The 461,373-nt window shown below is 60.4% G+C and carries 340 protein-coding genes, 3 tRNA genes and 28 pseudogenes (2 of these 371 running past the window's edge); 191 read left to right on the plus strand and 180 right to left on the minus strand.

Annotated elements, in window-relative coordinates; all coding sequences use genetic code 11:
* The 4 genes from ACZ5M5_RS14570 to ACZ5M5_RS14585 all read right to left on the minus strand — a co-directional run.
* Nucleotides 1-1,357, minus strand: partial view of an MFS transporter gene (locus ACZ5M5_RS14570; RefSeq protein WP_060742491.1) — the 5' portion only. Its footprint begins 86 nt before the window's first position; only the first 1,357 of its 1,443 coding nucleotides appear in the window; the start codon lies at nt 1,355-1,357; its stop codon lies off the left edge, out of view.
* A 306-nt stretch (nt 1,358-1,663) separates the two neighbouring features.
* Nucleotides 1,664-3,244 (minus strand): aldehyde dehydrogenase (NADP(+)), encoded by a 1,581-nt coding sequence (locus ACZ5M5_RS14575; protein WP_103310019.1) that lies wholly within the window; start codon nt 3,242-3,244, stop codon nt 1,664-1,666.
* A 60-nt stretch (nt 3,245-3,304) separates the two neighbouring features.
* Nucleotides 3,305-4,852, minus strand: a complete 1,548-nt coding sequence (locus ACZ5M5_RS14580; RefSeq protein ID WP_103310017.1) for a UxaA family hydrolase — start codon at nt 4,850-4,852, stop codon at nt 3,305-3,307.
* 123 nt (nt 4,853-4,975) lie between these two features.
* Nucleotides 4,976-5,962, minus strand: a complete 987-nt coding sequence (locus tag ACZ5M5_RS14585; protein ID WP_060742488.1) for a LysR family transcriptional regulator — start codon at nt 5,960-5,962, stop codon at nt 4,976-4,978.
* Between the two features lie 120 nt (nt 5,963-6,082).
* On the opposite strand from ACZ5M5_RS14585, the gene ACZ5M5_RS14590 reads away from it, so the two are divergent.
* The 6 genes from ACZ5M5_RS14590 to ACZ5M5_RS14615 all read left to right on the plus strand — a co-directional run bounded on the left by ACZ5M5_RS14590 (nt 6,083) and on the right by ACZ5M5_RS14615 (nt 12,324).
* The gene (locus ACZ5M5_RS14590; protein WP_464739288.1) at nt 6,083-7,261 is read left to right on the plus strand and encodes a fumarylacetoacetate hydrolase family protein; all 1,179 of its coding nucleotides are present in this window, start codon (nt 6,083-6,085) and stop codon (nt 7,259-7,261) included.
* Nucleotides 7,262-7,549: 288 nt separating this feature from the next.
* A complete protein-coding gene (locus ACZ5M5_RS14595) occupies nt 7,550-8,356 on the plus strand; it encodes an IclR family transcriptional regulator (RefSeq protein ID WP_464739289.1) in 807 nt (268 codons plus the stop codon).
* Entirely contained in the window at nt 8,353-9,153 is an 801-nt protein-coding gene (locus ACZ5M5_RS14600) for a fumarylacetoacetate hydrolase family protein (protein WP_464739290.1), read from the plus strand. Before ACZ5M5_RS14595 ends, ACZ5M5_RS14600 begins: the two co-directional genes overlap by 4 nt.
* A 3-nt stretch (nt 9,154-9,156) precedes the next feature.
* Nucleotides 9,157-10,050, plus strand: a complete 894-nt coding sequence (locus ACZ5M5_RS14605; protein ID WP_464739291.1) for a fumarylacetoacetate hydrolase family protein — start codon at nt 9,157-9,159, stop codon at nt 10,048-10,050.
* A 21-nt stretch (nt 10,051-10,071) separates the two neighbouring features.
* The gene (locus ACZ5M5_RS14610; RefSeq protein ID WP_464739292.1) at nt 10,072-10,767 is read left to right on the plus strand and encodes a hypothetical protein; all 696 of its coding nucleotides are present in this window, start codon (nt 10,072-10,074) and stop codon (nt 10,765-10,767) included.
* Between the two features lie 276 nt (nt 10,768-11,043).
* A complete protein-coding gene (locus ACZ5M5_RS14615; RefSeq protein WP_464739293.1) occupies nt 11,044-12,324 on the plus strand; it encodes an OprD family porin in 1,281 nt (426 codons plus the stop codon).
* Nucleotides 12,325-12,373: 49 nt separating this feature from the next.
* On the opposite strand, the gene ACZ5M5_RS14620 is transcribed toward ACZ5M5_RS14615, so the two are convergent.
* Nucleotides 12,374-12,766 (minus strand): hypothetical protein, encoded by a 393-nt coding sequence (locus tag ACZ5M5_RS14620; protein WP_060742481.1) that lies wholly within the window; start codon nt 12,764-12,766, stop codon nt 12,374-12,376.
* A gap of 157 nt (nt 12,767-12,923) precedes the next feature.
* Here ACZ5M5_RS14620 and ACZ5M5_RS14625 point away from each other — a divergent pair, with 157 nt between their 5' ends.
* Both ACZ5M5_RS14625 and ACZ5M5_RS14630 read left to right on the plus strand, forming a co-directional pair.
* Nucleotides 12,924-13,781: an AraC family transcriptional regulator gene (locus ACZ5M5_RS14625; protein ID WP_464739294.1), complete on the plus strand. Its 858-nt coding sequence runs from the start codon at nt 12,924-12,926 to the stop codon at nt 13,779-13,781.
* Nucleotides 13,782-14,065: 284 nt separating this feature from the next.
* Nucleotides 14,066-16,312: a TonB-dependent siderophore receptor gene (locus tag ACZ5M5_RS14630; RefSeq protein ID WP_464739295.1), complete on the plus strand. Its 2,247-nt coding sequence runs from the start codon at nt 14,066-14,068 to the stop codon at nt 16,310-16,312.
* Between the two features lie 18 nt (nt 16,313-16,330).
* Here the strand turns inward: ACZ5M5_RS14630 and ACZ5M5_RS14635 are convergent, their stop codons facing one another.
* Complete coding sequence (locus ACZ5M5_RS14635) at nt 16,331-16,714, minus strand: winged helix-turn-helix transcriptional regulator (protein ID WP_103308270.1); 384 nt, start codon at nt 16,712-16,714, stop codon at nt 16,331-16,333.
* A gap of 101 nt (nt 16,715-16,815) precedes the next feature.
* On the opposite strand from ACZ5M5_RS14635, the gene ACZ5M5_RS14640 reads away from it, so the two are divergent.
* The 3 genes from ACZ5M5_RS14640 to ACZ5M5_RS14650 all read left to right on the plus strand — a co-directional run bounded on the left by ACZ5M5_RS14640 (nt 16,816) and on the right by ACZ5M5_RS14650 (nt 20,226).
* Nucleotides 16,816-17,934, plus strand: a complete 1,119-nt coding sequence (locus tag ACZ5M5_RS14640; RefSeq protein WP_464739296.1) for an NADH:flavin oxidoreductase — start codon at nt 16,816-16,818, stop codon at nt 17,932-17,934.
* 148 nt (nt 17,935-18,082) lie between these two features.
* A complete protein-coding gene (locus ACZ5M5_RS14645; RefSeq protein ID WP_060742477.1) occupies nt 18,083-18,847 on the plus strand; it encodes a response regulator transcription factor in 765 nt (254 codons plus the stop codon).
* A gap of 29 nt (nt 18,848-18,876) precedes the next feature.
* Nucleotides 18,877-20,226 carry an ATP-binding protein gene (locus tag ACZ5M5_RS14650; RefSeq protein ID WP_464739382.1) on the plus strand — a complete coding sequence of 450 codons (1,350 nt, stop codon included), beginning with the start codon at nt 18,877-18,879 and terminating at the stop codon, nt 20,224-20,226.
* On the opposite strand, the gene ACZ5M5_RS14655 is transcribed toward ACZ5M5_RS14650, so the two are convergent.
* The 11 genes and pseudogenes from ACZ5M5_RS14655 to oxdA all read right to left on the minus strand — a co-directional run bounded on the left by ACZ5M5_RS14655 (nt 20,210) and on the right by oxdA (nt 30,726).
* Nucleotides 20,210-22,177: a TonB-dependent receptor domain-containing protein gene (locus ACZ5M5_RS14655; RefSeq protein ID WP_060742476.1), complete on the minus strand. Its 1,968-nt coding sequence runs from the start codon at nt 22,175-22,177 to the stop codon at nt 20,210-20,212. The two genes, ACZ5M5_RS14650 and ACZ5M5_RS14655, sit on opposite strands and share 17 nt — an antisense overlap.
* Before the next feature lie 197 nt (nt 22,178-22,374).
* A pseudogene (locus tag ACZ5M5_RS14660) lies at nt 22,375-22,584 on the minus strand (methyl-accepting chemotaxis protein); the annotation flags it as partial.
* A gap of 81 nt (nt 22,585-22,665) precedes the next feature.
* Nucleotides 22,666-23,658, minus strand: a pseudogene (locus ACZ5M5_RS14665) (PAS domain-containing protein); the annotation flags it as partial.
* A gap of 113 nt (nt 23,659-23,771) precedes the next feature.
* The gene (locus ACZ5M5_RS14670) at nt 23,772-24,449 is read right to left on the minus strand and encodes an energy-coupling factor ABC transporter permease (protein ID WP_060742474.1); all 678 of its coding nucleotides are present in this window, start codon (nt 24,447-24,449) and stop codon (nt 23,772-23,774) included.
* Between the two features lie 60 nt (nt 24,450-24,509).
* A complete protein-coding gene (locus tag ACZ5M5_RS14675) occupies nt 24,510-24,950 on the minus strand; it encodes a nitrile hydratase accessory protein (protein WP_464739297.1) in 441 nt (146 codons plus the stop codon).
* Entirely contained in the window at nt 24,947-25,600 is a 654-nt protein-coding gene (gene nthB, locus ACZ5M5_RS14680; protein ID WP_060742472.1) for a nitrile hydratase subunit beta, read from the minus strand. Before nthB ends, ACZ5M5_RS14675 begins: the two co-directional genes overlap by 4 nt.
* A gap of 19 nt (nt 25,601-25,619) precedes the next feature.
* Entirely contained in the window at nt 25,620-26,258 is a 639-nt protein-coding gene (gene nthA, locus ACZ5M5_RS14685) for a nitrile hydratase subunit alpha (RefSeq protein ID WP_464739298.1), read from the minus strand.
* A gap of 76 nt (nt 26,259-26,334) precedes the next feature.
* Complete coding sequence (locus ACZ5M5_RS14690; RefSeq protein WP_464739299.1) at nt 26,335-27,849, minus strand: amidase; 1,515 nt, start codon at nt 27,847-27,849, stop codon at nt 26,335-26,337.
* A 236-nt stretch (nt 27,850-28,085) separates the two neighbouring features.
* Nucleotides 28,086-28,610: a group I truncated hemoglobin gene (locus ACZ5M5_RS14695; protein WP_103308262.1), complete on the minus strand. Its 525-nt coding sequence runs from the start codon at nt 28,608-28,610 to the stop codon at nt 28,086-28,088.
* A 106-nt stretch (nt 28,611-28,716) separates the two neighbouring features.
* Nucleotides 28,717-29,583: a transporter gene (locus ACZ5M5_RS14700; protein ID WP_464739300.1), complete on the minus strand. Its 867-nt coding sequence runs from the start codon at nt 29,581-29,583 to the stop codon at nt 28,717-28,719.
* A gap of 87 nt (nt 29,584-29,670) precedes the next feature.
* Nucleotides 29,671-30,726 carry an aliphatic aldoxime dehydratase gene (gene oxdA / locus ACZ5M5_RS14705; protein ID WP_103308260.1) on the minus strand — a complete coding sequence of 352 codons (1,056 nt, stop codon included), beginning with the start codon at nt 30,724-30,726 and terminating at the stop codon, nt 29,671-29,673.
* A 562-nt stretch (nt 30,727-31,288) separates the two neighbouring features.
* Here oxdA and ACZ5M5_RS14710 point away from each other — a divergent pair.
* Nucleotides 31,289-32,224: an AraC-like ligand-binding domain-containing protein gene (locus ACZ5M5_RS14710; protein ID WP_103308259.1), complete on the plus strand. Its 936-nt coding sequence runs from the start codon at nt 31,289-31,291 to the stop codon at nt 32,222-32,224.
* 55 nt (nt 32,225-32,279) lie between these two features.
* Here the strand turns inward: ACZ5M5_RS14710 and ACZ5M5_RS14715 are convergent, their stop codons facing one another.
* The 4 genes from ACZ5M5_RS14715 to ACZ5M5_RS14730 form a co-directional block, all read right to left on the minus strand.
* Nucleotides 32,280-33,302, minus strand: coding sequence for a transketolase family protein (locus ACZ5M5_RS14715; RefSeq protein WP_464739301.1), 1,023 nt, complete (start codon nt 33,300-33,302; stop codon nt 32,280-32,282).
* Nucleotides 33,299-34,147, minus strand: a complete 849-nt coding sequence (locus ACZ5M5_RS14720; RefSeq protein ID WP_103308257.1) for a transketolase — start codon at nt 34,145-34,147, stop codon at nt 33,299-33,301. The genes ACZ5M5_RS14715 and ACZ5M5_RS14720 overlap by 4 nt, the downstream gene beginning before the upstream one ends.
* A gap of 17 nt (nt 34,148-34,164) precedes the next feature.
* Complete coding sequence (locus ACZ5M5_RS14725; protein ID WP_060742463.1) at nt 34,165-35,466, minus strand: MFS transporter; 1,302 nt, start codon at nt 35,464-35,466, stop codon at nt 34,165-34,167.
* Nucleotides 35,467-35,562: 96 nt separating this feature from the next.
* A complete protein-coding gene (locus ACZ5M5_RS14730) occupies nt 35,563-36,312 on the minus strand; it encodes an SDR family NAD(P)-dependent oxidoreductase (protein WP_464739302.1) in 750 nt (249 codons plus the stop codon).
* 187 nt (nt 36,313-36,499) lie between these two features.
* Here ACZ5M5_RS14730 and ACZ5M5_RS14735 point away from each other — a divergent pair, with 187 nt between their 5' ends.
* Nucleotides 36,500-37,417, plus strand: a complete 918-nt coding sequence (locus ACZ5M5_RS14735; RefSeq protein WP_060742461.1) for a LysR substrate-binding domain-containing protein — start codon at nt 36,500-36,502, stop codon at nt 37,415-37,417.
* 73 nt (nt 37,418-37,490) lie between these two features.
* Here the strand turns inward: ACZ5M5_RS14735 and ACZ5M5_RS14740 are convergent, their stop codons facing one another.
* From ACZ5M5_RS14740 to ACZ5M5_RS14760, 5 genes are read right to left on the minus strand one after another with little or no spacing between them, the layout of a single operon-like run.
* Nucleotides 37,491-39,509, minus strand: coding sequence for an LTA synthase family protein (locus tag ACZ5M5_RS14740; protein ID WP_464739303.1), 2,019 nt, complete (start codon nt 39,507-39,509; stop codon nt 37,491-37,493).
* A complete protein-coding gene (locus tag ACZ5M5_RS14745; protein WP_464739304.1) occupies nt 39,509-40,108 on the minus strand; it encodes a hypothetical protein in 600 nt (199 codons plus the stop codon). The genes ACZ5M5_RS14740 and ACZ5M5_RS14745 overlap by 1 nt, the downstream gene beginning before the upstream one ends.
* Nucleotides 40,108-41,376, minus strand: coding sequence for a sialidase family protein (locus ACZ5M5_RS14750; protein WP_464739305.1), 1,269 nt, complete (start codon nt 41,374-41,376; stop codon nt 40,108-40,110). Before ACZ5M5_RS14750 ends, ACZ5M5_RS14745 begins: the two co-directional genes overlap by 1 nt.
* A gap of 23 nt (nt 41,377-41,399) precedes the next feature.
* Entirely contained in the window at nt 41,400-41,945 is a 546-nt protein-coding gene (locus ACZ5M5_RS14755; RefSeq protein WP_464739306.1) for a cytochrome b/b6 domain-containing protein, read from the minus strand.
* A complete protein-coding gene (locus ACZ5M5_RS14760) occupies nt 41,945-42,211 on the minus strand; it encodes a PepSY domain-containing protein (RefSeq protein ID WP_060742456.1) in 267 nt (88 codons plus the stop codon). Before ACZ5M5_RS14760 ends, ACZ5M5_RS14755 begins: the two co-directional genes overlap by 1 nt.
* Before the next feature lie 147 nt (nt 42,212-42,358).
* On the opposite strand from ACZ5M5_RS14760, the gene ACZ5M5_RS14765 reads away from it, so the two are divergent.
* On the plus strand, nt 42,359-43,021 hold the full coding sequence (locus tag ACZ5M5_RS14765; protein ID WP_060742455.1) for a response regulator: 663 nt from the start codon (nt 42,359-42,361) through the stop codon (nt 43,019-43,021).
* Entirely contained in the window at nt 43,018-44,442 is a 1,425-nt protein-coding gene (locus ACZ5M5_RS14770; protein ID WP_464739307.1) for an ATP-binding protein, read from the plus strand. Before ACZ5M5_RS14765 ends, ACZ5M5_RS14770 begins: the two co-directional genes overlap by 4 nt.
* Before the next feature lie 142 nt (nt 44,443-44,584).
* Here ACZ5M5_RS14770 and ACZ5M5_RS14775 read toward each other — a convergent pair whose 3' ends face one another.
* From ACZ5M5_RS14775 to ACZ5M5_RS14785, 3 genes are all read right to left on the minus strand, one after another.
* Nucleotides 44,585-46,003, minus strand: a complete 1,419-nt coding sequence (locus ACZ5M5_RS14775; protein ID WP_060742453.1) for a sugar porter family MFS transporter — start codon at nt 46,001-46,003, stop codon at nt 44,585-44,587.
* 95 nt (nt 46,004-46,098) lie between these two features.
* Complete coding sequence (locus ACZ5M5_RS14780; RefSeq protein WP_060742452.1) at nt 46,099-47,058, minus strand: sugar phosphate isomerase/epimerase family protein; 960 nt, start codon at nt 47,056-47,058, stop codon at nt 46,099-46,101.
* A 55-nt stretch (nt 47,059-47,113) separates the two neighbouring features.
* The gene (locus ACZ5M5_RS14785) at nt 47,114-48,082 is read right to left on the minus strand and encodes a Gfo/Idh/MocA family protein (RefSeq protein ID WP_464739308.1); all 969 of its coding nucleotides are present in this window, start codon (nt 48,080-48,082) and stop codon (nt 47,114-47,116) included.
* Nucleotides 48,083-48,422: 340 nt separating this feature from the next.
* Here ACZ5M5_RS14785 and ACZ5M5_RS14790 point away from each other — a divergent pair, with 340 nt between their 5' ends.
* The 18 genes and pseudogenes from ACZ5M5_RS14790 (at nt 48,423) to ACZ5M5_RS14875 (ending at nt 68,517) form a co-directional block, all read left to right on the plus strand.
* Complete coding sequence (locus ACZ5M5_RS14790) at nt 48,423-49,448, plus strand: LacI family DNA-binding transcriptional regulator (RefSeq protein ID WP_103308250.1); 1,026 nt, start codon at nt 48,423-48,425, stop codon at nt 49,446-49,448.
* Nucleotides 49,449-49,750: 302 nt separating this feature from the next.
* On the plus strand, nt 49,751-51,451 hold the full coding sequence (locus tag ACZ5M5_RS14795; RefSeq protein WP_158249653.1) for an AMP-binding protein: 1,701 nt from the start codon (nt 49,751-49,753) through the stop codon (nt 51,449-51,451).
* A gap of 45 nt (nt 51,452-51,496) precedes the next feature.
* On the plus strand, nt 51,497-51,763 hold the full coding sequence (locus tag ACZ5M5_RS14800) for an acyl carrier protein (protein ID WP_158249652.1): 267 nt from the start codon (nt 51,497-51,499) through the stop codon (nt 51,761-51,763).
* 11 nt (nt 51,764-51,774) lie between these two features.
* Nucleotides 51,775-52,797 (plus strand): hypothetical protein, encoded by a 1,023-nt coding sequence (locus ACZ5M5_RS14805; RefSeq protein ID WP_464739309.1) that lies wholly within the window; start codon nt 51,775-51,777, stop codon nt 52,795-52,797.
* A complete protein-coding gene (locus ACZ5M5_RS14810; RefSeq protein WP_464739310.1) occupies nt 52,782-53,822 on the plus strand; it encodes a fatty acid desaturase family protein in 1,041 nt (346 codons plus the stop codon). The genes ACZ5M5_RS14805 and ACZ5M5_RS14810 overlap by 16 nt, the downstream gene beginning before the upstream one ends.
* On the plus strand, nt 53,819-56,434 hold the full coding sequence (locus ACZ5M5_RS14815; protein ID WP_464739311.1) for an aminotransferase class III-fold pyridoxal phosphate-dependent enzyme: 2,616 nt from the start codon (nt 53,819-53,821) through the stop codon (nt 56,432-56,434). The genes ACZ5M5_RS14810 and ACZ5M5_RS14815 overlap by 4 nt, the downstream gene beginning before the upstream one ends.
* Before the next feature lie 14 nt (nt 56,435-56,448).
* A pseudogene (locus ACZ5M5_RS14820) lies at nt 56,449-56,900 on the plus strand (SRPBCC family protein).
* Nucleotides 56,897-58,027 (plus strand): hypothetical protein, encoded by a 1,131-nt coding sequence (locus ACZ5M5_RS14825; protein WP_060742443.1) that lies wholly within the window; start codon nt 56,897-56,899, stop codon nt 58,025-58,027. The pseudogene ACZ5M5_RS14820 and the gene ACZ5M5_RS14825 overlap by 4 nt, the downstream one beginning before the upstream one ends.
* 18 nt (nt 58,028-58,045) lie before the next feature.
* Nucleotides 58,046-58,732: an ABC transporter ATP-binding protein gene (locus ACZ5M5_RS14830; RefSeq protein WP_060742442.1), complete on the plus strand. Its 687-nt coding sequence runs from the start codon at nt 58,046-58,048 to the stop codon at nt 58,730-58,732.
* Nucleotides 58,729-61,089 carry an ABC transporter permease gene (locus tag ACZ5M5_RS14835; protein WP_081015435.1) on the plus strand — a complete coding sequence of 787 codons (2,361 nt, stop codon included), beginning with the start codon at nt 58,729-58,731 and terminating at the stop codon, nt 61,087-61,089. The genes ACZ5M5_RS14830 and ACZ5M5_RS14835 overlap by 4 nt, the downstream gene beginning before the upstream one ends.
* Nucleotides 61,086-61,865: an outer membrane lipoprotein-sorting protein gene (locus ACZ5M5_RS14840; RefSeq protein ID WP_060742440.1), complete on the plus strand. Its 780-nt coding sequence runs from the start codon at nt 61,086-61,088 to the stop codon at nt 61,863-61,865. Before ACZ5M5_RS14835 ends, ACZ5M5_RS14840 begins: the two co-directional genes overlap by 4 nt.
* 16 nt (nt 61,866-61,881) lie before the next feature.
* On the plus strand, nt 61,882-62,127 hold the full coding sequence (locus tag ACZ5M5_RS14845; RefSeq protein WP_060742439.1) for an acyl carrier protein: 246 nt from the start codon (nt 61,882-61,884) through the stop codon (nt 62,125-62,127).
* 8 nt (nt 62,128-62,135) lie between these two features.
* Complete coding sequence (locus ACZ5M5_RS14850; RefSeq protein ID WP_464739312.1) at nt 62,136-63,353, plus strand: beta-ketoacyl-[acyl-carrier-protein] synthase family protein; 1,218 nt, start codon at nt 62,136-62,138, stop codon at nt 63,351-63,353.
* Nucleotides 63,350-64,321: an SDR family NAD(P)-dependent oxidoreductase gene (locus ACZ5M5_RS14855; RefSeq protein WP_464739313.1), complete on the plus strand. Its 972-nt coding sequence runs from the start codon at nt 63,350-63,352 to the stop codon at nt 64,319-64,321. The genes ACZ5M5_RS14850 and ACZ5M5_RS14855 overlap by 4 nt, the downstream gene beginning before the upstream one ends.
* Before the next feature lie 11 nt (nt 64,322-64,332).
* On the plus strand, nt 64,333-65,862 hold the full coding sequence (locus ACZ5M5_RS14860) for an acyl-CoA dehydrogenase family protein (RefSeq protein WP_464739314.1): 1,530 nt from the start codon (nt 64,333-64,335) through the stop codon (nt 65,860-65,862).
* Nucleotides 65,859-67,094 (plus strand): hypothetical protein, encoded by a 1,236-nt coding sequence (locus ACZ5M5_RS14865; RefSeq protein WP_464739315.1) that lies wholly within the window; start codon nt 65,859-65,861, stop codon nt 67,092-67,094. The genes ACZ5M5_RS14860 and ACZ5M5_RS14865 overlap by 4 nt, the downstream gene beginning before the upstream one ends.
* A gap of 620 nt (nt 67,095-67,714) precedes the next feature.
* A pseudogene (locus ACZ5M5_RS14870) lies at nt 67,715-67,843 on the plus strand (Arm DNA-binding domain-containing protein); the annotation flags it as partial.
* A 119-nt stretch (nt 67,844-67,962) separates the two neighbouring features.
* A complete protein-coding gene (locus tag ACZ5M5_RS14875; RefSeq protein WP_464739316.1) occupies nt 67,963-68,517 on the plus strand; it encodes a DcrB/PsbP domain-containing protein in 555 nt (184 codons plus the stop codon).
* Nucleotides 68,518-68,532: 15 nt separating this feature from the next.
* Here the strand turns inward: ACZ5M5_RS14875 and ACZ5M5_RS14880 are convergent.
* Together ACZ5M5_RS14880 and ACZ5M5_RS14885 are read right to left on the minus strand one after the other, a co-directional pair.
* Nucleotides 68,533-68,699 (minus strand): annotated as a pseudogene (locus tag ACZ5M5_RS14880) (Arm DNA-binding domain-containing protein); the annotation flags it as partial.
* Nucleotides 68,700-68,806: 107 nt separating this feature from the next.
* Nucleotides 68,807-69,409 carry a helix-turn-helix domain-containing protein gene (locus ACZ5M5_RS14885; RefSeq protein WP_103308241.1) on the minus strand — a complete coding sequence of 201 codons (603 nt, stop codon included), beginning with the start codon at nt 69,407-69,409 and terminating at the stop codon, nt 68,807-68,809.
* 161 nt (nt 69,410-69,570) lie between these two features.
* On the opposite strand from ACZ5M5_RS14885, the gene ACZ5M5_RS14890 reads away from it, so the two are divergent.
* Nucleotides 69,571-70,290 (plus strand): B3/B4 domain-containing protein, encoded by a 720-nt coding sequence (locus tag ACZ5M5_RS14890; protein ID WP_464739317.1) that lies wholly within the window; start codon nt 69,571-69,573, stop codon nt 70,288-70,290.
* 5 nt (nt 70,291-70,295) lie between these two features.
* On the plus strand, nt 70,296-71,189 hold the full coding sequence (locus tag ACZ5M5_RS14895) for a dihydrodipicolinate synthase family protein (RefSeq protein ID WP_103308274.1): 894 nt from the start codon (nt 70,296-70,298) through the stop codon (nt 71,187-71,189).
* A 56-nt stretch (nt 71,190-71,245) separates the two neighbouring features.
* Here the strand turns inward: ACZ5M5_RS14895 and ACZ5M5_RS14900 are convergent, their stop codons facing one another.
* A complete protein-coding gene (locus ACZ5M5_RS14900; RefSeq protein ID WP_464739318.1) occupies nt 71,246-71,728 on the minus strand; it encodes a DinB family protein in 483 nt (160 codons plus the stop codon).
* Between the two features lie 296 nt (nt 71,729-72,024).
* Between ACZ5M5_RS14900 and ACZ5M5_RS14905 the strand changes: the two are divergent.
* From ACZ5M5_RS14905 to ACZ5M5_RS14970, 14 genes and pseudogenes are all read left to right on the plus strand, one after another.
* Nucleotides 72,025-72,102, plus strand: a pseudogene (locus tag ACZ5M5_RS14905) (hypothetical protein); the annotation flags it as partial.
* Nucleotides 72,103-72,188: 86 nt separating this feature from the next.
* Entirely contained in the window at nt 72,189-73,370 is a 1,182-nt protein-coding gene (gene thrC, locus ACZ5M5_RS14910; protein WP_464739319.1) for a threonine synthase, read from the plus strand.
* 14 nt (nt 73,371-73,384) lie between these two features.
* Complete coding sequence (locus tag ACZ5M5_RS14915; RefSeq protein ID WP_464739320.1) at nt 73,385-73,822, plus strand: Lrp/AsnC family transcriptional regulator; 438 nt, start codon at nt 73,385-73,387, stop codon at nt 73,820-73,822.
* Between the two features lie 117 nt (nt 73,823-73,939).
* Nucleotides 73,940-74,989, plus strand: a complete 1,050-nt coding sequence (locus ACZ5M5_RS14920) for a homoserine dehydrogenase (RefSeq protein ID WP_007896168.1) — start codon at nt 73,940-73,942, stop codon at nt 74,987-74,989.
* A gap of 2 nt (nt 74,990-74,991) precedes the next feature.
* Entirely contained in the window at nt 74,992-76,410 is a 1,419-nt protein-coding gene (locus tag ACZ5M5_RS14925) for an aldehyde dehydrogenase family protein (RefSeq protein ID WP_060742429.1), read from the plus strand.
* Nucleotides 76,411-76,461: 51 nt separating this feature from the next.
* The gene (locus ACZ5M5_RS14930) at nt 76,462-77,664 is read left to right on the plus strand and encodes a trans-sulfuration enzyme family protein (RefSeq protein ID WP_192260349.1); all 1,203 of its coding nucleotides are present in this window, start codon (nt 76,462-76,464) and stop codon (nt 77,662-77,664) included.
* Between the two features lie 140 nt (nt 77,665-77,804).
* Nucleotides 77,805-78,122, plus strand: coding sequence for a DMT family transporter (locus tag ACZ5M5_RS14935; RefSeq protein WP_060742427.1), 318 nt, complete (start codon nt 77,805-77,807; stop codon nt 78,120-78,122).
* Between the two features lie 173 nt (nt 78,123-78,295).
* Nucleotides 78,296-79,078, plus strand: a complete 783-nt coding sequence (locus ACZ5M5_RS14940) for a transporter substrate-binding domain-containing protein (RefSeq protein ID WP_060742426.1) — start codon at nt 78,296-78,298, stop codon at nt 79,076-79,078.
* 51 nt (nt 79,079-79,129) lie between these two features.
* A complete protein-coding gene (locus ACZ5M5_RS14945; RefSeq protein WP_060742425.1) occupies nt 79,130-79,858 on the plus strand; it encodes an ABC transporter permease in 729 nt (242 codons plus the stop codon).
* Complete coding sequence (locus ACZ5M5_RS14950) at nt 79,855-80,565, plus strand: ABC transporter permease (RefSeq protein ID WP_060742424.1); 711 nt, start codon at nt 79,855-79,857, stop codon at nt 80,563-80,565. Before ACZ5M5_RS14945 ends, ACZ5M5_RS14950 begins: the two co-directional genes overlap by 4 nt.
* A gap of 51 nt (nt 80,566-80,616) precedes the next feature.
* Nucleotides 80,617-81,378: an ABC transporter ATP-binding protein gene (locus ACZ5M5_RS14955; RefSeq protein ID WP_060742423.1), complete on the plus strand. Its 762-nt coding sequence runs from the start codon at nt 80,617-80,619 to the stop codon at nt 81,376-81,378.
* A 49-nt stretch (nt 81,379-81,427) separates the two neighbouring features.
* The gene (locus ACZ5M5_RS14960; RefSeq protein ID WP_060743225.1) at nt 81,428-81,733 is read left to right on the plus strand and encodes an Lrp/AsnC family transcriptional regulator; all 306 of its coding nucleotides are present in this window, start codon (nt 81,428-81,430) and stop codon (nt 81,731-81,733) included.
* Between the two features lie 35 nt (nt 81,734-81,768).
* A pseudogene (locus tag ACZ5M5_RS14965) lies at nt 81,769-82,800 on the plus strand (cache domain-containing protein); the annotation flags it as partial.
* A gap of 69 nt (nt 82,801-82,869) precedes the next feature.
* Entirely contained in the window at nt 82,870-83,658 is a 789-nt protein-coding gene (locus ACZ5M5_RS14970; RefSeq protein WP_464739384.1) for a methyl-accepting chemotaxis protein, read from the plus strand.
* Nucleotides 83,659-83,685: 27 nt separating this feature from the next.
* Here the strand turns inward: ACZ5M5_RS14970 and ACZ5M5_RS14975 are convergent, their stop codons facing one another.
* The 4 genes and pseudogenes from ACZ5M5_RS14975 to ACZ5M5_RS14990 form a co-directional block, all read right to left on the minus strand.
* Nucleotides 83,686-84,321, minus strand: coding sequence for a LysE family translocator (locus ACZ5M5_RS14975; protein WP_060742422.1), 636 nt, complete (start codon nt 84,319-84,321; stop codon nt 83,686-83,688).
* A gap of 208 nt (nt 84,322-84,529) precedes the next feature.
* A pseudogene (locus ACZ5M5_RS14980) lies at nt 84,530-84,658 on the minus strand (transketolase family protein); the annotation flags it as partial.
* Between the two features lie 471 nt (nt 84,659-85,129).
* Nucleotides 85,130-86,230 (minus strand): HNH endonuclease family protein, encoded by a 1,101-nt coding sequence (locus tag ACZ5M5_RS14985; RefSeq protein ID WP_256587135.1) that lies wholly within the window; start codon nt 86,228-86,230, stop codon nt 85,130-85,132.
* Between the two features lie 3 nt (nt 86,231-86,233).
* Nucleotides 86,234-88,582 (minus strand): AAA family ATPase, encoded by a 2,349-nt coding sequence (locus tag ACZ5M5_RS14990; protein ID WP_047542076.1) that lies wholly within the window; start codon nt 88,580-88,582, stop codon nt 86,234-86,236.
* A 242-nt stretch (nt 88,583-88,824) separates the two neighbouring features.
* Here ACZ5M5_RS14990 and ACZ5M5_RS14995 point away from each other — a divergent pair, with 242 nt between their 5' ends.
* Genes ACZ5M5_RS14995 through ACZ5M5_RS15015 form a run of 5 tightly spaced genes read left to right on the plus strand, consistent with a single transcriptional unit; the run spans nt 88,825 to nt 94,354 of the window.
* A complete protein-coding gene (locus ACZ5M5_RS14995; RefSeq protein ID WP_103308111.1) occupies nt 88,825-89,925 on the plus strand; it encodes a hypothetical protein in 1,101 nt (366 codons plus the stop codon).
* Nucleotides 89,922-90,461: a hypothetical protein gene (locus tag ACZ5M5_RS15000; RefSeq protein ID WP_103308110.1), complete on the plus strand. Its 540-nt coding sequence runs from the start codon at nt 89,922-89,924 to the stop codon at nt 90,459-90,461. Before ACZ5M5_RS14995 ends, ACZ5M5_RS15000 begins: the two co-directional genes overlap by 4 nt.
* A 9-nt stretch (nt 90,462-90,470) precedes the next feature.
* The gene (locus ACZ5M5_RS15005; protein WP_047542070.1) at nt 90,471-90,911 is read left to right on the plus strand and encodes a hypothetical protein; all 441 of its coding nucleotides are present in this window, start codon (nt 90,471-90,473) and stop codon (nt 90,909-90,911) included.
* A 12-nt stretch (nt 90,912-90,923) separates the two neighbouring features.
* On the plus strand, nt 90,924-93,713 hold the full coding sequence (locus tag ACZ5M5_RS15010) for an AAA domain-containing protein (RefSeq protein WP_464737509.1): 2,790 nt from the start codon (nt 90,924-90,926) through the stop codon (nt 93,711-93,713).
* Nucleotides 93,644-94,354, plus strand: a complete 711-nt coding sequence (locus ACZ5M5_RS15015; RefSeq protein WP_464739386.1) for an AAA domain-containing protein — start codon at nt 93,644-93,646, stop codon at nt 94,352-94,354. Before ACZ5M5_RS15010 ends, ACZ5M5_RS15015 begins: the two co-directional genes overlap by 70 nt.
* Here the strand turns inward: ACZ5M5_RS15015 and ACZ5M5_RS15020 are convergent.
* Complete coding sequence (locus tag ACZ5M5_RS15020) at nt 94,351-94,512, minus strand: LysR family transcriptional regulator (protein ID WP_371919204.1); 162 nt, start codon at nt 94,510-94,512, stop codon at nt 94,351-94,353. The two genes, ACZ5M5_RS15015 and ACZ5M5_RS15020, sit on opposite strands and share 4 nt — an antisense overlap.
* Before the next feature lie 202 nt (nt 94,513-94,714).
* Here ACZ5M5_RS15020 and ACZ5M5_RS15025 point away from each other — a divergent pair.
* A pseudogene (locus tag ACZ5M5_RS15025) lies at nt 94,715-94,801 on the plus strand (transcriptional regulator); the annotation flags it as partial.
* Nucleotides 94,802-94,842: 41 nt separating this feature from the next.
* Here the strand turns inward: ACZ5M5_RS15025 and ACZ5M5_RS15030 are convergent.
* The 8 genes from ACZ5M5_RS15030 to ACZ5M5_RS15065 form a co-directional block, all read right to left on the minus strand.
* Nucleotides 94,843-95,280: a hypothetical protein gene (locus tag ACZ5M5_RS15030; RefSeq protein ID WP_464737510.1), complete on the minus strand. Its 438-nt coding sequence runs from the start codon at nt 95,278-95,280 to the stop codon at nt 94,843-94,845.
* Between the two features lie 98 nt (nt 95,281-95,378).
* Nucleotides 95,379-95,519 carry a DUF5710 domain-containing protein gene (locus ACZ5M5_RS15035; RefSeq protein WP_464737511.1) on the minus strand — a complete coding sequence of 47 codons (141 nt, stop codon included), beginning with the start codon at nt 95,517-95,519 and terminating at the stop codon, nt 95,379-95,381.
* A gap of 280 nt (nt 95,520-95,799) precedes the next feature.
* Nucleotides 95,800-96,213 (minus strand): hypothetical protein, encoded by a 414-nt coding sequence (locus tag ACZ5M5_RS15040; RefSeq protein ID WP_103308107.1) that lies wholly within the window; start codon nt 96,211-96,213, stop codon nt 95,800-95,802.
* 50 nt (nt 96,214-96,263) lie between these two features.
* Nucleotides 96,264-96,872, minus strand: a complete 609-nt coding sequence (hxsA, locus tag ACZ5M5_RS15045) for a His-Xaa-Ser repeat protein HxsA (RefSeq protein WP_047542064.1) — start codon at nt 96,870-96,872, stop codon at nt 96,264-96,266.
* Nucleotides 96,869-98,098, minus strand: coding sequence for a His-Xaa-Ser system radical SAM maturase HxsC (gene hxsC, locus ACZ5M5_RS15050; protein WP_464737512.1), 1,230 nt, complete (start codon nt 98,096-98,098; stop codon nt 96,869-96,871). The genes hxsA and hxsC overlap by 4 nt, the downstream gene beginning before the upstream one ends.
* 5 nt (nt 98,099-98,103) lie before the next feature.
* A complete protein-coding gene (gene hxsB, locus ACZ5M5_RS15055) occupies nt 98,104-99,591 on the minus strand; it encodes a His-Xaa-Ser system radical SAM maturase HxsB (RefSeq protein ID WP_047542060.1) in 1,488 nt (495 codons plus the stop codon).
* Nucleotides 99,588-99,887 (minus strand): His-Xaa-Ser system protein HxsD, encoded by a 300-nt coding sequence (gene hxsD, locus ACZ5M5_RS15060; protein ID WP_047542058.1) that lies wholly within the window; start codon nt 99,885-99,887, stop codon nt 99,588-99,590. Before hxsD ends, hxsB begins: the two co-directional genes overlap by 4 nt.
* A gap of 346 nt (nt 99,888-100,233) precedes the next feature.
* Complete coding sequence (locus tag ACZ5M5_RS15065) at nt 100,234-101,148, minus strand: LysR family transcriptional regulator (protein WP_003202191.1); 915 nt, start codon at nt 101,146-101,148, stop codon at nt 100,234-100,236.
* 257 nt (nt 101,149-101,405) lie between these two features.
* Between ACZ5M5_RS15065 and ACZ5M5_RS15070 the strand changes: the two genes are divergently transcribed.
* The 4 genes from ACZ5M5_RS15070 to pgm all read left to right on the plus strand — a co-directional run bounded on the left by ACZ5M5_RS15070 (nt 101,406) and on the right by pgm (nt 107,830).
* The gene (locus tag ACZ5M5_RS15070; RefSeq protein ID WP_060742421.1) at nt 101,406-102,431 is read left to right on the plus strand and encodes a zinc-dependent alcohol dehydrogenase family protein; all 1,026 of its coding nucleotides are present in this window, start codon (nt 101,406-101,408) and stop codon (nt 102,429-102,431) included.
* A 677-nt stretch (nt 102,432-103,108) separates the two neighbouring features.
* A complete protein-coding gene (locus ACZ5M5_RS15075; RefSeq protein ID WP_464737513.1) occupies nt 103,109-104,599 on the plus strand; it encodes a hypothetical protein in 1,491 nt (496 codons plus the stop codon).
* Between the two features lie 96 nt (nt 104,600-104,695).
* Nucleotides 104,696-106,093 (plus strand): aminotransferase-like domain-containing protein, encoded by a 1,398-nt coding sequence (locus ACZ5M5_RS15080; RefSeq protein ID WP_060742419.1) that lies wholly within the window; start codon nt 104,696-104,698, stop codon nt 106,091-106,093.
* Between the two features lie 90 nt (nt 106,094-106,183).
* On the plus strand, nt 106,184-107,830 hold the full coding sequence (gene pgm / locus ACZ5M5_RS15085; protein ID WP_464737514.1) for a phosphoglucomutase (alpha-D-glucose-1,6-bisphosphate-dependent): 1,647 nt from the start codon (nt 106,184-106,186) through the stop codon (nt 107,828-107,830).
* Between the two features lie 65 nt (nt 107,831-107,895).
* On the opposite strand, the gene ACZ5M5_RS15090 is transcribed toward pgm, so the two are convergent.
* Nucleotides 107,896-108,591: a pirin family protein gene (locus ACZ5M5_RS15090; RefSeq protein ID WP_060742417.1), complete on the minus strand. Its 696-nt coding sequence runs from the start codon at nt 108,589-108,591 to the stop codon at nt 107,896-107,898.
* A gap of 233 nt (nt 108,592-108,824) precedes the next feature.
* Here ACZ5M5_RS15090 and ACZ5M5_RS15095 point away from each other — a divergent pair.
* Nucleotides 108,825-111,292 (plus strand): annotated as a pseudogene (locus ACZ5M5_RS15095) (UvrD-helicase domain-containing protein).
* Between the two features lie 93 nt (nt 111,293-111,385).
* Here ACZ5M5_RS15095 and ACZ5M5_RS15100 read toward each other — a convergent pair.
* Complete coding sequence (locus ACZ5M5_RS15100; protein ID WP_003201764.1) at nt 111,386-111,664, minus strand: DUF1652 domain-containing protein; 279 nt, start codon at nt 111,662-111,664, stop codon at nt 111,386-111,388.
* Nucleotides 111,665-111,857: 193 nt separating this feature from the next.
* A pseudogene (locus tag ACZ5M5_RS15105) lies at nt 111,858-113,314 on the minus strand (MFS transporter).
* Nucleotides 113,315-113,445: 131 nt separating this feature from the next.
* On the opposite strand from ACZ5M5_RS15105, the gene ACZ5M5_RS15110 reads away from it, so the two are divergent.
* The 8 genes and pseudogenes from ACZ5M5_RS15110 (at nt 113,446) to ACZ5M5_RS15145 (ending at nt 126,562) form a co-directional block, all read left to right on the plus strand.
* Complete coding sequence (locus ACZ5M5_RS15110) at nt 113,446-114,342, plus strand: LysR family transcriptional regulator (RefSeq protein WP_060742414.1); 897 nt, start codon at nt 113,446-113,448, stop codon at nt 114,340-114,342.
* A gap of 340 nt (nt 114,343-114,682) precedes the next feature.
* Nucleotides 114,683-116,137 (plus strand): serralysin family metalloprotease, encoded by a 1,455-nt coding sequence (locus ACZ5M5_RS15115; protein WP_060742413.1) that lies wholly within the window; start codon nt 114,683-114,685, stop codon nt 116,135-116,137.
* A gap of 127 nt (nt 116,138-116,264) precedes the next feature.
* Nucleotides 116,265-116,687, plus strand: coding sequence for an AprI/Inh family metalloprotease inhibitor (locus ACZ5M5_RS15120; RefSeq protein WP_464737515.1), 423 nt, complete (start codon nt 116,265-116,267; stop codon nt 116,685-116,687).
* Between the two features lie 141 nt (nt 116,688-116,828).
* Complete coding sequence (locus tag ACZ5M5_RS15125; RefSeq protein ID WP_464737516.1) at nt 116,829-118,607, plus strand: type I secretion system permease/ATPase; 1,779 nt, start codon at nt 116,829-116,831, stop codon at nt 118,605-118,607.
* Nucleotides 118,604-119,938 carry an HlyD family type I secretion periplasmic adaptor subunit gene (locus ACZ5M5_RS15130; RefSeq protein ID WP_060742410.1) on the plus strand — a complete coding sequence of 445 codons (1,335 nt, stop codon included), beginning with the start codon at nt 118,604-118,606 and terminating at the stop codon, nt 119,936-119,938. Before ACZ5M5_RS15125 ends, ACZ5M5_RS15130 begins: the two co-directional genes overlap by 4 nt.
* A 14-nt stretch (nt 119,939-119,952) precedes the next feature.
* Nucleotides 119,953-121,302, plus strand: a complete 1,350-nt coding sequence (locus tag ACZ5M5_RS15135) for a TolC family outer membrane protein (protein WP_464737517.1) — start codon at nt 119,953-119,955, stop codon at nt 121,300-121,302.
* Between the two features lie 219 nt (nt 121,303-121,521).
* Nucleotides 121,522-124,542: an autotransporter domain-containing protein gene (locus ACZ5M5_RS15140; RefSeq protein WP_464739388.1), complete on the plus strand. Its 3,021-nt coding sequence runs from the start codon at nt 121,522-121,524 to the stop codon at nt 124,540-124,542.
* A 167-nt stretch (nt 124,543-124,709) separates the two neighbouring features.
* Nucleotides 124,710-126,562 (plus strand): annotated as a pseudogene (locus ACZ5M5_RS15145) (polyurethane esterase).
* A gap of 528 nt (nt 126,563-127,090) precedes the next feature.
* Here the strand turns inward: ACZ5M5_RS15145 and ACZ5M5_RS15150 are convergent.
* Nucleotides 127,091-127,315 carry a YgdI/YgdR family lipoprotein gene (locus ACZ5M5_RS15150; RefSeq protein ID WP_060743223.1) on the minus strand — a complete coding sequence of 75 codons (225 nt, stop codon included), beginning with the start codon at nt 127,313-127,315 and terminating at the stop codon, nt 127,091-127,093.
* A 223-nt stretch (nt 127,316-127,538) separates the two neighbouring features.
* On the opposite strand from ACZ5M5_RS15150, the gene ACZ5M5_RS15155 reads away from it, so the two are divergent.
* The 3 genes from ACZ5M5_RS15155 to ACZ5M5_RS15165 all read left to right on the plus strand — a co-directional run bounded on the left by ACZ5M5_RS15155 (nt 127,539) and on the right by ACZ5M5_RS15165 (nt 133,650).
* Nucleotides 127,539-129,269: a VRR-NUC domain-containing protein gene (locus ACZ5M5_RS15155; RefSeq protein WP_464737518.1), complete on the plus strand. Its 1,731-nt coding sequence runs from the start codon at nt 127,539-127,541 to the stop codon at nt 129,267-129,269.
* Entirely contained in the window at nt 129,266-131,608 is a 2,343-nt protein-coding gene (locus ACZ5M5_RS15160) for an ATP-dependent DNA helicase (RefSeq protein ID WP_464737519.1), read from the plus strand. The genes ACZ5M5_RS15155 and ACZ5M5_RS15160 overlap by 4 nt, the downstream gene beginning before the upstream one ends.
* A gap of 113 nt (nt 131,609-131,721) precedes the next feature.
* Complete coding sequence (locus tag ACZ5M5_RS15165) at nt 131,722-133,650, plus strand: hybrid sensor histidine kinase/response regulator (RefSeq protein ID WP_464737520.1); 1,929 nt, start codon at nt 131,722-131,724, stop codon at nt 133,648-133,650.
* A 119-nt stretch (nt 133,651-133,769) separates the two neighbouring features.
* On the opposite strand, the gene ACZ5M5_RS15170 is transcribed toward ACZ5M5_RS15165, so the two are convergent.
* Nucleotides 133,770-134,000 (minus strand): hypothetical protein, encoded by a 231-nt coding sequence (locus ACZ5M5_RS15170; protein ID WP_060742403.1) that lies wholly within the window; start codon nt 133,998-134,000, stop codon nt 133,770-133,772.
* Between the two features lie 153 nt (nt 134,001-134,153).
* On the opposite strand from ACZ5M5_RS15170, the gene ACZ5M5_RS15175 reads away from it, so the two are divergent.
* Nucleotides 134,154-134,690, plus strand: coding sequence for a hypothetical protein (locus ACZ5M5_RS15175; RefSeq protein WP_092199857.1), 537 nt, complete (start codon nt 134,154-134,156; stop codon nt 134,688-134,690).
* Nucleotides 134,691-134,702: 12 nt separating this feature from the next.
* On the opposite strand, the gene ACZ5M5_RS15180 is transcribed toward ACZ5M5_RS15175, so the two are convergent.
* Nucleotides 134,703-136,040, minus strand: coding sequence for a cation:proton antiporter (locus tag ACZ5M5_RS15180; protein WP_464737521.1), 1,338 nt, complete (start codon nt 136,038-136,040; stop codon nt 134,703-134,705).
* 192 nt (nt 136,041-136,232) lie between these two features.
* On the opposite strand from ACZ5M5_RS15180, the gene ACZ5M5_RS15185 reads away from it, so the two are divergent.
* From ACZ5M5_RS15185 to ligD, 4 genes are read left to right on the plus strand one after another with little or no spacing between them, the layout of a single operon-like run.
* Entirely contained in the window at nt 136,233-137,618 is a 1,386-nt protein-coding gene (locus ACZ5M5_RS15185; protein ID WP_464737522.1) for an iron-containing redox enzyme family protein, read from the plus strand.
* Nucleotides 137,619-137,628: 10 nt separating this feature from the next.
* A complete protein-coding gene (locus ACZ5M5_RS15190; RefSeq protein WP_464737523.1) occupies nt 137,629-138,642 on the plus strand; it encodes a methyltransferase in 1,014 nt (337 codons plus the stop codon).
* Entirely contained in the window at nt 138,614-139,777 is a 1,164-nt protein-coding gene (locus ACZ5M5_RS15195; protein ID WP_103308088.1) for a carboxylate-amine ligase, read from the plus strand. Before ACZ5M5_RS15190 ends, ACZ5M5_RS15195 begins: the two co-directional genes overlap by 29 nt.
* Nucleotides 139,774-142,386 carry a DNA ligase D gene (gene ligD / locus ACZ5M5_RS15200; RefSeq protein WP_464737524.1) on the plus strand — a complete coding sequence of 871 codons (2,613 nt, stop codon included), beginning with the start codon at nt 139,774-139,776 and terminating at the stop codon, nt 142,384-142,386. The genes ACZ5M5_RS15195 and ligD overlap by 4 nt, the downstream gene beginning before the upstream one ends.
* A 166-nt stretch (nt 142,387-142,552) precedes the next feature.
* On the opposite strand, the gene ACZ5M5_RS15205 is transcribed toward ligD, so the two are convergent.
* Together ACZ5M5_RS15205 and ACZ5M5_RS15210 are read right to left on the minus strand one after the other, a co-directional pair.
* Nucleotides 142,553-143,164, minus strand: coding sequence for a Yip1 family protein (locus ACZ5M5_RS15205; RefSeq protein ID WP_103308086.1), 612 nt, complete (start codon nt 143,162-143,164; stop codon nt 142,553-142,555).
* Between the two features lie 353 nt (nt 143,165-143,517).
* Nucleotides 143,518-144,375 (minus strand): SDR family oxidoreductase, encoded by an 858-nt coding sequence (locus ACZ5M5_RS15210; protein WP_103308085.1) that lies wholly within the window; start codon nt 144,373-144,375, stop codon nt 143,518-143,520.
* 186 nt (nt 144,376-144,561) lie between these two features.
* Here ACZ5M5_RS15210 and ACZ5M5_RS15215 point away from each other — a divergent pair, with 186 nt between their 5' ends.
* Complete coding sequence (locus ACZ5M5_RS15215; RefSeq protein ID WP_060742394.1) at nt 144,562-144,966, plus strand: VOC family protein; 405 nt, start codon at nt 144,562-144,564, stop codon at nt 144,964-144,966.
* 169 nt (nt 144,967-145,135) lie between these two features.
* On the opposite strand, the gene ACZ5M5_RS15220 is transcribed toward ACZ5M5_RS15215, so the two are convergent.
* Complete coding sequence (locus tag ACZ5M5_RS15220; protein WP_464737525.1) at nt 145,136-146,284, minus strand: MalY/PatB family protein; 1,149 nt, start codon at nt 146,282-146,284, stop codon at nt 145,136-145,138.
* A 180-nt stretch (nt 146,285-146,464) separates the two neighbouring features.
* On the opposite strand from ACZ5M5_RS15220, the gene ACZ5M5_RS15225 reads away from it, so the two are divergent.
* The 3 genes and pseudogenes from ACZ5M5_RS15225 (at nt 146,465) to ACZ5M5_RS15235 (ending at nt 148,580) form a co-directional block, all read left to right on the plus strand.
* A complete protein-coding gene (locus ACZ5M5_RS15225; RefSeq protein ID WP_464737526.1) occupies nt 146,465-147,316 on the plus strand; it encodes a hypothetical protein in 852 nt (283 codons plus the stop codon).
* Nucleotides 147,317-147,401: 85 nt separating this feature from the next.
* A pseudogene (locus tag ACZ5M5_RS15230) lies at nt 147,402-147,935 on the plus strand (methyl-accepting chemotaxis protein); the annotation flags it as partial.
* Nucleotides 147,936-147,971: 36 nt separating this feature from the next.
* A complete protein-coding gene (locus ACZ5M5_RS15235) occupies nt 147,972-148,580 on the plus strand; it encodes a hypothetical protein (RefSeq protein ID WP_103308082.1) in 609 nt (202 codons plus the stop codon).
* Between the two features lie 85 nt (nt 148,581-148,665).
* On the opposite strand, the gene ACZ5M5_RS15240 is transcribed toward ACZ5M5_RS15235, so the two are convergent.
* Complete coding sequence (locus tag ACZ5M5_RS15240; protein ID WP_103308081.1) at nt 148,666-149,265, minus strand: hypothetical protein; 600 nt, start codon at nt 149,263-149,265, stop codon at nt 148,666-148,668.
* Nucleotides 149,266-149,604: 339 nt separating this feature from the next.
* On the opposite strand from ACZ5M5_RS15240, the gene ACZ5M5_RS15245 reads away from it, so the two are divergent.
* Both ACZ5M5_RS15245 and ACZ5M5_RS15250 read left to right on the plus strand, forming a co-directional pair.
* Nucleotides 149,605-150,351, plus strand: coding sequence for a YkgJ family cysteine cluster protein (locus tag ACZ5M5_RS15245; protein WP_464737527.1), 747 nt, complete (start codon nt 149,605-149,607; stop codon nt 150,349-150,351).
* A gap of 242 nt (nt 150,352-150,593) precedes the next feature.
* Nucleotides 150,594-151,501: pseudogene (locus ACZ5M5_RS15250) on the plus strand (AraC family transcriptional regulator).
* 46 nt (nt 151,502-151,547) lie between these two features.
* On the opposite strand, the gene ACZ5M5_RS15255 reads toward ACZ5M5_RS15250, so the two are convergent.
* The 3 genes from ACZ5M5_RS15255 to ACZ5M5_RS15265 form a co-directional block, all read right to left on the minus strand.
* Nucleotides 151,548-153,791 (minus strand): xanthine dehydrogenase family protein molybdopterin-binding subunit, encoded by a 2,244-nt coding sequence (locus tag ACZ5M5_RS15255; protein ID WP_103308079.1) that lies wholly within the window; start codon nt 153,789-153,791, stop codon nt 151,548-151,550.
* Between the two features lie 12 nt (nt 153,792-153,803).
* Nucleotides 153,804-154,277, minus strand: a complete 474-nt coding sequence (locus ACZ5M5_RS15260) for a (2Fe-2S)-binding protein (RefSeq protein ID WP_060742386.1) — start codon at nt 154,275-154,277, stop codon at nt 153,804-153,806.
* Nucleotides 154,278-154,460: 183 nt separating this feature from the next.
* Complete coding sequence (locus tag ACZ5M5_RS15265; RefSeq protein ID WP_464737528.1) at nt 154,461-155,693, minus strand: MFS transporter; 1,233 nt, start codon at nt 155,691-155,693, stop codon at nt 154,461-154,463.
* A gap of 152 nt (nt 155,694-155,845) precedes the next feature.
* On the opposite strand from ACZ5M5_RS15265, the gene ACZ5M5_RS15270 reads away from it, so the two are divergent.
* Nucleotides 155,846-156,727: a LysR family transcriptional regulator gene (locus ACZ5M5_RS15270; RefSeq protein ID WP_464737529.1), complete on the plus strand. Its 882-nt coding sequence runs from the start codon at nt 155,846-155,848 to the stop codon at nt 156,725-156,727.
* Between the two features lie 118 nt (nt 156,728-156,845).
* Here the strand turns inward: ACZ5M5_RS15270 and ACZ5M5_RS15275 are convergent, their stop codons facing one another.
* From ACZ5M5_RS15275 to ACZ5M5_RS15325, 11 genes are all read right to left on the minus strand, one after another.
* Nucleotides 156,846-157,547, minus strand: a complete 702-nt coding sequence (locus ACZ5M5_RS15275) for a helix-turn-helix transcriptional regulator (protein WP_203225767.1) — start codon at nt 157,545-157,547, stop codon at nt 156,846-156,848.
* A gap of 3 nt (nt 157,548-157,550) precedes the next feature.
* The gene (locus tag ACZ5M5_RS15280) at nt 157,551-158,483 is read right to left on the minus strand and encodes an NAD(P)-dependent alcohol dehydrogenase (RefSeq protein WP_103308077.1); all 933 of its coding nucleotides are present in this window, start codon (nt 158,481-158,483) and stop codon (nt 157,551-157,553) included.
* Between the two features lie 179 nt (nt 158,484-158,662).
* Entirely contained in the window at nt 158,663-159,442 is a 780-nt protein-coding gene (locus tag ACZ5M5_RS15285; RefSeq protein WP_060742382.1) for an SDR family NAD(P)-dependent oxidoreductase, read from the minus strand.
* A gap of 59 nt (nt 159,443-159,501) precedes the next feature.
* Nucleotides 159,502-160,761, minus strand: a complete 1,260-nt coding sequence (locus ACZ5M5_RS15290; protein WP_464737530.1) for a TIGR02270 family protein — start codon at nt 160,759-160,761, stop codon at nt 159,502-159,504.
* Nucleotides 160,762-160,780: 19 nt separating this feature from the next.
* The gene (locus ACZ5M5_RS15295; RefSeq protein ID WP_060742380.1) at nt 160,781-161,659 is read right to left on the minus strand and encodes a hypothetical protein; all 879 of its coding nucleotides are present in this window, start codon (nt 161,657-161,659) and stop codon (nt 160,781-160,783) included.
* 21 nt (nt 161,660-161,680) lie between these two features.
* Nucleotides 161,681-162,766, minus strand: a complete 1,086-nt coding sequence (locus ACZ5M5_RS15300; protein ID WP_464737531.1) for a PAAR-like domain-containing protein — start codon at nt 162,764-162,766, stop codon at nt 161,681-161,683.
* Entirely contained in the window at nt 162,766-163,806 is a 1,041-nt protein-coding gene (locus ACZ5M5_RS15305) for a beta-ketoacyl synthase N-terminal-like domain-containing protein (RefSeq protein ID WP_464739390.1), read from the minus strand. The genes ACZ5M5_RS15300 and ACZ5M5_RS15305 overlap by 1 nt, the downstream gene beginning before the upstream one ends.
* Nucleotides 163,800-164,915 (minus strand): DUF2169 family type VI secretion system accessory protein, encoded by a 1,116-nt coding sequence (locus ACZ5M5_RS15310; protein WP_060742377.1) that lies wholly within the window; start codon nt 164,913-164,915, stop codon nt 163,800-163,802. The genes ACZ5M5_RS15305 and ACZ5M5_RS15310 overlap by 7 nt, the downstream gene beginning before the upstream one ends.
* 15 nt (nt 164,916-164,930) lie before the next feature.
* Entirely contained in the window at nt 164,931-165,386 is a 456-nt protein-coding gene (locus ACZ5M5_RS15315; protein WP_103309688.1) for a DUF6484 domain-containing protein, read from the minus strand.
* A gap of 16 nt (nt 165,387-165,402) precedes the next feature.
* Nucleotides 165,403-167,628, minus strand: a complete 2,226-nt coding sequence (locus tag ACZ5M5_RS15320) for a type VI secretion system Vgr family protein (protein ID WP_060742375.1) — start codon at nt 167,626-167,628, stop codon at nt 165,403-165,405.
* A 29-nt stretch (nt 167,629-167,657) separates the two neighbouring features.
* Nucleotides 167,658-167,849 carry a hypothetical protein gene (locus ACZ5M5_RS15325; RefSeq protein WP_146042648.1) on the minus strand — a complete coding sequence of 64 codons (192 nt, stop codon included), beginning with the start codon at nt 167,847-167,849 and terminating at the stop codon, nt 167,658-167,660.
* 282 nt (nt 167,850-168,131) lie between these two features.
* Here ACZ5M5_RS15325 and ACZ5M5_RS15330 point away from each other — a divergent pair.
* The 6 genes and pseudogenes from ACZ5M5_RS15330 to ACZ5M5_RS15355 all read left to right on the plus strand — a co-directional run bounded on the left by ACZ5M5_RS15330 (nt 168,132) and on the right by ACZ5M5_RS15355 (nt 173,653).
* A pseudogene (locus tag ACZ5M5_RS15330) lies at nt 168,132-168,835 on the plus strand (heavy metal response regulator transcription factor).
* A complete protein-coding gene (locus tag ACZ5M5_RS15335) occupies nt 168,835-170,208 on the plus strand; it encodes a heavy metal sensor histidine kinase (RefSeq protein WP_103309693.1) in 1,374 nt (457 codons plus the stop codon). The pseudogene ACZ5M5_RS15330 and the gene ACZ5M5_RS15335 overlap by 1 nt, the downstream one beginning before the upstream one ends.
* Before the next feature lie 129 nt (nt 170,209-170,337).
* Nucleotides 170,338-170,598, plus strand: coding sequence for a DUF2790 domain-containing protein (locus tag ACZ5M5_RS15340; RefSeq protein ID WP_060742372.1), 261 nt, complete (start codon nt 170,338-170,340; stop codon nt 170,596-170,598).
* A gap of 44 nt (nt 170,599-170,642) precedes the next feature.
* On the plus strand, nt 170,643-171,695 hold the full coding sequence (locus tag ACZ5M5_RS15345) for an oxidoreductase (protein WP_464737532.1): 1,053 nt from the start codon (nt 170,643-170,645) through the stop codon (nt 171,693-171,695).
* Nucleotides 171,696-171,764: 69 nt separating this feature from the next.
* Nucleotides 171,765-173,087 carry an NTP/NDP exchange transporter gene (locus ACZ5M5_RS15350; RefSeq protein WP_464737533.1) on the plus strand — a complete coding sequence of 441 codons (1,323 nt, stop codon included), beginning with the start codon at nt 171,765-171,767 and terminating at the stop codon, nt 173,085-173,087.
* A 65-nt stretch (nt 173,088-173,152) separates the two neighbouring features.
* Nucleotides 173,153-173,653: a lipocalin-like domain-containing protein gene (locus ACZ5M5_RS15355; protein ID WP_103309697.1), complete on the plus strand. Its 501-nt coding sequence runs from the start codon at nt 173,153-173,155 to the stop codon at nt 173,651-173,653.
* Between the two features lie 99 nt (nt 173,654-173,752).
* Here the strand turns inward: ACZ5M5_RS15355 and ACZ5M5_RS15360 are convergent, their stop codons facing one another.
* From ACZ5M5_RS15360 to ACZ5M5_RS15370, 3 genes are all read right to left on the minus strand, one after another.
* Nucleotides 173,753-175,213 carry an aldehyde dehydrogenase family protein gene (locus ACZ5M5_RS15360; RefSeq protein ID WP_464737534.1) on the minus strand — a complete coding sequence of 487 codons (1,461 nt, stop codon included), beginning with the start codon at nt 175,211-175,213 and terminating at the stop codon, nt 173,753-173,755.
* 126 nt (nt 175,214-175,339) lie between these two features.
* A complete protein-coding gene (locus ACZ5M5_RS15365) occupies nt 175,340-175,744 on the minus strand; it encodes a RidA family protein (protein WP_464737535.1) in 405 nt (134 codons plus the stop codon).
* A complete protein-coding gene (locus tag ACZ5M5_RS15370; protein ID WP_464737536.1) occupies nt 175,734-176,870 on the minus strand; it encodes a DSD1 family PLP-dependent enzyme in 1,137 nt (378 codons plus the stop codon). The genes ACZ5M5_RS15365 and ACZ5M5_RS15370 overlap by 11 nt, the downstream gene beginning before the upstream one ends.
* A gap of 96 nt (nt 176,871-176,966) precedes the next feature.
* Here ACZ5M5_RS15370 and ACZ5M5_RS15375 point away from each other — a divergent pair, with 96 nt between their 5' ends.
* The 13 genes and pseudogenes from ACZ5M5_RS15375 (at nt 176,967) to ACZ5M5_RS15435 (ending at nt 192,727) form a co-directional block, all read left to right on the plus strand.
* Nucleotides 176,967-177,851: a LysR family transcriptional regulator gene (locus ACZ5M5_RS15375; protein ID WP_060742366.1), complete on the plus strand. Its 885-nt coding sequence runs from the start codon at nt 176,967-176,969 to the stop codon at nt 177,849-177,851.
* Nucleotides 177,852-178,314: 463 nt separating this feature from the next.
* Nucleotides 178,315-179,640, plus strand: a complete 1,326-nt coding sequence (locus ACZ5M5_RS15380; RefSeq protein WP_103309706.1) for an NAD(P)/FAD-dependent oxidoreductase — start codon at nt 178,315-178,317, stop codon at nt 179,638-179,640.
* 357 nt (nt 179,641-179,997) lie between these two features.
* A complete protein-coding gene (locus ACZ5M5_RS15385; protein ID WP_060742364.1) occupies nt 179,998-180,666 on the plus strand; it encodes a haloacid dehalogenase type II in 669 nt (222 codons plus the stop codon).
* A 36-nt stretch (nt 180,667-180,702) separates the two neighbouring features.
* Entirely contained in the window at nt 180,703-181,977 is a 1,275-nt protein-coding gene (locus tag ACZ5M5_RS15390; protein WP_060742363.1) for an NAD(P)/FAD-dependent oxidoreductase, read from the plus strand.
* Nucleotides 181,978-182,060: 83 nt separating this feature from the next.
* Nucleotides 182,061-183,704 carry an ABC transporter substrate-binding protein gene (locus tag ACZ5M5_RS15395; RefSeq protein WP_060742362.1) on the plus strand — a complete coding sequence of 548 codons (1,644 nt, stop codon included), beginning with the start codon at nt 182,061-182,063 and terminating at the stop codon, nt 183,702-183,704.
* A gap of 40 nt (nt 183,705-183,744) precedes the next feature.
* Nucleotides 183,745-184,701 carry an ABC transporter permease gene (locus ACZ5M5_RS15400; protein WP_060743220.1) on the plus strand — a complete coding sequence of 319 codons (957 nt, stop codon included), beginning with the start codon at nt 183,745-183,747 and terminating at the stop codon, nt 184,699-184,701.
* The gene (locus tag ACZ5M5_RS15405; protein ID WP_053121195.1) at nt 184,698-185,573 is read left to right on the plus strand and encodes an ABC transporter permease; all 876 of its coding nucleotides are present in this window, start codon (nt 184,698-184,700) and stop codon (nt 185,571-185,573) included. Before ACZ5M5_RS15400 ends, ACZ5M5_RS15405 begins: the two co-directional genes overlap by 4 nt.
* A 1-nt stretch (nt 185,574) precedes the next feature.
* The gene (locus ACZ5M5_RS15410; protein ID WP_464737537.1) at nt 185,575-187,416 is read left to right on the plus strand and encodes an ABC transporter ATP-binding protein; all 1,842 of its coding nucleotides are present in this window, start codon (nt 185,575-185,577) and stop codon (nt 187,414-187,416) included.
* A 70-nt stretch (nt 187,417-187,486) separates the two neighbouring features.
* Complete coding sequence (gene argE, locus ACZ5M5_RS15415) at nt 187,487-188,644, plus strand: acetylornithine deacetylase (protein ID WP_464737538.1); 1,158 nt, start codon at nt 187,487-187,489, stop codon at nt 188,642-188,644.
* 217 nt (nt 188,645-188,861) lie between these two features.
* A pseudogene (locus tag ACZ5M5_RS15420) lies at nt 188,862-190,318 on the plus strand (NAD-dependent succinate-semialdehyde dehydrogenase).
* Between the two features lie 34 nt (nt 190,319-190,352).
* Nucleotides 190,353-191,432 carry a tartrate dehydrogenase gene (locus ACZ5M5_RS15425; protein WP_060742358.1) on the plus strand — a complete coding sequence of 360 codons (1,080 nt, stop codon included), beginning with the start codon at nt 190,353-190,355 and terminating at the stop codon, nt 191,430-191,432.
* 156 nt (nt 191,433-191,588) lie between these two features.
* Nucleotides 191,589-191,894: an IS3 family transposase gene (locus ACZ5M5_RS15430; protein ID WP_060738273.1), complete on the plus strand. Its 306-nt coding sequence runs from the start codon at nt 191,589-191,591 to the stop codon at nt 191,892-191,894.
* Nucleotides 191,891-192,727: an IS3 family transposase gene (locus tag ACZ5M5_RS15435; RefSeq protein WP_060738274.1), complete on the plus strand. Its 837-nt coding sequence runs from the start codon at nt 191,891-191,893 to the stop codon at nt 192,725-192,727. The genes ACZ5M5_RS15430 and ACZ5M5_RS15435 overlap by 4 nt, the downstream gene beginning before the upstream one ends.
* Before the next feature lie 159 nt (nt 192,728-192,886).
* Here ACZ5M5_RS15435 and ACZ5M5_RS15440 read toward each other — a convergent pair whose 3' ends face one another.
* From ACZ5M5_RS15440 to ACZ5M5_RS15450, 3 genes are all read right to left on the minus strand, one after another.
* Nucleotides 192,887-193,594, minus strand: a complete 708-nt coding sequence (locus ACZ5M5_RS15440) for a cupin domain-containing protein (protein ID WP_464737539.1) — start codon at nt 193,592-193,594, stop codon at nt 192,887-192,889.
* 47 nt (nt 193,595-193,641) lie between these two features.
* Nucleotides 193,642-194,499: a GNAT family N-acetyltransferase gene (locus tag ACZ5M5_RS15445; RefSeq protein WP_464737540.1), complete on the minus strand. Its 858-nt coding sequence runs from the start codon at nt 194,497-194,499 to the stop codon at nt 193,642-193,644.
* Between the two features lie 226 nt (nt 194,500-194,725).
* A complete protein-coding gene (locus tag ACZ5M5_RS15450) occupies nt 194,726-195,652 on the minus strand; it encodes a 2-hydroxyacid dehydrogenase (RefSeq protein ID WP_464737541.1) in 927 nt (308 codons plus the stop codon).
* Between the two features lie 287 nt (nt 195,653-195,939).
* On the opposite strand from ACZ5M5_RS15450, the gene gabT reads away from it, so the two are divergent.
* The 10 genes and pseudogenes from gabT to ACZ5M5_RS15500 all read left to right on the plus strand — a co-directional run bounded on the left by gabT (nt 195,940) and on the right by ACZ5M5_RS15500 (nt 204,898).
* A complete protein-coding gene (gene gabT, locus ACZ5M5_RS15455; protein ID WP_464737542.1) occupies nt 195,940-197,232 on the plus strand; it encodes a 4-aminobutyrate--2-oxoglutarate transaminase in 1,293 nt (430 codons plus the stop codon).
* 92 nt (nt 197,233-197,324) lie between these two features.
* Nucleotides 197,325-197,980: pseudogene (locus ACZ5M5_RS15460) on the plus strand (HAD family hydrolase).
* A gap of 46 nt (nt 197,981-198,026) precedes the next feature.
* Nucleotides 198,027-198,515 carry an Lrp/AsnC family transcriptional regulator gene (locus ACZ5M5_RS15465; protein ID WP_060742352.1) on the plus strand — a complete coding sequence of 163 codons (489 nt, stop codon included), beginning with the start codon at nt 198,027-198,029 and terminating at the stop codon, nt 198,513-198,515.
* A gap of 300 nt (nt 198,516-198,815) precedes the next feature.
* Nucleotides 198,816-199,847: a phosphate ABC transporter substrate-binding protein PstS gene (pstS, locus tag ACZ5M5_RS15470; protein ID WP_060742351.1), complete on the plus strand. Its 1,032-nt coding sequence runs from the start codon at nt 198,816-198,818 to the stop codon at nt 199,845-199,847.
* A 72-nt stretch (nt 199,848-199,919) separates the two neighbouring features.
* Nucleotides 199,920-200,884, plus strand: a pseudogene (pstC, locus tag ACZ5M5_RS15475) (phosphate ABC transporter permease subunit PstC).
* Complete coding sequence (pstA, locus tag ACZ5M5_RS15480; RefSeq protein WP_060742349.1) at nt 200,884-201,795, plus strand: phosphate ABC transporter permease PstA; 912 nt, start codon at nt 200,884-200,886, stop codon at nt 201,793-201,795. The pseudogene pstC and the gene pstA overlap by 1 nt, the downstream one beginning before the upstream one ends.
* Before the next feature lie 75 nt (nt 201,796-201,870).
* Nucleotides 201,871-202,632 (plus strand): phosphate ABC transporter ATP-binding protein PstB, encoded by a 762-nt coding sequence (gene pstB, locus ACZ5M5_RS15485; protein ID WP_025214260.1) that lies wholly within the window; start codon nt 201,871-201,873, stop codon nt 202,630-202,632.
* 94 nt (nt 202,633-202,726) lie between these two features.
* Nucleotides 202,727-203,425: a hypothetical protein gene (locus ACZ5M5_RS15490; RefSeq protein ID WP_060742348.1), complete on the plus strand. Its 699-nt coding sequence runs from the start codon at nt 202,727-202,729 to the stop codon at nt 203,423-203,425.
* Nucleotides 203,425-204,051, plus strand: coding sequence for a hypothetical protein (locus tag ACZ5M5_RS15495; RefSeq protein WP_464737543.1), 627 nt, complete (start codon nt 203,425-203,427; stop codon nt 204,049-204,051). The genes ACZ5M5_RS15490 and ACZ5M5_RS15495 overlap by 1 nt, the downstream gene beginning before the upstream one ends.
* A gap of 211 nt (nt 204,052-204,262) precedes the next feature.
* A complete protein-coding gene (locus tag ACZ5M5_RS15500; RefSeq protein WP_464737544.1) occupies nt 204,263-204,898 on the plus strand; it encodes a hypothetical protein in 636 nt (211 codons plus the stop codon).
* A gap of 42 nt (nt 204,899-204,940) precedes the next feature.
* Here the strand turns inward: ACZ5M5_RS15500 and ACZ5M5_RS15505 are convergent, their stop codons facing one another.
* Nucleotides 204,941-205,486, minus strand: a complete 546-nt coding sequence (locus ACZ5M5_RS15505; RefSeq protein ID WP_464737545.1) for a hypothetical protein — start codon at nt 205,484-205,486, stop codon at nt 204,941-204,943.
* A 412-nt stretch (nt 205,487-205,898) separates the two neighbouring features.
* Between ACZ5M5_RS15505 and ACZ5M5_RS15510 the strand changes: the two are divergent.
* From ACZ5M5_RS15510 to ACZ5M5_RS15540, 7 genes and pseudogenes are all read left to right on the plus strand, one after another.
* Nucleotides 205,899-207,265 (plus strand): annotated as a pseudogene (locus ACZ5M5_RS15510) (epoxide hydrolase family protein).
* Between the two features lie 62 nt (nt 207,266-207,327).
* On the plus strand, nt 207,328-208,401 hold the full coding sequence (locus tag ACZ5M5_RS15515; RefSeq protein WP_464737546.1) for an alpha/beta fold hydrolase: 1,074 nt from the start codon (nt 207,328-207,330) through the stop codon (nt 208,399-208,401).
* A 22-nt stretch (nt 208,402-208,423) separates the two neighbouring features.
* Nucleotides 208,424-208,933 (plus strand): cytochrome P460 family protein, encoded by a 510-nt coding sequence (locus ACZ5M5_RS15520; RefSeq protein ID WP_464737547.1) that lies wholly within the window; start codon nt 208,424-208,426, stop codon nt 208,931-208,933.
* 241 nt (nt 208,934-209,174) lie between these two features.
* Entirely contained in the window at nt 209,175-209,924 is a 750-nt protein-coding gene (locus tag ACZ5M5_RS15525) for a creatininase family protein (protein ID WP_464737548.1), read from the plus strand.
* Between the two features lie 92 nt (nt 209,925-210,016).
* Nucleotides 210,017-211,435 (plus strand): aldehyde dehydrogenase family protein, encoded by a 1,419-nt coding sequence (locus ACZ5M5_RS15530; protein ID WP_464737549.1) that lies wholly within the window; start codon nt 210,017-210,019, stop codon nt 211,433-211,435.
* A 233-nt stretch (nt 211,436-211,668) separates the two neighbouring features.
* Complete coding sequence (gene rclC / locus ACZ5M5_RS15535) at nt 211,669-212,244, plus strand: reactive chlorine resistance membrane protein RclC (RefSeq protein ID WP_464737550.1); 576 nt, start codon at nt 211,669-211,671, stop codon at nt 212,242-212,244.
* Nucleotides 212,245-212,539: 295 nt separating this feature from the next.
* Nucleotides 212,540-213,130 (plus strand): serine protease, encoded by a 591-nt coding sequence (locus tag ACZ5M5_RS15540; protein WP_464737551.1) that lies wholly within the window; start codon nt 212,540-212,542, stop codon nt 213,128-213,130.
* Here ACZ5M5_RS15540 and ACZ5M5_RS15545 read toward each other — a convergent pair whose 3' ends face one another.
* From ACZ5M5_RS15545 to ACZ5M5_RS15560, 4 genes are read right to left on the minus strand one after another with little or no spacing between them, the layout of a single operon-like run.
* Nucleotides 213,131-214,327 carry an HlyD family type I secretion periplasmic adaptor subunit gene (locus tag ACZ5M5_RS15545; RefSeq protein WP_464737552.1) on the minus strand — a complete coding sequence of 399 codons (1,197 nt, stop codon included), beginning with the start codon at nt 214,325-214,327 and terminating at the stop codon, nt 213,131-213,133.
* Nucleotides 214,324-216,486 carry a type I secretion system permease/ATPase gene (locus ACZ5M5_RS15550; RefSeq protein WP_464737553.1) on the minus strand — a complete coding sequence of 721 codons (2,163 nt, stop codon included), beginning with the start codon at nt 216,484-216,486 and terminating at the stop codon, nt 214,324-214,326. Before ACZ5M5_RS15550 ends, ACZ5M5_RS15545 begins: the two co-directional genes overlap by 4 nt.
* Entirely contained in the window at nt 216,483-217,925 is a 1,443-nt protein-coding gene (locus tag ACZ5M5_RS15555; protein ID WP_464737554.1) for a TolC family outer membrane protein, read from the minus strand. Before ACZ5M5_RS15555 ends, ACZ5M5_RS15550 begins: the two co-directional genes overlap by 4 nt.
* A gap of 46 nt (nt 217,926-217,971) precedes the next feature.
* Nucleotides 217,972-229,695 carry a BapA/Bap/LapF family large adhesin gene (locus tag ACZ5M5_RS15560; RefSeq protein WP_464737555.1) on the minus strand — a complete coding sequence of 3,908 codons (11,724 nt, stop codon included), beginning with the start codon at nt 229,693-229,695 and terminating at the stop codon, nt 217,972-217,974.
* A 1,079-nt stretch (nt 229,696-230,774) separates the two neighbouring features.
* Between ACZ5M5_RS15560 and ACZ5M5_RS15565 the strand changes: the two genes are divergently transcribed.
* The 4 genes from ACZ5M5_RS15565 to ACZ5M5_RS15580 are packed head-to-tail and all read left to right on the plus strand — an operon-like array spanning nt 230,775 to nt 233,440.
* Entirely contained in the window at nt 230,775-231,446 is a 672-nt protein-coding gene (locus tag ACZ5M5_RS15565) for a hypothetical protein (protein ID WP_464737556.1), read from the plus strand.
* A complete protein-coding gene (locus ACZ5M5_RS15570) occupies nt 231,392-232,279 on the plus strand; it encodes a hypothetical protein (protein WP_464737557.1) in 888 nt (295 codons plus the stop codon). The genes ACZ5M5_RS15565 and ACZ5M5_RS15570 overlap by 55 nt, the downstream gene beginning before the upstream one ends.
* Nucleotides 232,280-232,323: 44 nt before the next feature.
* Nucleotides 232,324-232,935, plus strand: coding sequence for a hypothetical protein (locus ACZ5M5_RS15575; protein ID WP_464737558.1), 612 nt, complete (start codon nt 232,324-232,326; stop codon nt 232,933-232,935).
* Nucleotides 232,936-232,978: 43 nt separating this feature from the next.
* Nucleotides 232,979-233,440, plus strand: a complete 462-nt coding sequence (locus ACZ5M5_RS15580) for a hypothetical protein (RefSeq protein WP_464737559.1) — start codon at nt 232,979-232,981, stop codon at nt 233,438-233,440.
* Nucleotides 233,441-233,591: 151 nt separating this feature from the next.
* On the opposite strand, the gene ACZ5M5_RS15585 is transcribed toward ACZ5M5_RS15580, so the two are convergent.
* The gene (locus tag ACZ5M5_RS15585; protein WP_464737560.1) at nt 233,592-235,151 is read right to left on the minus strand and encodes a hypothetical protein; all 1,560 of its coding nucleotides are present in this window, start codon (nt 235,149-235,151) and stop codon (nt 233,592-233,594) included.
* A gap of 352 nt (nt 235,152-235,503) precedes the next feature.
* Nucleotides 235,504-239,577 carry a KAP family P-loop NTPase fold protein gene (locus ACZ5M5_RS15590; RefSeq protein WP_464737561.1) on the minus strand — a complete coding sequence of 1,358 codons (4,074 nt, stop codon included), beginning with the start codon at nt 239,575-239,577 and terminating at the stop codon, nt 235,504-235,506.
* 211 nt (nt 239,578-239,788) lie between these two features.
* Here ACZ5M5_RS15590 and ACZ5M5_RS15595 point away from each other — a divergent pair, with 211 nt between their 5' ends.
* Nucleotides 239,789-240,184, plus strand: a complete 396-nt coding sequence (locus tag ACZ5M5_RS15595; RefSeq protein ID WP_464737562.1) for a hypothetical protein — start codon at nt 239,789-239,791, stop codon at nt 240,182-240,184.
* Between the two features lie 392 nt (nt 240,185-240,576).
* On the opposite strand, the gene ACZ5M5_RS15600 is transcribed toward ACZ5M5_RS15595, so the two are convergent.
* The 21 genes and pseudogenes from ACZ5M5_RS15600 to ACZ5M5_RS15700 form a co-directional block, all read right to left on the minus strand.
* Nucleotides 240,577-242,535: a hypothetical protein gene (locus tag ACZ5M5_RS15600; RefSeq protein ID WP_464737563.1), complete on the minus strand. Its 1,959-nt coding sequence runs from the start codon at nt 242,533-242,535 to the stop codon at nt 240,577-240,579.
* A 38-nt stretch (nt 242,536-242,573) separates the two neighbouring features.
* On the minus strand, nt 242,574-243,614 hold the full coding sequence (locus ACZ5M5_RS15605) for an SIR2 family protein (RefSeq protein ID WP_464737564.1): 1,041 nt from the start codon (nt 243,612-243,614) through the stop codon (nt 242,574-242,576).
* A 991-nt stretch (nt 243,615-244,605) separates the two neighbouring features.
* Nucleotides 244,606-245,730, minus strand: coding sequence for a cupin-like domain-containing protein (locus ACZ5M5_RS15610; RefSeq protein ID WP_464737565.1), 1,125 nt, complete (start codon nt 245,728-245,730; stop codon nt 244,606-244,608).
* Nucleotides 245,731-245,745: 15 nt separating this feature from the next.
* Nucleotides 245,746-246,390 carry an MBL fold metallo-hydrolase gene (locus ACZ5M5_RS15615; RefSeq protein ID WP_464737566.1) on the minus strand — a complete coding sequence of 215 codons (645 nt, stop codon included), beginning with the start codon at nt 246,388-246,390 and terminating at the stop codon, nt 245,746-245,748.
* Between the two features lie 26 nt (nt 246,391-246,416).
* A complete protein-coding gene (locus ACZ5M5_RS15620; RefSeq protein WP_060742324.1) occupies nt 246,417-246,638 on the minus strand; it encodes an MbtH family protein in 222 nt (73 codons plus the stop codon).
* Nucleotides 246,635-248,254: a cyclic peptide export ABC transporter gene (locus tag ACZ5M5_RS15625; RefSeq protein ID WP_207268121.1), complete on the minus strand. Its 1,620-nt coding sequence runs from the start codon at nt 248,252-248,254 to the stop codon at nt 246,635-246,637. Before ACZ5M5_RS15625 ends, ACZ5M5_RS15620 begins: the two co-directional genes overlap by 4 nt.
* Nucleotides 248,254-252,978, minus strand: a complete 4,725-nt coding sequence (locus ACZ5M5_RS15630; RefSeq protein WP_464737567.1) for an amino acid adenylation domain-containing protein — start codon at nt 252,976-252,978, stop codon at nt 248,254-248,256. Before ACZ5M5_RS15630 ends, ACZ5M5_RS15625 begins: the two co-directional genes overlap by 1 nt.
* Complete coding sequence (locus ACZ5M5_RS15635) at nt 252,975-254,210, minus strand: AMP-binding protein (protein WP_464737568.1); 1,236 nt, start codon at nt 254,208-254,210, stop codon at nt 252,975-252,977. The genes ACZ5M5_RS15630 and ACZ5M5_RS15635 overlap by 4 nt, the downstream gene beginning before the upstream one ends.
* Before the next feature lie 14 nt (nt 254,211-254,224).
* Nucleotides 254,225-257,527 carry a condensation domain-containing protein gene (locus ACZ5M5_RS15640; protein WP_464737569.1) on the minus strand — a complete coding sequence of 1,101 codons (3,303 nt, stop codon included), beginning with the start codon at nt 257,525-257,527 and terminating at the stop codon, nt 254,225-254,227.
* Nucleotides 257,524-258,393: a phytanoyl-CoA dioxygenase family protein gene (locus ACZ5M5_RS15645; RefSeq protein WP_060742322.1), complete on the minus strand. Its 870-nt coding sequence runs from the start codon at nt 258,391-258,393 to the stop codon at nt 257,524-257,526. Before ACZ5M5_RS15645 ends, ACZ5M5_RS15640 begins: the two co-directional genes overlap by 4 nt.
* Before the next feature lie 11 nt (nt 258,394-258,404).
* Nucleotides 258,405-258,809, minus strand: a complete 405-nt coding sequence (locus ACZ5M5_RS15650) for an AMP-binding enzyme (RefSeq protein ID WP_464737570.1) — start codon at nt 258,807-258,809, stop codon at nt 258,405-258,407.
* Complete coding sequence (locus ACZ5M5_RS15655) at nt 258,734-259,945, minus strand: AMP-binding protein (protein WP_464737571.1); 1,212 nt, start codon at nt 259,943-259,945, stop codon at nt 258,734-258,736. The genes ACZ5M5_RS15650 and ACZ5M5_RS15655 overlap by 76 nt, the downstream gene beginning before the upstream one ends.
* Entirely contained in the window at nt 259,946-263,329 is a 3,384-nt protein-coding gene (locus ACZ5M5_RS15660; RefSeq protein WP_464737572.1) for a non-ribosomal peptide synthetase, read from the minus strand. It abuts the gene before it with no gap.
* Nucleotides 263,330-263,429: 100 nt separating this feature from the next.
* Nucleotides 263,430-265,325 (minus strand): asparagine synthase (glutamine-hydrolyzing), encoded by a 1,896-nt coding sequence (gene asnB, locus ACZ5M5_RS15665; RefSeq protein WP_464737573.1) that lies wholly within the window; start codon nt 265,323-265,325, stop codon nt 263,430-263,432.
* A 3-nt stretch (nt 265,326-265,328) separates the two neighbouring features.
* Nucleotides 265,329-268,595, minus strand: a complete 3,267-nt coding sequence (locus ACZ5M5_RS15670) for an AMP-binding protein (RefSeq protein WP_464737574.1) — start codon at nt 268,593-268,595, stop codon at nt 265,329-265,331.
* On the minus strand, nt 268,592-269,572 hold the full coding sequence (locus tag ACZ5M5_RS15675) for a SagB family peptide dehydrogenase (protein ID WP_060742317.1): 981 nt from the start codon (nt 269,570-269,572) through the stop codon (nt 268,592-268,594). Before ACZ5M5_RS15675 ends, ACZ5M5_RS15670 begins: the two co-directional genes overlap by 4 nt.
* A gap of 6 nt (nt 269,573-269,578) precedes the next feature.
* The gene (locus ACZ5M5_RS15680) at nt 269,579-270,055 is read right to left on the minus strand and encodes an antibiotic biosynthesis monooxygenase family protein (protein ID WP_060742316.1); all 477 of its coding nucleotides are present in this window, start codon (nt 270,053-270,055) and stop codon (nt 269,579-269,581) included.
* Between the two features lie 58 nt (nt 270,056-270,113).
* The gene (locus tag ACZ5M5_RS15685; protein ID WP_464737575.1) at nt 270,114-271,628 is read right to left on the minus strand and encodes a serine hydrolase domain-containing protein; all 1,515 of its coding nucleotides are present in this window, start codon (nt 271,626-271,628) and stop codon (nt 270,114-270,116) included.
* 5 nt (nt 271,629-271,633) lie between these two features.
* Nucleotides 271,634-272,170: a c-type cytochrome gene (locus ACZ5M5_RS15690; protein ID WP_160320221.1), complete on the minus strand. Its 537-nt coding sequence runs from the start codon at nt 272,168-272,170 to the stop codon at nt 271,634-271,636.
* 37 nt (nt 272,171-272,207) lie between these two features.
* Nucleotides 272,208-279,284 (minus strand): amino acid adenylation domain-containing protein, encoded by a 7,077-nt coding sequence (locus ACZ5M5_RS15695; protein WP_464739393.1) that lies wholly within the window; start codon nt 279,282-279,284, stop codon nt 272,208-272,210.
* A 32-nt stretch (nt 279,285-279,316) separates the two neighbouring features.
* A pseudogene (locus tag ACZ5M5_RS15700) lies at nt 279,317-282,241 on the minus strand (ketoreductase domain-containing protein); the annotation flags it as partial.
* Between the two features lie 363 nt (nt 282,242-282,604).
* On the opposite strand from ACZ5M5_RS15700, the gene ACZ5M5_RS15705 reads away from it, so the two are divergent.
* From ACZ5M5_RS15705 to ACZ5M5_RS15730, 6 genes are all read left to right on the plus strand, one after another.
* Nucleotides 282,605-282,982 carry a VOC family protein gene (locus ACZ5M5_RS15705; protein ID WP_060742312.1) on the plus strand — a complete coding sequence of 126 codons (378 nt, stop codon included), beginning with the start codon at nt 282,605-282,607 and terminating at the stop codon, nt 282,980-282,982.
* 80 nt (nt 282,983-283,062) lie between these two features.
* Entirely contained in the window at nt 283,063-289,716 is a 6,654-nt protein-coding gene (locus ACZ5M5_RS15710; protein WP_464737576.1) for a MupA/Atu3671 family FMN-dependent luciferase-like monooxygenase, read from the plus strand.
* 12 nt (nt 289,717-289,728) lie between these two features.
* Entirely contained in the window at nt 289,729-295,824 is a 6,096-nt protein-coding gene (locus ACZ5M5_RS15715) for an amino acid adenylation domain-containing protein (RefSeq protein WP_464737577.1), read from the plus strand.
* 15 nt (nt 295,825-295,839) lie between these two features.
* Nucleotides 295,840-297,150 (plus strand): FCSD flavin-binding domain-containing protein, encoded by a 1,311-nt coding sequence (locus tag ACZ5M5_RS15720; protein ID WP_464737578.1) that lies wholly within the window; start codon nt 295,840-295,842, stop codon nt 297,148-297,150.
* A 378-nt stretch (nt 297,151-297,528) separates the two neighbouring features.
* A complete protein-coding gene (locus ACZ5M5_RS15725) occupies nt 297,529-299,076 on the plus strand; it encodes a TerC family protein (protein WP_464737579.1) in 1,548 nt (515 codons plus the stop codon).
* 32 nt (nt 299,077-299,108) lie between these two features.
* Nucleotides 299,109-300,215: an NAD(P)/FAD-dependent oxidoreductase gene (locus ACZ5M5_RS15730; protein WP_060743215.1), complete on the plus strand. Its 1,107-nt coding sequence runs from the start codon at nt 299,109-299,111 to the stop codon at nt 300,213-300,215.
* On the opposite strand, the gene ACZ5M5_RS15735 is transcribed toward ACZ5M5_RS15730, so the two are convergent.
* On the minus strand, nt 300,212-300,784 hold the full coding sequence (locus tag ACZ5M5_RS15735) for a TetR/AcrR family transcriptional regulator (RefSeq protein WP_060742307.1): 573 nt from the start codon (nt 300,782-300,784) through the stop codon (nt 300,212-300,214). The two genes, ACZ5M5_RS15730 and ACZ5M5_RS15735, sit on opposite strands and share 4 nt — an antisense overlap.
* A 114-nt stretch (nt 300,785-300,898) precedes the next feature.
* Here ACZ5M5_RS15735 and ACZ5M5_RS15740 point away from each other — a divergent pair, with 114 nt between their 5' ends.
* On the plus strand, nt 300,899-302,335 hold the full coding sequence (locus tag ACZ5M5_RS15740) for an amidase (protein WP_060742306.1): 1,437 nt from the start codon (nt 300,899-300,901) through the stop codon (nt 302,333-302,335).
* 104 nt (nt 302,336-302,439) lie between these two features.
* Here ACZ5M5_RS15740 and ACZ5M5_RS15745 read toward each other — a convergent pair whose 3' ends face one another.
* Entirely contained in the window at nt 302,440-303,447 is a 1,008-nt protein-coding gene (locus ACZ5M5_RS15745; protein ID WP_060742305.1) for a hypothetical protein, read from the minus strand.
* 110 nt (nt 303,448-303,557) lie between these two features.
* Between ACZ5M5_RS15745 and ACZ5M5_RS15750 the strand changes: the two genes are divergently transcribed.
* A complete protein-coding gene (locus ACZ5M5_RS15750) occupies nt 303,558-304,181 on the plus strand; it encodes a TetR/AcrR family transcriptional regulator (protein WP_464737580.1) in 624 nt (207 codons plus the stop codon).
* A 53-nt stretch (nt 304,182-304,234) separates the two neighbouring features.
* On the opposite strand, the gene ACZ5M5_RS15755 is transcribed toward ACZ5M5_RS15750, so the two are convergent.
* Together ACZ5M5_RS15755 and ACZ5M5_RS15760 are read right to left on the minus strand one after the other, a co-directional pair.
* Nucleotides 304,235-305,296: an XAC2610-related protein gene (locus ACZ5M5_RS15755; protein ID WP_464737581.1), complete on the minus strand. Its 1,062-nt coding sequence runs from the start codon at nt 305,294-305,296 to the stop codon at nt 304,235-304,237.
* Nucleotides 305,191-305,616: a hypothetical protein gene (locus ACZ5M5_RS15760; protein ID WP_464737582.1), complete on the minus strand. Its 426-nt coding sequence runs from the start codon at nt 305,614-305,616 to the stop codon at nt 305,191-305,193. The genes ACZ5M5_RS15755 and ACZ5M5_RS15760 overlap by 106 nt, the downstream gene beginning before the upstream one ends.
* A gap of 152 nt (nt 305,617-305,768) precedes the next feature.
* Here ACZ5M5_RS15760 and ACZ5M5_RS15765 point away from each other — a divergent pair, with 152 nt between their 5' ends.
* Together ACZ5M5_RS15765 and ACZ5M5_RS15770 are read left to right on the plus strand one after the other, a co-directional pair.
* Nucleotides 305,769-306,398, plus strand: a complete 630-nt coding sequence (locus tag ACZ5M5_RS15765; protein ID WP_060742303.1) for a LysE family translocator — start codon at nt 305,769-305,771, stop codon at nt 306,396-306,398.
* Nucleotides 306,399-306,462: 64 nt separating this feature from the next.
* Entirely contained in the window at nt 306,463-307,143 is a 681-nt protein-coding gene (locus tag ACZ5M5_RS15770; protein ID WP_464737583.1) for a class I SAM-dependent methyltransferase, read from the plus strand.
* 38 nt (nt 307,144-307,181) lie between these two features.
* Here the strand turns inward: ACZ5M5_RS15770 and ACZ5M5_RS15775 are convergent, their stop codons facing one another.
* The gene (locus ACZ5M5_RS15775) at nt 307,182-308,423 is read right to left on the minus strand and encodes an OprD family porin (RefSeq protein ID WP_464737584.1); all 1,242 of its coding nucleotides are present in this window, start codon (nt 308,421-308,423) and stop codon (nt 307,182-307,184) included.
* Nucleotides 308,424-308,665: 242 nt separating this feature from the next.
* Between ACZ5M5_RS15775 and ACZ5M5_RS15780 the strand changes: the two genes are divergently transcribed.
* From ACZ5M5_RS15780 to ACZ5M5_RS15815, 8 genes are all read left to right on the plus strand, one after another.
* A complete protein-coding gene (locus tag ACZ5M5_RS15780) occupies nt 308,666-309,589 on the plus strand; it encodes a LysR family transcriptional regulator (protein WP_464737585.1) in 924 nt (307 codons plus the stop codon).
* Between the two features lie 114 nt (nt 309,590-309,703).
* Nucleotides 309,704-310,495 (plus strand): putative hydro-lyase, encoded by a 792-nt coding sequence (locus ACZ5M5_RS15785; RefSeq protein WP_060742299.1) that lies wholly within the window; start codon nt 309,704-309,706, stop codon nt 310,493-310,495.
* Between the two features lie 40 nt (nt 310,496-310,535).
* Nucleotides 310,536-311,096 carry a hypothetical protein gene (locus ACZ5M5_RS15790; RefSeq protein ID WP_103308724.1) on the plus strand — a complete coding sequence of 187 codons (561 nt, stop codon included), beginning with the start codon at nt 310,536-310,538 and terminating at the stop codon, nt 311,094-311,096.
* A 177-nt stretch (nt 311,097-311,273) separates the two neighbouring features.
* Nucleotides 311,274-312,209 (plus strand): LysR family transcriptional regulator, encoded by a 936-nt coding sequence (locus ACZ5M5_RS15795; protein ID WP_464737586.1) that lies wholly within the window; start codon nt 311,274-311,276, stop codon nt 312,207-312,209.
* 97 nt (nt 312,210-312,306) lie between these two features.
* Complete coding sequence (locus tag ACZ5M5_RS15800) at nt 312,307-313,686, plus strand: UDP-glucose dehydrogenase family protein (protein ID WP_464737587.1); 1,380 nt, start codon at nt 312,307-312,309, stop codon at nt 313,684-313,686.
* Nucleotides 313,687-313,862: 176 nt separating this feature from the next.
* Nucleotides 313,863-314,570: an HPP family protein gene (locus tag ACZ5M5_RS15805; RefSeq protein ID WP_060742295.1), complete on the plus strand. Its 708-nt coding sequence runs from the start codon at nt 313,863-313,865 to the stop codon at nt 314,568-314,570.
* A 133-nt stretch (nt 314,571-314,703) separates the two neighbouring features.
* Complete coding sequence (locus tag ACZ5M5_RS15810; protein WP_464737588.1) at nt 314,704-315,810, plus strand: enoyl-CoA hydratase/isomerase family protein; 1,107 nt, start codon at nt 314,704-314,706, stop codon at nt 315,808-315,810.
* Nucleotides 315,811-315,813: 3 nt separating this feature from the next.
* On the plus strand, nt 315,814-316,965 hold the full coding sequence (locus ACZ5M5_RS15815; protein ID WP_092164474.1) for an acyl-CoA dehydrogenase family protein: 1,152 nt from the start codon (nt 315,814-315,816) through the stop codon (nt 316,963-316,965).
* Nucleotides 316,966-317,224: 259 nt separating this feature from the next.
* On the opposite strand, the gene ACZ5M5_RS15820 is transcribed toward ACZ5M5_RS15815, so the two are convergent.
* The 11 genes from ACZ5M5_RS15820 to pssA form a co-directional block, all read right to left on the minus strand.
* The gene (locus tag ACZ5M5_RS15820; protein WP_024617255.1) at nt 317,225-317,998 is read right to left on the minus strand and encodes an enoyl-CoA hydratase; all 774 of its coding nucleotides are present in this window, start codon (nt 317,996-317,998) and stop codon (nt 317,225-317,227) included.
* 13 nt (nt 317,999-318,011) lie between these two features.
* Nucleotides 318,012-319,139: an acyl-CoA dehydrogenase gene (locus ACZ5M5_RS15825; RefSeq protein WP_103308720.1), complete on the minus strand. Its 1,128-nt coding sequence runs from the start codon at nt 319,137-319,139 to the stop codon at nt 318,012-318,014.
* 9 nt (nt 319,140-319,148) lie between these two features.
* Nucleotides 319,149-320,336, minus strand: a complete 1,188-nt coding sequence (locus ACZ5M5_RS15830; protein WP_060743213.1) for an acetyl-CoA C-acyltransferase — start codon at nt 320,334-320,336, stop codon at nt 319,149-319,151.
* A gap of 16 nt (nt 320,337-320,352) precedes the next feature.
* Complete coding sequence (locus ACZ5M5_RS15835) at nt 320,353-321,114, minus strand: SDR family NAD(P)-dependent oxidoreductase (protein ID WP_103308719.1); 762 nt, start codon at nt 321,112-321,114, stop codon at nt 320,353-320,355.
* A gap of 16 nt (nt 321,115-321,130) precedes the next feature.
* The gene (locus ACZ5M5_RS15840; RefSeq protein ID WP_060742290.1) at nt 321,131-322,795 is read right to left on the minus strand and encodes an AMP-binding protein; all 1,665 of its coding nucleotides are present in this window, start codon (nt 322,793-322,795) and stop codon (nt 321,131-321,133) included.
* Nucleotides 322,796-323,095: 300 nt separating this feature from the next.
* Complete coding sequence (locus tag ACZ5M5_RS15845; RefSeq protein ID WP_464739395.1) at nt 323,096-324,553, minus strand: ArnT family glycosyltransferase; 1,458 nt, start codon at nt 324,551-324,553, stop codon at nt 323,096-323,098.
* A 67-nt stretch (nt 324,554-324,620) separates the two neighbouring features.
* Complete coding sequence (locus tag ACZ5M5_RS15850; protein WP_103308716.1) at nt 324,621-324,914, minus strand: lipid-A-disaccharide synthase N-terminal domain-containing protein; 294 nt, start codon at nt 324,912-324,914, stop codon at nt 324,621-324,623.
* Between the two features lies 1 nt (nt 324,915).
* On the minus strand, nt 324,916-325,659 hold the full coding sequence (locus ACZ5M5_RS15855; protein ID WP_103308715.1) for a glycosyltransferase family 2 protein: 744 nt from the start codon (nt 325,657-325,659) through the stop codon (nt 324,916-324,918).
* Between the two features lie 27 nt (nt 325,660-325,686).
* Nucleotides 325,687-326,658 (minus strand): NAD-dependent epimerase, encoded by a 972-nt coding sequence (locus ACZ5M5_RS15860; RefSeq protein WP_464737589.1) that lies wholly within the window; start codon nt 326,656-326,658, stop codon nt 325,687-325,689.
* 250 nt (nt 326,659-326,908) lie between these two features.
* Nucleotides 326,909-327,925, minus strand: a complete 1,017-nt coding sequence (locus ACZ5M5_RS15865; RefSeq protein ID WP_060743210.1) for an AraC family transcriptional regulator — start codon at nt 327,923-327,925, stop codon at nt 326,909-326,911.
* Nucleotides 327,926-327,936: 11 nt separating this feature from the next.
* On the minus strand, nt 327,937-329,280 hold the full coding sequence (pssA, locus tag ACZ5M5_RS15870) for a CDP-diacylglycerol--serine O-phosphatidyltransferase (protein WP_464737590.1): 1,344 nt from the start codon (nt 329,278-329,280) through the stop codon (nt 327,937-327,939).
* A 123-nt stretch (nt 329,281-329,403) separates the two neighbouring features.
* Between pssA and ACZ5M5_RS15875 the strand changes: the two genes are divergently transcribed.
* The 3 genes from ACZ5M5_RS15875 to ACZ5M5_RS15885 all read left to right on the plus strand — a co-directional run bounded on the left by ACZ5M5_RS15875 (nt 329,404) and on the right by ACZ5M5_RS15885 (nt 331,464).
* On the plus strand, nt 329,404-329,967 hold the full coding sequence (locus tag ACZ5M5_RS15875; protein WP_060742286.1) for a TetR/AcrR family transcriptional regulator: 564 nt from the start codon (nt 329,404-329,406) through the stop codon (nt 329,965-329,967).
* A 43-nt stretch (nt 329,968-330,010) separates the two neighbouring features.
* Nucleotides 330,011-330,490 (plus strand): nuclear transport factor 2 family protein, encoded by a 480-nt coding sequence (locus ACZ5M5_RS15880; RefSeq protein WP_060742285.1) that lies wholly within the window; start codon nt 330,011-330,013, stop codon nt 330,488-330,490.
* 638 nt (nt 330,491-331,128) lie between these two features.
* Nucleotides 331,129-331,464 carry a hypothetical protein gene (locus ACZ5M5_RS15885; protein ID WP_464737591.1) on the plus strand — a complete coding sequence of 112 codons (336 nt, stop codon included), beginning with the start codon at nt 331,129-331,131 and terminating at the stop codon, nt 331,462-331,464.
* 36 nt (nt 331,465-331,500) lie between these two features.
* Here ACZ5M5_RS15885 and ACZ5M5_RS15890 read toward each other — a convergent pair whose 3' ends face one another.
* From ACZ5M5_RS15890 to ACZ5M5_RS15905, 4 genes and pseudogenes are all read right to left on the minus strand, one after another.
* Nucleotides 331,501-333,924, minus strand: a complete 2,424-nt coding sequence (locus ACZ5M5_RS15890; protein ID WP_060742283.1) for a TonB-dependent receptor — start codon at nt 333,922-333,924, stop codon at nt 331,501-331,503.
* Between the two features lie 234 nt (nt 333,925-334,158).
* Nucleotides 334,159-335,102 (minus strand): annotated as a pseudogene (locus ACZ5M5_RS15895) (FecR domain-containing protein).
* Entirely contained in the window at nt 335,102-335,611 is a 510-nt protein-coding gene (locus tag ACZ5M5_RS15900; RefSeq protein ID WP_060742281.1) for a sigma-70 family RNA polymerase sigma factor, read from the minus strand. The pseudogene ACZ5M5_RS15895 and the gene ACZ5M5_RS15900 overlap by 1 nt, the downstream one beginning before the upstream one ends.
* 226 nt (nt 335,612-335,837) lie before the next feature.
* Nucleotides 335,838-336,359, minus strand: a complete 522-nt coding sequence (locus ACZ5M5_RS15905; RefSeq protein ID WP_060742280.1) for an SgcJ/EcaC family oxidoreductase — start codon at nt 336,357-336,359, stop codon at nt 335,838-335,840.
* A 173-nt stretch (nt 336,360-336,532) separates the two neighbouring features.
* Here ACZ5M5_RS15905 and ACZ5M5_RS15910 point away from each other — a divergent pair, with 173 nt between their 5' ends.
* From ACZ5M5_RS15910 to ACZ5M5_RS15930, 5 genes are read left to right on the plus strand one after another with little or no spacing between them, the layout of a single operon-like run.
* A complete protein-coding gene (locus ACZ5M5_RS15910; protein ID WP_464737592.1) occupies nt 336,533-337,705 on the plus strand; it encodes a sensor histidine kinase in 1,173 nt (390 codons plus the stop codon).
* A complete protein-coding gene (locus tag ACZ5M5_RS15915) occupies nt 337,702-338,370 on the plus strand; it encodes a response regulator (RefSeq protein ID WP_192260227.1) in 669 nt (222 codons plus the stop codon). The genes ACZ5M5_RS15910 and ACZ5M5_RS15915 overlap by 4 nt, the downstream gene beginning before the upstream one ends.
* On the plus strand, nt 338,367-340,679 hold the full coding sequence (locus tag ACZ5M5_RS15920) for an ATP-binding protein (protein ID WP_060743209.1): 2,313 nt from the start codon (nt 338,367-338,369) through the stop codon (nt 340,677-340,679). The genes ACZ5M5_RS15915 and ACZ5M5_RS15920 overlap by 4 nt, the downstream gene beginning before the upstream one ends.
* Nucleotides 340,676-341,143, plus strand: coding sequence for a response regulator (locus ACZ5M5_RS15925; RefSeq protein ID WP_060742277.1), 468 nt, complete (start codon nt 340,676-340,678; stop codon nt 341,141-341,143). The genes ACZ5M5_RS15920 and ACZ5M5_RS15925 overlap by 4 nt, the downstream gene beginning before the upstream one ends.
* A gap of 32 nt (nt 341,144-341,175) precedes the next feature.
* Complete coding sequence (locus tag ACZ5M5_RS15930) at nt 341,176-342,069, plus strand: helix-turn-helix domain-containing protein (RefSeq protein WP_464737593.1); 894 nt, start codon at nt 341,176-341,178, stop codon at nt 342,067-342,069.
* Between the two features lie 149 nt (nt 342,070-342,218).
* On the opposite strand, the gene ACZ5M5_RS15935 is transcribed toward ACZ5M5_RS15930, so the two are convergent.
* The 5 genes from ACZ5M5_RS15935 to ACZ5M5_RS15955 form a co-directional block, all read right to left on the minus strand.
* Nucleotides 342,219-343,037, minus strand: a complete 819-nt coding sequence (locus ACZ5M5_RS15935) for an energy transducer TonB (protein WP_464737594.1) — start codon at nt 343,035-343,037, stop codon at nt 342,219-342,221.
* Nucleotides 343,034-343,480, minus strand: coding sequence for a protein TolR (gene tolR, locus ACZ5M5_RS15940; protein WP_060742274.1), 447 nt, complete (start codon nt 343,478-343,480; stop codon nt 343,034-343,036). The genes ACZ5M5_RS15935 and tolR overlap by 4 nt, the downstream gene beginning before the upstream one ends.
* Before the next feature lie 13 nt (nt 343,481-343,493).
* Nucleotides 343,494-344,201, minus strand: a complete 708-nt coding sequence (tolQ, locus tag ACZ5M5_RS15945; protein WP_060742273.1) for a protein TolQ — start codon at nt 344,199-344,201, stop codon at nt 343,494-343,496.
* Between the two features lie 64 nt (nt 344,202-344,265).
* On the minus strand, nt 344,266-346,182 hold the full coding sequence (locus ACZ5M5_RS15950; RefSeq protein WP_464739397.1) for a phytase: 1,917 nt from the start codon (nt 346,180-346,182) through the stop codon (nt 344,266-344,268).
* A 205-nt stretch (nt 346,183-346,387) separates the two neighbouring features.
* Nucleotides 346,388-348,916 carry a TonB-dependent receptor gene (locus ACZ5M5_RS15955; protein WP_464737595.1) on the minus strand — a complete coding sequence of 843 codons (2,529 nt, stop codon included), beginning with the start codon at nt 348,914-348,916 and terminating at the stop codon, nt 346,388-346,390.
* Between the two features lie 488 nt (nt 348,917-349,404).
* Here ACZ5M5_RS15955 and ACZ5M5_RS15960 point away from each other — a divergent pair, with 488 nt between their 5' ends.
* Together ACZ5M5_RS15960 and ACZ5M5_RS15965 are read left to right on the plus strand one after the other, a co-directional pair.
* Nucleotides 349,405-350,319, plus strand: a complete 915-nt coding sequence (locus tag ACZ5M5_RS15960) for a GGDEF domain-containing protein (RefSeq protein ID WP_060742271.1) — start codon at nt 349,405-349,407, stop codon at nt 350,317-350,319.
* The gene (locus ACZ5M5_RS15965) at nt 350,316-351,353 is read left to right on the plus strand and encodes an AraC family transcriptional regulator (RefSeq protein WP_103311279.1); all 1,038 of its coding nucleotides are present in this window, start codon (nt 350,316-350,318) and stop codon (nt 351,351-351,353) included. The genes ACZ5M5_RS15960 and ACZ5M5_RS15965 overlap by 4 nt, the downstream gene beginning before the upstream one ends.
* A 9-nt stretch (nt 351,354-351,362) precedes the next feature.
* Here ACZ5M5_RS15965 and ACZ5M5_RS15970 read toward each other — a convergent pair whose 3' ends face one another.
* The 4 genes from ACZ5M5_RS15970 to ACZ5M5_RS15985 all read right to left on the minus strand — a co-directional run bounded on the left by ACZ5M5_RS15970 (nt 351,363) and on the right by ACZ5M5_RS15985 (nt 356,090).
* On the minus strand, nt 351,363-351,803 hold the full coding sequence (locus ACZ5M5_RS15970) for a CBS domain-containing protein (protein ID WP_003202071.1): 441 nt from the start codon (nt 351,801-351,803) through the stop codon (nt 351,363-351,365).
* Nucleotides 351,804-351,983: 180 nt separating this feature from the next.
* Complete coding sequence (gene nirD / locus ACZ5M5_RS15975; RefSeq protein WP_103311280.1) at nt 351,984-352,370, minus strand: nitrite reductase small subunit NirD; 387 nt, start codon at nt 352,368-352,370, stop codon at nt 351,984-351,986.
* Nucleotides 352,370-354,931 carry a nitrite reductase large subunit NirB gene (gene nirB / locus ACZ5M5_RS15980; protein WP_464737596.1) on the minus strand — a complete coding sequence of 854 codons (2,562 nt, stop codon included), beginning with the start codon at nt 354,929-354,931 and terminating at the stop codon, nt 352,370-352,372. Before nirB ends, nirD begins: the two co-directional genes overlap by 1 nt.
* 535 nt (nt 354,932-355,466) lie before the next feature.
* Nucleotides 355,467-356,090, minus strand: coding sequence for a TetR/AcrR family transcriptional regulator (locus tag ACZ5M5_RS15985; protein ID WP_103309972.1), 624 nt, complete (start codon nt 356,088-356,090; stop codon nt 355,467-355,469).
* A gap of 82 nt (nt 356,091-356,172) precedes the next feature.
* Between ACZ5M5_RS15985 and ACZ5M5_RS15990 the strand changes: the two genes are divergently transcribed.
* Nucleotides 356,173-356,802, plus strand: a complete 630-nt coding sequence (locus ACZ5M5_RS15990; protein WP_464737597.1) for an NAD(P)H-dependent oxidoreductase — start codon at nt 356,173-356,175, stop codon at nt 356,800-356,802.
* Between the two features lie 2 nt (nt 356,803-356,804).
* Here ACZ5M5_RS15990 and ACZ5M5_RS15995 read toward each other — a convergent pair whose 3' ends face one another.
* The gene (locus ACZ5M5_RS15995) at nt 356,805-358,367 is read right to left on the minus strand and encodes a L,D-transpeptidase family protein (RefSeq protein ID WP_464737598.1); all 1,563 of its coding nucleotides are present in this window, start codon (nt 358,365-358,367) and stop codon (nt 356,805-356,807) included.
* Between the two features lie 162 nt (nt 358,368-358,529).
* On the opposite strand from ACZ5M5_RS15995, the gene ACZ5M5_RS16000 reads away from it, so the two are divergent.
* On the plus strand, nt 358,530-359,213 hold the full coding sequence (locus ACZ5M5_RS16000; RefSeq protein WP_060743207.1) for a murein L,D-transpeptidase catalytic domain family protein: 684 nt from the start codon (nt 358,530-358,532) through the stop codon (nt 359,211-359,213).
* A gap of 86 nt (nt 359,214-359,299) precedes the next feature.
* Complete coding sequence (locus tag ACZ5M5_RS16005; protein WP_060742264.1) at nt 359,300-360,256, plus strand: class I SAM-dependent methyltransferase; 957 nt, start codon at nt 359,300-359,302, stop codon at nt 360,254-360,256.
* Here ACZ5M5_RS16005 and ACZ5M5_RS16010 read toward each other — a convergent pair.
* From ACZ5M5_RS16010 to ACZ5M5_RS16020, 3 genes and pseudogenes are all read right to left on the minus strand, one after another.
* Nucleotides 360,225-361,982, minus strand: coding sequence for a leucine-rich repeat domain-containing protein (locus tag ACZ5M5_RS16010; protein WP_464737599.1), 1,758 nt, complete (start codon nt 361,980-361,982; stop codon nt 360,225-360,227). The genes ACZ5M5_RS16005 and ACZ5M5_RS16010 overlap by 32 nt on opposite strands.
* Entirely contained in the window at nt 361,868-365,254 is a 3,387-nt protein-coding gene (locus tag ACZ5M5_RS16015) for a dermonecrotic toxin domain-containing protein (protein ID WP_464737600.1), read from the minus strand. Before ACZ5M5_RS16015 ends, ACZ5M5_RS16010 begins: the two co-directional genes overlap by 115 nt.
* 220 nt (nt 365,255-365,474) lie before the next feature.
* Nucleotides 365,475-366,418 (minus strand): annotated as a pseudogene (locus ACZ5M5_RS16020) (LysR family transcriptional regulator).
* 126 nt (nt 366,419-366,544) lie between these two features.
* Between ACZ5M5_RS16020 and ACZ5M5_RS16025 the strand changes: the two are divergent.
* Genes ACZ5M5_RS16025 through aldA form a run of 4 tightly spaced genes read left to right on the plus strand, consistent with a single transcriptional unit; the run spans nt 366,545 to nt 371,298 of the window.
* The gene (locus tag ACZ5M5_RS16025; RefSeq protein ID WP_060742261.1) at nt 366,545-367,840 is read left to right on the plus strand and encodes an MFS transporter; all 1,296 of its coding nucleotides are present in this window, start codon (nt 366,545-366,547) and stop codon (nt 367,838-367,840) included.
* 16 nt (nt 367,841-367,856) lie between these two features.
* Complete coding sequence (gene rhmD / locus ACZ5M5_RS16030) at nt 367,857-369,041, plus strand: L-rhamnonate dehydratase (RefSeq protein ID WP_060742260.1); 1,185 nt, start codon at nt 367,857-367,859, stop codon at nt 369,039-369,041.
* An 11-nt stretch (nt 369,042-369,052) separates the two neighbouring features.
* Nucleotides 369,053-369,853 (plus strand): aldolase/citrate lyase family protein, encoded by an 801-nt coding sequence (locus tag ACZ5M5_RS16035; RefSeq protein ID WP_464737601.1) that lies wholly within the window; start codon nt 369,053-369,055, stop codon nt 369,851-369,853.
* Between the two features lie 11 nt (nt 369,854-369,864).
* Nucleotides 369,865-371,298 (plus strand): aldehyde dehydrogenase, encoded by a 1,434-nt coding sequence (aldA, locus tag ACZ5M5_RS16040; RefSeq protein ID WP_060742258.1) that lies wholly within the window; start codon nt 369,865-369,867, stop codon nt 371,296-371,298.
* A 107-nt stretch (nt 371,299-371,405) separates the two neighbouring features.
* Here the strand turns inward: aldA and ACZ5M5_RS16045 are convergent.
* From ACZ5M5_RS16045 to ACZ5M5_RS16080, 8 genes and pseudogenes are all read right to left on the minus strand, one after another.
* Nucleotides 371,406-372,007: pseudogene (locus ACZ5M5_RS16045) on the minus strand (LysE family translocator).
* A 53-nt stretch (nt 372,008-372,060) separates the two neighbouring features.
* Nucleotides 372,061-372,897, minus strand: a complete 837-nt coding sequence (locus ACZ5M5_RS16050; RefSeq protein ID WP_060742256.1) for an AraC family transcriptional regulator — start codon at nt 372,895-372,897, stop codon at nt 372,061-372,063.
* 236 nt (nt 372,898-373,133) lie between these two features.
* Nucleotides 373,134-373,559, minus strand: a complete 426-nt coding sequence (locus ACZ5M5_RS16055; protein WP_464737602.1) for a GlcG/HbpS family heme-binding protein — start codon at nt 373,557-373,559, stop codon at nt 373,134-373,136.
* A gap of 69 nt (nt 373,560-373,628) precedes the next feature.
* Nucleotides 373,629-374,411 (minus strand): ABC transporter substrate-binding protein, encoded by a 783-nt coding sequence (locus ACZ5M5_RS16060; RefSeq protein ID WP_060742254.1) that lies wholly within the window; start codon nt 374,409-374,411, stop codon nt 373,629-373,631.
* Between the two features lie 144 nt (nt 374,412-374,555).
* Nucleotides 374,556-374,906, minus strand: a complete 351-nt coding sequence (locus ACZ5M5_RS16065) for a RidA family protein (protein WP_060742253.1) — start codon at nt 374,904-374,906, stop codon at nt 374,556-374,558.
* A complete protein-coding gene (locus ACZ5M5_RS16070; RefSeq protein WP_464737603.1) occupies nt 374,903-376,276 on the minus strand; it encodes an FAD/NAD(P)-dependent oxidoreductase in 1,374 nt (457 codons plus the stop codon). Before ACZ5M5_RS16070 ends, ACZ5M5_RS16065 begins: the two co-directional genes overlap by 4 nt.
* A complete protein-coding gene (locus ACZ5M5_RS16075; protein ID WP_060742251.1) occupies nt 376,269-376,598 on the minus strand; it encodes a (2Fe-2S)-binding protein in 330 nt (109 codons plus the stop codon). The genes ACZ5M5_RS16070 and ACZ5M5_RS16075 overlap by 8 nt, the downstream gene beginning before the upstream one ends.
* Entirely contained in the window at nt 376,588-377,712 is a 1,125-nt protein-coding gene (locus ACZ5M5_RS16080; protein ID WP_464737604.1) for an NAD(P)/FAD-dependent oxidoreductase, read from the minus strand. The genes ACZ5M5_RS16075 and ACZ5M5_RS16080 overlap by 11 nt, the downstream gene beginning before the upstream one ends.
* 157 nt (nt 377,713-377,869) lie before the next feature.
* On the opposite strand from ACZ5M5_RS16080, the gene ACZ5M5_RS16085 reads away from it, so the two are divergent.
* The 3 genes from ACZ5M5_RS16085 to ACZ5M5_RS16095 all read left to right on the plus strand — a co-directional run bounded on the left by ACZ5M5_RS16085 (nt 377,870) and on the right by ACZ5M5_RS16095 (nt 380,946).
* Complete coding sequence (locus tag ACZ5M5_RS16085; protein ID WP_060743205.1) at nt 377,870-378,775, plus strand: LysR substrate-binding domain-containing protein; 906 nt, start codon at nt 377,870-377,872, stop codon at nt 378,773-378,775.
* A 138-nt stretch (nt 378,776-378,913) separates the two neighbouring features.
* Nucleotides 378,914-379,999, plus strand: coding sequence for an aromatic ring-hydroxylating oxygenase subunit alpha (locus ACZ5M5_RS16090; protein WP_060742250.1), 1,086 nt, complete (start codon nt 378,914-378,916; stop codon nt 379,997-379,999).
* Nucleotides 379,996-380,946, plus strand: a complete 951-nt coding sequence (locus ACZ5M5_RS16095; RefSeq protein ID WP_464737605.1) for a PDR/VanB family oxidoreductase — start codon at nt 379,996-379,998, stop codon at nt 380,944-380,946. Before ACZ5M5_RS16090 ends, ACZ5M5_RS16095 begins: the two co-directional genes overlap by 4 nt.
* 402 nt (nt 380,947-381,348) lie before the next feature.
* Here the strand turns inward: ACZ5M5_RS16095 and ACZ5M5_RS16100 are convergent, their stop codons facing one another.
* The gene (locus ACZ5M5_RS16100) at nt 381,349-382,062 is read right to left on the minus strand and encodes a GntR family transcriptional regulator (protein ID WP_003202123.1); all 714 of its coding nucleotides are present in this window, start codon (nt 382,060-382,062) and stop codon (nt 381,349-381,351) included.
* Between the two features lie 90 nt (nt 382,063-382,152).
* Nucleotides 382,153-383,184 (minus strand): Ldh family oxidoreductase, encoded by a 1,032-nt coding sequence (locus ACZ5M5_RS16105; protein ID WP_060742248.1) that lies wholly within the window; start codon nt 383,182-383,184, stop codon nt 382,153-382,155.
* A 210-nt stretch (nt 383,185-383,394) separates the two neighbouring features.
* Between ACZ5M5_RS16105 and ACZ5M5_RS16110 the strand changes: the two genes are divergently transcribed.
* The 3 genes from ACZ5M5_RS16110 (at nt 383,395) to ACZ5M5_RS16120 (ending at nt 389,389) form a co-directional block, all read left to right on the plus strand.
* Complete coding sequence (locus ACZ5M5_RS16110; RefSeq protein ID WP_464737606.1) at nt 383,395-383,808, plus strand: hypothetical protein; 414 nt, start codon at nt 383,395-383,397, stop codon at nt 383,806-383,808.
* Nucleotides 383,739-388,223 carry a dermonecrotic toxin domain-containing protein gene (locus tag ACZ5M5_RS16115; RefSeq protein WP_464737607.1) on the plus strand — a complete coding sequence of 1,495 codons (4,485 nt, stop codon included), beginning with the start codon at nt 383,739-383,741 and terminating at the stop codon, nt 388,221-388,223. The genes ACZ5M5_RS16110 and ACZ5M5_RS16115 overlap by 70 nt, the downstream gene beginning before the upstream one ends.
* A gap of 167 nt (nt 388,224-388,390) precedes the next feature.
* Nucleotides 388,391-389,389 (plus strand): FecR family protein, encoded by a 999-nt coding sequence (locus tag ACZ5M5_RS16120; RefSeq protein WP_103311133.1) that lies wholly within the window; start codon nt 388,391-388,393, stop codon nt 389,387-389,389.
* 181 nt (nt 389,390-389,570) lie between these two features.
* On the opposite strand, the gene pvdQ is transcribed toward ACZ5M5_RS16120, so the two are convergent.
* Entirely contained in the window at nt 389,571-391,919 is a 2,349-nt protein-coding gene (gene pvdQ, locus ACZ5M5_RS16125; protein ID WP_464737608.1) for a bifunctional acylase PvdQ, read from the minus strand.
* Between the two features lie 295 nt (nt 391,920-392,214).
* On the opposite strand from pvdQ, the gene ACZ5M5_RS16130 reads away from it, so the two are divergent.
* A complete protein-coding gene (locus ACZ5M5_RS16130; protein ID WP_060742244.1) occupies nt 392,215-392,595 on the plus strand; it encodes a hypothetical protein in 381 nt (126 codons plus the stop codon).
* A gap of 9 nt (nt 392,596-392,604) precedes the next feature.
* On the opposite strand, the gene ACZ5M5_RS16135 is transcribed toward ACZ5M5_RS16130, so the two are convergent.
* Nucleotides 392,605-392,793: a hypothetical protein gene (locus ACZ5M5_RS16135; protein WP_042731964.1), complete on the minus strand. Its 189-nt coding sequence runs from the start codon at nt 392,791-392,793 to the stop codon at nt 392,605-392,607.
* A 238-nt stretch (nt 392,794-393,031) separates the two neighbouring features.
* On the opposite strand from ACZ5M5_RS16135, the gene ACZ5M5_RS16140 reads away from it, so the two are divergent.
* The 16 genes and pseudogenes from ACZ5M5_RS16140 to ACZ5M5_RS16215 all read left to right on the plus strand — a co-directional run bounded on the left by ACZ5M5_RS16140 (nt 393,032) and on the right by ACZ5M5_RS16215 (nt 417,690).
* Nucleotides 393,032-395,026, plus strand: coding sequence for a methyl-accepting chemotaxis protein (locus ACZ5M5_RS16140; RefSeq protein WP_060742243.1), 1,995 nt, complete (start codon nt 393,032-393,034; stop codon nt 395,024-395,026).
* A gap of 271 nt (nt 395,027-395,297) precedes the next feature.
* Nucleotides 395,298-395,744 (plus strand): DUF411 domain-containing protein, encoded by a 447-nt coding sequence (locus ACZ5M5_RS16145; protein ID WP_464737609.1) that lies wholly within the window; start codon nt 395,298-395,300, stop codon nt 395,742-395,744.
* Nucleotides 395,744-396,178, plus strand: coding sequence for a YqaA family protein (locus tag ACZ5M5_RS16150; RefSeq protein WP_060742241.1), 435 nt, complete (start codon nt 395,744-395,746; stop codon nt 396,176-396,178). The genes ACZ5M5_RS16145 and ACZ5M5_RS16150 overlap by 1 nt, the downstream gene beginning before the upstream one ends.
* A gap of 85 nt (nt 396,179-396,263) precedes the next feature.
* The gene (locus ACZ5M5_RS16155) at nt 396,264-397,295 is read left to right on the plus strand and encodes an alpha/beta fold hydrolase (protein ID WP_207282180.1); all 1,032 of its coding nucleotides are present in this window, start codon (nt 396,264-396,266) and stop codon (nt 397,293-397,295) included.
* 11 nt (nt 397,296-397,306) lie between these two features.
* Complete coding sequence (locus ACZ5M5_RS16160) at nt 397,307-398,269, plus strand: D-2-hydroxyacid dehydrogenase family protein (RefSeq protein WP_464737610.1); 963 nt, start codon at nt 397,307-397,309, stop codon at nt 398,267-398,269.
* Between the two features lie 637 nt (nt 398,270-398,906).
* The gene (gene glgA, locus ACZ5M5_RS16165) at nt 398,907-400,478 is read left to right on the plus strand and encodes a glycogen synthase GlgA (protein ID WP_464737611.1); all 1,572 of its coding nucleotides are present in this window, start codon (nt 398,907-398,909) and stop codon (nt 400,476-400,478) included.
* Between the two features lie 7 nt (nt 400,479-400,485).
* On the plus strand, nt 400,486-402,288 hold the full coding sequence (gene treZ / locus ACZ5M5_RS16170) for a malto-oligosyltrehalose trehalohydrolase (RefSeq protein ID WP_464737612.1): 1,803 nt from the start codon (nt 400,486-400,488) through the stop codon (nt 402,286-402,288).
* Nucleotides 402,285-404,363, plus strand: coding sequence for a 4-alpha-glucanotransferase (gene malQ, locus ACZ5M5_RS16175; protein WP_464737613.1), 2,079 nt, complete (start codon nt 402,285-402,287; stop codon nt 404,361-404,363). The genes treZ and malQ overlap by 4 nt, the downstream gene beginning before the upstream one ends.
* Nucleotides 404,360-407,145, plus strand: a pseudogene (locus ACZ5M5_RS16180) (malto-oligosyltrehalose synthase). Before malQ ends, ACZ5M5_RS16180 begins: the two are co-directional and overlap by 4 nt.
* A gap of 20 nt (nt 407,146-407,165) precedes the next feature.
* On the plus strand, nt 407,166-407,510 hold the full coding sequence (locus tag ACZ5M5_RS16185) for a DUF2934 domain-containing protein (protein ID WP_060742234.1): 345 nt from the start codon (nt 407,166-407,168) through the stop codon (nt 407,508-407,510).
* 228 nt (nt 407,511-407,738) lie between these two features.
* Nucleotides 407,739-409,897: pseudogene (glgX, locus tag ACZ5M5_RS16190) on the plus strand (glycogen debranching protein GlgX).
* Between the two features lie 252 nt (nt 409,898-410,149).
* On the plus strand, nt 410,150-410,914 hold the full coding sequence (locus ACZ5M5_RS16195; RefSeq protein ID WP_060742232.1) for a PIG-L deacetylase family protein: 765 nt from the start codon (nt 410,150-410,152) through the stop codon (nt 410,912-410,914).
* Nucleotides 410,915-411,178: 264 nt separating this feature from the next.
* Nucleotides 411,179-411,943, plus strand: coding sequence for an endonuclease/exonuclease/phosphatase family protein (locus tag ACZ5M5_RS16200; RefSeq protein WP_219734525.1), 765 nt, complete (start codon nt 411,179-411,181; stop codon nt 411,941-411,943).
* 181 nt (nt 411,944-412,124) lie between these two features.
* Nucleotides 412,125-414,584: an autotransporter family protein gene (locus tag ACZ5M5_RS16205; protein ID WP_464737614.1), complete on the plus strand. Its 2,460-nt coding sequence runs from the start codon at nt 412,125-412,127 to the stop codon at nt 414,582-414,584.
* A 294-nt stretch (nt 414,585-414,878) separates the two neighbouring features.
* Nucleotides 414,879-415,793 (plus strand): autotransporter domain-containing protein, encoded by a 915-nt coding sequence (locus tag ACZ5M5_RS16210; protein WP_192260187.1) that lies wholly within the window; start codon nt 414,879-414,881, stop codon nt 415,791-415,793.
* A 271-nt stretch (nt 415,794-416,064) separates the two neighbouring features.
* The gene (locus ACZ5M5_RS16215) at nt 416,065-417,690 is read left to right on the plus strand and encodes an NADP-dependent glyceraldehyde-3-phosphate dehydrogenase (RefSeq protein WP_192260186.1); all 1,626 of its coding nucleotides are present in this window, start codon (nt 416,065-416,067) and stop codon (nt 417,688-417,690) included.
* 15 nt (nt 417,691-417,705) lie between these two features.
* Here the strand turns inward: ACZ5M5_RS16215 and ACZ5M5_RS16220 are convergent, their stop codons facing one another.
* On the minus strand, nt 417,706-418,599 hold the full coding sequence (locus tag ACZ5M5_RS16220; RefSeq protein WP_060742227.1) for a DMT family transporter: 894 nt from the start codon (nt 418,597-418,599) through the stop codon (nt 417,706-417,708).
* A gap of 133 nt (nt 418,600-418,732) precedes the next feature.
* Between ACZ5M5_RS16220 and ACZ5M5_RS16225 the strand changes: the two genes are divergently transcribed.
* Nucleotides 418,733-419,170 (plus strand): Lrp/AsnC family transcriptional regulator, encoded by a 438-nt coding sequence (locus ACZ5M5_RS16225; RefSeq protein ID WP_003202176.1) that lies wholly within the window; start codon nt 418,733-418,735, stop codon nt 419,168-419,170.
* Between the two features lie 41 nt (nt 419,171-419,211).
* On the opposite strand, the gene ACZ5M5_RS16230 is transcribed toward ACZ5M5_RS16225, so the two are convergent.
* Nucleotides 419,212-420,561: a hypothetical protein gene (locus ACZ5M5_RS16230; protein ID WP_060742226.1), complete on the minus strand. Its 1,350-nt coding sequence runs from the start codon at nt 420,559-420,561 to the stop codon at nt 419,212-419,214.
* A gap of 382 nt (nt 420,562-420,943) precedes the next feature.
* Nucleotides 420,944-421,615: a Bax inhibitor-1/YccA family protein gene (locus tag ACZ5M5_RS16235; RefSeq protein ID WP_025213780.1), complete on the minus strand. Its 672-nt coding sequence runs from the start codon at nt 421,613-421,615 to the stop codon at nt 420,944-420,946.
* A 124-nt stretch (nt 421,616-421,739) separates the two neighbouring features.
* Between ACZ5M5_RS16235 and ACZ5M5_RS16240 the strand changes: the two genes are divergently transcribed.
* The 3 genes from ACZ5M5_RS16240 to ACZ5M5_RS16250 all read left to right on the plus strand — a co-directional run bounded on the left by ACZ5M5_RS16240 (nt 421,740) and on the right by ACZ5M5_RS16250 (nt 424,869).
* Nucleotides 421,740-421,827 (plus strand) — tRNA-Ser (locus ACZ5M5_RS16240).
* A 124-nt stretch (nt 421,828-421,951) separates the two neighbouring features.
* Nucleotides 421,952-422,806 carry a prohibitin family protein gene (locus ACZ5M5_RS16245; RefSeq protein WP_081015426.1) on the plus strand — a complete coding sequence of 285 codons (855 nt, stop codon included), beginning with the start codon at nt 421,952-421,954 and terminating at the stop codon, nt 422,804-422,806.
* 266 nt (nt 422,807-423,072) lie between these two features.
* Nucleotides 423,073-424,869, plus strand: coding sequence for a DAHL domain-containing protein (locus ACZ5M5_RS16250; RefSeq protein WP_464737615.1), 1,797 nt, complete (start codon nt 423,073-423,075; stop codon nt 424,867-424,869).
* 187 nt (nt 424,870-425,056) lie between these two features.
* Here the strand turns inward: ACZ5M5_RS16250 and ACZ5M5_RS16255 are convergent, their stop codons facing one another.
* Nucleotides 425,057-425,248 carry a DUF2188 domain-containing protein gene (locus ACZ5M5_RS16255; protein ID WP_072405740.1) on the minus strand — a complete coding sequence of 64 codons (192 nt, stop codon included), beginning with the start codon at nt 425,246-425,248 and terminating at the stop codon, nt 425,057-425,059.
* Between the two features lie 101 nt (nt 425,249-425,349).
* The gene (locus ACZ5M5_RS16260) at nt 425,350-426,249 is read right to left on the minus strand and encodes a polysaccharide deacetylase family protein (RefSeq protein ID WP_464737616.1); all 900 of its coding nucleotides are present in this window, start codon (nt 426,247-426,249) and stop codon (nt 425,350-425,352) included.
* Nucleotides 426,250-426,488: 239 nt separating this feature from the next.
* Here ACZ5M5_RS16260 and ACZ5M5_RS16265 point away from each other — a divergent pair, with 239 nt between their 5' ends.
* Nucleotides 426,489-426,743, plus strand: coding sequence for a DUF6555 family protein (locus ACZ5M5_RS16265; RefSeq protein WP_060742222.1), 255 nt, complete (start codon nt 426,489-426,491; stop codon nt 426,741-426,743).
* A gap of 151 nt (nt 426,744-426,894) precedes the next feature.
* A complete protein-coding gene (locus ACZ5M5_RS16270) occupies nt 426,895-427,125 on the plus strand; it encodes a hypothetical protein (RefSeq protein ID WP_003201752.1) in 231 nt (76 codons plus the stop codon).
* A 134-nt stretch (nt 427,126-427,259) separates the two neighbouring features.
* Here the strand turns inward: ACZ5M5_RS16270 and ACZ5M5_RS16275 are convergent, their stop codons facing one another.
* Entirely contained in the window at nt 427,260-427,445 is a 186-nt protein-coding gene (locus ACZ5M5_RS16275; RefSeq protein WP_060742221.1) for a hypothetical protein, read from the minus strand.
* Nucleotides 427,446-427,727: 282 nt separating this feature from the next.
* Between ACZ5M5_RS16275 and ACZ5M5_RS16280 the strand changes: the two genes are divergently transcribed.
* Entirely contained in the window at nt 427,728-428,090 is a 363-nt protein-coding gene (locus tag ACZ5M5_RS16280; RefSeq protein ID WP_060742220.1) for an NUDIX hydrolase, read from the plus strand.
* 75 nt (nt 428,091-428,165) lie between these two features.
* Here the strand turns inward: ACZ5M5_RS16280 and ACZ5M5_RS16285 are convergent.
* Together ACZ5M5_RS16285 and ACZ5M5_RS16290 are read right to left on the minus strand one after the other, a co-directional pair.
* A tRNA-Leu gene (locus tag ACZ5M5_RS16285) sits at nt 428,166-428,252 on the minus strand.
* Between the two features lie 193 nt (nt 428,253-428,445).
* A tRNA-Cys gene (locus tag ACZ5M5_RS16290) sits at nt 428,446-428,519 on the minus strand.
* Nucleotides 428,520-428,910: 391 nt separating this feature from the next.
* On the opposite strand from ACZ5M5_RS16290, the gene ACZ5M5_RS16295 reads away from it, so the two are divergent.
* On the plus strand, nt 428,911-429,690 hold the full coding sequence (locus ACZ5M5_RS16295) for a TSUP family transporter (RefSeq protein ID WP_103309805.1): 780 nt from the start codon (nt 428,911-428,913) through the stop codon (nt 429,688-429,690).
* Here the strand turns inward: ACZ5M5_RS16295 and nudC are convergent.
* The 24 genes and pseudogenes from nudC to ACZ5M5_RS16415 all read right to left on the minus strand — a co-directional run bounded on the left by nudC (nt 429,658) and on the right by ACZ5M5_RS16415 (nt 460,647).
* Nucleotides 429,658-430,488: an NAD(+) diphosphatase gene (gene nudC, locus ACZ5M5_RS16300; protein ID WP_464737617.1), complete on the minus strand. Its 831-nt coding sequence runs from the start codon at nt 430,486-430,488 to the stop codon at nt 429,658-429,660. The two genes, ACZ5M5_RS16295 and nudC, sit on opposite strands and share 33 nt — an antisense overlap.
* Nucleotides 430,489-430,494: 6 nt before the next feature.
* On the minus strand, nt 430,495-431,307 hold the full coding sequence (locus ACZ5M5_RS16305; protein ID WP_103309802.1) for a crotonase/enoyl-CoA hydratase family protein: 813 nt from the start codon (nt 431,305-431,307) through the stop codon (nt 430,495-430,497).
* A gap of 223 nt (nt 431,308-431,530) precedes the next feature.
* The gene (locus tag ACZ5M5_RS16310) at nt 431,531-433,006 is read right to left on the minus strand and encodes an efflux transporter outer membrane subunit (protein ID WP_464737618.1); all 1,476 of its coding nucleotides are present in this window, start codon (nt 433,004-433,006) and stop codon (nt 431,531-431,533) included.
* A complete protein-coding gene (locus ACZ5M5_RS16315) occupies nt 433,003-436,107 on the minus strand; it encodes an efflux RND transporter permease subunit (protein ID WP_103309800.1) in 3,105 nt (1,034 codons plus the stop codon). Before ACZ5M5_RS16315 ends, ACZ5M5_RS16310 begins: the two co-directional genes overlap by 4 nt.
* A 178-nt stretch (nt 436,108-436,285) precedes the next feature.
* Entirely contained in the window at nt 436,286-439,381 is a 3,096-nt protein-coding gene (locus ACZ5M5_RS16320; protein WP_060742215.1) for an MdtB/MuxB family multidrug efflux RND transporter permease subunit, read from the minus strand.
* Nucleotides 439,378-440,691, minus strand: coding sequence for an MdtA/MuxA family multidrug efflux RND transporter periplasmic adaptor subunit (locus ACZ5M5_RS16325; RefSeq protein WP_464737619.1), 1,314 nt, complete (start codon nt 440,689-440,691; stop codon nt 439,378-439,380). Before ACZ5M5_RS16325 ends, ACZ5M5_RS16320 begins: the two co-directional genes overlap by 4 nt.
* 191 nt (nt 440,692-440,882) lie before the next feature.
* The gene (gene tpx, locus ACZ5M5_RS16330; protein ID WP_018602018.1) at nt 440,883-441,383 is read right to left on the minus strand and encodes a thiol peroxidase; all 501 of its coding nucleotides are present in this window, start codon (nt 441,381-441,383) and stop codon (nt 440,883-440,885) included.
* A gap of 118 nt (nt 441,384-441,501) precedes the next feature.
* On the minus strand, nt 441,502-442,173 hold the full coding sequence (locus tag ACZ5M5_RS16335; RefSeq protein WP_060742213.1) for a DUF3313 domain-containing protein: 672 nt from the start codon (nt 442,171-442,173) through the stop codon (nt 441,502-441,504).
* 92 nt (nt 442,174-442,265) lie between these two features.
* Nucleotides 442,266-442,760: a hypothetical protein gene (locus ACZ5M5_RS16340; RefSeq protein ID WP_464737620.1), complete on the minus strand. Its 495-nt coding sequence runs from the start codon at nt 442,758-442,760 to the stop codon at nt 442,266-442,268.
* A gap of 97 nt (nt 442,761-442,857) precedes the next feature.
* Complete coding sequence (locus ACZ5M5_RS16345; RefSeq protein WP_072405708.1) at nt 442,858-443,355, minus strand: GNAT family N-acetyltransferase; 498 nt, start codon at nt 443,353-443,355, stop codon at nt 442,858-442,860.
* Nucleotides 443,356-444,401: 1,046 nt separating this feature from the next.
* The gene (locus ACZ5M5_RS16350; RefSeq protein ID WP_464737621.1) at nt 444,402-445,382 is read right to left on the minus strand and encodes a LysR substrate-binding domain-containing protein; all 981 of its coding nucleotides are present in this window, start codon (nt 445,380-445,382) and stop codon (nt 444,402-444,404) included.
* 211 nt (nt 445,383-445,593) lie between these two features.
* A pseudogene (locus ACZ5M5_RS16355) lies at nt 445,594-446,537 on the minus strand (peptidylprolyl isomerase).
* Nucleotides 446,534-447,013, minus strand: coding sequence for a YbjN domain-containing protein (locus ACZ5M5_RS16360; RefSeq protein ID WP_464737622.1), 480 nt, complete (start codon nt 447,011-447,013; stop codon nt 446,534-446,536). Before ACZ5M5_RS16360 ends, ACZ5M5_RS16355 begins: the two are co-directional and overlap by 4 nt.
* Nucleotides 447,014-447,035: 22 nt before the next feature.
* Nucleotides 447,036-447,683 (minus strand): hypothetical protein, encoded by a 648-nt coding sequence (locus ACZ5M5_RS16365; protein ID WP_060742207.1) that lies wholly within the window; start codon nt 447,681-447,683, stop codon nt 447,036-447,038.
* A gap of 15 nt (nt 447,684-447,698) precedes the next feature.
* The gene (locus tag ACZ5M5_RS16370; protein WP_060742206.1) at nt 447,699-449,390 is read right to left on the minus strand and encodes a putative porin; all 1,692 of its coding nucleotides are present in this window, start codon (nt 449,388-449,390) and stop codon (nt 447,699-447,701) included.
* Between the two features lie 39 nt (nt 449,391-449,429).
* On the minus strand, nt 449,430-450,134 hold the full coding sequence (locus tag ACZ5M5_RS16375; protein ID WP_464737623.1) for an energy transducer TonB family protein: 705 nt from the start codon (nt 450,132-450,134) through the stop codon (nt 449,430-449,432).
* Between the two features lie 2 nt (nt 450,135-450,136).
* Nucleotides 450,137-450,562 carry an ExbD/TolR family protein gene (locus ACZ5M5_RS16380; protein WP_003201710.1) on the minus strand — a complete coding sequence of 142 codons (426 nt, stop codon included), beginning with the start codon at nt 450,560-450,562 and terminating at the stop codon, nt 450,137-450,139.
* Nucleotides 450,563-450,572: 10 nt separating this feature from the next.
* A complete protein-coding gene (locus ACZ5M5_RS16385) occupies nt 450,573-452,372 on the minus strand; it encodes a DUF2341 domain-containing protein (RefSeq protein ID WP_464737624.1) in 1,800 nt (599 codons plus the stop codon).
* A 17-nt stretch (nt 452,373-452,389) separates the two neighbouring features.
* Nucleotides 452,390-453,951 (minus strand): annotated as a pseudogene (locus ACZ5M5_RS16390) (ShlB/FhaC/HecB family hemolysin secretion/activation protein).
* Nucleotides 453,952-454,019: 68 nt separating this feature from the next.
* Nucleotides 454,020-454,622 carry a transposase gene (locus ACZ5M5_RS16395; protein ID WP_060742202.1) on the minus strand — a complete coding sequence of 201 codons (603 nt, stop codon included), beginning with the start codon at nt 454,620-454,622 and terminating at the stop codon, nt 454,020-454,022.
* 876 nt (nt 454,623-455,498) lie between these two features.
* Nucleotides 455,499-456,295: pseudogene (locus tag ACZ5M5_RS16400) on the minus strand (transglutaminase family protein).
* Nucleotides 456,292-457,242 carry an alpha-E domain-containing protein gene (locus tag ACZ5M5_RS16405; RefSeq protein WP_003201699.1) on the minus strand — a complete coding sequence of 317 codons (951 nt, stop codon included), beginning with the start codon at nt 457,240-457,242 and terminating at the stop codon, nt 456,292-456,294. The pseudogene ACZ5M5_RS16400 and the gene ACZ5M5_RS16405 overlap by 4 nt, the downstream one beginning before the upstream one ends.
* 3 nt (nt 457,243-457,245) lie before the next feature.
* Nucleotides 457,246-458,655, minus strand: a complete 1,410-nt coding sequence (locus ACZ5M5_RS16410; RefSeq protein WP_003201697.1) for a circularly permuted type 2 ATP-grasp protein — start codon at nt 458,653-458,655, stop codon at nt 457,246-457,248.
* Nucleotides 458,656-459,159: 504 nt separating this feature from the next.
* Entirely contained in the window at nt 459,160-460,647 is a 1,488-nt protein-coding gene (locus ACZ5M5_RS16415; protein ID WP_464737625.1) for a hypothetical protein, read from the minus strand.
* Nucleotides 460,648-460,852: 205 nt separating this feature from the next.
* Between ACZ5M5_RS16415 and ACZ5M5_RS16420 the strand changes: the two genes are divergently transcribed.
* Nucleotides 460,853-461,373, plus strand: partial view of an amino acid synthesis family protein gene (locus ACZ5M5_RS16420; RefSeq protein WP_464737626.1) — the 5' portion only. Its footprint extends 70 nt past the window's final position; 521 of the gene's 591 nt are visible here — the first part of the coding sequence; it begins with the start codon at nt 460,853-460,855; its stop codon lies beyond the right edge, outside the window.

Here is a 461,373-nt window from a genome sequence, read left to right on the forward strand (position 1 = left end):
GTTCGTACTCCTCCTCTGACATCGGGACAGCATTGGGGTCACCGAGGTCTTTCAGACGAATCCGGAAGGTTTCCCGGGTAGTAATAGCGGCGATAGCGGAGATTAAACAGATGCCAAAAGTCAGTGCCCCGATTTTTAGAGGGATATTATCGCTACCGGGAGGCGCAACAGATACGAAAAGGGCCGGCAGAAACGCTGTGCATGCCACGCCTATGTTCTGTCCAATGGCCATGCCGGTAACACGTACCCGTGTACGGAACAGTTCCGGGAACAAACTCGGGAACACACCATTAAAGCCCTGGTAAGCCACACCCCACATGAGCAGCGATAGAACCAGCGAAAGCCACATATTGTGAATGCTGATCGCATAGAGGTAGCCAAATGACAAGATGCCGCCGCACAGAACGCCAACAATCACCGGAGGCTTGCGGCCAATTCTATCGGAGAGCTTACCAACGAAGGGAATGAGGATAACTGCGCATATATTGCCTAGCACTGGTATCCACATGAATAAGCCAGAAGGAAATCCAATGCCGTAGGCGGGCTGCACTGCGTAGGTCGCACCGAATACAGAGGCGACGATTGCAAGTACCGCGGAGAGCGCCATGCAGATGACACGTAGCAGATCGCCCCAACTCTGCGTGAGCACTTCGATCACAGGTAGTTTACGGGGCTCGGTCTGTGTCTGCGCCTCAGTGAAGATCGGAGCCTCATGAACCTGACGCCGGATGATCCACCCCATGACGAGCACCACTGCGCTGAGCAGGAATGGAATCCGCCAGCCCCACGAAGCAAACTGATCGGCTGGCATGAACTGGGCAAGAGGCAGGAAAACCGCGGCGGCTAGCAGTTGCCCGGCTTGGACGCCTTGAAGGGTAAAACTTGCGAAGTAACCGCGACGCCCATCAGGCGCATGTTCCAGGGTCATGGAGCTGGCGCAGGACACTTCACCCGCGACCGCAAAACCTTGAATCAGACGCAACAGTATCAATAGGGCAGGAGCCCAGATACCAATCTGTGCATAGGTAGGAAGCAGACCGATGCACATCGTCGACGCGCCCATCAGGAACATGCAGTAGACGAGCACCGTCTTGCGCCCGTGTCGGTCGCCCATGTGCCCTAAGACCACAGCGCCTATCGGTCGGGCAATATAACCAACGCCGAAGCTGGCCAGCGAAATGATGATCCCAACCGTTGGGTTGTCTGACGGAAAGAACAGCTGTGGGAAAAGTAGCGCTGCCGCGGTGGCATAGATAAAAAAGTCGTAATACTCCAGCGCCGAGCCTATCCAGCCGCTCGCTGCGGCCTTTTTAGACTGACGCTTGGAGTGTGGATCGCCTTGAATGCTTTGGCTCATGACATGTCTCCGGATTCTCGATTGTTGTTATTGTAACGTCGTTCCATCAGTAATTCTGTTACCAGATTCGCCACCTTGTCAAGGGCGTTCCTTTGGCCGATCAAGGCATGGCGCTGGTTATCTGCGGGGAGCGTCGGCCCGCCGAGCGAGCACGCTGGAACCCGCTCATGCAATAGAGCGAATGGTTGTTAAGAGGATGAACAGGCTGCGAAGCATCAAGCTCTCGGCACTATGGCTTCCTAGGGAGAGCGATGACGCCAACGACAGGTTTTACCGTCGTCGTACGCCGCCTTTCACATTTGCCAACTACAAGCGATCTCTCGAGAGACAGCCGTCGACGAGCCTCGAAATGTTCAACGGATTCGCATTCTTGAGCGCATCGGGAAGCAATGCGTCGGGGTAGTTCTGGAAGCAGACTGGCCTCAGGAAGCGGTCGATGGCCAAGGTGCCGACCGAGGTGCCACGGCTATCGGAGGTGGCAGGGTAAGGGCCGCCGTGGACCATTGAATCGCAGACCTCGACACCCGTTGGATAGCCATTGATGAGGATGCGACCAACCTTCGTCTCCAACAAAGCAGTCAGCTCTGCGAATTGCGTAAGGTCTTCTGGCTCGCCAATCAAGGTGGCGGTCAATTGTCCGTGAAGGGCATTGATGGCAGCGTTGAGTTGGGCCTGGTCAGCGACCTCGATGAAGATGGACGTGGGGCCGAAGATTTCTTCTTGAAGAACCTTGTCGCCGTTAAACAGCAACGCAACGTCGGCCTTGAACAACTGTGGCTGGGCCTGGTGCCCCTGCTGGTCGCTGCCAGCCAGGTGCACGATGCCGGGGTGCGCGTGCAGGTTCTGCAAGCCAGCCGCGTAGCTGCGCAGGGTGCCCGAATTGAGCATTGTCTGTGCCGGTTGGTCGTTCATCAACGCTGCCACTCGGTCCTGAAAAGCAGTGAAAGCATCCGAGCGAATACCCACTACCAGCCCGGGATTGGTGCAAAACTGCCCGCAACCTTGAACCACCGAGGCGGCAAGGTCGTGAGCGATACTGTCGGCTCGACGCGAGAGTGCCTCAGGCAGGATCACGACCGGGTTGATGCTCGACATCTCGGCGAAGACTGGAATGGGCTCGGGGCGAGCGGCGGCCATATCGCACAACGCTCGACCACCTTTGAGCGAGCCGGTAAAACCCACGCCCTTGATGAGCGGGTGTTTTACCAAGGCTTCGCCTACGCCACTGCCATAAATCATGTTGAAGACACCCGCGGGCATGCCGCTGCGCTCGGCCGCCCGGATAATCGCGTTGGCGACCTGTTCAGCAGTCGCCATGTGGCCGCTGTGGGCTTTGAATACCACTGGACAACCCGCCGCAAGCGCGGAGGCGGTGTCGCCGCCCGCAGTGGAGAAAGCCAACGGGAAATTACTGGCACCAAACACAGCGACCGGACCGATTGCGGTGCGGTACTGGCGCAGGTCAGGGCGCGGCAACGGTGTGCGAAGGGGCAACGCCTGGTCGATGCGAGCCCCATAGAAGTCACCACGCCGCAGCACGTTTGCAAACAAGCGCATTTGACCGCTGGTACGTGCGCGTTCGCCCTGGATGCGAGCGACAGGCAGTGCTGTTTCCCGGCAAACCAGCGCAATGAACTCATCGTCCAGAGCGTCTAGCTCTTGCGCAATGGCATCGAGAAATTCAGCCCGTTTGTTCGCGCTCAGGGTGCGGTAGCTGGAAAAAGCATTGCAGGCTGCATGAGCCGCGTCCTCGACTTCTTGCGCAGTCGCCTGGTGGAACGCATAGGGTAAGGTTTCCCCCGTGCTGGCATCCACGCTCTTGACGATGATGCTGCCGACGGCGCTGCGCTGACCGCCGATAAAGTTCTGGCCGGTGATGAGGGACATGGTTGTCTCCAGGTTGAAAGTGCATGTGATCGAGGGGCAAGGCGTCCCGAGGACTGAAAGTCAGGTGACGGCGCCGATCTGCCAAGGCACGAACTCGTTTTGTCCGTATCCGTGTTGTTCGCTCATGCTGCGTTCGCCCGAAGCAATGCGCAGCATGGTTTCAAAGATCGCTGCACCGCACGCCTCGATGGTCAACGTGTCTTCGGCTATTTCGCCGCAGTTGATGTCCATGTCTTCACGTTGACGCGCCCATAAGGCGCTATTGGTCGCCAGCTTGATTGACGGGGCAGGGGCACAGCCATAGGCCGATCCGCGCCCGGTGGTAAACGCAATCAGGTTCGCGCCACCGGCGACCTGACCGGTTGCCGAGACCGGGTCATAGCCAGGGGTGTCCATGAAAACCAGCCCGTTGGCCGTGACGGCCTGGGCGTATTCGTAGACATCCATCAGGTTGCTCGAACCCGCCTTTGCCACCGCGCCCAGTGATTTTTCCAGGATGGTGGTCAAGCCACCGGCCTTGTTGCCGGCAGAGGGGTTATTGTTTAGTTCGGCCCCCATACGCTCGCAGTACTGTTCCCACCAATGAATGCGAGCGATGAGTTTTTCGCCGACTTCTCGGCTGACAGCCCGCCGCGTCAGCAAATGTTCGGCACCGTATATTTCCGGGGTTTCGGAGAGAATCGCGGTGCCGCCGCAGGCGACCAGGCGATCCACCGCGTTGCCCAGCGCTGGGTTGGCAGTAATGCCGGAGTAGCCATCCGAGCCACCGCACTGAAGCCCGACGACCAGATGGCGAGCGCTGACCGGTTCACGCTGAATTTGGTTGGCCTCGCCAAGCAATTGCTTCACGTGGTCAATGCCACTGGCGATGGCCTTGGATGTACCGCCACTGTCCTGGATGTTGAACGTGCGCAGGGTATTGCTGCGGGTGAGTCCTTGGGTTGTGAGTAATGAGTCGATTTGGTTCGTCTCGCAGCCCAACCCGATCACCAGCACGGCCGCAAAGTTGGCGTGGGTCGCATAGCCGGCCAATGTCCGGCGCAACATGCTCAAACCGTCGCCCGCTGGATCAACGGCGCAGCCGGCGGAATGTGTCAGGGCGACAACACCGTCGACGTTTGGATACGCTTGCAGTGCGGCGGGATTGATGTCCCGACGAAAATGATCGGCGATGGCCCGGGCGACTGTGGCAGAGCAATTCACGGACGTAAGAATGCCGATGTAGTTGCGCGTCGCGACGCGTCCATCCGGGCGTACGATACCCATGAACGACGGGGCTTCACTGGGCGTGACGTTGGGCTTCGCATCGACGCTGAAAGCATAATCTCGAGCGAATTCCCCCATGGCCAGATTGTGCACATGGACATGCTCGCCTGCTTCTATGTCGACAACAGCAAAACCAATGATTTGCCCATAGCGTCTTACTGGTTGACCGGCTTCGATACGTCGGGAAGCCACTTTATGGCCCGGCACGATCGCTTGCCGGATGGTCACGCCTTCCTGTTCAAGGACTTCGCCAGCGAGTAGCGGCCGGCGTGCGATCAGCACATCGTCCAGCGGATTCAAACGCAGCACAGCTGCTGCGCCGGTTTTCATGATCAGTTCCATCGCATCCTCACGGGCTGCTGGGTGGTGGGCGGTCGCTAATAGCGCCGCACTTTTGTGCCGGCACTATAGGATTCATGGAAATGGCTGCCTAATGAGAGCTTTCGATTGCTCGATAACTTTGCCTCATCGACTTTTTCTGAACTGGCTGCGGTCTCTCTTCTCTGTAGCCGTTTGCCGCTGTTTGGCGAACGCCAGCAAGGTCGCAATAAACGTCCGTGTCGGCTCTGACAGGGGCTCATCCTTGCGAGTGATAACTCCGTAATCCTGGGATTCAACTTTGAAGGGCGTGTTGAGGATTTGAAGCTGGCCGTTTTGTAGCTGTGACTGGACCATGGACTCGGGGAGCATGGCGAGCATTGGCCCGGACTGAAGCAACTGCAGGAAGGTTTGCATCGAAATGGTCTCCACCGTGTTGGCCGGCGGGGCGATCTTGAACGTCCTGAAAGCGCGCTCCATGCGTTGTCGGATCGGCGTATTGAAGGGATACATGACCCATGGCCATTCACTGAGTGCTTCAGTGGGGACCTCCTCAAGATCGCACAGAGGGTGTGTGCTGTTCACGACAAGACAAAAGGGTTCGGGTCCCAGCGACGTAAATTCGAACGGCTGACAATCTTCATCCGTGAAGCGCGCGATGATCAGATCGAGTTTCTTTTGTTCGAGCATTTCCAGCAGATGGTTGCTGGTTTGTTCGATCACCTCGATAGAGAGGAGGGGGCGCTCGCGTTTGATGCTGGCAATGGCTTCAGGCAGCACCACGGATGTCGCGGCGAAAATGGTGCCGACTTTTAAATGACCATGCCCGCCTTTTCGCAGTTTGTTGACTTGGTCGACGAACGACTCCGTGTCTTCCAAGGTGATACGCGCAAAACGGGCTACGAATTCCCCTAGTTCGGTAAGAACCAGACTACGCGTTTGACGCTCAAACAGCGGAAAACCGAGGAGAACTTCCAGATCGCGCAGCAATTTACTGATGGCCGGCTGCGTAACATTCATGTGTTCGGCGGTTGTGTGCATGTTGCGGGTCTTGGCCAAGCTATTGACCAGTACCAAATGTTTGATCTTCAGCCATCGGGAGACACTGGCAAAAGTAATTTGGTCATTTTCCATCGGTTAAGGCCTTGTCTGTCGATAACGAAACAGCATTGATGAGTGAGATTCTTTCATTGGGATTTACGGGGGCAGTCCATTAGTTTTACGGCTCTGATGACCAACTGATCTGGAAGCTCCATGGCGAATTTGAAACTGACGCGCGAAAACACCCTGCCAGTGGATGGCCTGGCCGGAACGCTGATCGGCCGTGCCTGGATCCCGGAGGCGATTGCCGGCCCCTCGCCGGTGGTGCTGCGCGATGAAGGTGTGTTCGATCTTTCTGAAACCTTTTCGACAATCAGCGAACTGCTGGAACACACCTCGCCGTTGTTGGTTGTTCGTCAGGCGCCAGGCAGGTACATCGGGACCGTCGAACAATTGCTTGGGAACACCGGCAGCCATGCCGATCCCGGCAAGGCATCGCTGCTGCCTCCAGCAGATCTGCAAGTCATCAAGGCGGCCGGGGTGACGTTCGCGTCCAGCATGATCGAGCGGGTCATCGAGGAGCAGGCCCGAGGCGATGCTGCCAAAGCCGAAAGTGTTCGCCGTCTGGTGCAAGAAGCCATCGGCGATAATTTGCGGGCAATCAAACCGGGTTCGCCAGAAGCGATGCGTCTTAAAGCTGTGCTGATCAAGCAGGGTATGTGGTCGCAATACCTGGAGGTCGGTATCGGTCCGGATGCGGAGATTTTCACAAAGGCACCGGTTCTGGCCGCAGTGGGCAGTGGCAGCGAAATCGGCATTCATCGCAAGTCTGAATGGAACAATCCGGAACCGGAAATTGTGCTGGCGGTGAACAGTCGAGGCCAAGTGCATGGCGTCACCTTGGGCAATGACGTCAATTTGCGTGATTTCGAAGGCCGCAGCGCCCTGCTGTTGAGCAAGGCCAAGGACAACAATGCGTCCTGTGCGATCGGCCCGTTCATTCGTCTGTTCGATGAAACGTTTACGCTCGATGACGTGCGCAACTGCGTCGTGGATCTGCAAGTCCGGGGCGATGATGGCTTTACGCTGGAAGGCAGCAGTTCCATGGCCCTGATCAGCCGTGACCCGCTGGATCTCGTGGCCCAGACGGTTGGCGGTGATCACCAGTACCCGGATGGCTTCATGCTTTTTCTCGGGACATTGTTTGCGCCTACCCAGGATCGCGAGGAGCCGGGAAGCGGCTTTACTCATAAGCAGGGTGACGAGGTCAGCATCGGGAGTCCGTTGCTGGGCACGCTGCGCAACACCGTCACCTACAGCCATGAGGCTGCGCCCTGGACTTTCGGCTTGCGGGCAATGATGCACAATCTTGCTGCCCGCGGACTTCTGTAGGTAAGGCAGGGTGGTGAGAGGCATTGGGCGTTCTTCCGCAAAGATTGAACATGCACAGGCGCTTGTCTATGGATAAAGAGCCGGACGCCGAAGCGTTCGGTTTTTATCTCTGTCAGGCGTCCCACGTCCCGGAGACCCGGCTGCGTGGCCCGCTCTGTCTCGATCAGGCCAACCCGGTGCAAGCGGGTTTGACTTATCCGGGGACGCCTGCATATTATTGGAACACGGTTCCAGTACGAACAATGTTGCTCGAATCCACCTCATTGTCAAAGATAAGTCGAGAAAAATATGAGAGTCGTTAAAGGTGCTGTTGACCGTTGCCTGGAGGCGATTGAACTGCTGGCCCGCGAGGCTCGCTGGATGCGGATGTCCGATATCGCAGCCGAGCTGGGCTTGGAGAAGGGCCCCGCCCATCGAGTGCTTGCTCAGTTAGTCGAGCAAGGGTGGGCGGAGCAGGATGAAGCCACGTCGCAGTACCGCTTGACACTGAAGCTGGCACTGTTGGGGCAGCGTTATTTACATGGCATCGGCTTGCCTGAATTGGTCCAGCCGATCATCGAGCAAGTGGCTGTTCAATGTCATGAGTTGGTGCGGCTGACGGTGGTCAACGAGGGCACCTTGTCCTGGTTGTCTTCGGCCCAAGGCGCCGCGCCAGGGCTTATGTATTCGCCGGCCATGGATAAACCGATCAATCTCTATGCAACCGCCAATGGCAAAGCCTGGCTGGCAACAATGTCCGATGAGCAGGCCATTGAGCATGCGTTGCGTAGCGGGCTGGGGAAAGCTGACGCGGGGATGGGGCACGGGCCGAAGGCGATCAACAGCATCGAAGGCTTGTTGGCCGAGTTGGCACTGACCCGGAAGCGCGGGTATGGCTTGGTCATTGAAGAGGCCGAGGCGGGTGTCTGGGCGATTGCGGTACCGGTCAAGCTGGTTCCATCCGGCACTGTGGTCGGCACGATGAGTATCGCCGGTCCGGTGTTGCGCATGCAGCCCGAGCGTTATGACGAATTGCATGCCCTGCTGGAAGAGGCCGCCAACAAGCTGGGTACGGTTTGGCCGCGCCAGAACAACGTGCATTCGGAGAGCGTATGAGCCAACTCGCACCTGCAGGGGCCAAGGCAGGATCGGAGCTGGAAGTCGCCGCTGCCGCTCTGGTCCGTGCACGGCTGGAGGGGGGGCGGCTGGCATCCTTGCCTGACCAGAACCTGCCAGGCAGCCTCGCAGAAGGTTTTGCCATCCAGCAACGCGTGGGCCCATTGGCTGGAAAGACCGTGGGAGGCTGGAAGTGTGCGTTACCGCCGGCTGGCAAGTGGATCGTAGCCCCGATCTACAGCGACAGCATTGTAGAAGGCGAACGTTACCGACTGGCCGCTGACGCCGATAAGGCACGCATCGAGCCCGAACTGGCGTGCGTCCTGGCCCATGATTTGCCGGCACGTGTCGAGCCTTATACCGCTGAACAGATCGCTGCTGCGATCAGCGACGTGCGCTTGGCATTGGAAGTGATCGATTGCCGTTATACCCATCCACAGACACTGCCGTTCGAGCAATTGCTCGCGGATGGTCTATTCAATCACGGCCTGGTACTTGGGGCGCCAATCACGCTGTCGAACCCTGCCAGCATGCCCTCTGAACTGGCTATCACCTTGAGCGATGCAACGTCGGAGCCCCTGAAAATCAAGGGTCGACATCCGGACGGGGATCCGTTGTTGCCGATCGTCTGGCTGGCCAATTTTCTGTCTACACAAGGGATAGGGCTGCAAGCAGGGCAGGTGATTATCACCGGGTCCTATGCAGGTGTTCTCGATGTGCCCGTTAACCAGCCACTGAATGTGCAGTTCGGCGAAGCAGGCTCATTGTCTGTCCATTTCTCAACGCTGGAGGAGTAACAAATGCGCTTAGTTCGTTTTGGTTTACCGGGGCAGGAACAACCGGGAGTCCTGGATTCGCAAGGGATCGTTCGAGACCTCTCGGGCATTGTAGATGACATCGATGCATCGGCCCTGAGCCCGTCAGTGCTTGAAAAGTTGCGTGCGGTTGACGTTGAAAAGCTGCCTGTGGTGGCGCCTGGCACGCGTCTTGGTCCGTGTGTAGGCAGCGTACCGAACCTGATTTGCATCGGTCTGAACTACTCCGACCACGCGGCTGAAACGAATACACCAATCCCGAGCCAGCCGGTGGTCTTCAACAAACACACCGCGTCCATCAGCGGCCCCAATGACCCGGTCATCCTGCCAACGGGCGCTCAGAAGCTGGATTGGGAAGTCGAATTGGCCATTGTCATCGGTACGCCTGCCTGGCAGATCGATGAGGCGCGGGCATTGGACCACGTTGCCGGTTATTGCCTGGCCAATGATGTTTCCGAGCGGGCTTATCAGCTCGAGTACGAAGGCCAGTGGACCAAGGGCAAAAGCGGTTTTTCTTTCGCACCTCTGGGACCTTGGCTGGTCACCCGTGACGAAATTGCCGATCCGCAGGCACTTGACCTCTGGCTCGACGTGAATGGCAAACGTTTCCAGACCGGCAATACCCGTACGATGATCTTCAGCGTTGCCCATATTGTCGCGTACCTCAGTCGCTTCATGCCGTTACTGCCGGGTGACGTCATCATTACCGGTACGCCGCCAGGTGTGGGGCTCGGGCAGAAACCACCGGTATTCCTCAAGGCGGGTGACACCATGCGTGTCGGTGGCCAAGGGCTGGGCGAACAATTCCAGACCGTGGTTCCTTACGTTGCTGAAATGGGGGCTGCGTGGGTCGCCGGGCGCCATCCCAATGTTGACTGACTATCGCTAGAGGAAAACGCTATGAGTTTTGCAGGAACAGGTGTAGTCGCGATCTGGCATGATCTTTTGCCCGAAGCGCGGGACGAGTTCTATGAGTGGCATAACCGTGAACACATGCCCGAGCGGGCTGGAATTCCGGGCTTTTTGCGGGGGCGCCGGTACGTCGCTTTGGATGCCGGGCCGACTTATTTCAACCTTTATGAGGCTGATTCTGTGCAGGTGTTGGGAGGGCAGGATTATTTATCGCGCCTCAACAGTCCGACGGCATGGACCCAGCAGTCGGTGAAGTCTTATCGCAATGTCGCGCGATCCATTTGCGCAGTCACTTACTCCAGCGGTGTGGGGCAGGGCGCGTATCTGTTAACGGTCCGTTTCGATGTTGTCGAAGGGCGGCATAAATCGGTGTCAGACGCATTGCGTCAATGCGTGCTGCCTCCCCTGGCGGATAAACAGGGTATTACGGGCGTGCATTTGTGTGTGGCGGATGAGGCCGTGAGCAAGGTTGAAACCGCAGAGAAAAAGGCCCGCGCCGAAGGCACCCAGATACCGGCCTGGATCGTCATGATCGAAGGTTGTGCACCTGATTACGTTCGCGTCGCCGGCGAGTCTTTTGTGGCCGAGCTGCAACGGCTGCTGGAGGGGCAATCGATAGGACCGGAAACCACGCTCTATCAATTGGAATACACACGTTGCAAAACGCCGGGGAGTGCGGGTTGATCGCCGAGCGTTCGAGTACGTTTTAACTTTCCAGTCGTTGTTCTCACGCAATTTCTCACGAGCGTGCCCATACAGGCATTGAGTTTAGCTCGCGTCTGCGCACGCTCGGATTTTGCTTAAGGCGATATTAAACAATTATCAAGTTGCTCAATAACGGGCTGGATAAGGAGCTCCTTCGGTCGCTCGGAAGTTAGCTCTTCGGGCTGTCTGTGCATGCGTTGTCACGAGCTAAAAATCGCAACAAAAAACAATAATAATTCATTGTGAGGAAACATCATGCGCTACCCGGTTACTGTCCGCAGCGTGCCAGCACATCAATCGCTTATCAGCCTGACTCTTGCGTTTTGCGCGGGTTCGTCAGCTGTTGTTCAAGCCGATCAAAATAGCGGTTTTGTCGATGGCACTAAGGCCACCCTCAATTTGCGCAACGCTTACATCAATCGCAACTTCACCAACCCGAACAATGCCCAGGGCAAGGCCGAGGAATGGACCCAGAACTTCATCCTCGACGCCAAGTCCGGCTTCACCCAGGGCGTGGTCGGTTTCGGCGTGGACGTGCTGGGCCTGTACTCGGTCAAGCTCGACGGCGGTCGCGGCACAGCGGGTACGCAATTGCTGCCCGTGCATGACGACGGTCGCCCGGCCGACGACTTCGGCCGTTTGGGCGTGGCCCTGAAGGCCAAGGTGTCGAAGACCGAGCTGAAGGTCGGCGAGTGGATGCCGGTGCTGCCGATCCTGCGTTCCGACGACGGCCGCTCCCTGCCGCAAACCTTCCGTGGCGGCCAGGTGACCTCCACCGAAATCAATGGCCTGAGCCTCTACGGCGGCCAGTTCCGTGGCAACAGCCCGCGCAACGACGCGAGCATGGAAGACATGTCCATGAACGGCCGCGGTGCGTTCACCTCCGACCGTTTCAACTTCGGCGGTGGCGAATACGCCTTCAACGAAAAACGCACCCAGGTCGGTGTGTGGTACGCGGAACTGTCCGACATCTACCAGCAGCAATATTTCAACCTGACCCACAGCCAACCCATCGGCGACTGGACCCTGGGCGCCAACCTCGGCTACTTCATCGGCAAGGAAGACGGCAGCGCCCTGGCCGGCGACCTGGACAACAAAACCGCGTTCGCCATGCTCTCGGCCAAATACGGCGGCAACACCTTCTACGTCGGCCTGCAGAAAGTCGGCGGCGATGATGCCTGGATGCGCGTCAACGGCACCAGCGGCGGCACCCTGGCCAACGACAGCTACAACTCCAGCTATGACAACGCCAAGGAAAAATCCTGGCAACTGCGCCACGACTTCAACTTCGCCGCCGTCGGGGTGCCGGGCCTGACCCTGATGAACCGCTACATCAGCGGCGACAACGTGCACACCGCCACGGTCGACGATGGCAAGGAGTGGGGCCGCGAAACCGAACTGGCCTACACCGTGCAGAGCGGCGCGCTGAAAAACCTCAACGTGAAATGGCGCAATGCGTCGATTCATCGGGACTTCAGCACTAATGAGTTTGATGAAAACCGGATTTTCATCAATTACCCCATCTCGCTGCTATAAAACATCACGGGTTCTCCCCCTTGATGAATAGCGGCGTTCAGGGACGCCGCTATTTTTCCTTTGCTTGCAATAAGTTCCGCGCCAGCGCCAAGGCTTCATCTTCAGTGGTTGCGATGAGCATGGGATAACCCCAGAATTTTTCATACACGATTGCGAACGCTTTGCCTGCCAGCCGTTTGGCGAGACTTGATTCGATATGAATCGAGGCTTTGACATAACGCTTGAGTTCGCTTTTGTGGCGCTTCATCCATAGGGCTATTTGTTTCAGTTCCCCTGGTGAGTGTTCCGGTTGCTCCTTGTCCAGACCTTCATTGCTGATCAATACGAAGGGCTCATTGCGAGCAAGCAAGGCTTCGAGCTCGGCAAGTGACTCATCCTGGCTATGGCCCGGTGTGGTTTTTTGCAGCCAAACGAACGGAAATTGTGTGGCGTCTATACGCATTTCTATAGTCCTTCGACACGTTGCCAAACCTCTGTGATGTCCTGCGGTTTCAGGATACTCTGCAAGCAATCCGGCTTAATTGCACAGGCTGGCCACAATATTGTTCAAAACAGCCATTTTCATTTTTTGAGGGCTTAGCGTGGGGCGCACACCTGTTATGGCGAACACTGCTAAAAAAGACAGGATTGCCGTATGGGACGTCGATAGCATTTCGCGGCCCGTCGTAGCCCTCAGCGCTTCGATGGTGAGCAAGGATTGGGAGCAAGCCAGCCATCAACATCGTAAGGCGCAACTGCTTTATTCCGTGCGCGGCATCCTCAATTGTGAAATAGAAGAGGGCGTCTGGATCGTTCCACCACAATGTGCCGTATGGATACCCGGTGGTTTGTCACATGCGACACGTGGTTCAGGAGAGACAGAATGTTATTGCCTGTTTGTTGAACCTGATGCCGCTCCGGATCTTCCGCGAGGCTGCTGCACGATCGGCGTATCACCGCTGTTGCGTGAGTTGCTGCTGAAGGCGGCAGGGTTCTCGGGAGACGCTATCAATGTCCCGCGTGAAGACCGCCTGATCGCAACGTTATTGGACGAATTGTCGACAGCCCCCGTGGAGGACCTGCATTTGCCGATGCCTCGCGACACGCGTCTGCGCAGGCTCGCTGAAATGCTCTTGGCCGACCCCGCGCTTAAGGTTTCGGTGCGCGAGTGGGCTACTCGCATTGGCATGAGTGAGCGCAGCATGAGTCGGCTTTTGCTGCAGGAAATAGGGATGAGTTTTGGACGTTGGCGTCGGCAATTGCATGTAATTGTGTCGCTGCAACGCATGACCAAGGGCGAGAGCGTCCAATCGGTTGCGTTGGAACTCGGTTATGAGGGACCTAGCGGCTTCATCACGATGTTCCGCAAAACCGTAGGCAAACCGCCTGTGCAATATCTTTCCGCCCGCTCAGCCAGCGCTGTTATCGCAGGTGAGTCATTGCCCGTGCCGTCGATCCTGTTTCCTGACGACGTGTAAGGGCTCGTAGGCGATCTATTCGAACCTGACCAATCCTCGTGGCGGATGGAAAACGGCCAATCGCTGACATTGGCTGAACTGGAAAATAATCTGGCCATCCTTCGATATCTGGCAACGGCGGCTTGTTGCTAGATTGCGCGACAACGAATGCAAATCAGTTTCACTTGAGATTGATTTGTCACTTCTGTTCTCCGGCCTGGTGCCGGTTGAGTTGTCGGCCCTTTCTCAAACCCGTCTCTCGACGGTCGGCCGCTGTCTGTTTTTTTCTTGATAAGGAATGGCTGATGTGGAGTTCGTTGACTTACTGCGGTGAGCGGCGCCCTTGCGTGCCTGAGCGTTTGCTGACAAATCCGGTGACTGCAGCGCTGTTGGTGTTTTTAGGTAGTTCGAGTTGTGTAATGGCGCAGGACCCTGTCGAAGCCGATGAGAACACTCAGTCTCAAGGCGTGATGATTCTCCCATCTGTGACGATAAGCGGGACGAGGACACCCGATACCACCACGACGGAAGGGACGGGGCTTTACACCACCGGCCAGACCACGGCCGCGACTCGCTTGCCGCTGACGTTGCGGGAGACGCCGCAATCAATTTCCGTGGTAACGCGTCAACGCATGGACGATCAAAAGCTGGATTCAGTTCAGGGGGTACTGGAGAGCACGACTGGCATCTCGTCTTACCAATCGGATAGCCAACGCACGAGTTTCTATTCCCGAGGCTTTCTGATCGACAACATCCAGTATGACGGCATACCCGCCGTCATTGGCGACGTCATAAACGGCAGCGGCATCAGCGACCTGGAAACGGCATTTTACGACCGTGTCGAAATTGTGCGCGGGGCTAACGGGCTGCTTACCGGCACGGGCAATCCGTCGGCTGCGGTCAACCTGGTGCGCAAAAGACCAACGCCAGAGTTCTCGGCTTCCACCTCTATCAGTGCGGGTTCCTGGGACAGTTTCCGAGAGATGGGAGATGTTTCCGTACCGTTGACAACCGACGGTCGTATCCGTGCACGCATGGTCGGGGTCAATAACGATGGTCACTCCTACATCGATGGTTACCAAACACAAAAGCAAGCGTTCTATGGGGTCATTGAGGCAGATCTCACCGAAGACACCACTTTGGATATTGGGTATGACTATCAGAACAGTTCCCCTGAGCGACCGACATGGGGCGGTGTTCCTCTATGGTTCAGCAACGGCTCAGAGGCAGAATGGTCGCGCTCCAAATCCCTGGCCGCGGACTGGAATCGCTGGGACAGCACCCGACAGACTGCTTTTGCCGAACTTGAACACCGGTTCGATAACGGTTGGAAAGTCCGCGGTGTGGTGAACCAGTACCGCACTAAGTATGACTCCCAGTTATTGGGCGGGTTTGGTACACCCGACCAGGATACCGGCTTAGGCGTTTTTCCTAATGGTGCTTATCCGGTTGCGTTGGCCGGCAAAGGGAAAAGCCGGCAAAACACCTTTGATGTGATGGCGAGCGGTCCCTTCGATTTAATGGGGCGCCAACATGACCTGGTAGTGGGCGCTATGAGTTCTCGGTATACCTCGAACAAAGACGATATCAGTCCCTTTTTTGTAGGGTTCACACCCGGCAATATCTACAATTGGAATAATCATTTCCCCAAGCCAGACTTTGATGCAATGGCGTCTATGCCGACCGATACCGAGGTTAAACAGCGCGGCTTCTATAGTACAGCGAGATTCTCATTGGCCGACCCATTGAAATTGATTGTCGGAGGGCGGTTCAGTCGTTACGAGATCGACGAGACTGCTGGTGGGACGCCGTTCAATTATAAAAAGAGTAATGAGTTCACGCCCTATGCAGGTCTGATATACGACATTGATAGTACGTACTCCGTCTATATCAGTTATACCGGCATATTTAATCCGCAAACATCGTTCCGAGACAGCAATGGCAATGTCCTCACGCCGACGGAAGGCAAGACGAAAGAGATTGGCCTCAAGGCTGAATACCTGGAGGGGCGATTGAATGCGTCTGTCGCATTGTTTGACACTGAACTGGACAACACTGCACAACCGGATGGCAGTCTTCTTACGCCAGGCGGTGCGCAAGCTTACAAAGGGGTTGATGGCACCCAATCCCGCGGGGTCGAGTTTGACCTGCAGGGTGAAGTGGCTCCCAATTGGAACATCTACGCTGGCATCGCCACTTTCACGGCCAAGGATGGCAATGACGCCAGGTTGAATCCACAGGTACCGCGCACAACCGCTCAGATGTTCACTACGTACAAATTGCCCGGCATGTTGGAAAAATTGACCTTGGGCGGAGGCGTCAGATGGCAAAGCCGCTTCTTGAGCAGCAGTACGAGCACGAGGGTAGCGGAACAAGACCCCTATGCGCTGACGTCACTGATGGCGCGTTATGAGTTGTCAAGAAACATGGATCTATCAATCAATGTCAACAATGTGTTTGATAAAAAATATGCAATCCAGAAAGGCGATTTCGATACTGTCAGTTATGGAGCGCCGCGTAATGCATTGATGACATTGAACTATAAACTGTAGTTTGTGCGGCTAACCGAATCACTCCGCCAGCTTGAACTCCGCGGCCTCGTCAAACTTCGACCGGGCCGCTTCAACTTCGGGCAGTTTGTCGAGCGTCCATTTATGTAACTCGCGAAATGGCTGCTGCAATGTTCGCCCCAGCGGGGTGATCTCATACTGCACTGCCACGGGCGAGAACGAAATGATCTGGCGCGAGACGAGACCATTGCGTTCCAGCCGCCGCAGGCACTGGGTAAGTGCCTTCTGGGTGACGCCCTCCAGGCGACGTCTGATGGCGTTAAAACGATGCGGCCCGTCATCGAGCACCGCCAGAACCATCATCGACCACTTATCAGCGATTTGGTCAAACAGTGCCCGGCTTGGGCACTCCGACGAAAAACATTGCGGCTTTAATTCCAGCATCGAAGTTTCCTCACGTATACCTAGGCGACTCTAGGTGCCTAATTGACATTTGGTTTACAAAATATACTTATATGGCCTCCGAAAGCAATGGAGTCCACCCGATGTCAAACCCTGATACCAGCATTTTATTTCGTCCTTTTTCCATCCGATCGCTTGAACTGAAGAATCGGATTGTCATGGCGCCGATGACGCGTCTGTTCTCACCCGAAGGTATCCCGGGTGAAGCGAGCACTGCCTATTACCGGCGCCGGGCCGAGGGAGGTGTTGGCCTGATTCTGTCGGAAGGCACCGTGATTGATCGCCCGGCATCGCGCAATGATGCCGGCATTCCTTTTTTTCACGGCGAAGCGGCGCTGGCTGGATGGAAGAACGTGATCGATGCTGTCCACACGGCTGGCGGGCGCATGGCGCCGCAGATCTGGCACACCGGCTCCACGCGCTATATCAACGACTGGGAGCCGGATGCTCCCGTTGAAAGCCCGTCGGGCCTTGTTTCGCCAGGTGACCTGCGTGGCGTGGCGATGAGTGAAGAGGACATTGCCGACACGGTAGCCGCGTTCGCCAAGGCCGCAGCGGATGCCAAGCGACTGGGCTTCGATACCGTCGAGATCCATGGAGCCCATGGTTATTTGATCGATCAGTTTTTCTGGTCTGGTAGCAATCTGCGCACTGACCGCTACGGCGGCCCGACAATCAAGGAACGCTCGCGTTTTGCCAGTGAGGTCGTCTCTGCCGTTCGCCAGGCTGTTGGCCCGCAATTCCCGATCATCATGCGCGTCAGCCAGTGGAAGCAACAGGACTACGGGGTGCGCGTTGCTGAAACGCCGGCGGTGATGGAGGACTGGTTGTTGCCACTGGTCGAGGCCGGTGTCGACGTCCTGCACTGCTCGCAGCGCCGCTTCTGGGAACCTGAGTTTCCCGAAATTGACGGTGAGAACGGGTTGAACTGCGCGGGCTGGGCGAAGAAAGTCACTGGAGCCACAACCATTAGCGTCGGTTCGGTTGGGCTGGAGAATGATGTCACTAACGCCTTCGCCGGCAAGGGATCAGCCCCTGCGGGTCTGGATCGGCTCATCGAGCGTATGGAGCGCGAGGAGTTTGATCTGATCGCTGTAGGGCGTGTTCTGCTGAGTGACACGGATTGGGCCACCAAAGTGGAAAAAGGCGAATACGCAAGCCTGAAGGGCTTCAATCCGGCATCTTTAGCTGAATTGGTTTGAATTGCAGTGTGGCCCGGGCATTTACGCGCAGGCCACACTTTCAATGCAATGCCATTCGCTACCCCCATAAGCGCTGGCCCAAACAATACAACTGAGAAGCGTTCGTAGTATTATCGCTGCCTGTTTCCTTTGGTAGTCCTGCGCCGCGATGCCCCCAATTCCTTCCAGCAAAGCCCCTAGCGTGCTCATCGTCGATGACAGCCGCAAGATCCGCGATCCGCTGGCGACGTTTCTGCGTCGCCACACGTTCGAGGTGCGCACGGCGGCGGATGCGGCGGGCATGTGGCAGTTGCTCAAGCAGCACAGCTTTGAGGTGATCATCCTCGACGTGTCGCTGCCCGATGGGGATGGTTTCGAGTTGTGCAGTCGTCTGTATCGGCGAAGCGATACGCCGGTGATTCTGCTGACGGCGCGCGACACCTGCGCCGATCGGGTTCGCGGTCTTGATCTGGGCGCGGACGACTACGTCACCAAACCGTTCGAGCCCCGGGAACTGGTGGCGCGGATCAACAGCGTACTGCGTCGACGCCGCCCGACCGGCGCGAAACAGGCCATATCGGCGTCCGACCCTGTCGCCGTGAACATGAGTCCCTGCTACCTGTTTGCCGACTGGCGTTACGATGCCCGTCACGCCACGCTGGCGCGTGATCAAGAGCCGCCGATTCTGCTCAGCACCGTCGAAAGCAAGCTGCTGCAAGTGTTTCTCAACCATCCCAACACGCTGCTGCCCCGCGAGCGCTTGATTGATTTGACCACCGCAACCGACAGAGACGTGACAGACCGCGCCATCGACCGTCAGGTCAGTCGTCTGCGGCGCAAGTTGGCCCATAAACCGGGGGAACCGGAATTGCTGCGCACCATCTGGGGTGGCGGCTATCTGCTGGCGTCCGATGTCGTGCTGCAGGCGCCATGAATCGCCTGCGTGCCTTGTGGCCGCGCAAGATGGTTCATCAACTCAGTGTGCTGCTGTTGCTTGCGTTACTCGCTTCCAATGCAATCGCCATGCTGGTTCTGCAGCGCACCGGGGCGTTGATCCATCCGCTGTCGCGGACCATGAGCCTGGAACGTCTGGTCACCGCGCACCATGCGGCTCTCGAGGCACCCAACCAGGTCGGCGCCCGGCTGCTGGCGTCGATGATCACCCCGGATGCACATTTCTGGATTGATCGGCGCGCCGACGTCGAGCCCTTCGACATGCGCGCCGAAGAACAACGCCTGGCCAATGTGCTGCGCGAGCGTCTGCAATTGGCGCCAGACCTTGCCGTGGTCATGCAACTGGAGCGGGTCACCGGCGGTCATGCCCGGGACCAGGTCTTCAGCTCCGCAGGCTGGGCTCCGTTGCGTTTGCGCAGCAGCATCGAACTGCCCGACGGCCGCTACCTCAACGCGTTGCAGCACCCGGTCGGGGCTTACGAGTGGCGCAAAGTCCTGACGTATAGCCTGCCGGTGACGATCATTCCGGTGCTGTTGATCGTCATGTTCTGCATCAGTCGCGTGGTGCAGCCTGTGAAAACCCTCGTGCAGGCGTCCGAGCGCGTCAGTCGCGGCGAGTGGATTGCCCCGCTGCCGCTGACGGGGCCGCAGGAGGCACGGGACCTGACGGCAGCGTTCAACCACATGCAGGCCAGCATCGCCCGCCATGTCGAGGGCCGCACACGCATGCTCGCCGCGATCAGTCATGACCTCAATACGCCAATCACCGAACTGCGCCTGCAAGTGGAACTGCTGGAGGAGGGCGAGGCTCGCGAGGACATGCTGGAAAGTCTCGAAGAGTTGAGTCTGATGGTGCGCGAAACCCTCAACTTCGTCCGCGAAGACGCTGTGCAGGAGCCGACGCTGACCATTTCGTTGAACGGGTTGCTGGACGACCTGGCCAGACGTTACCAACTGCTGAACCAGCCTGTGACCTGGCACGGAGCGCCGCCGATCATGCTGACGTGCCGGCCCCTGGCGCTGAAACGGGCCCTGACCAACCTGATCGACAACGCCCTGCGTCATGCCGGGGACGCCACGCTGAGCCTGTGTCGCGAAGACGCCGGCACCGTCCGCCTGGAGATCCTTGACCACGGTGCAGGGCTTCCCGATGCCTGGTTGAGCAGGGTGTTCGAGCCGTTCGTGCAGCTCGCCGGTGGAACGGCCGATGGGCACAAGGGCGGTGTCGGCCTGGGCCTGGCCATCGCCCGCGCCTGCGTGCAGGCACACGGTGGCGAACTGCTGCTGGAAAACCGCCCGTCCGCCGGATTGTGCGCCGTGGTCAGGCTGCCGGCCGCGCTGCTCAGAAGTTCAACGTAGCGCCCATCCACAACGTGCGACCGTAGTTCACCGTGCCGTAGGTTTCATCGTCCAGGCGCTTGTCGGTGATGTTGTTCAGCGAACTGTTCAACGTGATCGAATCGGTGAGCTCATAAGAGCCGCCCAGATCGGCCGTGGTGTAGCCTGGCGCACTTTCATCGGTAATGGTGTTGCCGGTTTCTTCTCCGTAGTAGCTGACCGACGCCCACGCTTGCGCGCGATCATTGATCGCCCACTCGCCGCGCAGGTTGGCTTTTTGCTTGGGCGTCAGCGCCAGTGGTGCGCCGGCATTGGCGCCGCTTTTCTGTTCCGAGTCGGTGTAGGTGTAATTGGCCTTGAACAACACACTGGCGTTGATATCCCATTGCCCGGTCAGCTCCACACCCTGGATCACGGCCTTATCGATGTTGACCCGGTCCATGACGATGTAACCGTTCCAGCGCTCGTCGGTGGTGACCGTCGACAACTTGTCCTGGAAGTCGTTGTAGAACACCGTCGCGCCCGCCGACAGATCATCGCGGTTGGACCACAACGCCGAGAACTCGTAGTTGGTGCTGGTTTCCGGCTTCAGGTCGGGGTTGCCGAGCATCACGAAACGGTTGCGTCGCAGGTAGGCGTAATCCTTGACCACCGCGCGCAATTCGGGTGCCTTGAAACCGCGGGCGATGCCGCCCTTGAGCGTCCAGTTATCGGTGGCGCGCCACACCCCGTAGATCCGCGGACTGGCGTGGGTGCCATATTGTTCGTGGTCGTCCAGGCGCAGGCCGGTGGTCAGCGCGAAGTTGTCGGTCACCGACCATTCGTTTTCGGCGAACACGGCTTTTTGCAGTACCGAAAACTCGTAATCGACGCGATCGCCCAGACCCTGGTTCCAGTCGGTCAATTCGCTTTCATTCCATTGCATGCCCACGGTACTGACATTGTGTGTGGTGGGCACCACCAGTTTGGCGTCGAACACGGTGTTCTTGACCTCCGGTTTGCGCCCGTAAATATCGGTTTGCGCCGGCGTGGCCTTGCCTTCGCGGCTGGAGGTTTCCTGGGACAAGGCGATATCCGACGTGGCCCAACCCCAACGGCCCTGGTGCGACAGCGACCAGTGATCGCGATTGTTCTCCTGCTCGCGGGTGGCCCAATTGGCACTGATGCCGTCACCGTTCTTCAAGCGCGTGGCGCCAGCCTCCAGCAGGATGTCGTGGTCGACGGTCGGGGTGAAGGCCAGGCGTGCGGTCAGGTCGCGGTGATCGGCCTGGCTGAAACCGTTGGTTTGCTCGATGTCGTCATCGGCCTGACGATCCAGGTAACGGCCCCAGACCTGCAAGCCGAGAAAATCTTCGTGCAACGGACCATTGAGGTAGAACTGCGTCTGACGGGCGTTGCCTTGGTCACTGTGCTGGCGCGCGGAATAATCGTAGGACACCGAGCCGCCCCACTGCGGCGAAACCTTGCGGGTAATCACGTTGATCACCCCGCCAATGGCGTCCGAACCGTACAGCGACGACATCGGCCCACGTACCACTTCGATACGCTCGATGGCCGCCGCCGGCGGCACGAAACTCTGCTCGTAACCGCTGTTACCGTTGACCCGCGATTCCCGGGCACTCTGGCGCTTGCCATCGACCAGAATCAGCGTGTAATCGGCCGGCATGCCGCGAATGGAAATGTCCGTCTCATTGGCCCCGCCGTTGACCGTTACCCCCTCGACATCCCGCACCGCGTCACCCAGATCGCGATACGACTTGCGGCGCAGCGTCTCCCCATCAATCACCGTGACAGAGGCCGGCGCATCCTCGACGCGTTGCTCGTAGCCGGAAGCGGTCACGACCACATCATCAAGGGTCATGGCCTGCGGTTCGGCAGCCTGGGCGGACGTGCACAGCGCGCCGGCTGCACTGGCGGCCAGGGCGAAACGCGTCCACGGGGACAATGTTGGAAAACGGAGAGGGGAGTGCATGGGGTGTCCTTTACAATTCAACTTAAAAGAGAATCGTAATCATCTGCACTGGTGAAGATTGGACAAAGTGTGACAGGCAAATCCTACAGCACCCCACTGTAGGTTCGAGTTCACTCGCGAAAACCCAGGAGCGTCACTGCCTGGGTCTTGTACGAGAAGTCGGGGCGAATAGCATGGGGCCCCGCTTGAACTCAGTACCTCTCGATCATGTCGGCCGCCTGTTGGGTGGCCTGGCTGGTCCGGGTGGCCAGCTTGCGGACCTCGTCGGCGACCACTGCGAAACCCCTTCCGGCCTCACCGGCTCTGGCCGCCTCTATGGCCGCGTTCAAGGCCAGTAGATTGGTCTGTTTGGCGATGCTTTGGATGGCGGCAACTATCTGCGTCAGCTTGGCGAGGTTTTCCTGCATGGCTTGATGCTGACGTTCCTGAGTCTGGCGCAACTGGCTTTCCTCGCGATGGGAGTGCACGTCTGTGATCGCCCCCACTGTACGTAAGGGCGTGCCGTCGTTGCTTCGCTGGGTCTGACCTCTGCCTCTGAACCAACGGTACTCGTCGTTGCGGTGCTTGAGGCGGTAGGTCACATCGAAGGGTGTTTGGCCGGAGCGGTCGGCGACATGGTCGACAAACGCTTGCACGGCACGCTGGCTGTCTTCGGGATGCAGGCGTGACAACCAGCTTTCGAACACATTGGGAAACTCTTCGATGGTTTCGTAGCCGAGCATGCGACGCATCTGTGACGAGAACCAGATGACGTTATGGGGATTGGCTGGATCGCCTGCGACGATATTGATATCCCAGAGCGCGTCCTGGATGCATTCGCGGGAAATATCGAAGCGGGCCGAGAGCATCGCGAACTCTTCGTCTCGCAAGCGCTGTTTGTGGATGTCGCGCAGCATACCGACGCTGATCTGTGGCAGCCCCCGTTCGTCACGGAGCGTTTCACCGCAGATCTGGACCCAGCGGTATTCTCCCGAGTGGCTCTCGAGGCGCACCTCCACCTGGTAGGGCGCATGCCCGCTGCGATCGGCAAGGTGATGGGCCAGGGCATCCAGGTTGGCCTGGCGGTCGTCAGGGTGAAGGCAATCGTTCCAAGGGCCTAGATAGACGGGGAGATCCGCTTGGGTGGGCAGGTTGCCGAACCATTGCAGCACTGCATCACGTGCGGGCTGCAGGCGGCCATCGAGCTGCAATTTCCAGAGCAGATCTTCCGACCCGCTTGCCGCCAATTGCCAAAGTTGTTCTTGATCATGCAACCGCGTTTCGTATTCACCCAACTGAAGCCTGAGGCGTTGCAGTTCAGCATTAAGGTCGACCACGCTGGCCCGGAGCGCCGTGCGATCGGCGAGCAGGCGTTCGATGCCCGCCAGTACCCGTCGCAGGGACGAATCCTTCGCCGCTATCGATACTCCCTCGCCGTCGGGCTGTTCCAGCCGGTCGCCGAGCAGCTTCAATTCCTTGCGGGTGCTATTTCTGAAAAACATCAAACACCTCTGGTTCGCTCACGAGGTTTCGGGACGGTTCTCGCTCTTGATGCCCCCGAGCATTACGGTCTTCGAATGCCCGGGGACAGTCTGGCCTGGAGGAGTCTGTCGACTCAGGCGGCCTGGTACAGACGGCGCTCGAGCAGCGTGCTACCACGCAGGCGATGTGTGGCCTTGGCACCGGCCAGCACGGCCAGGTCCAACAGCGGTTCGAGGATGACGACGCTCATGTAGGCGCTGCCGAAGGTCAGAATTGACAGGGCGTTTTCTGCTGTGAAGCCTTGCCCGTAGAAGGCCCAGAAGGCAACCCAGGCGACAATGCCCCCCTGGAAGGCTGTCGACAGCCCCAGCGCTTGTCTGTAGCTCAGCTCCACATACGGTGTGTTTGGCGCGATGATGCGTTTCGCCAGGGCGGTAACTGCGAACAGCGGAACCAGAAGGGTGGTGACGTTCATGCCGTATTGCGGCAGGTCGAATGGCGCGAAGAACAGACCCTGGATCAGCAGTCCCAGGGCCAGACCCACTGCCGCAGGTGCGGCGCCGAGCAGCAGAAACAGCGTTGACCCCAGGATGAGATGGACCTCGGAGACGCCGACGGGATGATGCGGTAGTAGCTCGAAGAAGCTGAATACCAGGGCCGTGGCAGTGACAGTGCGAGCCAGCAGCGAGAAGACACCACGCTCGCCCATGGCTTGGGCAGCGAGTTTGAGGGTGTAGGCGCCGGCACCTGCGGCAGTGACGTAGCTCAGCCAGAGTTTTCCAGCTTCCACCAGGTTAGGTTCGATATGCATGACGATTGCCCCTTGGCCGCTACGCGACCTCGAAAGTAAAAAAACAGGATGACTCCGGCCTCAGCTTATGGCCCGGCTGATCGCCACCGGCTCTTGCCGCGGCAGGTGTTCGTGGCCGTTTCCATGGGCCGGTGGGCAACTCGTATTGAGCAGCGTCACCGGCTGTCCGTGGGGGGTATTCAAGTAAGCCTGCTGCCATTCCTCGGTGCGGCGGGTGATGTCTTCCATACCCGTTAAACCGAGTGTGGTGACCATTCTTTCCAACGCTGTGAGCCACTGCCGGTAGTAAGTGTCGTTGACGCTTTCTCCGGGTTGCGCCGGGGCAGCCTTGATTTCGTCGCTGAATACCTGCACCCAGTCCTCCCAGGGGAACAGACCGATCTGGTGCAGGTGTACCAGCAGGGAAAAAGCCTCGGCCTGCCAAGGTTTGTCGAAGACCGGGCCTTCATCGTCGAGAGACAGGCCGGCTATTGGGGGGATGTGACGCATGCTGGCGCTCATACGGCCTCCAGATAGTTGTCCCACAGATCAATGCAAACACTGTCCGGTCGCGCCACTCCCCACAGTTCTGTCGCACTGAAGCGAACGGCATAGACCTGTTGGGGTTGTTCGCCGAGACCGTGGGCCATCGTGTCCGGGGTGGCAAACGCGCCGTGTGCAATCTCGATGGTCCCGACCTTGCCGCGCGCGTAGCGGGGCAGTCGGGTGTGGGTGGTTGGGTTGAGGTTCTTCGTCCGCACCCGGTCACCGACCCGGAAACGGCCGCAGACGGGTTCCTTTGCCCGGGAAGAGGCGCCGCCGAGCACTACGGCCTCGACGATGTCCGGTGTTAAAACCGTGATGGGCTGTGTCGATGGGGTTGGTTTGGCCGTACCCTGCAGTTCGCCAGTGCTGATCACGCCTTTTTCCAGCAGCAGGTTCTCGAAGGCATGCAGCCAATGCTCGTAGTAACTGGACTGCAAGTATTCAGCCGGTTCCATGCGTTCAATGGAATGTCGGAATTCGTCGACATTGAAGTGTCCGCCGACGAAGAGCGAGGCGAACAGCGGAAAGACCCTGCGCTCCCAGTCGTGATGGAAGATGGGTTCATTTTCTTCGGTGAGCACCGGGCCGAAACCGTGCATACCGCCTAAGTCGTGTACACCGTTCATGGTTTTCTCCTTTTCAGGTTCAGGCTTCGTCGCCCGGCGTCTTCGGCAGGCCAGTGCCGATCATGGCATCACGCGTCACCAGCTCGACCAGTTGCTCCTCGCTCCAGCCATCAGTACCGGCCGGACGTTCCGGCAATACCAGGTAGCGCAACTCAGCACTGCTGTCCCAGACGCGAACTTCCTTGTCATCGGGAATGATCAAGCCGAATTCGGCCAGCACGCTGCGCGGATCGATGACGATCCGTGACCGATAGGGCGCGGATTTGTACCAGACGGGTGGCAGGCCCAAGGTCGGCCAGGGGTAGCAGGAGCACAGCGTGCAGACCGTCACGTTGTGCACGGTCGCGGTGTTCTCCACCACCACCATGTCTTCGCCCTGCACGCCGGAAAAACCCAGCTCGGCAATGGCCGCGGTGGCATCTTCCAGCAGCCGATGCTTGTAATCGGGATCGAACCAGGCCTTGGCGACCACCTGGGCGCCGTTGCGCGGGCCGACCTTGTGCTGGTAAGTGTCCACCAGAGCATCCATGGCGGTTGGGTCGACCAAGCCCTTTTCGATCAACAGGGATTCGAGTGCCTTGACACGCAAGGCGATGGCCTCGGGGGGCTCGGTGTGGTCATGAACGTGATCGTGATGATGTTCGTGGGTATGGCTCATGTCTTGGCTCCTCTGAAGTTGATACTCACTTTCAGTGCTACTTGCCGGTGTTCGTTCGCCAATGCGATGCGCAGGTCTACAACGTCCGCCAATCGACAGAGGCCTCGAATGCGGCTGCAGCCTGATAGAGGGTGCCTTCGGCATAATGTTTTGCGACTAACATCAGCCCCACGGGCAGTCCGTCCACCAGGCCGCAAGGGATCGACATGGCGGGGTGCCCTGTAATGTCCTGAGCGGCCGTATTGCCAAGCATCTCCAACGCACGCGTGACGGTCTCGGTGATTGAAGAACCCGGTTCCGGGAGCGGCTGGGCGGTGATTGGCACTGTCGGCATGACGAGCAGGTCATAGGTGTCCAGTGCCTTGTCGTAGGCCGCTCGGGCAAAGCGCGCTATGTTCTGGGCCTTGGCGTAGTAGCGACCGTTGTAGCGCTCCAGACCGAACTGGCCGACGAACATGCAAAGCTTGAGGGACGGCGACAATGCGTTTGCCTGGTCGCGCCAACCGACCTGTTTGTCCAGCAGGCCCACGTCGTACAGCCCCTTCCAGTTAAAACCCGCACCATTGCCGTGCATCATTTGCATGGTCAGGCCTTCACAGCCGATAGGGCTCCATAACGATCCCGCCAGGTTGTGTTCGGGAACCGATACCTCCTCGACCCGCGCGCCCAAAGCTTCGAGCCGGGCGATAGCGCTGCGGACCTTTTCTGCGATACGTGGATCCTGGTTGGCGAGTTGGAAGCCTTCCTGGAGGATCCCGATCCGGAGTCCGGCCACGCCTCGTTCCAGATAATCACAATAGGCATCGACCTTGGGGGCGGCCTGGCGAGGGTCGAGCCCGTCGGCGCCGGCCATCACTTCCAGCATGAGCGCGTTATCGCGTACGTTGTTCGTCATGGGGCCGACATGGTCGAAGGTGGACTCGATCGCCATGACCCCGGTGTAAGGCACTAGACCCCAGGTCGGTTTCATTCCATAAATGCCGCACCATGCGGCAGGAATGCGGATGGAACCGCCTTGGTCGCCACCGATAGCCAGGTCGACCGCGCCCGTCGCCACAAGTGCCGCGCTGCCCGAAGACGAACCGCCTGTTGTGAAACCATGGCGAAAAGGGTTGTGCACAGGCGCGGGGTCCGAGGTATGGCTACCACCGGAGAGGCAGTAATGTTCGCAGGTGGCTTTGCCGAGGATGGTTGCTCCAGCGTCGAGCAGACGCGTCACCACGGTGGCATCAAACGACGGTACGAAACCCTCCAGTGGTGCGGCGCCGTTCATCATCGGGACACCGGCCAGGGAGATATTGTCTTTGAGCGCGACCGTCTTGCCGGCAAGCTTGCCCGAACTGGCGCCCATCACCTCAGTTCTGTAGTACCAAGCGTTCAGCGGGTTTTCCGTGCTTGAAGGGCGATAACCGGAACTGCGCTCGTAGCGCACTGAAGGGATGAAATCAGGCAACTCATCGACCAGGTCGTAGGCATCGAAACTGGATTGCATGAGCGCCAGGTATTCGCTGGCTTGCTCGGGTGTCAGCTGTATGTGCAGGCGGCTGGCGAGATCCTGCACTTGTTCGAGAGTTGGGCGGATGATGGCCATGGGGTGTCCTGTGTCCTGTGCCAACCCGCAGGGGCTGGCAATGTCTGTTCAAACGTCATCTCGGGGATGTCCGGACACGGTGCGCACGATTGGCGAGCCGTGGCCGGGGCTGGTATCAAGCTATCTCCACAGATTGAGCAGCGCTTGGCTGAGGAGGACAGTCGCTTGGTTGAGCGGGACTCGCTTGCTCCTCCACGGTCGCCCTCCATTGCTGTGGCTCAGGCTTATGCCGGGTATCAGTCTTCGGATTCAGGCGTGGTCTGTTTCCGAGATGACTTCCCTGGTTTTGGCCAGACAACCCCAACGCTTCTCATGCCTTTGGCGGGGTCCATTTCCGGGTGCGCGAGTACGACGTCCCGATAGGAGGGGCTCCCGATCACCGCCGGTTTGAACTTGATGAGGAAGTCATTGACCTCTTTGCGCAGATCCGGGGCCAGAGCGTAGTCGTCGTAGCACGCCTCGAGACAATCGAGCACGGCTTGCCAGTGCACCTCGGTCAGCCCCATTCCGCGATGCGCGGTGACCATGTCTCTCCCCCTGTATTTGGCGCTTCCACCCCAGTGCTCGGAAAGGAAATCGACAAAATTGATGTGTTCCTTTTGGAACGTCGATTCCGACATATGGGCCCAGATGTGCCCGATGGCAGGGTGTCCCATTGTCTTTCTCAACACTGCGCCTGCGAACTGATAGATCACGTCATAGCCGCCAAGACGGGTATAGAGGGAGGGTTGTTGTTCCGTGGTGGGTTGCTGGTCGGTCATTGTCTGGTTACTCCGTTTCGGGTGAGAGGCATCTCATTAGCCAACTGTCGCGTCGTTGGGCACACGCTTGGTTGATAAGGACAACGGGTGGTAGAGACGGGCGGGCCTAAAAGACCCTGACGTAGCGCAGGTTCATGCGAAAGTCCTCTTTGGGGCCGTTCTCCACCGCAATGTCGCGTCCAAGTTGCACTTGGAGTTGGTCCTTGGCGGTGAAAAACTTTCTGGCCGTGACGCGGAAGTTGGTGGTTTCCATCCTGTCGTCCTGGTTGACACCATCGATCTGGTTTTCCCCGCCCCAACTGTGGCCGAAGCCGATAGCCAGCGCAGTGGTCTCGTCGGGCATGTAGCGCCCCATTAACTGAGCGCCGTAGGAAACGTCCTGCTCCCGGCGGGCGGAGCTGGCGCCGAAGTCGTTGTTGTCCCCGTACCAGATGGCGTCACCGACGAGGTCGATGGCCCACTTCTCCGTGAAGTGCTTGACGTAAGCGGCCTGGAGATCAACCTTCCAACGGTTCTCGCCAATGTTGAGCGCGTCGTCTTTGTCATAGTCACCAGTCGGCACGTACAGGTAGGCGGTCGCACCGAGGGTGTCGTTGGCGTCGTTGAGACGGTACTTGAGCGGTGCGGTGAGAATGAGGTCGCCGATGCCGCTGGCGTCGCCTAGACCAGAAGCGTCACCACCGCCCGAGACATGACCGAAGGGCAACAGGAATTGAGGCTCGATGGTCAGTCGCTCGCTCAACTGATAGACGTGCAGCAAACGCAGAATGCCGATATCGGAAGTCAGGTTGAAATCGGAGCTGGTCTTGTGTCCCTGGGCATAGGCACTGTCCGTGCTGGCGTGCTGGTAGTAGACCACGCCGATGGTCGCTCCCACGGGGAGCGGCTCGTAATCGCCAGGGTCCACCTCGAGGGCATGGGAGGAAAGGCTGGGGAGGAGGGCGGCAAGCGACAGGTAGCGGAACTGTTTCATGATCGACGATCCTTTTTTCGGGCAAAAAGAGCCCCGCAATCGCCAGTCAGGCAATGCGCAGGGCTAAAAGTGGAGTCAGCGATGGAGTCAGGCGGGCGACACTTGCGCGTCGCGCATCATCCCGGTCTGCGGATGGCAGTTGATGTACTCGAACAGTTGTTGGCTACCGTCCGCTACCGAGACCTCGTGATACAGCCGCAGCTTCGAAAGGCCCCCGATCACTCGGAAGAACGTGGTGAAAATACGCAAGTGAGTGGGGTGGGATTCTGCCCAGCGCTCCAGTTTGTCGAGGGATCGCCAGTGACCGATGTCATAGGCGATGTCGAGGAGATTGCCATCCAGGTCGACATTGCGTACGAAGCGGTTGCTGTAGCAGCCCAGCGCCTGCCCCTCGTCACGCAGGAAGTTCATGCCGTCTTGCAGTGGCGGCAGCATCTCGTTGAAGTAGAGCGCGCGCTCTTCGTCGCCGGCTTCGACCCAGTCTTGTCCGGAGCGGATCAGCGTCAGGTTGTCGTGGCCGCGTACCACGACCCTGCCGCCCTTGGCGGGGTCGCCTGAAATGACTTGCAGTTCGCTGGTCGGCTGCATCCAGTCGGTCTGTGAGATAGCAAAGCGGTCGCGCGCCGAGCCCCAGTAGCCGTGCTCCTCGATCTCGCCGCTGATGCCGTCCATGATCGCACCGACACCTGGCAAATCATCCTGGAATGCATACAGCGTCTCGAACTGCTCGGCACGTGGTGCGATGACTTCGCGGAAATACCCCAACCCCTCGTTCAGGCGCGCATCGTCGCCCCACCAATCGGCCACAGGCGCTGAAAGTAGCCATCGGTGATAGGCGGCGGGATCACGCCAGTAGCCCACGGCGATGAAGTTTCCGTAACCCTGATTGTCGAGGTGGTAGGTCAGGTCGTGATTCCCTGGGCCATCGGCGAGGGCAAAGCTTGCGTCAATGTAGCGCATGGCTTGCAAGGCGGCGGCGCGTTGCTCGTCGCGGAATTGCACCCCGAGGTAAGCCATTACAACTTGCTTCACGTTTTCGTCAGCCCGCCCCACAAACATCGGGAAGGGTGGCTGGTAATCGTCGTGGACACGACGGGACAAAGTCCGCGGACATTTGAGATGTTTATCGATTGCAGATTCCATGGGGGGCTCCTTTATTTCCGTCTCAAACGGACGGTTCGCTGTTCTACATCCCAGTGGATGTTGTTGTTTTGCGGTGGGTACCACTCCATCGGCGTTGCAGCACCAAGGTCCCGAGCTGCACCAGGTAAGTGGCGAACTCTTCGGGTGCCATGTCCCATCGCTGTAAAAACCAGGATGAATCGGACAGTCGCTGCTGTTCTCGTGGATGCATGAGACACCTCCTCATTCGTGCTTGTAGGGACACGGCGTGGAGTGAAAATTATCCAGGGGGGATGCAACGTGCTTGGCTCGAATGGACAACCGTTTGGTTAAAAAGGACAGGTAAAAAAGGCCGGCATGTCAGCGCGCGGCAATGGTGCGGGGCGTGTGAAACAAGGGGGCGATGTGCCCCGAGAAGTGGCATGGGGAGTGTTGGAGGGATCGGCCTTTGTAACGTGCAGGCGGCTATCTTCCAAGGTGTCTGGCAGCGGGAATGATGCGATGGAGATGGCCTGCTAATTGCTTGGCTCGCAAAAACGTTACCCCGCTTCTTTTGTTGAAACGCCGCCGCGAGGTGAATGCAATGAGCCAGACCTGTCAGTATTCAACGCTTGCCGTTACGGCCCCCCACCGGTTCGATTACTGGAAAGAGGTGGTTTGTCACCACTGCCTGGACGCAGACAGCAAACGACTGGCGCAGAGCGATTTTGACGGGGCACTTGAGGTGCATGCCATGGGCGCATTGGACATCTGCACGTTGTCCGCACCCTTGCACTATTGGGAGCGTTCCGCCCAGCACCTGCGCAGTGATCCTAATGACGATTTGTGGTTGGGCTTTACCAGGAGCGGTTATGGCGAACTGGAGCAGGCTGACCGACGGACGAAACTGGCGGCGGACGATCTGTTTCTTTATGACGCATCCCAGCCGTTCAGATTCAGCTTCGGTGGTACTGATAACCACCTTGTCCGCATTCCGCGACAATTGCTCAGTCAGCGCTTGCCCTCCATAGCAGACTGCACCGCTGTGGTTCTGGATGACCGTCGCCCCGGGGTGATTCCGTTACGCGAGATGTTACGTCAAGCCGCGAGTATGCCTGCCGGCTTCCATAACACAGGAGTCTCCAGTCGTTACTCCAGCACGTTGCTCGACCTTCTGGTGGTCAGTCTGGAACTCCAGGATTTAAAGCAGACTCATGACGAGTTGGATCTGCATGGCCGGATCATGAAGTACATCCACCAGTACTTGACCGAGGCGGACCTGTCGCTCGAACGCATCGCGCAAGCCCACCATGTCTCCACACGCACGGTGACGCGCGCTTTCGCCCGTCATCAGAAATCGCCGGTCGCAGAAATCTGGAAGGCACGCTTACTCGCCAGCCGCGAGGCTATTGAGCGCGGTCAAGTCCGCAGTATTTCTCAGGCGGCGCTGGATTTCGGTTTCTCCGACTTCTCTCATTTCAGCCACGCTTTTCGCAAGGCCTTTGGCGTTGCTCCCCATACGCTCCTGCGACGAGAGTAAAAAGGGGGCTTTCCCCACGGCGTTCAGGGGGATGTCCCCCCTGCAGTTTTAAACCCTATAACCAACCCTTGATCTGCGCGCACACAGCCTGGGTGGAAATACCGTAGCGATCGTGCAACGTCGGCAGTGCGCCCGCATCGAGAAACGCGTCCGGCAGCGCTATTTGCCTGAACGTCGGCGTGACCCCATTGCGCAACAGCACGGCGGCCACCGCTTCGCCCAATCCGCCGATGATGGAGTGGTTTTCGGCCGTCACGACCAGTCGTCCCGGCTTTCTGGCCTCAGCCAGGATAGTCTGCTCATCCAAGGGCTTGATGGTGGGAACGTGAAGCACCGCGACATCCACACCGTCAGCCTGAAGTTCCTTGGCTGCTTCCAGGGCGCGCATTGTCATCAAACCGGTGGAAATGATTAAAACCTCATTGCCTGTACGCAGGGTCTTGGCTTTGCCGATCTCGAATTCATAGCCATATTCATCGAGCACCAGCGGTACGTTGCCGCGCAGTAACCGCATGTAGACGGGCCCTTGGTGCGCGGCAATGGCGGGCACGGCTTGTTCGATTTCCAGGGCGTCGCAGGGGTCGACGATCATCAGGTTCGGCATGGCGCGGAAGATCGCCAGATCATCCGTTGCCTGGTGGCTGGGGCCGTACCCGGTGGTCAGGCCCGGCAGACCGCAGACAATTTTAACGTTGAGGTTTTCTTCGGCAATCGCCATGCAGATGAAGTCATAGGCCCGGCGCGAAGCAAACACCGCGTAAGTGGTGGCGAAGGGCACGAACCCCTCCCGAGCCATGCCGGCCGCTGCGCTCATCAACAGTTGCTCAGCCATGCCCATCTGGTAGAAGCGCTCTGGGTGCGCCTTCGCAAAAATATGCAGGTCGGTGTATTTGGACAAGTCAGCCGACAAACCCACGATGTCCTGGCGCTGGTCCGCGAGTGCGGCCAGTGCGTGGCCGAATGGCGCTGGCTTGGTGGCCTGGCCTTCAGCGGCAATCGAAGCAATCATTGCCGAGGTCGTCAGCTTTTTCTTCGCCGCTGCGGGCACCTGAACGTTGGTCTTTTGTGCCTTGTTCATGCTGTTTTGCCTTCTTCCAGGTTGTTCAGGGCCACATCCCATTCATGCTCATCTACGCGGATGAAGTGAGTCTTTTCGCGGGTTTCCAGGAACGGCACGCCTTTGCCCATCTTGGTATCGCAGATGATGACGCGCGGCTGTGCGGCGGGATGGCTGCGGGCTGCGTCGAACGCTTTGACCAAGGCGTCCAGGTCGTTACCGTCCACCCGCTGAGTAAACCAGCCAAAGGCTTGCCATCGGTCAACGATGGGTTCAAATGCCAGCACCTCGCTGGAGTGGCCGTCGGCTTGCTGGTTGTTGACGTCGACGATGGCGATCAGGTTGTCGAGTTTCCAGTGCGAAGCTGACATTACCGCTTCCCAGGTAGAGCCCTCATTCAACTCGCCATCCGATAGCAGGTTGTAAACGAAAGAGCTGGACTGTTTGCGCTTCAGACCCAGGCAGGCGCCTACCGCGATGCCCAGTCCCTGGCCCAGCGAGCCGCCGGTGATTTCCATGCCGGGGGTGTAGGCGGCCATACCGGACATGGGCAGGCGGCTGTCATCCGAACCGTAGGTTTCAAGCTCATCCAGTGGAATGATTTCAGCCTCGATCAGCGCGGCATACAGCGCGATCGCGTAGTGACCGATGGAAAGGTAAAAGCGATCACGCTGTTCCCACTCGGGGTTTTCGGGCCTGTAGTTCAAGGCATGAAAGTACGACACGGCCAGCAAGTCTGCCGCGCCCAGTGCCTGACCGACATAGCCCTGGCCCTGGACTTGCCCCATGCGCAAGGCATGGCGGCGAATGTTATGGGCACGCTGCACCAATGTGGTGGACGCCGCGCGAGATAAAGTGGCAGTCATGGAAATTCTCCGTTAACTCAACGATTGACCGAAGCGGCAGGAATGCGCAGTACCAAACAGGCACCGATGCACAGCACACCGGTAATCAGGTACATGCCGATGGCGCTCGAACCGGTCGTGGTGGTGATCCAACCAATCAGGTACGGCGAGCAGAAACCCGCCAGATTGGCAAAGCTGTTGATTCCGGCGATCCCCGCAGCGGCGGAGACACCACCGAGCAAGGTGGTCGGCAGCATCCAGAACAGTGAAGACGCCGACAGCACGCCTGCTGCTGCAAGGCACAGGCACAACACCGACAACGTCAGGTTGGCACCGAACACTGCCGCCAACGTGAGGCCCAGCGCGCCGGCAAGCATTGGCCCGACCAGATGCCAGCGCCGCTCCTGGTGTTTGTCGCCGCTGCGCCCCATGAGCACCATTGCAATGATGGCGCACAGGTAGGGGAGACTGGTGAGCAATCCGATGTGCATCGGATCGGCAACACCTGCATTACGGATAAGCGTTGGCAGCCAAAAGGTGATCGCGTACTGGCCCATGACCACGCAAAAGTAGATACCGGCGAGAATCCACAGGCGGCGGTCCCGCAGGAATGCCCCGACCGAGGCGTGGGTGACTTTGCGGCTGTTGTCCTCGGCCAGTTCTTTGGCGACCAGCGCTTTTTCTTCATCGGTGAGCCAGGTCGCCTGGTGCACGCCGTCCTTGAGGTAGGCCAGCACCATCAGGCCAACGATGACGGTCGGAGCGGCTTCAATCACGAACATCCACTGCCAGCCCGCCCAGCCATGAACGCCTGCGAACTGCGTCATGATCCAGCCTGAGAGCGGTCCGCCGATCATCCCCGAGAGCGGGATGGCGATGAACCACAACACCGTCATTTTGGCGCGACGGTAGGAGGGGAACCAGTAAGTGAGGTAGAGCAGCAAGCCCGGCGCGAGACCCGCTTCGGCGATCCCGAGCAGAAAGCGCAGGGTATAGAACTGCCAGGCCGTTTCTACGAAGGCGAAGAGGGCGGAGATGATGCCCCACGAGATCATGATGCGTGCGATCCAGCGACGGGCACCGACCTTGTGGAGGATGAGGTTGCTGGGCACTTCGCAAAGGAAATAACCAAGAAAGAACATGCCGGCGCCAAGCCCGTATACGGTCTCGCTCAGGGCCAGGTCATTCATCATCTGAAGCTTTGCAAACCCGACATTCACCCGGTCCAGGTAAGCGCACAGGTAGCACAACATCAGGAAAGGCATCAATCGCCAGGCAGTCTTGCGATACGCGCTTGAGCGCACTGTGGACACAGTGTCGAGCGTCATGGTGGTCATCATGATGGTCTGATCTCTTGTTTTTATAAAACGCCGGGCTCAGGCCCGACGTATCTTCGATCCAGAACTGAAAGGGCAGTGGGTGGCTTCAGTTGATCGTCAGTGGATCAACATGCCGCCGTTTACATCGAGCGTGATACCGGTGAGGTAAGAGGACAAGTCGCTGGCGAGGAACAGTGCTGCATTGGCGACATCCTGCGCGGCACCGAGCCGGCCCAGCGGGATGCTTTCGATGATGGCGTGACGACGATCGTCCTGCATCAGGCCGCCAGTGATGTCGGTATGGATCAAACCTGGCGTGATGGAGTTGACGCGAATGTTGTCCGCGCCAAACTCCCGCGCCATGGCTTTGCCAAGCCCGAGTACACCGGCTTTCGCTGCGCTGTAGTGGGGACCGCCGAAGATGCCGCCGCCGCGCTGGGCCGACACGGATGACATGCAAACGATGCTGCCCGAGGCCTGGGTACGCATGACCGGAATGACTGCCTGCGACATCAACAGCGTGCCGCGCAGGCTCACATCCAGGACTTTGTCGTAATCGCCCGGGCGTATGTCCAGGGTCTTGATCGGCTGCGTGATGCCGGCATTGTTGATGAGTATGTCGATACGGCCGTAGCGCTCGACAACCTTGGCGACCGCGGCTTTGACTTGCATTTCGTCGGCGACATTGGCAGCCAGGCCCAGATGGCCTTCGCCGAGGGTGGCCGCGGCGTCACGGGCGGCGGATTCGTCGAGATCCAGAATCACGACGTGGGCGCCGTGCTGGGCGAAGGTAACAGCCGTTGCTCGGCCGATACCACGTTCGGATGCAGCGCCAGTAATAATCGCGACTTTGCCTTGAAGAAGCATGAGGGGTACCTCTGATTGTTTTTATGGTTCGATTCAGCGATCGATGACCCAGAGTGGTCCCCGTCAACAGGTCGAGCAATAACGCAAACGTCACTGCTACATGAATAAAATTCAGCACTCGTCAATGCAGATCGCAAATGCTTGAATGGCACTCCCTGCTCGTGCCACAAAAACAGGCTGAATACTGATGCGCCAGGACGATATTCCTTCATCCCATCTGCCACCGCTGAGAGCCATTCAAGCCTTCGAGCAAACCGCTCGTTTTGGCAACCTGGCAAGAGCCGCCGAAGTGCTCGACCTCACGCCGTCAGCGATCAGCCATCAACTGGCCAAGCTGGAGGTGATGATTGGTCGACAGCTGTTTGTGCGGGCTGCGCGTGGGGTGACGCTGACACCGGTAGGTGAGCAGTACTTGAAGGACATTTCCGGTTTGTTGCAGAGCCTTGAAGTCGCCACCCAGCGGGCCGCGAGTGACGTGAGCCTGGATTGCCTGCGGCTGCATTCCTCCCCTAGCTTTGGCTTGCTATGGCTGATGCCCAGGTTGGAGTCATTTCGCTTGACCAACCCGGACATCCAAATCAATTTGTCTTGCTCCTATGAATCGCTGCATTTCAGCCAGGACAAGATCGATGTCGATATTCGCCACGGCCGGCCCAATTGGCCCAGCTATGAAGTGCGTACCGTGCGTAACGAGAACTTCGCTGTGCTGGCCTCGCCCAAGCTGATCGCGCGTTGCACGGTAAAAAGCGCCGCTGATCTTCTGGCTGAAGACCTGATCCTTTCCGAAGCGACCTTGCTCAGATGGCCTGAGTGGTTCGCCCAACACGGCCTGGCGCGCCCCGAAAAACCCTACGCCTTGAGTTTTGATCGCTCCTACATGAGCCTGGAAGCGGCGAGCCACGGTTTGGGATTCGCCCTCGAAAGCACGCTGCTGGCACAAAAATACCTCGCCAGTGGCTCACTGGTCGAGGTCGCCCCCGAAGCGTTGAGCTCTCCGGTCGCCGCCCACCATCTGGTGTTCCCAAGGGCTCACTCCAGCTTTCCCAGGGTCAGGCGGTTTTTGGGGTGGATGGAAGGGGAGTTAGGGCATAGTTTCGTGTTCTGAAGTGGTGGCCGCCCGAGCGGTCACCACTGCGCCTACAGATACAAATCAGTCATTGAGCGTGAAAACCGCAGCGTCATGGAATATTGCGATAAAGCATCATCCGAGCCGTTTCGTGCAGCCCCCGTGTCAGCCCATTCAAGCGCCGAAACTCCTCGGGGTGCTGCGCCGCCACATCGTCACGCGGTGTGGGTGATGCCAGGTCGTGCAGGGTCGGCGAACTGCCGTCGTGCTGCATCTGCAGCAGGAAGTCCTTGGTAACGCCGCCAATGATCGGGAATGTACCCTCGCGCAGCACCAGCGGCACCACGCGCTCGCCCTCGGGGGCCGGCTGCTGGATATCCCGGCCCAGCGCGCCATTTCTGAACGGTATGCCCGCCATGCCCGCCACCGTCGGCAACAGGTCCACGAGACCGACGGCCTCTTCGATCACCCGGGGTTGCAGGCCGGGGGCATGGATCAGCAGTGGCACGTTATTGCTTTCCAGGCCCAGTTGCTCGAACGCCGGGGCCATGTGCGGGATCTGGCTGATACGCGTGTTGTGGTCGCCAAAGAACACAAAAATACTGTTGTCGTAGTAGCCGCCGGCCTTGGCGATGTCCATCAGGCGGCCGATGTTGTAGTCCAGCAGGCGCACGGCGTTATATTGTTCGACGCTACGGGAACCGGCGGCCTGGACTTGCTCCAGTGTCACGTCCTTGACCTGGAAGCCGTCGTTTTGCTTGGGGATGGTGAACGGCCGATGGTTGCCGGAGGTTTGCAGGTAAGCAAAGAATGGCTGGTCCTTGGGCACGGCGCGCAGCAGTCGGTCGCTTTCCTTGAACAGGTCCAGATCGGAAATGCCCCACACGTCCACGCGGGGCGAGCGCCAGTGGCTTTCCTCGAACAGTTGCACGCCGTCGATGCTCTGGCGGATCAGCGCATTGATATTCGCCCAGCCGGCGTTGCCGCCGATCATGTAGAACTTCTGGTACCCCTCGAACGCGTTGATCAACGTGCGTTGGCGCGTGATCAGCGGGTTGCGGGTGGCGGTCTCCTGGCGGGTCACATCCGGCACGCCGGTGATACTGGCCCATACGGTCTTGGCGGTACCGGTGACGGGTACATAGAAGTGCTTGAAGAACCAGCTTTGCGTGGCCAGTCTGTCCAGGTTCGGCGTAGGGTCGAGCGGATTGCCATAGGCACCGACGGCGCTGGTGCCGAGGGATTCGAGCATGACGAAAATCACATTCGGCGGGCGCTCACCGGCCAATCGATAAGGCTGCACGTCTTGTTCGCGGACGAAATCAAGTCGCTGGGCGTCGGGTTGATCGACGCCCAGGTACTGCGCGATCTGCGGGTAGTGCTCGCGCACCTGGGCTTCATCAAATTGCGCTTGACCGACCTTGAGCGTGTCATACAGAAACAGCACCGGGTTCAAGCCCACTGCCGCCACTTGGTTGTTGCCGGAAAAGAACGCATCGCTCCAGCGCAGCGGCACCGGGTTTTCCAGGTTGAGGTTGGCGACGCGGCCAAGCAGGGCCAACAGCACGGCTACGACGCCCATCACGGAAACCGGCGCCAGTGCCCACTTGCTGATAATTTTGCGCTCCTGATCCAGGGTCAATCGTTCAAGGCGTATCAGCGCCCAAACCCAAAGCGTCACTGCCGTCAGCCAGCACGAGGCGATCCACACCACCGGGTAGGTTTCCCACACCATCTGTTGTGAAATCTGTGCGTCTTGCAGGTAGCGCAGCACCGTCGCATTGATGCGCACGCCAAGGTAGGCGTAGTGGCCGAAGTCGATGATGTACACCAGGCCGATCACCGCTAGCGCGATGAGCAGATAACCCCGTGCCAGCCAACGCAAGATCGGCAGGGTGGTCAGGTTCCAGCGCGGCAGCCACGCCAGTACGGCCAGCGGCAGCAAAATCAGCACCGTCAGGCGTAGGTCGAAACGCAGGCCGATGCCCAGTGTTTCCAGGAGCGCCGGGGTGTTTAAAGCCAGGCTGGAAAAACCCAGCACAAATACCAGCCGCAACGCCGCCAGCAACGCAAATACCAAGGCGATCGAGCCTGCGCCGTAACGCAGGCGGCGCGATTGCAACACACCCATCATTGACCTCTGTGCCATTTCAAAAGGGGACGCCAGGCGGCGCCGATCAGCAGGCCGACCCCGGCCACCAGGCAGTAGCCGGTCAGCAGCGGGTCGACCAGATAGTCCCAATAGTTTTCCGAAGCCTTGAGCCGCAGCGCGAAGGCCAGGGTGCCGATCGCCAGCATCCACACGGCCAGGGAATTGCGCAGCCACAGCATCAGCAGCGCCAAAGCACCAACCAGCACAATCATGGGCCGCGGGTTGAACCCCCAACGGTACGGGTCGTAATAGGTCAGGCCCAAGGTGGCGGGGTACAGCAACAGGCTCAATACGCCGAACAGCGTCAGCAATTGCACTTGGTGCTGACGCACAAGCGGCTGCACCACGCCCAATCTGCTGAGTGCGACCCACCCCAACAGCACCACGGTGCTGAGCGCCAGGTCATCGGTAAAACTGCGCACATACGCCGCCAGCGGCAGCTCATCGACCGGGATAAAACTCACCGCAGCCAATATCGGCAACCACCACGGGCGCCAGGGCGCGCTGAATCGAAACGAGCTCAACAGCACAAACCCCAACAGCACAAAACTCAAGTGGGCCTGCCATAAAGAAACCATCACAGCCGCTCCGCCAGCCAGGCTTCGTTGAAGCTGACATGTTTGATAAACGTGTTATTCCATGAGTACACCACGTGGTACATGCCGTCCGGGCCGCGGCTGAAGTACGGGTACTCGTATTCGAAATCGCAGCCCTGGGGTTGGCACACGCGGTAGTCGAGGTTACTGAGGAAGCGTTGTTCCAGCGGCAGGCGCCGTGCGCCGCTGGAGGCACGGAAACCTTCGCCGATGATTTCCTTGTAGACGTCGGGCGAGAAGGGTTGGCCGAGCGGATCGGGTGACTGGTCCAGTTCCACCACCGTACGCCATTGGCTGAGCTGGGCGTCGGTGCCGTAGAGACTGAGCCTGAAGCGGCCGTCCTGCAGGTCATTGAGGGCCACCAGCAAACCGTCGTCCACCGTGCCCACTGCCGCCAGCGACGAATTGGGGTTGGCTGGCTCCAGCGGATACGGTTCGCTCCAGGTTTGCCCGGCGTCTTCGGTACGGCTCGCCAGGACGCGGTGGTGGGTGTCGCCGGCATAGCGCAACATCGCCACGGCGCGGTTGCCGTCCAGGGGCACAATGGTAGGTTGCAGGGAGTTTTTGCCACGGCTGATGCGGAATTTATCGATCACCGCGCCGTCGGCGCTCAAGTACAGGTACTCGGCAAACTTGCCCATGAATTCGTGGTAGACCGGCAGGCCGATAGAACCATCGGCATGGAACACCGGTGCGGCGCGTACCAGCGTGCTGATATTGAAGAATGGTGAGGTCACCAGTTGCCGAGGTGGCGACCAGTTCGCGCCGAGGTCATCGGACACCATCACATTGATGGCGCTGGTGGCCCAGCCACCTACCGATACCGAGACATAAAACATCCACAAACGTTTGTCCGGCGCCAGGGCTATGACTGGATTGCCCAGTTTGCGGATGTAGCGCTGGGTGCCGTCACGGGTGCTTTCCCGCGTGGCGAGCACGTGCTCGGTGCCCCATTCGCCGCTACGGGCATCAAAGCGTGCGGTGCGCACTTGTACATCGGCAGCACCTTCGCGCGAGCCGGCAAACCACGCGGCCATCAAGTCGCCACCGGGCAGGGCGGTGACCGATGAGGCGTGCACAAAGTCATTGAGCTGCGAAGACACAAAACGACTGGTGTATTGCGGCGCCGCAGTTGCCTTCGCGGTGTTCGAGCTGATAGGGGCAAACGGCGCCAATACATGGGGAGGATGGCTGAACCAGGCGGCGCAGAATACCCCTAGCAGGCTGCAGATCAGGAGGGCGGAGCGCATAGGCAAACCAATTCGGAAAAAGATTACGGTGCACGCTCATCCGGCAGGCGCTTCCTGCGACCGGTGAGCATGGATAACGGCAGGTTGTCCCGCAGCTGGAAACTCTCGAACACCGCTGCCAGCACATGGATGCACACCAGTCCCAGCAACACATTGGCCGCGGTTTCGTGGATTTGCAGCGGCCAATCGGCGCCCCATAAAGCATCGACTTCCTGCATCAGAAAGCCGCTGATACCAAGGGTCAACAGCGCCGCCAGCATCGCCACCATCACCAGGGCGCCGAGCGGCGAGTGACCCAGGCGATGTTGCGGGCGCCCCCTGAGCAGCGAGCGCAGGTGGGCCGCAAGCCGCGTCGGTGTCGGCCAAAAGTCTGACCAGCGCGCACTGCGCGGCCCGACGAACCCCCACACCGCTCGTACCAGCAGCCAGCCCATGGCGTAGTAGCCCAGCCAGACATGCCAGTCGTCGCCCGCTTCATTGAAGAAGTAATTGGCAACAAAGACCCCGGCGATAGACAGGTGAAACAGCCTCACCAGCGGGTCCCAAAGGCGCAGGGATTCGCCTTGCATCAGCCTTTTATCTCAGTCTTCACGGCCTTGCCGGTCACCGGGTCGTGGTAGATCTCGACTTTGCGCTTGTCCTTGTCGAAACCGTAGATCTCATAGCAATTGCCGTCGGTGACCTTGAACTTGCTGATTTGGTAGCCTTCGGCCTTGAGCTTGTCCTGGAAGGCTTTTTCGTCTTGCCATTGCGAGCGTTCGGCGGTGGTGCATTGCGGGCCGGCGACGGCCAGCGGGCTGGCGATAATCAAGGACAACAGGAGAATTTTGCGCATGGAAAAGCTCTCAGCGTTTGTGGGAGCTTGCACAGTGCAAAACCAACCTTAGCGAAACCTTAGTTGGTAACGAGCTGTAACATCTTTGCCGGAATAGCCCCCGATAGAACCCGGCATGATGCCGCCGATTCCTAGAGAGATTTTGCGATGCGCCTACTCCTCGTCGAAGATGATCGTGCCCTCGGCCAGGGGATTCGCGTGGCATTGGGCGCCGAAGGCTACACCCTTGACTGGCTGCAGGATGGCCTTGGCGCATTGCATGCCTTGCGCAGCGAAAGCTTCGACCTGCTGCTGCTCGACCTCGGCCTGCCGCGCCTGGATGGCCTCGATCTGTTGCAGCAATTGCGTGCCGAGCAGCACGACCTGCCAGTGCTTATCCTCACCGCACGCGACGGCACCGCCGAGCGTATCGCCGGATTGGATGCGGGCGCTGACGATTACCTGATCAAACCGTTCGACGTGGAGGAGCTCAAGGCCCGCGTGCGTGCGTTACTGCGCCGCAGCCAGGGCCGCGCACAACCGCTGTTGGAGCATGCTGGCGTCAGCCTCGACCCAGCCACCCAGCAGGTTCGCTATCAGGACGAGGAGATCATCGTCACACTGATGGAATATCAACTGCTGCACCAGTTGATGGTGCGCCCCGGCAAAGTGGTGACACGCGAGCGGCTATCGCGGGCGTTGTACGGCTGGCAGGACCGCGTCGAGAGCAATACCCTCGAAGTGCTGATCCATAACCTGCGCAAAAAAATTTCCACCGAACTGATCCGTACCGTGCGTGGTGTCGGCTACGTACTGGCGCTCAAACCATGATTTCCGTCCGCGCGCGCATCCTCGTCCCGGTGCTGGTGCTGATCCTGCTGGGTGACGCCCTGATCAGTTGGCTGGTCCTGCGCGACAGCCACCACGAAATCGAAGAGGTCTACGACGCGCAACTCGCTCAAAGTGCCCGCCTGCTGCAAGGCGTGCTGCACCAACGCGCCCCCGGCGAGGCCGACTGGGACCGTCTCTACCAAGCCTTCGACCAGGCCATGAGCCGTGTCGGCGCAGACGGTGTAGCCCATCCCTACGAAACCCGCCTGACCTTTCAAGTCTGGCGCACCGACGGCCAACTGCTGGTGCGCTCCGCCGAAGCACCGATCCTCGATGCGCCGCCCGTCACCCTTGGCTCCCACGACCTGGTGGACAACGGCAACGACTGGTGCGCCTTCCTCCTGGCTGACCCGCAACAGGGCCTGTTGATATGGGTGGGCGAGCGCGACGACATTCGCCAGGACCTTATCCAGCGCATCGTTCGCCACACGCTGTGGCCCACACTGATCGGTGTTCCGCTGCTGGCATTATTGATCTGGCTGGTCATCGGCTGGGGCCTCAACCCCCTGCGCGCCATGGCCCGTTCTATCCGCGGGCGTACCACCGATTCTTTGCAGCCGTTACACCTTAAGCCGCTGCCGAGCGACCTGGAACCCATGCAAACCGCGCTCAACCGCCTGTTGGATCAGGTGGATGATCTATTGGAGCGCGAGCGCCGCTTCATCGCCGACGCCGCCCACGAACTGCGTACACCCTTGGCAATCCTGCGCATCCACGCCCAGAACGCGCAAAGCGCCGTCACCGAAGAACAGCGGCGCGAGGCATTGGATTTCCTGGTCAATGGCGTCGACCGCGCCACCCGTATCGGCAGCCAACTGCTCACCATGGCCCGCATCGAACCGCAATTGAACAACCCCATGTATCAACGCGTGCAACTCACCGAGCTGGTCCGCGAAGAACTGGCCGAACTCACGCCACTGGCCATGGAAAAGGGCGTGGAGTTGGTGCTGGAGTGTGATGAAGAGTGTTGGGTAGAAACCGAGCCGACAGCGTTAGCCATTGCCATGCAGAATCTGGTGACCAATGCCCTCAACTTTTCTTCCCCAGGCAGCGAGGTGACTGTCGTGGTGCGTAAGGACGAGGCGGGCATGGCCAGCTTGAGGGTGGAAGACGCCGGGCCGGGAATAGCAGAAGGGGAGCTTGGAAGGTTGTTCGAGCGATTTTACAGCCGAGGCAATGCCAATGGCGCGGGCTTGGGATTGGCCATCGTACAGATGATTACTCGTAAAATTGGTTGCACCCTGCACATTTACAATCGAACAAGCGGGGGCGTATGTGCAGAACTCGGCCTGAACCAGGCCAGCCGCCCCTATAACGTTCTCGCAAATTCGAGTAACGCATCTGTCACCGTGACGACGTAGGTGAACTCCGAACGAAAACCACTTCCCGCTAAAAGCGGCCTGAACTCGGGCACAGCCATCAGCAGAGGAGAGCCGCTTCCCAAAAAATGGAGCGAAATAGGGAAGCGGAGGAACGGCAGTTAAGGGGAAACTTCATCCTCGCCTAACCATACAACCGCTGTTCAATCTCTTCGAGGGTGCTGCCTCGTGTCTCCGGTACCCATACCGCGACGAAGGTCAGAGATAGAAGTCCTGCTCCCACGAACACAAAGAAGGTTTGGCCGATCCCGATCGTCGCAACCAAAGATGGAAAAAACATGCCGATCATCACGTTGGTCAACCAGAACGCTGCGATCGCCATACCCATGCATCCGCCGCGGATGCGCATTGGGAAGATTTCCGCCAAAAGTACCCAAAAAGCGGGCCCGATCAGCCCTTGCATGGAGGCAAGGAACATCGCCATGGCGCCGAGAATGAGCATGGCGCGGGTAACGGAGGGATCGACAAAAACTGAAACCAGGCCAATCAACAGTAAAGACAATGTGGTACCCGTGAAACCGAGCAGCATCATTGGGCGACGGCCCACGCGGTCCAGCAGCGCAATGCCCACGAACGTTGCGCCAATCGAGATAACGCCATTTACGACATTGGCGATCAGTGCACTACGTTGCTCCAGGCCTGCTTCTGTGAGGATCTGGGTGCCGAAGTACATGATTGAATTGACTCCGGTCAGCTGCGACGTAACAGCGATACCGATGCCAATCAAAAAGATTCGTCGCGCGCCCTTTTGAGACAGATCGCGCCAGCCACCTTTTTTGATGAATCGTTCGTTGCTGATCTGCTGGGTGATGGCCTCCATCTCAGCCTTGGCGTAGTACTCCTCCCGTACCAGTTTCAGTACCTCCAGGCCCTCTCTGAAGCGCCCTTTGGTGGCTAGCCAGCGCGGGCTTTCCGGCATGTAGAGCATTCCCAACCAGAGTGCCACTGCTGGCAGGGTTGCCAAGGCAAGCATCCATCTCCAAACACCGTCGAGATCGCTAAACAAATTGCCCAGTGTGGCGTTGGTGGTGAAGGCCAGGAATTGCCCGGTGACGATCATCAGCTCGTTGCGAGTGATGATGCGACCGCGGATGCTGGATGGGGCCATCTCCGCCAGATACGCCGGCACGACGACCGATGCGCCGCCCACCGCTAACCCCAGCGTGAAGCGGGCCGCCACCATGACGTTGAGGGTGGGCGCCAGCGCACAAGCCAACGCGCCAAGAAAAAACACTACGGCGAGGAAAAGAATGATACGGCGGCGACCCTTGAGGTCCGATAGGCGACCGCTGAACAGCGCCCCCATCATTGCGCCGATCAATAGGGCGCTGGCAACCAAACCTTCCGTGAAGGGTGTCAGGCCCAGGTCATCTTTCATGTAGAGCAAGGCGCCATTGATGACGCCGGTATCGAAGCCGAATAGCAGGCCGCCAAACGTGGCAATCCAAGTGATTTTTTGCAGGTAGCGCTGTGCCTGGTGTTTTTCAGGACTTACAAAAGTGGCTGAAGTGTCTGCCGTATTTCCGTAGGAATTAATTGTCATTGTGATATTCCTGACTGAAACTCATGGGAGTGCTCACTCGCCATCGCAGTGAGCGTTTCAACATGCAATTACATTGGTTTTTCTCGTGGTGCGATTCAGATGGGTTGGGGTTTGAAATCGCTGGTGGCTACTGGCATGACGCTCTGTAGCAGTCTTACGGACTTTTCCAAACCCTCGAGGCTGTTGAGTAAAACGTCCTCATGCTCGATCGATAGCCAGCCATCGTAGCCAGCCATCTTCAAGCGGTAGCAGAACTGCCGCCACCATTGCTCACCGTGGCCGAATCCAAGCGTGATGTAGGACCAGCTTCGGGATGAGATATCCATCAACGAGCCATTTTCCAGGAGTGAATCCACGGCCTGGACTGGCGCGTTAAGCAAAGTATCTTTGGCGTGCACATGGTAAATGGCGTCGCCCAGTGCCTCGGCGGCGACCAGCGGGTCAGCGCCCATCCAGAACAGATGCGAGGGATCAAGGTTGGCGCCAATCACCGGTCCGATTGCGTTGCGTAGCTTCAGCAGCGAGCGGACGTTGTAGACGCACTGGTTACCGTGCAACTCCAAAGCGATGCGTTCCACACCATTTTCCTTGGCCAGATCAGCTATTTCGCTCCAGAAGGGCAGCAGGCGTTCTTCCCATTGATAGCGCAGCATTGCCTGGGTTTCGGGAGGCCATGAGGCAACCACCCAGTTCGGCATCTTGTCGCCGGCCTGACCTTCAGGTAAGCCAGACATGGTGCAGACGGTCTTGACTCCCAACTCACCGGCTACGCGTATCGTGTCCTTGAGACACTGGCCTTGTGCAGGCTGCGTGGGATGCAAAGGGTTGCCGTTGGCGTTCAAGGAAATGATTTCCAGACTGTGTTCCTGGAAGCTGCGTTTGAGGGCCTTGCGGTCATCGGCGCTGGCGAGCATCTGCGCCAAGTCAAAGTGCGGCGCGGTCGACCATCCGCCGGTGTTGATCTCCAGGCCCGACACTCCCAGCCGTTCAGCCTGCTTCAGCATCTCCCGCAGGGGCAGGTTGCCGAGGCTATCGGTGACGAATCCCAGCTTCATGACGTAGCTCCTTCTCGCGATCGGTAGAGGGGCGGTGCTTCCAGCGTTGGCAAAACTACCCGGCGACGCTGATGGAGTGCCTCGATGCCGGCTTGAGCGACAATGGCTGCGCAATAGCCGTCCCAAGCACTCGCGGCATGGACAGGGAAACTACCTGTGGTGATGAACTCCACGAATGCTTTGTTCTGCAGGCGATAGGCGTCGGCGAAACGCGGCCGCCAATCGGCAGCGTACCTTTCAAAACCCTGAAGACGGGTGTTGAAGCGAGCATGTACGGGGTGGCCAGCTGCACGGAGCCCAACTCGCCCACCAACTCGCCACGGACGTCGTACCCGTAATGGGCGTTGTTGTTGATTTCGATGTTCACCAGATGGCCTTCCCGGGTTTCCAGCACCATGAATACCGGGGCGCCGACGCCGTCCTTAGACGTGTGGGTGGGTTGGAACACCGAAATGGCAACGTATTCAGTATCGAGCACGTGACGTGCCACATCGAACTCATGCGGCGCGGAGTTACTGATCGCCATTTGCCCGCTGAAGTTGGCGGGGGCTTCTACGTTGCGGTGGAAGTTGTGCATCATCACAGCCCGACCTATCACGCCGTCGCCCAAGGCACTTTTCATTTCCCTGTACGAAGGGTCAAACCGGCGCATGAAGCCCAGTTGCACGAATTGGCGACCCCGGGAGGCCTCTTTGTCGATGACCGCCAGGCACTGGTCCGGGCTTTGAGACAACGGCTTTTCACACAGTGCGGGCTTCCCTGCATCAATGGCTGCCATGGTCAGGACCGCATGGGTTTCGTCCGGGCTGGCGATGATGATTGCATCGACATCGGACCTTGAAAGCGTGAACAGTGGGTCAGTGGAAACGTCAGCGGCTCCATAACGGTCAGCTATCAGCTTCGCTCGCTCTGGCGACGCATCACACACCACATGCAAAGTGGCTCCCGGAAGGTCCTGGGCAATGATGCGGGCGTGATCCTCCCCCATAATTCCCGCGCCGATAACGGCGATTCGTATGCTCATATTCAACTACCTATCAATGGGCGAAAGTCATCTACGCAGCGTCGAACGCGCGAGCACGTTGACTGAGAAGGGAGGTGCAAGGTGGGCCACGAGCGGCTTGGCCGTGGCGGTCGAAACCAACCGATGAGGCGAGTTATTCATGGGGCTATCCTGGCGGTTTGTTGTGTTTGTTATGCCTCGATTATTAGCGCCGAAAAAGCAAGCATCAAGGAGCACCATAGGCGGTTTATGATGTGAAAAACCTCAAATTCAAGAGTGCAGTACCGTTTTTCATTGCTCTTGAAGCCGACCATCGGGAATGTTTATATGGTGTAAATAACATCAAAAGAGGGCGTGCCATATGACCACGCAAACATCAGCGCGCTTATGGAAGGGCCCCACCGTTCAACAGGTCGCCAAGGTGGCGAGGGTCGGGCCTGCGACCGTCGATCGTGTGCTGAACAACCGTCCCGGCGTTCGGGAAAACACCCGTCTGAAAGTCCTGGCTGCGCTGGATAAGCTAAGGAAAGACTTGGCTGACGGCATGGCAACGTTGCAGATCAAGCTCTTTTGCGATTCGGGCGAAACCTTCAATGCAACGTTGGCCGACGCCGAGGCATTGGTGAACGCTTCGACACCAGGCGTCGTCGTGCATGGCTACTATGAACCGACTAACCAGGTCGATCCCGCCACTTTTGCTGATCAGGTTCAGGCACAGGGCGCCTCGGCGGATGGTGTGATCGTGGTATCGCGCGAGCATCCGGCGATCAATCGCGCGATTCGCAAACTGTGCAGCCTAGGCATACCAGTCGTTTGCCTGACCACCGACCTGCCTAATTCCGGGCGAAGCGCTTATGTAGGCAACGATCAATATGCGGCGGGCAGTGTCGCCGGGTTACTGATAGGCAATGCGTTACCCAAGGAACCGGCAAAAATTCTGTTAGTGACCAGTGTGCCGTTTCGCTGTCAGCAAGAGCGGGAGATGGGGTTTCGCAGGGTGCTCCGTTCCGAGTTTCCGTATCTGAAAATCGACGAACGAGTGATGTCCGACGATCGCCCTCAGACTACGACTGAACAATTGACGCGTTATTTTTCCAAGCACGACTACCCGGCAGCCATCTACAACGTGGCCGGTGCCAATCGGGGCGTTGCTCAAGCGATAGATACCATTGCGGCTGAGGATCGGCCTATTTTCGTCGGCCATGAGCTTACCGTTCATACGCGGGCGATGCTTGAGTCCGGCGTCATGGATTATGTTATCTCTCATGATTTCGTTGGCGAGACTGCCGCAGCGGTGCGCTGGATACGAGGAGCGGTTGAGGGAGCCGCGACAACGCCACCTTCAACACAGATCTTGATTCACACTCGATACAACTGTGGAGCGTAAGGCCACGTTGCGTTCTACCCAGCCGTGTCCCTCGGCAAAACCAAGGATGGAGGCCTGTGTCGGAGTCAGTACCGATCGAGAAACGGTGCTCCTTGCCACATTGATGTTCCCGGTTGCGCCACTGATGTCGCGAAAGATTCCGGCAAATAAGTAAAAAATCTATATAAATCAATATGATAATTTTGATTCTCTACAAGCTTTACGCTTTCGTCGTTTTATTGGCTGATTAATATCAAAGAGCCATATTGACAGATTGTTGGACAATATTTAGTCTTTGCAAGATGTTTCAAGGACTGAACGCGATGACTAATGGATTAGTTGCACATGCCCGCCTGTGCCTCATAGAAAAATTCCTGTTGTGCCCACCGGACCGTCTCACAACGGTTCTTGATCATGATTCTACCGTTTGCCTGACGCAGTTGGACCTCAAGTCGAAGGTTTATCAGGCGCGTCAGGTACTCCGCCAACGTGCCCTTGAACCGGGGCAGGTCGTAGCGATCTGCATGCCTTCGAGCATGGAGGTGCTGACCGTGGTGCTCGCCGCGTGGGCCGAAAGATTGGCAATCGCGCTTCTGCCGCACGATTTAACTCATACGACAATGCGTGATGGCAGCGGGTTGGCCGCAATGCTGGAGTTGATTGAACCTGCGTTGATAATGACCTGCGGGGCGATAGCGACGAAGTTGCCGGGCTCATGGTCAGACGTCGCCCTGACGGATGACGAGTTGCTCAAGCAGATGAGCGCGATAGCCGATTACGTCGATGAGCCAGCCTTGAGCCGCCCTGAAGACTTGGCGATTTTACAGTTCACATCTGGCAGTACCGGAATGCCTAAAGCGGTGTGCATCAGTCAGTCGATGCTCAGTTCCAATTGTCAGGCAATTGCCGAGCGTGTAAACGTCGACACGACCGACCGGATGGTCAGTTGGTTACCGCTTCACCACGACATGGGGCTTTCCGCATTGACGCTGGCCTGGTGGTGTTCTATCGATCTGGTGCTGATGCCGACTCACGAGTTTTCTCGACAGCCCATGGCTTGGCTGCAGGCACTGTCTCGCTTCAAGGGTACCTTGTCACCAGCGCCAACTTCTGCATTTGCCTTGCTCAGCCGCCTCGCCGGACGCGTGCGCGAAGGTGAACTGGACTTGTCCCATTGGCGCTATGCCTGGGTGGGTGCCGAGCCAGTGTTTTATGACCACCTCCGTCAGTTTGAAATTGCCTTCGCAGTTCATGGCCTGCAAGTGGGTGTACTGCAACCGGCGTACGGTATGGCGGAAGCAGTGGTTGCGGTTTCACTCAACGCACCTGGACAAGGTATGCGCGTTCGCTGGTTGGACACTCAGAGCCTGCACAGCTCAATGCTGGTCAAAGAGCAAGCGCCTGGCACTCCCGGCTCTGCACCTTATCTAGGAAATGGCACGGCAGTCGGTGAAACCGAATTTCGAGTCGTAGATGAACACCAGATTTGTTTGACGCAGGGCCAGCTTGGCCGGCTGCAGATCAGGGGCGACAGTATCATTCGCCGTTACTTGAAAATGGATCCGGTGCGACCCCAAGCAAAAGATTGGTATGACACGGGTGATCTGGGCTTTCTGCTGAACGATGAAGTGTTCATTACCGGGCGCAGCAAGGACCTGATTACGCGTGCAGGCGTCAACGTCAATCCGCACATTATTGAATGGGCGCTGGAAAGTGCCTTCAATTTAGCTGCCGGTTCTGTCGCTGCCTTTTCCTGCATCGACATTCAGCGTTCAAAGGAATGCGTTGTAGTGGTCATGGCGAGTAATGCTCTTGGCACTCGGGATCCCGCGGAGTTGCGTCGCGAAGTGGCGCAGATCGTTGTACGCCAAGCCGGCGTCCAAGTGGATGAAGTGCTGCTGATCCGCCGCTCGGAATTCCCTAAAACCACAAGTGGGAAAATCCAGCGTCAGGCATTAAGTCGACTGTATTTGAGTAACCGTTTGAGTTCTGCTGCCGTCAATACTGACCGCGTTTCCGCTTAATCATCTTTTACAACAGCACGGATTGCATACGTGCAAGGAGCACTTGTGTTTGATGTTATTTGCCAGACGATAAAAAGCCTTTCAATACAGGGGATTCTACCGGCTCATTTGAGCGGTTCCGCGATAAAGGCTAACGATACGTTGTTGGATTTGGGCTTGGACTCAATGGGGCAACTAACGCTGCTCTCCGAGTTGAAAGGTCGCTTATCGCTGAGCTTGCCTGCCGACCAAGTTGATGCGACGACAACGCTTCATGAGTTGGCGATGATACTTGAGCGTGCGAACACACTCGCGTTTTCCGCGGCGATATAAAGGGGGCGTCAATGTCCACTAATACGTATGTAAAAATGCCGTGGTTCGTCAGTGCCAAGGTCGACACGCTGGCTATTCTGGTTGGAGGCCCATTGATTTCGGTCGCGCTGTTACTGGCTATTATGCAGGGACCGGCGTTTCTGGTGGGCGCGTTGTTGTTTGCGCTGTTCCTAGATATTCCCCATGTGCTGCATACGCACGTTCGATTGTTCGCTGAGCCGCTGGAGTATCAGCGGCACAAAGTGCAATTCTGGGCGGGATTAGTTGTTATCAGTGTCTTCTGCGTCGCCCTCTACAGCCTGAATGCTCTACCTTGGCTTGTGGCGATCTGGGTTTATTGGCAGCCTTATCATGTGTGTAAACAGCATTTTGGTGTGGCGGCACTTTATGCGAAGAAGGCCGGGTATAAACATTCTACTTTGCCGATTCGCAACATGGTTTTGGCCGGGTTTGCTGCGCCGCTGATTTATCGCATCACTCACGGTGGTTTTCATTTTGGAAACTACGAACTGTTTGAGCAGACGCTGCCGTTTGCGAACATCTCAATTCCAACGCCGGCACTCGCGCCGTTCTGGGCTTGGTTGGCATACGCTGTATTCGCAGGCACGACGCTTCAATTCCTGGTTGCCGAGCGGCGACAGCAGCGTCATCAAGAAGGCTTGCCGCGCTTCGTACTGGTCATGCTGGCGGTTTCGCTGGGGCTGTATAACGCCGCTTACCTGCTGGTGAGCGATCTGTACGCGCTTATTTTGATCGGTACCAGCATCCACGCGCTGCAATACCACTTGGTGTGCACGTCTACCGTAATGGCTGGACTGCGCCGAACTGAAACCCAGCCAGCCGTCACAGGCGCCTTGGGTGTTGCACACGGTTGGGTCAAGCGGATGGGGGCTAAACCGTGGATCTGGTTCAGTACGCTGGGGCTGGCCAGTCTGTTGGTGCTCAGCCTGGAGATGCCTTCCGTAGGGCTGGTACCGCTGATCATCGTTCTGCATCACTTCTACCTGGATGGTGTCATTTGGAAACGTCGGTGAAGCCTGTCGCAAACCTGGACGGGCGTACCTTCGTGGACGAGTTGCGCCCATTGATCGAGGACTTGCGACGCCATCATGCATGGCGCTATCGCTTGGACTTCGGGTTGAGCATCGGATTGTTCTGGGTCGCACTGTCCATGCTGGAAGGCGCCGGTTCTGTGACTTGGCCGTTATGGTATGGCACGGCGGTGTTCACGCTTTACCGGTCGGCCATGTTCATTCATGAGCTGAGCCATATGCCGCGCCGCGCTGTACCCGGGTTCAACCTGATGTGGAACCTGGCGTGTGGTATCCCACTGCTGTTGCCATCGTTTTTGTATTTGAGCCATATCGACCACCATACCCTCGGGCGCTACGGCACTCGCCAGGATCCGGAGTACCTGCCCTTTGAGCAGCAGTTTGGCCGCAGTGTGATCACCTTATTGGTCGGTACGCTTTTTACGCCGCTATTGCTGCTGGTCCGTTTTGCAGTACTTGGCCCGGCCTCTTGGTGCATTGCGCCGCTGCGTCGGCGGGTCATCGAGCGATACAGTGCGGTCACCTTACATGCCGCCTACCGAAACTCGGCGACGCGTTTTCGCAGCGCGCGCGGCTACAACTACCTGCTGGAGATAGCGACCAGCCTTTATGCGTGGGGGCTGATCGCTGCAGCAGGCTCAGAGATGTTGCCGTGGTCGCGTGTCGGCCTGTTCCTTGCCGTCATTTATGGTGTGTTGTTCATCAACATGTTCCGTACATACCTGGCGCATCGGTATGCCTCCAGCGGTGAACCGGTATCACTTCAATGGCAATTGGCCGATTCGTCGACCCATGATCGCCAGGGAAGTTGGCTGGAACTGCTTGAGCCCCTGAGCCAACGCTATCACGCCATGCATCATCTTTTTCCGGCATTGCCCTATCACTCTTTGAGACCAGCCCATGAACGAATCATGGTGGCCGAGGGTGTGGCGGCGGATCTTTATCGACAGACAGCGGGTCGGCTATCGCCCGTTTCGTCACCCTACAGCACAGAGAATCTTTCATGAGCCGTTGGCAGCAAATCAGTCCATTTGAGCAGCATGTGAATCCTGCAGTCGGCGAATTGATTCGTCGGGTAGGGCTCGACAAAACGTTTGTACGCGGCGAGGGCTGCTACCTCTATGACGCACAAGGACGGGCTTACCTGGATTTCCTCGGTGCGTACGGTGCGCTGCCATTCGGCCATAGTCCGGACGCGTTGCTGGCCGAACTGGCCAGCTTTCAACTGAGTCGGGAACCGATCTTTGTGCAGCCATCCTCCCTGGCGGCAAGTGGGTTGCTGGCACAACGTCTATTAGCAATCGCGCCAGGCGATTACCGAAGCGTGACCTTTCAAAACAGTGGCGCCGAAACGGTAGAGGCGGCACTTAAAGCCTGCCTTATCAAGACAGGCCGCAAGCGCATTTTGTCGACCCACCAGAGCTTCCATGGCAAGACGCTCGGAGCGCTCTCAGCGACAGGCTCGGATAAATATCAGGAAGGTTTCCAAGCGCCGTTGCCTGGTTTTGATTTTGTTGACTATGGCGACATTCAGGCCCTTGAAGACCAATTACAGCGCCACCCTGACGCCTACGCTGCAGTAATCATTGAACCGGTACAGGGCGAGGGTGGAATCAATCTGCCGCCGCCCGAGTACCTGCAGCAAATCAGGGCCGCCTGTGATCGCAGCGGCACCCTGTTGATTATCGATGAGGTTCAAACCGGACTGGGACGCACCGGGCAGATGTTCGCCAGTGCGGGGGTGCAAGCGGACTGCCTGCTGCTGGCGAAAGCCCTGGGCGGCGGGGTCATGCCGATCGGTGCCTGCCTGATCAGCAAGAACGCGTACAGCGAAGACTTCCAGAACAAGCACTCATCTACTTTCGGCGGGAACACACTGGCCTGCCGCATCGGGCTGAAAGTGCTGGATCTACTGGACGAACGTCAAGACCTGCTGGACAACGTGCGAGATAACGGACGCTACCTGCTGGAACAGCTCAACGAGCTGGCGGCAAGACACGCCTCGTTCATCAAGGAAGTACGCGGTGCGGGCTACCTGATCGGCATCGAGTTTGATCTTGATCGTAGTCACTATCCGCAATTCTACGGCGGCTTCACCGGCATCATGGGGGAGCAGGAAAGCCTTGTTCCCATTCTCGCAAGCTACCTGCTCAATGTTGAAGGTGTACGCGTTGCACCGACCCTCAACGGCGCGAACGTGATGCGTGTCGAGCCTCCCCTCATTGCCGGGCGAGCCGAGTGTGAAGTGTTTATCCAGGCGTTGGCTCGCACGCTGCAATGGGTGGAGGAGGGGCGTACGGGCACATTACTTGCTCATCTGCTTGATGCTCAGCCCTGCTCGTCGGGACCACCGCCAGCTCCGCTGCATCAGATCAGCTTTACCGAGGCAGTGCCTGATAACCATTTTGCATTTGTTCTGCATCCCCTGGAGCTCTCGAACTATGCCGAATTCGATGAAAGCCTGAGTCATTATTCTCAACAGTCGTTGCGCATGCTTGAAGAGCGCTTGAATCCGTTGATGGACCCATTTTTCGTCTCTACGGTCGAGCTTACATCGCCCGCCACCGGTCGCAGAGTGACCGGTGATCTGATCATGGTGCCACGCTCCGCGGCGCAGTTTGCGGCGATGCCCATTGAGGAATCCTGTGAACTGATCGGCCAGGCCATCGACATGGCCAAGCAACGCGGTGCAACGTTGGTCGGGCTAGGAGGGCATACCTCAATCGTGACCGGTGGTGGCTTGCGTTTGTTGGATAAAGGCGTGGCCCTGACGACGGGTAACAGTTACACGCTGCTTACAGCGGTCGAGGCATCGTGCCGCGCAGTTGAAATGACAGGGCGCCGTATGCAGGACATGCGCGTTGCGGTTATTGGTGCCACCGGAAGCATAGGCTCGGCCATCGCGCGGTTGATTGCGATGCAGGCCGGACAGGTCACCCTGGTGGGTAACCCGATGAGTGCACGGTTCAACACGCCGCGCTTTGCCTCTGTCATTACTCAGTTGGTGAACTTCTGCACGCAGGGCGTGCCGGCGCCCGGCAGCGTACTTGCCGGAATCGCTGAGCGTTTGAACGAACACGATAGCGCGGATCTCGCAGCCTTGTTGTTGACTGAAAACGGTGAGCGTACCGCGCTGCGCTGGAGTAACGACATCAACCTGTCGTTGGCCGACGCTGACTTGGTACTGATTGCGACTAACAGCGCCGAGCGTTTTATCAGCGCCGATGACATCGCCGAAGGTGCCATCCTGTGTGACATCTCCCGACCTGCCAATGTCAGCCAGGATATCTCAAGTCGCCGGCCGGACGTGCTGGTGCTTGACGGTGGCATTGTCGAAATGCCCGGAGAAGCACGCTTGGGGTCACGTTACGGTATCCCGCAAGACCTCGCATATGCCTGCATGGCCGAAACCATGATGCTCGCCCTCGAAGGTATCTCCTGCCACACGAGCCTTGGTCTGGACCTCAGCAATGATGACCTTGAATTGGTTCAATCGTTGTCCGTGCGCCACGGTTTCATGCTGGCTGGATTTCGCAGTTTTGATAAAGCCCTCGATCCCGATCAGTGGCGCAGATACGCCGAACGATTCAGCACCGCTACCGCTGTCGAAACCATCTAAGAGAGGATCCGAGTATGCCCGTATTGGAAAAAACCACCCTCATCAAGGGGCGTAGCTGTGCCGAGGTATTCGACTTCTGCATGGAAGGTGTGAACTTCCCGAAGATCTTCCCGGAGCGCGTTACCCCACTTGGAAACATAGATATTGCTGACCTGCGGATCGAGCAAGGGCGTCAATTCCGTTTCCGGCATTGGATGTTCGGGTTTATCCCTGCCAATTGGACCGTTGGCATCCGCGAAGTCAAAGACAACGAGTATTTCATTGATGAAATGATCAAGGGGCCCCTGAGTGCGTTCCGGCATGAGCATCGCGTTGAATCCGCTGCCGGGGGACGCTGTATACGGATCGAGTGACTTATCACGCAATAGGCGGTGCGCTGTTTGAGTGGTTATTTGTCGACGCCTATATGGACCGGATATTTGAAGCACGTCACCGCAACATGCAACAGCTTTTGGACCTCTCATGATTACTGTCGAAGCAGTGGATACGGCAAAGCGGTTAAGGCAGTTTATCGACCTGCCTTTTCGTCTGTACGCCGACGACCAGCACTGGGTTGCGCCCTTACGCAGCGACATGAAACGGATATTGTCACCACGACATAACCCCTTCTTTCGCGAAGCGCAGATTGAGCATTTTCTGGCGCTGGATGATCAAGGTCAGGCCCAGGGTCGAGTCAGCGTATGTATTCACGCGGCATACAACCTGCGCTTTGGTCATGAGCACGTTTTTTTCGGTTTTTTTGAAGTCGCGCCAGACCCCGCCGTCACGCGGGCATTATTCGATGCGGTAGGTAAATGGGCGAGAGCACGTGGCAAATCGAGGTTACTGGGGCCTTACAGTTATACCTCGACACAGGATGCTGCGTTGTTACTCGAGAACATCGACGGCCGGCCTCCCACGTTGCTGCAAACCTATAACCCGCTTTGGTACGCCGACGCTCTCAAGCAGGCGGGTTTCGATCTGGCTTTCACCTTCAGCACGTATGGCGTTGACGTGGAGCAGTACCGTGCGCGACGCAAGGCCAGCCGCAGTGAAAAAGTATTGCCAGGTAGCCAGTTCAGTGTGCGCAGTGCTACGCGGGCTGACTTGCGTTCGAATCTGGAGGAGATCCGCTGTTTGTTCAACAGTGCATTTGCCGAGAACTATGAGGTCGCGCCGATCTCCAAGGCCAGTTTCAAATTCCAGATCGATAGTGTGAAAACGTTTATCGATCTGGAAGGCATCAAGCTTATTGAGTTGGACGGCCGGGCCGTAGCATTTTTCCTGGTTTTGCCGGACCTCAACCAGATCTTGAGTCGGCTCAAGGGGCATTTCGGTCTGTTCGACCTGTTCAAGCTAAATCGTTACAAGCGCGGCGTCACCGGTGGTGTCATCGCACTTATCGGTGCCGACCCATCCGTCCAGGGAAGTGGTCTAGGCCGGTTGATCGGCGATGAGATCGTGCGTTACGCCGAACCGCGCTTTCAACGTGTTGACACCATGTGGATCGACGACCGCAATCCTTCCAGCTACGTACTTGCACGTAATGTCGGAATGCGTCGGACCAAGCGCTACGGTGTTTTCGGACTCAATCTAGACCAAACCCCGGGTTGAACTGGAGCTGTAATCGAAATGGATAATCCCTTGATTTCTCTTGTGGGGCTGAAAAAATTCTACCCCAGCGGCGACGGGCGCAGTTTAGTGCTCAATGACATCAACCTGACGATACCTCGCGCCAGCATGACGGTGATCAGAGGTGTATCAGGCTCGGGCAAAACCACGCTGCTCAACGTGCTGGGCGGTTTGGATCGTGTGGATGAGGGGCTGGTCCAGGTCGCAGACGCACGCCTGAACGCCATGGACTTCAAGGCGTTGACGCGTTTCAGGGCAGAGCGGGTAGGGTTCATCTTCCAGTTTCACAACTTGATCCCGACGTTGACGGTGAAGGAAAACGTGCTGACTGGTCTTGAACCGATCCGCTCAGTCACTTTGCAGGATCATGCGCGCGCGCAGGAATATTTGCGCAAAGTTGGTCTGCATGAACACGCCGAAAAATTCCCTTCAAAACTCTCCGGGGGCCAGCAACAGCGGGTCGCTATTGCGCGAGCGCTTATCAAGGAACCTCAGTTGATTCTCGCGGACGAGCCCACCGGCAGTCTTGACGAAGAGACAGGCATGCGTGTTTTCGAACTGCTGCGTCAGATGCAGGAAGAGAAGCAGGTCACGGTAGTCATCGTCACGCACAACCCCGCACTTGGGCAGCACGCCGATGACGTCTACGAGATGCGCTCCGGCAACCTGCACAGGGCCGAACCATGAACATGCTGATGCGGCATGTGCTTCGCTCGGTTCTGGTCATTCGCTATCGCTTGCTGACCATCGCACTGATCTGTGCCTCGACCTTTGGTGTGCTGGTGGGTGCCTATTCGGCGATCGACAGTCTGTTCGATACGGTGGAGGACATTCAGTCCCACGCATCGATGGCCGATCTGGAAGTCATCTTTGCGCCGGACGATCTGATCAACCTCCCGGCATTTGATGACATTGCCGGCGTAACCGCAACCCATCACCGCTTACTGATGCCAGGGTTGGCGCCTTTGGGCGGTAATCAGCCGGTCGCAGGATTGATGGTGAGTGCCGACGCAGCGGATTTCTCGGCGGTCAATCGACTGAAGGTCTTGCAAGGTCGCCTGCCGAATGCAGCGGACGTTGCAGGGATTGCCCTTGAGCGTAACTGTGCGAAATTCCATGGGAAGGGCGTGGGTGACCGTTTTGATTTTATTGCCGGCGCTGCCAGGTATCCGGTGGAGGTTATCGGCATCGTTGAAAGCCCGGAGTATCTGGTCGCGCCGCTGAACCCCAGTGTGTACGTGCCCAGCAACGGTTCCCTGTGTGTGTTGTTTGCTGACCAGGGGCTCATGCGCCAGCAGTTGGGTTTTTCAGCCAGCAACAGCTTATTGTTCAGCGTGTCGCCGCATGCGTCGATGAATGAGGTCAAGCAGCGCATTACCGCGCGAGCGCAGTCGCGTCTGGCCGTCGATTACGTGCTGCCGCGCCAGGAGCAGTTCAGCCAAAAGTTCCTCGAGTTGGACCTCAATACCTTCAAGGTTTTCCTGCCGACGGTTGTGCTGATTTTTGCGCTGTCATCGACCCTGGTGGTGTTTTTCCTCATGTTCCAATGGGCCAAGGAAGAACGCCCATTGATCGCGATGTTTCTCACGCTGGGCTATACGCGTCGACAGGTCGTTTGCGCTTACAGCCTGCCTGCGCTGATGCTGATTGTGCTCGCTTTGGTGCTGGGTTGCGGCCTGGCGCTGTTTGATATGTATGCATTCGGCTGGAACTATGCACGCGCCATCGGCATGCCCGAGCCACAGTTGATGTTCAAGCCAGCTTATCTATGGCGAGCCGGATTATTGCTGTGCTGCACCGTCGCCCTGGGCATGTACTTGCCGATGCGCTCGATCATTCGCATCACGCCGATGGACGCCCTGCGTGACGTTGGCGCAGGTCAGGAGCAAGCGTTTGCGCTGCGCATGGTCGCCTGCCTGCGTCATATCGGAGGACCGTTCTGGTTTCGTTATTCGTTGCGCAACTTGCTGCGCAGCTGGCGCATCAGCCTGGTCACGGTGCTGGCAATGTCGGCGAGTATCGCAATCACCATTGCCTTCTATATTTCCCTGACGTCCATGGAGCGAACCGCGATCAGCAACGTGGAGCGCGACAACTGGAGTCGCGTGGTCGATCTGGATGTGCCCTGGTGGGATGAAGATATCGGCCGTCTCGAAGGCCTGGCGTCAGGCAGTCGCTGGTCGACGTTCGTCAAGGGCGGGGCGCAGGTTCTGGGCGAAGGGCAGCTGGATAACGCCAGTCTCCTGGGTATCGAGCCGGCAGACAGCGTGCGTCACGTAAACCTGATGGAAGGCCGGATGTTGTTGGACGGCGATCTTGACGCGCTGGTTATTGAACGCCGCATCGCCATCGCCCATGACGTCCACCCAGGTGACCGTTTGAATCTAAAAGTGCGAGGAAACGTCTATCCGGCCAAGGTTGTCGGGGTGTTTTCCGGGGCGCTGCCGGGTGAAGTGATTACGACGCGCCGCTTCGCTCAGCAAATGCTGTCACTGGATGAGCAGTTTACCGGCGCGTACCTGGTGGATGCGGGGAGCAGTGGCCTGGACGATGCGAGAATCTATGAGTTGGCAGGCGTGGTACGGGTTACCTCCAAGCAGAACATAGTCGCCTCCATCCTGGAGATCAGTTCGCATATCTGGGTGATCATTCACATCTCGGCGTTGATGAGTATTGCGATTGCACTGCTGTTTGCGGTGACCAGCATGAACTTCAGCATCGTGGGGCGTCGCGGCGAATATGGCGTGTTGAGAATTCTCGGTTTCAGCGACCGAAGTGTGTCGCTCATCATGCTTTGCGAAACCTTCAGCGTTGCGCTGCTTGCTGGCGTGGTGTCCATCCCGCTGGGCTATGGTCTCGGAGGCGTCCTCAATCATCGCCTGACGGACGTCTGGTTCAAGATCAATACCGACCCCGCCTCCAGTGATTTCTGGAGAGTCATCCTGCCCGCCTTGGTGATTATTCCATTCGCAGCAATGCCTGCCATTCGTCATGTATTGCGTATTCCCGCGGTAGACACGCTCAAACTCAGGAATTTTGGATGAACAGCAAACTGCTAACAGCCTTGCCTCTTTTAATGCTTTGCACATGGCCAGCCTTCGCCGACGATGCGCTGGCGGTCATGCAGGATTCTGATCGCCGCATGAAGGCACAGGACGAAAAAGTCGACTATCGCATGGAGCTGTTTGAGGGCGAGCGGCTGACCTTTACACGCCAACTGAGTCGCTTGGACAAGCGTATGAGCGACCGTATGGGCACCCTGGTACGGTTCACCGCGCCCGCGGCCGTCAAGAATGTTGCGCTGTTAATCGAGGACAGTGGAAAAGCCGCGAACGACATCTGGTCTTATACCCCTTCGACCAAAAGCTTGAGACGACTGGCCGGTTCTCAAAAGCAGAACTGGTTCATGGGTACAGACTTCACCTATGAAGACTTTGAGGACTACAAGCTGCTGAACTACACGTTCACTAGCCTCGCGACCTCCCAGCCCTGCCTCAGTTGGCCGGCATGCCGGCAGATTGAAGCGAAGGCGCGTAGCGAAGAGGCAGATATTTCCGGCTATTCACGCAAGGTCTATTACCTGGAAGAGAAGAGCCGCTACCCGGTGCAGGTGGATTACTTTGACCGCCAGGGGGTGCTGGTCAAACAGCTTAAAAGCGACGGCTTGCAAGTTGTTGACGGATTCAGCAGGCCTACGGCCCAGACCATGCACAATCTGGCAGCCAATAAGAGCACGCGGATGATTGTCGAGAAAGTGAGCATCAACCCTGGCATCTCGGATGCTGAATTCACTCAACGTGCCTTGCGCACTGAACACTGATCCCGAGAGTCCCCGTATGTCGACTGAATCGCTGCAAACCCTGGTGCTGGAGTTGCTCGCCAGCACGCTGGAACTGGATATCACTGAGCTGGATACGCAACTGAGCATCGAAGAGCTGGGGCTCGACTCGCTGGACGTACTGAAGCTCACCTACGCAATTGAAAAGCGATTCGCTGTCAATTTATCAGCGTACAGCCATACCGATATCAGCTCCGTGTCTCGCCTGGTGGAAATACTTGCTGAACGGCTGGCCTCCAAGTGAGCGGTTTCATGAACACAGTTGTCATCACCGGAGCGGGGTGTGTGTCACCGTTTGGTGTGGGTCGAGCGCGTCTTTGGGAGGGGTTGGCCACAGGACAATGTGCAATCGCACCAGTGCCTCGTTTGATCGACGTTGTCGGCGGCACATGTAACGCGGGGGCGTTGCCGGGGGATGCACTTGATGGCCTGTTCACGGCCAATGAGTTGTTACTGTTAGACCGCGCGAGTCAGTTTGCACTGCTGTCAGCGGCAGAGGCGCTGGCCATGGCCGGTCTGAACCCGGCAACGGTTGACCCCTACAGGTGCGCGGTCTACATGGGCACCGCCGTGGGTGGCAGCGAGTCGTTGCACAGCGCCTATCTGGATCTCTATCAGGCCGGCAGCGCTACACTCGCGCCGTGGACGGTGCCCCGGGTCATGGCGAATGCCGCAGCCAGTCACATAAGCCTAAAATACGGTTTCAAGGGCCCGGCGCTCACCGTCAGCACCGCGTGTGCCTCTTCCACACAGGCGATTGGCGAGGCTTATCGGTTGTTGCGATGCGGTGATGCAGACCTGGTGATGGCAGGTGGTACTGACGCATGTCTTAACGCACTGGTCTGGAAAGCGTGGGAGGCGTTGCGAGCCATGGCCCCCGATACCTGCCGGCCATTTTCCGTTGGCCGGCGTGGCATGGTGCTGGGCGAGGGGGGCGGTGTATTGGTTCTGGAGACCCTGGCGCATGCCCGAGCGCGCGGCGCACCGATACTGGCTCACGTATTGGGGTATGGGGTCAACAGTGACGCTGGCGACTTACTCAAGCCATCCGTGGAAGGTCCTGCTCAGGCCATGCGCCAGGCCATTGCCGACAGTTGCTTGCCCGTCGAGGCATTCAGTTACATCAACGCCCATGGCACCGGCACTTTACTCAATGACCGGTGCGAAACGGCGGCGATCAAACAAGTATTCGGCGCTCACGCGTCTTCGCTGGGCGTGTCGTCCGTCAAGTCCTCGATAGGTCACCTGATGGGCGCTGCGGGCGTGGTCGAGTTGATTGGGGGGCTTATGAGCTCGATACACAATCAGATTCCCGGAACCCTCAATTACCTGGGGCAGGATGCCGAGTGCGACTTGGACTATGTGACCGGGGGCGCGCGCGAGGCCAATGTGAAAGCGTGGCTGAAAAACTCCTTCGCGTTTGGTGGCCTTAATGTTTCCTTGGCTCTGGCTGCGCAGGGCGCTCAATGATTCTGGTCACCGGCGCCAGTGGATGCCTGGGCAGTCATATCGTGCGGGAGCTGCTGGAACAGGGTGAGAACGTGGCAGTGCTGGTCTTGCCGAACGATCCAGCCGCAGCGTTGCAGAGCCTGCGCGAAGGTTTGGTCTGGCGCGAAGGCGATCTTCTGGATCCCGTCAGCCTCGGGTCCGCGCTTGAAGGCGTCACACAGATCTACCATGCCGCCGGTTTGGCGCTGCCTTACGAGTGCGAGCGCAAGCGCATGTTTGCGGTCAACGTGCAGGGAACGGTGAATTTGCTGCGGGCCGCTCGCGACGCGGGGGTCGAGCGCATCTTGCACGTATCGTCCATTGCTGCCGTTGGCTATCCGGCCGAGGAAGCGGACGAGTCAATGATCTATAACGGCGATGCATTTCGGCTGGCCTATATGCACAGCAAGCGTGATGCAGAAGATCAGGTCCGTGGTTTCTGTGCGTCGGGCATGGATATTGTCATTGCGTGTCCCTCTGCGGTCATCGCCTCCAACTGCGATGTGCTGCATGGATGGGGCAAGGTCATGCTTGATCTGCAGCTTCGACGCCTGCCGTTTATCCCACCCGGCGGCATTGCGGTCATCGGCGCGCAAGATCTGGTGAGGGGGCTGCTGGCCGTCATGGCCAAAGGCAAGAGCGGGGAGCGATATATCCTGAATGCTCATAACGTCAGCTATCTCGAATTATTCACCTGCATGGCCGCTGCGATGGCCGTCGAAGCACCGCGTTGGCAGCCTCGCACATTGGGATGGATCGTCGCCCTTTTGCGGCCGTTGGACGTATTGCTCACGAGAATACCCCTTAGGCTCTCGGCCGATGTCGTTGCGTTGCTGGGCAGGCAGGTTCATTACAGAAGTGACAAGGCTCGTCGGCAATTAGGCTTCGCGCCGACACAATCACTGGAGCATATGGTCCATGAGGCTGCAAGCTGGTTGACGAGTCGATAGGAGATTAGTCGTTGAATGCATGGATGATGCTTGATCCTCAAGCACGGCAGGACACGCCTGCTGTGACTGAGTTGAATGCATGGTTGCAGGACTGGGCGAAACGCCTGGACTTTCGCCTCATGGATGAGCGCCGTTGCCTGCCGCCGCACTTGGTGCTGGCAGTCGGGAACCGGGGTTTACTGGGAATGCAGGTGCCCGCCGACTATGGCGGCCGGTTGTGCTTGTCCAACTTCGAATTGCTGCGAGTACAGCGTCAATTGGGCGCCATTGATCTGACCTTGGCTTTTTTTATCGGTCTCAACAACGGGCTGGGTATCCGTCCTATTCAACGCTTCGCGGCGCCAGCCATCAAAGAGCGGTACCTGCCGCAACTGGCGAATGGTCGAATGCTCGCCGCGTTTGCGTTGACTGAGCGGGTGGCGGGCTCCAACCCGTTGGGCATGGCGGCCTGCGCGCAACGTGAAGGCAATGTGTTCAGGCTTGATGGGACTAAGTCCTGGTCAGGTTCGGCTGCATGGGCGGGCGTCATTTCGGTATTCGCCCGGCATATTGATGACCAAGGGCGTGAGCTCGGCTATTTGGGACTCTGTGTAGATGCAGAGCAACAAGGTATGCGCCAGGGTAGCGAAGCGATGACGCTTGGCCTCAAAGGCATGGTGCAGAACCAACTGCATTTTGAAGCTGCGCTGGTCAACCAGGACCGAGTCCTGGGAAGTGCCTATGCAGGCCTGGCTGTGGCCAGCGACACGATGGCGTTCGGCCGGCTGGGAATTGCCGCTACCTGTGTCGGTGGGTTATGGCGGTGTGTTCAGTTGATGATCCGCTATAGCACCCGACGTAGCCTGGGCGGTCACCGTCTTTGGGATCATGAGCATACTCAACGTGTGGTTGATGACGCGCTCTGTGCAGCGACTGCAATTGGTAATTGGGTCGATGACCTGGCGCTACGACTGGATCAGGGCTTACCTGACGCTCCCCCCGAGGTCCTGGCAGCGACGAAGTGGTTGGCCAGCGAGGTGCTTGGGGAGGTCAGTGATAGCGCGCTGCAGATGCTAGGGGCTCGCGGCTATTGCGATAACAATCCCATTGGACAACTCTGGCGCGACGCTCGTATTACGCGTTTATTCGAAGGGCCTTCGGAAACGCTGGCGGCTTTCATCGGCCAGCGCGTGCTGGAACAACCCAGCACGGTCATCGCCTACCTTGACCAGACTGCCCATGGCGAAATTACCCGAGCACGAATCCTGGAGTGGACCACCGAAGAGGTGTCCGCCTCGCGTTTATCTGCGGGTACGCTCAGGTTGGGGGAATGTGCTGCCTGGTTGATGCTCTCGTCGCAACCGCTGGATGAATTCTGTCGCCGTTGGGTGGACTATCGACTGGAGAGGGCGCTGCACGCGTGGGAAAGAACACGTTTACCTATCAGAAAAACGAATTACTCAAGCGATTGGGCAACGATTGATGCAGGTCTTCAGGATTGCATCCAGCCCGGTGAAGAGCGCGAGATCGACCCTTTGCTTGCCTCACAGGTGAGCCTATGAAAGTACCGGCAGTGAAGGTTGGCCTTGCATTAGCGATACTGAGTAATGTCTGTTACGGCGCCGCTCTCGACGCGCTCGATTTCAACGGTCGTCTGGAAACCCGACAGGCGTTGACCCGCGAAGGCGAGTGGGGGCTCAACGAGTACTCCGCATTGTTGGGGGGGAGCTGGCAGGATGCATCTGGCTGGCGCTACAAGTTGCAAGTCAGGGCTTTGCAGGAAAATAAACTGGACGGCGACTATCACGAAGTCGAGCCCCGTGAACTCTTCGCTGAATACCAAGGCGAACGATGTACCTCCACGCTGGGGATACAACAAGTCGTCTGGGGCAGCGCTGACCGGCTCAGGGTCCTGGACGTGATCCATGCGTTTGACCGTCGCGAAGGCTATTTCGGCGACTATGTCCAGCAACGCCGCCCATTGGCCATGCTCAACAGTGAATGCTCGGTATTCCAGGATCAATCCTTACAGCTGCTGTTGATCCCCCAGACGCGTACGGACCTCCTTCCCGATAGCGGTGCCCGTTTTGCTGAAACCAGGGTCAGCGATTATTTGGGCAATATCCCTCAAACCGAAGCGGATGGTCCGGATTGGCGTAAACCTTCCGACTGGACACCCGCCTTGCGTTGGAGCGGCAACGCCCATGGGGTGGACTACTCCCTGAATGGCTGGCACGGCTGGCAGACTGAAGAGACCTACTCCGCCCGGCTGACACCCGCTGGCCTGAGTTATCGAGAAGCACTGAAGCGTCGCACACTGCTTGGCGGCTCATTCGCGATGCCGATAGGGCCGGTGGTATTCAAGGGGGAAGCGGCCTTCGTACCTGATGCCTATCGTTACTCCCAGGCACAAACCGGCATCGTTGAGCTGAAGAAGAACCGTGAGAAGCAATTGCTGCTGGGCGTGGATTACTTGAGTGGGGATTGGTTCTTCGGCATGCAGTACTACAACGTCTGGAAGGATGCCGTGGCGCATGCCGTCGATCAGGATCGCACGCAAATGATCAGCTTGGCGGTACGCCGCGAGCTGTGGCAGGGCCGGCTTTACCTCACCGCTTACGTTGCGCAGGACCTGCGCCTGGATGCGCAATATGTTTCTTTGGAAATGCGGTACGACGTTGATGCTCACTGGCAGCTACGTACGGGTGTGGACATATTCGAGGGAAGTCAGCGCAGCTTCGGTTATTTTGATGAACAAAGCCGGTGGATCAATGCTGTGCGTTATTCCTTTTAGCGTGGGCATGCGCTGCGTTAATGTCATTTTTGCGGGCGATGGCGACTCAGTCTGCAAATCCCTGGTGGTTCGATGAGTCGATATGCGAACTACTTAGCCCGCCGAGATGAGACATAGGGTGTGACATCTCTGTCTTCTACAGCCTGAAGCTCGAAGAACTGCCCTTTGGCAATTGGTCGGTGTCTGGTAGCTCAGCGGAAAACTTGACCTGGCGTTGGCTTTGAAAGCCTCCGCCACTGGCCGAGCCTATTCGGTTAAATGTGATGTGGGCGAGCAGGACTACTTCCATGGCCTGAACCTTCTATGTGAGTCTTACTTCTTTGTCGTAGGGGGCAGCGTCAAGGCCAAGTGCCCCCCTGGGTTTTTTCTAATTTGCACCCAACAATGATTTACCGATTGCGTTAGGTGCGATAATGATGCGCTTGCCGTGAGGCGTTGGCCACACGAACTGACGGATCTCAAGTGGCGCAAATGTAAATCACCAAAACGCTCACCTCTTCTGGTGAGGTGGTGGCCAGGAGTGGCAGTGACCCGATGAAGAACGCATAAATCACCTCCCTCGATGCCCGCTGCCAGAATCCAAACTTGTCCTAGGTTTTCAGCAGCAAACGCATGTACCCCATCTGCGCTACTACCGGCTCGGCAAGCAGAAGCGCATCGCCTTGGGCACCTATCCTGAGATTGGTCTGCGTGAAGCACGCACCTTGCGTGATGAAGCCCGGGCGCTCCTCGCGAAGGGTATCAATCCCATGACCGCAAATATGCTGCGGGTGTGAACAACATCTGGGCAAGTGAGCAGGCAAGTAAGCTAGGCTGTTCGCACGACAGGCCGTCGGTATTCGACGGCCTGAAAATAAAGGCGCTATCAATGTCGAAGCATTTGCTGTTGGGCTGGACCCGTTCCTTGTGCGTGCTTGCTGCCTTGAGCGGCGGGGCTACCATGGCAGTTGCTGCCTCGCCTGAAAAAACTGCTACGGCGGAATCGGACACCCAATCGGTGTCCCTGGCAGGCGGCAAGCTGAAGTTCATGCTGAAAGGCGTCGAGGCCCGTACCTTGAACAGCGAAAACGGCGGCACGATGTACTTCGATCCGAAAAGCGAGCAGGCCATCATCGTTACCGAAGGTCCGACGCCGACTGCGGGCACTACCCCGGACGCTGCGTTTCGCCTTGCCGTGGATACCTTGAAGGAAAAGCAGCAAGCCGCGTCACCCAACTTTCGCATGACTAGCGAGAAGACCATTCAGGTGAACGGCTTGAAGATGTACCGCCTGGACGGCACCGACGATTTCAACGGCCTGAAACTACTGATGGCCTCGTTGATGACGATGAACGATCAGAAGATCACCATCATCGAAGTGATGTCCAGCGAAAACGACCCGGCCGGCCATACCGCTGCGTTGAAGAACATTCTGGGCAAGTAAACCGCAGGTTTCCGGATAGTTAGCCACATCGCGGCGCGCGCCGCGGGCGATGTCGCGCGTTTCCTTCAGACCGATGTCGGGTAAGCACCGATGGAGAAGCGGTTTTCCTTGCCATGCAGCCGATACTTCAAGCGCCAGAACTTGGAAGGGGATTTGCCGGGTTCGGTCAGCGGGCGGATCAAGGCATCATCCTGCGTGGGACTTGATGGCTTTCGGTGGCACCGCTTTTTTGAAATTGGATGGTTCGCCCGCCTTGCAGATGTTCACTGGCTGCCAGTCCACCGGATATCTATTGATGCATCTCCGTCACGGACATGGTGAACACCAACTTGGATCTGCCGGCATTGGAATAGGAGTGAGGTACATCGGTTTTGGCCACTGCCGAACTCCCCGCAGGGATGACCAGCTCTGTTTCCCCTACCACGCATTTCAGCGTGCCTTTCTCCACATGAAACAGCTCAAGCGTGCCCTGAGGATGCCCCTGTGAAGCGAAAGATTCGCCTGGGTGCATTTCCCAACGCCACAGCTCGATCATATTAGGACCGGACGTTCCCGCCAGAAGCCGCGCCGTTCCTCCCAGGTCCCCGGTCCAGAGCGTGGGGATGTCTTGACTGTCGATGATATGGGCGGATGGGGCTTCGGTCACATTGACGATGTCTGCAACGGACAGGCCAAGCGCGGCGGCGATTTTGCAAAGGATGCCGATACTGGGGTTCGCCGTACATTTCTCTATTTCGACGACCATTCCTTTGCTCACCCCTGAGCGGCGAGAAAGCTCATCCAACGTGATCTTCTGTGCTTTGCGCGCCAGTTTGAGCGTGCGCGCGACGGCCAGGCTGACGGCTTGAGCGTCAGCACCAGGGGTAGTCGACAGGCTGGTATTCGTGGTCATTGATGAGGGTCATGAGAAAAAATGTGTGGGGATTCTCGGCCTTTACCAATCGCCCCGTCAATCTGCACACGCGTTATAGTAGATGATCTTGGTCATTATATTGACTTTATTGGTCGCCACTGACTAGCATGAAATGACATTTGGATTCCTGGAGGTTTTTGATGCTGTCCGTACTGCCGTTGATCGATCAAGCCGTTGCAGAATTGGCTCCGGAGTTCAGAGCCCTGAGCATTGTGGTGGGAGCTGCGCCACTGGCCAATCCTGAGGTAGCTCAGGCCGCGCTGGACCGTGCTTGCAAGGCTGTTCAGGAAGGTGGGCCAAGCTGGGGTGAAGCTCATCTGGCCGCATGGGCGGAGACATTCCGAAAGTTTGGGGCCAAGCCGCAACGCACGCCTTGTTCAGCTGAGGCGCTGCGTAAACGGGTTTTACGTGACGGAAGCTTGCCTAGCCTGGATCCCATCGTCGATCTCTACAACGCAATCAGCATTGAGTACGCCATTCCGGTTGGTGGGGAAAATATTGAAGCCTATGCGGGCTCTCCGCGGCTGGTAGTCGCAGATGGCACCGAGCCTTTTGACACCATGAAAGAAGGGGCTCCTGCTTTCGAGTATCCAGACGCCGGCGAGGTCGTCTGGCGCGATGACAAAGGCGTGACCTGCCGTCGTTGGAATTGGCGGCAAGGTGTGAGGACCCGTCTCGGTGCTGACGCGAAGTGCATGTGGTTCATTCTGGAAAGTTTGCCGGCGATGCCCCTTGAAGCCTTGACGGAAGCAGGGGACAAACTGATCGAAGGTTTGCAGCAAATGATGCCCGGCGCCCAGATCGAAAGCTCACTGATTGGTCCCGGGGCCAAATGGTCGACAGACCACTGCAAGGAGTGATGACCATGTTTACCGGCCTTAGTGCATTTCCTCTGACGCCTATGGATGAGCAGGGTGTGGACGAAATTGCTTTTGCCCGTCTTGTGCAGCAACTGGTGGCGGCGAAAGTAGATTCCATCGGGGCACTCGGATCCACCGGAAGTTATGCCTATCTCTCTCGCGCCGAACGTTTTCGAGTTGCACAGTTGGCAGTAGAGGCCGCAGAAGATGTGCCGGTGATGGTTAGCATCGGTGCGCTGCGTACACGCGACGTTTTGCTGTTGGCTGAGGATGCGCAAGCCGTGGGCGTCCAAGCCTTGTTGCTGCCGCCCGTGTCGTATCAAAAACTGACTCAGGACGATGTTTTTTCGATGTACGAAATGGTTTCGGCCAACATCTCAGTCCCACTGTGTGTCTATGACAATCCTGGCACCACCCATTTTGAATTTAGCGATGAGTTACACAGGCGTATTGCAGAGCTACCCAATGTCAGGTCAATCAAAATCCCCGGTGTCCCCGAGGCGCCGCACCTGGCCAAGGAGCGCGTGGAGCGCCTGCGAAAATTGATTCCGAGTCACGTGACTATCGGAATAAGCGGCGATGCGTCTGCTGCTGTTGGAATGAATGCCGGTTGCGATGCCTGGTATTCGGTCATGGGCGGATTGTTCCCCAATACAGCGCTCGCCATCACGCGAGCAGCATTGTCAGGTGACGCCTTAGAAGCCACGCGGCTATCCGAATCCTTGAAGCCGCTCTGGGCTTTATTCAGCCAATTTGGCGGTAGTTTTCGCGTGATAGCAACAGCGGCGGAGCTTCGCGGGTTTACTCACTCTGCGAGTGTGCCCCTGCCGCTCAGAACCATTAATGGGGAAGGGCGTGAGCAAATTGCTGCGGTGATTGAAGCGCTTGAATTGAGCTGAATATCGGCAAGGATATTCTGCCTCACCCGTGGCGGATGAGGCAGATGTTGCGATATCTACAGCTTCAAAAACGTTGTGAAATGATCCTGGTGCCCCTCCAGAATCTCCCTTGGCAGGATCGTGCCAACACCCCCTCGATGCTGCAGGCCATGAGAAAGGACATGAGCGAGGATTTGCTCCTTGGTCATGTTGCCGGGTTTGCCGTCCTTGAAGATAAACGCTACCGGGTCAGACAGCTCCGTTGCAGTGACTGATTTCGTATAGTCAACAAACCATTGATTTGCCTTTGTAAATGCCTCTTCCAGCTGGCAAATATCTTGCCGTTGCTCAGTGACGACGTCGTCAAACTCCTCCGGTTTTCCTTGCAGTCTGGCGATGAACAACTGGTCCACGATATTGATGTGCCTGAGCCAGTAGCAGGCTTCCTCCATTTCCATCGGAAAGGACTTTGCTATGGGCGCTTTCAAGCAACGGAAAAGCACCTCCTCAGACCATGCCTTGTACTGATAAAGCGAGTGCAGCAGGTTCTTGGCACACATGATTTTCTCCCATTTTTCTAAGCGTTGGCGGCCCTCGGGCGCACCACAAGAGCAAGGACAAAGGCGTTGTCGTGCAATGGCACGGAATACCGTTGAAGAGATACGATGGTCACTATATTGACTTTAATGGTCAATGGAGTGAAGCTTGATCGAAGGCGATTAAAACCGCCGCATTGAATTCCACAGGGCATCACCTTGAGGGTGAGCCGCTCGAAAATGGCTTGAGGGTGTCTTGGACCATGAAGTACGTCAGCACACGGACGCCTGGTAGAACATTTGAATTCAGCGAGGTCCTGATGGGGTCGTATGCGCCTGACGGTGGCTTGTACGTGCCGCGCAAGGTGCCCCGTTTCAAAAAGGAGGAGCTCTCAAAACTTGAGTGGCTGCCCTTTCACGAATTGGCTCGCCATGTCATCGAGCCATTTTTGGGGGATGGGTCGAGCAGGATCAGCTATCTCGGATGCTTGAGGAGACCTTTGATTGTTTTACAAACAACGCAGTGGCACCGCTTTACCAGACGGCAAGTAACGAGTGGCTACTGGAGTTGTTTCATGGGCCTTCAGGCGCCTATCAAGACTTTGGTCTTCAATTAATGTCTCGTTTTATCAATCACGATTTACTGAAGTCTGGGAAGAAGGCTCTGATTGTAGGTTGCACAGGCGGAGATACTGGAGCTGCTGCAATAAAAGCATTTTCGGGAATGACGGGCGTTACTTTGTTGGTGTTGCATCCTTCCAGGGAACTAACGGCGGAGGATCGCCGGCGCTTACTGAGTGTGGAAGAAGGTAATGTAGTCAATATTGAGATCGCCGGAGATTATTCTGATTGCCATCGTTTGTGTGAGCAGTTCTTAAAACAAAATAATGATGCGCAGCAGCATCTTGTTTCGTTCAACTCAGTGCATTGGGTTCGTGTACTTGCGCACCTGTCCTTCTATTTCTATTCCGCCCTTCAGCTCGGCGCGCCTAAAAGACAAGTTGCTTTCAGTGTGCCGACCGGGAATTTTGGCGCCCTGTACGCTGGTTATATTGCCAAACAAATGGGGCTGCCCATTCGACAGCTAATCGTTGCCACGAATGCCAACGCCGGCCTGCATCACTTTCTCCAATCGAATCTGTACAGTCGAAATGAGATTCGCACTACAAAAACTCCCACTATGAATGTTTCATTGGCCTCTAATTTTGAGCGCTTGCAGTGGAGTATTTTAAATCGATGTGGAGAAAAAGTAGCTCGTAATATGCAGCTGTTAGAAGGAGAGGGCACCATCCACTTAGAGCAGGATGAATGGTTGGAGGCGCGTAAATTGTTTGACTCACTGGCTGTGGACGATGCGGATGCATTCAGTTGTATTCATGAGGTCTTTGCACAGAGTGGGTATCTCGTCAGCCCCAATACCGCTATCGGCTTGCGCGCTGCGCGCGTGAGCAGGCGCAGCTTGCTGATCCCCATGATTAGCCTGGCGACGACGCATCCCTCGAAGATTGGCGCTGCAACCGATAAGTCGGAGATTTTCGGCCACCTGAATACAGGCGGCGCTCCTGCATCCACCGAACAAGACTGTACTTCAATTCCTAACGACATCGGGGCGCTGACCTCGCTGGTCAGGGCCTTATCCAAAGACACGGAGTCTCACTCGTTATAAGTTCGGAGCCAGAGATGAAACGTGTTTTAGATAAAGTTGATGAGAAAATTTTGGAAGAACTCACCCGAAATGCACGGTTGGCCCACAACGATATTGCCGTGAAAGTTAATTTGTCCAGAAACGCAGTCAGGCTTCGGATTGAGCGATTGGAGCGCGATGGTTATGTCCGGGGGTACACAATTATTAAAGGTGTACCCTCAGCTGATGTAGGGCCCATTAATGCGTTGATCTTTGTTTATCGTCAGGATCGTATGCGGGATTCAGAAGTTGTTCGCTCCGTCGGGGCAATGCCTGAAGTCATTTCCTGCAATGTGATGAGTGGTGACCTCGATATTGTGTTGACGGTTCAGGCGATGAATGCAGATCGCATCCACAGGGTATGGAGTGAGATTTCTGCGCTGCCGGGTGTCCTGAATACCGTGACATCTTTTGTTCTATCCAACACAAAGTAGCAAGTTGCGCCGTTGTGCGAGCATTTTGCTCGTAACAACGTTCTGTTTGCCATATTCGTAAAGTTAAGTTGGCGGATTACTATCTCCGCACCACAACATAACAATGAGAATCCTGTCGTGACTGAATACAAAATTGCGTTGCTTGGTTTTGGTGGTGTTAACCGCGCACTGACTCAGCTTATTGCCGATAAGAATTCGCGCTGGGCCGATGAGTTAGGTTTCACGTTGAAGATTGTCGGTGTCAGTGACCTTTACCTCGGCTCAATCATTAACAAAGACGGCTTGGATGCTCATGAATTGGCTGCAGTACCTGCTGCTAAAGGCGGCTTCAGGACGCTACCCGGCGGCAGTGCTGAACCGGCGAACGAAACCGTCATCCGTTTCTCAGGTGCGGATATTGTGGCTGAAGCAACCTTCACCAATCCTGTGGATGGTGAGCCGGCTACTACCTTCTGCCGCTGGGCGTTGGAGAAGGGCGTCAGTGTCGTGACCACCAACAAAGGGCCCGTGGCGCTGCATGCGCAAAGCTTGAAGACGCTGGCCGATAGTGCCGGTGCCCGCTTTGAATTTGAAGGTTCTGTCATGAGCGGAACCCCGGTTATCCGTTTGGCCAAGGAGTCACTGGCAGGCTCGGAAATCACCGGCTTCAAAGGGATCCTCAACGGCACGTCAAACTTTGTCCTCTCCAGCATGGAGACGGGGTTGGACTTCTCGAGTGCTGTCGCAAAAGCCCAGGAGTTGGGTTATGCCGAAGCCGATCCAACAGCGGATGTAGAAGGGCACGATGTGCGCTTGAAGGTCGTCATCCTCGCCAATGAACTACTGGGCGCAAAACTCAAACCAAGCGATGTCTTGTGCAAAGGGATCTCTGAAATCACGGCCAAGGATATCGCCGAGGCAACGAAAGTGAATGCCCGTTGGAAGCTGATTGGCAGTGCAGAGAAACGGAGCGATGGCTCGATTTCGGCCTCGGTGAGTCCACAGCTATTGCCATCGAGCGACGCACTCTCAGCAGTGAGCGGAGCCACCAACGCAATCACGTTCAGTACCGCCATTCTCGGTCCCGTCACCGTAGTGGGGGCAGGGGCAGGTCGTTTTGAAACCGCCTTCGCATTGCTCGCCGATATCGTGAGCATTCACAACCACAAAACCACGTCAGGTAAGTAATCATGAATAGCTTGAGTCTCTCGCTCGCTGCTGATTATAAGGCCATTACGGTGCTCAGCCCGTTTGACGGCAGCAAGGTGGGTGAAGTGGCAGACATACCTGCATCATCAGCCACCACGATAGTCGACACCGCTATTTCGGGTGCTTTGATTGCCAAGGATCTGCCGCGACATGAACGCGCGCGCATATTGGAAAAAGCCGCAGGCTCAGTCGAGCGTGACAAGGACGCCTTTGCCAAACTGATCGTCGCGGAGTCGGGAAAAACACTGAAGCAGGCGCGAAAGGAGGTGTTGCGCTGCGTCAACACCTTGAAGTTGTCTGCCGAAGAAGCCAAGCGTAATGCCGGTGAAGTCATCCCTTTTGATGCCTATGTCGGGTCTGAATCCCGTCAGGGGTGGTTCACGCGTGAAGCGTTGGGCGTAATCGTCGCCATCACCCCTTACAACGACCCGCTTAATCTGGTTGCGCATAAATTGGGACCTGCCATCGCAGGGGGAAATGCGGTCGTTCTCAAACCGTCTGAGCTCACACCGCTGTCAGCGATCAAGTTGGTAGAGTGTTTGATTGATGCGGGCCTGCCTCCGGCTGTCGTCACAGTCGCTACAGGCGGCGCCGCGCTGGGCAAGGCTCTTGTGGCCCACCGTGCGGTGCGCATGGTGTCGTTCACGGGCGGCTTTGTCACCGGTGAGCAGATCGCTCGCACAGCCGGCCTCAAGAAGCTGGCGATGGATCTTGGCGGTAACGCACCGGTCATCGTGATGGCTGATTGTGATTTGGATGAAACAGTCGACTCATGCGTGTCGGGCGCCTTCTGGGCAGCGGGTCAAAACTGCATCGGTACTCAGCGGATCCTCATCGAGGCCCCACTCTACGAAGTCTTCAAAACGCGCTTTGTTGAACAGACCCGGCAGTTGATCGTCGGCAACCCTGCTGACGAGCAGACGGACGTGGGGCCGATGATTACCGAGGCGTCAGCCAAGCGTACCGAAGAGGTGGTCAATGACGCCATTGCCAAAGGCGCCACCTTGTTGTTTGGCAATACGCGCAACGGCTCGCTCTATTCACCGACCGTGCTGGAAGGTGTCGACCGCCATTGCAAGTTGTGGTGCGAAGAAGTGTTCAGCCCGGTAGTCATCCTCCAGAGCGTCGCCTCCCTGGATGAAGCATTGGCACTGGCTAACGAACCTGAATACAGCCTGCATGCTGGGATCTTCACCAGCAATCTGAAGGTTGCAATGACCGCCGCTAAACGACTGGAGGCGGGCGGGGTGATGATCAACGACTCTTCCGACTACCGCTTTGATGCAATGCCTTTTGGCGGCTTCAAGTACGGGAGCATGGGCCGTGAGGGCGTACGTTTCGCTTACGAAGACATGACGCAACCCAAGGTCGTTTGCATAAACGGCGTGAGTGGAAGCTAAACAGCTCGCTCGACTCAACAATGAACCACACAACAATAAAGAGGAAACGAAATGCGCCCCGACAAGCACAATCTTTCGACATTATCTGCAGCAACGCTGGCTGTTCATGGCGGCAATGTCGCGGATGTCACCAGTGGCGCCGTCCGTACGCCATTGGTCATGGCGAACTCCTATCTCTTGCCGGAAGATCCAGCGACCATGGACTGGTCGAGCCCGGACGGGCTCGTGTACACACGCAATCAAGGCCACAACCAGGTTTGCCTTGAGAAGAAACTCGCAGCCCTTGAGGGGTGTGAAGACGCGGTTGTATTCGCGACCGGTGTCGCTGCGTTGCATTCAGTATTTTTTTCATTCTTGAAAAGTGGTGATCACGTCATTGTCAGTGACATCACCTACCAGGCGGTCTGGCGGCTTTTCGCCGAACTGCTGCCTGAACGTTACGGTATTGAGGCAACCTTCGTAGACGTCGGTGACCTGGAATCGGTACGTAACGCCATTCGCCCCAATACCAAGCTGATCCACACTGAAACGATCGCCAACCCCACCACGAAAGTTGCGGACATTGCTGCATTGGCTGAGATTGCACACGCCCATGGCGCGCTGATCTCTGTGGATGCCACGTTCACACCCCCTCCATTTTTCCGTGCGAGTCAACACGGCGTCGACTTCGTCATTCACTCACTGACCAAGTACATCAATGGTCATGGTGATGCCATGGGCGGGGTGGTGATCGGCTCAAATCCGCTGATCAACAAGATCAAGAATGATGCATTGGTTGACCTCGGCGCGACCATTTCGCCGTTCAACGCGTGGATGATCATGCGCGGCTCGGTCACGTTGCCTCTACGCTTGAAGCAATTGTTGAACACGGCCGAAAAGTTGGCTCAGTTTCTGGACAGCGATGATCGGATTGCCTACGTCTACTACCCCGGTTTGCCCTCCCACCCACAACATGAGTTGGCGCGCCGGCAATTTGCGGGAAAGGGCTATGGTGCGGTGATGGCATTTGCCGTAGAGGGTGACCCTGATACCCAGAACCGCTTTGTGTCGAACCTGCGCATCATCACGTCGGCCGTTTCATTAGGGCATGACGAATCGCTGATCGTGCACGTAGGTGCAGAGGGTCGAGGTGGCTTTGACAAGTACCCCGAAGAGTTCCGCCAATACGGTCATCTGCGTTTTTCTGTAGGACTGGAAGACCCAGAAGACTTGATCAAGGATATTACGTTCGCACTGGACGCAACATTCAAGTGATTTGAATACGGGCGCTAAGTAACCAGGGTTTGGTCAACCCGTCTTTACCCCCGTACTCGCGGGGTCTTTTTAATAACGTTGGCATAGTAGTTGCGCCTGGCGCGAACGGTATTTGCGTTTTTATAGTTTGGGAGTTACTCATGGCTTGGATGAGTTTGATCATTGCGGGTTTACTTGAAGTGATTTGGGCTTTTTCGATGAAACAATCTGAAGGGTTTACGCGATTAGTGCCAACGGTCATTACATTTATCACCGTGATTGCCAGTTTCGCGCTTTTATCCTTCTCGATGAAGAGCTTGCCGCTGGGTACGGCGTACACCATCTGGACGGGGATCGGCGCTGTGGGGGCTTTTGCGGCGGGTATTTTCTTCATGGGTGAACCCGCCACGCTGTTGCGAATTGTAGCTGCCGTATTGATTGTCAGTGGTTTGCTAATGATGAAGCTGGTGTCTGCTTGAGGGACGAGCATTTTGCTCGTGATAACGTTCAATTTGCCATATTCGTAAAGTCGCCGTACTCAGGTAACGTTCAAGTCGAGACGCAGGTCTCGCTAAATAATAATGAGTGTCACGGTCAATGCTGTCAGATGTTTACTGCCCTTAATCAAACTACAATATCTAGGGATGTAATTATGATTTCGCTAAAGAAGCTGTATTTAGTAATGGGCTTGGCGCTGTGCACAAGTGCAGTGTCGGCCAAAGAATACTCCACCTTGCGTTTCGGCGTAGATGCCAATTACGCACCGTTTGAGTCCAAGGCCGCCGATGGTAGCCTCAAGGGATTTGATATTGATCTGGGCAACGCGATTTGCGCCAAGCTTTCAGTCAAATGCATCTGGGTGGAAAGCGATTTTGATGGCCTGATTCCAGGCCTCAGGGCCGGCAAGTTTGACGGCATCCTGTCATCCATGACTGTGACGGCCACTCGCGAAAAAGCCATTGATTTTTCAAACGAGCTTTTCTCCGGGTTCACGTCCTATGTGTTCAAGAAAGGTTCGGGTCTGAACACAGATGTGGCATCACTCAAAGGCAAAACAGTTGGCTATTTTCAAGGCAGTATCCAGGAAGCCTACGCCAAGGCCGTGCTGGACAAAGCTGGGGTAAAAATCCAGTCCTATCAGAACCAGGATCAGGTGTATTACGACCTGGTAGCGGGTCGGCTGGATGCATCCCTTCAGGATACGCTTCAAGCCCAACTGGGTTTTATCACCTCACCTCAGGGCGCTGAATACGAAATGAGCCCGTCGGTAGAGAGCCCTTATCTTCCCTCCAAAACAGCCATCGGCATCGCCAAGGGTAATACAGAGCTTAAGGCCTTGCTGGATAAAGCGATCCAGGCCCTTCACGACGATGGGACCTATGATTCGATCCAGAAGCAGCATTTTGGCGATCTGAATCTTTACAGCGGCAAATAACCATCCGGCGCTCGTCCGCTGGATGGGCGTTTTCGCTATAGGTTGTTGATCATGTTCGAAACACTATTAGGCGCATTGGGGCTCTCCGCATTCAGCCTGCAAGGCTTCGGCCCGTTGCTGCTCGAAGGCGCCTGGATGACCGTCAAGCTGTCCCTGTCCGCCCTTGCGCTCAGCGTATTGCTCGGGCTGATTGGCGCCAGCGCCAAACTGTCCAGCCTCAAGCTCCTGCGCTTGCCGGCGCAGCTCTACACCACGCTGATTCGTGGGGTGCCCGATCTGGTACTGATGCTATTGATTTTCTACAGCCTGCAAACCTGGCTGACGGTCATCACGGTGGCATTGGGCTGGGAGTACATCGAAATCAATCCCTTCGTTGCAGGAATCATTACCCTTGGTTTTATCTACGGGGCTTATTTCACCGAAACTTTCCGTGGCGCCATGCTGGCAGTACCCCGTGGCCAAGTCGAAGCCGCTACCGCCTATGGGTTAAGTCGCGCCCAGCGTTTTCGCTTTGTGGTATTCCCGCAAATGATGCGGTTTGCCCTCCCGGGGCTGGGTAACAACTGGATGGTAATTCTCAAAGCAACCGCATTGGTGTCGATCATCGGTCTGGCTGATTTGGTAAAGGCTGCCCAGGACGCAGGAAAAAGCACCTACCAATTGTTCTTTTTCCTGGTGCTGGCTGCACTGACCTACCTGATCATCACCAGCATCTCCAACTTCGTCCTGCGCTGTCTGGAAAAACACTACGCCGCGGGTTCACGGGAGGCGGCGCGATGATTGAACTACTGCAGGAGTACTGGAGGTCATTCGTCTACAGCGATGGCCAGCAAATCACGGGTCTGGCCATGACATTGTGGTTACTCAGTGCATCGCTTTTCATCGGCTTTATCGTGTCTATTCCATTGTCCATCGCACGCGTGTCACCCAGGTTTTACGTACGCTGGCCGGTGCAATTTTATACCTACCTGTTCAGGGGGACACCGCTCTATATCCAACTGCTGATCTGCTACACGGGGATCTATAGCTTGGCGGCAATACGTGCTCAGCCTTTGTTGGATGCATTTTTCCGCGATGCAATGAACTGCACCATTCTTGCCTTCGCTTTGAACACGTGCGCTTACACCACAGAGATATTTGCCGGAGCCATTCGCAACATCGCCCATGGCGAGGTCGAGGCGGCAAAAGCCTATGGCCTCTCGGGATGGAAGCTCTACGCATTCGTGATCATGCCGTCAGCCTTGCGTCGCTCGCTGCCGTATTACAGCAACGAAGTGATCTTGATGCTGCACTCAACCACGGTGGCATTCACCGCCACGGTGCCGGACATTCTCAAAGTCGCCCGTGACGCGAATTCTGCGACCTTTTTAACCTTTCAATCGTTTGGGATTGCGGCGCTGATTTACCTGGCGGTGACCTTTGCGCTGGTCGGTTTGTTCCGAATTGCCGAACGTCATTGGTTGGCTTTCTTAGGGCCGACTCACTGAGTCCTGTGTCTGACAGGGCCGCCCCCGAACTCTTAGAGGATGATTGCGAACATGTACAAATTGACAGTTGACGGGCTACACAAAAGTTACGGTACCCATGAAGTACTCAAGGGTGTTTCCCTGCAAGCCAAAACGGGCGATGTCATCAGTCTGATCGGCGCCAGTGGTTCGGGAAAGAGTACGTTCCTGCGCTGTATCAATTTTCTCGAAACACCCAACGACGGTGCCATGAGTTTGGATGGCAAACCAATTTGCATGGTTAAAAATCATGCTGGATTACGTGTGGCGGATGACCGTGAGCTGCAACGACTACGTACCCGCTTGGCCATGGTCTTCCAGCATTTCAACCTGTGGGGGCACATGACCGTGCTGGAAAACATCACCATTGCCCCGCGGCGGGTGCTAGGGGTCAGCAAAAAAGACGCAGAAGATCGTGCGCGGCGGTACTTGGATAAAGTCGGCTTGCCTGCCCGTATTGCCGATCAGTTCCCTGCGTTTCTTTCCGGAGGTCAACAGCAGCGGGTAGCGATCGCCCGCGCCCTCGCCATGGAGCCCGAAGTCATGCTGTTCGACGAACCCACCTCGGCGCTTGACCCTGAGGTGGTGGGCGAGGTTCTCAAAGTCATCCAGGGCCTTGCTGAAGAGGGGCGCACCATGATCATGGTGACCCATGAAATGGGGTTTGCACGCAAAGTGTCGAACCAGTTGCTGTTTCTTCATCAAGGACTGGTTGAAGAGCAGGGTGGACCTGAAATTCTGGATAACCCCAGAAGCGAGCGCCTGCAGCAGTTTCTGTCCAATGGGCTTAAGTGAATGCCTTGACTATGACCGGCGGAACAAAGAACCACGCGGCCCTGAGTGTTTGGGACGCATCGACGCGGCCATCGTCGACGTACTGCGCAGCAATGGGCACATCACTTATAAAAAACTCGCCTCACTGGTGCACTTGAGCGAGAGCCCTTGTCAGCAACGCGTTCGCAAGCTGGATAGGCTGGGCGCCATCCGCGGTTACGGGGCATTCATTGACGAGCATAAGCTATCACCCGGTTTGTCACTGGTGGTTCTAGTGACCTGGCTGGAGAGCACTGAACTGCACCTCGAGAAACTGCTGGCCTATCCACAATTGGGCGTCATCAAGCCTTCATCGACGCACCTTGGTATCGAATAACAATTACAACACTCCAAGCCTATGGATAAACCATGATGATTGCGAACCTGAAGTTCAGTCATAAGGTATTGCTTGCGGCATCATTCGTTGTTGTCGCAGCGTTTTCGCTTTTTACGCTTTACAACGACTCGATTCAACGCAAAACCATCCGCACGAACCTTGAAAACCACCTCGAGGAAATGAGCAAGATCACGGCTGCAAGCGTTCAGTCCTGGCTCTCTGGGCGGATACTTCTGGTTGATCATATTGCCCAGACGGTTGCCAATGATCCCGCGTCGCAACACATCACGCGGCTGCTGGAGCAGAGGTCGTTGCTCTCGACGTTTACCTTCACTTATCTAGGCAGTCGTGACGGTAGTTTCGTCATCCGGCCAAAGGACGACCTACCCGCTGATTACGATCCTCGCACCCGACCTTGGTATACGGACGCAATGACTGTCGGAGGAACCACGCTGACCGAGCCGTACCTGGACGTGACGACGGGCCAACTGATGATGACCATTGCAACGCCGGTCAGTCACGATGGCCAGGCGCTTGGGGTGGTAGGCGGGGACCTGACACTTGAGACGCTGTCGACCATAGTCCGCTCGCTCGACCTGGGTGGAATGGGCTATGCCTTTCTGGTCAACGCAGATGGCAGGGTGCTGGTTCATCCCGAAAAAGAACGGGTGATGAAGCAATTGAGCGATATTTACCCGCTGAACACGCCATCCCTTAGCTCTCATATCAGCGAGACGGAGCAGGACGGAAAACCTCAAGTTTTGATGTTCTCGCCGATCAAAGGACTGCCTTCGGTGAACTGGTATATCGGTTTGTCCATCGACAAAAGCGAAGCTTATGGCGCACTTGGTGATTTTCGCACTTCCGCCATTTTGGCGATGGTTATTGCCGTGGCGACCACGCTGCTTCTGCTGGGCCTGCTTATTCGCGTACTGATGCGGCCCCTGAGATTGATGGGTACAACCATGCGGGATATCGCCCAGGGAGAGGGTGACCTTACCCGCCGCTTGGGTGCGCACTCGAAAGATGAGTTCGGAGAATTGGCCGCAGACTTCAACCTTTTTGTGGAGCGCATCCAGCACTCAATACGTGAGGTGTCTTTTGCCACCGAGCATGTCAATGAAGTGGCCAGGCGCGTGACGCAGACCTCCAGCGCCTCCATATCAAACTCGGACGACCAGGCCAATCGCACCAACAGTATTGCCGCTGCAATTAATGAGCTGGGTGCGGCGGCCCAGGAAATCGCATGCAACGCGGGTGACGCCTCCCTTCAGGCGTCGGATGCCCGACGCCAGGCAGAAGATGGCCGCGCGGTAGTGACACAAACGATAAATGCCATGGACGAGCTATCAGGAAAGATCCGCACCTCATGCAGCAACATTGAGGCGCTGAATGGTAAGACGGAAAATATCGGGCGGATTCTTGAAGTCATCAAAGGCATTTCCGAACAAACCAACCTGCTGGCACTCAATGCTGCGATCGAGGCCGCGCGGGCGGGTGAAGCCGGGCGTGGTTTTGCTGTTGTGGCTGACGAAGTCCGTAGCCTGGCTTACCGCACTCAGACCTCAGCCCAGGAGATCCATACAATGATTGCAGAGCTTCAGATGGGGGCACGTGAGGCGGTACTCACCATGAAAGAAAGCGAACGCTACAGTAAGGACGGTGTGATTATCGCCAACCAGGCCGGTGAGCGGCTGGGCAGTGTCAGTCAGCGCATTGGCGAGATTGACGGAATCAACCAGTCGGTAGCGACAGCAACGGAAGAGCAAACTTCAGTTATCGATTCACTGAACATGGACATCACCGAGATCAAAACCCTCAACCAGGAAGGGGTGGAGAACCTGCAGGCCACACTGCTTGCTTGTGACGATCTTGAACGACAAGCCACACGACTCAAACAGTTGGTGGATGGCTTCCGAACTTAGGCCATCCCCACAAGGGCCGGCATTAAGTCATGTGCGGGAAAACAACAGCTTCAAGCCTGCTGCTCCAAATACTAAGGCTAGGGTACCTTCGATCCATCGGCGCGCCCTGCGATAACCCCGAATCATTGGAGCTGTTGAGAAAACGATCGCATAGCTGCAGAAAATTGTGATGCTCAAAACGGCACAGCCCGCCAGGATGATTAAAACCGTCTCAGGCGTCGCTTGTGGTCCCAGCCCCAGTGTCATTGTTGCGATCCAACCCAGCAAAGCCTTTGGGTTGGTAAGGTGCATAAGCAAGCCGCGCCGGTAGAGGCCAAAGCCAGAAACGGTTGGTGCTGCGGCTAACGCCTTCTGAATTCGCTCATCAGAGCTCAGAGCAGATCGCCCAGCTTTTACAGCAAGGAACAGCAAGTACGCTCCGCCGACTATCTTGAGTACGAAGAGTGCCTGTGCGAATTGGAGCAGAATGGCTGATACACCTGTAGCGGCCATTGCCCCCCAGAAGAAAGAACCACTGATGACTCCAGTTGCCAGCATCAGCGCAGGCTTTCTCCCTTGGTGCATGGCAACGCCCATGATTCGCATGTTGCTGGGGCCAGGGCTGGCAGCTCCCACAATGTAGGCTGTGAATACCAGCAGTAAGTGGTGCAGATCAAATGACATTGTTAGCCTCTGGAAGAATGCATGACAGCCAGTAGCTTAAGTGGTTCCAACGTGCACGTCATTCCATCAGTTGCCCAAATCTGACCCGTTCGCCTCTAGTTCTTCTCGGAAATTTTTTGTTCGGTGCAGCCTTTTCAGGCATAACGCTTACCCCAAAACAGACTGTCGGTGTTCAAGGGGTATGATTCAGCCCCTGCAGTTTTAAATCCTACAACCAACCCTTGATCTGCGCGCGCACAGCCTGGGTAGAAATACCGTAGCGATCGTGTAACGTCGGAAGCGCACCAACATCGAGAAACGTGTCCTGCAACACTATTTGTCTGAACGTCGGCGTAACCTGGTGTTAAAGGCTCTCAGGGTCGCCAAAAAACATTTTGACTGGGCTCTAGGACGGTAGTTTCAGGTCATAAAAAACTAATGATGCCCCCAGTTTTGCCCCCAGTTACACAGAGTACGAGAGCGCTCGCGAGCGGCGATTTCTCACGAACTCCAGTATGGCAGTGACTGGCTTTCGGTGTAACTCCTCATTGGATCTGGAGGTAGGTTGCAGGGCTCATTAAGGACACGCTAATCCGCTCTCGCTCGAGAGCAGCAACTCCGATCGGCTGTGTTCGACCCAATATTGCATCCGCGTAATTGGTTTGCTGGTCTTGGAGGTTTCTACGAAACCAGGGGCGATTCAGAGCCTACCATCCACCTTTAGTTAGGGTGCTATCAATTTGTTTGATGACAAAGCTGTGTTGCGTTGCCAGCAAGGATCGAACACCTGCGTTGAAAGCGAATGGACGGCCTGCCGGGTAAGCTTTGATCAGACGAGGCGCTTCTCGAAACCAGCCAGATATTCGCGAACCATCGTCGAGTAGGGTGCTTGAGGCTTGGCCATCTCTTTCATATGTCGCACCGTACGGTCTATCAATGCTTCCATTCGTTTTATGATGCGCTTGTTTTCATCCGCGCACGGAGCATTCCTGCACACTTCGAGTTTCAGAATCATCGCGCAAAGATCCTTTACTGACTCCTCCATAAAGGCGAGTTGGCGCAGTACTCGCGTGCGATCCTGGACCAATCCCAAACGGTTCAGCCCGTAGGTATGGATCGATACCGCGCCACGAAGACTGAGCTTGTCTTCAAGCGCCTTATCAATTTCACCTTTGAATTCCGGGAGTAGATCTTGGGTTGGAATGACTTCAGGTAGCCCCGCGCCATCGTGTGGCTTTGGTAACACCAACCCAATGAGCTTTTCGCAGTCGACATGGAAGGCTAAATGCTCTTGTGGATCATCCCGGCAGGGATTGAGTAACAACGCGTATTCCGTTGAACAGTCCCTCGAGTCCTGTGTCGCGCGCGGCCCCAGGATTGGAAAATGATTGCCTTTGCCTGTAGTGGCCCTGCGTTGCTTGCTGAAGCCTGAATGGTCACTGCGCAGTTCAACCAATTGGGTCGAGAGCACCGGTGTGATGTGTTCGTTCAGTCGGTTGCAATGGATACAGCTGGGAAGCAGGTTTTCCCAATCCATCGCCAGCCACCAATATCCCGTATGGTCAGTATCCTTTACGCCCCCCTTCGGCCTGTAATGCTCTACGTCAACCGGGGCCACGGCAGGGTAGAACGTTTCGCAATACGCGCACTTGCCATGAAACAGCGCTAACAACTGGGTTTTGACCGAATTTTTGCGATAGGTCTTGAAAAGGGGTTTTTTCAAGGAGTCCACTGCCTTTGCGGCTTCAATCACAACCGGATCATCGGCCGCCAGCGTGGCTCTGGCGCGCGCCAAGGTCTCAAGTGCAGCCGTTTTTTCTTTGAAATAGGCGGTTAAATCAGTGAGTTCCTGATCCGCGGCACTGACTGTGGTCTTTCTAGGCAACATCGCCAGGGGCTTTTTCACGAGGGATCGGTCAACGAAGCGCACGGTTCAAAAGTCCTTGAGGATACTCAGTATTTTGGTCTTGGTTTCCACACGTATCGTTTCCCACTCACTGGAAGGCTCCTTCTTTCGCCGCTGAAGAAATTCGGCGACAGCCTCCTGAACGACACGCTGGGCCTCACTGGTGCCAACGGGAAGCGCGTCGTTGACCTCATCTTCGAAATAGGCCATGACCCGCTGTTCTTGGGCGGTCAACACTTCTCTGTTTTTGCGCTTGCTCAATAGATCGGCCACGCTTGCCAATTGCTTCTCCATTTCCGGCTGGTCAGTTGACATCAAATTGAAAAAATCGGACGTTAGCAACTGCTCGATCGTCAACCGGGAGGAGTCCGGTAGATCACTCAATTGCTCAATGCACGTGGCGTACTGAGTCTTTGCCCCGCCAGCCTTGGACCGACGTTGAACGACCACGACTTCTCCTTTCTGCATGCCGCGCAGACATAGGGGGTCATGGCTGGTGGCGATGAACGTGACCTTGGGCAAGGCCTTGCGCAACACATGCATGATCTGAATTTTCCAGCGCGGGTGCAGGTGCGCTTCGACTTCGTCGATTAACACCACAGCCTGGGCATGCTCAAGTCCTTGAAAACGTGGATGGACGCGACGGTCCATGAGCCGTTGCATGATGTCGCATACCATTGCCAGGATGGTTCTGTAGCCTGAGGACACATCATTGAGCGGTGTCCTGGTCACTACACCGGCGGGGACCGTCACGATCAGGCAGGATTTACCGTCGGGCGCTTTTTCGATGACTTTTATGTCGCCGTCCACAGACATGATGATTTTCAATGCACGGGCTACGTCATTGAAGTCTTCGCCTTCCAGCCCGAGCAGCCAGTGCTCCGGATTGGCCAGTAGGCGATCCGTCTCGAACAGGTTGATGATCGCATGATCGGCTTCATGAGCCGGAGGAGATCTTTTCTGGTATTGGCGAAAGGCGCCATAAGCGAACACTGGCGGTACATCATCCGGTCCATCCGGTCGAAAGACGTTGTCATCAATCCTCAAGACTTTGGCTTGCCCCTCGTCGAAACTCAAACGTACCTGTGCCGGGGTTTTAGAGGCCACGTCATCCGAGCCCAGTTGGGCTGGAGAAAGTACGAAGGAGCCAGGTGTCAGGTTCAAGGTGGCAGGTGTATCTGGATGGCTCAGAGCAAGCGCAATCGCTTCGAGAATCGAACTTTTTCCGGTGGCGTTTTCACCCAGTATCAGCAGTGCTGGCTGTAGAGTTTCATTGCTCAACTGCGATTCGGCGCTGAGTGTGCCGAGATTCAATTCGAGGTGCTCGATCGCCTTGAAATGCTGGAGTTCGATGGAATGCAAGGACGGGTATACCAGCGGCACAGGTGTCTTCTGCTGGTCTGGCGCAGTGCCCAGAACGCCATAGTCCGTTGGCGGTATGTTCAAGGTTTTACGGCCGAAGTCAGTTTCTTCAATCCACACCTGCAATTGTTCACGCGTCTGCTGATAGTCCCCGACTAAAAGCAGGGCTTTCAGTGTCTTTGCCACCCCGGAGCGGCCGGTAGGCATTGTCAGGCCAACCCTTTGTAACAAGTACAGCGCAATTCGCCGGCATTGCAGGTACCACAGGCCACCGAACTCAAGTTCGGCGAAGTCGAAATAGGTCTGAAAGGTAGCTTGGCGTAATCGCGGCAGGTGTTCACCAGACGCCAATAGTTCTTCACGGTACTGCCGAAGTCTGGCTTCCCGCAGTTCATTCAATTCTGGACGGTCCAGGCGAAAATTGGCGATTGTGATATCGCCCTCTTCAGACAGTGGCAGCAGCTCGCCATTAACGGAGGGGAAAAAGTGCTTTTCAAAACGCTGATCAACGCACGGATCAAGCAAAACGGCTGACTCGCGGTATGTGGAGAAGCGCCATGAACCGAGATTGTCATCGGCATACTGGCGCAATTGCTCAAGGTTCGGAATCGGAGCACGTTTGCCCTTTACCGGAAAGAACGAACGCTGACGCGGAATACACTTCAGACAGATGGGATAGATATTTTCCCAGGCATTGGCGAGCCAGACATAGTAGAGATGCGAGTCAATCCCTCCCATCGTAGAGGTTGCGGACGACGTTGGTCGAAATCGGTAGGGAAGTGGATGGTCCTTGCTTTCGCAAAATGCGCATTTCCATCGAAACATTTGTCCCAGCGCATCATAAACAGGGTTGAGCTGGTTCAGATTCAGTTCCAGGTCTTCCATGGGCACACGGGTTTGAGAGCGCTCCTGAGTGTCCAGACTGAAGAAATCCAGCAGTTGCTCTCTGGACTTCCTGAATTGCTCTTCGCGGAAAATGGAGGGAGGTACTTTGTTGCGTAAAAATCGTTGCATTGCTCATCTTCCCTGACACGGCGAAAAAAACCGCCACAGATCATCGCCAAACACAGGGTGCACGATATAGCATGGGGCCACTATCGAAAAGTCTGTGATGGTCCGCGAAGGCTGTCACGCGTCATTGGGGCATTCCTAATGTCCACGGCTTCAGGAATGGCTTGTTTCAAGCAATAACCTGGCACCCGCCCGTGTCGAGCCCTCGGGCTTTTGGAGAATCTGTACTTCAATGGACTGTGACCTTGATTCAAATCGACAAACCCGTAACCTTTCTGCTGCCATTTGATCGGTACAGCCTGACGCTCTCACACCGGCTGCTGGACAGCATGGGCGGTGTATCGCGTTTTTTGCTCAGAGCCATCGAACAGGAGCTGTCGCTCGCCGCACTGATAGAGGTAACGGCGCTTAGCGAGAGCGTGCTGCTTAATCAGCTGGCATACCTGCAGGCCCACCGGTATGTGCAAATAGAAGAGGGTGAAAATGGCCCGTTGCTGTGGCTGACGGCGCGGGGCACCTCTATCGTGCAAGTGGAGCACTTGCTTGAGGATTTCAGCCTCACGGTCTGGCTGGACGCTTTCACCCTTTCGCGTCACGCGGCGCACTTTGTGATGTTCGACTACGGTACGACACACCCACAGACATTACCTGCGAATGACGCCCCATCGACCGTTGTCACTCATGTGCCTCGTCGGACAGGTCGGGCAGGGCGCTCAAGGCTTTTTGATGATGCCAACCGCCTCAGAGGGCTGTTGGAGCAAGACGGTCTGAAGCAGTTGCTCGAGTATTGCTGGGGAGCCGATTGCGAGTTGATAACGAGCGAGCTTGAACACTGGGCGTTCGAGCTGGGCATGGATGAGGGTGAGCAAGCCGGGCTGCAGGTGCCGATCGAGTACGCGGCCGGGGAACTGCAATTGCGCCTGAAGACGTCCAATCATCATGGCAAGTCGGATGCACTGCCGTCGCTGACCTTGCCCGTGGTCGAAATTGCTCATGTGTTCAAGCCAATAGCGAATTTCCCGTGGACGGTCGAGCTACCGTCCACGCGTGTTCACCGGCTTGAATTGGTCAGTTCGGGCACCTTGAGCCATTTCACCACGGCTGCCGTTGTGGAGAGCGAGGACGCCAGACATGCCAGGCTGCCCATGTGTCTTGGTGACGGCCTGCCAAGTGAACTTGATTCGTTGACCGTTGCGCCTGGCCTCTGCGTAGAAACCAACGCCAGAATCCTGCAACTTTTGTGCTCAATGGATGAGGTGCAGTTGGCCCGTCATCTACAGCGCACCCCTGACGCGTTCACCCTGTCCCACAACCTCATGACCGAAGAAGCGGCGGAATTAGCGTGATTACTGTCGATGTGTTCGCGACCTTGTTTGACTGGGACGACAAAACCACGGAACGGGTCAAACGTACCAGTGGCGTCAGCCGCACCCTGTATACGATGGCGCGCACGGGTAAAGCCGCCAGTCCGTTGATTTTCGTCGAGGCGGGGCTGGCATTTCTGGATGCTTTGGGGGCTTACGCTGATTATCGTCAAGCCAAAAGCAAAACACAGGCACTGGAGGCCGAAGGTGAAGCTCTTCGCCGTGAGTTCAAGGAGCTTGAGAAGCAATTTCGCTTACAGGCCAAGGAGCGTGACCTGAAGTTCAGTGCGCAAATGAGCGCGTTGCGCAACCAGTTGGAGGCTCGTGACGTAACGCTGCACATCAGAGTGACGAACCTGGAGAACCTGGGACGGCATATCAAGCGTCTGGGTGATCACGTGTCTCGGGAGCGTTTGGCGGTGACACCCAATTGCGTGCCATTGTTGAAGCTGGAGCGCACCTATTATCTGTTGGTTGATGCGCAGCTCAGTGCAGCGCTTTCGCTGTTGGACGAGTGAGGACCCATCATGAAAAAGGCAAAACCGCAAAAGACGAACACTGCCGAAAAGGCAGGCGATAGCGAGAAGGTCACAATGAAAAAACTCGACCAAGTGGCCGATATCGCCAAAGCCGCCATTTCTGTGACCAGCAAGCTCGCCGATTGGGGCAAACAGACCTCGGTAACCAAAGCTTCCATTGAAGCTAGCAAGGCGCGCGTCAGCGCTGCCGAAGAGAAGACCAAGCAGGTGGCCTGGAACACCGTACAAAAGATGTCTGAAACTGACCGCCTGCGGCAGAAAGACGCCAACGAGCACGATCAGACAATGGCCAGGCTCCAGATGGAGCATGAACAGATGATGACGCTCGACCGTGAACGGGAGCGTGTTCTCGACAAAATTCTTGAACAGCCAGCCTCCCTGGACCAACTGGCGCACAGCTACCGAGCGCTCATTCCGCTTAAGCCTTGAGATCTACGACCTATGTACCAGTTTGTTGCTGCGGGGTTGTTCGTTCTGGGTGCGAGTGCCGTTGCCTGGTTTCTGGATCGTGAAACCGATGAAGAACGTGAGCTCCATGAAGAACTGAAGCAGCGCAATGCCCGGACGCGAAGTGATTTTCAGGCTACCAGCTGGGCAAACGCCATGGAGCAAGCTCGGGCCCACGAAAGTGCTGCGCTGCGGTACAAGGCCGAGAACCAGGATTATTGCAAAAAGTTTCGGGCGCGCCTGCAAGGCACGGCCCAGGAGTTCGACATTCTGGCGCAACGGCTGGCCAACGATCTGTCGGACGTATCAATCAGTCCCTACAGACGCAACGCACTGCGCCTGCTCAATGGGCGCCTGCAAGATACGCAGAACCGCCTGGCAGGTTTTTTCGCATACTGCGAATGGTATCTGCAGACATTAGACAAACTCGCTCAAAAGCAACAGTTCACTGAACTGATGAACATGGCACAGCCACAATCCCGGTTACCTGACGACTGGTTTTACGGCGGCAAGGTCGTTCTGGCATCGGTCTCAGAGATTGATAATGCATTCAACGCCTACGGGCAAAAGCTCGAACTGCGTGCGGAGAAGCAGGCCAACGTTTGGACCGATACGCAACAGCGCGCACTGATGATGCAGTACCCCGATCAGAATGCGGTGCCGGTGCAGATGTCAGGTAACGTCAAGCGGCCGAATTTCTTCAAAGCCTGCGTTTTTCGGGGGGCATTGCACGCGGAACACATATTGGAAAGTGTGCCGTGCACGGCTTTCATTGAAAGAGCGCAGACATCGCCACAATATGGCGACGGCTACCTCGTGCGTTGTTATCCAGGTTTCTGTTCTGTCGACAAGCAGCAGTCCGCAAACGGCGGTGTCGTCGCATTCTTGCCACGCAGCGAGTCGAGCTTCCCCGGAAAGAATTACCCGCGTGGTGATCGTATTGAAGTGTACGTTCATTACTACGACTTACTGCTGAGCAAAGGCCAAGTGACGGTCACTCAGCACCCGGAGTCGCTTCGCTACGGCGAACAGAGTGCAGCACCAGTGTTTATCCACGCGGACCGCGCTGTGTATGATCTTGAGGGGCTGGAACGCGAAAGTGGCAGTGCACAGTGGCAGTTGCGGGGCTCGGTCGAGATTGATGGCGAACTCATCGTCTCCCTGCAACTTGGGGCATGGCTGATCGAGGCCAAAGCCAGCTTCAAGGACTCTCAGTTGCACATTGTGAATGTGACGCGCACCGGTTTCGATAGCGTTGAGCTAGACGCTTTGCCTTGCCCGATGCGGTTGATTGACGTGAGATTCAAGGACAGCGTCTTCTTCGACGTCCTGCAGTTCGAAGCCTTCGTGACCTTTTGTCGTCAGCAGTCATTTTTCGCCGGCGACAGTCAGGCACGCAAGCAGGCTGGAAAGTTCTTCGAGCGTTGGAATGCAGTTACAGATTATCTGTTGGCTGAAACAGGGCATGCTGTATTTAACTTGAGTGATGTCACTGAAGTGGAAGAGCGAACGCTGGAGTGTTCCAGCAGTTCGAATCTGGTCGATGGCCTGCAGAAATTGATTGAAAAGGCTCGTAGTACGCCGCGGTTGTTCGTGGAGCAGCTGTGCCTGAGTGGCGATGGTGAAGAGCGCTGGTTGCAGGTCGCCGAGTTGCATGGGGTGCCAGAGGCCCGAGCTGCAAAACGTTACGAAATCTTCCATAAAGGGATGAAGCGCCCAGGCTCCGATAGCGGTTACGTCGATGTGCAGCCGTCGCAATACAGAATACGCTTTCCCAACCGGGGCGAGCTGGCAAATCTGGGTCGGCAGAAGATCGCGCTTCAGGGGTTCCTGGGTGGGCGCCTGATTAATCGAAACCTGCAGCAAATTCTGCTGATGCCTGCCCGCTATGTTCCACAACCCGACCCATTCTGGAATGAACGGGTCAATAGTGGCCTGAACTGGCGGGACCCCAATTGGCAGGGGGCTGACAAAGCGAAGGCCGCAAAAAAGGTGATCGAGGCGGCGCTCGTCGAATCCAATTTGTATCTGATACAAGGGCCTCCGGGTACAGGCAAGACCACGTGCATCGTCGAGTTGTTGCACCAGTTGTTCTGCGCCAGACCAGACTCCAGGATTCTGGTAGTTTCGCAACAGAACACTGCGGTGGATAACGCTCTCGATCGCTTCCTTGAACAGTTCCCGGGTTTCAGCTCCAACGTATTGCGCATTGGCAACGATGTAGAAAAGGTGCAAGTGGAAGTTCGGCCGCGCATGACCGAAAACGTTTTGATGGAGTACCTGCGCGAGCGTCAGCAGGACTACAGTCTGGCGAGCCTCGAGAACCCCGAAAAAGCCGATTGGATCGAAACCTGGATGGACCGTATCTATCATCCTTCAGACCGGGGACGTTCACAGTTCGATGATGAACTGGCTGAGCTCGTTGTCCAGGATCACGGCCTGATCGGTGCTACCTGCGTAGGATTGTCATCGCGACGTTACGGTATGGATCGACTTGCATTCGACATCTGCATCGTCGACGAAGGAGGCAGGGCAACGGTTCCCGAACTCTTGATTCCACTTATGCGCAGCCGTAAAGCAATCATTATCGGAGATCATTTCCAGCTCCCCCGAGCATCGGCCGCGCCTTGCAAGAGGCTGAGGCAAAGTCGGTCTTGCCGTTTCTTGAGGAAACATTTCTCAAGACCAGCTTTTTCGAGCAGCTTTATGAAAACCTGCCAGCGGCCTGTTCCGGCAGACTTGTGGAACAGTTTCGCATGGTCGAACCCATCGGCGATCTGGTAGCGGACCTGTTCTACACCGCCAATGACGTAAGGGGGCTGCACAACGGCAAGGTGCACGAACGTAAGGATTTTCTCGACGCAGAACACTGCATGCGCTGGGTGGACGTCCCTCATGGCAAGGAAGAAAACGAAGGCACCAGCCTGTTCAATGAGGCGGAGTCCAAAGCGATAGTCGATTTCCTGAAAGCGTCGGCGCATAAACTGGCATCGCGCCGAGCGGAAGGCACCCAAAGCTTTACTACTAAATCCGTGGCAATCATCACACCCTATGGAGCCCAGAAACGCGTAATCAATAAAGATTTCGCAGCGCTTAGAAAGAGCTTGCCGCTTATTGACGACGTGTTTGAGGTAAAGATCGATACGGTGGACAGTTTCCAGGGAAGCGAAGCGGATATCGTGTTGTATTCAACTGTTCGTACTCAGGGGGGCATCCGCTTCCTGCTCGACCGTCAACGTTTGAATGTGGCGTGCTCACGAGCGCGGGAAAACCTCACATTCTTTGGCCACGCCCAGTTTCTGCTCAAGCAGGAGCGCGGCAAGAATGCACTGTTTAGCCTGATCATCAAACGCAGCGCTCGAGCCACGGCTTCGAATCCTTTTCAGGCGAATACTCACAAGAGCAAGGTGCCATTGAGTAGTTAGTGTTTCCTGATGCAGTAGCTGGACTGGACGGACCTGCTTTCGGATTGCTCCGGTCGCTTGGCAAAAGCGGCCCCTGCGTCGGTCGGCGACACCGTCCTGTTTGTCCGACTCAACAGCCGAACCCTGAGCCGACTTTCCAGATTGCGGACGGCATGAATAGCGGCGCCTAGAGACTATCCGGGCCCCCAAAAAACATTTTGACTGGGCTCTAGCACTGTGTTTTCAGGCAGATAAGTTTCAGATATGCCCCCAGGTTGCCCCTCGGTGTATCAGGTTCTTGGTGGAGATTTCCGACAGAAACCAGATGGATTCAGATGGCCTTCAGTAGTTCATAGGTTGAGGGTAAGCGACACGTTCCCCCCTGGAAACGGTGAAGTCATCGAAACGAAAGGTGGCAATCACTCCGGCCTGAAGGCTTGGAAAGCTCAGTACGGTCCGCTGTCGTGAAAAGCTGAGGTCCTCGAGCAGTACGGTATTGGATAGGGTAATTAGGGTTGCTCGCGAACCTCCATCCATTCGAAAAAATCTTCGGATGCAAAGCCGACGCTGCAGTTCGCGTCGAACCGCTCGTTGATTCTGATTAGAGTCATCCGCTGAGCTTCTTGTGCTGAGGTTGGGAAGAAAGCTCCACCAGGTTCGCTGTGCATGAAAAAATCGCCGAGCTTGGCTCCGCAGTTTTCGCAGTGATTCATCAGGTAACTGCTGCCTACCGTTTTGCTGTAGGCCTGCTTGAACTTGTTAGTGAAGTGACGGATCTGCTTCGTGACCCCGGCAGAGAGGCTGGCGATATTGGAGACCGTTCCGCGATACCCATGGCACTTCCATTCGCCGAGGTTGCTTGTGAGCGCGAAATCTTCGTCCTCATCCTCGTAGTAATCGAACTCTTCGTGTTGCTCGGGCAGCTTGAACGAAAACACGCGGGTCAAATTAGAACAGCCCCAGCAGTCGGACACTGACTCTATGATGTAGTAATACGGTGCTCTGACACTAAATTCAGGTCCGTGCTCGAGGTCTGCGTGCTCTGTTACGGGTAGCCATTGAGCCAAGGGCCGATGTCGACACCCTCGGGGATGTACCAAGTCTTCAGGCCCGGGTCCCACTTGGCACCGAGTGATTTCGCTTCATCTTTTTCTGAGAAGGGGACTTTCAGATCAATCCTTGCCATTTCTGTATCCGTACGTATTGCTCATCAGTAAGCGTCAGATCCCATGCTAGAGCCTTCTAGCCTTGTTGGGGACCTTCGAGTTCTAAAAAAGAGCGACAAAGCAGGCTGATGGCGGGATGTGCTGCAATAGCCCGCTGGTCTGTCTTGGTCAGAGGTTAATTCATAACTGCGCTCAATGGTTGGGTCTTCAATCAGTCTGTATATATTGCCTGCTAACCGACTATGGCTGTTATCTGAGGTCGACCAAGTTTAGGCCTTAAAAGGAGGCCTATAACTCGGCTCAGGGCAGCAGCCAAGTGCTGTTTGGGGTGCTGGACCGGATGCCGACTGCCTGGCACTGCTCCAGAATCGGCAGAATGTAAGTGATATTGGTACGGCCCGGCTTGCCTTCTGCTCTGTAACGAGCCGCCTGGCAAAGTGGGCCGGCTTTTTCGTACGTATGGTTGGAGTTGATTTCCACAGCTTGTGCTTGGCCGAAATGACTGTTATCGGCGAGGTAGTCCAACGTTTGCTGGAAAGCTGCTCGAGTCAGCGCCAACTGCGAGTCTTCCAATCCGGTCTCAATCACAACGCGATTTGCATCAACAGTCGCGATACGGAAGCGGGCGCTACGCGACGGTGTTTGCAGTTCCTTGCCTTGCAGGCGGCTGATCAATGCCCAGAGAGTGTTGTCGACTTGAGTGATGTGCTGCATGGGATAGTTCCTTCGTTGCTGAACGGGCGCGAGCTTTAACCTGAATCGACTTATGGAATCTTGATCCCCAACGCATTCAGTGATGGTGTATCCATCCGGCCATTCACGGTCAGGCCACTGTCCATCTGAAAGGCCATCAAGGCCCCACGTGTTGCTTTGCCCATCACCCCGTCAATGGAGCCTTGGTAATACTGGCGCACCATAAGCGCGGTCTGCACACGGGTGACCAGGCTGCTTTTCTGCTCATTGGTCGCGCGACTCTTAGAAGTGCTCGAACTTGTCCCGCTGGTAGTGCCAGACGACTGATAAAGGCTGTTGCTGCCTGGAGGGCTGCTCGAAGCACTCGGCGCGCTGTAGCCTCGGGTACTGGTAGCGGGTGGGCTGTAGTAGCGAGGTGCGCTATAGCCACCCGAGCCGCTGTAGTGAGAACTGTGCGAGCTGTGGGACCGGTGAGAACTGTGCGAGCGATGCGCCGCATAGATGTTGATGGTGTCTGGCGCATTGAGCGTATCGGCAAATACCGGGGGCTGTAGCTTGTCGTTGGGTTGCCAGTTTGCATCGGCGAGTGGCAGATGGCCCGCCTGTGCCAGGGTGGTACCTGCTATTGGCAGCAGGCTGATCCCACTGATCAGGACTTTCCAGCGGTCGAGCAATTTCACTGTGCACTCCTTGCATAGGCGCTAAAGGCCTTGGTCGATAGCAGTTGTACGCCGCGGCTCTGCCAGCGGTCGGTGTGGGATTTGAAGAAGCCAGAGCAATGTTTGACGGCAGCGCATTGCTGGCAGGTATCGATGAACAGATTCTTCCAGTCCGAGATGCTCTGGCGGGCAAAACGCGAGAGGTGGGCCGGGATCAGGCACAGGGGCAAGTTGTAGATCGAAACCGGCACTCCGCGGTTGAACAGGAAATACACGGCCTGGCTCAACGACTCTTGATAGTCCAGCGGGTCAATCCACAGTTCTTCGTAGTTTTTCCTGGCCAGGCCGGTGCTTTCGATACCCATCAGCGCAACATGCCGCACGAAGGGCAGGTTCCTGAACACGTAGTGGGCGAGCTCTGGCAAGCGTGGCGTGGTCAGGCGATTGAGCACCACGCGTACCTCGATGATCTGGTGGGCACGCGCCAGATTGTAAAGACCTTGCAGGGTTTCGCTGAACGCGCCTGGAGCCTGCACTACATGGTCATGGTCTTCGGCATTGTCGGCATACAGCGGGATGCCCCAGCTCAACTGAGGGTGGCCGATTGCAGAGAGCGCTGCGATCCAGCTCGTGTCGTGGAACAGACGCCCGTTGCTGAGCACATGGATAGATTTCTGCGGCAAAACGGCTTTGCACTTGGCCAGGATTTCCAGCAGGCCGTCGCGATAAAGCGTTGGTTCTCCGCCGCTGATTCCCAGATTTTCCTCGCCCGGGTCCATCAGGTCGATCAGCCGTAGGTTCTCTTCGATGTGCCAACGGTCATCGATATCTTTGGGCGGCTGCGAGCACATCAGGCAGAGGCTGTTGCAACGATCGGTCATGAACAGCAGGTTGCTGTCTGAGCCTCGTCGATAGAGCACTCGCACCAACGCGTTGCCTGGTGTGATGGCAATGACATCGCCGGGCTGCACGACATCCGCATCTTTGGGGGTGTGCAGATGTGGCCGCGCGCTGTCGAAGTCGCCGATCAATGGCTCCGGGATCAGGAATCCACCCACTGGTAACGAGAGCAGATGCGGGCTCCGTAGCCGTTCTTCGTTTGGCAGCCAAAGCAGCAGGTCACCGAACTCAGCACTTCCGGCACAAACAGCCAGGCCTTGTTCGATGAACTCATCCAGAGTGATGACCTTGAGCAGTTTCGGCTCATTCAGGTTATGGATTTCGAAGTGGGTATCTTTTCGCAGCATCGCCTTCAGCCCTTGTACCCCGGGAACCGGACATCGCTGTAAGAGCGCCTGTTCAACCAAGACAGCAGCACCCTCTGCACGTTGTCGTCGCCATCGTAAAGCAGACCGAAAAGATGCTTCAGAAGCCCCATGTTCTTCTTACAAAAGCTGCTGAACACTCGGTGTCCGATCGGGTCAGCTTGGCGGGCATAGTGTTCGATGGGGTCAGCACCACAGTACGGGACAAGTGCGCAGTCGGAGCAGCCCGGCAGCGCTTCTGCTACACCACTGGCGAGCAACGCATTCATGACGGGCGATGCGAGTAATTCAGACAAGGGTTGCTGCACGGTGCCGAGCTTCAAGCCGTCTTCACCCATCTCCAGCAGCATTCGGGCTTCGTCCGAGGGATAGACGTAACCGTCATAGTTGTAAACCAGCGCCGCAGTGCCTGCGCCAGCAGGGGAGCGCAGGTCTACATAGCCGGAGGAGAAGGGTGTCAGGATATTCTTCAGCAACAGGCTTGTATAACTCTCTGAGAGGTATACGCCCTGTTGGTTGATATGCAGTAAATAGGCCAGTGCCTTCTTGTAGAAGGCCAGGTATTGTTCAATAGGGTAATCAAGTCGATGGGCACTCTTGGTGGCAAACCCATAAGGGCTCAGAGGCCGAAGCGAGATGCTGGAGAAGCGCTGGCTTACATACTCATCGATGATCGCTTCAGGTTGTTCGAGGCTTCTTGAGGTCAGCGTGGTCAGCGCGGAAACTGCATCATGGCCAAGGCGCTCACGGACCCACTGGATGCCTTTTACAGTGCGTTCGTAGGAGTCTCGTGACGGGGTAGGGCGGTTGGCATTGTGCAAGGGCGCCGGCCCATCGAGCGAGGTCGAAAACTGGATGCGATTTTGTTCTGCGAAGTCGAGTACTTCCTCCGTCAGGTGGTGCAACGTGGTGGTGATGACGAACTGGATATCCCGTTGTTCGACCACGTTCCGTTCAACGACCCATTCGACAATCTGGCGGACGCGCTCGAAGGCCAGAAGCGGCTCGCCACCCTGAAACTCCACAGTCAGGGCGGGAGCGTTCGATTCGAACAGGCGATCGACCGCCGCCTGCGCATCCGCTTCCGACAGATCGTGGCCGGATCCTCCCAGAGGGGCCCGTGACACCTGGCAGTACTGGCAGGTGTGGTTGCAGCGCAATGTAACCACGAACAAGTGCAGTGCAGGCCCCTGGAAGAGGAAGTCCTTGCGGCTGCGATACTGCGCTGCCATTTCCGGGAACGGGTCGTGGCAGCCTGGTTCGTAGATGAAGTGGCGGGCCAGCAGGTCCTTATAAAAAGGCGTACTTGCTTGAACGTCGAAGTAACTGAGGGCTCGTAATTGCGCGTCGTTCACGTGCATGTACTCACCGGTATCGGAGGTGAGCAGGATGTCACGGTCATGTCCCGTGTTCATGCGCATGAATCGAAAAGGCAGCAAGCGGTAGTGCTTGGCGTCTGTCGCAATCAGTGTCACTGGGAAATCCCACATCCAGCGAGCGCGGCTCGGGCCAGGACTTCGCGCAGCCCTGCTGTTTCGCGGTTGATATGGTCGCGTAGGGCGAAGTCGTTCAGATACTGGAGGATCAGCGAGTGAGCCTGCTCCGGGGAAAGCGTTAGCCTTGCTTCAGCGGGGTGGGCCGTGAGGCTTATCTGATTGGTTTCAATAGCGACCTGGATCGCGACAGTGTCGGCCAGGGAATAAGCGGCGCGTTGCACCACGCTGAGCGGGTAGGCTGCGCTGTCGAGTTTCAACGTGACTGGCCATGTCATCGGAACCGCTCCTTCAAATCCGTTGGAAACGTGTGGATTTTGCAGGTTGCCGAGGCATTATGCCATCATAATTTTTTACATTTGCACGCATTTGTCCAGCGTGGTGGGTGGTGCGCTCACTACGGCTCGGCCATTGATACGGGGTAGGGCCGAGGGTTCATATCTCCCTCAGTCTACCCATCCTAATCAATAGCCTGCTTGGCCTCAGGCTGGGGGCATCCTTTTCAAACCATCCAAAGCATGCCCTCAGATGTGCCCCCAATGTAGCAATCCACTGGAAGTGAATGGAGCTCCATGGGTTGTGGAAAGGCAGAAATGATCAGCCGAACAGCCTATCCGGCGGCGACTAAAGACTCTCAGGGTCGCCAAAAAACATCTGAATCCGCGAACGCAACCAGCGCTCCCCAGGATCATTGTCCTGAGAACCCCGCCAGGCCATATGCAGTTCGAAGCTGCGCACCGGTATGGGCGGGTCTTCGGCGCGTACGCCACCGGCGGCGGTCAGCGCGTCGGCGGTGTAGTCGGGCACGGTGGCGATGATGTCGGTGCCCGACAACAGGGTGCTCAAGCCGTTGAACTGCGGCACGGCCAACACCACATGACGTTTACGGTCGAGTTTTGCCAGTTCTTCGTCGATGAAACCGCTCAAGTCACCGGCGAAGGAGACCAGGGCGTGGGGGCGGGCGCAGAATTCGTCCAGGGTCAGTCGTCCCGGCGCGGTGTCGGCGCGCAATACTTTGGGCAGGCTGCGCCGCAAGACCTTGCGCTTGGCGTTGGCCGGCAGGTCGTCGGTGTAGCTGACGCCGATGGAGATTTCACCGGACGCCAGCAGGCCCGGCATCAGGATGTAGTTGACCCGGCGCACCACCAGCACAATGCCCGGCGCTTCAGCCCGCAGGCGTTTGAGCAGCATGGGCAGCAGGGCGAATTCGGCGTCGTCCGACAGGCCGATGCGAAACACCGAGGTGCTGGTGGCCGGGTCGAATTCCGCGGCGCGGCTGACTGCCGTGGAAATCGAATCCAGGGCCGGAGAGAGCAGGGCGAAGATCTCGACCGCCCGGGCCGATGGTTCCATGCTGCGGCCGGTGCGCACGAACAGCGGGTCATCGAACAGGCTACGCAGGCGCGACAGTGCGGCGCTGATGGCCGGCTGGCCAAGAAACAGCTTCTCGGCCGCGCGAGTCACGCTGCGTTCATGCATCAACGTTTCGAACACGATCAACAGGTTCAGATCGACACGCCGCAGGTCATTACGATTCATCTGGGGTCCTGGCAGATTCGGTAAGCTTGACGTGAACGGCCATATGGGAACAATGGCCGGCATGAATCTTACGGGGAAAGGCTGGTACTCTGCACCGGCTAATTGAGTTTTCTTAGGTTAAGTCCTACAGGAGTGGTTGGTTTTTCTTGCTGCGGAATCAATGACAGGCATGTCGACTATTAATAGCCACTGATGGTCTTGGCTACAAAGCCCGGATAGAGTTCGTGGCATTAGAGGTTACTTTGACGAGGTTTGCGATGTCCCGCACGATCCGTTTTCACAAGTTTGGTGGTGCCGAGGTGCTCAAATGCGAAGAGCATGCGGCGGCTCTTCCTGCGCCAGGAGAAGTGCAGGTCCGCGTCGAAGCGATCGGCATCAGTTGGTACGACACCTTGTGGCGCCAGAACCTGGCGTCCTCCCAGGCACGCCTGCCTTCGGGCCTGGGCCATGAAATGGCCGGCGTGGTCACGGCCGTCGGCGACGGCATCGATGACTTGGCCGTGGGCGACAAGGTCGCCAGTTTTCCGGCCGAAAGCCCGAACGACTATCCGGTGTACGGTGAAGTCATCGTGCTGCCCCGCACCGCCCTGACCCGTTATCCCGATGTGCTCAGCCCGATCGAAGCCGCCGTGCACTACACGCCGCTGCTGATCGCCTATTTCGCCTACATGGACCTGGCGCGGGTCAAGCCGGGGCAATTCGCCCTGGTCACCGATGCCAGTCATTGCGCCGGCCCGTCCTTTGTCCAGTTGGGCAAGGCCTTGGGAGTGCGGGTGATTGCGGCCACCAAGACGGCCGACGAGCGTGAATACCTGCTGTCGTTGGGTGCCGAAAAAGTCATCGTGACAGAAGAGCAGGATTTGCTGATGCAAATCAACAAGCTCACCGATAACCGTGGCGTCGACGTGGTATTCGACGGCCTTGGCGGGCCGCAGATGTCGCTATTGGGTGATGTGCTGGCGCCCCGTGGCAGCCTGGTGTTGTATGGCTTGCAGGGCGGCAACCAGACGCCGTTCCCGGCCTGCGCGGCGTTCCAGAAGAACATTCAGTTCTTCGTGCACTGCATCGGCAATTTTACCGGCAAGCCGGAACTGGGCATTGTCCAGGACCAGGTGGCATTGCAACGAGCGTTGCGCGATATCAATCAACTGACCGCCGATCGCGTGCTGCTGCCACTCAAGACTCGGGTCTTCCCGTTCTCCGAGTTTGTCGAAGCGCACCGGTACATGGGTGAATGCCCTTGCCGTGAACGCGTTGCCCTTCAGGTCGTCGACCCCGCCTGATACCTGTCTTGCGCAAGAGTCATCGCCGGGCTCTTGCGCTGTCTTCGATTCGATCTCCATCCCTCCTTTCCCACGCACTGGCAGCCTGACGGCGGTGCGTTCGTGCCTCGCAAGGCCCCTCCAGCTACCTGTCCCGGTTCGCTCGAAGCAGAAACGGTTTGCCGGTGAACATCTGAACTGGTTTTTGCCCTCAATCTGTATCTTCTAATCATTATTTAAGTCCTGATAATTGAACGCTGATTTCCATATCAAGGAAGAAGTCGTGGTGCGGTGTAACTTTTTCGAAGGCTTTCATCCTTCAAGGCACATTCAAGGTGCAACGAGCGTTAATTGGCAGGGGGCTATCTATCGATCCTGGAGAAAACAGGGTGGGGTGGAAGGTCAATTAAAGTTCGGCAAGTTCCTTATTTCTCGTACTCATTGTCTGTGGGACGTTGTCGGAATTCTCCTAGGACGTACCGCCAGCTCGGCAAGGCCCTGTATTTTCAAGGCCTGCAGCGGGGGTGCCCGGGAGCACGGGGTGACTTCCTGCGTATGTATCAAATAATTACGACAAGCAATGCTTGGGCGTATTGCTAATACTCTTTGAGTACTAGAACGATTCATTCAGACCAACACGTCGCGCGGTCACGTTGGTGCGGGTGCGGCGCCGATAGTTGAATTTCAGGTAAATGGCTATGAGTGCAATTCATGAGCAGGCAATGACTCACGTGTATCAACAGATACTGCAACGATTGTTGGGTTTTTATTCCCGGGCCGAACGGACCGCGTTGCAGCTTTTGATCCAGCGCTTGATTGTCGCCGCCGGAGGTATCGATCGGATTGGCGATTATCGTGTGTTGACGGTCCAGAACGGGAGCCGGGAGAGCTTTTATGTACTGACCGCTTTGCGGGCCGCCCAGTTGAGCATCGCGGGCCGGCATCCGGTGACCTTCGCCTTGCGCGTCGCCACGCCGCGCCTGAGCGAAACCACCCAGGCGACGCTGGAGAACATCCATCGCTGCTACAGCGCACTGTTTGTCTATGACGATCCCCGGGTCGAATTGCTGATGGCGGATAACCGCGAGGTGTTGCCGTTCAATCACCGGCAGCCCTTGTCGGTACCGGGTCACGAGGCCAATCGCATGGACTTGCTGGCCTTGGGGCACCTTCGCTCGGTCGACAGTCCCCTGGACATCGGGAGCGACGGTTACCTGGCGATGGCCGACTTCTATCGGCACATGGCCCGCTGGGAGTCTGGCGTGGATTCGATGGTCAGCAGCGATACGCCACGCCAGCAAAGACAGTTCATTTCAGGCCTGCGTCGCGCGGCCCGCAAAATCGGTCTGCCGACCGACAATATCGGTTGCTTCGACAGCCTCTTCGCGCACCTCGATACCTTGAGCAGTGATCTCTACGAGCATTTCTACGGTCCCGAGCGCCTTGGTGCCTGGAAGCCCGAGGGGCATTTCGAGGCCTGCCGGCGGATGAGCCACATCGGCATCGACGACCTGATCGTCGACCGACTGGAGGGCACCAACTGGCCGCTTTTCAACGAATTCCTGCGGGTACAGACCGATGGCCTCATGCCCTCGGCGATCGAAAACGAATACCTCAGCCCGCTGCTGTCGGCTCATTTACATGGCCTGCAGGCCTGCTACGTGCAAGGGCGCAGCTACGAAACGGGTTACAGCGACTATGTGCAGCGGGCGATCATGATCATGCATCGCAAGCAACTGCCGGAACACGCCTGCGAGCAGGCCCGGACGTTGTTCGGCTCACCTTCGGCGATTCCCGAGCGCCGCGCCTATGCGGCCCTCGAAGCGCAAAAGGTCCTGGGGCTCAGCGAAACGCAACTGGTGTGCATGCTGTTCGCGCCATTCGTGGGGCAGGGCGAGGGCCTGGAACACTTCCTGCGCTGTTGCCACCCCGGCATGCTGGTGGCGATGCCGGACCTGCACAAGGCCATGCAGGGCGCGACGGTCGCCGATCAGATCGCGCAATGGATGGTCGACGTCAGTGGCCTGCCCATCGATATCCTTGGCAAACTGTATCGGGCGAGCGTTACCGTGCCGGAACAACCGGAAGCGATGCCGGGAGCTGATCTGCAGCAGGCCCTTGACGACGTTGATACCGCAGAAGCCGGGCAGGCCGTCGATGAGCCGCACGAACGCTCGGCAAGGCACTGAGGAACGAGGCTTGATGGGCTCGTCTACCTCGTCCCTGGTCGTGATGCCCGGCGTTGTGACCTGGCCGACTGCAATCCGTTCTCCTGGCGTGATCCCATGAAAGGTTGCCGGGAGACAGACTTCGCCTACCAGGCGGTTTATCGCTACCTGACCACGCTGATCAACGAACTGGAGGTTGATGCGCGGGTGCGCCTGCCTTCGTTGCGGCAATTGGCCGAGCGTCTGAACGTGTCGATATCGACCATCCAGTACGCTTATTCGCTGCTGGAGAAGGAAGGGCGGGTCTACTCGATCGCCAAGTCCGGTTATTACGCGCTGCCGGCGCCCAGCATGACGACCCTGGATGGCGGGGACGATTTGCTCGAGACTTTGTACGTCAATGCCCGGCGCCCCGGCATGCTGGTGCTCAGCGCGGACGAGCCGGCATCGATGCAGCCGTTGGACAGCCCGATGCTGTTGCTCGAGCGCGAGCTGCTGCGCCAGTATCCACGTTCCTCGCAGACGCCCTCGCAACCCTGGGGCGAGCTGGAGCTGCGTACCGCGCTGGCGGCCCGCTACACCTCTTCGCCGGCCCGTTGCTGGAATGCCGATGACGTCTATATCGGCGCCGATCTGCGGGGTGTCCTGGAGATCCTGATCGCCGTGCTGGCACTCAGGGGCGCCACAGTACTGATCGAATCGCCCTGCGACTGGGCCGTGTTGCGCCTGCTGCAAGCCGCCGACATCAACATCATCGAGCTGCCACTGCTGGCCGGCGGGGAAGTCGACATCGAGCAGTTGGAGCCACTGTTGGAGAGCGAAACGGTGCGCCTGGTGATGCTGTCGTCAGTCCTGAACATGCCAACGGGCTCGCTGGTTCCTGAAGAGAACCGCCGCGCCATCGCCCACTTGCTGGAACGGCATGGCACCTGGGTGCTGGAGAACGACAGCCATACAGACCTGGCGTTCGAGGCCGGGGCGACGCCTTTTCGGGACTTGCTCGACCCGGACCGGTTGATCGTCTACTCCACGTTCGAGAAGACCATCGGCCCAGAGGCGCCATATGGCTACGTGTTGTCGCGCCAGATGACCCTGCACCTGCAACGACATTTCCTGTTGCGCGCGTTTCGTCTGTCGCCGATTCGCCAGAAAGCCATCGCCCGGCTGTACAGCAACGGTCGGATTGACCAGCATTTGCTGGTGTTGCGGCGCCTGCTGCGCGAAAGCGCGGTTTCGACCGCACAATTGCTGCGCGAGCGGCTGGGCGATAGCCTGCAATGGGCAGAACCCCAGGGTGGTGCGACGATCTGGATGCGCTCGACGCGACAGGTTGATTTGCGCCGGGTTTTCCATCGGCTGCTGGCCCAGCGAATCGTCATCGCACCGGGGGAGTTGTTCAGCCTTCATGGCCTGTACGGGCAACATATGCGCCTGACCCATGCGCTCAATGGGCCCCAGGACCTGGATGCTGCACTCTGCGCGCTGGCCGACGCCCTGAGGCTCGAACAATCGTAATCGGCGGCGATGGATCGAACCCGTCGCGCCATGGTCGAACTGTCAGTAAACTGCACCCATTTCCCGAGCCACTCCACTCAGAGGTTTTGCATGACAGTCAGTCCATTTGCGGGCAAGCCGGCACCGGCAGAGTTGTTGATCGATATCCCGCGACTGGTGACGGCCTACTACACCGGCCGACCCGATGCCTCGGTTGCGACCCAGCGCGTGGCTTTTGGCACCTCCGGCCACCGTGGCAGCTCCTTCGACCTGGGCTTTAACGAGTGGCACGTGTTGGCAATCAGCCAGGCGATCTGCCTGTACCGTGAAGCCCAGGGCATCAACGGGCCGTTGTTCGTCGGTATCGATACCCACGCGCTGTCGACCCCGGCGGGTGCCAGCGCACTGGAAGTCTTCGCGGCCAACGGTGTGACCGTCATGATCGCCGAGGGGGATGAATACACCCCGACGCCGGCGGTTTCCCACGCCATTCTCTGCTACAACCGTGGCCGCACCTCGGGCCTGGCGGACGGTATCGTCATCACGCCGTCCCACAACCCACCGCAAAGTGGCGGCTACAAGTACAACCCCACCAACGGCGGTCCGGCCGATACCCATATCACCAAGTGGATCGAAGCCAAGGCCAACGAACTGCTGGCCAACCAGCTCGCCGGCGTCAAGCGAGTCAGCTACGAGCAGGCCCTGAAAGCCGATACCACCCACCGTCACGACTATGTCAACACTTACGTGGCGGACCTGGTCAATGTCATCGATTTCGATGCCATCCGCAGCGCCGGGTTACACCTGGGCGTCGATCCGTTGGGCGGCGCGGGCGTGCGCTACTGGCCGGCCATTGCCGAGCATTACCGCCTGGACCTGGACGTGGTGAACACCCACGTGGATTCCACCTTCCGTTTCATGACCGTCGACTGGGATGGACAGATCCGCATGGACCCATCTTCCAGCCATGCCATGCAAGGGTTGATTGGCCTGAAGGAGCGCTTCGACGTGGCCTTCGCCTGCGACCCGGACCATGACCGCCATGGCATCGTGACGCCGTCCGGCGGCCTGTTGGCGCCGAACAATTACCTGGCGGTGTCCATCGACTACCTGTTTCAGAATCGCCCGCAATGGCGCGCCGATGCTGGCGTGGGCAAGACAGTAGTCAGCAGCGGCCTGATCGATCGTGTCGCCAAGCGTCTGGGGCGCCGGCTCTATGAAGTGCCGGTGGGCTTCAAGTGGTTTGCCGACGGCCTGTTCGATGGCTCCCTGGGTTTTGGCGGTGAGGAAAGCGCCGGTGCTTCGTTCTTGCGCAAGGATGGCGGCGTCTGGAGCACCGACAAGGACGGCCTGATTCCGGCGTTGTTGGCGGCTGAAATGACGGCGCGCACCGGTCGCGACCCGAGCCAGGCCTACCGCGCCTTGACCGACGAGTTGGGCGAACCGTTCTCGGTACGCGTCGATGCCAAGGCCAACCCGCAACAGAAGGCCCTGTTGAGCAAGCTGTCGCCGGATCAGGTGACGTCTACGGAACTGGCGGGGGAGAAGATCCAGAGCATCCTCAGCCATGCACCGGGCAATGACCAGGCCATCGGCGGCCTGAAAGTCATGACCGAAAACGGCTGGTTCGCGGCGCGTCCGTCGGGTACCGAGGATATCTACAAGATCTACGCCGAAAGCTTCATTGGCGATGCGCACCTCAAGCAACTGGTGGCTGAGGCGCAAACGTTGGTGGATGGGGCGATCACCAGCAAGTGATACATGTGATGTGAGCTTGTGACGAGGGAGCTTGCTCCCTCGCCACAAGAGCAGCAGTGCAGGGTTTAGGCGAGGTCCACGAGCACGATTTCGCTGTCTTCAATCGCGGTGACCCGCAATATCCGTTCATCTTCAATCGCAACACCGTCTCGAGCTTGTGCGCGCAACCCATTGATTTCTATCAATCCTGTGGCCGGCACAAGATACGCTCGTCGTCCGGCGTCCAGCCGGTATTCCGCACTTTCACCTGCCTTGAGATTGGCCGCTACCAGTCGCGCGTCGGCGCGAATCCGCAGGCTCTGGTCGTCGCCGGCCTTGCCACTGGCCAAGGTCACGAAGCCTTCGCGCGAGTCCTTGGGAAACGGTTTGGCGCCCCACGACGGTGCCAGACCTTCTTCGTTGGGAATGATCCATATCTGGAAAATGCGCGTGGCCGTCGACTCCAGGTTGTACTCGCTGTGGGCGATCCCGGTGCCCGCGCTCATGACTTGTACGTCGCCAGCCTCCGTACGGCCCTTGTTGCCCAGGTTGTCCTGGTGGCTGATCGCGCCTTCGCGCACATAGGTGATGATTTCCATATCCCGGTGCGGGTGCTGGGGAAAACCGCTGCCGGGGGCGATGACATCGTCGTTCCAGACGCGCAGGTTGCCCCAGTGCATGCGTTGCGGGTCGTAATACTCGGCGAACGAAAAATGGTGGTGGGCATCCAGCCAGCCGTGGTTGGCGGCGCCCAACGTGGCGAAGGGTCTGAGTTCGAGCATGTTCGTGTCCTTTTCGCTGAGCGAAAGCGATGGTTGATGGCGCTATTCTCGCGAAGGAATTCATCGATAAAAAGCGTAAAAAACGCGTCAAACCTATCGCCTAACTAGATATGAATTCGTGAGCCAACTTTCACTTCATCGCCTAAACCCATGACTTAAAAGCTTTTGGGTGGAACCTGGCGGCAAATCCAGACACCATAGCCGTCATGGTTCATGAACACGGAGTCCCCAGCGTGTCGCAACACACTCCCGATCTTCCCCCGAGCTCCTGCCCCTGGCCCAGATGCCGTTGCTCAAGCGCCTGGCCGCCCGGCTCTTCGGCCATGGCCTGACGCGTCTGCGCGCCCAGCACCGAGCGTCTTGGTTGCACGGCCAGGCCGACGGCTTCCGCAGTGGCCATACCGCCGGTTTCGACTATGGCTATAAGGAAGGCAGGGCCGAAGGGCTCGAGGAAGGCCGCCAGGTCTTGTTGATCCGTGATTCGCGCAGCACAGAGCATCCGGCACCGCAGGTGGATGATTTGCTGTTCGATGACTGGCGCCTGCCGCTGACCACCGAGTTGAAGAAACGTATCAAGGCCGACGTGGCCCGATTGCTGCCGGCGCATGCGCAACCGAGTGCCGCGCAATGGAAGATGATTTTCAGCGATACGCCGTCTACCTCGGTGGTCGCCGGGGCGGGTGCGGGTAAGTCGACGACCCTGGTGCTAAGGATTGTGTTGCTGTCCCACTACCTGGGCTTCGAACTGGACTCAATGACCGTGGTGACGTTTACCCGGGAATCGCGCAAGGACTTCATCCAGAAATTGATCGAGGTGTTTGCCCTGTGGGGGCGAACCGTCAGCCTCAAGGAAGGGCGTGATCTGGTGCGCACCTTCCATTCGCGTATCTTGCCCATGGTCCGCAGCCTGCCCGGGTTCGAGCGACTCCAGGCCTTCGAGACCCTGAGTCATCGCGCCGAAGCGGACGACGACGCCCAAGGCAATCCCTTTGAGTTACGCATCAACGATGTCCAGCGTCAGCAACTCAACGCCTGTTATTACAACCTTTACCAGCGAGATGCGCGTTTCCGTGAGCTGATCCAACCGTTGTCCCGCCATGCCCTGCAACTCAAGGAGCTGGAGCGCGATCACCCGGATGTGCAAAAACGCGTGGCCGTGACCGAACTGGCGGCCCAGCGCGACGAAGAATTGTGCGATGCCGTCGAAGACCTGTGGTTTCACGCCGGTGCCTGGCCAATCAAGGGGATCGAGCCAAAACGACAAACGTTCGAAATCAATGGTTCGACATTCCACTGCCATGGCTACGCGCCCTCACTGGATGCCTGGGTGATGCTGGGTTTCGATCCGCGGGAAGACGCCCGGCTCAGTCGTCCGGGTGCCAAGTTGAGTATCCGCGCGGAGTGGGCGGTAAAGCGCACCTTGTTTCAAGCTTTCTGCCGTAAGCCACTGATATGGCTTGAAAGTTACGAAGCATCAAAACGTGTGGTGGCATCCATGGCCGGCGATGCCAGTGCCGGCCCCGGGTTCGACTACAAGGTCAAGGGTGAACTGGGTTCGGCGCCATTGTTGGACTGTTTTGTCGCGGCGGCGGGCTTTATCGAGAACCTTGGCCTGGACGTCCCGGACGCCGTGGGCCGGATGGCCTTTGCCCAGGATGACCCCGATCGGTATTTCTTCGAGGCGCTGAGCCGTTACTGGCGGGCATTCGAAGACCATTTGCTCGATCAATCGCCGCCGATCATGACCTATAACCGTATGTTCGCGCTGTTCAGCGAACACTCCCCGGAAAATTTCAAGTTGCTGGGTGATGCCTTGCTCAGGCCGCTATCGCACCTGATGATCGACGAGTTCCAGGACGTATCGCCGCAGATTGTCTCCTGGCTTCGCGCCAGTCTTCGGGAGGTCCGCAGCCGTGGTCCTGCGCTGCACGTGGGGCGCGGTGCCCAGCGTTCTTCCTTGTTGTGTGTCGGGGACGATTGGCAATCGATCTATGGCTGGCGCGGCAGTTCGCCGAGCTACTTCATGGCATTCAACAAGCAATTCCCGTCACCGGCGACAACTCGGGTGATGCTTACCGACAACTACCGCAGCCACCAACACATCATCGACGCGGCCGAGCACATCGTGCGTGCCGCTGCGGCTATCCCAGGCAAAAAAGCCAAGGCCAGTGGCGTGCCCCGATCACTGAGCCCGGTCAATGTGCTGGATCGAGACGACGAAGGGTTGGCCCTGCGACTGGAGGAGCACTATCGCAAGGGTGACTCCATCTTGATGCTGTATCGAAAAAGTAGCGATAAGATACTGATAGAAAAGCATATTCAGCCAACAGTTAATGTCGATTCTAGCTTGCCGTACGACGCCCGGCGGCTCAGGCAAATGACCTACCACAGCGCCAAGGGGCTCCAGGCGGATGCGGTGTTCTTATTGGGCGACTGCCAGCACCTGAGCAGTTCGCCCTACAAGAATCAGGTCTATCGCATGGCCGGGTTAGGTCAGGATGGAGACGCCGAACCCTACGACACGGCGCAAAAAGACGAAATCCTGCGCTTGGCGTATGTGGGCATCACCCGCGCCGTGCAGCATTGTTATTGGTATGTCGATGGCCAGGATGGTCAGGCGGCCAATGCGTCTAAGGCTTCAGATCGTATTGCAGCGGACAAGCCCTTTTTCGCTGACCACCGTCGTGCCCGCAAAGGATGAAGCTGTGGCAAAAGCGTATTAAGAGGCCATAGAAAAGCGGCGCCTTCCCTGGAGAGGAAGGCGCCGCTTTCAAATGATAAGCATTGTTCCCTGTCAGGAAGCGAACCGCCGCAACCCTACCGGTGGCACAAACGCTTCCAGCTCGGCCTCCACGGCCTCGATTATTCGTTCCACATCTGGCGCATTCATCACTGTCGCGCAGGGGATCCCCGCAATGGCAATCATCGTCTCGCCGCTGGCACGGTCAAATAGCCGGGCAACCATACTGCCAGGCGCATCCATGCTCGCTTCGAATCCCATGGGATGGAAGTGCCAGCGCATCAACTGGCAAGCGTTGGGGAACGTAACCTTGCTGAAAGATCCTTTATTCATGTGTTGCCCACCTTCTTCAATCGAGCGCTTCCTTTTGCTCATGTCAGGAAGGAAGAGCCATCATGGCTCTACCAGTGAGAACTAAAAATAGCACCTGAAAATGAACCTCATGTGGATTTTTTCAGTCCGTTTTGCGATTGGTTCACTTTTTTTGATTTGGATCACGACTTAAGCGGCGCTGCTCAGAATGCCACTACGCTTGGTCGGGTGTGTCCTCGACTTCGTTCAACCGCTCTGGCACGCGGCATCTCAAGGCGATGGCCACGGCCAGGACCGCCATCGCCAGGGCGGCGGCGAAGGTGGTGTGCAGGCCGTTCGTCACGGCCTCGGGGCTGGCGCGAGTGATGTCATTCGTCGCCGCTGCGCTCGCAAACACCGCGCCGAGCACGCAGGCTCCAGTGAAGAAACCCAGGTTGCGCGACAGGTTGAGCAGCCCGGCGATGACACCTCGCCTTTGGGCGGCCACATCGGCCATGACGGCCGTGTTGTTGGCGGTCTGGAAAAACGCGTAGCCCAGGGTTGTTACCACGATGGCGCTGATGTAGCCGGCGATGCCAAGGGCAGGGGGAACCAGTGACAGCATCAGGCAGCCGAGGGCCATGGTCGCCAGGCCGGCGAACCGCATGGGTTGCGCGCCGAACCGACCCGCCAGGCGTCCGGCAGGCACCCCGGCCAGCGCCGCGACGGTCGGCCCTGCCGCCAGCGTCAACCCGACGAAGGTCGCTGGCAGTCCGAGGGTGATGGACAAGTAAAAAGGCCCGACCAGTAGCGTCGCCATCATGATCGTTGCGACCAGGGCGCTCGTCGCCAGGCCCGAGACCAATGACTTGTCGCGAAACACGGCCAAGGGAATCAGCGGCGACACGGCCCGGGACTGGACCCGAACGAACAGCGCGCCGCCCACCAGCGCGGCCAGTAGCAGCGCAATGTTCAACCCGCCAAAGCTCCCGCGCCCGGCGGTCATGGCCAAGGCATAGGCGGCGAGCGTCAACGCCAACAGCACCGTGCCGGTGGTATCGAAACGAATGGTTTCCGTCTTCGGCGGCACTTGCCGCACCGGTAGCGAGTACCACGCCAGCCATAACGTCAGCAGGCCGAGAGGGATGTTGACCAGGAACAAGGCCTGCCAGCCGAACCCACTGATCAGCAGGCCGCCAAAGGAAGGGCCAAGGGCCGTGCCCACCGCCGACAGCGTTGCCAGCAGCCCCATGGCGCTGGCGGTTTTTTCCTGGGCGACCGTTTCGCCGACCAGGGCCAGGGTCAACGTCATCATGATAGCGGCCCCAGGCCCTGCAGCGCCCGGCCTGCAATCAGCAGCCAAAGCGAAGGCGCCAGGCCGCAAAGCAGCGAGGCCAAGGTGAACAAGGCGATGCCGGCCAACAGGAGCTTGCGACGGCCCATCAGGTCACCCAAGCGGCCGACGCTGACAATCAGCGTGGTCATGGCGAGCAGATAGGCCAGTATCACCCATTGGACCTGCTGGAAGGAGGTATCGAGGGCCTGGGCCAGCGTCGGCAGCGCCACGGCGGCCACACTGGCGCCCAGGGAGGCCAACAGCGTCGAGAGTGCAAGGCTGGCCAGGGCCCAACGAGGTGAAGAGAACCGGCTCGCGGTTGCCGGCCGGCTGGGTTGCGTGTGGATGGGTTTCATCGTCTCACCTGTATCCGTGGCGCTCGAAATGGCGCTGTCGGAACGTTACAACCAGGCATAACATGGCGGAAGACGCAGCGTTTGCAGGTTATAGCTGCGCCAGACGCCATCTATTCAATCGAGCCTTCGCCATGTCTTCGCCTGATCTCAATCTACTCGTCACCCTCGATGTGCTGCTCTCGGAAGGCAGCGTGGCCCGCGCCGCCCGGCGGCTGCGGCTCAGTCCATCGGCCATGAGCCGGGCACTGGCGCGATTGCGGGAAACCACCGGTGACCCGCTGTTGGTTCGGGCCGGGCGCGGGCTGGTGCCGACACCCCGTGCGCTGGAGTTGCGTGAACAGGTCAGTCAGTTGGTGCAGCAGGCTCAGGCGGTACTGCGCCCGGTGACGACGCCGGATCTTGGACGCTTGAGCCGTACCTTCACGTTGCGTACCCGCGAGGGGTTCGTGGAAAACTTTGCCATCGACCTGATCGCCCGTATTCACGAGCAAGCGCCGGGCGTGCGGTTGCGTTTCGTGGAAAAGACCGACCGGGACAGCACCGCGCTTCGCGAAGGCACGGTGGATCTGGAGACCGCCGTCGTGGACAAGGACACCAGCCCGGAGCTGCGAACCCAGGCGTTGTTCAGCGACCGCTTGATTGGCGTGGTGCGCACGGGTCACCCGCTGAGCCATGCGGCGGTGAGCGCCGCCGGCTATGCGGCGGGTGGGCATGTCGGTGTCTCGATGCGCGGGTTGGACCATGGCCTTATCGACCAGGCCCTGGCGGCGCTGAACCTGGCCCGGGACATCGTGACCACCGTGCCGGGTTTCTCCTCGGCGCTGGGGTTGGTTCGCTCCAGTGACCTGATCGCCAGCGTGCCTGAGCGCTACACCACCAGCCTGCGGGTCGGTCTGCACAGTTTCGCGCTGCCGTTCCCAGTGCCAGGGTTCACGATCGCCATGCTCTGGCATCCGCGAATGGACGCCGACCCCGTACATCGCTGGCTTCGAGGCTGTTTGCGAGAAGTGTGCGCAAGTAAACCGTAGAGGTTTAGTAGATATTCATTAATAGCACTTCGCTGGCACTTAGTTGACGAAAGTGCGACGCCGCCGGCTAATGACTAGTTATCGCTATTTAATATTTAAATAGAGTTTTGTCCGACAATCTGCAACTCGGGCAGTTGAGTGCGCGCACTAGCGAGGCAGAAACCTATTGTTTATGGGCACTAAAGGGCAGGCCGTGAAATTGAACGAAAAAAATTGCTAGACGTTTGATTTCCAATTGTGTCAGGTTTCTTACGTCCTCATTGGGCGAGTGATAGGACGATCTCGCCAGAGATCGTCTGTCTGACTAAATTGTTCCATTTGCAAACAAGGAAGTGTGTTTATGTCGAAAGTCAAAAACAGCGCTATCGATTCTGCCGAACAACTGCTCTGGGCTCCGCAACTGGCGGCTCCCAGTAATGCGTTCAACCAGATCAATAGTTTCAGCCACCAATACGACCGCGGCGGTAACCTGACCGTCAACGGCAAACCGTCGTACTCCGTCGACGAGGCGGCCACGCAGTTGTTGCGCGACGGCGCGGCTTACCAGGACCGGGACGGCAGCGGCAAGATCGAGCTGACCTATACCTTCCTGACGTCTGCCTCTTCCAGCACCATGAACAAACATGGGATCAGCGGCTTCAGCCAGTTCAGCGCCCAGCAGAAAGGCCAGGCCGCCCTGGCGATGCAATCCTGGGCGGACGTGGCCAATGTCACCTTCACCGAGAAAGCCAGCGGTGGCGACGGTCACATGACCTTCGGCAACTACAGCGGCGGCCAGGACGGCGCGGCGGCGTTCGCTTATCTGCCGGGGACCGGCGCCGGCTATGACGGGACGTCCTGGTATTTGATCAACAGCAGCTACACCCAGAACAAGAACCCGGACCTGAACAACTACGGCCGCCAGACCCTGACCCACGAAATCGGTCACACCCTCGGCCTGGCCCACCCGGGTGACTACAACGCCGGCGAAGGCAGCCCGACCTACGATGACGCCACCTATGGCCAGGACACCCGTGGCTACAGCGTCATGAGCTACTGGAGCGAAAGCAATACCGACCAGAACTTCAGCAAGGGCGGCGTCGAAGCCTACGCCTCGGGTCCGCTGATGGATGACATCGCGGCGATCCAGAAGCTCTACGGCGCCAACACCACGACCCGTACCGGCGACTCGACCTACGGTTTCAACTCCAACACCGGTCGCGATTTTCTCAGTGCGTCTTCGTCGTCGGACAAAGTGGTGTTTTCGGTATGGGACGCGGGCGGCCGCGATACCCTGGACTTCTCCGGGTTCACCCAGAACCAGAAGATCAACCTCAATGACGCCTCGTTCTCTGATGTGGGTGGCATGGTGGGTAACGTGTCCATCGCCAAGGGCGCCGTCATCGAAAATGCCATTGGCGGCTCGGGCAGCGACCTGTTGATCGGCAACTCGGTGGCCAACGAGCTCAAGGGCGGTGCCGGCAACGATATCCTGTGGGGCGCCGGTGGTGCGGACAAGCTCTGGGGCGGTTCGGGTTCGGACACCTTCGTGTTCGCCGCCAGTTCCGATTCGCGGCCGGGGGCAACCGACCAGATCCTCGATTTTGTCAGCGGCCTGGACAAGATCGACCTGACCGGCATCACCAAGGGCGCGGGCCTGCATTTCGTCAGTGCCTTCACCGGGGCGGCGGGCGATGCGGTGCTGTCGACGTCGGGTGGCAACAGCCTGCTGTCGGTGGACTTCTCCGGGCACGGCGTGGCTGACTTCCTGGTCAGCACCGTTGGCCAGGCGGCGGCCTCGGATATCGTGGCGTAAGGCTAAACCCCTGTAGGCGCTGCCGCAGGCTGCGATCTTTCAAGTGGTAGGAGAAAGATCGCAGCCTCGCTTCGCGCGACGCGCCTGCAGGACCCCGGCCAGGATCAAGCGAATGTGTAGAAAATCGATGCCCTGTAGCGTTCAGGCAACCGTCGGGTTGCTCGCTACGCTGATGATGTTTTGTGGAGAAGTCGCCATGGCGCGCAGCCTGTTGTTAGCAGAACCCTCGCAGTTGGCCGGCCAATGGCTGGCCGTTTTGTCGAGCCCGCAGGACACCGCGCAAAGCCAGGCGATGCAGGACAAACCGTCCAACACTTGCCTTGTCGAGCTCAAGGCAGACCAGACCCTCGGTGGGCAAACCGATTGTCTGGGGCACTGGTTGGGGGATGAGCCGGTTCGTTGGTTTACCGAGCCCGACGGTCTTTCCCTGATCGGCAAGCAAGACTCCAGGACGCACCTGGGGTTGCGTCAGGAACATCATTACCAAATCACCTTGAAGTCCGGTTTGATACTTAGGCTTGAACGAAATAAGCCTCGGAGCGCTCATTAACGAGTTAGTGCAGTTGCGCAATGATTGAAACACGCTTGTTCAAACAGGCGTGCGTATCGGTGCGGACCGAATAAAGATTCAAAGATTGGTCAGTTGAACTAATGGCCAGTTCGCTGGCGAAGCCAACAACAAGGAAGGTTCATGAACAAGGCAAGGAGTGCTGCCTCGGCGCCGCTGTTTAAAGCGCTGGGCGATTATAAAAGTATTCTGATCAGTGTCGGTTGTTTTACCGCGCTGATTAACGTCCTGATGCTCGCGCCTTCGATTTATATGCTGCAAGTGTATGACCGCGGGCTGTCATCACAGAACGAAACCACCCTGGTGATGTTGTCGCTGATGGTAGTGGGTTTCTTTGTGTTCATCGGGCTGCTGGAAATGGTACGCAGCTTCGTGGTCATCCGCATCGGCAGCCAGTTGGAAAGACGCTTCAACCTTCAGGTATACCGGGCCGCGTTCGAGCGCAATCTGCGCCAGGGTGAAGGCAACGCCGGGCAATCCCTGGGCGACCTCACGCATATTCGCCAATTCCTCACCGGCCCGGCGCTGTTCGCGTTCTTCGACGCGCCATGGTTTCCCGTCTATCTGCTGGTGATCTACCTGTTCAACGTGTGGCTCGGCGTGTTCGCGTCCGTCGGCACGCTGTTGTTGATCGGCTTGGCATGCCTGAACGAGGCCATGACCAAAAAAGCCTTGGGGCAGGCCAGCGTCTACTCGCAACAGTCCAGCCAATTGGCCACCAGCCATTTGCACAACGCCGAAACGATCCAGGCCATGGGCATGCTCGCGGCGCTGCGCGGCCGCTGGTTTGCCGTGCACTCACGCTTTCTCGGCCTGCAAAACCAGGCCAGCGATACTGGCGCGGTGATCAGTTCCCTGAGCAAGACCCTGCGTCTGTGCCTGCAATCACTGGTGCTGGGCTTGGGTGCATTGTTGGTGATCAAGGGCGACATGACCGCCGGGATGATGATTGCCGGGTCGATCCTGATGGGACGGGTGTTGAGCCCCATCGACCAATTGATTGCCGTGTGGAAGCAGTGGAGCGGCGCCAAGCTGGCTTACCGCCGTCTCGATGTGCTGTTGCAGGCGTTTGCGCCCCAGGACGACGGCATGACACTGCCCGCGCCCAAAGGCCAAGTGAGCTTTGAACAGGTGAGTGCCGGCCCACCGGGGCAACGCAACGCGACATTGCAGCAGGTCAGCTTCAGCCTGGCCGCCGGGGACGTGCTGGGCGTGCTGGGGGCGTCCGGTTCCGGAAAATCCACTCTGGCCCGGGTCTTGGTGGGCGTGTGGCCGACCCTCGCCGGGACGGTGCGCCTCGACGGGGCTGACATTCATCGCTGGAATCGCGACCAACTCGGCCCCCACATCGGCTATCTGCCTCAGGACATCGAACTGTTCAGCGGCAGCATCGCCGAGAACATCGCCCGGTTTCGCGATGCCGATCCGCAAAAAGTCGTCGCCGCCGCGCAACAGGCCGGGGTTCATGAGCTGATTCTGCGCCTGCCCCAGGGCTATGACACCGTGCTGGGGGAGGACGGCGGTGGATTGTCCGGCGGGCAGAAGCAACGGGTTGCGCTGGCCCGGGCGATGTACGACCGACCGAGCCTGGTGGTGCTCGACGAGCCCAACTCCAATCTCGACACGGTTGGCGAGGCCGCGCTCGCCGGTGCCATTGCGCAGATGAAGGCCCAGGGCACCAGCGTCGTGCTGGTCACCCATCGCTCCTCGGCGCTGGCCCAGGCCGACAAACTGCTGGTGCTCAACGAAGGCCGGCTCCAGGCTTTCGGGCCTAGTCAGGAAGTACTGCGGGCGCTGTCCGGCCAATCGGAGACACCACAACGGGACCGTCCCCAGGCAACCCCCAACGGGCTGAGCATGAGTCGCCAGTACCAAGCTGCCAACAAACCGGGTGGCGCATGAGCAAGGAATGCCAGATGAACCTCGAACAGGCTCAAGACGTTGAACGCCCGGAGCGCGACGCCCGTTTCTTCACCCGTATGGGCTGGGTGCTGGCGCTGGTGGGGGCCGGCAGTTTTTTCACCTGGGCCAGCCTGGCGCCGTTGGACCAAGGTATCCCCGTGCAAGGCACCGTGGTGGTTTCAGGCAAGCGCAAGGCGGTGCAATCGATGAGCAGCGGCGTGGTCAGCCGGATCCTGGTGCGCGAAGGCGAGGCGGTGAAGCAGGGCCAGCCGCTGTTTCGTCTGGACCAGACCCAGGCGGCCGCCGATGTGCAATCGCTGCAGGCGCAGTACCGAATGACCTGGGCCAGCCTGGCGCGCTGGCAAAGCGAGCGGGACAACCTGTTGCAGGTGAGTTTCCCGGCGGAGCTGAGTCGCGATCCCGATCCACGCCTGGCCCTGGTGCTCGAAGGTCAGCGGCAGTTGTTCAGCAGTCGCCGCGAAGCCTTCGCCCGGGAGCAGGCAGCGTTGCGCGCCAGCATCGAGGGTGCCACGGCGCAATTGGCCGGCATGCGTCGGGCCCGCGGCGACTTGACCGCCCAGGCCGAATCCCTGCGTCTGCAACTGGGCAACCTGCAGCCCTTGGCGGACAACGGCTACATCCCGCGCAACCGCCTGTTGGACTATCAGCGCCAGTTGTCGCAGGTGCAGCAGGAACTGGCGCAGAACAGCGGCGAAAGCGGGCGGGTGGAGCAGGGGATCGTCGAGTCGCGCCTGAAGTTGCAGCAGCACAACGAGGAATACCAGAAAGAAGTGCGCAGTCAGTTGGCCGACGCCCAGCTCAAAAGCGAAACCCTGCAACAGCAACTGAAATCCGCAGGGTTCGAGTTACAACACAGCGAAATCCTCGCCACCGCCGACGGCATCGCCGTGAACCTGGGCGTGCACACCGAAGGCGCAGTGGTGCGCCAGGGCGACACCTTGCTGGAAATCGTCCCCCAGGGCACGCGACTGGAGGTGGAAGGGCACCTACCGGTGCACCTGATCGACAAGGTCGGCCCGCATTTGCCGGTGGACATCCTGTTTACCGCCTTCAACCAGAACCGTACGCCGCGGGTGCCGGGGGAAGTCAGCCTGATTTCCGCCGACCAGATGCTCGACGAGAAGACCGGCGCGCCGTATTACGTGCTGCGCAGCAGCGTCAGCGATGTAGCGATGGACAAGCTCAACGGTCTGGTGATCAAGCCCGGCATGCCGGCCGAAATGTTCGTACGGACCGGCGAGCGCTCGTTGCTCAACTACCTGTTCAAACCGCTGCTCGACCGAGCCGGCTCTGCGTTGACCGAAGAATAAGGATGTCTGGCGGTATGAAGCGTTTCTATTGGATGGCCGTGCTGGCCGTTTCCGTGTGCGGCAACGCCTGGGCCATGGGGCCCTTCGAGTTCTACGAGCAGGCCCTGCGCAATGATCCTATCTACCTGGGCGCGATCAAGGAACGCGATGCGGGCCTGGAGAACCGCGCCATTGGCCGTGCCGGGCTGTTGCCGCACTTGGGCTACAGCTACAACAAGGGCCGCAACCAATCCAAGGTCACCTACCTCAATGACCGTGGCGCCAGCCAGCATGACGATCGCAACTACAGCAGCTACGGCTCCAGCCTGACGCTGCAACAACCCTTGCTGGACTACGAAGCGTACGCGGCCTACCGAAAGGGCGTGGCCCAGGCATTGTTCGCCGACGAAAGTTTTCGGGACAAGAGCCAGGCGCTCCTGGTGCGGGTGCTGAGTCAGTACACCCAGGCGTTGTTCGCCCAGGATCAGATCGACATTGCCCAGGCCAAGAAAAAGGCGTTCGAGCAGCAATTCCAGCAGAACGAACAACTGTTTCGTCAGGGCGAGGGCACGCGCACCGACATCCTCGAGGCGCAGGCGCGCTATGAGCTGGCAATCGCCGAAGAAATCGAGGCGCGGGACGAGCAGGACGCCGCCTTGCGTGAGCTCGGCTCGCTGATAGGCGTCCCGGCCTTGGATATCGGCGACCTGGCGCCGTTGCACGACACCTTCCAGACCTTTGCCTTGCAGCCGGCCAGTTTCGACACCTGGCACGAACTGGCGGTGAGCAACAATCCCAGCCTAGCGTCCCAGCGCCAGGCGGTGGATGTGGCGCGCTTCGAGGTCGAACGCAACCGCGCCGGACACCTGCCCAAGGTCAGTGCCTACGCAACAATGCGCCAGAACGAATCGGAAAGTGGCAACACCTACAACCAGCGCTACGACACCAACACCATCGGCCTGGAAGTCAGCGTGCCGCTGTATGCCGGCGGCGGTGTCTCGGCGTCGACCCGCCAGGCCAGCCGCAACATGGAACAGGCCGAGTACGAGCTGGAGGCCAAGACCCGCGAGACGCTGATCGAACTGCGCCGTCAGTTCAGCGCCTGCGTGTCGGGGATGAACAAACTGCGCGCCTACCAGAAAGCCCTCAGCTCCGCCGAAGCGCTGGTGGTATCGACCCGGCAAAGCATCCTCGGCGGCGAGCGGGTCAACCTCGACGCGCTCAATGCCGAGCAACAGCTCTACACCACTCGCCGCGACCTGGCCCAGGCCCGCTACGACTACCTCATGGCCTGGACCAAGTTGCATTACTACGCCGGCACCCTCGGCCCGCAGGACCTGGCGAAGGTGGATGAGGCGTTTGTGTCCCGGGTGCCCATTCAATGACCTGTGGCGAGGGAGCTTGCTCCCGCTCGAGTGCGGAGCGCTCGCAGGCTTTTTTGGGGCCGCTGTGCAGCCCAGCGGGAGCAAGCTCCCTCGCCACAGAAGCCAAGCAAACACAGGATTTTTTGCAACAACTAAGGATGGTTCGTGATGAAAATCGATAACAAAAAACACCCCAGGCCGGCAGGTCGCCTGTTTCTGCCCAAGGCCCTCAACCATGCCATGCTCTGCGCACTGGCGACCTTGGGCACGGCCCAGGCGGCGCCTTATGTCGAGAGTGGCAGGGCGGGTGACCCGGACAGCTGGCGCAGCAGCGAATTCAACGCCGAATGGGGGCTGGGGGCGATCAACGCGCAGCAGGCCTACGCCGCCGGCTACACCGGCAAGGGCGTCAAGCTGGGGATCTTCGACCAGCCGGTCTACGCGGCCCACCCGGAGTTCTCCGGCACCGGCAAAGTCGTGACCTTGGTTACCAGCGGCATTCGTGAATACACCGATCCCTACATCCCGGTAAAGGCCGGTGATCCATTCCGCTACGACGGCTCACCCACCGTCGGCTCGGACGGTAAGCTGGGGTCCCATGGCACCCATGTCGGCGGGATCGCCGCCGGCAGCCGCGACGGCAGCCCGATGCACGGCGTGGCGTTCGATGCGCAGATCATCAGCGCTGACAACGGCGACCCGGGGCCCGAAGACGGTATCATCCGCGGCAACGATGGCGCGGTGTACAAGGCCGGTTGGGACGCGCTGATCGCCAGCGGCGCACGGATCATCAACAACAGCTGGGGCATTGGTATCACCGACCGCTTCGACCAGGGCGGTCGCGACCCGGCGTTCCCGCACTTCACCGTGCAGGATGCGCAACTGCAATTCGATCAGATCAAACCCCTGTTGGGCACCAAGCCCGGCGGCGCCTACGAGGGGGCTATCGCCGCGGCCCGCAGCGGGATCGTGACGATCTTCGCCGCAGGTAACGACTACAACCTCAATAATCCCGATGCCATCGCGGGCCTGGCGTACTTCGTCCCGGACATCGCGCCGAACTGGCTCACCGTGGCGGCGCTGCAGGTCAACCCGGACAGCGCCAGCGCCGATCCGTACACCATCAGTACCTTCTCGTCGCGCTGCGGCTACACCGCCAGTTTCTGCGTGTCGGCACCGGGCACCCGGGTCTACAGCGCGGTGATCGGCGGTACCCGTGCCGACGACCTGACCGTGGGCTACGCCAACAAGAGCGGCACGTCCATGGCCGCGCCCCATGTCGCCGGCAGCGTGGCGGTGTTGATGGAGCGTTTCCCCTATATGACCGGCGCCCAGGTCGCGAGCGTGCTGCGTACCACCGCCACCGACATGGGCGCGCCGGGAGTCGATTCGTTGTACGGCTGGGGCATGATCAACCTCGGCAAGGCCATCGACGGTCCGTCGATGCTGGTGACCGAACAGGACATCCCCGCGGAGTTTCGCATCGATGGCGCCTATGGCTCCGGTCAGTTCGTGGCGGACTTGCCGGGCATCGGCGCGATCATCGATGCCGGCAAACCCACGGAACGGGTGTGCAGCGGCATCCAATGTGGCCTGGACGTTTGGCGCAACGACATTGCCGGTCACGGCGGGCTGACCAAGGAAGGCATCGGCACCCTGGTGCTCACCGGCGAAAACACCTACAGCGGGCCGACCCTGGTCAATCAAGGGCGACTGGCGATCAATGGCTCGCTGGCGTCGGCGGTTACCGTCAACGACAGCGGCATCCTCGGCGGTAACGGGCGCATCGCCAGCCTGACCGCCAGCCGCGGCGGCAGCGTGGCGCCGGGCAACTCCATCGGCACCTTGCAGGTGGCCGGCGACGTGACCTTTCAACCCGGTTCGAACTACGCAGTGGAAGTCTCGCCCACCTCCAGCGACCTGATCGTGGCGGGCGGCAAGGCGTCCATTGACGGGGCGACGGTGTCACTGTCCTTGGAAAACAGCCCGACGCTGCTGACGGCTGGCGAAGTGAAGAGCTTGCTGGGCAGGCAGTTCAATATCTTGCAGGCCGCCGGTGGCATTGATGGGCGTTTCGCTGAAGTCTTGCCCAACTACGCGTTTCTGGGGGGCGACCTGGCGTACAGCGCCAGCGGCATTCAACTGGCGGTCGAGCGTAACGACGCGTCATTTGCCAGCCTCGGCTTGACGCCCAACCAGCGCTCCGTGGCCACTGCCGCCGAGCAATTGGGCGCTGGCAACGGCTTGTACGAGGCCTTGCTGCTGGCACCCAGCGCCGCCGTGGCACAGCAGGCGTTCCAGCAGTTGTCCGGTGAAATCCATCCGGCCATCGGCACGCTGCTGATCAATGACAGCCGTCAATTGCGCGACGCCGTGGGTGATCGCCTGCGCCAAGGCGCGCTCTACGACGCCGGGACGCCGACCGACACTGGTAGCAATGCCTGGTTCAAAGTGCTGGGCGCTTGGGGCAAGAACGAGGGTGGGCATGATCAAGCCAGTACCACCAGCTCCATCGGTGGATTGCTGGCCGGTGTCGATGGCCTGATCGGCGACCAGACACGCCTGGGCTTCGTCACCGGCTACAGCGACAGTTCGTTGAGCATGGGCGATGGCACCCATTCCTCGGCCAAGGCCGACAGCTATCACCTGGGTGTCTATGTGGGGCATGAGATCGACGCGCTGCGCCTGACCGTCGGCGGCGCCCACAGCTGGCATCGCATCGACGTCAAGCGTGACCTGCAATGGGGCGACGTCAGTGGCCGGGAGAAAACCAAGCGCGATGCCCGGACCACCCAGCTCTTCACCGAAGCGGGGTATCGCCTGGACGGGCAAGCGGTGGCCCTGGAACCGTTCGCCAACCTGGCCTATGTGCACCTGGACAGCGACAGCTTCCATGAGAAAGGCGACAACGCGGCCCTGCACGGTGGCGACGACCGTCGCGATGCCGTGCTCTCGACCCTGGGCGTGCGGGCCAGCCACACCCTGGCGCTGTCGGATCAACAGCAACTGCAGCTGTCCGGCTCCCTCGGCTGGCAGCACAACCTGAGCCATACCACGTCCGAACAGGATCTGGCCTTCGCCGGCAGCAGCAACACCTTCGCGGTGCAGAGCGTGTCCATGGACCGTAACGCCGCCGTGGTCGGCGCCCGTGCCGGGCTCGCGGTCGCCAAGGATGTGCGGGTCAACCTCGACTACAACGGCCTGATCGGCTCCCGGGATAAAACCCACGGCGTGGGCCTGACCCTGGATTGGCAGTTCTGACCAAGAAGAAGGGCTGGACATACCCCTGTGGCGAGGGAGCTTGCTCGCGCTGGAGTGCGAAGCGCTCCCCAGGACGGCTGCTACGCACCCGAGCGGGAGCAAGCGCCCTCGCCACAAACTGTACCTCCCGGTTCTAGCATTCCAACAACAAAAAGAGAGCAGCAAGCATGGGTATCTACGACTACAAGAACCTCGGCACCACCGAATCCAAGGCACTGGTCAGCGACGCAATGGCGATCATGCTGTACGCCTACCACAACCTCGACCACGGCTTTGCCGCCGGGTACCAGCACAACGGCTTCGGTGCCGGCCTGCCGGCGACCCTGGTCACCGCGCTGCTGGGGGGCACCGATTCCCAAGGGGTGATTCCCGGCGTGCCGTGGAACCCGGATTCGGAAAAACTGGCCCTGGAAGCGGTGCAGAAGGCTGGCTGGACGCCCATCAGCGCCACGCAACTGGGCTACGCCGGCAAGGTGGATGGCCGCGGGACGTTTTTTGGTGAGAAAACCGGCTACACCACCGCGCAGGTCGAGATCCTCGGCAAGTACGACAGCGCGGGTCACCTGCAGGAAATCGGTGTGTCGTTTCGCGGCACCAGCGGCCCTCGGGAAAACCTGATTGGCGATTCCATTGGCGACGTGATCAACGACCTGATGGCCGCCCTGGGGCCCAAGGACTATGCAAAAAACTACGCCGGCGAAGCCTTTGGCAACCTGCTGGGGGACGTCGCCAAGTTTGCCCAGGCCCATGGCCTGACGGGGCGGACGTGCTGGTCAGCGGCCACAGCCTGGGCGGTCTGGCGGTCAACAGCCTGGCGGACTTGAGCCCCAGCCAATGGTCGGGGTTCTACGCCGATGCCAATTACATCGCCTACGCTTCGCCGACCCAGAGCAGTACCGATAAGGTCTTGAACATCGGTTACGAGAACGATCCGGTGTTCCGCGCCCTGGACGGCTCGACGTTCAACCTCGCGTCGGTGGGCGTGCACGATGGGCAACAGGAGTCGGCCACCAACAACATCGTCAGCTTCAACGACCACTACGCTTCGGCGGCATGGAACGTCTTGCCGTTTTCCATCCTCAACATCCCCACCTGGATTTCCCACCTGCCCAGCGGCTACAGCGATGGCATGGGCCGGATCATGAACTCGGCGTTCTACGACCTCACCGAAAAAGACTCCACCATTATCGTCGCCAACCTCTCAGACCCCGCCCGGGCCAATACCTGGGTGCAGGACCTCAACCGCAACGCTCAAATCCATACCGGCAGCACATTCATCATAGGCAGCGACAGCAACGACCTGATCCAGGGCGGCCAGGGCAACGACTACCTGGAAGGCCGCGCCGGCAACGACACCTTTCGCGATGGCGGTGGTTACAACGTGATACTGGGCGGGCAGGGCAGCAACAGCCTGCAACTGCAGCAGTCGGTGAAGGATTTCAGTTTCGCCCATGACGGGGCTGGGACGCTGTACCTGCGCGATGCCCATGGCGCGATCAGTATCACCCGCGACATCGGCACGCTGGTCAGCAAGGAGTCCGGGTTGTTCTGGGGGCTGCTCAAGGATGAGGTGAGCCACAGCGTCACCGTCAATGGCCTGGTGGCGGGCGGCAACCTGACGGCGTATGCGTCTTCGGTCAAGGGCAGTGCGGCCAACGACACCCTGGTGGCGAGCGCGAAGGGTGACTGGCTGTTCGGCCAGGGCGGCAACGACGTGCTGGTGGGCGGCGCGGGTAACGACACCTTCGTCGGCGGTGCGGGCAACGACCTGATGCAATCGGGCGGTGGTAACGACACCTTCCTGTTCAATGGTGCGTTCGGCCAGGATCGGATCAGCGGTTATGAGGCGGGGGACAAGCTGGTGTTCCTCGGTGTACCCGGCGCCGGGGCCGCTCATGACTACAGGGAGCACCTGTCACAGGTGGGCAGTGACACGCTGCTCAAGGTCGGTGACAGTTCCGTGACCCTGGTGGGGGTTGCTATCGGTCAGGTTGGCGGCGAAGGGATCGTGTTCGCCTGAGATCGCTATCGCGAGCAAGCTCGCTCCCACAGTGGTTCACAGGTGTACGCAGGATTTGTGTTCACCACCGGACTTTGTGGGAGCGGGCTTGCTCGCGAAGGGGTCTGAACATTCAACATCATTGCAAACTGACCCACCGCTATCGCGAGCAAGCTCGCTCCCACAGTGGTTCATAGGTGTACGCAGGATTTGTGTTCACCACCGGACTTTGTGGGAGCGAGCTTGCTCGCGATGGCGGCTGAACATTCAACATCATTGCAAACTGACCCACCGCTATCGTGAGCAGGCTCGCTCCCACAGTGGTTCACAGGTGTACGCAGGATTTGTGTTCACCACCGGACTTTGTGGGAGCGGGCTTGCTCGCGAAGGGTCTGAACATTCAACATCATTGCAAACTGACCCACCGCTATCGCGAGCAAGCTCGCTCCCACAGTGGTTCACAGGTGTACGCAGGATTTGTGTTCACCACCGGACTTTGTGGGAGCGAGCTTGCTCGCGATGGCCGCCCGCCAGGCGAGTGACTGGAAATCAGTCTTCCTTGCGAATGGTTGCCACATCATCGGCGCGGACCCGGACTTTCCTGCCGGAAATATCCTCGAATTCGTAGAAGCCGTCGGCGGTACGGGTGTTAGGGGTGTCCTTGGTCAAATACTGGGTACCGTTTTGCAAGGTCACTACCGTGGGCGACGCGCAGCCAGCCAGAGCCATAAATGCCACGGCGACCAGGGGTACGCCCAGAAACCTGATGTTCATAACCATAACCTCTCAATCAAAAGGACACGGAGCAACTGATTCGACCGCGCCATCACATTAGCTAACCGCCATTGGTCTCGCTTGCCGTAGGAAAGTTCATCGCTAGCTGAAGGATTTCACCTTAAATATAGGAGACCGTTCATCTTTTGCGGTTGCCTGAGCGGTTTACAGCTGTTATCTGTATGCATAACCAGTACCTCCGACACCCTTGGCGTTTCTTCCCGTGGCAACCCGTTCTCTCGACGATCCGTATTACTACCTGAACAACTTCCAGCAAGTGCTCGCGTGGTTGAGCCAGCGTTATGCGGACGTGCTCAGCCACGAAGAGCAGCGCTTCATCGGCGCTTTCGCAGCGCTGCCCCGTGCTTCCCAAGGCTTGTTGGTGCGGATGGTGATGCGCAAGGGGCTGCGGTTTCGTCATAGCAAGCTGAGTTACCCGGAAATCGGCGACATTGGCGCCGCCGTCGCGCCGCTATTGGCCTTGGGATGGGTCGAGGAACAGGCCCCCATCGGGCTCGTTGAACTGTTCGACGTGCTGCTCAAGGCGGAAATCCTTCTATGCCTGGGTCACCTGATCGAACAGCCCAAGGCGAAAAAGGCCGAATGGCTCCAGGCCCTGGATAATCACCCCAGCCCGCTCCAGCCTTTTCGCACCTGGTGTCCGCAGCTTGACGAGCGCCTGTACAGCCTGACGATCATGCCTCTGTGCGACAGGCTGCGCTTGATGTTCTTTGGCAACCTCTACCAGGATTGGTCGGAATTCGTCCTGGCGGACCTGGGCATCTTCACCTACGAAACCGTTGAGTTCAGCGCCGAGTCACGGGGCTTGCGCAGTCGCGAAGACGTCGATGCCTGCCTGTTCCTGCACGACTGCCAGCAGCGCTTCGAAGCCGGCGAGCCCCTGGAAGATATCGTCGCCCAGGTCAACGAACTGTCCTTGGAAAATCCGTGGCTGGAGCGACGCCGGGGCAAGTTGTTGTTCCAGATCGGCCAGCATGGCGAGCGTATCGGCGATTTCGCCCTGGCCTTGCGCATCTATCGCGATTGCACCTACCCGGGCGCTCGGCTGCGGATGGTCCGGGTATTGGAGCGAATCGGCGAGTATGCCCTGGCCCTTGAACTGGGCGAGGCGGCGGCGCAGACACCACAGAGCGCTGCCGAAACCCAGGCCTTGCTTCGGATCGTGCCTCGCCTGCGGCGCAAGCTGGGCGGCCCGCCAGTGCCACGGGTCATGGCCCGGGAAGTGGAGCGCCTGGAACTGCATCTGCCGCGCGTCGATCCGGGCCTGTCGGTGGAATACCACGTCCAGGCCCACCTGCACGATGAAACCGCGCCGGTGCATTACGTCGAAAACAGCCTGATCAATTCACTGTTCGGCCTGCTGTGCTGGCCGGCGATCTTCGCGCCGTTGCCGGGCGCGTTTTTCCACCCGTTCCAGCGCGGGCCGGTCGACCTGCTCAATGAAGATTTCCATGCCCGTCGCGCCGAGTTGTTCGCGGCCTGCCTGGCAGAGTTGGACGATGGCCGCTATCGGCAGACCATCGGTCGTCGTTACGTTGAAAAGTGGGGCGTGCAATCGCCTTTCGTGTTCTGGGGCGCGTTGTCCGAGCCCTTGCTGGAACAGGCCCTCGATTGCTTGCCGGCCGAGCACCTCAAGCACTGGTTCCAGCGCCTGCTGCTGGACATCAAGGCCAACCGCGCCGGCATGCCGGACCTGATCCAGTTCTGGCCGCAGCACAAGACTTACCGCATGATCGAAGTCAAAGGCCCCGGTGACCGCCTGCAAGACAACCAATTGCGTTGGCTGGAGTTCTGTCATGAGCACCAGATGCCCGTCGCCGTTTGCTATGTGCAATGGGCAGAGTCTGCCATCGCGAGCGGGCTCGCTCCCGCAGAAGACGAGCCACCCCAGATCATCTATGGGAGCGAGCTTGCTCGCGATGGGCGCAGATGAGCCCGACACCCAGCTACAGCATCGCCGTGCGAGCGCTGTGTGAGTTCACCGCCAAGGTGGGCGACCTTGACCTGCGCTTCACCCCCTCGCCGACAGCCCTGGAAGGCATCGCCGGCCATCGCACCGTCGCCTCGCGGCGCACCGAGGGTTATCAGGCTGAAGTGGCCCTCGAAGGTCACTGGCAAACATTGACGGTCAAAGGCCGGGCCGACGGCTACGACCCGGTCCGCCAGTGCCTTGAAGAGGTGAAGACCTATCGGGGCGACCTGAGCAAACAGCCGGCCAACCATCGCCAGTTGCATTGGGCCCAGGCGAAAATCTATGGCTGGCTGATGTGCCAAAAGCTGCAGTTGCCGCACATCGACGTGGCGCTAGTGTATTTCGACATCGTCAGCGAAAAGGAAACCTGCCTCACCCAACGCTTCGAGGCGGCCCAGTTGCAAACCTTCTTCGAAGCACAATGCGCGCTGTTCCTGGCCTGGGCCGAGCAGGAAATGGCCCATCGGCAGGCGCGTAACCTCGGCGCGCAGGCCCTGGTCTTCCCCCATGCGAGTTTCAGGCCCGGGCAACGGCACTTGGCCGAGTCGGTGTTCAAGGCAATCAGTACCGGCCGCTGCCTGATGGCCCAGGCGCCCACCGGCATCGGCAAGACCGTCGGCACCTTGTTCCCGATGCTCAAGGCGTTGGCGCCCCAGCAACTGGACAAAGTGTACTTCCTCACGGCGAAAACCCCGGGGCGCAAGCTGGCCCTGGATGCGGCACGCGTGATTACCCGCAGCGCGCCGTCGATGCCGCTGCGGGTGCTGGAAATGATCGCCCGGGACAAGGCCTGCGAACACCCGGACAAAGCCTGCCATGGCGAGTCCTGTCCGCTGGCCCGAGGTTTCTATGACCGCCTGCCGGGCGCCCGGGCGGCGGCAAGCCAAGTCTGCTGGCTGGATCAGGCGGCATTGCGCGACATTGCATTGGCCCATGAGGTGTGCCCGTATTACCTCAGCCAGGAAATGGCCCGTTGGGCCGACGTGGTGGTGGCCGACTACAACTATTACTTCGACTTCAGCGCCTTGCTCTTTGGCCTGGCCCAGGCCAATGGCTGGACAGTCGCGACCCTGGTGGACGAGGCCCATAACCTGGTGGAACGCGGGCGGCAGATGTACAGCGCGACCCTTGACCAGGCCACGTTGAGCAGCGTGCGCAAAACCGCCCCCGAACCGCTGAAGAAATCCCTGGAGCGGGTCAATCGCCAGTGGAACGCCTTGCATACGCTCCAGGTAGCGGCCTATCAGGCCTATGAAAAACTGCCGGAAAAGTTGCTCCAGGCCTTGGCCACCTGTACCACCGCCATCGGCGATTACCTCAACGATCACCCCCAGGGCCTGGACAGTGGCTTACAGGCGTTCTACTTCGACGCCTTGCAGTTCGGCCGGGTGGCGGAAGCCTTCGACGAGCACTTTCTGTTCGACATCCACAAGCGCGAACTCGGCCGCCAGCGCAGCCTGTCGACGCTGTGCCTGCGCAACGTGGTGCCGGCCGCGTTCCTGCGGCCCAGGCTGACGGCGGCCCGCAGCACCGTGCTGTTTTCGGCGACCCTGAGCCCTCGACATTACTACGCAGACTTGCTGGGAACGCCGGGCGATACGGTGTGGATCGATGTCGAATCGCCGTTCAAGGCCGAGCAGCTGGACGTACAGGTGGTCAGCCGCATCTCCACGCGCTTTGCCCATCGCCAGGCGTCCCTGGAACCGATTGTCACGTTGATGGCCCGCCAGTTCAGCGAGCGCCCGGGCAACTACCTGGCCTTTTTCAGCAGCTTCGATTACTTGCAGCAAGTGGCCGGGCTGTTTGCCGAGCGGCACCCGCAGATCGCCCTCTGGACGCAATCGCGGGGCATGGGCGAAGCCCCCCGGCAGGCGTTTCTCGAACGATTCATGGAACACAGCCAAGGCATTGGCTTTGCGGTGCTGGGCGGCGCGTTCGGCGAGGGCATCGACTTGCCGGGTTCACGCCTGATCGGTGCGTTCATCGCTACCTTGGGGCTGGCGCAGTTCAACCCGGTCAATGAGCAGATGAAGCAACGCATGGCGGCGATCTTCGGCGATGGCTATGACTACACTTACCTGTATCCCGGCTTGCAGAAGGTCGTACAGGCGGCAGGCCGCGTGATCCGCACCCAACAGGATCGCGGGGTGGTGATGCTGATCGATGATCGGTTCGGCGAGGCCAGGGTGCAGCAGCTATTGCCGCGCTGGTGGTCAGTTACCCAAGAGGCCCACAAATCCCCTTGTGGGAGCGAGCTTGCTCGCGATGGCAGACTGTCAGCCAGCATTGATGCAAACTGACCCACCGCTATCGCGAGCAAGCTCGCTCCCATAGGGTGGAAGGCTTGAAGATTTTTCCTGGCACCCGACTTGTTCCATAATCCGTAAAAAATCCACACGGATGCCCCGGCCAGATGCTCGAGAACGCCCCCAAGATCCCGCTCATGAACGAAGAACAGCGCTTTCGCCTGCTCATCGACGCGGTGGTCGACTACGCCATCTACATGACCGACCCTTCGGGCATCATCACCAGTTGGAACTCTGGCGCCAGGCGTTTCAAGGGTTACGAGGAGTCCGAGATCCTCGGCCAGCATTTCTCCCGTTTCTATACCGACCAGGACCGCGCCGCCGGCCTGCCGCAACGGGCGCTGGATACGGCCCTGCATGAGGGGCGTTTCGAAGGCGAGGGCTGGCGGGTGCGCAAGGACGGCACGCTGTTCTGGTCCCATGTGGTGATCGACCCGATCATCGACAGCCAGAGTGGTACCTTGCTCGGCTTCGCCAAGATCACCCGCGACCTGACCGACCGCAAGATGGCCGAGGAAACCCTCAAGCAAAGCGAGCAGCAGTTTCGCCTGCTGGTGCAAAGCGTCACCGACTACGCCATCTACATGCTCGACCCGCAAGGTCAGGTCACCAACTGGAACCTGGGGGCGCAGCGGATCAAGGGGTATCTTCCGGTGGAAGCCATCGGCCGGCATTTCTCGATGTTCTACACCCCCGAGGATCGCGATGCCGGCGAGCCGCAGCGCGCGTTGAGCATCGCCGCCAGCGAAGGGCGTTTCGAGAAAAAGGGCTGGCGCATGCGCAAGGATGGCACGCGGTTCATGGCCCACGTGGTCATCGATGCGATTCGCAGCGATACCGGCGCGCTGCTGGGGTTTGCCAAGATCACCCGCGACATCACCGATGCCACCCAAGCCCAGCAGGCCCTTGAACAGGCCCGTGAGGCGTTGTTTCAATCCCAGAAACTGCAAGCCATCGGTCAGCTCAGCGGGGGTATTGCCCATGATTTCAATAACCTGTTGACGGTCATCCTTGGCAACCTGGAAATCGTGCGCAAGCGCATGCCCAGCGAGCCGAAACTCACTCAGTTGCTGGACAACGCGACCCAGGGCGCGCTGCGCGGGGTTTCGCTGACCCAACGCATGCTGGCGTTTGCCCGGCGGCAGAAACTGACCTACGAATCGGTCGAGCTGTCGGCCCTGGTACAGGGCATCAGCGGCCTGCTGCAAAGCTCCCTGGGCCCGTCGATACACATCCAGACCCGTTTCGCCGAGGCGCTGTCGCCCGTGCTGGCCGATGTCAATCAACTGGAACTGGCGATCCTAAACCTGGCGACCAACGCCCGGGACGCCATGCCCCATGGCGGCCAGATCGTCATTGCCGCCGAGGAACGGCAAGGGGCTGATGCCGGACCGGACCAGCCGATGGCCCCCGGACGCTACATCTGCCTGGCGATGACCGATGAAGGCGAGGGCATGGACGACGCCACGCTGGCCTCGGCCGTGGACCCATTCTTCACCACCAAGGGTGTCGGCAAGGGCACGGGGTTGGGGCTGTCCATGGTGCATGGCCTGGCGGAACAGTTGGGTGGCCGCCTGATACTCAAAAGCCAGAAAGGCCTGGGGACCACCGCCGAATTGTGGTTGCCGGTGGCCGGCGATGCGGCCCCTGGCAAAGCGGCGATCGAAGAGGCGGCGCCGCCGGTCCACGAGTTGAAAGTGCTGGTGGTCGACGATGACAGCCTGGTATTGACCAGCACTCGCTTGTTGATCGAGGACCTGGGGCATCGAGTCCTTTGCGCCCCATCGGGGGCTCAGGCGCTGGAGCTGTACGAGCGCAACCCGGACATCGACCTGGTGATCACCGACATGGCCATGCCGCAGATGGACGGCGCGCAGTTGGCGAAATTGTTGCGCGACCGCCAACCGACCTTGCCCATCATCCTGGCCACCGGCTATGCCGAACGCCTGGAAGGTTTCGCCACGCAACTGCCTCGGTTGATCAAGCCGTTCAAGCAGATTGACCTGATGCAGGTCATTGGGCAGACGATGAAATAGTCAGCCTCCTGTGGCGAGGGAGCTTGCTCCCGCTGGGTCGCGCAGCGGCCCCTATGTCGCGAGCGCTTCGCACTCGAGCGGGAGCAAGCTCCCTCGCCACAAGCAGGCGCTTATGGCGTTTATTCAGTGTTCTTCTTGAACCCACGCAAATTCATCGCACACAAGCAAAACTGCAACACGATCAATGCATACGCATGGGTATGCAGCCCCCAGACCACCCACAGAATATTGCTCGCGATAAAACAACTGAATCCCGCCACCCTGCGGCGGGGTTGGCGTGAGCCGATCAACCAGGCGGCCAGCACCGTGACGAGCATCGCCGGCCATTGCACCCATCCCAGATAATCCACGCAGCGGTCCTCTTGCCCTTTACACATAAAAGACCTTGGCGGTCGGACAGCGTTTCCTCGGACTTCGCTGCACCTGTGGTCCATTGGCTTGAACTTGCCACGCGCCGGGTTCTTCTAACGAGTCCGAATCATCATCGAGGCACCGCCTGCGCAATGCCCAGAATACTCACCGGGCCTACCCCGGAAGAAGAACTGACGGAACACAACGCCAAACTGTTCGGCTCGCCCAAGGAGCGACTGGACTTCTATCGTCGGGAGATCCAATACGAAACCAGCATCCTGGCCAATCGAACCGATGCTTACCTGGCGGCCCAATCCTTCCTGGTGATCGCCTTTGCCTCGTGCATGGCCAACCTGAACCCGGAGTGGGGCAAGTTGTTCACGCTGATCGTGCCGCCATTCCTGGCCTTGCTGGGATTCCTCAGCTCGCTCAATGCCTGGCCGGGGATCAAGGCGGCCTACGAGATCATCGATCACTGGCATTTCAAGCAGAGCGAACTGTTGCGCGCCGAACCCTTGATGGGCCTGGCCTACGACGAATCGCCGCTGTTCAGCGAGCGGGAATCGACCCACAAGGGCTACCGCAAGTCGTTGCTGTTTTCGTTGCGGACCCCTTGGATCTTCGCCACCTTCTGGGTATTGCTGGGGGCGTACTCGGTCTATATCCAGCTGAGCAACCCAGGCGGTTGAGGCACACTCGCCTCAACTCGACTGCTTACGGCGCTCATACCATGCCAACGTCGGCTGGGTCGTGATGCCATGCACCAGAATGCTCAAGGCCACCACCGACAGGGTGAGGTCGATGCACAGTTGCGCCACCGCTGGCGGCAGGTCATGGTTCAAGGCGAAGAACAGATAAAACAGGCTGCCGATCCCGCGAATGCCAAACCAGCCGATCAGCAGCCGTTGCGGTCCGTCGAGCAATCGCCGCCAGGGCACCACCAGCACACTCAGCGGGCGAATCACGAAAAACAGCAGGGCACCGATCGCCACGGCTCGCCAGTCCCAATGGTTGGCCAGCACGACCCCCAGCAGGGTCACCAGGAACACTTCCATCGACCGCTCCACCAAGCTGCCGAACGCCAGCATGTCGCTCATCATCACCCCAGCGGCCAATTGACCATCGCCCAACGTCTCGGTATCGCCCACAACGGCCTGTCGGGGATCGACGGCTTCGTGGCCCACCACCGGTTGCACCAGGTGTTCTGCCGGTGGCGCCCCTTCATCGGTGGATTGGACCTCGGCCTGACGCAGCCCCAAGCCGGCGGCGAACACCGAGAGAAAGCCATAGCCCTGGATCCACTCGGCCACGACGTAGGCCAGGGCAATCAGCGCCAGGGCCAGGTAATCATTGGGCGACAAGGTGCTGTCGGCATTCCTGATGCGCATCGACAGGGTCAGCTTGCCGATGCCGCGGCCCATCCAGTAGCCGACCAGCAACCCGGCCGGCACGGCCCAGAGGACGTTGCGCAGCAGCCATTCACCGAGAAAACCGCTGCCGTCCTCCCGCAGCATCAACAAGCCGAGGATCACAAAGGGAAACGCCGTGCCGTCGTTCAGCCCCGCTTCGCCCGACAGGCCGAATCGCACCCGGTCGTCATCCCGGGCATCGTTGACCTGCACCAGTGCCGCCAGTACCGGGTCGGTGGGCGCCAGCATCGCGCCGATCAGCATCGACACGCCCCAACCCAGGCCCAACAGATAGTGCAACGCCAGGCACAGGCCGGCGATGCACAGGATCATCACCGGCCCGGCCAGCCCATAGGCCACGCGCCAGGTACGGTCCTTGAGGGGCAGGCGCAACTTGAGGCCGCTGACGAACAGCGAAAACACCACCGCGATTTCCGTGAGGTGTTCCATCCAGACCGACGAGTCGCTGATGTCCAGCTTCAGCACGTCCAGCCCCAGCGGCCCGATGGCGACACCCAGCACCAGGCACATCGCCGAGGTGGTGACCGGCATCCAGCGCAGATAAGAGGAGGTCAGGGCCAGGGTCAGCAACACCGCGCCGAGCACCGCTACCCATACTGTGAACGTCATCGTTGCTCCTTGGATAGCGACTGGTGGCTCTCAGTATTCGAGGCCCGGAGCGAAGCGAGGGTTCCCACTAAAGCAGCACGCCTCCGTTTATCCGCCTGCCATTTAATCCAACGGAATTTTTCGCCGTTCCCCGCGCTCTGCAACAGAAGAGACGTTCTGATTCAGCGTCCGCCAAGAACCCGAGAGGCCCTTATGACTGCGCTGACACCCCTCCAATCCCAGCCGGCCACCGTGCACCCCGTCATCCATAATGGACAGGTGCGCCAATGCTATGAACGGCTGTTCCAGGGCCCCGACGATGCCGACAAGCAAGCCGTCGCCCAAGCGTTCCTCCAGCAATGCATCGCCAAAGCCGAGGCGCTCCCTCAGCAGATGCCCTCTGATCCCACGGCGCTGCAGGCCTGGGTCGAACAACACAGCGCCGGCGTGGCCCGGCAATACGCTGACTACCTGGAGCGGCGCAAGAACGGCGGCCCGCGGGAGTTTTTCAGCGGCAAGGCCCATGCCCTGTACTTCATCCAGGCCGTGGCCCCGACCAAACGGGTGGACGGTGCCTGGCTGTATGGCGTGGTCAAGCACTGGCACGACCACCGTTTCGAAGGGTTGCTGTGCACCTATCTGGAAGAACTGGGGGACGGTCATCCCGCGCAAAACCATGTGGTGCTGTATCGCAAGTTGCTCGCCGAACACGACCTGTCGGACGCCCCGGACATCGACGACGATCTGTATCTGCAAGGCGCCGTGCAACTGGCCCTGGGCTATGCCGGCGACGAGTACCTGCCGGAGGTCATCGGCTACAACCTGGGCTACGAGCAATTGCCCCTGCATCTGTTGATCAGCGCCTATGAGCTGAGCGAACTGGACATCGATCCGTACTATTTCACCCTCCACGTCACCATCGACAACGCCAGCACCGGCCATGCCCACAAGGCCGTGCAAGCGCTGCTGCAACTGATGCCGATGGAAGCGGACCGCGAGGCCTTCTGGCAGCGAGTCACGCTGGGCTATCGCCTCAACGACCTGGGGCAGGGTAGCCGGGCCATCATCGGCTCGTTCGACCTGGAGCGCGAAGTGCTGGACATGCTCGAACGCAAACGCCCATTCGGTCAGCACATGCATTCCGATTACTGCAAATTCGAAGGCAAGACCGTCAACCAGTGGCTCTCGGCGCCGGGCCAGTTGGAGGGGTTCCTGACGGCCATGCAGAACAAAGGCTGGATCAAGCGCCATGAAGACCCGCAACACAGTCGCTTCTGGACGCTGATCGACGGCGCAGGCGCGGCCATGTTCGGGGTCTTCAGCCCCTACGAAAAACAGCTGCTGCATGACTGGATCGCCGGTGACTGGCTGGACGAGGGCGTGAAGTCCGGCGCCCGGCGTGCTCCGGTTGCGGCCTGCGCCCCCGCGACGCCGATGGACGATCCCGATGTGCAAAACCTGCAACAGGCGCTGCAAGGCCGCACGCCGGACGAGCAGATGCAAGTCCTGATGCCCTGGCTCTGTGCCCGCTGCCACAGCCATCCGGCGGGGCTGCTGGCGACTCGCCGGTTCATCGAACTCAAGTCCGCACTTCGCTAGGGAGCTCTGCATGAATGAAGAAGAACGCCTGTCCGAGCCGGATCTTGCATTGGTGCAACTGGGCCGACGCCTGCAAGCCGACGGTTATCGTTTCATCACCCCGACCCCGTTGACCCATGAACGGGTCAACCAGCGTCCCGGCAATGAGCGCGCCAAGACCTTGCGGGACGTGTTCGGCTGGTCGCGGCCGTTTGCGCCGGGGCTGATCAGCACCGACGAACAGCGGCAACTGCAAGACGCCCAGGTGCTGGAAGCACACGACGGTTTGTTGCGTAGCCGGGTGCGCTGGTCGAGCCTGGATGGCTTGCTGTTTGCCCATTCGCAGTTTCCCACGCAAGCCAGCGATGCGGTGTTCTTCGGCCCTGACAGCTATCGTTTCGCCCAACTGATCCATACTCACCTGCAACAGAACTTCACGGCCGTGCAGCGCGCCGTGGACATTGGTTGCGGCGCGGGTGTCGGGGCCATCGTGATTGCCCGCGCCCGTCGTGAAGCGCAAGTGCTGGCCGTGGACATCAACCCCCAAGCCCTGCGCCTGAGCGCCGTGAACGCCGCGCTGGCGGAGGTGGCCAACGTCGAGGTCGCCCGCAGCGACGTGTTGCAGGACGTGCCAGGCCAGTTCGACCTGATCGTCGCCAACCCGCCGTACATGGCCGACCCCTCCGAGCGCGCCTACCGCCATGGCGGCGGCACACTGGGCGCCGGGCTGTCGCTGCGCATCGTCGAGCAGGCCTTGCCCCGGCTCACACCTGGCGGCTCGCTGGTGCTCTACACCGGCGTGGCCATGGTGGATGGGCGCGATCCGTTCCTCGAAGCGCTGGGGCAATGGCGTGACTCGGCGGATTTCGGCTGGACCTACAAGGAATTGGACCCGGACGTGTTCGGTGAAGAACTGCTCACGCCGGGTTATCAGGACGTGGAAAGGATCGCCGTGGTGGCGTTGGTTGTAACCCGCATTGGCGCAGGTCTGGGCGGGGCTATCGGAGGGATTTTCGATGAACAGACGCATGAAATTCGGCGTTGAAGAGGAGTATTTCATCACTGACCTGAGCACCCGTTGCATGCCGGGTGAACCCCCTGCGGAGGCTGTCGCCGCGTGCCAGGCTGAGCTGGGCAAGCATTTCGCCCATGAAATGTTCCAATGCCAGGTGGAAATGGCCTCGCCCATCTTTCGCAGCCTGCCCGAGGCTGCCGACTACCTGAACCAAGTGCGTACAGGCCTGAACCAGCGCTTGGCGCCCTATGGCCTGGGCCTGCTCAGTGCCGGTTCACACCCGATGGCCACCCAGGTGCTGCAACCCACCGACGAGCTGCACTTCCAGCAACTGTTCGATGATTATCAGCGGGTGGCGCGGCGCAGCGTGCTGTCGGGCCTGCATGTCCACGTGGAAGTCCCGGCAACGCAGGATCGGGTGCGGATCATGAATGAGGTCCTACCGTGGTTGCCGATGTTCCTGGCCCTGAGCGCGTCATCGCCATTCTGGAACGGTGGCTACAGTGGCTTCAGCAGCTATCGACAAGTGGCCTGCGATGAATGGCCGCGCATGGGGGTGCCGGAGTATTTCGAAGATGAGTCGGCGTTCGGCGGCTACGTCGACATGCTCATGCGCACCGGGTCCATTCGCCAGGCCAGCGATTGCTGGTGGGTGATACGACCTTCCTCACGTTATCCCACGTTGGAGCTGCGCATTTGCGATGCCTGTCCTCGGGCGGACGACGTCCTTTGTCTGGTCTCGCTGTTTCGCCTGATGGTGGCCCACGCCGTGACGCAGCGCCGGCCCGGTGCCCGCTACAGCCAGATGTCCCAGTGGATCCTCAAGGAAAACCGCTGGCGGGCCAAGCGCCACGGGATTCTCGCGGAGTTTATCGTCGAGGGGCAGGAACAGCCGATGCTGATCGGGGAATGGCTGACCCTGGCGGAGCAGACTTTCGGTGAAACCGCGGCCGAACTGGGCGTCCAGGACGTGTTCAAGCAGGCCCGCGCGATTGTTCAGGAAGGCACCAGCGCCGATCGGCAAATCGTGCTCTACGAACAAGGCCTGCTGCTGGGCGATTCGGTCGAACAGGCCTTGAGTCGGGTGGTCGATCAGTTGCTCGCGGAAACCGCCGGGAGGCCGGTTGCCGACCCAGCCTTGCAACAGGTCGCAGGTGGTCCATGAGCAGCAAGACCCTGGCTGACTACAACCGCATGCGAGATTTCGCCGCCACCCCGGAACCGGCGGCGAAACGTTCGCGCAAGTCGGCAAAAACCGCCCACGCCTTGCAGTTCTGCATTCAAAAGCACGATGCCTCGCGGCTGCATTACGATTTTCGGCTGGAGCTCGACGGCGCGCTCAAGAGCTGGGCGGTGCCCAAGGGGCCGTCCCTGGACCCCAAAGCCAAACGTTTGGCCGTGCATGTCGAAGATCATCCGTTGGATTACGCCACATTCGAGGGCAACATCCCTGAAGGCCACTACGGCGCCGGTGACGTGATCGTCTGGGACCGGGGCGTCTGGATTCCCCAGGGAGACGCCCACGAAGCCTACGAAAAAGGTCGGCTCAAGTTCGAGTTGCAAGGCGAAAAGCTCAGCGGCCTGTGGAACCTGGTACGCACCCATATGCCCGGCAAGCAGGAGCAGTGGTTCCTGATCAAGCATCAGGACCAGGCCGCCCGCCCCGAAAGCGAATACGACGTGGTCCAGGCCGAGCCGGACAGCGTGCTCAGCAATCGTACCCTCGTGCCCAAGCGTCGAGGCAAGGCTGTCGCCAAAGCGGTGAAGCAACCGGAAAAAGCCGCGCGGCCGAAATCGCCGAAACGCGCCTCGAAAGGCACCCTCAGCGGTGCGGTCGCCGGGCCGCTGCCAGAAACCCTCAAGCCGGAACTGGCGACCCTGGTGGAAAGCGCGCCCGACGGCGAATGGCTCTATGAGATCAAGTTCGACGGTTACCGGGTCATGGCGCGGATCGAAAACGGCGACGTCAGGCTGCTCACCCGCAACGGCCATGACTGGACCCACAAATTGCCAAGACAGGCCGAGGCCTTGGCCGCGTTGGGGTTGGAATCGGCCTGGCTCGACGGCGAGATGGTCGTCGCCAACGAGCAGGGGGTGCCGGACTTCCAGGCCTTGCAAAACGCCTTCGAAGCCGGCAGCAGCGGCAAGATCGCCTATTACCTGTTCGACGTGCCTTATCTCAATGGCATGGATCTGCGCAACGTGCCGGTGCAAGAGCGCCGGGCCGCCTTGGCCGCCGTGTTGGAGCCCAACGAAAGCCCCTTGTTGCGCTTCTCCGATGCCTTCGAAGAAACCCCTGAAGCGCTGCTAAACAGCGCCTGCCAGATGCAGATGGAAGGGCTGATCGGCAAGCGCGTCGGCAGCACCTATGTGTCCAGGCGCAGCAACGACTGGATCAAGCTCAAATGCAAGAATCGCCAGGAGTTCGTGGTGGTGGGCTTCAGCGATCCCAAAGGCGCCCGCAGTGCTTTCGGTGCCTTGCTGCTGGGGCTGCATGATGCCGACAGCGGCCAGTTGCGCTACGCCGGTAAGGTCGGCACTGGGTTCAACGAAACCACCCTCAAAAGCATCTACCAGCAATTGCGGCCCCTGGAGACGAAAAAGGCCGCCGTGGTGAACCCGCCCACCGGCTACGAAGCCAAAGGCGTGCATTGGCTGGAACCGACGCTGCTGGCCGAAGTGGCCTTTGCCGAAATGACCAAGGAAGGCTCGGTGCGCCATGCGGTCTTCCATGGCTTGCGCAACGACAAGCCGGCCATGGACATCACTCAGGAGCTTGCCAAACCCGTGAAGAAAACCACTGCGGCGAAAAAAACCAGCACCCAGGATGAACCCGACGCGAAACCGCACAAGGCAAAGAGCAGGACAAAAGCCAAGGCCCCGGCCATGGACGGCAAGGTCCGCATCACTCACCCGGAGCGGGTCATCGACGCCAGCAGTGGCACCACCAAGCTGCAGTTGGCCGAGTATTACGCCAGCGTTGCCGAATTCATCCTGCCGGAACTGGAAGATCGCCCGGTCGCCTTGGTCCGGGCGCCGGACGGCATCGCCGGTGAGCTGTTTTTCCAGAAGAACCCCGAGCGCCTGGCGATTCCCGGTATCACCAGCCTGGACAAGGAACTGACCGGGCAACCAGTGATGATCATCAACAACGCCGAGGCGCTGATCGGTGCGGTGCAGATGAGCACGGTGGAACTGCACACCTGGAATGCCACGTCTGTCGACCTGGACAAACCCGACCGCTTCGTCCTCGACCTCGACCCGGACCCGGCGCTGCCCTGGAAAAGCATGGTCGAGGCGACGCAGCTCACCTTGTCGGTGCTCGATGAACTAGGGCTCAAGGCGTTCCTCAAGACCAGCGGCGGCAAGGGCATTCATGTGGTGGTGCCGTTGACACGCAAACTGGGCTGGGACGAGGTCAAGGGCTTCAGTCATGCGATTGTCAGTCACATGGCCAAGCTGCTGCCGGACCGCTTTTCGGCGGTGTCCGGGCCAAAGAACCGGGTAGGGCGGATCTTCATCGATTACCTGCGCAATGGGCTGGGCTCCACGACCATCTGCGCCTACGCCGCCAGGACCCGGGAGGGGTTGCCGGTGTCGGTGCCGATATTTCGTGAGGAGGTGGCTGAGCTCAAGGGGGCGAACCTGTGGAATGTGCACAATGTTCATGAGCGTCTGGCGGAGGTGGGTCATGAGCCCTGGGCCGGGCTGAAGAAGACGCGGCAGAGTATTACGGCTGAGATGCGCAGGCGTATCGGTATGAAGAAAGTTTAAGGCGTCGCGGCTATACGCCGCAGTTCCTTTGTGGGAGCGAGCTTGCTCGCGAAGAGGCCAGCAAGCTCAATATCCATGTCACTGAACCACCGCCATCGCGAGCAAGCTCGCTCCCACAGATCATCTCAAGCCGCTGTCATCGGTAATCTGCCACCCGAAAACGCGTTCAGCCCACCGGGACACGCAAATATTCCGGCTGCAGGTAGTTGAACCAGAGCAGGATCATTTCCACCAGGATCGTCACCAATACCAGCAGGCCCACGCCCCAGACACTTGCCGAATACAGCAGGCCCTGTTCCTTCTTGAGGCCCATGAACTTGGGCAGCCCGACGAAAAGCAGGAATGTCGAGTAAGCCGATGCCAGCAACAGCACCGCCACGGCCAGCCAGCGGCTAGGGTAAAGCCCGAAGATTCCGGCCAGGAAATATGGCGTTGCGGTATAGGCGGCGAAACCGATGCATTGGTTGACCGTCGGGCGCGCTTCGAAAGTGCGGGACATCCAGCGGATGAACAGCCCCATCAACGTGACGCCGACGACGATGGTCAGGTACAGCAGCACGCACAATTGAAGCGCGCTGGTGCTGCTGAGCCGAACCGTTTCGTTTTCGGCCAGGCTCCATCCGGTCCAGGTGGTGCCGATGAACAGGCACACCGCGGGAATCAGCGCGAGCAACAGCAAATGAGCCAGGTAATGGCGTGGATGTGCCTGTTCCTGCTCGCGTATGTCGGCCCAGGCGAATTCGGGCTGTGTGAACAGTTTGACGAAAGGTGCGGACATGACGACCTCCTGATCAAGACGGCCTCTGCATGAGGCCCTTACTGGGTTTGAGGCACAGAAAAAGACCGGGGTTTCATTTATTTCCTGTTCCTGGTGACCGACCGCTTCCGGTACGCGAAGACATGCGCTTCCTGCACAAGGTCTGGCGTTTCGAGCGAGTCGCTCGGATGCGTCATGGGCGACTGGCCGGGCACAGCCCACTGTGGGAGCGAGCTTGCTCGCGATAGCGGTAAACCAGCCCATTGATGTTGCCTGACCTGCCCCTATCGCGAGCACGCTCGCTCCCACAGGTATTAGGGGCAAGGCCCATTGGCTGAGTGCTCCCTCGCCACAGGTAAAACGCTGCGCCATGCTTAAAGCATCGGCTTGCCCCCGGTAATCCCATAACGGGCTCCGGAGATGTAGCTGCCTTCGTCCGAGGCCAGCAGCACATAGATCGGCGCCACTTCAACCGGCTGGCCGGGGCGGCCAAGGGGCGTCTGGGTACCGAAATTCTGCACTTCTTCCTCGGGCATGGTCGCCACGATCAGCGGCGTCCAGATCGGTCCCGGTGCCACGCTGTTCACGCGGATGCCCTTGGGCCCGAGCATCTGCGCCAGGCCACCGGTGAAGTTGGCGATGGCGCCTTTGGTGGCGGCATAGGCCAGCAGTGTCGGCTTGGGCATGTCGGAATTGACCGAGCTGGTATTGATGATCGAGCCACCAGGCTTCATGTGCGGCACGGCGGCCTGGCAGATCCTGAACATCGCCGTGATGTTGATATCGAAGGTACGCACCCATTCTTCGTCGGGAATGTCCTCCAGGTTATCGTGGGTCATCTGGAACGCGGCGTTGTTGACCAGGACGTCGATATGGCCGAAGCGGGCAACGGTTTCATCGACGATCTTGCGGCACAGGCCTTTGTCCGCCAGGTCACCGGGCAACAACAGGCATTGACGCCCGGCCTGCTCGACCCAGCGTGCGGTTTCCCGGGCGTCTTCATGCTCGTCCAAGTAGGCAATCGCCACATCCGCACCTTCACGGGCGAAGGCAATGGCAACGGCGCGACCGATGCCGCTGTCGGCGCCGGTGATCAGGGCAATCTTGTTCGCCAGTCGTCCGGAGCCGGTGTAGCTCTGCTCGCCGCAGTCCGGATAAGGGTCCATTTTGCGCTGGGTGCCGGGCACCGGCTGGCTTTGTTTCGGGAAAGGCGGGAAAGGGTAGTCGACCATCGTCGTTCTCCAGGTGGGTTGCGATGGAGGGTGGACTTTGGGTTTTCGGGCAGAGTTCGGTCCGATTGTCCGGCCAGTCGATGAGCGTGACGGTGGTCGTTTCGTCGGTGAAGGGTGGGCTGTGGCGAATATTGGACGAGCCTGTATTCTCCAATGTCAGTAGCGGTGTCGAGAAGGAGCGGGGCAATGTTCAGCCACATACAGATCGGCGCGCGCGACCTGCCGACAATGGTCGCTTTTTATGATGCAGTGCTCGGCTGCCTGGGGCTGGAGCGCATCGCGGGCGAAAACGATTCGGGCCCGCCGGGAGAAGGCTGGCGTCAGCCCGGCAAGTATTGGCCGCAGGTTTTTGTCCAGTTGCCTTTCAATGGCCTGCCCGCGACCTGGGGCAATGGCATGCAAGTAAGCTTCGCCGCCGATTCCCCGCAAACCGTCCGCGCTGCCTGGGAGCAGGCGATGGCCATGGGCGGTACCGACGAAGGTCCACCGGGTCCGAGGCCGCAGTATTGCGAAGGTTATTTCGGTGCGTATTGCCGCGACCCGGAGGGGAACAAGCTGTGCTTTGTCTATGCGCCGGATATGCATGAATAAAGCACAAAACTGATGGCAAGGACGCTTTTGTGGCGAGGGAGCTTGCTCCCGCTGGGGCGCGAAGCGGCCCTTGACCAGCAGACCACTGGGTGTTGGTGAGATTTGAAGGCTGCTTCGCAGCCCAGCGGGAGCAAGCTCCCTCGCCACAGTTTTTTTGTCGTCGTTTGAATCAGCCCCTGGCTTTCAGGCTGCGCTCCATCCGTGCGAGGCCTTCCTCCAGCAATGCCCGCGGGCAGCCGAAGTTCAGGCGCACGAACTGCCCGGCATCGTCAGCAAAATCCAGCCCGACACTCAGCCCGACCTTGGCTTCTTTCAAGAAAAATCCTTGTGGGTCATCCAGCCCCAGCCCGGAGCAATCCAGCCAGGCCAGGTAAGTGCCCTGGGGCACGGTCATGGTGATGCCCGGCAGACGGGTGCTCACCGCCTCGACCAGGTAATCGCGGTTGGCTTGCAGATAGGCTTTCAAGGCCTCCAGCCATGGGCCGGCTTCGCTGTAGGCCGCACGGGTCGCTTCCAGGCCGAAGGCATTGACGCTGTCGACCATGCCGGCCCGCGCGTTGTTGACCCGCTCGCGCAGCTTGGCGTTCTGGATAATGGCGAACGATGTTTTCAGCCCGGCGATGTTGTAGGCCTTGCTGGCGGACATCAAGGTGATGGTGCGCTCGGCAATCTCCGGGCTGAGGGAGGCGGTCGGAATGTGCACGCGGCCGTCGAAGCACAATTCGGCATGGATTTCGTCGGAGATGATCCAGGCGTCCTGCGCCAGGCAAATGTCCGCCACGGCCTTGAGTTCTTCGCGGCCAAACACCTTGCCCAGCGGGTTGTGAGGGTTGCTCAGCAACAGGGCGCCGCCGCCCTGCAATGCTTCGCGCAACGCGGTCAAGGGCGTATGGAATTCACCCTTGACCGGGGTGAACGGCAACTCCACTTTGTTCAACTGCCAGTGACCGGGGGCGTGGCGCAGCGGAGGGTAGTTGGGCACCTGCACCACGACATTCTGTCGGGGTTCCACCAGGGCACGCAGCGCCATATTGAAACCCGGCTCGACGCCAGGCAGGAACACGATCTGCTGAGGCTCGACGCGCCAGGCGTACTTGCTCCACAGGTCTGCCACGATGGCCGCGCGCAGATTGTCCTGGGCGACGCTGTAGCCCAGCATCGGATGTTCGAGGCGCTTGTGCAGCGCGTCGATGACCACCGGCGGGGCGGGGAAATCCATGTCGGCCACCCACATTGGCAGCACATCGGCCGGGTAGCGGCTCCATTTGGTACTGCCGGTGCCGTGGCGCTCCAATACGGTGTCGAAATCGAAAGTCATGGGGGTTCCATCAGTCAGTCATGAGATGGCGCACATCATAAAGCAAAGACCGCCGAGAAAAGCTTGATGGCGCAGTGCCACCAATTGATGATAATCAGTTAAAGTTCCCTCTCGAAACGCCGCTAAGCCGTTAGCGGCACTCGGTAACGGACCTCCAAGTCTTTGAAAAGGACGACCCCCATGACATCGCCCGTGCGCTTTAACGATCACCACCGTAAAGCCGACCGCATCATGCTGGGGCTACTCTGGCTCACGTTGCTGTATTCCCTGAGCCTGGCGTTCCTGCACTCGACGTTCACCCAGGCGCTGCTGGTGGGGGCGACCACCTGCGTGGCGAGCACCACGCTTTATCGCGTCCTGGCCGGCACCCGGGCCATGCGCTGCGTCATCGCGGTGGCGCTGATGGTCATGGCGGCCTTGCACATCAACCAGACCCACGGCGTGATCGAATTCCACTTCGGGATCTTCGTGCTGCTGGCCGTGTTGACGTTCTACCGTGACTGGCTGCCGATTGTCGTTGCCGCCGCCACCATCGCGGTTCATCACCTTGGTTTTCACTGGCTTCAACACCAGGGTTATCCGGTATTCGTCATGGACACCCACGGTGGCTGGTCGATGATCTTTCTTCACGCGTTCTACGTGGTGGTGGAAAGCGTGATCCTGATTTACCTGGCGAACCAGAGCCTGGCCGACGCCACGGAAAACCAGGAGGTGCTCGATAAGGTGCTGGCGGCGGCCGCGCAGTTGAGCAACGACGCCGACAGGCAGCGCAGCGACGGCGTCAAGGTCTCTTCGAGTGAGCGTTTCGATCATTTCCTCCAGCAGGTCACCCAACTGGTGGATGGCGTGGTGCGCGACACCCGCAACCTCTCGGACCTGGGCCAGGACCTGTCCCAGGTTGGCCAGACCCTGGAAACCGGTGCCCGTCACCAACTCGACGAAGTGGCACAGATGAGCGGTGCGATCAGCCATCTGGTCGAGGCCATGGAAAACATCGCCGGCCATGTCGGCCAGACCCTGCAGCACGGTTGACCAGACCCGGGAGGAGATTGTCGAGCTGGCAGGGCGCATCAACCTGACCAACGAAACCGTGCAGGTCCTGGCCGACCAGGCGCAGCAGATCGGCCAGGTGCTGGATGTGATCAACGGCATTGCCGAACAGACCAACCTGCTGGCCCTCAATGCCGCCATCGAGGCGGCCCGGGCTGGCGAGCAGGGCCGCGGGTTCGCGGTGGTGGCCGACGAGGTCCGCACCCTGTCACAAAAGACCTCGACGTCCACCACCGAGATCCAACAGATCATCACCAAGCTGCAGCAAGGCAGCCGCCAGGCGGCCGTCGCGATGCAAGACAGCCGCGATGGGGTCGAGCGCTGCGTCTCCGCCAGCCAACTGGCTTCGCAACTGTTGCACGCCGTCGTCGAAGACATCGCCGTGATCAATCATTTCAACGACCTGATCGCCAGCACCACCCAAGAACAATCCAAGGCGTCGATGGGCATCAACCAGCGCCTGCAAAGCGTGCAGGCCGTGGCTGAGCGCAACGCCGACAACATTGGCATCCTGACTCGCAGCAGTCAGTGCTTGCCGCCGTTGGCAGAGCGGCTGGCGGTGTTGGGGCAGGCGTTTCATGGAAAGGGCGGGGTGGTCTGAAAAGGCCTATGAATCCAAGTATGGATAAAAAACGTTATGAAAAATTTCAAATATTTTGCGTTGATGTATCTAAATGATTGGCACCAGTGGGATCAACCCTTCTCGGAGCGTATATTTTCTAGCAATAAGACACAGAGTCTCCAAGCGTTCCACCACGCAGCGAAGTACTACAAGGTAACCCGAAATTTCCGCATCGATAAAACTGAAAGTCGTCTGCAAGGAGCGCTGGACTTGGTCAGGTCTGGCCGAGGAAAACTGACCGAAAAGAACGTATGCGAAAAAGTTAATCAACTCGCCCTTGCGTTTGAAAAACGCTATGGAAAAAACGCCGTATCCGCGGCCTCGAAATTTCTTTGGTTGCGCTACAAAAGCCCGGTCGTGATCTTTGATTCCCGAGCCAAGCAATGGCTAAACAAGAATGGCTACAAAGTGCCTAACCATTACGAGGGATACCGGGAGCAATGGCTCGCCGCGTTTTCTGACCACAGCCTGCAAATAGAACGAGCGTGCGCGGCATTGGTGAACGCACACGACTTTTCGATGGCATTTGAAAGCAGTCCCAAGGAAATCGTGCCCATCACGACATCGCTCTGGTTCAAGGAGCGAGTGTTCGACAAATACTTATGGTTCAACGCTGGGAACTGACGCAGCACCAGTGGCTGCGAACAGGAGGACGCGCTGGGTGTGAACTCAGCGCGCGTGACATCGAATGTGTCAGTGGCTAAACAAGCTAGAGTTGCTTCACCACGATAAAAACGAGCAGAGCGGTGGCAATCCCATAGACGATGGAAAGCGCAAGCGGATTGTTCGTGCATGTCGTCAACGGTGTAGGTGCACTGCGCCTGACGAAAAAGTTAATTGCGCCGATCCCGCCAATCATCATGATGGCCGTCGCTATGAACACGCCCAGCGGAAGGTAATCAGAAGATTTGAGCTCTACGATCGTGGCGACCAGGAGGAAGGAGGACGACAAGGTGATAATGGCGCCCAACGTCCACAACGAAAGATCGCCCGCCAGCCGGCGGACTACTCCTGCAAAACAGCCACCCATGAAGGCCTTACGTCTCGGATTCTTTACGCTGGCCTCGAGGTCCTTGAACATAAGCGCTGGTAGGCAGAGCAGGATCGACACGCTGCCCAGGCTATTCACCAACCGGCCCAGTGATTTACCCATTCGGTCCAGGTAGTCCAAAGGCGGAATGTTCAGCGTATGAATCGCAAAATAGGCCGCGATTATCGAAATGATTAACCAGACCAGCGCCCTGAATACGAGATCACGAACGAGATTTTGCTTTAGCCAGTCGTCAAACCGGTTTTTATCGGTGGACATAAAAATCCTTTTTAAATAGCGCTCATATGAGTGAAGGCCTAATGATATCAGCTGACGATGATGATACGGCTGTGACTGTTCGGACATTTGTGATGAGCACGGCGCAGTCATGATGCCGCGTATCCGGCATCTGCAGTGAAGGGTTGCCTGGAACAACGATTTTCCTGCCCGGGTCTATCCCCTGAAAACACCTTGGATCAGGCAACTATGCCGGCGGATCCGGCAAGCGGATTGGCGTTTCGCTCCACATACTCTCGCGGCCCGGAGGCCCTGCCACAGCTGTATCGCAGTGGCGGAGCCTGCCGAAGGCGGTCGAAAACATGTGTGCGAGTGCTTGATATGGAAAACAACACGGTCCGTTTTGCCTGCAACGGCTGCGGGATTTGCTGCAAAGGTCGGCTGATTCCACTGACGTTGGACGAGACGAGGCAATGGTTGCAACGCGGACATGAGGTGGCGGTCGTGCTGGAGGCGTTCGATGAGTCGAGCTGGCCTTCGGAGCCTCGACAATTCGCCCACAGCGCCCAAAGAGCCGTGGAAGTCACCAGTGGCGATGCCCGGATCCGAGTCGTTGCGGTGTTGGCCGGCAATGCCCTGACCCAGTGCCGCAATCTCGGCGACGACGGTCGTTGCGGCATCTATGAAGAGCGGCCGTTGGTCTGTCGAATCTACCCGATGGAAATCAATCCGCTCATTACCTTGCGTCCAGCCGACAAGGTCTGTCCTCCCGAGGTCTGGGAGACGGGGGAGGTCTTGTTTACCGACCGCGTCGTCGATCCGATCCTGGCCGATCAGATCGAACGTTCCCGCCAGGCGGACAGGGACGATGCCCAGGCCAAGATTGCGCTGTGTGAAGCGCTGGGTATGAACGTCGCCGCCTGGAAGGGCAATGCGTTGGCCGTTTACTTGCCTGATCGGGCGCAGTTGGCTGAAGCAATCGTTCGCTACGACCGCGCCCCGGAGGCACCGACTGGCCTGAACTGGAAAGTGCGGGTCGAAACGCCGGCCCTGGCCCAACGACTGCTGCAAGCAGGTGTCGCGCTGGATGATCAACGGTCAACCAGCTATATCTTCCAGGGACTTTAGTTTTCGAGTCCAGCCATCACTTTGTGCATTTTCAGTCCACGAAATATCTTGCAATACATAGGCTTGGATGACCTGTGCCGGTTTCGGCTCGTTGAATCGTGCAAGAATTTGCGCCAATCAGGCAAGCGACCCGAACCGCCGACCCAGCATACTGCGTCCATATTGATCAACGATTTGCGGTGATGCCGAGCAGTGTTCGGCATCACCGCAAGTCGTGGGCCCGATCTTTCAAGGAGTGAAGTGTGCACACCGATTTCAAAAGCGACACGGCCGCCCCAGACCTCAGTCGCCTGGCCGGCTCGGTCAGCCAGCTTGTGCCCGGCGAGGGTGACCAGATGACTGCCATCGCCGGTTTGAGCCTGCATCGGCGCAAGGCAATCACCGCGCCCATGCACTGCATCTACGGCCTGGGCATTGGCGTGACCTTGCAAGGCCGCAAGCAAGCCATGATCGGGGACGAGATCCTGACCTACGCTCCCGGCCAGTCCATGGTGACTTGCGTGGACCTGCCGGTCATTTCCCACGTCTCCCAGGCCAGCGTCGCCAAACCGTTCCTGGGCCTGATGCTGAGATTCGACAGCACGATGGTGATGCAAGTGGCCGAGCGCATGCAGCTGTCACAACGCATGAAAGACGACGCGTTTCGACCGATTACCGTACAGGCGCTGGATGCCGGGGTGCTGGATGCCCTGAGGCGTTTGATAGACCTGCTGGACGAGCCGCAGTTGCTTGAGACCGTGGCCCCGCTGATCAAGGAAGAAGTTGTCGCTCGCCTGCTGAACGGTGCCCATGCACCGCAGTTGCTGCATGTCATCGCCGCCGGTTCACCCAGCCAACACATTGCCAAGACGGTCGCCTGGCTGAAACTGAATTTTCGCCAGGCGTTGCGCATGGACGACCTGGCGGCGCAAGCGCACATGAGTCCTTCCACTTTCCGCCAGCATTTTCGGACCGTGACCGGGATGAGCCCGTTGCAATACCAGAAGCAACTGCGGCTGCAAGCTGCTCGGCAATTGATGTTGAGCCAGAAGGTCGACGCGAGCAGTGCAGGGGGCTGGTTGGCTACGAAAGTGCCTCGCAGTTCAGCCGTGAATACAGCCGCCTGTTTGGAGAGCCCCCGCAGCGGGATATCAAGCGGATTCGCTTGTGATCGTGAGGCTTGCCTGGCATTGCGGCCAGGCAGCCTCAAGCGCCGCTCACGCCAACTTGAACGGCAATTCACGCATGGGTTTACCGGTCAGGCTCGCCACCGCGTTCGCAAACGCCGGGGCTAACGCTGGCAGGCCGGGTTCGCCCATTCCCGTGGGCGGCTCGGCACTGGGCACGATGTGGACAGCGAATTCCGGCATGTCGGTAATGCGCGGCACGCTGAAGTCAGCAAAATTGCTCTGCTGCACGACGCCGTCTTTCAGGGTGATGGCACCACCGGGCAGGCACATCGACAGGCCCATCAGCGCCGCGCCCTGGACCTGGGCCTCGACACTGCGTGGGTTGACGGCCAGGTTGCAGTGCACGCCAGCGGTCACGTTGTGCAGCACCGGACGGCCATCCTGCACCGAGGCTTCGACCACATAAGCCACCACCGAACTGAACGACTCGTGGACCGCCACGCCCCAGGCACGGCCCGCCGGTAGCTGGCGCTTGCCGTACTCGCTCTTGTCCACGGCCAATTGCAGCGCCGCGCGATGGCGTGGGCTCTGGTCGCCAAACAGCTTCATCCGGTAGGCCACCGGATCCTGTTTGGTGGTGCGGGCGATCTCGTCGATCAGTGTTTCCATCACAAAAGCCGTATGGGTGGAACCGACGCTGCGCCACCACAGTACGGGGACGTTGAGTTTCGGGTGATGCACCGTCAGCCGCATGGGCAGCGGATACGGGTCGCGCAGGCCCTCGGTGGCGGTCGGGTCGATGCCATTTTTCACCCGCCCGCCAAACACGGTACCGGTGATGATCGATTGGCCAACCAAGGCGTGGTCCCAGGCGAGAACCTTGCCACTGTCATCAAAACCGATGCGCGCACGGTGCAGGTGCATGGGGCGGTAGTAGCCGCCCTTGATGTCGTCTTCCCGGCTCCAGAGTGTGCGGATAGGCGCATCGACCCCAGCGGTGCGGGCGGCCTTGGCCACTTCGCAAGCCAGTACCACGAAATCGTTGGTGGGTACGCCGCGCCGGCCAAAACCTCCACCAGCGGTTTGTACATTCACCTGGATCTGCTCGGGCTTGAGGTCCAGCACCTTGGCGGCGGCCGCCGCATCGCCGCCCGGGAATTGCGTGCCGACCCACAACTGAGCGCCATTTTTGCCGGCAAGCTGCACGGTGCAATTGAGCGGTTCCATGGGGGCATGGGCGAGGTAGGGGAACAGGAACTCGGCCTCCAGTCGATGCGGCGCCGTGGCGAGTGGCGTCATGTCGGCATCGAAGTGCAACGGGCCGGGCTGGCTGGCCAGTTCGCGGTATTGGGCCAATTGTTTTTCGCTGTCCACCTTTTCCACGGCGGACGCATTCCATTCCACCTTCAGTGCATCGCGTGCCAGCTTCGCCTGCCAGTAACTGTCGGCAACCACCGCGACACCTTCGGCGCCGCCATCCAGCGGTACGCGCAACACGGCCTTCACGCCTTTGGTGGCCCGCGCCGCGCTGTCGTCCAGAGCAGCGATTCTGGCGCCGAACACCGGTGGCCGGGCGACGACCGCCGTGAGTTGCCCCGGCAGGTGCATGTCGATACCGAAATCCTGCTGGCCGCTGCTCTTGGCCTTGGCATCGATGCGTGTGGTGGCCTGGCCGATGATGCGGAAATCCTTGGGGTCCTTGAGCGTGATCTGCTCGGGTACAGGCATCGCCATCGCCGCTTGCGCCAGTTCGCCGTAGCTCGCTTTACGGCCCGCCGGGCCGAGCACCATGCCGGCCTGGGTACTCAGGCTCGCCACGTCCACGTTCCAGCGTGCGGCGGCCGCACTCAGCAGCATGGCGCGCGCACGGGCGCCAAGTTCGCGGTACTGGGTGTAGCTGTTCTTGATCGTGTTGGAACCACCCGTGAGGTGGATGCCGAACGCCGGGTCCATGTAGGCCGCGTCGTTGCTGCCGTTGCGACTGCGCACCAGGCTCCAGTCGGCATCCAGTTCTTCGGCGAGAATCATGGGCAGGCCGGTCTGCACGCCCTGGCCGAATTCCAACCGATTGATGGTGACCGTGACCTCGCCATTGGGCGCGATCTGCACGAAGGCGGAGGGTTGCTGGGTCGGTTTGAGCGGCGCTGCGACGGCGCCATTGGCTTCCTGCGCCAGGGCCAGGTGTGGAAACGCCCCCAAGGCCAGCCCGCCGATGCCGACGATCTTGAGGAAGCTGCGCCGGGGCAGGGCAGCGGGGCCGTCAGCCTCGTCACGTTCAAGCATATGTTGCAAGGCGCGGGGGAGCTCGTTTGGGAAGATCTCGTTCAGCATGGTCAGCTCCGATCAGGCAATGGCTTTGGCGGCATCAGCCACCGCGGCGCGGATTCGGGCGTAGGTGCCACAGCGGCAGATATTGCCGGCCATGGCCGAGTCGATCTCGGCCGCCGTGGGCTGCTTGCCCTTGGGCTGGGCCTTGAGAAAAGCCGTTGCGCTCATGATCTGGCCACTCTGGCAGTAGCCGCATTGCGCCACGTCGTGTTTGACCCACGCCTCGTGCACGGCGCTGCCCACCGGATCACTGCCGTCGGTTGCCGCTTCGATGGTGGTGATCTTCTTGCCGACGGCGGCGGCGATGGGCGTCACGCAGGAACGAATGGCCTGGCCATCCAGGTGCACGGTGCAGGCGCCACACAGCGCAGCGCCGCAGCCGAACTTGGTGCCGGTCATGCCCAGCGTGTCGCGCAGGGTCCAGAGGATAGGGGTGCCAGGGTCGACGTCGACCGTGTATTCACGGCCGTTGATGTTCAGGGCGCTCATAGGGGGACCAGCTCCAGATGGTTTGGCTCTGGTTAACTATAGGAAGGAATGGTTGGAGTGGGTTGCACGATTCGGGCTGATTATTGCCTGATCATGCGAATCAGCGTGCCCCGTGGAGGTGCACGCTGTTGTTGTCAGTGACTGATGTCTATCGTTGATGGCTATTCATGAGCGCATGCATGTTCAGCGCAGGTTTGCTGTAAACCCGTACTGGCTGGCCGACCACACCACCGCCAACGTCAGCAGCAGGAGAACGACCAGGACCGGCGCAAACGCCACGACCCCCAGGTGGTCGAGCAGGATGCCGCCGACGATCCCGCCGCCGGCAATGGCCAGGTTCCAGGCCGTGACCAGCATTGACTGGGCCAGATCCGCCGCATCTCCGGCTGTCTTGGCGATGGCCGTCTGGAACAGCGTCCCGGCCCCTCCGAAAGCGATTCCCCAAGCGGCCACGGCGATATACACCGCCGCAGGCCTGTCGCTCATTGCCCCTAGCATCATTGCCGAAAGGGCGAACAGCACTGTACCTGCGAGCGTCAACGCCCGCAGATGGCGATCGATCAGCACGCCGACCACCCAGATCCCCAGTAACGACGCGACGCCAAAGACCAACAGGACCAGATCCGTCCGCTCGCCCAGGCCCGCCGTCGTCAAAAATGGAGCGATGTAGGTAAAGAGAATGTTGTGCGCCAGGACAAAAGCCAGTACCACGAACAACACCGAGCGAACGCCTGGCAGAGTGAAGACCTGGCCCAAGGCAAGCCGTTTGTTGGAGGCCTGTCCGGGAAAGTCAGGCACCTTGAGTCGTACCCAGACCATCAAGGCCACGGCGAACAGGCTCATGATGGCGAAGCTCATTCGCCAGCCGACCAGGTTGCCGAGCAGCGTGCCAGCCGGCACGCCCAGGGACAACGCCAAGGGCGCGCCCACCATGGCGATTGCAATCGCTCGACCCTTCTGGCTTTCGGGCACCATGCGGGCGGCATAACCGGCCAACAAAGCCCACAGCAGCCCGGCCGATACGCCACCCAGCAAGCGCGCGACAATCGTCAAACCATAGTGGGTAGAGAACGTCGTGACGGTATTGGCAACGGCGAAACCGGCGATTGCCGTTAGCAAGAGCGATCTGCGTCGCATGCCTTGGGTCGCGGCGGTCAATGGAATGGCCGCCAGCAAGGAGCCTATCGCGTAGACCGTTACCAGTTGGCCGGCAAGGGCTTCGGAGATCGCCAGCCCTTCGCTGATCTGTGAAAGAAGCCCGGCGGGCAAGGCCTCGGTGAGGATGGTCACGAACGCCGCCAGTGCGAGGGCAAACAGTGATCCGATGGGGAGCGGCGCAGTGTCTTGAATGACCTCGGCATCGGCATCGGCATCGGCATCGGCATCGGCATCGATAGGGGGGTTGGCAATCGTCATGTGTCACCTGCTGGAGCGCTCCTGACCCGCCGGGACGACGCGGTCAATCGCAGATTGATAAGTGTCGACTACGGTAGGTGCCCCTCTTTGTCGAGACAAGAATGCTAGAGTGCACAACACATCGGAAAAAATGTCCGCAATGGGAGGCTGGCGTGGAATCACTGAGCGGGATTGATTTTTTTGTGCGCGCGGCCGAAACCCGCAGTTTTTCAGAGGCGGGCAGGGCGCTGGGCATTTCGTCTTCGGCGGTGGGCAAAAGCGTCGCCCGGCTCGAGGAACGGCTGGGTGTGCGGCTGTTTCACCGCAGCACGCGAAGTATCACGCTGACGGCGGAAGGGACGCTGTTTCTCGAACGTTGCCGGCGCATTCTCTGCGAAGTCGAAGCGGCCGAACAGGAGCTGTCGCAAACCCGCAAGGCGCCACGGGGCAAACTGCGCGTGAGCCTGCCCCTCGTTGCGGACCTGGTCATGCCGACGCTGATCGCCTTCATGCGGCGCTACCCCAGTATTGAACTGGACCTGGATTTTTCCGACAGGCTGGTGGACATCATCGAGGAGGGTTTCGATGCGGTCATTCGGACCGGAGAGCCGAACGACTCCCGGCTGATGTCCCGTCCGTTGGGCCCGTTCAAGCTCGTTGTGGTCGGTTCGCCCCGGTACTTCGCCGAACACGGCACACCGCACGTACCGACGGATCTTCTGCGCCATGCCTGCCTGTTATACAAGTTTCCCAGTACTGGCAGGATGCAAGTCTGGCCGGTAAACGGGGACGGGGAGCCGGAACTCAACCTGCCGGCGAACCTGGTCTGCAACACCACCGAGGCGTTGCTGCACGTGGTGCATGATGCGCTGGGGATTGCCTGCGTGCCGGATTTCACTGTGCGTGAGGCCATCGCGGCCGGTGAGCTGGTCACCGTCCTGGACGACTTCAACAGGCATCAGAGCACCTTCCGCATGCTCTGGCCCTCAAGCAAACACCTGGCGCCGAAACTGCGGGTATTCATTGACTTCATGAGCAGTGAGTTATTCAAGTGACTGAACCATCGCCATCGCGAGCAGGCTCGCGCCCACCTTCAATCTTCAGCAGGCACAACACTCATGTCCACCTCCAGCCCCACAGGGGAAATGTGCTGGCCATAGAGCAAGTGGGCTGCTAGCTGCAGTCTTTCTGTTTGCACGGGTGCGCGTCCCGGGAGCGCCATTCCTTGACCAGCTGTTGCCGGGGACGGGCGTAGCGCTCCTCCAGGAAACCCACCTCGACGATCCGGTCCGTTCGGAACAAACGATAGTCGCCGCGCAGTTCGCACCAGCCTGCGATATACCGCTGCGCCTCGACGAACCCCAGCATGATCGGCCAGAGGGTTCGTTGCGTCTGCTCCCCATTTTCGTCCTTGTAGACGATCTGCATTTTGCGTTGTTCGCGAAGCGCCAGCCGGACCTGCGCCAGATCCAGCGCCGCCGGGGCGCCTTGATTGCGGCTGACGTAAATCGTGTCGTTGTCCAAGGTCCGCCGCATGTGTGGCGGCAGGACGCTGTCGATCTTGGCCAATGCGTTTTGAACGGCGTGGGCCAGGCCTTCATCGGTTTGGCGGCTGACCCATTGCGCGCCGGCCATCAGTGCCTGAATTTCTTCCTCGGTGAAACTCAATGGCGGCAACAGAAAACCCGGACGCAAGATGTAGCCAACACCGGGCTCGCCAACGATGTCCGCCCCCATCGACTGCAGCGTGATGACGTCCCGTCGGATGGTACGCAATGAGACATTCAGCTCACGGGATAGCGTGACACCGGAAACCGTTCCGCGATGACGCCGAAGCACTTGCATGAGGTCGAATAATCTATGGCTTCTTGACACGCTTCAGTCCATGGCTACAAGGGCCTTGCCACGCAGTTTCCTGCCTCCCTCGATGGCCGCGACAAGCTGGATCGCATCGTCAAGAGGCACCACTTGCGCCACAGGAAGCCGGAAGCTGCCATTCTGGGCGGCTTGGGCGAGCGTGTCGAGGACCTCGGGGCGCGGTGTGCAGATGATGGGTTTCAGGCGCTTATCAAAAAAGGAGCGAATGAATTTGCCGGGGCTTGGATTCAGATCCAGCAGCACGCCGCCTTTACGCAGCAGGTTGAGGCCGACCGGCAGGGCCATGGTGGCTGCCGTGTCATACACCACATCAAAACGTTCAGGCAGCCTGGACAGATCGGTTTTGCGATAGTCGTGAACCGTATCGACCCCCAGTTGCCGCGCCCGCCCTAGCGTCTCTTCACTGCACGAACCGGTGATAGTGGCCCCCACCATGCGCGCTATTTGCACGCAGGCTTCACCGACCGCGCCACTGCAACCGTTGATGAAGACGCGCTGGCCCGCGGTCAGCCCGGCCTTGTCCCGCAATCCGTTCCAGGCTGTCGTTCCCGGAGTCCCGAGGCAAGCGGCTTGTTCAAAGGAGACATTCTCGGGTTTGCTGGCCAGCAGCGATTCCTTGGTGACCACGGCTTCTGCCAGCGCACCACTTTCCTTGAAGCGAGCGAGACCAAAAACAGCATCACCCACTTTAAACCGCGTCACGTTGCTGCCCACCGCCATGACGACGCCGGAGAAATCCATGCCCATGGCCCGGGGGAAGGACCTGCCCGTAACGATCTTCATCTGCCCGCTGCGCAACTTCCAGTCGATAGGGTTGATGGCGGCGAATCTGACTTTCACAGCGACTTCGCCTTGACCCGGTGAAGCCAACGTAAAGGCTTCGAGCTTCATCACCTGCGGCCCGCCGTAATTGTGATACTGGATACGCTTCATAGCCGACGCTTACTCTGGATGATTGGTGAGGTAGAAACAGGGATGGGGCAGGGGCGTTGTTTCCAGCGCATCGTTTCCTGCGGCCAACCATTTCACTCTAACCATCGACAGGGTCAGTTTCTGTCACCATTGTTTTGCCAGGCTATAAGCACGAGCGGCCGCTGGGGCCCACGTTCAGATCAAGGGGCCTTGTTCTCCACCAGGCAGTTGCCGCCATCCACCACGATGACTTCGCCCGTGATGTAGCTCGCCTCTGAAGACGCCAGAAAAGCCACCAGTGCCGCCACCTCTTCGGGACGTCCCGCCCGGCCCATCGGCGTGTAGCCTGCCGCCTTGGCTTCCTCGGCAGTGGTCGAACCCGTGCTGATCCAGCCGGGAGCGACGCTGTTTACAGTCACTCCTTGCTTGGCGACTTCCAGCGCCAGGCTCATGCTCATTCCGACCATCGCGGCCTTCGCGGCGCTGTAAGCCGCTTCACCGGGGTTACTGCAGCGGGTGCCGGTCGTGGAGCTGATGTTGACGATGCGCCCGTATCGGCGCGCCCGCATGCCGGGCAGAACAGCCCGTGTCAGCAGAAAAGCCGTGGTGAGATTGCGCGCCAGTGTCAGGTTCCAGGTGTGCAGGTCCATGATCGCCAGCTCGGAAAAGCACTCCGGACTGCCTTGCATGGCCATACCCGCGTTGTTCACCAGAATATCGACCTGCCCCCAGACGGACTCTGCCCACACCATAAACTCACGCACCTGGTTTTCATCGGTAAGATCGATGGCCCGCCCTTCGACTTCGAACCCTTCGGCACGCAATTCCGCGACGCGCTCAAGGATGCGTGCACTGCTCGCGGTGATGATCAATCGGGCGCCGGCGGCGCCCAGCCTGCGCGCGATCGCCATGCCGATGCCGATCTCACTGCCAACCCCACTGATGAGTGCCACAGGGTTCTGTCCAGTTGCGTTAGGCATGGTGCCTCCAGAGGGGATAAGTGATTGCCAGGTGTCGGAGCGCTATATAAACATCCTGATCAACGCCCGAACAGCGCCGTCATTCCCAACAAGCGCTTTTGCCGCCAAGCCGGTGCGCTGGTAGGGAAAAGCACTTCGTCTGGCCGGAAGCGGGCGAGACCGCAGGCCGCGGCGATGCGCTGGCGTTGCTGGCCGCGGACAAGGGCTTGCTGAAAGCAGTGTTCGCTATGGGCCAATCCCAGCATGTAACGAGTCCCCACCTGAAAGTGTCCGCCGTTGGCTTGCCACCATCGTTCGATTGCCTGCGGGTCGGGCCAAGGCAGGTTTTCATCGGGGTCCATGGCGACATTGGGATCTTCAGGGTTGTCGTTCGGGCCTGCATCGAAATCCGGCAGGTCCTGCAACTCCAGATCAAGCAACGCCAGGTCAGCGCCGCTGATCAGGCTGAAGGCTTCACCGGCGACGCGGGCGTAGGGCGGGTCGCTCATCTGCTGGATCAACCAGGGCACGCTGACCGGATCGCCCAGCAATCCAAGGGCCTGGAGGCCGATGCGCCGATCCCGGGGATCCTGTACCAATTGCCGTATCCAGGCGATGCTGAGTTCGCGTTCTTGCCAAGCCAGCAGTACGCAGAGCGCGCGGTACTGGAACTCGCCCGGTTGCTCGGCGAATGAGCGTAGAGGCTCCAACGCCTGCTGGTCGCCCATTTGGACAGTGGCCCAATTGGCCCAGAAGCGCGTGGCGGCGTCCTCATGCTGGCGGTGGGCACGCATCGTCGGGAACAGGTCACGCCGGCGCAATTCGCCAACCGTGCGGGCGGCACGTGCCAGCACGCTTGGGTCGGCATCGGAAAGTCCGGCCAGCAGGGCGGGGCCGGGGTCGCGGCGATGCATGCCGCAGGCCGCAAGGCCGAGACGGCGAAACAGCGGCTCGGGGGAGGCGAGCATACGTTCTATCCACGGAGACACCCGTTCCCAGTCGAGCCAGCCCAGGGCCATCAGGTAACCGCGCTCCGTTTCCAAGGCTCTGCGCAACTGCTCGCTGAGCCGCGACAGCACTTTGCCGTTGGCCGCCTCGAAAGCCAGCACCACGCTGGCGAACATCTCGCCGATGGCGTGTGGGCCGAGTTGGCCCAGCAGCGCTTCCAGCCCCGCTGGGCCGGCGATACGCAGGCCATCGAGATGGGCGTCGATGCGGTTGTCGAGCGTGCCGAGGTGGTCCAGATCGTAGTGTGGCGCACGTACGGCATAGTCCCTTAGCACTGCGAGGAAACTGGCCTCTTCGGTGTGTTGGTCGAGAATCGGTGACAAACTTTCCATGTGTTTCTCTGCACTCGTCTCAAGGACTGGGTATGCGTGTCCAATTCGCTCCGTCAAAAGCGGCAAGGTGTCGTTCACCGGACGACCATAGGCACTGTTCATTCGCGTCGAGGTATCTGAAGGTCTGATCGCCGGGAAGTCCCGTCTCGACCTTCTCCAGCTTGTCGCCTTGTAGCGTATAGAGGGCTTTGGTGGTTGACAGCCAGAGTTGATCATTGAACCAGGCCATGTCCCAGAAGGTATCTTCAGTGAGCTCATGCTCAACGAGCTCCCAGCGGTCGAGACGACCTCGCATGACGATGCCCAACTGGCCGGAGATGTAAACCACGCCATCGGGCGCGCAGAGAACGTTTTCCAGAATGATGTTGGTCGGGCTTTCGCTGCGCTGCCAGGTACCCTGCCAGCGGTACCAGATTTCGCCCTGGTTACCGGTGGCATAGATTTCATCCTCATTAAAACCGTCGATGGACTCGAAGCCACTGAGGCTGTCGGCGGTCGGGTCTTCGACCACCCCTTTGTCGCAGCGCTGCCAGACTCTGTCCTTTCGAACATAGACTTGGCGGCCGAAGCCGGTGGCGTAGACATTTGCACCGATAGGGCGGATGTCGCGCAGCAAGCCGTGCTTGCTGGGTTTTTCCGCGACGATATCCTCGTAGGCTTGCCCGTCAGGCGCAGCGCGATGAACGCGACCATCGGCACACAGCGTCAGGATTTCGGGAGGTGCGCCGCGAACGGCGCAGATACCGGCGCAGATCCCTTGAACATAATAGTTGTCCCATCCTCCGGTCCATCGAAAAACGCGGGTGCCGGGCTCGCGTTTGGAGTAGGCGAGTACATAGACGCGGTTTTTATCAAAGACCGCTACTCGGCTCAGCGTCCAATCCAATGTTTGAGTCATGTCGTCCCTGCTCCAATTGAGCTACCAAGCACTGATACTGACCTCTGGGATCATTTCGTGGGCCAGCTCTTTCTGATTGTCTTGAAGGTTGGGGGTGTGAGTCCTCACTGGGGTTTTGTCCCTGACTCCCACCGTATTCTTGTGGTAAGCGTCTAGCTGCGCTTCCAGGCATTTCTTTGAGCATTTCGATTTCGGAAAGGTTTGCTGGAGCGCTCGCACGCCCGCTCCACGGGATTGGCCATAGTTCCAGGCGTAATCCTTTTGAGCGGGCGGCGCGCGCTCTATCGCGGCCTGTTCCAGCTTGCCTTGGGCTGCATGCATGAAGCCATGATCCCCTTCATAACGTCCGCTTCCGTCCTGAGGGCATTGCACGCAAATGCACGGTGCGTCTTTTTCGTCGTAGTTGGGGAATTGAGGAAGCGGCGTCTGGCGATTCGTGCCTGGCACTGTAAAACTGTGAGCTTCAACGAGGTGGTGGCCGGTTTCGCCAGGACAACAGGCTACTTCACTGTTCTGCGCCTTGGAGTCCGCCTGTTTCTTGGAGACCAGCAAACACTTTTTTGCGGCCGTACAGGCCTTGTCGCCACACCGTTCGGCTTTGGTCTTCAACTCCCCACATGCCTTGTTTTTCCTGGCGACTTCTTTCTTGCAACGCTCCACGGGCGCCGTCGCGGAGGCGTCGGTATAAGCCCATGGAGGCGTATTTCCGGGTTTGGACGCATGGTTATGAGTCATCAAGTCTAAATGCCTGACGACATTTTCCCCTTCGAACTTCACGTCCATCGACCAGGCAATGAAGTACACCTTTCCCTTGATCTTGCTGGTCACCACGCCTTTCTTCGGCGTATTCCCGGCTTCATCTCCCGTACTGGTCTTGAAACAACTCTTGTCTTTGAGCATCACCTCTTTGCCGGTGATTTTGACCGTTCGCGTCCCCCTGGTCGTATCCTTCGCCATGCCGGTATTGGGGTAGGGGATCGGCACCCCCAGTGGGGTGGGCGGAGCCTGGGGCGGGGTGAAGCAGACATCCGGGAAGCAGGCGATCGACTTGCCCGCCGCCGACTTGCAGGAGACTTCCATATTGTTGGCGTAGACTTCATTCGCCATCAGGCAGCCCTCACAGTCTGATAACTGAGCAGCGCGACGGCACGCTCGCCGGCGTCGTTGCCAAGATGGCAGAAGATATTCGGACCTTCGCCGTAGCCCTTGCGACTGGCGGCCAACGCCACCGCGAGCATGGCCGGGCCGATGGCGGCGCCGACTTCGCCGATGCAGTCGGCCGGATGCCAGAGATGGAAGAACTCCTTGCGCACGCGCAGGGTCCGGCTGAGGGCCAGGGAGGCTTCCTTGAAGTAGTACTGCTCGCCGGAGATGTCGGTGAGCCGATAATCCATTTGCTCCAACCCACAGCCGGCTTCGCCAAGGGCTGCCCGTACAGCTTGTGTCAGGCCTTCGGCGCGCAAGGGAATGTCTTCGGCCTCCACGGTGGCCTTCTCCATACCGAACCCCAGGCCGATGCAAGCCAGTTGCGGCGTTGCGCTGACCACCGGAGCAGCCAGTACCACAGCCGCAGCCCCTTCGCCGGGAATAAAACCGTTGGAGTTCTCGCTGGTAAGCAGGCGCTCGCGCTCTTCGAAGGCGGCCAGGGTCGCTCCGCAAAGGAAGGAGTCGACGCCGGCGACCAACACGTGGCGATGGCCGCCTTGATAGATCAGCGTGCGTGCATTCAGCAGGGCCACGGCGGCGCTGACCCGGCCGCGGGCGATGATGGTGGAATCCGGATGAAAGCGCAGGCCCAGTTCCGCTTCGATGTCCTGCAACAGTCTTCTATCGAGGCCATCCAGACGGCCGGGGCGCTCGGCTTCGGCCACGCCCAGCAGCAGCGGGGTCTTTTCCGGGTCAACCCCGGGGGTGCTCTGTAACGCCTCGGCGATGGCGCGGGCGGCCATCTTGAGCAACTTGATGCGGCCGCGCCAGGGCTGCTCCAGAGGTACGCTGGCGGCAATCAACCACTCGCCACCTTGGTCGATGAAACGGGTTTCCTGGAAATTGTCGATGGCGCAGCGGATCGCCGCGCAGCTTGCGGGTGCAGTGAGGCCGACAGCGCTGACCATGCCGGAGCCGATGATACAGAGCGCGGTCACCAGTCCGTCTCCTCGGGCGCCTGCTTGGCTTTTACCAGGGAGGACAGCGACGGGTAGTAATCCTTGCCCAGTTCACGGGCGCGCCACCAGCCCGTGGACATCGTGCCGACCAGCACCTGGGCGATCTCGAACAGGTTGCGCTGCAGGGGACGGGACACTCGCCAGGTCAGTTGCACCTGGCGTGCGTCCGTGTCGATCAGCAGGGTATCGATCACCGCCTGCACAGTCTCATGGCCGCCTTTTTTCAGGAAGAAAGTCACTGGCACGTCCATTTCGGGGATGCGAAAGCTCGCGTGCTCCCGGGGCGTGAGGTTGAGCAACAGCACGTCCTCGCCGCCACGCGGGTAAGGAATCTGCTGGTCGTCGGGGGCCGCCTGGAAGTAGCGACGGTCGAAATCCTGCGGCAGAAACGGAAAGCAGTCGGCCAACCAGGCTTCGTCGTAAGTACCGGCAAACCGGACGCGTTGCGGCCAACTACGGCCAATGGGACCGAGCGCCATGGGGCGAAAGTCGCCGGAGGGGCTGTCGATCGGCTTGCCCAGCTCCTCGGTATTGGGCATTGGCTTGCCCGCGATTTGCGCACTGTCGATGCTGCCTGGAAACCAACCGCAACCACTCGGATTGTCCGGATACCCATGCAGCATGTCCGGCTTGTTGGCCATGGGATGGGAGCCTCCGTAGGCCTGGGCATAAGAGATGTCCTGCTCGGTAAAGGGCTGCGGCAAACCGGGAGAAACACCCAATAGCCCCGGTTGCCATCGGCGGGGCCCGAGGACGGAAAAGGCCTTGCTCATCTGACCGACGCGAATGCCTGCGGCCAGTTGCGTCACGGGCCGCCCGCCTGGGGCATAGGCCTTGCCGCGTACCAGCACATCGCAGAATGGCTTGATCGGGGCGAAGTCCATTTCCTGCAGCGGGGCACTGAGGCCCGGTTCGCCGACGAATGCATCGGCCATCAACAACGGTTGCTGGGTGTCGGCGAGGGTTGCCGCCCGGCCGTCCAGGGGCAAATTGAACGTGCCTTTGGCCACGATCACCAGGGATTCGCGGCCATCGGGCTCCATGCCCTGGGTGTAGGCAGCAAGCAGTTTGCTGGCGTTGAGCAGCTCCATGAGTCGACTACCTGTCTAGTTGATCTGCACCGAACCGCCCTTGATGCGGTTCACGCCGGATGATCGGCTTGAGAGGTAGGTCCCACGGATCAGCACCTTGCCTTCGCGGGTGAGGGTAATGCTGGCCTTGCCGCAGCGCAGGACGATTTCCCGCTCCGCGGTGAACTCCAAGCGTTCGCCGTCCAGGTGGGCGACGGCCGGCGTCGAGGTTTGCGGCAGGCGCTGGATGCGGCCGATCACCAGGGGCCGGGCCAGGTCGCCGGCCTCGAACATCAGCGCGACCTGGGCCCCGATATCCTCGCGACTGAGGGGGGTGGTGGTACGCGCGGGGAGGCCGCCGTCAGCAGGGCAGCCGGGAAACGCCACGACCGGAGCGTCCGCCTTGGGCACATCCAGCAGCAGGCCAATCACGACGCCATCCACGCGGGCCGGCGTGGCAGTGGAGGAGGGCAGGTAGTATTCGACAGTCATCACGCACGCTCCATGGCTAGTTCTGCAGAATCTTCTGGCCTTTGACGACCACGTTCTTGTTGGCCTTGATCTTGATCGCGCCGGAGCCGTCGATGGTGATGTTCTTGCCGCTGATCATGATGGTGCCGTCCTTCTTCATGGTGATGCTGGCGTCGCCCGTCGTCAGGCTGATGGAATCGCCAGCGGTGAGGGCAAAGTGCTTGCCGACGTCCAGGCTGTCGTTCTGATTGATGCTGGTGTTGCGGTTCTGGGCAACGTCGCGGGACTCGTTCTGGCCGATCTGGGTACTCTGGTTGCCGTTGATCTCGATGCCTTCGTTGCCCTGGACCGTTTCGTTACGGTTGCCGCTGATGCCGATGGTCTCGTTGCCACCCACGTCCTCGGTCCGGTTGCTGGCAATGCTGATTTTTTCGTTGGCGCCGACTTTTTCCGTGCGGTCGGCACCGATGGTGATGGTCTCGTTGCTGCCCACCTTCTCGGTGCGATTGGCGCCAATGGTGATTTTCTCGTCGCTGCCGACATCCTCGGTGCGATTCACACCGATGGAGATGGTTTCGTTATTGCCGACCTTTTCCTTGCGATCCACACCAATGGTGATGGTTTCGTTGTTATCGACGGTTTCGGTGCGATCGTGTTTGACGTGCACGGTCTCGTCGTTGTCGATGGTCTTGCGGCGATCATGGCCAACCCAGTGGGTCTCGTCGTTCTCGACCTCGATGTCCTGGTTTTTCTCGGCGTGGATAAACAGCTGCTCGGCGCCTTTCTTGTCCTCCATGCGGATTTCATTGAAGTTGGCCGGCGAGCCGCCCTTGCTTGAACGACTTTTCACCCCGCTCTGGGTGGCGTTGGCGGGCAGCCCATAGGGCACGGTCTGTTCGGCGTTGTAGACGCGGCCGGTGATGATCGGCCGATCCGGATCGCCTTCGAGGAAACTGACGATCACTTCCTGACCGATCCGCGGGAGCTGCACGGATCCCCAGTTCTTGCCGGCCCAGGCCTGTGAGACGCGAATCCAGCAGGAGCTGTTTTCATTGGACTGGTCATGGCGGTCCCAATGGAAATGCACTTTGACCCGGCCATACTGGTCGGTCCAGATCTCCTCGCCACTGGGGCCCACCACCACGGCGGTTTGCGGTCCGCGGACGATGGGCATCGGCGTGAGGGGCAGAGGACGGAAGGCCTGGTTGGCATCCATACAGTCCAGCTCGCTGACGAACTGTTCGGCGACGTCCGACTGCCCGCTTTCATAGGCATCCTGACGAATCTGATAACGGGCGGCCACCACCAGATACTCACGGTTCTGGTCCGCACGGTCATATCCCGTCAGCGAGAACACATGACCGCAACCGATGCCACGGGCGCGTCCGCGCAACTGCACACGCTCGAACTGACTGTGAATGGCTTCGATGCGAGTACGCGCGTAGTGATCGCCATCATTGCTCTGGACGTATTCACCGGGGTAGTCGTAGAGCGGGTAGTCGGCGTTGGTGTGGTTGCGCGGTACGCTGGAGCGCACCTCGAGGCTGGCGCGCGGGCGCAGGAAGTCGTAGTCGTTCAGCGCCAGCGAGCCGGGTTGGACTTCCCGTGCCAGTTGCCAGTCGTAGAAATGATCGCGCTCACGCATTTGCCGATCGGGCGGGTAGAAGGGCACCGAGGCATAGTCTGCCGCCGTGGAGTGGGCACCATAGGCATCGGCCAGCACCAGCACATGACGGTTTTTTTCATGGCGAAAGTAGTAATAGATGCCTTCCTGCTCCATCAGCCGACTGACGAAGTCGAAGCTGGTTTCACGGTACTGCACGCAATATTCCCACTCACGGTAGCTGCCGCTCAGGCTGTCTTCGAAATCGGAGAAGCCGAGGTCACGGAACACCTGCTTGATGATGTCCGGCACTGTCTTGTTCTGGAAAATCCGGCAATCAGAGGTGCGCGTAAGCAGCCAGAACCAGGGCCGCAGGCTGACGCGGTAACCGGCGAACTGGCCGTGCCCGGTCAACTGCCGGCAACTGCAGACGATGCCGTGGAAATAGCGCTTTGCGCCGTCGTACAGCTCCAGGGTCAGGCCCATCGGCTTGCCTAGCAACTGGTCGAACGTGATCGCCCGGTCTTCGGAGGTCAGGTCCAATTCGTAGTGGAACAGCCGTCCCAGCTCTTCGCTGCCGTCCATGCTTTGCAGCAACAGGACATCGCCACCGAGGGGACTGTCGACCTGCACCAAACGGTTGTTTTGCGTGATTGCCATGAGCGGCTTCCTTGGCTCGGGTACGGGCGTCAGTTGGCCGTCGTAAGAAAGGTGGCGCCGTAGGCAAGGGCGCCGCCAAAGGGAACATGAAGGGAAATCAAGCTCAACGTTTGCTGCACATCCACCACAGAGGTGATCTCCTTATCGGTCTTGCGGTCTTCAATTAGCGTGAGCGTACGAGCAGAACTGGGACGTGCGGATTGACGTTTGCAGGGAGCCATTTTATGGCACCTCTGACCTGCTAGAAACGTTCCAACATACCCCTGGTGGGGCGGATACTGAGGTCAAGATAGGTGAGTGAAAGGCCGTTTGCTTAGTTTTATTAGCTATACATTCGATTCCAAATAAGAATAAACAATGAAATGGAGATGAGCCTGTCGACAAGTTGGAGGCACTCAGCCATCAAGCCGTTTCTGACAAGAATGTCAGGAAGCGGTCAGCCTCCAGACACCTTCGCTGTCTAGACTCATTGAGTTGCCCCGCTGCTGCAGAGGAGTCACCTGATGCGTTTGCTCATTGTCGAGGACGAAGAAAAAACCTCCTCCTACGTCCATCGTGGCTTGACCGAGCTTGGCTACATTGTCGACGTCGCGACCAATGGCATCGATGGGCTGCACTACGCGCTGGAATGGGACTACGACGTGGTGATCCTGGATGTGATGCTGCCGGGCAAGGACGGCTATGACGTGCTGCAAGGCCTGCGCCTGCAAAAGAAAACCCCGGTCATCATGTTGTCGGCCAGGGGACGGTGGATGATCGCATTCGCGGCCTGCGCGAGGGCGCCGATGATTACCTGGGCAAACCTTTTTCATTTGCCGAGCTCGTCGCGCGCGTCCAGGCCTTGATCCGTCGCCGCACAGGTGACACGGCCGACCTGACGCATCTGCGCATCGACGACCTGGAGGTCGATCTGCAAGCGCGCAAAGTGACCCGGGGAGGGCTGCGGTTGGACCTGACGGCCAAGGAGTTCTGTCTGTTGAGCCTGTTGGCGCGGCACCAGGGCGAGATCCTTTCCAAGCTGATGATTGCCGAGCAGGTCTGGGACATGAACTTCGACAGTGACGCCAACGTGGTCGAGGTCGCGATCAAGCGGGTTCGCGCCAAGGTGGATGCCCCGTATCCGCGCAAGCTGCTGCATACCGTTCGCGGCATGGGGTATGTATTGGAAAGCCGAGAGGTAGATAGCAGGCAAAGTGGTACGCCTTGATGAAACGATCGATTGCCAAGCGGCTCGCCCTGATGTTCGCCCTCGCTGTCCTGCTGATCATGTCGATCAGCGCGACACTGTTGCGCTGTTCCTTGAAGCAATCGCTCGATGAGCAGATGCAGAACGAGCTGATCCTGCGCCATTCCGTGCTCGACCCGGTGCTGGCGAAATACGATTCGCCGACGTTCTGGGTCGGCTTGCGCCAGAAGCTCGACGGCCTGACACCCGCGGATGAACGGGTCCGCTATTGGATCCTGGTCGATGACCCGGCCTTTAGCTACGGCGGAGCGATGCCGGACGGCCAGGATTGGTCGACGCGCTCCGATGGGCTTTTTACCCTCGATCTCCCTGAGCGCGAGCGTCCCATGATGGTGTTGCTCAAGACCATTGCGGCCATGGGCGACCGTCCGGAACTGCGCTTTATCGTGGGGCTGGATTCAACGCCCTTCAGGAAGACCCTGGACCACTTCACCAAAATACTGATCCTGACCTCGACGTTGGGCATCGGGTTGGTTGCACTGCTCGGTTACTGGATCGCGCGCTTCGGCCTGGGGCCGGTGAGGCGCTTGAGCCGTCAAGCCAATAGCCTGCCGCCGGGGGATTCGAAACAGCGACTGGACACCGAGGCGCTGCCGGGCGAATTGCAGGAACTGGCGGTGTCGTTCAACGGCGCCCTGGCGCGCCAGGAAGCGGCCTGGTGCCAACTCGAAGGGTTCAATGCCAATGTGGCCCATGAACTGCGAACGCCCTTGACCAACCTGATCGGACAGACCCAGGTGGCATTGGCCCATGGGCGCGAGGTGAGCGAGCTTCAGGACTTGCTGCAGTCGAACCTCGAAGAGCTGGAACGGATGGGCACTATCGTCAACGACATGCTGTTCCTGGCTGGTGCCGAGAGCGGCCAACGGGCAACCGAGCTCAGCGATGTCTCGCTTTATGAAGAGGCGGCGAAGACGGTGGAGTACCTGGAGCCGGTCTTGCACGACAAACAGCTGAGCGTGGTGATCCAGGGCGACATGCGCGTGTGCATCGACCGACGCCTTTTTCACCGCTCCCTGGCCAATCTGCTACAGAACGCGGCGCGCTACGCAGTACCGACCAGCACTGTCACAGTAAGCCTGGTCAACCACGGCATGCAGGTCGAGGTGAGCGTGTCCAACGCCGGCGAGCCCATCGACACCGTGCACCTGGAGCGTCTGTTCGAGCGTTTCTACCGCGCCGACGCCGCCCGGACGCGAAGCGATGCGCACCACGGCCTGGGCCTTTCCATCGTGCGTGCGGTGGCGTCCATGCACGGTGGGCGCGTGTTCGCCCACAGCGAGAACGGGCTCAACACCTTCGGATTTTCCTTGATGAACCAGGCGGCGTCTTAGTCGTCGCCCCGCCAGTAAAACCCGCCCGCGTTTGACATCTTCCCGTCAGCCAGCAGTCACCTTGACGTCAGTCGCCCCCGCCTAGAGTGCTACGACCATCCCAACGAGGACAGTGTCGTGGAGTCCACTATGAAAATTCAAAACCTGTCGATTGCCGGCCTGCTGGTCGTCATCGCCCTGAGCGGTTCGCCGCTGCTCGCCAAAGAACAAACGCAAGTCCCGGCCTACGAATATGGCATGCCGCTGGACATCGCCAAGGTCATCCGTATCGAGGCACCGACATCGCCGATGTGCGAGGTCGTGCAAGCGAAGATGACCTACTTGAATACCCAAGGGGCAAAGAAACACGTCAGCTTTCTGCAGTTGGCCGAGGCGTGCTCGAAACAGTGACCGTCCGGCGATGCCGGTTCATTCTTCAGACAGGGACCATCACCATGAATAGCACAACAACACCCGTCATTGGCCGCATGAGCACCATGAGCCGGCTCGGAAGACTGGCGAAAACCCTTGCCGCGGGCGTCGCGCTGCTCAGTGCGGTGAGTATCGAGGCGTCCACGCGCATTGCACCGAAACCAGACTGGTCGACCGGCGACATACCGTCCCAGAAAGGTCGGATTGTCCTGATCACCGGTGGCACCAGCGGCATGGGCTACGAGGATGTGCTGGCCTTGGCGCGCGCCGGCGCCGAAGTCATCATCGCCGCGCGCAGCCCGGAGCGTGGCGCACAGGCCATTGCGCGTATTCGCCAGTCGGTGCCCGACGCCAAGGTGCAGTTCGAGGCCGTGGACCTGGCCGATCTTTCATCGGTGCGCGGCCTGGCCCAGCGGCTCAATCAGCGACTGCCGCGCCTCGACGTGCTGATCAACAACGCCGCAGTCATGGCGCCTCCCGAGCGGGGAACTTCCGCTGATGGCTTTGAACTTCAACTGGCCACCAACTACCTGGGGCACTTCGCGCTGACCGGCCTGTTGGTGCCGCTCTTGCGTCAAAGCGAGGATGCCCGGGTGGTGAGCCTGTCGAGCATTGCCGCTGCGCGCGGCGCGATGAACCTCGATGACCTTCAGAGCGAGCAGAAATACGACCCCTACGCGGCCTACGCACAATCGAAACTGGCCGTGCTGCACTGGGCCTTTGCCTTGCAGCGGCGCAGTGACGCCGAAAACTGGGGCATTCGCAGCATCGCGGCGCACCCCGGCGTTGCCGTGACCGAGTTGGTCGAACGGGGTCCGGGCCTCGACAGCGAGTTCGGTCGACGCTGGGCAAAGGACCGCGACGCGTACCACTCAGCGGCACAAGGGGCGTTGCCCACGTTGTATGCCGCCACGGCTGCCCAAGCTACAGGCGGGGCATATTACGGCCCGACCGGTGACGGAGAAAGACGCGGTCCGCTGGGGTTTGCCAAGACCCCGCCTGCCGCCAGCACGCAGGCGGATGCCGAGCGGCTCTGGGCGGTCTCCGAGCGCCTGACCGGCGTGACCTATCGCTGATGCGACCCTGGGCGCGGGCGTCCGTCCCGCGCTTGACCTTTGCCTTATTGCCGTCTCCCCGGAGTCCCTATGAGTACGCCTTCCTATGTGCACCGGCTGAGTCTCGCCCTGAACGCCCGTGATGGCGAGTTGTGTCCGGCGCTGTGCGGGTTCCTGCTGTTTCTTTGCCTCTTCACCGGTTACTTCATGCTGCGTCCGATCCGTGAGTCGATGGGCATCGCAGCGGGGGTGGAAAATTTGCAATGGCTGTTTACCGCGACCTTCCTGGTCATGCTGGCGGCCGTGCCGTTGTTCGCCTGGCTCAGCGCCCGAGTGCCGCGCCTGCGCCTGATCGACTGGGTGTACGGCTTCTTCGGTTTCAACCTGCTGATGTTCGTCGAGCTGTTCCAGTTCCAGCCCGACAGTATCTGGCTGGCCCGGGTCTTTTACGTCTGGATCTCGGTCTACAACCTGTTCGTCGTCTCCGTGGCCTGGAGCCTGATGGCGGATGTGTTCGACAGCGAGCAGGCCAAGCGTCTGTTTGCCTTCATCGCCGCCGGGGCCAGCGTCGGCGGCCTGCTGGGACCGACCCTGAGCGCGCTGCTCATTGGTCCCTTTGGCGCCTCGGGGTTGATGTTGCTGGCGGCCTTGTTGCTGGGGGCCACGCTGGTGTTGAAACGAGCGCTGATGGGGTGGCGCGAAAAGGGCGGGGCTGGCCGTCCCGGCGCCGCGCCGACGCAAAGCCCCCGACAGCCACTGCAGGGCAATCCGTTCAGCGGTTTTACGGCGGTGCTCAGGTCGTCTTACCTGTTGGGAATTGCCGGGTTTGTCGTGCTGTTGGCGACGGTCAGCACCTTTCTCTACTTCGAGCAGGCGCGCCTGGTGGCCGAGCTCTATCCGGATCGCGCGGCGCAAGTGCGGATCTTCGGCACTATCGACATCATCGTGCAGGCCGGTGCGTTGCTGTCCCAGCTGTTCATCACTGGCCGTATCGCGCCGAGGCTGGGGGTGCGTGCCTTGCTGGCCATCGTGCCGCTGCTCATGTGCATCGGCTTCCTCGGCCTGGCGTTGGCGCCGGGGTTCGCGCTGCTGGCAGCGCTGATGATCGTGCGACGGATCGGCGAGTACGCGTTCGTCCGGCCGGGTAGGGAAATGCTGTTCGCCCCCTTGGATGCCGAGAGTAAATACAAGGCCAAGAACTTCATCGATACCGTGGTCTATCGCGCGGGTGACGCCCTGAGCGGCTGGGCCAAGAGCCTGCTCGACCTGCTAGGGCAGGGCGCCGGTGCGGCAGCGATGATTGGCGCCTGTTGCGCGCTGCTGTGGGGTTACTTGGGCTGGCAATTGGGGCGGCGGGCGGACAACGCCGCTTCCCGGGAGCTGCGCTTGGCGGCCATCGCGGCCAGGGCATGACGACCGTGCCAACCAAACTACTTTATTGTCCGTCGCATCGTTGCGGCGAGTGAAAGGTGATGCGGATGAGTCTGAAAAACAAGGTACTGGCGGTCGGTGCGGTGATTGCCTGCTTGGCATTCTCCAGCGTATTTGCGGGCAAAGAAAACGCCTTGGTCGGGACATGGCGCATGGTCAGCGCAACCGTCGAGAATCAGGGCAGCCGATCGGAGGCTTATGGCCCCGATCCCCATGGCTGGCTCGTGTTCACGCCAGAGCTGACGTTTGTCGAAGTACTCACTGATCCGCGCGTGCCGGTGTTTCGATCCAATGCGCGTGGCGAAGGCACCGATGAGGAGAACCGGGCAGCAATGGCGGGGAGCATCGGTTTCTTCGGGCGATACACCGTCGATCAGAACGGTGAGTTCACGGGCAATACTGTCCAAGGCTCTACGTTCCCGAATTGGGTGGGCGCTGTGCGTACCCGGGACGACCTGCAGTTGAAGGTCGACGGTGACCAGATGGTGGAGGATTTTCGCCGCCCGGATGGGGCGAAGGTTCACATCGTCTGGGAGCGTGTGAAGTGATGTGCCCGAGGGCATTCGGGCACATCTGCCATCGCAGGCACCGAAGCCCGAGGCACTGCGAAAAAAGGGTGTCTAGGTACGCAAAGCACTTTCAGGCGATTAGCCAAACCCAACGATCGCCTTGGTTTCCAGGTATTCCTCAAGGCCGAAGACGCCGTACTCACGGCCATTGCCCGAGCGCTTGTAGCCCCCGAATGGCGCCATGGGATTCCAGGCCGGGTAATTCAGGAGCACTTGCCCCGCGCGAATTCGAGAAGCCACCGCGCGCGCCAGTTCAAGATCCTGCGATTGAACATGGGCGCCAAGCCCATAGACCGTGTCATTGGCGATAGCGACTGCCTCGTCGATGGTTTCGTAGGCAATGATGCACAGCACCGGCCCGAAGATTTCTTCCTGGGCGATCCGCATGGCGTTATCCACCTCGGAGAACACAGTCGGGCGAGTGTAGAAACCCTTTTCAAACCCCGGCACGCGTCCGAGCCCGCCGCAGAGCAGTTTTGCCCCCTCATGCAGTCCGGTCTCGATCATGGCTTGCACGCGATTGAACTGGGCTTCATTGGCGATGGGGCCCAGTACCGTTTCCGGTGATTGCGGATCACCCACGATGATCCCGTTGGCGGTGGCGGCCGCCAGCGCTTCGACCTCCGCCAGTCGGTCCTTGGGCACGATCATCCGGGTCGGGGCGCTGCACGATTGTCCGACGTTGCGCAACGCCGTCATCACGCCCAATGGGACGGCTTTGGCAAAGTCGGCGTCGGGCAGCAGGATGTTCGGGGATTTGCCGCCCAGTTCCTGGCCGACCCGTTTCGCCGTCGCGGCGGCCGCCTGGGCCACCAGCGCCCCTGCGCGATTCGAGCCGGTAATCGAGATCATATCGATATCGGGATGGGCGGCCATTGCAGCCCCGACGACATGGCCGCTGCCGTTCACCAGGTTGAAGACACCCGGTGGAACGCCTGCGTCATGGACCACTTGCGCAAACAGCAGGGCGCTCAGCGGCGACAATTCACTGGGTTTGAGCACCACCGTGCATCCAGCCGCCAGCGCCGCGGCGACTTTTGCGGTGATTTGATAAAGCGGCCAGTTCCACGGGGTGATGAGGCCGCAGACGCCGATGGGTTCGCGTTGGATCGCGGTCCCGTTCTCGACGGTCTGGAAACGATAAGTGGACAGCAGGTCGCGGGCGACCCGGACGTGTTCGGCGGCCAGGGGCACTTGCATCGCCCGTGCAGAACCGATGGCGGCGCCCATTTCCAGGGAGATCGCCTGGGCGAAATCTTCTTTGCGCTCAAGGATAAGCTCATGGAGCTTGCCCAGCACCTGCGCACGCGACGCCGTGGAAGTGGCCGACCAACCGGCAAACGCGGCACGCGCCGCCGCGACCGCCCGATCGACATCTTCGGCAGACCCGCTGGCGACCTGGGCGACGACCTCTTCGGTCGCCGGATTGACCACCGGCAAACTGGCCGGGCTGACCGGCGCACACCAACCACCATTGATATAAAACAGCTGGGCGGTTTGCGGATCAACGCTGTAGCTATTCGAAGATTGAGTAGTCATCCAAGGTGTTCCTTTAGAGCGGTATGTCGAGCCTGCTCAATAAGCTAACAAAGCAGCCCAGACAAAAGATGCCGTTGTTCAAGTGCGCAAAGGAGAATCTGCCGTATCTGCCGGGCTAACTTGGCATTACCCCGTGGCGAGGGCCATCGCTTCGATTTCGATCAGGTAGCCATGATGCAAGGCCGAAACAGGTACCACCGCTCGCGCTGGCCGATGCTCTCCCAGGTAACGGGCGTAGATTCGATCGAACGCAGGCCAGTGTTCGATACCTGCGACATAGACCGTGACCTTCAGCAGGTCGCGCGTGCTTCGGCCCGCTGCGCCGAGGATCGCCACCAGGTTATCGAGGGCGATGGCGGCCTGGACCTCAAACGATTGGTCGGCACTGTGGCTGCCATCGGCGCGTATGGGCAGTTGCCCGGACACATACAGAACGCCCTGGTGCACCACCGCCTGGGCGTAATGCCCACCCGGCGCCGCGGCGTTGGCCGTGCTGATCAACTGGATCGAACCTGCTTGATTACCAGCCATGCAAGCGACTCCAGGTGTGCACGCCACCCTCGGCGTCAACCGCGTGATAGTCCGGGAATTGCGCGCCTGTGGCACAGGCATGGTTGGGCAGGATGCGCAGGCGGCTACCGATGGGAAAACGCGCGGTGATGTCGACACCCTCGGCCATTTCAAGCGAGACAATGCCGTGCTCCTGATTGGCTGCCGTGAGCAACGCGCCCTCGATCCAATCGCCGGCTTCGGTGCAAACCTGGCCATAACCAAAGTCCCGCTGCTGACGCTGCGTGCCGCGGTCACGGCTCATGGCCATCCAACCGGCATCGGTGATGATCCAGCCTTTGTCTTTCTGATGACCGATGACGGTGGTCAGCACGCTCAGCGCCAACTCGTCGGCCTGGCAGACACCGATGTTGTGCATCACCAGATCGAAGAACACATAGACACCGGCGCGCACTTCAGTGACGCCTTCCAGGTTCAGTGCCGACAAGGCCGTAGGCGTCGAGCCGATGCTGACCTCCGGGCAGGCGAACCCGGCTTCGCGCAGTCGTTGGGCCGCTTTGACGCAAAGAGCGCGTTCCTGTTCGGCCAGGGCTTGCAGCGCTTCAGGGGTGTCGAGTTCATAGCTTGAGCCGGCATGGGTCATCACCCCGCGAAGCGGCATGCCACACTCGTTGAGTATCCGTGCGACTTCAAGAAGTGAATCGTCTTCGACGTGCAGGCCGGATCGATGGCCGTCGCAGTCAATCTCGATCCAGACGTCGAAACGTTCGTTGTGTTGCTGGCCAAAGGCGACGATGGCCTGGGCAGCGGCAAGGCTATCCGTGAGGAGGCTCAACTGGCAGCCTTGGCGCCGCAGCAGCAAGGCCTGGGGCAGCTTGCCTGGCGCGATGGCGACGGCATAGAAGACGTCACGAATGCCTTCAGCGAAACAGTACTGGGCTTCCTTCAAGGTCGAAACCGTGACGCCGCTGGCACCCGAAGCGAGCTGCGCCTGGATCACGGGGAGGCATTTACTGGTTTTGATATGCGGGCGCAAACGCACACCCAAGGCATCCATGCGTTGTTGCATGCGCTGGATATTGTGCTGCATGCGCGGCACATCCACGAGCGCGGCGGGGGTATCGAGGGCGGCAAGAGAAGCTGACATAAGGAGGACTCGAATGACTGGGTACAGGGCCCACTCTACAAAGCGGTCGTGAAGGTGTGCTTCAATGAGGCGTCATCAATCATTAAGTAGAATTGAATGATCTCCATCGAGGACCTGCGTCTGGCCGTGACGCTGGCGCGCGCCGAATCGTTGAGCGCCGCCGCCAGAATCCTGAATGTCTCACCTCCCGCGCTGTCCATGCGTCTGCGCAAGTTGGAGACGCTGCTCGGCCTGACGCTGGCCAACCGCGATGCCCGGCGCCTGAGTCTCACCGCCGATGGCGAGCGTTTCTCCCGGGAAAGCGCGCGTTTGCTGGAGCAGTTGGAAGCGCTCCCGGAGTCCTTCAAGCAACGAGACGAGCAGTTGGTTGGCACGCTCAGGCTGGCGGCGCCGTTCGGCTATGGGCGGCAACGCATTGCACCGCTGTTGGCGCGTTTCGCCAGGTTGCATCCTCAGTTGTGCCTGCACCTGGATTTACGCGAAACGCCATGGCCGGATCGCCATGACAGCGACGCGGTGATCCACATCGGTCACCTCAATGACAGCCTGTGGGTCGCCAGGCTCCTCACGTCAAATGACCGATGGCTATGCGCAAGCCCTGCCTATCTGGAGCAGCACGGCACGCCATCGTCGCCTGAGCAACTTGCCGGGCACCGCTGCATTTGCATCCGTGAAAATGATGAAGATGTCACGCTGTGGCACCTGCGCAAGGGGCAGGGGCGTAAAACCCTGCGCATCGAGCCCGCGATGCTGAGCAACGATGGCAGTGTGGCTCGACGCTGGGCCGAGCAAGGCCTGGGGCTGGTGCTGCGTTCGCAATGGGATGTCAGTGACGCCATTGCCGACAAGCGTCTGGTTCGGGTGCTGGCGGATTGGCAATTCGACAGTGCGCCGATCAACCTGTTGGTGCCTTCACGAAAACTGCGTAGCCCGCGTGTGCAGGCTTTGGTGGCGTTTCTGGAAGAAGCATTGAAAGCATGATCAGCGAACTGCTCGCGAAGGGCGTTTCATAGTCAATGAGACGTTGAATGTGCCGGCCTCATCGCGAGCAAGCTCGCTCCCACAGGGGGCTAAGCACATATTTTTGTCTGCCGAACATCCAATGTGGGAGCGAGCTTGCTCGCGATAGCGGTGGTCCAGCTAAATAAATGCCGGGACGTGTCCCGCCAAACAGATAAGCAAAACCTCCAATCCGAAGCGCTCCGCAAAGTCTGCTGAACACATCCCGCAAAACGGTGGTTTGTACCAGGCGACCTATACTTTTAACCGTTTATGCACGGTTTCTTGGTGTTGTAATAACACCATGATTCAGCGTGGCACTGATGCTTCCACAACGGAGTAGCGGCTTGCCCTGGTCGCCACCCTCAGTGCATGGCCGATGCACCCGCGACCACCTGAAGAAGTCGTACCTTCAAATCCCCCGGCCTTCATGGACATCCCTAAAATGCCAGCACCGTTAATTTCCGTAGAGACGAATTCTGAGCTTCCAACGCACGCTGATGTTGTCGTGATCGGCGGCGGCATTATCGGATCCTTCACGGCCTATTACCTGGCCAAGCGCGGCATGAAGGTCGCGCTGGTGGAAAAAGGCCGTGTGGGTGCGGAGCAATCGAGTCGAAACTGGGGCTGGTGCCGTCAACAGAATCGAGACGCTCGTGAACTGCCGCTGTCGACCAAGAGCCTTGACCTTTGGGAGCAGTTCGCAGCGGAGACCGGTGAGGACACAGGTTTCAGAAGGTGTGGCTTGCTCTACCTGAGCAACAACGAGAAAGAGCTGGCCGGTTGGGCGAAATGGGGGGAGTTTGCCCGTACCGTCAATGTGAAAACCCACATGCTGACGGCGGAGCAGGCCGCTCAACATGGCCGGGTCACCGGCAAGCCCTGGAAAGGCGGAGTCTTTTCACCTACCGACGGCACGGCAGACCCATCCCGCGCCGCCCCGGCGGTCGCACGGGCCATCATTAAACTGGGCGGTACGGTGCACCAAGGCTGCGCCGCCCGTGGCCTCGAGACCGAGGGTGGCCGGTTGTCTGCCGTCGTCACCGAGAAGGGCACCATTCGCACCAAGCTCGCGGTGCTCGCCGGTGGCGCATGGGCGTCCTCTTTTTGCCGTCAGTACGGCATCCGGTTTCCCCAGGCGTCCATTCGCCAGACGATACTGTCGGTTTCCAAAGGTGCCCAAGAGATACCGGACGCGCTCCACACGGATGAAGTCTCCATGACCCGTCGCTCCGATGGCGGGATCACGCTGGCCATCAGTGGCCGAGGACGTGTCGACCCTACCTTGCAATTGCTGCGTTTCGCTCCGCAGTTCCTGCCGATGTTCCAGCGCCGCTGGCGCAAGCTGGCTCCCGGTGGCCTGGAGGGTTTTCAATCGGGGCACGAGGGCTTGGGTCGCTGGAAGTTGGACCAGCCGACGCCGATGGAGCGCATGCGAATTCTGGATCCCAAGGCAGACGCCTCGACGGTCGAGTTAACTTACAAGCGCGCGGTAGACCTGATCCCGATGCTGAAAACCTCGTCGGTCACCGCAGCCTGGGCAGGTTATGTGGACAGCACGCCTGACGGCGTCCCGGGCATCGGCGAGATGGCGAGCCTGCCTGGCCTGGTGCTGGCGGCGGGGTTCAGTGGCCATGGTTTCGGCATCGGCCCGGGTGCGGGGCATTTGATCGCCGACATTGTCTGTGACATGCCCCCGCTGGTTGATCCGCGTCCCTATCACCCGGACCGTTTTCAATCTTCGGCCTGGGGCAAGGTCGCGGAGTTCTGAGGCGCAGGAAACTCACCCGCAAAACAATGAACGGGCGCATCCTCAGGGGATGCGCCCGTTTTCATTTGCAGGCGCAGATTCTGCCGCTTGTGGGGGGTTCCAGCGGTTTTTTACGCACCATAAACGGCCGTAAATGCCTTGAAAACGGCGCAAATGCCCGGCCATGGCGCATCCCGCACAGTCTGCTGAGCAGGCCCCGAAAAACGGTGGTTTGTGCCAAGGGACCTATACTTTTAACCGTTTATGCACGGTCTCATGATGCTGTAATAAATCCGTGATGCAGCGTTGCACCCAGGCTTTCGGAACGGCGCAACCGCTTGCCCCTCATGACCTCAACCATCACTCAGGACTGCACTCATGAGCTTCCTTCGCCCCAAGTACATTACCTTCGACTGCTACGGCACGTTGACCAACTTTCAGATGGGGACCATGACGCGCGAACTGTTCGCCGATCGGGTCCCTGCCGAGCAGATGGACCAGTTCGTCAAGGATTTCTCGGCCTATCGCCTGGACCAGGTGATGGGTGACTGGCGGCCCTATGATGAAATCCTCAAGACTGCCCTGGCCCGGGTCTGCAAGCGTTGGGGTGTCGAGTACAAAGGCGAAGGTCAGCTCTACTACGATGCCGTCCCGACCTGGGGGCCCCATGCCGACGTACCGGCCGGCCTGTCGAAAATCGCCGACAAGATTCCCCTGGTGATTTTCTCCAACGCGATGGACGAGCAGATCATGTCCAACGTCGACAAGCTCGGTGCACCGTTCCATAAAGTCTTCACGGCTCAACAAGCCCAAGCCTACAAGCCGCGCCTGGCGGCCTTCGAATTCATGCTCGATAACCTCGGTTGCGGGCCGGAGGATGTCCTGCACGTGTCCTCGAGCTTCCGTTATGACCTGATGTCGGCCCACGACATGAAGATCAAGCACAAAGCGTTCGTGGCCCGTGGTCATGAACTGCCTGGAAACGCTGGCTACAACTACCACCAGATCCCGGACATCGGCGGATTGGCCGGCCTGGTCGGTCTCTGAGTCTTTGGGCACTCGTCAAGGCATAAGGGGTTAGACATGGGCAGTGAGTCTTATTGGCTCGATACCGCACCGGCATTTACCGGTGCCCAGCTCGGTGCGTTGCCCGGGCAGGTCGATGTGGCCATCGTCGGTGGTGGTTTCACTGGCCTGGCCGCGGCCCGGGCCCTGGCCTTGAAGGGGGCCAATGTAGCGGTGCTGGAAGGCGGGCGGGTCATTGGCGAGGCGTCGGGGCGCAATGGCGGCCAGTGCAATACCGGCGTGGCCCAGGACTACGCAGCCCTGAGCGCCAGCCTCGGTGCCGATAAAGCGCGCGCCTATTACCAGGCTTACGAAAGTGCCGTGCAGAGCGTCGTCTCGCTGGTGGAGCAGGAGCAGATCGCCTGCAACTTCACGCGCAACGGCAAGCTCAAGCTGGCGGCCAAGCCCATGCATTACGAAGGTTTGGCACGCACCTGCGAGTTGATTCGGCGTGAGGTCGATGCCGAGGTCGAATTGTTGTCTGCACAAGAGACCCGCGCAGAGGTCAACTCGGCCCAGTTCCATGGTGGCTTGTTGCAGCGCAACGGCGTGCAGATGCACGTCGGGCGCTTCGGGGTCGGGTTGGCCGAGGCCGCCGCCCGTCACGGCGCCTTGATTTTCCAGGGCGTGTCCGTCACGGACTGGAAAGCCAGTGCCGGCGGCTACCGGGTCAATACCACCAAGGGATCGCTACAGGCCACGCAGGTCCTGCTGGCCACCGGCACCTCTCAGCAGGGTGGGTTGGGCTGGTATCGGCGGCGCATCGTGCCGGTGGGCAGTTTCGTGATCGCCACCGAGGTGCTGCCGCAGGCGCTGATCGACAGCTTACTGCCGGCACACCGTTCCTATGTCACCAGCCGCATGATCGGTAACTACTTTCGCCTGACTCCGGACAACCGTCTGCTGTTTGGCGGGCGGGCACGGTTTGCCATGTCTGACAGCGTGTCCGATGCCAAGAGCGGCAAAGTCTTGCACGCGGCGATGGTGCAGATGTTCCCGCAACTGGCCCAGGTGAAGGTCGATTACTGCTGGGGCGGATTGGTGGACATGACCTCCGATCGGCTGCCCCGGGCCGGCCAGCACGGCGGGGTTTATCACTCCATGGGCTACAGCGGCCATGGTGTGCAGATGTCGGTGCACATGGGGCAAGTCATGGCCGACGTCATGGCGGGCAAGGTCGAGGCCAACCCTTGGCGCGAACTCGATTGGCCGGCCATCCCCGGTCATTTTGGCAAGCCCTGGTTTTTGCCTCTGGTCGGTGCGTACTACCGCCTTCAAGACTATTTGCACTGAGTTGCGGGAGACGCTTCACGTTTCAACACATTGCGTTAATCGCGAGCAATCGAGCCTTATCATTTCCGAAAGGTAGAACTGACATGACTGACAAAAAAAACAGTATCGACACCCAGCTGATAACAGGTACGGAAAGTCTGCGCATTTTCGAAGGGCTCAATCGCGGCATGTCACGCCGCAATGCATTGCAAATGCTGGGATTGGCCGGAGTGGCCGTGGCGGGCGCGGGCAGCCTGTTCGGCGCCGCCGGCAAGCTGTTCGCCGATGAGGAGGCCGCCCCTGGCAAAGGCAAGCCTGGCGGGCGCATTCGCGTCGCCGGCTCGACCAGTTCCACCGCCGACACCCTCGATCCGGCCAAAGGTTCATCGTCCACCGATTATGTGCGCCATTACATGTTCTATAACGGGCTGACGCGGTTCGACAGCCACATGGTGCCGCAACTGGAACTGGCCGAGCGTATCGACACCACCGACGCCACGCTTTGGGTGATCAGCCTGCGCAAGGAAGTGACCTTCCACAATGGCAAGGCCCTGACCGCCGCCGACGTGGTGTTTTCGCTGCTGCGGCACAAGGACCCGATCACCGGTTCCAAGGTCCTGCCGCTGGCGTCGCAGTTCGCCGAAGTCAAAGCCGTTGGCACCCACGAAGTGCAGATACAGTTGAGCGGTCCCAACGCTGAGCTGCCGTCGATCCTGGCCGTCTCCCACATGTTGATCGTTCCCGAGGGCACCAGCGATTTCAGCCAGGGCATCGGTACCGGTCCGTTCAAGGTCAAGGAGTTCAAGCCCGGGGTGCGTTCCATTGGTGTGCGCAATACCAACTACTGGAAACCCGGCTTGCCGTACCTGGACGAGATCGAATTCATCGGCATTGCCGACGAATCGTCACGGATCAACGCCCTGTTGTCGGGGGACGTGCACATCGTCAACGAGGTCAACCCACGCTCGACGACTCGCATCAAGGCCAGCGCCAAGCACCAGGTCATCGATTCACCGTCGGGCAACTACACTGACCTGATCATCCGTCAGGACCAGATGCCGGGCCAAAGCCCGGAATTCACCCAGGCCATGAAGTTGCTGCTGGACCGCGAACAGATCAAGTCGGCGATCTTCCGCGGCTATGCCAGGGTCGGCAACGATCATCCGATCGCACCCGGGGCACGTTTCCACAATGCCGAGTTGCCACAACGGGCCTACGATCCGGAACAGGCCAAGTTCCTGCTCAAGAAGGCCGGCATGCAAGACATCAGCATGCCGCTGATGTGCTCGCCAGCGGCGACCGGCTCGGTGGACGTCGCGGTATTGCTGCAGCAGTCCGCCAAGGAGGCGGGACTCAAGCTCAACGTCAACCGCCTGCCGAGCGATGGCTACTGGTCCAACCATTGGGCCAAGCACCCACTGAGCTTCGGCAACATCAACCCGCGGCCCAATGCCGACATGCTGTTCTCGCAGTTCTTCCAGTCGAGCGCACCGTGGAATGAATCCGGTTGGAAAAACGAACAGTTCGACCAGCTGTTGGTGCAGGCCCGAGGTGAAACCGACGAGGCCAAGCGCGGCAAGATGTACGGGGACATGCAAGTGCTGGTGCATGAGCACTGTGGCATCGGCGTACCGGTATTCATCAGCAACATCGATGGCGCCGATCAGCGCGTAAAGGGCTACGGCGCCAACCCCCTGGGCGGTTTCATGGGCTACATGTTTGCCGAGCAAGTCTGGCTGGACGCCTGATGACCGTCGGGTTTGGGCCATATTGCATGAGGGTCGGATGATGAACAGCAACACACTCTGGTTGATCGGCCGCCGCCTGGGGGCGGCGGTCGTGACCTTGTTGATTGTCTCCATGGTGGTATTCGCCATCACGGCAGTGCTGCCGGGGGACGCGGCGCAACAGGCGCTGGGGCAGTTCGCCACGCCGGAACAGGTGGCGGCCCTGCGGATGAAAATGGGGTTGGACCAGCCCGGTGTGTTGCGTTACCTGCATTGGCTGACGAGCCTGCTCAGCGGTGACTTGGGGATGTCGATGTCCAATGCCATGCCGGTCGTCGACTTGATGGCCGGCCGGGTCCCCAACACCTTGATGCTGGCGGCTGCCACGGCGTTGGTATCGGTGCCTGTGGCCTTGACCCTGGGTATCGGTTCGGCGATGGGACGAGGCGGGCGTATCGACAGCTTCCTGAGCTTCTTCACCTTGACCATGGTGGCGGTGCCGGAGTTTCTGGTCGCCACCTTGGCGGTGCTGATATTCGCGGTGAACCTGGGCTGGTTGTCGGCACTGTCCTATGCCAGTGACATCACCTCACCCTGGCAATTCATGCGCACCTACGCCTTGCCGGTGATGACGCTGTGCTGCGTGATTGTCGCGCAAATGTCGCGCATGACCCGGGCGGCGGTGATCGATCAACTCGACAGCCCTTACGTGGAAATGGCCCGGCTCAAGGGCGTCAGCAATATCCGGATCGTCCTTCGACATGCCTTGCCCAATGCCATTGGCCCCATCGCCAATGCCATCGCCCTGAGCCTGTCCTACCTGTTGGGCGGGGTGGTGATCGTGGAAACGATCTTCAACTACCCCGGCATCGCCAGCCTGATGGTCGATGCCGTGACCAACCGCGACATGGCCCTGGTCCAGGCCTGCACCATGTTGTTTTGTACGGCGTACCTGGCGTTGGTGTTGATTGCCGACCTGTGCGCGATCCTTTCCAACCCGAGGCTGAGAAACCAATGAACAACCTCATTGTGAAGTCCCCGACGGCGGCCGTTGCGCTGGGGCTGGGCAAAGACGCCCACGCAAAGTCCTGGCTTGGCCTGGTCGGTGCCGCGATGTGTGTGATCTGGTTGCTGGTGGCCATCTTCGGTCCGTGGCTGGCGCCGCATCCGGTGGGAGAGGTGGTCTCTGACAACGTCTTCGACAGTCTCAGCGCGACATACCCGTTTGGCACCGATTACCTGGGCCGCGACATGCTCAGCCGGATCCTTGTCGGCGCACGCTTCACCGTCGGCCTGGCGCTGGTGGCCGCGGTGTTGTCCAGCACCCTGGGAACCAGTCTGGCGCTGCTGTCGGTGGTGTCGCCAAAGTGGCTGGATGAACTGATCAGTCGCCTGATGGACGCGTTCATCTCGATCCCCAGCAAGATGTTGGCGCTGATCATGGTCTCGGCCTTCGGCTCCTCGGTCACCTTGCTGATCTGCACGGCGGTGTTGAGCTACACCCCCGGCGCTTTCCGCATCGCCCGCAGCATGGCGGTGAATATCGAAGCCCTGGAATACGTGCAAGTGGCCCGTACCCGTGGCGAGCGCCGGCTGTACATCGCTTGTGTGGAAATCCTGCCGAACATACTCAACCCGGTGCTGGCGGACCTGGGCCTGCGTTTTGGTTTTATCGTGTTGCTGCTCAGTGGCATGAGTTTCCTGGGACTGGGCGTGCAACCGCCGGATGCCGACCTGGGCTCGCTGGTGCGCGAGAACATCGGCGGCCTCAATCAGGGGGCGCCGGCCATTGTGATTCCGGCCCTGGCCATCGGCACTCTGACCATCGGTGTGAATCTGTTCATCGACCGGTTGTCGTCGCGACGTAGCCGACGTTCGGGAGGTCATTGAAATGAGCGAATTGATTCGAGTACAGGACCTGCGCGTGGTCGCCTGTGGCGAACAGGGTGAAGTGGACATCGTCAAGGGGGTCAGCTTTTCCCTGCAAAAAGGCGAAGTGTTGGCGTTGATCGGTGAGTCCGGTTCCGGCAAGACCACCATTGCCCTGGCGCTGCTCGGTTATGCCCGGCGCGGTTGTCGCCTGGCGGGCGGCGTGGTGCAAATCGGCGAGCATGACATGCTGGCGTCGAGCGAAAGCCAGTTGCAGAAGTTGCGGGGCAACCGGGTGTCCTATATCGCCCAGAGCGCCGCAGCGGCATTCAATCCGGCGAAAAAGCTGATCGACCAAGTGGTGGAGGGCGCTCTGATCCACGGCCTGGGTAGTCGGGCGGCGCTTGAAGCCAAGGCTATCGAGTTGTTCCGCGACCTGGCCCTGCCAGACCCTGAGCGTATCGGCCAGCGCTACCCCCATCAGGTGTCCGGCGGGCAACTGCAACGGGTGATGGCGGCCATGGCGCTGATCAGCGATCCGTTGCTGGTGGTGCTCGACGAGCCGACCACGGCCCTTGATGTGACCACCCAGATCGATGTACTGCGGGCCTTCAAGCGAGTGGTCCGTGAACGTGGGGCCACGGCCGTCTATGTGTCTCACGATCTGGCGGTGGTGGCGCAGATGGCTGACCAGATCGTGGTGCTCAATGGCGGCGAAATCTTCGAACACAGCGCCACGGCACCGTTGCTCAAGGGCCCGGCCCACGAATACACCCGCAGCTTGTTGGCGGCGGCACGCCCAGACACGACGATCCGTCCGCCAAGCGACATCGCCCAAGAGACACCGTTGCTGACCATCCAGGGGCTCACCGCTGGCTATGGCAACAAAAATGCCCAGGGCATGCCAGCGATTCGCGTGCTGGAAGACATTGACCTGACGGTTCGCAGAGGCCAGGCCATCGGCGTCATCGGTGAGTCGGGTTCCGGCAAATCGACCCTGGCACGGGTCGTGGCCGGATTGCTGGTACCGGCCCTTGGCGGGTTGACCTTCGATGGCCAACCCCTGGGGGGCAGCCTGTCGTCGCGCACCCCCGAGCAGTTTCGACGTATTCAAATGGTCTTCCAGAATGCCGACACCGCGCTCAACCCGATGCACAGCGTCAGCACGATCCTGAGCCGCCCGCTGAAGATGTATTTCGGCCTCAAGGGCGCGGCTTTGCGCGAGCGTATCGGCGAATTGCTGGACCTGGTGCGTTTGCCGCGGGCGATGGCGCAGCGGCGTCCGAACGAACTGTCCGGCGGGCAGAAGCAACGGGTCAACCTGGCCCGGGCCTTGGCGGCCAAGCCGGACCTGATTCTCTGCGACGAGGTGACCTCGGCGCTGGATACCGTGGTCGGTGCGGCGATTCTCGAACTGCTGCGCGATCTGCGCCAGCAACTGGGGGTGTCCTATCTGTTCATCAGCCACGACATCTCCACCGTGCGCGCCCTGTGTGACGACATCGTGGTGATGTACAGCGGCCACAAGATCCAGGCCGGAACGCGCCAATCCTATGCGCAGGCACCGTTCCATCCGTATACCGACCTGCTGATCCATTCCGTACCGGAACTGCGCCAGGGCTGGCTGGAAACCTGTGGGGCCACGACCTGCCAGACGCTGCCGGCCATTGGCCCTAAAGCCAACGTGCCCGACCTGTGCACCTTCCTCAGTCGCTGCCCGGTGCGGGTCGACGGCTTGTGCAACTGCGTCGCGCCGCAGCGGCGGATGATTGTGGGCGGCAGTGAAATCCTCTGCCACCACGACAGTGCGGAACTGATGAAGACCCAGCAGTTCAACAACATGACCGTGGCGGCGTATGCATGAACCGGCGTTTCGTCAGGCTGGTCGACATCAAGCGCTTCTTCTTTTCAGTCGAGCAACGGAGCAAGGCCTCATGAAACCCCGCGTGTTGGACATTCTCAAACGGCTGATGGCCTTCGATACCGTCTCTTCGGAATCGAACATGGCCTTGATCGAGTACGTACGCGACCTGCTGCTGACCAAGGGCATCGAGTCCCTGATCGTCAAGGATGAAAGCGGCAAGAAAGCCAATCTGTTTGCCAGCACCGGGCCACGGGACGTGCCGGGGATCCTGCTGTCCGGGCATACCGACGTGGTGCCGGCGGCGGGGCAGGCCTGGACCTTTCCTGCCTTCGAGGCGACGGTGCAGGACGGGCGGATTTATGGCCGTGGCAGTTGCGACATGAAGGGTTTTATCGCACTGGCTGTCGACGCCATGCTCGAGGCCACCGAGCAGCCATTGAGCCGGCCATTGCAATTGGCCCTGTCCCATGACGAAGAGATCGGTTGCGTGGGGGTGCGTCGTTTGCTCGATGTGCTGCACCTGGCACCGGTCCGGCCGTTTCTGTGCGTCATCGGCGAGCCAACCAATATGCAGTTCGTACTCGGGCACAAGGGCAAGGGTTCCTACCGTACTTACTGTCGCGGCCTGGAAGCGCATTCCTCCCTGGCACCGCGCTCGGTCAATGCGATTCACGTGGCCTGCGATTTCATTGCCGCGCTGCGCCTGAGCCAGCAGCAGTTGCAAGAGCAGGGGGCCCGGGATACCGATTACGACGTGCCCTACAGCACCGTGCATGTTGGACAGATTGTCGGCGGCAAGGCGCTGAACATCGTGCCCAACTTGTGCACCCTGGACTTCGAAGTGCGTAACTTGCCGGCGGACGACCTGGACGGGTTCCTGGAGCAGATGCGTGAGCGAGCCGAACTGATCGTCGGCGAAGCCAGGAAGCTCTCCAGCGTGGCCGCTATCGAAATCGAGACCCTGAATGTCTACCCGGGCCTCGATACCCACCCGAGCGTCGAAGCGGTGCGTTTCCTGAAAAACTTTGCCGCCCCGGACACCGGCACGGCCAAGGTCTCATTCGGCACCGAGGGCGGATTGTTCAAACAACGCCTGGATGTGCCGGTGGTGGTCTGCGGGCCAGGCTCGATAGAACAGGCGCACAAGCCTGACGAGTTCATCGAGATCAGCCAGATGGACGCTGGCGAGCGCTTCCTGCAAGGGTTAGTGGGCTCAATGCACCGCTAGTATTCCGTCTGCCTGATTGAACATTCCCTCACCACGCCTGCAACCCCGTGCGTTTCATCGCCTGATCGAGGCGCACGGCGATCAATCCCCACCCACGGTAGAGCATGCCGCCGAAGGCTGATTTTCAGCATTCACGGCTGTAGGGCCGGCGTTTTCAGCATCCTCGTCCAGGGCGAAACAATAGACTGAAGGCTGTCTCAAAACAGGACCCGACACCATGCTCAAGAATCGCCTGAAAGACCCCAGCTTGCTGGTAGAACGCGCTTACATCGACGGTCAGTGGGTCGGCGCCGACAACGCCGCGACCGTGGACGTTATCAACCCGGCCACCGGCGAAGTGCTCGCCAGGGTCCCCGCGATACAAGGCAGTGAAACCCGGCGCGCCGTCGAAGCCGCCGACCGTGCCTGGCCGGCCTGGCGTGCACGTCCGGCGGCAGAGCGGGCGGCGCTGCTGGATCGCTGGTATCAGGCCATGATCGACAACCTCGATGACCTGGCGTTGATCTTGACCTGCGAACAGGGCAAGCCGCTGGCGGAAGCCCAGGGCGAAATTCGCTACGGTGCCAGCTTCGTCAAATGGTTCGCCGAAGAAGCCCGACGGGTCTACGGTGAAACCATCCAGGCCCCAGCGGTGATCGCCGCTTGCTGACCCTCAAGCAACCGGTCGGTGTTTGCGCCGCGATCACCCCATGGAACTTCCCCAACGCGATGATCACCCGCAAGTGCGCACCCGCCCTGGCCGCCGGCTGCACGATCGTGGTCAAGCCGTCGGACCTGACCCCGCTGTCAGCCCTGGCACTGGCGGTGTTGGCCGAGCGGGTCGGCATTCCCGCCGGGGTGTTCAACGTCGTGACCGGCATGCCCGCCGGCATTGGTGAAGAACTGACCGGCAACCCGACCGTGCGCAAGCTGTCTTTCACCGGGTCCACGGCGGTCGGTCGCCTGCTGATGCGCCAGAGCGCCGAACACATCAAGCGCTTGAGCCTGGAGCTGGGCGGCAACGCGCCGTTCATCGTGTTCGACGACGCGGACCTGGAGCAGGCCGTGACCGGCATCATGCTCAGCAAATTCCGCAACGCCGGGCAGACCTGCGTCTGCGCCAACCGGATCTTGGTGCAGGATGGGATCTACGAGCGCTTCGCCCAGCGCCTGGTGGAGGAGGTGGGCAAGCTCAAGGTCGGCGATGGCCTGGATGCCGGCGTAAACATAGGTCCATTGATCAATACGGCGGCGGTCAGCAAGGTCGCTCGACATATCGACGAGGCCTTGAGTCAGGGCGCTCGTCTACTCTGTGGTGAAATCCCCAAGGGCGACAGCCAGTTCGTCCAGCCGACGGTGCTCGGTGAAACCCATGCCGGAATGCTGCTGGCCAATGAAGAGACCTTCGGTCCCGTTGCGCCGTTGATGCGTTTCAGCACCGAAGAAGAGGCGCTGGCCTCGGCCAACGCAACGCCTTACGGCTTGGCCGCCTATTTCTTCACCCAGGACTTGCGCCGCTCATGGCGGTTTGGCGAGGCGCTGGAGTTCGGCATGGTCGGGCTCAATACCGGGCTCATTTCCATGGACGTCGCCCCCTTTGGCGGTATCAAGCAATCGGGGCTGGGGCGTGAGGGCAGCAAATATGGCCTGGACGAGTTCCTTGAAGTCAAAGCCTTCCACATGGGTGGCTTGTGATCCGGTCAGCATTTGAAGAGAGGAGGCACGGTTGATGAGCAAACCATTCAGAATCGCTGCGATTGCCGGCGACGGCATCGGTAAGGAAGTCTTGCCGGAAGGGCTGCGGGTATTGGAGCAGGCCGCGAAGAAATGGCAATTGGATTTGAGCATCGAAGTGCTCGACTGGGCTCACTGCGATTATTACCTGGAACACGGGCAGATGATGCCCGCCGACTGGTTCGCGCAGCTCAAGGACTTCGACGCGATCTACTTTGGCGCCGTGGGCTGGCCGGACAAGGTGCCGGATCACATTTCCCTGTGGGGGTCGCTGCTGAAGTTTCGCCGGGACTTCGACCAATACGTGAACATCCGACCGGTGCGGCTGTTTCCCGGTGTACCGTGCCCGCTGGCCGGACGCGAAGCCGGGGACATCGACTTCGTGGTGATCCGCGAAAACACCGAGGGCGAGTATTCCTCGATCGGCGGCAAGATGTTCGAAGGCACCGAACATGAGTTCGTGCTGCAGGAGTCGGTGTTCACTCGCCGCGGTGTGGACCGGATTCTCAAGTTCGCTTTCGACCTGGCCCAGACCCGGCCGCGCAAACGCCTGACCGCGGCGACCAAGTCCAACGGCATCTCCATCAGCATGCCGTACTGGGACGAACGCACCGCGCTCATGGCGCAGCAGTACCCGGACGTCACCTGGGACAAGCAACACATCGATATCCTCTGCGCGCGCTTCGTGCTTCAACCCGACCGCTTCGATGTGGTCGTGGCGTCGAATCTGTTCGGCGACATCCTGTCCGACCTGGGCCCTGCCTGCGCCGGCACCATCGGCATCGCCCCTTCGGCCAACCTCGACCCGGAGCGCCGTTTTCCCTCGTTGTTCGAACCGGTCCATGGCTCGGCGCCGGATATCTATGGACGGAACATCGCCAACCCGATTGCGATGATCTGGTCCGGCGCCTTGATGCTGGACTTCCTCGGCAATGGCGATGAGCGCTACCGTGCGGCCCATGATGGAATTCTCAGGGCCATCGAGCAGGTGATCGCCGAGGGGCCGATCACACCTGATCTAGGCGGGCAGGGCTCGACCCAGGATGTGGGTCAGGCTATTGCGATGGCGCTTTGAACTGAGCATCGCGAGCAAGCTCAGCTCCCACAAGGGATTACGGGCGGATGCTGAATCTGTGGGTACCGAAGAACCTATGTGGGAGCCGAGCTGAACTGGCCTAATAATTCCGGACACCTCTTAAGGGCGATATGATTTCGCCAACTTGGAGGTTCCATGAACGAAAGAAAGGTCTATACCCGCGAGTTCAAGCTGCATGCTGCCAGCATGGTGCTTGATGATAACTGCCCGGTACCAGAAGTTTGTGCATCTCTGGACATCGGACCCACCGCTTTACGGCGCTGGGTTGATCAGGTTCGTAAGGAACGCGAGGGCCAGCCAGTTAAAGGCACCAAGGCGATTACTGACGATCAGCGCCAGATCCAGGAGCTAAAAGCCAAGATCAAGCGCATGGAGATGGAAGCTGAAATCCTAAAAAAGGCTACCGCTCTCTTGATGTCGGATCCCGATCGTTTCCGATGATCGCAGAGCTAAGAGAGTCATTTCCGACGGCCGTGGTGTGTCGTGTTTTCGGCGTGAAGCGCAGCAGCTTTTATGAGTGGATTCAGCGGCGATCCAAGCCGCGGATCAGACGTGAAGAACTCAGGCTGAAAGTCGTTGAACTGCACAGTGAAAGTCGCGAAGCCATGGGCTCCAGGATGATCAGCAAGGGCCTGAAATCGCAAAATATTGCAGCGGGAAGAAGCCTGGTCAGAGCGCTGATGAGGGAAGCCAACATTGTCAGTAAACAACGCCAGCCGCATCCATTTAGATCCAAAGGCGTGGAGGCATTTGTCGCGCCTAATCGGCTCAAACGCAACTTCAAACCGACTGCAATCGATCAGGTTTGGTGTGGCGACGTTACCAGCCTGATGGTGGGTAAACGCTGGATTCATCTGGCCATCGTGATCGATTTGTTTGCTCGCAGGGTTATTGGTTGGGCTTTTTCTCTGGTTAATGAGGCCAACCTAGTCAGCAAAGCGCTACGCATGGCGACAGCTGTACGAACGTGTCCTCCAGGGCTGATGTTTCACTCAGACCAAGGATGTCAGTACACCAGTCGCAAGTTTCAAGAAGAACTGACCCGCCACGGCATTGTGCAAAGCATGAGTCATCGGGGACAGTGCTGGGACAACGCTCCAATAGAGCGTTTTTTCGGCACACTGAAGTCAGAGTGGGTACCTCGCAACGGCTACAGCCTGATCGAGGAGGCAAAAACGGACATGGTGCGTTTCTTCATGTACTACAACCGCACCAGGCTCCACAGCTACAACAACTACCTGTCGCCAATAGCCATGGAGCAAAAAGCGGCATAAACACCGTAATCGGTGTCCGGGATTACTTGACCAGTTCAAGCTCGCTCGCGATGGGGCCAGCAAGCCCAGCACCCATGTGACGGACCACCGCCATCGCGAGCAAGCTCGCTCCCACAGGGGGAGCGCGGCCTCAGCAACCCAAAAAAGCCCCGCCAGACATCACTTGCAGACGTAGAACTTGCGCACATAGACGCTGCTCTTCCAGGCGCAGGGGGCGCCTCGAGGCACGAACACCGTATCGCCCGTGTTGACCGCCAGTTCAGAACCATCGGCGTTCTGGAGAATGATGCTGCCCTCGATCAGGTGCATCAGCTCATGCATCGTGTGTGGCCGCGCCTTGCGGGTATAGGGTGTCGAGTCCCAGATGCCGATACGCAGGTTGGTCGCGTCCTCGACGAACACGTTGTTCGAGCGACATTGCGGTGTCGGGCTCAGCAGGAACTCTTCACTCGGCGGCGTCGAAGGGGAGAGCAGGGTGTATGGGGGGAGGGCGGTCAGTCCGACAGTGCCGGTTTCAACAGGCTGGGTATCGGCACAGAATGCCCAGAACGAGCCAGGTAGCGCGTCGATCTGAACCGATGTGCCACGGGCGATCACGGCGCTGTCACCCGGATTGAGTTCGAGCGCGTGATCCTGGCTCTGCAAGATGACGCGTCCCGCGTGGACCACAATCGTTTCACTGTAGGGGTACCGATCGCTGCTGAATTGTCCGCTCGCCTGGACGACGCCGGCAGCAATGTCATCGGTCCCGACATAAGCGATCTGTCGGTCGAAAGGATCGTTGGCGCCCAATGAGCCGCAGGTGAATGCTGTTGACGCGGGAGTGCCGTTGGCATGTGCGAGCAGCACGGCGGTGGGGTCTAGCATGAGGGTGTTACTCCGGGAGAGTGGATAGTGTCGCTGTGAGTGGGGCGTCAGCCGATAGCCTGGGTCACCAGCGCAAACTGATGTACGCCATCGTGGGCCTGGGGTGGGGTCCCACGAACCATTTGTGCGACGGTGTCGACCTGTTTCAGCCCGGCTTCTTCCAGCCAGGAACCGAGCCCGCTGTCGGGCAGTACATCCATGCGCACGAAAGCATCCGGCACTTGCGCCAACAACACCGCGATCAGGTGCTTGGCCTGCTCTGGATTTTCCGCAACGACCGGGCCGATGTAACGACCGCGACCGAAGGAGCGCAGGAGGGCGAACGCTCGCAATTGCCCCTCACGCTCGATCCCCACGACGTCTTCGACACTCTCGAACAGATCGTTGAGCACGGCATGCCTGTCCAGGCCGCTGCCAGCGTTGGCGAGTGCGATCACGTCGTTTCGATCGGCTTCGGTCAGGTGGCGCAAGCGCTCACTGGGTGGCAGGTCACTGGGGGCAGGGGGCGATACGTTTCCTTGGTGTTGTTGGATATGCCCAAAGTCGACGAATCCCTGGCTGACATAAAGAGGCGCGCCGGCCAGCGTCGCATTGAGCATGGGGGTCTGCGAACCGCACGCCTGGAGTGCCAGCTCCATCAGTTTGCGACCGATGCCCTGGCCCTGGTACTCATCGCTGACGATCACCAGGCCGATCGTGGCGTAGTCACCCTGTGGGCAGGTGAACGCCGTACCGATCAGGCGGCCTTCGTCCTCTGCGACAAAACCCTGCGAGACACGCTGCAGCATGGCCCAGTCTTCCAGGCGGTGGGGCCACTTCAACTGCACGGACAAGGCATGAGCCGATGTCACATCGGCAGGCGTCATGGGGCGATAGGTACAGGCGGGGCGTTGCGTGTTGGACATGACAGATCTCCATGGACAGGGAGCGTGACCGGTCGGATTTCTCCGCTGAAAGTGTTGGTATCTCACCTGCCACCAGGCCTGACAAGAGGCGGACATTGATTCGGTAGATTGCATAAGTTGCGGCTTCGCGCACCGCAGTTATTGCTCAAATCGGGAGCAGGCTCAGCAGCAAATATCAGCGGATTTTTCGTCGGTGTTTTTCTCGTAGGTGCATGACACACGCGGGTCAATAACGTCGCTGAGGGTCAATCTGGCCGAGCATCGATTCGCCGCGCTGATGGCGGCGGATATTGTCCAGCAACACGCCAAAGGCACTTTCGGGTTGGGTCATCGCCGCGATATGCGGCGTCAGTAATATTTGTGGATGCTGCCAGAACGGGTGATCCGATGCTGCCGGTTCCTGTTGCAATACGTCGAGCACCGCGGCACTGAGCTGGCCGCTGGCCAGGGCGTCGAGCAGATCCTCTTCTATCAGGTGCCCGCCGCGACCCATGTTGACCAGGGCAGCCCCCTTGGGCAGGTGTTGGAACAACTGGCGGTTGAGAATCCCTTTGGTCTGCTCGGTCAATGGCAAGACACACAACACGATGTCGCATTGGCCGAGGAACGCCGGGAGCTGTGCGTCACCGGCAAAGCAATCCACCCCGGCGATGCGGTGTTCGCTGCGTGCCCAACCTGATAAGGCGAAGCCAAAGGTCTGCAAGGTGGCCAGGATCTGCCGGGCCTGCATGCCTAGCCCCATGACACCGACCCGACGTTGGGCCGCCGGCTGCAGCAAGTGCGCCTGCCAGCACCGGGCGACCTGTTGCTGGCGATAACGGAGCATGTCCCGGTGCAGGCTGAGCACGGCGAAACTGGCGTACTCGCACATGCCCCGGGTGATGCCGGGGTCGAGTAGCCGGACCACCGGCAGGGACGTGGGCAGGCGATCAAGGTCAAGTTGGTCGACCCCGGCCGACAAGGCGAACAGCACCTCCAGGTTTGGCAGCCGTGTTTCGAGGTCGTCCGGCGCCTGCCAGGCGGCGAGGTAGCGAATATCCTTCGGATCGCCGATGTCCGGCCAGGCACGCCATTCGATATCCGGCGCGTGCTCGGCGAATAGACGCTTCCATTGTTCGCCGCGTACCGGGTCGGCTTTATAAAGCAGGGCCATGGGTCACTTCTCGTTACTGGATAGGGAACCTCCAGCATGCCCGAGTGGCAAAGCAGGATGTATCAAAAGAGCCTGCGTAATCACACATCGCTGCGTTGTATGGGGCGTCTGCCGGCAGATTCCATCGGGCTGGAGGCGGCTGAAGGAATCTGCTGTTTGCCGGGGTGAAAACAGTCGATCCGAATTTCCCAGAGCCCAAGTTCGGCTTAGACAATCGCGTCGAACGCTTAACCTGTGGAACACATCGCAGCCGTTTCCCGGTTGCCTGGTTCACTGTGGGAGATGCCATGAACAGTAAAGTCGAAGAAACCCCAAGCTTGCTCCGTCAACGCGACCAATTCGTGCCTCGGGGTCTGGTCACCGCACATCCGCTGGTCATCGACCGGGCCCAGGGGGCTGAAGTGTGGGACGTGGACGGGGCGCGCTACCTGGACTTCGTCGGCGGCATTGGCGTCTTGAACATCGGTCACAATCATCCGAAGGTAGTCGCGGCCGTGCAGGCCCAATTGCAAAAGGTCAGCCATGCTTGCTTCCAGGTGGTGGCCTACAAGCCCTATCTCGACCTGGTCAAGCGCCTGTGCGAGTTGGTAGGTGGTCAGCAAGCCTACAAGGCGGCGTTGTTCACCTCTGGCGCGGAGGCGGTGGAGAACGCGGTGAAGATCGCCCGCGCCCATACCAATCGTCCCGCGGTCATTTCCTTTCGTGGCGGTTTTCATGGGCGTACCTTGCTGGGTACGACGCTGACGGGCATGAGCCAGCCCTACAAGCAGAACTTCGGGCCCTTCGCACCGGAGGTCTTCCATACTCCATACCCGAATGCCTATCGTGGTTTCAGCAGCGAGATGGCGTTGCAGGCCCTGAATGAGCTGCTGGCGACCCAAGTCGCTCCGGATCGCGTCGCGGCGATCATCATCGAGCCGGTGCAGGGCGACGGCGGCTTCCTTTCTGCTCCGCCCGAATTTCTCCAGGCGCTGCGGACCCTCACCGAGCAACACGGCATCGTGCTCATCCTCGATGAAATCCAGACCGGCTTCGGGCGTACCGGCAAGTGGTTCGGTTTTCAGCACGCCGGCATTCAGCCGGACCTGGTCACCGTCGCCAAGAGTCTGGCAGGTGGCTTGCCCATTTCGGGCGTGGTGGGGCGTGCGCACATCATGGACGCGCCATTGCCCGGTGGTCTTGGCGGCACCTATGGCGGCAATGCCTTGTCCTGTGCAGCGGCGCTGGCGGTGATCGACGCTTACGAGCAGGAGCAGTTGCTCGAGCGTGGCCAGGTCCTGGGCGAGCGGCTGCGTCAGGGCCTACTGCGCTTGCAGGTACGTCACCCGCGTATCGGTGACGTGCGCGGCACCGGCTTCATGCTGGCCATCGAATTGATCAAAGACGATGAGGCCCGCAGCCCCGATGCCGAACTCACTCAACAACTGATCGACCAGGCCAGGGTCGGCGGGCTGTTGGTGATCAAATGCGGGGTGCACCGAAATGTCCTGCGCTTCCTGGCGCCCCTGGTCACCGAAGAAAGTCAGATCGACGAAGCACTGACCATTCTTGAAGCAGCATTGCTACGCGTGTTGGATTAATCTCAGGTCTCGGTCGGCCCGCAGTAGCGATGTGCCGACCGGGGGCATTTAGCGCATATGGATTGATGAATGCATCATGGGAGGCGACACACATGCACCTGACTGATTATCGTGCGCTGCTGATCGATTGCGACGAAGTCCTGGTCGATCGGGATTCCGGTGTCTGGACGGCCCTGCAACCTTTGCTCGACAACCATCCGGACGTGCCAGCCAGGGAGGCGGTGCTGGCTGAGTTCGACGAGGCGGTGCGCGGGCTCTATCCGCGTTTTTCCGAACTGGGCTTCAGTGGTCTGTTGTGCTTTGCCCATCGTCAACTGGCAGAGCGCCTGGGGCTCAAGGTCAGTTGGGAGGAGGGCATGAGCTTTGCCCGTTCGGCCAGCAGCTGGTCGCTGTTCGAGGACGCGCCCGGTGCCATGTTGTACCTGCGCAAATTCTACCGGCTGCTGGTGTATTGCGATCGTGATGCCGAGGATCGTGACCCGCTCTGCGAACGCTTGGGAATTCCCCCGAGGACCTGCATTCCCGCGCCAACAATCCATTGGAGGACGAGGCATGGTTGCTGGCGAACAAGCTCAAGCCTGAAAACATCATGCAAGTGTCCAGGCCGCCCGCGTCCCCGCCAAAATCGGCTGGCCTGTGCCTGATCCGCCGTGGCCATGAGCCTGATAATCAAGCATATTCCGCCGATTTCTACATCACCAGCATGGCCGACCTCGTCGCTCAGCATCAGCTATCTTTGCGGCGTTGAATTTGCTAAAACCACTGTCAACCTGAAGACAACCGAGGGGTACCCGATGGAAGGTTTAATAAAACTAGACCGAATTGATATCAGTATCCTTGTTGAACTTCAAAAGGACGGTCGAATGACCAACGTCAGTCTCGCCGATGCCGTGGGCCTGTCATCCAGCCCCTGCCTGCAGCGAGTCAAGCGGCTCGAGTCGGCCGGTTATATTTCCGGCTACAGGGCTCATCTCAACCTGGCCAAGATCACTGACTCGGTCACGGTCTTCACTGAAGTCACTCTCAGCGACCACAAGCGGGAAGACTTCGCCAAGTTCGAATCCAATATTCGCTTGGTCGATGAGGTGCTGGAGTGCCATTTGATCAGCGGCGGGTACGATTACCTGGTGCGCTTCATGACGTGCAGTATCCAGCATTACCAGGAAGTGATCGAAGGGTTGCTGGACAAGAACATCGGCATTTCCAAGTACTTCAGTTACATCGTCATCAAATCCCCCGTGCTCAAGGATGGGGTTCCGCTGCGTAGGTTGTTGCGCCACTGATACGACCCAGCGCCAGCCGTCCATGACGGCAATCCCTCGAACGGGTCCTTACGACCTGCAAGCAGCCCCAGCGCTGCCGGAATCAATGCGCCTCGGCATTGCGATCCGATCAATCGGCGTGTGAATTCAACTTCTTCAGGCCCTGCGCAAACGCCGGGGCGTGGGTGTGCGCGAGCTTTTCACGTCGGTACGGTGGCGTAAAACGGGGACATTTGTCCCCTTTTGCAATTCGATGTTCATAAAAACGTAACACGACTGTTGCAGAGTTCCCCAGCCCGTCATCACAAGGAATTTCTTTCAATGAAAAGTTTGATGAAGTCTGTTGCGCTCGCCGTTACGCTTTCTCTTGGTGCCACTTCGGCGTCGTTCGCTGCAGAAAGCGTCCGTCTGACGGGTTCTGGCGCGAGTTTCCCGGCGCCGATCTACCTGACCTGGTTCAAGGATTTCAGCAAGAAATCCGAAGGTGTCACTGTGGATTACCAATCCAAGGGCAGCGGCGCGGGTGTACAGGACTTCCTGAATAAAACCGTTGATTTCGCCGCCAGTGACTCGGCAATGAAAGACGAAGATATCGCCAAGGTTGCCGAAGGCGTGCAGTTGCTGCCGATGACCGCCGGGGAAATCGTGCTGGCCTATAACCTGCCGGGCAATCCTAAAGGCCTGAAGTTGCCACGCGATGTGTACTCAAACATTTTCCTGGGCAAGATCACCCGCTGGAACGATCCAAAGATCGTCGCCGCCAACCCGGACCTGAAACTGTCCGATACGCCGATCACGGTGGTTGTGCGTGCGGATTCCAGCGGTACGACCGCGGTATTCACCAAGCACTTGGCAACCATCAATCCGGAGTTCAAGCAGGCGCTGGGGGAGGGCAACACCGTCAACTGGCCGGCCAGTGACAAGTTCATCAAGTCGCCGAAGAACGATGGTGTGACGGCTACTGTGCGCCAGACGCCGGGCGCGATTGGCTACATCGAATACGGCTTCGCCAAACTTGCCAAGGTTGACTTTGCCCAGTTGCAGAACAAGGCCGGCCACTACGTCGTGCCAAACGCCGAGAGTGGTGCCGAGGCTCTGGCAGCGGTGAAGATGCCGGATAGCCTGGTGTCCTGGTTGCCTGATCCAGACGGCGCCAAGTCGTACCCGATCACGTCCTACACCTGGATGATTTTCCGCAAGGACAACGGCAACCCGGCCAAGGCCAAGGCCATGCGTGAAATGGTCGAATACAGCCTGACCGAAGGGCAAAAGATTGCCGACTCGATGGGTTACATCCCGTTGCCGCAGTCGGTTGTCGAGCAGGTTCGCAAAGCGTCCGCCAACATTCAGTAACGCCTGAGGCCTCTCTCGGCGTGTGCTGTCAGCCATGCCGGGAGAGTTTCCCCCTTGTTCCGGACTTAGCCAATGAACAAACCCTTTGTCGTACCGGTTAATCCAGATTCTGCCTGCCAACCACCGTCCGCGAAGGACTTCCTGGTTGATCGCACCTTTCGTGCGCTTGCGCGTATTGGGGTCATTCTGGTTCTGGCGTTGGTATTTGCCCTCGTGTTCGAAGTGGGACGCAAGGCGCTGCCTGGCATGGAAAAGCACGGGTTCGATGTTCTCCTAGGCACCGTCTGGGACGTGAACCAGGGTAAATACGGCATCCTGCCGGCTATCTGGGGCACGCTCTACAGCGCCTTCATCGCATTGCTGATCGCGGGCTTTTTCGGCGTCAGCATGGCGATTTTCCTGACCCAGGACTTCCTGCCTCCCAAGCTTGCCGCCATTTTCCGGACCATTGTCGAATTACTCGCGGCCATCCCCAGCGTCGTCTACGGCTTGTGGGGGATCTACGTGGTGATCCCGGCGATTCGGCCGCTGACCACCTGGTTGAACAGCGAACTCGGCTGGGTGCCGTTTTTCGGCACATCCTTGAGCGGGCCGGGGCTGCTTCCTGCGGCGTTGGTGCTCGCCATCATGATTCTTCCAACCATTGCCGCTGTTTCGCAGGATGCGCTCACGGGCGTACCGATGAAAACCAAGCAGGCCGCCTACGGCATGGGGACCACCCACTGGGAAGCGATTCTCAAGGTGATGGTGCCGTCGGCCGCCACGGGCATTTTCGGTTCTCTGGTCCTTGGCCTGGGACGCGCGTTGGGTGAAACGATGGCGCTGGCCATGCTGGTAGGCAACGCAAATAACATTTCCCTTTCGCTGTTCGCACCGGCCAACACCCTGGCGGCCTTGCTGGCCCTGAACTTCCCGAAGCCGGGCCGAACGAGATCGAGGTGTTGATGTATGCCGCACTGGTGCTGATGTTGATCACGTTGATCGTGAACGTCTTCGGCTCCTTGATCATGATGTACGCCCAGCGGGGTAATAAGTGATGACCGACCTGACTGCTGCAACAGACTTGACGGCTCCAGCAGGCGCGATGCCCAGCCTGCAGCGCAAGTTCGAGGGCCGCGCCCTGCGCAGCCTGATCCTGACCACCCTGGTCTGGGGCGGGGCGCTGCTGGCCAGCGTACCGTTGATTTCCGTGCTCTACATGCTGATCACCCGCGGCGGCGCTCGCCTGAACCTGGAAGTCTTCACCGAACTGCCGCCGACGGGCTTCGAGATGGGCGGGGGCTTCGGCAACGCGATGGCCGGTACCTTTGTGATGGTGGGTATCGCGGCGGCAATCGCGGTGCCGGTCGGCATCATGGCGGCGATTTTCCTGGCTGAACTGGGGCCGGACAGCAAGCTGGCGAACGCTGCGCGCTTTGCCGCCAAGATGCTCACGGGGCTGCCATCGATTCTGGCCGGGGTGTTTGCTTACGCCCTGGTGGTGATGACCACCGGCACTTATTCGGCACCGGCCGGTGGCGTAGCGCTAGCAGTCCTGATGCTGCCGATCGTCGTGCTGACGGCGGAAGAGTCGATGCGGATGGTGCCCAAGATCATGAAGGATGCCGCCTATGGCATGGGCTGCACCCGCTCGCAGGTGATCTGGAAAATCGTCTTGCCCACCGGCATGCCGGCGATCCTGACCGGCGTCATGCTGGCGGTGGCACGGGCCGCGGGCGAAACAGCGCCGCTGTTGTTTACCGCGCTGTTCAGTAACTACTGGATCTACCACCAAGGCAGCCTCGAGGTCATGAACCCGACGGCATCGCTTGCCGTGCTGATCTACAACTTCTCCGGCATGCCGTTCGACAACCAGCTCGAGCTCGCATGGGCGGCCTCACTGGTGCTGGTGATGATCGTGCTGGTCGTGAATATCATCAGCCGTATCTTCGGCAAGCCCAAGTATTAAGAACGGGAGCATCTGATCTTGAACGTATCCACTGCGCAAATAGCCGCTCCGTTTGTCACCCAGGCACCTGTAGTCATGGACTGCAAACTGGACAAGATTTTCTACGGCAACTTCATGGCGGTACGTGACAGCCATGTGCCGATCGAAAAAAACAAGATCACCGGTTTCATCGGGCCATCCGGCTGCGGCAAGAGTACCGTGCTGCGCAGCCTTAACCGGATGAACGATCTGGTGAAAGGTTTCCGTTTCGAAGGGCACGTGCACTTCCTTGGGCAAGATGTCTACGGCAAGGGCGTTGATCCAGTGGTCGTGCGCCGTTACATCGGCATGGTGTTCCAACAGCCGAACCCGTTCTCGATGAGCATCTTCGACAACGTCGCGTTTGGCCTGCGCCTCAACCGCTACAAAGGCGATATAGGCGATCGGGTCAAGCATGCGCTGCAAGGCGCCGCCCTGTGGGATGAAGTCAAGGACAAGCTCAAGGTCAGCGGCCTGTCGCTCTCCGGCGGCCAGCAACAACGCCTGTGCATCGCCCGCGCCATCGCCACCGAGCCGGAAGTCCTGCTGCTGGATGAGCCGTGTTCGGCACTCGACCCGATCGCTACCCGGCGAGTCGAGGAACTGATGGTCGAGCTGAAGAAGGATTACACCATCGCGCTGGTCACCCACAACATGCAGCAAGCCATCCGCGTCGCTGATACGACGGCGTTCTTCTCGGTGGATATTTCCCAGGGCACGCGCACCGGCTATCTGGTTGAAATGGGTCCAACAACGCAGATTTTCGACAACCCACGTGAACAGATGACCGGCGACTACATCAGCGGCAAGTTCAGCTAAGTCACCCATCCGGTCAAGGCCGCATACCTGCAGAAGCCAAATGGATTTGGCGGGCATCCGGTAGACATTTACCAAGCGTTTCCAAGGAGCACCAATGCCTGCTACGCATCGCCTTGATTTGCCTGCGATTGAACATGCACTGCGCGAAGTGCAACACCGCTTCGCCGAGCTCAGCCGGCACTTCACGGAGCCACGCGATCCCTTGACTGACGAAGTGCTGCAAAACGTGCTTGAAGGTTACGCATTGATTGACGACTATGTCGCCCGCGGCGTTGATCTTTTTGACCTTCAGCACCTGAACCTGATGCTCGAGATCAACGCCACGGTGCTTTGTGGCCGAGACCCGACGCGCCGCCTGGAATACGCCCAGCACCTGGCCGCGACCGAGGCGCATTTCTTCAACAACGTTGAGGGAGGCATCAAGGACTTGTTCAATTGGTATTGCGCGTATCGCAGCGAATCCGTCTGGAAGCGGGCGGCTGGTGTCTATGTGCGCATTCTCAGCAAGCCGCAGTTGTTCATTGAAGGGAACAACCGCAGTGGGTCGCTCATCGTCAGCTACCTGCTCATGCGCGCGGGCTTACCGCCTTTCGTGTTGACACTGGAAAACGCCAAAGGCTACTTCAACCCGTCATCGGTCATACGCAACTCTGCCAAACATGGAGTCAAGGCGTTGTACGAACTGCCCAAGATCAAGAAAAAATACGCAGCCTTCCTGGAAGAACAAGCGCCTGACCCGATGAAGTTCTTTCTCAAAGGCAAGCCTTTGCCCATCTCTCAGGGTGGTCATTGATGCGCGGGAATTCAGCGTTCGCCAAATGCAAAACCCTCGGCAGCCGGGCAGGGCAGGCCATCCGCTGCGCCATCCCGATGCAGATGTCCAGGCGGCAGCGCATACGCATTTCGTTTGATATCGATGACACGCTCGCCTGCCAACTCCACCACTGCGAAGTCGAACAAAGCCGATTGCCGGCCTGTGTTCATCGCTGGCTGGGTGAGCCATTGCGCAAGGGAACGCGTGCCCTGATCCGAGAACTGCGCCGCCAGGATTGCAGCATCTGGGTCTATACGTCATCCGGTCGCACGCCGTCCTACATCCGGCGTTGGCTGTTGCTCTACGGCATCCGCGTCGACGGCGTGGTCAACAGCGTGCTGCACAATCAGGCGCTAACGGACCATGGGCTGTCGAATGCACCCTCGAAATATCCGCCGGCGTTCGATATCGATTTGCACGTCGATGATTCCGAGGGCGTGCAGATTGAAGGTGATGACCATGGCTTTCGCGTGGTCGTGGTGCATCCGGAAGATGACGGCTGGGCGCATAAAGTGCTGGAGGCGGTCGCCATTGTTCAAGCGCAGCTGGCTTGGCAGCAGATACCTGTCCAGCGTGCTTCGTTACACCGGGTGCCGAGTGTTTAGTGGGTGATCGCGAGCCGCGTCCCTTTGGCAGGCCGAACGCGCTCGGTATCCCTAATCCAGACACAGTCGCCCCAGCTCACCCCTCAGCCTCGTCAATGGAAAAACGCGGGCGAGGGCAGGAAATAATGGCTTTTTGATTTCAGGCGAATATCGCTAGAATTCGTCCCCCCTCTCTGTGAGCGGCATCAATACATTAAGCAAGGAAGTCGATATGCAATTTGGAAAAGCCATAGGCCTTGCCTTGGCCTTGAGCCTCAGTGGATGCGCCAGCTTCACCAAAGATGAAGTCGCACCCGTGAATCTGCCTTCGATGGCCAGCTATTCGAACAAGCCGAACGTCTATGTCGACTTCGATTTCTATCAGGGCGAACCCGACAATGCCAAAGCCACCGAGGTGCCTCAGGCGCGTGACATGCTCAAGCCCGATCTGAAGCGAACCTTCGATGAATCAGGGCTTTTCGGGCGCGTGGTGTTCGACGAGTTCCAGAAACAACCCGGCGACTACAGCCTTCGCCTGAAGGTCTACAACCATGCGCCAGGCGGTGGGCAAATGGTCTTGGCGTTCATCAGCGGCCTCACGCTCACGATCATTCCTGCGCTGGCAACCGACCAGTACACCATGAGCCTGGAAACCTTGGACAATCAGGGCCAGCCGTTGGGCAAGAACAGCAATCATGACGCGGTCAACACTTGGATGGGGATCTGGTTCCTGCCGCTGGCGGGTAACACGCCCAAGGCTGCCGTCACCGACACCTTCAATCGCCAGGTCAATGCACTGCTGAAAAACTGGGTCGACAACAACCGCATGAAATATTCCGCTGTCGATACCCACATCCCAAGGGGTTGAGAGCGATAGAAAAAGAGCCGCAATTGCGGCTCTTTTTTTTGTTCACTTCAACGCTTGAGTGAACTGAGGGTCGTTGTACAAGCTCTTGAGCAGATCTTGCACCATAGGGTTGTAGTTGTTAGCCGCCGCCGGAATGGCAATCGGACCGAAGAAGCTACTGTCCCACTCACGCTGCACGTCTTTAGTGGTTTCGTACAGAACCTGATCACCTTTACGCAGGGTGAAACGTGCAGCCAGTTCGCCGTGCCCAGTGCCCATGCCGGCGGTGAGCTGGCTCTTGACCAACTGAACCTGCAGCTGGCGATCAGCACGAGGATCCAACAGACCAGCCTGACGGAGCTCATCGTTGATCGCGGCCTGGATGTGCAGTGGCACGCTGCCCGCGGGCGAAGAAACCGGGTTCAGGCGCACCATCAGCGACCCTTGACCCGTATCAGCATTCACCTGCGTCTCGCGCAGAGGCTGCATGGGCTCATTTTTCTTGAGCTGCTGAACGTTCTGGAAATTGGGTTCATAGCGGGTCATGGTCACGCCGCAGCCCTGGAGCAGCAATGCGCAGAACGGTAGGGCCAGGTAGAGCTTCTTCACAGCAAATCCTTATGTGCTTTTTTTGAAGGCGTGATTATCGACAGATAGCGTTGAGCCATCAAGGGTGGTCGCAGGTTTATACCGCACTTAAACACCTTGTCTAACTTATGGGTCGTTATTTAAAAAAATAGAGAAGAACGGCCTACCCAGCCCAAGAGCAGAGTTTCGTTCCTTTGTATCGCTTTGTATCTGCGCGTTAGATAGATACACAGTCATTCTTTTAAGTCGGTTGATGACACATTCGCAATACCTGCGGGCCGTTAAATGAACCCATCGAGAAGGCACAAGCACTCTCCAGTGGATGACTCATTCAACTCCCAGAGATTTCTACGCATTTTCAAGCACTGTGGCGCGAGAGTAAGTCCGGAAACAGTCGCGACTTTGTCGGCCGATTACTTATAGGAGATTCAAAATGCCCGCAGCTACGTTCGGTTCCACCTGGCACCATTGCCTGGCTTCTTCCGTGAGAATGGGCGTTTTTGGTTTGGCCCTGATCGCAGGCAGCGGTGGTGCTTGGGCTGCCAGCCCGACCGCCGATGCGTCAGTCGCCAGTTCGGCCTCGACCAATCCCGAATCGATTCGACCTTATCGAATTCACGTCGATGAAGCTCAATTGATCGATCTGAAAAAGCGCATTGCGGCGACCCGCTGGCCAGACAAGGAGACAGTCGGTGATGTCTCTCAAGGCGTGCAGTTGGCCCAGGTTCAGGCCTTGGTTAAGTATTGGGGCAGCGGCTATGACTGGCGTAAGGCCGAAGCCAAGCTCAATGCGCTGCCTGAATTCATCACCACTATCGACGGCGTCGACATTCAGTTCATCCATGTACGGTCGCGAAACCCTAACGCGATGCCGCTGCTTCTGACACACGGATGGCCTGGCTCACAGTTTGAGTTCCTGAAGACTATCGGCCCGCTGACCGATCCCGTCGCTTATGGCGGTAAGGTCGAAGATTCGTTCGACGTGATCATTCCATCGATTCCGGGACACGGTTTTTCGGGTAAGCCAACTGAATTGGGTTGGGGGCCAGATCGAGTCGCAAAGGCTTGGGATGTACTCATCAAGCGTCTCGGATATACCCAATATGTTTCCCAAGGCGGAGATCACGGTTCGGTGATATCGGATGCATTGGGCCGCCTGAATCCGCCTGGTCTGTTGGGCATTCACTTGAACATGCCGGCAACCATCCCCCTGAACTGGTCAAACCGATAAACAGTGGTGATCCGGCCCCCGTCGGGCTCACTGATCCTGAACGCAAGGCGTTCGACTCCTTGAGCACCTTCTTCGGCCGCAACGCTGCATACGGGGCGATGATGGTTACTCGCCCGCAGACTATCGGTTACCTGTTGGCCGATTCGCCCACCGGTACTGCGGCGTGGATGTACGAAAAGTTCGCCGCATGGACGGACAGTCATGGTCAGCCTGAACGGGTACTTACCCGTGACGAGATGCTTGACGATATAAGCCTGTATTGGCTGACAAACGCCGGCGCATCGTCATCGCGCTTCTACTGGGAAAACAACAATAACAATTTCAGCGCTGCGGCGCAGAAAACCTCAAGCATCAAGGTGCCGGTGGCGATCACGGTCTTCCCGCACGAAATCTATCAGGCGCCGAAAAGCTGGGCGCAACGCGCTTACCCATCACTTTCCTACTACAGCCAGGTTGACAAGGGCGGCCACTTCGCCTCCTGGGAGCAACCTCAATTGTTCAGCGAAGAATTGCGAGAGGCCTTCCGGCCGCTGCGCGCCAAGCTGGACGCAACGAAAGCAACCCAGTAGCGCATACACAATCCAGTCAACACGCCGGGCCGCTATTCGGCGGCTCGCTACGGAGAAATACCATGGAGATGACCTTGCTGAACCAACAAAATAAATCCAGCCGGCTGCGGGGTTTCGCCCCATCGCTTTTGGCAGCCGTGGTGCTGCAATTCACAGCAGTGGCTGCGGTTTTTTCCCAAGCCAGCGCCGCTGATGTACCGGCATCCACCATTGAAGCTATCACGCCGGGTGCTCACACCACTCTTGGTGATCTCAAACATGTGAAGGCGGGCCTGTTGGACGTTTCTTATGCGGAACTCGGCCCAGCCGATGGCCCGGTAGTTATTTTGTTGCATGGCTGGCCCTACGATATCAACGCATACGCTGATGTCGCTCCTGCCCTGGCAGATAAGGGATATCGGGTGTTGATCCCTTCCGCTCGTGGTTATGGCGACACTCGCTTTCTCTCGACCAAGACAGCTCGCAATGGTCAACCTGCTGCGCTGGCTACCGACCTGATCGACTTTATGGATGCGCTGAAGATCAAGAAAGCTGTGCTGGGAGGGTTTGACTGGGGCGCCCGCACTGCAGATATCGTTGCAGCACTGTGGCCGGAAAGAGTGAAAGCACTGGTCGCTGTGAGCGGTTACCTGATAGGCAGCCAAGAGGCGGGCAAAGCTCCACTGCCGCCAGCCGCCGAGTTGCAGTGGTGGTACCAGTTCTACTTCGCGACCGAGCGCGGCCGTCAGGGTTACGAGAAAAACACTCATGACTTCGCCAAGCTCATCTGGAAGCTGGCTTCGCCAAAGTGGAATTTCGACGACGCCACTTATGACCGTAGCGCGGCTTCCTTGCAAAACCCCGATCACGTGGCCGTGTCGATTTCAAACTATCGCTGGCGCTTGAACCTTATCAAAGGGGAACCTAAGTACGACGCAATCGAGAAGAAGCTGGCGGCATTCCCATCAATTAGCGTACCGACCATCACCATGGAAGGCGACGCGAACGGCGCCCCCCATCCACCGGCTGAGGCTTATGCAAAACGTTACACCGGCAAGTATGAATACCGTCTTATTAGCGGAGGGATAGGTCACAACCTTCCTCAAGAGGCTCCACAAGCTTTCGCCCAGGCTGTGATTGACGCTGATCACCTCTGACATCTCTCAAGGAAGAGTAACGATGAAACTCATGCATCTGGCAGTCCTGTCAGGGACTGTTGCATCGCTTGCGCTCACCCTCACTGGCGTCGCAATGGGCGATTCCGGTGGCGGTGACGCCTCACCGATCTACGGAGTGAAGGTTCCCGAAGGCTATCGCAAGTGGGAACTCATCGCGCCAGCCCAGGAAGCAGCACCTTTGGACGAGTTGCGCGCCGTAGTCGGCAATGACGTGGCGATCAAGGCTTATCAGGACTCAGCGCTACCTTTTCCCGATGGCACAGTGCTGGTGAAACTTGCATGGAAGCACGTTCAATCGCCCGAATTCGAACCGGCTTCAATACCCGGCGCAGCAACAACGGTGCAAGTCATGGTGAAGGATTCGAAGAAGTACGCGGCGACCGGAGGGTGGGGCTTTGGACGTTTTATCAACGGTAAAGCTGTCGATCAGGCTCAGCACGAGACTTGTTTTGCCTGCCATCAAGCGCGCGTTCAAAACCATGATTTCGTTTTCACACGGTACGCCCCATAACTCAAACTCTGACGGAGTTCCCAATGAAGAAAATCATTGCCTCGCTAGTGTTTGTAGGTGCTAACGCGTTCGCGCAGCCCCCGGCGCCAAAGGCTATGGCGTCTGCCTGATTAAGTGAACACCATTTCTAACCTTTTAAGTGGGTCTTCCATACCGGGTCTTGAACGCACCGCAAGTGATCGGGAACTTTGAACTTCACACCATCGTGTTCCGTAAGGAACTTTTCCAAAGGAGAACGCAGATGCTTTTACATCTATCGACCTGGGCCGAAATCGAAAAATTTCTCCAGCGCAGCCGTACCATCGTCATCCCGATCGGTTCCAACGAGCAGCACGGGCCTACCGGGCTGCTGGGGACGGACTGGATGTGCCCCGAAATCATCGCCCATCAGGCGCAGGAGGCTGCGGACATCCTGATTGCCCCGACATTCAACATCGGCATGGCGCAGCATCATCTTGGTTTCCCAGGAACGATTTCGCTCAGGCCTTCGACATTCATCGCCGCCATCGGTGACTGGACTCGCTCGTTGGCTGCACATGGGTTTGAAAAAATATTCTTCCTCAATGGCCACGGCGGCAACGTCGCGTCGATTGAAGCGGCCTTTTCAGAACTCTACGCCGAGGCGAGTTTTGCACGTCGCCCGGCGGGTTTCGCCTTGCGGTTGTGCAACTGGTGGGATCTGGAAGGTATCAATGAGCTGGCGAAGGACCAGTTCCCGACAGGACACGGCATTCATGCAACGCCTTCGGAAATTGCCGTGACCCAGTGGGCTTATCCGCACGCTATCAAGTCGGCTGACTACTCGCCACAGATCGCCAACTGGGGGCCCATTCGGGAAGCTGTAGATTTTCGCGCCCGTCATCCGGATGGGCGCATGGGATCGGACCCGGCGCAAGCGTCTCCGGAAAAAGGCCGGCAACTCGTGATGATGGCGGCGCAAGGCTTGGTTCAGGAGGTGCAAGCCTTCAGCCGTGAGCCGATGCCTGGCTGAATCGCGGGGGATTCTATTCGACTCGGCCAACGTCTGGGCATACCGGGCGCTGTGCTCATCGCGGGTAATCACAATCAATCAGGTACGCCACGATGTGGAAGATCAATCACAGTTACATTGATGGAGCATTCGTTCCTGTTCAGGGAAATGAAACGGTGCAATGCATCAACCCGGCTACCGAGATGGTCATCGGTACGGTCACTTTGGCCGATCGCGAAGATGCGAGGCGCGCCATCGCCGCGGCTTCGCGAGCTCAAGTGACGATGGGCCGCACCTCCAAGGCCGAGCGTATCGACATGCTCGAGCAGTTGCAGGCCAGCGTACTGGCGAGTACGAATGAAATTCGCGATACCGCCATCGAAGAGTACGGTGCGCCGTTTTCCCGGGCGCAATGGGTCAGTCGCTACGCTTCGCAGTCATTTACCAATGCGGCGCAGGTATTGAAAAACTTCGACCTGATTCGTTCGGCCGGTGACGCTATCGTAGTGATGGAACCGGTCGGCGTCGCGGCGCTGTTTGCCCCCTGGAACAGCACCGCCGGGACGATATGCAGCAAACTGGCATCGGCCATTGCGGCCGGCTGTGCTTCGGTCATCAAACCGAGCGAGTTGAGTCCCTTGCAAACCACCGTGCTCGCCCAGGCTTTGCATCGCGCAGATTTGCCCAAAGGGATTTTCAATATTGTGCTAGGGCGCGGTAATGATGTGGGTGACGAAATCAGCACCAGCCCACTCGTCGCGAAAATTTCCTTCACCGGGTCCACCGCCACCGGAAAACTCATTGCACGCGCCGGCATCGAGACCATGAAGCGAGTGAGTCTGTCGCTCACAGGGAAGTCAGCGTCTGTCATCCTTGATGACGCCGATCTCGACACCACCATTCCCCTGGTTCTGAATGCTGCGTTCATGAACAACGGTCAGGCCTGCGTCGCCGGCACGCGGTTGCTGGTGCCGCGCACGCACGCCGAGGACATCATCCAGCGCGTGAAAAGCCTGGTTGGAGCGATGGTCGTCGGCAATCCGCAGGATCCGGCCACCGTTCTCGGGCCACTGGTCAATCGCGCGCAATTCGACCGTGTACAAGACTTCATCCGTCGCGGACGGGCGCAAGGCGCAACGCTGATTAGTGGCGGGGAGGGGAGACCGATCGGCTTGGACCAGGGTTACTTCGTCAGGCCTACGGTCTTTGCCGACGTCAGCAACGACATGGACATTGCGCAAGAGGAGATTTTCGGCCCGGTGCTATCGGTCATTGCGTATGACTCGGAAGAACAGGCGATCGATATTGCCAATGCCAGTCTCTACGGTTTGCAGGCTTATGTGTTTTCCCGGCAACCGGAACGTGCCCAAAGCATGGCAGCACAGCTGCATGCCGGCTCGGTGTTGATCAACAGAATTTCGCCAGAGCTGCTTGCTCCTTTCGGCGGGGTAAAACAGTCCGGTATCGGCCGGGAGTTCGGAGTCTTTGGGCTGGAAGCATATCTTGAGGCCAAAAGCATCGTGTCGGATTAGCCTGGGTGTGGCGGGGGATAGTGGTCGCGCCTGGTTTTGTCGAAAGCCAGCGATCGCGAGGCAGCAGAAGCAGGCGCAGCCCTATATTGTGCAGGTACGAACTGTGTAGAGAGGGCCTCTATAGACGAAGCTTCACGTTGAGACGATCGAGCACTAACTTGAGCATGACGCACAAAAGCGTCTGCCAGTAATTCTCCAGACTACCCAGACATTCAAATATCTGGAGAAGTCTCATGCTCATCTCATTTTCTAGCTTGTTACGATTCATCACCAAGGTCGACACACTGGGTACATCCATCATGCGCCTGGCCATTGCCATGGTGTTTCTCTGGATCGGTGCGCTCAAGTTTGTGCCGTATGAAGCAGACAGCATCACACCCTTCGTCGCCAACAGCCCGTTCATGTCGTTCTTCTACGAGCACCCGCAAGAGTACAAGGCGCACCTGACTCATGAGGGTGAGTTGAACGTGGAAAAACGCGCCTGGCAGACAGCCAACAACACGTATGGATTTTCCAGGGGGTTGGGTGTCGTCGAAATCCTTATCGGTCTGTTGGTGTTGTCGAACCCGATTTCACGGCGCACTGGCTTGCTCGGTGGCGCGTTGGCCTTCGGCACGCCACTGGTAACGTTGAGTTTTCTGTTGACCACACCTGAAGCATGGGTGGGTGCACTCGGCGATGGTCAACATGGCTTCCCCTATTTGTCCGGAGCCGGTCGCCTGGTGCTCAAGGATGTGCTGATGCTGGCCGGCGCCCTCCCAGTAATGGCGGACTCAGCGCGTCAACTGCTGCGCGAGCGCCAGGCATGAATGCTCGCCTTTTGTGAGGGGGCGATTGCGGGCAAGCGCCTCGCATCCGACTCGCAATCACTAAGGCAACAGACTGGCAGGTGAACAGGGCAGGGCCAACTTTTCAAGAAAGTCCGAGGTTGGATCCAATTATTGATAAAAAGCATCGAAATTGGACGAATGGTAGGTTAGATCTATTGAATGAGTGATGGCGCAATGACATATTTAACGCGTCTTCCTCTCGCTCCCTGTGTGCAAAATGCGTCCTCTCAAGTCACTTGTTGCGGCCTCGGTGCTGCTCAGCGGGTGCAATGGAATGCCAGTCGCTACAACTCAGGATCCCCTATACAACCAAGCCTTCGTCGTCCATTCCGGCGCACCGTTGCCTTACCTGCTGATGGGCACTGCGGTGCAATGGAACGAGGATTACGCGGTCACGGTCAAGCATATCCCTTACTTGCCAGGGGCCGTTTTCCAAGGCAAGGGGGACGTTCAGTTTTTCCGCCATAAAGCCAGCAGCGTACCTAAATGGCGGGGTTATCAGCCGGGTGAAGCCCTGACTTCCGTTGGCTTCAATACGCTTTACATATCGGTCAAAGGCAGCGGTCATGCCTTGCCGGCCATGGTTCGCCTGGATACCAAGGAAGGCAACGTACTCTACGGCACCCACAACGGGCCCTTGGCCAAGGGTATGTCAGGCGGTCCGGTGTTTGCGGCAGATGGCCAAGTGGTGGGAATCAATGTTGCCTTCCTGACGCAGGGTGACGTAAGCGCACTCAAACGTGCCGATCTGGCCGGACAGCCTCGAGTCAGTATCTTCCTGCCTTACGCCGAGATCAGCCGGGAATGGTCACGCTATCTGGCAAGTGTCCCCGCATCGTCAGCCAAGAAAGTCGCGAGTCGCTGATCAGCGCTCCCGCAGGGCTTCGCGTGCACGATTCAGCGGTTTGAGCAGGTAATCCAGCACGGTCTTTTCGCCCGTGCGGATGTCCACGGTCGCGATCATGCCGGGCACGATGGCGAAGCGTTTGCCGGCCTTGTTGCGCAGTTCGTCCGAATAGGTGCGAATAAAAACGCGGTAGAAAAAGATCTCTGGCTTGGCTTCGTCCTGAATCGTGTCGGGCGAGATTGTCACCACTTCGCCGTCCAGGCTGCCGTAGATCGAGTAATCGTATGCGGTAATCTTCACCTTGGCGGCCTGACCGGGATGGATGAAGGCGATATCGCGAGGCGAGATGCGGGTTTCGATCAACAATTGCTCGTCCAGTGGCACGATCTGCATGATTTGACCGTTGGGTGCAATCACGCCGCCGATGGTGCTGACTTCGATGTCCTTGACGATCCCTCGCACTGGCGAGCGCAGGGTCAGGCGCGACAGCGAATCGGTGCGGCCGCGAATCACCGCCTCGAGCATCTGCGCTTCGGCGTTGGCCTTGGCCAGGTCTTCGCGAGCGCGCACCATGTAATCAGAACGCGCCTCGGTGGCCTTGAGCTCCAGTTCGGAGCGCTGGCGAGTCAAACGCAGCACTTCGACCCGGCTGGATGCGCCGATCTTTGCCAGGTTTTCGGTGATCTGCAGTTCGCTGCGCACGAGTTTCAAGGAGCTTTGGATGCCGTCCAGGGTTTCTGCCAGCCCCTTGCGGCGAGTGCGATAGAGCTCTGTTTCGGCGCGGATCAATTCCGGAAATTCCTGCAGCGACGGGTCGAACAGCAACGGTTTTTCGCTGACCTCTGCTTGCAATCGATTGACGCTGGCGAGTGCAGCACGGTACTTGGCAGCGCTTTCGCCAACGTTGGACTGGGTTTTTACCGGGTCGAGCTGGGCGAGGATCTGTCCGCGCTCGACCAGCGCTCCCTCATTGACGTTGAGTTGCTCGAGAATGCCACCTTCCATTGACTGGATCACCTGCTCACGGGAGCTGGGTACGACCTTGCCGGTGCCGGTCGAGACTTCCACCACTTCGAACCACGCCGCCCACATCATGAAACAGGCAAGCATCAGCGCGCAGCCCCAGATGACTCGTGCGCCGCCGGCAAGGGCTCGTTCGTCGCGACCGTCGAGATAGGACATCGGATCCGGTACATCGGTGAACATCGGTTTCATGCTGGCGCTCCGTTGCCAGGCGCACGCAGCCGGGCGAGGGCTGCGTCGCGATGGTCGTCAATGACGATCCGCCCGTTGTCCAGCACGATGATGCGTTCAACCAGTTGCAAGACACTGACCCGGTGCGTGGCGACCACCAGCGTCCGCCCGTGGGTCCAGGTGGCCAGTTTTTCCAGCATCAGGTGCTCGGTGACGTCATCCAGCGCGGCAGTCGGCTCATCCAGCAGCAACACTTGCGGCTGGCGGATCAACAGGCGCGATAGCAGCAAGCTCTGACGCTGGCCCCCGGACAAGCCAAGGCCGCCCTCGAGTACCAGGTGATCCATGCCCTTGGGCAACCGCCGGACAAAATCGAGAGCGCCGGTGACCGCCAGCGCCGCGATGATCTCCTGGTCGCTGGCCTGGCCCGCGCCCAAGGTGATGTTGTCGCGCAAGGTGCCGTGGAAGAGCCGCGCGTGCTGCGACAGCAGGCCGACATCGCGCCGCAGGTCGGCCGGGTCGAGGTGGGCGAGGGCGATGCCGTCCAGTGTGTTTTCGCCGCTGCTCAGGTCCATCGCGCCGCCTAGCGCCTGGAGCAAGGTGGACTTGCCCGCGCCGTTGCGCCCCAGCAGCGCGATGCGTTCACCCGGCCGAATGGTCAGGTCGAGGCTGTTGAGCGCCGGGGCAGACTCGTCGCTGTAACGGAAACTGGCCTGGTGCATCCGAAACTCGCCGCGGATAGACGGGAGATGGACGCGCTGGCTGCCCTGGGGATGGTCGACCGGCATTTGCATGATCCGGTTCAGCCCCTCCAAGGCCACCTTGGCTTGCTGCCACCGGGTCAGCACGTGAGTCAGTTGCGCCATCGGCCCCATCATGCGTGACGACAGAATCGAGGCGGCTACCAGACTTCCGGTGGTCAGGTCCCCGGCGATTACCATCGGCGCGCCGAACACAATGACCACAGCGAAAACCCCGCCTTGCACGTTTTGCGTCCAGGCCACCAGACTGTTGGTCAATGTGCGCAAACGCAGGCTGCTGTCAGCCGAGGCAGCGTTGTATTGATTCCACTGCTGCTGGAAACGTTGCTCGGCCTGCAGCGCCTTGATGTCATCCAGGCCTTGCACGCTTTCCACCAGCATGGCGTTGCGCAGGGCGGCTTCGCGCATCGAAGCGTTAGCGAGTTTCGCCAGGCGCGGTTGCGCGATGATTCCCGGCAGCAGCATCAGCACCAAGGCCGCCAGCGGAATCAACACCAAGGGCCCGCCGATCAGGTAGAACACCAGCAGGAACAACAGGAAAAATGGCATATCGGCCAGCGCCGTCGCGGTGCTGGAGGTGATCAGGTCGCGGATCTGCTCCAGCTCGCGCAGCTGCGAAATGAACGAGCCGGTGGACTTTGGCCGGGCTGAATTGCGCAGCCGCAGGGCGTGCCCGAATACCAGGTCGGAGACGCGCAGGTCGGCACGCTTGCCCAATACATCGGTAATGCGCAGGCGCAGGATTCGCATCACGAAATCGAACAGCAATGCGAGCATCACTCCGCCAAACAGGACATACAGGGTTGGCAGCGATTCGGCGGGAATCACCCGGTCGTAGACCTGCATGGAAAACAGCACCCCAGCCATGCCGAGCAGATTGGCCACCAGCGAGGCGAGCATTACCTGACTGTAGGGCCGCAGGTCAGTCAGGACAATGCGCCGGAACCAATGTTCGTCGTACGGTTTGATGTAGTCATTGGTGCGCACATCGGCGACCGGTTGTGTCGGGCGCAGAATCACCGTACGCAGCGCCTGATCGGCGAGGGTCGCGTACTCGATTCGGCTTTGCAGGCCCTGATCGTCACTGAAGACAATGCCCAGCTCGCCAGTCTCGCCAATACTTTCGATGACGCCGACTTGGCCGTCGCGCAATTGCACCACCAGCGGCGTACGCCAACGGCTCAGGCTTTTATTGTCGAAGACCGCAAACTTGGCGCTCAGCCCGGCCTGACGGGCCATGTGCCGGATCACGTCTTCCACGCGGCCTTCGCTGTGCACCGAGGCCAGGCGCACACTCTCAGGCGAGACGTCGAGACGGTAGTGGCGGGCGACGGTAAGCAAAGCTTCCAGCCAGGGCGAGTAATCCTGCGGAGGTTCAGCAGCCACGGGCTTCTGGGTCAGGATGCTGGCGTCGGTCATGGCAGTATCTCGACATTCTGAATGGCGCTGTGGTCGATGCCAAAGACTCGACGAATCGCACCGCTGTTATAGAAGCAGTCGATCTGCAGGCGCTGCAATTCGGCCCGGGTGTTGGCCAGGTCAAAGCGCGACTGGTGGATCTCCTGCTCAGCGTTGAGCAGGTCGAGAAGCGGGCGGGTGCCCAGTTCCAGATACTGGCGGCCATACAGTTCGCGGGCTTCGGTGATGCTGGTCTGGCGATATTCCAGCGAGCGCAACCGGCGGTTCAACCCGGCGGTCTGGGCCTGGGCTTCGCTGAGCCCCTGACGGGCCTGCAGGCGCGCCGCGTCCTCGGCCGAATCGGCGGCGGTCAGCGCGTGACCAGCGGCGCGACTGCGAGCGCTGATAGCGCCACCCTGGTAGATCGGAACTTCCAGGTTGAGAAAAATTCCGACCTGGGTGCGATCCGCGGCGGGATTCCGTTCGTCATAATTGTTGTCCAGGTGTTGATCGAGTGTGGGTTGCAGAGAGAGGGTGGGGTAGGCTTCGGTCTTCGCCTGCGCCAGTTCTGCTTGTGCCTGGGTCCGTTGCGCGGCGGCTTGCAGCACGGCGGGCAGGGTATCGAAAACCTGAGAGGCATCGCAGGTCTGGATTAATGTTGGCGAGACTGTATCGCTGATTCGCGGGGGCGTGCGGCGCCCGAGCAGGCTGGTCAGGGTAGCTTGCCAGCGCGCGTATTGCGCCTTGAATTCCTGCAGCGTGGCCATTGCGCCTTCGGCGCGCGATTGGGCCTGAACCACGTCTGAGCGGGTGCTGGCGCCCATGTCGTTGCGCTGCCTGGCCAAGTCGACAATGCCTTCAACGCCCTGGATCTGCTCGCGCGCGACGTCCAGCAAGCGTTCATAACGTTGCACTTCGATGTAGGCTCGCGCGGTGTCACGGGCAACATCGTCGATCGCCAGCAGGATGCCCGCCTGGCTGCGAGCGACGCGGGCCCGGGCCGCGTCCACGGTGCTGGAAACCTTGCCGAAGTCGTACAGCATCTGCTTCAGCGAGATGCTCACCGACTGGCTGCTGGCGTCGCCACCATAACCGCTGGTGTAACCGCCTCTGATACCGCCGGAAACCTGCGGGTAGTACCCGGATTCGGCAACATTAATGCCTTCCCCTTGCTGGAAAAGCGTGCCGATTGCCTCGCCGATACGTGGGTGCCAATCCACTGCCAGCCTGACCGCTTGCTCCAGCCCGAGGCCTTGGGCGTCCGCTCGCTTAGCATCACCATAGATCGGGGCAGGGCGCGCGCTGCCGCCATTTCGCGTTGGTTGTTGCAACTGCGACGGGCTGATGCTGCGCAAGCTGCTGTCGAGGTTATCGTCGGCGCAAGCGCCAACGATAAACACGGGGTAGAGGCCGATGGTCACTAGCACCGTCGGCCAGCCTTTGCGAAAAACTGACTCCACAGACTTCCCTTACTGTTGAGAGACGAGCATTGCCGTTTTCAATGCTTCAAACCACCTGAATGCCGTTTTGCACCCATAGATGATGGGTCGGATCCTCCTGTGCCGTGAATTGCGTGTAGTCGATGCCGTCGGCCTGTTGCGTGCCGTCAAGCGTCCAGCCGCCGCTCATGTGTACGCTGTCATTGTTGTCTCCCTTGATCATCAGCGTGTTGTGGTCATCAGCGGTGATGTCCAGCAGGTCGCCGAGACTCAGCGTCAGCGACACGGCACTGGATTGGTTCAGGTCAAGCACTTCGATGTTGTGGATCCGGTCTTGCAGATCGCCCAGGTTGATTGCCACATCGCCGCCTGCCCAGAGCAGGGTGTCGGTGCCGCTGCCGCCATCGACCGACACGAATTGCTGGTCGGTGATGATCAACGTGTCGTCTCCGGCACCGCCTTGCAGGGACATGGCCCCGCCTTGGGAACCGTCGAGCGTGTCGTTGCCTTCGGTGCCTTGGATCAGTTCGCTGCCGGCGGCGTTGGCAAGCGAGCCCTGGTCGCTGGTCAGCGCCGCGAAAGCAGTGCTGGCGAAGGCGCCGGCCTTGTTCAGGTCGATGGTCAGCGTGGCGGTATCAACACTGCCGTTAGGGTGCGTCAGTTGATAGGTGAATACGTCTTCCTGGCCGATCACCGCGTCGGTCAGCCCCTGCTTGAGGGTGTAGGTGTAATTGCCATTGGCCTGGACCAGCAACGAACCGTAGGTCCCGACCAGTGTGGTGCCGTTATAGCCCGGCGCCACATAACTGCCCGCCACCAGCACGCTCAGCAAGGTATAGACCGACCCCAGCACATCGGCACCGCCACCCGCGGTATCGGTGAGCAGGTTGCCCGACACCGGCGTGTAGCTGCCGACCACGAACTGGTTGGTATAGGTCGCCACGTTGATCAGGCTGGTGTTGACGGTACTGAGTACCCCCAGGCCGGCCACCGAGACCCTAACTTGATAAGTGCCGGACGCCTGGTCATCGAAGGTGACCCCATAGTTGCCGTTGCCCAGGTTCAGCAGCGAACCGCCGCCGTAGTTCTTGACCAGCACGTACTGGTTGGTGGCGGTGTTGAGTTTGTACAGGCCCACCGTCATCGAGCCCAGTACACTCAGCAGATTGCTGGAATTGACCACGACGGTCAGGTCGCTGACGGTATTGGCCGCCACGCTGGTGCTATAGATACCGTTGCCGCCGCCGAGCAACACGTTGAAGGTGCCGAGGTTGGACTGTGTGGTGGTTTCGCGGTTGACCAGTGTCACGTCAGTCGCGGCGATGTCGGGCGTCGCGTCGACCACCAACGCCGGGCTGCCGAGATTACTGTCACTCCAGATTTCACTGGCCTGCGGGCTGTCGATGCGCACGTACAGGTTGGCGGTGTCGCTCAAACCGTTGGGGTGCACCAACTGGTAGCTGAAGACATCGACTTTGCCAACGCTGGCTGCGCTTCCGTTCGGCTGATAGCTGTAGTTACCGCTCGCGTCGATGGTCAGCGTGCCGTAGAGCCCCTGGACCGTGGTGCCACCTGCGGCGCTGATATAAGCGCCGTTCTTGAACACCTGCAATTGGGCGCCGTTGTCCGGGCCGGTCTGGTCAGGCGTGCCGTCGACGCCAACATTGGTCACCACGTTTCCGGTAACGGCTGGTCCCGCCGTGCCGTTGAACTGCGTCAGGCTGCTGACGTCCAGCTGTAGCTGCGTGTTGACCGTGGTCAGCAGCCCGATACCGGTGCTCGAAACGGTCAGCCGGTAGTCGCCGCCGAGCAGATCACCGATGTTCACCCGAACCCCTTGGCCGCTGAGGGCAATCAAGTCGAGCAGGCCGCCGCTGCCATTGACGTCCAGGGTGACCCAGTTGCCGCTGGCATTTTTTACCTGGAGCGTATAGAACACGCCATCGAGCAGCGAAACCAGGCTACTGGTGGTCAGGGTCAGCGTTGGATCGACGCGCGTACCGCTGGGGACGGTGAAGGTAAAGGTCTTTGAAAATCCTGCGAGCAGCGTCGTGAACGAATCGTTGAATGTCTGTGTCGCGGTGGCCGGCGCGAGCGTGACGGTTGCGGTGGCAAGATTGTCGCTGGCGCTCACCGGGGCATTGACGTCAACATCCGGCGCCGTGACGGTGGCCCCGGCCGAGACATTGCCGCGGCTGTCGCTCAGGCTGACAGTCAGTTTTTCGCCATTGATCTGAGCGCTGTTCAGGACGATGGTGAACACTCCGGCGCCGTTCACGGTGCCGGTGCCGAGGACGGTGCCGGTCGCGGATTTGATCGTTACGGCAGCACCTGGCTCGCCGGTGCCGGTGACCGACAGGCCATCGACGCCAACCAGCAGGCCCGAAGCAACGCCGGGCGGGGTCAGGTCTGGTGCGTTAGCGTTGGCGACCACTGAGACGTTCCCGCTCGGATCGGCCTGCGTCACGCTGAGCACCTGGCTGTTTATTTGCGCCGTCGCCAAGGCCACGGAAAAACTGCCGTTGGCGGCGACCGTGGTGGTGCCCAGTACCGCACCGCCGGCGCTACGCACGGTGATGGTCGAGCCAGGGACACCCACACCGCTGAGCGACGTACCGCTGCCATTGACAGTGACGCCAGTCGGCGCGCCGGGGGCGGTCACGTCCGGCGCGGTCAGGCTGGCGTTGGCCGACAGGTTGCCGGCCGGGTCCACCAGTCGCACCGTCAGCAACTGGCCATCCAATTGTGGCGTGCCGAGGTTGATGCTGAACGTGCCGCCACTGCCCACGGTGCCGGTGCCCAGAAGAGCACCTCCAGCGCTGTAGACGTTGACCGTTGCGCCAGCTTCTCCAACACCGCTCAAGGTTGAGCCGTTGGCACCAAGTACCAGTGCGCTCGGGGCGATGGGGGCTTGGAAATCGGTCGCCGTGAGGTTGAAAACCGTCGAGAGGTTGCCCGCCGGGTCTGCCTGCTGGACAGCAAGCAGCTGGCCGTTGAGCTGGGCGCTCGACAGCTGGACATTGAAGGTACCTGCGGCGTTGACCACGGCGGTGCCCAATACAGTGCCGGCGGCATTGGTGACGCTGACCGTGGCACCGGCTTCGCCCGTACCGCTCACGGTCAGGCCCGTATTGTTCAACGTCACATTGCTCAGCGGGGCCGGTGGTGTCGTGTCGGCGACGTTCAGGCTGGTTGTCGGTGAGAGATTGCCCGCCGCATCGCTTTGACTGACGCTCAACACTTGTCCATTGAGTTGCGGGGCCGACAGTGTCACCGAGAAGCTGCCGTCGGCTGCGGCCGTCGCGCTGCCCAGTACGGCGCCGCCCGCACCGCGCACGGTGACAGTGGCTCCGGCCTCACCGATCCCGCCAAGCACCAGGCCCGCACCGCTCAGTACCAACGCCGATGGCGCCGAAGGGGCTGTGATGTCTGGCGCTGTCACGTTCAACGTGGTCGACGCGTTACCGGCGGCATCGGTTTGATAGGCAGTGAGTATCTGGCCGTTCGCCTGAGGCGCATTCAGCTGTGCACTGAACGTTCCATTGGCGCCTACCACTGCGGTGCCGAGTACCGCTCCCCCCGCGCTCATGACAGTAACCGTCGCACCGATTTCACCACGGCCGGTGACCAGCGTGCCGCTGGCATTGACGTCCAGGTCACTGAGCGGAACCGGCGCTGCCGTGTCGGCGGCGATGATTTCGGTGGGCGGGGAGGCGCCGCCCAATGGCGTGCTCGCGGTGACTTCAAGGCTCTGTCCATTGGTTTGCGCAGGGGCCAACACGACGCTGAACGCACCGTCTGGTCCGGTGACGCCGGTACCAATCAGGCTGGCATCGGGACCGTAGACATTGACCGTCGTGCCGACTTGCGCGGTACCGGTCAGCGTTACGCCGTCCGACGAGAGCGCCAGGTTGTCAGGCGCATCCGGTGCGGGCACCGCGGGGACGGTCAGGCTGACATCGACCGAGACATTGCTCGCGGCGTCCTCCTGGCTCACCGTCAGCACCTGGCCGGCGCTGATGCCCGGATCCAGGGAAATAAGGAATGTGCCGTTGGCCGCCACCGTTCCGCTGCCGACGATGTTGTTCGAGGCATCGAGGACCTGCACGCTGGCTCCCACTTCGCCGCGACCGGCCAATTGGCTAAGGTCAGCGCTCACCGTGAGGCTGCTGACAGCGTCGGGGGCGGTGATGTCGGGCGCAGGGTATAGGCGCGTCGGTGAGTCATTGCCGGCGACATCGGTCGCGATCACGGACAACAATTGTCCGTTGGCCTGGGCCGGGCTGAGCGTGATCTCATAGCTACCATCGCCCAGGGCCACGGTACTGCCTAATACCGTGCCGTTGGCAGACAAGACCGTCACGGTGCTGCCCGCTTCGGCAGTGCCCGCAAGCAGGGTGCCGCCTGTCAACGATGTCACGGTGGGCTGGGCTGGCGCGGTGCTGTCCGGCGCGACGAACAGTATCGGCTCGGACTGGTTGTTGGCACCGTCGGCTTGGACAATCGACAGCAGTCTGCCGTCGAGTTGCGCGCTGCCCAGCGTGACGCTGAAACTGCCATCCGTTGCCACGGTGGCCGTACCCAGCGCGATTGCGCCATCGAACACCGTAACCGTAGCGCCGGCTTCACCGCTGCCGGTCACGGTCAATCCGTTCTGGCTGATAGCCAGGTCGGCAATCTCCAGCGGATCGGTGAGGTCAGCCACTTGGTAGGGCAGTGTCGGTGAGACGTTCAAAGCTGTGTCGGTCTGGTTCACGCTCAACATTTCACCGTTGAGTTGCGCTGCATTGAGCGTCACGCTGAAGGTGCCGTCCGACGCCACCGTCGCGGTGCCGAGCAAAGTCCCGGCAGCGCTGCTCACACGTACGGTCGCGCCGGCTTCACCGGTCCCCGTCAGCGTCAGTCCATCCGGGCTGAGGTTGGTGATTGCGGGCAGCGCTGGCGCTGTTACATCCGGGGCGGTTACGGCCGCAGCGGTGGACGGATTGCCTGCCGCATCGCGCTGGACGACCGACATGGCCTCGCCGTTGAGTTGCGGCTGATCCAGGGTCACGCTGAAATTGCCATCGACACCGACTGTACCGGTACCGATTATGGTGCCAGCCGCATTGGTGACGAACAGCTGTGCGCCTGGCTCACCGACACCGCTGATGATGCTGCCACTCGTGTCGATGGCAATATTGGCCAACGCCGCCGGTGGCGTGCTATCGGGCGCCGCCAGTGTCGCAACCGGTGAGGCATTGCCGGCCGCATCCTCAAGCACCACGAACACAGACTCGCCGTTGGTCTGCGCCGGGGTCAAAGTGATCTGGAAGCGGCCGTCGCTGCCGACCGTGCCGGTTCCGACGACAGTGCCGTCGGCCAACGTCGCGTTGACACTGCTGCCGATTTCGCCGCTGCCGGTCAGCACGTCGCCGCCAGCATTGAATTGCAGGTCGGCGGGTGACGCCGGTGGGGTCAGGTCAGGCGCGGTGACCGATGTAGGCGCGCTGACGTTACCGGGTGGATCGGCCTGCTGCACGCTGAGAATCTGTTGATCTATCTGTGGCGGCGTCAGGCTGACGCTGAACGAGCCGTCTACAAGTACCACGCTGGTGCCGAGCAAGGCGCCGCTGGCATCCTTGACTGTGACGGTCGCACCAGGCTCGCCAGTGCCGGTAACGAGCGCACCTGACGCATTTATACCTACATTGGCCAGCGGGTCGGGCGGCGTGAAATCCGGGGTAGTCAGGCTGACTGAAGGTGACTCGTTGCCATTAGCGTCCGCCTGCACGACGGTCAGAACTTCGGCGTTGGTCAACGCAGGCGTCAAGGCCAGGGTGAAGGTTCCGGTAAGGCTTACGGTGGCGGTGCCAAGCACATTCCCGTCACTGTCGATGACCCTGACTTGTGCGCCGGGTTCGCCGCGGCCGGTCAATGTCGCGCCGTCGCTGCCTATGCTCAGTTGGGACACAGCGGTCGGCGCGGTGCTGTCGACGGAGGTGAACGGCGCGGCTGTCGAGGTATTGCCCGCAGCGTCCGTCAGGGACACGGTCAGCGCTTGGCCGTTGGCTTGCGACGGGGTCAGGGCAATGTCGAACGTGCCGTCAATGCGCACGCTACCGGTGCCGACCAGTGTTCCGGCCGCGTTGTACGCGTTGACTGTCGTACCCGCTTCGCCAGTGCCAGACAACACGGTACCGTCATTGCTGACCAACAAAGCCGCTGGCGGGTTGGGGGCGATCAGATCCGGGGCGATCAGGGTGACGCTGTTGGATTCGTTACCGGAAGCATCGGATTGGTTCAGGCTCAACGTCTGTCCTGCCGTTTGCGCTGGGCTGAGCGTGACGTTGAAGGTGCCATCCGCGGCGACCACGGCACTGCCCAGCAGGACGCCGCCGTTGCCAAGCACGGTCACGGTGGCACCCGCTTCACCACGGCCCGTCAAGCTCGTGCCATTGGGCGCCAGGCTCAGTTCGTCGAGAGACGCTGGCGCCGTTACATCGGCTGCTGTGTAGCTGGTCGGCGACGAATTGATACCGGAGCCTGAGGTCGCCACGGCCAAGAGCTGCTCGCCGTTGACTTGCGCTGCGCTGAGCGTAACGCTGAAAGTACCGTCGCCTGCCACCGGTGCGGTTCCCAGCAAAACACCCGAAGCGTTGCGAATGCTCACCGTGCTACCGGCCGTTGCGGTTCCGGTCAGCGTCAAGCCATCGGCACTGAGCGCCAGGTTGATGGGCGCGCTTTCAGCCAGGTTGCCCGGCGCGACGATCGGAGCTGCCGGGGCGCTGTTGCCAGCGGCATCAATCTGCACGACGGAGAGCGTCGTGCCGATCGACGCTGTTGGAGACAACGTGATGCTGAAGCTGCCGTTGGCATCGACCGTTGCCGTGCCCAGCAGATTGGCATTGGCGTCACGCACTTCCATCCTGGCGCCGGCTTCGCCGGTCCCGGTCAGCGTTGCGCCATCCGCGCTGATCGCCAGGTTGCTGGCGGCCAAGGGGGCGGTGGTATCGGCGGCGTTGAAAAACGCCGGGGTAGAGGGATTGCCAGCTGCGTCGCGGACCGTCACGTTCAGCACTTGGCCGTTGACCTGGGGGCTGCTGAGCGTGAGCTGGAAGGTACCGTTCGCGGCTGCGGTGGCGCTGCCCAGCAGATTACCCAGGCTGTCGCGCACGGTTACGGTACTGCCCGCTTCGGCTCGGCCGGCCAGTTGCAGGCCGCCTGCATTGAGGGTCAATTCGCTCGGGCTGTCCGGTGCAGTGAGATCAACCGAAACCACTTCGATGCCTGTAGAAACGTTGCCGGGCGGGTCTTCCTGGGTAACGGTCAATACTTGTGCGTTGAGTTGCGGCGTGTTCAACGTGACGCTGAACGCACCACCGCTGCCGACCACGGTCGTGCCGAGCAAAGTGCCGTCGGCGCCACGCACTGATACGGTGGCGCCGGGCTCGCCTTGGCCGGTCACAGTCAGTCCGTCGGCATTGACCGCGACTTGGGTCAACGCGGCCGGAGGGCTGATGTCCGGGGCAACAAGGCTGGTTGATGGCGATACGTTACCGTCAAGGTCGATCTGAATGATCGCCAAGGGTTCGCCATTGGTTGGCGCTGGCGTCAGCGTGACGTTGAACGAGCCATCGGCGCCGACCACGGCGCTGCCCAGCAAAATCCCGGTGGCGTTGGTGACGTTCACCGTCGCGCCAACCTCACCGGTCCCGCTGAGCGTCGTGCCATTGGCGCTGATCGACGTGTCTTGCACGGCCGCTGGCGCCGTGCTGTCTACCGTGTCCACTCCGGTAGCAGACGAGACGTTGCCGGCCGGGTCCGTCAGCGATACCTGCAAGGTTTCGCCAGTGTTCCGGGCGCTGGGCAGGGTGACTTGGAAATTGCCGCTTTGGTCAATAACACCGCTGGCCAGCGCGTTGCCGGCGGCATCTCGCACGGTCACGGTGCTGCCTGCTTCGCCCTGGCCGGTGATGACAGTGCCGACGTCATTGATGGTGACACCGGTCGCCGCCGCAGGCGGTTGCAGGTCCGACGCAATGACACTGGCTGGCTGCGAAACGTTGCCGGCCAGGTCGCTTTGGGTGGCGCTCAGGGTTTGTCCGTTGAGCTGCGCCGGGATCAAGCTCATGCCGAATGAGCCATTGCTGGCGACGAGCGCAGTGCCCAGCACCGTGCCGCTGCTGTCGCTCACGGTCACCGTGGCGCCGGCTTCGCCTTTACCGGTCAGTGCACTGCCATTGGCATTCAGGGCCAGGTTGGTCACCGCGTCCGGTGGCGTGCCGTCCGCGGCCGTCACCGTAGCGGGTACCGAGACTTCACCGTTGGGATCGGTGGCAGTGACCTGCAACACTTGCGCGTTTATTTGCTTGGCGTTCAGCAACAAGGTGAAGCGACCGAGGCTGTTGATGAGCCCGGAGCTGAGAACGCTGCCGCTGCTGTTAGTCACCGTCACGGTGCAGCCGGGTGTACCCGCGCCCGTCAACGTGAAGCCGTCGGCACTCAACACCAGATCACTCGGGGTGGCGACCTGCGTGCCGTTGGGCCCCGTCAACGGCACTACGGGCGAGCTGTTGCCGCTTCCATCGGTGCTGATGACCTCCAGGCTGCTGCCGTTGGTGGCGGCAGGACTGAGCGTGACGACGAAGTTGCCGTTTGCGCCAACCGTGGTGCTACCCAGCGCGCTGCCACCGGCAACGCTTACAGTTACGACAGTACCGGGTTCCGCAGTGCCGGACACTTGGGTACCGGCAGGGTTGATCAGCAGATCACTGACCGCCAGGGGGACGGTAGTATCTGGCGCCATGGCACTGGCCGGCAGCGAGCTGTTGACGCCGTCCGACGCCAGCACTTGCAAAACCTCGCCGTTGTTCTGCACAGCGCCGAGATTGACCGTGAAGACGCCGTTACCGCCCGCCGTCGCGCTGCCGAGGAGAACACCATCGGCATCCAGCACCTGGACAATATTGCCCGGCTCAGTCGTGCCGGTTACCGTAGTGCCTGTCGGATCGACAGAGATGCCCGACGGTGGGGGCGGTGCGGTGATATCCGGCGCGGTAATTGATGTTGCGAGTGAAGGCTGGGCGCTTGCATCGGACTGAACGACGCTCAAGACCTGGCCATCGAGTTGCGCCGGACTCAAGTTGACAGTAAAGCTGCCGTCGCTTGCGACCAGCGCGGTGCCCAGTGGCGTGCCATCTGCCGCGTTCACGACGACCGTGCTACCGGCCTGTCCGGTTCCCGTCAATGTCACGCCGTTGCTGCCGAGAATCAGGTTGCCAGGCGCCAGCGGCGGGGTGGTATCCGCCGCCGTCAGTGGCGTGGCTGGGGACGTATTCGCGCCGTCCGATTGACTCACTTGAAGCTGTTGACCATCAATCTGCGGGCTGCTCAGGGGCACCGAAAACGCACCGTTGCCGTCGACTGTTGCGGAGCCCAGCGAATTGCCCGCCAAATCCCTGACCGTCACTGTTGCGCCGGGTTCGCCCAGGCCGCTGAGCAGCGTACCGGCAGGGTTCAACGATAGATTCGAGGGTGCGCTGGGGGCTTGGATGTCGGGCGCCTGGATCGGCACCGCGGGGGAGGGCGAGGCTGACGCGTCGTTTTGAATAACGGTGAGGCTCTGCCCGTTGATCTGTGGGTTGGAGAGGGTGATTTCAAAGCGGCCGTTATCGCCGACAACGGCCGTTCCCAATACAACGCCACCTGCACCAGTGACGGTAACAGTGGCGCCGGATTGACCGGCCCCGGTGACGAACGTGCCATTGGCGGAGATCGTTACATCGGTCACGGCAACCGGGGTGGTCAGGTCGGGCGCCGTCACCACGACGGGTGCGGTCGGGTTGCCAGCAGCATCGGTCTGGATGACCAGCAACTGTTGAGCGTCGATCTGCGGAGTCGACAGGTTCAGGGTGAAACTGCCGTTGCTGCCGATTGTGCCGGAACCAATGATGTTCCCAGCCTGATCTCGCACGGTGACCACTGCGCCGGCTTCGCCATTGCCGCTCAGCGTCTGCCCCTGGGCGTCAAGCGTCAGCCCTGCGAGCGCCGCCGGCGCCTGGGTGTCGGGCGCCACATACGTCAACGGTACAGAGGTATTACCGGCTCCGTCGAGGATGCCGATCAATAAGGTTTCACCGTTGTTCTGCGGGCTGTTCAGCAGCACGCTGAATGTACCGTCCGCCGCCACCAACGCCGTACCGAGCACGTTACCGTTGGCGTCGATGACGGTTACTGTCGCCCCGGCTTGTCCTATGCCGCTCAGTTGGGAGCCGTCCACACTCAAGCTGATGTTGCTCGGCTGGGGCAGGCCGTCCAAGTCGCGAGCGATTACCGTTGCCACAGGCGACGGATTCGCGGCGGAGTCGGTGAGCTGAATGCTCAGCGTTTCACCGTCGATTTGCGCCGCGTTGAGTTGTACTGTGAACGAGCCATTGGCCGATACGAGGGCCGTGCCCAGCAGTACACCTTGGGCATTGGTGACAATGACAGTGCTGCCAGGCTCGCCACGGCCCGTAACCGAAAGACCATCGTTGCTGACGGCCAGATCCGTGGCTGCGGCAGGACCGATGATGTCCGGCGCAGTGAACGGTACGACTGACGAAGAGACGCCTGAGCTGTTCAGCGCTGCGACACTGAGCACTTCGCCGTTGGCCTGCGGCGGATCGAGTGTCACAGTGAATGACCCGTCGCCAGCGACTGTAGCCCGGCCGAGCAAGTCGCCATTCCCCGCGCGTACCTCCACCGTGGTGCCTGCCTTGGCCGTGCCCGTCAGTTGGGTTCCGTCGCTGTTGAGCGCGAGCCCACTGGGTGCAGGGGGCTCAAGCAGGGCAGGCGCGGAGACAGCAACGGCGGAGGACAGATTGCCCGCTGGATCCACAGCGGTGACTGTCAGGGTCTGGCCATCGATTTGAGCCGGAACGAGGATTACGCTGAAGGCACCATCGGCGGCAACCGTTGCGTTGCCGAGCAGAGTGCCGTCTACGGCACGGACCTGGATGGTTGTGCCGGCTTCCCCGGTCCCGCTTAGCTGGGTGCCACTGGCATCGACCGTGAGGTTGGTTGGCGCGTCGGGCGCTGTCGTATCGGCAGCCGTCACTGAGCCCGGCAGGGAAGTATTGCCGCTGGCATCCGTGAGTGTGACCTCCAGCGTCTCGCCGTTGACTTGCGGGTTGCTCAGCTCGATTTCGAAGCGTCCATCGCCGCTGACGGTGCCAGTGCCCAGGACATTCCCCCTCGCGTCACGCACGGTCACCAGACTGCCAACTTCACCCAGCCCGCTCAGTACGCCTCCATTGGCCGACAACCCAAGACCTGTCGGGGCGCTTGGAGCCGTTGTATCGGCAGGGGAGCCGTCCCCACCACCTCCACCACCACCGCCAACTGCACCGGAGGCCGCTGCTGCACCACCGGCACCGAGCAATCCAAGTCCGGCGATTGCCCAAACGGGGGTCGAGCCGTCGACGACTCCGGCTCCCGCAATCAGCTCATCAATCGAGGTGATTTCCTCGAAGGTAAAGCCGTTGAACGGCTCTGCGCTGTATTGCGCTTGCCAGAGCGTCGCGTCCTCGCCCTGGAACACCATGTCGCTGGCGGCACCTTCCGGACTGGTATTGAAGAATCCGGCTACCTTGATTTGCTCGCCATTCTTGAGGGTGAGAACGAGATCCTGGCCGTTGCGACTGGTCGAGGCTACCTGGCTGGGTGCGACAGGGACCTGGACCACGGCCGGCTGGTTGAGTTGCAGGTCGCCCCAGGCATAAGCCGTTAGCTGGGAAGTCGATTTTTCGGCAACGACGATATTATCCATTTGCAAAATCCCTGTCGCTTTGGAGAGAAAACGGGGGCGGCCGTTTACGAGGTATCGATAAAGAACGATAGATTGGATCCATTCCAGCGCAAATTCCGATTCCCGTTTTGCTCAGCTTTATTTATCTGAAGTTTTTGTTACCTATTTGATTTATAGAGAAATAAATTCCAGACCTGCCGCTCGTCACTTTTACAATCCGTCGTCAGTTGTACAGGTTTTGCCTAAATATTTATTGGAAAGCAGGCAGGACGTTTTACTAGCTAACCGGCTCCTAGCTGTCGGACATGAGCTTCTGGCAGAACTGTTCGAAGGCTTGTCGCGGATGGAAGTTTGACCAGGAAGTTTTTGTACAGGCGCGTAGGCGGACGCTGGGTAACTGAGCGCGAGCTTGATGGGTTTTTTGTGCTGATGCTTGCCGGTTGCCGAGCAGTTGCTCCGATCCTTGCCAGGATTAATCGGTCTATCGAGACCTCAGCGAAAAGGCGGAAATTACAACGATCATTGAGAGCAGAACATTGCCAGTGATGAAGAGGATAGCGTCATGAATGAATAGCGTGGCCAGCAGAATCGGCTGAGCTCGCGCCTGGCAATCAATGCGCGGCGAGGCAGGACTTTTTGGTGACTGGACGTCTGTGTGCAAGGGGCGCCATTTCGATGTCCGAGCAGGAGGGTGAGAGCACGGAATCCAGTTCTATCATAATCCATTGTTTAACATAATATACATTATGTGTAAGACGAGCATGTTCGTGTGTGTTGCGTTACACAGGAAATTACCTAGGCTCAACTGCAACGCTTGCTACCATAAGGAGCAGCTTCAGCTGTTGCGCTTATGCCTGTTGTTCATTTGAAAGACATTTCCGTGCCCTCCGGACTCGTTGGTTGGTTGTTGACCGATGACCGTGGACGACCACGCTATTGGTCGACAGTCTGGTCTGCACTGGACGGTGCGAGCTTGGCGCCGTCCACACTACGAACCCAATTGTCCGTGATCGAACAGCTATACCAGTCGGCCAGACGGCTATACCAGGCTGACTGCCTTGTGTGTTCAGCGCCTGGTGAAAAGTCATGCCGATCCTGACATGCTTTGGCTGCTGAGCATGCGCCTGGAGCGTCTGGAGAAGCTGTTTGACTCGCTGGGTATGGTGCCCGCGCCGCCGGCAGAAATTGTCCGAGCGTTGCCAAGCCCAGTGCTGGATGAGTTTTACCAGATCATTGATCCGTACTCGGTTCGTAATCCCTTTAGAAACAGTACGTTACGCTGGCGTAATTACGTATTGTGCCTACTAATGTTGCATCTTGGATTACGCCGCGGTGAAACCCTGGTGCTGCCGATGAATGCATTAAAAAGCGAAAAACGCTTCACCCCGACCGTAGAAACTGTGAACTGGCTGAACGTCGGCGACAATCCGTATCAGCGTGATCCGCGCCAAGAACAGCCCAGCCTAAAAAACAACAATGCCGCCCGGCAGCTGCCTGTGCCGCCAGCGTTGGCCAGCCTCATCAGGACCTTTGTCGAGAGCTACCGACCCTCGACCCGACACAGTTACTTATTTTCCTCGCTGGAAGGCAATCCACTATCATTACGCCAGGTCAATGGTATTTTTGTCACCATATTGTTTTTACCGAAGATCCACAGACATTTTATGATGAGTTGCGGTTTGCGCAAGCCAAAATTCTGGTGCTCTGTGGGTTGCGAATGGGCGAAACACCACTTATACCAGTCGATTGGTGCCAGGAGTTCTCTCATCTGAGTAAAAAGGGCATTCCCGCAAGCGAGTTCGGCGGTATTTCGTCATCGATTGCTCTTAGATACTTTGTTGAAAAAAGAAGTATTTCGGATAAAGATGGCAAACTCTTACATCCGGATATACAGCACATTCCCGAGATATTCAGGGAGATTATTGTTGATTTCCTGAATCGGGTGCTCTTGCTCACCCAGCCGCTCCGCGCCACTCTTGAGAAACAGTATCAATCCAATCGGATTTTGGCTGACTTTCAACCGGACGAATTGGTGGCCGCAGCAGACCTATATCCGTATTTGACTGGCAATCCATTTATATTTGAAGATGACGACGAAGTTCGATTAATTACGAAGTACAGGAAAAATTATGACATTGGCGTACTGGACGAAATTGAAAGTCGACAGTTATCATTAAAAGAACATGGAGGAAAAGTGAAGAATGTCGTACGGCAGTATTTCGCCGTGCTGCGTAGAGGGTATGAATCGCTCACTCCTTTCCGCACAGTGTCCGGGGTGCTTTGTAAGGTAAATTTCAGAAATGGGTACTTTAAGGTGTCGGAGTTAGAGCAGGTGGTGAGATTAAGAATGCCATCCAAGCTCTCACCTCTAAAGCCGTTGCGCACCGCTGCGGGCTCGATACCTCCCCATAATATGTTATTTCTTGCGCCCGTACGCGCGCTATCAGAAGGGAGAAATGATGGGCTATGCGATATTCGCAAATACTGCTTTGTTGGAATCCTCGATACGGTCGATTTACGAAACCACTATTACAAAAGTCAAACTTCAAATACCACTTTTTTCAACGGTATGGGCGCAATGAGGAAACCCAAAGCCTTACAATAAATAGTCATTCTTTTCGTCACGTTCAAAATAGTGAACTCTTTAGGATGGGCGTAGCTGACACGATTATAACTAAGCGTTACGGCCGTCGTAGTGTTGAGCAGTCGTACCGGTACGATCACCGCAGCTTATTAGAAGAACTCGCTTCAATGGATCTACCGCACACGGCACTTGATATTATGCCAACAGGTGGTTCGCAAGTGCTAGCGATGATCCTAAGTGGCAAGGTGTCCGGTCCGATTGTTGAAGAGTTTCGAGAGATTCAGGCGACAATGGGCGATGAGGCGGCATTTCTCTTTCTGGCGGGAGAAGCTGATGGGTTTCACGTTACGCCTTATGGATTTTGCATTAACAGTTTTATGACCAATCCTTGTCCAAAGCATTTAGAGTGTTACGGCGGCTGCCGTCATCTTTGCGTTACAGATCTGAAAAGTCATCAGCAAAATCTATTTGGGCTTCGTGAAAAAATCGCCTTAGCCGTCAATAAAATAGAGGCTCGATTCAGTGATAGTATCGGAAGAGCAAATCAATTGGATCATGCAAAAAAAACGTTAGAAAATATTGATAAAGCATTGGCATGTCGACCTGGTGAAAACCCTTTTCCAGATGGTCCGGATTTTTCGGTGCAGGTCCATCAAGTAGACTTATTTGAAGGCTAGCCGCTTTTGCGCTAAGCCCTGTTACGTGCCTAGCGGAGTCAATATGCCAGCACCGAGCAAGCCAGTACGCCGTACCGCAAATGCGGTTAATCTTGATGACAATCTACTTAGCGTTCTTGAGTCCATGCTGGAAAACGATGAGAGAATAACTGCCCATGCCATTGTGCGTAGAATGGAGAATCTAGGCGCCGTTTCCACTCTCGCGCGGGACACATTCCGCAGAGACCTAATTGCTCACTATCAACAATTGCAAACGACCCGAAACCAATGGGTAGAACGAGCGAAAAAGAACTCTCAAAAACGGCTAATCGCCAGTCTCGCAATGAAAGACGAACGTATAGAAGATTTAGAGCGGCAAGTCGCTCTGCTCACGGCCTCTCACAAGGCTATTATCCTTGCTGTGGGCGAGTTGGGTGGTGTACGTGCATGGCAGCGATTTTTTGCTCATTACGATGAACATACGCTGATGGTCCTGCCCAACCTCAACGAGCATAAGCCTGACTAGACGCCGCTCTCCTCTCCCCTGATCACGGCGTCAAAATACTAATTGAGAACAGCGCTCCATCTGTAATCAGTGTCTTCAACTGGGCGATATATTGCCTTCCTCGATAAACGTCTGTTGTCTATCACTAACTACCAGCGAGAAAAATGAGCAATCAGAAAATCCAGTCAGTTAGACTCGTGTCACGATAAGATATAGCGTCTTTGTCAAACACCATGCTCACTCTCGCTTCCCTTAGATTTTCGATACCTCTAGTCTGCCAGTCACCCAGGCTGTCTCTCCAAGTAAACTGGAGTCTTGCGTCGTGAGCGAATTTCAGCCGCCCGACGATATCTCTGGGTGATAATGGATCAGTCGCGAGACCAAGGACTGCAGCAGGCACCGTCAATTTCGCCAGCACGATGACCTCGCCTCCGTCTGTTACAGAGAAAAACTGGGCAAAACGCTCTAGGCCCTTGGAATATTGACTCTTGTAGATAGCCTGCATCAGTTGTTCGTCCCCCATTAGACGCTCCAATGGAAACTGCTTGGAGACGGCTACACCATCGGCTTGGCGATAATAGAGCGCGAGATGAGGCCTTGCGACAAATGTCTTGTCCATTCGTAGCATTAGACCATCGTCCAACAAAGCGCTGATTAGCGCCGTGACAGTAGAGCGAATAGCTTCTCGGTCCACTGGCTCGTTATCTTCAGGTAGATATAAGCTCATGGCACTCGGAGCAGGCAACTGAGATATCAGCCCTTTGGCAACTGCCAGGCGATAGTTCATCCTCAGCTCGCGCTGGCGCTCCGGCAACTGAAGAAGAAATGCTGCTAGGTTGGTATTAAACGAATCGACCGCCGCGATATGTTCGAGCGCGTCCTCCACTTTGTGAACGGCGTTGCTTTGTAAAAGACCGATAGCGTATTTTAGCGCGAGTTCACCTGCAGGCGAGCTTTTATCATAATTTTTGAGATTGAGGTAGGACTGGTAACGAAGCGGCTCGAATGCCGAGTTATCCTGAAGATATTCCGCTTCAACCTCGATGAGATTTCGATTGCGCGAAAGGATTTGCAGTATGTCGAGCTTTCTCATCGAATCAAAGCGCGGGTCTTTAATCAGCCCAACAAGATCACGTCCCAACTCGTTCTCGCCGACGATAATGCCCCACTCTCCGTCGGCCACTGCTAGCAAGCGCAACGCGTCGTAAAAATCCTGGTAGTCAGACGATGGTGAGCGGACGATCGCCATAAGACGCTTCTTGTCACTTACCTTGAAGTTCAGATCAACAATGGACGTGTTCTGCGATTTCTGCCTAGCGAGTTGGATCATATACGAGTCAAGCAAAGCACGGGTCCGATAGGCATCGAGGGTCTTGCTGGCCTGTGAATGCTCATCTTCAAGCGACAGCCAGGATTCGATTCTCTTCGTCATGAGCGTTTGCAAGGTGGACTCAAGGTTATTGGCTGTCAGCCAGGCGAACACACCACCGACTATAACTACCGCAGCCAAAACGTAGGTGAGGATACTGACAGCTCTATTTACTGGTGCGTTGGCTTGGTCGATGAGATCCTTGCTTAGCTCATACTTGAGCTCTTGGATTCTCTCCTGACAATTGCGTTGTACATCCTTCATCGCTTCCAGTGACTTAGAAGACCGTCGCTCGACCTTTTTTGCCAAGCGTCGCATCTCATCAGCTGTTTGTTCTAAATTAACAACGTTTTCGTGGTTCATTTAAACTCGTTTTCAAGTTGTTTATTGGCCTTGGCCATGATTTACAGATCGGCTGTATCGACCAATCCCTATTCAATTGTTATCGGCATGCAGACTTGATGAGTCAATCGTTTGTTTTAGTATTTTTTTAGGCCTCAAAGTTCGAGGCCAATCGAGCGTCTTTTCTCCAGCCTTTGCAAGAATCGCGATCCCATTCAAACAACAGCCACTCATAGTGAGTTAACCGCACCCGACCGGCTGTGCACGAGTCAATATCCCAGTTCAACGCAGCATCAATACGTACTGTCTCGACACTGAGCCAATGGACATGCGCACCTGCACCGGTGCTCTGGGGGCTCGGGGGCTTAACGGCTCATCCCCCCGCCTTATCAAATCGCTTACGGAGGCTTTTCATGTCTCTCCCTTCACCAAATTTTTCAGCGATCGCCTTCAAGTCGTCTTCGGTTAACGATGTGGCGTCGACCGTTTTGAGTACCGCCGGTGACCCCAGGCTATGCGCCAGATCAGCCAGATTAGTTTTAGTGGCGATGGACGGGCATCGTGGTACATGCTTGAGCAGAAGGCTCGCTACGCCTGAACGCTCAGCTTGATCGGTGAGGTGCTGGGTAATCGACTTTAATTCGGGATTGACTGCTGCGCTAACCTCTGGCGCTGACGCCTGTTCCAGGATCTTCAGTGCCAATTCGACTAGTGCCATCGCGGGCGGTTTTTGCGTTAAGGAAATAATCTGTCGCCATAGGCGCCTCTGGGTAGCGTCTGTGACACCATTGCCAAACATCACTTGCTCAAGCACGAAGTATGCCTTCATACCCAGAGATCGCGTCCAGATGCTGAGACATTGATCTGGGAGATCACTCTTCCCAAGTTTCTGTCCCTTGGCTGAAATCAACAAAGTGGCAGCTCGTTGCTCTTCGAGAGTTAATCCTTGCGAAACGTTATTCCAAATTTTTTCGAGCCGCTCGACTTCTTCCTCCAACTCCCAGTTTATGGCGTCCGCTAGCGTAGCGACTTGGGCAGCGGTCAACGGCGCTTCCGTATGCGCCAAAAAGGTTTCTGCTTCAGCAGAATGTGTTTGCCACACCGTGCAGGCAAGAGTTATCAATTCAGGTTGATGGGTTGGCGCGACGATGCCAAGTTCGATCATGTTCTGCAATGAGTTCAGGACATCTCGCTTTGCTTCCTGAGGATAGCTGGTCATGGTTGTCACAGCTTCGTTGAAAATTCTCTCGGGTATGTTGCCCGGCATGACTAAGTCCTTCGAAGGCCAATGTTCCCCGAAGAATTTGTGAAGGGTATTAAGCTGCGTTGGATAGCTCACTGCGGTGGCGAAAGCATTCTCCAAGCCTGAGGCAACGACCGGAGGCTCGGCATTCAAATAGACCTGAGTAAGCCCTTGAAGCAGAACACTTAGCTCATTAGGCGCTCTGGATACCAGGGATGGCAGCTGGCTGAGAGCCGTTCGTAGATGGGTCTGAAGCTCTGCTTCATTCCAGCAAGTACTTGGGATAGCGCGAATAGCTATCTGATAAAGGGCATCGAAACGCGCAGGTAGAGAAGCTATTTTGAAACCACTGTCGAGGTAAGCCACAATTGAGATTTTTACATCATCCGGCAATCTCACATAGCTCTTTAACAGTGCTTCGCAGCATTTAAGCGGTAGCTCACCGGCCAACGTTGCAACCCACCCTTCCGCTGATTTGGCCAGCAATTCATCGCTACTCTTCAATTGCTCGAATAGCGCAACTGCGTCATCCGCGTAAGGATCAGATGTGATGTTCTCAATCAGTTCGAGCAAGCTGTCCTTAGTTGCTTCGGACAGATGATCGAGGCGGCTGGCCGTCATTTGTACCAACCACCTAAAACCACGATCAAAATCCATGAACGGATCGGGATGGTTAATCAGCAGTTCCGTCATTTTCCTTAGGCATTGCGAGAGCACTTGATGGCTCATCAGGTTGTGATGCTGCTCAAGGACAGTAAATGCACAGGCTTTGAGGTCATTATCTGTCAGGCTCAGATAACGCTCAACCAACGGCCACAACTCAGCCCGACTTTCCTCACCAGCCAACGCCATCTGCTCGAAAAGCTTACCGATCCGTAACGCCGCCCTAGGGATATTGATCTCCGTTGCGCGGCCTGCCTCAACCTCAACTGCAAGCAAGGTCGCGTAGTCCGTGCCCAGAGTGTGGAGAAGCATTTCCTCATTAGTAACGATCCATTCTTCCAGTAAGCTGAATGGAAACGAGTGCGCTATGCCGTCGACGGTGATGGATCGCGTGTGGAGCCACTGCCCGAATATTTGATCTTGTGGGGCAGGAAGCCCTTGAGTCTTCCACACAGCGAGAACAATCTCGGCTAGTGCTTTTGCCATGTCCATAGCCACATCCAAACTCGGTGTCTGCATGTTTTCGAGGCGCAAGCCGAAAGGAGCATCCTCTGTACAAAGGTCGCCTACGAGTGCTGCGGCTACGATTTGCTGTTGCTGGCTGTTAGCAAGCGGCAAAACCGAAGCCAGCTTCGACACGCCGATCATCGACCTCAAGTTACTGGACGCCGCCAACTCCGTGCATAGGTGACCGATTACCAACCGTACAGTTCGGGGAGGCAGGTCGTTCAGAAGGTTAGCCACGACACGCATCGCGTTGTGTCGCCGGCTCGCCGGCTCCAAGTGCAGTTCTCCGATCATCTGGTGCAACAGGCGAGCCTGGTCTTCACTAAGCATGATCTGGTCGGCGCGCGGCGAAAGGTGTTCAATCAGCCCTCGGGTATCGCCCGACACTAGTAGGCCGTAGATTATGCGGGTACCCGAGCCGAACTTGCGGCTGATAGGGTCTTCAGATAGCAGCAAAAGGCTCTGAAGGGAAACGGGCCACTGGATACCGACCAGACTGGAAAGAAACTGCCGCAGCTCTCTGCATCCTTCCCGGATTTTTGTGGTCTTGCCCCCTTTGCTATCGGTTTCCAACATTAAATAACGCTTAAGTAAAAGAGGCTGAGCGTCAACGGGAAGTTCCAAGACTGGATGATCGTTAACAAAAACCGCGGTCAGTCGATCAAGGAACTCTGGATCATCCTGCAGATCACGGTAGAAATCAGGGAAGCTAACTTTGGCTGCGCTGAGAGCAGCTAACGACTCCAGGTATCCGGTTACAGCCCCGTCATGCAACCCACCCGGACGACCATTGACGCCCTCCTGTTCTCGGCGCTTGGCCAGCCACCATGACTGAGCAAACGCGTTAACTATCTGAAGCGCGTTGCGTGGATCGACAACGTTCACGTGAATCATGCGTTCAATCAGCTGTTCAGCGGCTACGGCCTTACCGTTAAGGTCATCGACAATGTCTGTAAATGTCAGCAGATGCTTGAGTGCGAACTGACGCATGTCACCGCGCGGAGGTGGTGGTATTTCGAGGCGGAATTGGAAGATACGATCCAAGTATCGACGTGCATCATTGTGGCTAAACACCGTGCCCGGCTGTTCCGGGTTGTGGCTGCGGCCGCGCCAAAGAGCATCAGCCACCTTCGCCTCGTCACAGGAAATGACGAATACCAATCCAAGACCTTTTGGAAGTCTGTCAGTTGGAATCTCCATGAACGCGCGGACGGCATCAAGACCGAGCACCATCTCCTCGGCAGAAAGTCGGTCAAGGTCATCGACGAAAATGACCAGGCGCTCGCAAGGAGTGGTCTTACTCAGAAAGCCTTTGGAGGGTTGTTTAAATTCTTTTAGTTGCTCCAGCAGCATTTCCTCGTACTGCTCAGCACTCGCGCTAGGAAGTGAAACCTTAGTGATTGAGCGAAAGCTATCGATCTTGGAGGGTTTAAGCTGTTTGAGTATGTAGCTGTAGGAGACCGTCAATATCAGTGCAAGCGTGGACTGGACGATGGGAGCATCTGTTGGAGCAATCTGCAAGCCAGCCCAAACGAAGAGTAATAGTATGCCCATCGCGATGACGAATGCGGGCAGAGGCATTGCCCAGGCGCGCCATAGCTGAAGGCCATACTCCTTCCAGCCTTTCCATTGCTGCTCTGTGTGCGTCACGTTCCGGAACAATTTGTCATGGAGCGTCTTCTCGTCACCTCCGAGCTCCAAAAAGACATGGCGCAACAGCGCGCGTTTGATGTCCTGGTCCTTGCCACCAAAGCGCCAAGCGTTGAAGGTGATGCTTTTGAAGCGATTCTTTCTAGCGCTGTGTCCTTGCATAGCATCGGCGTCGTCCTCCAAGCCTTTCGTGTAAAGCTCCTTGATCGAGCTTTTACCCGTGCCCCACCCTCCCAGAAGGCCGATGCTAAAAGGAGGTTGATTGCGTTCGGATTCAACCAGGCTGCGTAGTGCTTGGGCATAGTGCCTGTGTCCAAACGCGTCATCTTGCTCGTTTGCTATTTGCCGATCTAGCACGGCCGGCATCGAATCATGGGGCTGCATAGGACGTTCCTTCGTGGGCGAGACGTGGCCGAGGGCCAGCACAGCGAGATTAATTGATCGGCAGCGCGAACACTACTTTCACGCCCAGCGAGGACATTGTAGCGACGACATTTCGAAGGCTTGAGGAGTGTGGAAGGCTTGCCGAGTATATTCGTGGGTGTTGCGTACGGCTCATCCTCATGGCAGTTTCTATATCCTGGTGGTCGGATAAATGGGTGGGATTGAGTTGATGGAGCATTTTTTTAAAATGACGACCATGCTCACGATTATGCTCGAACACATGTCATCTCAAGGTGCGCTGGGTAGCCGAATATCGGTTTGTATCGTTAATCAGACGCCGATCACCAGCCCCATAGCTAGGCAACCCCTGTATTACACTGTCTTCTTCAGGAAAGAATTTATGCAAGGTTATGCCCAGTCCGATGCAGAGCTTGCTGAAATCTTAGATGGCAAGCAGCGTAGGCGCGAACAATTAATCTTCGCAATCAATCGAGCATCTCCAGAAGAGCTTGAAGGGCCTGCAGAGCGATTGCGTGAAGTAATGCGAAAGCCCCCGGGCGAGAAGGGTCGTCAACGGCTGCCTCGTCCGAAATTCCTGAACGAATAACTAGTTTTTGCCCTCCAGTCCTGGCACTGCTCCATGCCGCACAGTACTCCCCCCTTCAAGTTTATAGCTCTCTCAAATACGGAGATGGAATTCGTACTTAAGCACGGAGATGCAGACCGCATGACGTTGTGCGTGCGGCGCCGCGCAACGATTGGCGCTGCGAGGTCGATCCGACGGCATTTGTAGGAACAATCCTACGGGCTTGGTCTCACAAAGCGTTCCCAGTTCCTCCTGAGTCGCCACTACCGTATTCGGAGACATTGGACTCCGAGGCGGAAGTTTTTGAATCGCTGCCCCTCCAACTAACGCGCAGTTGTTCACAATGATTCAGAAAACACCGTATGTGCCTGCGACTAAAGAACGGGCTCGGCATCGCCTAGCCCGGAATAAGCTTAGATCTCAATCGTTGCGAGTCTTCCGTAGTAATACGATACTGCAGAATCACGCTCGGGCATGGTTTCGGGAAGGCCAAGAGTTTTAAATTTATTCACCGCTTCAAGCTCAGGTTTCTGCTCGTCACGCAACCGCCAGTAGAGTGAACTGTACTTGAATAGCTGAAGCAGGTTGATGTAGTCATTATTTACCTCAAAAGCCGCCCAAAGGATGCGGTGGCATTTTGAATGTAGTGGCGTCAGATTGTCATGGTATAGATGGTGGTAAATGCTGATGAGCGTTGAGATTTCATTAGCGTCGAGCGAACCGCGGACTGTCATAAGTGAGTCTGCGTAGGCGAGCGTGGCCCGGATTTGGTTATACAAGTCTTTGTTCTCGTGACAGTACTCGACAAGCTCTTTGAGCATTTCGGCTCTGGCAGGAGCTTCGAGGTCATCAGCGCGATCTAACGCAATATTGGCGTACAGCGTGCTTGCTTTGGTTTTTGCCTTAGCTTGGATCTTTGATATATCAGCTTCTCTGGTGGAGAGATCACTATTTGAAAGCGCGATATGGGCGGCCTGCATCGCGACGCTGCCCTTGCTCAGCTTCTGAGCCTGAGTGGCATACTTAACAGCTTCGGCATGATCTTTCCTCCCTGAATAGATCATAGCGATATGCAGCTTGATCGAACCTATCAGCTTTGGCTGATCAATGTGATCCTGGCACTCCAGCAGCATTTGGAGTGCCTCACCAGCATTTGCCTTGTCGCCAACCATCCGGATCGACTGCGCGCATAAGTAAATAAAGAACCAGTATTTTTGATCCTTATCCCAGCTATCTAGCATCGACTTCAGCGCGATGTACAAGTCCTGCACGACCTTGTAATAAGATTTTTTGCTCACTGTCGCGCAGAACTGCGAGGCGAGTTCCATGCCAACAGTACGCCACCTTTCGTTGGTTTTTCCTTCGACGAAGACTTCAACGATGAAGTACTTGGCGTTGTTGATCTCGGACGATTTTTCGCTGATGTCATTCGCCTTGAAGATATGATGCAGCTTGGGATTCAGGGTCTCCCAATCTTCACCGAAGTAGAGCTGGTAGGCTTGATTTTTGATTTTCGCGATTTCCTTGGGCTTCGTCTCTTGGGCGAGCCACTGCCTCACAGGACGGGTGACGATGAGCCTTTTTTTAGAACCCCGGGTGCCGGTGTGGCCGAAGCTGTCCTGATCCTCCACATAAATGAAACCTTCTCGCTGGAGGATGACCACGTGATCAATCGAATATTTCTTCGATCTATCGACCCGCTTGATGTTGTCCAGGTATTCGCCGTAAGGGAACGCAGCCAAGCTCTTAAGCAGAGAAAATGCATAGCGCTTTTCTATCTCCTTCGCAGTTGACAGTGCCTTGATGGAATCTCCGAAGCGGCCCGTCAGATTGATGCGTGAGCTGCCTCGCTCACTGATGATCTCTTCCAGTGATGCGACGACAAGCTTATCCAACGCTTCCTTGATGATCCGAGGGACGCCGTTGGTGTGTTCATAAAGCTGCGTGAAATCATCGTTGCCCAAGCCGCCTTGGTAGAGAAGGTGTGACTCGATGTACGCCCTAGTATCAGCACCATCCAAAGCAGTCAGCTCGACCGCCTCGTTTCTCCAAGCGGGCAGATTCCGACTTATTAAAATCATCCGGAGATTCGGGCAAAAGGAAGTAAGAATATCCGTCAGGCTTAGGAGATCGGCTTGGAGTTTTTCCTTGTCGTCACAGGTGTCGAGCGGAACGTCCCTTAGAAGCAAGTAAGGCTGGTCAATGAGCGACAAGGTGCTACAGAATGATTCGAATGAAGCGCCCAAAAGCTCTTCGATTTGGCGGTAGAAGGACGCTTTGTCGGTGTAGTTGCCAATGTTTACCGAATAAACCTTGTTGGTTTTGTTAGATATACGTGCGATCAGTGCGGAAATGAATTCATCTTCTTCCATGCCCCAGTCAGCAGCTAACCACAAGCGTCTGTGGAGATTCAGGATCTGCTCCGCTTGGAATGACTGGGCGTGCCTGACACTGTGAGCTTGAGGTGCTGGGGGAGCGGGCTATGAATGCCATCCAGGGTGGCGGTCTTCTGCCCTTGCTCCATACGTTGGATAGCGGTGTTGCCTCGCAGGTCTGGGTACGCCCCACGGTTCTGACTTGTAACCTCGTGGAACAGTCCATCAAGGAATGGTCCTAGAGACGAATGATTCGTGCCGAAGCCGATTGGCTCGACGATATTTTTCCATGCCGCATCAGCTTTACGCGCAGTGACTTCTGAATCCTTGATCAGTGCAAAAGTAGAGTGCTTGGTCGACTTGAGCTCTTTTCTCAGCCAGCCGAGCGTTTTGTCGAAATTGGGGTCTTCAAACGTGCCTCCGCAACCTACAAACACTAGGTTTTCAAACACTGTCAGGTGCTGCTGGAAGAAGTTGCGGGTACTGCTTTGTATCGTGGTTTCATAATCTCCACTGCTCAGAATGCAAGTGTCGGGCTTCTTCCAGTGGCCGTGTAGGTGAAGAATGCCTTTACGCTCGCCTTTGAACCACTCGATGACCTCATCTGACTCGGTCATATACACGGGTGAAAGGTTGGTGACATTCTCTAGCAGCGAGTCATAGTTGAGAGTGCAAATTTTTACCCCTGCGTCCGATAAAGCCCTAACGGTATTGGCAAGCGCCTCGTTGTGTATCTCGACTTCACTGAACTCTTTTGTCAGCCATGCGGCGTAATCGTAACCATCGCCGTTGGACAGGCTACCCGACAGGAAACCGGCCACATGCAGGATCTCGGTAGTGGTCGGCGACCCGTCTAAAAGCTTGAGCCAGTTCTCAGCGTTGGCCTGTTGGATTTTCCCGATCTCGACAGCGTAGCGAAATCCGCTTCGAATCAACCCCGTCCATGCAAGCTGGGGGACTTGTCCATCGGTCAGCCCCATACTCATGCCTGTGCCGATGACCAAGATGGTGTCTTTGCTCGGTTTGATGCGTTTGCTTGCGTATTCCAGATTTAAAGCTGTGTTGTTCATATCCATTGTAATAGCTTCCAATTGGAGATGCCGAGATGCTCACGTATCAGGGGCGCCGCGAGCGCAGGCGTACTGTGAGCATTGAGTATAAATTTTTTGCGTGTCATTTTCAGCGTGCGTACGAGGGCCGTCAAAGGTTCTTTCAGCCAGCAGTGCGCAGCTTCAGATTGTATGGATTTATCTAATTAGAACCGTGAGTGTACGCCCAACTCATCTCGTGTAAGCCAGACCTACACTCACTGATGCGATAGCAGTTGCCCGATCTTACCGACTCGTTGCGCTGGCAGCCGCATCAGCACATCTTTTAGGTAGACGGTTAATCTGCTCGAAAAGTGCTTTGGCCCTTCTACGGGTGTGCTTTGCTTGGAACGAATAGCCCTTCAACGCTTGTCTCCTGCTTAAAGGTGAGTTGAAGCAGTTGAAACACCGAAGTGCGTTTCCAGTCGGCAGAACGGCCTCTAATGGGTCAGTTTTCGGCCCGAGACGACATCCTCCACTACTTCTGAGCTGAAATATTCCTAAATTGCCATCTTTCCAAGTAGGCACGAAAAGGATGACCTGTCGTATATCGCCGACATCTGTTACGCAACGGTTGACTCTCGTTAGGAGTTGCAGGAGCTGCGATCAGACGACATTCTTGTTGCGTCGCTGAAATACGACAGGGGCAACGGGGCACGGTTTCTTTCTTTAGCAACAGAAAACTCACACATTACACGTCAATACCCTCCGCTCTGGGGTACTGATCACCGCAACAGGCTCCGAACCTGCTCTCTTTCACCAGCCAATGATCAGCCCAGGTGACGCCCTGTGCAGGCTTTTTCGCCATTGAGGTTCTTTAAATATGCGAATGAGCCGTCGTTTGATTTTTCCAAGGTCAAGTGCCGATCTGCCGCTGCACCTGGCATACATGAACAACGCCTTTCAAAAAATGTCACCCATCACGTTTGCAGCAAGCGTGTGTAGAAAGGTCCGTTGATACGGACATGGATCGCAAGCCCTAGCTCAGTTGCTCGATCCATTGCAGCGCTACGTCGGCCGGTGCCGCTTCAATCCGTCCAGAGAAGGAAGCCCAGGCCTCTTCACGCATAAAACGATTGATCGACATCACCAGACCGTTGCTTCGCACCGTATGAAACCAGCCTGCAGGTAAAACAAGCAACTCGCCTGGATGAAGAGTGATTGTCAGGAACTTTGCCTGCTGAGCGAGAGGGAAACGGATGAAATCTGGTTGGAACGGATCAAACCGGGCCAATTGGAACATATTGAAGCATGCGCCGGGATACAGGTACTGCGCCTCCTCAGGCGGAGCTATCATGAAGGTCTTGACGCCACTGACCTGTCCGATAAACGCATGCAGAAAGTCCCTATGCAGCCGGGTGCAAGCCGCTTCGTCGCGACGTCCCATCCACAACTGAGGACGACTGAAGCAGGTGGGCTTTAGCAGCGGAAGCGTAAATGCCTCGCACATGGGGCCCGGAAGCGCGCATCCGCCACTGTAGACTAGAGCCTCACCACCGTGGAGCGCGTCACGGATGAGCGCGCCCAATGTCGATAAGTCCAGCGACGCGCCCAGGACGTCCGCATCGAGCCCAACCAGCGGCAACTGGCCGTACTGCTCAAACAGACGCTCTATCGTCATCCGCCAACCGCCCTCGCCGAGCATCGATGTCAGGACCAAGGGCACGCTGAAATGCAACGCCCAAAGCAGCCCTGAGGAATTGATCGAAGGACGACGGCAAATCGGCGGATCCAGCCGCAGCCAGTTCTGTGCGCGGGAATCGATCGTGCGTAGCCGGGCCGGGCCAGTCGCGCCCTCCCCATGCGCCGCCAACGCGATCAGTGACAATAATGCCTGGTCGCCGGACATCTTGGCACCACAGCGCAGAGGTTGTTCCGGGTGCTCTACCAATCCCTGGAACATATCCTCTGACATCTCGATGCTGGCGTCCGGCGCCCTGTGTGTGCCGTCCGAGAAACGAACGTTATCGGTCAACGTCGCATGGAATCGTCCCTCGGGCTGCTCGCCTACGATGAACTGCACAATGCCGCCACGATGCCCCGGGAGGAAATTCTGCTCCACTCGCTGGATAAATGCCTGCTTGAGTTCGGGGAAGATAGGCATGATAAAGAACGGACGTCAGACGAGGCCGGCCTGGACGGCCACGTCGTTGAAAAAACACTGGCGTGCTTCAGCGGTTGGGAGGCTGATCGAACACACAGGCTCTACCGCAAGCGTGATCGCATACAGCACATCGAACTCGCAGTCGGCAAGTCTCGACAGTGATTGCCGCAACGCCTCCTTGCCCGATTTAGAGGGAAAGGCCGTCCAATTCGCCCCATCATAGCCAACGTTGTCACCCGCGAACAAAGCACGAAAGCCATCCATTTCAACCAGGAAGCAAGTCCCCCCGGGACGGTGTCCAGGCGTAGGAATCACCTCGACATGTGGAAACAGATGGTGCCTGTGAAAGGGAAATGCCTTCACGTTCCCTACACTCTTACCCACATCATCCCGCTCAGGCTCACTGCAATACGTCCAGGCACCAAAACGCTTATGCAGCACATCGCAATGGTTGCTCTTTAAATGCATGTCGCCGAGCAGTTGCGCGCTGACCCCGCCCATATTCGCCATAGCCTCGAAGTCCCCCTCGATACTTGCACCTTTGGCGAAACAGGGCAGCATCAGATTGCCCTGAGGATGGACGACAAAGAAGCTGCAATATTTCGTCGGTGTGACCTTCGATGGTTGAACGCGAAAAACAGAGGGCGCGAGCGCTATCATCCCCGACCTGTCCATGGGTTCGCGACTCAAGAGGAACTGCTCGATGAGTTCTCCATCGCCTTACGCAGGCTGAGCGGACGCATGTCGGTCCAGGTCTTTTCGATGTAATCGAGACACACCGCCCTCTTCCCTTGGACACCGACGGTTCTCCAGCCTGCTGGTATCTCCTTGTAGAGAGGCCAGATCGAATACTGCTCTTCGTGATTCACGACAACATTGAACTCCGTATCTTCATGGTCCCAGCTCATTGATCCTTCTCCTCGATGTGGGTGACCTTCAGGTCCTTCATGTGAATAACAATATCAGCGACAAAAAAATAGTCGGTGTCGTGCGAGACTACAATCACGATTTTGTCCTTTGCCGCCAGCTCTCTCAAAAGCTGTCGATAGAATAGATCACGATAATCCTTGTCCTGATCCGCAGCCCACTCGTCAAAGAGACAGACAGGCTTGTCCTGTGCGACAAGATTCAACAATGCAAGGCGCTTGCGCTGACCTTGAGAAAGACGCGGCGCCGAGCGCCACTCGCTCGCTGCCGAGAGTTTGTCATCCAGCCCAAGCCGCTTTTCCCAAGACGCGAGATCTATGGCAACGTTACTGCGCTGCCCTTCGTAGGGAAGCACGAAAAAATCGCTGAAGATTGCACTGGCGTAATGCCGCAACACGGTCGTCACATCAGGCTTCAGCTCCACACCGTCGAGCAAGACACTGCCCTCACTCGGGGCGTACAAACCTGACAACAGTTTCGCCAGCGTAGTCTTGCCGGAGCCGTTACCGCCAGTAATGAAGATGATTTTTCCCGACCTTAACGACAAGTCGATGGGGCCAAGGCGAACGCCCGCCTCGCCTGGTTCCGCCGCATAGTCGAAGCAGACGCTGCGCAGCGCCAGGGTACGGATCGACGGCGTCACCGACGGTTCCTCCGTACTGCTCGCAGAATGAGCCACATCCAATTGCGCCAGTCGGTCGAGCGCGACTTTTCCGGCCAGGACCGTCGGCACCAATTCCATCAATGCCATGATGGGCGCACGCAACAACAGCAGCACCAAAGCGTAGGTGGTCATGGTGCTCGCGTCGCTGATCGGCATATGCCGCGGCAGGATAGCCACCACCGCCAGCAGCAGGAAGAAGACCAGGTTGTTCCATTGCACCGTCACGCTCCACAACGCCCCGCTCGCCTGTTTGCGCGACGCGAGCCGCGAACTCAGCGGCGAAAGTACCGAGGCGAGAAAGTCTCGCCGCCGCCGTGTGCTGAAGCGGAACTCTTTCGCCCCCTCTATCATGGCGCGGTACAGGTCCTGCATCTGATCTTCGAGCGCCCGCACCTCCCGCAGCGCGCGACTGGTGCGGGCCGAGGCATAGCGAGCAATGACGATGCCCAAAAACAAAACCACCGCTACCAGCGCGAAATGCCAGGGTGAAAGCAACAGCAAGTAACCGAGCCCGAACACCACCAGCCCTATGCAGACCACACACATAGGTAACGTGCCAAGTGCGGTTGACGCTTTGGTAACGTCATCCGAGAGCATGGCGTACATGCGGGAGAACCCCTGTTGCTCATACTCCCGATAGGGAAGCTGGAGTATACGCTGCGCAACGTGGAGCCGTAGCTCGTGCACAAGCCGCACACCCAGGTGCCCAAGCGCAAGCTGCGAGCTGAGGCCGCCCAGGATGCTCACGGCCAGCGCGATGAGGAATATGCGCCATGAGAAGGCAGGTCCCGAGCCAGCATCCGCCAGCACGAGGGCAATTTCCCGAATCGCCAGGATGACCGCGCAAGAAGATGCCAGCCCGGCGATCACACAGAAAACCAGCCAAGAGGCTCGCTCACGAGACACGATGAGAATTCCGGTTTGCATGCTCATTAATCCCTCTGCATAGTCAAAAACTGGAACTCATGGGTGCGCCCCAGGCATGTCTTGATCCATGTGGCCACTTCCTTCGCCCAAGGTTGATGCAGCATCTCGTAATGATGTGCATCGAGTACATCGGTACGCAGGAGCCGTTGTCCAGGCCAACTGGCCGAAGCTCGAGTACTGGCGCCGCGCATACTTTCAATCAGCTCGATACGGCTCTGCGCCGGGATCGTCTTGTTGCCATTGCCCGCCTGCAACACCGCGAATGATAGCGATACCAGTTCGGCCCTTGCAGCGTCATCTGCATCGACCGGCAACAAGCCAGAGCCTATCGGTCCGTCAAATGACCTCTCGCTTTTTTCTCCGGATGCTATTGCGCAGGCGACAACGTCCGCCTCAAAACTGTCGATAAGCAATGAAAGTGCCGGAGGTGATAATTTCCCCTCCCCATCGTGCCTCTGGATGTGCGCAGCGAGCGTGCCGCCAAAAGACCAGCCACAAGGCACGAACTTCGTAATGCCTGCGTCTGCGATGGCGCAGGCCAGCTCCAGGCACAGGGCGTCAATCGTGTGGTCAAGCCCCTCATGCCAACGTCGCAGGACGGACAGCGTCAACGATACGGTGTATATGGCGCAGGGCAATGGGGACAGTTCGTCCATCAGCGCGGCATAGCATGCGCCGTCCGCGCCGGGTGGCGCGATAAGGACAAGTGCAGGCACCGAGGCGTCTCCGGGCTTCCACAGGGTCACTGCATCATTGCCCTCCAACGCGTAGGCGTTTGCCCCTCGCCGTTCGATGCACGTGGCGAACAACGAAAGGGTCTGGTGATGAAAAATGTCCCTCACGCGCAGTGCCGTGCCGAAATGCGCAGCTACCTTGTGCAACATCTCGATGGCCTTGAGCGACGAGCCACCGTAATCGAAAAAGCTTCGGTCAGGGTCATTCACAGGGACCTGCAGCACCGCCTCCCAGATGGCCCCGAGCTGATGAGCGACCGTGCCGGCGGCGGGAAGCGGCGCATGATGACGCTTGGCCTCAACGTCTTCATGGGAACGTGAGAGCTGCCCGCGATCAAGCTTGCCGTTGGCTGTCATCGGCCAGGCTTCGATAGGATAAATAGCGCTCGGTATCATGTAGTAAGGCAAACGGTTGGCCAGATGCTGATGTATCTCCGCACAATCAAGGACGCCAGGCGCATGGCACTCGACATATGCGTATATCGCATCGCGCAACGCGTCCTTCAGCACCACTGCGCACTTCACCTGGTCCAGCCCTTGGAGCGTATTCTCTACTTCGCCGAGTTCGATACGATGGCCGCGGACCTTCACTTGGTTGTCCCATCGCCCCAGGATCCATAAGGTGCCGAACGCGTCGCGCTTGGCACGATCCCCCGTGCGATAGAGCCTGGCTCCTGCCTCGAACGGGTTGGGCAAGAAACGTTCCGCGGTCAGATCCGGCGCATCCAGATAAGCGTCCGCCAGGCAGCCACCGCCAATGAACAGCTCGCCTTCCACGCCATCTGGACAGACTTGGAAATCATTGTTCATGACATAGTAAGTCGCGGCCCCGAACGCGCGGCCGTAAGGAATCGCTGGGGTGCGGCTAATCGCCAAAGCGCCCTCCCTATCGCCTATCTCGTAGTGATTCGACCAGATCGCGGCCTCGGTCGCGCCCCCCAGTGCATGCCAGTGCGCATTCGGAAATGGCACGCTACCGGCGGCAGGCAGCTTGACCGGGATCCGGTCGCCACTGAGCATGACCAGGCGTAACGAGTCGCAGCGATAGGCTGCGCCAAGCACCTCGCATCCAGAGAGTGCGAACTGCAGCGCTGCGGGCGCGGAATTCCAGATGGTGATCTCCCAATGGGTCAGGTATGACGCCAGAATGACCGGATCCGCCAACATGCCTCTGTCGGCGACACACACCGTGCCGCCCGCAGCAAGCGTGCCGAACAGATCATAGATCGACAGGTCGAATCCGACGGAAGCACACCACATCAGGCGGTCACCGGTTTTTATACCGAAACGTGCATTAATCCAGTCGATCGTCGAACAAGCGGCTGCATGTCCGATCACGACGCCCTTGGGCATACCCGTCGAGCCGCTGGTGAAGATGACATAGGCCGGCAACCGGGAACTGCGCTGGGCAGACACGCGCTCGTCACTTTCACCAGCCCAGTCCTGCCGACCCACAATGCAACCGACCCCGGGCCAGGCCGGGGCCACGGTGAATGTTCCAAAGTCATAAAGGTGTGAAAGCGCCAAGGGCTGTGCCACGCCTGACAGCGGAGCAAGGAGCGCGTGGGTAGTGACCAGGCGGCGGATAGCGTGGCGCGTGAGAATCCCTTGCAGGCGAAGTAATGGGGTCTGGCTATCGAACGGCACGAAGCAACCGCCCGCCTTGCTGATGGCCAACAACGCAACGAGCAACGACTCGTTTCGCTCCAGGCACACGGCGACTCGTTCTCCCGGCTGCAGGCCGTCTCGCAACAAGCGGGCCGCCAACCGATTCGCCTGTGCCTCGAGCGTCGCGTAGCTGAAATCTCCCGCCGTGGTCTTGACCGCAATGGCATCAGGGTTGAGCGATGCCTGACGCTCGAAACCATCCGCCAGGCGCTTGTCAACCACCTGCGGGCCCACGGCGATGCGCCCCACGGACTCTGGCGCGTGTGCAATAGGAAAGGACGCAATGGGTTCCTGCACCTGGTGTCGGAGTAACGCCAGGCAACGGCGCAAATAGTCGCCAAAACGAACGATGGTCTGCGGCGCATACAACTCGGTCTTGTAGTCCAACGTCACCCACAGCCCTTCCAGCGTTTCGTTGCAATGGCAGGTCAGGTCGAACTGTGCACCACGATTGCCCCCTTGCGAGGCGACCCAACGAAGGTCGGGGGTCTCGCTATCGGGCGCGGTACCGTCCGTGTAGACGAAAGCCAACTGGAACATGGGGTGATAGCCCGATGTCCGTTCAGGCTGTAGCCGTTCAACGATCGCATCGAAGCCGGGGGCCTGGTGACGGAAGGCTGCGCTGCATAGCGCGCTCACATTGGCGATGAGATCGGCAAGGGTGTCGGTCGCCACAAATCGTGTGCGGATGACCAGCATGTCGAGGAAATACCCCTGCATCACGTGCGTCGGCAAAGCGCGGCGGTTTGTCACCGGCGTGCCAATGCAAATGTCGCGACTGCCGGTGTGATGGTGCACCGCAAGCTTGAAAAGCGTGAGCAGTCCGGTAAAGCGTGACACGCCAAGCTGTGCAAATAACCGGCCGGCATCCTCCAGCTCTTCCCTTGGCAGGAGAAACGCGTGAGCCGCTCCGGCGTGGCTGGACACCACTGGCCGCGGATAGTCGGCAGGTAACGACAGGAAAGCGGGCGCATCACTCAATTGCGTCGTCCAGTAGGCCAAGTGTTCCTGATGAGCTGGGTTGTTGGCATTTCGGCGGTCCCAGGCGGCATAGTCCACGTATTGCAGTTGCGGCGCCGGTACCCTGTCCGGGCACCCGTAGCGCTGGCCAATTTCACGCGTCAACAGTGCGATAGACGCACCGTCGGTGACGATGTGATGGAATACCATCGCCAGCAACCACTCATCGTGCCCCAGGCGAGCCAGTTGAACCCGCCCGAGGCCTGGACGTGACAGATCGAAGCGATGAGTCGCCTGGTCTTGACGCCAAGCTGACTCGCGGTCCCGACGCGCCTGGGGCGTCAACATGGACCAGTCATCCAGCAACGGTTCTATGGCGGTGGCGTCAGCGATGCTCGCCACAATGTCGCCATCGACGAAATGGAACGAAGTGCGAAATACCTCATGGCAGTGCAAACACGCCCGCACAGCCTGTATCAATCGATCGGCATCCGTCGCCCCATGCAGATGCAGCATGATGGGTACGTTGTGGTGTGTCCCCTGCTCGAACTGATCGAGGAACCACAGCCGCCGCTGCGCCGCGGAAACCGGCAAGTGACTGCCGTCTCCCCTCCTCACCCGCTGGATTGGCCCTGCCGCCGCATCAGGTCGAGCCTGCATGCGTGCAACCCCGGCGGCTTCTTCGACAAACTCGGCGAATACCGGAAATTCGAAGATCGAAGCAAATGGCAGCGCAAGCCCCGTGGAGGCCTCGATGTCCCCCAGCATGCGCAGGGCCAGCAGCGAATGGCCGCCCTGGACGAAGAAGTCGTCGCTCTCGTCTAGATACTCGACGTTCAGCGCCCTGCTCCAGGCGTCGCGCAGCGCATGCCACAGTAGGTCGGTCTGCACCACTGCCCCGCTCGGGCGCACCGGCCTGCCAGGAACCAGCGACGCGAGCGATTGCAGATCGACTTTTCCGTTTGGCGTAAGCGGCAGCACATCGAGCCTGACAAAACGGTTGATGATCCTGCCATAGGCCAAGGGCCGTGTACGCCCCACATGCTGGCGAAACAAGCGGCGCAGGCTTGCCTCATCAAAGTGTGCCCCGTCCTCAGGCACACAGAATGCGACTACGCCGGTCTCGCCCTCGCCTTCCTGTGCCGGGATCGGTAACACCACGGCATCGCCTACACCGGGACACGCGCGGATATCGGCTGCAAGCTCATGGAAATTCACCCAGATCCCACGCAGCTTCTGCACCCCGTCCGCACGCCCAAGGTAGGACACTGCCCCTTCGGAATCGACTCGTCCGATGTCCCGCGTTCGATACATGCGCGCGCCGGGTACGCCAGAGAAAGGGTCGGGTAGGAAGTGTTCGGCCGTCAACGCGGCCTGCCCGGTATAACCGTGTGCCAGGCCGCGGCCACCAATGCAGATTTCGCCGGCGACGCCCTCGGGGCTTCACACCCCATGGTGTCGATCACGTACATCGAAACGTGAGGCGGCGGATGACCGATACGCACTGTTTCGATAGGGCCGCCATTGCGTCGGATGTCTTCGCAGCTCGCATAAATCGAGCATTCCGTCGGCCCGTACAGGTTGACGATCCGGTGCACCTGCGTTTGCTCAAAGATTCGCTGCACCAGATCAGGTGGCAGCGCCTCACCCGCCACATTCAACGTGACCGCCCCAACAGGGAAGCACCGCTGCTCGAGCAAGGCCCGTACCTGGGACGGTGTGCCACTGACGCAGCTGAGCGGTGGTTCGCCCCCGTACGGTACGAGCAAATGGTCCATGAGCACACCGCAACCACCCAGGGCCCAAGGGACAAACATCTCGAACAACGACACATCGAAGCCCAACGAGGTTGCCAACGTGCTGTGTCGGTAGGTCTCGGGATCATAGGTGTCACAGGCCCAGGCGATGAGCGCCAGAATGCCTTCGTGCGGTACGCTCACATACTTCGGCCGTCCAGTGGATCCTGAAGTCCGGAACACCACGGCAGTCGCCTGGGGATGGAGAGCGGCGCTGGGTACCTCCTCCCCGCCCAGGGCCACCAGATGCTCGAAAGATAATATTCGCAGGCCGTTCACTTGCACTGGGTCGTCGGACCGCATCACCAGCGCATCGAGCCGGGCACCGTGGGCTTGTTCGCGCCAAACCTCAATGTCCCCATCGGCGTCCATTGGACAATAGGCCGCACCTGCACGCAAAATGCCCAGCAGGCATACGATGGCCTGCGGCGAACGAGGCATGCACAGGCCGACCCGAGCGTGGTGCCCCAGGCCCAGGGCGCGCAACGCAGCGGCGATACGTGCGGACTGCGTATCGAGCTGTGTGTAAGACAGCACGGTCAGCCGGTCGCGAAGTGCAGCCCGATCCGGCGTGCGCTGCGCTTGTCTATGGACTATTTCCCAGAGGGCCCCCATGCCAACCAGGCTGGGCGCGCTTGCCGCGGCAATCGGCCTTGGTCGCGCAATACTCACGCGCAATGCCCCACAGGTTGAATCCGGCCGCTGCGCCCATTGCGTCAGAACCGAGACATAATCGGCGGCGAAGCGCTCTATCAGTGCCGAATCGAGCAAGTCTTCGCGAAACTCCAGCTCGCCATAGGCCATCCCCTCCACCAGCGTCAGTGTGCAACCCAGCTTGAACTTCGCCTGCGCGGCTGGCTGTCGTACCCCCGTAAGGAAAGTTCGCCCGGCACGGAGGGCACCGGTGGCAGATTCTGGAACGTAAACATGGTTTCGAACAACGGCGAAGCATCCATATGCCGTTGCGGTTGCAGCGCCTGGACAACCGCCTCGAACGGCGCCGCCCCATGCGCAAGGGCCTCATGCACCGTGTCGCGCGCGACCAACAGCAAATCGCGTAGCGAAGCGGACGCATCAATACGCAAGCGCATCACGACCGTATTGACAAACAGCCCCACTATCCGGTCAGTGCCCACTTCGTTGCGGTTCGCGATGGGTACGCCAATGCTCAGGTCGCTCTGCCCCGTATGCCGCGACAGCACTGTTGCAAAGGCGGCCAGCAACACGGCGTAGACGGTTGCGTTCTCTGCCCCAGCGAGGGAACTCAACTGCTTGTACAGCGGCGCAGACAGCCGAAACCCATGGCGCCCTCCCCGCTGCGAAACGTCCGTTCCCCGGACTCGCGCCGGTAGCGACAACGTAGCGCTCGCGCCCGCCAGTCGCTCGCGCCAGTAGCTCAGGTCGGCCCCGACAGTTGCCTTCACAGCATGCGAGGCTTTCCAGCAGCAGTAGTCGCGGTACTGCCCCGGCAGCGCGGGCAAGGCCCGGTCACCGCTATAGAGGCGCAACCAATCGTCAAAGAGCACCCCCAATGACCAACCGTCCGCCACAATGTGGTGAAGCGTCAGGTACAGGAAATGGACGGCGGGGTCACGGGTCCGCACCAGCAGCGCACGGGCCAACGGCCCCGTGCGCAGGTCGAAAAGCGCATCGACCGCCTGCGCGATCGATGCGGGGGGAGACGACTCTGAGCCAGGCAGCGAATCCCAGAATGTTTCGTTGAGCGCCACACGCTCAACTGGCAGGATGCACTGGCGCACCAGCCCATCGGTCTCCAGAAAGACGGCGCGCAATTGCTCATGTCGACGGACCAACGCCGCGAACGCCGTGCCGAGCGCCTCGGCGTCGAGCGGTCCATCGACGCGATAGACATTTTTCAGGACATAACGGTCGGACGGGCCGATTAGCCGGTCCAGTATCCACATGCGCGCCTGCGCCTCGGACACCGGATAAGACACGCTGCCGTCCGCCTCGATCTGAGCCGAGTGGGCACTGCGTACCTGTGTTTGTTCATACCAAGGCCGTACTTTGGCGCTGGCCTGGTTCGGGTACGTCAAGACGGCAAAGCGGGCTGCAGTGCGGGTATCGAATAGTTGGCGAAGCGTGATCGAGCAGCCGAAGTGGCCGTTGGTCTGCGCGACGATCAATGCCGCCGTCAGCGAATTGCCACCCGAGCCCAAGAAGTCATCGTCCGGACCAAGGGAGGAAATGCCCAAGGCCTGCGACCAGATGTCCAGCACCTGGGTCTCGTGCGGGTCACGCGGCTCTTGGCTGCTCGAGAAGGTCTCGGCCTCTCGACCGGTCTGCCACAGCTCGTCGAGGTCCGGGATACCGCCGATCGACTCTGACACCCATGGAATAATGCGAAAGAGGCTCGGTACACAGAATGCCGGCAGCGATGCGAAAAGATGCCGGCGCAACGCCGGAAGGCGGAATACCCCGGCCTCGACGACCAGGTGGATGGCAAGGCCGCGGGTCTCATCGAAAGTCAGCAGTGCCTGACGAACGCCGGTGACGGCTTGCGCGCAGTGTTCGATTGCAGAGACTTCAACCCGCCTACCCTCCACCTCGAAAAACGCAGGCCTCACCTCGTAAGGCTGAATGCGGCCCTCCGCGGTCCGTCGCGCCAGGATTCCCGTACGCACGACTTCCCCACTTTGGTGGCGGCACAGCTCACCCGCGAAGCCGGGCGGCACTGGGGCTCCCCATGTGTCCTGTACAACCAGGACGCTGCCCTTGTGATCGGTCTGAGTGAACCCCAGCGTTTGCACTGGCGCGCGGGGTTGCGCCGCGGCGTCCGCCAGGATGTTCAGATAGGTGCTGTGCCAAGCCCGCACAGTAGTGGCATTGAAGAGGTCCGCATCGTACTCGAACAAAATCTCCACGCCGTCGTCTTTTTCGTAGGCCGTGACTTTGAGGTCGTAGGCCGATCCAGTGTCGATGCCACCGAACTGCTCAAGCTCAGCATCTGCGATGCGCAAACGCCGGCCCGCTCCCGCCATGAACGAGAACATCGCCTGGGTGAAGGGTACGCGCGCCGGATCCCTCATCGGACAGAGGCGATCGACCAGATACTGGAACGGGACCGCCTGGCGCTGCATGCCATCGAGTGTCGTGGCCATCACCTGTGCGACAAAATCGCAGAACGGCTGCTCGGACCGGACATCGGACACCAGGACAATGGTATTGAAGAACAGCCCCACCGTTCGGTCGAACGTGCCATCTTCACGATTGGCCACCAGGGTCGCAACCGGCACTTGCGAGCACAGTGAAAGCCGCCACAGCAGCACGTTGTAGGCGGCCAACATCACGGGAAACAGGGTGCCACGCGCATCGCGCCCCACCTTCCTCAACGACTGCGAGACCTCCCCCGCCAACCTGCCACTCACAGTGGCACGCCCCAATAGGGGCGTTGTCGGGCGCGGCCGATCGGCGGGGATGGGAAAGCGCACCGGCAGGGCCTGGAGAAGCGCCGTCCAGTAAGCGACCGCTTTGGCACCCTCGCGCGACTGTAGCCAAGCCTCCTGGTGGCGCGCGAACTCGAAGTACGGTGCTGGCGCTTCAGCCGTGATCGAAACGCCGGTGTAGCGCGCTGCCAAGTCCTGCTGTAGCAACCCCATGGACCAGTCATCGGCCAATAGATGATGCAACGTCATCAACAGGTAGGCTTCGTCAATGCGGGTGCGCACCAGCGTAACGCGAAACAGCGGTCCTGCCGCGAGATCGAACGGTGCTCGGCCAAAACGTGTACGTATCTCGGCCAGCCGGGCTTCGATCTCGTTGGATGGCAGCCCGGACCAGTCATGCACAAGGCAGTCGACCGGCATAAGGCCGTCGAAGCGCTGCACGACACCTTCCGCGCTGTCGGTAGACGGCACCAGCCGGATATGCAACGCCGGATGCGCGGCGAAGGTTTGCGCCAGGCTGAGCGACAGGCGTTCCAGGTCGATCTGCCCGCGCAACAGCAGCATGTCAGTCATGTGGAAGTGCTCGGCTTGAGGATCGAGCTGCATCGCGCGGTACATTTGCCGCTGTCCCCAGGTAAGCCGCGCCTGCCAGGTGTCTTCCGAACCTGGCGAAGGCTCCAGCCGATCTGCCGATGGTTGATCGTTCGCGCTCATGGGACAGACCGGAAGTTGTCGGCGAGCGTCTGCGGGCTGGATAACGCCCAGGAGACGGGATCACCGTGCTGCGCCTGGCGATGTTCCTGACGCCGGAAGTAGTCCGCGCCGAACCCGGGCGAGGTGAACATGCCGTAGTAGAGCCAGCGCCCACCCTCGGTGAACTTCTCTGCACGGTGGTAGCCGCGCGTATCGGCAAAGACAAGTGTGCCGCAGGGCCCGCCACATGAAACGGACATGGCCTCCAATTGGGCGCTGTCGATAGTTTCGCGACTGCCGCGAAGACTTCTATGATGAGTGCCGCGAGCGTAGCGCATGGCGCCATTGCGTTCGTTGACGTCTTCGAAGTAGACAAAAACACGCATGACCATCGCGTCGCAGGCGCCGTCACGGTGCCACTTCCCGTTCTCCGAATGGTTGGAGAATGCGTTCCTGAACACCGCATACTTACGCAGTTGGGTGAACATCCCGAAGTAGCCATTCACGATCTCGAGAATTGGCGACTGGCACGCGAAACGGGCAAAAATACTATTGGGATCGAAGTGAGGATATGAGCCAAGCACGTTGGACATGAAGGCATAGGTCTTGGCCTGGTCCGAGCCGGCAGGTACGACTTTGCGGCTTCGCGCCTCGACATACTGTGCGCGCTCGCGCAGTTCGTCGAACAAGCGTTGCATGCCCGGAAAACGGTCAATGCTACTCAAGGCCAAGCCATTTTCGTTGAGCTCTTGCATAACGCGCTGCCCCTCTGCGCAGAGGACGCTGCGGTGATCACGAAATTCGCGCGTGGCACGCCGATTCAGCAGGTTACGGTACAAATAATCGCATTCGGCGATACGGTGGAGAAGTCGGTTGGCGATACGCAAGTTTGTGGCTCCTAGACTTCGAAAGGTTTCAACATGCCCAGCAACTGCTCGACCCCGCGGCGATCAGTCTTGCCACGCGCATTACGCGGCATCTCGTACACGAATTCGATAAAGTTGGGGACCATGTAACTCGGGAGCGTCGCCGACAAGCGCTGCCTCAGATACCCGGCGAGCTCCACGTTCATGCCTTGTTCTTCAGGCTGCACGAGGGCAACCAGTTCGGCGCGAGCGCCCTCACGGTGCAAAACAACCGCGGCGGCCCGCACACCCGCTTCGCGCAGCAGCGCGACTTCAATCTCCTCGGGCTCGATCCTGTGCCCGCGCAGCTTGATCTGCAGGTCTAGCCGACCCAGGTATTCATGGACACCGGCGCGGCAACGGACGCGGTCGCCACTGCGATAGAAGCGACCGCCCAAGGCCGGAAGCTCCACGAAGGCAGCCGCGGTCGCTGCTGGCGCGTTGATATAGCCCATTCCGGTAGCGACACCCCGATCAGCAGTTCGCCGCTCTCCCCCTCAGGGACACATTCAAGATCGGCATCGACGATATGGAGTACCGCGCCCGGTATCGCTTTGCCGATCGGAACACTATCGCCCAGCGGGGCGCGACGCATCAGATGGTGGGTCACGTCGACACCACACTCCGTGGGGCCATAGGCGTTCATCAACGGGACTTCACAACAATCAAACCAGCGGCGCACCAGTGCCACCGACAGCGTTTCGCCAGCGGTGACCGCGACCCGAAGCCCCTCGCCCATTCCACCCGGACGGCGCGAAACGGCATCGACGAACACGGACAAGTAACTGGGAACCGCTTGAAATACCGTTACGCTGCGGTTGACCATCGCTTCGAGCAGCGAGGGTGGATAGGCGACTGTCTCGCGGTCCATCACCGTCACGCAGGCGCCCACCAGGCCCGCGGCCAAAAACTGCCAAACCGACAGATCGAAGCCGAACGGCGCCGTCTGCGCTATCCGGTCATCGTGGTTCAGGCCAAGGTCCTCGACCTTGGCCCACAGATGGTTCAGTAAATTGGCTTGCGAGAGCACAGCGCCCTTGGGCTCGCCACTTGAGCCCGAAGTGAAAATCACATAGGCCGGGTCTTCGGCACCACCGCCAGTGAAACTTTCGTCCCACAACGGCCCCAGCGCCGCCCACTGTTTCAGATCGACAACGGGGCAGTCTGCTCGCAGATCGCCCCCATCGGCTTCCACCAGCACCCGTGCGCATCCGCTCGACGCCAGCATGCGTTGCCTGCGCGCCAGCGGTAGCAGGGGGTCGAGCGGCACGTAGGCGGCACCCAACTTGAACAACGCCAGGATCGCCGCAAGCGTGAGCACGCCGCGCTCGCAGGCGATGGCCACGAAAGCGCCCCGCTCGACGCCTGAGCGCCGCAGTTCGGCGGCGAAGCGGTTCGCCATGCCGTCGAGTTGGGCATAACTGGCCGAACCGTCGCGATCCTCCGCGGCCGGCAGCGCGGCATGCGTGCGCGCCGTGGCTTCGAACAGACGGATGTAAGGGGCCAATGTCCTCGATGTATTGGTGCAAGCCATTTAGAGTTCAATGTCCTCGAAGCTCGACGTATCGCATGTCCACGCAATCAGCTCACTCAGCCCTGCAATCGTGACAGCCTCGAACACGTACCGGACCTCCAGCTTCACGTCCAGCTCGGACTGGATCCGCTTGACGATCTTGACCGCGCTGAGAGAGTGACCGCCCAACTCGAAGAAGCTGTCGTAAATGCCGATGGCCTGGCCGGCTGGCAGATCCAACACATCCCGCCAGATGACGATCAGTTGGCGTTCCAGATCGGTCCTGGGCGTTCCGTCGGGCTTGGTCCCGGCCGCTTCCTGCGGGCTCTCGCGCTCGGCCAGCGCGACGCGATCGATCTTGCCGGTACGGCCACGCGGTAGCTCGTCGAGCTGAACGATGCGCGCCGGCACCATGTAAAACGGCAGCTTCGCCTGGAGGACTGTGCGCAACTGCTCGGACAGCGGCGCCTGCACCGTCTTGCGCTTGACGGGAAAGCGCGCCCTCAACAGCTGCGCCAACCGACCGACTTTCTCCACGGAAAGTGGCTGCGCCTTCACATAGGCCAAGAGAATGGGCTCGCCATGTGGGCTGGCCGAGACGACCACCGCGGCCTCCTCGACCCCTTCGATGGCGGTCAGCGCATACTCGATCTCTGCCAAGTCGATCCGGTAGCCGCGGATCTTCACCCGATGGTCGCTGCGCCCCAGAAGCACAAGCTCGTCCCTCTCGTTCCAGGTACCCAGGTCGCCGCTGCGGTAAAGTCGCGCACCGGGCTCGCCGAAGGGATCGGGCATGAATTTCTCAGCCGTGAGCCGCGGGTTGCCGAGGTAACCCTGTGCCAGACTCGCACCACCTATGGCGATCTCCCCGGTCACGCCGGTGGGCACCGGCTGCTGGTAGGCGTCGAGCACGTGCAGCACGGTGTTGGGTGCGAGGCGCCCGACAGGCACCAGGCCCTCGCCCTCGCCCTCGCTGCCATCGCAGGCATGGAAACTCACCGGACAGGCCTCTGTCTGCGCATAGCTGTTATACAAGGTCGCACGTGAGGCTTGCGCAAAACGCGACGTGAGCTGTCCGTCCAGATTCTGCCCGACGCAATACACAAGCTTGAGCTCCGGACAGCGGTCCAACAAACGTTCGTCGAGCAACACAGACAGCACTTGCGGCACCACGCTGAAATGCGTAATCCGGTGCTGTTGCAGCATTTCGCCCAAGTAAATCGGATCTTGATGCCCGCCTGGTCGGCACAGCACGACGGCCGCACCGTTGAGCAGTGGCCACAACAGTTCGCCCACCAACCGGGCCGAGCTCGTCGGCGCATTCAAGAGCAGCCGATCACCCGGCCCGATCGGATGAGGACAGGTTTGCGCTAGTTGGCCGTTGAGCACGCCTGCATGGGAAAGCACCACTGCGTTAGGAACGCCTGTCGATCCCGAGGTCATGAAGACGAATGCGGGGGTTTGGGCAGGAATGTGGCGTCGCAGCGTCTGCGCACCGCAGCCGGCCTGCGCCTGTCGCGAAATCAAGTGCTGCGGCACAGTCCCCGCGATATCGACCTCGGCGTCGCACAACAACATCTCGATGCCATGGGCCTGTACCGTCTCCTCGATGCGTGCGACCGGTGCCGCGGCATCCAGCAGCATGCTCAGATCCCCGGCGCGCAGGGCAGCCAGCAGTGAAACGACCATCCCTGAGGATCGATCTGCAAGAATCCCCAGACGGCGCTGTGGCTCGCGGTCAGCGCGTTGCGGCAGTGCTGCGAAGGCGGCGCATGCCGAGGCCAGCTCGCGATAACTCAGTGTCGTGCCTTCGTCTACCAGCGCCGGCTGATCGGCAAAGCGCCGCACGGCTTCCTCGAAGCAACTATAGATATCGGTGGGCGGCCCTCCCGCGCACGCCTTGCCACGCTGGGCCGCCTGCCGCTCGGCAAGCTCCTCGGCGGTCAGCAGAGGCAGCTCGTGGATACCCACGTGCGAATCATCAACCCCCTGCTCCAGCACCCGCAGGAAATCCCGAATCATGCGTTCGACGCGAGCCTGCGAGAACAGCTCCACGTCATACTCCAGCCCGCCCAGCACCTTACCGTCGCGTTCACGCAGGTACATGTAAATGTCGTACTTGGTCGTCGGGTGCGGAACCGTGAAGCGTGGCTTTTGATGCAGCGTACCGGTGTTGATTTGGGGCAGTTGGATGTCCGCCCACTGGATGTTCTGAACGGAGAAGAAGGCCCGGAACAACGAATAGCGGCTCAACTGCTGGCCTTTACCCCGTGTACCCAGAGCCTCCACCACCGCCTGGAATGGCACGTCCTGATGCTCGTAGGCTTCGAGTGCCGAAGTCTTTACCCGTTGCACCGCCTCGCGAAACGGCGTGTTATCGCCCAACTCAGTGCGAAGCACCAGCGAATTGATGGTGAAACCGATGACGTCACGTAGCTCATCGCGCTCGCGATTGGCATGCGGCGTACCCACCATGATGTCAGTCTGGCCGGTGTGGCGCGAGAGCATGATCTTGTAGGCGGCCAGCAACACCATGTAGAGGGTCACGCCCTCGCGCTGGGCGAAGGTTTTTACCTTTTCCAGCAGTGGCGCAGGCACCAGCACCAGGCTGTTGTTCGCCCGGTGACTGCGCTGCTGGGGAACGGGGAAATCAGTGGGCAGTTGCAATTGCGGTGCGTCTTCGAGCCGGCCTACCCAGTAAGACAGCTCGCGCGCATACCTGTCGCTGTCGCACTGGCTGCGCTGCCAGATCGCATAGTCGGGAAACTGCACCGCCACCGGCGGAATCGAGCAGGGTCGGCCATGCAGAATATCGTCGTAGTGAATCCGTACCTCACGGTCGATGATGGCCACCGACCAGGTGTCGCAAATGATGTGGTGGAGAGACACCAGCAGCACGTGCTTACCAGGTGCCATCGTCAATAACGTGAAGCGGATCAGCGGCCCATGTTCGAGATCGAACTGGTGAGCGGCCTCCTTATCGACCAGCTTCCATCCGCTCGTTTCCCTTAGCGCCTCGGGCAGCGGTCGCAGGTCGACACGCTCCAGCACGGGCGGCCAGCAGTCGTGCACCACATGCACCACGGCCTCGGCATCCTGCCGGAATGTCGTGCGCAAGATCTCATGGCGTTCGATCATCCGGGCAACGGCCAACAGCAGCACCGCCTCATCGATCTCGCCTTCGGGCAGGCCCATTGGGTAAACCACATTGTGCGCGGTGTCGCCGCCGGCATAGCGATCGATGAACCAGAGCGGCTCCTGATAGCTGCACAGCGGAGTGCGAGCCTGAGGCGCACGCGCGGGGATGCGCAGCGGCTGTTTGGTCGCCAGCCCCTTATCGGCCAGCAGCGTACGGTAGCGCTCGAGTTGCTCGGCGGACAGAAGCAATGTGTCTAGCGTGCTCAAGATCTGATCCCCATCGTGTCGCGCTGATGCGCCTGTTTTTTTGAAGGTTCCCCCACCCTGAGGATGAGAAAACGGACGTCGAAAATCGCCATCGCGGTGTTCACTCAGTCACCGCGAAGCAGTGCTGCAATACGAAAAAACTCAGCGCCATCGTCAGCAGGCTGTCCACGCGTTGCGCCATTTTCCCCGACAGCGACGGCAGTCGCGCCTCGAGCCGCAGAAGCTCTTGTACATCGAAGATCCCCGAATGCTTCACAGAACTGTCGTGCAGCACCTCCCGCAGGTAGCGTCGGAACGGACCGTCGCCAGGCTGCGCGAAGACCGCTGGGGCCTCGAAAGGTCGCTTGGCTGCGCAACGCGCCGCCTCGGGCGTCAACGCCGCGACGGCCTCACGCAGAAAACGCTTGTTCTCAGCCCCCTCGACAAGCCACTCATCAGGCAGCATGGCCGCGACAGCGGTGACCCGGTTATCGAGAAACGGGTAGCGCGTTTCGATACCGTGCGCCATATCGAAACGCTCGGACACTAGGATGTGGTTCGCGAACATCGACTTCTGCCACAGGTGCAGCGATCGGCGCAGACCAGACGCTGCGGACGCGCCCGTTTGCTGCATGAGCACCTCGTAGGGATTGAAGTGGCGAAACGCTTCAAGGAACTGCGTGCGCAAAAGAGGGCGCAACCCACTGCGCTGGTAGTTCCAACTGGCAAGCAGATAGGGCACCTGGCCGCCAAAACGATCGGGGTCCATGTCAAAAAGAGGCAGCGGCTGACCCAGCTCGGCCGCCAACCCCTGACGCCCCCCCTCCAGCACCTGGGTCATCAGGCGAGCGTGGTTGTGCGAGCGCGCACAAAGCCGCTCGACGCTTGAGAAGCTGTATCCTGCGAACAACTCATCGGCGCCATCACCCGCCAGTACTGCCTTATAGCCGCTACTGGCCAACGCCCGCCCCAGGATCCAGCGTGCAGCGCCAATGGTGTTGAAACCGATGGTCTCGGCATGGCGCACCGCATCCGCGAAGTGGTCGACCAGTTGCGCCTCGCTGACCGGGACGACTTCGTGCCGCAGCCCCAGGCTGGCGGCAATACCGGCGGCCTGCGTTGCATCGTCGGTGCCGGCGCCGAAGTCGACGGTGAAGGCACTCAGCCCTTCTCTTCCATGACGTGCAGCCAGTGCGGCCACCGTAGCCGAGTCGACGCCCCCACTGAGGTAGCAAGCCACGGGGCCATCCCCCTGGAAGCGATCCTGCACAGCATGGCGCAAGCCATCGACCAGCCGTGGCATCCATTCGCGCGGCGCAGACGCGAGGTGCTGCCGCGCCGCGTCGTGCGCCTCGTCCACCGCGCTCAGCAGCGGTGTGACCCCATAGCCTTGCGTGCTCCATTCAAGCACATGACCCGGCGGCACTTGGTGAATGCCCTCGAACAGCGTCTGGGCTGGCCCGATCGAGGCGAAGAAATGCTGGAACAGCGCCGCGTGGTCCCAGCGGGGCTGCGCGCCAAGCGCGATCAGCGCCTTTATCTCCGAAGCGAGGTGAATGCCTTGGTCCGAAAGTCGATAGAACAATGGCTTTACGCCCCAGCGATCCCGGATGGCAAACAGCTTGCGCCGCCGCGCGTCCCAGATCACACCGGCGAACTCCCCGTTCAGCTCACGAACATAATCAATACCCAACTGCAGGTAACCGTGCGCCACAACCTCGCAATCAGAGTCGGTGGCGAAGCACGCGCCGGCAGCTTCCAGTTTTTGGCGCTGCGCCGCGTATTGGTAGATCTCGCCATTGACGACGACATGCACGTCATCCGTGTGGAAGGGCTGCGTCTGTTCGCGGGCGCCGACCATCGCAAGACGATGAAAACCGATGCCGCACAAGCCGTCCGCCGACAACCACGAAGCGCGACCATCAGGACCACGGTGGCGCAGCGTGTCGAGGGCGGCGTCCAGCGTGACAGTGGGCACAGGTGCTTGGTGATGGCAGGCAACGACGAATCCGCACATAGATCAAGGCTTCCCTGGCAGATTCTGGCCGTGGCGCAACGTACGCGGACGCCGCCCCTGCCACTTGGCTGGCGCATGCTTAGGTCCCTCCGCCGGGGTGTTCTCCCCTTCCGCCAGCCAACGGGCGAGGCTTCGTGCAGTTGGAAAGGTGTAAAGATCCACCAGTTCGGGCCCGGTGGCGGCGAGCGCCGAGAGACGGGCATGCAGCCGTGCCAGAATGATCGAAGTGGCGCCCAGTTCATGGAAATTCTTGTCGGCTTGCACCTGCGGCACATTCAGCTCGGCGCACAACACAATCAGGATTTCATTCATCCATCGAGCTTCATCCAAGCCCCGGGACGGATCTCGTGACGCGAGGCCTGATGACAGTTCCGCACTCAGTGCATCCATGTCAGGCTTGCGATTGCGCGTGAGGGGAAACGCGACGCGGTGAACGAAGCGAACCGGCAACATGTATTTCGGCAACACCTCACGGGCGTAAGCCGCAAGCCGCAGTCCCGGCAATGGTTGTCCATCGACCGTCGTGTAGGCGGCACAGAGGCCTTGTCCCGACAGATGCAAGCAGGCCAGTTGCTCGATCCCCTCGCACCCCGACAGTGCGTGCGCGATGGCGTCTAGCTCGACCCGGTAACCGTTGAGCTTCACTTGCCGGTCCGCGCGCCCGATGAACTCAAGTCCATGGGCGTGCGTGTAGCGCACCCGGTCGCCCGTGCGGTACATGCGCTCCCCGGCGAACCAGGGATCAGGCAAAAAGCTCGCGGCCGTGAGCCTCGGCTTCAAGTAACCTGCCAATTGCGGGCCACCCAGGTACAGCTCGCCAACACAATGCTCCGGAACCCATTGCAGCGTGTCGTCAAGGACATAGGCTCGCAGCCCCGCGAAGGGCTGGCCAATGCGCGCTCCCGGCCGGCCGTCGCCAATACGCGCACAGGTGGCCCACACCGTCACTTCAGTTGGGCCATAGAAACTCCAGGTTTCCAACCCCAGTACCGCAAAGGCACTGGCCAGCGCCGGATCGACCGCGCTGCCGCCGATACAAACCGTGCGCAGGCGTCCAAGGCCGTGACGCTCCAGCCAAGGTGCCAACAGGCGACAAGCGGCTGGCGTCAGCCCCAGGTGCGTAATGCCGTTACGTATGATCGTTTCGTGCAATGCGTTGGGTGACGCGATGCACTGCTCATCAAGTACCGTGAGCGTGTGACCATGGACCAGCGGGCCGAACACCTCCCAAATGGCGAAATCGAAACTCGCGTGGTGCGCCAGGGTCCAGTGCTGCTCCTCGCCCGCAAACATGAAACGGCTGGCCGCAATCAGGTGATGCAGGCTCGCACGCGAGACGGCTACGCCCTTGGGCGCGCCGGAAGAACCGGATGTGTGGATCAGGTAGGCGGTCTCGAATGAATGCACCACAGGCAACCGGCCAAGTGGTGCACCCTGCGCCCTCTCGCACCAACGCGCATAGAGGAGACCCGGTATCGGTAGCCCGGCAGCCACCTCGGCCTGGGAGGATGAAAACACCACGCCGCGCAAGCCGGCGCCCTGACAAGCCTCCACCAACCAGGATTGTGCCTGGTCGGGATGCAGCGGTGCGAAGGTAATACCCGCTCGCAAAGCCGACACCATCGCCAGTACGGTGTCGATTCCCCGCTCCATGAGGATGCCTATGGGACCCTCGCCTGGCATGAGGCGCAGCAGCTCGATCGCCATGCGCCGAGTGGTGTCCTCAAGTTCGGCATACGTGAGCGCCTGGTCGGCATACCGTACGGCTGTCACCCTCGCCCTCTCTCTCCCATGAAGAAGCAAGGCCTGCTCGACCAGATCTTCTGCGGGTTGCGGCACGATGCCCGCCGGACAACACCAGGCAGGCGGCTGCACGAAGCCAAGGGTGCCAAGCGGCGCCGCCGGCAGCTCGGCGAGCCACGCCGCAAAGGTGGGCAACTGTTCAATGCAACGGTCGACGAAATGCGCAGGCACGCAGGTTGGGTCATGCTTCAGGCCACAGGTCCAGGTTTCGTCCTGGGCATACACCGTCAACGCAAGCTCGTACGGCGAGCCTCGCTGCTCGACCAACAAGAGCTGCAACCAAGCGTCGTGGGCGGGTGCAGGCATCACGTTCCAAACGAACGCGACCTGGGTGAGCGCGGTCAGTCCCGGACGCAGCTCGTGCACCCGGGCCCGTTCACGCAGCACCTGGAACGGCACCGCGGCCAGCCGCACAGCCTCGCGCACCTCTGCCTGATTGCGCCGCAGCAGGTCGGCAAAGCTGTCCTCGGCGACCAGTCGTTGGCGCACCGGGAGCACGTTGGCAAAATAGCCGACAGTGTGGCCGAACAAGCGACGTTCCCGTCCATGCATGGGCGTCGCAACGCTGATGTCCGCTGCAGCGCAATTCACATGCAGCCATACCTGAAACAGCGACAGCATGACCACATAAGGTGTGACCCCATGATCACGTGCGCAACGCAGCAGCGTCTCGCGGACGGACGCGGGCAGAACGAAACGACGCTCCCGGGACCCGGTGTCAGGCATGGACGCGCGCAGGGTGTCCCCCCCAAATGACAGCGGCTGCGGTGGCGAAGCCATGCGCTCGACGAAGGCAGCGATACCCGTCTCTTTTTTCGTCATGAACATCTGTTGCGACGTTGCCAGCGACCAGGCGTTGGCATCGGCCAGGAACGCATCCTGAGCCTCAAGCGGTGCCCCCTCCTCCTCGGCATGGAGCGAGTGCAACTCGCGCAGCAGCAGCGGGAACGACAGAAAGTCGATGACCAGATGGTGCCCGGTAAAGACCAGCAGGCCGACGGTCTGCCCGGCGTTGCCATGGGTGGAGGCCGGCGCGTACCCGACGCTGCCGGCCGCCAGTGCATCAACCGCCTCGCGACTGGCGATCAGCAGGACACAGTGAAAGAGCGTCGCTGCGGTAATCTGGTGGGCACAGCTGAAGCGCTCATCGATAAAGGCCGACAGTCGAGCATGCGACCAATTGCAAGCATCCTCGAACGGTAATAGCTCGGCGTCGCTCAAATCCTGCAATGCGAGCGGATGGGCTAGTGCGTTACCCGTCGCGTCTTCGACGATCTGGCAACGAAGAATCTCATGGCGCTCGAGCAGGCGTCGATAAGCGCGCCGCAAGGCCTCGAGGTCGGGCAGCGTTCGTGTACGCGCGATCCCCAGCATTCCATACGTCTGGGCATCGGGAAACAGCCGCTGATGTCGCCACAGCGATTGCTGGTTCATCGAGAGCGGATGCCCCACCCGCGCCGGGCTCATGAGATGGAACCTCCCACCAGCGAATGCAGGCAGGCCTGGTCATCGTCGAGTTCAAACCAGTTGCGAACCGGCTCGAACGCGAAATCGCCAATCGCGCACAGGCCGATGCCACAGGATGGCGCACGCATGCGCAGCAACTGTGCCATGGCGCCGGCCTCCAGCAGGCAGTAGTCGCGTGCACGGTCGCCATAGGAAGGTTTGATGGCTGCCGGACGCGACACCAGGTAAATGGCAAAAGCCGCGTCACGGTAAAACGGTGCGTTGAAAAGAGGCTCATAGAGCGACTCGTCGAACACCAGGTCCGGTGACAGCAGCCAAAGCTCTCTGCGAAGCGGATGGTAGTAATAGAGCCCGCACGGCAGGCCGTCTACCCTCCCAGCCTTTGCGTAGAGGTAGGTTTGCACTGGATAGAGTGCGCCTGCCGAGGCATACCCTGCATGTGCGGACGCACCTCGCTCCGGCAGCTTCAGGGCATCGAGCAATTGCGCAATGCCTGCCAGCGCCAGCGGTTCGTGGCCAAATGCGCGTACGCTGGCGCCCACGATTTCGACTGGCGACAGACCTTCAGCCAGCATCACCACGGGCCAGCCAGCGTCGTGGCGGATACCCGTGACGGCAGGTAAATCCAGGTGCGCAGTCTCAGTCACCGCCTGGGAGGCAGCGTACTGTGCGGGTTCGTGCGCCTCGCATTCGCGTGTTGCCTCGACACTTTTTGCCAACTCAGCGATCGAAGGTTCGAAGCTCACGTCCTCGAACTTCAGGCGCAACCCCATTTCATCTTCGATCAGGTTGATGATACGTACCAACTCCATCGAGTTGGCACCCAGACCAATGATGTTGCTACCCACATCAGGCACCACGACCCCGAGCACCGTTTCGACAATGCGTCGAATCCGCTCGACAGTCGACAGTGGCCCGCCGGGCTCCGCATCGATAATGGGCAAAGCCTGATTCTCGAGTTCTCGGGAAAGGGTCATGGGCTGTCAGTTCTTCGCTGCATCGGTTACGACGGGAGCATTCACCTTGTGCTGCTCCACCAAATACAGCTCATAAATCGGACGACGAACGTACATGCCCTCGCCGTAGCCATAGTTCGTCTTCGCGCCGACCGGATGTTCACCGCTCGTCACCTTTTGCAGGAAGGCATCGTACGCAGCACGATCACGCCAGACCGTGACGTGCTTTACGGGAGCCGACGTGTCGCCAGTGGCAGGCAACAGTAAATAGGACTCCATCAGACCGTCGAGATGCTTGGATTGGGCTGCATATTGCTGCTTGTAGAAATTCTGGAATTCCTGCTGCTTCGTCGGATTGACGTAGACGCTGACGATCGATACGACCTGCCCGGCGGAGGTGCTCGCCTGGGGCGCACTCCCACCGCTCGGTTCGGCCTGAGCCCAGGCCTGTCCGCAGGTCAGCGCGGTGAGAAGCCAGAACGTAGCAGGGATCAGTTTTTTCATTTTATTGGTTCTCCAACAGGGAAAGGTTGTCGTAGCCGCCAAGGCCCCGTCAGGGCGCTCAGTTGATTGTTTGCATCAAGTCGTCCATCAGCCTGCGCATGACCCAGTTGCCATCGGACGCCGTCGTGCCAAGCCGCACCACGATCAGATCGCGATCAGGCACCACTACCAGGAACTGCCCTTGGAAGCCGCCCAGGTAAAATGTCCCTTTGGGCACGTGATCGCCCAACGAGTTGAGCCAGTAGCCGGAACCGATCTCCGTGCCAATAGGCAGATCCTGGGCGACAGTGGGACGCAAACTGTCCTGGAGCCACTGTGGAGGCAGGGACACGTCGGAGCGGTGCTTGCCGCGATGTTCATCCAACAGGAAAAGGCCGAGCCGCCCCCAGTCCCGGGGACTGGCGAGCATGAACGAAGACAGCATGTAGTTGCCGTTGGGCGCCGACTCCAGGATTGCGCTGGTCATCCCCAGCGGCTGGAAAAGTTGGCGGTACGGAAACACCAGCGGATCTTCGTCATGTGCGCGCAGGGCCTTGGCAAGTGTGGCGGACAGCAGCTCGTACGAGCCGCCCGAATAACGCCATGCCTGCCCGGGCAGTACCGTCTTCGGCTCGGCGAACGAGCGAGGCGCGCCCGAAGTGCCAAGCACTGCGGCCAAGGCATCCGCATTGGGCAGCGACTTACCCGCATCGGCATGAAGCATCGGCTTCGCGAGCGGCTTGAGCGCCGCGTAGGAAGCCGGGTCGGGCGCGGAGGTCAACATGACCATCAGATCGGACATCTCGCCCAGATACCCCTCCGCCCAGTCGAGGCCTGAAGTCATTCGCAACAGCTGATCGACCGAAATGCCCTTGCGTGCATCGTTCGGCTCTGTCCCCCACTCCGGTCGTAGATCGGTGCTCTGCGGCGTCAACCAGCCACGCTGTACCAATAGCCCTGTCATGAGGTTGGCGACACCCTTGACCATCGAATAGCCAGGCAACGGCGTGTCCGCCGTCACGCCCTCGGCATACTGCTCGCCAATGACCTTGCCATGATGGATCACCAGTACGGCGCGCGTGCTCTTGAGCAGGGCCGAATCATCCTCCATGAAGGCACGCTCCAAAATGTCCTTGAGTTGCGGGTGCGCCTCCACCGGCAATGCCGCCGGATGCGCCGCACTGGACTCGAGCACTTGGGGATAGGACTTCGGCGAGGTCGTGCGTTCGAGCAGCGGCGACGGCGTGTTATCCAGGGTACAACCTAACCCTTCACGGTATTGGCTCACTCGCTTTCCCGAGCGCATCAGGGTCGAAACCGTGTGGCGCTCGCGGTCGATTTCAACTGTAAAGGGGGGCATGGTCGCCAGGTCTTGCAAGCGGATCTGGTTTTCGTTCAGCCCCGAGACGAAGACGCCCGAACACATGATTTTCGAATAGGCCGAAGCCGCGACGAAGAAGGGATTGGGCCCGGCCGGCCTGGACGGGTCATCCGCCGCTACCGCCGATACAGAGACGCCGAACAGCACCGCCACCGTCCATCCGGCGTAGCGCTGGCCGACCTTCGAGACGCTCGAGAAAAATCTGGGAGTCATACGCTTCACTCTTTTCCTTTGTTTGACGCGGCCATGAAATCGAGCACCGCGGCCAGGTTTGCGGTCGTCAGCGCGGAGAGACTTTCGCGCATGCCGTCCGGCATGGGTCGGGTTCCAAAGACGAAATCGCGCAGCGCGTTGACGAGGTAGGTGCGGTTCTGTCCAATCAGCAGCGGACTCGCGTCGAGATGCTCGTGGCACGCCGCGCAATGCGTGCGGTATTGGCTCTCCCCTTCGGGCGCGGCCTCTGCAGGTTTATCGGTGGCCTGTTTCAGCGACGAAGGCCGGGCCGAAAGGTAATCCACGATCTCATCCAGCTCCGCAGGCGAGTACCCGGACGAGAGCCGCGGCATGACCTTCGCATCAGAACCGGGGTGGCGAAACATCTCCAGGCGATTGCGCAGAAATTCGCGCTTCTGCCCCACGATGGAGGGGATCGCCAGGTTATGACCCAGCGCCGTATCGTGACAGGCGGTGCAGTCCTTCGACAGGTATGCGCCGCTCTGGGCACGGGCACCCGACATGACAAGAAGCAGCAACACACCCACCGACCATCCGGCATGTCGACATCTTTGAAATCTAACCATTGGGCACGCCATCCTCGACTCTCTCTTGTAACATCGCTTCGATGCGTTGTTGCAGTGCGCGACGGTCAACCTTGCCGTTGTCGCTCAACGTAATGCCCAGGTTGCTGTGCCAATGGCGCGGCACCATGACCTCGGGTAAGCGTTCGGCACAATGCTGGCGGATCGACTCGATCGATACGCCGTCCTCGTGCTCCACCACCGCGTGCAGCGTCAAACCGCCACGGTCCTTGAGAGGCACCACCACGGCGCGTGCAACACCGGGATACGTCAGTACGGCATGCTCGACTTCCTTGCACTCGATACGGTGGCCGGCGATCTTGATCTGCGAGTCCATCCGCCCCAGTAATTCGATCACACCGTCGGCGCGATAGCGGGCCAGGTCACCGGTCCGGTAGCGGCGTTCACCGGTTCGCCCATCGATAAAAAAAGCCCGCTCGGTGAGCGCCGGGCGCTGCCAGTAACCGTCGCTCAGACTCGCACCGGAGATGGTCAGCTCGCCCGCCACGCCATCGGGGCAAGGCTCGTCGAACACATCCACGATGTCGCAACGCTGACCTCGCAATGGCCTGCCGTAGGGAATGCTGGTCCAGTCCTCCTGGACAGTCGTCACCGGGAACGAGACGGACCAGATGCCCGCCTCGGTGGCGCCACCCAGCGAGAGCAGCCGCGCTCCAGGCGCGAGTTCGCGTAACAGGCCAGGCAAATGCAGTGAGATCCAATCGCCGCTCAGCATTACCCAACGCAAATCGAGGGTGCCTATGCGATCCGTCTTGCCCTTGCCGTAGTCGGCAAGCATTTCAAACAGAGCGGGAGCCGTATTCCAGATCGTGACGCCGTGTCGGCGGCAAAGCGTCCACCAGGCCTGTGGATTCATCCGGTCGGAGGCGTCAGGCAGTACCAGCGCACCGCCCACCATCAACGGACCCAGCATGTCGAACACGGATAGATCGAAGCCTGGATCGGATAATCCAAATACACGACTGCCGGGATTCATGCGCAGGCGTGCGCAGACGTCGCGCAGTGTGTTGGCGACCGCACCGCGCCGCATCATTACCCCCTTGGGTGTGCCGCTGCTGCCTGAGGTGAACATCACGTAGGCAAGCAGCGCAGGATCCGAAGCCATGGACATGGACGGGAGCGGTGCCCGTGGATCTTCCTGCGTCGGCACCGACAGTGTCCGTACGAGGGACAGCCTCGAACTCCACCCGGCGACCTCCTCATCGGCAAACACATGGTCGATGCCATAGCTGTCGATCACGTCAATCACGCGCGCGCGGGGCCAGCGCAACGACAGCGGTACGTAGGCGACACCTGCCATCTGCGTGGCGAGCACTGCAACCACATAGCGCCAGCCCGGCTCAAGATGAATCGCCACGCTGGAGGCATGGGGTGCGTCAGTCTTCAGGTTCAGTGCCACGCGCCGGGCGCGGGTCCACAGCTCGCCGTACGAGAGCGTCCTGTCGGCCGCGATAACGGCGGGAGCATCGGGTGATGCGCCGCAGTGCATGTCGATGTCCGCGAGGTAATCCTGAATGGACACGTCGGTCTGCCCGTCAGCCTGCCGACGGGCCTGCTGCGCCCGTGGCAGCTGCACCCCGCAGCCCTCTCCGAGCCCTTCGGTACCCGCCTGCGCGATCAACGCCTCGACCAGCGCCCGGTATGCGGCGAACATGTCGTCGACCATGCCGGCCGGAAATCGCTCGTCTACAACGTCCCAATGCAGCCGCAGCTTTCCGGCTTCGCCGACAACCTGATTATCAAGCCACACGCCGGCTGTTCGGGTGACGCGGTAGCGCTCGACAGAGCCCTCGGGAAACATGGCCGAGCCATCATCCCCTTGGGCGATGTAAGTGAATACGTAGCGCATCGCATCCACAACCCGCAATTGCGATTGCGTAGCGCGCGCCATGTCGATGCCATCGAACGCGCGATGGTCCAACCCGTCCTGCAGCCGAGCATGCAACGCACGGGCGAATTCGATAAAGGAGCTGGGGCGCTCACCGTCAATCTCCATCCAGAGCACTGAGGTGAAATCCCCGACCACACCATTGACCTCTGGATGCACGAACGGGCGATCGAACAAGGTCAGTGTCAGCGAGAATGCCTTCTTCAGCGACCAGCGTTGCAGTACCGCAGCGAACACAGCCAACAGCAAACTGCTCGCTTGAAGACCCGCACGCAGGGCCAACGACTCCAGCGCCTGTTTCTGCAAAGGGTCGAGTACCATATCGAGTCGTCGCACCGCCAGGGAGCCAGGCAGACGCCCACGGACCGGTAAGTCCGGTGCGCCCGAGAAACAGCCCATGCGCTCGCTCCAATAATGCCGCGCCGCCTCTCGCGCGGCCGGGTTTTCATGGGCTCGCGTGTATTCGAGTACGTCGCGAAAGGAGATCGACAGAGGCGCTAGCTCGGTGGCCGGATTGGCGTAGAGCGTCCAGAGTTCACGAGCGATGATGCCCATGCTCCATGCATCCGCGTATAGCAGATCGAGCTTCACGGCGAGCATGGCCTCGCCGTCGGGCAGTCGGAACACCTGCAGCAGGAACGGCTCGTCGCGGTTGCCAAAAGGCGTGAAGGCATGCTGCTCGCGCCACCGCAGCAATACCGCTTCACGGGTCTGCGGCGCCAGTTCCGACAGGTCATGGCATTCAATGTGGTAGACACCTGCATCGCGCACCGACAGCAGGCCACTCGCATCGATGCGCGCGCGCAGCATGCCATGACGCTCGATCAGGCGATTCCATGCGGCCTCAAGCCGATGCGTTTCGAGTCGCGGGATCACCCATTCCTGATAGATATGGGTGCTTCCACCCTCCGGTCCCTCTCGGTGCCGTGCGACCCAATAAGCCTGCTGCAGCGCAGTCGGCAGGAAAGGCTGCGATTGCATCCCGGGATCGGATTCGATCTTCCCGTTCTCGATCGGCGCAATGCCACGCCGAGCCTCGATCAATCGGGCCTGTGCGCGCAATTGGCCGGTTGCCTGCAACTGCGCGATGCTCAGGCGGCAACCGAACGCTCTTTCGATGGTGCCTGCCAGTTGGAGCACCAGCAGCGAGTGCCCGCCCAGTTCATCGAAGTGGCTGTCAGCATGGACGCTCGCGTTCGGCAACAGCTCACGCCACAGCCCGGCCAACCGGTTCTCGATGTCGCCCTGGAGTTCGACGCGCGCTATGTCCGACAGCAAGATACCGGTGCCGGCGAGTGCAAGACGATCGATCTTGCCCGCCAGAGTCAGCGGCATACGCTCGACCAGCCACAGCCGGGCGGGCCGCTCTTCGGGCAGCAACTGCAAGCGCAACGCAGGCCATAGCTGCTTTGAATCGGCCTCGGCGCGGCACTGCACGAAGGCTGACAACCCGTCGGCGCTGTCGACCAGAGCCGCGCGCAACACAGGCGCCAGGCGCTCCAGGCGCGTTTCGAGATCGTCAAGATCAATACGCACCCCCCGTACTTTGATCTGTCGATCCGAGCGCCCCACGATTTCGAGCCCGCAACGTCCGTGTCGCGCGACATCACCGGTCCGGAACAGACGGGTATCGTTGGCGTCCAGCGGCCATGGGTTCGGCACAAAACGAATGGCGGTCAGCCCCGGCTGGTGCAAGTAGCCATGAGCCAGGGCCGGGCCACTGACGTAAAGCTCCCCCATACACCCGGGACGCACAGGCTGCAGGTTCTCGTCGAGCAGATGCAGACCCACGTTGCACAGCGCCTCCCCTGCTGGAACGACTGAAGGTTCGTCCGGGCGCGCCTGCCAATCACCGAGTTCGAAGACACTGACGTCGGCCGACACCTCCGAAGAGCCGTAGACGTTCAACCACCGGACGGCAGGCAACAGCGCACGTGCACGTTCCATCAACGCAACTTTCAACGGTTCCCCGCTGAGCGACACCTGCCGTAGTGCGAGCGCGTCACGCCCCGGGTCCGCCTTGATCCGAGCAAGGATAGGCTCCAGCAAAGTGGGGACGACAACGAGGTGAGTCACATGCCAACGCCACAACAGCTGGGCGATCCGTGCCGGGTCGCGGCTCTCGGCATCATCGGCGATCACCAGTGTCGCCCCCGCACACAAGGGGCCGAAGTTCTCCCAGAACACATCGACAAAGCTCGCAGGCGTACGCGACAGCAAGACATCGCCCGGGTGGAGCGGATGATTGCGCAATTGCCAGGCCAGACGGTTCGCCAGCCCCTTGCACGTATTGAGCACCCCTTTGGGCGTCCCCATGCTGCCTGAAGTGAAAATCAGGTAAGCAGGTAGATTGGCCGATGGTGTCCAGGGTCCGATCGGCAGGTCATCGGGCCAGGTCGCAGTTTCGACGTTGGTGATTACCGGCCCGCGCCAATCGGACAGGCGTTCTTCGCTGATCGCCGTGTCCGTGATGACAAATCGTGGTCGCCCCTGCCGTAGCATCATCTGGACTCGACCTTCAGGCAGGTACGGATCAATCGGGAGGATCGTCGCGCAGGCTTTCAACACCCCGAGCATCGCCACGACCCAGCGGAACGAGCGCGGCAGCAAAACCGCCACCGTCATACCGGGCTTGCAGCCTTTGCGCTGTAATTCCAGAGCGACGCACTCCACCGCCCTCGAAAGCTCGCGGTAAGAAAACGCCTGCTGCGCCTCGCGCACAGCGATGCGATCCGCGTGGGCTTGCCATGCCTCCTGGAACAGCTCGCCCAATTCAGGAATGGTTTCGGTGCAACGCAGCGCGCCGTCATTGCTCGATGGCGCGCCAATCGACATCACATCCGCGCTGGTATCGCGCGCGAAAGCCTCTAGCACGCTGTCGAACAGTGCGGCGACCGCCTGCGCATCGGCTTCATCGACGCGCACGCTGTCGAAAGCGATATACAACTGGTAAACACCCGCACCGGAGCAGTCAACCCACAACTTGAACGGATAGTGGGTTTTTTCTTCGCCCGCATACCTCTTCAAACGCAAGGATTTACCGAGGCTTCCTCGTTCCGCTATCTCATGTAGCTTGCGAAACTGGGTGTAGTTGAAGCAGTTGTCGAACAAGGGCACGGACCAGTCACGCTGGATCTCGCTCAGCGGCAGATGCCGATGGACAATGGTTTGTGCTTCCGCCTGGGCGACCCCTGAAAGGTAGTGACGCACCGACATGGCGGTGAGTACCTGCCGGAACGGCAACATGTTCAGGTGCAACCCCAGAACTTCGCTCCCGCCGTCGGTTTCGAGGCGGGTGTGCGTTTCGAGGCCAGTCGTCACCTCGTTCGTACCACACCAGAGCGAAAGCGCTCGCAGATAGCTGGCCAGCAGCACCACTTTCGGCGTGGTGGCACAGCTATTGGCAAGGGCATCGACATGCCGTGCAGCCCCGAATGGCATCTCACGAATCGTGATCTCGGGCCCGCGGCACGCCGCACCGGCTATCCCGCGCGTGAGCGTCGAAGGCACGCAACCCTGCAGACGCTCCCGCCAAAAACCATGCTCTTGACCCGCGGCTATGACCTTACGCTCATGGCGCACATGGTCATGAAACGACAACGAAGGGGCTGGCAGCGACGACGGCACCTGCCCGTCCAGCAGCCCTCCGTAACCGATAAGCAGTTCTGCAAGCAGCGAAGTGGCGCTCCAGCCATCCAGCAAGGCATCGTCGAGCAGTAATACCAAATGCAGCACGTCAGCGTCGGGCAGCGCGAACAGATACGCGGCCCGGCCTACAGGGCAACTGGATTTCAGGTCGACTTCCTCTGCCCACTGACGCACGCTGCGGCCAGACAGATCACCTATGGCCATGGGGGCTTCGACATGGGCATGGACGATCTGCAGCGGCTCGCGAAATTGCGTCAATTCAACCCGTGACCGCAGTACCGGATGCCGTTGCACGCAGTTCGACCAAGCCTGCCTCAACAACGTCTCATCGAGTGGTCCCTCGACATCCACCCAAAGCAGGTCGCGATAAATGGACTGCTCTGCGTACCGTGAGCGGTAGTAAACGATGCCTTTTTGCAGCTCGGACAATGGGAAAGCATCGACTACATCTTCGGCAATGCGGATGCGATCATCGTCATGCAATAAAGAGAACGGTTCTGCGCGTGACACGGCTTCGCTGTGGGCCGCGTTCCAATCCACCTTCTGCGCAAGCTCCGCCAGGGTCTTTGTCTCGTAGAGCAAATCCAGGGAAAGTTGAATCCCCTCCTTGCGAGCATTTTCAATCAATAGCAGGCCACTCAGCGAGTCGCCCCCCAATGAAAAGTAGTTGTCCTGTGCCGCGACTTGATCGTAGCCAAGGTTGGTCGCGACCAGTCGACACAGCAACGCTTCACGTGCGTCGGTGTCCTGCAAGGCCGGCTTGGCCTCGTTAGTCGGTTGTGTGGCGATGCTGCGATAGCGGCAGGCCAGCGCCTCGCTGAAGCGCTCGAGTTCGGGCAAGCTTGTCGATGTGAGCATCACGGCATCGAGCGCGCAATGGTCCAGCAGACGTTCGAGCTGATCGAGCGCCGTCGCCACGGGCAGGCCGCGGGACAACGCCTCGTCCGTTACGGCGCGCGCCCGCAGAAGATGGGCATCGAGCGGGGTAAACGTGACACCCGACATCAACAGCAACACTGCATTGTGCTCATCCGTGATACAGACATCCGCTACCCGCAGCGATGCCGAGGTCTCTCGCACGCACACATAACTGAAGCGGGCCGCCGCGAGCGAGACACTCGCCTGCACACGCTCGAAGGCCACGGGCACCGCGAATGCTCCGGCCTCCATTTGTATCGGCAACAGCGCCACATCCATCACGGCGGGATGCCAGGGCCATTCTCCAAAATCCTGCGCCAGCTGGTCTGTTTGCAGGACCACACGATAGACATTGCCGCAGCGGCTGACGTCTTCGAGGCAACGCCAACGCTCCCCCACCTGCAACCGAGCGGGCACCGAGAACGTACAGGGCTGGGCCTGGGTCGCACAAAACGCCCGAACAAAAGAAGGACAAGTCATTGCCATGACGACATCGAGCGCGCCACCGGGTGTCGCTGTACTGAGCACCACGCCGCTTGAATCGCGGATTTGGACGTCGGTCCCCGCGCAGACGTGCTCTGGCACGCATAGGTGCATGTCCGCCCCCTCGCGCACCAAAGCCGGATTCAGCAACCTGACGTCAACCAGCACACGGGGCAAACCGGCGGCGTCGGCTATTCGCAGGAGCAAGGAGATGTGTGCGGTGCCAGGCAATAGCGCTACACCGTCGACACGGTGCTCGCTCAACAACCAGGAGTGGGCTGGCAGCGTGATGAAGGTGGTGGACTCGTGCCCATCGATGGACGACACCGATGAGTGCACCGCGTCAATCGAGCGCCGTGCCATGCCGGTGTCCAGCCAGGTATCCCAGGCAATCGAGAGCGTGCGCCAGGGCAATGTGCCGGATTGTGCCAGCGCATCCAGATAGGCATTCGCCGAACAATATTCGGCCTGTCCGGGGCCGCCAACCCAGCCGTTGATCGAGCTGAAGAACACCACGAAGTCCAGGGGCACCTCGCTGAACACCCGGAACAACGCCTGTGCGCCGGTGACCTTGGCGGCGCATCGCCGCTGAGCCATTTCGATGTCCTTCGTGCGCAGGCCACCGGCGCCGGCGACACCGGCGCAATGGAAAACCCCTGAATGTCCTGGAGAGAAATACCTGTATTTTGCGCGATGGATTTAAGCTGGGTGTCGCTTGCCACGTCGGCCTGAACATAGAGGATCGACGTGAATCTCGCCTGAAAGTCGCCCCAGTCCTCCACCGACTCGATTGGACGACGTCCGCACACGATCACGCGCGCGCCGTAATGGGTGCTCAACCACGCGGCAAGCGCCCGCCCAACCCCGCCCGCACCGCCCGTGACCAGATAGGTACCGCCTGTGCGAAGCACCGGTGCGCTCGCGGAGTGCGCAGGCGGTTGGACGATCGAGGAAACGTGCGGCACGAAAATCCGTTCGCCACGCAACGCATAGGCGGCAAACGATCCGGCCATCGGGTCGCCAACTGACTCGGTGGCGATCAACGTGAGCAACGTCGACCATGCATCCACGTCGCGTTGCCGCACGCCTGCGCGGACGTCATACACCCGACAGCCCAAGCCTGTCACTTCCTGCGCAAGCACGCGCGCAGGCCCCCAAATAGCCAGATGGGCTGGCGACGGTGCCACACCGCCAGCGTCAAACAACCCGGCCGTGACCCAGTGAACCCCGACTGGCGGCCAACTCCCGTTGCGCGCACGTGCAATCCCACCGCCGAAACCGAGCGCACAGGCAAGCGTTACGTCGAATGCCGCGGGCATGCCCTCCAGGGCACCCAGGTAGATAATCGTCGAAGGAGGCTGATGCACACGACGCCTCCAGGCGCGATCCCACTGTGCATTGTCTGTAAAGTCAAAGCGGTCGAATACCGGGTGTGCCAGCGTGCCCGTGATTTTCGCCCCGGCATGCAACCAGAGCTCGACTTGGCCGTGAGTACTGAGGCGGCGCAGCAGTTCTGCGGGAGGCGCCACTTCGGCGACCAGGAGAATGCTGCCGAGCGTGCCCTCCGAAGGGTGGCGTCGCTGAGCCTCGGCGCTCCATTGCAGATGGTTGATACGTACGCCTGAGTCGTCTTCGCGCGGCGTTCGCCCTGACGATCGGTATTCGAGGTGCGCTCGCTGAAACGGGTGGCCTGCCGCCCCCCAACCCGTTTCCAGAGGATTCCCGCCATGCTCGTGCTTGCGCGCTTCGAGCCGAGGGGTTTGCTGGACAACCACGTGCGCGTTGGTGCCACCGATACCGAACGAGCTGACGCCCGCATACCGGAGTCGCTCGCAGTCAGCCCAAGACATCGGCCGGTGACAAATGGAAAATCTCGAGCCAGGTCGCGTCGCCGTTTGCGCAGTGGCATGCAAGGTCGCTGGCCACTGGCGATGAAACAAGCTGAGCGCCACCTTGATCAGGCCCGCGATGCCCGCCGCATTGTCGGCATGCCCAAGGTTACCTTTGACAGCCCCCAACAGGCAGGTTGAGGTCCTGGAACCGGGCGTTTCGAACGCTTGCTCCAGGGCCTGCAGCTCGATGCTGTCGCCGACGGTCGTCCCAGTGCCATGTGCCTCTACATAATCGACCGTCTCTCCCGTCATGCCGGCGACGGCATGGGCCATGCGGATCACGTCGACCTGTCCACGCATGCCTGGAGCCGTGAAACCGACCTTGTCGGCTCCATCGTTGTTGATGGCGGAACCACGTATTACCGCATAGATTCGATCACCTGCACGCTGCGCATCCTCGTACCGGCGCAGCAAGACCACCCCGACACCGTCGGTGAAGACCGTACCCGTCGCATCGGGACTGAAAGGCCGGCAAACGCCATCCTGGGCCTCAACGCTTTCAGCATGGTGACGATAGCCGTGGCCCAGCGGGAAGTGCACGCTTGCGCCGCCGGCCAGCGCCATTTCGCAATCACCGTCGAGAATGGCCTGGCAGGCAAGGTGAACGGCCACCAACGAGGTGGAACACGCCGTTTGCACGGTAACGGCCGGCCCGGTCAAACCGAGTTTGTACGCGACCCTGGAGGTCAGCGTGTCCTTATCGTTCGCCAGGCCGGCGCGCCAGCGGTCCGGACCTTGCCATGACTTGGAGTCGGCGTGCACATGGGTTAGCAGATAGGTGTTGAAACCAGACCCGGCGTAGACGCCGATGCGCTCATCCGCCGAACGCTGGCCAATCGCATCCTCGCGTGCGTGCCAACAAGCCTCGAGAAAGACGCGGTGCTGCGGATCGATCAGGGCAGCCTCTTGGGGTGCGTAACCGAAGAAGCCGGCATCGAAACCCAAGGCATCTTCAAGGCTGCCATTCGCTTTCACATAGGCGTGATCGAGCAATGTGTCGGATGGCACGCCGGCCGCCAGCAAGGCTTCGTCCGATAGCATGCGCACACCGCAGCGTTGCTCGAGCAGCATCTGCCAGAACGCTTGAAGGCCGGCGGCACCAGAAAAACGACAAGCCATGCCAACAATTGCGATGGCACCCTTATCGTCAAGTGAATCGTCGTCCCTGGCACTCACCATTCCCCACCCTTCTGAAATCCTTTCCCTGGCAGTTCAGCGCAACATTGCCCCCGCACAAGCGGGACGGCATGCTGTCATTTCAATACGACATTATCCTATTCCAAATGATAACGATAATGGTAATTGCATGACGACTCCGTCTTAAAGATACTCCGATCCACCTCTTGTACGGAAGGACGTGATGATCCATGCTTTGCCCTGTGACACACACGCAAGCTTGGGTCTGATCTGAGCAACGAGCGGCACGCCAATGCGAATTCTTGGATCAAATGGAATGGTTCAACTGAAGACTGATAGTCGGTCAAGCACTTCTTCGAGCGCTTCCCGACTCAGCTTATCTTCTCTTCGTTCAAGGAAAATACCATGACAGCCAGAATGTCTCGGTTGATTATCTATGTGCGGGATGTCGCGCTGCTCAAGGCTTTTTACCAGCAGCACTTCGGGCTTTCCATCATCACCGAGGAAATCGAGAACGAGTGGGTCGTCTTCGATGCGGGCGGCGTGGAGCTGGCGCTGCACCTCGTCGGCCCCGCCTTTCGCACGCCGCCCTCGCAAGACCATTGCGGGCCCAATACGAAGATCGTCTTCACAGTCCCTGCCAATCTGGAAAAACATCGGGAGACGCTTGCCGCCGCCGGTGTTGCCGTGCAGGCGCTCAAGCGCTATGACGGATTCGCCTATTCGATGTACGACGGCGCCGACCCCGAGGGCAACATCTTTCAAGTCATGCAGCTCGACTGAATGAACGTACTGGCGGCAGACAGAAGCTGCACGCTCCAGGTCGTCAGCGACCGCCTCAGCTAGGTATGGCGATACCGGACATGCACACCGAAGCGCTGGATGCGCGCACCGTGGAAACATTACCCCTGACCCTGGGGCAACGCCGGCTTTGGGGGCTGACGCAACGGTATCCGCTTGATCCCGCCTATCACCATCTCAGTGCGTTACGGCTATCGGGCCCACTCGACGAGACAGCGCTTGCGGTCTGCCTGCGGCAGGCCATGGCTCGGCACGACAGTCTGCGCATGCGTTTCCCCTGCGTAGACGGCAAGCCGGTCGCACGCATAGAACCCAACGCCGAGCTGGCATGGCAGCGGCATGACCTGAGCGCGCTGGGCGTCCGCGCGCGGCAGTTCGCCGTGACACGGTGCGCTCGGCAGGAAGCGCGCCGTCCTTTCGATCTTGAGCATGGCCCACTGATGCGAGCCAGCCTGCTCACGCTGGAACCGGGAAACGCCATCCTGCTGCTGGTTTTCCACCACATGGTGATGGACGGTTGGTCGTTGGGCATCCTGATTACAGAGATCGCGGCCGCCTATGTCGCATACACTTCGGGCGAAACCGGATCGCCACAGGCTACGCCAGCAGCACCACCCTATCGCATCGGCGACTATGTCGCTGACGCATTGGATGCGACGAGACAGCCCGCCTATCTGGCATCGCTGGCCTATTGGAAGAAGCATCTGGACGGGCTACGGTGGACACGTCTTCCGTCCAACGGCGAGGCGTACCGTCTTCGGCCGCAGTCGCGGCGCGGACGCACGCTCAAGCACCGCTTCGACGGCATCATGGCCTCGCTCGATGCCTCGGCCCGCGCACTGCGCGTCACGCGCTACCAACTGATGCTCGCCGCATTCCTGCGATTTCTTGCGTGCCGCAGCGGCGACAACGACATCGCCATTGCCACCCTGCTCGCCAACCGCAACGAACGACAGCGGCAACGCCTTGTCGGCTATCTCGCCAATACCGTGATCGTGCGCCACCGCTGCGCAGCGGATGAAACGGTAGCCGACTTCGTCACAAGCGTCGTGGCGACTTTGCGCGACCTGATGCGCCACGGCGAGGTGTCGCTCTACAGCATCGCCCACGAAGCGCCGCAAACGGTCAGTGAGTCGCCGTCAATATTGTTCGCACTGCAGAACAATCCGCTGCCACCCTTGCAACTTGGCGAAGTGGAAATGGCCATGCTGGATGTGGACACTGGCATCGCTAAATTCGATCTCAGCGTCTATCTCGCCGAAGATTCCGACGGCATCGACCTCTGGATCGAGTACGACAGCGGACTCTACAACGAGGCGGCCATCGAATCGTTCGCCGAGGGCCTGGGCAGTATGCTCATACAGCTATGCCAAGCACTTGACGACCCGACCACCCCCATCGGCCAACTGATGCCCGACAACGTGCCTCTGGCCGTGCTCGAAGGACCGCGTCCGAGTGCGGGCGACTGCGCATCGCCACTGGATGCATTGCTTGATCAGGCCACACTAAGGCCCGATGACCTGGCGCTGGACACTGGCAACGGGACGACGCTCACGTTCTCGCAGATGCTTGGCGGCATCCGAGCGATCGCGATCGGTCTCGATCGCCTGGGCGCCCGCCCAGGTGATCGGGTCGTCATCCTGGGCGACCGCAACCAGGCGACACTGTGCGCAATCTGGGCTTGCCTCGCGCGCGGCCTGACGTACGTGCCACTGGCGCCAGACCTCCCTCCCGCCAAGCTGAGATTCATTCTCGACGACGCGGCGGCCCATTGGCGGCTTGCCGATGACACGGCCCGAAATCTTCCAGGCGAATGGCAAGATCTCTCGCTCTGGCTGGCCGACGCCTACTCATTGCCACCGTATGACTCGGCTCCACTGCCTCTTGACGCCGGCCTGCCGGCCTACCTGCTTTATACCTCCGGCTCAACGGGAAACCCCAAGGGCGTACTCGTGACACGTGGTAATCTGGAGGCCTTCTGCAGCGCGATGGACCAGCTCGTGCCACGCACGTCCTGCGATGTGTGGCTTGCGGTTTCCAGCCTTTCCTTCGATATCTCGATCCTGGAACTGCTGTGGTCCATGAGCCGCGGCTTCCTGGTCAGGATCGGATCGCTCGCCGAGCTGTGCAATGCTCCACCGCACTCCATACCCGACGGAACAGGTCCATTGCCCGCACTGGGCCTGTTCTATTTTGGCTCGACCGACGACTACACGCCGTCCGATCATCTGGCGCTGCTACAGCAGACCGCACAGTGGGGCGACCGCAACGGCTTCGACACCCTGTGGACACCGGAACGACACTTCACCGCATTTGGAGGCTTCTTCTCCAACCCCGCGCTGACAGCCACCCACCTTGCCGCCCTGACGCAGCGTATCGCGATCCGTGCGGGCAGCGTGATAGGGCCGCTGCAGCATACTGTCCGACTGGCCGAGGACTGGGCCGCGGTTTCCCGTTTTTCAGGCGGTCGCGCGGGCCTCTCGCTCGCATCCGGGTGGAACCCGGCCGACTTCGTTCTCGCCCACCGCCCTATTTCGCAACGCGCAGACACGCGCTTTGAACAATTGCACGATTTACGCAGGTTATGGAAAAGCCAATCGGTCCCGTTCCATGATCCCGAGGGCCGCTACTTCGAAGCCCGCATTGCGCTAGCACCACTGGCCGACATCCCGCTGTCGATGACGGTATCGAACCGCCCCGATCAGTTCGAGGCGGCGGCCGAACAAGGCCTGGATGTCCTTACACACCTGCTGGAGCAGGACATTGAGCAACTGGCCCGCAATATCGAATGCTATCGGCGGGCATGGCACGCGTTCCACGGCGATGACGGGCCACCAGGTCGGGTCGTACTGATGCTGCACACGTATGTTGGCGTGAACGACGCCGAGGCTGTCGCGGTGGCGCAACCGCTGCTTGCACGCTACCTCGCCGGCGCACGTGATGCGCTGCGCAGTCTGGCTCCCTACCTGGAGGTGCACGCACAAGACCCACTGATCGAGACCGCCACACGGCGACTCATCGCCGACCGGAGTCTGGTCTGCGGCCCATGCACGGCCATGCAGCGATTGCAGCGTCTGCATCGCCTTGGCGTGGACGAGGTGGCCTGCCTGATCGATTTCGGACTACCCCTCGACGTCGTCAACACCGGCCTGGAGCAACTCGCGGCGGCGCGCAACGCGAACCACCATCCGCCTACAGACCTTGCGCCAAGCCCGCCAGCAACGCATCTGCAATGCACACCGTCAGCCGCCCGGCTGCTGCTTCAACGTGGCGGGCGGTTGCCGCCCGCTCTTGAGCGGCTGGCCTTCTGGGCAGTCGGCGGCGAAGCGTTGGACGATGGTCTGTTACGGCAAATGCGCATGGCTTGCAATGCCCCATTGGCAAACCTCTATGGCCCCACCGAAGCAACAATCTGGGCCACCTGTGCCAGCATTGCCGCGCGGCGCAGCGGCCCGGTGAGCATCGGCACGCCTTTGGCTGGCGTCCAGGTCTACGTACTGGATGACAGGCTCTGCCCGGTACCCCATGGTGTCGAAGGTCAGGTGTACATTGCCGGCGTCGGCATCGCACAGAGCTATTGGCGCAAGCCGGTACAGACCGCGACGTCCTTTGTCCCCGATCCTTTCGGACCGGTAGGCGGCAGGCTCTACGCCACCGGCGACCGTGCCCGCATCGATGCCGCCGGCCAACTGGTGTTCATGGGACGTCAAGACACGCAATTCAAGATCAACGGGCACCGAGTCGAACTGTCGGCGATGCGCGATGCGCTCGTACGGCATACGGCGATCACCGATGCGTACGTACTCGCATGCAGACTGGACGGGACGCAAGCGGCGCCGACCATCGCCGCCTTCGTGGTACCCCGCGGCGAAGTCGACGACACGCTCGACCAGAGGTTACTGGCCCACCTGGCAGACCAATGGGAGGTCGGCACCCTGCCCCGCGACATCATCTGCATTCCCGAAATCCCGTTGACGTCGAGCCAGAAAGTGGATGCCCTGCGACTCGAAGCGCTCCTGCGTGAAGTGCGGGCCCAGGAGATGTCTTCTCGGCACCCTGTATTAGCCAGTGCGGCTGAACGCGCAGGCTTCGAAACGCTGCTCGGCCTGTGGCACGAGGCTCTACCCCGGTTCGATGGCCATGGGAACTTCCATGACGCCGGCGGTAATTCGCTGATCGCCTTGCAACTGTTGGGACGGGCCAATGCGCACTTCGGCGTCGAAATCACGCTGCGCGATTTTTATAGTGCGCCCACGCTCGCTGGCCACTACCGCGCGCTGCATGCAGCCAAGGCCGGTCCACAGGGAACGGCGTTGGTGCGCGTTCCTCGCGAGAAGGAATATCCGGTCTCATCCGCACAGCGGGCGATGCTGATCCTGCATGACCGTGGCGAAACACAGGCCTACCACGATCACATCGTATTGACTATCCAAGGCCCCCTCTCGGCCCACGCCTTGAAACAGGCCTTCGAAGCACTCTTGCAGCGCCACCGCATTTTCACTACGGCATACCGCTTCGAGCAAGGCGACTACCTGCAGCGTTGGCGTGAGGACATCGCAGCGGATTTCCGTACCGCAGTGATAAATGACGAACCGATGGAGCCCTTGCTGCGAGCCTTCGCCGACGAAGCCTTTGACCTCGAAAGCGGTCGGGTCATCCGCGCATTGCTGCTGCGTACGCAAGCCAATGCACACAGTTTCTGTCTTGTCTTGCACCATATCGTCAGCGATGGCACGACCTTGCGTCTGGTGCTGGGCGAATTGCTGCGGGACTACAGACGTATCCAGGCGGGAGAAAAGATCCAACCGACTGAGGCGAAGTGGCAATACGTGGACTTCTCCGACTGGCAGTCCCGACATCTGGCTGCACGCCGTGAGGTCCTGGCCGCCTTCTGGCACGAACAGGCGATCCACTGCCGCGCCGCATCTGACGACGATGTCCCTGCCAAAACGTTGCCGCGGAACGCGCCGCCGGCGGGTCATATGCGCATCTCCATTGCGGGCGCGCCAGCCCAGGTGGTCGACCTCCTGACCGCACGCCACCGTGTCGGCGAGCTGAGTGTATTGATCGCCGCGTTGTGCCTGGCGATGGAGGACCCCACCACCCACCGGCCGGTGACCATCGCCACTGACGCGCGCAACCGTGAGCGCCCCGAATTCGAGCAGGTCGCCGGGATGATGGTGAATCAATTGATACTGCCGATTCGCCTGCCTGACAGGGGTGACGTCGATGACATGATTCAAGCCTGCCAGCGCCAATTGACCGATGCGTTCAGCCATCAGGCATATCCCTACGAATGGTTCGTGGCGGCGTGGCGCAAGTCGAGGCAGACCCATCTGCCGCCACACTTCGATGTGAAATTCGTTCTCAACGATAAGCGCGCGCCCTTCGAAGATGAATCCATGCTTGTCATCCATGAGCAGGTGCTCCCACCCAGCGTGGCCAAATTTGACATCCTGATCAATCTGCAGCGCGATGCAGACAGCTACTCAGGCAGCCTGGCATTCAATACAGCTCGCCATTCAGAGCAAGCCATGCAGCGGCTTTGGGATGATTTCGTCACGGTACTCGCGCGGCTTGCACGAATGGATGATATCCAAGAGGAACGGCTGGCACTGGTCGCGAGGCGAGCCGAACGCTTGGAACCGAGGAATGACGCGATGGGCATCGCACCGGCGGTACGGGCGCCATCGCCAGCACAAGCGAGCGCGCTGCTCGCGCAGCTGCAGAATGCGCGCCGCAAGCCGGCCGGGGCGTCGAGTGCAGCGCTGCATTTCATTGCGCCCGATGCGCACTGCCCGGTACCGCGTATCGAGCCACTTCGGCGCAACGTCTCGCTCGCCACGGCAGCGATCCAAGCACGCACGGAGTTGACTGCGCAGCTGCGGCGTTACGGCGCGGTGTTGGCCAAGGGTTTTGCAGGGCTTTGCGCACAAGAACTGGGCCGTCTGGCGACGGGGCTGTGCGGCGAACTTGTCAGCTACACGGAACGCTCCACGCCGCGTACGAGGCTCAGCGAAAATCTCTACAGCGCAACCGAGCACCCGGGACACCAGCGCATCGACCTGCACAACGAGAATTCCTACGCCCACCAATGGCCGGGCACGCTGTTCTTCTGGTGTGTATCCCCCGCGCCATCGGGCGGAGAAAATCTGCTCGCGGATTCCCGTGCAGTACTGGCCCGGTTGCCGCACACACTACGGGAAAGATTCGAAAAGCACGGCGTACTTTACCAGCGTGAACTCGGTCCGCCGTTGGGCATGCCATGGCAGTACGTGTTCCAGTGCGAGCAACGCGAAGAAGTCGATGCCATCTGCCGTGACGCAGGTTACCGGGTCAACTGGCATTCGGAAGCGAACCTGAGCCTGTCGCGCGTCGCCGACGCCGTCAGCAAGCACCCCGTCACGGGCGAGGCCTCTTGGTTCAACCATGCGCTGTTCTTCCACGAAACCAGCCTGGACAACGCGGTGCGCCGTTCAATCCGAGACTTGTACGGCGATGGCTACCTGCCAAACCGCTCTTTTTTCGGCGACGGCTCACCGATTGGAAATGACGAACTCACGCAGCTACGCGCCGCTTACGCACAATGCGAACGCCAGCTGCTGCTCGAAAAGGACGATGTCCTGATCGTCGACAACCTACTGATGGCGCACGGACGTTGCGCCTACGAGGGGACTCGCGATGTCAGGCTGATGATGGGGCAAACGATCCGCTAGCACGGAGCTTCAATGAACAATGTGATCGCCAATGATGTTAAGAGCGTTCTCGAAGACGTATCGCAGGGTTATCCGCTGTCGCCGCAACAACAAGCGACCTGGACGCGAGAACGGCAACCGCAACGCTACGTTGCCAGCCTGCAGCTGTGCGGAAAGTTGAACCGTGAGCGCTTGCTCGAGGCGTTCAACCACGTGGCGCAGCGATATGAAATTCTGCGCACGGTACTGCCTGTACCGGCAGAGGGAGCCGAGCCGGTACAACAGGTTTGCGCGCACGAGCCGCTTTCAGCCTTGCCGGAACACCTGCCGACGCTCGCGCAGCAGCCCTTCTGTATCGCCATGCGCGACACGGATGGCGGCTGCGTGCTCGAACTGGGCGTCAGCGCCTGGAGCGTGGATCATTGGTCGATGACGAGCGTGCTCGACCGGCTCTCTGACAGTTATCTGAACGTGGCCCTGCCAGATTCAAGCCTCGTGCTCCAATACGCGGATTTGTCCGAGGGCTACCGTGGGCTGCTGTCTGACTCACAAGGCAGCCGCTACTGGGCTGGCAGAGGGATTGGCGCCCCCGACGAAGCGCCACCGGCCACCCCCAGGGAAACCGAGCAAAGCGCCACACTGCACTGCGCCTCGGCAGCGAACGACACCTGGCTGTTCGCACGCTGGGTGTTGTTCCTGTCCCGTTGGACGCGCCATGGACGTGTCGTGACAGACTACCTGGCACCCGGCGCTCGCTTTACCCAGGAAGCCGATCTGATCGGCCCCATCGGCCGCATGCTTAGACTGGCGTTCAATGTCGATTGGACCATCGACTCCGAGAAGGCAACCGCCGCCATAGCCGAACAGACCGAGATGGATTTGTCATACACAGATCATTTCGATGGATCCACCGAGCACGCGAAAGGCGCCCCCCGCTTCCTGTTCGTGCCGACCTGCACACTCCCCCACGTTTTCGCCGGCATGACCGTGGAAAAAGCCGTGCTTGCCCCGCCCCCATCAGCCGCCACGCTACAGCTTGAGGTGACCGCCCCCGGTAGGCTTCGCCTGACCGGGCGAGGCCTGCCCCCTGCACAATTCGAAGCCGTGATAAGCGATCTGAACCAGCTCTTTCGGTTTCCCGACCCTCAGGCGAACACCCACTTCGGCGCACGCCAGTGGAGTGCACTCACCCACGCCCCGTTGACCGGTGGCGCTGATATCGGCGCAGCGGTGGGCCGATGGGCATCTCAATACCCACAGCGGCCGGCACTGATTGGCCAGGATGCAACGTTATCGTATGCCGAGCTGGAGCACTCCATCCGCGCAGCCGCTGCTTCACTGCGTGCCCGCGGTGTCAGCCCAGGGCACACGGTGGCGCTGCAAACCCCGCGGGGGCCAGCCTGGATCATATGGTGGCTCGCCGTCTGGCGGGTGGGTGGTACGTTGCTGCCCCTCACGGCCGAGTCTCCTCCCGAACGCACGGCCGACTGGTGCCGACGTGCGGGCGTTTACCTGCTTGTCTCAACCATCCAGAAACCCGAAGTGGCCGCAGACCTGCCCCCCGTGCTGGTGCCGCCCCCACAACCAGCCCTGGCTTCGGACGACGATACCGGCAGCGCGTACGTCCCGCATCCGTCCGAGCCCGCCTACATCCTTTTCACTTCGGGCTCGACTGGAGCACCCAAGGCTTCGGCCATCAGCCACGGCGCACTGGCTGCCTATCTCGGCTGGGCAAGTCCACGCTACGCCAGCGACAAACGAGGCGGCACCCTGGTGCATTCAGAACTCGGCTTCGACTTCACCCAGACCTGCCTCTGGCTGCCACTGCTCGCAGGAGAAACGATCCGCTTCGCACCGGAGCCCCTATCGCTGGACAAGCTGTACAGCATGCTGCTGACCGAGCCCACCTTGTCGTTCATCAAGCTGACGCCAGCCCACCTGCAAGGCATCGCAGCGCTGGAGTCACTGGTGCCACGGCCACTGCGCTGGCCTGACCATGTAGTCGTCGGGGGCGCGGCGCTGTCCGGCGGCATGTTGCCCGGTTCGCTGTGCCGCTCGCCGTCAATCGTGCACAACGAATACGGACCGACGGAAGCGACGGTCGGTTGCTGCGTACACAGCGAACCTGCAGACGTGCTCTCACAGGGGCCTGTATCCATTGGCTCGGCAACACCGCAAACTGCGCTATTCGCTCTCGATGCACACTTGCGGCAGGTTGCGCCTGGCGAAGACGGCGAGCTTTATATCGCCGGCGCGCAACTGGCCATGGGCTACGTGGGCAACCCGCGCGAGACGGCCCAACGCTTCCTGCCCCATCCCCACGCGGATCACCCCGGAGAGCGAATCTATCGGACCGGGGACAGAGTACGGCGCACCGATCGTTCCCATTATGTATTCCTTGGCCGACTCGACGACATGATCAAGCGCAACGGCGTGCGCATTGAGCCCGGTCATATCAGCGCACAGATGCTGCGACATCCTGCCGTCTCTGGTTGCCACACTTTCGCCCAGCAGGGCCCAGGCCAGCTACAGCCGGCCATCATCTGTGCGGTCACCCTCAGCGCTGCGGTCGAGACGCGCTCGCTGCACGCCTGGCTGGCGACCCAATTACCGGCGCTCATGCTTCCCAACCGAATCATAACGATCGAAAAATTGCCGTGCACGCCACAGGGCAAGGTCGATGAACGGCAGTTGCTGGCCGGTCTCTGCCAAGAGAACAGCGCCGACAACGAACGCCTCGCCGAAGGGCTCGAGTCGAAACTGGGTGCCATCTGGAGCAAAGTCCTCGGCGTGCCGGACCTGGCTCCATCGAGCCATTTCTTCGCCGAGGGTGGCGACTCGATCCGTGCCATCACTGTTGCCGTGGAGGCGCGCAAGCAAGGGGTGATGCTCTCGGTGGAACACCTGTTCGAGCATCCGGTGTTGCGGGATCTTGCCGTGGCGGCGGCCGTCCTGGAGGTGTCGCACGTGCCGCCGCTCCCAGCCGCGGTACCGCACCACGATGCGCTGCCTCCCGGCATCGAAGATACGTTCCCGATCTCTTACCTGCAGATGGGCATGATCTTCCAGAATGAGCTGGACGGTCGCTACCACGACATCTTCAGCTACCGGCTCGGCATGCAACTGGACGAACACTGCCTGCTGGAGGCCGCGCGGCGTCTCGTCGCGCGACATCCGGGCCTGCGCACCAGCTTCGACATTGCCCGCGACGGCAGCGCCGTGCAACACGTCTGGTCACAGGGCCCGGATGTACTCCACTGCGAGGACCTGTCGACACGTTCGCCAGACGAGCAGCAGCGCACAATTGCACAATGGATAGACCTGGAGCGTGAACGCGGCTTCGACGTGCGTAAACTACCATTGCTGCGCCTGCAGGTGCATCGACTGGATGACCAGACGATCCAATTCACCGTCAGTTTCCATCACGCGATCATGGATGGCTGGAGTGACCAACAGATCCATGCGGAGCTTTTCGCCGACTATCGTGCCCTGGTCGAGAAACGACAGGACACCATCGAGCCTCCGCCCGGACGGTACCGCGACTTCATCGCAGCCGAACTGGCCGCCCTGCACTCCCAACAGACGCGCGCTTTCTGGCGCGACTACCTGTCCGGCGCCAGCCCCACGCGGTTGGCACCGGTGGCTGTCGCAAGGTTGGAGACAGGAACAGGGGATTCCCACTGGAACCATTCGGTGACCTTGCCGGAGCGACTCTGCACACAACTGCAGGCCGCGGCGCGCCAATCCAGCGAGCCCCTGGCCGTACTGCTGAACGGTGCCCACCTGGTGGCACTGCGCCTGCTTACAGGCCATCGGGAGATCCTCTCCTGCAGCGTCGCCAACGTGCGTTTGGACGAGGAAGCCGCAGAGCGCACAGTCGGTCTCTACATCAACACCCTGCCGGTGCGCGCCACCATCGGCAACGAGACCTGGCGCACACTGGTCTGCCGTATCGGCCAGCAACAGCGCGAGGCCTTCGGCTTCCGACGGCTGCCGTTCTCCGAGATCCAACGGGAAGCGGGTGTGGAACGGCTGTCCGAGTCGCTGTTCTATTTCACCAACTTCCACAACCGTATCCCGGCCACCTCCACGCTCGTGCAGCACGACCGATTCGCCCACGAAGTCACGAGCTTCCCATTGACTGCAAGCTTTAACATTGAGCCAACAACCGGCTTGATTTCCTACAACCTTGCCTTCGACGCACGTCGTTTCAGCGAGGCGCGCGCGGACCAGGCTGCGCAGTGCTACCAAGCGGCCCTGGACGCGCTCGCCAACGACATCGACGCGCCGCTACCCTCCCTGCACAAACTGCCGCAGTTGCGAAGCTCGGTGCTAATCGCCCGTGAGACGACTCCCGCAAGCCAGGCGGCAAACGTGCTGGAGCTTTTCGACGAGCAAGTCCGACTTGGCCCCAACGCAACAGCCGTACGCGACAAGGACGGCATTCTCAGCTACCGAGAGCTGGGTCTGCGGTCCATGGCACTGGCATCGGCATTTTCGGCGAGGGGAATGGGGCCTGGCAGTGTGGTGGGGATCATGCTGCCACGTACCGCTGACCTGCCCTTGGCGATACTTGGCGTGCTGCGGGCAGGCGCCTGCTTTGTCGTGCTGGATGCAGACGATCCACCGGCCCGCTTCGCCCACGTGCTCGCAGACACGGCACTTGTCGTTTGCAGCGAAGCCAGTGCCCACCTGATCCCCTCACAAGCCTGGGTAAGCCTGCGCACACTTGAAGAGCAGGCCCCATCGTCACCTGGGCCTTTGGGCATAAGGATTGATCCGGCGCTTCCCGCCTACCGCATGTACACATCCGGATCAACGGGTACGCCCAAGTGTGTCGAGATTAGCCATGCCAGCTATGCAAACGTACTCAGGCATTTCCGAGACCTGCTACGCACCAGGCCAGGTGACAGAGTCATGCTCACGTCCGCGCTCAGCTTCGACATCAGCCTGCTCGAACTTGGCCTTCCCCTCGCGAGCGGTGCGATGCTGCACGTGCTGACCCGTGAACAAGCGCTGGACCCCAACGCTTACCAGATGGCGGAGCACACCACGGGCAATACCGTCATTCAAGCAACACCGTCACTTTGGTCCGCACTTCGCCTGCGAGGATGGCCGCGCACACCACGGAGCCAAGTGCTGGTGGGTGGAGAGGCGCTGCCCGCTCATCTCGGCAACTGGCTATGCGAGGTAGCAGACGAGGCATGGAACGTCTATGGCCCCACTGAAACCACCATCTGGTCGACGGCGGCACGCCTGGAACCGGACAAGCACACCATTGGCACGCCAATCGCGGCGACGCGCTGCTACCTGCTGGATGACCAGTTGGACCCCGTACCACAAGGGAGCGTTGGCCTACTTTACATTGGTGGCGCTGGCGTAAGCCTGGGCTATGCAGGCGCACCAGCCATGACGGCGTTGACCTTCCTGCCCGATGAGGCCGGTGCGCGCATGTACTGTACCGGAGATAACGCCTTGCTCGATGAAACGGGCGCGCTGATCTTTCTCGGGCGCAACGATCGTCAAATCAAGATCGCCGGACACCGGCTGGAGTTGGAGGAAGTGGAGGCGCGGCTATTGGCCCATCCGGACATCGCCGAAGCCGTCGTGGTCCAGCATCCGGCACTCGACGAGCGGCTGGTGGCTTATCTCGTGAGCCACGGCGGCGAGGACAACATCCCGGATCTCGAGCTGCGGAACTGGTTGTCCGCACATCTGCCGCCCTATGCGCTACCGCGCGCCTACCTATGGTTGAAGGAGCTGCCGCGCACCCTCAACGGCAAACTCGACCGCCGTGCGCTGCCTGCGCCGTCCCAGGGGCGACCGACCCTGAGCGCGCGTTATGCCGCGCCTGAAAACCCGCTCGAGCAGGTGCTGCAACGTATCTGGTGCAAGGTCCTGAAGGTCGATCAAATCGGCGTGGACGACAGTTTCATTGAACTGGGCGGCTATTCGCTGACGTCCATCCGCATCATTGCGCAAGTCCGCGAGTTGTTCGATGTACAAATCGGTGCATCGGCACTCTTCAAAACACCGACCATCCGCCAACTCGCGCAACAGTTACAGGACGACGCTCCAGCGTCAGCACAGCTCGAGGCCAAGGCCGAGATTCTTCTTTCCATTCTCTGAGTCTTCCAACCGAACATGACCACATCATTGCACTTCAGTCGCCGTACCTTTCTCGCCTCGATCCTCGGCAGCATCGCGGCCAACTTTGCCTATGCCAGCACGCCGCTCACGGGTGCCGGCATGCGGGTGGGAATTGTCGGTGCCGGCGTCAGCGGCCTGATGGCCGCGCGCTACTTGCTGGAGCTCATGCCCAACGTAAACATCACCGTGTTGGAAAGCGGTCGGGACTACCACGCTTGCTTCAAGTCGAACGAGGCCCTGGCGGGCCTGCGGCCCGAAAGTGACTTGCGCTTCGATTATGCGAACTGGGCGAACCGCGTGCGCTGGATTCAAGACAAGGTCACTGGCATCGAACCTGGCAAGATACTCACGCAGCGCAATGGCACGCAGGCCTTCGATAAAATCATCATCGCCACCGGTGTGCAGTTCCGCTACGAGGAGATCGAGGGCTTATCCGAAGAGAATTCCCTGAAGGTTCCCCACGCCTGGGGCGGCGAGCCGCAGTTTACGGCCCTCAAGTCACAGCTCAGCAACATCCCGGACAACGGCGTGGTCGTGATCACGCCGCCTGCCGGCACTTATAAGTGCCCACCCGGTCCCTATGAACGTGCGAGTCTCGTGGCGCACTATCTGCGCACCCACAAGCCCAAGGCAAAACTCATCATCGCGGACGCCAACGAGAGTTTCTCCAAGCAGCCGCTCTTCCAGCAGGGCTGGGAGCGTCTCTACGGCTTCGGCACGTCGAACAGCCTGATCGAACGGATCAGTGGCGCCCATGGCGGCAAAGTTATCAGCGTCGATGTGCAGCGCAGACACGTTAAGCTCGAAAGCGGCGACACCATTGCCGCAGACATTTGCAACCTGATCCCGCCCCAGCATGCAGGGACCATGCTGACACGCTCAAACCTGACAAATGAGAGCGGATGGTGCCCAGTGGACAAGGCCACCATGGAGTCGACACTGATGAAGCACGTGTACGTTGTCGGCGACGCTTGCGATGCCGCAACCATGCCGAAATCCGCTTTCTCTGCGACGTCCCAAGCCAAAGTCTGCGCATTTGCAATCGCGACCGAAGCCGCGGGCAATCCATCGCCATCCCCCCATTACATGAACGCTTGCTTCAGCTTGCTGGAGCCCGGCTACGGCATCTCGATCGCCCACCAATACGGGCTGGACAGGTCCAACAATCGTATTATCCAGATGTCTGGAGGGCTGACGGCGCTAGAGGCGTCGCAGGATGACCTGTCACGGGAAGCGTTGTTTTCCGAGGACTGGTTTCAAACGCTCACGCGACAGCTATTTGGCCCCGGTGATCCGTTGGTCTAGAAAGTCTCAGGGTTGCCAGGGACAACACTTCTGATGTTGAAAGTGCCCGCGCTCGCCTGCTGCCGGAACAACTGATTGTCCAGGCCGACGGCGCAGCGCTGGGCTGCCCCCGGCACCTTCCACTCCGCAGCGGATGCGATGCACGGTTTTATCATCGATCGCCTCCCTGTCAGATCCTGTAATAAATAGTCTCGTATGAAGTACTGGAAACCGTTGTAGGATTTCTTCCCCAATCATTTCCAGGTCTGTATGAACACCCTCCAGGAACCTCCCAGTCGCCTTTCAAAGAATCGTTTTCTCTCCTGCGCTCCAGCGGCCTGCATACGCTCGTTGCAGCCCCCTTCCCTCGCATTGACCGTCCGAGGGAGCGAATAATCCATGGAATGGATCGTTGACCCTACGGCATGGCTGGGCCTGCTGACGTTGATCGTGCTGGAGCTGGTGCTCGGCATCGATAACCTGGTATTCATCGCCATCCTGGCCGACAAACTTCCGCCCGAGCAGCGCGACCGTGCCCGTATCATCGGCCTGTCCCTGGCGTTGCTGATGCGCCTTGGCCTCCTCGCCAGCATCTCCTGGATGGTGACGTTGACCAACCCGCTGTTCGAGGTCTTCGGCAAGACGTTCTCGGGCCGGGATTTGATCATGCTGTTCGGTGGTGTGTTCCTGTTGTTCAAGGCAACCATGGAGTTGCATGAGCGACTCGAGGGCCACGTGGCGCAACGTTCCGGCAATGCCGCCTATGCGATGTTCTGGCCTATCGTTGCGCAGATTGTGGTGCTCGACGCGGTCTTTTCCCTGGATGCGGTGATCACGGCCGTGGGGATGGTGGAGCACCTGTCGGTCATGATGATCGCGGTGATGTTCTCGATCGGCTTGATGATGGTCGCGAGCAAGCCGCTGACAAAATTCGTCAACGGCCACCCTACCGTCATCATGCTGTGCTTGGGCTTCCTGATGATGATCGGCTTCAGCCTCACGGCTGAAGGCCTGGGCTTCCACATTCCGAAAGGCTACTTGTACGCCGCGATTGGTTTCTCGATCCTGATCGAACTGTTCAACCAGTTGGCGCGCTCGCGCCGCAAGAAAAGCCTGCAAGGTCTTCGGCCGATGCGCGAGCGTACCGCCCATGCGGTGTTGCGCCTGCTGGGCGGCCAAAAGCTGGGGGCCGATGAAGTCGGCGAGGAAATCGCCGACATGCTGGAAGGCGATGAACCGGAGCAGGTTTTCCATCGGCGCGAACGAGTCATGATCAGTGGCGTGCTGCAATTGGCCGAGCGCCCGATACGCAGCGTGATGACGCCTCGTGCGCAAATTGACCACCTCGACTTGGCAGACACCACGCAAGACATCCGTACGGCGCTGATGCACTCTTCTTACTCGCGCTTGCCGCTGATCCGCGAAGGACGCGTGGATGAGCCGCTAGGCTTTGTCCATAAGAAAGAACTGCTCAAGGAAATACTGGCGGGCAATCAGCCGAACCTGGAAGTCATGGCGCGCAAAGCCATCAACCTGCTCGACAGCTTCACGATCCTCAATGCACTGGAGCAAATGCGTAAAGAGTCGACCCACATCGCGTTCGTGGTGAGCGAGTTCGGTGACTTCGTCGGCCTCCTCACCATGACTGACATCCTGGAATCCATTGCCGGCGAACTGCCGGATGCCAGTGAAATCGAAGGCCCGAATATTGTTCCCCAGCAAGACGGTTTCCTGGTCAGCGGCGCCCTGAATCTCAGTCAGGTCCGCGAACACATCGGCTTCCAGGCGAAAGCGACAGAGGATTACCAGACGCTGGCTGGTTTGGTGATGAGCCTGCTGGATCGCTTACCGATCATTGGCGACACGCTCAGTTGCCAAGGATGGAGCATGACCGTGATGGAGGTTGAAGAACGTCGAGTGACCAGGGTGCTGTTGCGTCAGGAATAAGCACAGAGATGCAATTGAAAGGAGCCATGACGGTGAGTGTCGATATCGATTGCGTAGTCGTGGGTGCGGGTGTCGTCGGTCTTGCCGTCGCGCGGGAAATGGCCCTGGCAGGTCATGAAGTGCTGGTGATTGAAGCCGGAGAAGCGATTGGTATCGGCACAAGCTCGCGTAATTCGGAGGTGATCCATGCCGGGATCTACTACCCGCCCGGCAGCCTCAAGGCCCAGTTGTGCGTCGAGGGCAGGCATGCACTTTATGCCTACTGCGATAGCCATGGGGTCAGCACACGTAAAACTGGAAAGCTGATCGTCGCCAAGGATGAAGCGCAAGTTCGCCAACTGCAGGTCTTGCTCGAGCGAGGACTGGTGAATGGCGTGGAGGATCTACGCCTGCTCGATCGTGAGCAGGCCCTCGCGCTGGAACCTGCGCTTGAATGCATTGCCGCTTTGTATTCGCCGTCGACCGGCATCGTGGATTCCCATGGGTTGATGTTGGCGTTGCAGGGCGATGCTGAAGCGGCAGGCACCACCATCGCGTTCTACTCACCCCTGATCAGCGCCCGGGTCACCGCTGACGGTTTCCTTCTCGATGTCGGAGGGGCGGCACCGATGGTGTTGTCCTGCCGCCTGCTGATCAACGCGGCCGGCCTTAAAGCGCCTGCATTAGCCAGGCGCATGGAGGGCTTGGCGCAACAAACGGTACCCCGGGATTACCTGTGCAAAGGCAGCTACTTCAGCCTGGCCAAGCGCGCGCCCTTCACACATCTCATCTACCCCGCGCCGGAGGCCGCCGGCCTCGGGGTTCACATGACCTTGGACCTGGGCGGCCAAGCGCGTTTCGGCCCGGACACCGAATGGGTCGAGGCCGAGGACTATCGGGTCGATCCATCACGGGCCAATGCCTTCTATGCAGCGATTCGCAGCTATTGGCCCGATTTGCCGGACAACAGTTTGCAACCCGGGTACAGCGGGATTCGCCCGAAAATTTCCGCACCTGGCGAACCTGCCAGCGACTTTCTCATCAGCAGTGAACGGCTGCACAACGTTCCGGGATTGATCAATCTGTTCGGGATCGAATCGCCCGGGTTGACCGCTTGCCTTGCCATTGCCAAGCGGGTTCGGGGGCTGCTTGAGCGCTAGCCGCTGATTTTTTTCCGAACCATCTTCATCAGATTTTCACCGACACCCTCGATGCTTTTGTTCTGCGAAACGACCTGGGCCCCCTCCATCAGATAAGTGAGTTCCATCGCAGCTTCGTTCGATTCGGGCAAATCGGCCGCGACACAGAGATCCACCAGTCGGAGGAACTGCCGCTTTTTATGCGCTTCGATGAGTTGGCGGGCGGGATTTCCTGGCTCGGGTAGCTCCGCCAGTGAATTGGTAAACGGACAGCCCCTATAAGACGCTGCCGAAAGATCCTTGGCGATGAACTCGGCAAACCCGAGAATCTGCGCCTTTGCATCGTCGGCGTACTGCGCCGAAAGCGCGTCGAATATCTCGGAATATTTATCGACGAGCAGCCTTAGCCACTCCAGCACCAGCGCGTCTTTCGAGTCGAAATGCCGGTAGACGGTCATCTTGGTCGACTTGGCCTTTGCCGCGATGGCGTCCACCGTCACTCGACTAATGCCTTCATTGAAAAACAGCTCCTCGGCTGCATCGAGAATCCTTTCTCGGGGAGCTAACTGTGGAATTCGTTCGGGCCGCATGGTGTTCTCCGCTTGACATCGATACTTAACGGTATCTTACTATACCAATGAGTATCTCTCGATACTGATAAGTAATCATACCGCTTTTGCCAGGTAGATGGCTCGGAGAACGCGATGAGAACCACTGAATACGCCGAATACGATGCGATGGGTCTTGCTGAGCTGATCAGCAGCGGTCAAGTCACTCAAGCCGAAGTCAGCGCTGCGGCCCTGTCCGCCATTGAGCAGCTCAATCCAAGGATCAATGCGGTGGTTGAGGTTTGGGGAAATGAACCTCAGGCAGCTACCGGGCCATTCAAGGGCGTGCCGTTTCTGGTCAAGGACTTAGGGCTGACTGCCAAGGGGCACCTGAATGAGCTGGGCAGTCGCTTGGCGACCGGGTGCATTGCCGTTGAGGACTCTAACCTGATGATCCGCTTGCGACAGGCAGGCCTCGTGACCATCGGCAGAACCACCACTCCGGAATTGGCTGCCAGTACAACCACTGAATCCGTATTTTCGGGCCCTACGCGCAACCCATGGGATTTGAGTCGCAGCGCGGGTGGATCGAGTGGTGGCTCGGCCGCTGCCGTAGCCGCCGGCCTGGTACCTGCGGCGCATGCCACCGATGGCGGTGGTTCTATCCGCGTACCATCAGCCGCTACCGGACTATTCGGACTCAAGTCCAGCCGGGGCAGAATTTCAATGGGGCCTGCGGTGGACGAGGTATGGGCCGGGCTTGCCGTGCACGGTGTCGTCAGTCGAACCGTGCGCGACAGTGCCGCTTTACTGGACGCAACCAAAGGGGCTGCTGTTGGTGATCCCTTTGAGATTGTTAAGACGCAACATTCCTATCTGGCGGAAACGACTCGCGAGCCGGGATCCCTACGGATTGGCCTTCTCCTGCATCCGCTAAACGCCACTCGTTGCGCCGAACCGATCGCAGAAGCGACCTGCAATGTTGCGGTCCAGCTCCAAGGCCTGGGTCATAGCGTGGAAGAAGTCCGTCTGGACATTGGTCTGAGCTGGGACGGCTTTATTGAAATGAATGCACGGTTCTGGTCAGCCAATACCGCTGCCTGGATCAATGCCATCGCTGCGGGAACAGGCCGCCCCATTGATGCCACCACGCTTGAACCTGCCACGCTTTCGCTGCATCAGATGGGGAGTCGACTCACCGCCATCGATTTGCTTGAGGCCATGCATTCGAGAAATCTTGTGACCCGTAGCATGGGTCACTTCTTCTGCAAATACGACGTCCTGTTGAGTCCGACGCTGCCAGCACTGCCCCCTGCAATAGGCAGCTATAACGATGGGCAGCAGCATCTGGATGGCAGAGGCTGGATAGATCGCGTATTCACCCACTCCCCTTTCACCGCGTTAGCGAATGTCACGGGGTCCCCTTCTATGTCCATGCCATTGGCGTTTGATCCAGCAAGTGGCCTACCTATAGGCATGCAGTTCTCAGCGGGCTTTGGTCGAGAGGACTCACTGCTGCGTCTGGCAGGTCAGTTGGAGCGAGCCTTGCCTTGGGCAGCACGCAAACCTGAGGTTTGGGCTGGAAAGCTGTAGCCCGGTGGGTATCCCTCAGCATTAGCGTGCTAGCCGATAGCCGGCTAGCAGATCTGACCTTTTAGAGCCGCCGAGAAAACGCTCAGCACACGGGATTGCGCAGGTCATGACTCCTGCAGCTTGCGCAACTCACCGCCCTCCGCCTTCAGACGCTCCAGATACGTGCGGGCATCCAACAATTGATAAGGGAAATAAAGCCCTGGCGGAGTCGGTGGCTGGCCGTCCAACCCGAGCAGCCGTTCCAGCGTCATGGCGACGCTGAGGCCGGTCAAGGGCGCAGCGCCTGCCGGGTGGATGACCGCATGACGTGTATGCAGCGGTTCGCCCTTGAGATCATCGCCAACCAGTTCGATGATGATCTCGGTGGACATCGGCCTACCCTGGCGTCGGCTTGAGCTCACCGCGGTGGCCATGTTGAACTGGACATTCGGTGCCCCCGTCGCCGTCGCCAGGCCAACGACATCAATGGACGAAAAGCCCCCAGCCTCGATTTGCGTACCATCCACCGCATGGAATCTGGCCTTGGACTCCTCTCCTTCGCGCCAGACGAACACACCGTCGCGTCGTGTCAGTGCGGCGGGCAGCATGTTGTTCAAGTGTTCAAAGTCGGTGGCGACGGTCGGGCCGCCGGTGTCCTGCTCATCGACCAGCGCGTTGATACGGATATCGTGGACTCGGCTGAATGCCCGGGCAATGCTCAGTGTCGACACTGTTGTCGCGCCTGCCATCCATTCGTAACCCAGGACAATGGGCGAGGCGTCAGGCCTGTGCATGTACGTCGCGATTTCCGGCGCGATCTCGAAAACACCGGAGGAAATGCTGAGGTGCGGCACGCCGCGCTTCTGCGCAAACCGCAACCCGGCAATAGCGTGGTCCATATAAAAGACCACGACGGCGCTGATCGGGCGATCGCCGAGGCCCAGGTCGTCTGCGGCGGACTCAATCACCACGCCCTGCGCCCGGCCAATGTGCTCCGCGGCACGCTGAGCCTTGGCAAGGTCGCGACCACCGATCAACAGGGGTACGTCGGGATGAGCGGCGCGCAGCGCCCGGGCGGTGTGGTGGCCAATGGCGCCAGAACCGCCCATTAGCAAGATAGGATCAAGTGACATAGTGTGTTCTCCTTGTCTCTGGTTTAAACCTACTTTCAGTAGGTAAGCTAACACAACATCACGCACTCCAACCTACCATTGGTAGGTTTTTATCGACCAGGAACGAAAACGTGCAAAACAACACTGAGCAAAGCGCTATCAGTTCCCCTCCCCGCCGGCTTTCGAAAGCCGAACGGCGGCGACAGTTGCTGGATACCGCGTTATTGATCGTGCGCGAGGAAGACGCGGATCGCTTGACCTTGGGGCACCTGGCCGTTCGTGCCGGCGTATCCAAACCGGTGGTCTACGATCATTTCGGCACCCGCTCGGGCCTGTTGATCGAGCTCTACAAGTGGATCGATACCGAGCGGGTCACCGCTTTCCGTGACGCCATGTCCAAGACTGCGCGCAGCCTGGAAGAGACGGCGCTAGTCCTGGCCAGCGCCTACATTCATTGCGCGGCCGATAACACCGACGAATTCCATGCCGTGGGTGCAGCCCTGGCAGGCAGCGAGGAGAAGGCGGCGGTGTTCCAGGAGCTTCTGGATAACTGTGTGCAGATGTTCATGTCTGTGCTCGAACCTCATGCGACGTGGTCAGCGGACGAACTCGAGCGATGCTGCACTGGCCTGGTTGGCGCGGGAGAAGCCCTGTCCGGCGCATTGGTACGGGGGCGGCATGGCGAAGACGAGGTCATCGGAACGTTCGCTTCACTGATTCGAAGCGTCGTAGAACCGACAGGAACGCAGCGTTAGTCGCTGCCCTAACGGCCCCGGGATGCTTACTGTCCGATTGGCTGCTGTGGTGCTCAACGCAGCTTCAAATACACCCCAGCCAATCCGTCCTGTGAATCCGGCACCGCGTTGTAGCCAATGACCGCAAAGCCTTTCACCAATTGAATGTGATACGGCCCGTTCTTCTCGCTGGCTTGCGGCTCGCGCACGATGATCAGGTTGTCGGTGTCCATCGGCACGATGTGATGTTCGGTCACGTTGTTCTTCGTGGTCACGGTGAATTCGGCGACTTCTTTCCCATTGGCGTCGCGGTCCGGGAGGATCTTCAAGTCCAGATCCGCATCATGCCCCGGGGAATCCTGGCGCATCCGGTAATGGCCGCTGCGCTGGTCAGCGTCGACGTCGTCGATTTTCTCGACATCCAACTCCCGTTCTTCATCATGTAGCAAGACTACCCGTTGGCGGTCGTTGCCCTCGGCATCGCTGATCCACGTGCCAGTGAAAAAATAGGGTTCGACATTTTCCCGGGAGATCCGCCAGGTACCCGTTTGACCACCGTCGCCGGCATATTCATGGAGGTTGATAAGGCCATCGTCAGCGTCTTCCCGAATGCCCAGCAGCTTGATCAGTTCGCTATTGTCCGCCTGGGTATAGCGCACTTCGCCAATGATCACGGCGCCTTGCGCCTGATACCAGAGCTCTACCGGGGTCTTGGCGTCGAGGGTGCCGGCAAGGATCACCGGTTCCTCCTTTTCCGGACCTTCCAGGCGCGACTGTTCGTGCCACTGGCCTTCTTTCAATTCACCCGTGGTGCGCAGCGTGTAGCCGCCGGGCATGCTGGTGTTTTCCCCTGGCTCGGTAGGCTGGATTTGCTCTTCGGTGCTCGAATAGAGCAGCACCAACTCGTCGCCACGCATTTTCCAGTGGGTGGCGCGCGTCCAGCAGCAGTCGCGGTCGGTTTGCGAAAGCAGGATGCCGTCCAGCGGGCTGACGGAGAACATGCCTTTGCTGTCCTCCTTTGCCAGGTTCGTCAGGGCCGGGTTGAGGGCCCATTGGGTTTTCTGCGGGTCTTGCAGGTAGACGTCGAATGTCGGTTTGTAGCTCGCCTCGGGATCATTGCCGTTGCGAATCGCCAAGTCCTGGCGGCCGTCGAAGTTGAAGTCGTCGAAGTACAGCAGGCTCTGGGGCCAAGTAGCCAGTTATCGACCTTACCGTTGCGGTCCACGGGCACGTTGCCGGCGGGCGTCTGCAATTGCTGCAGGGTTTCGAGGGTTTTGCTGTCGCGCACGGTAATGAACGCTTGTGCCAGCTGATGTGGATCTTCCGGCGGCTCCGGGAACAGCACTTCGATCAGGTACTGACCGCTGCGATCATTCACCGAAAACGCCCGCGGCTCGGCCATGACCGAGGCCGTCAGAGCCGTGGAAAGAAGCACACTGCCGACAAGCGAACGCATCCATCGACTTCCTTGCTGAATTCGGGGCCGCAGTTTAGCGACAACCGTGATTCATCGCGAGACGACTGTTGCTATCAGATAAGCCCGGACTGTAACTGACGCCCTCCTCGCCCTTCGCTTACTGTCGTGGCTCATCCCACGGAGTGTTCCCCATGCCGGATACCGCCAATCTCTACCTGTTCGTGGTTGCTGTCGTACTTCTGCTGATCGTTCCGGGGCCCAACATGGCCTTTGTCACCAGCCATGCGTTGGCCCACGGCTGGCGTGCCGGCGTCGCAGCCGCCCTCGGCATTGCCTTTTCGGACGCGCTGATGACGCTGATGGTCAGCGCTGGCATTGGCGCGCTGGTCATGAGCTGGGCGCCAGCGTTCGACGTGCTGCGCCTGGCCGGGGCCGGTTATCTGCTGTGGCTGGCCTGGCAAGCACTCAGAACGCCGGCAGCGACGCAGGATAGCCAGCTCCAGGCGGCTTCGCTGTGGAAAATCTTCTGCCGAGGCGCCCTCAACAGCCTCTTGAATCCCAAGGCGCTGCTGTTCTTCATGGTGTTCCTGCCCCAGTTCGTCAACCTCAAGGCCGGCGGCGTGGGCTTGCAGTTGATCTTCCTTGGCGCCTTGCTGGCACTGATTGCACTGGTCTTCCATACGCTGCTGGGTGTTGGCGCCGCACAGCTCAGGGCAAAACTGGCAAGCGGTGGGATTTCAAGACGCCTGGGCACCTATGGTTTTGCCGGGGTCATGGCAGCGCTGGCGGCACGCCTGTTGTTTCTTGACCGACCGCTTTGACCTGCGGCGCCTCTGCGCCAGCCGTTGTCCTATGCTTACTCGACCTATTGCCGGAGCTGGATCAATGTCGCTCTCCGAAACCACCCTCCTCCAAAGCTGGCAGCACAATGCCCAAGCCTGGATAGAAGCCATCCGCACGGGGGCCATCGAAAGCCGTCAGACGGTCACCGACCAGGCCATGCTGCTGGCAGTACTGAGCCGTCAGCCCGAGCGCGTGCTGGATCTGGGTTGTGGCGAAGGTTGGTTGTTGCGGGCGCTGACTGAACGGGGCGTCGAGGCGGTGGGTGTGGATGGTGACGCGACGTTGGTCGAATCGGCCCGGGCGTCGGGATCCTCGCCGGTGCATCTGGCAAGCTATGACGCGCTGGTAGAGGCGAAGGTGGACGTCGGCAGCGGCTACGACCTGGTCTGCGCCAACTTCGCCCTGTTGCATCAGGACATCATCCCGCTGCTCGCCGCCATGAACGCCTTACTCAGCCCTGGCGGTGCACTGGTGATCCAGACGTTGCATCCCTGGACCGTGGCGGCGGGCAATTATCAGGACGGCTGGCGGGAAGAGACCTTCGATGGGTTCAAAGGTCAATGGCAGCCGATGCCGTGGTACTTCCGCACCTTGTCCAGTTGGCTCAATGCCTTGGACATGGCTGGTTTTCGACTGGTGGGCCTGCAGGAGCCGCAGCACCCGCAAAGCCCGGTGCCGCAGTCACTGCTTCTGGTGGCCGAACAATCCCCGTCATGGCGTTAGCGACTCGACGGCCCCCCTTCGGTGTTACCGGAATATCGTTACCACAGCGCCACCGTATAGCTGACGATCAGCCGATTCTCATCCAGGTCATTACCAAAATTCGAGCGCACCGTCGCGTTGCGCCATTTCAAGCCCAGCCCCTTCAACGTGCCGTCTTGCACCACATAGGCAATGTCCGTGTTGCGCTCCCATTCCTTGCCTTCGCCCGCGGCGCTGCGCTGGACGTTGTCGCCAGTGATGTATCGAGTCATGAAGGTCAGCCCGGGCACGCCAATGGCCGCGAAGTTGTAGTCATAACGCGCTTGCCAGGAACGCTCGTCGATGTTGGCGAAGTCGCCGATCTGCACGAAGTTGACCAGGTACGGATCGCTGCGGCCGATGTAGGGGAACGGATCGTCGCCGCTCATGCGCTGATAGCCCAGGCCCACGGCATGGCCCGCCAGGCTGTAGGTGAACAAGGCGCCGAAGGCCTGGTTGTCGAGATCGCGGAAACTGCCGTCTTCGGCGCTGCGCGAGTAACGCACGTCACTCTTGAATGACTGGCCTGCGCCCAGGTCCAGGGTGTGGACGAACCCGAAATAGTTTTGCTGGTAGATATCCTGCAGCTGGCTATAGCGGTATTGCGCCGTGAGGTTCGGCAGGAACTGATAGTCCGCCCCGGCGAACTGGAACTTGTCACTGCTGCCACCGATGCGGTTGGCGGTCATGTCCTGGTAGTCGGTGGAGTCGACAAAGTTGATCTGCGTGAGTTGCCCGGCAGTCAGCTTCAAACGATCGATTTCCTGCACGCTCAGCAACCCACCCTTGAACGTTCCCGGTAACAGGCGCGTATCGTTGGAACTCACCGCCGGGTCCTTGATCTGCAACGTCCCCAGTTTCAAGGTGCTATTGGACAGGCGCACCTTGGCGGTCAGGCCCAATTCGCCATAACGGTCCTGGGAACCGCCCGACAAATCCGCTGGCAACAGATTGGTGCCAGCCGTGCCGCCGCCGGAGTCCAGCTTGAAACCGGCCATGCCCAAGGCATCGAGGCCGAAACCCACGGTCCCGGCGGTGTATCCCGATTCCATCCGCAGCAGAAAACCCTGGGCCCATTCCTCGGCCTTGTCCCGTGCCCCTTCCTGGCGAAAGTCGCGGTTGAAGTAGAAGTTGCGGGCCTCCAGGCTGCCTTTGCTGTCGGCGATGAAGTCAGCCTGGGCGCACGGCACGCCGATCAGGCTCAAGCCGAGCAAGGTGCCCGCCGAGGTGCAGGTCCATCGAGGGAATGTGGCATGTTGCATGGCGCGCTCCTTTTATGGGCGCGAGCGAACCCGCCAGGGCTGTGCGCACGCCTCGTTATTGTTGTCATGGGGATACCGGCGCAATGGGCCTGCGTCGTGGAGCGGATTCTTGGTGCCGGATCCGCGCAGCGTCAAACGGGAAAAAAGCCGTATCGGGCATAAGAAAATTTGATGCGTCCGATGGCCCGATCTGGAGTAACAATTGCAATCAAATAAGAACCACACGTCCCCAGAGAGCCTTCATGAACCTCAAATTCCTCGAAACCTTCGTCTGGGTCGCCCGGCTGCAAAGCTTCAGCCTCACCGCCGAGAAGATGTTCAGCACCCAGGCGGCGATCTCCAGCCGGATCGCGTCACTGGAAGAGGAACTGGGCCTGCGCCTGTTCGTGCGGGATTCGCGCGGGGTCTCGCTGACACCCGAAGGCCTCAAGGTGCTCGACTACGCGCAACAGATGCTCGACGTCCAACGGGCGCTGAAGCAATCACTGGACACCAGCAGCCCCCAGCAAGGCCTGGTGCGCATCGGCGTGATGGATACGGTGATCCACACCTGGCTCAGCCCATTGATGTCGATGCTGATGCAGGCCTTTCCCGCCGTGGAAATCGAAATCACCGCCGATGCCGCACGCAACCTCTGTGAGCAATTGCAGAAAGGCTACCTGGACATCGTGTTCCAGACCGATCTGGTGCGCCACGAAAGCGTGCGCAATCTGGAACTGGGGCACTACCCCATGCATTGGATCGCCGCCAGCCAGTCGATCTATGCCCGACCCTATGGGTCGTTGGCGGAGATGGCCAGCGAGCGCATCATCACCTTCGTCAAGCATTCGCGACCGCATCAGGACGTGCTCAACCTGCTGTACGCCCATGGCGTGAGCGCGCCGCGGGTCAGTTGTGTCAATTCGGTCTCGGCCATGACCCGGCTGATTCGTGACGGTTTCGGCATTGGCGCCTTGCCGGCAGCGCTGGTGGCCAAGCCCCTGGCCAGCGGCGAATTGATCCCGCTCGAACCCGGTACCGCCCTGCCCCAACTGGACGTCGTTGCGTCCTGGCGCGCTGGCGTCGGCCTGGAGTTGATCGAGAACATCGTCCAGATGAGCCGCCAGGTGGTCAGCCAGTACGCCGTCGATGTCGGGCCGTTGCGCATGGTGGCCGCCCCGGCCTGAACAGCCAGGCGCCTCTCGAATAACTTTTAGTTGTCGCGGGGTACCAATATTCCTTGTTGGACGTCCTCACCACGCTGTTCTCAAAGTAGCGAACGAACACTTGGAGAACCCGTGATGACGTCCTTCGAACAACTGCAGCAATGCACACCTCTCGTCCTGCGCCAAAGCATCGCCGCCGGCCAGTACCAGGGCCATACCAGCGGCCTGGGCCAGGGTCGCGTGCAAGCCAATATCGTGATTCTGCCCGGCGACTGGGCCAATGAATTCCTGCGCTACTGCACCCTCAACCGCCAGGCCTGCCCGGTGCTTGACGTGACCGAGCCAGGGGATCCGTTCTTCCGCAACCTGGGCGCGGCCATCGATATCCGTCATGAAGTGCCTCAATACCGGGTCTATCGCCACGGCGAGTTGAGCGAGTCGCCGCTGGACATCGAACACCTGTGGCAGGACGACCTGGTGGCCTTCGCCCTCGGTTGTTCGTTCTCCTTCGAACAACCCTTGCTGGAGGCCGGCATCCGTTTGCGGCACATTGAACTGGGACGCAATGTCGCGATGTTCCAGACCAACATCGACACGCGACCCACCGCCCGCCTGTCTGGCAAGATGGTGGTGACCATGCGGCCGATGAAAGCCGCCGCGGCCATCCAGGCGATCCAGATTACCGGGCGCATGCCCAATGTCCACGGCGCCCCGGTGCACATCGGCGATCCGTCACTGATCGGCATTCAATCCCTGGACACGCCTGACTACGGCGATGCCGTACCGGTGGAAGCGGACGAGATCCCGGTGTTCTGGGCCTGCGGCGTGACACCTCAATCGGTGGTCCAGGCCTCGCGTCCACCGCTGTGCATCACCCACGCCCCGGGTTGCATGCTGGTGACGGACTTATGGAACAGTGATTTGTAGGCCTCGAACGAGGCTGCTTTGCGACTTGAAGGGATACACGATGAATACTGCTCAGTTCTCGATTCAACAGTACATCCGTGCCAAGGACGGCAACCGCCCGCACCTGCTGGACCAGGCCTTTACAGCGGCTGCCATCCTGGACATGGTCGTGCACACCGGCGCCATCACGTTTCCCGACCACGTTGAAGGCCGTGCCGCCATTGGCGATGTGCTGGTCAGGCGCTTCGGCCAGACCTTCGAAAACGTCTACACGTTCTGCCTGGCCGCCCCTCCACCGGCAAACGCCGAGGCGTTCCAGTGCAAATGGCTGGTGGCGATGTCAGACAAGAACAGCGGCGAGGCGCGTGTCGGTTGCGGCCTGTATGACTGGCAGTTCGATCCGCAGTCGCAACGGGTCAAGCGATTGACCATCACCATAGAACACATGAAGACCCTGCCGGCGACCGATCTGCCGATGATCATGGCCTGGGTATCAAGGTTGGACTATCCATGGTGCCGGCCCGAGGCGATTATTGATAACGCGCCGGATTTGGACGAATTGCTAGAGGTAGTCCGCTGCTTGGCTAATACCGGAGCAGTGAAGAAAATGAAGCCCGCCTAGGCAATTGTGACGAGGGGATTTCTCTGTGGGAGCAAAGCTTGCTCGCGATGCAAAGGCCTCGGTTCCTAGGGAGACCGCGTTATCTTCATCGCGGGCAAGCCTTGCTCCTACCGGGTGGGGTTACTCCCGTCGCCACTGTTTCTATGCGCCCATGACTGTCCCAAGGAACCGCCCCCAGTGAACATCAAGTTTCTCGAAACCTTCGTCTGGGTTGCCCGCCTGAAGAGCTTTCGCCTCACCGCGGAAAAGCTATTCACCACCCAGGCCTCCATTTCCAGCCGGATCGCCGCCCTGGAAGATGAAATGGGCGTGCGCCTGTTCGTGCGCGATTCCAAAGGGGTGTCGCTGACCTCCGAAGGCCAGCGCGTGCTGGAATACGCCGAGCGCATCATGGACACCCTGCAAAGCATGAAAGCCGTGATCAAGGATCCGCGCCAGGTGCGTGGCCGGATCCGTATCGGCGCGATGGATACGGTGATCCACACTTGGCTTAGTCCCTTGGTGACACGCCTGATGGAATGCTACCCGGCCCTGGAAATCGAACTGTCGGCCGATACCGCGAGCAACCTCTGTTCACAGCTGGAAAAAGGCTACCAGGACATCATTTTCCAGACCGACATCCTGCGCCTGGACAGCGTGCGCAATGCGTTGCTGACCCGTTATCCGATGCACTGGGTGGTGCGCACCGGCTCCGCCTATGACCGAGCCTATGGGTCACTGGAAGAACTGTCCCAGGAACGCATCGTAACGTTCTCACGCAACTCACGGCCCCACCAGGACATCCTCAACCTGCTGCACTCGGCCAACATCGTCTCGCCACGCATCAACTGCGTGAACTCGGCCTCGGCCATCACCCGTCTGGTTCGCGACGGCTTTGGTATCGGCGCCATGCCCGCGGCGCTGGTGGTCGGCGAACTGGCCCAGGGTACATTGACCTTGGTGGACGGCGTGCCGCTGCCATCGGTCATGGACATTGTCGCCAGTTGGCGGACCGGCGCCGGAATGGAGCGAGTGGAAGACATCGTCAGCCTGACCCGGGAGGTGGTCGGCGAGTTTGTCGCGCAACTGCCAGCCGCGTACCGATTGGCGGGGCAAGACTTCAGCGGACTGTAAGTGAACTGCAATATCCCCGACTTATTCTGGACCAAGCGCACTGCGGCGAACGCTGGTTGTGCATGTCGCTCGCTCGGAATGATCCAGGGAATCCGCCATGAAGATCAGTGTATTCGGAAGTGGTTACGTAGGGTTGGTGCAAGCCGCCGTGTTGGCGGAGGTGGGCCATGACGTGGTGTGCATGGACATCGACGAGCGCAAGGTCGACAGCCTTCGGCAAGGCCAGGTGAGTATTTTCGAACCCGGCCTGGCCGCGCTGGTGCGCGAAGGGCTGGAGGCCGGGCGTTTGCACTTCACCTGTGACGAACAGCTCGCCGTGCAACACGGCCAGGTACTGTTTATCGCCGTGGGTACGCCCTCCCGGGACGATGGCAGTGCCGACCTGAGCCAGGTGCTGGCCGTTGGCGACGCTGTCGCCCGTTATCGCGAGCAACCGCTCATCGTGGTTGAGAAGTCCACCGTGCCGGTGGGCACCGGTGACGTTCTGCGGGCGCACATCGACAAATGCCTGCTCAAGGCCAGTCGCTTGCTGCAGTTCGATATCGTCTCCAACCCCGAATTCCTCAAGGAAGGCTCGGCCGTCGCCGATTGCCGTCGTCCGGATCGCATCGTGATCGGCTGCGAGCGCGATGAAGTGCGCGAAACCATGCGCGACCTGTACGCACCGTTCAACCGCAATCACGATCGGGTCCTGTTCATGGACCTTCGCAGCGCCGAGCTGACCAAATACGCGGCCAACGGCATGCTGGCGACCAAGATCAGCTTTATCAACCAGATCGCCGAACTGGCCGAACACCTGGGGGCCGACATCGAGTCCGTGCGCCTGGGCATCGGTGCCGACTCGCGCATCGGTTACCACTTCATCTACCCGGGATGCGGCTACGGCGGCTCGTGCTTCCCCAAGGACATGCGCGCCCTGATCCACACCGCCGAGCAGGCGCACTGTTCCAGCGACCTGCTGCAAGCGGTGGAAGCCATCAACGGTCGGCAGAAACACAAGCTGTTCGAGCGGATCAACGCGTTCTACCAGGGCGACCTGCGCGGCAAGACCTTCGCGCTGTGGGGCCTGGCCTTCAAACCCAACACCGACGACATGCGTGATGCTCCAAGCCGTACCCTGCTGGAGTCGCTCTGGGCTGCGGGAGCCAGTGTCCGCGCCTTTGACCCCGAGGCGATGCAGCAGACGCAACTGCTCTATCCAGACGAAACCCGACTCATGCTGATGGGCACGCCGGAATCGGTGTTGCCGGGAGCCGACGCGCTGGTCATCTGCACCGAATGGCAGCCCTTCAAGGCGCCGGACTTCGAGCTGATCCGGCAGCGACTCAAGGCCCCGGTGATTTTCGACGGGCGCAACCTGTTCGACCCCGAACGCATGGCCGACAAGGGCTTTACCTATTTTCCCATGGGCCGCGGCCAGTCACGCAACCTGCCCATTGCCCAGCAAACGTGGTTCCCCGCCTCGAGAAGCGCTTGAGCCTGACCGTTACCTCAAAATTAATGCACTCAACCAGCATTAATATGAATTTGTAAGCAAGGGTTGTGACCGGCACACTGTGCACCGTTCCTCCCCCAACTGTTGGAACACTTAAAGGGCTTTCTGGGATTTTCCCGTAAGCCCCTTTTTTTGTTCGTTTTTTGGATTCTCGCTAAATGCTTTCTCGCTGGTTTCCCGCCGCTATCAATACCCGTCCCACCGAATGGAGCCGCGCCGCCCTCGGCATGGCCCTGGGGACGATGTTCAGTGTCTGGCTATGTGGCCAGGTCTTTGGCCTTGAGGTAGCGCAACACCTGATCGGCCCGCTCGGCGCTTCGGCCGTGTTGTTGTTTGCCGTGTCCTCGGGTGCCCTCGCCCAGCCCTGGTCGATTGTCGGCGGTTACCTGTGTGCGTCGGTCGTGGCACTGCTGGTGGCCCATGTATTGGGGCGGACGCTGGGCAGCGCCTGCCTGGCGGCCGGCATGGCGCTGGTGTTGATGTGCTGGCTGCGTTGCCTGCACCCACCGGCAGGCGCCCTGGCGGCGACCTTGGTGCTGGCGGATCCGTCCATCGTTGCCTTGGACTGGCAGGCGGTCGGCGCGGCCATGTTGGCCGGCTCCGGGTTGCTCGCCTGTGCGCTGGCCTACAACAACCTGACGCGGGTGCGCTACCCCAAGCGCGCCAGCGAACCGGCGGCCGTCATACCGGCTGACCACCCTCCCGTCGACCGCCAGGCCATCACCGCCGAAGACCTTAAATTGGCCCTGGCGGAAATGGAGGCCTTCTTCGACGTCACCCCGCAAGATCTCGAACAATTGATCCAGGCCAGCGAGCGAAACGCCAGGCGCCGCAGCATCGCGGAGGTGCTTTCCGGTCGCGGTTGAGCCTGTGGCTGCTATAAATATGCAGACAGGACCTGCACGTATCCCGGTTGTGCAAGGCAAATTTGCACTGGTACGATCTGAACGGGTACGCGCGACACCATTCGTAAAAAACAATAAAAGCAGGGAGTTAGCGATGACAGCTCAGGTTTCATCCCAAGCTGCGGAAACCATGGAAACCGTGGCCAATGAGGTGCTGGTCGACGTTCGCAATCACATTGGCCACTTGACCCTGAACCGCCCCGCCGGCCTCAATGCCCTCACCCTGGGCATGGTGCGCAGCTTGCAGCAACAACTCGATACTTGGGCACTCGACCCACACATTCGTGCGGTGGTATTGCGTGGCGCGGGCGACAAAGCCTTCTGCGCCGGCGGTGACATCCGCTCGCTGTACGACAGCCACAAGCAGGGCGACACCCTGCATGAAGATTTCTTCGTCGAGGAATACGCCCTCGACCTGACGATCCACCATTACCGCAAACCGATTCTCGCCTTGATGGACGGCTTCGTGCTGGGCGGTGGCATGGGCCTGGTGCAAGGCGCCGACCTGCGGATCGTGACCGAACGCAGTCGCCTGGGCATGCCGGAAGTCGCCATCGGCTATTTCCCGGACGTGGGTGGCAGTTATTTCCTGCCGCGCATTCCTGGTGAGCTGGGGATCTACCTGGGGGTCAGCGGCGTACAGATCCGTGCCGCCGACGCGCTGTACTGTGGGTTGGCCGACTGGTATCTCGACAGCCGCAAACTCAAACAGCTCGATGAGCGCCTCGATAGGCTGGAATGGCACGACACGCCGCTCAAGGACCTGCAAAGCCTGCTGGCCAAACTCGGCCAGCAACAACTCCCTGCGCCCCCCCTGGCCGATTTGCGGCCGGCCATTGACCATTTCTTTGCCCTGCCCGATGTGCCAAGCATGGTCGAGCAGTTGCGCCAGGTCACCGTCGTCAACAGCCACGAATGGGCGCTGAAGACCGCCGACGTGCTGGAGAGTCGCTCGCCCCTGGCCATGGCCGTGACCCTGGAAATGCTGCGGCGCGGTCGGCATTTGAGCCTGGAAGACTGTTTTGCCCTGGAACTGCATCTGGACCGGCAATGGTTCGAACGCGGTGACCTGATCGAAGGCGTGCGCGCCTTGCTGATCGACAAAGACAAGAACCCGCGCTGGAACCCGCCGACCCTGGAGGCGCTGGACGCCGACCATGTGGCGAGTTTCTTCGACGGCTTCGACGACCACGGGAACTGAGCCATGCACGACCTCGAACTGACCGAAGAACAAGTGATGATCCGCGACATGGCCCGGGACTTCGCCCGTGGTGAAATCGCTCCCCATGCCCAGGCGTGGGAAAAGGCCGGCTGGATCGACGACGGCCTGGTGGCAAAGATGGGTGAACTGGGCCTGTTGGGGATGGTGGTACCGGAAGAATGGGGCGGCACCTACGTCGATTACGTGGCCTATGCCCTGGCGGTGGAGGAAATCTCCGCGGGCGACGGTGCCACCGGGGCGCTGATGAGCATCCACAACTCGGTGGGTTGCGGGCCGGTCCTGAATTTTGGCACCGATGAACAGAAACAGACCTGGCTGGCCGAGCTCGCCAGCGGCCAGGCCATTGGCTGCTTCTGCCTGACCGAGCCCCAGGCCGGTTCCGAAGCCCACAATCTGCGCACCCGGGCCGAACTGCGCGATGGCCAGTGGGTCATCAACGGCGCCAAGCAGTTCGTCAGCAACGGCAAGCGAGCGAAATTGGCCATCGTGTTTGCGGTGACGGATCCGGAGCTGGGCAAAAAAGGCATTTCGGCGTTCCTGGTGCCCACGGATACGCCCGGGTTCATCGTCGATCGCACCGAACACAAGATGGGCATCCGCGCTTCAGACACCTGCGCGGTCACCTTGAGCAATTGCACCGTCCCCGAGGCCAACCTGCTGGGCGCGCGTGGCAAAGGCCTGGCCATCGCTTTGTCCAACCTGGAAGGCGGTCGCATCGGCATCGCGGCGCAAGCCTTGGGTATTGCCCGCGCGGCATTCGAAGCGGCGCTCGCCTACGCCCGCGATCGCGTCCAGTTCGACAAGCCGATCATCGAGCACCAGAGCATCGCCAACCTGCTGGCGGACATGCACACCCGCATCAACGCCACCCGCCTGCTCATCCTCCACGCCGCCCGCCTGCGCAGCGCCGGCAAGCCATGCCTGTCGGAAGCCTCCCAGGCCAAGCTGTTTGCCTCGGAAATGGCCGAGAAAGTCTGCTCCTCGGCCATACAGATTCACGGTGGGTACGGGTACCTCGAGGATTACCCGGTAGAACGCTATTACCGCGATGCGCGGATCACCCAGATCTACGAAGGATCGAGCGAGATACAGCGGATGGTCATCGCCCGGGAACTCAAGCACTACCTGGTGTAACAGCAGGAAAAGCATCGCGAGCAAGCTCGCTCCCACAGGGGCTGGTGGCGTACGCAAATGCTGCGTACACCTGAGATCCAGTGTGGGAGCGGGCTTGCTCGCGATGGCGGTGGATCAGTCACTTCCATGCTGGATGTGCCGGCGTCTTCGCGGGCAAGCCCGCTCCCACAGGGTTTGATGGCGTACACAGATGACGCGTACACCCCAAATCCACTGTGGGAGCGAGCTTGCTCGCGATGGCGTCAGTCGGAACGCCGCCTTACTTATCCTGAAACTCCGCCGCGCGCTTGGCCACGAATGCCGCCATGCCTTCTTTCTGATCCTGCGTCGCGAACGCCGCGTGGAATACCCGGCGCTCGAAACGTACGCCTTCGGACAGGCTGACTTCAAACGCGCGGTTGACGCTTTCCTTGACCATCATGCTGATGGGCACCGACTTGGAGGCGATCAACGCTGCGGTTTTCAGCGCATCGTCCAGCAGCTCATCGGCCGGTACGATCCGCGCAACGATGCCGCAGCGCTCGGCTTCTACCGCGTCGATAAAGCGCCCGGTCAGGCACATTTCCATGGCCTTGGCCTTGCCCACCGCCCGGGTCAGGCGCTGGGTGCCGCCCATGCCCGGCAGTACGCCGAGGTTGATTTCCGGCTGGCCGAACTTGGCATTGTCGCCGGCCAGGATGAAGTCGCACATCAACGCCAGCTCGCAGCCACCGCCCAAGGCAAAACCGTTCACCGCCGCGATGATCGGCTTGCGACGGTTGGCCACACGGTCGCTGTCGCTGAACAGGTCGTCCAGATAGATCTGCGGGTAGGTCAGCTCGGCCATTTCCTTGATGTCGGCACCGGCGGCGAAGGCTTTTTTCGAGCCCGTCAGCACGATGCAGCCGATCTTCGGATCCGCCTCCAGGCTATCCAGCGCCTGGTTCAGCTCGCTGACGATCTGCGCATTCAAGGCGTTCAAGGCCTGGGGACGGTTGAGGGTGATCAGGCCGACGCGGTCCTTGATCTCCAATAAAATCGTTTCATAGCTCATGCAGGACTCCTGTTCAAAGATTGCGCGAAATGACCATGCGCTGAATGTCGCTGGTGCCTTCGTAGATCTGGCAGACCCGCACGTCGCGGTAGATGCGCTCCAGCGGGAAGTCGTTGAGGTAACCGTAACCGCCCAGGGTTTGCAACGCCATGGAGCAGACTTTTTCAGCCATTTCCGAAGCGAACAGCTTGGCCATGGACGCCTCCACCAACGCCGGCTGGCCGCTGTCCCGCAGGGCGGCGGCGTAGTGCACCATTTGCCGGGCCACGGCGATCTGGGTCGCCATGTCGGCCAGGCGGAACGCCACGGCCTGGTGCTCGATGATCGGCTTGCCGAAACTGGAGCGCTCCCGGGCATAGTCCCGGGCCGCTTCGAACGCGGCGCGGGCCATGCCCACCGCTTGCGCCGCGATGCCCACCCGTCCGCCTTCCAGGTTCGCCAGGGCGATCTTGTAGCCCTCACCCTCCTCGCCCAGGCGATTGCCCATCGGCACCTTCACCTCCTCGAAAAGGATCTGGCAGGTGTCGGACGCATGCTGGCCGAGTTTGTCTTCGACCCGCGCCACGCTGTAACCCGGCGAATCGGTCGGCACGATGAACGCACTGATGCCACGCTTGCCGGCGCTCGGATCGGTCACCGCAAACACAATGACCACCCCGGCGTTCTGCCCGGAGGTGATGAACTGCTTGCAACCGTTGAGCACGTAATGATCGCCCTCCAAGCGCGCCCGCGTCTTCAGGCTGCTGGCGTCCGAACCGGCCTGGGGCTCGGTCAGGGCAAACGCGCCGAGCATTGCGCCGCTGGCCAGGGGCGTGAGGAATTTCGCCTTCTGCTCATCGTTGCCAAACTTGAGGATCGGCACGCAACCCACCGAGTTGTGCACGCTCATGATGGTCGAGCAGGCGCCATCGCCAGCGGCGATTTCCTCCAGGGTCATCGCATAGGCCAGGTAACCGGTGTCACAGCCGCCCCACTGTTCCGGCACCAGCATGCCGAAAAAGCCCAGCTCGGCCATCTCAGCGATGGCTTCCCGGGGGAAACGGTGCTCGCGGTCCCATTCGGCGGCGAACGGTTTCAGGCGCTCCTGGGCGAACTGCCGGGCCATGTCGCGGATTTGGGTCTGTTCTTCAGTCGGGAGCATGGTGGTTCCTTAATACAGGCATTCAACGGCCATGGCCGTGGCTTCGCCGCCGCCAATGCAAATGGCCGCGACGCCGCGCTTCAAGCCTTTCTGGCGCAGGGCCGACAGCAGGGTCACCAGGATCCGCGCGCCAGACGCGCCAATCGGGTGGCCCAGCGCACAGGCGCCGCCGTGAACGTTGACCTTGTCATGAGCGATTTCCAGCTTGTCCATGGTCACCAGCCCCACCACGGCAAAGGCTTCGTTGACTTCGAACAGGTCGACCTGATCCAGCGTCCAACCGGTCTTTTGCATCAGTTTCTTCACGGCACCAATCGGCGCGGTGGGAAACAGGCTCGGGGTATCGGCGAACGCGGCATGACCATGGATCACCGCCAAAGGCTTGAGCCCGCGCTGCACCGCTTGGCTCTGGCGCATCAGCACCAGGGCAGCGGCGCCATCGGAAATGGAGCTGGAGTTGGCCGCCGTCACCGTGCCGCCCTCGCGGAACGCCGGCTTGAGCGAAGCAATCTTGTCGATCCGCGCTTTGGGTGGCTGCTCGTCGTGGCGAATGGTCACTTGTTCCTTGCCGACCATGACCTGCAACGGCACGATCTCGGCGTCGAAACTGCCGTCCTCGATCGCCTGCTGGGCGCGGGTGGTGGACGCAATGGCGAAGGCGTCCTGGGCCTCGCGCCCCAGGCCATTGGCCTCGGCGCAATCCTCGGCGAAGGTGCCCATCAGCCGACCTTTGTCGTAGGCGTCTTCCAGGCCATCGAGGAACATGTGGTCAAGCACCCGGCCATGGCCCATGCGGTAACCGCCGCGGGCGCGGTCCAGCAGGTACGGGGCGTTGGACATGCTCTCCATGCCGCCGGCCACCACCACCTCGGCACTCCCGGCGATGAGCATGTCATGGGCCAGGATCGCCGCTTCCATGCCCGAACCGCACATCTTGTTGAGCGTGGTGCAGCGGGTCGACTTGTCGAGCCCGGCGCCCAGAGCGGCCTGACGTGCCGGTGCCTGGCCCTGGCCAGCGGCGAGCACGCAACCGAACAGCACTTCTTCAACCGCACCCGGCGCGATACCGGCCCGCTCCACGGCGGCCTTGATAGCGGCGGCACCGAGTTGTGGGGCGGTGAGGCTTTTCAGTTCGCCCTGGAAACCGCCCATGGGGGTACGGACCGCGCTGACGATGACAATAGGATCGTTGGACATCATGAATCCTCCTTACTTATTTGGCTGCCATGCGCAAGGCGCCGTCGAGACGGATCACCTCGCCGTTGAGCATGCTGTTCTCAATGATATGCCTGACCAGCGCCGCGTACTCGGAAGGTTTCCCAAGGCGAGGTGGAAACGGTACGCCGGCAGCCAGGGAATCCCGCACCTCGGGCGTCATGCCGGCCATCATCGGGGTTTCGAAAATCCCCGGAGCAATGGTCATCACCCGGATACCGAAACGCGCCAGCTCACGGGCGGCCGGCAACGTGAGGCTGGCGATGGCGCCTTTGGAGGCCGCGTAGGCGGCCTGGCCGATCTGGCCGTCGAAGGCCGCTACCGAAGCAGTGTTGATGATCACGCCACGTTCGCCGTCGGCGTTGGCCTCGGTTTCGGCAATGGCCGCAGCCGCCAGGCGCAGCAGGTTAAAGCTGCCGATCAGGTTGACGTTGATCACCTGGCTGAAGCTGTCCAGCCCATGGGGGCCGTTCTTGCCGAGAATTTTCTCGCCGCGCACGATACCGGCGCAATTCACCAGGCCATTCAGACCCCCGAAAGCCGTGACCGTGGCCTTGACTGCCGCTTCAGCCGCCGCTTCGTTGCTGATATCGGCCACCACGCTCTGGCAACCCAGCTTTTGCGCCTGGGCGGCCACGGCGTCGGCGTTGAGGTCCACCAGCATCACCTTGGCGCCGGCCTTGACCAGCATGTCAGCAGTGGCCGCGCCGAGGCCGGAAGCACCGCCGCTGACGAGGAAAATCTTGTTGTCGATCTGCATCATGGTTTCCTTGGGGTCAAGCTGAAACGTTCTGCGCCGCAGCCTCTTGAGCCTTGGCGATTTCCTGGTTGCGCAAGATAAAGCGCTGCAACTTGCCACTTGGGGTTTTCGGCAAGTCGCTGACAAACTCGATTTCACGGGGATAGGCATGGGCCGCCAGGCGCTTGCGCACATGCAGGCGCAATTCCTCGGCCAGCTCCGGTGAGGCGCGATATTGGCTGCTGAGCACCACGAAGGCCTTCACCAACTCGGTACGCTCCGGATCAGGCTTGCCGATCACCGCCGTTTCCACCACGGCCGGGTGTTCGATCAGCGCGCTTTCCACGTCGAACGGACCGACCCGGTAGCCGGAAGTGGTGATCACGTCGTCGCTGCGGCCAACGAAGCTGATGCTGCCATCCGGATTCAGCTCCACGGTGTCGCCGCTCAAGTAGTAGTCGCCAACGAAGGCCTTGGTCGGCGCGCCTTCGTAACCGGCGAACCAGCACATGGGCGACTGGCTGCGGTCCACCGCAAGAATGCCCGGCTGGCCCACGCCCAGCTCGCGTTGCTCTTCATCCAACACCACGATCCGGTGGCCCGGCGAGGCGAAACCGGCCGCGCCCAGGTGCACCGGGTGTTCCAGCCCGTGGTGGTTGCACAGCACCATGCCCAGTTCGGTCTGGCCGTAATGGTCGTGGATCACTACGTTCAAGTTGTCGGCGAACCAGCGGATCACCTCTGGGTTCAATGGCTCACCGGCGCTGCTGACGATGCGCAGCTTGCCCTTGATCGAGCGGGCAAACTGCTCGCCCCCGGCGATCAACAGGCGATACGCGGTGGGCGAGCCGGTCAGGTTGGTGATGCCGTACTTGTTGATGACCCGGCAGGTGCTTTCCAGGGTGAATGGGCCATCATAGAAGGTAATCGGATGCCCCATGGCCAGCGGCCCGGTCACGCCAAAATAAATGCCGTAGGCCCAACCGGGGTCGGCGACGTTCCAGAAGGCGTCTTCAGGGCGCAGGTCCACCGCGTCACGGGTGTAGCTCTGGAACGCCACGATGGCCTTGAGCGGCACCGACAGCGCCTTGGCAGGTCCCGTGGTGCCGGAGGTGAACATCAGCAGGAACGGGTCTTCGCCAGTGAGCATCAGCGGTTCGCACTGGCTGGACTGGTTCGCCACTTCGGCCCAGAAACTGTAGTCGCCCCGCACGATGCCTTGGCCCTTTTCGCCGCCGACCGTGACGATGGTGGGGCAACCGGCAACTTCATTGAGCTTGGGACGGTTGACGGCGTCGGTCACGACGATCCGCGCACCCGAGCTGCCGAGGCGGTGCTCGATGGCCTTGGGTCCGAACGCGGTGAACAGCGGTTGATACACCGCACCGATACGCCAGGTGGCGAGTACGACGATCAAGAGTTCCGCGGTGCGCGGCAGCAGGCCGGCCACTTTGTCGCCCTTACCGACGCCTTGGGCGCGCAGGAAGTTGGCGAACCGTGCGGCATTGTCCTGCAGGTCGCGGTAAGTCCAGGTGGCTTCGCTGCCGTCACGGCCCTCCCAGAACAAGGCGATGCGACCCGGCAATGCATGCCGGTCGCAACACTCGACACAGGCATTGAGCGCCTCGAGCGAGCCGTGCAGCGCGGTGTTGACGGTGTGCTGGTAATCGAACTGTGACGTGGCGGACGAATAATCGCGCATGACCAGAATCCCTCTGTACTTTTTATTGGCTGGGGGAACCGTGAAGAGCAGGCAAATACTCGCGCCGAAGGGCGGTGGCGGCAATGGTCAAAGCCATCAAGTTGCTTGACTGGTTTGGCCATGGTTCGAGGGATGTATTGCCAGTCGAGCCCCTGTGGCGAGGGAGCTTGCTCCCGCTGGGCTGCACAGCAGCCCCAAAGCATTCAACTCAATTAGCCTGACACACCAGGTTGTGCGGTTCTGGGGCCGCTTCGCGCCCCAGCGGGAGCAAGCTCCCTCGCCACAGGAAGTTTTCAGCCACTACAAAGGATGCGCCCATGTGAACGAGTAAACCTTCTCCGGCGCCGGGGACTGGCAGCGCTGGTTGTCCGCATCAGGCCCCACCAGGAACCACTCGGCCCGCGAGGTATCGCCGACCCGGCGCGCCTTTTGCGGGTCGTAGCAACGCGCCAGGTCCCGCGCGGGCACCAAGGCAAAGGCCTGGGGGTGGCTGCGTAGCCAGGTGGCGGATCGTTCCAGGGACTGGCGATCATGGAAGCCAAAATGCATGATGGGCTGCTGGGCGAACAGCCAATGCCCCTCGCGCCACCCGACGAGCACCAACTCGGCATTTGAAGTCAGCTCCGCGACATCACGCATCAAGGTCTGGTGGGGGTTGATGCCTTCCCTGTAGGGCTCGATGAAGCCGCGCACAAACCAGGCGCACAACCACACCACCGTCAAGGCAGCGAATACCACCCTGCCCCTCGGACGCCGGCTGAACCAGCGGTGCAGCAGCCACGGCACAAGCGGTGCCACCAGCAGGATCAAGGCCGGCAACGCGGGAAAGATATACAGCTTGCGCTTGCCACTGCTCAGGCTGAAGAACAACAGCACCAGTACCACCCACCCCAGCAGTACCAGCACGCGTCCATCCTGCTTGAGCAACTGCCTGCGCCAGGCCGGCACCAGCCATGGCAACATGAAAAAGATCGGCAGCCAGTATTTCGGAATCACCTGGACGAAGAAGTACCAGAAGGGTTCGCGGTGCTCCCAGGCATTGGCATAACGCCCCGCCGTCTGCTTGAGCAGGATTTCCTGGGCGTACGCCAGGCTGTCGGGGCTGCCCTGCCACACGATCAGCAGCAACGGCCCAAGCCACAGCGCGATGGCGGCCAGCGCCACGACCAGCCCCAGCCACCAGGCCCCCGCCTTGCCCGGCATGGACATCAGGCCTTTCCACCCTCGACGCACCCCATAGGCGTAGGGAATCAACATCAACACCGGCAGAAACCCCACGCCTTTGCTGATGACCCCCAGCCCCATCGCCGCACAGGCCAGGTAATACCAGCGCCACGCCGGGCCGAGCATCAAATGCCGGCACAAGCCATAGATCCCCAGGATAGTCCAGAGTGCAAGAAAACCATCGATTTGCCCGGTGCGCAGGATGCTGTAGGTCTGGTAGGTGGCTAGAAACAAGAGCGCGGCGATCCTCCCCACGCGTCGCCCCCACAAGCGTCGGCCCAGGTCATACAGGCATGCGGTGGTGACGGCGCCGGCCAACAGCGCGGGCAGGTACAGGGCGACTTTCGGCAGGTGGGTCAATTGCACGAACGAGGCCACCGCCCACATGAACAACGGCGGTTTGTCGGCGTAGATTTCCCCAGCGCGATGGGGAATGAACCATGAGCCGTTCTGCAGCATCTCCAGGGCAACGCCGAGGAAGCGCTCTTCATCGACGTTCATCGGTTGGCGCCAACCCAGGCCGGCGCCCACCATGATCAAGGCCAATGCCACAAGCGCCAGAAGCTCCAGTCGCGAGGAAGACAATCGTATCCGCACCGTCTCAGCCCTTCTCGGCCAGTTCGCGGTTTTCCTGCTCGTGGTGCTTGGCGATCAACTGCAAATTGCGCAGGTAAACGATGAAGCCGAAGGACTGGCCGACAATGAACACAGGGTCTTCGCGGTAGATGGCATAGGCCAGCAACAGCGCGCTACCGATGATGCTCAAGTACCAGAAACCCACGGGTATCACGCTGCGCTTCTTGTACTCGCTATACAGCCATTGCAGGGCAAAACGCCCGGTGAAGGCCAACTGGCCGCCGAAGCCAACGACCAGCCATATCGATTCTCTGCCCATGTCACACCTCGGTTTCTTGTGCGTTGATATCCAGGCGGGTGCGTCTTATCAACCACCACACCCCGAACAGATCGACAATGCCCACCAGCGCCCGGTCGAGGTTGCCGTAGTTGGACACCCCGGCCCCGCGCTCACGGTGATTCACCGGGTGAACCAGCATCCGGCCGTTGTGCCGACGGATCAGCGCCGGAATGAAGCGATGCATGTGATCGAAATACGGCAGGCGCAGAAACGCCTCGCGCTCGATCAACTTGATGCCGCAACCGGTATCGGGCGTCTGGTCCTTGAGCAGGCTGGCCCGCAGTTTGTTGGCGAACCGCGAGGCCCAGCGTTTGCTCGCCGTGTCCCGGCGGTTGACGCGATGCCCCGCCACCAGCTTGACACCGGCGGGCGTCCCCTCCGAACCGCGCACCAGGTCGAGCATCTTTGGCAGGTCGGCCGGGTCGTTCTGCCCGTCGCCATCGAGGGTTGCCAGCCAATGCCCGCGGGCCACTTCAGCGGCGTGGTAGATCGACGTGCTTTGTCCGAGGGAGCGGGCATGGCTGAGCACCCGCAACTGGCGATAGCCACTGTCTTGCAACGCCCGCAGTTGCGCGGCAGTGGCGTCGGTGCTGCCATCGTCGACCACGATGACTTCGAAGGCCTCGTCCACCAGCGCCGCCCGCACTTCTTCCAACAGTGGAATGAGGTTGCCGGCTTCGTTCTTTGCCGGAATCAGGACCGACACATAAAGGGGTTCGTGCATGACGCTCCAGTAAAAAAGCTGAGGGGGTTAAACGCGGTAATACGCGCGGTACCAATCGACAAACGACTGCACGCCGACGGGCACCGCGACCTGCGGGCGAAAACCGATGTGTTCCTCCAGCTCCCGCGTGTCCGCCCACGTGTCGACCACGTCACCCGCTTGCAACGGCAAGAAATGCTTGATCGCGGGAATGCCCAGGGCCTCTTCCAGGCACTCGACAAACTGCAAGAGCTTCACCGGAGCGCCGAAGCCGATGTTGTAGAGCTTGTGGCGCACGCCTGTTTCATTGGCCGGCGGCCGCGGCAACAACCGCACCAGGCCTTCGACGATGTCGTCGATGTAGGTGAAGTCCCGCGACATCGCACCATCGTTGTAGAGATCAATGGCGCGAGCGTTGAGGATGGCGTCGGTGAATTTGAACGGTGCCATGTCGGGCCGCCCCCACGGTCCATACACGGTGAAAAACCGCAGGCCGGTGGTGGGAATGCCGTAGAGATGCGAGTAAGCGTGGGCCATCAGCTCATTGGCGCGCTTGGTCGCCGCATAAAAAGACACGGGCTGATCCACCGGATCGGTGGTGGCATACGGCAAACGGTCGTTCAAGCCATACACCGAGCTGCTTGAGGCGAACACCAGGTGCGCCGGCCGGTGGGCACGGCAGGCTTCCAACACGTTGAGGAACCCCACCAGGTTGCTTTGCGCATACAGGTCGGGATTATCGATGGAATAGCGCACGCCAGCCTGGGCCGCCAGGTGGACGACGTACTCGAATGGGGTTTTCGCAAATACATCCAGCAGCGCCTGCTTGTCGGCCACATCCAGCCGCAAGAAGCGGAAGTTACTGTACTCAGCCAACAACGCCAGCCGAGCCTGCTTCAGTTCGACGCTGTAGTAGCTGTTGAGGTTGTCGATGCCGATGACCTGATGGCCCTCGCTGCACAACCGCCTGGCGGTATGAAACCCGATGAACCCAGCAGCACCGGTGACCAGTACGCTCATACGCAGCCCAAAACGGTCACTTGCATACATTACCCTGATGGATGGCCCGGCTTTTCCGGCGCCTGCACAGGCTTGTATCAAAGAAAAATGACGGTTTTATGAGCGTGTCAGCTTGCCAGGCGAAAGTCCGTGTGGGAGCGAGCTTGCTCGCGATGAGGGTATGGCAGTCAATGACGAGGCGACTGAACCACCGCTATCGCGAGCAAGCTCGCTCCCACGGGGGGCTTGGGTAGGCACAAGACCCGGTGGATCAATCAGGGTCGTTGAGAATCAGGCTGCGATAATGCCCCGGGTTGGACCCGGACCATTTGCGAAACGCCTTGTAGAAGGAACTGGCATCGGCAAAACCCAGGCGCGAGGCGATTTCGACGAAACTGATGGACGGCTCGGCCAGCCAGGTGATCGCCAGATCCTTGCGCACGCTGTCCTTGAGGCCTTGGTAAGTCTGGCCCTCCTCCGCCAGGCGTCGGCGCAGGGTCGAGGCGGACACGCACAGCTGCTGGGCCAGGGCCTCGGTTTCCGGCCACCGTTCGGCGGGCAGTTGCCGCAGGTCGTGCCGGATACGGCTGGCCAGGCTTTGCGGGTCGCGGTATTTGACCAGGATGTTGGCCGGGGCCCGGGCCAGGAAGCGCTTGAGCTCGTCAGCGTTGCGCCGGATGGGCAGGTCGAGGCATTCGGCGGCGAAAATCATCCGGGTGCGCGGCCGGCCAAAGCGCAAGTTCTGGGAGAACATCACCCGGTAGTCGTCGCAGAAATCCGGCGCCGGGCAGCGCAGTTCGACAGACAGGATGGGAATGCGCCGCCCGGCCAACCAGCAGGCGACGCCATGGACGATCATCCAGTAAGTGAAGTAGGTAAAGGCCCGGCGCGGCGCCTGGTCGTCTTCCAGCAGCACGATCTCCGCCAGGCTTTGCTGGCGCGCCCACTGGGCCGGCAGGTGTTCGAGCATCAGCGACAGAAACCCCAGCCCCGCCGTCAAGCCGCTCGCCAGCGTGGGCTGGGCCATGGCGCACTGACAGAGAAACGCCAGGCTGCCGGACTTGAGCTTGCGCGGGTCCATGCCGAAAAACTCGTCATCCAGGCGCTGGGCCAGCAAACGCCAGAGCCGCGCATAGGCATGGGCCGGGACCCGCGCCAGGGGATCGTCAAGCAGCGCCGGGTCTATGCCGACCTTGCTCAAGACCTCATCGGTAGCAGCCCCGGGTGCGCAGCTTTGCAGCAACGCCTCACGCACCAGCTGGATGGAGATGGTGTCTTTTTCCGACATGGCGCGGGTGTTCACAGGATCCGGTAAAGCAGCCGTTCTATCCGCACCCGGCTGACCCGTTTCAGGAACCTGGCCACGGCCTCGGGATAATCCGGCAGGGTTTCCAGGTCCAGGTAGCGTTCGATCCGGCGGGTGTGGCGGTAGATCCGCTCAAGCTCGGCCTGGCGCGGCGCCAGCATCTCGCCCTTGGGGTCGTCCAGCAACAGCGCGTTTTCCAGGTCCAGGCGAAAGGCCCGCGGGTTGAGGTTGTTGCCGGTCAACAAGGTGTAGCGCTCGTCGACCCACATGCCCTTGAGGTGATAGGTGTTGTCCCCGTCACGCCACAGGTGCAGGTTCAATTGGCCACTGTCGATCGCGTGCTGATGCCGTTTGGCGAAGCGTCGCAGGCTGATTTCGTAGAGGTATGGCAGTGCCGCGATGATCTTGAACGGTTCGCTTGGCGGAATGTAGAAGTCGTTGGCGGTCTTGTCGCCGACGATGATGTCGATCTTGACCCCGCGGGCCAGGGCGCGGTTGAGCTCCCGGGTCACGGCCAGGGGCAGGTTGAAATACGGGGTACAGATGGTCAGTTGCTGGCGGCTGCTGGCGATCAGTTCACCGATCACCCGGCTCAGGGGATTGTTCTTGCCCACGCCCAGCAACGGGCTCACCGACAGGCCACTCTTGTCGAGGCTGCCGACGCTGGTGTCATAGGTCGCGTATTTGAGACGGCTGCGCAAGTCACCGATGTCCTTGCGCAAACTGCGGGTGCTGGGCAGGTTCGGCAGGTCCAGGCGATGCACGGCCCTTGAGGTGATCAGGCCATGTTGCACCAGGTGATGCATCGAGTCGGCCAGTGCCGTGTTCTGCAGCAAGTGATAGCGGTCGTAGCGGTATTTGTCGAACTTGTGCAGGTAGACGTTATTCAGGCTCGCGCCGCTGTAGAGCACACAGTCATCAATGACGAAACCTTTCAAATGCAACACACCGAACAGTTCGCGGGTCTGCACCGGCACGCCGTAGATCGGCACTTCGCTGGCATGGGTGCGGGTCTGTTCCTGGTACCACGCCGAGTTGCCCGGCTGCTTCTTGGCGCCAATCAGCCCGCGCTGGGCCCGCAACCAGTCCACGACCACGACCACGTCCAGTTCCGGACGCGCCGCTTTGGCGGCATGCAGGGCATCGAGAATTTCCTGGCCGGCCTCGTCCTGTTGCAGGTACAGGGCGACGATGTAGATGCGCTGGGTGGCCTGGGCGATTTTCTCCAGCAGGCAACGGCGGAATTGGGCAGCGCCATCGAGGATGGTCACCGCATCGGCGGTCAGTGCAAAGCTGCGCAACTTGGGCAGCAGGGAGCGTTTGAAGAGCGACGGCATAGGGCTCGCAAAAAGGTCGATTCCGAAGAACGGATGAGCTTACACCATGGATGGGTTCGGGTCTTCCTGTCGTCAAGAAAAAAACAACTTGACCAAGGAGAACGATCATTCTACTTTTACCCCATGAACGAAATCACTGGTAATGAAACACGAGACATCATCCTCGATGTCGCCGAAAAGTTGATCTATAGAAGTGGCATCGCCGCCACCGGCATGGACCTTCTGGTGAAAACCGCCGGCGTCTCCAGGAAGAGTGTCTATCGCTACTTCGCCAACAAGGACGACCTGATCGTGGCCGCCCTCAAGCGGCGGGACGAGCGCTGGATGCACTGGTTCAGCAGCGAAGTGGACAAGGCGCCCACACCGACGGCGCGGCTGCTCAACCTGTTCACCGTGCTCAAGGGCTGGTTCGACAGCGAAGGTTTTCGCGGTTGTGCCTTCATCAACACCAGCGGCGAAACCGGCGATCCACAGGATCCGGTCCGCCAGGTGGCGAAGATGCACAAGCAGAAGCTGCTCGACTACGTGACCCGGTTGTGCGTCGAACAAGGTGTCGAAAATCCGGACGCCCTGGCCCGCCAGCTACTGATTCTGATCGACGGCGCCATTACCGTGGCGCTGGTCATGGGCGACCACAGCGCGGCTGACCACGCCCAGGACATGCTGAAGATGTTGCTACACACCTGACCGTTGAACCCTGCTTCATTCATCAACTTATTGGAGACTCGCCATGTCTGCCTCTTCTGAAGTTCGTCCGCCATTGCCGCCGTTCACCCGTGAATCGGCGATCGAGAAAGTTCGCCTGGCCGAAGACGGCTGGAACTCTCGCGACCCGCAAAAAGTATCCCTGGCCTACACGCTGGACACCCAATGGCGTAACCGCGCCGAATTCGCGCACAACCGCGAAGAAGCCAAGGCGTTCCTGACCCGCAAGTGGGCCAAGGAGTTGGATTACCGGCTGATCAAGGAACTCTGGGCCTTCACCGATAACCGCATCGCGGTGCGCTACGCCTACGAATGGCACGACGACTCGGGCAACTGGTTCCGTTCCTACGGCAACGAAAACTGGGAGTTCGACGAGCAAGGCCTGATGTACAACCGCTACGCTTGCATCAACGACATGCCGATCAAGGAAAGCGAGCGCAAGTTCCACTGGCCACTGGGCCGCCGGCCGGATGATCATCCGGGGTTGTCCGAGTTGGGGTTGTAAGGCTCTCGACTGAACCACCGCTATCGCGAGCAAGCTCGCTCCCACAGGGGATTGAGGTAAGGCACAGCATTTGTGTGCGCTGAAAATCCAAATGTGGGAGCGAGCTTGCTCGCGATGACGGCAGCAAATCCAACAGGTGTGCAAACTGACCCACCGCTATCGCGAGCAAGCTCGCTCCCACAGGGGATTGAGGTAAGGCAGAGCATTTGTGTGCCCTGAAAATCCAAATGTGGGAGCGAGCTTGCTCGCGATGACGGCAGCAAATCCAACAGGTGTGCAAACTGACCCACCGCTATCGCGAGCAAGCTCGCTCCCACAGGGGATTGAGGTAAGGCAGAGCATTTGTGTGCGCTGAAAATCCAAATGTGGGAGCGAGCTTGCTCGCGATGACGGCGGCAAATCCAACGGGTGTGCAAACTGACCCACCGCTATCGCGAGCGAGCTCGCTCCCACAGTACAGCCGCCAGACCAGCGGCCCCTCCAACAGGCTTGACCCACATGCCGCCAGGCATCACATTGCCTGGGCCGGCGATAAGCTCGCTGTTTCGTTGTGCAGCAGACTTTGTGGAGCCCATGACCGCGTCGATTCCGATCCGCCCCCCTGCCCGCCCGGCGTCTGCGATTGCGGACGTGATGCCTTGTTGCAAGCGCCTGGCAGCGACCTGCGCATCCTGTGCCTGAATCGCCAGGAAGAAAAACGCCTGCTCGAACGCCTGGAGAACATCCAGAGCCTCGACGAACTCCAGCGCCTGCAACAGCGCCTGTATGAAAACCTGGGGATCCGCCTACGCGTCGAGCCCGGCTACAACGAAGTGCGGACCATGCGCGGCATCGCCATCGAATTCCAGGAACAGCCCGGCCTGTGCCGCAAGATTCGCCAGTCGATTCCCGCCGCCATCCGCCGCGGGCTGGAAAAACGCCCCGAGATCGCCTGGCGACTGCTGGATGCCCACGACCTGTTTCGCGATACCTGAACCTGGGCCGCTCCTTCCCTGGAGCGGCACATCGGCCTAGAAATCCACCGTTGCGGACAGCAGGTAGGTGCGCGGGGTCGACAACGTCAAGCCCGGCTCACTGTCATCCGATGCGCCGGCCGAACTCCAGTAGCGCTTGTCGGCCACGTTTTCGATGTTGGCCCGCAGGGTGATGTGTTTTTCATCGACTTTGAACGCGTAGCGAGCGCCTACGTCGAAACGCGTCCAGGCATCGATTTCCTTGGTGTTGGACTGGTCCAGGTACTGCGAGCTGGAATAGATGCCGCGACTGGTCAGGGTCAGGCCCTGTACCGTTGGCACATCCCATTCGGCGCCGAGGTTGACGTTGTACTTCGGCGTGGCCGGTGCGCGGTTGCCATCGAAGGTGCCGTCGGTGGTGTCAGTCAGTTCACTGTCGATGAACATCACGCCGCCGAGCAAACGGGTTCCCTTCAGCGGTTCGCCGAACACACTCAACTCCACGCCGGTGTTTTCGCGCTTGCCGTTCGGGCCGAAGACACGTGTCGTGGCGTCGGTCGCATAGGCAGGCTGCTTGATTCGGAACACGGCGGCAGTGACGGCGAACGGGCCAGCGTCATACTTGGCGCCCACTTCGACCTGGCGGCTGATGAACGGCGGGAAAATCTCATCCTCGTTCACCGACGTCGATGGCGCGATCTTGCCCTGGCTCAGGCCTTCCATGTAGTTGGCATACAGCGACAGCTTGTCAGTCGCCTTGAACAGGATCCCGCCCGATGGCGAAATCTTTTCCTCATCGTAGGCGGTGTCACCCTTGACGTTATTCGTCCAGTCATCAACCTTCACCCGTTGCCAGCGAGCACCGAGGGTCAGCAGCAAACGATCCTCGAACAGCCCCAGGGTGTCGGACAAGGCCACGCCGCTGAAGCGGTTCTCGGTGTAGACCTTGTCGTCCTGCCGGGTCGGGTTGCTCGGCGTCGGGGTCTGTACCGGGTCATACAGGTTGCTGCGACCGTTGGCGTAACGAGCGCCGCCATTTTCGAAGTCCATGTAGAAATAACTGGCCGCCAGGTTGACCTCATGGCTCACCGGACCGGTATGGAACCAGTTGCGCACTCCGGCCGTGGCCGTCCGGACATTTTCCTCCCGGGTAAAGTCACGGGGCTGGACAGTGAAGTCGCCCGCGTCGTTGGTGACCGAAACGTTGTGCCGAAGAAAGTCGTGGTCGCTTTTGCGCGCGCCGACACCGCCATACAGCATCACCGAATCGCTGACATCGAACTCAGCGTTCACCGTGCCGAAGGTGTCCTGGGTGCGCGCCTTGCTCCACGATTGGGCGTAGTTGTCGCGCACGTCGCTGGCGTGGGGGACCTGGGCATTGGCACCGACCTGCACGCGTTCCTGGGGCGCGTCAGTGTTGCGTTCGGTGTGGCCGATGTCCGTCGAGAGTCGTAGGCGTTCACCGCGAAAATCCAGGCCCAGCACCGCCATCTCGCGGTCCACGCTCTGGTGATCCCATTCCGTGTCGCCCGCCTGCTTCACACCATTGAAACGAATACCGAACTTGTCGTCTTCACCAAAGCGCCGACCGACATCCACCGCTCCGCCAAGCTGGTTATTGGAGGCATAGCTGCCGGTGAACGAGGTGATAGGCTTGTCGGTGGCGCGTTTGGGCACCACGTTGATCCCGCCCCCCACGCTGCCCCGCGGCGAGATGCCGTTGATGAGCTGGCTCGGCCCCTTGAGGATGTCGACGCGTTCGGCCATCTCCATGTCGATCGTGTACGTCGGCAGGATGCCGTAGAGACCGTTGTAGGCGACATCGCTGTTGAACAGGCTGAAACCGCGGATGGTGAACTGCTCAAAGCGTCCGCCCGCCGGGTTGGTGGTGCGGACCGAGGGGTCGCTGGCGATCAGGTCGCCGAGGGTGCGCGCCTGCTGGTTCTTGACCGTCTGGCTGGTGTAGGTGGTCATGCTGAACGGCGTTTCCATGAAGTCCCGCGAGCCCAGCAGGCCTTGCGAACCACGCCGCGCCACCTGGCCGCCGGCGTACACCGGGCTGTCCGTCGACGCCGTGGCGCCGAGAATCGAGGTGGGCGCCAGTTGCAAGCTGCCGCCTTCTGGCGCCGGCATCAGGGTGTAGGCCTGCTCCCCCACCGGCTGCAACTGCAGGCCCGAACCCCGCAACAGCCGGGCAAACCCCTCTTCCACCCCGAACTCCCCCGAAAGCCCGGCGCTGTCGCGCCCGCTCACCAAGGCCGGATCCACCGACAGGTTGACCCCCGCCAACCCGGCAAACCGGGTCAACGCCGCGCCGAGGCTGCCGGCCGGCACCTGATAACTGCGCCGGGCGGCTTCTTCGGCCAGGCTTGATGACATGAAAAATGGGCTGGCACCCAGGCTCAACATGAGGCTCAGGTTCAACAGCGGACGCCGGCCGGCAAAGGCCGGGCGCAAACGCAAAGGTACAACTGCGGACATTGGAAAGCGCTCTCGTTTTTGTTCAGTTGCCTTGAATGACAAGCGAGACAAAAAAAGGGGACAGGCCTCAGGCCTAATGCCAGTCAGTCAAGCCTCTAACCCGCGGGAGCAAAGCTTGCTCGCGATTGCGGTGAGCCAGTCGACAACGCCATTGACGGGGCTGCCGCCATCGCGAGCAAGCTTTGCTCCCACAGGTTTTGTGTCGTGTGATCCTTAACTGACTGGCATTAGGCCTCAGGCCAGATTTTTGCGAAGCGTCAACGTGACCCAGTAACGGGTGCGCATGTGCACGTCCAGCGGCAGGCTGGCCGCCAGCAGCGCGAGGATTCGATCGGTGTCGTCCAGGCGGAAGCTGCCGGTGATTCGCAGCGGTTCCAGGGTTTCGTCCCAGCGCAGCACGCCGGGGCGATAGCGGCTCAGTTCCCGCAGGAAATGCCCCAGCGGCTGATCCTGCGCCACCAGTACCCCGTCAAGCCAGCCCAGCTGTGCCACGTCGAACGCCCGCACCGGCCCGCGCCTGAGGCCTGGACGTTGACCTGCTGGCCCTCTTCCAGACTCAGCGAGGGTCCGCGCAGGGGTTGCAGGTACGCCGAACCACTGACCACCGACACCCGGCAATCGCCCTCGCCCAAGTGCAAGCAGACTTCGCCACGATGGATCGTGACGAGCCCATAGGGTGACTGAACGGATAGCGGCGTGCTCCCGGCGAGTTTGAGGGCCATCTCACCGCGCAGCAGCACCAGGCGCCGGGCCTTGAGGTCCAGGTCGATGGCGCTGTCGGTATTCAGTTGCAGCACACTGCCATCGATCAGCGACCAGCGCCGTTGCTCGCCCGTGGCGGTGTGCAAATCAGCGCGCCAGGCCTCCAGCGGCAGCTCCCGCCCCAGCAGCCAGGCGGTCGGGACCAACGCGGCGACGCCCAATGCACGCTTGAGCACAGCACGCCGGGCCAGCGCCGGACGGTCCAGGGTTGCCATGCCCAGGGACGCGGGCACCCCGGCAAAACGCTGGCGCAATCGCTGGGCCTTCTGCCAGGCCGCCTCGTGGTGAACGCTACTGTCGCGCCAGCGTTGCAGGGCCGCCGAGTCGAACGCATCCCCGTCGAATTCCATCAGGGTCAACCAACGGGCAGCCGCCCGTGCCGCTTCACGAGCCTCGGGTGATGGCGCCGAAGGCATCAGAAGTCCACCAACAGGCAATGCTCATAGGCCTGGGCCATGTAGCGCTTCACGGTGCGCTCGGACACTTGCAGGCGCTCGGCGATCTCGCGATAACCCAGGCCTTCGAGCTGGCTCCATAAAAAAGCCCGCCGCACCAAGGGCGGCAGGCCATCCAGCAATTCGTCCAGGGCTTGCAGGGTTTCCAGCAGCAGCCAACGCTGTTCCGGAGACGGTGCGCAGGCTTCAGGCAGGTTCGCCAAAGCGTCTAGATAGGCCTGTTCCAGATTGCGGCGGGTATAGAAATTGCTCAACAGGCGTTTGCCGACGGTCAGCAGATAGGCCCGGGGCTCTTGCAGGTCCGTCAAGGTCTGGGAGCTGGCCAGCACCCGCAGGAAGGTATCCTGGCGCAGGTCCGCCGCATCCCAGGCATTGCCCAGGCGCCGTCGCAACCAACCTTCCAGCCAACTCCCGTGGTCACGGTACAACGCATGGAGGGATTGCTCCGTCGGCGTAACTGCATCACACATGTCCAGAAGCCCGCGCAAAGTCTTAAATGAGACTGATTCTAATTAATGTTCGCGCGGGAATCCAAGTTGTTTATGCAAAGTGAGTCTAGAAACGGGATGCAAACCCCCTCCCCTGTGGGAGCGAGCTTGCTCGCGATAGCGGTGGGTCAGCTTGCTTCCATGGCGCTGGGTGGTCGCCATCGCGAGCAAGCTCGCTCCCACAGTCAGGTCTTTGCACGCAGTGCGATCAGTGACTGGCATGCAAGGTCTTCGGCACTTCCGGCATGGCCGAAGAGTGGTGGTTGATGATCTTCCACTGGCCATCGAGGCGCTCATAGAGGAAGGTGTAGCGCGCCTGGACCTCACGCTTGGAACCATCGGCCTGGGTGAGTGTGAAGGTATAGACACCACTGTCCATCGCCGCGTCGGGCCCCAGGTGACGGATTTCCCGGTAGTTGATTTGTCCGACCGGCTTGGCGGCCAGGAAATGCTCGAAGTAGTCCTGGATCTGCGCCGGCGTGTTGCGCACCTTGTTGGAGACGGTCGGTTGCAAAATCGCATCCGGGGCATAGAGGCCGGTCACGGCGGTGGCGCTACCGGTTTGCAGCGCGGCATTCCAGCGATCGAACAGGGCAGCGATTTCCCGGTCATTCACGTTCTTGGGCTGCTCGGCCACTGTGCGATACACATAGGGTGTGACCTCGACAGCCTGGACAAGCGGCGCACTCAGCAGGAAAAAAGCAGCGATGGCACAGGTTTTCATTTTCATCGGAAAGCTCCTTTGGGTTTCAATGAGCCCACTTTGCCGACCTTCCCGGCCCTCGCCATCGGCCAACCGGTGCCAATTGCCTATGCCATTCGGCAGATAGGCCCGGTGCCGGTGACACGGTCTAATGGCGTCACCGCGAACCGTCCGATCTTTTTCCATGCTGGAGCATCCCCATGCAAAGCCCGCCCCATGATCCCGGCAGCGCCCTGGCCATCCGCAGTCAGTATCGCCAGTCGCAAAGCCGTGCCGCGCGCCTGGGCCTGCTGCTGGGCACCGGCCACGAGCTGACGCAGTTGCCACTGCCGGCCATGCGTCAGCGTGCGCTGCAACGGGCATGCGCCTTCATGGCGATGGATCACGGCCTGCTGCTGGAATGGGCGCCGGACCACACGCTGCGCACCCTCGCCAGCCACGGGAGCGCGGAACGGGTCGACTTCCTCGCCAACCTGGCCCAGCCGCAAACGCCCGGCCCGAATTGGCTGGAATCCCCCGGCAGCGCCCTGCCCCAGGTCTTGCGCATTCCACTGCGCACCTCCGATGGCGTGACGTTCGGGGCGTTGTTGCTGGGCAACAGCGTCGCCCTCGGCGCGCCGGACAACGAAGACATCGAGTCGCTGCAATTGCTGGCGACGCTGTTGGCGGCGCACCTGGAGAACAGCCGCCTGGTCGAAGCGCTACAGGCCCGCGAGCGGACCATGTCCGAACTGGTCCACCGCTTGTTCAGCGCCCAGGAAGACGAACGCAAGCGCGTGGCCTACGACCTGCACGACGGTCTGGCGCAGAACCTGGCCGGTTTGCACCAGCGCTTGCAGGGCTTCGCCGGTCGTTGCCCGTCGCTGGCGAGCGAGTTGCAGGCCATCCTCGACCTGGCCCAAGGCTGCGTCGGCGAGGGCCGGCAACTGATCGGTGGCCTGCGCCCCCACGTGCTGGATGATTTCGGCCTGTACAAAGCCGTCGACAAGGAGGCCGACCGCCTGCGTGACGCGGGCCTGACGGTGAGCTGGGCCGAACACAGCAGCGCGCGCCTGCCGGGCAACACCGAGATCGCCCTGTTTCGCATTGCCCAGGAAGGCATCAACAACATTCTCAAGCATGCCCAGGCCCGTCATGTGGGCCTGGGGCTGGCGGTGGAAGATGGCCACGCCAGCCTGCGGGTAGAAGACGATGGCCGTGGCTTTGCCCTGGAGCAACCCATCGAGACCAACGGCAGTTGCCACCTGGGGCTGGCCGCCATGCAGGAGCGCGCCAACCTGCTCGGTGGCCACCTGGCCTGTCGCAGCCAACCCGGCGGCGGCACCTGCTTGCTGGCCAGCGTGCCGCTACCGTCCGCCGGAGTACAGCCATGAACCGTCCTTTGCGCCTGCTGCTGGCCGATGATCACGAAGTCACTCGCACCGGGTTTATCAGCATGCTCGCCGACAGCCCGGGGTTCGAGGTCGTCGGCCAGGCCCGCGACGGCCAGGAGGCCCTCGACCTGTGCGAGCGGCTACAGCCGGACATCGCGATTCTCGACATCCGCATGCCCGTCCTCAACGGCCTGGGCGCGGCGCGGATCCTGCAGCAGCGCCAGCCCGGGATCAAAGTGGTGATCTTCACCATGGATGACAGCCCCGATCACCTCGAAGCCGCCATCGGTGCGGGCGCGGTCGGCTACCTGCTCAAGGATGCCAGCCGCGATGAGGTGCTCGACGCCCTCAAACGGGTCGCCCAGGGCGACGAGGCGCTGAACAGTTCAGTCAGCGCGCGCCTGCTGCGCCGCATGACCGAGCGCGGTGCCAGTGGCGCTCCTCAGGTCCAGGCCCTGACCGCCCGTGAGCGCCAGGTATTGGGGCTGGTGGCCGGCGGCTTCAGCAATCGTGAAATCGGTGAAAAGCTGGGCATCGCACCCGGCACGGCCAAGGCCCACGTCGAGCGCGTCATCGGCAAACTGGGCGCGGCCGACCGGACCCAGGCCGCCGTGCGCGGCGTGGCCCTGGGGCTGGTGGCGCAACCCGCCGGGCAATGGCCATGAGGTTTCTCGCCGCCCGCCGCTGGGCCGACCTGCCGTTGCGAGGCAAGGCCCTGGTGGTGATTTCCCTGCCCCTGGTGGTCCTGCTGCTGTCGCTGGTGCTGATCTACATCACCGAACGGCAGACCGCACGGGCCGAGGAGGATGTGCGCCGGGTACTGCTCGTCCAGGGTGATATCCAGACGGTCCATACCTTGCTGGCCGAGGCGGCGGCCAGCGTGCGCGGTTACCTGCTGACCCGGCGCGAAGATTTCCTGCCCAGCTACGAACAAGCCACGCCGCTGATCCGTGCGGCGTTGCAGCGCCTGGACCACAACATTCGCGATGCCAGGATGCGCGAGCACCTCAAGACCATCACCCCGCTGATCGCCGACAAACTCGACGGTTTACTCGCCTTGCGCAACGGCAAGCGTGACGACCCCGAGGCCATCACCGCGATCCTGATCGAAAACAAGCAGGTGCTGGATGTGCTGCGCGAGCAGATCAGCGCGATGCGCATACGCGAGGATGGCCTGCTCGCCGAGCGCAGTGCCGCCGCCTCGGCCACGCGCATGCGCCTGCTGTTCGCCACGTTGCTGGCGGCGGTGTGCGGCTTGCTCGGGGCCATTGTCGCGGTGCTGTTTCTATCCAAAGGCATCGTCGCCCGGGTCCAGCAGGTGCAAGGCAACGCCCAGCGCCTGGCCTTGGGCCAACCGTTGTTGCCGCAACCGCCAGAGCAGGACGAAATCGGCCAGCTCGGCACGCGGCTGGTGGAGGCCGGGCAGTTACTCGCAGAACGCGAGCGGGCCCTGCGCGATAACGAGGAGCGCTTGCGGCTGATCATCGACGGGGTGAAGGACTACGGGATCTTCGCGCTGGATGCCCAGGGCTACGTCACCACCTGGAACGCCGGCGCGCAGCGGATCAAGGGCTACACCGAGCAGGAAATCCTTGGCCAGCACTTCTCCCTGTTCTACTTGCCCGAAGAATGCCCGGCGCACCCGGACATGGCCCTGCGCGAAGCCACCCGCGACGGCCACTACATGGAAGAAGGCTGGCGTTGTCGCAAGGACGGCAGCCGTTTCTGGGCCAGCGTGGTCATCACTGCCCAGTACGATGGCACGGGCGCCTTGCGCGGCTTCTCCAAGATCACCCGCGACATCACCGACCGGCGCGCCGCCGAAATCGCCCTGCGCACCGCCCGCGAAGAAGCGGAAAGCGCCAGCCGGGCCAAGAGCGAATTCCTTTCGCGCATGAGCCACGAACTGCGCACGCCACTGAACGCCATCCTGGGTTTCGCTCAACTGCTGGACATGGACTCCACCGCCGGCCAGCGCCCCCAGGTCAGCCACATCCTGCGGGCCGGCCAGCACTTGCTGGCGTTGATCAACGAGGTGTTGGACATCGCCCGGATCGAGGCCGGACGCCTGCCCCTGAACATCGAGCCGATCCCCCTGGCGACGGTGCTGCACGAAGCCTTGACGCTGGTTTCACCCATGGCCGCCGACGCCGGGATCCACTTGATCGACCTGCCTGCACTGCCCGACGACAGCGGTGTGCTTGCCGACCGCCAACGCCTGGTGCAGGTACTGCTCAACCTGTTGTCCAACGCCATCAAGTACAACCGGCCCGGCGGCGAGGTGCGCATCGAGGTGAGCGTCCAGGCCCACCAGGTGAGCATCGCCGTCCACGATACCGGCCATGGCATCGCCCCTGAACAACTGGGCCAGCTGTTCAAGCCCTTCGAACGCCTGGGCGCCGACCCGCAGGTCGAAGGCACCGGCCTTGGCTTGTCGTTGAGCAAGAACCTGCTGGAGATGATGCAGGGCAATCTGCAGGTCCACAGTGAGCCCGGGCACGGGTGCTGTTTTACCCTGCAACTGCCCGCCACCCAGGTGGTCGGCACGCACTTGCCGCCCATTGCCGCCCTGGCCGTGACGCGCACCCCCGTGGATTACCACGGCAAAATCCTCTGCATTGAAGACAACCTGTCGAGCCTCGCGCTGATCGAGACCCTGATGCAGCGCCGTCCCGGCATCCAGCTGTTATCGAGCATGCAAGGCCAGATGGGCCTGGACCTCGCCCGCCAGCACTCGCCGCAACTGATCCTGCTGGACGTCACCCTGCCTGACCTGGAAGGCCTGGAGGTCTTGCGGCGCCTGCGCCAATCCCCGGCCACTGCGGCCACGCCGGTACTGATGATCACTGCCGATGCCAGCGACCTGACCCATCGCGCCCTGCGCGACGCCGGGGCCACGGCGATCCTGACCAAACCTATCCATATCCAGGCCTTTCTCGGCCACCTCGAGCACTATCTACCGGAGCCCGCATGAATCGCGACTTGCGCATTCTGATCGTCGACGATCAGCGCCCCAACCTGGACCTGATGGAGCAACTGCTGGCCCGCGAAGGGCTGCACAATGTACTGAGCAGCACCGAGCCCTTGCGTACGCTCGACCTGTTCAACAGCTTCGAGCCGGACCTGGTCATCCTCGACCTGCACATGCCGGCATTCGACGGTTTTGCCGTGCTGGAACAACTGAACCGGCGCATCCCGGCCAACGACTACTTGCCGATCCTGGTCCTGACCGCCGACGCGACCCGTGACACCCGCCTGCGGGCCCTGGCCCTCGGCGCCCGGGACTTCATCAGCAAACCCCTGGATGCCCTGGAAACGATGCTGCGCATCTGGAACCTGCTGGAAACCCGGGCACTCTATAAATCGTTGCGCGAGTTGATCCCGTCCCAGCAGATCGAACTGTTGCGCCAGCACCGTCCCGCCGCCGACCCGGTCTAGTCCGGCGGCCATTTCATCAAGGCCATCGAAGCATGGAAGTCACCGAACGAACATCGGCAAACGGCCTGCAAGGGCACATTCGCGGCGAACGCCTGGCCACCTCCGACGGCGTATCGAGCAAGGAGATCCTGGTGGAGATCTTTGTCCGTGAGCGTTGCGAAGCCCACATCGTCGTGCCAGCGGTGGCCGAGCCGTTGCTGGTCTGGGTGTTGTCCGGGCAAGCCATTGTCGAGGAGCGCACCGCTCATGAGCCGTGGGAAGCGAACACGGTGGGCCGCGGGGATTTTTTCCTGACCACCTCCCCTGTGCCTTATGAAATGCGCTGGCAAGTGACCAGCCCTGAGCCGTTCGTGGTCATGCATGTGTATTTGGGCCTGGCGTTGCTGGAGCGCGCCATCGCCGAAGCGGGCGGCGGCGCGATCCAACTGCGGGAAGTCTCAGGCGGGCGGGATGAACTGCTCTCGGCCTTGCTGGAACAGATCCGAGTGGAGCTGACCCGACGCGGTGAAACCAGTGCCTTGCTGGTCCAGGGCGTGGCGCAATGCGTGGCGGTGCACCTGGCGCGGCATTATGTGGATGCCGGGGCCGAGGACATGTCCGGCCGCAACGCCCTACCCGCCTTCAAACTCAAGCGGGTGATCCAGTTAATGGAACAACACCTGGCCGAACCCTTCAACCTCGGTGACCTGGCCCGGGCCATCGGCCTGAGCGAATACCACTTCAGCCGCCTGTTCAAGCGCGCCACCGGGCGTTCGCCCTCGCAGTACTTCATCCAGCTGAGAATGGCCCGGGCCCGGCAACTGCTGATCGAAACCGAGCGCAGCGTCATCGATATCGGCCTGGAGGTCGGCTATGGCAGCGCCAGTCATTTCTCCCAGGTATTCCGTCGCGAAGTGGGCGTGGCGCCGAGTCATTACCGCAAGTAAAAGCCGATGGCGCCACAATGTGGCCGCACACAACCCCTGTGGGAGCGAGCTTGCTCGCGATGGCGTCAGCCCCGTCAACACTGATGGCAACGGCTCCACCGCTATCGCGAGCCAGCTCGCTCCCACAGGTATTTCTGCCAGGCCTGTATTCATTTGATCCGGTAATGAAAGGTATTGCGCACCGCCGGCACCGTCACCGCCTTGCCATCAATGATTCGCGGCTGATAACGGAACGTCTGGGCGGCGGCGAGGGACGGGCGGATGAACAGCGGGTGGCAGCCGTCGAGCACCTTGGGAGTGTCGATCCGCCCGTCCGGCATCACGCTGTACTCCACGGTGCAATCGCCCTCCAAGCCCTTGTCCAGGGCCCGTTGCGGATAGTCCGGCGCTTGCTTGCTCAGCGGCTGATAGCTGCGGCTGTCGGTGGCGACCTGGCGCGCCTGCTCGGCGTGGCGTTGCTCGGCGAGTGCTTGCGCCTGCCGGGCCTGGCGCTGTTGTTCGGCTGCTTGCTGCTCGGCGTCTTGCCTGAGCCGCTCACTTTCCAGGCGTTCACGCTGCTGCTGTTGCACCTGTTGCTCGCGTTTTTGCTCCTCGACCCGTTTGCGGGCCAGCGCCGCCTGTTCCAGCTTCTGCGCCGCGGCTCGCGGGTCGACAAGCGGCTTGGTGGGAACAGGAAGTGGCGCTTGCGCGGGCGGTGCGGGTTCGGCCACGGGTGGTACAACAGGGATGACAGGCGCCGGTGCAGGCGCCTCGGGCACCGGTGCGGCCGGCAACATCACCAGTTGCGTACGCAACACCCGCGGCGTCTCGGCGGCGGGCTTCTCCACGCTCCACCCCAACACCAACAACGCAGCTATCGCAGCGTGCAGAGCCACGGCCAGTCCCGCCGCCAGGCTGTTTCTCCAGAAACCGTGGCGGCTCAACGCGGGTACGCTCAAGGCGGGACTGTGCATGATCATCGCCGTCATTGCGGCGCCTCGGTCACCAGCCCCAGGTTACTCACGCCGCCCTGCTGCAGGGCGGCCATGGCCGCGACGACCCGGCCGTAATCGGCATGATCATCGGCTCGGATGTACACCTGGGTGTCGCTGCGCTCAGCCACGACCTGCGCCACCTTGGCGCGCATCTGCTCCAGGTCCACGGCGCTGTCGGTCTGGTGGCGGGTGTCCAGCTCACCGCCCAGGTTCCAGTAGTAACCGCCTTCGGCCTTTACCGACAGGGTGAGGATTTGCTGGCGACTGTCGGTGGCCAGCGCTTCGCTCGCGACCTTGGGCAGTTCGATCTTCACACCCTGGGTCAGCATCGGCGCGGTGACCATGAAAATCACCAGCAGCACCAACATCACGTCGATGTACGGCACCACGTTCATCTCGGCCTTGGGACCGTGCTTGCGTTGGGGCTTGACGAGCATCTGTCCTCTCCTTTCAAGCGGCCGAGGCCAGGTTCACCGGGGCGCCGTGCAGCTTGCGGTGCAGACGCGCCTGCAGTTCGTTGCCAAACCCGTAGTAACGGGTCAGCAGGGTCTGGCCGCGGGCGGCAAAACGGTTATAGGCAATCACCGCCGGGATCGCCGCGAACAAGCCGATGGCCGTGGCGATCAGCGCTTCAGCGATGCCCGGTGCCACGGTGGAAAGGCTGGCCTGTTGCACCTGGGACAGGCCGAGGAACGCATTCATGATCCCCCAGACCGTGCCGAACAAGCCGATGTAAGGGCTGACCGAGCCGACGGTGGCGAGAAACTGCAAACCTTTCTCCAAGTGCACTTCCTGTTCGCTGATCGCCACCTGCAGCGAACGCTCGACGCCTTCGAGCACCACCTCGGGCGTACAGGAGGGCTGGTTAAGCTGAGTGAAGGCCAGCAAGCCTGCCTGGAAAATCGGCGTGACGCCGCCCTCGTCTTCACGTATTTGTGCGTGTTCCCGGTACAGGGGCAACAGGTCCTGGGTGCTGCGAAAACGTTGCATGAAACCATTGAGCTGACGCTCGTTGCGTTGCAGCACGGCACTGCGCTGGATGATCAGGTACCAGCTCAATAGCGAGGCCAGCAGCAAGGTGAGCATGACCGCCTTGACCAGCAGACTCGCGTCACTGATCAGGCCCCAGATTGTCATGTGTTCCAAAGTGGCTTGCATGGGTAGAACTCCTGTCTGGCTGCTATTCGATGAAATGTTCGTGACCGGTTGATGACAGTGCCGCTCAAGGCAGACGCAGGGCTTTCGCTACGTCGGCCCAGGGCACGAACTTGAAGTTCTGGGTCTGTTCGGGCATGCGCTTGCGGCCGTCCTGGACCACCAGCATGCCCTGGCTCCAGGGCCCGCCGAGGTTCACCGAGGTCACTTCCAGGCCGTCGGTCTCCGACGCGCCATCAATGCCCGCCGCCGCGTTCAGACCGACCCGGAACGCGCCCCGCACGGCGAACGGAGGCTCGGCATCGAGCACCAGGTAGCTGTCGTTGCCTTGGCTGGAGATCACCAGGTAGTCGCGACCCTTGGCCTGGTACAAGGCCATGCCCTCGACGTCAGCGTGCAACGACGGGCCAACCTTGATCACACTGCTCAAGGTCGCCGGCTGGTCGGCCCGGGCATCCATCGTCCAGACACCCACGTCTTCCTCTCCGAGAAACAAGCGCTGGCGCTGCTCATCGGCCACGCAGCCTTCGGGCTGACTGTCGACGCTGAACTGGCGCACCAACTGGCCTTGCACCACGCCGTCCGGCGCACTCAGGCGATATTGTACAAAGCGCCCGTCCTTGCCGTTGGCGAAGGCGTACAGCTCACCTTCGGCGGGCTGGAACAGGCAGATGCCGTAGATGTCTTTCAATGGCGTCGCAATCTCCCCCGCTTCGCGCAACTCGCCACTGGCGGGGTCGATGCTGAACAGGCTCAAGCTGTTGCGATCACGGTTGCTGGCCACCGCCAGATCGACGGTTTGCGTGCCCAGCTTGAAGTTCGCCCGCACATCGACGTTGTTCAGGCGCCCGACCGGCAACTCCTGCAGCAACTTTCCTTGCAGGTCGTAGGCCAACAGGCCTTGCTTTTTGTTGGTGCCCAACACCCGGCTCAAGCCCCGCGTGGTCGGATGCACCCAGATCGCCGGATCATCCGCGGCGTCGCCCTGGCGGGCCACCGGCTCGCTCTGGGCGATGGCAGCCACCGTGGGCAGTACCGGCGGCAAGGGCATGGGCGTGGGTTGCCAGTTGAGTTCTCCCTGATACAGGCGCCCGTCGTCATCGTCGCGCAGCAGCACCTCGATACCGGTTTTCGTCCGGCGTGCCGCCAGGCTTTCCGGTTCCTTCAGGCCCGGCAGCGACAGCGTGGCGCGGGGTGTCCAGCCTTTGCCGTCCTGTTCATACAGGTGCAATTGCACAGCCTCTGGATCGAGGCCCAATACGCCACCGGGCAATACCGCCAAGGCGCCGGCCGCCTGCTGGATGTCGCCGAACGGTGCACGCATCGCCACCGGCACCCGCACGGTCTCAGCCTCGGAGGATGCCGGGTAGGCCCACCAGCCGATCCGCTCTTCGTTGACAAACAATTGCTGGCTGGCGTCCTGCACTTGGCAGGTCTTGGCGTCCGGCGGCAGTGGCAAGCCACGCACCCGTTGGGCGGTCGCGCCCAACCGCTCGCCGGCACCCACCAGCCATTGCTCGCCCTTGCCCTCTTCCCCCACCAGGAACACAAACAGGTTGCTCGCCTCGTCGCGGTACAGGCACAAGCCGTTTACCGGGAAGTCTCGCGTGGGCAGGTACAGCGGCGTGCCCCACTGATGGTTTTGTGGGTCGAGGCTGACGACCATGGCTTGCTGGCGCTCGCTGTCGAGGCTGGCGACCAGCACGTTGGCGCCCAAGAGCCGACTGTCGAGGCCCTCGAAGGCACCTTTCAGGCGCGTCAGCTCGCGCCCTTGGTCATTGAGCAAGAACAGACCTTCGCGGGCACTGGCCAGTCGCTCGGTGGTTGCAGCGCCAGGCAGGAATGCCAAGGCGTTGAGAGACAGCGCCTGGGCTTGAGGCCAGGGTTGCAGTTTTAGCTTGGGCGCTGAAGCAGCTGCCAGGGCGGCGGCTGATGCCAGGCTGAGCGCCATCGCCAGTAGGCAGCGCTTGGGTAAGGAAAACATCTTGTTCAACGGAAAAATCCTTGTCGTTCAGTCAGACTCAAACGGGCTTGTTGCTCACTTCTATTGCCAGGGAATTCATCTGTGGGAGCAAAGCTTGCTCGCGACGAAGGCAACGCGGGTCTCCCGGGAATCGGGGCGCCTGCATCGCGAGCAAGCTTTGCTCCCACAGCCAAATCCTCTTGCCACAAGTGATCAAGTTCGCGAATCAGAAATGGGTAAAGGTCAGCCCCAGCTTGTACGTCGGGCCGTACTCTTCGTACTGGCCGTTATAGGAACGGTGGCCGGTGTAGACGAAATACGACTCGTCGGTGAGGTTCTGGGCCTCGAGGCTGACTTGCAGGTTCTTGGTCAGCGAGTAACGCGCGCTGAAATCGACGAAGGTCTGGGCGTCTACGTGCAGGTCATGGTCGCGGTCGCCGATGGACGCCAGCTCGAACAGGTACGCTGACTTGTAGTTGGCCGACAGCCGCAGGCTCAGCTTGTCGTTTTCCCAACCCAGCATCAGGTTGCCGACCGTGTCCGACTGGTTCGGCAGATCAATGCTGCGCTTGCGCTGGGTACCGCTGGCCTGGTCGAAACCTTCGATCTCGGCGTCCGAACGGCTGAAGGTGGTGTTGGCCCCCAACAGCAGCCCGTTCCAGGGGGCCGGCAGCCAGTCGAATTTTTGCGAGTAGGCCAATTCCAGGCCGTACAGCTTGGCGCTGTCGCCGTTGGCGTAGCTGTGGGCTTCTGAAAAATCGGTCCAGGCGCCCGTACCGGCCAGGTCGGTGTTGTAGACGAAATGCTTGATGTCCTTGTAGAACACGAAGGCCGAGACCGTGCCGGCGTGGCCCATGAAATGCTCGATCCCCAGGTCCAGGTTGCTCGATTCCAGCGGCTTGAGCTCCGGGTTGCCGAAAGTGGCCTCGTCATCGTCGATGACAAAACCTGGCGCCAATTGCCCGAAGGTTGGACGCACCACGGACTTGGTCCAGGCCGCACGCACCTGGGTGTTCTTGTCCAATTGGTAGCGCGCGTGCAGGCCCGGCAACCAGTGGTGATACTTGCGACGGGTCTCGGTATCGGTGAAGACGCCGTCAGTCGCGCCGCTGCCCTTGGCTTCGAATTCGGTACCTTCGTAGCGCATGCCCGCGATGAAGCGCCAGTCATCGATGTCGACGGTGTTCATCAGGTACGCGGCATTGATGTCCTCGCTCATCTTGAAGTCGTTGACTCGCGACTCTTGTTCGTCGAAAAACTCGTCGCGGTTCAGGCCGCCCAGCAACTGCTTGATGGCATCGGCGCTGATGCCCGGGCCGAAGCGACCGAGACGGTAGTCCACGGTGCCTTTCTGGAACCGCCCGAGGTTCAGCTGCTCGTCGGTGAAACCCAGGTCGTCGAAATCCTCGTAGACCCAGGCGTCCAGGTCGTTGTCCTTGTCCCGCCGGCTGACTTTGCCACCGAATTTGACTTGGGACGCATAGCCGCTGAAGTCATAGTCCCGAGCCAGGTCCAGGCGCAGGTTCTTCTCGGTGTCGGTGGTCTTCTGCGCTTCCCAGTCCACCTTGTCGAGGCTGAAGTTGGCCGGATCGTAGAACCCCGAGCCGATGATCGGCCGCGGCTTGTCGTTGTCGTAGAAACCACCGTTGAAACCATCGATGCCTTCGAAGGTAGCCCCGGCAATATGACCGGGACTGTCTTCACTGGATTGGCTGTAGCCGCCCTGGCCACTCAGGGTCCAGAGACCGAACAGGCGCTCGCCACCGAGTACGTAGGATTGGATTTCCTGGGTTTCTTCACGTTGCTTGAGCTTGCGCTCGCCCTCGGCGTCCCCCAGTTGACCGGCGGCTTGCGGGTCTTCAAAGGCGATGCTGGCGGCGTTGCGGGTTTCGCTGTCCTTGTAGCGGCTGTACAGCGTGCGCAGGTAATAGCTGCTGAAGTCATCGGGCTTGTAGTCGAAGTTCAAGCCGCCACCGGCCCGCTCGCGGCGGATGTCGTAGTCGCGCTGTTCGAACTCTTCGAGGCGTGAGCCCTGCGCGAAGTCCCAGGCACCGCCGGTTTCGACGTTGTCCGAACCGAAGTCGCGCTTCTGCCAGCTCAGCGCCGCGGCCACGCCAAAGTTGTCGATACCATCGCCAAGGCTGAAACGGTCGCTGATGGCGCCGGAGAATTTCGGGCTGGTCTGGCTGGTGTTCTTGTCATAGCTGGCTTCGCTGCTGCCGGTGTAGAACAGCCCCTTGTGGTCGAAGGCCGAGAGGCTTTTCACATCCACCGTGCCGCCCAGGGAGTTGGCGTCCATGTCCGGCGTCAGGGTCTTGATCACCGACAACGATTGCACCAGTTCCGAGGGCAACACATCCAAGGCAACGGCGCGACGCTCGCTTTCCGGAGCCGGCACCAGGGTGCCGTTGATGGTCACGCTGTTGAGGTCCGGCCCCAGGCCACGCACGCTGACAAACCGGCCTTCGCCCTGGTCGCGCTCGACGCTGACACCGGGCAGGCGCTGCACCGCTTCGGCGACGTTTTCATCCGGCAACTGCGCCACGCCGTCAGCATGCACCACGCTCTTGATGCTGTCGGCGCTGCGCTGCTCCTTGAGGGCCTGGTCGATACTCGCCGCCTGGCCGACCACTTCAACGTGTTCCGTGGCGCCGGCCGCTTGCTCGGCGGCACTCAGTCGTTCGCTGGCAATGGCCATCGCCAGCGCGGTGAAGGTGAAACCGACGAGCCCGGCGGTGCTTGTGCGGTGGTACATGGTGATCCTCCCCAGGAATCCGGAAATCCGCCAGGCAGTGGCCCGGCAACTGGGAGGGCACGCTAGGGGTGGGGAATGACGGTTCTGTGACAGGGGTTGGCCGGAGGGGCTGCAATCGGCTGATTTAGCGGGGTTGGCGAGCCGGAATGAGCTGAAATGACCTGCTGGAACCACGCTCGGAAACTCCGTGGCGAGGGAGCTTGCTCCCGCTGGGGCGCGCCCGTAGGAGCTGTCGAGTGCAACGAGGCTGCGATCTTTCCCCAATCACTTGAATCTCAAGCGAAAAATCAAAAGATCGCAGGCTTCGCCAGCTCCTACAGAGTCGAGCGGGAGCAAACTCCCTCGCCACAGGGGCAGTGTTGTCGCAAAAAAACCGGATGACCGATGAGCTGATTCGACCTCCCCCACCCCGTTACCCGCCGTCACCGCACTGTCACATCCATCTGCTGTGCTGGGCCGCATTCCGCTTCTGGCAAAGGACTTCGGCCATGTTCTCCGTGCTTCGCCCGCACCGCTTCAAACTCGCCCTGCTTCTGCTGGCGGCCAACCTCGGGCTGATCCTGCATTTGGCCAGCGGCGAACTCAAACCCATTGCCGAATGGGTCTGGCTGGATATTCTCGGCGAAGGTGGCTCGGCGTTGCTGGCGCTGGTCTGGCTGGGGCTGGTATTGAAAAGCCGCCCGGCCGGGCGGGTGACCAACTACCTGGTCCTGGGCCTGGGCTGCATCTTCTTTTCCTGGTGGATCGACAGCCTCGACGAATTCATCCGCTTGCCCGACAGCATCACTTGGGATCACTGGCTCGAATCCGGGCCCATGCCGGTGGGCATGATCCTGCTGACCCTCGGCATCTATCACTGGCACCGCGAACAGCTGGCGATCAACGGGCAAATGGAGAAGCGCGAGCGACTGTTCCGTGAGCACCGCCTGTTCGACAAGCTCACGCCGTTGGGGGGCGCCGACTTTCTCAAGCACGAACTGTCCGCCAGCCTGGAAGACACTCGGCGCCGCCAGCAGCCACTGTCGTTGCTGGCCCTGGATCTGGACAACTTCACCGCCATCAACCAACGCTTCGGCCACGGCGAAGGCGATGCGGTGCTGCAAGCGATCAGTCAGTTGCTGGTCTTGAACCTGCGTCGCCAGGACCTGCTGTGCCGCCTGGCCGGCGATCGCTTCGTGGTGCTGCTGCCGGACACCGGCGAGAGCCAGGCCCGGCGCCTGGCCCTGGAACTGGAAATCGCGGTGCGCAGCCTGGCCCACAAGACCCGGCAACACGGCGAGCGCTTGCAACTGGCCGCCAGCACGGCGGTGGTGATGGCGTTCGACGAAGCCCCCGACGCTTTGCTCAAACGCCTGAACCTGGCACTGGCCCAGTCCCGGACCACGCTGGCGAAAAGCGCATGACGCTCAAGACCTGCTGGTACGAAACCGACAGCCGCTTCATTCCGGGGCACTATCAGCCTGCCGCGCTGATCGACCTGGCGTTGTCGCGGGACATCGACAGCCATCGCCTCCTGCGCGGCACCGGATTGTTCCATGACGATATCCTCGCCGGACAGAGCCGCATCAGCCCGCAGCAATTCCTCGGCCTGATCGACAACAGCCGGCGCCTGCTGGATGCCAGCGACAGCAGCTTCCTGTTTGGCCAGCGGCTGTTGCCCGGCCACTATGGCCCCGCGAGCCACGCCTTGCGCCACGCACAGAATCTGCATCAGGCCCTGCAAAGCCTGATCGACCAGCAGGCGCTGCTCAGCCCGTTGGCAGCCCCGCGCCTGTTGCTGGACGAGCATTACGCCTATGTCCATTGGCTGGACAGCTGCGGTGCCGGGGAACAATGGCGCTTCGTGCTGGAGGCGAGCATGACCTCGATGGTGGCGATGAGCGCCTGGCTCAGCGGTGAACGCCTGCCCTGGCAGTGCAGTTTTCGCCACAGCGAGCCGCGCTACGTCGAGCAGTATTGGGTACACCTGGGCGAGCACACACAATTCGACCGCCCCCTGGACCTGATGCGCCTGCCCCGCCACTGCCTCGCCCAGCCCTGGCCCAACGTGTCGGCCACCGCCGGCCAGGTGGCACGGGTCGAAGCCCTGGACCAGCTCAACCAACTGGGCTTCGCGTCAAGCTTCCTGGATTGCCTCTACGACTACCTGCACGCCCATGTGCAGCAGACGCCAAGCCTGGAACAAACCGCCCAGGCCTTCGCCATGAGCCCGGCGACCCTCAAGCGCAAGTTGCACAAGCACCACACCGGGTTCCAGCAACAGGTCGACCGGGTGCACACCCACGTGGCTTTGTATCTGTACCAGGTCAAGGGGTTCAGCAACGAGGAAGTGGCGCAGTACTTGCGCTTCAACGATACGGCGAACTTCCGTCGCTCGTTCAAGCGCTGGACCGGCAGCACGCCGAATCTGATCCGGCAGTTGCTGATGCTGGGCTGAACGGTGGGCTCAGTGCCCGCGAATGTAGTGTTCCAACTGCCGGATCAGGTCCGCCTGCTCGACAATCGCCTCTTTCACCAGGTCGCCAATGGACAGCAGGCCGATCAACTGCCCGTTATCCAGCACCGGCAAGTGCCGCAAGTGGCTGTCAGTCATGACTTCCATGCAGCGGTCGATGCTCTGCTGGCTGTCTGCGGTGACCACCGGGGCGCTCATGATGGTGCGCACCGTCGTACCCACCGACGACCGCCCCTTGAGCACCATCTTGCGCGCGTAGTCCCGCTCGCTGAACACGCCTACCACCTGGCCGTCCTCGATCACCGGCAGCGCGCCAACATTTTTTTCGGCCATGATCTGCAGCGCTTCGAGCACCGTCTGCTCCGGCGCGATGCTGTGGACCTGCTGGTTCTGCACACTCTTGAGTCTCACCAGTTGGGCAGCGGTTTTCATTGTTCATCCCCACATTCAGCCAAAGGCCTGTTCGAACATCATGCTGTCAGTTAAAACATCCCCTGTGGGAGCGAGCTTGCTCGCGATAGCGTTGGGTCAGCAGCAGGCTTGTCGACTGATGCACCACCATCGCGAGCAAGCTCGCTCCCACAGGTTTTCATTCAGCTTTCAACTCACGGATCAGTCTTCGCCAATCTCCACCACATCGCCATTCAAGCGCACCGGCCACACCCGCAGGCTTTGTTCCGGGTACTCCAGGCAATGGCCGTCTTCCAGGCGAAAATGCTGCTTGTACATCGGCGAGGCAATCACCAGGTCACCCTTGATGCTGCCCAGCAAACCGCGGCCGATGACGTTCGCACCAGACTTGGGGTCGCGGTTGTCGATGGCGTACAGCGGCCTGTCCTCATGTTCCGGCAGATAGAGCAACGCCACTTGGCTGCCGTCGTGCCAGGCGACCACGCCGGAGTTGGGCACCAGGTCGGCGCGGCTGCACAGGGCGCGCCACTGCAAGGGCTCCTGGGCGACATCGCGGGCGGGAATACGAACGACGTTTGACTGGCTCATCAGAGCACCTCCTCGGTAACGGGAATCAGGTGGAGTTCATGGGCGTGAACCGGTCGACGCTGGCCGCGCTCGCGGACGAAGTGAACGTCCGGATCGCCGCGCTTGTCGTTGACGAAGGTGCGGAAACGCTTGAGTTTGTCCGGGTCCTTCAAGGCGTTGGCCCATTCGCATTCGTAGCGGTCGACCACCAGTTGCATCTGGGCTTCAAGCTCGGCGCCCAGGCCCAGGCTGTCGTGGATAATCACGTCCTTGAGGTAGTCCAGGCCGCCTTCCAGGCTTTCGCGCCAGACCGAGGTCCGTTGCAGTTTGTCGGCGGTGCGGATGTAGAACATCAGGAAACGGTCGATGTAGCGGATCAGCGTGGCATCATCCAAGTCCGTGGCGAACAGCTCGGCGTGACGGGGACGCATGCCGCCGTTGCCGGCCACGTAGAGGTTCCAGCCCTTCTCGGTGGCGATCACGCCGACGTCCTTGCTCTGGGCCTCGGCGCACTCGCGGGTGCAACCGGACACGGCGAACTTGAGCTTGTGCGGCGAGCGCAGGCCTTTGTAGCGATCTTCGAGGGTCAGGGCCATCTGCACACTGTCCTGCACGCCGTAGCGGCACCAGGTGCTGCCCACGCAGGATTTCACCGTACGGGTGGATTTGCCGTAGGCATGGCCGGTTTCGAAACCGGCTTCGATCAGCTCGGCCCAGATGTCCGGCAACTGGTGCAACTGGGCGCCGAACAGGTCGATGCGCTGGCCGCCGGTGATCTTGGTGTAGAGGTCGTATTTCTTCGCGACCACGCCGATGGCGATGAGTTTGTCGGCGGTGATTTCCCCGCCGGCGATGCGCGGCACCACCGAGTAGGTGCCGTTTTTCTGCATGTTCGCCATGAAGGTGTCGTTGGTGTCCTGCAGCGCCACCAGGGATGGGTCCATGATCGGCTGGTTCCAGCACGACGCCAGGATCGAGCCCACCGCCGGCTTGCACAGGTCGCAGCCGGTGTGACCACGACCGTGCTTGGCCAGCAGTTCTTCGAAACTGATGATGCCTTCAACGCGCACCAGCGCATACAACTCCTGGCGGGTGTAGGCGAAGTGTTCGCACAGGCTCTTGTCGACGCTGACGCCACGGGCAATCAATTCGTGCTCGAACACTTGCTTGACCAGGGCCGCGCAACCACCGCAACCGGTACCGGCCTTGGTGTCGCATTTGAGCTGGCCGAGATCGGTACAGCCGCCGTCGATGGCCGAGCAGATCGAGCCCTTGGTCACGTTGTGGCACGAGCAAATCGTCGCGGTTTCGGGCAACGCCGCCGGGCCCAGGGTCGGGGCGCCTTCGGACGATGGCAGGATCAGGCTGGCGGCATCCTTGGGCAAGGCGATGCCGTTCTGCATGTATTGCAGCAAGGTGTCGTAGTAGCTGTTGTCCCCCACCAGCACCGCGCCGATCACGCGCTTGCCGGCGGCGTCCACCACCAGCCGCCGGTAGCTGGCGCTGGTTTCGTCGATGAACTGGAAGCTGCGCGAACCTGGAGTGTTGCCATGGGCATCGCCGATGGAGCCGACGTCCACGCCCAGCAACTTGAGCTTGGTGGACATGTCGGCGCCGGTGAAGGCTTCAGCGCTTTCGCCGCACAGCCGGGCCGCGACGTTGCGGGCCATCTGGTAGCCCGGGGCGACCAGGCCGAAAATGCTGCCGTTCCAGGCTGCGCATTCGCCGATGGCGTAGATGTCCGGATCGCTGCTCTGGCAATGATCGTCGATCACCACGCCGCCGCGCGGGCCAATCTGCAGGTCGCTCTGGCGTGCCAGGGCATCCTGGGCGCGGATACCGGCGGAAAACACGATGAGGTCGGTTTCCAGGAAATCGTCGTCGCCGAAATTCATCCGATAACGGTACTGCTCACCGGCGCTGATGGACTGGGTACCCTTGGACAGGTGCACGCCGACGCCCAGGCTTTCAATGCGCGCCTTGAGGGCCAAGCCGCCCTGGGTGTCCAACTGTACTGGCATCAGCCGTGGCGCGAATTCCACCACATGGGCTTCCAGGCCCAGGGTCTTGAGGGCGTTGGCCGCTTCCAGGCCCAGCAGGCCGCCACCGACCACCACGCCGCGGCGGGCATTGCTGGCAGCGGCGCGGATCGCATCCAGGTCTTCGAGGGTGCGGTAGACCAGGCAAGAGTCACCCTCGGCGCCCTGGATCGGTGGCACGAACGGGTAGGAACCGGTGGCGAGCACCAGCTTGTCGTAGCTGAGGCGCTCCCGGGCAGTGACGACCTGCCGCGCCTGGCGGTCGATTTCCAGCACGGGTACGCCCAAGTGCAACGTGACGCCGGGGGTCTGGTACAACGACGCTTCGCCCAGGGCCAGGGACTCGGCATCACGCCCGGAGAAGTACTCGGACAGGTGCACGCGGTCGTAGGCACGCATCGGCTCTTCGCTGAACACATGCACGTGGTAATGATTGAGGGCACCGCGTTCGATCAGTTGCTCGACGCAGTGATGGCCGACCATGCCATTGCCGATCACGATCAGCGTTTGCAGCTTGTTCAGAGAAGCAACGTTGGAATTCATAAAAAGCACCCGACAAAAGCCCATCACGATTTTGAAAGCAAAAAAAAGACGCCTGAAACCTTGCGGTTCCAGGCGTCTTTGCCTGTTCTGTGCGGTATCGGCCCGGCGACTGCGCCCTGACCTACCGTTGTCCCCCGGCCTGCTGGCGCTCGATCTTCGTTGACCGACGGGGCTGCCCACTCGACTGTGTTCACGGTGGGCCTGAATAGCCTCTTGCAGCGAGCGTGCCAAACCTCATCCGCAATGGATTCACAACCTCGAATTCGCCGACGATCCCCTGTGGGAGCGGGCCTGGCCGCGAAACCGCCGGCTCAGTCACCGCAAGCTGACCAGCCTCCTGCGCCGTTTCGCAGGCACCGCCAACTGCCTTGCGATGGTGCGATCACCCCGCCTGCGGCTTCATAAAAGTGCAGTCGTTCACCGTAGGACCGTCATCGCGAGCAAGCTCGCTCCCACAGGGGAGTTGCGGTGAATTCCGAACTTGAGTCCATCCAATAACCAATGTGGGAGCGAGCTTGCTCGCGATAGCGGTGGGTCAGCTTGAAGGGTTATCGGCGGTCCTGGTCACCATCGCCACGATACTGGCCAACAACTCTTCCTTCGCCTCGTCAGCGCTGATTTCCCCAGTAGCGGCGGCATTGGACAGTGCTTCCGCCGCTCCCAGCATCGCCCGCAAACCGGCCTGGGTGATGCCCTTCGTGCCGGCGAACGGCTCCAGCACCGCGCGGCACTTGTCGAGGAAAATGCCCTCGTATTCGCGCTTGATACGTTCCAGCTCCGGCGAGCTGGTCAACGCTGCAATCACCCCGGGAATCTCTCGCCCTTGCAACAACACGCATTCGACGTAGGAAGAAGCGATCACTGCCGCCCGGCTTTGCAAGGTGGCGTCACTGGCATCCAGGGCCGCCTCCATCAGCGCGGTCTGACGGGCATCGAAATCCTGGTAAAGCGCCGCCAGCAGCCCAGACCGGGTAATGAAGTGGTTGTAGACGATGGGTTTGGTCACCCCCGCCTGATCCGCCAGCCGGGCCAGGGTCAGGGCGTCACTGCCCTCCTCGCGCACCAGTCGCCAGGCGGCATCCAGCAATTGGCGCTGCCGGTCGTGCCGGGATAAACGACGCCGAGGTGAAGCCTGCGAATGTTCGTCAGTGCTTGACATGCTAACTTTACCAACCGTAACTTACTAAGCGTAACTTAAGCATACCTGTCATCAAGACCTCGTGACCAGAAGGAGTTTCGCCATGCATGCACTCATCGTTGTGGCCCACCACGATCCGCGCTCCCTCACCCACAGCCTGGCCGGGAAAATCGCCGAGGGCATCACCCGCGCCAACCCTGCCGATACGTTCGAGATCGCCGACCTGGCTGCCGAAGGCTTCGATCCGCGCTTCAGCTTTGCCGACCACGCCGTGCACCACCGCGAGGCCTTGCCGCCCGCGGATGTGCTGGCCGAGCAAGCCAGAATCGACCGTGCCGACGCGTTGGTGCTGGTCTATCCGATTTATTGGTGGTCCATGCCGGCACTGCTCAAAGGCTGGATCGACCGGGTGTTTTCCAACGGCTGGGCGTTCGATTTCAGCCTCGACAAGCCGTTTATCCAGAAGCTGCAGCACCTGCCGGTCCATTTGGTGGAAGTCGGTGGCGCCGATGCCGACAGCTTCCAACGCCATGGCTACGGTGAGGCGATGACCACGCAGATCGACCATGGCATTTTCGGTTATTGCGGTGCCCGGGTAGTGAGTTCCCAGCGTTTGCTCGACTCGGAAACCGCCGATCCGCAACAGCATTTGCAGGCCGCCGGCGTTATCGGCCAGCGGTTATTCGCAACGCTCGACGAAACCACCCACGCGCCCGCGACCGCATGCGCCTGAGGTCAGAGCGCACGACCACGGGCGGCAGACAGTGTCACGTCACGCCCGTAGATATCCGGGACATACACCGCCTGGCCCTGGCTGTCCGCTTGTGCTGTCCAGTAGCCCAGCAGGATCGGCACGGGCCGGGCCAGCCTGAACTCGTGGGTCGACTCACTGGCCAGCAACGTGTCGGTGCGCGCGCGTTCGGCCGGGCTTACCAGCAGGTCGCGCAAGTGCATCACTTGCTCGATCCGCACGCAGCCTGAACTGAAGGCCCGCGGGCCTTTGCTGAACAACGCCTGGCTCGGTGTGTCATGCAGGTACACCGAAAACGGATTGGGAAAACGGATCGCCATTTTGCCCAACGGGTTCTTCGGACCTGGATCCTGGCGCAACATGAGATTGCCCGGGTGCTCCCAGTCGATATTTTCCGCCAGCAACGGCAGGCCATCGCCATCGAGGATCCGCAGGTTGTGGCGGCTGAGAAACTCCGGATCGCGACGGATCTCGGGCAGTTTGTCTTCGCGCATGATGGTCGGCGGAATGGTCCAGGTCGGGTTGAGTGTCAGTCGGGTGACGTGGGATTTGAGCAACGGCGTCTGCCGTTGCGCACGGCCCACCTGGGTGCGGGTTTGCCAGACCGGCGCGCCGCCCTGGTAGACCGTCAACTGCGCCGCCGCCACGTTGACCAGGACGCTATCGGTCTCCACGTCCTGGGCCAGCCAGCGCATGCGCTCCAGGTTGATGCGCAACTGCTCGCGGCGCATGGCCGGGCTGATGTTCAGCTCGGTAACGGTCCACGGCCCCACCACGCCATCGGCCTGCAACGAATGCTGGGCCTGGAAGCTCTTCATCGCCTCCACCAGCATGGGGCTGTAGTGCTCGTCGCTCACCTGCGGCGGCGTACTCAGGTAACCCTCGTTGAACAGTCGTTGGGCCAGGGCGGGTACGCGGGCGTCCTGTTTGTCCGGTTGCAGCAACGGCCCGCCCGGCACAGCTTGCCATTCGGCCAAAGGCTGTTGCCGCAGCCGGGCATAGAGGCCGCGCAGGTTGCGGTAGAGGTCCAGGTTCGGCCGCGCCTGTTCAAAAGCGTCGGCCAGGTTCTGCAGACCCAGCCCGGCGATGGCCAGTACCACGGCCGGGTGGTCCTGTGGCGGTGGGTTGGCCTTCCACACCGGTTCCAGCCGGTCTTGAGGCAGGTAGCCGAAACGCAGGTCATGCAAGGCTTGCAGGTAGCGCCGGCTGATGGCGATGTCGGCACAATGAGGGACTTGGGTTACCCCCTCGCCCGGCAAGCCATAGCGCGCGGGATCCAGACCGTCATCGGCCAGTTGTTGCAACTGGACCTGCAACGCCCCCCGTCGTTCGTCGTCCGACCAGACTTCCTGGCCTGCGTTTTGCTGATAGAACGCCTGCAAGTCGAGCAGTGTCGGAAAGTCGGCACCCACCGCGACGTCCGGGCACGCGGCCGCCAATTGCGCCAGGGTGGTCTGCACCAGTGCCGGATCGCTGTCTTCGGCTGTGGCGACCAATGGCGCAGTGAGCAATAAAAGGCTCAGGTAACATGCGGACTTTTTGAACAACTGCTTTACTCCAATCCATGGCCGTCTCGTTGACGGTGAATTTTGCGACAGGTACGACCCGCCATCATGCAGACAAACGAAATCGGACGGGATGCCGCGAACGAACACCACGTTGGAACCCCTTCGCCTGTATCGGGCTTTTTGCGCCGATTCTGCCTGCTCATGCTGGGCCTGGGCATCATTTGCAGCCCGGCGCTGGCCGAAAAAAAGGCAAAGTCGCAAACGCTTTACCACAGCCTCGCCCAGGCAGCGCCGGAACTCAATCCCCTGGCGCTCAAAAGTGCCTTGAGCGCCATGCAATGCGCGGTCGCCAATGGCGCTGGCCAGGCCCGTCACCTGGCGGTGATCGACTACTCGCAACCGTCCACGGCCCGGCGCTTGTGGATCTTCGACTTGCGCCAGAAGAAGCTGGTGCTGCGCGACCTGGTGGCCCATGGGCAGAAATCCGGGGAAAATTTCGCCACGCAATTCTCCAATCGCCTGGGCAGCTATCAGTCGAGCCTGGGCCTGTTCCGCACCCAGGAAAGCTACCAGGGCACCCACGGCTATTCACTGCGCATGGACGGCCTGGAGCCGGGCTTCAATGACCAGGCCCGTGACCGGGCCATCGTGATCCATGCCGCCGACTACGTGAATCCGCTGTGGAGCGTGCGCCAGGGACGTATCGGCCGCAGTCAGGGTTGCCCGGCCGTGCGCCCGCAAGTGGCGCGGCAGGTGATCGACAAGCTCAAGGGCGGCCAATTCATGTTTTCCTGGTACCCGGACCCGGGCTGGCTCAAGCGTTCGGCCTATCTCAACTGCCAGCCGCAACAGGTGGCGAGCATTCTGGCTACCAGCGGTGGCTGAACAGGCCGTCGCTGCGTAACTGAGCGGGAGCAAGCTGTCTCGCCACAGGTTAAAATGCCGGCCTTTCGAATCGCTGGCCTTGCCTGATGACCCCTCAAGTTCTACATGACCTGCAGACCCATTTGCTGACAGCCCTGGCGTCCCCGCCGGAAGAAACCCGCCGTTTGTTCCATGGTCGCGGCCGCTGCTGGCCGGGGTTGGAGCAGATCACCGTCGACTGGCTGCAAGGGATTGTGCTGGTATCGTTGTTCAAGGAACCGGAACCGACGCAGTTGGATGACTTGATGTCCATGCTGCTCGCCCTTGCCGCCGCGCCCGCCTGGAAAAACAGCGGCGCCCGTACCCTCGCCGTGCAACACCGCTACCTGCCCCAGAGCCTCACCCAATGGCTGGTGGGCGACCCCATCGACGAATGGACCCTGACCGAAGGTGGCCTGCGCTATCGGATCGACTTGGGCAAGAAACAGAACAACGGCCTGTTCCTCGACATGCGCTACGGCCGTGACTGGGTCCGAACCAATGCCGCCGGCAAGCGCGTGCTGAACCTGTTCGCCTATACCTGCGGCTTCTCGGTGGCGGCCATCGCCGGCGGTGCGCGGCACGTGGTCAACCTGGACATGTCGCGGGCGGCCCTGAGTCGAGGCCGTGACAACCATCGCCTGAACGGCCATGACCTTGGCCAGGTGAGTTTCCTCGGCCATGACCTGTTCAAATCCTGGGGCAAAGTGATCAACGGCGGACCCTATGACCTGGTGATCATCGATCCGCCGACTTTCCAGAAAGGCAGCTTCCTGCTGACCAAGGACTACCAGCGGGTCCTGCGCCGCCTGCCGGAACTGCTGACGGCCGACGGCACGGTCCTGGCCTGCAGCAATGACCCAGCCACCGGCCCGGACTTCCTCATCGACGGCGTCACCCGCGAAGCCCCCGGCCTGACGTTCGAGCAGCGCCTGGCCAACCCACCGGAGTTTCCCGATGCCGACGTGCAATGTGGCCTGAAGGCGCTGGTCTTCACAGCGGCAGCACCGGCCACCAGGCGGTAACCAGGCTCCTGGTCACCCGGCGCACCAAGGCCTCGACCTCCCGGCTCTTGACTGAACGGTAGATGGCCATGGTGCGGCGCAACTGATCCTCGTTGAGCGTCACCGGCTGGCCGCCCCTCCAATCCACATCGGCGACGGCTTCGAGCCCCGTGCGACGCCAGACAATCCGCTCGCCTTCGGTGACCGGCTCCAAGGGGCTGGGTAATCCGGGGTCCGGCGAAACCAGATTATCCAGCATGACCTGGGGCCAGCGGGACGGATCGATGGGCTCGCTGAAGGCATTCACCAAGTCGTCATCGACGGTTTCCCAGATCGCCAGTCCTTCGGGCCAGTCGCGGGACATCAACCCCAGGTAAGGTCGCCAGGTCATCTCGCCGGTACGTGGGGTTTGATCGTTGCTATTGAACGTATCCTGGGCGTCGCTGAGCCAATCGATGAACGCCTCCCGGCTCATTTGCGCCTGGCGTTGCACCGGATCGATAAAGCGGTCCATCAGCGCGAAGTCCCAATGGGAGAGATGTTCCGCCAGGAAACTCGAAAACGGCGCCCCGTCCCGAGCCAGTCGTGCACGCATCACCGACTCGAACATCGTGAAGTGCAGCTCCAGCTCGCCGATGTCTGGCTGCTGCCTGTCCTGGCTGCGGATTTGCAAGCGCGTGCGCAGTTGGCGAAGTTGCACATCGAAATCGCCAATCAAGGTAGGCAGGCGGCCATAGACGTTTCCATAGCCGATAAAGTGCTGTAGAACCGCCCCGGCCCTCTGGCGAACGCCAAACGCCAGTCCGGCGGGGGAATCCTCGTCGGCTTCGCGGACGCGACCAGAAAACCAATCGATGAACCCCCGCATCCCGGGATCGTCACGGGCGACCTCCAGTGCCCTTTGGAGCGAGGCAGAAATGTAGAGCCACTCGTCGACGGTGTAGCGAAACGCCTCGGGAAACACATTGCGCAGGGCATTGATCTGGGCGCTGGGCAAGGGATTGTCGTCAAGCCAGACCCCAAGTGTGTCAAGGCTCGGCAAACGGTTGAGCGCAGGGAGCAGGTCATCCTGGATAGTGGTGATACGGTTGCCGCTGAGATCGACGACGAACGTATCGGAGATGAACACATCGGAATGCCTGGCCAGCACCGCCAAGGCCAACGCGGGCACCCGATCCAGCCCGGTCCTGCCCAGTTCCAGCGTCATCAGGTTTGCAAGCTCGGGGAGCTCCGGCAGGTCCCGGCAGTTGTTTCCACTCAGGCACAGTTCCTGCAAAGCGGTGGCACTGCGCAGGAAGGTGCTGCCCTCCTCGTCCAGCCGCAAGCCACAGCGCGCCAGGTTCAGCGCTCGCAGGTCGGGCAATGTGGCCGTCAGGGCCTGCAACTGCTCGGGCGTGAAATCCAGGTTGTCGGCCCATATGACTTCACGCAGGGACGGTAGCGAAGCCAGGCTGCCAATGGCGGCAAGCACCTCGGCGTTGGTTCCCGAAGCCGCGCCGCTGCTGATCCCGGACAGGTCCAGGGTCCATAACGGGATCGTGGGATCGTCGCCCAGCAGCGGCGCAAACACCTCCGCGTTCAGGTGCAACGGGTTGCGGGCCAACGACAGATCCACCAGCGCCCGCAACTCAGTTACCGCAACGGGGACGGCGGTGAGGTGATTGCCCCGCAGGCTAAGCGATTCGATGCCGGGGAACATGCGCAGGAAATCTGAAGGATCCTCGACCAGCTCCAGGTTGGCCAGCACCACTGATTCGATGTGCTCGAAACGAACATTGACGGGGGCAGCCGGCCGACGTTGATGTTTTCTATCCGCAATACCAACTCTGCGCCCTCCCGGCCCGGGTCAGGCGCGCGCTGCCAGGCCCGGCGAATTTCCCTCGCGATGACCTGGCGCTGCGCGACCAGTGCCTCACGGTCCAGTATCTGTTCGGCGGGGTGATGAAAGCCTTCCTGGTCGACCCATTGGCGCAGCCCCTGGTCCAGGGTGGTCCATTCGTGCTCCAGGCGGGTGATCACATCGTTGAGGCTGATGCCCTCGAGTCCGGCCTGTTCAGTCAGGCCAAGCTGCAGCCGTTCCAGTGCATTGCCCGCGTGGGCGGGATAGAGCCGCTCCAGACGCTGACGCGTGCTGCCTTGCCACTCCTGCAACGGCAGCCGGCCACGGCCGCTGAGCGGGTAAACCAAGTGTCCGTTCAGCCATTGCGGACGAGACCCGAGGCTGCCCAGGCGACGCATCGCCAAGTACGGACGCAGGGCTTGCCGGTCTTCCAGGGCCTGTGCCAGCAGTTGGCTGCGCAGCCGGTCCGCCTCCCAGATGTTCAGGCCCAGGGCGCTGCGAGCCTCATCCGGCATGGCACTTAGCAGCGCAGCCTCCAGGGCGACGGCGTTCGCCAGTTCTTCGCCGGTTTCGTCGAAGGGGCGGTACAGTTCACCTTCCTGGCGGATGACTTTCAGCGGCCCGGCGTCCCCCAACTCGACCGGATCCGCCAGCTCGCGCAACCACAGGCGCAGGTGCAGGCGACCGCGGAGCCTGGGCATATCCGCCAGCAGGCCCATGACGATGCGATCCCGATCGACGCTGCTTTCGCCACGTTCCAGGGCGCGCAGCGCACGGCTCAAGCGCAGCTCGCGCAACGCTTCGGCCGCCCGCCTGCCGAGGTCCCCAGCCACCCGCCCCTCGAGCAAGCGCAGCCGGTCTTTGCCTGTCACGTCGCGAACGAGCTCGTTGGCGATGGATTCAGGCAGGCTGGGGAATGCCTGGACCAAGGGAACTGCCAGTGGATCGAGTCGGGTGGACCTGCCCATGGCCATCGTCACCCGCCTGGCGTCACGCTCCAGGCGGGTGGCCCAACGGCTGGCCAACAGGCGACTTTGCTCCAAGGGTTGCAAACCGATACTGCTTTGCCCCAACAGTACGGTTTGCTCATCGCTGCTCAGGCCTTCCAGGATGCGAGCGGCCCAGGCGTCGTGGGCCAGGTCGGTTTTGGTCAGGAGGATGGAACGGGTGTCGGCCGTATCGCCTACCGGGTAGAGATTGACGCCATCGTGGTAGCGCAAGGTCATGTCTTCCGGCCAGCCCGGCAACTCCACGAGGGTCTGGACGATGCGAAAATGCATCCCTTGCGGTGCTTCGCCACGGCGCAGGCGTTCGATGGTGCGCCGCACCCATTGCCAGTTCCGCACCTCGTCCAGGGCATCGGCCAGTATGGCCGGCATTGGCCGCGCCTCCACTTGCAGGTAGCGCAGATGCGCTTCGCTGATACCGACCTGGCGTTGCAAGGCCAGGATCGTAGAGTCGTCAAGTTCGGCGGGCGTCTCGGCGAAGGTTCGCAACAGCTCCAGGCCACTTCGCTGCAAGGGGTTGCGATGCGCCCACTGCCAGCCTCGCGTGCGGTTCCATTCCAGCGGCGGTGCAACGCCCCTATGCCCGGGAGGCAGGCGCAGATTCACCTTGTCCCGCGTGCCTTGGACCTCGAAGTAACGATCCTCGATCCGCACCCAGGCCTCGTCAGCGGTGCGCCAGACACCCCAGGCGTCCTGCTCGGCCTCCACCGGAGGCAAGCGCTGTGCTTCGAAGGCGCGCACGTCGCCATTCCACAGGCGGGTGGTGCCGTCAGCGACGGGCATGGGCTCGATGGCTGCGCCAATGAAACCCAGGTAAGCGCCCTGGGCAACCCCGAACAAGGCGTTGAAGATATGCTCGATACCTTCTTGCGCGTGACCTTCATTGAACGCCTGGATCCCTTCGAATATTTCATACACCAGGCGCACCCCGCCCACCGCGGCGGCAACCATGCCCACCGGCGCGCAGAACGGGAAAAAGGTCGCGGCGACCATCAGCGAACGCTCGACCAGGCCTTCCCAGTATTCGAGGCGGGCCAGCAGCGCCCGCCAGTCCTGGTCCCGGGTCGGGACCATCAACGCCGAGGCGTTGGCCAAGGTATGACCGCGCCATTCATGGTAGGTGGAGTGCCAGGGATCCTCGCGCAGGTCATCCAGGCCCCAGGCCACCTTGGGCGTGGGGATCCGAATGCGTCGAGGGTTGTCGTCCTCGCCTCGCTCACCCTCGCGCCAACCGGTGATGCGGGCATGGATTTCCTGGAAGAGGTTGAGGTTGTCCGTGACCTTCCACTCCACCTGATCGTGCAGGGCCGATCCCAGGCTGGCCTGTAGACGCAGCGGCAGATAACGCAACAGGGTCTGGCGGTAACTGCGTTTGCGGACCCGCTCAGTCAGCTCGGCCGACAGTGCCTGCAAGCTGGGAAACTGCTTGAGCGGTGCCACTGCATCATGGGGCATGTGCAGCACGATCGGGCGAACACCATTGGCATCTCCTTCCAGTCCCCAGTACACCCGAACGCCGAACAACGGCGCCGACAGCAACGCCAGCGCCTTGACCTCGCAGGCCAGCGGCGCCACGGGCCGATCTTCCAACTGCACGCCGACGTGGGCCAGCAAGCGCTCACCGGTGTTGTCCAGACGTCCATCCAGCTTCGCCTCGTAGGCGTCATAGGCGAGCTGGCTGCGTGCATAGGCCATGTAGGCCGTGGCGACGATGGGCACCTGATGGCCGATACGCGGCAGCCGCCACTCGAGCGAGCGCCGGTAGGCCCCGCCCACATCCACGCTGCGGCACAGGCGAGCGAAGCTGGCCGGGGTCATGGGCAGCGGCGCGGTATCCGCTGGGGCGCCCCAACGATAGAACTCCCCGGGCTTGCCCTTGATGAAAAGTTCGCCTTTTCGATCGAACGCGCTGCCGGTGACTGCATCGTCGGGAGGATAGTTGCGCATGGCCGCCTCGACGACCGATAGCGCGGGGTCCGTGACGAACGAACTGCGCCGGACCCTTGCCCGACGTAGCGCATCCGCGACATCGCCGCGGCCATTGACCTGGCTCCAGCCTTGCACCTGCGGCTGCTCCTTGAGCAGGTCGAGGGTAAAGGCATAGGGCGTGGGCAGGTCCTTGAGCAATGCGTTGAGTGCATCGCTGTCGTGTTGCAGTTGCCGGGTGAGCACCCTGAAGCGCTCCTGCTGGGCCGTGGGGCTCGTTTCAGCCAGGCGGGCAGCCTGGCCTGGATAAACTCGACATGGGTATCGAGGGTAGACATGGTGGACCTCCATCCTTGGGGGCGATTGAGTGCGTTGACGTGGCCGATGCTCTCCAAACCGATCGGTTTTTGAAACCGCGCAACCGTTGCAAGGGGTTGCGGGCGTCAGCGCAGCAAGCGCTCAGGCGCTACCTTCCCGCCGCGGCCTGCGTGCGCAGCAGATCAATGAACAACCCCAGCTCCCGGCTCACCGGCTCCCCTTGCGCCGCAACAAGCCAAACGGCGCCAATTGCACGTCCAGCGCCACCGGGAGCGCCACCACAAGGCCCATCTTCAGGTAATCGCGCAAGGCGGTTTCCGAGAGCACCATGATCGCGTCGGTCAGTTGAATCAGCTGTTGCATGGAATACACCGAGCTACATTCGATGATGTCTGCGGGCGTCGGCAGCGCAAGACGTTGCAACGCTTGATCGAGGCCGATGCGCGCCGGGCTGGTTTCCGGCTGCAGGATCCACGGCCAGTCGCTGACCAGTTCGGCCAGGTCCAGTTTTTTGCGCCGGGCCAGGGGATGGCCGGCGTGGACCACCACCAGCAGTCGTTCATTGCCCAGTTGCTCGAAGTCATAGTGCTCGCTGTCGGTGGAGGCGTTGCGCCGGGCGATGGCCAGGTCGATGCGGCCCTGCTCCAGCAACTGGATCACCTGGTCGCTGGTGTCCCCCATGATGCGGATCCGCAGCTGCGGATTGAGCGCCTTGATCCGGGCGATGGAGTCCATGACCAGGTCCGGCGCTGCCCCCATGATGGTGCCGATGGACAGGTAGCCATAACCGCCCTGCTGACGGGCCAGCAGGTCTTCGGCGCAGCGGTCCAGACCGCTGAGGGCCAATTCGGCGAAGCGAATCAGCTCCTGGCCCAGGGCGGTCGGGCGCATGCCCCGGGGCATGCGCTCGAACAGGTCGCAACCGAACATGTCCTCGATCTCGTGCAGCATCCGGGTCGCTGCCGGTTGCGACATGTTCAGGCTCTGGGAAGCCCGGTGCAGGTTCTGACTGGCGCTCAAGGCCACCAGCATGTGCAAATGTTTGTAGCGCAGACGGTTGAACAGGCTGCGTGACAGCACGGGATGGGTCATGGATTGGCCTCTGATTACCGATACCTTGAGGGTATCGATTGTTAGCGAGATTCGATTTGTAACGCATCAATCGCCCGCCGTACAGTCCAGCCCATAAGAACAAATACCTGCTAAAGGACTCCCGCGATGAAGACTCTTCCTGTGTCTGTGCTGGCCAAGATTTCCTGGCGCCTGCTGCCCTTCCTGTTGCTGATGTACATCATGGCTTTTCTCGACCGGGCCAACGTTGGCTTCGCCAAACAGGCCTTCCAGGCCGACACCGGTATCGGCGACGCCGCATTCGCGTTTGGTGCGGGCGTGTTCTTCGCCGGTTACGCACTGCTGGAAGTGCCCAGCAACCTGATCCTGCACCGCGTCGGCGCGCGGTTGTGGATGTGCCGGATCATGGTCACCTGGGGCCTGGTGTCGGCGGCCATGGTCTTCGCCCACAACGAAACCAGTTTCTACGTGCTGCGCTTCCTGCTGGGCGTGGCCGAAGCCGGATTCTTCCCCGGCGTGATCCTCTACCTCACCTATTGGTTCCCCTCGGCGGCCCGGGGCAAGGCCATGGGCTTCTTCTATTTCGGTGCGCCGCTGGCGTTCATTTTCGGCAGCCCGCTGTCGGGACTGTTGTTGGAGCTGGACGGTTTCGTCGGTGTTCACGGCTGGCAATGGCTGTTCGCCGTGGAAGGCCTGATGGCGTCGGCGGTGGGCGTGTGGGCCTACTGGTACCTGGACAACCGCCCCGCCGATGCGAAATGGCTGACGCTCGAAGAGCGCCGCCAGGTCCAGGAACTGCTTGATGCCGAGGACCAACACAAACAATCCCATGGCCGCAGCCTGCTCAGCGTGTTGTGCCAGCCTTCGGTGCTCTACCTGTGCCTGATCTACCTGCTGATCCAGGCCAGCGTCTACGGCGTAGTGTTTTACCTGCCGAGCCAAGTGGCCGGGTTGCTGGGCAGCAAGGTTGGCTTGTTGGTGGGTCTGGTCACGGCTATTCCGTGGGTTTGTGCGCTGTGCGCGGCCTACCTGATTCCCGGTTACAGCGACCGCACTGGCCAGCGTCGCCGCACGGCTACGTTGACCCTATTGATGGCCGCCGCCGGGATCGCCTGCTCGGTCAGTGTGTCCAGCCCACTTCTGGGCATCATCGCCCTGTGCTTCGCCGCTTCCGGCTTCATCGCCGTACAGCCGGTATTCTGGACCTTCCCCTCCAGTTACCTGGCTGGCAGTGCCGCTGCGGCAGGCATTGCGCTGATCAACTCCTTCGGTGCCCTCGGCGGCTTCATTGCCCCGGTGCTGAAGAATTGGGCCGAAGGCGCCTTCCACTCTCCTGCGGCCGGCCTTTACCTGCTCGCTGCCACCACCGTCATCGCCGCGTTGCTGGTACTGGGCATCCACTCCCCCGGCCAACGCGCTTCGAACACACCGGCCACGGTTTAACTCAAGGAGCTGCACAATGGGTATCCCCACGATCAAACACGTCCGCGCCTTCGTCCTGCGAGGCGGCGGCGCGGATTATCACGACCAGGCGGACGGCCACTGGATCGACGATCACATCGCCACACCGATGAGCAAATACCCGGACTACCGCCAGAGTCGCCGCAGCTTCGGCATCAACGTACTCGGCACCCTGGTGGTAGAGATCGAGGCCAACGATGGCACGGTCGGGTTTGCCGTGACCACCGGCGGCGAGCCGGCGGCTTACATCGTTGAGAAGCACCTAGCGCGATTCGTCGAGGGAGCCCGGGTCACCGACATCGAAAAGATCTGGGACCAGATGTACCAATCGACACTCTATTACGGCCGAAAGGGCCTGGTGATCAACACGATTTCCGGCGTGGACCTGGCGCTCTGGGACTTGCTCGGCAAGATCCGCCAGGAACCGGTGCATCAACTGCTCGGCGGCGCGGTGCGCGATGAGTTGCAGTTCTACGCCACCGGTGCACGGCCTGACCTGGCGCAGAAAATGGGCTTCATCGGCGGCAAGATGCCTTTGCATCACGGCCCGGCCGAAGGCGAAGAAGGCCTGCGCAAGAATCTCGAGGCACTGGCGACGATGCGCGAACGGGTCGGTCCGGACTTTTGGCTGATGCTCGATTGCTGGATGAGCCTGGACCTCAACTACGCCACCAAACTCGCGGTCGGCGCCCATGAGCACGGCTTGAAATGGATCGAAGAGGCCCTGCCGCCCGACGACTACTGGGGCTACGCGGCGCTGCGCAAAAACGTCCCCAAGGGCATGCTGGTGACCACCGGCGAGCACGAGGCCACCCGCTGGGGCTTCCGCATGCTCCTGGAAATGGGCTGCTGCGACATTATCCAGCCCGACGTCGGCTGGTGTGGCGGGCTCACCGAACTGGTGAAAATCTCGGCTTTGGCCGACGCCCACAACGCGCTGGTGATCCCCCACGGCTCTTCGGTCTATAGCTACCACTTCGTCGCCACCCGGCATAACAGCCCGTTCGCCGAGTTCCTGATGATGGCGCCCAAGGCGGACGAAGTGGTGCCGATGTTCCACCCGCAATTGCTGGGCGAGCCGGTACCGGTGCAAGGCCGCATGCGGCTGTCGGTCCTCGATCAGCCCGGCTTCGGCGTGACGCTGAACCCTGAGTGCCAACTGCATAGGCCTTATAACCGCTAGAGGAGTCCACCATGACCATGCCCCACAACGCCTTCAAGGCCGCGCTGACCTCCAAGCATACGCAGTACGGCATCTGGGCCGGTTTCGCCAGCGGTTACGCCGCCGAAATCGTCGCTGGCACCGGTTACGACTGGATGCTGATCGACGGCGAACACGCCCCCAACACCGTGCCCAGCGTGCTCAGCCAGCTCCAGGCCGTAGCGCCCTATGCCACCGCGCCAGTGGTGCGAGCGGTGACCGGCGATGCCAACCTCATCAAGCAGCTGTTGGACGTCGGCGCCCAGACCCTGATGATTCCCATGGTCGAGACCGCTGAACAAGCCCAGGCCCTGGTGCGCGCCATGCGTTATCCGCCCCACGGCATGCGTGGTGTCGGCGGAGGCCTGACCCGCGCCACCCGCTGGGATGGCGTCGCCAACTACCTCACCACGGCCCATGAAGAGCTGTGCCTGATCGTCCAGGTGGAGTCGCGCACCGGTGTGGAGAACGTCGAGGCCATCGCCGCCGTCGAAGGGGTGGACGCGGTGTTCATCGGCCCCGCCGACCTGTCCATCGGACTTGGCCATGCGGGCAATCCTGGTCACCCCGAAGTCCAGGAACGTATCCAGTTCGCGGTCAATGCCACCCTCGCGGCCGGCAAGGCTTGCGGCATCCTCGCACCCAACGCAGAAGACGCCCGCCGTTATCAGGGCTGGGGTTGCCAGTTCATCGCCGTGGCCATCGACATCAGCCTGCTGCGCCAGAGTGCCCTTGCCACCCTTGCCCTCTACCGCGAACCCGCCACCGCTCAAGCGCCGTCGCGCACTTACTGAAGGACACCGCCATGTCATCCGTTCCTGTGTTCCAGAACTTCATCAACGGCCAGTTCACCCACAGCGAGGCACACCTGGACGTGTTCAACCCGGCTACCGGGGCGCTGCTGTCCCGGGTCCCGGCTTCCAACGCCGCCGACGTCGATCAGGCCCTGGCTACCGCCCGTGCCGCGCAGAAAGACTGGTCGGCCAAACCGGCCATCGAACGCGCCGGATACCTGCGCCGCATCGCTGCCAAACTGCGGGAAAACGTCGCCCACCTGGCGCACACCATTACCCTGGAGCAAGGCAAGATCAGTGCCCTGGCCGAGGTGGAGGTCCATTTCACCGCCGACTATCTCGACTATATGGCCGAATGGGCCCGGCGCATCGAAGGCGAGATCATCACCAGCGACCGCCCCGGTGAAAACATCTTCCTGTTCCGCAAGCCCCTGGGCGTGGTGGCCGGGATCCTGCCGTGGAATTTTCCGTTTTTCCTGATCGCTCGCAAGATGGCCCCGGCGCTGTTGACCGGCAACACCATCGTCATCAAGCCCAGCGAAGAAACCCCGAACAACTGCTTCGAATTCGCCCGGTTGGTCGCCGCGACCGACCTGCCACCCGGCGTGTTCAATGTCGTATGCGGCGACGGCCAGGTGGGCGCTGCCCTGAGCGGTCACAAAGGCGTGGACATGATCAGCTTCACCGGCAGCGTCGCCACCGGCTCACGGATCATGACGGCGGCGGCGCCGAACATTACCAAGCTCAATCTGGAACTGGGCGGCAAGGCCCCGGCCATTGTGCTGGCGGATGCCGATCTGGCGCTGGCGGTGAAAGCCATTCGCGATTCACGGATCATCAACACCGGGCAAGTCTGCAACTGTGCCGAACGCGTCTACGTGGAACGCAAGGTCGCCGATCAATTCATCGAGCGGATCAGCGCGGCGATGTCTGCCACCCGCTACGGCGACCCGATCGCCGAAGCCGATGTGGAGATGGGCCCGCTGATCAACCGCCAGGGCCTGGACAGCGTTGAACACAAGGTTCGAACCGCCCTCAGCCAAGGCGCCAGCCTGGTGAGCGGCGGCAGCGTGGCGGATCGCTCCAGCGGCTTTCACTTCCAACCCACGGTACTGGCCGGTTGCAACGCATCAATGGACATCATGCGCGAGGAAATCTTCGGTCCGGTACTGCCGATCCAGATCATTGACGACCTGGACGAGGCCATCGCCCTGGCCAACGACTGCGACTACGGCCTGACTTCTTCGATCTACACCCGGGACCTGAGCCGGGCCATGCACGCCATTCGTGGCCTCGACTTTGGCGAGACCTACGTCAACCGCGAAAACTTCGAAGCCATGCAGGGGTTCCATGCCGGCGTGCGTAAATCCGGGATTGGTGGGGCCGATGGCAAGCATGGTTTGTATGAGTACACCCATACCCATGCGGTGTACTTGCAAAGCTGACTTGCGATAGACCGAGGCTTGGCGAAGCGCTGCCTGTCTGGGGGCGCTTCGCACCCAGCGGGAGCAAGCCCCCTCGCCACAACGACTCTTCCCAGTCCTCCTATCTCTCAGACCACCAAGGTCAACCACGCCGATGCCAATAACAACACCGCCATGGTCCGATTGAACCGGCCCATCGCCACAGCGGAACGGCAGAACCGGGCAGCGCCGAGGCCCAGATAGGCCCACAGGGTCATGCACGGAATGGAAATCGCGAAAAAGGCCAGGGACAACCAAAGGACCCGGACCGTCCGGTCGGCCTCGGCGCCGGCAAACACACTGACCACCGCCAGCGCCATCATCCAGGTCTTGGGGTTCACCAATTGCAACCCGGCGGCCCCCGCCAGGCCCAGTCGCGGGCCCTCAACCGGACGCTCCGGATCGATGGCCTGGGCCGGGGCGCGGAAAATCTGCCAGGCCATCCAGCTCAACCAGGCAATGCCGGCCCATGACAGCAGGGTCTGCACCCTGGCGTGGCGCGCCAGCACGTCGCCCAATCCAGTGCCCACCAGCAACACCAGCAAAGCCGCCGCGGCGCAGGCCCCAGGATGATCGGCAAGGTGGTGGCCAGGCCAAAGCGCGAGCTATGGCTCAGCACCAGGATATTGGTCGGGCCCGGGGTGATGGAGGCGACAAAGGCGAACAAGGCAAACGGCAGTAACTGGTCCATGGAGCAACGTCTCGGTGAATGATCGTCACTCGATCATCCCCACGAAGGCCCGCTCAGTCTGGAACAATTGAGCAGCGCTTGCGGTAGTCCGCCGGGCTCAGGCGATAGGCACGCTGGAACCAGCGGCCCAAGTGGCTCTGGTCGGCAAAACCGAGCATGGCCGCCACCGCCCCGGCGCTCTCGCCAGCGGCCAGCAAGCGCCGGGCGCGGGCCAGGCGCAATTGGATCAGATAGGCATGTGGGGCCAGGCCGAAAGCCGCCTTGAATGCACGGCTCAGGCGAAAACGATCCACACCGGTAACCTGCGCCAGATCGTCCAGACCGATGTCGTCGCTCAGGTGACTGTGCAGATAATCCCGGGCCTGTTGCGCCACCAATGGCAAGCGTGGGTCGGGGTTGATCCGCGCGCGCCAGTGCAGGTGTTGGGTCAGGTTGGCCAACAAGGTATCGAGGGCCGTCTGGCGCACGATGCGGATTTCCTGCTCATGCAGGCTCTGGAAGGCCAGGGCCGTGGCACTCGCCAGCCGCGCATCGTCGGTGAGGGTGGCGGCGAATCCCAATTGGGCGTTGTCCGGCGCCCCGTCGAACAAGGAGCGCAACTCGCGCTCCAGCCATTGGGGCTCCAGGTACAACGTGCGGTAGGTAAACCCGTGGTCGTGGGGCGCGTTGCCGTCATGCAACTCGCCGGGCTCGAGCAGGAACACCTTGCCCGGCGTGCTGTTGTGCTGCTGGCGGCGGCAATGAAACTGCTGCACACCCTGCTCGGTCACGCCCACCAGGTAGCTGTCATGCCAATGAGGGTCATAGGCATGCCCCTCGAAATGCGCGCGCACGGTCTCGATACCGGACGTGGCGTCCTGCTTGAGATCGATCCAGTTGCGCGCTGTCATGCCCTGCCCCGTTTAACGAATGTGCTCTTGGCAGATTAACCGCTGATGAGGGGTGTGTCTGGAAGATTTGTGCAAACCCTGTGGGGAGCAGGCTTGCTCGCGAAGGCGCGCAGTCTGTAGATACACCGGGCGACTGACCTACCGCCATCGCGAGCAAGCTCGCTCCCACCGTTTCTTGTGGTGCTCACAAGATCCCATTCCCCTGCACATCTTCCTTCCCACGGTTTATGGCCGTCTCAGGCATCCGGAGTGATCATCGGCAATACCGCTTCCACCGCCAGTCGGGCCAATTCGGCATCTTGCTCGGCCTTGACCCCGGACACCCCGATAGCGCCGATGCACTGCCCTTCATGACGAATGGTCACCCCACCTTCAAGCATACCCTGCAGGTGCGGAGCGCTGAGAAACGCGTAGCGACCACCATTGATCATGTCTTCGAAAACCTTGCTGTCGCGCCGGCCCATGGCGGCGGTGCGGGCTTTTTCCGTCGCGATGTAGGCCGATAACGGCGAGGCATCATCCAGGCGCAACAACCCGAGGGGATGACCACCGTCGTCCACCACGCAGACCGAAACGGCCCATTGGCGCTGGTGCGCCAGTTCCTTGGCCGCCACCAGCAACTGCGCGACATCCTGTTCAGTGAGTACCGCTTTGCTTTTCATGGATCACTCCGTGCTGTGTCACAGGAAGCCCGCAGGCTAGACCTGCGGGCCAAAAAACAGCCTCGAACGTCATTCACCGTAGATATCGAAATCGAAGTACTTCTGGCGAATCCTGTCGTAGGTGCCGTTGGCGCGAATGGTCGCCAGTGCCTGATTGAAGCGGCCCGCCAGCGCATCGTTCTTGCGTACCGCAATGCCGATACCCGTGCCGAAGTATTGTTCTTCGGTGAAATTGGGCCCGACAAACTCAAAATCCTTGCCCTCGGGACGCTTGAGCAGACTTTCATCGATCACCACCGAACTGGCCATGGTCGCATCCAGGCGTCCGCCCAGCAGGTCGAGGAAAATTTCATTCTGCGAACCATAGCGCACTACTTCGGCACCCGCCGGGGCAAAGTGATCGGTGACATAGCGATCGAAGTTGGTCGCCCGCTGCACGCCGATCCGCTTGCCCTTGAGTTGTGCCGGGATGTCGCTGATAGCACTGCCCTTGCGAAACACCAGGCGCGCCGGGATCCGGTAGTAGCGGTCGGTGAAGTCCACCGACTTCAAGCGCTCCGGGGTGATGGACATGGAGGAAATCACCGCATCGACCTTCTTCACCTTCAGCGCCGGGATCAAGCCATCGAACTCTTGCTCCTGCCAGACACAGCGGACCTTCATCTCGGCGCACAATGCCTGGCCGATGTCATAGTCGAAGCCGACGATGGCGTTGTCCGGGGTTTTCGAGGCGAATGGCGGGTAAGCCGCCTCGATGCCGATACGCAGCGATGATTCGGCGGCTTGCAGGCTCGCGCCGAACGCCAGCAGCGAGATGAAACCCAGGTTCAGGGCAATGCGTTTAACGTTCATTCATTTGCTCCAGGTGCGATGTTATTGAGTTCGGGCGCTCCACAGAAGTCACCCGTTATGGCAGCAGCAATGTGAACAAGCCCGGGCGGCGACTCTGGCGGTTGCCTACCCGGTGACAGCACCACGGTGATCCGGCCGGCGGCCTCAGACCGCCGCCGTGACAATCAACTCCAGCAAAATCTCGGGATCGTCGAAGGCCACTTGGGCGGTGGCCCGCGCCGGGGTGTGTGCGGCATCGACCCAGTCACTCCACAACGCGTTCATCGCCGCGAAATCCCGGACCATGTCTTTCATCCAGATCTGCACACTGAGCAGCCTGTGCTTGTCACTGCCGGACGCGGCCAGCAGTTCATCGACCCGCTGCAACACCTGGCGGGTCTGGCCCTGGATGTCCTGGCTGCAATCGGCGGCGACGACACCGCTGAGCCAGGCCACGCCGTTGTGCACGACGCTGCGGCTCAGGCGTGGGTTGCTTTCGATGCGTTGAATACTCATGAGGGTTCCTCGACAGAGAGACGCTCGCCCGCCAATTGGGCGAGCGTGATGGGTTTGAGGGGCGAACGGATGCGGTAATAGCCCACCTCGGTGGGTGAGACGTGACGGCGTTCGGCGATGATTTCGGTGACGCTCAGACCACACTGGCGTCCCTGGCACGGGCCCATGCCGCAACGGCCGAAGGCCTTGGCCTGGTTGGGCCCCAGGCAACCCAGGTCGACGTAACGGCGGATGTCCCCGGCGCTGACTTCTTCGCAGCGGCACACGGTGACGTCGTCGGCGGGGATACGATTGCCGACCTGGGGGCGATACAGGGCGTCGAGCAGTGGCCGTGCGGCGCGGGCGCGGCGTAGTGCGTATTGCAGGGGCCGCGCCTGCGCCTGCTGGCCGGCAATGGCCAACGCGGCCAGGCGTCCTTCCAGTTGAGCCACCTGGGCTCCGCCGATGGCGCCACCGTCACCGGCGATGAAAATGCCCGGCATGCTGCTTTCACCCCATTGGTCGCGGCGGGTCACCCAGCACAGCTGCTGCTCGCTCCAATCATGCTCCAGGCGCAACGACCAACTGACCTGGGTGTTCGGCACCACGCCTTGATGCAGCAGGATCAAATCGGCGCGAATGCGCTGCGAACGGCCTTGGCTGTCGAAGCTCAAGGCGCAGGCCCGATCCGCGCCTTCAATCTGCAGGTTGCTCGCGCCGCGAAAATGCCGGACGCCGGCCCGCTTGAGTTCCGTCAGCAGCCCCAGCCCTTTGAGCAGGTCGCGCCAACCGCGCAGCGCAGCGGGGATGTGTCGCCAGGCCCGCAGCAGATCGCTTCGGTGGCTGGTATCCACCAGGGCTTCAAGGACGATGCCGGCACGCAGGTATTGCACCGCCAGCAGGTAAAGCAATGGACCACACCCGGCCAGTACCACGGGCGTGGCCGGCACCATGGCCGCGCCTTTGAGCAGGATCTGCCCGGCGCCAGCGGTCATGACGCCCGGCAAGGTCCAGCCGGGAATCGGCATCGGCCGTTCGAAAGCCCCCGTGGCAATCAACAGGTGGCGCCCTTGCAAGACTTCGGCGCGCCCCTCGACCAGGTAATGCACCTGGCACTGCGGCGTCACCTGCCAGATCGCCGCATTGGGCAAATAGCGAGCACCGCATTGGAGAAAGTCGGTGGCCAATGTCGCCCCGGCCCCGTAGTCGTCACCCAATACGGCGCGGCGACGTGCGTCAGCCTGGAGCACCTGGCGATAAATCTGCCCGCCTGGACTGGCCTGCTCATCCAGCACGACCACCGACAGGCCGTGGCGCCTGGCTTCGAGCGCAGCACTCATTCCCGCCGGGCCAGCGCCGATGATGATCAGGTCGATGACCGCGTTACTCATCGCCCTCCTCCTCCCACGGTGCCAGGCAAACGGCCCCGCGTTGACGACGCACGCGCATGCCGGCACGCACCGGCACCAGGCAGGCCTGGGTATTGGCTTGTCCGTTCACCTCCACCAGGCATTCGAAGCACACCCCCATCATGCAATAAGGCGCGCCGGGGCGGCCGTTGATGGCGCTCTCGCGGGTGTGTCGGATGCCGCAACCCAGCAGCGCCGCCGCCAGGGATACCTCGGCGGGTACCGTGAAGGGCGTGCCTTCGAATTCGATTTGCACAGTGTGATCTTCCGAGGCCAATGGCCGGAACAGACTGTCAGCCGACATGGCGCGCCTCTGTTGGCAAGTTGAAACGTTGCAGCCCGAATGGCTTCACCGCCGAATCATCGAATTCGCCGGCGATCCACGGCGCCAGGCGCAAGGCATGGACAGCGGCCAGCGTCACGCCGCTGTGGCAGCTGACAACCGACAGCCCCGGGCAGCTTGGCGGTGTTCCGTAGATTGGAAAGCCATCGGAACTCATCACTCGCAGCGCCCCCCAGGCCCGCACCAGTCGTACCTGGCCCAAGCGCGGGAAGCACTGCACCGCGCGCCGGGCAATGGCGGCCATGACCTGGCTGCCGGTGCCGTCATCCAAGCCCGTCGACTCGTGAGAATCACCCAGCTGCAGCGTGCCCTCGTCGGTCTGGCGGACATAGGTGGTGGGGTAATGCAGAAATGGCTCGAGCCGTTCGGTGACCAGGATCTGGCCACGATTCGGCTGCACCGGTACATCCAACCCCACCATGGCCCCCAGCGCCCGATTGCCGAGGCCGGCGGCCAGCACGACCTGGCGGGCAGACCAGCGCTGCGCTCCAGCCCGCAGCTCGAAACCCTTGGCAATCGCGTCGATCGCATCGACACGATGGCCGTTGATGAGCCTGACCCCGCGAGACTGGCAGGCGGCAAAAAGCGAGCGCAGCAGCTTGAGCGGGTTGACGTGACCGTCCATGGGTGAAAAACAGCCGCCCACCACATCCGGCCCAATGCCGGGTAAGCGCGCGCGCAGTTGCGCGGCGTCCAGCTGTTCAAAGGGGTAGTCGCCGGCAAAGGCATCGCGCAGCCAATCCAGCCGACGGCTTTCTTCGGCCATTTCCGCGTCGCTCAGGCACAACTGGAAGCCACCCCGTTGGCGCAGATGAATGTCGATGCCGGTATCGGCTTGCAACGCCGCGGCAAACCGAGGCCAGAGCGCCACCGATTCCCGCGTCCACTGGGCATACGGAGTCATGCGGTAGCCCTTGCCTTGGACCCAGAGCAAACCAAAGTTGCCCCGGGCGGCGCGAATAGCGTCATCGCCCTCGTCGAGCACGCTCACCTGGCGCCCGAGCAAAGCCAGTCCATAGGCGATGGACATGCCCACCAGGCCACCCCCTACGACAATGACATCAGTTTTTAGCATGGCTTTAGGATCGCTGTTTTCGGCGCCGATGATTCAATCAGGTGCCGGCCTATGGCTGGTTCAAGTGCTTTCGGTCGATCCTAGGGCGATGACAACGCCTTGAAAAATGCTTTATTTTGGCAACCTCATGTCTTTTTGTTATGGGTTGGTCCGCACCATGAATCTCCGTCAGTTGGAAGCCTTTCGCGCCGTCATCCTGGGCCAGACCGTGACCCGCGCCGCCGAAATGCTGCACATCTCACAACCGGCGGCGACCCGGCTGATCGCCAGCCTGGAGGAGGACATCGGTTTCAGCCTGTTCGACCGGGTCAAGGGACGGTTGCAACCCACCGCCGAGGCCATGACGCTGTATCAGGAAGTGCAACGTTCGTTACTGGGCGTGGAACGCATCGCGCGCACCGCCCAGGACATTCGCACGCTCAAGCGCGGTTCGCTGCACATTGCCTGTGCACCGGCCATGGGCCTGTCATTCCTACCTCGGGCGATTGCCGCGTTCATGGCCGAACACGATCAGGTACAGATCTCGCTGGTGGTGCATTCGTCCCGGGAAGTCGTGGACCTGGTGGTGGGTCAGCGCTGCGACCTGGGCCTGATCGTATTGCCTAACACGTACCCAAGCCCCCGCGCCGAAAAACTGCTGGCAACGCGCATGCTCTGCGCCCTGCCCGCTGGCCATCGCTTGCAGGACCAGGCGACGATCCGCCCGGAAGACTTGCAAGGCGAACCGTTCATTTCCTACCCGCAGTCGATTGCCTCGCGCCAACACATCGATGCGATCTTCGCCGCCCATGGCGTGGACCGAGAGCTGCGGCTGGAAACCCAACTCTCGCTGCCCATGTGCGCATTCGTCGAACAAGGCTTGGGCGTGGCGTTGGTGGACGCCATCAGTGCCGTCGAGTACCGCGGCCAGGGCATCGTCTTCCGGGCCTTCGAACCGGCGATAGAGATGGACTTCAGCATGCTCCTGCCCATCCAGGGGCCGGTTTCCAGGCTGCAAGCCAGCTTCCTGGAGCACATGCAGCGATTCATTGAGGCGCAGGTGCCGGCGGCCTACCGGTTCTGACGCGCTCGTAAACCGGCAATCAATGGATCCACTGAACAAGCCAATCATCCATTTATCCAGCAAAACCGTTGACAAGGAAATTAGTTAAGAGAGTTAATGGATCCACAGACAAGAACAACATCCGCCTGGAGATCCGTCATGTACCCCAAAAACGCCTGGTACGTTGCCTGCACCCCCGATGAAATCGCCGACAAACCCTTGGGCCGGCAGATTTGCGGTGAAAAGTTGGTTTTTTACCGGGGCCATGAAGGCAAGGTCGCAGCCGTGGAAGACTTCTGCCCCCATCGCGGCGCCCCGCTCTCCCTGGGCTACGTCGAAAACGGCAACCTGGTGTGCGGCTATCACGGCTTGGTGATGGGCGCTGATGGCAAGACCGTCGAAATGCCGGGGCAACGGGTACGGGGATTTCCCTGCAACAAGACCTTCGCGGTGCAGGAACGACATGGCTTCATCTGGGTCTGGCCCGGTGACCAGGCGCTGGCCGACCCGGCACTGATCCATCATCTGGAATGGGCTGAAAGCGATGAATGGGCCTACGGTGGCGGCCTGTTTCACATCCAGTGCGACTATCGCCTGATGATCGACAACCTGATGGACCTGACCCACGAAACCTACGTCCACGCCTCGAGCATCGGCCAGAAGGAAATCGACGAGGCGCCGCCCGTGACCACCGTCGAAGGCGATGAAGTGGTCACCGCCCGCCATATGGAAAACATCATGGCCCCGCCGTTCTGGCGCATGGCCCTGCGCGGCAACAACCTGGCCGATGACGTGCCGGTGGACCGCTGGCAGATCTGCCGCTTCACCCCGCCCAGCCATGTGCTGATCGAAGTGGGCGTGGCCCATGCCGGCAACGGCGGTTATCACGCCGCGCCGCAGTTCAAGGCGTCGAGCATCGTGGTGGATTTCATCACACCGGAAACCGAGACCTCGATCTGGTATTTCTGGGGTATGGCCCGGCACTTCCAGCCGCAGGATGAAGCCCTCACCGCGTCCATTCGCGAAGGCCAAGGCAAGATTTTCAGCGAAGACCTGGAAATGCTCGAGCGCCAGCAGCGCAACCTGCTGGACCATCCGCAGCGCAACTTGCTCAAGCTCAACATCGATGCGGGGGGCGTGCAGTCCCGGCGGGTGCTGGAACGCTGGATCGCACGTGAGCGCGAACCTCAAGCCGGCTTGATCGCCAGCAGCCAACAGCCGCAACTGGCGGAGCAACGGCCATGATCGAAGTCCAGGTCACGGCGCGACACCGCGAAGCCCTCGATATCTGCAGCTACGAGCTGACCCGTGTCGACGGTGAACCATTACCGGCCTTCACCGCTGGCGCCCATATCGATGTGCACTTGCCCGACGGGCTGATTCGCCAATACTCGCTGTGCAATCATCCCGAAGAACGGCATCGCTACCTTATTGGCGTGCTCAAGGACCCGGCGTCCCGCGGTGGTTCGCGCAGCCTCCATGAGCTGATCCAGCCAGGCATGCGCTTGCGCATCAGCGAACCACGCAACCTGTTCGCCCTTGCGCCCCACGCCCGGCGCAGCCTGCTGTTTGCCGGAGGCATCGGCATTACGCCGATCCTGTGCATGGCCGAGCACCTGGCCCAGAGCGGTGCAGCGTTCGAGCTGCATTACTGCGCCCGATCCCAAGACCGTGCTGCCTTTGTCGAGCGCCTGCGCCAGGCCCCTTACGCTGACCGGGTGTTTCTGCATTTCGATGAAGAGCCAGAAACCCTGCTGGACGCCGCCAGGGTGCTGGCCGCACCCGATAACGACCTGCACCTCTACGTGTGCGGGCCCGGTGGTTTCATGCAGCATATCCTCGACACCGCCAAGGGCCAGGGGTGGCAGGAAGACCGCCTGCACCGCGAATACTTCGCCGCCGCCCCTGCCGACACCCGTGCCGACGGCAGCTTTTCAGTCAAGCTCGCCCGCACTGGCCAGGTCTTCGAAGTGCCGGCGGACCGCAGTGTGGTGCAGGTGCTGGAGAGCCATGGCATCGAGATCCCGATCTCCTGCGAACAAGGCGTGTGCGGAACCTGCCTGACCCGCGTGCTGGAAGGCGTGCCGGAGCATCGGGACATGTTCCTGACCGAGGTTGAACAGGCCCTCAACGACCAGTTCACACCGTGTTGCTCCAGATCGAAGACCCCGCTGCTGGTGCTGGATCTCTGACGCCGAATACTGTGGGAGCGAGCTTGCTCGCGATGGCAGACTGTCAGCCAGCATTGATGCAAACTGACCCACCACTATCGCGAGCAAGCTCGCTCCCACAGGAGATCTGTGGCGTATGCGAATCCTGGGGCTACCCCAAAACCATTGTGGGAGCGAGCCTGCTCGCGATGGCGTCAGGTCAGCCGCATTGATGTTGGCTGACACACCGCTATCGCGAGCAGGCTCGCTCCCACAGGAGATCCGTGGCGTATGCGAATCCTGGGGCCACCCCAAAACAACTGTGGGAGCGAGCTTGCTCGCGATGGCGTCAGGTCAGCCGCATTGATGTTGGCTGACACACCACTATCGCGAGCAAGCTCGCTCCCACAAGGGATCTGGGTAAGAGAAATTCTGCCGGGCGAGCTACTCCGAACGCAGAATCACTGTCATCCGCTCGTCAGCCAGCGTCGAGCCGAACACTTCGGCGTAGCGCAGGGTCGCATTGGCATGCTCGCGCATGATCGCCTCGGCACGGCCGCTCTGGCGATTGATCAATGCGTCGAACACCGAATGGTGTTGCATGTGGGCATAGTTGAAGCGGCGAAACTCGCCGGCCATGTTCTGGCGATCCACCGCCAGGGCGGTGACTGAAGCGAAAGGCAGATGATCGTTGCGAGCCAGGGCGTCGGCGATCGCCGGGTTGTGGCTACCTTCGACGATCACCTGATGAAAGCGCATGTTGAGATCGTGATAGACCTCCAGGTCATCCTCGGTCACATAACCCTTGGCGAACAGTTCATCCCCCTGCACCAGGCATTGTTCGAGTATCGCGCGCGCTTCTTCAGACAAGCCATGCTCGGCCGTCTGCCGTGCCGCCAGGCCCTCCAGCACACCACGTACCTCCACAGCCCCGGCGATTTGCTCGGCACTGACCGAACGCACCTGAAAACCTCGCCCGCCAAAGCGCACCAGCAACCCTTCCTGCTCCAGGGTGCGAAACGCCATGCGCACCGGCATGCGCGACACGCCGAACAACTCAGCCGTGGGAATTTCCATCAAGCGCTCGCCAGCGGCCAGCTCACCCGAGGCGATCATCTTGCGCAGCGCAACCAGCACCGTTTGGCCGGGCTTACTCATCCAGGCGATTCCAGAGAAAAGAAGCCGTCATAGTAGAAGGCCTGGCGCAACGTGTCACGGCAGTGCAAGGCCTTGATAAAAGCCGGTGGTTCAAATGCCCGCCAATTCCCGCAACTGCGCCAAAGTCTGCTCGTCCAGGCTAATCCCCTGCTCATTGGCCTTGCTGCGCTCGCGATGACGACGATCTCCCGGCAACCGCCGCAGCCCGACGCCATGCATCTGCCTGACCAGTTCCCGGCTGCGCTCGGCGAAGTCTTGCCCGGCGGTCTTGCTGGGGTCGATCACGATCAACAACTGGCCAGTCCACGGCGTCTTGGCGCCCGGATGATTGCTCCAGTCGAACTCGAAGGAAAAGTTACCCCCGGTCAGGGCCGCCGCCAGCAACTCGACCATCATCGACAGCGCCGAGCCCTTGTGCCCGCCGAACGGCAGGAGCGCTCCGCCTTCGAGAATCGCCTTGGGGTCGCGGGTCGGTTGGCCAAGGCTGTCCACGCCCATGCCTGGCGGCAATAACTCGCCCTTGCGCGCAGCAATCTGTACGTCACCGTGGGCGATGGCGCTGGTGGCCAGGTCGAAGACAATCGGCTCACCGTCGGCCCGTGGTGCGGCGAAGGCAATGGGATTGGTGCCGAACAGTGGCCGGTCCGCGCCATGGGGCACCACGCAGGTCATGCTGTTGACCACGCTCAACGCCACCAGGCCTTCGTAGGCAAACGGCTCGACATCCGGCCAGAGCGCCGCAAAGTGATGGGAGTTGCGAATGGCCAGGACGGCGATACCGGCGCTGCGGGCCTTTTCCACCAGCAGTGGCCGCGCGGCAGCCAGGGCTGGCTGGGCAAAGCCATTCCCGGCATCCACCGCGACGAACCCTGACGCCACGTCTTCGACTACCGGCACGGCCTTGCCGTTGACCCAGCCGCTGTTCAGCGTCGAGACGTAACCGGGAAGGCGAAACACCCCATGGCTATGGGCACCGTCGCGCTCGGCCCCGGCGCAGTTTTCAGCCAGGCACCGGGCGACTTCGGTCGACGTGCCATGACGCAGGAAAATTTTCTCCAGCAAGCTCACCAGAGCATCGAAGGACAGGGTGCAAGAAGCGGCATGATCGGATGGCGCAGACATCTGAAGCTCCGGAATGATTGTTGGAGGTAGCAACAGCGTAAAGGACCCGCCCGGTGATTAAACACTGTTTCAGGCGCGCACTGTCAATCCTTCCCCACTGCCGATCAAAGAAGCCCGGCGTGCAATAACTATGTACCACCTTTGCCCATCCATCGCTGCCTAGTCTGAGCGCTTGCGCCCCTTTCACGGCGCCTTGATCGAGAAGCAACGATGACCACTGAAACCACGCCACTGCTATTTCCCGAGGTATTGAACGCCACTCGCCTGGACCAATTGACCGCTCCCCACGGGCTGACCCAGGCCGATCTCGACTGGTTGCACCATGTCTCCCTGCCCAGCCATGCGCAACGCGCGGCGCAGATACCGCCGATGTCCGCCGAAACGATTCTGCTCCAGGCCGAGAACAAGGCGCCGATTCCATTGGCCGGCTGCTTTACCCTCAGGGCCCTGCCAGATACCGACGGAGCCGACCACAAGTCTGCGTTCCTTTACACGCCGGACGGGGGATCACCCAGTTCAACGACCCGCAAGCCCTCGAAAACAAGATCGATGAAATGCTGCAGGACACCGCGGGGCGCGACGATCTGTTTCGCTACCTGTCGATTTCCCAGCGCAGCGAACTGAACAGCACGACCGACATCACACGAACCAGCCAGATCATCAACGAAGACGTTTTCAAGGCGCAGATCGAATCCATCGAATACGCCCAGCGCCTCAATGCCCTGGCCATGGTGGATGAGCTGATCAAACTGCCCACACTGACCTCGATGCTTGACCAGGCATTGAACGAGCGGCTTCCCAACTTCGATCAACGACAGGCCCGCGTGGCGTTGCGCAAGGGTGTCCCGCTGGGCGATACCCATGCAATTCCGGTCACTGAGAGCATTGCGCTGAGCGACGCCGTGCTGGTGTACTTCCACCATCAGGGTTGGCCTGCCGGGCATGACGTCGACCTGACGCACCCCGGTACGAGCGCGCACACGGCGCAACAATGGGAAGACATCATCAAGGCCACGGCCAGGAACCTGATCCCCAAGCTCAGCCAATGCATCAGTGCCTACTGGGAGGCGAACAGCCCCTTCCACCTGTCGCGCCGCCACTTTCTTGCCCGGGTCATTCGTGACGCACTGCGGGCGGCGATCCTGATCGAGCGCGAAAAAGGACAACTGACCCAAGCCCAAAGCCAGGAGCTGCTTCGACTGTTCAGGCCTTCGCGCCGGGAAGAGCCACTGCTGTTCATCGAAACGATTCGCCTCTGGGAATATGCACCGCGTTTTGTCGAGCTGGCGGGTTCGTTGATGATCAGCGGCAAGGATCATTATCTCTACACCCCCAGCCACGGCCTGCAGAAGGTCGCCAACTACCTGGGTTTCAAGGATGCGCTACTCAAGCCCGCCGCCACAGTCGAGCCCGGGCAAGCGCTCTACAACCTCTTGAGCCTGGAAGAACGCAACCGTTTTCTGCGCTTCAACCAACCGCAAGTGTCGGGCGAATCGGTGAACTTGCCAGTGGCCGAATCCCTGGCTGACGCGATCATTGCCAAACAGCTGGACAACTTGCACTACGCGTTGGAAATGTCCCGCCAGGGCGACGTCAACCTCCATTCACTCATCGACAAGACGCTGGATATCCGCGCCTTGATCAACAAAAGCCTGCTGGATCAGAAAACCGATGGGCATTGGGGCACACGACCGGTGTTTTACGGAGACCTGCGACCGTCCAACTTCATGGCCGACCAACTGGAAAGGAAGATCAAGAGCTACACCGATGTCGAAGACGCTTTTCACACCCACTTCATCAAGCTGCCGCCCGCCAACACGGCCTCGCTGCACAGCGGGCTGGACAAGCTGCTGCCTGAACTGACCAACGTCTTCTCACTGGGCCTGCGCGCCGAGGCCGAACTCAGGGAGCGTGACGCAACGCTGCCGGCCGCCGCCCATGACTTGATCAGGAACGTTTTCGCCTACGACGCCGACTACCCGGACCGCACCCAGCGCCTGGGCGTCAGAGGCTTTCGACCGGATGTCTATTCGTTGAAACTGACGTGCCGTACTGAAGAGCGCGTGATTTCCCTACGCCTGCCCAACTGTTTTTTAATGACCGAGCGCGGCGGCCTGGATACCCCCTACTCGGGCATGGCCATCCTTTGGTCCCCCACCGGCGGCCTACAGGCTTTTGCGAGCGTCGACCTGGCCACGGAGCAACTGAACAAAAACCTGCTGGACACTCGCAAACGCTTTGCCTGGCTCTCGAACCTGGCGCCCGCTCACCGCATGCCCCACGGACGCTACCAACTCCAAGCCTATGAACTGCTGGAAGACAATGTGCTGGTGAATCGGATGAATTCGTTCATCGAACAGTTCAAGAGCGAGCGCAATTACTTGAGCACGTTGAAGGTCGGGGATTGGAAACTCAGCGGATCGGCGTTGCGCAACAGTCTCGACGCCTTGCTGGCTAAAGGCGCGCCCACCAACCTGAAGCGCGCCGTGGGCATCGCCCAAGCCAACAGGCAACAACAGACACTGCCCGCCTGGCTCGGGACGGCGTCCCTGGAAGATCGACGCCTGCATATCGAACTGCTCGAACAGTACAAGAACAGCGTGGTCGATGCCGATGCCAAGGACTATCTCGACGGTATCGAGCCATTGCGCACCTACGTGCATAAAAAGCTCAAAGCGTTACTGGACGCACGTTTCCCTGGAAAAAACCTCGACCCCGACACCCTCCAGATCACACCGAACCTTGCCGTCGTGGGGCCGGCCAGCGCGTTGACCGACTTTGCCTTGCATCATGTCGATGTGACCCGAAACGGCTTCAAGATTTCGTCAACCTCCACGCACAAACTGCCTGACGGCTTGAACGAGATGGCGGTCAGGCAAATATTATCGTCATTGGATATTTCCACCGCCTATAAAGCACAGGTCATGGACACGCTGTCCGGCTCTGCCGCGCCGGTCTTGCAAAGGAAGCGACGGTTCCGCCGACAACTCCCCTGGCAACTGCTGCAACACGCTCACGCCCGGCACCTGCAGCAACATCTCTCCAGCAAGGCATTCGACCTGATTCGCCAGGTACTGGACATGCCGGACGCCATCGCCCGTAGCGCGGTCGAAGGCGCCAGCGCAGTGTTTCGCCCAGTGGAACTGATCAAGACCGGCGGCGCGGCGGCGGTCAAGGCCCTTGGGCTTTACCTGGTGGGTTCGAGCGCCCAGGCAACCAACCCCCTTGTCCTGTATGCCCCTTATCACTCAGGTCATTGCTTTACCGAATTCAAGGACGAAGCGAGTGTGGTCGCGGCCTTCAACACGCCCGGCGCGCTCCAGGATTTGCTGGTCCACCGACTTCCCGAGGACCAGCAAGCCATTTTCAAGAACCTGTTCGCTTCGACACTCGGGCGCCTTTCGGAGATGACCCTGGGGTCCAACCCTATCCGCTCAAACCTGCTCGACACGCTGTTCGATGACAACACGAGGTTGCTGGCAGAGCTGCTGGGTTCCCAGGCACAGGACAAGCGCCAATTCGACTGGAGTACCGTCCTGCACCTGTTCAGCTCGGGCATCCGGTTAGTGGGAAGACAGTTGCCAGGCAAACTGACGTTCATAGAAACGCTGTGGGACAGTTACCAGGACTTCAAGGCTTCTTCCGAGGCCCTGCAAGCGCATGACTGGAAAGCCGGCTTGCACAACTTCATCGCCGGTGCCGCCGAGATGGTCTCGCTGGGCCTGCTCAATCGCGACGATACATTCGGCCTGCTCGATCCCGTTGAACCCGCCTTGCCAACTGTCCCATCGACACTCAACTGGAAGGACATCGCGTCCACCGGCCAACTGCGTACCGACCTGGGCGTCTTCGAAGCCACGGGGGTCAGCCTGTCCAACCTGCAAAAAAACCTGGCTGATGGAACTTACAAGGCCATGGAAAACGGCAAGCTTTATATCCCCTTGGCCGGCAAAGTCTTTCAAGTGGCAAAAGCCGACCAAACCTGGCGAATCATCCATGAACACGGCGAGGGACCGTTATTGAAAAAGTCCCCGGATGGCCGGACATGGGGAATCGACCCACAACGCCATACCATCCGCTTTGGCAAGGCCGGGTCGAAGATGGCCATCACCTATAGCGACTTCAAAGCCAAAGGTTCATTGAATATTGAAGCGCGAGGCATGACGGAAATACGCCGGAAATATCCGCACCGGGCAAATGCAATCGTGCAAGCGCTGGAGACTGCGCGGTTTTACTCATTCAACGCCCTCCACAACCTCCATCAACTCAAACAACAGGTTCTTCCGGGCTCCCGACTGGACAGCTACCTTAAATTGTTTTTTGGTGTCAGCAACGTCGACGCCAGTCTGCTAAGCAAACTAGAGACAGCGATATCGCCAATATGCCGGGCATTGGCCGATCCCACCTGGGAACTGCAAAACGCGAACCGCATCGTTGTCGGCCACCTCAAACACCTGGAGGATAGAGCCACTGCATTTGTGCTCGAACCGGCCGCCATTGGAAGAATCTATCTCACACAATTCTTCTTCGACATGGAATTGGATTGGTACAGGGCCGTCGTCCCCGATACCTTTAATGTCGACGCCCATGCCCAGGCAGCGACCTTCATCCATGAAGTCTCCCATCAGCTGTTCGATACCCTCGATATCATCTATCTGGACGCGGTACTGCCCTTCCTCGACCTGATTTCAACAGTGACTTATCCAGGGCAAGTGCAATACGCCAAGCAAAATGACCTGCAACTCAACGGACTTTCGTTGACCACCCCAAAATCCAAACTGTTCATGCAATGGGACAGCGCAGACAACACCTACAAGAAGTTTGAGCAACTGCCTTTGTACAAAGAAACAACCCGGGAGATCCTGAAGATCACTGGCGCCAAAACCATGGACATCGCCCGCGATGATTTTCTGGATCCGATTTTGCCGGGCAAGCGCATCGACGTCATACTCCGCAACGCCGACTCGATCACGCTATTGATTTGTGAATTAGGACGGCAACTCGACGTGAGTCCCTCCCGGCAACTTGCCGTGCCGTGAGTTGCACAAGAGGGGGTTGTTGATCTTTTTTTCACGCAAAGTATGCGACGGTAGGCCAGGACTGATGTTTGAGCGAAAAAAACAGGCTCATTGATGCGCAAACGCCATGACGGCAGTTCTCGGCAGCTCATGCCGAAGGTTAGAATGCGGCAAACCAGGACGAATCAATGACCGAACATACCCTCTCGGAAGCCGAATACGACGCCATTACCGATGCCGCAGCCCATTGGTGCATGCGACTGCATGCCGTCGACTGCACCGATGCCGAACGGCAGGCATTCAAGCAGTGGCACGATGCCGATCCCCTGCATGCTTTCGAATACGAAGCCATGCTGGAAATCTGGGATGTTGCCGATCATCTGCCGCGTGTCGAGGCCGCAGCCGCCACTCCAGCGCCCAGGCCCCGGTCGCGCTGGAGCCGGTTGGCTGTCGCTGCCGCGGTGTTCGTCGTCGGCCTGCCCCTGGCCGCCTACACCGGCTGGAACCTGGACTGGATCGCCAATTCCTATCAGCGGTTCGAAGCCGGCACGAGCGTGCGCCATATCACCCTGAGCGACGGCAGCCAGGTGGAACTCAACCTGGGCAGCGAGCTGACCTTCGCCAACTACAAGAACGAGCGCCGGGTAACCCTGGAAAAGGGCGAGGCGTTTTTTGACGTCAGCCATGACAAACAGCATCCGTTTGTCGTACGCGCGGGCCAAGGCCAGGTGCGTGTGACCGGTACTCGCTTCAACGTCTGGATGTACCAGGACCAGGTGTGGGTCACGCTGGTGGAAGGCTCGGTCAGGGTCACCAGCAACCAGGCCCTGACCCGTAACGGCCTGCAACTTTCGCCGGGCATGCAGGCGAGCTACAAGGCGGGCGATCATCAGCCCCAAGTCCGCGAGACGCCCCCGAACGACAGCTCGCTGGCGTGGCGCAACGGCAAGCTGGTACTGGATGACCTCGCCCTGAGCGATGCGCTGCCACTGATCAACCGCTACCTCGAGCGTCCCGTCATGCTCGCTGACAACAGTACCGGCGGCCTGCGTGTCGGCGGTGTCTACAACATCAGCGAAGTACAGAACCTCGTGGCTTCGTTGCCCAAAGTCCTGCCGGTCTACCTGACCCAGAACAAGGACGGCAACCCGGTGCTCAATTCCATCGGGCAGCGGCCGGTCCAATAACTGAAAGAACTGAAAGTCTCCCTGTGGGAGCAAAGCTTGCTCGCGATAGCGGTGAATCAGCCTGACTCGATCTGGGATGTACCGCCTTCATCGCGAGCAAGCTCGCTCCCACATTGGAAGTGTGGGCCGCCCCCTGTGGGAGCGAGCTTGCTCGCGATGACGCCTGCAAGCACAACAGCGGTTACTGCGTCGCCACCCTGCCCGCCTCATCACGCTCACGGATAATCACGGCCTGATAATACGGATCGGCCTTGATCTGCTGTTCGGTGAAGGGCAGCACACTCCACTGCTTCTGCGAAAACGCCTGGGTCTGGTCGGCCGAGTACGGTGAAGCGGGGTCGCTGGAAATGGAAAACGCCAACAACCCCTGGGCTTGCGGACCTTTACCGTCGAACGTGACCACTTGCAGGTAGCTGGTACCGCTGACCACCTCCCGCTTGCCGTTCGCTCCCGGCACGCTCTGGATCGCGTTATAGATGCCCAACTCCCCGGGGCCGCCGTGGATCGGCGTCTGTCGGCTGCCGCTGCTGGCCACCTGGACGTCTTGCCACAGGCTGTCCTTCGACAACCCCGCAACCTTCACCGCCTCCACCGAAGCCAGCATGGCCTCGCGCACAGCCTTGAACACCGGCGGTCGCTCGATCGCCAGGCCGCGCGGGGTGCGTTGCGGGTCTTTGGGATCGAACGCAACACGCCATGAATCCGGCACCGCCTGCAGCCGTTCCATGATCTGCTGGAAGTACACGAACCCCAGACCGCTGTTCAAGCCAGCCTTGCGATCCCAGGCCTTGAGGCTGGTACAGGCCTCGGCCAATGCCGAAGCATCGCCCCCCAGGTCTCCGGCGCAAACGCCGAGCAGGTCCGGCATCACCTGGTCAGCCAGGTAAACCTGATCGTCCATGACCATGCGCTGCAAATCCTCCACCTTCACCGGCCCACCCTTGGCCAACTGGCCCACCCGCTCCAGCGCAAAACGCGCCCGCAGGCCCAGCGGCTGGCCTTGCTGGCTGATCACCGGGGAATAACCGGACAACGGCTGAGCGGGGTTGACCATCCAGGCCGAATCGTTGGAGTTCTGCACATAATCGCGGCGCAGCAGCTGCGGGAGCTTGTCGGCGGCATAAATACCCTTTTGCACCGCGCTGGAATCGCTGCCCCAGGCACATTCGCTGCGGCTGCCATCCAGCACGATCAGCTGCAATCCGGCCCTGGGATCGCTGCACCGGGCCAGCTTGTCGGCGTCGACGTTCGGCACCACCGACACGTTCATGTAGAGGCTTTGCCCCTGGTCGTCCACCGCCAGGGTATTGACCCAGGGAATGCCCTGGATTTTATGGACAGCGTCCTGCAAATCCTTGAGGGTGACGGCCTTGTTCATGGCGTACCACTGGGCCAGCACGCGATCGTTTTCCAGGTTCGCATCACGCAGGCTGTAGGCGAACTGGTTGTCCCAGTCCAACCGGCCGGGCCATTGCACGATCGGGCCGAACTGCGAGCCATAGACCACGCGAGAAACCGTCTGCACCTGGCCGTCGGGCTGCCTGATGTCCACCGCGACCGTCTGCTGGCTCATCGGCACGGATTTGCCATCGAGCAGGTAGCGGGTCGGATCTTTCGGGTCGAGCTGCAGCCGGTACAGTGTGAAATGCTTGGAACTGTCGACGGTGTGGGTCCAGGCCAGGTGCTGGCTGAAACCGATGTTGATCATCGGCAGGCCTGGCAGCGCCGCGCCCATGACGTCCAGCTTGCCGGGGATGGTCAGGTGCATCTGGTAGAAACGCATGCCGCCTACCCACGGAAAATGCGGATTCGCCAGCAGCATCCCGCGACCGTTGAACGAGCGCTCGCTGCCAATGGCCAGGGCATTGCTGCCGCGTTCCAGGGCAAAACGCTGCTGCCGGGTCGCGGCGGCGGCGAAACCGGCGACCGGGGCGTCCGCGCGTGCCGTCGCCTGGGGCGGTTGTGCGCCAGCCAGGGCTTCGGCGAACTGGCCGACGCCGCCTTCCACCAACAACCGACGGGTCAATTTGACCAGGTCCAGCGCGGTGATCGGCCGCACCCAATCGCTGGCGCATTGCTCGGGCAGGCCCTTGGCCTTGCGCTCGGCCAACGCGCGGTTGTAGCCCGCCGCATAACCTTCGACCAGTTGTTGCACTTGAGGCGGCTGGGCCTGCCAGAAACCGGAGACCGCTTGCGGCGTGTTGAGCCAGCTGAAAAACAGATCGCTGACGCGGTTCTGCCGCTGCTCGACCGTGACCTGCTCGGGCCCGAAATAACGCGAGCGCTGGGCATTGACCGTGACGATCTCATTGGCCAGCAGGCACAAATTATCCTGGGCGTAGGCATACCCGATGCCATAACCCAGCCCACGCTCGTCCTGAGCCCGGATATGTGGCACGCCAAAACGGGTGCGACGGATCTCGGCACTGGCCTGTTGCCCATCGTCCTGTGCACTGACCACGGGGCTGAGCCCGAGGGCGATCCCCAGAAAAGCACCTGCAAGGCCAACCCTCGATAACTGCCCGGACATTCTCACGTTCACTCCTGATGAAAACTGCAGAAACCAGGACGGCTACCGGTGCGCCAGTAGACAGCACTCGGCCCGCCTGGGAAATCACACACCGTGTGCTGAACCGGAATGTGCCTACCTTGAAAACGAACCGGATGAAAAAAAATTAATGGCTGGATACCGCTTGAACACGGGGGTTTGACGAAGCAGGGGCAATTTTTTCACATCGCCACCCTCATGATTGCGCGCCCTCGTTCGTCCTATAACAGGAGAGTATTCGTGACCTTTTCTGATCTGGCTGGTAAGGAGTTTCTGCATGCGTAACGCGCAACTGCCCATGGAGGGCAAGCCAAGGCCGACCGGCGTCTCGCTGAGCGCCACCCACCGTGAATTCGAGAGGCCGCCAGAGCGCGGCGGCAATGACCACATCAGGCGCCTGCTCAAGAGCTTCGGGCTGAGGACCAGCCTGATTCGCCTCAAAGTCATCGACGCGTTGCTCAAGGCCGCCCACGAAAACCGCTGCCTGGGCGTGCGTGGTGTGCACAGCCAGTTACTGGGGCTGGACATTCCGTTGTCCTTTCTCAGCGTACGCGAGGTGTTGAAGCGCCTGTGCAGCGAGGGCGTCGTGACCCTCAACCCCGATAAAAGCTATCGCCTGCACCCCAGCGCGATGGCCGTGCTCGAGGCCGAGGAATGAAGGCGGCGCTCAGGGCTTGACCTTGCGCCGCATCACGCCGTTGATCACCACCACGATGACCGCCACGGCAATGGCGATGTATTGAAACAGCTGCTCGCTGATCATGCCCTTGCCCTGCATCCAGGACAGCCCGAGCATGATTGCCAGGACGACGAGGACGATCAGAATCGAGTATTTCAAACGTTGCGAATGAGTCATTGCCAATTTCCTGAATGTATCCGTTCTGTATCCGAAGGCTTGCCGATCCATACCTCATCTACCGGAATGACGACTCACCAACGGGGCCCCATGGTACAGCCGAAGGCGCGTCTTCGTGCAATCCGCTCGTTTTATTCCTTGGCTACCGACACCTAAAGCTGCGTCCCGCCAGGCCGATATATACAGAACTGCCCATTCGCCAGTTCCAGAAAATCGCCTTCGTGCAAGGACTCCTCGTATGCCCTCACTCCGAACGATCCAGGCTCGCTATACCCTGTTTCTGGTTATTTTCATGCTGGTGTTGTCCCTCCTGACCGTGGTGGGCATCAGTTACCTGGTCGCGCCCAAGCTGCGCCAGACGGAAGAGCAAGTGGCACTTAACCGCATCGCCGAGGTTGCCGAGCAGATCCAGGGCGAACTGAACAAGGTACAGGCGCAGCAACGCAGCATTACCCAGACCATCCCGCTGCTCGACAGCGATGCCATCGACAAAGTGTTGCCGGGGCTGGTGGACCAGTACGGCGAGCTGAAAGTCTTCGGCGGCGGGATCTGGCCCTTGCCCAACCAGCGGGCCGAGGGACGCAGTAAATTCAGCACGTTCTGGCACCGCGATGCGTCCGGCAAACTGGTGGTCAATACCTTCTGGAACAGTGACGCCGCGCCCAACTATTACGAACAACCCTGGCACAAGGGCGGCATGGCTACCCCACCGGGCAAATGCGCCTGGGCCGCGGCCTATAAAGACGACGCCAGTGCCGAACCACGCACCAACTGCGCCATGGCCATCCAGAAAAACGGCGTGCCTTACGGCGTTTCCACCATTGATGTGACCCTGGGCTTCTTCAATGAGCTGGTGGCACGCAAGGAAGCCGACCTGAGCGCCGAGATGCTGATCGTCGAAGGCGACGGCAAGATCATCAGCAACAGTTCGCGCATCAGCGGTCCGATCGTGCTGAAGAACATCAGTGAACTGGCGGCCACCTCGCCATTCGCCGCCCAGGTCAAGGCGGGCCTGGCCAAGCGCGATCAGCCGCTGCAACGTGTGGAGTTCGACAACAAGGGCGAGGCCAGTACCTTCTTCATGCGCCCTATCGAAGGTTCGCCGTGGTTCCTTGCCACCGCATTGCCGACTCGCCTGATCACGGCCCAGCGCGATGATGTACTGAGCACGCTGAGCCTGCTGCAGATCCCGATGGTGATCCTGCTGGTCTTGATGCAGCTGTACGCGATCCGCCAATTAACCAATCGCATGAAAGTCCTCAAAGGCAACATCGACGCCCTGTCCACCGGCGATGCCGACCTGACCCGACGCATCACCATCCGGGCCGAGGATGAATTGGGAGCGATCGGTCACTCGGTCAACCGCTTCATCGCTTACCTGCAAGATATGATCGGTGAAGTCACCCAGGCCACTGGTGCCATGGCGTCGAGCCTGGGCGATCTGCAGCGGACCTCGGCCCACACCAGCGAAATCCTGATGCGCCACGCCTCGGAAACCGACCAGACCGTGACCGCCATCACCCAGATGAGCTCCACGGCTGAAAGCGTCGCGCAAAACGCGGCCGAGACTGCGGCGTTCACTCAACGCGCCAACGAGCATGCCGATCGCTCCCGCGTGGTGGTCGGTGAGGCCTCCAACAGTGTGGTGGCCTTGATCGATGAAGTGGCCAGCGCCACCCGCAAGGTCGAGAGCATGCAACAGGACGCTCAGCGCATCACCGAGATCCTGGGTGTGATCGGCGCCATCGCCGGGCAAACCAACCTGCTGGCGCTCAACGCCGCCATTGAAGCCGCCCGGGCTGGCGAGCAAGGCCGTGGTTTTGCCGTGGTGGCCGACGAAGTCCGCGCCCTCGCCGCCCGCACCCAGGCCAGCACCTCGGAAATCAACGAAATGCTGACCCGCCTGACCCAAGGCGTGAGTTCGTCGGTCTCGGCCATGGAAAACACCCAGGCCAGCTGCCAGTCGGCCGCCGACGCGACCTCGCGCGTCAACTCGGGCCTGGACGAAATGGCCGGCTCGGTCAGCCAGATCAACAGCCTGAGCACCCAGATCGCCACGGCCGCCGAGCAACAAAGCGCGGTGACCGAGGAGATCAATCGCAGCATGGTGCAAATCCGCCACATGGTGGAGGAACTGGTGGAAAGTGGCCTGGCCAGCGAAACCAACACCCGGCAACTGCTGGACGCCAACACACGGGTGAATGCGATCATGGGGCGGTTCAAGGTTCGCTAAAACCTCACCCTCCCCCTGTGGGAGTTGAGTTTCTGTGGGAGTTGAGCTTGCTCGCGATGCAGGCGACTCGGGGTCAAATTGCTACCGAGGCGCTGCTATCGCGGGCAAGCCTTGCTCCCACAGAGCATTTCCCCCACAAAGCCTCGCTCCCACAGGACTGTATTCGCCCTCTCAACCTGACAATTCTGTAATCCCCGCCTCAGCCCCCTGTCAGCTCGTGCTCGCTACTCTGTTATCCTTGCGCCAAACCGTTCGACACGAGACCTCCTTCATGGCCAATCCCCTGCACCTGCTCGCCTTGAGCGCCCTGTTCATGACCACCCTGGCCCAGGCCGCCGAACCGGTCACCATCGATGTGCACCGTGACGCCAATTGCGGCTGCTGCAAAAAGTGGATCTCGCATTTGCAAGAAAACGGCTTCCAGGTCAACGACCATGTCGAAGCCGACATGAGTTCGGTCAAGCAACGCCTCGGCGTGGCGCCAAACCTGCGCTCCTGCCACACCGCCGAAATCAACGGCAAATTCGTCGAGGGCCACGTCCCGGCCGACCAGGTGCTGGCACTGAGCAAGCGCGATGACTTGCTCGGTGTGGCCGCACCGGGCATGCCCATGGGCTCGCCCGGCATGGAAATGGACGGCATGAGCGACGCTTATCAAGTGATCGGCCTGAAAAAAGACGGGACCCAAACCGTAGTGGCGGATTACCCGGCCCACTGATGGGCCAAGCCTATATCGGCTTGTTCCTGGCGGCATTTGGCGCGGCGACCTTGTTGCCGCTGCAATCGGAGGCCTTGCTGGTCGGCCTGTTGCTCAGCGAGCGCCACGTTATCTGGCTGTTGCTGGGGGTCGCCACGCTCGGCAACGTCCTGGGTTCGCTGGTGAACTGGTGGCTGGGCACGCGCCTGGAACACTTCAAGGACCGGCGCTGGTTTCCGGTCAGCCCGACTCACCTGGACAAGGCTCGCGTGCATTACCAGCGCTTCGGCCGCTGGTCGCTGCTGCTCAGTTGGTTGCCGATCATCGGCGATCCGTTGACCCTGGTGGCCGGGGTAATGGGCGAGCCATGGCGCCGCTTCCTGCTGATCGTGACCGTTGCCAAAGGTTTGCGCTATGGCGTCCTCGCCCTGGCCACGCTGGGCTGGATGGGTTGAACATTCGGGCCGTTCGGTTGCCTGTGGTTAATGTCGCCATAATCGGGTCGCGCCAGGATCGGCCGCGGCCACAAGGAGATTGACCATGTCCCGAACCCCCACGCGCTGGTTACCCAGCCTCTTGCTCAGCGCCGCCCTGCCCCTGCTCGCCCAGGCCGCCAGCCCGCCGGAAGGCCCGGCCTACGGCGCCCAGTTGGAGGGCTTCGAATACCCCTATACCCTCAAGCACTTCGCCTTCCAGTCCCAGGGCCAATCGTTGCAGATGGGCTATATGGACGTGCCGGCCCAAGGCAAGGTCAATGGCCGCACCGTGGTGCTGATGCACGGCAAGAATTTCTGCGCCGCCACCTGGGGCGATTCGATCAAGGTGCTGAGCGAAGCCGGCTACCGGGTCATCGCCGCGGACCAGGTCGGTTTCTGCACCTCGAGCAAACCCGAGCATTACCAGTACAGCTTCCAGCAACTGGCGACCAACACCCAGGCCTTGCTCAAGGCCCTCGGTGTACAGAAAGCCATCGTTCTCGGCCATTCCACCGGCGGCATGCTCGCCACCCGTTACGCCTTGCAGTTCCCCGATCAGGTCGAGCGCCTGGCGATGGTCAATCCCATTGGCCTGGAAGACTGGAAAGCCTTGGGCGTGCCCTACCGCACCGTGGACCAATGGTACGCCCGTGAGCTGAAAGTCACCGCCGAGGGCATTCGCAATTACGAGCGCACGACCTATTACGCCGGCCGCTGGAAACCTGAGTTCGACCGCTGGGTGGACATGCTCGCCGGCTTGAACAAGGGCCCGGGGCATACACAAGTGGCGTGGAACTCGGCGCTGATCTACGACATGATCTTCACCCAGCCGGTGTATTACGAGTTCAAGGACCTGACCGTACCCACCCTGTTGTTGATCGGTACCTCCGACACCACCGCCATCGGCAGCGACATCGCGCCGCCGGCGGTAAAGGCCAGACTGGGCCACTACGAGGTATTGGGCAAGCAGACCGCCGGGCTGATTCCCCGCTCGACCCTGGTGGAGTTCCCCAATCTGGGGCATGCCCCGCAGATGGAAGAGCCGGATCGGTTCCACAAGGCCCTGCTGGGCTGGCTGGACAAACCTATTCCCTGACGAGGTGTTCCATGGCGGTGCAAATAGCAGTCATAGACGATTGGCAAGATGTGGCACGCGGTGTGGTGGACTGGTCGGTGCTCGACGGCGTCGGCCAAGTGACCTTTCTCCACGACTATCCCGCCGACCGCGACACCCTCGCCGAACGCTTGCAGCGCTTCGAGGTGATCTGCGTGATGCGTGAACGCACCGTGTTCGACGAAGGCCTGCTGCGCCGCCTGCCCAATCTCAAGCTGCTGCTCACCGGCGGCATGCGCAATGCCGCCCTGGACCTGAAGGCCGCCGCCGAGCTGGGCATCCAGGTGTGCGGCACCGACAGCTACAAGCACGCCGCGCCCGAACTGACCTGGGCGTTGATCATGGCCCTGGCCCGCAACCTGGTGCAGGAAGCCAATGCCTTGCGCGCCGGTCTGTGGCAACAAGGCCTGGGCGGCGACCTGCACGGCAAGACGCTGGCGATCCTCGGCCTGGGCAGCATCGGTACACGGGTGGCGCAGTTCGGCCAGGTGTTCGGCATGCGGGTCATCGCCTGGAGCCAAAACCTCAGCGCCGAACGGGCCGCCGAAGTGGGCGTGACCTACGTCAGCAAGCAGGCGTTGTTCGAACAGGCCGACATTCTCTCGGTCCACCTGGTGCTCGGCGAACGCACCCGCGGCCTGGTGGATGCCCAGGCGCTGGGCTGGATGAAACCCGAGGCGCTGCTGGTCAACACCTCCCGCGGGCCGATCGTCGATGAAGCCGCCCTGATCGACGCCCTCCAGCACCGGCGCCTGGCCGGTGCCGCCCTGGACGTCTTCGCCCAGGAGCCCTTGCCTCAGGCCCATCCATTCCGCACCCTGGAGAACGTGCTGGCCACGCCTCATGTGGGTTATGTCAGCCGACAGAATTACCAGCAGTTCTATTCCCTGATGATCGAAGACCTGCTGGCCTGGGCGGCGGGCCAGCCGATTCGGTTGCTGACGCCGCCGGGCTGAACCGGAGGAGCATCCCCACTTTTTCTGTGGGAGCGAGCTTGCTCGCGATAGCGGAGGATCAGTTGCAGGTTTGTGCCTGACACACCTCTATCACGAGCTCGCTCCCACAGGAAACAGCGTGCTTCCAAGGATGCTATTAGCCATCAAAACGCCTCTATCCCACCCGCCCTCCAATGGTGCATCGCGCCATTCCATCGCGCACGCCAATGAACCAACGCCCTCCCCCTACACTTTTTTCTTTGCAGGAAACTGCACTTCGTCGGTGCGTATTCCCCTTCGTCGTGTAAGACATTGCCGCTAAAAAACGTGATTGTCGGACAATGCGACGAACCGAGGCGCACCGCTCTAGGATATGACCTAGACTGCCTAACCGGGGGGAAAACCGACCGGTCATCCAGACGAAAAAAAGTCGAAACTTTTCGCAACGGCGACAGGTCAGGTTAGAGGTAGGGCAACAGCGACTGGTGCAGTCCTTGCACTGGTCATTGCAACAGCTCCTTCAGCTGATTCGCTTCGCCGCGTTTGGGTAGCCGTCGCTTTCCTTGCGTAGCGCTTGTGCGCCTGGCCGCAGGATTTGGCCAATGAAACAACAGCTCTGGCGCTTGCCGGAAACAGATCGAGAAAATGGGAGATATTTATGATCAGTGCTGCCTTGGAACCACAACAAGTCCGTTCTCAATTACCGCCGGCGGCCGAATCGCCGACGGCTCCGGTGCTGGTCACCGGCGGCAAGGCACTGCTCCCCGTCGTTCGACAGAATCCCAATCGCAAGAAAGTCTTGTTCGTCACCTCGGAAATCGCCGACCTGGTCAAGACCGGCGGCCTGGGCGATGTGTCCTCGGCACTGCCCCGGGCCATGGCCGGGCTGCATGATGTCCGGGTGCTGATCCCTGGCTATCCGCAAGTGATGAACAGCGGCAATCCGATCCACATCGTCGGCGAACTGGGCGGCCACGCAGCACTGCCGCCCTGCAAGATCGGGCGCATGGACATGGCCGACGGCCTGGTGATCTACGTACTCATCTGCCCGGAACTGTTTGCCCGCGAAGGTTCTCCCTACGGTGCCAACAACGGTCGCGACTGGCCGGACAACCACATTCGCTTCGCCCGCCTGGGCCTGGCCGCCGCCGACATCGCCGCCAACCTGGCACAGATCCACTGGTGCCCGGACCTGGTCCACGCCCACGACTGGCCAGCAGGACTGGCGCCGGCCTACATGCACTGGCGCGGGCAACGCACCCCGACCCTGTTCACCATCCACAACCTGGCGTACCAGGGCGTGGTCAGCCTGGCATCCTGCCCGGAACTGGGCATCCCCGAGCACGCCCTGCAACAGGAAGGCATGGAGTTCTACGGCAAACTGTCGTTCCTCAAGGCCGGGATGGCCTACTCCAGCCACATCACCACAGTCAGCGCCACCTACGCCCAGGAGATCACCACCCCGGCGTTTGGTTGCGGACTCGACGGTTTCCTGGCTGCCAAGACCCAACAAGGCTTGCTCAGCGGCATCCCCAACGGCATCGATGAAAGCTGGGACTCGGCCACCGACACCCACCTGTTCCGTCAGTTCGCCATGGGCGACTGGGAAGGCAAGGCCGTCAACGCCAGCCATGTGCGTGAACTGTTTGGCCTCGACGACTCCCCTGGCCCGCTGTTCGCCGTGGTGTCGCGCCTGGTCTACCAGAAAGGCCTGGACCTGACCGAAGCGGTCGCCGAGTTCATCGTCGAATCTGGCGGCCAGATCGCCATCATCGGCCGCGGCGAACCGGAGGAAGAACAGGCCATGCGCGAACTGGCACTGCGCTTCCCCGGCCGCATCGGCGTGCGTATCGGCTTCAACGAAACCGATGCGCGGCGGATGTTCGCCGGCAGCGATTTCCTGCTGATGCCCTCGCGCTACGAGCCCTGCGGCTTGAGCCAGATGTACGCCCAACGTTTCGGCTCGCTGCCGGTGGCGCGCAATACCGGAGGCCTGGCGGACACCATCGAAGATGGCGTCACCGGTTTCCTGTTCGATGAGTCCACCGTGGAGAGCTACCAGCAGGCCTTGAGCCGGGCCTTCAAGGTCTTCGAGTTCCCCGACCTGCTCAACGCCATGCGCTGCCGGGCCATGTCGGCACCGTTCAACTGGTGCCAGGCCGTGGAACCCTACGCCGAACTCTACGAACAACTGGTGGCGAAGTCACTGGGAAAATCGGCCAGACAATGAGGTAACAATGACGTCAAGGACGCCTGAGACATGGACCCACGGGGCGGTCATGCTGGATGACGAGCACGCCCGCTTCACCCTCTGGGCCCCGGATGCCTTTTTTGTCAGTGTCGAACTCGACACTGGAGATTCGATACCGCTACTGCCCCAAGCCGACGGCTGGTTCATGATCCAGACCCGTTGCCCCGCCGGCACCCGCTACCGCTACAACATCGATGGCGAGCTGGAGGTGCCCGATCCGGCCTCTCGCGCCCAGGCCGGCGACATCGACCGCCACAGCGTGGTGGTCGACCCCCATGCCTACCCATGGCGGCATACCCAATGGTCCGGCCGCCCCTGGCACGAAGCCGTGATCTACGAATTGCACGTGGGCGCCCTGGGCGGTTTCAACGGTGTCGAACAGCATTTGGCCCGCCTGGCCGGGCTGGGCGTCACCGCCATCGAGCTGATGCCGCTGGCGCAGTTTCCCGGCGATCGCAACTGGGGCTACGACGGGGTCCTGCCCTACGCGCCCCAAGCCTCCTACGGCACGCCTGAACAGCTCAAGCATCTGATCGACAGCGCCCACGGCCATGGGCTGTCCGTCATCCTGGATGTGGTCTACAACCACTTCGGCCCCGACGGCAACTACCTGCACCGCTATGCCAAGGGCTTCTTCCGCGAAGACAAGCACACGCCCTGGGGCGCGGCGATCGATTTCCGCCGCCGCGAAGTGCGGGACTTCTTCATCGACAATGCGCTCATGTGGCTGCTGGAATACCGCTTCGACGGCCTGCGCCTCGACGCGGTACACGCCATCGAAGACCCGGACTTTCTCCAGGAGCTGGCGGCCAGGGTGCGCGAACAGGTGGACCCGGTCCGGCATGTCTGGCTGACCGTGGAAAACGAACACAACCAGGCCAGCCTGCTGGAACAGGGCTACGACGCCCAGTGGAACGACGATGGCCACAATGCCTTGCACGTACTGCTGACTGGCGAGACCGACGCCTACTACGCCGACTATGCCGAGCAGCCGACGGAACAACTGGCACGTTGCCTGAGCCAGGGTTTCGTCTTCCAGGGTCACACCAATCGCCACGGCGAATCCCGGGGCGAACCCAGCGGTCACCTGCCACCGAGCGCCTTCGTGCTGTTCCTGCAGAACCATGACCAGATCGGCAACCGTGCCCTGGGCGAACGCCTGCATCAGCTCGCCGCGCCCCAGGCCTTGCAAGCGGCGACAGCCCTGTTGCTGTTGTCACCGATGATCCCGCTGCTGTTCATGGGCGATGAGGTGGCCGCCGAACAACCGTTCCTGTTCTTTACCAGTCATCACGGCGAACTGGCAGAACTCGTGCGCGAAGGCCGACGCAACGAGTTCAAGGCGTTCAGCGCCTTTGCCGATCCGCAGAAACGCGAGCGGATTCCCGACCCCAACGCGGCCAGCACCTTCGAGGCTTCACGTCCAAGCCTGGAATCGCAACGCGCGGAGCAGCAAGCCAGCGAGGCGCTGTATCGCCAACTGCTGAAAATCCGCCGTGAAGAGATCGTCCCGCGCCTGCCCGGTGCCCAGGCCCTGGGGGCCGATGTGCTGGGCCATGGCGCCGTCAGCGCACGCTGGCGACTGGGCGATGGCAGTGTGTTGCGCATCGACCTGAACCTTGGCGACCAGCCCGTCGAACACCACGCCCCGGAAGAGGCACGCATTCTTTTCGAACATCCGCAGCAGGTCGTGGGTCTGTTGCAACAGGGCGTCCTTGCGCCCTACAGCGCGCTGGTCAGTCTGACGCAGGCGACAACCTTGCCCAACATCACTGGAGAGCGCCAATGAGCGATGCGCAACTGGAAATCCTCGCCGGCCGAGCGGGCCTGGCGGTGGATTGGATCGATGCCAACGGCCGGGCCCAGAAAGTCTCGCCGGCGGTCTTGCGTTCAGTCCTCACGGGCCTGGGCCATCCAGCCGGCAGCGCCCAGGAAATCGATGCCAGCCTGCTGCAGCTGCAGGAAGATCAACAGAACCATCAACTGCCGCCGCTGATCACCGCTGACGTCGGGGCCAGCCTGGACTTGAGCCGCTACTTCGAGGCCGGGATGCCCTGCGAAATCAAGCTCGAAGACGGCGCGACACTGAATCTGAACCTCGGTGCCGACGGCAGGCTGCCGGGCATGGTCCCGGTGGGTTATCAGCATGTCAGCATCCGGGACCAGCATTTCACCCTGGCCGTGGCGCCCGCCCGCTGCTACAGCGTGGCCGATGCGGTGGACGACCCGACGCCTCGGGCCTGGGGCCTGAGCGCGCAGCTGTATGCCTTGCGACGCCCCGGTGACGGCGGCTTCGGTGATACCCAAGCCCTGGAAGAGCTGGCTCGGGTGGCTGGCGAGCGCGGTGCCGAGGCCATTGCCATCAGCCCGATGCACGCGATGTTCAGCAGCGACACCGGGCGCTACAGCCCTTACTCGCCTTCCAGCCGACTGTTCCTCAACAGCCTGTACGCCGCCCCCGGCACCATCCTCGGTGAACGCGCCCTGCGCACCGCCATCGACGCCACCGGCTTGACCAACCAACTGCGCAACCTGGAAGAGCAGCCGCTGATCGATTGGCCAGTCGCCGCCCAGGCCAAGCAGAAAATCCTCCGCGCCCTGTACGACGGGTTCAGCCAGGGCGCGCATCCGCTGCATGAAGACTTCAGCAGTTTCCGCCACACCAGCGGCGAAGCCCTGGAAAACCATTGCCGCTTCGAGGCCTTGCAGGCCGAACGCGCCGCCCATGGCGAAAGCCTCGACTGGCGGCAGTGGCCGGAAGAATGGCGCGATCCGCGCAGCGCGGTCCTGGCCCATTTCGCCGAAGAAAATGCCGACGAAATCGGTTTCTACGCCTTTTGCCAATGGTTGATCGCCCGCTGCCTGGAACGCGCCCAGAGCGCAGCCAAATCCAGCGGCATGGGCATCGGCCTGATCGCCGACCTGGCGGTAGGTGCCGATGGCGCTGGCAGCCAGGCCTGGAGCCGGCAGGACGAACTGCTCGCCTCGTTGACCGTAGGCGCACCGCCGGACATTCTCAATCGCTCCGGCCAAGGCTGGGGCATTTCGGCGTTTTCCCCGGAAGGCCTGGTGCGCAACGGCTTTCGCGCCTTCATTGAAATGCTAAGGGCCAACTTTGCCCACGCCGGTGGCTTGCGCATCGATCATGTCATGGGCTTGCAACGGCTCTGGGTGATTCCCAACGACGCCCCACCCAGCGACGGTGCCTACCTGTATTACCCGGTGGACGACCTGTTGCGCCTGCTGGCACTGGAATCCCATCGGCACCAGGCCATCGTACTGGGCGAAGACCTCGGTACCGTGCCGGATGGCTTGCGGGACAAACTCAGCGCCCGCTCGATCCTCGGCATGCGCGTGCTGCTGTTCGAACAGGACAACACCCATTTCAAACCCATCCTCGACTGGCCGGACAACGCCCTCGCCACCACCAGCACCCATGACTTGCCAACGCTCAACGGCTGGTGGCACGGTCACGACATCGACTGGAACGCCCGGCTGGACCTGATCGACTCCCACACCGAAATGGACTGGCGCAAGCACCGCGAGCGCGAACGCGAAGGTCTGCGCCATGCGCTGAATCAGGATCCGCAGAATTTTCGCGAAGAACACCGCGAGACCGACCAGGTGCTGGATGCCAGCGTGCGTTTCCTCGGTCACACCCGCGCACCGCTGGTGTTGTTGCCGCTCGAAGATGCCCTGGGCATCGAGGAGCAGGCCAACCTGCCCGGCACCATCGACACCCATCCCAATTGGCGCCGTCGCCTGGCCCGGCAGAGCCAGGCGTTGCTGGATCACCCGGACGCCGCCCGGCGTCTGGAAATACTCGCCTGCGCCAGACTTCAGGCGAACGAGCGTGACCGATGAAACAACCATTGATCCAACCTCTGCGGGCAACGTTGCGCCTGCAGTTCCATAAAGGCTTCACCCTGGACGATGCCATACCCCAGGTGCCGTACTTCGCTGCGCTGGGCATCAGCCACATTTATGCCTCTCCGCTGCTCAAGGCCCGGGCCGGCTCCATGCACGGCTACGACGTGGTCGATCCGACCCTGGTCAATCCCGAACTGGGTGGCGAAGCCGCGCTCAAGCGTCTGGTTGCAGCCTTGCGCGAGCACCGGATGGGCTTGATCCTCGACATCGTCTCCAATCACATGGCCGTCGGCGGCAATGACAATCCCTGGTGGCTGGATCTGCTGGAGTGGGGTCGACTCAGCCCGTACGGCGAGTTCTTCGACATCCAGTGGCATTCTCCCGACCCGCTGATGGAAGGCCAGTTGTTGCTGCCGTTCCTGGGCAGCGACTACGGCGTGGCCTTGCAGGAAGGCACCTTGCGACTGCGCTTCGATGCCACCCATGGCAGCTTCTACGTCGAACACTATGAACACCGCTTCCCGATTTGCCCGATGCACTACGGCGAGCTGCTCAAACCCACCGAAACCCTGCCCGTCGAACAGGCCGAATCGCTCAAGACCCTGGCTGAGCGCTTCACCACGCTGAATTACCAGACCGATGCCCACGCCCTCGCTCGTCCGCTGCAAACGGAGTTGCGGGACCTGGCGGCACACGCCGGCATCCTGGCCGCCATCGAGGCCAACCTGGCTGGCTACGACGCTACCCAGCCCCAGGGTTTCGAACGCCTGCATCAGCTACTGGAGCGCCAGAGCTACCGGCTCGCCAGCTGGCGCACCGCGGCGGACGACATCAATTGGCGGCGCTTTTTCGATGTCAATGAACTGGGCGGGCTGCGGGTCGAGCGTCCGGCGGTATTCGAAGCCACCCATGCCAAGATCTTCGAATTGATCGGCGAAGGGCTGGTGGATGGGCTGCGGATCGATCACATCGACGGTCTTGCCGACCCTCGTGGTTACTGCCGCAAATTGCGCCGACGCGTGAACTCGCTGTCGCCGAGCCGACACTTGCCGATTTTCGTCGAGAAGATCCTCGGCGATGGCGAGACGTTGCGGCGGGACTGGAACATCGACGGCAGTACCGGCTACGAGTTCATGAACCAGGTCTCGCTGTTGCAGCATGACCCGGCCGGTGCCGCCCCCCTTGCCGAATTCTGGAGCCGGCACAGTGAGCGGCCGGCGCACTTCATCGAAGAAGCCCGCCTGGCTCGCCAGCAGATACTCAATGGCTCCTTGGCCGGGGATTTCGAAAGCGTTGCCCAGGCCCTGCTGCAAGTGGCCCGGGACGATGTGATGACCCGCGACCTGACCCTGGGCGCGATTCGGCGGGCCTTGCAGGAATTGGTCGTGCATTTCCCGGTGTATCGCACCTACATCACGCCGTTGGGGCGCTCTGCTGAAGACCAGGTGTTTTTCAACCAGGCCCTGGAAGGCGCCCGGCAAACCCTCAGCGAAGCCGACTGGCCGGTGCTCGACTGCCTGGCGGGCTGGCTCGGTGGCATGCCTTGGCGACAACGCCCCCGCGGCAGCCAGCGCAAACGCCTGCGCCACGCCTGCGTACGCTTCCAGCAACTGACCTCGCCGGCCGCCGCCAAGGCCGTGGAGGACACCGCTCTCTATCGCTCGGCGGTGCTGCTGTCGCGCAATGACGTGGGCTATGACACCGAGCGTTTCAGCGCCCCGGCGCAGGCGTTCCACCAAGTGTGCGCCGAACGCCTCGAGCACTTTCCCGACAACCTGATGACCACCGCCACCCACGACCACAAGCGCGGCGAAGACACCCGCGCCAGGCTGGCCGTGCTCAGCGAGCGCGCCGACTGGTACGCCGCCTGCGTGGAACAATGGCGCATCCTCTCGCCTTCGCTGCACAGCGACCCGGCGGCGCCCTCGGCCGGTGATGAACTGATCCTGTACCAGGCGTTGCTAGGCAGTTGGCCGCTGGACCTCGACCTCCAGGACCACCAGGCGCTGGCCGCCTACAACGAGCGCCTGTGGCAATGGCAACGCAAGGCCCTGCGCGAAGCCAAGTTGCAAAGCAGCTGGGCGGCGGTCAACGACGCTTATGAGCAAGCCACCCAGATGTTCCTCGAACGCCTGCTGCTGGGCGATGAGGGGCTGCCCTTGCGCAACGCCATCGCCGAGGCGGTCCAGGCCGTCGCGCCGGCGGGCGCCCTCAACAGTCTGGCGCAAACTTTGCTGCGCATGACCGTACCCGGCGTACCGGACCTGTACCAAGGCAACGAGTTCTGGGACTTCAGTCTCGTGGACCCGGACAACCGTCGCCCGGTGGATTTCCAGGCACGCCGCGAAGCGATGCAGGCCGACAGCCCCCCAGCCGCGTTGGTACGCGATTGGCGTGACGGCCGGATCAAACAGGCATTGATCGCCCGGACACTGGCCGTGCGAGCCGAATATCCACAGCTATGGCGCCAGGGCCGCTACCAACCGCTGGACGTGCTCGGTGAGCAGGCCCATCGGGTATTGGCCTTCATGCGCGAGGACTCGCAACAACGGGCGATCATTGTGGTACCTGTCCATGCGGCGCACTTGCTGGAAAACAGTGCCGTGCCGCTGGTGGCTGCGTCGGATTGGGGCGATACCCGCGTATCGTTACCGTTCGCCGCCAAGGATGAAAAACTGAAGGGACTTTTTTCAAGCGCAACAGTCACACCCCAAAGGGAGCTGCTGATCAGCACCGCGCTGGGGATTTCCCGGTCAATGTCTTTATCCAACCTTGAGTTGAATCAGGAGCACTGCGATGAGTACCGACGATAAACGCATTCGCGAATTCGCCTATCAGATCTGGGAGTCCGAAGGTAAGCCTGCCGGGCAGGAAAAACGCCACTGGGAGATGGCGCGCAAACTGGCTGAAGCCGAGGCCCTGGCACCCAGCAAGCCAGCCAAGGCCGCGAGTAAATCGACGACCAGCAAGACCGATGGCGCCAAGCCTGCTGCAACCAAGGCCACCACGGCCAAGACCGCCGCGAAAAGTACCACGCCCAAGGTCAAGCCGGCGGCCAAGCCTGCCGCAGCGATCGTGCCACCGGCGAGCAAGACTACCGACAAAAAGCCGCGTGCACCGCGCAAGCCGCCGGCGGTTTGATTCCTCCTATCGGTCTCCTCGTCAGGTGGGAGCAACGCTTGCTCGCGAAACAGGCGCCTCGATGTCCGGAGGAACGCATCGCTTTATCGCGGACAAGCCTTGCTCCCACAGAAAAGCAACTTTGTCCCACGTAACGGGATGAATCCCCTCGCCACAGGTGAAGGGTGATGCCATCCCTTTCAAGTGAACCGCATCGCTGTATCTGTCTGTTTTTTTGCAGGAGCAACTATGACCCGTCCAAACAAAACCACGCCGCCGCCCGTTATCGAGGCTTCGCGGATTCGTGAAGGGCTGCCTTTTCCACTGGGTGCAACCTGGGATGGCCTCGGGGTCAATTTCGCGCTGTTTTCAGCCAATGCCACCAAGGTCGAACTGTGCATTTTCGATGATGCCGGCGAAGTCGAACTCGAACGCATCGAGCTGCCGGAGTACACCGACGAAATTTACCACGGTTACCTGCCCGATGCCCACCCGGGATTGATCTATGGCTACCGGGTCTATGGCCCATATGACCCGGCGAACGGTCATCGTTTCAACCCGAACAAGCTGCTGATCGACCCCTACGCCAAGCAACTGGTCGGCCAATTGAAGTGGTCCGAAGCCCTGTTCGGCTACACCATCGGCCACCCCGACGGCGACCTCAGCTTCGATGAGCGCGACAGCGCCCCGTTCGTTCCCAAGTGCAAAGTCATCGACCCCGCGCACACCTGGGGCCACGACCATCGCGTCAGCGTGCCCTGGGACAAGACCATCCTGTATGAAACCCATGTGCGCGGCCTCACCATGCGTCACCCGTCGGTGCCCGAGAACCTGCGCGGTACGTTCGCCGGGCTGATGGTCGACGATGTGCTGGAGCATATCCGCAAGCTGGGTGTCTCTTCGGTGGAACTGCTGCCCATCCATGCCTTCGTCAATGACCAGCACTTGCTGCACAAAGGCATGACCAATTACTGGGGCTACAACAGCATTGCCTTCTTCGCGCCCGACCCGCGCTACCTGGCCAGCGGCAAGATCGCCGAGTTCAAGGAGATGGTCGCCCACCTGCACGAGGCCAACCTGGAAGTCATCCTCGACGTGGTCTACAACCACACCGCCGAGGGCAACGAACAGGGCCCCACCCTGTCCATGCGCGGCATCGATAACGCCTCCTACTACCGGCTGATGCCCGACGACAAACGCTACTACATCAACGACTCCGGAACCGGCAACACCTTGGACCTGAGCCATCCCTGCGTGCTGCAGATGGTCACCGACTCCCTGCGCTACTGGGCCACGGAAATGCACGTCGATGGCTTCCGCTTCGACCTGGCGACCATTCTCGGCCGTTACCATGACGGTTTCGACGAGCGCCACAGCTTCCTCGTCGCCTGCCGCCAGGATCCGGTGCTGCGCCAGGTAAAAATGATCGCCGAGCCTTGGGACTGTGGCCCCGGGGCTACCAGGTGGGGCATTTCCCGCCAGGCTGGGTCGAGTGGAACGACAAGTTCCGCGACACGGTACGCGCCTTCTGGAAGGGTGATGACGGCCAACTCGCCGACTTTGCCAGCCGAATGACCGCCTCGGGCGAGATGTTCAACCAGCGTGGCCGGCGGCCGTATGCCTCGGTAAACTTCGTCACTGCCCACGACGGTTTCACCTTGCATGACCTGGTGTCGTACAACGACAAGCACAACGAAGCCAACGACGAGAACAATCAGGACGGCAGCAATAACAACCTGTCCTGGAACCATGGCGTCGAAGGCCCGACGGATGATCCGCAGATCAACGCGCTGCGCCATCGGCAGATGCGCAACTTCTTCGCCACCCTGCTGCTGGCCCAAGGCACGCCGATGATCGTCGCCGGCGACGAGTTTGCCCGTACCCAGCACGGCAACAACAATGCCTATTGCCAGGACAGCGAGATTGGCTGGGTCAACTGGGACCTGAGCGAGGATGGCGCGACGCTGCTCAAGTTCGTCAAGCGCCTGATCAAGTTGCGCCTGACCTACCCGATCCTGCGACGCGGACGCTTCCTGGTGGGTAATTACAACGAGGACATCGGCGTCAAGGACGTGACTTGGCTGGCCCCGGACGGCAGCGAAATGACCATCGAACAATGGCAGGACAGCCATGGTCGCTGCCTCGGCATGCTGATGGACGGCCGTGCCCAGGAAACCGGCATTCGGCGCAAGGGGGGCGATGCGACGCTGCTGCTGGTGGTCAACGCGCATCATGACATCGTCAACTTCCGCTTGCCGGAAGTCCCGGAGGGCAGTTTCTGGACCTGCATGGTCGACACCAACCAGCCGACCGTTCGTGGGCAGGAGCGCTTCGATTTCGATTCCGAATACTCTGTCACCGGGCGCTCGCTGCTGCTGTTCGAACTGCAACGCGAAGAAGAGGATTGAAATACCTGCTGTGAACAGCCATAAGGAACCGCAAGGACGCGGTTTTTTATTCCACACCGTCCAGTTTCAAGAAAAAAATGCAGCTCAGATGCACATGTCACGAGACGGATCGGCTGACATGGTCAATACTTCCCCCTGCGGTAGTCTCCAGGATTCGGAGCGCTGTGAATCGCAGTCATGCCCCATCGGTGCCATCGGACAGTAGGCACGGTGCATGGCTGAAAGATTGAACACATAACAAGGATGTCGCTTATGAAGCCCGCCTCTCGCCTGCCTGGCCGGCAGCACCCGCAAATCTGGAACAGTGCTGCGCAATTGGCCGATATTCCGATCATCAGTACCCAGACACTCATTCCCGCCGGCGCTCGCGCCGTCATCCTTGCCCCGCACCCGGGCGATGAGGTCGGCGCCTGTGGCGGATTGCTGCAATTGCTGAACAACCTGGACCAGCCCATGTTGCTGATCTCGGTCACCGATGGCGCCCTGGCCCACCCCGGCTCACCGCTGTGGAACGACGAACGCCTGCGTGTGCACCGCCCTCACCCCCAGGAAAGCGTCGACGCCCTGCATCGCCTGGGCATCGCCGCCCATGGCCTGCAATGGGTGCGCGGCGGTTTTCCGGAAAAAAACCTGGCCGAACACGAAACCGAACTGGCCACGTTTATTGCCCGTCACCTGCGCCCCGGTGACGTGGTGTTCAGCACCTGGCGCCAGGACGGCGACAGCGACCACGACACTGTCGGACGCGCTGGGGCCCTGGCCGCCGACAGGATCGGAGTGGCGTTCAACGAGCTGCCGGTGTGGGCCTGGCACTGGCCGGTCCGCGAGCAGAATAAAATCCCCTGGCACCGGGCCCGCAAACTGCGCCTCGACGTCTGGACCACCGCCCGCAAACGTCACGCCATGCACGCCTACGTCAGCCAACTCAGCGGCGAACCGGCGAGCGGCATCGCCCCGCTGTTGCCCAGGGTCATCCTTGACCGGATGGGCTTGCCCTATGAGATTGTCTTCATCTGAACGCCTGCCTGTAGGAACTGGACTTGTTCGCGATGGCGGTGGTTCAGATACACCGCTATCGCGAGCAAGCTCGCTCCCACATTGGATTTGCACCTCCCCTGTGGGAGCGAGCTTGCTCGCGATAGCGGCAGGCCAGGTTCGACGAACCCGGCAGGGACACGAAAAATCCGGAACTGCCGGCGCTTTGGATCAGTCGCATGAACAAGTACGTCTGATTCAGGAGTGAACGTGACTCAAGATCCCGATTGGCGAGCTGTCGAACCAATGCCATCGGACGCGCCTGCGGCGGTTCATCGGCTGCGGGTCCTGACGGTCAACACTCATAAGGGCTTCACCGCCCTCAACCGGCGCTTCATCCTGCCGGAATTGCGCGAAGCGGTGCGCAGTACCGGTGCCGATCTGGTGTTCCTGCAAGAAGTGCTCGGCGAACATGACCGCCACGCGTCACGCTACGACAACTGGCCCCAGACGTCCCAGTACGAATTCCTCGCCGACAGCATGTGGAGCGACTTCGCCTACGGCCGTAATGCGGTCTACCCCGATGGCCACCATGGCAACGCCTTGCTTTCCAAGTACCCGATCCGCCAGTTCCGCAATCTCGACGTGTCCATCACCGGCCCCGAGCGGCGCGGGTTGTTGCATTGCGTGCTGGATGTGCCAGGCCACGCCGCGGTCCACGGGATCTGCGTGCATTTGAGCCTGTTGGAAAGCCATCGCCAGTTACAGCTCAAGCTGCTCTGCCAATTGCTCGACTCGCTGCCTGCGGACGCACCGGTGATCATTGCCGGTGACTTCAACGACTGGCAACTGCGCGGCAACCTCGCCCTCGCCCGTCGAGGTTACTTGCACGAAGCCTTCGAACACCACTTGGGCCGCCCCGCCAGGACCTATCCGGCCCGCTTCCCACTGTTGCGCCTGGACCGCATCTACTTGCGCAACGCCAGCAGTCATTCCCCGCAAATACTGGGCAACAAACCCTGGACCCACCTGAGCGATCATCTGCCGCTTTCGGTGGAAGTGCATTTGTAGAGCAGGCATTTCCTCAGGCTTTCTGCCCGTGGACCTGTAAGTTCTGACAGTAGCGACGCCCTTTATTCGTTGCTACGGTGCCATTCCATACAGCGAGCGTTGCCAGGCCCTGTGTGCCATCTGTTGTGCAACCGATGCTGAAACCGGTATCCATGGGGATGCCGATGCAGAGGGATAGCACATGATTCGGCACGATAAAGGATTCAATCGGCTGTTCAACGCCTTGTGGGTATCGGCTCCCTTCCTGTTACCCGCACCCGCCGCCATGGCAGCCTGCACGCTGGCGCCAACCGCCGGCAATGACACCTATGTCTGCGACAGCGGCACCAGCCCCGGGCTGACGGACCTTTCAGGCAACAACAGCCTGACCATGCCCGCCAACGGCAGCGGTGTCATTACCGGCGACGTCACGTTCGGCACCGGCGTCGACACCCTCGAGATCAACGCCAACGGCGTGATTGACGGTGATGTCGAGCAAGGCTCGGAAGCCGACTCTTTCGTCATGAACGGCGGCAGGATCCTCTCCCTGGCCCAAGGCGACGGCCTCGATCAATTCCTGATGACCGGTGGCACCATCGTCGATGCATTCGAAGACGGCGACATCGCCAAGATGACGGGCGGTACCATCGGCCGGGTCGACATGAAGCTCGATGACAACGTTTTCGATATGTCCGGCGGCAATATCATCGGCAACCTGGTGACCGGTTTCGGCCAGGACACCATCATCCTCTCCGCGGGACGCATCGGCGGCAATGTCAGTGTCAGCGGCGGCAACGACAGCATTACCGTCAGCGGCGGCGAAATCCTCGGTGAGGTCCGGGCCAGTGCCGGCGATGACCAGTTTCAGTGGAGCGGCGGCCTCATTCACTCGGCCATCCTGATGGGTGACGGCAACGACACGGCGCTGTTGAGCAACCTCGATGAAGCCGGACTGAGCATCACCCCCAGCGTGAATGGCGGATTGGGCCAAGACATCCTGACCTTTGAAGGCAGCACCTCCAGCACCGGCGCCCGCTACCTCAATTGGGAAACGGTCAACCTCACCCAAGGCTCGCAACTGGACCTTAACGACACGCTGACGTTGGGTGACAGCGCCACCGGCACCGGGACGCTCAACATCGAGAGCGGCAGCACGCTGACGGCGACCCAAGGCGTCATCGCCCCTTTTACTGCCGGTCAACTGGCGACGCTCAACAACGCCGGCACGATAGACCTTACCCAGGGCAACACTCGCACCAACGACACGCTTACCGTCCAAGGCAATTACGTCGGCAACAATGGCCAGTTGCATGTGCAAACGGCCGTCGGTGCCGATGGCTCCGCCAGCGACAAACTGGTGGTCAATGGCGGGACACTCACCGGCAATACCGCCATCACGGTCACGAACCTGGGCGGCACGGGCGCACAGACGACCCAGGACGGCATCGAAGTGGTCCAGGCCCAGGGAGGCGCGGTCAGTAACATCGATGCCTTTTCCCTGGCGCAGTCCGTCTCGGCCGGCGCGTTCGACTACCGCCTGTTCAAAGGCGGCGTGAGCGATAATCAAAACAACTGGTACCTGCGCTCCACCGTGGTCGCCGGACCAGTAGCGGCGCCCATCCCGACGGCGCCTCCCGCGCCGGGCGCGCCCCCCGTGCCGACGCTGCCGCCCTTGCCAACCGCAGTGCCCGGCGCGGCCCCCATCCCGTTGTATCGCCCGGAAGTGCCGACCTGGTCGGTACTGCCTCCGGCGGCGGCGCAATTGACGTTAATGGCCCTCGGTACGTTCCATGACCGTCAGGGTGACCAGCGCCTGCTCACGGAAACCGGCGCGTTCGGCGCGGGTTGGGGCCGGGTCTATGGCGTAGACCTGGATAAAACCTGGGCCGGTACGGTGACGCCGCAGTTCGATGGGTCGATCAAGGGGTTCCAGGTGGGCAACGATTTGTACAGCTCGCTTCTGTCCGGCGGCCAGACCCAGCGCATTGGCTTCTTCGTCGGGCACACGGAATTGAACGGCAATGTCAAAGGCTTCAACCTGGGTTTCGAAGGTCGGCGCGCCGGCAAGATAGAACTCGACGGCGACAGCTACGGGCTCTACTGGACGCTCACCGACCCCAACGGCGGCTATGTCGACGCCGTGGTGATGGGCACGCGATTGAACGGCGACAACCGTTCCGAGCGTGGCCTGAAAATCGACAATCGCGGGCACGCCTTGACCGCTTCGGCGGAGACCGGCTACCCCTTCAAGGTGACCACTGACTGGGACTTTGAACCCCAGGCCCAGATCATCTACCAAAAGGTCTCCCTGGATACGCAAAACGATGGGGTCTCCAAGGTCGAATTCGATTCCGACGGTGCCTGGACCGGCCGCCTCGGTGCGCGGCTCAAGGGCCGCTACCAGGTCAGCGGCATGCCTGTGGAACCGTACTTGCGCGCCAATCTCTGGCATACGTTTTCCGGCACCGACTCGGTGATATTCGACGACACCGAACGGGTCGAGACCCAGCAGCGCGCCTCCACCGGCGACCTCGGGATTGGCGTCAACGTGAGCCTGGCGCCCAGCGTCGCCCTGTACGCCGGCGCGAACTACAGCCAAAACCTCGACAGCAACCAGCAACACAGTGTCATGGGCAACGTCGGTTTTCGGATCAGTTGGTAGGCGGGCCTACGACAGAGGCTTGACGCCCGAACATCCACCACAATAACCAATTGAAATCAGCACTTTATTAGCGCTGATTTCAGCATGCCATTCATCGTTCATTTTCTTGACGCGCCGCCATCAGTCTTCTTGACTACACCATACTACCCCCGGAAATACAGTCAGGGGCAGGCCTCTGGAACCCGTCAAGACGGGCCGCCAGAGGCTTGCCCCAATCCATTCGGTCGCCCCTCATTCGGGGTAGGAGAGACGCCAGAAAAGCGAGAAACGCATGCGATTGCAAGGCAGGCCCCCATGAAAACTTCCCTCCGTCCACAAGAGTTCACCACCACTTTCCATACCGTCTCGACATCGTTGCTGCTGCTTTCATCCATGGAGGTCCAGGCCTGGCCTGCCGAGGAGACCGTGCAGCCCTGGTACGACCGAACATCATCCACCCACCTCGATACCGCACTTGTTGGAAGTGAACCTCCTTCCGGCAAAAGCCCCGCCCTGTTCACATTGCGCCACGGCGACGGTCATACCCAGCGCATGGGACTGATCAGTGGGCAACACCAGATCATTTCAACCGGTGGCGGCCTACTGGTGATGCCCGCGCTGGCCGACCCGGACAAAGATGCCCTCAACCTGAAAGGTTCGAGCCTCGGCGCCTATTGGAGCCTGACCGGCCCCGCGGGCTGGCACGTCGACCTGAGCGCCAGCGGCGGCCGGGTCAACGGCTACAGCCGCACCGAACAAGGCCAGCGCCAGGCCACCGAAGGCCATGCGGTGACGCTGTCGGTCGAAGGTGGCTTCCCTATTGGCATCAGCACCCACTGGGTGGTCGAACCCCAGGCGCAACTGATCAACCAGCGCGTCACCCTCGATACGCCGAATGCCGAGAGCGGCACCGGCGATGAATTGAGCAGTTGGAGCGGCCGCGTTGGCGCACGCCTCAAAGGTAACTACCAGGTCAACGGCCTCGGCGTGGAGCCTTACCTGCGAACCAACCTGTGGCACACCGTCCAGGGCGCCGGCACAGTGTCCCTGGATAAGGTCGACAAGATCAGCAGCAGCCGAAAATCCTCTACCGTCGAAGTCGGCCTGGGCCTGGTGGCCCGGGTCACGCCGGCGGTAAGCCTGTATGTCAGCGCCGATTACAGCAGTGACGTCGACGACAACGACCTCAACGGCATCATTACCAGCATGGGGGTGCGGATGCGCTGGTGACGTCAACTCTGTAGTCGATCCCCTTGTGTAGGAGCTGCCGGAGGCTGCGATCTTTTGATCTTTCGCTTGGGACTCAAGTGTCCGGGGGAAGATCGCAGCCTCGTTTCACTCGTCAGCTCCTACATAGGTCCTACATAGCTCTTACGACGTCGTCCGGCGCAAGCGATCTGCTGCCACTTAAAAAACACCTCCATTAAGGCGTATAACGCTAAAAGCGTTTCACGCCTGCAAGCCGTTCGCCCATGGCTCATTTCATTGATGGAGTAACGACATGACCACAGCCCCCTTCCTCGCCAACCTGTTCCCCGGTGCCGCCGACATCCCCGACGCCTACCGCCTCGAAGGTCGGATCGAGCAGCGCGAATACCTGGTCGACGGCGTCCTGCAAACCTGGCAAGGGCCGCTGGCCGTCGTCCGCAGCCCCGTCTACCTGACCGGCGAGCTGGGTGATGAACAAGTGATTCTCGGCAGCACGCCCCTGCTGGATGCCGAGACCGCCCTCACCGCCCTGGACGCCGCCGTCCGGGCTTACGATCGCGGCCAGGGCCAGTGGCCGACGATGCGCGTCGCCGAGCGCATCCGCCATGTGGAAACCTTCCTGGCGCGCATGCGCGAGCAGCGCGAAGCCGTGGTCAAGTTGCTGATGTGGGAGATCGGCAAGAACCTCAAGGACTCCCAGAAGGAATTCGACCGCACCTGCGATTACATCGTCGACACCATCAATGCCCTCAAGGAACTGGACCGCCGCTCCAGCCGTTTCGAGCTGGAACAGGACACCCTCGGGCAGATCCGTCGCGTTCCCTTGGGCGTGGCCTTATGCATGGGGCCCTACAACTATCCGCTGAACGAAACCTTCACCACCCTGATTCCGGCCTTGATCATGGGCAACACCGTCGTGTTCAAGCCGGCCAAGCTCGGTGTGCTGCTGGTACGGCCGCTGCTCGAAGCCTTCCGCGACAGCTTCCCGGCGGGTGTGATCAACGTGATCTACGGCAGCGGCCGGGAAACCGTCAGCGCGCTGATGGCCAGCGGCAAGATCGACATCTTCGCCTTCATTGGCACCAACAAAGCCGCCAGCGACCTGAAGAAACTCCACCCGCGCCCGCACCGCTTGCGTGCCGCCCTGGGGCTGGATGCGAAGAATCCCGGGCTGGTGCTGCCGGATGTGGACCTGGACAACGCGGTCAGCGAGGCGCTGACCGGCTCGCTGTCCTTCAACGGCCAACGCTGCACGGCGCTGAAAATCCTGTTTGTCCATGAAGACGTGGCACCGGCATTCATCGAGAAATTCAACGCCAAGCTGGCCGGCCTGAAACCCGGCATGCCGTGGGAAGCCGGTGTGGCGCTGACGCCGCTGCCCGAGGCGGGCAAGGTCGACTACCTGCATTCACTGGTCGCCGATGCGGTCGCCAAGGGCGCGGAAGTGAAGAATGTCCACGGTGGCGAATCGCGCAATTCGTTCTTCTATCCGGCGGTGCTGTATCCGGTGAACACGGCGATGCGGGTCTACCACGAAGAACAGTTCGGCCCGGTCGTGCCCATCGTGCCGTACCGCGACCTCAACACCGTGGTCGATTACGTATTGGAGTCCGACTTCGGCCAGCAACTCAGCATTTTCGGCACCGACCCGGCACAAGTCGGCAAGCTGGTGGACACCTTCGCCAACCAGGTCGGCCGCATCAACATCAACGCCCAGTGCCAGCGTGGCCCGGACACCTTCCCGTTCAATGGCCGGAAGAACTCGGCCGAGGGCACCTTGTCCGTCCACGATGCGCTGCGCACCTTTTCCATCCGCACGCTGGTGGCGACCAAGTTCCAGGAGAGCAACAAGGCGTTGATCAGCGACATCATCCGTGAGCGGGATTCCAACTTCCTGACCACGGACTACATCTTCTGATCCACGCCCGGAGGGCTACGACAGGGCTGGGCGACGCCACTTGATGCCCCAGCCCTGTTGCATGCCGGCAGCCGCCAGCAGGATCGCCGCCACCCCCAGCCATTGCAGCGGTTCGAGGCGATGGCCGAAGGCGAACCAGTCGACGAAGATCGCCGCGATCGGATAGATGAACGACAAAGCCCCGGTCAACGCGGTCGGCAACCGCTGGATGGCGCTGTACAGCAGCACGTACATCACGCCGGTGTGCACCATGCCCAGGGTCAACAGGCTGGCCCAGGCCTGGGCGTGTTGCGGTAACGCCGAGAAGTTCGCCCAGGGCGCCAGCAGCAACACGCCGGTGCTGACCTGGATCAGGGCGATCAGATGGGGTGGCGTGCCCGTCAGACGCTTGATGATCAACGCCGCGACGGCGTACAACAACGCCGCCCCCAGCGCCAACGCAATGCCCAGCAGATAGTCACCGCCGCCCTGCCCTTGCTCACCATGGGCACTGACGATGGCCAGCATTCCGAGAAACGACACCGCCAGCCAGAACAGTTTTTGCGCAGTGATTTTCTCCCCCAGGAACAACGCCGCCAGGCCTACCAACATGAACGGCTGGACGTTGTACACCGCCGTGCCGATGGCGATCGAAGCACGGGAGTAAGAGGCAAATAACAACACCCAGTTACCGACGATCGCCACACCACTGAGCACCGCCAGCAGGAAGGTGGCACGGGTGAGGATGCCGGGCCGCAAAAAGCCGAAACCGGCGCAGATCAGCAGCAAAGTCACGGCACCGAACACGCAGCGCCAGAACACCACATCCAGCACCGGCAAACCGGAAACCAGCACGAACCAACCAATGGTTCCGGAGATCAGCATGGCGGCGGTCATTTCCAGCGAACCGCGGCGTAAGGTCTTGTCCATCTTCAGGCTCCTTCAGCAAGTGGGCACAGTATGCCGAGCCGACCCGAACCTTCTCCATGGCTTGAAAAAGGCTAAACTGCGTTTCGACCTTTTTTATCAAGGCAACTTCACGCATTCGCCTAATGGAGCTGAAATGACTGACGATATTGACCAGATCCTCATCAGCGCCCTGATGGAAGACTCCCGACGCTCCCTCAAGGCCCTGGCAAACCTCAGCGGCCTGTCCTCCCCCAGTGTCGCCGAACGTCTTCGCCGGCTCGAGGAACGCGGCGTGCTCAGGGGCTACACCGTCGAAGTGGACCCCAAGTGCTTCGGCTATCAACTCCAGGCCATCGTGCGCATCCGCCCGCTACCGGGACAGTTGCAGGAAGTGGAGCGGCAGATCCAGGCCATCGCTGAATTCACCGAATGCGACAAGGTCACCGGCGACGACTGTTTCATCGCGCGCCTGCATGTGCGCTCGATGGAACAGCTGGATACCTTGCTGGACAAGCTCAATGTCCACGCCGAGACCAATACGGCCATCGTCAAGAAGACCCCGGTCAAGCGGCGGTTGCCGCCGATGGCGTGAGTGGAAACCGGCCTCGGATCGCCCGAGGCCGGGAAAGCGGGTTACTCGAGCTCTTCCAACTCGGGACTGCGCTGCACTTTGTGCACTTGTTCCTCAGGCGCGTTGCTCGCTTTGATCAACCTGAGCGTCTGGAGCTTGGTGCAGGCATTGACGCCATCGGCATAGACGCCGCTGTGGTTGCACTTCCAGTCGTAGAAATTGGCCAGGGCTCCGGACAGTTGCAGGCTGTAGTCCGTGCTTTGCGTGCCCGGGCTGAACGGCTGACCGGCCGGAATGTTCTGGAACCATTGCATCCAGACATCGCCTCCCACAGGTGGCGGGTTGGCCTGGAACGTCGGGTTCATGATCGCCAGTTGCTGGTACTCGGCGGTCATGTGGCAACTCAGGCAGGACGCCTGGGGGTTGTCCACCGGCCCATTGAGTCGCCCGTTCCAACCCAGGTGGGTCGGTGGCAGTTCCTGGGTGTTGGCGTTGATCGCGGTCTGTTTCAGGGCCGGGTTGATCTTGGTGACCACCGGTTTGGGGTTGGTAAAGTCGTTGCCGGTTACCTTGGGATCATTGCCCCACATGATCCCCACCGGCACCAGGTTGTTCCAATTCGCCTTGCCGGTCTTGGCGCCGTTGTATTGGAACGTGCCGAACAGCCAGCCGGTATCGCTCACGCGGGTGTCGCGCACGGCAATGTCCATCTGAATCAGCGCCACTTTGGTGACGTGCCGTTTGGTCGAAGTGAAGGTTTCGGCGGTGTAGGCGTTCCAGAGCAATGGGTTCGCCAGGAACGGCACCGTCTTGACGTCTATATCGGCGAACAGCGCCTTGCAGACCACCGTGCCGTTGGCAAAACTCTTGGGTTTGGAGGTATGGCTTGGGTCTGGATTATCCGGGTCTTTCCAGACCTGGCCGATGGTGTAGGCCCCTATATCGTTATAGATACCCACCGCGTAGGTCTGCCCGCTGTCGGTCTGCGTACTTGCCAGTTGCCCGGGCTGAATCGGTGCCTCCTTGGTCAGCCCGCTGATGCCTTCACGACCGTTGGGACCGTAATGCTGCCAAGGCATGTGATACCACTGGCGAACCTTGTTCTTCTGTACCTTCCAGCCAATTTCAGTATTGCCTTCCAAGCAATACTTCTTCACTTCCTCCATGTACGGGCGCCAGGTTTCAAAGTCATTGGAGAATGTCTTGGGCAAATGTTGGAAGAATGCCGGTACCGACGCTGCGCCCGGGGCCACCTTCGGATAATCCTGGCTGAGCTGGAACGGCGCTCCGGAGTATGCACTCTTGGGCGGGGCGTAGCCGAAATCGGGGAAGACTCCGGCATGGACGCTAGCGGTGGACAATACCCCCGTCAGGGCCAGCCACGCGATGATCTTTCCTTGAGGCTGCTTCATCAATATCTCCTTATAGGGAAACGCCTGCTATCGCATCGGATTCCTGGCCGATGTGCAGGGCCTCCTTCTGTTATCAGGCTGCAGCACGATGCCCAAGCCTGCTCACGGTCCTGCGGAGTCGCCTTGATAGGCCCTCAATCCCAACGAACGGCCACGACCAGACCGGGCTCGGTGGCCGAATACTTAATGGGGGGAAATTCAGGTAGGTAACCAAGCGATCCACTTCTTGCCTCCCATGGCAATACGCTTCCATTTCCTAGGTGTAGATCATTTATTCAAAGGTGCCATCTGTTTCAGATTTTTTGTTGGCCATTGGCCACAACTCAAAACACGGGCGAAAAAAAGCCCGCCGAAGCGGGCTTTTCGTTCATCGTGGATGCAATCAGTCGTCACGACCCATCAGGCCGAACAGCTGCAGCAGGCTGACGAACAGGTTGTAGATCGATACATACAGGCTGACAGTCGCCATGATGTAGTTGCGCTCGCCGCCGTGGATGATGGCGCTGGTCTGATACAGGATGCAGACCGACGAGAACAGCACGAAGCCGGCGCTGATCGCCAGTTGCAGGCCGCTGATCTGGAAGAAGAAGCTGGCCAGCACGGCCCCCATCAGGACGAAGAAACCTGCGGTGATGAAACCGCCGAGGAAACTCATGTCCTTGCGGGAAATCAGCACGTAGGCCGACAGGCCACCGAATACCAGGGCGGTCATTGCAAAGGCCGAGCTGACCACTTCGGCGCCGCCCTGCATTTGCAGGTAGCGATTGAGGATCGGGCCGAGCAGGAAGCCCATGAAGCCGGTCAGGGCGAAAGCCGACACCAGGCCCCAGGCCGAATCACGGAGTTTGTTGGTGAGGAAGAAAAGGCCATAGAAACCGATCAGCACGACGAAGATGTTCGGGTAACCCACCCGCATCTGTTGTGCGACGTAGGCCATCACACCGCTGAAAGCGAGTGTGAGTGCCAGCAGGCCATAAGTGTTGCGCAGGACGCGGCTAACCTCTAGCTGCTCAGCCTGCACGCTGTTGTTCACTGCGTAATCCTGTTCGCGCATGGCGACACTCCTCCGGTTTTGAAACATTCAGTGGCAAGGATCATAACAGACGCTCTGTAACAAGCTACGTAGAGAGTTTGACAGTGTGTTTCATTCGGGTATTATGGCGCCCGCAACGCAATACGGAGGTGTGGCCGAGTGGTTTAAGGCAACGGTCTTGAAAACCGTCGACTGTAACAGGTCCATGAGTTCGAATCCCATCGCCTCCGCCATCTTCTAACGTTAAAGCCCTGATTATTCAGGGCTTTTTCGTGTCTGGCATTCAGAACGCCAATTGCAGCTTCAACATTGGACACCGCTATGGCAAACCCTCCCAAGCCAATCAAGGAAAGAAAAGTGACCAGCAAAACCATCGGCTCCATCGGTGCTGCAATCATCGGCATCGTCTTGTTGTGCGTACTGTTCGGCAGTTGGTACACGGTCGACGAGACCGAGCGCGGCGTGCTGCTGCGCAACGGGGCACTGGTCGGGGTGGTTGAACCGGGATTGTCCTTCAAGACGCCCTTCATCGAATCCGTACGCATGATCAGCGTCCAGAGCCAAGTCACCGCTTACGAAGACCTGCAGGCCTACAGCAAGGATCAACAATCCGCCCAGCTCAAGGTGTCCGTGTCCTGGCATATCGCCCCTTCCGACGTGGCGAAGGTCTATACCCAGTTCAAGGACCTTGAAGGCATCCGCGACCGGATGATCAGCCGCCAGGTGCCGACCCAGGTGGAAAACGTCTTTGGCAAGTTCAACGCCGTGGCTGCCGTGCAGAACCGCGTCCAACTGGTCAACGATATTTCCACGGCCATCAAGGCCACCATTACCGGGCCCGTGATCATCGACAGCGTCCAGGTCGAAAACATCGATTTCAGTGATGCCTACGAAAAAGCCATCGAAGCGCGCATGGCCGCGGAAGTCCAGGTCAAGACCCGCGAACAACAACTCGCCACCGAGCAGGTCCAGGCGCAGATCCGGGTGACCCAGGCCCAGGCGGAAGCCGATTCGCAAGTGGCCCAGGCCAAGGCGGACGCACTGGCAACCGAGCTGCGCGGCAAAGCCGAAGCCGAGGCCATCAAGGCGCGGGCCCAGGCCCTGGCCAGCAACCAGAACCTGGTGGAGCTGACCAAGGCCGAGCGCTGGAATGGTGTGCTGCCCACCACCGTGCTGCCGAACAGCGCCATGCCCTTCATCGACATCAAGTAATCCCCCTGGCGCGGCCTGCCTGGCCGCGCCTGCTTCATCCCGAAGCGCCCTCACCAAGCACCGCCCCTCTCGTTAGCGCTACACTCGGCAATGAACCCCACGTTCATCGTTAGCAGGGAGCTCAACGTGTACCCAGGCAAAAGCAGACCGACACGCTCCACCGCACGACGTTTATCTCGCCTCCCCTTCGGCTCATGCCTTGAGCAACTCCCTCCCCTCGGCAATTCACCGACGCATTCGATAAGCACCCTGGACAGGAGAGTCGCGTGACCACTCTTATCAAAAAATATAAATGGCCCGCCCTGTTGGCCGTCGCGCTTATTGTGTTTTCCGCACTGATATTCTTTTTGATCAAGTCATACACGTACGACTCATCGACCTACTTCGAGTCCCGCGACTTCATTCGTCAACTCAAACAATCTGACGCGAACTGGAACGGCAAGATCCTGAGGAAAAAGATCGGCATCAACAACAACCTGTCACTGGCCCCGCCCCCGGAGGCCGACAGTCGCTGGCAGCAATTGGAACGACTCAACAACTCCGGCCCCCTGGCGGCACTTTGGGCGTCCCGGCGCAACGGTTATGTGGATGCCGTCAAGAACAAGACCTTGCTGGTGGAGCAATTCGAACAACACAACGCCCGGCTGCGCACGTCCCTGGATGCGCTGCCGCAGGCCGAAGACCAGATTCAAACGCTGCTCAAGGACATGCATATCGAAAGCCCCTTGGAGCGCCTGACCGCGGCGTCCAATGTGCTTGAGTTGACCCTGACGACACTGGAGTTCGGGCTTTACGTCACGACGGACAAAGCCCGGGAAATACAAGGCAAGTTGACTGAGCTGGAGCCGTACATTCACCAGTTGCCCGCCGCCTATCAGGCGCCCTTCAGCAGCCTCATCCAGCACGTCAAGACCATTGTCCAGGAGCAACCGGTGGTCAATGACCTGCTTGACCGCATCAGCGTCATTCCGGTTGCCCAGGAACTGGACAACATCAATGAGCTGTTGAACGAGACACAGCGCAGGACTGCCGCAACCGACCGTCAATACCACATCTACCTGGCCGTGTGCGCCAGTCTGATGGCTCTGCTGATGATCTACCTGGCGGTGCGCCTGGTTCGCAGCTATGCCGTGATCAATCAGATCAACCAAGCGTTGCAATCGTCCAACGAACGCCTGGAAGAGCGCGTGCAGGAGCGTACCCGTGAGTTGATGGAAGCCGAGCGCGAACTGGTGGATGCGGCCCGAATGGCGGGCATGGCCGAAATCGCGACGAATGTGTTGCACAACGTCGGCAATGTGCTCAACAGCGTCAATATCTCCGCCGAGCTGGTGACTCGCAAGTTAAGGAGCAGCAAGACGCAGGGACTCACGAAAGCGGTCAACATGATGAACGAACATGCCGAGGACCTTGGCCGGTTCATTACCCTTGATGAAAAAGGCCGGTTGCTGCCGCGTTATTTCAACGAGTTGGTCGACTCCATTGCCGCCGAACAGAAACTGCTGATCGATGAGTTGGCACAGTTGACCAAGAGCATCGATCACATCAAGGAAATCGTCACGACTCAACAGACTTACGCAGGGGCCGCCAGGCTGATCGAACCGCTCAACGTCAGCGACCTGTTCGAAGATGCGCTGCGCATGAATTCGGGCGCCCTGAGCCGGCACCACGTCACCGTCATCAAGGATTACCAGGACGTACCCGCGATCATGGGGGACAAGCACAGGTTGTTGCTGATCCTGATCAACTTGATCAGCAACGCCAAATTCGCCATGTCGCATATCAGCGAACATCCGCGTGAAATGACCCTGGGGATCCGTATCCTCGACGAAACCCAGCTGTGCCTGAGCGTCAAGGACCGCGGAGAAGGCATTTCCCCAGAAAACCTGGCGCGCATCTTCAACCATGGTTTCACCACCCGCAAGGACGGTCATGGCTTTGGCCTGCACAGCTGCGCCCTGGCGGCGGTTGAAATGAACGGCCGCCTCCATGTCCATAGCGACGGCCCCGGGCAAGGCGCGCTGTTTACCCTGGAGATCCCGTTGGAGTTGGCGCGCGCCTGATCAGCGAAAGACGCAGGCTGACCTACCGAGATCGCGAGCAAGCTCGCTCCCACAGGGGATCTATGATGGACGCACTCTTGATGGGCACCCGGGAAAAACTGTGGGAGCGAGCTTGCTCGCGATGGCGGTGTGCCTGTCACCCAGAATTTGAATCTGCTGACCGCATCGCGAGCAGGCTCGTTACCCCTTATTTCGTGTTCCCAGGCCGGCCGCTACGGCTTCTCCGGGTCGGCAATGCCGCCGCGTAGGCCAGCGCTTCCTCCCGGGAAGCAAAGGAGCCCAACCGGTCAGCCTGGGTACAGACTCTCCATGGGCCGCTGTTTACGCTGAGCACGTCATAACCGTTGATGTGCATTTTCGTCATCATCGCAGTACTCATGATCACCTCCGACTTTAACAAGGGTGCATCGCCTACCATACACGCTGATTACCCACGGCTGCCGACCGGACGTCGTGAAGCCGACTGCACCCGTGGTGCCCTCAGTGGGAATCCGAATCCCACAACCAGTCCCACAATCCCGGCAAATGGACGGGCTCTGCGCTGTGATCGACCGTCCGGGCCAAGGCCGCTCGCTCCAATGCCTGGTGGTCATCGTAGAACGGCCTGGCGGCGGTCCTCATGCCGGTGGCCTTGGCGCTGTCGAGCAGGATCTGCAGGTATTCGCGGGCATGTCGGGCGGTATAACGATTGATGTCGTGAAAGGTCACCACCACCGGGATAACCCCATCCACCGCTGGCAGTTGTCCGGCGGCGATGCGCTCGCGCACCTCGGAGAGTTGTCGGGTCAGGTTGATCCGCCGCCGAGGGCTCATCGTGATGCCCCAGACCTTGCCGTCATTGGCGCTCAGGTCAGTCAACAAGATGTGCAGGCCATGTTGCCGGTAGGCAGCTGCGGTACGCCTGTCGAAACTCCAGAAAGGTGGCCTGACCAGGGACGGTGCCGAGCCGGTCATGGCGGCGATATCACTCCCGCCGCGGGTGAGCGATTGCTCCAGCTCATCAGGGCTCAGAAACCGATGATTGGTGTGCCAGTAGGTCGCCGTATGGAAACCCAGCACATGGCCTTCCTGCTGCTGACGACGCATCACTGAGCGGCCGATATCGCTGCCGCCAGCCCGCGGCCCGCGGGTCTGTAGGAAAAACACGGCCTTGATGCCGGGTTGTACCGCGTTGTCTGCGAGTGCGTCCAGCACCTCCAGGCTAGGGTTCCAGATAGACGAGGCACTGGGACCATCATCGAATGTCAGCAGGAAACGGATCGGAGGTTGTTCGTGCAAGCGTTGTTCGGTTTGCGGCGTCAGTTCGATGGGAGCACCAATGCAACCCGATAAACCGATGGCGAGGGCTGCGATGAACAGGACCCTGGCGATTTTTTTCATGTTTTGCCTTTAGTTGATGCCGCGTTGCTTCGCCTTTGATCCCTGGCCGACGGTGTTGAAGCCCACCTTGGAGAAGGGTAACCGGGTTTGGTTCCTTCCTGTAAACAATGGCTGTTCGCAAAATTTGTTGTTGCCTCGCGCTTGAGCTTGAGCGGCATTAATTCGACCGTCTGGAAATTCGATGGAATTTTCCCAATGCCTTTGTATCCATCCGTATAGGACTATATTAGGGAGGATTTATGGGCGGGCCATCGCTTTACATCATTGACTACATACTCCATGGCGAACCCAAGTCATTCATTATTCGCGCAGAAGTGATGAATAACTCCGAGGCTTGGCATTGGGCCAGTTGCGACGCGGGGGTCGGGCGCATACCGAAATTCGGCAGGGAGAAGGTCAAGCGGGTTTCCAAGCCCCTGGCGGAAAAATACGGCATTACCGATGTACGCTGGCGGGCGAGCGTCGCGCCGACCTGGGTCAAGGAGTCCGGCTGAAATAACGTGTACCGTTTCCGGCGCGCCGGTTGTCTGGCCGGGCGCCGGATTCTTCGACAGACCCGAAATAACTCAACTACGCTTAAACCACAGCATGACCCGCCCCTGGCGGGTTTCGTGCTGCCTCATCAACCCTGAATGGAGGTGTGACATGTCCGAAAAAGAGTCCATCACCACCCTGCTCACCCTGCTGGAATCACGTCAGGCCAGGCTCACGGCAGCCTGCAAGGAAATCGCCGATTGGGTCGACCACCAAGGTGGGCACCCTACCGCGGTGCGTATCCGCGACCGGCTCAACGACATCGACAAGGACGCTCCGTCGATCCAGAGCGCGCTGACGTCACTCAAGCCCGCCGAGCCGCCGCTGCCCAAGTTCCGCTGACGCACCACGTCAGAGGTTCCCCCTTGAGTTCTACCGGTTGGAAAACCGATGGAACGCGGGCATTTTTTGCGCCTCGAAATGGATAGGCATCGGGGCAAATCAAAGAATTTTTGCCCATGGCGCGTGCATGGCCGCTACCCCCGCTCATTCAGATAAGCGACCCACCGCTCATAGGCTTCATGTTGACGCTGAACCGCCTCATCCCAAGTCGATCCGCTCATCTGATGGACACATATGAGCTTCATCATTTCCGCTGTTGCCGTATCGAGCTCCACCAAGAGCTCGTGGGATTTGATCTTGAAGTCTTCAACGGTGGTCATCTGTCTGTCCTTCCCCTACCGGGGCCAGCCATTGCACCCAACATGGATTCATTTTTTCGAAGCTGATTCCCTTTGAGGCGATAGCCGGTCGAAAGCCCGGTGCTGACGGTAGGGAAGATCGACTGGAGCGATGACAAGCTCAAATGAACTCAGCTTTTCCCACCCCGTCATGGTCGTACGGATAGGACCCTGAAAAATCGATATTTGAACGAGCAACTAATGCCAGGCTCAAATATTGCAGATATATTTCAGTTTAATGACAGTCACGGATCGAACACCACCATGAAAATTCGAGCGACCGTCATCTGCGAGGACAATCGCCACGTCCTGCTGGTTCGCAAAGCCAATAGCCGCTGGGCGCTACCCGGCGGTACTGTCGAACGCGGGGAAACCCACGCGGGAGCAGCCATCCGGGAACTGGCGGAGGAAACTGGCCTGGACGTCGAGAACCTGCTCTACCTGATGCGAATCAATGACGGGCAGACCGAGCACCACGTATTCGAAGCCTCAGTCAGCGACTCGTCGGCGGCCCGGCCACAGAATGAAATCAGCGATTGCCTCTGGCACCCGCTGGATGCCATTGCCCAACTGCAAATGAAAAAGGGCACGCGGGATATTCTCGAGGCATTTCGCCGGCGGTTGTGATGAGTCGGTACAAGCGGGGAACTGAAACGAACAAGGGTTTGCATTAGCTTTCGCTCGCAAACCCTTGATTTTAGATGGTGCCCGAAGCCGGAATCGAACCGGCACGCCCTTACGAGCGGGGGATTTTAAGTCCCATGCGTCTACCAGTTTCGCCATTCGGGCGGTAGCGCGATTAGCCATGGCAACGTCGGCAAAATCCAATGGCCGAAGTCCTGGCTGGTGCAGCAAGAGGGGGAATATATACATCCCTCCCCTGTGAAGCAAGGTAGCTCATGCCCTTTTCAAGACAAAACCTTTCAATGCTTCGAAAATAAAAAAGCTCCGTAAATCATAGATCTACAGAGCTTTTTAAAAGTGGAGGCCGAAGTCGGAATCGAACCGGCGTAGGTGGATTTGCAATCCACTGCATAACCATTTTGCTATTCGGCCTCAAGACGCTTGATGCGATGCAGCCACATCAACCGCAGTACAAACCTGATCAGGAAACCAGCCACTGACTCAGCGCTATCTCCTTGAAAACATTGAGATTTTTTACGTCCCAGTGCGTTCGATGGGCGCAATTATGTACTCATTTGCCTAGGCTGACAACCCCTTGATTTCAAAAAAAATTCGTCCAACGGCCAGCTTCCGCCAGGCAGCCACATTGGGGTGCCAGGTGGAGGGTGGCAGGCTTTTGGAGTTGCTGCGCAACCCAGTGGGAGCAAGCTCCCTCGCCACGGCGAACGCCACAGGCCTTAGAGACAGTCGCAGCCCTGCACCATTATGGGTAACATACCGGCCTTCCCGCAGCCCTCTGCGACCTGCCAAATAAGCCCATTCCATGCCTTTCGAACTCAGCGTTGACCTCACTACCCTCGCTATCCTTGCCGTTGTCGCCTTCATTGCCGGTTTCATCGATGCCATCGCCGGTGGTGGTGGGCTGCTGACCACGCCGGCGTTGCTGACCGCAGGTTTGCCGCCTCACCTGGTCCTGGGAACCAACAAACTCAGCTCGACCTTCGGCTCGGCGACGGCCAGTTTCACTTTCTACAAGCGCAAGCTGTTCCACCCAAGGCAATGGACCCACGCCCTCGTCGGCACGCTGGTCGGGGCCCTGACCGGCGCCATCGTCGCCCATTACCTGCCTGCCGAGTGGCTGAACAAGATGCTGCCGGTGATCGTCTTTGCCTGCGGCCTGTACCTGTTGTTTGGCGGCACGCCCAAGGCGCCTCTGGACAGCAATGCACCGATCAAGAAGACCTGGCAGTCACCCCAGGGCTTCAGCCTGGGTTTCTATGACGGCGTGGCCGGGCCCGGTACTGGTGCGTTCTGGACGGTCAGCAGCCTGCTGCTCTACCCCATCGACCTGGTGAAGGCCAGTGGCGTGGCGCGCAGCATGAATTTCGTCAGCAACATCGCGGCGCTGTCGGTGTTCATCTTTTCCGGGCAGGTGGACTGGGTGATCGGCCTGAGCATGGGCCTGTCGGTGATGATCGGCGCGTTCTTCGGCGCTCGCACCGCCATCAGCGGCGGCGCGAAGTTCATCCGCCCGGTGTTCATCACCGTGGTGCTGGGCTTGACCGTGCGCCTAGCCTGGCAGCACTGGTTCAGCGCGGCCTAAGCGCCGCGCCACATAAAGGTCGATCAGGTAGCGGGCGATCGAGCGCGAGGCCGGCAATGGTGGCAGGTCGTGGACGTTGAACCATTGGGCGTCCTCGATTTCATCTTCCTGGGGCACGATGTCGCCGCCGGCATATTCAGCGTGAAAACCGAGCATCATCGAATGGGGGAACGGCCAGCACTGGCTGCCCACGTACTGGATGTTCTTCACCTCGATACTGACCTCTTCACGCACTTCTCGCACCAGGCAATCCTCGGCCGACTCGCCGGGCTCGGCAAACCCCGCCAGGGTGCTGTAGACGCCCGTGACGAAACGCGGCGAACGGGCCAGCAGGACTTCATCGCCACGGGTAATCAACACGATCATGCTCGGTGAAATCCGCGAGTAGTGGCGCAGGTCACAGGCGTCGCAATACATGGCCCGCTCCAACGGAATCTGGCTCATGCGCTTGCCGCAACTGCCACAGAAGCGATGCTCCCGGGCCCAGGTGCCGATCTGCGCCGCATAGCCCAACACCTTGTACAGCGTGTGGTCGCCCTCGAGCATGAACGCCCTCAGGCCTTTCCAGTTGCAGCCGGGAATGTCCAGCGGGCTGTGCAATTCCAACAGGTAGACCGGCTCGCCATCCAGGTGACCGATGCCGTGTTCGGCGAGGATCGACAGGTCTTGGCGCTTGAGCCACTCGCGGGGGAACAGCGCGCCGTTGTCATCGAACAGAAAGCCTTCCGGGCTACGGGCCACGGCCCAGCCGCCAGGAAGATCGGTATCGAGTACTGCGGTGGTCCAGCGTGAAATCATGGTCAGTCAATCCAGAAATTCGGGTTTCTGTTTGCTCATATGGGCGGCCATGGCCACGCGCAGGTCGGTCGATTGCAGCATGGCGGCGTTCCAGGTGGCGACGTATTCCAGGCCGTCGTCAATGCTGTGGTCGCGCATGTAGCTGATCATTGCCTTGGTGCCGGTCACAGCAATCGGCGACTTGGCGGCGATTTCCCGGGCAATGCCCATCACGCCGTCGAGCAGGCTGGCAGTGTCGCTGTAGACACGATTGACCAGGCCGATGCTGCGCGCTTCTTCGACACCGAAGGTACGCCCCGTATAAGCGAGTTCACGCAGCATGCCGTCCCCGATGATCCGCGGCAAGCGTTGCAATGTGCCAACATCGGCAGCCATGCCGATATCGATTTCCTTGATGGAGAACTGGGCGTCCTCGGCGGCATAACGCATGTCGCATGCGGCGATCAGGTCAATGGCACCGCCCAGGCAATAGCCTTGAATGGCCGCGAGCACCGGCTTGCGACAATTGTCCACGGCGTTGAACGAGGCTTGCAGTTGCAGGATCTTGCGCCGCAACAGCCGTGCATTGCGTCCCACGTCCTTGCCCAGCTCGTTGGCCACGCCCGCCAGCATCATCAGGTCGATGCCGGAGGAAAAATGCTTGCCGGCACCGCTGAGCACCACCACCCGCGCCTCATCAGTGTCGTCGATCCATTGGAAGATCTCGATGATCTCGCGCCAGAAATCAACGTTCATCGCATTGATCTTTTCCGGGCGATTGATCTGCACATGGGCGATGTTGTCGGCAAGTTCGACGTTGAACGCTTGGTATTTCGACATGGCAGTGATCCTTTACCGGCTGAAAAGAGGCCTGAATTATAACAAGCCATCGCGACAGGACGTAGGCAGTGCATCGGCCAAAAGCGGGACTTGCGTACCACAGGATTCATTGTGGGAGCCGAGCTTGCTCGCGATGACGGCTGAACATTCAATATTGATGCAAGCTGACCCACCGCCATCGCGAGCAAGCTCGGCTCCCGCAGGGGGGGGCATCGATGTGTGATTACTCGCGCGCCTCCATTTGCCCATCCCAACCACCGCCCAACGCCGCAATCAGTTGCACGCTGGTAATCAAGCGGCTCTGTTGCAGGCTCAGCATGCTGCGTTCGTTGCTCAGCGCGGTGGCCTGGACAGTGACCACGTCGAGGTAGGCAATCAATCCGGCCCGGTATTGGTTCTGCGTCAGGCGCAGGGATTCCCGGGCGGCGTCCAGGGCTTCCTGGCGCACGCGGGCTTCGTCTTCCAGCACCTTGAGCTGGATCATGTAGTTCTCCACCTCACGCAAGCCGTCAAGCACGGTCTGGCGATAGGTGGCGACGGTCTGGTCATACGCCGCGACGGTGCGGTCGACTTCCGCCGATCGCTGGCCGCCATCGAACAGCGTCATCGCCAGTTGCGGCCCTACCGACCAGAAGCGGTTCGGCACGCTCACCCAGTTGTCGTAGGTACTGCTGCTGTAGCCACCACTGAGGCTCAGGGTCAGGTCCGGGTAATACGCGGCCTTGGCAACGCCGATGTTGGCATTGGCGGCCATCACCGAGCGCTCTGCCGAGGCGATGTCCGGCCGGCGCTCGAGCAGTTGGGAGGGCAGCGCCACCGGGATCTGCGGCAGGCTTGGGATGTCCTGGACCTCCGCCAGGTTGAATTCCGCCGGCGGCAGGCCGATGAGCACGGCGATGGCGTTTTCGAACTGGGCTCGCTGCCAGATCAGGTCGATCAGGTCGCCCTGGGTGGTCTTGAGCTGGTTTTGCGCCTGAGCCACCGCGTCCTTGCCGGAGACCCCGGCACGGTACTGGTTTTCGGTCATTTTCAGCGAGCGCTGATAGTTGTCGACGGTGGTTTGCAACAAACGCTTCTGCTCGTCGATCACCCGCAGTTGCAAGTAGTTCTGCACCAGTTCCGATTGCTGGCTCAGGCGCATCGCCGCCAGGTCGGCGAAACTGGCTTGCGCGCTCGCCTCGTCGGCTTCCAGGGTGCGGCGCAACTTGCCCCACACGTCCGCCTCCCAGCTGACGCCAGCCTGGGCGTTGTAGGTGTCGCGAATGCCGCTGGACGAACTGCTCAAGCTCGAACTGCTGCTGCCGGTGCCCTGGCTGGAGCGCGTCTTGCCAACGGTCAGGTCCACGGTGGGGAAAAACGCGCCACGAGCATTGCGCACCAGTGCCCGGGCCTGCCGGTACTGGGCTTCGGCCTGGGCCACGGTCTGGTTGGAGGCGTTGAGTTTGTCCACCAGGCCGTTGAGTTGCGTATCGCCGTAGAGCTCCCACCAGGCGCCCCGGGCCAGCGCATCGCTGGGGTTGGCCTGGCGCCAGCCCTGGGCCTCCTTGTACTGCACCGGGGCCGCCGCCGCGGGGCGCTGGTAATCCGGGCCGACGGCGCAGGCGCTGAGCATCGCCACACACAGCACCAGGCTCAGTACCCGCGAACCACGGGCGGTCGCCAGCGTTGCGGCAAGATTGAAAGGCGAACGGTCGGTCATAGCGGAGTTTCCAGGGCAGCATCAGTGCGCACGCCACGCCAGCGGTTGAAGCGATGGCGCAGCTTGTCGAGATAAAGGTAAACCACCGGCGTGGTATAGAGCGTCAGCACCTGGCTGAACACCAGCCCGCCGATAATGGTCAGGCCCAGCGGCTGGCGCATTTCCGCGCCTTCGGCGGCGCCGAGCAGCAGCGGCAAGGCCCCCAGGATCGCCGCCAGCGTGGTCATCAGGATTGGCCGCAATCGCAGCAGGCAAGCGCTGCGGATCGATTCCAGCGGCGTCTGCCCGGCACGTTCCAGTTGCAGCGCCAGATCGATCATCAGGATGGCGTTTTTCTTCACCACGCCGATCAGCAGGAACAGCCCCAACAGCGAGATCAGGCTGAACTCGCTGCCCAGTGCATAGATCGACAACAAGGCGCCGACCCCGGCCGATGGCAAGGTGGACAGGATGGTCAGCGGATGGATGTAGCTTTCGTACAGCACGCCCAGCACCAGGTACACCGCCAGCAACGCGCCGAGGATCATGAACGGCTGGCTCTTCTGGGTGGCGGCGAACGCGTCGGCGGTACCGGCCATTTTCGCGATGACATCCTCGGGCATCCCGAGCTTGGCAATCGCCCGCTCGATAGCCGCGGTGCCCTGCTCCACCGTGACGCCTTCGGCCATGTCGAAGGAAATGCCCTCGGAAGCGAACTGGCCTTCATGGCTGACCCGGTCGTCCTCCAGGCTGTTCTCGTAATGGGCAATGGCTGACAGCGGTACCCGCGCGCCGTCGGCGGTGATCACCTGGACCTGCTCGAGAGTGCTCGGGTCCTGGGCATACTTGGGATTGACCTCCATCACCACCTGATATTGGTTGAGGCTGTCGTAGATGGTGGAAATCTGCCGCTGGCTGTAGGCGTTGTTGAGCACTGCGGTAACCATGTCCATGTCGATACCCAGGCGCTTGGCCTGGTCGCGGTCCACCACCAGCGTCACCTGCTGCGCCCCGCCACCGTCGCGGGCATCGATGGCGGTCAGCTCCGGCAAGGCCCGGAAGGCCGCCACGACCTTGGGGTACCAGGTGCGCAGTGACGCCAGGTCGGCGCTTTGCAGGATGTAGGAATACTGCGAAGTGGTCTGCTCGCGACCGCCACCGAATTGCAGGTCCTGGTCGGCCATCAGCATCAATTGGCCGCCGGGGACCTTGGGCATTTCCTTGCGCAGGCGCTCGATGACTTTCTGTGCGGAAATCCCCCGCTCCTTGATCGGCTTGAGGCGCACCAGCATGAAGGCGTTGTTGGTGCCGTTGTTGCCGCCGATGAAACCGGCGACGCTTTGCACGGCCTCGTCCTTGAGCACGGCACGACGGAAGATTTCCATCTTCGGCTGCATCACATTGAACGACAGCCCGTCGTCGCCACGCACGAAACCGATCAGTTGACCGGTGTCCTGCTGTGGCATGAAGGTTTTCGGCACCACCACATACAACGCGACGTTCACGCCAATGGTCACCAGCAGGCTGAGCAAGGTCAGGCGCCGATGGCGCAGCACCCAGTCCAGGCTGGTGGCGTAACCACGGACCATCCGCTCATTGAGTCCCTGGCTCCAGCGCTGCAAGCGGTTTTCCTGTCCCGGTACGTGAGGCTTGAGCCAGCGGGCGCAGAGCATCGGCGTGAGCGTCAGCGAGACCACCAGCGAAACCACGATGGAGGCCGCCAGGGTGATGGAAAATTCGCGGAACAGGCTCTCGATGATGCCGCCCATGAACAGGATCGACAGGAATACCGCCACCAGCGAGACGTTCATCGACAGCAACGTAAAGCCGACTTCTTCGGCCCCCAGGTAGGCGGCTTTCATCGGTGGCACGCCTTCGTCGATGTGCCGGGAAATGTTCTCCAGCACCACGATGGCGTCGTCCACCACCAACCCGGTCGCCAGGATCAACGCCATCAGCGACAGGTTGTTCAAGGAGAAACCGTACAGGTACATCACCGCAAACGTGCCCACCAGGGACACCGGCACCGCCAGGGTCGGGATCAGCGAGGCGCGGAAGTTGCCGAGGAACAGGAACACGACCAGCACTACCAGGGCCACGGCGATCAGCAAGGTCATTTCCGCTTCATGCAGGGTGGCCTTGATCACCGGCGAGCGGTCCATCGCCAGGTTCAGCTTGACGCTGGCCGGCAGTACCGCCTGCAACGCCGGCAGTTGCGCCTTGATCTCGTTGACCGTCTCGATGATGTTGGCCCCGGCCTGGCGGTTGATCACCAGCAGCACAGCGGCATCGTCGTTGAAGAAACCGCTGTTGTAGCGATCCTCGACGCTGTCGGTGACTTTCGCCACGTCCTTGAGCCGCAGCACCGAGCCGTCCTGGTAGCGGATGATCAGCGTTTCGTAGTCCTTGGCCTTCTCCAACTGGTCATTGGCCTGCACCTGCCACATACGCCGGTCGTCCTCCACCGAACCCTTGGGCCGGCGTACGTTGCTGTCGGCGATGGCATTGCGCACATCGTCCAGGGCCACGCCGTACTGATTGAGCAACTGTGGCTCCAGTTCGATGCGCACCGCTGGCAACGAACTGCCGCCGATCTGTACCTCGCCGACGCCCGACACCTGGGACAGGCTCTGGGACAGGATGGTGGACGCCAGGTCGTAGAGCTGGCCTTTTTCCAACACATCCGAGGTCAGCGACAGCACCATGATCGGCGCCTGGGACGGGTTGACCTTCTTGTAGGTGGGCATGCTGCGCATGCCGCTGGGCAACAGGTTGCGCGACGCGTTAATGGCCGCCTGCACTTCCCGGGCGGCGCCGTTGATGTCGCGATCCAGATCGAATTGCAGGATGACCCGCGTAGAACCCTGGCTGGAGCGACTGCTCATGGTGTTGACCCCGGCGATAGCGCCGAAGGAGCGTTCCAGGGGCGTGGCCACGGTGGAGGCCATGACCTCGGGGCTAGCGCCCGGCAGGCTGGCCTGGACCACGATCACCGGAAAATCCATCTGCGGCAACGGCGAAACCGGCAGCAGGCCGAAGCACACGCCACCGAGCAGCATGATGGCGAAGCTCAGGAGCATGGTCGCGACGGGGCGGCGGATGAAGGGGCCGGAGAGGTTCATCGGCCACCGCTCCGGGCTTCAGACCAAAGACCGAAAAGAATGACCGAGCTTTTGTGGTGAGGGAGCTTGCTCCCGCTTGAGTGCGCAGCGCTCACAAAGGGGGCCGCTGCGCAGCCCAGCGGGAGCAAGCTCCCTCGCCACAGAAAGCCCGTCCTGCCCAGGTTTCCGGGCTTCGCCGTCATACCCGCACCTCTTTCCCTTCCGGCCTGGCAAACCGGCGGCCCAGGCGATCGAAATACAGGTAGATCACCGGCGTGGTGAACAGCGTCAAGACCTGGCTCACCAACAACCCGCCCACCATCACCAAGCCCAGGGGCTGGCGCAATTCGGCACCGGAACCGGTGGCGAACATCAGCGGTATGGCACCGAACAACGCCGCCAGGGTGGTCATCAGGATCGGGCGGAAGCGCAGCAACGCCGCCTGGTAGATCGCCGTCTGCGGGTCCATGCCCTGGTTGCGTTCAGCGTCGAGGGCGAAGTCGATCATCATGATCGCGTTCTTCTTGACGATGCCGATCAGCAGGATGATGCCGATGATCGCGATCATGCCCAGGTCATTGCCGCTGAGGATCAACGCCAGCAAGGCGCCGATAGCCGCCGAGGGCAAGGTGGAAAGGATGGTGATCGGATGGATGTAGCTTTCGTACAGCACACCCAGGACGATGTACATGGTCACCACCGCCGCCAGGATCAGCAACAAGGTACTCGACAACGACGCCTGGAACGCCTCGGCCGCGCCTTGGAATTCGGTCTGCACGCCTACCGGCATGCCGATGTCCTGCTGGACCTTCTCGATCATGTCCACCGCATGCCCGAGGGCCACGCCCGGCGCGAGGTTGAACGACATCATCACCGCCGGAAACTGGCCGATGTGGGCTATCGCCAGTTGCGCCTGGCGCTCTTCGACCCGGGCCAGGCTCGACAAGCGCACCTGCCCTCCATCGGTGGTCTTGACATGGATCTGGTCCAGCGCCTTCGGTCCGATCCGCTCCCCGGCCTGGGCCTGCAACACCACGCGGTACTGGCTGGCCTGGGTGTAGATGGTGGAGATCTGCCGCTGGCCGAAGGCGTCATACAGCGCATCGGTGATGTTCGACACCGAGACGCCCAGGCGTGAAGCCGCGTCGCGGTCGATCACCAAGTAGACCTGCAAGCCCTTGTCCTGCAGGTCGCTGGCCACGTCGGTCAGTTCCGGCTGGCGGCCCAGGGCCTCGACCAGGCGCCCGCTCCAGAGGCTGAGCAATTCGGCGTCCGGCGATGACAGGCTGAACTGGTATTGGGTACGGCTGACCCGGTCTTCGATGGTCAGGTCCTGCACCGGCTGCATGAACAGGCGAATGCCCACCAGTCGATCCAGCTGTGGCTGCAAGCGGGCAATGATCTCGGTGGCGCTGTCGTCCCGTTCGCTGTGGGGTTTGAGGTTGATCAGCAGGCGACCGCTGTTGAGCGTGGCGTTGTCGCCGTCCACGCCGATGTAGGACGACAGGCTCTGCACCGCCGGGTCGGCAAGGATCACCTTGGCCAACTGCTGCTGGCGCTCGCTCATGGCGGCAAAGGAGATCGATTGCGGCGCCTCGGAAATGCCCTGGATCACCCCGGTGTCCTGCACCGGGAAAAAGCCCTTGGGCACGGCCAGGTACAGCACCACCGTCAGCACCAGGCTGCCCACCGCCACCAGCAGGGTCAGTGGCTGATGCTTGAGCACCCACTGCAACTTGCGCCCGTAGGCGGCGATCAACCAGTCGATCCAGGCGCCGCTGGCGCGGTAGAAACGGCCCTGTTCTGCTTCCTTGGGCTCGCGCTTGAGCAAGCGGGCGCACATCATCGGCGTCAGGGTCAGGGACACCACCAGGGAAATCAGGATCGCCACCGCCAGGGTGATGGCGAACTCGCGAAACAAGCGCCCGACCACATCGGCCATGAACAGCAGCGGGATCAGCACGGCGATCAGCGACAGGGTCAGGGAAATCAGCGTGAAACCGATCTGCTTCGCACCCTTGAGCGCAGCCTGCAACGGGCTGTCGCCCTCCTCGATGAAGCGGGCGATGTTCTCCAGCATGACGATGGCGTCGTCCACCACGAAACCGGTGGCGATGGTCAGGGCCATCAGGGTCAGGTTATTGATGGAGAAACCCGCCAGGTACATCACGCCGAAGGTGCCGATCAACGACAACGGCACGGCCACCGACGGGATGATCGTGGCACTGACGCGACGCAGGAACAGGAACGTCACCATGACCACCAGGGCGATGGCGATCAGCAACTCATGCTGCACGTCGGTGACCGAGGCGCGGATGGTCTGGGTGCGGTCGGTCAGCACGGTGACGTCCAGGCCAGCCGGCAGGTTATCGGTGATGCTCGGCAGCAAGGCCTTGATCCGGTCCACCACCTCGATGACATTGGCCCCCGGCTGGCGCTGGATGTTCAGCAGCACGGCCTGGTTTTCGTTGGCCCAGGCGGCAAGGCGTTCGTTTTCGGCCCCGTCGACGATCTGTGCCACGTCCTTGAGCCGCAACGGCGAGCCATTGGCGTAGGCCAGGATCAGCTCGGCGTAATCCTTGGGCGAGGTCAACTGGTCGTTGGCATCGAGCATCGAGACCCGGGTCGGGCCGTCGAAGTTGCCCTTGGGCTGGTTGACGTTGGAAGCACCGATCAGCGTACGCACATCCGCCAGGTTCAGGCCGTTGGCCGCCAGGGCCTCGGGGTTGACCTTGATTCGCACGGCCTGGCGCTGGCCACCGGCGATGGTGACCATGCCAACGCCGCTGATCTGGGCGATTTTCTGCGCCATGCGGGTGTCCACCAAGTCATTGAGCTTGGGCAGCAGCATGGTCTTGGAGGTAATCGCCAGGGTCAGCACCGGGGTGTCAGCCGGATTGACCTTGTTGTACACCGGCGGCGCCGGCAGGTCCTTGGGCAGCAAATTGGTGGCCGCATTGATCGCGGCCTGCACCTGCTGCTCGGCGACATCCATGTTGATGTCGAGGTTGAAGCGCAGGGTAATCACCGACGCGCCACCGGAACTGGTGGAGGCCATTTGCGTCAAGCCCGGCATCTGCCCGAACTGCCGCTCCAGGGGGGCGGTGACCGCACTGGTCATCACATCGGGGCTGGCGCCCGGGTACAGGGTCATCACACGGATGGTCGGGTAGTCGACCTGGGGCAGTGCCGACACCGGCAGCAACCGGTAGGCGATCAGGCCGGCGAGGATAATCGCCAGCATGCTCAGGGTGGTGGCGACCGGGCGAAGGATGAACAGCCGCGAGAGATTCATGCGCCGCCCTTGTTCGCCTTGTCGGCCTCAGCCGGCTCAGGCACCGCCGCAGACTTGCCCTGCAAGTGCTCGGTCGGCGTGGTAGGCACCTCCTGGCTGTCGTTGACCACCTCCACTTCGCTGCCTTCCTTCAGGCGATCGGTGCCTTCGAGCACCACCCTATCGCCTGCGGCCAGGCCTTCGGTGACCACGGTGTTCGTACCGTCGCTGGCCCCGATCTTCAGCTTCTTGATAGAGACCGTCTTGTCGCCCTCCAGGGCGTAGACGAAGGTGCCGTTGGTGCCGAACTGGATGGCCGCCGTCGGCGCCAGGACTACGCCTTTGAGAGTGTCGGCCAGCAGGTGGACGTTGACGAACTGGTTGGGGAACAGCGACTGGTCGCGGTTATCGTAGCGAGCCTTGAACTTCAAGGTGCCGGTGGTGACATCGATCTGGTTGTCCAGGCTTTGCAGCAGGCCACTGGCCTGGCGCTTCACGTCGCCCCGGTCCCAGGCTTCGACGGGCAGCTTCGCCCCGCTGCGATAACGGGCGAGCACGGTGTCGAGGTTGTTCTCCGGCAAGGTGAACACGACGCTGATGGGCTGGGTCTGGGTAATGACCGCCAGGGCCGTGGTGTCGTTGGCCGACACCAGGTTGCCGATGTCCAGTTGGCGCAAGCCCACGCGGCCGGTAATCGGCGCGCGGATCCTGGTGAATTCCAGGTTGAGCTTGGCGTCGTTGACCGCCGCCTGGTTGGTCTTGACCGTGCCCTGGTACTGGCCCACCAACGCCGCGGCGGTGTCGAGGGTCTGCTTGGCAATACTGTCTTCGGCGTACAGGCCGCGATACCGCTCAAGGTCGACCTGGGCATTTTTCAGTTGGGCCTGGTTCTGCAACAGCGTGCCTTCGGCCTGGAGCAAAGCGTTCTGGTACGGGCGTGGATCGATCTCGGCCAGCAAGTCCCCAGCCTTGACCATTTGGCCCTCTTCGAAGGCGATCTTGACCAGTTCGCCACCCACGCGGCTACGCACGTTGATGGTGTTGAGGGCCGTGACCGTACCCAGCGCCTTGAAGTACAGCGGGAAATCCCCGGTCACCGCCGGCGCCACCCGCACCGGGATCGGCCCCGTCGCCCCACCGAACCCCGGGCGCATGCCACCCGAACGTCCCACGTGCCCCGTCGCGGCCTTGTCCCCCGCCCCCGGCTTCTGGGCCGAACCACTGGGCCAGAACTTCCAGGCCAGCGCCGCGACGACCAACAGGACGAACAGGCCGAGCAGCCAGCGACGGGAATTGCGGGAAACAGACGATTGCATGGAGTGATCAACCATTGGGCGCGTGGACTTCTTTTACGGGAGGCTGAACGATAAGCACTGGCGGGTATTTAGCAAAGCGCCTTTACCGGCAATTTACGTTGGGCTTACCTTTCGAATAGTCAGCTAAAGCCTTGAAGCACAAAAGAAAACGGCCTGGACAGGGCCAGACCGTTAACAATTGTAATAAATACCTTATTTCATTCCACTTATTTCAGAACAGCCAGGGCCGCATCGTAGTTCGGCTCTTCAGCGATTTCCTTGACCAGCTCGCTGTGCAGCACGGTGTCATTTTCGTCCAGCACCACCACGGCACGGGCAGTCAGGCCTTTCAATGGACCGTCGGCAATCGCCACGCCGTAGTCCTGGATGAACTCGGCACCGCGCAAGGTGGACAGGTTCTGGACGTTTTCCAGGCCTTCGGCACCGCAGAAGCGCGCCTGGGCAAATGGCAGGTCGGCGGAGATGCACAGCACCACGGTGTTGTTCAGTTCGTTGGCCTGAGCATTGAATTTGCGCACGGAGGTGGCGCAGGTCGGCGTGTCGACGCTTGGGAAAATGTTCAGCACTTTGCGCTTGCCGGCAAAGTCCTTCAGGGAAACGTCCGACAGATTGCCGGCGACCAGGGAAAAGGCTGGTGCCTTGGAACCGGCTTGTGGCAACTGACCGTTGACTTGGACCGGGTTGCCTTTGAGGGTGACTTGAGCCATGAACGGATTCCTTCTGACAGTTTGAAAATGGTGAGGCCGGAGTTAACCACGAAATGCTCGCGCGACCTATGGCCGGACATAAAAAGACGTGGCGTCGACACCCCGGCGACGGTGATGGCTATTTGGCCTTGAGCTGCAGAAACGACTGATGCAAATCTGCCGCCCAACCATCGATGACCCCTTTGACATCATCGGGCTTCATGACCTGGGATTCGTTGGACAGTGGCTTGCCCGTGCCCTTGCGCACCACCTGGGCGACCACCGCGTTATTGCCTCCGTCGAGAAAAACCGCTTCGGTGCCCAAGGTGGTTTCCTGGTCGCGAATACCGCTGGCGGTGCTGACAGCGGCCGCCACCAGCGCAATCGGGACCACCTCATACGGTTTCAAGCCTTCGGTCTTGCTACTGACAGCCGTGATCGCCGCCCGTATCACCAATACACCCGGCCCAGGGACGGTCGCCAGGGGCAAGGACTTCCCCGCCTCCCGCATGAGGGCCTGATCGTAATACGCGGTGATGCCCGACAGCGTGGCCTGGGGGATCTTCACGGTCGGCTGCGGTTTGGGGTAAAGCTGCGTCGGCTCGATATAGAGGCTGGTGTATTTGTTCAGATCGATCTTCGGATCGACCCAACGCATCACCTCGGCCCCCGACGGCGACTTCTCTTCCTTGAGGCGGCTGTAATCCCCCAGGAACCCGGAATACTCATCCGGCTGGGTGACTTTGCTCGAACAACCCGCCAAGGCAAGCGAGGCTATGCAGATGCTGCCAATCATTGACGCGAACTTCATGCTGTCACTCCTGTAAGCCACACGAGGCGGGGCCGGAACTACAGGTATAGCCAATGGGCAGTTTTTTGCCTGCCCTGAAAAGAACAAGTGATTCAGCCGCGCTCGCGAGGTATCAGGCTCTGCAATTGTTGGGCGAGGAAGTTTGCATCGAAGGCAAACGTGTCGGGGTCCTTCAACCCATTGGTCCGGCGCCATTGCCATTGCGTCGATGGCGGCTGGCACACCAGGGAAATGCTGCCGTGACGGGTCGCGGCCAGGCCGATGATCGACAAAGAAACCAAGCCGCCCACACCCATCACATCCGGCACGAACTCCACCGGTTTACCGGTAATGGCCAAGGTCAGTTTTTCGGTCTTGAAAGCGGATGTTTCTACAGGAACGTTCGCCCCGTGGGCCACATACGTCTCACGGTTCAGTTCCAGCAGGCCGAGCGCCATGACCGGCGCCAGCCATTGCTCGATTTGCCCGTACAGCGCCTTGATCTGTTGCGTCCAAACCGCCGACTGGGCCTGGTGCAGTTGTTTCTTGTGCGCTTCGCTGTCGGCGTATTGACGAAGCATCTCGCCCAATTGCTGTAAATCGTCCATGGGCCGTTCCTCGGTTAGGGAGTACTGCGAAGCTGGATGATGACAGGTCCAAGACGTCGGCGTACGTAAAAGCCACTTTACCTGCGTGACTGATCCTTCAGCGCAGTCGCGCCATGGCGAGGGTGTCCACCCAACGTCCGTCACGCACGGCATAGTCGCGCATCAGGCCTTCGCTTTCGAAGCCGAACTTGCGGTACAACCCGATGGCCGCTTCATTGTCGGCGTACACCGTCAGCTCGACCCGGCGCAGGTTCATCCAGTTGTCGGCGACGTCCAGCGCGGCGGCCAGCAGCATCGACCCCACGCCTTTGCCCTGCCAGGCGACAGCCACCCCCATGCCGAGGCTGCCGCAATGGGCCCGACGCACCCGCGAAAACTGCTCCAGCCCCAGATTGCCGATGACGTCACCCGCGTGCAGGGCCACCAGTTTCAACAAGCGCTCGTCATCCGTCGCCAAGCGCTTGCGCCAGACTTCGGTGGACTGGAAAGGCATTTGCAGCACCTGGCGAGTCACCGCCGGGTCATTGTAGAGCGCGGTGACACCGGCGATGTGGGCTTCAGTGAAGCGTGCGAGGGTAATCGAAGACTCGGACATGGGGCTCCTTCCTGGAGGCGTGACAAGGCCGACCACTATAAGCCGCGTCAGGTTATATCGGGAACCAGTGGGAGTTGTTGGTGGATGCTGAATCTGTGGGCGCCCAAGAACCCATGTGGGAGCGAGCTTGCTCGCGATGACCGCGGCACATTCAATATCAATGCAAGCTGAACCACCGCTATCGCGAGCAAGCTCAACTCCCACAGGGAATTGTTGCTGGATGCTGAATCTGTGGGCGCCCAAGAACCCATGTGGGAGCCGAGCTTGCTCGCGATGACCGCGGCACATTCAATATCAATGCAAGCTGAACCACCGCTATCGCGAGCAAGCTCAGCTCCCACAGGGAATTGTTGCTGGATGCTGAATCTGTGGACACCCAAGAACCCATGTGGGAGCGAGCTTGCTCGCGATGACCGCGGCACATTCAATATCAATGCAAGCTGAACCACCGCTATCGCGAGCAAGCTCAGCTCCCACAGGGAATTGTTGCTGGATGCTGAATCTGTGGACACCCAAGACCCCATGTGGGAGCGAGCTTGCTCGCGATGACGGCGGCACATTCAATATCAATGCAAGCTGAACCACCGCTATCGCCAGCAAGCTCAGCTCCCACAGGGAATTGTTGCTGGATGCTGAATCTGTGGGCACCCAAGAACCCATGTGGGAGCCGAGCTTGCTCGCGATGACCGCGGCACATTCAATATCAATGCAAGCTGAACCACCGCTATCGCGAGCAAGCTCAGCTCCCACAGGGAATTGTTGCTGGATGCTGAATCTGTGGACACCCAAGAACCCATGTGGGAGCCGAGCTTGCTCGCGATGACCGCGGCACATTCAATATCAATGCAAGCTGAACCACCGCTATCGCGAGCAAGCTCAGCTCCCACAGGGAATTGTTGGTGGATGCTGAATCTGTGGGCGCCCAAGAACCCATGTGGGAGCGAGCTTGCTCGCGATGACGGCGGCACATTCAATATCAATGCAAGCTGAACCACCGCTATCGCGAGCAAGCTCAGCTCCCACAGAGGGACTACTTCCGGCTTCGGTCAGGCCTGGAACCAATCCCGCCGCTCATCCAGCGTGTGGTGGATCAGTTCACGCAGCATCTGCACCTGCGGCGAGCCTTCGGCCTGGGCATTGACGGCCATCCACAAGTGCCGTTGCATCGACAGGCCAAACACTTGCGGCAACGCCACCAGGCCTCGGTCGAAGCGGCTCATGTACTGCGGCAACAGGCCGATGCAGGCGCTGCAGCGAATCATTTCCAGCATCAGTTCGTAGGATTGCACCTGCACCACGCCGGCCCGGCGTTGTTCTATCAAGGCGTTCCACGGTGCGAAGCCGTCCACGTGTCGGTCCGCCTGCCATTGCACCAGCATGTAATCGTTCAGGTCGTCCAGGCAGTCCGGGCGTGTGGCCGGGCGCGAGTAGCGCTTGGCGATGTGCGGCACATAGTCCAGCCGCGCCAGTCGATCCGCGGGCAACGTGGCGAAACTCGGCCCCGGCCCCAACGTGTGGGCCTCGCTCAACCACAGCACCAGGTCGGCGCTGACGGCTTGCAGCGCCAGGTCACTGTCCAGGGTGATGATCTGCAGTCGCACGCTGGCGTTGCGTCGCAGCAATGAAATCAGGTCACGGCCCAGGATGTCATGCAGTATCGACTCGGCCACGGCCAGGCGAATCAAGGGTTGATCGTTCAAGGGCGGCGCGCTTTCGTGGGCCAGGCTAATCAAGCGCGCCTGCAACTGCCGGCCCTCGCGACTGAGGGTCAAGGCGCTGCCCTGGAAGCTGAACAGCGAACGTTGCAGCCGCGCCTCCAATTGCGCCAACTGCTTGCGCAGCCAGGTCGCCTTGACGTTGAGGCTGCGGGCCGCTTGCATGAAACAGCCGCAACGGGCACTGACCAGGAAGCACTGCGCCACCTGCGGCTCGATACCGCCGGCCATGGCCAGCCACGGGTCGGGGGCACGCAACGGTGTGCGGTATGCGGTGACAGCCTGGCGTCCTGCGGGCTCGATGAAGGTCATGGGTGACTCCCTGTCGGTTGTACGGATACGTGGAGCTGCGCGAGTCTTCTAAACAACGCCCTGTGGCGAGGGAGCTTGCTCCCGCTGGGTTGCGCAGCAACCCCAAAAAACGCTGCGGAGTTATCACTGAAGGACTGCGGTCAATTCGTGAGGGCTGCTACGCAGCCCAGCGGGAGCAAGCTCCCTCGCCACGGGTCTGATGTGGACCTGCCTAAAGCCCCTCCTCCAACACCTTGCTCAACTGCGCGCCATCGATGCTCAACGTCGCCGTGTCGAGCATGCCGTCCAGGTACGCCTTGGCGATCTGTTCCTGGCGCTGGGCACGCAGGGCCTGGGTCAGGCGCTCGCGGACTTCATCCAGCGTCGCCTCTCGGGCCGGTTGTTGCTCGGTGAGCTTGATGACATGGAACCCTGCCGGGCTCTGCACCGGGTCCGATACCGCGCCGACCTTCAAGCGTGCCACGGCCTCGCGCACCGGCGGCACCAGTTGCTGCAACGGCTGGTAACCACTGTCACCGCCGCGCTCGGCACTGGCGCGGTCCTGGGAAAAACGACTGGCCAGGACGCCGAACTCAGCGGGTGAGGCCTGGGCTTTCCTGCTCAATTCCAGCGCTTGCCGGCGCACCGCCTCCACGGTTTGCGGTTCAGTGGCTGCCAGGAAAATCTGGCTGACGCGGTACAACGCCGGTGCGGTCCAGTTGGCTTTCCCGGCGTCGTAAGCCTGCTTCAACTCGTCTTCACTGGGATACCCGGCCGGCACCTGGCTCACCGACTGCAAGTAATCGCGAAACACAATCTGCTCAGCCGCCGCTCGTGTCTGCCGCTCCACCTCGGGCCGCTGACGCCAACCCTGGGCATCGGCCTGCTCCAACACGGCTTTTTCCGCCAGGCGGGCACGGATCCAGCCCTCCAACGCAGCCCGATTACCTCGCATTTGCTGACGAACCTCGGGGCCAGTGCGGCCAGCAAGGTCTTGAGTTCTTCGGGGCTGACCTGCTGGTTGCCCAGTCGGGCCAAACTCGGCGAGTCGGCCGAAACAACGCTGGCGGTCTGCACCGCGGCGACCGGATCGCTGCCCGGCCGCAGGCCCAGCACCAGCGCCACGGCGATCAGGCCCAGCGCCGCGGCGCTGATGACGAAGGTCGGCTTTTTCACGATGCGACGGCCTCCTCCAAGGGCGCCTCGACGGGCTCGGCCGGGGTTTGCGCCCGCGCCGCGTTCTGGCTGTACTCACGCAGGTAGACAATGAATTCCTGCAACAGGCGGTCCCACAGTTCCAGGTGACTGCGCAGATGATTGGCACTCACGCCCGCGGCAACCACGACGTCCATTTCCATCACCAGGAATTCGCCTTGCAGCGACAACCGGGCAAAACGTCGCGAGGCGTTCCACAGTTCTGCCAACCCGGCCGGCAATTGGCCCTGCACCCGCAAGGCACAGCTGAAGGTGAAGTCCAGGTACTCGCCTGCAGTCGCCGCCGGATTGCCGAAACGCACGGCAAAGCCGATGCCCTGGCTGGCACTGAGCAGTTGCACAATGCCGTTCTGCTCGGTTTCGTTGACCCGATAACCCGCGGCCTGCAACAACTCGGTCAGGGATTTTGCATCGACGCTTTCAATCATTGAGGTCATGTTCGATTCCTCCTTGTTCTGTTCAGTGAGTGATCGAGGCCTGGGGCGCATCGAAACGGTTCTTGTAGAGATCATCGCCAAACCCTTGGGCCAGCTCTTCGAAACGCACCCGGGCCTTGGCCGCGAACGGCTGGCGGATCTTCACGATGTCGGTCACATCAATGGTTTCGTAGGCATGCAGCAGCGTCTTGGCGACTTCGTACATCTGCTGATTCTTGACCGAACATTGCTGCACTTGTGTGTCACGCTCGGTCAATTGCGCCTCCAGGCGCGCGCGCTCGGCCTCTTTGCCGCGAGCCAGCACCAGCAGCTCGTCGTAGGCTTTCTTGAACTTGCCCATTTGCTCGTTGCTGGCCGCTACCTGGGCCTGGGCCTGGCTTTGCAGGTTTTGCTGATGCCCGGCCAGTTGCTCATTCAGGGCCTGGGCCTTGCTCAATTGCGCGGTCAATTGCTTGATCTGCGCCTGGGCCTCCTTGGCCTGGGTCTCCGCGGCCTGCCGGGCGGCACTGGCCTGGGCCTGTTCGCTTTGCAGGGTTTGCAACTGGGCGGTGGTGCTGCGCAGTTGCGCCCGCAGGCGTTCTTCCAGGCCTTCGCCGTGGGCGCCGCCGCTCAGAAGCAGGCCCAGCACCAGTAACGCGGCCGGACATTGGTAGATGGCACGCCTTTTCATGAGGCCTCCCTGCGCTTAGAAGCGCGTGTTGATTTCAAGCTGCAAGACATCGATGTCGTACGGCGCGCCGTACACCGCTTCGGAACTCAACCAGCGACCGGTGGCGAAGACGTTGCTCGCCAGGCCATAGTTGCCGCCCAGGAAATAACCCTTGGCATTGGTGCCACCCAGATGGAATGACGAATCGTTGAAGCCGTCCGGCAAGGCGTCCGGCTGGATGTACTTGTAGCCGGCGAACAGGTTCCAGTCGCCCTCGCGCTTGAGCTCCAGGGAGTTGCCAAGGGTGAACTGGAGCATCCAGGCGTTGGCGCCGCTTTCCACCTCGCCATCGCTGTCCAGGTTGTTGGCGAACTGCCCCGCGGAGCGCTTGCGCATCTCGCCTTCGTCGTAGCCCAGGTTGTGAACGTAATGGGCCTGGCTGCGCAGTTTCAGGTCTTCGGGCAGATCGGTGTCCCACGCGAAGTTCAGGTCCAGCAGGTTGAACTCCGAGGCCAGGCCGACATATTGCGGCTGTGGCGTGGTCGACGGGTTGAGGGGGTTGGGCGTGATGTCGCGCAGCAGGAACACGGTGTTGCCTTTCTGCATGAACGCTACCCGCGAACCGTCGCTGTCACAGCCTGGATCACCGGCCCAGGGCTGGCACGGCGAAGAACGCTGGCCTTCGATGTCGTCGAAGCGGTAATAGGCCAACGCGCCCTTGATCCGGTTGCTGTCGTTGATGGCCCAGTTGGCCCCCACTTGCGCACCGTACAGCCACTTGTTGTCGCTCTCTTCCTTGTCGCTGCCATTGCTGGTGCTGGTGTCGTTGGTGTACTCCACCGGGAACGCGCCGACGGTACCGAACACGCCCCAGTCCTGATTGAGCTTGTGGTTGAAATTCGCCGCCACGCCATCGAAGTTCAGGTCGCCGGAATACAACAGGTCGGTGGAGAAGAACGGGTTGGCGAAACGCCCGCCGGTCAGGGTCAATTCGTCCGAGGGTTTCCAGGTCAGGTAGCCCTGGTCGAGCCAGATGTCTTTTTTGCCAAAGCCACCACCGAGGGTCTGGGTGGTGGACACCGGGTTGTTGTCCGAGCCGGTGCCGATGCGGATGCCCGCCGTCCATTGAGGGGCAATCACGGCCTTCATGCCCAGTCGGGCACGCAGGCGGAACAGGTTTTCCCGGTCTTCGCGGGTATTGAGCAACGGCGGCAGGCTGGAACTGCTGTTGGGGTTGACGTCGTAAGGCCCCTTGTCATTGAGCCGGGCGAAATCGACGATTTCGTTGCTGTTGGTGCCAGAGTAGTAGCGCGACTCGTCCCGCAGGCGAATGTCGCCATCGAAACTGATGCGCGAGACCCAATCCGGGAAGGTGTTGGGCTGGGCCCAGTTTTCCTGCTTGGCGGTGGCCATGACTTCGGCCTTGACCTGGTCGCGGATCTGCTCACGCACGATATTCGGCACGTACTGCACACGCACGTCCCCCGGCGCACCGGCCGGCGTGGCGGCGACTGCCGTGGCGGCTTGGCGGGCCTGCACGGCTTCCCGTTCGGCCTGGGCGATCAAGCCATCGGCCTGGTCCTGTTTCAACACGCCCTGCTGCACCAGCAGGCGGATCAGATTGATCGTGGCGTTTTCCGAAGGCGCCGGGGCGGCCGCCGCGTGGCCGGCCAGGCTCAGGACCACCAGGCCGATCGCCCACGACAATCGATTCACATTGGAAATCATCTGCACACAACTCCTGTTGGCAAACTTTCAAATAGTCGGTTAACCCGGCCGTCGTCCCTGCAAGGACAGGCGCACGGGCAAAGTCAGGGAGGCCGGTGGCCGTTCACTCAAATGGGGCGCGGTACGCAGGGCGGAAATCACTTGCTCGTCCACCTGCGGGTTGCCGCTGGACTTGACCAGCTCGACCCGGGTGATCTCCCCCACCGCGCTGAGCCAGACATCGGCCTGCAGCGAGAACGCCAGGCTGCGCAAGTCGGGGTTTTCCCGCAGCAAACGCTGGAAGGTGAACGCCAGGAACTGGCTGTAAGTGCCATTGCCCAGGCGCCCGCTCCCTGCCCCGGCCATGCCGCCGCCCTTGCCGGCACCGATGTTGAACGCGTCGTTGCCGGACTGGGCATCGCCGTCCATTTGCATCGGGTTCGCCAGGTCATCCACCGGCGACGGCGGCGCTTCTTCTTCGGGCTTGACCTCTTCGGGTTCCGGGGTCGGCTCTGGCTCGACCACTTTCTCCTCGACCTGGGGTTCCGGCTCCTTGGGCTTCTCTGGCGGTGGTGGGGGCGGAGGCGGCAGCGGGATGATGGTCGGCACCTTCGGGGCTTCGCGGCGCACGCCACTCATGTCATTGGCCCACTGCCACAGCAGCCAGGCCGCGACGGCGCCCAGCAGCAGGCCGGCGGCCCACTTGAGCAGGCGCAGCGGCGAAGTCTTCACCGGGGGCGGATCGATGGGAAGTCTGGCGGTCATGATCAGCCCTGGCTCGGTTTGCCGGTCACGAGACCGACCTGGGACAGTTCCAGGCGCCGCAACAGATCCAGCACTTCAATGACTTTCTGGTACTGCACCGTCGCATCGCCGCGCACGATCACCGGGAAGTCCGGGCTCTGCGCCTTTTCGATCCGCAGGCGCTCTTCCAGCTCGGCCAGGGTCACCGGATAGGCATCGAGGAACACCTGCCCGCCATCGTTCACCGAAATCGCCTTGGTCTTGGCCTCGGACAACGACACCGAGGCACTGGCCTTGGGCAGGTTGATCTGGATACCTGACACCTGGGCCGTGGCCGTGAGGATGAACATCACCAGCACCACCATGAGCACATCCACCAGCGGCGTGATGTTGATGCTGTCGACCGCTGCATCATCGTCGTCATCGTGTGAAGCGTTTACGCTAGCCATGGCGATTCCCTCAGGCCGGTACGGACGATTGGACGTGATGACCGCGACGAGGGGCCGCTTCACCGGACTGGCCTTCGCCGTGCATCTCCGCCAGGCGCGTGATGAACTCGTCGACAAAGACCCGCATGTCGGCGCTGACTTCCTTGTTACGGGTGATCAGGCGGTTGTAGCCAAACAACGCCGGGATCGCGACGAACAGGCCCATGGCAGTGGCGAGCAATGCCGCGGCCATGCCCGGGGCGATAGCGTTGATGTTCACGTCGCCAGCCATGGCCGTGCCGAGGAACACCACCATGATCCCCAGCACAGTGCCGAGCAGGCCGATGTACGGCCCGCCGGCGATGGCGTTGGACAGGGTCGAGAGCTTCGAACTCAGCGCCTGGTTCTCGCGGGTGCGCACGCCGTCCATCGAGCAACGGATCGCTTCGATGGTGGCCGCCGACACCGACGAGGTGTCAGCGCCCTGCTCACGGCGGGTGCGGATTTCCTTGACGGCCACCAAGTACAAGCGCCACAGCGATGAATGTTGCAGGCGCTGGGCGAGGTCCTGGTCGTCGGCGAACATTTCCAGGCGCGTGCCGATCTTGGCGAACTGCTCGCGGAAAACTTCGTTGGCGGCACTGAGGCGGCTGACCATGCGGTTCTTGCGGATCATGATGATCCACGACTGGAACATCATCAGCACCAGCACCCCGATGATCACCCAAGCGTCGAGCGGCACGGCGTTGAGCAGGAACCCCAGGCTGCCGAAACCGAAGCCGGACTGCTCTTCATCGACGCCGTAGGCCACCAGTTTCGATTCGGCGCCCTGGGCACTGGCGTCGGCCAACAGCAACGGCGCCGGACGAGCGACCTTGGACAGGCGCGCTTCGTCCATGGCGCCGCTGAAAGGCGCGAAGGCTCCGGCGGAGACATCGGCACCCAGGGCGATCGGCGAATTGAACGCCTGCATCGCCACCGCCAGGCTCGCGGTCTCACGCCCGTTGACGTACAACACGACCCGGTCGCCCGAGGCGGTCAACGCCAGGTGCTGCCACTGACCGGGGTTCAGCGGCTGGGTCGAGACCGCGCGCTGGTCATTGATCGCCACGAACGGCACACCCTGGTTGACCCCAACCAACAGGCTGGTGGCGGCTTCGCGACGGGCCAGGATCACTTGTTCGCCACTGGCCTGGTCCTGGCGCAGCCAGGTGCTGAAGGTGAACGCCGCACCGGCACTGTGTTGCAACGACGGACTGGCCGGCAACAACAACGGCTGGCCGTTGAACTGCAAGGCCCGCCCGATCACGCCGTCGATACTCACGCCGGTCGCGCCCTGGGCATTGTTGCCGTAGGCCGTGGTATCCCGGGGCGGTACGCCGGTGGCGCCGTCGAAGTGGTACAGGGCGGTGTAGTCCGGGTCGAAGGTCAACTGGCCGCTGCTCGTGGCCGGCGCCTTCTGGTTGCCGTAATACATCCACACGTCCTGGCGCTGACCGCCCTCCACGCTTGGCACGTCGACCCAGATCAGCGCCATGCCCATCAGCGGGTCGAAGCTTTCGATCTGGTGATTGAGCACGGTCTTGTCGTCGGCACTGACGAAACGCAAGTCCGAGCCGTCGTCCTTGACCCCGTCGAAGGTGAAGTTGCCGGTGTGCAAGCGCACCAGCAACGCGGTGCGGCCCAAGGCCTGGGCAATGGCGGCGCCCTGGGGCGTGGTGTCCACCGAAATCTGTTTGCGATAGTGCCAGTCGTCCTGCCACCAGGCGTTGGCGGTCGCCGGAAGCACCAGCCCCAGGCAGATCAACAGGGATAACAATAAGCGTTGCATGGACATGACTCCTGGGTTCAAAACGTCGCTTGCAGGTTGAAGTGCAGGCGCGATTCCTGTTTCGAGGTGTTCGGCCCTTCGAGCAGCGGATAGCCCCAATCGAGGCTGCCGGACAGCCATTTGCTCAGGCTCGCGCGGGTGCCGAGGCCGACGCTGGCGAGGCTGTAGTCGGCTTCCTGGTCGGGCAGTTCGTCACGCAAATACAGCTGCGCGCCTTCGGCGAAGGCATAGAAACGCCACTCCTGGACATAACTGCCGAGGAGCTTGGCCAGGGACGGGGTACGCAGCTCCTGGGACAGCAGGTAGCCGTCGTCGCCGGTGCGCTCGGCAGCCAGATAGCCGCGCACCGAGGTGGCGCCACCGGCGGAGAATTGCTCGTTGGAAACCAGCGGCCCGGAGGCCAGTTGGAAGGCGGCCTTGGAGGCGGTCTGCCAGTCGTTGCCGAAGGTGAAGGTGTAATTGCCGTCGCCCTTGAGCACCGCGAAGCTGGGGCTGGCGCGATAGCGCTTGTAGTCGAACGCTTCGTCGGAGCTGCCATAGCCCAGCAGGCTCCGGGTACCCGCCACCAGGCTCAGGCCGAGGCCCAACTGGCTGTTTTCGGTGTAGCGAAAACCGTTATAGGCGAAGGTGAACGGCGCGTACTTGAGTGGCGCCTTGTCGCTGGCACCGCCCAGGTTCAGCTCTTCCTCGAAGTCCTTGAAATCCACCCCGACCGAAAAGCTGTTGGCCCATGCCCCCGTGGACGGCAGGCTGTAGATCGCCGACACCCCGTAGGAATGCCCTTTGCCCAACACGTTACTGCCGCCGACGGTCGCCACGTTGCTGTCGGATTGGTACCCCGAGAACTGCACACTCCAGCGTTCGCTCAGCGGCGCGGTGTAGGAACCCGACCAGACCTTGGCGTTTTCGGTGTCCTGGGGCGCGGTGAAGAAAGTCAGTGAAACGCTGTGGCCCAGTTGCCAGAGGTTGTTGTAGCCCAGGCTGGCGACCGTGCGCAGCTTTTCGGTGTCGGCACTGTAGTCGTTGTTCAGCCCCAGGCTGGCCTGCCAAGGGTCCTGGTCTTCGACTTGTAAATCCACGTCCATGGTCCCGGGGCGCTGGCCTTCGCGCACCAGCGGCATGACCTGGCGTCCCGGGGTCTTGTTCAACTGCGCCAGCTCTGCCTGGACCCGGGCGAAATCGGGTACCTCGCCTTCCTTCAGCGCCGGCACGTCGTCACGGATTTCAACGGGCGAATAGTGCTTGGCCCCTACCACGCGCACCCGACCGATCTTGGTCTCGCTGACTTGCAGGTAAACGATGCCGTCTTCGACTTTCTGCTCTGGCAGCTCGACGAATACCGATTGATAACCGCGGACCTGATAGGCTTTTTGCAGGGCTTCCCGGGCGCCTTCGATGTCGCTCAAGGCCTTTTGCGGCCCCAGGAACGGGTACACCGCTTCCTCGATGGCCCGGGCATCGAGCACGGTGTTGCCGCGCACGAAATACTCGTTCACATCCACCAGGCGCGTCGGTGCCGCGTCGGCCTGCTGCCCGCCTTCGGCGGCAAAGGCCGACGGCCCCCGACCGCCAGCAGCAACCAGCCCCACAGCGCCGGCCGCGATTTGAAGAAATGCTCCACACCACCCCCTGAATTCAAAGTACGGCTCAATTGCTTATGGTCGATGTCGTGGCGTGCCGGGCCAGCCAGGTGTGCAGCAGCGCGAAGTTCAAGGAGAACTCCGGCATTTGCAGCAAGGCGCCACAGAACACTTCACCGATGATTTTTTCGATGAGCCGCACCGCCCGCGCATCGCCCAGCAGCGTGGCGAGGTCTTTGCTCAGGACGTTGAAGCTCCAGACCTTCTGGTTCAGGTCCAGGCCGACGAACCAGCGGAACAGCAGGTTGTAATTGAGTTGTTCGTAGAGTTGCTGCTCGCTGGGCACCGAATAGAGCAGTTGCAGCAGGAGGATGTGCATGGCGGTTTGCGGTGCGATCAGCATCTGGGCACTGGCGTTGAGGCCCTGCAGCACATCGCGATGGTCATCCAGCAGGTCGTCGATCTGCGGACGCAGCAAGACCAGTGAATGGCCTTGCGGAATGTAGCTGGACACCTCCTTGAGCGCGCCCTGCCAGTCATCCTGGGAAACGATCCAGACCCACGGCGCGCCGTAGCGATACACCGAAACCGGCTGCTTGCGCGCCGCCTCGACGATCTTCGACAACCGTTGGTCAAGCTCCTGCATGCCCACTTTCGAATAACGTTCCATAGTCCCCATCGCCTCACTCCCGGCTTCGCGCCCCGGCTCCAAACGACCTGAAAGGTCCCCTCGAACACGTCACACAGGCATGACGGGAATGGCGATGTGCTACCGAACTTTTGTCATGAAAGCTTCATTTTGGAGGGTAAGGAGGGCGTACGCTTTTTGTGGGAGCGAGCTTGCTCGCGATAGCAGTGGATCAGTTGGCGGTGATGCCAGCTGGGCAGCCGTCATCGCGAGCAAGCTCGCTCCCACAAGGGTTCTCGGGTGGAGACAGGGTTTGCGTCCACCCCCATTTCAGTGTGGGAGCCGAGCTTGCTCGCGATGGCGGTGGGTCTGTTGGCGATGATGTCGGCTGGGCAGCCGTCATCGCGAGCAAGCTCGCTCCCACAGGGGTTCTCGGGTGGAGACAGGGTTTGCGTCCACCCCCATTTCAGTGTGGGAGCCGAGCTTGCTCGCGATGGCGGTGGGTCTGTTGGCGATGATGTCGGCTGGGCAGCCGTCATCGCGAGCAAGCTCGCTCCCACAGGGGTTCTCGGGTGGAGACAGGGTTTGTGTCCACCCCCATTTCAGTGTGGGAGCCGAGCTTGCTCGCGATGGCGGTGGGTCTGTTGGCGATGATGTCGGCTGGGCAGCCGTCATCGCGAGCAAGCTCGGCTCCCACAGAGGTGCTCGGGTGGAGACAGGGTTTGCGTCCACTACCCATTCCAGTGTGGGAGCGAGCTTGCTCGCGATGGCGGTGGGTCTGTTGGCGGTGATGTCGGCTGGGCAGCCGTCATCGCGAGCAAGCTCGGCTCCCACAGAGGTGCTCGGGTGGAGACAGGGTTTGCGTCCACCACTCATTCCAGTGTGGGAGCTCGGGTGTTGGCGAGAAAGCCTGTGCCTTTACTGGTGCTGCACCTGCACCATCGAGCTCACCTGCACCCGCGCCTGCATCTGTTCCGCCCCGCCACCCCGGCGCATGCCGCGTACCGGGCAGGCGTCGAGGTAGTCCAGGCCGATCGCCAGTTTCAGGTGGCGATCGGGAAGGGTCAAGCGGTTGGTCACGTCGAAGCTGTACCAGCCATCGTCCAGCCAGGCTTCGGCCCAGGCGTGGCTTGCCAGGTGGCTTTCATCTTCGGTGCACAGATAGCCGGAAACATAGCGCGCTGGAATACCCAGGCTGCGCGCGCAGGCCAGGAAGGCGTGGGTATGGTCCTGGCAAACCCCCGTTCCACCGGCAAACGCCTCGGCGGCGGTGCTGTTGACCGCGGTCGTGCCGGGGCTGTAGGGCATCCGCGCCGCCAGGCCGTTCATCAGGTCGGTCAAGGCCGACCGATCGCGTCGGCCGGCACATTGTTCGACCGCGAAGGCGCTGAGGTTCTCATCCGCCTGGGTGAGGCGGCTGGTGCGCAGAAACGGCAGCGGTGACTGAGTGTCCGGTTCCATCGCGATGGACTGATGGATTTCCACCTCGCCATACGCCGTCAGCACCAAGGCACCGTGGGCTCGTCCATGGTCATCACGTGGAGGATGTTGCCATAGGGGTCAATCTGGCTGCGCACCAGTCTCGGCAGTTCCAGATGCCATTGCAAGATGCGCTGGCGCTGGGTGTCCCGGGGCGTCAGGCGCAGGAACTGGATGCTGGTGCAGACTTCATCGGCGTAGCTGTAAGTCGTGTCGTGGCGTATGGACAGTTTCATACGACCTCCAGGTAAGACTCATGGACGGTCTGGCCCAAGTGGCGGATCTGACCAATCAGGTCGGTCAACCATTGGTGCAAGCCCGACGCCAGGATTTCGTCGATTCCGGAATAGCGCAGGCGCGCATTCAGCTCGGCGGCCAGGCGTTGTGCCGGCCGGCCGTTGTTGCCCGGCAAACTGGCGAGGATATGGTCCAGTTCCTCGATACACGCATGCAGCGAGCGTGGGACGTCGGCCCGCAACAGCAACATCTCGGACACTTGCTCGGCATTGGGCGCGTTGCGGTAGATCTCGTTGAACGCCTCGAACGAAGACAACGCGCGCAACAAGGCGCTCCACTGGTAATAGCCACGGGCCGAGTTGTCGCTGACCTCCTCCGATTCCTCGCCGAACATTTCATAGCGAGCATCCAGCAGGCGCAGGGTGTTGTCGGCCCGTTCGATAAAGGTCCCCAGGCGGATAAAACAGTAGGCATCGTTGCGCATGATGGTGCCCGATGTCGCGCCGCGGAACAGGTGCGAACGCTCCTTGACCCATTCACAGAAATGGCTGATGCCGTAGCGCCCCAGGCCATTGCTGGCGATGTTGCGCATTTCCAGCCAGGTGGCGTTGATGTTTTCCCACATGTCGGCGGTGATGCGCCCGCGCACGGCATGGGCATTGGTCCGCGCGGCTCGCAGGCAGCTATAGATACTGCCGGGGTTGGTTTCGTCCAAGGCGAAGAAATGCAGCATGCGCTCGGTGTTGAGCGCGTCATAACGGGCGTTGTAGTCGTCCAGCGTACCGGCCGCCAGCAGCGACATCGCCAGCTCGGCATGGCCATCGCTGCGTCCGGCCTGGGGCATCAGCGACAGCGAATAACTGACTTCGAGCATGCGCGCCAGGTTCTCGGCGCGCTCCAGGTAGCGGGACATCCAATAGAGGTCCGAAGCAGTTCTTGAAAGCATGTCTTAGTCCTCCACTACCCAAGTGTCTTTGGTGCCGCCGCCCTGGGACGAGTTCACCACCAGCGAGCCTTCGCGCAGTGCCACGCGGGTCAGCCCGCCGGGCACCAGGCGCGTTTCCTTGCCCGACAGCACGAACGGACGCAGGTCGATGTGGCGCGGCGCGATGCCGCTCTCGACAAAGGTCGGGCACGTGGACAGGCTCAAGGTCGGCTGGGCGATGTAGGCTTCGGGACGGGCCTTGAGGCGCGCGCGGAAATCTTCGATCTCCGCCGCGCTGGCGGCCGGCCCGACCAGCATGCCGTAGCCGCCGGAGCCCTGGGTTTCCTTGACCACCAGATCCGGCAGGTTGGCCAGCACATGGGACAGGTCCTGGGGCTTGCGGCACTGCCAGGTGGGCACGTTCTTCAGGATTGGTTCTTCAGTGAGGTAGAAGCGGATCATTTCGTCGACGTAAGGGTAGATCGACTTGTCGTCGGCCACGCCTGTGCCGACCGCGTTCGCCAGCACCACGTTGCCCGCACGGTAAACAGCGATCAGCCCGGGCACGCCCAGCATCGAATCGGGGTTGAACGACAGCGGGTCGAGGTAGGCGTCGTCAAGGCGACGGTAAATCACGTCCACCTGCCGAGGCCCGGCGGTGGTGCGCATATACACGTGGTCGTCCCGCACGAACAGATCGGCCCCCTCCACCAGCTCCACGCCCATTTCACGGGCCAGGAAGGCGTGTTCGAAATAGGCACTGTTGAAGCGTCCCGGCGTCAGCACCACGGCGGTGGGGTTTTCCAGGGGGCTTGAGCTCTTGAGGGTGTCGAGCAGCAGGTTCGGGTAATGATCGATGGGGGCCACGCGCTGGGCGGCGAAGAGCTCGGGGAACAGGCGCATCATCATCTTGCGGTCTTCGAGCATGTAGCTCACGCCGCTGGGCGTGCGCAGGTTGTCTTCCAGCACGTAATAGCTGCCGTCACCGTCGCGAACCAAGTCGACACCGGCGATATGGGCGTAGATGCCCCGGTGCAGGTTCAGGCCCTGCATCGCGATCTGGTAGCCCTCGTTGGCGAGCACCTGCTCGGGCGGGATGATCCCTTCCTTGAGGATGTGCTGCCCATGGTAGATGTCGGCCAGGAACATGTTCAGGGCCTGGACCCGCTGGATGCAACCACGCTCGACCATCTGCCATTCACTGGCCTTGATGCTGCGGGGAATGATATCGAAGGGGATCAGGCGCTCGGTGCCCTGCTCGTCCCCGTAGAGGGTGAAGGTGATGCCAGCCCGATGGAACAGCAGGTCGGCTTCGCGGCGGCGTTGCTCCAGCAGTTCAAGCGGGGTGTCCGCCAGCCAGCGCGAGAAGGCTTGGTAATGCGGGCGGCAGTCACCCTTTGCGTCATACATTTCATTAAAAAAAGCGTGGGGCATAGCCAACTCCCAGCCGCGTTCTACACGGCATTTCTTATCACTTCGTCATTCCGACGGTTCGGCCTTGCCTTGCTTTAAACCCTGCTTGATTGCGTACGGTCCTGGAATTGCCCTCTGTTGCTCTTGATGGATGGCGTGTCCTGGCCTGAAAGGCCGGGTTTTCAATACTTAGCAAAGGGTGTGCCTAAGCGTGACGGTGTCACGTACTGGATAGAAGAAGTATTGCAAAACCGCAAAAAGGCGAAATTATTTTTCGATCTAGCGACATTAACGACCATAAATGCGGGCGCCCTTTCTCTCGAACGGGGCTTGAAAGGCTCTTGAGGGGGTGGAAGGAGACAACCGTGCCCCACAAGAGGGAAGTTTTTACTCATTCATCCACGGCTAACCCTTCACGCGCCGCACTCAACCCCAAGCAGTGAAAACCTGAACGCACTGCAACGTTGCAGGAAAATGCACGGATTCATACCGTCGCCCCAGCTTGAAGCAGCACGGCCGTTCACCTCAAGTCAATGCGCCCTCGACACTGGCGACGATCATCTCCAGGTCTGTGGGCAGGTAACCTCGCTTGACCACCAGGTTTTCCTCTCGGCCTCGCGCCCTCCAAGTAGGCAGTTCAGCCACCGGGATGCGCTGGTAGAGAAGATTGGTATTGGTCGCCCCGGTCCATTTGGTCGTTCGCGCGATCTGTTCATTGCCGGCGTTTTCGATGAATCGAGTGCGCATGCCCAGCAAAGCCGCGGCATCCATCGCACCGCTGCGCATGCCCAGGTGCACCAGTTTGCAATTCCATTCGGCACTTTTCATGCGCAGGAAAATGGCATATTCGGCAGCACGGTTCGGCCCGATTATTTTCTGGTTGGGGTTGCCGTTGTCCAACTTCCAATACTCCCCCCAGACCTGAAGATTGGCTCGGGACACGGGACCGTCAGCTTGGTCGAGTTGCCCCAGGTGGGTCGTCAGCTTCTCGTTGAGGTCCCGGTTTGTCCTCGGGCGTCCGACCACGATGACGTTACAACCTTTTTTCAACAGCCGGTGACACACCTGCCCCAACCCCGTCCAACTGTCGTCCAACTCGGGATGGGCGCCGCCGTCCTTGCCGCTGAAGCGGGTCCAGACAATGACGTAGCTCTGGCCCTTGACCACCCCTTTGAGCGCCAGGAACTTGTCGAGGCGATACGCCCAGTAGCGATTGGTATTGGGATCGACATTGTCCCACTTGGCGATGCTGCCCTTGCCGTCGCCACTGAGCACCGACGCTGCGACATCGGTGGTGGCGCCGCCCACGGGGCACAGTTTTGCGCCGTTGGCGACGCCGGCCAGGAATCCCAGTACCGCGTCGGTGAAGGGTGGCAGCGCACTTTTATTGATCCTGGCGTCGACCACCAGGCGACACGTCTCGCAGGCAGCCTTGGCATCGGTGACCAACACCGGCAACAACCGAGCGGCCTTTACCCCACAGGAAGTGCCATAGAACTTGACCAGCCGCTTGGCCGCCGCCTCGTCAGCGGCCGCGTAGAGCAAGATCAGTCGTGAGCAGAGGTCATGGCGCAATGCGGCGCCGACAGCGAACTGATCACCCGACATGTACGCGCCCTGGTAGTAATAAGTGCACTTCTGGCCGACGAATTGCGCCGGTGTGTTTTTCCGCGCATCGGTGAACAGCGAGCCACCTGTGGCATTCGCCTCGTCCAGCATGTCCTGGTACTTGCGTTTGTCCTGGTCCCGCAAATAAAGCGCCAGGGCATCCAGACACTGGTTGATGCTTTGATTGGCCTCGACCAATGGAGGGGGCCCCACCCGCCACTTGAGGGGAAAGGCTTGAGTGGGCTGCGACAGCGCCTGCACGGCCGCCTCGGTCGTCGGAAAGCAAACCTCCAGATCGCTCCCCAGGAAGCGCTTGATAAGGGCTTCGTGGGGTTTGAGCATCACGTAAGTTTGGCCCATCAACGACCAGGCTGAGATTGAGTTATCGGCGACTTTGAAGGGCATCCTTCCTCCCCCGGGACACGTTGCAGGGTTATCCGAAAACAAACGGGTGTCCGCGCACCAAGCGTAGACCAATTCCCCTTGGGGTCGCGGGCAAGCTGCCTTCGGTCGCCTCCCGAGCACAAACTCGCCGTGGGGATTTGCGCCATCAGTATTATGGTATACCATCATACGCACAGACACTCTTACCCTCACAACGGAGCAGCTCATGAGTTTCGAAATTCGTAAGATCGTCAGCTATGTCGAAGAAACGTTCATTGAAGGCGGCAAGGCCACCGACAAACCGGTGACCATGGTCGGGCTGGCGGTCGTGATGAAAAATCCCTGGCTGGGTCGCGGTTTCGTCGAAGACCTGAAACCGGAAATCCGCGCCAACTGCTCCGACCTCGGCGCACTGATGGTCGAGCGCCTGGTAGGTATCATCGGCGGCGCCGAGAAGATCCAAGCCTACGGCAAGGCCGCGGTGGTCGGTGCCGATGGCGAAATCGAGCATGCCTCCGCCGTGATCCACACCCTGCGCTTTGGCAACCATTACCGTGAAGCGGTCAAGGCCAAGAGCTACCTGAGCTTCACCAACAAGCGCGGCGGCCCTGGCACTTCGATTCAGATCCCGATGATGCACAAGGACGACGAAGGCCTGCGTTCGCACTACATCACCCTGGAAATGCAGATTGAAGACGCCCCACGCACCGACGAAATCGTCGTGGTGCTGGGCTGCGCCGATGGCGG

Source organism: Pseudomonas sp. Van50 (assembly GCF_055390755.1).

Excerpts from the sequence above, each read along its gene's own strand:
- ACZ5M5_RS15850 (WP_103308716.1), bottom strand. The coding sequence starts at position 324,914 with ATGGGCAGAGAATCGATATGGCTGGTCGTTGGCTTCGGCGGCCAGTTG.
- ACZ5M5_RS14795 (WP_158249653.1), top strand. The coding sequence starts at position 49,751 with ATGACTAATGGATTAGTTGCACATGCCCGCCTGTGCCTCATAGAAAAA.
- ACZ5M5_RS15335 (WP_103309693.1), top strand. The coding sequence starts at position 168,835 with ATGAAACGATCGATTGCCAAGCGGCTCGCCCTGATGTTCGCCCTCGCT.
- ACZ5M5_RS14695 (WP_103308262.1), bottom strand. The coding sequence starts at position 28,610 with ATGACCGACCAGCAACCCACCACGGAACAACAACCCTCCCTCTATACC.
- ACZ5M5_RS16260 (WP_464737616.1), bottom strand. The coding sequence starts at position 426,249 with ATGAAAAAAATCGCCAGGGTCCTGTTCATCGCAGCCCTCGCCATCGGT.
- rhmD (WP_060742260.1), top strand. The coding sequence starts at position 367,857 with ATGGGTATCCCCACGATCAAACACGTCCGCGCCTTCGTCCTGCGAGGC.
- oxdA (WP_103308260.1), bottom strand. The coding sequence starts at position 30,726 with ATGGAATCTGCAATCGATAAACATCTCAAATGTCCGCGGACTTTGTCC.
- ACZ5M5_RS15745 (WP_060742305.1), bottom strand. The coding sequence starts at position 303,447 with ATGTCACTTGATCCTATCTTGCTAATGGGCGGTTCTGGCGCCATTGGC.
- ACZ5M5_RS15855 (WP_103308715.1), bottom strand. The coding sequence starts at position 325,659 with ATGCACGAACCCCTTTATGTGTCGGTCCTGATTCCGGCAAAGAACGAA.
- ACZ5M5_RS14760 (WP_060742456.1), bottom strand. The coding sequence starts at position 42,211 with ATGCGCAAAATTCTCCTGTTGTCCTTGATTATCGCCAGCCCGCTGGCC.
- ACZ5M5_RS15765 (WP_060742303.1), top strand. The coding sequence starts at position 305,769 with ATGCCGGATACCGCCAATCTCTACCTGTTCGTGGTTGCTGTCGTACTT.
- ACZ5M5_RS16385 (WP_464737624.1), bottom strand. The coding sequence starts at position 452,372 with ATGCAACGCTTATTGTTATCCCTGTTGATCTGCCTGGGGCTGGTGCTT.
- ACZ5M5_RS14740 (WP_464739303.1), bottom strand. The coding sequence starts at position 39,509 with ATGGGTGTGTTGCAATCGCGCCGCCTGCGTTACGGCGCAGGCTCGATC.
- asnB (WP_464737573.1), bottom strand. The coding sequence starts at position 265,325 with ATGTGCGGATTCGTCGTTGCCTGCCATCACCAAGCACCTGTGCCCACT.
- ACZ5M5_RS15040 (WP_103308107.1), bottom strand. The coding sequence starts at position 96,213 with ATGCAGCACATCACTCAAGTCGACAACACTCTCTGGGCATTGATCAGC.
- ACZ5M5_RS15290 (WP_464737530.1), bottom strand. The coding sequence starts at position 160,761 with ATGGAAAGTTTGTCACCGATTCTCGACCAACACACCGAAGAGGCCAGT.
- ACZ5M5_RS15165 (WP_464737520.1), top strand. The coding sequence starts at position 131,722 with ATGCTCGAGAACGCCCCCAAGATCCCGCTCATGAACGAAGAACAGCGC.
- ACZ5M5_RS15570 (WP_464737557.1), top strand. The coding sequence starts at position 231,392 with ATGGGCGAAACACCACTTATACCAGTCGATTGGTGCCAGGAGTTCTCT.
- ACZ5M5_RS15820 (WP_024617255.1), bottom strand. The coding sequence starts at position 317,998 with ATGAGCTATGAAACGATTTTATTGGAGATCAAGGACCGCGTCGGCCTG.
- ACZ5M5_RS16000 (WP_060743207.1), top strand. The coding sequence starts at position 358,530 with ATGCTGGGCCTGGGCATCATTTGCAGCCCGGCGCTGGCCGAAAAAAAG.
- ACZ5M5_RS15190 (WP_464737523.1), top strand. The coding sequence starts at position 137,629 with ATGAATGAAGAAGAACGCCTGTCCGAGCCGGATCTTGCATTGGTGCAA.
- ACZ5M5_RS15120 (WP_464737515.1), top strand. The coding sequence starts at position 116,265 with ATGCCCTGTAGCGTTCAGGCAACCGTCGGGTTGCTCGCTACGCTGATG.
- ACZ5M5_RS16265 (WP_060742222.1), top strand. The coding sequence starts at position 426,489 with ATGGGCGGGCCATCGCTTTACATCATTGACTACATACTCCATGGCGAA.
- ACZ5M5_RS16065 (WP_060742253.1), bottom strand. The coding sequence starts at position 374,906 with ATGAGTATTCAACGCATCGAAAGCAACCCACGCCTGAGCCGCAGCGTC.
- pstS (WP_060742351.1), top strand. The coding sequence starts at position 198,816 with ATGAAAAGTTTGATGAAGTCTGTTGCGCTCGCCGTTACGCTTTCTCTT.
- ACZ5M5_RS15610 (WP_464737565.1), bottom strand. The coding sequence starts at position 245,730 with ATGCCTATCTTCCCCGAACTCAAGCAGGCATTTATCCAGCGAGTGGAG.
- ACZ5M5_RS14755 (WP_464739306.1), bottom strand. The coding sequence starts at position 41,945 with ATGCAAGGCGAATCCCTGCGCCTTTGGGACCCGCTGGTGAGGCTGTTT.
- ACZ5M5_RS15080 (WP_060742419.1), top strand. The coding sequence starts at position 104,696 with ATGAAAGGTTGCCGGGAGACAGACTTCGCCTACCAGGCGGTTTATCGC.
- ACZ5M5_RS15125 (WP_464737516.1), top strand. The coding sequence starts at position 116,829 with ATGAACAAGGCAAGGAGTGCTGCCTCGGCGCCGCTGTTTAAAGCGCTG.
- ACZ5M5_RS14630 (WP_464739295.1), top strand. The coding sequence starts at position 14,066 with ATGTGGAGTTCGTTGACTTACTGCGGTGAGCGGCGCCCTTGCGTGCCT.
- ACZ5M5_RS15450 (WP_464737541.1), bottom strand. The coding sequence starts at position 195,652 with ATGGCCCTGCTTTATAAAGCCGACCCGGTACGCGGCGAACAATGGAAG.
- ACZ5M5_RS15970 (WP_003202071.1), bottom strand. The coding sequence starts at position 351,803 with ATGAAAACCGCTGCCCAACTGGTGAGACTCAAGAGTGTGCAGAACCAG.
- ACZ5M5_RS15775 (WP_464737584.1), bottom strand. The coding sequence starts at position 308,423 with ATGCAACATGCCACATTCCCTCGATGGACCTGCACCTCGGCGGGCACC.
- ACZ5M5_RS16075 (WP_060742251.1), bottom strand. The coding sequence starts at position 376,598 with ATGTCGGCTGACAGTCTGTTCCGGCCATTGGCCTCGGAAGATCACACT.
- ACZ5M5_RS15785 (WP_060742299.1), top strand. The coding sequence starts at position 309,704 with ATGACGTCCTTCGAACAACTGCAGCAATGCACACCTCTCGTCCTGCGC.
- ACZ5M5_RS14890 (WP_464739317.1), top strand. The coding sequence starts at position 69,571 with ATGCTGTCCGTACTGCCGTTGATCGATCAAGCCGTTGCAGAATTGGCT.
- ACZ5M5_RS16315 (WP_103309800.1), bottom strand. The coding sequence starts at position 436,107 with ATGAACCTCTCCGGCCCCTTCATCCGCCGCCCCGTCGCGACCATGCTC.
- ACZ5M5_RS16375 (WP_464737623.1), bottom strand. The coding sequence starts at position 450,134 with ATGACCGCCAGACTTCCCATCGATCCGCCCCCGGTGAAGACTTCGCCG.
- ACZ5M5_RS15635 (WP_464737568.1), bottom strand. The coding sequence starts at position 254,210 with ATGGCCTATGGCGAGCTGGAGTTTCGCGAAGACTTGCTCGATTCGGCA.
- ACZ5M5_RS16360 (WP_464737622.1), bottom strand. The coding sequence starts at position 447,013 with ATGACCTCAATGATTGAAAGCGTCGATGCAAAATCCCTGACCGAGTTG.
- ACZ5M5_RS16025 (WP_060742261.1), top strand. The coding sequence starts at position 366,545 with ATGAAGACTCTTCCTGTGTCTGTGCTGGCCAAGATTTCCTGGCGCCTG.
- ACZ5M5_RS15220 (WP_464737525.1), bottom strand. The coding sequence starts at position 146,284 with ATGACTTTCGATTTCGACACCGTATTGGAGCGCCACGGCACCGGCAGT.
- nthB (WP_060742472.1), bottom strand. The coding sequence starts at position 25,600 with ATGAACGGTGTACACGACTTAGGCGGTATGCACGGTTTCGGCCCGGTG.
- ACZ5M5_RS16235 (WP_025213780.1), bottom strand. The coding sequence starts at position 421,615 with ATGCGCGAACAGGATTACGCAGTGAACAACAGCGTGCAGGCTGAGCAG.
- ACZ5M5_RS15685 (WP_464737575.1), bottom strand. The coding sequence starts at position 271,628 with ATGACTCCCAGATTTTTCTCGAGCGTCTCGAAGGTCGGCCAGCGCTAC.
- ACZ5M5_RS14900 (WP_464739318.1), bottom strand. The coding sequence starts at position 71,728 with ATGTGTGCCAAGAACCTGCTGCACTCGCTTTATCAGTACAAGGCATGG.
- ACZ5M5_RS16205 (WP_464737614.1), top strand. The coding sequence starts at position 412,125 with ATGATTCGGCACGATAAAGGATTCAATCGGCTGTTCAACGCCTTGTGG.
- ACZ5M5_RS15930 (WP_464737593.1), top strand. The coding sequence starts at position 341,176 with ATGGAAGTCACCGAACGAACATCGGCAAACGGCCTGCAAGGGCACATT.
- ACZ5M5_RS16345 (WP_072405708.1), bottom strand. The coding sequence starts at position 443,355 with ATGTCCGAGTCTTCGATTACCCTCGCACGCTTCACTGAAGCCCACATC.
- ACZ5M5_RS15320 (WP_060742375.1), bottom strand. The coding sequence starts at position 167,628 with ATGGCAATCACGCAAAACAACCGTTTGGTGCAGGTCGACAGTCCCCTC.
- argE (WP_464737538.1), top strand. The coding sequence starts at position 187,487 with ATGAAACCCCGCGTGTTGGACATTCTCAAACGGCTGATGGCCTTCGAT.
- ACZ5M5_RS15130 (WP_060742410.1), top strand. The coding sequence starts at position 118,604 with ATGAGCAAGGAATGCCAGATGAACCTCGAACAGGCTCAAGACGTTGAA.
- ACZ5M5_RS16350 (WP_464737621.1), bottom strand. The coding sequence starts at position 445,382 with ATGACCTTCATCGAGCCCGCAGGACGCCAGGCTGTCACCGCATACCGC.
- ACZ5M5_RS15205 (WP_103308086.1), bottom strand. The coding sequence starts at position 143,164 with ATGTCCGCACCTTTCGTCAAACTGTTCACACAGCCCGAATTCGCCTGG.
- ACZ5M5_RS15315 (WP_103309688.1), bottom strand. The coding sequence starts at position 165,386 with ATGACTGTCGAATACTACCTGCCCTCCTCCACTGCCACGCCGGCCCGC.
- ACZ5M5_RS14575 (WP_103310019.1), bottom strand. The coding sequence starts at position 3,244 with ATGTCCCTCATCACCGGCCAGAACTTTATCGGCGGTCAGCGCAGCGCC.
- ACZ5M5_RS15655 (WP_464737571.1), bottom strand. The coding sequence starts at position 259,945 with ATGGCTTGCACCAATACATCGAGGACATTGGCCCCTTACATCCGTCTG.
- ACZ5M5_RS16070 (WP_464737603.1), bottom strand. The coding sequence starts at position 376,276 with ATGAGTAACGCGGTCATCGACCTGATCATCATCGGCGCTGGCCCGGCG.
- ACZ5M5_RS15920 (WP_060743209.1), top strand. The coding sequence starts at position 338,367 with ATGAGGTTTCTCGCCGCCCGCCGCTGGGCCGACCTGCCGTTGCGAGGC.
- ACZ5M5_RS16160 (WP_464737610.1), top strand. The coding sequence starts at position 397,307 with ATGGCGGTGCAAATAGCAGTCATAGACGATTGGCAAGATGTGGCACGC.
- ACZ5M5_RS14930 (WP_192260349.1), top strand. The coding sequence starts at position 76,462 with ATGCGCCCCGACAAGCACAATCTTTCGACATTATCTGCAGCAACGCTG.
- ACZ5M5_RS16195 (WP_060742232.1), top strand. The coding sequence starts at position 410,150 with ATGAAGCCCGCCTCTCGCCTGCCTGGCCGGCAGCACCCGCAAATCTGG.
- ACZ5M5_RS16185 (WP_060742234.1), top strand. The coding sequence starts at position 407,166 with ATGAGTACCGACGATAAACGCATTCGCGAATTCGCCTATCAGATCTGG.
- ACZ5M5_RS15490 (WP_060742348.1), top strand. The coding sequence starts at position 202,727 with ATGCCTGCTACGCATCGCCTTGATTTGCCTGCGATTGAACATGCACTG.
- ACZ5M5_RS16365 (WP_060742207.1), bottom strand. The coding sequence starts at position 447,683 with ATGAAAAGGCGTGCCATCTACCAATGTCCGGCCGCGTTACTGGTGCTG.
- ACZ5M5_RS15595 (WP_464737562.1), top strand. The coding sequence starts at position 239,789 with ATGGGTGGGATTGAGTTGATGGAGCATTTTTTTAAAATGACGACCATG.
- treZ (WP_464737612.1), top strand. The coding sequence starts at position 400,486 with ATGACGTCAAGGACGCCTGAGACATGGACCCACGGGGCGGTCATGCTG.
- ACZ5M5_RS16340 (WP_464737620.1), bottom strand. The coding sequence starts at position 442,760 with ATGGACGATTTACAGCAATTGGGCGAGATGCTTCGTCAATACGCCGAC.
- ACZ5M5_RS14790 (WP_103308250.1), top strand. The coding sequence starts at position 48,423 with ATGACCACGCAAACATCAGCGCGCTTATGGAAGGGCCCCACCGTTCAA.
- ACZ5M5_RS14775 (WP_060742453.1), bottom strand. The coding sequence starts at position 46,003 with ATGACAATTAATTCCTACGGAAATACGGCAGACACTTCAGCCACTTTT.
- ACZ5M5_RS16230 (WP_060742226.1), bottom strand. The coding sequence starts at position 420,561 with ATGAAGCAGCCTCAAGGAAAGATCATCGCGTGGCTGGCCCTGACGGGG.
- ACZ5M5_RS14955 (WP_060742423.1), top strand. The coding sequence starts at position 80,617 with ATGTACAAATTGACAGTTGACGGGCTACACAAAAGTTACGGTACCCAT.
- ACZ5M5_RS14840 (WP_060742440.1), top strand. The coding sequence starts at position 61,086 with ATGAACAGCAAACTGCTAACAGCCTTGCCTCTTTTAATGCTTTGCACA.
- tolR (WP_060742274.1), bottom strand. The coding sequence starts at position 343,480 with ATGCTCGTCAAGCCCCAACGCAAGCACGGTCCCAAGGCCGAGATGAAC.
- ACZ5M5_RS16005 (WP_060742264.1), top strand. The coding sequence starts at position 359,300 with ATGACCCCTCAAGTTCTACATGACCTGCAGACCCATTTGCTGACAGCC.
- ACZ5M5_RS15545 (WP_464737552.1), bottom strand. The coding sequence starts at position 214,327 with ATGAAACCGATGTTCACCGATGTACCGGATCCGATGTCCTATCTCGAC.
- ACZ5M5_RS14855 (WP_464739313.1), top strand. The coding sequence starts at position 63,350 with ATGATTCTGGTCACCGGCGCCAGTGGATGCCTGGGCAGTCATATCGTG.
- ACZ5M5_RS15805 (WP_060742295.1), top strand. The coding sequence starts at position 313,863 with ATGCTTTCTCGCTGGTTTCCCGCCGCTATCAATACCCGTCCCACCGAA.
- ACZ5M5_RS15900 (WP_060742281.1), bottom strand. The coding sequence starts at position 335,611 with ATGTGTGATGCAGTTACGCCGACGGAGCAATCCCTCCATGCGTTGTAC.
- ACZ5M5_RS15065 (WP_003202191.1), bottom strand. The coding sequence starts at position 101,148 with ATGAATCGTAATGACCTGCGGCGTGTCGATCTGAACCTGTTGATCGTG.
- ACZ5M5_RS14600 (WP_464739290.1), top strand. The coding sequence starts at position 8,353 with ATGAGCCAACTCGCACCTGCAGGGGCCAAGGCAGGATCGGAGCTGGAA.
- ACZ5M5_RS15560 (WP_464737555.1), bottom strand. The coding sequence starts at position 229,695 with ATGGATAATATCGTCGTTGCCGAAAAATCGACTTCCCAGCTAACGGCT.
- ACZ5M5_RS14830 (WP_060742442.1), top strand. The coding sequence starts at position 58,046 with ATGGATAATCCCTTGATTTCTCTTGTGGGGCTGAAAAAATTCTACCCC.
- nirD (WP_103311280.1), bottom strand. The coding sequence starts at position 352,370 with ATGAGCCAGTCAAACGTCGTTCGTATTCCCGCCCGCGATGTCGCCCAG.
- ACZ5M5_RS14725 (WP_060742463.1), bottom strand. The coding sequence starts at position 35,466 with ATGATGACCACCATGACGCTCGACACTGTGTCCACAGTGCGCTCAAGC.
- ACZ5M5_RS14640 (WP_464739296.1), top strand. The coding sequence starts at position 16,816 with ATGTCAAACCCTGATACCAGCATTTTATTTCGTCCTTTTTCCATCCGA.
- ACZ5M5_RS15675 (WP_060742317.1), bottom strand. The coding sequence starts at position 269,572 with ATGACCCTTTCCCGAGAACTCGAGAATCAGGCTTTGCCCATTATCGAT.
- ACZ5M5_RS15960 (WP_060742271.1), top strand. The coding sequence starts at position 349,405 with ATGTTCTCCGTGCTTCGCCCGCACCGCTTCAAACTCGCCCTGCTTCTG.
- ACZ5M5_RS16100 (WP_003202123.1), bottom strand. The coding sequence starts at position 382,062 with ATGAGTAAGCCCGGCCAAACGGTGCTGGTTGCGCTGCGCAAGATGATC.
- ACZ5M5_RS15180 (WP_464737521.1), bottom strand. The coding sequence starts at position 136,040 with ATGACGTTCACAGTATGGGTAGCGGTGCTCGGCGCGGTGTTGCTGACC.
- ACZ5M5_RS15585 (WP_464737560.1), bottom strand. The coding sequence starts at position 235,151 with ATGAACCACGAAAACGTTGTTAATTTAGAACAAACAGCTGATGAGATG.
- ACZ5M5_RS14950 (WP_060742424.1), top strand. The coding sequence starts at position 79,855 with ATGATTGAACTACTGCAGGAGTACTGGAGGTCATTCGTCTACAGCGAT.
- ACZ5M5_RS14925 (WP_060742429.1), top strand. The coding sequence starts at position 74,992 with ATGAATAGCTTGAGTCTCTCGCTCGCTGCTGATTATAAGGCCATTACG.
- ACZ5M5_RS15360 (WP_464737534.1), bottom strand. The coding sequence starts at position 175,213 with ATGACTACTCAATCTTCGAATAGCTACAGCGTTGATCCGCAAACCGCC.
- nthA (WP_464739298.1), bottom strand. The coding sequence starts at position 26,258 with ATGAGCCATACCCACGAACATCATCACGATCACGTTCATGACCACACC.
- ACZ5M5_RS15210 (WP_103308085.1), bottom strand. The coding sequence starts at position 144,375 with ATGGTCGACTACCCTTTCCCGCCTTTCCCGAAACAAAGCCAGCCGGTG.
- ACZ5M5_RS16095 (WP_464737605.1), top strand. The coding sequence starts at position 379,996 with ATGATCGAAGTCCAGGTCACGGCGCGACACCGCGAAGCCCTCGATATC.
- pssA (WP_464737590.1), bottom strand. The coding sequence starts at position 329,280 with ATGCCGTCGCTCTTCAAACGCTCCCTGCTGCCCAAGTTGCGCAGCTTT.
- ACZ5M5_RS16110 (WP_464737606.1), top strand. The coding sequence starts at position 383,395 with ATGACCACTGAAACCACGCCACTGCTATTTCCCGAGGTATTGAACGCC.
- ACZ5M5_RS14730 (WP_464739302.1), bottom strand. The coding sequence starts at position 36,312 with ATGCTTCTTCAAGGCAAAGTCGCGATTATTACTGGCGCTGCATCCGAA.
- ACZ5M5_RS15195 (WP_103308088.1), top strand. The coding sequence starts at position 138,614 with ATGAACAGACGCATGAAATTCGGCGTTGAAGAGGAGTATTTCATCACT.
- ACZ5M5_RS15385 (WP_060742364.1), top strand. The coding sequence starts at position 179,998 with ATGAGCTTCCTTCGCCCCAAGTACATTACCTTCGACTGCTACGGCACG.
- ACZ5M5_RS15370 (WP_464737536.1), bottom strand. The coding sequence starts at position 176,870 with ATGTCAGCTTCTCTTGCCGCCCTCGATACCCCCGCCGCGCTCGTGGAT.
- ACZ5M5_RS14635 (WP_103308270.1), bottom strand. The coding sequence starts at position 16,714 with ATGCTGGAATTAAAGCCGCAATGTTTTTCGTCGGAGTGCCCAAGCCGG.
- ACZ5M5_RS16220 (WP_060742227.1), bottom strand. The coding sequence starts at position 418,599 with ATGGACAAGACCTTACGCCGCGGTTCGCTGGAAATGACCGCCGCCATG.
- ACZ5M5_RS15840 (WP_060742290.1), bottom strand. The coding sequence starts at position 322,795 with ATGCGCGATTATTCGTCCGCCACGTCACAGTTCGATTACCAGCACACC.
- ACZ5M5_RS16305 (WP_103309802.1), bottom strand. The coding sequence starts at position 431,307 with ATGTCGAAATACCAAGCGTTCAACGTCGAACTTGCCGACAACATCGCC.
- ACZ5M5_RS15575 (WP_464737558.1), top strand. The coding sequence starts at position 232,324 with ATGGGCGTAGCTGACACGATTATAACTAAGCGTTACGGCCGTCGTAGT.
- ACZ5M5_RS15620 (WP_060742324.1), bottom strand. The coding sequence starts at position 246,638 with ATGAGCTGGGACCATGAAGATACGGAGTTCAATGTTGTCGTGAATCAC.
- ACZ5M5_RS15285 (WP_060742382.1), bottom strand. The coding sequence starts at position 159,442 with ATGCCTAACGCAACTGGACAGAACCCTGTGGCACTCATCAGTGGGGTT.
- ACZ5M5_RS15955 (WP_464737595.1), bottom strand. The coding sequence starts at position 348,916 with ATGTACCACCGCACAAGCACCGCCGGGCTCGTCGGTTTCACCTTCACC.
- ACZ5M5_RS15375 (WP_060742366.1), top strand. The coding sequence starts at position 176,967 with ATGATCTCCATCGAGGACCTGCGTCTGGCCGTGACGCTGGCGCGCGCC.
- ACZ5M5_RS15515 (WP_464737546.1), top strand. The coding sequence starts at position 207,328 with ATGGAGATGACCTTGCTGAACCAACAAAATAAATCCAGCCGGCTGCGG.
- ACZ5M5_RS16415 (WP_464737625.1), bottom strand. The coding sequence starts at position 460,647 with ATGCCCTTCAAAGTCGCCGATAACTCAATCTCAGCCTGGTCGTTGATG.
- ACZ5M5_RS14720 (WP_103308257.1), bottom strand. The coding sequence starts at position 34,147 with ATGACTGCCACTTTATCTCGCGCGGCGTCCACCACATTGGTGCAGCGT.
- ACZ5M5_RS15615 (WP_464737566.1), bottom strand. The coding sequence starts at position 246,390 with ATGATAGCGCTCGCGCCCTCTGTTTTTCGCGTTCAACCATCGAAGGTC.
- ACZ5M5_RS16060 (WP_060742254.1), bottom strand. The coding sequence starts at position 374,411 with ATGAACGTTAAACGCATTGCCCTGAACCTGGGTTTCATCTCGCTGCTG.
- ACZ5M5_RS15175 (WP_092199857.1), top strand. The coding sequence starts at position 134,154 with ATGCCCAGAATACTCACCGGGCCTACCCCGGAAGAAGAACTGACGGAA.
- ACZ5M5_RS15235 (WP_103308082.1), top strand. The coding sequence starts at position 147,972 with ATGAAAAATTTCAAATATTTTGCGTTGATGTATCTAAATGATTGGCAC.
- ACZ5M5_RS14735 (WP_060742461.1), top strand. The coding sequence starts at position 36,500 with ATGCGCCAGGACGATATTCCTTCATCCCATCTGCCACCGCTGAGAGCC.
- rclC (WP_464737550.1), top strand. The coding sequence starts at position 211,669 with ATGCTCATCTCATTTTCTAGCTTGTTACGATTCATCACCAAGGTCGAC.
- pvdQ (WP_464737608.1), bottom strand. The coding sequence starts at position 391,919 with ATGTCCGGGCAGTTATCGAGGGTTGGCCTTGCAGGTGCTTTTCTGGGG.
- ACZ5M5_RS15770 (WP_464737583.1), top strand. The coding sequence starts at position 306,463 with ATGTCGCTCTCCGAAACCACCCTCCTCCAAAGCTGGCAGCACAATGCC.
- ACZ5M5_RS16295 (WP_103309805.1), top strand. The coding sequence starts at position 428,911 with ATGCCTTTCGAACTCAGCGTTGACCTCACTACCCTCGCTATCCTTGCC.
- ACZ5M5_RS15520 (WP_464737547.1), top strand. The coding sequence starts at position 208,424 with ATGAAACTCATGCATCTGGCAGTCCTGTCAGGGACTGTTGCATCGCTT.
- ACZ5M5_RS14585 (WP_060742488.1), bottom strand. The coding sequence starts at position 5,962 with ATGGAAAATGACCAAATTACTTTTGCCAGTGTCTCCCGATGGCTGAAG.
- ACZ5M5_RS16255 (WP_072405740.1), bottom strand. The coding sequence starts at position 425,248 with ATGAGTACTGCGATGATGACGAAAATGCACATCAACGGTTATGACGTG.
- ACZ5M5_RS14845 (WP_060742439.1), top strand. The coding sequence starts at position 61,882 with ATGTCGACTGAATCGCTGCAAACCCTGGTGCTGGAGTTGCTCGCCAGC.
- nudC (WP_464737617.1), bottom strand. The coding sequence starts at position 430,488 with ATGATTTCACGCTGGACCACCGCAGTACTCGATACCGATCTTCCTGGC.
- ACZ5M5_RS14945 (WP_060742425.1), top strand. The coding sequence starts at position 79,130 with ATGTTCGAAACACTATTAGGCGCATTGGGGCTCTCCGCATTCAGCCTG.
- ACZ5M5_RS14805 (WP_464739309.1), top strand. The coding sequence starts at position 51,775 with ATGTCCACTAATACGTATGTAAAAATGCCGTGGTTCGTCAGTGCCAAG.
- hxsD (WP_047542058.1), bottom strand. The coding sequence starts at position 99,887 with ATGACATGGCCAGTCACGTTGAAACTCGACAGCGCAGCCTACCCGCTC.
- ACZ5M5_RS15350 (WP_464737533.1), top strand. The coding sequence starts at position 171,765 with ATGAGTACGCCTTCCTATGTGCACCGGCTGAGTCTCGCCCTGAACGCC.
- ACZ5M5_RS14895 (WP_103308274.1), top strand. The coding sequence starts at position 70,296 with ATGTTTACCGGCCTTAGTGCATTTCCTCTGACGCCTATGGATGAGCAG.
- ACZ5M5_RS15075 (WP_464737513.1), top strand. The coding sequence starts at position 103,109 with ATGAGTGCAATTCATGAGCAGGCAATGACTCACGTGTATCAACAGATA.
- ACZ5M5_RS15705 (WP_060742312.1), top strand. The coding sequence starts at position 282,605 with ATGACAGCCAGAATGTCTCGGTTGATTATCTATGTGCGGGATGTCGCG.
- ACZ5M5_RS15735 (WP_060742307.1), bottom strand. The coding sequence starts at position 300,784 with ATGCGGCCCGAACGAATTCCACAGTTAGCTCCCCGAGAAAGGATTCTC.
- ACZ5M5_RS14580 (WP_103310017.1), bottom strand. The coding sequence starts at position 4,852 with ATGGAACTGATCATGAAAACCGGCGCAGCAGCTGTGCTGCGTTTGAAT.
- ACZ5M5_RS15530 (WP_464737549.1), top strand. The coding sequence starts at position 210,017 with ATGTGGAAGATCAATCACAGTTACATTGATGGAGCATTCGTTCCTGTT.
- ACZ5M5_RS15500 (WP_464737544.1), top strand. The coding sequence starts at position 204,263 with ATGCAATTTGGAAAAGCCATAGGCCTTGCCTTGGCCTTGAGCCTCAGT.
- ACZ5M5_RS14595 (WP_464739289.1), top strand. The coding sequence starts at position 7,550 with ATGAGAGTCGTTAAAGGTGCTGTTGACCGTTGCCTGGAGGCGATTGAA.
- ACZ5M5_RS14590 (WP_464739288.1), top strand. The coding sequence starts at position 6,083 with ATGGCGAATTTGAAACTGACGCGCGAAAACACCCTGCCAGTGGATGGC.
- ACZ5M5_RS15090 (WP_060742417.1), bottom strand. The coding sequence starts at position 108,591 with ATGCTCGAACTCAGACCCTTCGCCACGTTGGGCGCCGCCAACCACGGC.
- ACZ5M5_RS15965 (WP_103311279.1), top strand. The coding sequence starts at position 350,316 with ATGACGCTCAAGACCTGCTGGTACGAAACCGACAGCCGCTTCATTCCG.
- ACZ5M5_RS16135 (WP_042731964.1), bottom strand. The coding sequence starts at position 392,793 with ATGACTCATTCGCAACGTTTGAAATACTCGATTCTGATCGTCCTCGTC.
- ACZ5M5_RS15255 (WP_103308079.1), bottom strand. The coding sequence starts at position 153,791 with ATGCTGAACGAGATCTTCCCAAACGAGCTCCCCCGCGCCTTGCAACAT.
- ACZ5M5_RS15400 (WP_060743220.1), top strand. The coding sequence starts at position 183,745 with ATGAACAGCAACACACTCTGGTTGATCGGCCGCCGCCTGGGGGCGGCG.
- ACZ5M5_RS15005 (WP_047542070.1), top strand. The coding sequence starts at position 90,471 with ATGAAAAAGGCAAAACCGCAAAAGACGAACACTGCCGAAAAGGCAGGC.
- ACZ5M5_RS15860 (WP_464737589.1), bottom strand. The coding sequence starts at position 326,658 with ATGAGCGTACTGGTCACCGGTGCTGCTGGGTTCATCGGGTTTCATACC.
- ACZ5M5_RS15780 (WP_464737585.1), top strand. The coding sequence starts at position 308,666 with ATGAACCTCAAATTCCTCGAAACCTTCGTCTGGGTCGCCCGGCTGCAA.
- ACZ5M5_RS15740 (WP_060742306.1), top strand. The coding sequence starts at position 300,899 with ATGAGAACCACTGAATACGCCGAATACGATGCGATGGGTCTTGCTGAG.
- ACZ5M5_RS15435 (WP_060738274.1), top strand. The coding sequence starts at position 191,891 with ATGATCGCAGAGCTAAGAGAGTCATTTCCGACGGCCGTGGTGTGTCGT.
- ACZ5M5_RS15875 (WP_060742286.1), top strand. The coding sequence starts at position 329,404 with ATGAACGAAATCACTGGTAATGAAACACGAGACATCATCCTCGATGTC.
- ACZ5M5_RS14935 (WP_060742427.1), top strand. The coding sequence starts at position 77,805 with ATGGCTTGGATGAGTTTGATCATTGCGGGTTTACTTGAAGTGATTTGG.
- ACZ5M5_RS14610 (WP_464739292.1), top strand. The coding sequence starts at position 10,072 with ATGAGTTTTGCAGGAACAGGTGTAGTCGCGATCTGGCATGATCTTTTG.
- pstB (WP_025214260.1), top strand. The coding sequence starts at position 201,871 with ATGGACTGCAAACTGGACAAGATTTTCTACGGCAACTTCATGGCGGTA.
- ACZ5M5_RS15880 (WP_060742285.1), top strand. The coding sequence starts at position 330,011 with ATGTCTGCCTCTTCTGAAGTTCGTCCGCCATTGCCGCCGTTCACCCGT.
- ACZ5M5_RS14865 (WP_464739315.1), top strand. The coding sequence starts at position 65,859 with ATGAAAGTACCGGCAGTGAAGGTTGGCCTTGCATTAGCGATACTGAGT.
- ACZ5M5_RS16370 (WP_060742206.1), bottom strand. The coding sequence starts at position 449,390 with ATGATTTCCAATGTGAATCGATTGTCGTGGGCGATCGGCCTGGTGGTC.
- hxsC (WP_464737512.1), bottom strand. The coding sequence starts at position 98,098 with ATGCTGCGAAAAGATACCCACTTCGAAATCCATAACCTGAATGAGCCG.
- ACZ5M5_RS16275 (WP_060742221.1), bottom strand. The coding sequence starts at position 427,445 with ATGACCACCGTTGAAGACTTCAAGATCAAATCCCACGAGCTCTTGGTG.
- ACZ5M5_RS15070 (WP_060742421.1), top strand. The coding sequence starts at position 101,406 with ATGTCCCGCACGATCCGTTTTCACAAGTTTGGTGGTGCCGAGGTGCTC.
- ACZ5M5_RS14785 (WP_464739308.1), bottom strand. The coding sequence starts at position 48,082 with ATGAGCATACGAATCGCCGTTATCGGCGCGGGAATTATGGGGGAGGAT.
- ACZ5M5_RS16115 (WP_464737607.1), top strand. The coding sequence starts at position 383,739 with ATGCTGCAGGACACCGCGGGGCGCGACGATCTGTTTCGCTACCTGTCG.
- ACZ5M5_RS15215 (WP_060742394.1), top strand. The coding sequence starts at position 144,562 with ATGTTCAGCCACATACAGATCGGCGCGCGCGACCTGCCGACAATGGTC.
- ACZ5M5_RS15380 (WP_103309706.1), top strand. The coding sequence starts at position 178,315 with ATGCCAGCACCGTTAATTTCCGTAGAGACGAATTCTGAGCTTCCAACG.
- ACZ5M5_RS15950 (WP_464739397.1), bottom strand. The coding sequence starts at position 346,182 with ATGTTTTCCTTACCCAAGCGCTGCCTACTGGCGATGGCGCTCAGCCTG.
- ACZ5M5_RS14975 (WP_060742422.1), bottom strand. The coding sequence starts at position 84,321 with ATGTCATTTGATCTGCACCACTTACTGCTGGTATTCACAGCCTACATT.
- ACZ5M5_RS14770 (WP_464739307.1), top strand. The coding sequence starts at position 43,018 with ATGATTTCCGTCCGCGCGCGCATCCTCGTCCCGGTGCTGGTGCTGATC.
- ACZ5M5_RS15355 (WP_103309697.1), top strand. The coding sequence starts at position 173,153 with ATGAGTCTGAAAAACAAGGTACTGGCGGTCGGTGCGGTGATTGCCTGC.
- ACZ5M5_RS15935 (WP_464737594.1), bottom strand. The coding sequence starts at position 343,037 with ATGACGGCGATGATCATGCACAGTCCCGCCTTGAGCGTACCCGCGTTG.
- ACZ5M5_RS16335 (WP_060742213.1), bottom strand. The coding sequence starts at position 442,173 with ATGAAGTTCGCGTCAATGATTGGCAGCATCTGCATAGCCTCGCTTGCC.
- tolQ (WP_060742273.1), bottom strand. The coding sequence starts at position 344,201 with ATGCAAGCCACTTTGGAACACATGACAATCTGGGGCCTGATCAGTGAC.
- ACZ5M5_RS15990 (WP_464737597.1), top strand. The coding sequence starts at position 356,173 with ATGCATGCACTCATCGTTGTGGCCCACCACGATCCGCGCTCCCTCACC.
- ACZ5M5_RS14835 (WP_081015435.1), top strand. The coding sequence starts at position 58,729 with ATGAACATGCTGATGCGGCATGTGCTTCGCTCGGTTCTGGTCATTCGC.
- ACZ5M5_RS15810 (WP_464737588.1), top strand. The coding sequence starts at position 314,704 with ATGACAGCTCAGGTTTCATCCCAAGCTGCGGAAACCATGGAAACCGTG.
- ACZ5M5_RS16210 (WP_192260187.1), top strand. The coding sequence starts at position 414,879 with ATGAAAACTTCCCTCCGTCCACAAGAGTTCACCACCACTTTCCATACC.
- ACZ5M5_RS14765 (WP_060742455.1), top strand. The coding sequence starts at position 42,359 with ATGCGCCTACTCCTCGTCGAAGATGATCGTGCCCTCGGCCAGGGGATT.
- ACZ5M5_RS16200 (WP_219734525.1), top strand. The coding sequence starts at position 411,179 with ATGCCATCGGACGCGCCTGCGGCGGTTCATCGGCTGCGGGTCCTGACG.
- nirB (WP_464737596.1), bottom strand. The coding sequence starts at position 354,931 with ATGAATTCCAACGTTGCTTCTCTGAACAAGCTGCAAACGCTGATCGTG.
- ACZ5M5_RS15410 (WP_464737537.1), top strand. The coding sequence starts at position 185,575 with ATGAGCGAATTGATTCGAGTACAGGACCTGCGCGTGGTCGCCTGTGGC.
- ACZ5M5_RS15035 (WP_464737511.1), bottom strand. The coding sequence starts at position 95,519 with ATGGCAAGGATTGATCTGAAAGTCCCCTTCTCAGAAAAAGATGAAGCG.
- ACZ5M5_RS14940 (WP_060742426.1), top strand. The coding sequence starts at position 78,296 with ATGATTTCGCTAAAGAAGCTGTATTTAGTAATGGGCTTGGCGCTGTGC.
- ACZ5M5_RS15495 (WP_464737543.1), top strand. The coding sequence starts at position 203,425 with ATGCGCGGGAATTCAGCGTTCGCCAAATGCAAAACCCTCGGCAGCCGG.
- ACZ5M5_RS15465 (WP_060742352.1), top strand. The coding sequence starts at position 198,027 with ATGGAAGGTTTAATAAAACTAGACCGAATTGATATCAGTATCCTTGTT.
- ACZ5M5_RS15625 (WP_207268121.1), bottom strand. The coding sequence starts at position 248,254 with ATGAGCATGCAAACCGGAATTCTCATCGTGTCTCGTGAGCGAGCCTCT.
- ACZ5M5_RS14615 (WP_464739293.1), top strand. The coding sequence starts at position 11,044 with ATGCGCTACCCGGTTACTGTCCGCAGCGTGCCAGCACATCAATCGCTT.
- ACZ5M5_RS15225 (WP_464737526.1), top strand. The coding sequence starts at position 146,465 with ATGACATCGCCCGTGCGCTTTAACGATCACCACCGTAAAGCCGACCGC.
- ACZ5M5_RS15915 (WP_192260227.1), top strand. The coding sequence starts at position 337,702 with ATGAACCGTCCTTTGCGCCTGCTGCTGGCCGATGATCACGAAGTCACT.
- ACZ5M5_RS14690 (WP_464739299.1), bottom strand. The coding sequence starts at position 27,849 with ATGGCCATCATCCGCCCAACTCTCGAACAAGTGCAGGATCTCGCCAGC.
- ACZ5M5_RS14825 (WP_060742443.1), top strand. The coding sequence starts at position 56,897 with ATGATTACTGTCGAAGCAGTGGATACGGCAAAGCGGTTAAGGCAGTTT.
- ACZ5M5_RS14745 (WP_464739304.1), bottom strand. The coding sequence starts at position 40,108 with ATGGTTTCTTTATGGCAGGCCCACTTGAGTTTTGTGCTGTTGGGGTTT.
- ACZ5M5_RS15605 (WP_464737564.1), bottom strand. The coding sequence starts at position 243,614 with ATGGATATGAACAACACAGCTTTAAATCTGGAATACGCAAGCAAACGC.
- ACZ5M5_RS16085 (WP_060743205.1), top strand. The coding sequence starts at position 377,870 with ATGAATCTCCGTCAGTTGGAAGCCTTTCGCGCCGTCATCCTGGGCCAG.
- ACZ5M5_RS16325 (WP_464737619.1), bottom strand. The coding sequence starts at position 440,691 with ATGGTTGATCACTCCATGCAATCGTCTGTTTCCCGCAATTCCCGTCGC.
- ACZ5M5_RS15825 (WP_103308720.1), bottom strand. The coding sequence starts at position 319,139 with ATGCTCCCGACTGAAGAACAGACCCAAATCCGCGACATGGCCCGGCAG.
- ACZ5M5_RS15905 (WP_060742280.1), bottom strand. The coding sequence starts at position 336,359 with ATGAAAATGAAAACCTGTGCCATCGCTGCTTTTTTCCTGCTGAGTGCG.
- ACZ5M5_RS16035 (WP_464737601.1), top strand. The coding sequence starts at position 369,053 with ATGACCATGCCCCACAACGCCTTCAAGGCCGCGCTGACCTCCAAGCAT.
- ACZ5M5_RS15140 (WP_464739388.1), top strand. The coding sequence starts at position 121,522 with ATGCTCTGCGCACTGGCGACCTTGGGCACGGCCCAGGCGGCGCCTTAT.
- ACZ5M5_RS16105 (WP_060742248.1), bottom strand. The coding sequence starts at position 383,184 with ATGTCTGCGCCATCCGATCATGCCGCTTCTTGCACCCTGTCCTTCGAT.
- ACZ5M5_RS14815 (WP_464739311.1), top strand. The coding sequence starts at position 53,819 with ATGAGCCGTTGGCAGCAAATCAGTCCATTTGAGCAGCATGTGAATCCT.
- ACZ5M5_RS15245 (WP_464737527.1), top strand. The coding sequence starts at position 149,605 with ATGGAAAACAACACGGTCCGTTTTGCCTGCAACGGCTGCGGGATTTGC.
- ACZ5M5_RS15710 (WP_464737576.1), top strand. The coding sequence starts at position 283,063 with ATGCACACCGAAGCGCTGGATGCGCGCACCGTGGAAACATTACCCCTG.
- ACZ5M5_RS14670 (WP_060742474.1), bottom strand. The coding sequence starts at position 24,449 with ATGCATATCGAACCTAACCTGGTGGAAGCTGGAAAACTCTGGCTGAGC.
- ACZ5M5_RS14710 (WP_103308259.1), top strand. The coding sequence starts at position 31,289 with ATGAGCCAGACCTGTCAGTATTCAACGCTTGCCGTTACGGCCCCCCAC.
- ACZ5M5_RS15835 (WP_103308719.1), bottom strand. The coding sequence starts at position 321,114 with ATGCAGATCGACAACAAGATTTTCCTCGTCAGCGGCGGTGCTTCCGGC.
- ACZ5M5_RS15265 (WP_464737528.1), bottom strand. The coding sequence starts at position 155,693 with ATGACGATTGCCAACCCCCCTATCGATGCCGATGCCGATGCCGATGCC.
- ACZ5M5_RS15695 (WP_464739393.1), bottom strand. The coding sequence starts at position 279,284 with ATGCACCTATGCGTGCCAGAGCACGTCTGCGCGGGGACCGACGTCCAA.
- ACZ5M5_RS16050 (WP_060742256.1), bottom strand. The coding sequence starts at position 372,897 with ATGACAGCGCGCAACTGGATCGATCTCAAGCAGGACGCCACGTCCGGT.
- ACZ5M5_RS15310 (WP_060742377.1), bottom strand. The coding sequence starts at position 164,915 with ATGGAGCTGCTCAACGCCAGCAAACTGCTTGCTGCCTACACCCAGGGC.
- ACZ5M5_RS15160 (WP_464737519.1), top strand. The coding sequence starts at position 129,266 with ATGAGCCCGACACCCAGCTACAGCATCGCCGTGCGAGCGCTGTGTGAG.
- malQ (WP_464737613.1), top strand. The coding sequence starts at position 402,285 with ATGAGCGATGCGCAACTGGAAATCCTCGCCGGCCGAGCGGGCCTGGCG.
- ACZ5M5_RS16410 (WP_003201697.1), bottom strand. The coding sequence starts at position 458,655 with ATGCCCCACGCTTTTTTTAATGAAATGTATGACGCAAAGGGTGACTGC.
- ACZ5M5_RS15425 (WP_060742358.1), top strand. The coding sequence starts at position 190,353 with ATGAGCAAACCATTCAGAATCGCTGCGATTGCCGGCGACGGCATCGGT.
- ACZ5M5_RS16225 (WP_003202176.1), top strand. The coding sequence starts at position 418,733 with ATGACTGACGATATTGACCAGATCCTCATCAGCGCCCTGATGGAAGAC.
- ACZ5M5_RS16140 (WP_060742243.1), top strand. The coding sequence starts at position 393,032 with ATGCCCTCACTCCGAACGATCCAGGCTCGCTATACCCTGTTTCTGGTT.
- ACZ5M5_RS15440 (WP_464737539.1), bottom strand. The coding sequence starts at position 193,594 with ATGCTAGACCCCACCGCCGTGCTGCTCGCACATGCCAACGGCACTCCC.
- ACZ5M5_RS14875 (WP_464739316.1), top strand. The coding sequence starts at position 67,963 with ATGTCGAAGCATTTGCTGTTGGGCTGGACCCGTTCCTTGTGCGTGCTT.
- ACZ5M5_RS14620 (WP_060742481.1), bottom strand. The coding sequence starts at position 12,766 with ATGCGTATAGACGCCACACAATTTCCGTTCGTTTGGCTGCAAAAAACC.
- ACZ5M5_RS15100 (WP_003201764.1), bottom strand. The coding sequence starts at position 111,664 with ATGAATAAAGGATCTTTCAGCAAGGTTACGTTCCCCAACGCTTGCCAG.
- ACZ5M5_RS16145 (WP_464737609.1), top strand. The coding sequence starts at position 395,298 with ATGGCCAATCCCCTGCACCTGCTCGCCTTGAGCGCCCTGTTCATGACC.
- ACZ5M5_RS15590 (WP_464737561.1), bottom strand. The coding sequence starts at position 239,577 with ATGCAGCCCCATGATTCGATGCCGGCCGTGCTAGATCGGCAAATAGCA.
- ACZ5M5_RS16155 (WP_207282180.1), top strand. The coding sequence starts at position 396,264 with ATGTCCCGAACCCCCACGCGCTGGTTACCCAGCCTCTTGCTCAGCGCC.
- ACZ5M5_RS16090 (WP_060742250.1), top strand. The coding sequence starts at position 378,914 with ATGTACCCCAAAAACGCCTGGTACGTTGCCTGCACCCCCGATGAAATC.
- pgm (WP_464737514.1), top strand. The coding sequence starts at position 106,184 with ATGACAGTCAGTCCATTTGCGGGCAAGCCGGCACCGGCAGAGTTGTTG.
- ACZ5M5_RS15405 (WP_053121195.1), top strand. The coding sequence starts at position 184,698 with ATGAACAACCTCATTGTGAAGTCCCCGACGGCGGCCGTTGCGCTGGGG.
- ligD (WP_464737524.1), top strand. The coding sequence starts at position 139,774 with ATGAGCAGCAAGACCCTGGCTGACTACAACCGCATGCGAGATTTCGCC.
- ACZ5M5_RS15910 (WP_464737592.1), top strand. The coding sequence starts at position 336,533 with ATGCAAAGCCCGCCCCATGATCCCGGCAGCGCCCTGGCCATCCGCAGT.
- ACZ5M5_RS14715 (WP_464739301.1), bottom strand. The coding sequence starts at position 33,302 with ATGAACAAGGCACAAAAGACCAACGTTCAGGTGCCCGCAGCGGCGAAG.
- ACZ5M5_RS15395 (WP_060742362.1), top strand. The coding sequence starts at position 182,061 with ATGACTGACAAAAAAAACAGTATCGACACCCAGCTGATAACAGGTACG.
- ACZ5M5_RS15565 (WP_464737556.1), top strand. The coding sequence starts at position 230,775 with ATGCTTTGGCTGCTGAGCATGCGCCTGGAGCGTCTGGAGAAGCTGTTT.
- ACZ5M5_RS15890 (WP_060742283.1), bottom strand. The coding sequence starts at position 333,924 with ATGTCCGCAGTTGTACCTTTGCGTTTGCGCCCGGCCTTTGCCGGCCGG.
- ACZ5M5_RS15600 (WP_464737563.1), bottom strand. The coding sequence starts at position 242,535 with ATGGAAGAAGATGAATTCATTTCCGCACTGATCGCACGTATATCTAAC.
- ACZ5M5_RS15790 (WP_103308724.1), top strand. The coding sequence starts at position 310,536 with ATGAATACTGCTCAGTTCTCGATTCAACAGTACATCCGTGCCAAGGAC.
- tpx (WP_018602018.1), bottom strand. The coding sequence starts at position 441,383 with ATGGCTCAAGTCACCCTCAAAGGCAACCCGGTCCAAGTCAACGGTCAG.
- ACZ5M5_RS15845 (WP_464739395.1), bottom strand. The coding sequence starts at position 324,553 with ATGGTGGGCGCCGGCCTGGGTTGGCGCCAACCGATGAACGTCGATGAA.
- gabT (WP_464737542.1), top strand. The coding sequence starts at position 195,940 with ATGAACAGTAAAGTCGAAGAAACCCCAAGCTTGCTCCGTCAACGCGAC.
- pstA (WP_060742349.1), top strand. The coding sequence starts at position 200,884 with ATGACCGACCTGACTGCTGCAACAGACTTGACGGCTCCAGCAGGCGCG.
- ACZ5M5_RS14675 (WP_464739297.1), bottom strand. The coding sequence starts at position 24,950 with ATGAGCGCCAGCATGCGTCACATCCCCCCAATAGCCGGCCTGTCTCTC.
- ACZ5M5_RS14750 (WP_464739305.1), bottom strand. The coding sequence starts at position 41,376 with ATGCGCTCCGCCCTCCTGATCTGCAGCCTGCTAGGGGTATTCTGCGCC.
- ACZ5M5_RS16405 (WP_003201699.1), bottom strand. The coding sequence starts at position 457,242 with ATGCTTTCAAGAACTGCTTCGGACCTCTATTGGATGTCCCGCTACCTG.
- ACZ5M5_RS15680 (WP_060742316.1), bottom strand. The coding sequence starts at position 270,055 with ATGAAAAAACTGATCCCTGCTACGTTCTGGCTTCTCACCGCGCTGACC.
- ACZ5M5_RS15525 (WP_464737548.1), top strand. The coding sequence starts at position 209,175 with ATGCTTTTACATCTATCGACCTGGGCCGAAATCGAAAAATTTCTCCAG.
- ACZ5M5_RS15340 (WP_060742372.1), top strand. The coding sequence starts at position 170,338 with ATGAAAATTCAAAACCTGTCGATTGCCGGCCTGCTGGTCGTCATCGCC.
- ACZ5M5_RS16395 (WP_060742202.1), bottom strand. The coding sequence starts at position 454,622 with ATGGAACGTTATTCGAAAGTGGGCATGCAGGAGCTTGACCAACGGTTG.
- ACZ5M5_RS15830 (WP_060743213.1), bottom strand. The coding sequence starts at position 320,336 with ATGTCCAACGATCCTATTGTCATCGTCAGCGCGGTCCGTACCCCCATG.
- ACZ5M5_RS16130 (WP_060742244.1), top strand. The coding sequence starts at position 392,215 with ATGCGTAACGCGCAACTGCCCATGGAGGGCAAGCCAAGGCCGACCGGC.
- ACZ5M5_RS16215 (WP_192260186.1), top strand. The coding sequence starts at position 416,065 with ATGACCACAGCCCCCTTCCTCGCCAACCTGTTCCCCGGTGCCGCCGAC.
- ACZ5M5_RS16080 (WP_464737604.1), bottom strand. The coding sequence starts at position 377,712 with ATGCTAAAAACTGATGTCATTGTCGTAGGGGGTGGCCTGGTGGGCATG.
- ACZ5M5_RS15150 (WP_060743223.1), bottom strand. The coding sequence starts at position 127,315 with ATGAACATCAGGTTTCTGGGCGTACCCCTGGTCGCCGTGGCATTTATG.
- ACZ5M5_RS15185 (WP_464737522.1), top strand. The coding sequence starts at position 136,233 with ATGACTGCGCTGACACCCCTCCAATCCCAGCCGGCCACCGTGCACCCC.
- glgA (WP_464737611.1), top strand. The coding sequence starts at position 398,907 with ATGATCAGTGCTGCCTTGGAACCACAACAAGTCCGTTCTCAATTACCG.
- ACZ5M5_RS15365 (WP_464737535.1), bottom strand. The coding sequence starts at position 175,744 with ATGGCTGGTAATCAAGCAGGTTCGATCCAGTTGATCAGCACGGCCAAC.
- ACZ5M5_RS15010 (WP_464737509.1), top strand. The coding sequence starts at position 90,924 with ATGTACCAGTTTGTTGCTGCGGGGTTGTTCGTTCTGGGTGCGAGTGCC.
- ACZ5M5_RS14990 (WP_047542076.1), bottom strand. The coding sequence starts at position 88,582 with ATGCAACGATTTTTACGCAACAAAGTACCTCCCTCCATTTTCCGCGAA.
- ACZ5M5_RS14915 (WP_464739320.1), top strand. The coding sequence starts at position 73,385 with ATGAAACGTGTTTTAGATAAAGTTGATGAGAAAATTTTGGAAGAACTC.
- ACZ5M5_RS15240 (WP_103308081.1), bottom strand. The coding sequence starts at position 149,265 with ATGTCCACCGATAAAAACCGGTTTGACGACTGGCTAAAGCAAAATCTC.
- ACZ5M5_RS16055 (WP_464737602.1), bottom strand. The coding sequence starts at position 373,559 with ATGAAAAGCAAAGCGGTACTCACTGAACAGGATGTCGCGCAGTTGCTG.
- ACZ5M5_RS14700 (WP_464739300.1), bottom strand. The coding sequence starts at position 29,583 with ATGAAACAGTTCCGCTACCTGTCGCTTGCCGCCCTCCTCCCCAGCCTT.
- aldA (WP_060742258.1), top strand. The coding sequence starts at position 369,865 with ATGTCATCCGTTCCTGTGTTCCAGAACTTCATCAACGGCCAGTTCACC.
- ACZ5M5_RS15815 (WP_092164474.1), top strand. The coding sequence starts at position 315,814 with ATGCACGACCTCGAACTGACCGAAGAACAAGTGATGATCCGCGACATG.
- ACZ5M5_RS14780 (WP_060742452.1), bottom strand. The coding sequence starts at position 47,058 with ATGAAGCTGGGATTCGTCACCGATAGCCTCGGCAACCTGCCCCTGCGG.
- ACZ5M5_RS15325 (WP_146042648.1), bottom strand. The coding sequence starts at position 167,849 with ATGGCTCCCTGCAAACGTCAATCCGCACGTCCCAGTTCTGCTCGTACG.
- ACZ5M5_RS15540 (WP_464737551.1), top strand. The coding sequence starts at position 212,540 with ATGCCAGTCGCTACAACTCAGGATCCCCTATACAACCAAGCCTTCGTC.
- ACZ5M5_RS15550 (WP_464737553.1), bottom strand. The coding sequence starts at position 216,486 with ATGACCGACGCCAGCATCCTGACCCAGAAGCCCGTGGCTGCTGAACCT.
- ACZ5M5_RS14645 (WP_060742477.1), top strand. The coding sequence starts at position 18,083 with ATGCCCCCAATTCCTTCCAGCAAAGCCCCTAGCGTGCTCATCGTCGAT.
- ACZ5M5_RS15725 (WP_464737579.1), top strand. The coding sequence starts at position 297,529 with ATGGAATGGATCGTTGACCCTACGGCATGGCTGGGCCTGCTGACGTTG.
- ACZ5M5_RS16280 (WP_060742220.1), top strand. The coding sequence starts at position 427,728 with ATGAAAATTCGAGCGACCGTCATCTGCGAGGACAATCGCCACGTCCTG.
- ACZ5M5_RS16150 (WP_060742241.1), top strand. The coding sequence starts at position 395,744 with ATGGGCCAAGCCTATATCGGCTTGTTCCTGGCGGCATTTGGCGCGGCG.
- ACZ5M5_RS15115 (WP_060742413.1), top strand. The coding sequence starts at position 114,683 with ATGTCGAAAGTCAAAAACAGCGCTATCGATTCTGCCGAACAACTGCTC.
- ACZ5M5_RS16270 (WP_003201752.1), top strand. The coding sequence starts at position 426,895 with ATGTCCGAAAAAGAGTCCATCACCACCCTGCTCACCCTGCTGGAATCA.
- thrC (WP_464739319.1), top strand. The coding sequence starts at position 72,189 with ATGCTTGAGGAGACCTTTGATTGTTTTACAAACAACGCAGTGGCACCG.
- ACZ5M5_RS16310 (WP_464737618.1), bottom strand. The coding sequence starts at position 433,006 with ATGACCGACCGTTCGCCTTTCAATCTTGCCGCAACGCTGGCGACCGCC.
- ACZ5M5_RS15300 (WP_464737531.1), bottom strand. The coding sequence starts at position 162,766 with ATGGCGAATGAAGTCTACGCCAACAATATGGAAGTCTCCTGCAAGTCG.
- ACZ5M5_RS15345 (WP_464737532.1), top strand. The coding sequence starts at position 170,643 with ATGAATAGCACAACAACACCCGTCATTGGCCGCATGAGCACCATGAGC.
- ACZ5M5_RS15800 (WP_464737587.1), top strand. The coding sequence starts at position 312,307 with ATGAAGATCAGTGTATTCGGAAGTGGTTACGTAGGGTTGGTGCAAGCC.
- ACZ5M5_RS14850 (WP_464739312.1), top strand. The coding sequence starts at position 62,136 with ATGAACACAGTTGTCATCACCGGAGCGGGGTGTGTGTCACCGTTTGGT.
- ACZ5M5_RS15760 (WP_464737582.1), bottom strand. The coding sequence starts at position 305,616 with ATGCGTTCGCTTGTCGGCAGTGTGCTTCTTTCCACGGCTCTGACGGCC.
- ACZ5M5_RS15580 (WP_464737559.1), top strand. The coding sequence starts at position 232,979 with ATGCCAGCACCGAGCAAGCCAGTACGCCGTACCGCAAATGCGGTTAAT.
- ACZ5M5_RS14625 (WP_464739294.1), top strand. The coding sequence starts at position 12,924 with ATGGCGAACACTGCTAAAAAAGACAGGATTGCCGTATGGGACGTCGAT.
- ACZ5M5_RS15715 (WP_464737577.1), top strand. The coding sequence starts at position 289,729 with ATGAACAATGTGATCGCCAATGATGTTAAGAGCGTTCTCGAAGACGTA.
- ACZ5M5_RS15865 (WP_060743210.1), bottom strand. The coding sequence starts at position 327,925 with ATGTCGGAAAAAGACACCATCTCCATCCAGCTGGTGCGTGAGGCGTTG.
- ACZ5M5_RS15280 (WP_103308077.1), bottom strand. The coding sequence starts at position 158,483 with ATGAAGCGTATCCAGTATCACAATTACGGCGGGCCGCAGGTGATGAAG.
- ACZ5M5_RS14655 (WP_060742476.1), bottom strand. The coding sequence starts at position 22,177 with ATGCACTCCCCTCTCCGTTTTCCAACATTGTCCCCGTGGACGCGTTTC.
- ACZ5M5_RS15445 (WP_464737540.1), bottom strand. The coding sequence starts at position 194,499 with ATGTCCAACACGCAACGCCCCGCCTGTACCTATCGCCCCATGACGCCT.
- ACZ5M5_RS15430 (WP_060738273.1), top strand. The coding sequence starts at position 191,589 with ATGAACGAAAGAAAGGTCTATACCCGCGAGTTCAAGCTGCATGCTGCC.
- ACZ5M5_RS15720 (WP_464737578.1), top strand. The coding sequence starts at position 295,840 with ATGACCACATCATTGCACTTCAGTCGCCGTACCTTTCTCGCCTCGATC.
- ACZ5M5_RS15110 (WP_060742414.1), top strand. The coding sequence starts at position 113,446 with ATGTCTTCGCCTGATCTCAATCTACTCGTCACCCTCGATGTGCTGCTC.
- ACZ5M5_RS15295 (WP_060742380.1), bottom strand. The coding sequence starts at position 161,659 with ATGACTCAAACATTGGATTGGACGCTGAGCCGAGTAGCGGTCTTTGAT.
- ACZ5M5_RS16380 (WP_003201710.1), bottom strand. The coding sequence starts at position 450,562 with ATGGCTAGCGTAAACGCTTCACACGATGACGACGATGATGCAGCGGTC.
- ACZ5M5_RS15260 (WP_060742386.1), bottom strand. The coding sequence starts at position 154,277 with ATGAGCGCCCTGAACATCAACGGCCGTGAATACACGGTCGACGTCGAC.
- ACZ5M5_RS15390 (WP_060742363.1), top strand. The coding sequence starts at position 180,703 with ATGGGCAGTGAGTCTTATTGGCTCGATACCGCACCGGCATTTACCGGT.
- ACZ5M5_RS14605 (WP_464739291.1), top strand. The coding sequence starts at position 9,157 with ATGCGCTTAGTTCGTTTTGGTTTACCGGGGCAGGAACAACCGGGAGTC.
- ACZ5M5_RS14650 (WP_464739382.1), top strand. The coding sequence starts at position 18,877 with ATGGTTCATCAACTCAGTGTGCTGCTGTTGCTTGCGTTACTCGCTTCC.
- ACZ5M5_RS14885 (WP_103308241.1), bottom strand. The coding sequence starts at position 69,409 with ATGACCACGAATACCAGCCTGTCGACTACCCCTGGTGCTGACGCTCAA.
- ACZ5M5_RS15985 (WP_103309972.1), bottom strand. The coding sequence starts at position 356,090 with ATGTCAAGCACTGACGAACATTCGCAGGCTTCACCTCGGCGTCGTTTA.
- ACZ5M5_RS16320 (WP_060742215.1), bottom strand. The coding sequence starts at position 439,381 with ATGAATCTCTCGCGGCTGTTCATCCTTCGCCCGGTCGCCACCACCCTG.
- ACZ5M5_RS15135 (WP_464737517.1), top strand. The coding sequence starts at position 119,953 with ATGAAGCGTTTCTATTGGATGGCCGTGCTGGCCGTTTCCGTGTGCGGC.
- ACZ5M5_RS15925 (WP_060742277.1), top strand. The coding sequence starts at position 340,676 with ATGAATCGCGACTTGCGCATTCTGATCGTCGACGATCAGCGCCCCAAC.
- ACZ5M5_RS15640 (WP_464737569.1), bottom strand. The coding sequence starts at position 257,527 with ATGAGCGCGAACGATCAACCATCGGCAGATCGGCTGGAGCCTTCGCCA.
- ACZ5M5_RS16120 (WP_103311133.1), top strand. The coding sequence starts at position 388,391 with ATGACCGAACATACCCTCTCGGAAGCCGAATACGACGCCATTACCGAT.
- ACZ5M5_RS15670 (WP_464737574.1), bottom strand. The coding sequence starts at position 268,595 with ATGAGCCCGGCGCGGGTGGGGCATCCGCTCTCGATGAACCAGCAATCG.